Origin of the sequence: Amycolatopsis sp. FBCC-B4732 (genome assembly GCF_023008405.1) — a bacterium.
In the GTDB taxonomy this organism is placed as follows: domain Bacteria; phylum Actinomycetota; class Actinomycetes; order Mycobacteriales; family Pseudonocardiaceae; genus Amycolatopsis; species Amycolatopsis pretoriensis_A.
Map to the genome: position 1 here is coordinate 7,573,264 of NZ_CP095376.1, position 446,653 is coordinate 8,019,916.

Here is a 446,653-nt window from a genome sequence, read left to right on the forward strand (position 1 = left end):
ACGACGTCCCGGGTAGCGCTTCAATGAACCCATGCACAGCGACGTGATAGCCACCGAACACGCGGCCCGGCTCGCGGCGGTGGATCCCCTGCTCCCCGGTTCCTCTCCCTTCGAAGCGGCCGAAAGCGCGGTGGTGCTGGAGGTCGCGACCGCCGGCTCGGCCGCTTCCGGCCTCGCCTCGCGCATCCAGGTCGACCAGGACGCGCCGAACGCGCCGTGGCGGGCGCTGACCGAGCACCGGCTCGACCTCCAGCTCGCCGGCCCGCAGCCGGCGGCCGCCCTCGACGCCCTCCTCACCCGATGGGATGAACATCTGCGCGCGGTCGCCGAGCGCGGCGACACCGAGACCGCGGCGATCGTGCCGCGCGCGAGCCGGGACGCCGCCGGCACGCGGGAAATGCTGCACCACGGGTTCGCCCCGCTGCGGGTGGTCGCGGTCCGCCCGGCGGACCGGATGATCCCGGCCGGCCCGCGCGGCACGCCCGGCGTCAAGATCCGCCGCGCCGAGCCCGGCGACCTCGAAACCGCCGTCGAGCTGGGCTTGGAGCTGCACACCTTCGACGCGCAGTACGGCACGGTCAACTTCCGCAAGGGCATCGAGGACATCATGGCCAAGGACCTGGCCGAGCAGCTGGCCCGGCCGGAGCCGCCGCTGTGGATCGCCGAGCTGTACGGCCGTCCGCTCGGCATGGTCAACGTCCAGCACCCCGGCGAGACCGGCTGGATCAGCGACCGCGTCAAAGCGTCCCGCGTCGGCTACCTCTCTTCGCTGGCCGTCGCGGAGACGGCGCGGTCGTCCGGTGTCGGCACCGCGCTGGCCACGCACGCCCACCACGTCCTGGACGAAGAAGGCGCCGACGTCGTCCTCCTGCACCACGCGGCGGCGAACCCGCTGTCGACGCCGTTCTGGTACGCGCAGGGCTACCGACCGCTGTGGACGTACTGGCAGCGCCGGCCGGCCGTTCGCTGAACGACTGGCGGCTTACCCCGGCCGGCCGGTCCTTATAGGCTGGTCCCGCGAGGAGCGAGGGGAGCCGGGAGTGAGCGACCAGCGGGATTCGGCGCCGAGAGCGCCCGAGGGCGTCGACACCGAGAAGCCGTCCGCGGCCCGGATCTACGACTGGTACCTGGGCGGCACCCAGAACTGGGCCGTGGACCGCGAGTTCGGCAGGCGCATGGAGCAGCAGTGGCCGCTGGTGCGCCCGGGCTCGAAGCAGAACCGCGAGTTCATGAACCGCGCGGTCCGGGCGGCCCTGCGCGCGGGGATCCGCCAGTTCATCGACCTCGGCTCCGGCGTCCCGACGGCGGGCAACGTGCACGAGGTCGTCGAGGCCGAGCTGCCCGACGAGCACGACGCGAAGGTGGTGTACGTCGACTACGAGCCGGTCGCGGTCGCGCACGCGACGCTGATCCTCGAAGAGGAGGCCGCGACCGACTGGGCCGGCATCGTCCAGGCGGACATGCGGGACGCGAAGGCCGTCCTGCGCGCCGAGGAGACGAAGCGGCTCATCGACTTTTCGCAGCCGGTCTGCCTGATGATGATGGCGGTGCTGCACTTCGTCGGCCCGGACGACGACCCCGAAGGCATCCTGGCGGCGTACCGCGACAAGCTCGCGCCGGGCAGCTGGCTGGCGATTTCCCAGATGAGCGAGGGCGACGGCACAGGCCCGCACCTGGACGGGCTGCGCTGGTTCGTCGAGCAGTACCGCAAGACGAGCAACCCGGTGTGGCTGCGCGACCGCGACGAGATCGAGCCGCTGTTCGGCGACTGGCCGCTGCTCGAGCCGGGCATCGTGCACCTGCCGGACTGGCGGCCGGACCGGAAGCTGAACGCGCTGGAGGCGGAAGCGCGTCCGTTCGCTTGGTGCGGCATCGCGGCCCGACCGGGCGCCTGACCTGCAGCCGCGCCGATCGCCCCGCCGCGGTACTCGCTGATCGACTGGGCCGAGCCGGCGTGGCCGCGTCCGGCGGTCGAGCTCGTGCCCTGAATTCGACGACCAGCCGCTGCCGTCGCCGGAGATCACGGCGTTGCCGGGTTGGCGGCCCGACCAACCCCCTGACCTGCACTTTCCCTGATCGCTGTGGGCGAACGCACCATCGGAAACAAACACACCCATCGGAGAGTTGAGCTAGGCAGACTCAACTAACCGAGGAGTGCACATGTCCGACACCCGCCTCCTGCCCGTGCTCCCGCTCGATGACGACGTCGTGCTGCCGGGCATGGTCGTCCCGCTCGACCTCACCGACACCGAGACGCGGGCCGCGGTGGAGTCCGCCCAGGCGAACACCCCGAGCCAGGCTTCCTTCCCCGGCATCCGGTCGACCGGCGCCACCAAGGCCGAGGTCCTCATCGTCCCGCGCGTCCACGGCGAGTACGCCGAGTTCGGCACCGTCGCCACGGTCGAGCGCATCGGCCGCGTGCCCGGTGGCAAGGCCGCCGTGCTGCTGCGCGGCACGTCCCGCGCGCTCGTCGGCCGGATCGCCGACGGCCCCGGCGCCGCCCGCTGGGTGCACGCCGAGGACGCCCCCGAAACCACGAACGACCGGACCGCGCCGCTCGCGGCCGAGTACAAGGCCGTCGTCATCTCGATCCTCCAGCAGCGCGGCGGCTGGCAGCTGATCGACGCCGTCCAGCAGGTCGAAGACGGCTCCGCGATCGCCGACCTGTCCGGCAACGCGCCGTACCTCGACACCGACCAGAAGCTCGAGCTGCTGACCACGCTCGACGTCAGCGCACGCCTGGAGAAGGCGCTCGAGTGGAGCAAGGAGCACCTGGCCGAGCTCGAGGTCACCGACACGATCCGCAAGGACGTCGCCGAGGGCATGGAGAAGCAGCAGAAGGAATTCCTGCTGCGCCGCCAGCTCGAAGCGATCCGCAAGGAGCTCGGCGAGCTCGACGGCACCGCTGACGAGACGGACTACCGCGCCCGCGTCGAAGGCGCTGAGCTGCCGGACGCCGTCAAGAAGGCCGCGCTGGCCGAAGTGGACAAGCTGGACCGCACGTCCGAGCAGTCCCCCGAAGGCGGCTGGATCCGCACCTGGCTGGACACCGTCCTGGAGCTGCCCTGGACCGAGCGCACCGAGGACGTCTACGACATCGCGGCCGCGCGGGCGGTGCTCGACGCCGACCACGCCGGTCTCGACGACGTCAAGGAACGCATCATCGAGTACTTGGCCGTGCGCAAGCGCCGCGCGGAATCGGGCCTCGCCCCGGTCGGCGGACGGCGTTCCGGCGCGGTGCTCGCCCTCGCGGGCCCTCCCGGGGTCGGCAAGACGTCGCTGGGTGAGTCCGTCGCGAAGGCCATGGGCCGCAAGTTCGTCCGCGTCGCGCTGGGCGGCATCCGCGACGAGGCGGAGATCCGCGGGCACCGCCGCACGTACGTCGGCGCGCTGCCCGGCCGGATCGTCCGCGCCATCAAGGAAGCCGGCTCGATGAACCCGGTCGTGCTGCTCGACGAGATCGACAAGGTGGGCGCCGACTACCGCGGCGACCCGACCGCGGCGCTGCTCGAAGTGCTGGACCCGGAGCAGAACCACACGTTCCGCGACCACTACCTCGAGGTCGAGCTGGACCTGTCCGACGTCGTGTTCCTGGCGACGGCCAACGCGCTCGAGACCATCCCCGGCCCGCTGCTGGACCGCATGGAGCTCGTCACGCTGGACGGCTACACCGAGCACGAGAAGGTCACCATCGCCCGCGACCACCTGCTCCCCCGCGAGCTGGAGCGCGCCGGCCTGGGCACCGCCGACGTGGTGCTGACCGATGCCGCGTTCAGCCGGATCGCCACCGAGTACACCCGCGAGGCGGGCGTGCGCAACGCGAACCGGACCATCGCGAAGGTGCTGCGGAAGATCACGACCAAGGTCGCGCTGGACGAGGTTTCGCTGCCGCTGACGGTGGACGCGCCCGATCTGGACACCTACCTCGGCCGTCCGCGGCACATCCCGGAGTCGTCGCTGCCGGCCTCGACCCAGCGCACGGCGACCCCGGGCGTGGCGACCGGCCTGGCGGTGACCGGCGCCGGCGGTGACGTCCTCTACATCGAGGCGTCGCTGGCCGACGAGGAGTCCGGCGCGTCCGGGCTGCAGCTGACCGGCCAGCTCGGCGACGTGATGAAGGAGTCGGTGCAGATCGCGCTGTCCTACCTTCGTTCGCACGGCGCGGAGCTGGAGCTGCCGGTGGGCGACCTGAAGAAGCGCGGCATCCACGTGCACGTCCCGGCGGGCGCGGTCCCGAAGGACGGGCCGTCGGCGGGCGTCACGATGACGACGGCGCTGGCGTCGCTGCTCTCGGGCCGTGTGGTCCGCGCCGACGTGGCGATGACCGGTGAGGTGTCGCTGACCGGCCGGGTGCTCCCGATCGGCGGCGTCAAGCAGAAGCTGCTGGCCGCGCACCGGGCGGGGATGAAGACGGTGATCATCCCGCAGCGCAACGAGCCGGACCTCGACGACGTCCCGGCCGAGGTGCTGTCCCAGCTGGACGTCCACGCGGTGGCGAACGTCCGCGAGGTCCTCGACCTCGCACTGACCCCGGCGTCCGCGCCGGTTCCCCAGGCGGCGTAACCCCGAGCGCCGCCACCCGACGAACGGCCGGTTTCCCCTTCCCCCGGGGAAACCGGCCGTTCGCGTGCGGTCAGAGCCGCCGGGCGGCGATCAGGTACCCGGTGCCGAGCCGTCCGGCGGCGGCGCCGCGGCCGACCGTCCTCTCCGGACGGTCAGGCGGACGCCGCACGAGGCGGTCGAGCGGCGGCACCAGCGCGGTCACGTCGTAGTACAGCGTGTCCTCGGGTTGCAGCCCGGCGCGCCACAGCTCGTGGCGCAGCCGCCGCGGCGCGTAAGCCTTGATGCCGGTGCGCCGCGCCCCGTGCCGGCGCGGGAAGTGGAAGGCTTCTTCGAGCCCGCCGAGCACGCGGCGCGCCGGCCAGTACAGCCCCCATTCGACGAGCCGGTAGGGACTGCGCGGGTTGAGCATGGTGACGACGGCGAGCCCGCCGGGCCGGACCACCCGCGCGATTTCGTGCAACGCCGGCCCGATGTCCACGTATTCGAGCACGCCCATGGCGAGCGCGATGTCGAAAGCGCCGTCCGCGAACGGCATTTCCCCGATGTCGCCGACGGCGAATTCCGCTTCTTTCCCGGCCCGTTCCCGGGCCGCGTCGACCATGGCGGCGGACCGGTCGCACCCGGTGACGGCGAAGTCCCCCGGCCGCCCGTCGAGCAGGTGCCGCACCATCATCCCCGGCCCGCACCCGACGTCGAGCAGCGCGCCACCGCACCGCCTTTCGAGCACCCGGTCCACGGCGTGCAGCCGGGACCGGTGGTACCGCGCGGTCGGCCCCGGCCCGGAGTAGCCGTCGGCGTAGTCGTCGACGAGCCGGGCATCGGCGTACTGGACCCGCACGAGCTGCTCGCGCGTCGGGCGTTCGAGCATCCCGGGTACCGGCATGTGCACCTCCATTGTCGACCCCTGCCCCCTGCGGTGGTCGGGCGGGTCACGGGCGCCGTTACCGATTCACGGAAGTATTTCGAAATGCGAGCGAAAGGGGGAACGAATCTTCACCCGTTGCGCGGCAGAATGCCCGCCGAATCGCGCGGACTCGGTATTCTTCGGCAATTCGCACAATCGCGGCATAGCAGACGAACCCGTGACCGAGCGGTCACGGGGTCGTCGTCATGGGGTGGCGGGTGAGGGATTCGAACCCCCGTAGGCGTAAGCCAACTGGTTTACAGCCAGTCCCCTTTGGCCACTCGGGTAACCCGCCAAGGCCGGGCGAACCGGCCGGGGAGAAGCTTACCCAACGGATCCGGACGGGGGTCAACCGGGATACCCGTGGCCCGGTGGGGGCTAGGCTGGGTGGCCCCTGACAAGCGAGTACGAGGTGTGAGGACACGTGGCGGATCCCTCTTTCGACGTCGTGAGCAAGGTCGACCGCCAGGAGGTGGACAACGCGCTCAACCAGGCGAGCAAGGAGCTCGGAACGCGGTTCGACTTCCGCGGCACGGGCACGACGATCAACTGGTCCGGCGAGGAGGCGATCGCGATCGAGTCCGAGACCGAGGAGCGCGCCCTGGCCGCGGTCGAGGTCTTCAAGGAGAAGCTGATCAAGCGCAGCATCTCCCTGAAGGCGTTCGAAGCGGACGAGCCGGCCCTCTCGGGCAAGATCTACAAGATCGGCGGCAAGATCCTCCAGGGCATCGCTTCGGACAAGGCGAAGCAGATCGCGAAGTTCATCCGCGACGAAGGCCCGAAGGGCGTCCAGGCCCAGATCCAGGGCGACCAGCTGCGGGTTTCGGGTAAGAAGAAAGACCAGCTGCAGGACGTGATCGCGTTGCTGAAGGGCAAGGACTTCGAGATCGCGCTGCAGTTCACGAACTACCGCTGACGTCACCGCGGGCACCCGGCGTCACCGGGTGCCCGCTCAGGACGGCGTCAGCGTCCAGCTCGCCTCGTACCCCGACACCTTCAGGTACCCCGGCCCCCGCACATCCCGCTCCACCTGCACGTCACCGATCTGGTTCAGCAGCAGGTCGCGGAACTCCCCCGCGTTGATCCACAGCGCGATGTTCCCCCGCGTCTTGGCCGTGAACCGCACCTTCGACACCCCGGCCGGCAGGCGCAACACGGCCTCGCCCTTGCCCTTCGACTCCTGCCCCGCCACCGCCGACGGCAGGCTGCGGAAATCGGAGATCGTCGCCGTCCACGCGGCGTTCGCGTGCACCGTCACCCGCTTCGTCGGCCGGCCCTCGTACGTGTTCAGCCACGTCGTGCCCTTGTACGCGCCGATCGCGTTGACCAGGCCGTGCTCGCCGCCGTCCGAGTCGATGATCACGTTCGACGAGCACTTCGGGCAGTCGAACGTGAAGAAGCCCATCTGGTCGGCCGGCCAGCTGGTCTCGAACTCGCCGCTGCCCTTGCCCGTGTGCGTCTCCGCCGGCACTTCACGAGGTGCCGGGGGCGCGGTCGACGTCGGCATCTGCACGGAGCCGCCGGACGACGCCTCCTCGATCGTCCCGTAGCCGACACCGGGCGTGCACCCCGCCGCCAGGACCAGGACGAGCACGCCGAACAGCCGTAGTTTCATCGTTCCCCCTCGGGGCCACCACCGGCCCCCCGTGAACTTTCGACGGCCCCCACCTCCGCGTTACCGTCACGGGCCGCGACTCGGTCACCCGATGGCGCACAGCAAACCCCCCGAACGCGCTAATGAGCCGTGTGACTGTCCACGGCGGACCCGATCAGCGTGTTGTAATCGCGCGATCACCGCGTGGAGAGGGTCCGGATGCGCCGCTTTCTCGTCTTCGTGCTGCCGCTGACGCTCATCGCGACGCTGCTCACCCCCGCGAGCGCCGCCGAGCGCCGTCAGCTCGTGCCCGGCTACGGCTCCTACGCCCGGCTCATCCGGCTCGACCACTCCGTCATCGGCCGCGGGCGCATCATCGCCACGCTGACCAGCGAAGACGCCGGCGGCAAGTTCACCCCGGTGCTGGAGAGCACCGACGAGGGCGAGTCCTTCCACGAGATCGGCGAGATCCACGACCCCGACGGCCGCTACGGCATGTGCTGCGGCACCGTCTACGAGCTGCCGCAACGCGTCGGCAAGCTCCGCGCCGGCACGCTGCTGTGGGCCGCGTCCTACCGGCAGGACGCCGGGCCGCAGCGCCGCGTCGGGATCCGGATCTGGGCCAGCAAGGACGGCGGCCGGGCGTGGAGCTTCCTGTCCGAAGCCGCGCGGTCGCACAACATCGACGGCATCTGGGAGCCCGAGTTCACCGTCGACGCCGGCGGCACGCTCTGGCTGCACTACGCCGACGAGACGCAGGCGCCGAAGTACGCGCAGGTGCTCAACCGGGTCGCTTCGACCGACGGCGTGACCTGGGGCACCAAGCAGCTCACCCTGGCGATCCCGCCGGACCGCGTCCGGCCCGGCATGCCGATCATCCGGCGGCTGCCCGACGGCCGCTTCTACTTCGCCTACGAGATCTGCAACTACCGCGACCGCTACTGCGACCCGTACTTCAAGATCTCGGCCGACGGCGCCAACTGGGGCAGCCCCACCGACCCGGGCACCCGGGTGAACACCGCCAACGGCAACTACTTCCAGCACGCGCAGACGATCACGCTGTTCCCCGGCGGCCCGAACGGTGTGCGGATCGTCATGGTCGGGCAGATCTACACCAACGCCAAGGGCCAGCCGCAGCCGAACAACGGCCAGGTCCTGCTGGCGAACGACGACTTCGGCAGCGGTCACTGGTACGAGCTGCCCGCCCCCGTGCACATCACCGGTATCTACAACAACTTCTGCCCCAACTACTCCTCGACGCTGCTGCCGGTCGACGACGGCCGGAACGTGCTGGAGGTCGCCACCGAGTACAACCTGGGCTGCAAGGCCTACTTCGGCAAAGGACCGGCCTTCTAGCGCTTCTCGATCGGCCGGTCCGGCCCAGCCCGTAGGGTGGGGACCCAGTCGTGGCCGAGGAGAGGGAGGCAGTTCATGAAGGGCATCGTGCTGGCCGGAGGCAGCGGGACCCGCCTGCACCCGATCACCCAGGCGGTGTCGAAGCAGCTGCTGCCGGTCTACGACAAGCCGATGGTCTACTACCCGATCTCGGTGCTGATGCTGGCCGGGATCCGCGAGATCCTGATCATCTCCACCCCCACCGACCTGCCGATGTTCCGCCGGCTGCTGGGCAGCGGCGACCAGTTCGGCGTCTCGTTCTCCTACGCCGAGCAGCCCAGCCCGAACGGGCTGGCCGAGGCGTTCGTGATCGGCGCGGACTTCATCGGCGGCGACGACGTGGCGCTCGTGCTCGGCGACAACATCTTCTACGGGCAGGGCTTCTCCAGCCGCCTGCAGCAGGCCGTGCGCGAGCTCGACGGCTGCGTCCTGTTCGGCTACCCGGTGAAGGACCCCGAGCGCTACGGCGTCGGCGAGGTCGGCCCGGACGGGAAACTGCGCACGATCGAAGAAAAGCCCGCGAAGCCGCGCTCGAACAAGGCGATCACCGGGCTGTACTTCTACGAAAACGACGTCGTCGACATCGCGCGCTCGCTCAAGCCGTCGAAGCGCGGCGAGCTGGAGATCACCGACGTCAACCTGACCTACCTGCGGCAGGACCGGGCGACGCTGGTCGAGCTCAGCCGCGGGTTCGCCTGGCTCGACACCGGCACGCACGACTCGCTGCTCGAAGCCGGCCAGTTCGTGCAGGTGCTGGAACACCGGACCGGCGTGCGCATCGCGTGCCTGGAGGAGATCGCGCTGCGGATGGGCTTCATCGACGCCGACGAGTGCTACGCGCTGGGCGCGAAGCTCGCGAAGTCCGGCTACGGCGACTACGTGAAGGCGGTCGCCGTCGCGGCGGGAGCGTCGGCCTAGAGCCCGCCCGGCCCGCGGCGCGCCATCTCCTCGAGCCGCCGGATCCGGTCGGCGATCGGCGGGTGGGTCGAGAACAGCTTGCTCAGGCCCTCGCCGGGGCGGAACGGGTTCGCGATCATCAGGTGCGACTGCGACACCAGCTGCGGCTCGGCCACCAGCGGCCGCGCCCGCGTGCCCGCGTCGAGCTTCCGCAGCGCCGAGGCCAGGCCCAGCGGGTCGCCGGTGAGTTCCGCGCCGGACGCGTCGGCCTGATACTCCCGCGACCGGCTGACGCCCATCCGGATGACGGCGGCCGCGATGGGGCCGACGAAGATCAGCATCAGGCTGACCAGCGGGCTGCCGTCGCGGTTGTTGCCGCCGAAGAACAGCGCGATGTTCGCGAGCACGCTGATCACGCTGGCCAGCGCGCCGGCGACGCACGAGATCAGGATGTCGCGGTTGTAGACGTGGGACAGCTCGTGCCCGAGCACGGCCCGCAGCTCGCGCTCGTCGAGCAGGTCGAGGATGCCGGTGGTGCAGCAGACGGCCGCGTGGCGCGGGCTGCGGCCGGTCGCGAACGCGTTCGGCGCGACGGTCGGGCTCAGGTAGAGCTGCGGCATCGGCTGGCGGGCGACGTGCGCGAGCTCGCGCACGATCCGGTACATCGCCGGCTGCTCGACCTCGGACACCGGCCGCGCCCGCATCGCGCGCAACGCCATCTTGTCCGAGTTGAAGTAGGCGAACGCGTTCATCCCGAGCGCGATGAGCAGGCCGATGACCAGGGCGCCGCGGCCGAAGAGCCCGCTGATCGCGATGATGATCGCCGACAGCAGGCCGAGCAGCAACGCCGTCTTGAGTCCGTTCTGGTGCCCGTGCACGCGCTCGCCTCCGTCCGCTCTGGAAGTGGGTTACCCACTGGAAACAACGCGATCGGGGGACGCGAAGTTCCTTCACGTGAGCATCGCGCGAGTTACGCTCGAGGGGCGAGTCGATCAAGAGCGGAGGCGTCGATGCGAGGTCGCCAGCTGGGCCGACGGACCCTGTTCGCCCTGGTCACCGCGGGTGCCGGGGCCCTGGTCCTGCCCGGGGTGGCGCGCGCGGAGGAGGTCCGGTCGATCGACGTCGGCGGGTCGCCGGCCGGGGTGGCGGTGAATCCCGTCACGGGGCTCGCCTACGTCGCGGATCCCGAGGCCGGGGCCGTGTCCGTCATCGACCCGGCGAGCGCCGCGGTGGTCGCGCGGGTCCACGTCGGCGGCGAGCCGGGTGACGTCGCCGTGGACGCCAAGGCCGGCCGGATCTACGTCGCGAACCCGCCGGCGGGCACCGTGGTGGTGCTCGACGCCCGCACGCACGACCTGGTGAGCGTGATCGGCGCGGGGACGGGTGCGTCCGCGCTGGCGGTGGACGAGCAGGCCGACCGCGTCTACGCGGCCAGCGGCGGCACCGGCTCGCTCGCGGTGCTCGACGGCGTCAGCTGCACGCTGGCGGCGCTGGTGCCGGGCCCGAAGCCGAGCCTCGCCGGCATCGCCGTCGACCCCGGCCGCAAGCTGGCCTACTGCGCCAGCACCGCGACGGACTCGGTCGAGGTGTTTTCCATCGACAGCGGGAAGTTCGTGGCGAGCGTGCCGGTCGGCGCGCGCCCGACGGCCGTCGCGGTGCACGCGGCGAGCGGCACGGTGTACGTCGCCAACTCCGGCATCCACCACATGTCCATTGTGGACGCCGCAACGCACACCGAGCGCAAGACCGTGTTGCTGCGCAGCGAATCCTCGGCGCTGGCAGTGCACCAGGGCACGAACACGGTGTACACCAACGGCGGCCAGAACGGCCTCAGCCGCGTCGACGGCGCGAGCGGCACACTGACCGGCGAGCTGTCGCTGGGCGTCAACCCCGGCGACGTCGCGGTCGACCAGCGCACGCGCGCGGTGTGGGTCACCGATCCCCTGAACGGGCGGGTTTCGATCGTCCGCGATTTCTGAGCCCCCAGCTGGGGCAACTCCAGGTATACGGTCGGGAAGCATGAAACTCGGACTGCAGATCCCCGACTTCACCTGGCCGAACGGGGCGTCCGCGCTGGGCGCCGAACTGGCCGCCGTCGTCCGCACCGCCGACAACGCGGGCTTCGACTCCATCGCCGTGATGGACCACTTCTTCCAGATCGGCGGGGTCGGCCCCGTCGAAAACGACATGCTCGAGGCGTACACGACCCTCGGCTTCATCGCGGCGCACACCGAGCGCGCCAAGCTGCTGACCGTCGTCACCGGCGTCCTCTACCGCCACCCGGGCCTGCTGGCCAAGGCGATCACGACGCTCGACGTCCTGTCGGGCGGCCGCGCGATCCTCGGCATCGGCGCGGGCTGGAACGAGGACGAGTCCCGCGGCCTCGGCTTCCCGTTCCCGCCGGTCGCGGAACGCTTCGAGCTGCTGGAGGAGAACCTCCAGTACGTGCTGCAGATGTGGGCGGACGGCGACGAGCCGTTCAAGAGCAAGCACTTCGACGCGACGAGGCTGTTGAACGTCCCGCAGGCCCTCTCCGACCCGCGCCCCCCGATCATGATCGGCGGCGGCGGCGAGAAGAAGACGCTGCGGCTGGTCGCGAAGTACGCCGACCAGTGCAACCTGTTCAACAGCCCGGAGCTGGAGCACAAGCTCGACGTCCTCAAGCAGCACTGCGAAAACGAGGGCCGCGACTACGACTCGATCACCAAGACCGTCTACCACATCCTCGACATCGGCGAGGACGGCTCGAAGTCCGGCGAGCTGCTGACCGAGCTGGAGCGCCTGCACGGGCTGGGCATCGACGTGGCCCTGGGCATGGTCCCGCACGTCCACGACCCGGCGGTGCTGGAGAAGTTCGGCACCGAGGTGATCCCGGCCGCGGAGAAAATCGGCTGAGCAATTCCCGCTCGGCAATTTGCCGGAGCCCTCTGCGCCATTCCGGCGCGGAGGGCTTCAGCCGTCTTCGGCGACGACCCGGGTCAGCGCCGCGACGCCGATGCCGACCACCGCCAGGACGATCCCGCTCACCGGCCACCCCACCAGCACGAGGACCACGCCGATCACCGCGAACAGGGCGAACTCGACCAGGAAGCGGGCCGGCTCCGGGAGCCGTGGGCGGGCTCGCGGGGCGATGAACAGCCCCCAGATCGCCGCGGCCACCAGCGGGAGCAGGACGGCGTCGACGATCGCCAGCGCCACGCCCGTGCCGAGCTGGGTCCCGGCCAGGGCCAAGCCGCCCAGGAGGGCCAGCTCGGTGAGGAAGCGGACCGTCAGCACCACGCCCACGACGCCGCTCAGGCGGGGCCCCGTCTCCGAACTCATCCGGCCAGCCTAGGACCGGTCCACAGTGGACGTTACGGGTCCGGACGGGTACTCTCGGTGATCTCCGCCACAGTTTGCCGCTCCAGGTTGCGGTTCCGAATCGGTCCACCAGGCTGCCACGCGTCGCTGTAACGACGGTCCGCCCCTGCTCGACGTGTTAAGCGCACATCGCGACCGCGAGCCAAGGAGCCTGGTAGATGACCACATGTCGACTCTGCGGTTCGACAAACACGGCCAGCGTGGTGGACCTCGGGGCCACTCCCCCGTGTGAGCGATTCTTGACCGCCGAACAGCTCGACGAGGCGGAAGCCACCTTCCCGCTCCACCTGAAGGTGTGCACCGACTGCTGGCTCGCCCAGATCCCGCCGCTGATCGACCCCGGCGACACCTTCACCGAGTACGCGTACTTCTCGTCGTTCTCGACGTCGTGGGTCGAGCACGCGAAGCGCTTCGTCGACAGCTCCGTCGAGCGGCTCGGGCTCGGCGAGAAATCCTTCGTCGTCGAGGTCGCGAGCAACGACGGCTACCTGCTCAAGCACGTCGTCGGGCACGGCATCCGGTGTCTGGGCGTGGAACCCTCGGTGAACGTCGGGCAAGCCGCGCGCGACGCCGGCGTGCCCACCCTGACCGCGTTCCTCTCCGAGGAAACCGGCCTGGCGGTGCGCGAGGAGCACGGACCCGCGGACCTCGTCGCCGCGAACAACGTCTACGCGCACATCCCCGACGTCCTCGGCTTCACGAAGGGCCTGCGGGCGCTGGTCGCCGACGACGGCTGGGTCTCCATCGAGGTCCAGCACCTGCTCACGCTGATCGAAAAGAACCAGTACGACACGATCTACCACGAGCACTTCCAGTACTACACGGTCGAATCCGCGCGCCGGGCACTGGCGACCGGCGGGCTGACCGTCGTCGACGTCGAACTGGTGCCGACGCACGGCGGGTCGATCCGGCTGTGGGCGCGGCCCGACGCCGTCGCGGGCGAGCCCAGCGAGCGGATGACCGACGTCCTGGAGCGCGAAAAGGCCGCCGGGCTGCACGAGCTGTCCGGGTACACCGAGTTCGCCGAGCGCGTCACCCGCGTGCGGCTGGACCTGCTGAAGTTCCTCATCGAGGCGCGCAACGACGGGAAGACCGTCGTCGGCTACGGCGCCCCGGGCAAGGGCAACACCCTGCTCAACCACTGCGGCGTCCGGACGGACCTGCTGCAGTACACGGTCGATCGCAACCCGTACAAGCACGGCCGGTTCACCCCGGGCACGCGCATCCCGGTGCTGCCGCCGGAGCGGATCGAAGCCGATCGGCCCGACTACGTGCTCGTCCTCCCGTGGAACCTCCGGGAGGAACTGACCGGACAGCTCTCCTACATCGGTGCGTGGGGCGGAAAGCTCGTGTTCCCGATTCCCCACCTGGAAATCGTCGAGGTGCAGTGAAGTGAAGGTCGTCCTCTTCTGCGGTGGCTACGGGATGCGGATGCGCAACGGCGCGGCCGACGACGTCCCCAAGCCGATGGCGATGGTCGGTCCGAGACCGCTCATCTGGCACGTGATGCGCTACTACGCGCACTTCGGCCACACCGAATTCATCCTGTGCCTCGGCTACGGCGCGGCGCACATCAAGAACTTCTTCCTGAACTACCAGGAAACCATTTCCAACGATTTCATCCTCCGCGACGGCAAGGCGGAGCTGCTCTCGACCGACATCGCCGACTGGACGATCACGTTCGTCCAGACCGGGATCGAGTCGCCGATCGGCGAGCGCCTGCGCCGCGTCCGCGACTACCTCGACGGCGACGAGATGTTCCTCGCGAACTACGCCGACGTCCTGTCCGACGTGCCGCTGCCGGACATGATCGAGCGCTTCAAGAACACCGACGCCGGCGCGTCGATGATGGTCGTGCCGCCGCAGTCGTCGTTCCACTGCGTGGAGATGGACGAGGGCGGCATGGTCGGCTCGATCACCGCGGTCAGCGAAATGCCGCTGTGGGAGAACGGCGGGTACTTCGTGCTGCGCCAGGAGGTCTTCGACCACATCCCGGAGAACGGCGACCTGGTCGCCGACGGCTGCGGCGAACTGGCCAAGCGCGGCCGGCTCCTGGCCTACCCGTACCGCGGGTTCTGGAAGCCGACCGACACGGTCAAGGAGCGCGCCGCGCTCGACGACGCCTACACGCATGGCAAGAAGCCCTGGGCGCTCTGGGAGCGGCCCGTCGCGAGCACCGCGTGATCGGGCTGCGGCCGGGACGGCTCGGCGGCGTCGTCGCACTCGGCGCGCACTGCGACGACATCGCGATCGGCGCCGGCGGCACCCTGCTGACGCTGTGCTCGTCGCGGCCGGGGCTGAAGGTCGACGCGCTCGTCCTCTCCGGCGGCGGCACGCCCCGCGAGGACGAGGAGCGGGCCGCGCTGGCCGCGTTCTGCCCGGGCGCGCAGGTCGACGTCACGGTGCTCAAGCTGCCCGACGGGCGGTTCCCGGCGCACTGGGAAGAGGCCAAGAACGCGCTGGAGGAGCTGCGGCGGCGGACCGACCCGGACGTCATCCTGGCGCCGCGGACCGACGACGCCCACCAGGACCACCGCGGCCTCGCGAAGCTGGTGCCGACGGCGTTCCGCGACCACCTGGCGCTGGGCTACGAGATCGTCAAGTGGGACGGCGACCTCGGGGCCCCGTCGGTGTACCAGCCGCTCGACGACGACGTCGCCGAGGAGAAGGTGCGGCTGCTGCAGGAGCACTACGCGTCGCAGCGGCACCGGCCCTGGTACGACCGCGAGGCGTTCCTCGGGCTCGCCCGGATCCGCGGCATCGAAGCGGCCGCGAAGTACGCCGAAGCGTTTTTCGTCAAGAAACTCACTCTCGACCTGAAGGGCTGAATCCGATGCGGGTGTTGCTGACGGGGCACAAGGGCTACCTGGGGACGGTGATGGCCCCGGTGCTCGCCGCCGCCGGCCACGAGGTCGTCGGCCTCGACTCCGGGCTCTTCGAGTCCTGCCTGCTCGGTCCGGTCCCGGCCGACCCGGCCGGGGTGGCCGTCGACCTGCGCGACGTCACCATTTCGCACGTCGAAGGCTTCGACGCGGTGATCCACCTGGCCGCGCTGTCGAACGACCCGCTCGGCTCGCTCGCGCCGGAGCTGACCTACGACATCAACCACCACGCGTCGGTGAAGCTAGCGAAGCTGGCGAAGGAGGCCGGCGTCGGGCGGTACCTCTACGCGTCGACCTGCTCGGTCTACGGCGCCGGCGGCGACAAGCTGGTCAACGAGGACGCCCCGCTGAAGCCGGTGACGCCCTACGCCGAGTCGAAGGTGCGCGTCGAGGCCGACGTCCACGAGCTCGCCGACGACGACTTCACCCCGGTCTACATGCGCAACGCGACCGCGTTCGGCTACTCGCCCCGGCTGCGCGGCGACATCGTGCTGAACAACCTGACCGCGCACGCGCACCTGTCCGGCGAGGTGCTGGTGCTGTCGGACGGCACGCCGTGGCGGCCGCTGGTGCACGCCCAGGACATCGCACGCGCGTTCACGGCGGCCCTGACGGCGCCCAAGGAGGCCGTGCACAACAAGGCGTTCAACATCGGCACCGAGGACAACAACGTCACCGTCGCCGAGATCGCCCAGGAGGTCATCGAGGCCGTGCCGGGCTCGACCCTGAACATCACCGGCGAGGCCGGCGCCGACCCGCGCTCCTACCGCGTCGACTTCTCGCGCTTCCGCGCCGCCATCCCGGGCTTCGCCTGCGAATGGTCGGTCAAGGACGGCGCCGTCGAGCTGATCGAGGCGTACCGCAAGTTCGGGCTGACGCGGGAGTCGTTCCAGCAGCTGTTCACCCGGCTCGCCTGGCTGAAGAGCGAAGGCGAAGCCGGCCGCATCGACGACACCATGCGGCGGCGCTAGTGGCGGGCCCGCAGCTGCGGACGGGGGCGGAGCTGCACGCCCTGGTCGAGCGGCTGTACCCGCTCTGCCGCAGCATCACCGGCGACGGTGTGCGGCAGACCCTGGACATCATCGGCGAGCACATCCCGCTGGAGCGGCACGAGGTCCCGACCGGTACGGCGGTGCTGGACTGGACCATCCCGCAGGAGTGGAACATCCGCGACGCCTACGTCGCCGCTCCCTCCGGTGAGCGCGTGATCGACTTCCGGGAGTCGAACCTGCACGTCGTCGGGTACAGCGTCCCGGTGCGGCAGCGGATGCCGCTCAGCGAGCTGCGGGAACACCTGCACACGCTGCCGGACCAGCCGTCGTGGGTGCCCTACCGGACCAGCTACTACGCCCCGGCCTGGGGTTTCTGCCTCGCGCAGGAGAAGCTCGACGCGCTGCCCGACGGCGACTACGACGTCGTCATCGACTCGACAATCGCCGACGGTTCGCTGACCTACGGCGAGCACGTCGTGCCGGGGCGGGTCACCGACGAGGTCATCGTGTCCTGCCACGTCTGCCACCCGTCGCTGGCGAACGACAACCTGGCCGGCATCGCGGTGGCGATCTCGCTGGCTCAGCAGCTGGCTTCGGAGCAGCCGCACTACACCTACCGCTTCCTGTTCATGCCGGGCACGATCGGCTCGATCACGTGGCTCGCGCGCAACGCCTCGCGCATCGAGAAGGTCAAGCACGGCCTGGTGCTGGCGTGCGCGGGCGACCCGGGACCGCTGACGTACAAGAAGTCCCGCCGCGACGACGCCGAGATCGACCGCGTCCTGCAGCACGTCCTGCGCTCGCGCGAACACCGCGTCGTCGACTTCTCGCCGTACGGCTACGACGAGCGCCAGTTCTGCTCGCCCGGTTTCAACCTCGGCGTCGGGTCCCTGACCCGCACGCCGTACGCGGGCTACCCCGAGTACCACACCTCCGCCGACAACCCGAGCTTCGTTTCCCCGGCAGCCATGGAGGACACGCTCGGCGCTTTGAAGGACGCCTTCGGCGTCCTGGACCGCAACCGCCGGTACGTCAACCTCAGCCCGTACGGCGAGCCCCAGCTCGGCAAGCGCGGGCTGTACGACTCGCTCGGCGGCCGCAGCGACGCCAAGCAGGCCCAGATGGCGATGCTGTGGGTGCTCAACCTCTCCGACGGCGAGCACAGCCTCCTGGACATCGCCGAACGCGCCGGGCTGCCCTTCGACATCGTCGACGTCGCCGCCCGCGCCCTGCACGACGCCGGTCTGGTCAAGGAGTGAGCGACGTGGCCAACCATCGCCGTGCACCGCGCTCGATCTTTCGGTCGGGCGCGGTGCGCGCGATGGCCGGACGGTTGAGCTGGGGGCTCGGCGACCAGGCGGTGTCCAGCCTGACCAACTTCGCCGTCGGCCTGTACGTGGCCCGCGAGCTCGGCACGTTCGCGTTCGGCATCTTCAGCCTCGCCTGGGTGACCTACGGCGTGGTGCTGAACGTGTCGCGCGGCCTCGCCACCGACCCGCTGATGGTGCGGTTCAGCGCGGTGCCCGAGGACCGCTGGCGCCTGGGGGTCGCCAGCGCGTCGGGCACGGCCATCGGCGTCGGCTGCGTGACGGGCGTGATCAGCCTGCTCGCCGGCCTGGCCGCGGGCGGCCCGCTCGGCAACGCCTTCGTCGCGCTCGCCGCCGTCCTGCCGGGCCTGCTGCTGCAGGACGCCTGGCGCTTCGCGTTCTTCGCCCGCGGGCAGGGCAAGAAGGCGTTCCTCAACGACGTCGTGTGCGGCGTCGCACTGCTCCCGGCGCTGTTCATCGCCGGCCGGGTCGGCACGGTCGTCGCGTTCGTCCTGGCCTGGGGCATCGCGGCCGCGATCGCCGCGGTCTACGGCTGGTTCCAGACCGGGATCCTCCCGCACCCGCGGGAGCTCGCCGGCTGGCTCCGGTCGCAGCGCGACCTGAGCGTGCGGTACCTGGTCGAGAACGTCAGCAACAGCGGCGCGTCCCAGCTGCGCGCGTACGGCCTCGGCGCCATCGCCGGCATCACCGCCGTCGGCGCGGTCCGCGGCGCCGAACAGCTCCTCGGCCCGTTCCTGGCCCTGCTCATGGGGCTTTCCCTGGTCACCGTCGCCGAGGGCGCGCGGGTGCTTCAGCGGGCGCCGCACCGGCTGAAGCACTTCTGCGTCATCCTCGGCGGCGGGCAGGCCGCCGCCGCCCTGTGCTGGGGCGTCGGCCTGCTGCTCTTGGTGCCAGACAGCGCCGGCCGCTGGGTGATGGGCTCGGTGTGGGACTCGTCGTCCCCGCTGATCCTCCCGGTCACCCTGGCCGTGGTCGGCGCGAGCTTCGCCACCGGCGCGGCCGCCGGCCTCCGCGCGCTGGGCGCGGCCAAGCGGAGCCTGCGTTCGCAACTGATCGCCTCCCTGTTCTACGTCACGTTCGGCATCACCGGCGCCTTCCTCGACGGCGCGGCCGGATCCGCGTGGGGCGTCGCGACCGCGACCCTCACCGGCTCCGTCGTCTGGTGGCTGCAGCTGCGCCTCGGGCTGCGCGACTACGTCCCGCCGGGCGCCGACGAGCCCACCGTCGTCTTCGAGCCGATCAAAGAGCCCATCAAGGAATGAGGACTCCATGACCACCGTCCCGCGGCTGAGCCTCGGCCTCCCGGTGTACAACGGCGAGGAGTACCTCGCCGAGTCACTGGACGCCCTGCTCGGCCAGACCTACGAAGACTTCGAGCTGGTCATCTCGGACAACGCCTCCACGGACGGCACGGACGAGATCTGCCGCCGCTACGCCGACAAGGACTCGCGCATCCGCTACGTCCGCCAGCCGAAGAACATCGGCGCGACGCCGAACCACAACTTCGTGTTCGACGTCTCCCGCACCGAGCTCTTCAAGTGGGTCTCGCACGACGACCTGTACGCCCGCGACCTGCTCAAGCGGTGCGTCGACGCCCTCGACGAGCGCCCGGACGTCATCCTCGCCCACTGCGACCAGGCCATCATCGACGGCGACGGCCGCATCGTCCAGCCGCTGCAGTACACGTTGGACACCGGCTCCCGGCACGCGCCGGACCGCTTCCGCAGCATCCTGTTCGAGCCCGGCGGCGACGACTTCTACGGCGTCATCCGCGCCGACGTCCTCCGCCGCGTCAAGCCGCTCGACAGCTACCACCACGCCGACCGGACGTACTCGGCCGAGATGGCCCTGCACGGCCCGTTCTACCAGGTGCCCGAGCTGCTCTACTTCCGCCGCGACCACCCGGGCCGCGCGGAACGGGCCAACCCGACCATCCGGAGCCGGTGCGCGAATCTGGACCCGCGGCGCGCGAACCGGCTCCGGAATCCCACCGTCCGCCTGCTCGGCGAGTACGTGTACGGGTTCGCGGACCTGATCCGCCGCGCGCCGATCTCGGCCGCCGACAAGCGCGAGTGCTTCGGACACCTCGGCGCCTGGCTGACGAACCGCGCGCGCTCCGGCCACGGCGAGCGCGTCGAGGACCGCGCCCCGACCGCCTCCGACGTCACCACGGTCAACGAGATCGTGGCCGGCCGCGAAGGCAGGCTCGCGTGAAGCGTGCCCCGCGCGTCGGCGTCTTCGGCCTGCTCGGCTCGGGGAACCTCGGCAACGACGGTTCCCTCGAAGCCGTGCTCGGCTACCTGCGCACCGAGCACCCGGACGCCGTCCTGACCGGCCTGGTGGGCGGCCCGGACATCGTCCGCGAGCGGTACGGCGTCGACACAACGCCCCTGCACTGGAACCAGGCCGAGTACGAGACGGCGTCCGGCCTCCGGTCGATCGTCCTCAAGGGACTCGGCAAGCTGGTCGACATCGGCCGCACGGCCGCCTGGGTCCGCCGGCAGGACGTCGTCATCGTGCCCGGCATGGGCGTCCTCGAAGCGACACTCCCGCTGCGTCCGTGGGGTTTCCCGTATTCGCTCTTCCTCCTTTCCGCCACCGGGCGGCTCTTCGGCACCAAGATCGCGCTGGTCAGCGTCGGCGCGAACCACATCAGCGCGCGGGCCACCCGGACGCTCGTCCGCTGGGCCGGCGGCCTGGCCGCCTACCGCTCCTACCGCGACGACATCTCCCGTGACGCCATGCGCGCCATGGGCGTCAACACCAGCCGCGACGAGGTCTACCCCGACCTCGCGTTCTCCCTCCCCACTCCGGCCGCCAACGGTGAGCCGGGCACAGTCGGCGTCGGCGTGATGGCCTACTACGGCGGCAACGACGACCGCGCCGGAGGCGACCGCATCTACCGCCACTACGTCGACACGATGAACCGTTTCGTCGGCTGGCTCGTTGACCAGGGCAGACCCGTCCGGCTGTTCATCGGTGACCAGATCGACCGGCAGGTCGTCGACGAGATCATCGAGAACACCGCTTCCCCGCTGGTGACGGCGGCCTCGGCGGAGACCCTGGACGAGCTGATGCACGAGATGGCGGCGGTGGACAGCGTGGTGGCCACGCGCTACCACAACGTGCTCTGCGCCCTGAAAGTCGCGAAGCCGACCGTTGCGATCGGGTACGCGCCGAAGAACGACGTGCTCATGGCGGAGATGGGCCTCGACGACTTCACCCAGCGGGCGAAGACCGTCGACTTCGACCGGCTCGTCGAGCAGTTCACCGAACTCGAAAACCGGGCGCCGGAACTGCACCAGATCCTGGCCGAACGCAACGACAACAACGCCCAGCGACTCAAGGACCAGTTCGCCGCCCTTTCGGCGGCCCTCTTCGGGGGTGCGCGATGAAGGCCATTCCGGTGCCCGAGATCGAGGGCGTGTACCTGTTCGAACCGACCCCGCACGCGGACGAGCGCGGCTTCTTCAGCCGGACGTTCGACCGCGAAGTCGTCGCGTCGGTCGGCATCGACCCGGACGGTTTCGCCCAAGACAGCCTTTCCCGCTCCCGCAAGGGAGTCGTCCGCGGGATGCACCTGCGCGGCGGAGCCGGCGAGGCGAAGCTGGTGCGGTGCTCGCACGGCGCGATCTTCGACGTCGTGGTGGATCTCCGACCGGATTCACCCACATTTCGCAATGTCAAAACGTTCGAACTTTCCGGTGAGACGCAGGTTTCGGTGTACATCCCGGCGGGCTGCGCCCACGGATTCCAGTCACTCACCGAAGTCTCCGATGTGTCGTATCGTATCGATCGGCCCCACGACCCGTCCGAAGACATCACGATTTCGTACAAAGACCCAGAATTGGACATTTCGTGGCCACTGTCGGTCACAATGGTCAGTGACCGGGATGAGCGCGCGCCGTCTCTCGGAGAGGCGTTGAAACCAACGAGGTGACCCCCATGATGGGAACGAACTTGCCCCGCTCGGCGGAGGCGAACGAGCGGCTGCACCGGGTCATCCCGGGCGGTGCGCACACCTACGCCAAGGGCTCGGACCAGTATCCCGAAGGGATGGCTCCGGTCATCTCCCACGGCCTCGGCGGCCACGTCTGGGACGTCGACGGCAACGAGTACATCGAGTACGGCGCCGGCCTGCGGGCGGTCATCCTCGGCCACGCCCACCCGCGGGTCCTCGAAGCGGTCCGCGGTGAGCTCGGCAAGGGCAGCAACTTCATCCGCCCGTCGATCATCGAGGCCGACGCGGCCGAGCGGTTCCTCGAGAACGTGCCGACCGCCGACATGGTGAAGTTCACCAAGAACGGCTCCGACGCCACGACCGCCGCCGTCCGCCTGGCCCGCGCCGCCACCGGCCGCAAGCTCGTCGCCAAGTGCGCCGACCACGCCTTCTTCTCCACCGACGACTGGTTCATCGGCACCACGCCGATGAGCGCCGGCATCCCGGACGAGACGACGGAAGCGGTCCTGTCCTTCCCGTACGGCGACCTGCAAGCCGCGGAGGAGCTGCTGCAGCGCCACGACGGCGAGATCGCGTGCCTGATCCTGGAGGCGGCCGCGGCGGTGGAGCCGCCGGCGGGGTACCTGCAGGGCCTGCGCGAGCTGACCACCCGGTACGGCGCCGTGCTGGTCTTCGACGAGATGATCACCGGCTTCCGGTGGTCCCCCCACGGCGCACAGGGCCTCTACGGCGTCACGCCCGACCTCTCGACGTTCGGCAAGGCGCTCGGCAACGGCTTCGCCGTCTCGGCGCTGGCCGGCAAGCGGGAGCTGATGGAGATCGGCGGCCTGCGCAGCGACCGCGAGCGGGTGTTCCTGCTGTCCACCACCCACGGCGCCGAGACCCATTCGCTCGCCGCCGCGATGGCGGTGATGGACGTCTACCGCGACGAGGACGTCGTCGGCAGGCTCCACGCTCTCGGCGACCGGCTCGCCGAAGGTGTCCGCGAGGTGGCGGCCGGGATCGGCGTGGAGGACCACGTCGTCGTCCGCGGCCGGGCCAGCAACCTCGTCTTCGGCACGCTCGACGAACAGGGCAAGCCGTCGCAGCCGTACCGGACGCTGTTCCTGCGCGAACTGATCAGCGGCGGTGTGCTCGGACCGTCCTTCGTGGTCAGTGCCGCGCTCACCGAGGCCGACATCGACAAGACGATCGACGTGGTCGCCCAGGCCTGCACGGTCTACCGGAAGGCGCTCGACGCCCAGGACCCGACGCCGTGGATGGGCGGGCGCCCGGTGCAGCCGGTGTTCCGCAAATACGCCTGACCCGACCGGGCCGGAAGCGGATTCACCCTCTGGGTCCGATGAGGACACTGGAGGGTGACTGCTTTCCGGCCCGTTCGTGCGTAACTTCCTGCCATGGGCAGATCTCGTGCGGTTCTCGTCGCTGCTTGCTCGCTCCTGATCGCCGTGGCTTGCCCGGTGGTAGCGCGCGCCGCCGACGGACCCGGGCCGGTGTGCGACCACCAGCCCGCGGAGCACGGGGAAGCGCCTCCCGGGGCCGTCTCCGTCGATCCGGGCGTCGACGGAGACCTCTCGGCCCAGACGGCGGCCCACCCGCCCGGCACGACGTTCTGGCTCCGCCCCGGCACCCACACGCTCGGCACGGACGAGTTCGGCCAGGTCGCCCCGAAGGACGGCGACGTCTACCTCGGCGCGCCGGGCGCGATCGTCGACGGCCGCGGCGTCAACCGCGCGGCCTTCACCCAGCGGGCGCGCGACGTCGAGATCCGCGGGCTCACCATCCGCGGCTTCGCCGCCCTCCAGGACCAGGGCGTGGTCAACCACGACTCCGGCGACGGCTGGCTCATCGAGAACACCACCATCGAGGACAACGCCGGCGCGGGCCTGATGGCCGGTGCCCGCCAGGTCGTCCGGCACAGCTGCTTGCGCAACAACGGCCAGTACGGACTCAACGCCTATCAAGCGGGCGACGGCATCACCGGGCTCGTGCTGGAGGACAACGAGATCACCGGCAACAACACCGGCGACTGGGAGACCAAGGTGCCGGGCTGCGGGTGCAGCGGCGGCGCCAAGTTCTGGGCCGTGAACGGGGCGGACATCCGCGGCAACTGGGTCCACGGCAACCACGGCGCCGGCCTGTGGGCCGACACGAACGACAACGACTTCCTCGTCGAGGACAACCTGTTCGAAGCGAACGCGGCCGAGGCGTTCTTCTACGAGACCAGCTACAACCTCGTGCTGCGCGGCAACACGTTCCGCGGCAACGCGCTGGTGCAGGGCCGCGCGTTCGCCGCCCGCGGCGACAACTTCCCGGTGGCGACGGTGTACTTGTCGGAATCCGGCGGCGAGCCGCGCGTGCCGGCGCGGACCTCGACCGTCGACATCAGCGGGAACACCTTCGAGGACAACTGGGCCGGGATCACGGCGTGGGAGAACGCCGACCGCTTCTGCACCAGCCCGGCGAACACGTCTTCGGGCTATTGCACCGAGGTCGCGCAGCCGTCTTCGTGCGCCGCGGGCACGATCGAGAAGCCGCCGGCGTACGACGACTGCCGCTGGAAGACGCAGCGGGTCGAGATCCACGGGAACACCTTCCGGTTCGATCCCGGCCGGATCGGCTGCACGAGCCTGTGCGGGCGGATGGCGCTGCTCTCGAACTACGGGACTTTCCCGGATTGGTCCCCCTACAAGGGAACCGTGGTCGAGGACGCGATCACGTTCAAGCAGGGCAACCGGTGGCACGGCAACTCCTACACCGGGCCGTGGGCTTTCGTCGTGCATGACACCTCCAGGACGGTCGACACTGCGGGCTGGCGGGCGGAGCCCTACTCGCAGGACGAATGCTCTTCGTTCGGCGGTGGGCCCGCCGGCTGCTGATCACGAGCTTGCCGACCGGGTCCGACAATTTCCACCGGCGCCTGGGCCGGACACGCGACTTTTCCCTTGTGGGCCAGGGGAAAAGTCGCGAACGGAGAATTCCGGACACTGGTCGCTTCACCCTTTCCAGCGATGGCGATCGCACGTGTGTTCGGTACCGTCGAAGACATGGCCTCCTCGACCACCACCCTCGCAGCCCGCGATCGCGACGCGATCGACGTCGTCGCGTTCGACGCCATGGGTGTGCTCTACTCGTGCGCCGACGACGTCGCGGAGCTGCTCGTGCCGTACCTCCGCAGCCACGGCTGCGTGCTGGACCGGCCCGGGATCGCCCAGCTGTACCGGGAATGCAGCCTCGGCAAGATGTCCTCCGCGGACTTCTGGGCGACAGCCGGTGCGGCCGGGGCGTCGGACGAGGAGTACTGCCTGAACCACCGCCTCACCCAAGGCGCGGTCGCCCTGCTCGCCGAGCTCGAGGCCACCGGCGTGCGGCTGGCGTGCCTGAGCAACGACGTGAGCGAGTGGTCGAAACTGCTGCGCGAGCGGTTCGGACTGGGCGAGTACGTCACCGATTGGTTCGTCAGCGGGGACATCGGTGTGCGCAAGCCCGACCCCGGAAGCGTTCGCCACGCTGTGCCGCCGGCTCGACGTGGTGCCCGAAAGAGTGCTGCTCATCGACGACCGCGAAGAAAACGTCACCGCCGCTCGCGACGCCGGTTTCCAGGCGTTGCGCTTCGGCACGCCCCGTCTGTCCACAATGGACCAGTTGCGGAAGGAACTCAGACCGTGGTGAAACGCGCGCTCGGCTCGCCTCGAAGACGCCCGGCGGGCAACCGCCGATTGCACAGCACGAGCAACAGGTCCTGGGCCGCCCCGGTGAGCGGGGTACCGGTGCCGTACGACCAGTCGAGGTCGTCGGCGCGCAGGGCAACGCCGTCCAGGTCGGTCCCGAAGTACTTGACCTGCTTCGGCTTCATCGCAGCGAAGATCACCTCGAGGCGCTCCGGTGGAACACGCCGTTCGAGACCGAGGGCGGTCGTGATGTCCAGCCCGTGGATCACGTCGTGGCTCAAGGCGCCTTCCGCCCCACCGCCCGGCGGCCGCCAGAGGTGGTCGGCGTTGTCGCGCAGCGAGGCGACCAGCGCCTCGCGCGACAGTTCAGCGGCATCCCGGCGGGCAACGCGGTCAGCCATGGCGTGGAAGCGCCCGCCGGACTTCACCAGCTCACGCACGAACCGCCCGGTCGAGAACCGGAACGGCATGGTCATGTGCGCGACGACCTCGGGCACCCGCCAGCCGGCGCACAAGGTCGGCGTCACCCAGTCACCGGGCGAAAGCCCGTCCAGCACGACGGCCAGCTCCCGCCTCTCGGCGGCGATCAGCTCTTGGATCATGGGGATCTCCTTCGCAGGTAGGACACCCCACCGACGAACGAAACCCGCCCGGACCGACAGCACCGACGCCCCGATCTCCACCGCGGTCCGCGATCGCTCCGGTCAGCCGGCAAAGCCGATCGGCCAGGCCCACCCGACACCGGCCCATCGGCGGACCACGCCCACCAGCCGCACTCGCCTGCAACCGGCGCCGGCGCATCAAGCGGCCGCCAGCCACACCGACCCGAACCCGACACCGGCCAGTCGAGCGACCACGAGCCGACCGGCCAAGCCAATCGACCACCCGAGCCCGACGCCAGCCAAACAAGCATCCGGCCAACCGATCGCGCCCATCGACCACACCCCCACACGGCCAGAACCGGGCCGGCGAGCGACCACCGACCAGCCCTCAGAGCCGGTCGGCGACGCGATCCACCACCCACCCCGTCGCCGGGACCGCGGCCAGCGCGGCGCAGAACCCGCCGACCGCATCCGTCGGGTAGTGCGCCCCCAAGGCCACCTCGGCCCACCCCATCGCAACCCCGGCCACCAGAGCCAATCCGAGGACCAACGGCACCGCGGTCCCGCGCCCCAGCTCCAGCCGATCGGCCAGCAGCAGGCCGATGACCAGCGCGAGTGCCGTCGCCAGAGCCGTGTGCCCGCTCGGGTACGACAGGAACTCACCATGGATGGTGCGCCCGACGATCGGCTTCAAGGCCGTCGTCACGGCCACCGTGACCAGGACGCCCAGCACCGTCAGCACGGCCGTCCGCGCGCGGCGGGCCAGGAAGCACACCCCGGCGATCAGGGCGACCAGGATCACCGACCCGACTGGTTCGCCGCCGAAGTCGATGACCAGCGCGACGTACCGCCACGGTGGCTCGACCCCGTCGAGCGACGGCAGGACGGCGGCGTCGATCCCGGTCAGCCCGGAGTCGTGGAAGTGGAGGATGCCGAGCGCCACGAGCACCGCCGTCGCCAACGCTCCCGACATGGCCAGCGGGGTGCGCAGCACGAGCGGCAGGACCGCCGGTGCCGTCCGGACCAGCTGCTTCACGCCTCGATCGCCGCCTTGTACCCGGCGATCAACCGGTCCAGGCCGACCGCCGGGGTGAAGTCCTTCTCGTACCGGACGCGGGCCGCGTCTCCCATCTCGCCGTTGCGGTCGCCGACGACCTCGCGCAGCCGTTCCGCGAGCGACACCTCGTCGTTCGGCTGGTGCAGGAGGCCGGTGATGCCGTCCTCGACGAGCTCGGGGAACGCCCCGTGGGCGGCGGCGACGGTGGGCACGCCCGCCGCCATGGCCTCGACCACCACGAGGCCGAACGCCTCCAGCCACGTCGACGGGGCGACCACCGCGACCGCGTCGGCCGTGAGCACGCGGCATTCGGCCTTGTTCTGGAGGCCCACGTACGAGACGTCGGCACGTCCGGCCGCCCAGGCCGCGACCTCGTCCTGCATCGGGCCCGTGCCGGCGATGACCAGCGGAACGCCCAGGGCGCCGCCGAGGCGGTCCCAGGCCCGCATCAGCAGGCCGACCCCCTTCTCCTCGGTCACCCGGCCGAGGAACAGGACGTGCTTCCCGTCGCCGGTGCGGCGGACGCCGGGGTCGGTGACGAAGTTGTGCTTCACCGCCATCCGCTCGCCGGGCATCCCGGCCGACACGAGGAGGTCGCGTTGCGCCGCCGAAATGCAGAAGAACCGCGAAACGCCCGTCCACCACCGGCGCCGGTTCGCGACCATGCTCGCCGCCATCGGGAGCGTGGCCGCGCTCGAACCGCGGTAGCAGCCGTGCTTCACCGCCGGCAACGGTGAGCCGCCGACGCACTCGGTGCAGATGTGGCCGTCGCGGTGGAGCGTGCCGGGCGGGCAGACCATCGTGTAGTTGTGCAGCGTCGCGACCGCGGGCACCACCGCGTCCGCGCAGGCGGCGACCACCGACGGTGACAGCAGCGGGAACGTGTTGTGGATGTGCACGACGTCCGGGCGCTTCGCGCGCAGGCGGGCGGCGAGTTCCTTCCGCACCGCCGGGTTCCACGGCACCATCAGCGGCACCGCGGCCTTGCGGGGCAGCGGCATCGCCGCGATGTCGTCGCTGCGGCGTTCGAACAGCGACACCTCGTGGCCGCCCTCGGCGAGCAGCGAGACTTCGGCGTCGACGACGTTGTTCTCCCCGCTCGGCTGCTCGGACCGGTACCGGTTGTGCACCACGAGCACCCTCACGCGCTTGCCCCCTTCGCCGGGATGAATGCTTGTTCGTCGGACTGCGGAACACCGCGGACCAGCAGTGACGCGGCCACGGCCAGGTGCAGCAGATACGGCGACGCGTCGCCGAGACCAGCTTCGGTGTAGGAGGCCGAAACGCAGTAGGTGATCAGGAAGATCGCGCACGCCCTCGCCAGCGACGGCGGCCGCAGCACCGCGACGACGATCAACGTGAGGAGGAACCCGGCGACCAGGGCGATTCCGACGAAGCCCTGCTCGTGGTAGATCGCGAGCCAGCTGTTGTCGATCGGGAGGCCGTCGTACGACTTGTCCGTCAGCCCGACGCCGAAGATGTACTCGGCCGTCGACCGCGGGGCCTCCAGCAGTGCGTCCCACACCTTCGCTCGGCCGGTGAGGCTGGAGAAGTTGTCCGCGCTCTGCCCGCGAAGGAACCACGTCTGGAGCGCGCCCGCGAGGACCACGCCGGCGACCCCGCCGACGCCGACCGTCCACGCGAACACCTTCCGAGCGCGGGCGCTGGTCAGGAGCATCGACAGAAAGGCCACCGAGAGCCCGGCGACGAGGCCGAGCGTCGCGGTGCGGGTGTGCGTGAGCATCAGCAGGCCCACCACCGGCACCACGATGACCACCGCGCTGCGCCACGTCGTGCGGCGCCCGAACCAGAGGAGGAGCGTGAGCCCGGCGATGACCGCCGCGTACTGGCCGATCTGCGGCGGGGTGAGCGGCCAGATCGCGCCCGAGAGCCGGCCGCCGTAGATTTCCGGCATCGCGTTTCCCGGGGAGATCACCAGGCCGATCGCCACGGACGCGAGCACGATGGCGTAGGTGCGGATGTGGTAGCGGACGAAGTTGAAGCTGCCGTCCCACCAGCGGGTCAGCAGCCAGAGCGTGGACACGAACACCGTCAGCCGGAAACACCGGAACAGCGCGCCCGCGCCCTCCTTCAGGTCGGCGCTGGCGAGGATGCTGGACACCAGCAGCAGCGTCAGCAGCAGCAAGTAGGCGCTCGAGCGGACCCGCAGGTGCTTGTTCAGCACCAGCGCGATCACGAAAGCCGTCATCAGCGAGCCCATCGTGACCAGCTGGCTGACCGACCGCGGCAGCGGGATGACCGTCTTCGCGCCGGTCGACCCGAGGGTGTTGAGGATCAGCAGCGCCCAGGCCAGCCCGGCCCACTTCGGGGTCGCGGACGCGGGTTCGGCCGCGGCCTCGCCGCGGATGCCGGCGATCGATGCGGTGTGCGCCGTCATGTCAGCCCCCGCCCTGTGCGCTGTACGTGCTCCCGGTGTCCTGCGAGTACGGCGAACCTTCCCACTCGCCGATCTCGAGGATGCGATCGGTGGTGTAGGCGATGAACGTCCACGGGCCCAGGTAGCTGTTGTCGTGCCAGCGGTTGTCCTGCCGGTAAGTGATCGCATCCTGGACCACGTCGCCCTTGTACGGCGACCACTCCGGGTAGGTGCCGAAGTTCGACAGCAGGCCCATCCGGCCGCACGCGGCCTGGCAGCCGACGACCGCCGGGTCGAGGACGAACTTGTTGTCGTGGATGTCGACATGCTGGGTCTTCCAGCGGCAGTCGGCCAGCAGCGGGCCGGACGTGATCGCCGGGGCCGCGCACTGCTTCACGTTCGGCACCAGCCGGGTGCAGTCGCCGGAGGAGGTGTTGGCCGGGCTGTTGCAGTAGCGGTCGGCGTTCTCCCACAACGTGATCCCGGACCAGTTGTTCTCCAGGTAGTTGCGGGAGATCTCGATCTTCGCGGTGCGCGCCTTGATCCGCGGCTCGCCGCCGGATTCGGAGATGTAGATCGTCGGCGTCGGGAAGTTGTCGCCGCGGTCGGCGTACCGGCGGCCGTCGACCCAGTTGTTCTTGCGGATCGTGTTGTCGCGGATGACGGCGTTGTAGCTGATCTCGTAGATCAGTGCGGCACCGTCGTTATCCTCGATGAGGTTGCCCTCGATGAGGAAGTCGTTGTTGTTGGTGTCGGCCCAGAGCCCGGTGCCGTGGTTGTCGTGCACCCAGTTGCCGCGCACGTCGGCGCCGTTGACGTCCCAGAACTTGATCCCGCCGCTGCAGCCGCAGCCCTCGATCTTCGTCTCCCAGTCGCCGGTGTTGTTGCCGGCGATCTCGTTGCCCTCCACGACGAGCGCGGTGAGCGGGGTGCCGCCGGAGTAGGCGTTGATCCCGTACTGGCCGTTGCGGCGCAGGCAGTTGCCGCGCACCTGCTGGCGCGCACCCGCCATCAGGCCGGCGCCGTCGTTGTCCTGGATGGTCGAGTGCTCGACCATCCAGCCGTCGCCGGAGTCGTGGTTGACCACGCCTTCGTCGTGCGGTGCGACGAAGCCCTGCACGGTCACGTAGGTGATCTTGACGTTCACCGCGTGGCCGGTGAAGGCGTACTGGTTGATCTTGCGGCCGTCGACGATCGCGCCCGGTGCGCCGATGTAGACGTCGCCGTCCTTCGGGGACACCTGGTCGTACTTGTCGTCGCCGAGGATGTGCTTGCCGGGCTTGAGCCAGAACGTCGTGCCCGGGCCGGCCGAACGGGTCTTCGCCGCGAGGTCGCCGGGCACCGCCGGGTCGACGACGACCGCCCCCGCCGGCGCGGCCGTCGGACCGGCGGGCTCCTTGTCGCACACGGCCGCGACCGAACCGCTGGGCGCCGCGGTGGCCTGGGCCGGCCCCCCGTCGGTATCCGGTCCGCCCGAGCACGCCGCGACCGTGAGCAGGACGCCGAGCAGCGGAGCGGCACGGCGGAGTCGGAAGCGGCGGGCTGTCACGGGCGGGGTCCTAACTGAAGTGGAGCAGGGTGGTGAGCTGTCCGGGCGTCCCGGATCCGATGAGGGTGGTCGAGGGTTCCTTCCGGCCGAAGCCCGCGGAGTACCAGCCGAGCGGCGGCTCGCTCTCACCGCGGTGCACGCTCCACGACAACTCGGGTGGCAACTCGAGCACCGCGGTCCGCACGCCCCCACCGGAACCGGCGAGCGCACCGGCCCCGGCGAGCGCACTGTCGCTGGCGAGCGAACCGGACACCCGGCCGACGACCGGATCGGCCGCGGCACCGAGCTGCTCGGCGGAGCCGACCTCGCTGTGGAAGGCGGATCGGGCATCCTGGGCCGCGTCCGGGACACCGGCCGCCCCACCGGACCGGCTCGCAGCGGCCTCGGCGGTCAGGGCCGACGCATCCGGAGCAGGCCAGCGGAGGTGGGCCGTCGTTCCGTCGAGCATCACCGTCACCGCCGGGCCCAGGTGGAACGCCAAGCGTCCCGCCGCGCCCGCTTCGCCCAGGACCTCGTCGACGATCGTCAGCACTTCGCCGTCCAGCTCGACCGTGCGGCGGTGGACCGCCGGGGCGTAGCCATCGTGCGCGGCCGACCAGCGGGCGGGGCCGTCGGATGGGGTGCGGACGTCGAGGACCTTCGTCACCGCGTGGCGGGTCCACAGGAACGGGCCGCCCGAGACCGACTGGTCGCGACCTTCCAGTTCCAGGGTGTTGTGGCCGAGTGTCGAGCGGAAGTACGACCGCCACTGCGGTTCGCCGTGGTAGCAGAACGTGCCCGGGTCGGCGAGGATCTCGACGCCGTCGTGGCGGACCTCCACCGACAGCGCGTCCGCGTGGGCGTGGGCCGCGATCGACAGGAACCCGTGGGGGCCGCCGTCGCAGCGGGCCCACACGCGGCCCGAGCGCAAGATCGTCATGCCCGCGTCGCGCAGGTGGGCCGGCCGCTGACCGGGCCGGACGCCGGTCGCCCGCGGGGTGCGCGCGGCCAACGACGCCAGCAGGGGCGTGCGGACGTCGTCCCCCGGGAGCGGCGGCCACCAGCCCAGGCGGCCGAACAGGACCTCGCCGGTGGCCAGCAGCGACGCCCAGCGATCGGTCGAGACGCCGTCGACGATCAGGCCGAAGCCGTCGTCGGCGTCGCCCTGCCGAGGGGGGTGCAGCTTGTTGTCCACAATGGACGCCAGGGCGTCGGTCATCCGGAGCAGGACGTCCCACGTCGAGTCCGGCACCGGCGTGCCCGCCGCGTCGGCCTCGAGCGCGGCCGCGAGGCCCAGCTCCAGGACCAGGCCGTGGTACTCCGAGGCGAGTTCGGCGTTCAGCCCGGACGGGAACGTGTTGCGGCCGAGCTGGACGTCCAGCGAACGCGTCGCCGATGTCCGCCAGCCCGCCGACTCCGGGAACCAGCCGAACGCGCACGCCGCGGCCAGCAGGCCCGCGTCCTCGGCGATCACGTGGTTGTTGGCCGAGGAGCCGTGGCTGCGCAGGGTCGCGAGCCAGTTCTGGTGGTGCCACAGCTGGAGCTGGAAGTCCGGGTTGTCCTCGAACAGCTCCGGCGCGCCCGCCCAGCCGTCGAGCAGGCGGCGCGTCCAGACCCACGACAGCAGCCGGATGCCGAGCTCGATGCCGCTCACCCAGTGCGGGCCCTGCAGCGGCGGGTTTTCCGCCCACCACGAACGCAGGTGGGCGGCGACGCGCGTGGCGTAAGCAGGCTTGCCGGTCAGCGCGTACGCCGCGGCCAGCACGGTCAGGTGCTGGTGGCGCGACGGTTCCCAGATCTGCTTGATGTCGCCGACCGCGTCTTCCGACCGGTACGGGACGTCGAAGGCGTACACGTCCGAGGGCGCGCGGCGGCCGGTCTTCGGGTCGAGGAACCAGTCCGGCGAGACCATGTCGGTGCGGACCACGCCGAAGTACTCGGCGCGGCCCGCCATCAGCTCGTCGGCGGTGGCCAGCAGCCGCGAAACCGCCTCGGCGGACACCTTGCCCAGCACCCCGGCCGGCAGCCCGGCGGTGAACCGCGGGTGCGACGGCCAGTCCGGCGCCACCGGCAAGGCGGACCGCCACTGCCGCTGGACGACGGCATGCCGAGCACGCCCGACGACCTCGGCCGGCCCCATGCGGGACAGCCGGCGCAGGTACCAGCCGGGCCCCATCATCGCGGGCCCCCAGCCGCCCGCGGTCGCACCGGCACCGCGCCCGCCAAGACCTGCACGCCTGCCGCCCGCGGACGCGCCGGTGCCACCGCCGCCGACGACTGAGCGCCGGCCATCCGCGGCCGCACCGGCACCGCGCGCGCCAGGGCCTGTACGCCGGCCGCCCGCGGCGGGATCGTCAGGGCCAAGAAACAGCCGGGCCGCGGCCGGAGCGGTGCCGTTGTCGTCATGCCGGGGCGCCCGTCTTCTGCGGCAGCTCGATCCGCACCGGGGCCGCGTTCGCGACGCTCGACTGGGCCGCCAACGTCGCCAGCGTCGTCGCCGCCAGGGAGGCCACCGAGATCGGCATCGGCGCGCCCGTCCGCACCGCCTCCAGGAACGCGTTGACCTCGGCCGCCTGGCCCTTGTCGCGGCCCTTCGGGATGCGAGAGCTGGCCCACTTCTTGCGCGAGTACACCGATGCCCGGACGTAGTCGTCGAACTTCAGGACCTTGCCGTCGGCCGTCAGGTCCAGTGTCTCCTTCGGGAAGCCCGAGGAGCCCGTCTCCGCGTACGTGATCACCGCCGTCGAGCCGTCCGGGTAGCCGAGCGTCACCTGCAGGTCTCCCGTTGCGTACACCGAGACCGGGTCGGCGTCGAGGAGCCAGCTCACCGTGTCGATGAAGTGGCCGCCTTCGCCCACGAAACGGGACCCTTCCGAGTCCGTCTGGTTGTACCAGCTGCCGTGGTCGAGGCGGCCCGCGTTGACCAGGTAGCGGACCGTCGCCGGGCCGACCCGGGGGCCGAACCGGTCGCGGGCTTCGTGCAGCAGTGGCGCGAAACGGCGGTTGAAGCCGACCTGGAGGCGGTCGTTGCCGGACTCCTCGATCGCGTCGAGGACCTTCTGCAACTCCGCTTCCGACAGCGCCAGCGGCTTCTCGACGAACACCGTCTTGCCCGCCAGCAGCGCCTGGCGCGTCAGCTCCGCGTGCGAGCTGTGCCGCGTCACCACGAAGACCGCGTCGATCGAGGAGTCGCCGAGGACGTTGTCGATGTCGGTGGACGCCTCGGCGAAGCCGAACTTGCGGCGGGCGTTGGCGCCGGACAGCGCGGACGTCGTCGCGACGTGCTTGAGCTGGACGTCCGAGCGCTCGACCAGGTGCGGCAGCAGCATCGACGACGCGTAGTTGCCCGCGCCGATGAAGCCCAGGCGCACCGGCTGTCCCGCGGGGAGCGCGGCCGCCGCACGCGAGGTCACGCCGACGCGCGCCGACGTCACGACGGGCTCCGTGCGGGCGACCGCGTCGGGGTAGCGGAACAGCACCGCCACCGCCTTCAGCGAGCCGTCGTTCAGCGACTGGTACGTCTCGACCGCCGACGAGAAGTCCGAGACGTGCGTGATCAGCGGCTCGACGTCGAGGCGGTCGCGGGCGATCAGGTCGAGGACGCACTCGAGGTTGCGGCGCTCGGTCCAGCGGACCTGGCCGATCGGGTAGTCGCGCCCCTCCAGCTCGTACGACGGGTCGTAGCGGCCCGGGCCGTAGGAGCGCGAGAACCGGACGTCCAGTTCCTTCTCGTAGTAGGCGTTCCACGGCAGGTCGAGCTTGCACTTGCCGATGTCGATGACGCGGCCGCGGTCGCGCGACAGCTTCGCGGCCAGCTCCACCGGGTCGTTCGTGTTGCCGCCGGCCGCGAGGTAGGTCTGGTCGACGCCCGCGCCGTGGGTCAGCTCGGCCACGGCGTTGTCGACGATGCCGGACGCCGGGTGCGCGCACGTCAGCGCGCCGAGGCTCTCGGCGAGCTTGCAGCGCTCCGGGTCCGGGTCGACGCCGACGACGCGCACGCCGGACGACGTCAGCAGCTGGACGACGAGCTGGCCGATCAGGCCGAGGCCGATCACGAGCGCGACGTCGCCGATCTGCGGTTCGCCGCGGCGGACGCCCTGCATGGCGATCGAGCCGACGGTGCCGAACGCCGCGTGCCGCGGGTCGACACCGTTCGGGACGCGCGAGTAGAGGTTCTTCGGCACCCAGTTCAGCTCGGAGTGCAGCGCGTGCTCGTTGCCCGCGCACGCCACGAGGTCGCCGACCGCGACGTCGGTGATGCCGTCGCCGACCTGCTCGACGATGCCGCACAGCGAATAGCCGAGCGGGGTGTAGGAGTCCAGTTTGGACGTCACCTTGCGGTAGGTCGCCGAAAGGCCGTTGGTGGCGACGCTCTGCATCACCTTCGCCACCTGGTCCGGGCGGGCCTTCGCCTTGCCCACCAGGGACAGGCTGGCCTCGGACACCTTCATCATCTCGGTGCCGGTCGAGATCAGCGAGTACACCGTCCGCACCAGCACGCCGCCGGGCTTGCAGGCGGGTTCGGGGACCTCGAGGAGCGCCAGTTCCCCGCTCTTGTAGTTCTGGACTACCTGCTTCACTTCGCTCCCGCTCCAGACATCGCGTTCCGGTACCAATACTCAAGAGTCAAGACGTGCCAGAGGTGCTTGCCGCGGTCCTCCTGGCCGGCGGCGTCCTCGGCGACCATGCGCTGCAACGCCTCGCGCTGCAGGAATCCCGAAGAAACGAGCACACCCTCGTTGACGACTTCGCGCACCAGCGGCGCCAGGTCGCGGCTCATCCAGGCCCGCAGCGGCGCGCTGAACAGGCCCTTCGGCCGGTGCACGATCTCGCTCGGCAGGATGTTCAGCGCCGCGTTCTTCAGCGCGACCTTGCCCGCGCGGCCGACGATCTTCTTGTTGCCCGGGATCTTGAACGCCGCCCGCACGACCTCGACGTCGACGAACGGCGTGCGCACCTCGGTGGACGCCGCCATCGTCGAGCGGTCGGTGTAGGTCAGGTTCAGCCCGGGCAGGAACAGCCGCGAATCGGCCAGGCACATCCGGTTGACGAAGTCGTCGAGCGCCTGGTCGTGGTAGGTGTCCGAGTGCTCGGTCAGGACGTCGTCGACGACCGGCGCGAGGTCCGGGTTGACCAGGTCGAGCAGCTCCGCGCGGTCGTACATCGTGTAGCTGCGCCGGAACGCCGTCTCCTCCGGCAGGCCCGCGAAGGACAGGAACCGCTTCGCGAACCGCACCGACCGGTACCCGCGTTTGGCCGAGGCGACCGGCAGCCGGTCCACAATGGACTCGACCGGCCGCCGGACCGCGCCCGGCACCTTGTGGTAGCGCAGCGCGATCAGGTTCGCGAGGTGCTTGCGGTAGCCGGCGAACAGCTCGTCGGCGCCCATCCCGGAGAGCATCACCTTGACACCGGCCTCGCGCGCGGCCGAGCAGATCAGGAACGAGTTGATCGCCGCCGGGTCGCCGATCGGCTCGTCGAGGTGGTAGGTCATCTTCGGCAGCAGGTCGAGCACCTGCGGCGCGATCTCGATCTCGTGCAGGTCGACGCCGAACCGCTGGGCCACGATCCGGGCGTACTTGAGGTCGTCCGGCATGGCCTCGAACTTGGCGTCCTCGGCGCGGAACCCGATGGTGTAGGCCGAAATCCCCGGCTGCGAACGCGCGGCCAGCGCCGTCAGGTAGCTGGAGTCCAGGCCGCCGGAGAGGAACGTCGCGACCGGGACGTCGGAGATCAGGTGCTTGGCGGTGGATTCCGCGATGACGGAATGCAGGTCGACCTCGCCGTCGAAGGCGGCGCCCTCCTCGGCGACCTCCCGCAGCGACCAGAACCGGCCGCGGTCGACCTGGCCGTCCGGGCGGCAGCGCAGCCACGTGCCCGGCTGCAGCTTCTCCGCGCCCTGGTAGGCGCACCGGCTGTCGGGCACCCAGTAGTAGAGCAGCGACGCGATCAGCGCGCCGCTGTCGACCTGCAGCGACCCGCCGAGCTCACCGGCGAGGGCCTTGAGCTCGGAGGCGAACGCGATCCCGCCGTTGCGCTGCACGAAGAACAGCGGCTTGATGCCGAGCTGGTCGCGGACCAGGAAAAGCTCGCCGGTGCCCTCCTCGAAGATGGCGAAGGCGAACATCCCGCGCAGCTTCGGCAGGCAGTCGGTGCCCCAGCGCCGCCACGCCTGCAGCAGCACCTCGGTGTCGGACGTGCCGCGGAAGCGGACGCCGGCCGCGGCGAGCTCGGCCCGCAGCTCGGGCGCGTTGTACAGCTCGCCGTTGTAGCTCAGCGCGAGGCCGTCGTGGACCATCGGCTGGGCGCCGGTCTCGGACAGGTCCACGATCGACAGCCGCCGGTGGCCGAGGTGGACTTCCCCGGGGCCGGCGCGGTGCTCGTAGCGGCCGGAGCCGTCCGGCCCGCGGTGGGCCAGCGTCTTGGTCAGCCGGTCGGTCAGCGGCCCGCCGTCCGGCCAGAGGTAGGTGCCTGCGATGCCGCACATCTCGAGTGGGACCCCTTCATTTGGGGCGCGGGTCAGGAGACCTCAGCGCTTTTTTCTGGCTCGAGCTCGGCGTTCAGTTCGCCCGTGTGGGCGGGCTCGCCGTGGTCGCGCTTGAACGGCGTCGGCCGCTTCGGGGGCTTGACCGGGGCGAACTTCTTCGTCGGGGCGTCCAGGTGGTCCGGGACGCTGACGGAGCCGGGGGCCGGCAGCGGTGCCGCCGGCGGTTTGGGCGTGGCGAGCGCGGGCGGGAGCACCGGCCGGACCGGGGTGAACCGGCGCGTCGGCTGCTCGGTTTTGGCGACCCGCTCGGCGATCCGGGCGGCCAGCTCGTCCAGGCGGTCTTCCTGCTCGACCGCGACGACGCCCGGGACGGCCGCGGGGGTCGGCGCGTGCCCGGCGCGGCCGCGCAGCGCCGTGTGCAGGCCGTCCCACAGCGTGCCGTCGGACTTGTCCCGCGGGTCCGGGTCGACCAGCACCACGCCGATGATCGGGATGTGCTGGTCGGCGAGCTGCCGCGCGACGGTGTGCAGCCAGAGCGTGTTGGCGTACCCGGCCTTGACGACCAGCACGGTCTCCGCGCCGAGGTGCTCCAGGTCGGTCCACGCCGTGCCGGGCGCGACCGTGCCGACGCCGATACGGCGCCCGCCGGAGCCGCTGTCGCCGGCGCCGACCACGGAGACGTCGCTCTTGGTCTCCGCCGCCAGCTTGCGGACGTCTTCGCCGGGCAGGTCGTCGACGACGCTCGCGCGCCCGCCGTCCGCCAGGTCCGCGGCGATGTCGAGGGCGAGCGCGGCGGCGACCTTCGGCGCGCCGAGTTCGAGCACCGACACCCCGCGCGCGTCCTTCTTGATCACGCGGGCGAGCGTCGTGGCGACGCGTTCGCGGTCGGACACCACCCGCGCGCGCTTCCACACCCGGGCCAGGCCCCGGCGCTTCGACGGCAGCTGGGCGAGCACGGACGCGCCGAGGTGCGTGGAGATCTCGCGGCGCAGCACCGGCCGGTCGCGCGACACCGCGCCGATCGCGGCGAACGCGAGCCCGAGGGCCAGGCCGAGCGCGAAGCCGATGCCGCCGTTGGTCGCCTCCGTCTTGAGGAACGCCTTCGGCAGCGCCCGGGGCGCGTCGACGATCTGGGTGCCCGCGGCGACCTGCGGGCTGCCGATGCCGGCCTGCTGGGCGCGGGAGTCGAAGTCGGAGATCTGCGACGCCAGTGCGGCGCGGCGGCCGTACATGCCTTCGAGGGTGCTGGCGTTCGCGTTGCGGCCCTTGCCGGTCTCGTCGGCGATCTGCTGGTCGACCTTGGTCAGCTCGTCCTGCGCGTTCTTGCGCTGGTCGAGGATGGCCTTGGACTGGGCGGCCGCCGCGGCCTGGCTGCGCTGGACGTGGTCGGTGATGAACGTGTCGGCCAGCGCCTGCGCCTGCGCCACGGCCTCTTCGTCGCTCTTGGCCTTGACGGTGATCTGCAGGACGTTGTTCGTCAGGCCCAGGCCCGCGTAGTTCTTCAAGAACTCTTCGGGCGCTTCGGTGCTGTTGAGCTTCTTCAGCGCGCCTTCGGCGATCCGCGTGGTCGACAGCACGGCGACGTCGGTGCGCATGAGCGTGCCGCTGTCGGTCGGCGAGTCGTCCTGGTGGACGACGATGATCTTGGCGACCGCGGTCGGCGGCGCCGGCAGCACGATGCCGACCGCCGCGCCGGCGATCAGCCCGAGCAGCGCGGTGGTGAGCCAGAAGCGCTTGCGGCGCCGGATGGCGACGAAGAGGCGTTGCAGGTCGATGAGGGGTGCGGTCGGGGTTTCGGAGGTGGTCACGCCGAACCTGCCAGGGCTTTCTCGGGGGCTTCCGCCGCGGGTTCGGGCTTCTTCTCCGGCTCGGCCGGTCGGACGGGGTGGGTGAGGACGGCGCCGACGACCTCCTGGCCGGCGTCGGCGCAGGCTTCGGCGAGCCGGACGAGCTCCCACGCGGTGCGGGTACCGGCGCCGAGGACGAGCAGGACGCCGGAGCCGGCGCTGCCGTCCGGCACGGTCGGCCGCTCGGCGGAGTATTCGAAGACGCGCAGCGGCACGGACAACCGGTCGGCCAGCCCGGCGAGCTGCTCGGCGGCCAGGCGGCCGGTCTCGTCGTCGTCGCCGACCAGGAGCAGGACGTCGGCGGGGCCGGAGGACAGCCGGGCCAGCACCCGCCGGTAGCGGATGTCGCGGTTTACCTCGTCGGCCGAGGTCGCCACCGGCGGCAGCACCCACGGCCGGTCGCCGCCGAGCAGCCGCCGCACCTTGCCGGTGAACCCGGCGGCCGGGAGCTGGTCGCCCTGCGGGGTCTCGACGTCGACGCCGGCGAGGATCGGCGCGCCGAGCGCGGCGGCGATCTGCGGTTCGCCGCGCAGCCGCCGGTCGGCGCGGGCGGTGAACAGGTGGCCGAACACGCCGGCGAGGAAGAACAGCACCGCGCCGCCGACGGCGAGCTGCGTCAGCGTCGGCGCGGCCGCCGCGTCCGGGCGCTCGGCGCTGCCCATCACCACGGTGTTGCCGACGCCGGTGGCGAGGTCGGCCTGGTTCAGGTCGTTGATGGCCTGCTCCAGCGACGACCGGAGCCCTTCGAGCTGGGTGCGGACCTGGACGCTTTCGACGGTGAGGTCCCCGCCGACGTTCTTGGCGATGTCGCTGATCTTCTCGGTGGTCAGCTTGACCTGGTTGCGCAGCGACTCGCGCTGCTCCTGGGCCAGCTGCACCGAGGCGTCGGCGGAGTTGCTCGCCAGCTGACCGGAGTACTTGACGAACTGCTGCGCGACCTGGTCGGCGAGCTGCTGGGCGTGCTCGGCGGTGTCGGCGGACACGGTGATCGCCACGACGTTGCCGTTCGCCACCGACGTCTTGACCTGCTTCTTCAGGTCCGCGCCGCTCGGGTGCCACGGGAGCACGGCGGCGGCCCGGTCGAGCACGACCGAGCTGGTCGCGACCTCGGCCTGGGTCAGCAGCTCGTCGGCCTGCCGCGGTCCTTGCAGCAGCACGCTCGACGACGTCTGGTAGCCCGGCGACAGCAGGAACGACGCCGCGGCGCCGACCGCCGCGCCCAGGACGGCGAGTGCGGCCAGCAGCCGCCATCGTCGCCGGACGACCTGCCCGATCAGGGCCAGGCGCACCGTGTCTTCAGTCAACGGCGGTATCTCCATTCCTGAGACGGGTACGCCGAACGGGGTCAGTGGATCGGCCGGTTACCCGAACCGTCGTCGGACCGGGAGCATTGGTTACACGTCCGGTGAGTTCTTGACCAAACGGCGATCAGGACTTCACAGCGTGCTCATACGCGGCGAGGAGGTTCTTCGCCGAGTTCTCCCACGAGAGCGTGCCGGCGACCCTGGCCTGCCCGAGCTTGCCCATCCGGACCCGCTCTTCGGGGTCGTCGAGCAGCTGCGAGACGAGCTTCGCGAACGCCGACTCGTCGTTGGCCGGGGCGTAGACCGCCGCGTCGCCCGCCGAAACGCGCGCTTCGCGCAGTTCGAACGAGACGATCGGCTTGCTCATCGCCATGTACTCCATGACCTTGTTCATCGTGGAGACGTCGTTGAGCGGGTTCAGCGGGTCCGGCGACAGGCAGACGTCGGCGGTGGAGAGGTAGCGGACCAGGTCCTCGTCGGGGATCCGGCCGGTGAACTCGACCTGGTTGGCCAGCCCGAGCTTCGCCGAGAGCGCGACCATGTCGTCGAAGGCGTCGCCGGAGCCGACGAACACCGCGTGCCAGTCGGTGCGCCCGACCTCGTCGCGCAGCTTCGCGAGCGCGCGCAGGGCGTAGTCGACGCCGTCCTGCGGGCCCATCACGCCGAGATAGGCGAGCATGAAGGGCTTGCCCTTCTTCAGCTCGGGCTCGACGGGGACCTCGTGGAACCGCTCGACGACCGGCGCGCTGCGCACCACGAAGACGTCCTCGGGGCGCTTGCCGCCGCGGATCCGGGCGACCTGCTTGTAACTCTCGTTCGTCGAGATGACGACGTCGGCGGTGCGGTAGGTGGCGCGTTCGAGCGCGCACACCCCGCGGTAGAGCAGGTCCTGCCCGCGGTCGAAGCGCGAGAGGTACAGCTCGGGGCACAGGTCGTGCTGGTCGAAGATGAACTTCGCGCCCTGGCGCTTCAGCACCTTCGCGACCACGTACAGCAGATCCGGCGGGTTGCAGGCGTGCACGACGTCGACCGGGCCGACCTTCCGGGCCAGCCGCAGCGTGTGCCACAGCGCGCTGCCGTACTCCTGCAGGTAGCCCGCGGGCCCGCCGGTCGCGGCCTTGAGCGGGTAGCGGTGGATGTGGACGCCGTCGACGACGGCTTCGGCCTCGGTGTCGCGTTTCGTGCCCTGCGGGCAGATCACGTGGACTTCCCACCCGGCGTCGCGCAGGGTCGTGGACTCCTGCCAGACCCGCCGGTCGAAGGGAACGGAGAGGTTTTCGACGAGGATGAGCGCTTTACCAGGCAAGGCCGGCGTATCCCTCTTCAAGGCGACGCGTCGCCGCGTCGGGCAGGCGGACGAGGTCGACGAGCACCCGGTCGCTGCCGTGCGGCAGGGCCGCCAGCACGTCCGGGTCCTTGCAGCCGACGACGAGGACGTCGGCGTGGTCCATGACTTCTTCGACGGACCCGGCGAGCAGCTGGCCGAGGTGCGGCAGCCGGCCCTCGATGTATTCGCGGTTGGCGCCCATCAGCCGCGAGAGGCTGACGTTCGCGTCGTAGATCTTGAGGTCGTAGCCCTTGCCGAGCAGCTTCTCGGCCAGCTCGACCAGCGGGGACTCGCGCAGGTCGTCGGTGCCCGGCTTGAAGGAGAGGCCGAACAGGCCGACCTTGCGCTTGCCGGTGCGTGCGACCAGGTCGAACGCGCGCTGCAGGTGATCGTCGTTGGACGCGAGCACGTGCGACAGGATCGGCACGCTGACGTCGGCGCGGTGCGCGGCGTAGACCAGCCCGCGCAGGTCCTTCGGCAGGCACGAGCCGCCGAAGGCGAACCCGGGCTTGAGGTAGGCCGGGCTGACGTTGAGCTTGGTGTCGGCGAGGAAGACGTCGATCACCTGGTGCGAGTCGAGGCCCAGCGCCCGGCAGATCGAGCCGAGCTCGTTCGCGAAGCCGATCTTCAGGCCGTGGAAGGAGTTGTCGGCGTACTTCGTCATCTCCGCGACCGGGATCGGCACGCGGAAGACGGGCCCGGGCAGGCCTTCGTAGAGCGCGGCGACGGCGTCACCGCTGGCTTCGTCGATCTCGCCGATCACGGTCTTCGGCGGGTCGAAGAAGTCGCGGACGCTGGTGCCCTCGCGCAGGAACTCGGGGTTCACCGCGACGCCGAAGTCGACGCCCGCGGTGCGGCCCGAAGCCTTCTCCAGGATCGGGATCAGCAGGTCCAGGCAGGTGCCCGGCAGCATCGTGCTGCGGAAGACGACGGTGTGCCGGTCGCTCTTGTTCGCGATCGCCTCGCCGATTTCCTCGGCGACGCGCTCGAGGTAGACCGTCGAGAGGCTGCCGTTCGGCGCCGACGGCGTGCCGACGCAGACCAGCGAGATCTCGCTGTCGGCGACCGCTTCCGCGACGTCGGTCGTGGCTCTCAGCGCGCCGCTCGCGACGACTTCGGCGGTGAGCTCGCCGATCCGCTCCTCGACCACCGGCGCGTTGCCGGCGGTGATGAGGTCGATCTTGACCGGGTTGACGTCCACGCCGACCACCCGGTGCCCCTGCCCCGCCAGGCACGCGGCGGAGACACAACCGACGTAACCGAGCCCGAAGACACTGATCTTCACGCCAAAACCTCCGCTTTTCCGCGCGACCCTCAAGTTGGTCGCCGCGCTCCCCTGGATCGTTACCGCGGGGGTGGCGAACGGGGTAAAGCGTGAGCCTGCCGTGAGGCGAACCGGTTTACCGGCGGGAAATGTGTCTCGATTCAGCCCGGAAATGCATCTTGCAGTGGGTGATCGACACGGTGTGCGCGGTTCCGGTCAGCGGGCGCCGGGCACGCAGGCCGAGGGGCCGGCCCGCCGTCGGCGGGTCGGCCCCTCGGAAATGCGGACGTTCAGTTGTTGTTCACGAAGGTGGTGGCGAGACCCTCGCCCTTGCTCACGGCGTTCGCGTGGTTCTCGATCGGCGAAACGGCCGAGTTCTTGAAGCAGATGTACGTCACACCGGAGTCGGTGCCGCCGTTCGACGGGTCGGGGTTGATGCCGAGGTCCTTCGCCGTCGCGTAGGAGGCTTCGCCGATGATCTGCGTCGGCCCGGTGTCGCCGATGACGGCGTACTCGACCTTGCCGTTGTAGATCACCGCGCAGGAACCGCCGCCCTTCAGCTGCGACGAGGAGTACTTCCAGATGCTGCTGGAGCTCGGCACGACGATGTAGGGCAGCTTCGCGGCGTTGAGCGGCTTGCCGTCGGACTGGTGGAACGCCGTGTCGTCCTGGTAGCAGCAGTCGGTGTCTTCGTTGCACTGCGTGGAGCGCTGGCCGTCGCAGTCGATGTCCATGTCGGCTTTCCAGAACACGGCGCCGTTGGCGTCGCAGACGGCGACCGTCTTGCCCGAGACGTCTTCGTCGGTCTTGTACTTGCCGTTGGAGATCTGCTTGCAGCTGTTCGTCTTGGCCAGCAGCTGGGCCGCGGTCGGGCCGGCTTCGACGGTGGCCGGTGCGGCCGGTGCCGCCGGCGCGGCGGTGGCGAGGGTGGCGGGCATCATGGCCGAGGCCAGCGCCAGGGTCGCGAGCAGGATCAGTTTCCGCATTTCCCGGTGCTCCCTTTAGTTAGGAAACTTTCCTTACGGCGGCGGGGCATCAGGATGCACCCCGGGCCGCGCCGGGTTCAAGACCTGCGCGTGCCGGAATTTCCCGGCATGCGGCCGGACTTGGCGAAAAGGCTGCTCATCGGGCGAGCGGCCCGGAAATTGGTCTGGACCGTGTTCCGGTCACCGGCAAAGCGGCCGGTCGGCCGATCGGGCAAAACCGGCGTCAGCCGCGGCGGAACAGCCGCGTGACCCAGTGCGGCCGCCGGTGCCCGCCTTCGAGCACGCCGTCGAGCCACTCGCCGTCGAGGTCGTGGTGCAGCTCCGTGCGCGCCTGCAGCCAGCCGTCGCGCTCGACCGCGCCGCCGTCGCTCGTGTAGACCCGCGTCGCGCCGGCCTGGCGCAGCCGCTCGAGCACGCGCTTGTCGTAGGCGCCGAACGGCAGCGAGTACCGCCGCACCGGCTTCCCGCACAGGTCGCCGAGGAGCTTCGGCGCGTCGGTCAGCTCGCGGCGGGCGTGGCGGTCGTCGAGCCGCCGCCAGTCGCGCGGCTCCCAGCCGTGCGAGCCGATCTCCATCCCGGCGCGCACGAGCTCGCGCAGGCCGTCGCGGTCGAGGTAGCCGCGCTGCCCGAGGCGGCCGGCCAGCGGGAAGAACTCCGCCGTCAGCCCGTGGTCGACCAGCCTCGGCAGCGCGATCTCGACGTCGGACTCGTTGCCGTCGTCGAACGTCAGGTGGACGTCGTCGCGCTCGGCGGCGGTGTCGAGCACCCGGTCGAACTGCTCGACGGTCAGCCAGCGCTCGTCCTCGCCCGGTTCGAGCTGGCGAGCCGGCCGGCCTATTCCGTGCACCGCGAGGACCACCGCCACCGCTTCCACCGCCCTGCCACCGCGAGTAGTCGATTTGTTACTTCGATTAATCGCCGTGGCAAACGGGTGAGTTACAGGTTCCGGCGGGATTCACCCCTTGCGAATCTCCAGCGTGCAGCACTTCGGGCCGCCACCGGCTTTCCGCAGCTCGGAGATGTCGACGTAGACCGGCTCGTAACCACGCTCCGCAAGCAAGTCACCCAATCGAGTTGCCTCGACGGGGAGCACCACATTGCGGCCGTCGGAAACGCCGTTGAGCCCGAAACATTCGGCGTCCTCCTTCGTCGCGTGCACGGCGTCCGGGAACAGCCGCTCGAGCACCCGGCGCGAGCCGGCCGAGAAGGCGGCCGGGTAGTAGACGATCTGTGCGCGCGTGGCGTCGGTGGCCTCGGCGAGCACGAACAGCGCCGTGTCGAGGTGGTAGTAGCGCGGGTCGACCAGCTGGAGCGAGACGACCGGGACCCCGAGGACCTCCTGGGCCTCGGCGTGCGCGGCCGGGTCAGTACGGAAGCCGGTGCCGGCCAGGAGCAGCGAGCCCGTCCAGGCGAAGTCGCCCTCGGCCTCGTTGATCTTCTCGGGCATGGTGATGTCGCGGTAGCCGTGCTCGACGAACCAGCGGCGGAAGTGCTCGGCCTCGGCGGCCCGCTGGGGCGCGCGGAACCGCGAGCCGAGCACGCGGCCGTCGACGACCGTGCCGGAGTTGGCGGCGAAGACCATGTCGGGCAGCCCGGGCTGGGCGTCGATCTCCTCGACGGTGTGGCCGAGGCGGCGGTAGGTGTCGCGCAGCTCGGTCCACTGCGCGACGGCGACGTCGGCGCTGACCGGCTGGGTCGGGTCCATCCAGGGGTTGATCACGTAGTCCACCGCGAAGTGGCGCGGGGGGCACATGAGGTATCGACGGGTGGTCGGTACGCGCATCTCCTGCATGATTGCAGGGTAAGGTCCACCTAATTCCGCAATCAATCGCTGTTCGCTGCGCACATCTGTGCTAAGTGTTGCGTGTGAACACCATCGACCAGCGAATCGTTTCGTGCCTCGTGGCGAACGCGCGCTCGAGCTACGCGGAGATCGGCAAGGTGGTCGGCCTGTCCGCCCCGGCGGTCAAGCGGCGGGTCGACCGGCTCCTGGAAACGGGCATCCTCCGCGGCTTCACGGCGGTGGTCGACCCGGAGGCGCTGGGCTGGGGAACGGAGGCGTTCGTCGAGGTCACGTGCCAGGGCAACATCACCCCGGCCCGCATCCGGGCGCGGCTGGAGCCGTTGCCGGAGGTGGTGGCGGCGTACACGGTGTCGGGCGCGGCGGACGCGATAGTCCACCTGCGAGCGGCGGACATCCACCACCTGGAGACGGCGCTGGAGCGGCTGCGGGGGCTGGAGATCGTGGACCGGACGGTGTCGACGGTGGTGCTTTCCCGGCTGCTGGAGCGGCCGCCCACGCCGGAGGCGTGAGGCGCCCCCTCAGTCCGCCAGTGCCCGCAGGACCAGCGGGGCCTCGTCCGGGTGCAGCCGCAGCTCCGTGCGCCCGCCCGCCGCGTGGAACGTGACCGCCTTCTGGTCCACCGCCTGCATCGTCAGCTCGCCCGGGTCGAACGCCACCGGCTCCGCGCCCGGGGTCCGCCACGTCGCCGGACCCTCGCCGACCGCGACCCAGCCGCGGCGTTCACGGCCCTCCGTCAGGTCTTCGGAGCGCAGCACGCACGGGATCGACACCCGCTCACCCCGCGCGGAAGCCGCGGCGCGGGCGCGACGGCGGCGGGCGCCGAACAGCTCCGTCATGTCGATCATCGTCAGCAGGTTGCCGACCAGCACCACCAGCAATTCCCCCATGCACCACCAATACCCTGACCCGATGACCGACAGCATCGTCAGCGAGCACACCGGCGGCGTCGCGCTCCTCACCGTCGACGCGCCCGGCAGCCGCAACGCGCTGACCCTCGACCTCTCCGCGCAGCTCGTGGCCGCCGTCGAGGCCGCCGAGCGGGACGGATCCGTGCACGCCGTCGTCGTCACCGGGACGCCGCCCGCCTTCTGCGCCGGTGCCGACCTCTCCGCGCTGACCCACGCCGACGAAGCCGGCCTGCGCGCCATCTACGCGGGCTTCCTCGCCGTCGCGCGGTGCGCGCTGCCGACCATCGCCGCCGTCGGCGGGGCGGCCGTCGGGGCCGGGCTGAACCTCGCACTCGCCGCCGACGTGCGGCTCGCCGGGCCACGGGCGAAGTTCGTCGCCCGGTTCCTCGAGCTCGGGCTGCACCCCGGCGGCGGGATGACCTGGATGACGCAGCGCCTGGCCGGGCCGCAGCAGGCCGCCGCGATGACGTTGTTCGGGCAGCCCCTCGACGCCGAAGCCGCGGTCGCCGCCGGGCTGGCGCTGCGCGTGGTCGACGGCGAGCACGAAGACCTCCTCGCCGCCGCCCGCGAGCTGGCCGCCCCGGCGGTCGCCGCGCCGCGAGAAGCGCTCCTCGCCACCAAGCGCAGCCTGCGGACGACCGCCTCGCTGGCCGCCCACGCGGACGCCGTCGACGTCGAGCTCGAGCCGCAGCTGGCGTCACTGGCCTCCCCCGAGTTCGCCGAGCGCGTCGAGGCGATGCGGGCGCGGATCCGGTCCCGCCCCTGAATCCCACTGCGTGGACCCCACACCGCGAGACGCGCATCACAACAGGCCCCCTAACTTAACCGTTACCATCGGTCACAGGTATTTGTCGGACCAGCACAGAGGACCGACAGGGCATAACAGAGGTCGCCAACGACCCCGGACGCGCGGAAACATGGGCGCCGGGCGCGAGCTAACCTCGTGGTAGTGCCTGGTGATCCGCCTGCCGCGACACCAGGCGGGCGATCGACGGCCGCAACGTCGGGAGAGAGGGAATCCCTGACTCATGAGCACGAGTGCGAACGGCAACGGCGCTGGTCACGGCTCGCTCGCCGCGACCAGGACGACCGAGGTCAGCAAGCTCGACCGGGTGGTCATCCGGTTCGCGGGCGACTCCGGTGACGGCATGCAGCTGACCGGTGACCGCTTCACATCCGAAGCCGCCGCCTTCGGCAACGACCTCTCGACGATGCCGAACTTCCCCGCCGAGATCCGCGCGCCGCAGGGCACCATCCCCGGCGTCTCGAGCTTCCAGGTGCACTTCGCCGACTACGACATCCTCACCCCCGGCGACCGGCCGGACGTCCTGGTGGCGATGAACCCGGCCGCGCTGAAGGCGAACGTGGCCGACGTCCCGCAGGGCGGGACGATCATCCTCAACACCGACGACTTCATCAAGCGCAACTTGACCAAGGTCGGCTACGCGACCGACCCGCTCGACGACGACAGCCTCGCCGCCTACCAGGTGCACCGGGTCGCCATGTCGACCCTGACCCAGGGCGCGCTCGCGGACACCGGCCTCGGCAAGAAGGACGCCGAGCGCTGCAAGAACATGTTCGCGCTCGGCCTGCTGTCCTGGATGTACCACCGGCCCACCGAAGGCACCGAACGGTTCCTGCGCGAGAAGTTCGCGAAGAAGCCCGACATCGCCGAGGCCAACATCCTCGCCTTCCGCGCGGGCTGGAACTACGGCGAGACGACCGAGTCGTTCGCGACGACGTTCGAGGTCGCCCCGGCGAAGCTGGCCCAGGGCACCTACCGGCAGATCACCGGCAACACCGCGCTCGCCTACGGGATCGTGGCCGCCGGGCAGCGCTCCGGCCTGCAGATCCTGCTGGGCACGTACCCGATCACCCCGGCGTCGGACATCCTCCACGAGCTGTCCAAGCACAAGAACTTCGGCATCATCACCTTCCAGGCCGAAGACGAGATCGCCGGCATCGGCGCGGCGCTCGGCGCGTCCTACGGCGGCGCGCTCGGCGTCACCTCGACGTCCGGCCCGGGTGTCGCGCTGAAGTCCGAAGCCGTCGGCCTCGGCGTGATGGTCGAACTGCCACTGGTCGTCATCGACGTCCAGCGCGGCGGCCCGTCGACCGGCCTGCCGACCAAGACCGAGCAGGCCGACCTGCTGCAGGCGATGTTCGGCCGCAACGGTGAATCGCCGGTCCCGATCGTCGCGCCGCTCTCGCCGGCGGACTGCTTCGACGCGGCCGTCGAGGCGACCCGCATCGCGCTGAAGTACCGCACGCCGGTGCTGCTGCTCTCGGACGGCGCGATCGCGAACGGCTCCGAGCCGTGGCTGATCCCGGACGTCGAGACGCTGCCCGACCTGCACGTCGAGTTCGCGTCCGAGCCCAACGCGGACAACGACTCCGGCGAGTTCTGGCCGTACGTCCGCGACCCCGAGACGCTCGCCCGCGCGTGGGCGATCCCGGGCACGCCGGGTCTGCAGCACCGCATCGGCGGGCTGGAGAAGGCCGACAAGACCGGCCACATCTCCTACGACCCGGCCAATCACGAGAAGATGGTCCGGCTGCGGCAGGCGAAGATCGACGGCATCGACGTCCCGGACGTCGTGGTCGACGACCCGTCCGGCGGCAAGGCACGCGTGCTGGCCCTGGGCTGGGGCTCGTCCTACGGCCCGATCGGGGCCGCGTGCCGCCGGGTGCGCAAGCTCGGGATGCCGATCGCGCAAGCGCACCTGCGCCACCTCAACCCCTTGCCGGCCAACCTCGGCGACGTCCTGCGCAGCTACGACAAGGTCGTGGTGCCGGAGATGAACCTGGGCCAGCTCGCGCTCCTGCTGCGGGCGAAGTACCTGGTCGACGTCCACAGCCACACCAAGGTCGCGGGCATGGCGTTCAAAGCCGAAGAGCTGCAGGACCTGTTCTCGGAGATCATCACCGGCGTTGCTACGGAGGCGGCGAAATGACCGCAATCGACATCGGGCTGCCCACTCTCGGCGGCCTGGACCTCGTGCCCACCACCGAAGAGCCGCAAAAGGCCAAGGACTACAAGTCCGACCAGGAAGTCCGCTGGTGCCCCGGCTGCGGCGACTACGTCGTGCTCAACGCAGTCCAGTCGTTCCTGCCGACGCTGGGGCTCAAGCGCGAGAACATCGTGTTCATCTCGGGCATCGGCTGCTCGTCGCGCTTCCCGTACTACCTCAACACCTACGGCATGCACTCGATCCACGGCCGCGCGCCGTCGATCGCGACCGGCCTCGCCACCACGCGCGAGGACCTGTCGGTGTGGGTCGTCACCGGCGACGGCGACGCCCTCTCCATCGGCGGCAACCACCTGATCCACGCGCTGCGCCGCAACGTCAACATCAAGATCCTGCTGTTCAACAACCGGATCTACGGCCTGACCAAGGGCCAGTACTCGCCGACGTCGGGCCAGGGCATGGTCACGAAGTCGACGCCGATGGGTTCGGTGGACACCCCGTTCAACCCGCTGTCGCTGGCGATCGGCGCCGAGGCGTCGTTCGTGGGCCGCGCGATGGACTCCGACCGCAAGGGCCTCACCGAGGTCCTCGAGGCCGCGGCGAAGCACCGCGGGTCGGCGCTGGTCGAGATCTACCAGAACTGCCCGATCTTCAACGACGGCGCGTTCGACGTCCTCAAGGACGCCGACGAGGCCGCGACGCGCCTGATCCCGCTGCGCGCGGGCGAGCCGATCCGCTTCGGCCCGAACCAGGAGTTCGGCGTCAAGCGCGGCGACTGGGGCGGCCTCGACGTCGCGAAGGTCGCCGACATCGGCGAGGACAACGTCGTGGTGCACGACCCGTCGATCCAGGACACGTCGTACGCCTTCGCGCTCTCCCGCCTGGGCGACCAGAGCCTCAACCACGTCCCGACGGGCATCCTCCGCCAGGTCGAGCGCCCCACCTACGACGACGGCGCCCGCGCCCAGGTCGAGCAGGCCCGCGCGGCCCGCAAGCCAGACCTGCAGGGCCTCCTGCGCGGCAAGGACACCTGGACGGTCGCGTAGTCCTCGAACACCGGAAGGCCGCCACGCCCAGCGCGTGGCGGCCTTTTTCGTTATGGGGTTGCCACCATTGGGACGCATGTCCTAAATTTCAGGTCATGCGACCTACTTCGCCTTTCGTGTTCTTCGACGTCCGGACCGCCGACGCCGACGGCAGCAAGCGCTTCTTCGCCGAGTTGCTGGGCTGGGAGGCGAACGGCCCGCTGCTGACTTCGGACGGCGCGCCGTGGGGCGGCCTCACCGAACTGGCTCCCGACGACGTCCGGACCCCGCAGTGGCTGCCCTACGCGCCGGTGCCCGATGTGGACGCCGCGGCCGCGAAAGCGGTGGCGCTGGGCGGAACCCTGGTGCGCGAGCGCACCGACTTGCCGGTCGGCTCCCTGGTGGTGGTCACCGACCCCGGCGGCGCCGCCCTGGTCCTGTTCCAAGCGGCCGAAACGCCGTGAAGGCCACCTCGACGAACTTCGAGGTGGCCTTCACGGACAACGAACTCAGGTGAGCGGGCGGAACCCGACGCGCTCGGCGTCCTCGGCGGTCCGGAACCACACCTCGGCGACCATCTTCGGGAACTGCGCCGACTCCTCGGTGCAGTACCGCAACGCCGTGACGCTCGCCTTCACCGAGAAGCTGTCGCCGGGCGCGCCGCCGCCGGGGCGGGGCATCGCCGAGCCCGGGCCGAACGGGCCGGGCGGAACCGAATCCCCCGCCGCCTGGCGCGCGGGCGGCGGTTCGGGTGCGGCGATGGCCGCCTGGTTGGGCTGGACCGACGGCTCGAACAGCGAGCCGCTGTGGCCGCCGGACAGGTCGGGTTCGCGCCGCTCGACCGTGCGCATCGACGGCTGGATCGGCTGGGGCGCGTCGAATCCGCCCCGGACCGTCGCCTCGCGCGGCTGCCGCTTCGGCAGCACCTGGGTCGACTCGGCCGGCGTCTCCGGCGGCACGTCCAGCTCGCCGCCGGTCACGTCCTCACCGGCGAAGGCGTACTGCGGGACCTCGGCTTCTTCGGGCTCGTCGTCCTCGATCGAACCGGCGTGCGCGCTGAGGTAGCGCGTGCGCTCCATCGGCTCCTCGAACGCCGAGCGCTCGGCGGGCGGCTCGTGGTCGAACCAGTCCGGCGCCGGCGCGTGCTGCTCCTCCGACGGCGACTGGAACAGCGAGCCCGCCGCCGGGGTGTCCGCGTCGAGCTGCTGCTCCAGGCGGGAAAGCGCCGGGGTGGCGGGTTCGGGCTCCTCGTCCGGGACCAGGTACTCCGTCGCGGCGGACCGGTACGGGTCCTCCTCCGGCTCCGGCTCGGGGACCGGCGTCAGGAACTGCGTCGCCGCGCTCCGGTACGGGTCGTCGTCGTCCGCGGGCTGCGGCTCCGGCTCGTAGGTCTCCTCGCGCTCGGGCTCCGGCGGCGTCCGCGACGGCACCTGCGAGTCGAGCTCGGCGAAGTCCTGGTCGATGTCGTCGTGGACGTCGCCGCGGTGGATCGGCGGCGTCGAGACCAGCGTGCCCGGGTAGGACGTCTCCTGGCGGGTCGGCTCCGGCTCGGGCCGCGGCTCCGGCCGCGAAAACACCTGGGTGCCGGCGGCGCCGGCGTTCGCGGGCGTGCGCGCGGCGTCGGCGTGGGCTTGGGCCAGCGCGCTCTCGAGCTTGCGGACGCTCTTGCGGAGCGGCAGCACGAGCACCAGCCAGGTGAGGAACACCCCGACGAAGAACGCCGCCAGGCTCCACAGCCAAACCTGTCCGAAAATGGACATCTTTCTCTGCCCCTAGTTCAGTGCGTGCGCGCGACCAGGTAGTCGGCGACCGACTCGCAAGCGTCCCGGGCGGGTGACGCGGGCAACGCGGTGAGCTCGGCTCGCGCGCGCTGAGCGTAGTCGGAAAGGGTGACGCGTGCGCGTTCGAGTCCGCTACTCGCCCGCAGCAGCTCCAGCGCCTCCTGGACGAGCGCGTCGTCGCCGATCGGGCCGGACAGCAGCTCGACCAGCCGGGGGTCGGTCCCGGGGTCGGCCAGCGCGTACAGCATCGGCAGCGTCCGCACGCCTTCGCGCAGGTCGGTGCCCTGCGCCTTGCCCAGCTCGTCGGACGGCGACGCGATGTCGATGATGTCGTCGGAGATCTGGAACGCGGTGCCGATGATGTCGCCGAACCGGCGCAGCGCCTCGATGTGCTCCTCGGCGGCGCCGGACATCATCCCGCCGAAGCGGCCGGACGTGGCGATCAGCGAGCCGGTCTTCTGCGCGATCACGGTGAGGTAGTGCGCGACGGCGTCGTCACCCGGTCCGGGGCCGACGGTCTCGCGCATCTGGCCGGTGACCAGCTCGCCGAAGGTCTCGGCGATGATCCGCGCGGCGTCCGTGCCCAGGTCGGCGACCAGGCGCGAGGCGTGCGCGAAGAGGAAGTCGCCGGTCAGGATGGCGATGGTGTTGTCCCAGCGGGCGTTGACGCTCTCGGCGCCGCGCCGCATGTCGGCCTCGTCCATGACGTCGTCGTGGTAGAGCGTGGCCAGGTGCACCAGCTCGACCGCGGCGGCGGCGATCACGACGTGGTCGTCCTGCTTGGGGCCGAACTGCGCGGACAGCAGGGTGAACAGCGGGCGGAAGCGTTTGCCCCCCGCCTCGACCAGGTGCAACGCGGCGTCGTGGACGGCCTGGACGTCGCTGCGGACGACCTCGCGCAGCAGCTTCTCGACGTCGGCCAGCCCGCCGGCGATCGCGCGCAGCAGGGCTTCGTCGTCGATCTGCAGGCCGACGGACGCGCGCAGGTCCTCGAGGGCGCCACCCGGCGCAGCGGGGAGGGATCCCGCCCCGGGGGCTGGGGAAGGCACAGACACGTCGGCTCCGCTTCTACTCGTGCACCGGTCGGGTTGTCCCTTGAGCGTAGTGGCTACCCCGCGCGGTCGTTTACCCGCTGTCCTGCGGAAACGGTGACGAACATGACACACCGGCGGGTCACCGGAGGGGGTGGTTCATGATCCACGAACGGGTGGTTGGCGATTTCGGGCGCAACGGACGTCGCCGGCGGGCGGATATTCACCCTTGAGGACCGGCGGCTCTCCCGGTCGGCAAGGAGGACAGCGACATGCGCACCACCACCACCGCTCTCGCCGGAACGCTGTTGTTGGTGGCCGGACTCGCGGCGACCGCGACCCCGGCCCTGGCCGGCCCGCAACCGGGCGTGGCCACCATCGGCTCCGCGGAGTTCACCAAAGCGGGCTCGACCATCACGGTCCCTACCCAGGGCAAGTGTTCGGTCGACGGCCCGACAACAGCAACGGCCCAGGTGGTCCAGAAAACGGGAATCACCTTCGGCGGCGGCACATCGTCCTGTACGACAACGGTGACGGACCCGAACACGGACGCGACGTCGACGACCTCGACGGCGACGGGCAAGAACTTCGAACTCTCGGCCCTGGTGAGCGCCGGGGGCCCGCGGGTCAAGCTGTCGACGTTCACGGTGAAGTGCACGGCCACCCAGACGCAGACGAACGCGAACTGGTCGTTCGGCGGAATGTCGGGAATCGCGAACCCGCCGAGCCCGGTACCGGTGGGATACGTGTCGCCGATCAAGAAGTCGAACGGGACGGTGCTGGCGAACGCGGTGTTCAACATCCAGAACCTGCCGGGCGACGGAAGCATCGGGTTGACGATGTTGCGCATCGATTTCCTGCCGGCTTCGGGAATCAGCGGACAGGTCGTGCTGGGTCACACTTCTTGTTCTCCGACGCCTTGAGGTTTGACGGGGGCCGTTCGCGGCCCCCGTTTCTCTTTCGATTCGGCGCGGGGGAACCCTGGTAGGGTGCGGTGCGTCGGATACGCAGAGTGCTCGGGGTGGAGCACGCTGTTGGCTAGGGGAGAGCTGATGACGACGGTATTTTCGGTGGTGGGGTGTGTCTGAGCCACCGGTTTACTCGCCGGGTGGGGATAGGTCGCTGCCGGGGCCTGATGGTGTGCCACGGGCTGGGTCTTATGGACCGGTTGACGGGGGCGGGGCGGGGTTCTCGTACGACGAGGCGACGCTGCGGGAGCTGGTTCGGGAGTGGAACGAGCTGGCGAACGAGTTCGCCAGCGATTTGAATGCTGCGCGCCTGATCGCGATCACAGACGGGCCGGGCCTCGAGTACGCGAGCGAGGGCAACGCCGAGCTGATCCGTCAGTCGGGGTCGGCGCTCACAACCACGCTTGAGGAACGCGAGGCCTACTGCCGGGCCATGGCCGGGAAGTTCCAGGCGGCGCTGGGCAAGTACGCGACCGCCGAAGACACCCATTCGACAAGCATCAAGGGGACCGGAGGCAGCCTGTGAACCGTTCCTTGTTGCTCGGGTCGGCAGCAATGATGCTGCTCGTTGCCGCTTGCACCACGACCCGGAATGGGACGGCTACGCCGTCGCCGACCGAGTCGCCTGCGTCTCCGTCCACGGAGGGGAGTTCGCGATTGCCTGGTGACGGCGTGCCGGGAGTGGCGGCCCCGCTCGATACCGGGCAATTTCAGCGGGAGCCCTGCACGACCCTCACCGACTCCCAGATCACTCAGCTTCTCGGCCCTGCCACCGTGCCGAAACCGGAGGACATCGGCGAGGTCGGAGTCGGCTGCTCGTGGCACCCGACATCGGTCACCCAAGCGACCGTATCGGTCATCTACGCCACCAAAAACCGCAGGGGCCTGACTGCCATCTACGAACAAAAAGGAACAACCTTCCCTTTGTTCATTCCCATGGAAGCGATCGAGGGTTATCCCACCGTCGCGTACGGGCAGGCTGACCTGCGGACCAGCAGCGGCAAATGTGCGATCGCCATGGGCACCAGCAACGAAGACATCGTCGACGTATCGATCGCGCTGTCTGAAGGCAACATCGGGAAGAAAGATCCTTGTGCCGCCGCTCATGAGGTTGCGGCGACCGTCTTGAACAATCTCCGGGCGAGGTGAATCGATGGTTACCGAAGGACCGCTTACCGCCGCTCAGATCTACGAGCAGATCACCGGCGGGAAAGGCATTCAGTCGCTGGGAACGGCACATGACAGTGCGAGCCAGCTGACCAATCGGATGGTTGAGCGGGCTCAGCGGATCAGCGCCCTTCGCGCCAAGACCATGTCCGGCTGGCAAGGTAACGCCGGCGACGCCGCCGCCGATGCGACGCTTCCGCTTGTTCGGGCTGCTGCCGACGATGCTGTTCACCTCAAGACCGCCCAGAGCGCTGTCGGTGCTCAGATGGACTCCTTCGGCACAGCCAAGAACTCCGTCAAACCCGTTGCTCCTAAGCCACCGGAGCTCGGGGCTGATGACGTCATCAACGCGCTGAACGGGCAAGGCTGGGATTCCTACAACACCAAAGTCACCAAGTGGCAGGCCGATAGTCAGGCCAACATCGACGCCTTCAGCGCCTACCACTCCGCCAGCACCAGCAATGGTGGGCAGATGCCCGCTCAATACGCGCAGCTTGAGGACTCCGGTGCGCCCGTCTCCATGGATGACGGGACGAAGGCCAAGACCTCTGGACCCACCGACACCGGTGAATGGGCGCGGAAGCCCGCCGTTCCCGTGCAGCAGGACCGGCGAAGCGAGCAGGACAAAAGCCAGGGGCAAGTTGGGGGTCGGACGCAGAACCAGCTCCAGAACCACGTTCAGCAACCTGCGAAGCAACCCGGAAAGCAACCCGGGCTCGAGGGCGACACGCACGCCGGCCGCCCGGGGAGTGGGGGGCAGACTCACGCCGATCGCTTTGTTCCCAAGCCTGTCGTGCCGCCCGCTGCACAAGGGGGTTATGAGTTCGGGCCTACTGGCCAGCCTGTCAGCAACCTTGGTGGGAACACTGGCTTTGGACCCGGCACCGGAGGGTACGTCGGCGGGTATGGCACCGGCACGGGCGGAGGCGGGTACAGTACCGGCGCTGGAGGCGGTACCAGCCAGCCCGGGACGCGCAACCCCAGTCAGCCAGGCGTACGTGCACCCGGGGTCGGGACCGGCTCACGGCTTCCCGGCGAACGCATCCCCGGTGGCGTCCCAGCCCGTGGCGCAGCCGGTGCGCGAGGCGCCAACGGCATGCCCATGGGAACACTCCTGGGCGGCCGCGGAGGCAAAGAAGAAGATCGCGAAAAGAAGAAAGCTCCCTACCTGCAGAACCCCGACCCGGACGAAACCTTCGGTGGCTTCACCGAAAAGCCCATGCCCCCGGTGATCGGCGAAAACCGGGCCCAGAAGTAATGCTCAAAGCCGAACTCCAGCTCACCACCCTCCTCACCGCCATGCGCAACGTCGGCTGCGGCGACCCGCACCCCGTCTTCGCCGGCGGCCTGCGCTACATCCCGCCGTCAGCGAAAGACCGCGTAAACCGCGAAGCGTTCGAAGAACTCAGCGAATACGGCTTCACCCAAGGCGACGGCTTCACCCCCGAGTTCGAGGACGTCCTCCACCTCATCGACCAGCCCACGACGAAAATCCACGCCTACGCCCGCGACGCGAAAGAACAGATCGGCATCCTCTCCGCGCAAACAGGCAGGACCGCGATCACCGTCGTCTGCCGGGGGAACCTGGTCGAACTCGAGGGCGTCTCCCCCGACACCCACCCGGCCGACGCGCTGGTGGCCAAGCTGCCGCTCGGCCGCGCCGCCAAGATCAAGCCGTTCACCGTGGCGCTGGCGGACTTCCATGGAGAGCAAAAAGTCAGTGACGTCTTCGACGACGCACCCACGCGCAGCCGTCAAGCCCAGGAGCTCGACGCCATCCTCAACGAGCCCTACTCGGGGATCGGGCAGCTCCACACCGAAGGCAAGACCCTCAGCTACCTCGATTTGGAAGCCGGACGCGTCGGCATCGCGCGAACCGACGACTACATCAGCGTCGTACCCGGCGAACCGAAGCAGCTCAGCGACAAACTGAAATAGAAAAGGCCGCCACCCTCCAAGAAAACAGAGGGTGGCGGCCGAAAAACAACCTCAGAGTGCGAAGCCGCCCGAACCGGCCCAGCCCAGTGCGAACGCCGGGACCAGGCCCAGCACCAGCGTCACCGCCGTGCCGAGGAAGATCGCCGTTCCCGTGCCGAAGCCCGGGACCGTTACCGACGGGCCGTCGGCCGCCGGCTCCGAGAAGTACATCAGGACGATCACCCGCAGGTAGAAGAACGCCGCCACCGCGCTGAACACCAGGGCCACGACCACCAGCGGGGCCATTCCGTCCGACAACGCCGCCGAGAACACCACGAACTTGCCGACGAAACCGGACGTCAACGGGATACCGGCCAGCGCCAGCAGCAAGAACGTGAACACCGCCGCCAGCAACGGAGACCGCTTCGCCAGCCCGGCCCACGCCGAGAGGTGCGTTGCCTCGCCCGACGCGTCGCGGACCAGGCTGATCACGCCGAACGCCGCCAGCGTCGTGAAGCCGTACGCCAGCAGGTAGAACAGCGTGCTGGACAACCCGTCCTTCGTCATCGAGATCGCGCCGATGAGCAGGAAGCCCGCGTGGGCGATCGACGAGTACGCGATCATGCGCTTGACGTCGGTCTGGGTGAGGCCGAGGACCGCGCCGATCACCATCGAAATGATGGCCACGCCCCACAGGACTCCGCGCCACTCCCACGACGTCGACGAGAACGCCACCGACAGGACCCGCAGGATCCCGCCGAAGGCCGCGACCTTCGTGCACGCCGCCATGAACGCCGTCACCGGCGTCGGGGCTCCTTGGTACACGTCCGGGGTCCACGTGTGGAACGGGCCGACCGAGCCCTTGAACAGCAGGCCGACCACCAGGAGGCCGAGGCCCGCGAACAGGAGCGTGTCCGACCGGTCCGAACCGGCCGCCGCGGCGGCGATGTCGCCCAGCTTCACCGAGTTCGCGTAGCCGTACAGCAGCGCCAGCCCGTACAGGAAGAACGCGGAGGAGAACGCGCCCAGCAGGAAGTACTTGACCGCCGACTCCTGCGAGAGCAGGCGACGCCGACGCGCCAGGCCGCACATCAGGTACAGCGGCAGGGACAGCACTTCCAGTGCGATGAACATCGTCAGCAGGTCGTTCGCCGCGCAGAACGCCATCATGCCGCCGAGGGCGAACAGCGTCAGGGGGAACACCTCGGTCTGCATGACCGTCGCCGTCTGGGCGCGGTCCTGGACCGTGCCCGGGCGGATGCCGGCCTGCGCGACCAGCGCGCCGCCCGGCTCGACCACGCGGTCCGAAATCAGCAGCACCGCGCCGAGGGCCAGCGCCAGGAGCGTGCCCCAGAGGAACAGCGCCGGGCGGTCGATCGAGATCGCGCGGCTGAACGTCGTGACGCCGGCCGCCGGGGCGGAGCCGGTCGCGTACACGACCAGTGCGACGCCGGCGCCGACGATCGCCAGCAGGCTCAGGATGACCTGGGAGCGGAACCGCGAGCCCTTCGGGAAGAACGCCTCGACCAGCACGCTCAGGCACGCCGCGCCGAACACGATCAGCACGGGCAGCACGGCCGGGTAGTCGACCGACGGCACCTGCACCGGCTCCGGTGCCTGCGTCAGGAGGATGTCGAGCACGGTTTACTTGCCTCCCTGGACCGCGGACAGCGTCTGCTGCACCGTCGGGGTGACTGTGTCGAGCACCGGCTTCGGGTAGAAGCCGAGGACGAGGATCAGCACGACCAGCGGGGCGAGGATCGCGATCTCGCGGCCGTTCAGGTCGGTGATCGCCTTCTTCGCGCCGAGTTCCGGCGCCATCGCGGTGCCCGGTCCCCCGCCGACGCCGATGAGCGCGTCACCGCGGACCGGGCCCTGCATGACCCGCTGGTAGAGCCACAGCACGTACGCCGCGGCGAGGACCATGCCGACCGTCGCGAGGATCGTGTAGACCGGCTGGTCCACGTAGGACCCGATGAGCACCAGGAACTCCGAGACGAAGGAGTTGGTGCCCGGCAGCGAAAGCGTCGAGAGACCGGCGAGGAGGAACAGGCCCGCCAGCAACGGCGTCACCTTCGCCATGCCGCCGTAGTCCGAGATCTTCGAAGACCCGCCGCGCGCGATGACCAGGCCGATCACGACGATCAGCATGCCGGTCGCGAGGCTGTGGTTGAGCATGTACGTCGCCGAGCCGACCATTGCCTGCTCGTTGAAGGCGAAGATGCCCAGCGAGATGAAGCCGAAGTGCGCGATGGACACGTAGGCGATGAACCGCTTCATGTCCCGCTGACCCGCCGCGAGGATGGATCCGTAGAGGACACCGACCACCGAGAGCACCAGCACCAGCGGCGCCAGCGTCTTGCTCGCGTCCGGGAACATCGGCAGGCAGTAGCGCAGGAACCCGAACGTGCCGACCTTGTCCAGCACGCCGACCAGCAGGACGGCGACGCCGATCGGCGCCTCCCCCGCCGCGTCCGGCAGCCAGGTGTGGAACGGCACCAGCGGCGCCTTGATCGCGAACGCCAGGAAGAACCCGAGGAACAGCCAGATCTGCGTGGACAGCGGCGCGTCGCGGACCACCGTGACGAGCGTGGCCCAGTCGAACGTGCCGTGCCCGAGCTTGTCCTTCGCGAGCGAGTACGCCCCGATCGCCGAGGCCAGCATGATCAGGCCGCCGAGGAACGAGTAGAGGAAGAACTTCACCGCCGCGTACTGCCGGTTCGCGCCGCCGTAGCCGCCGATCAGGAAGTACATCGGGATCAGCATGATCTCGAACAGCACGTAGAACAGGAAGACGTCGGTCGCGGCGAACACGCCGATCGTGAGCGCTTCCTGCAGCAGGATCAGCGAGAGGAACCCGCCCGCGCTGCGGCCTGCCGGCAGCTTGTCCAGCGTGCCGAGGCCGCCGACGACGATCGGCACCAGCAGCGCGATCACCGCGATCATGATCAGCGAGATGCCGTCGGTGCCGAACGCGATGTGCACGCCGAAACTGGGGATCCAGTCGAAGCTCGACGTCATCTGCAGCCGCGCGCCCGAAGGCGAGTAGCTGAGCCAGAACGGGATGATCAGCAGGAACTCGAGGATCGAGAACGCCAGCGCGGCCAGCACCGCGGCGCGGTCGTTCCCCTTGAGGAACGCCAGCACCAGGGAGCCGGCGAGCGGCACCAGGATGAGGATCAGCAACCAGGTCATCAGGAGAACCTCACCAGCAGGAGAGCCGCCAGAAGCAGGAACGTGCCGCCCAGCATCGACAGCGCGTAGGACCGGACGAACCCGGTCTGGAGCCGCCTCAGCCGGCCGGAGCCGCCGCCGAGGGAGGCGGCGAGACCGTTGACCGCGCCGTCGACGCCGCGGTTGTCGACGAACACCAGCGCCCGCGAGAGCCAGGTGCCCGGGCGGGCGACCAGGGTCTCGTTGAGGGCGTTGCCGTAGAGGTCCTTGCGCGCGGCGCGGGTGACGAACGAGACGCGCTGCGGCTGCTCGACCGGGACGTCGCGGCGGAAGATCAGGTACGCGATCACCACGCCGAGCACGGAGAACACGATCGCCGCGATGGAGATCACCCCGGCGCTCAGCGGCGAGTGGTGCGCTTCCTCCAGCTCGCCGACCGAGGGCGTCAGCCACTCGGCGAAGCGGTCACCGAGGGCGAAGAACGCACCGGCGCCGACCGAACCGACCGCCAGCACCGCCATCGGGATCCACATGATCGCCTTGGACTCGTGCGGGTGGAAGTCGCGGCCGTCGCTGGACTTGATGTCCTTCCAGCGCTCCTTGCCGAAGAACGTCATCACCATCAGGCGCGTCATGTAGAACGCGGTGAGCCCGGCGCCCAGCAGCGCCGCGCCGCCCATCACCCAGCCACGCCAGCCGCCCTGGCCGAACGCCGCCTCGATGATCGCGTCCTTGGTGAAGAAGCCCGACAGCGGCGGGATGCCGATCAGGGCGAGGTAGCCGAGGCCGAAGGTGATGAACGTGATCGGCATCTTCTTGCGCAGGCCGCCGAACTTCCGCATGTCGACCTCGTCGTTCATGCCGTGCATGACCGACCCGGCCCCGAGGAACAGCCCGGCCTTGAAGAAGCCGTGCGCGACCAGGTGCATGATGCCCAGCGCGTACGCGATCGGCCCGAGGCCGACGGCGAGCATCATGTAGCCGATCTGACTGACCGTCGAGTACGCGAGGACCTTCTTGATGTCGTCGTACGCGCAGCCGATGATGCACCCGAGCAGCAGGGTCACCGTGCCGACCAGGGTGACGATCAGGCGGCCGTCTTCGGTGGCGTTGAAGATGTCCTTCGAGCGGGCCACCAGGTAGACGCCCGCGGTGACCATCGTCGCCGCGTGGATCAGGGCCGAGACCGGGGTCGGGCCCTCCATCGCGTCCGGGAGCCACGCCTGCAGCGGGAACTGGCCGGACTTGCCGCAAGCGCCCAGCAGCAGCAGGATCGCCATCGCGGTGATCGCCGCCGGCGAGAACTTGCCGTCACCGACCGCCTGGAAGACCTGCGCGTAGCCGGTCGAGCCCGCGTACTTGAACATGATGAAGATCGCCAGCGCGAGCCCGACGTCACCGACGCGGTTCATCAGGAACGCCTTCTTCGCCGCGGTCGCGGCGGACGGGCGGCCCTGGTACCAGCCGATGAGCAGGTAAGACGCGAGACCCACGCCTTCCCAGCCCATGTAGAGCGTCACGAAGCTGTTGCCCAGCACCAGGATCAGCATCGAGGCGACGAAGAGGTTGAGGTACGCGAAGAAGCGGTACCGGCCCTCGTCGTCGGCCATGTAGCCGATCGAGTAGAAGTGGATCAGCATGCCGACGCCGGTGATGAGCAGCACGAACGTCAGCGACAGCGCGTCGATCCGGAGCCCGAAGTCGATCTGCAGCGCGCCGGCCGGGATCCACGAATACAGCTTGGTGTCCGTCGTGGTGCCCGTGTTCGCGGTGAAGAACAGGATCAGGCCCCAGACGAAGGCCAGCGTGACGGTGGCGGTGCCGAGCAGATGCCCCCAGGCCTTCGCCCGCTTGCCCGCCAGCAGGAGGATCAGGGCGCCGAGGCCAGGCAAGGCCACCAGCAGCGACGATGATGCGGTCACTCGGGGGTCTCCTAGTACTTCAGCAGGTTGGTGTCGTCGACCGAAGCCGAGCGCCGGGTGCGGAAGATGGCCATGATGATCGCCAGGCCGACCACGACCTCGGCGGCCGCGACGACCATCACGAAGAACGCCATGATCTGGCCGTCGAGCCCGCCGTTGATCCGGGCGAACGTGACCAGCGACAGGTTCACGGCGTTGAGCATCAGCTCGATGCACATGAACACGACGATCGCGTTGCGCCGCACCAGCACGCCGACCGCGCCGAGCGCGAACAGCAGCGCCGACAGCAGCAGGTAGTACGTCGGGGTCATGCCTTCTCCCCTTCGGATTCCGAGCTGTCCGAGCCGACCAGCGCGTGCGCGTCCGGGTGCTCGACGTCGTCGGCGACGAGCTTGCGTTCCTTCGCCAGCTCGATCGCCGAGGTGGACTCGATGATCGCCGAGAGCGACTCCGGGGCGATCGAGCCGTCCGGCAGCAGCGCCGGCGTCGCCACCGAGTTGGCGGTGGCGAAGACGCCCGGGCCGGGCAGCGGCGAGGGCCGGTCGTGCTCACCGCGGAAGCGGGCGACGACCAGTTCCTTCTGCGTGCGCTTCCCGCCCTTGGCGTGCCGGTCGGTGAACGCCAGCACCATCGCGCCGATCGCGGCGGTGATGAGCAGCGCCGACGTCAGCTCGAACGGGAACAGGTAGTCGGTGAAGATCAGCTTGCCGAGGCCCTTGGGACCGCCGCCGGCCGCCGTCGTCGAGTCGAGCGGCGTCGCCGGGGTGACGTTCTCCATCGCCCGGTAGATGCCGGTGGCCAGCAGCGCGGCCATCCCGACGCCGAGCACGGTCGCCGCCAGCCGCTGGCCGCGGAGGACTTCGACGACCGAGTCGGAGCTCTCGCGGCCGACCAGCATCAGCACGAACAGGAACAGCATCATGATCGCGCCGGTGTAGACGATGATCTGCGTGAAGCCCAGGAACGGCGCCGACTGGATCATGTACAGCGCGCCCAGGCTCAGCATCGTCAGGACCAGCCACAGCGCCGAGTGCACGGCGTTGCGGGAGAAGATCATGCCGAGCGCGCCGAGCAGGCACAGCGGGCCGAGGATCCAGAACGCGACGGCCTCGCCGGTGGTGACGCCGGCCGCGGCACCCGTCGGGGCCTGGGCCAGGAGGGCGGTGATCACTGGACGCCCTCCCCGCGCGCGAGTTCGGGCCCGTTCACGTAGTAGTCCTGCTCGTTCTCACCGAGCCGCATCGGGTGCGGCGGCTGCTCCATGCCGGGCAGGAGCGGCGCGAGGAGGTCTTCCTTCGTGTAGATCAGCCGCTGGCGGTCGTCGTCGGCCAGCTCGTAGAAGTTGATCATCGTCAGCGACCGCGTCGGGCACGCCTCGATGCAGAGGCCGCAGCCGATGCAGCGCAGGTAGTTGATCTGGTAGTCCGCGCCGTACCGCTCACCCGGCGAGAACCGGGCTTCCTCGGTGTTGTCACCGCCCTCGACGAAGATCGCGTCCGCCGGGCACGCCCAGGCGCACAGCTCGCAGCCGACGCACTTTTCGAGGCCGTCCGGGTGGCGGTTCAGCTGGTGGCGTCCGTGGTACCGCGGGGCGGCGGGGGCGCCGGCCTCGGGGTACTCCTCGGTGGCGACCTTCTTGAACATCATCCCGAAGGTGACGCCGAAGCCCTTGACGGGATCAAGAAACCCCATCTTGCGCTCCTTCCTTTGCGGTACCGACGGCCGCCGGCTTGCGGCGGGCCGCCTTCGCCTCGGCCTTGGCCAGGGCCTTCTGACGCGGGGTGGTCTGCGGGACCTTGAGGTCCAGCGGCGGGACCGGGAAACCGCCGCCGGTCACCGGAACGGTCTCGCTCTCCTCTTCGCGGCCCGACGCGCGGACGTAGAAGAACAGGGCGACGACGATGAAGATGGCGACCGCGGCGATGATGATGGACGCGGTGTTCCAGGCGATGACCTTCGCGAAGGTCACCATGATGATCCACACCAGGTTCAGCGGGACCAGGACCTTCCAGCCCAGGCGCATGAACTGGTCGTAGCGCAGGCGGGGCAGCGTGCCGCGCAGCCAGATGAACCCGAACAGCAGGACGAACATCTTCGCGAAGAACCACAGCACCGGCCACCAGCCGGTGTTGAGCACGTTGTTCCCGATCAGCGACAGCGGCCACGGGGCCATCCAGCCGCCGAGGAACAGCGTCGTCGCGAACGCCGAGACGATCACCATGTTGACGTACTCGGCGAGGAAGAACATCGCGAACTTCATCGAGCTGTACTCGGTGTGGAAGCCGCCGACCAGCTCCGACTCGGCCTCGGGGAGGTCGAACGGGGCGCGGTTGGTCTCGCCGACCATCGAGATCAGGTAGATCACGAAGCTCGGGACCAGGTACAGGAACCACGCCGGCTGCTGCTTGCCGACGATGTCGGCCAGGTCGAGCGAGCCGGCCTGCAGGATCACCGCGACGATCGAGAGACCCATCGCGATCTCGTACGAGATCACCTGCGCCGCGCTGCGCATGCCGCCGAGCAGCGGGTACGGCGAGCCGGACGCCCAGCCGGCGAGCACGATGCCGTAGACGCCGATCGAGGAGCAGGCCAGGATCACCAGCGCGCTGACCGGCAGGTCGAGCAGCTGGAGCACGGTCCGCTCGCCGAAGATCGACACGACCGGGCCGAACGGGATGGCCGACAGCGCGATCAGCGACGGCACCACGCACAGGACCGGCGCGAGGAAGTACACCTTGCGGTCGGCCGTGTCCGGGATGATCTGTTCCTTGAACGGCAGCTTGATCGCGTCCGCCAGGGACTGCAGGTAGCCGCCCGGGCCGACCCGGTTGGGGCCGGGCCGGTTCTGCATCCGGCCGACGGCCTTGCGCTCCCAGACGATCAGGAAGATCGTGAAGATCGGCCCGATCAGCAGGATGACCACGCACTTCAGCAGGATCAGCCACAACGGGTCGTCCGCCAGCAGCGCCGCCCGCGTGGCCGCGTCCGGGACACTGCCCACGGCCGCTTCGGTCAGCAACGGTGTCACTGTTCACCCCCAGCAAGGTTCACCAGGGCACCGTGGCCGGCACCGAGGGTCTTGAACACGGCGGAGCCGTCGGAGTTGCCCGGCAGCCACACGACACCGTCGGGCAGGTCCGCGATCTCCACCGGCAGCGTGATCGCACCGCGCTCGGTGCTCACCTTCACGGTGACGCCCAGACCTTCGGCCGTCTTCGCGGACAACCGCGCGACCGGCGTGCGCTGAGTGCCCTTCAGGTGCGGCTCGCCGTCCTGCAGCGAACCGTTGTCGATCAGCTGGCGCCAGGTCGACAGGACCGCCTGGCCCGCGCCCGGCGTCACCGGGGCCGGCACCTCGACGGCGACGTGGCTCCAGTTCAGCGCCGAAGCCTTGCCCAGCTTCTCGAAGTCGCCGCGGGCGGCGGCCGGCGTCTGCGTGAACAGGTCGGCGTCCATCTCGACGGCGAGGGTATCGAGCACCCGGCAGTCCGGCAGGGCGCCGGTGCCTTCGAGGGTGACGTCGAACGGGCGGGTGCGGCCCTCCCAGTTGAGGTAGCTGCCGGCCTTCTCGTCCGACGCCGCCACCGGGAGCACGACGTCCGCGCGCTCGGTCACCGCGCTGTGGCGCAGTTCGAGGCTGACGACGAAGCCGGCGGTGTCCAGCGCGCGCAGCGCCAGCTCCGGGTCCGGCAGGTCGTACGGGTCGACGCCGCCGACGACCAGGCCGCCGAGCTCGCGGCCCGAAGCGGCCTCGAGGATGCCGGTGGTGTCGCGGCCCGGCGTGGCCGGGACCGGGACGCCCCAAGCGTTTTCGACGGCGACGCGGGCGGCGTCGTCGGTGACGCGGCGGCCGCCCGGCAGCAGCGTCGGGACGCAGCCGGCCTGCAGCGCGCCGCGGTCGCCGGCCCGGCGCGGGATCCACGCGAGCCGGACGCCGGTGCGCTCCACCAGGTCCTGCAGCGCCGAGAACAGGCCGGGCACCTGGGCGGCGCGCTCGCCGACCAGGACGACCGAGCCGTCGCCGCGCAGGGCCTCGTCGAGGTCCGGCGCGTGCTTGGCGATGCCGTCGATGGCCGCGGCCTCCTGGCCGGGGACGCAGGCGAGCAGCTCACCGAACGTCTTGCGCACCGACGAGGTCGTCCACTGTCCCAGGTGGACGACGCGGGTGCGGTTCTTGCGGGCCGCCTTGCGCAGCCGCAGGAACACGATCGGCGCTTCGTCCTCAGGCTCGAAGGCGACGCACAGGACCGTGCGGGCCCGCTCGATCTCGCCGAAGGTGACGCCGGACTCCGCCGTCACGCCCACGACCCGCGAGGTGAGGAACGCGAGCTCCTCGGCCGAGTGCGGGCGGGCGCGGAAGTCGACGTCGTTGGTGTGCAGGGCGACCCGGGCGAACTTCGAGTACGCGTAAGCGTCCTCGACGGTCAGCCGGCCACCGGGCAGGACGCCGACGCCGCCGTTCGAGCGGGCTTCGGTGAGGCCGGCGGCCGCGATGCGCAGCGCGTCGGTCCAGGACGCCTCTTCCAGCTCACCGCTGGCGGCGTTGCGGACCAGTGGACGGCGGATGCGGTCGTCGGCGCCGGTGTAGCGGAAAGCGAAGCGGCCCTTGTCGCAGATCCACTCTTCGTTGACCTCGGGGTCGTCGCCGGCCAGCTTGCGCTGAACCTTGCCGCGCCGGAAGTCGGTGCGCTCGGCGCAGCCCGACGAGCAGTGCTCGCAGACGCTCGGCGAGGACACCAGGTCGAACGGGCGGGAGCGGAATCGGTAGGCCGCGCTCGTCAGGGCCCCGACCGGGCAGATCTGGATGACGTTGCCGGAGAAGTAGGACTGGAACGGCTGGCCGGACGTCGTCCGCGACGCCAGGTCGAGCACGTCCGCCGTCTCCGCGGTGCCGATCTGCTGGTGGGCGCCGCGCTCGAGGAGCTCGATGAACGGGTCGCCGGCGATCTCGCGGGAGAACCGGGTGCAGCGCTGGCAGAGCACGCAGCGTTCGCGGTCCAGCAGCACCTGCGTCGAGATCGGCAGGGGCTTCGGGAACGTCCGCTTGGTGTCCACGAACCGGGACTCCGTGCGGCCGTGGGCCAGCGCCTGGTTCTGCAGCGGGCACTCGCCGCCCTTGTCGCAGATCGGGCAGTCCAGCGGGTGGTTGATGAGCAGCAGCTCCATCACACCCTGCTGGGCCTTGTCCGCGACCGGCGACGTCAGCTGCGTCTTGACGACCATGCCGTCGGCGACGGTCATCGTGCATGACGCCTGCGGCTTCGGCATCGGCCGGCCGCCCATCTCGACCTCGACCAGGCACTGGCGGCAGGCGCCCGCCGGGTCGAGGAGCGGGTGGTCGCAGAACCTCGGGATGACCGTGCCGAGGCGTTCGGCCGTGCGGATGAGGAGCTCGCCCTTCGGGGCGATGACCTCTTCGCCGTCGATGACCAGCTTGACGTGGCCTTCGGGGACCGGCGTCTCTTCGGTCTGAGGCTTGTCGGGGGCGATCGTCATGATGCCTGCGCTCCCACCAGTTCGCGCTTGGTGCTCTCACACAGAGCGAGGAATTCGTCGCGGAAGTACTTGATGCCGCTCTGGATCGGCGACACCGCGCCGTCGCCGAGGGCGCAGAACGACCGGCCGAGGATGTTGTCGCAGACGTCGAGGAGGGTGTCGATGTCCTCTTCGGTCCCGTGGCCCTCGACCATCCGCTCGAGGATCTGCGCCAGCCAGTACGTGCCTTCGCGGCACGGCGTGCACTTGCCGCAGGACTCGTGCTCGTAGAACTGCGTCCACTTCATCACGGCCCAGGGCACCGACACCGTCTCGTTGAAGACCTGCACGGCGGTCGTGCCCAGCATCGACCCGGCTTCCGCCGCGCCTTCGAAGTCCAGCGGAACGTCGAGGTGCTCCGCGGTGAACATCGGGGTGGACGAGCCGCCCGGGGTCCAGAACTTGAGCGGGATGCCGTCCTTCATGCCGCCCGCCATGTCGAGCAGCTCGCGCAGCGTGGTGCCGAGCGGGCACTCGTACTGGCCGGGCTTCTCGACGTGGCCGGAGATCGAGTAGATCTTCGGGCCGGGCGACTTCTCGCGGCCCATCTCGCGGAACCAGCTCGACCCGCCGTTGACGATGAACGGCGCGCTCGCGATGGTCTCGACGTTGTTTACCGTGGTCGGCGCGGCGTAGAGACCCGCGGCGGCCGGGAACGGCGGCTTGAGCCGCGGCTGGCCGCGACGGCCTTCCAGCGAGTCGAGCAGCGCCGTCTCTTCACCGCAGATGTACGCGCCCGCGCCGGCGTGGACGGTGATCTTGAGGTCGAAGCCCGAGCCGAGGATGTTCTCGCCCAGGTAGCCCGCCGCTTCGGCTTCGCGCACGGCCGCGTTGAGGCGGCGGATGCAGTGCAGCGCCTCGCCGCGGACGTAGATGAAGCAGTGGTTGGACCGCATCGCGTACGAGGCGATGATGCAGCCCTCGATCAGCGAGTGCGGGTCCGCCATCATCAGCGGGATGTCCTTGCAGGTACCCGGCTCGCCCTCGTCGGCGTTGATCACCAGGTAGTGCGGCTTGTCGAAGTTCGGCGGCATGAAGGACCACTTGATGCCGGCCGGGAAGCCCGCGCCGCCGCGGCCGCGCAGGCCGGAGTCCTTGACCACCTGGACGAGCTGCTCGGGCGTGCCGGCCAGTGCCTTGCGGACGGCGGTGTAGCCCTCGAGTGCCTCGTACGTCCCGATCTGCCAGGAGTTCGGGGACAGCCAGCGCTTCGTGAGGACCGGCGTAATGGGATCGGCCATTACTTCTTCTCCACTTCTGGGAGTGGGACATCGGAAGCCACCGGGGCGACCCAGCCGCGGTCCTGCGCGAGCTTCGCGCCCCGCAGCGTCTCGACGGCCTGCGAGGGACCGTCGACGTCCGCGCGGTACTGGCGCTCGTCCTCCGGGAAGAACCCGGCGAGCTGCAGTTCGGCACCCTTGAAGCTGGACAGCGGCGCACCGCGCGTCGGCGCCGGCTTCTTGCCCGCCCGCAGCGCGTCGACCAGTGCGACGGCCTTGTCCTCGGTCTGGTTGTCGAAGTACTCGTAGTTGACCTGGATGACCGGCGCGAGGTCGCAGGCCGCGAGGCACTCGGCGTGCTCGAGGGTGATCGAGCCCAGCTCGTTCGGCGTGCCCGCGGTCTCGTTGTGCCCCAGCGGTTCTTCCTCGGACCCGAGGTGCGCCTGGAGCTTCTTGTAGATCGCGTCGCCGCCCATGGCCGCGCACAGCGTGTTGGTGCAGACGCTCACGAGGTGCTCGCCGCAGGGCTTGCGCTTGTACATCGTGTAGAACGTCGCGACCGCGCTGACCTCGGCGTCGGACAGGTCGAGCTGCTTCGCGCAGAACGCGATGCCCTCCTGGCTGACGTAGCCCTGCACGGACTGCACGAGGTGCAGCATCGGCAGCAGCGCCGAGCGGGACACCGGGTAGCGGGAGATGATCTCCTGCGCCTGGGCCGTGGTGCCGGCGTCGAAGACGTCTTCGAGCGGCGTGTCTTCGATGATCCCGGCGGCCGCCGCGGGGTCCGGCGCGATGGCGACCACGTCGACGTCCGGCCCGGCCGCGGCGTGCGTCGTCACGGCGTCCTTCGAGCCGGGTTCGGGAACTGCTGTGCTCATCGGTCCACTCCCCCCATGACGGGGTCGATCGAGGCGATCGCGGCGATCACGTCCGCGACGAGGCCGCCTTCGGCCATTGCGGGCATCGACTGCAGGTTCACGAAGCTCGGTTCGCGCACGTGGACCCGCAGCGGCCGGGTGCCGCCGTCGGAGACCAGGTGCGCGCTCAGCTCGCCGCGCGGCGACTCCACCGAGGTGTAGACCTGCCCGGCCGGCACCTTGAAGCCTTCGGTCACCAGCTTGAAGTGGTGGATCAGGGACTCCATCGACTGGCCCATGATCTTCTTGACGTGCTCGAGCGAGTTGCCCATGCCGTCGCTGCCGATGGACAGCTGCGCGGGCCAGGCGACCTTCTTGTCCTCGACCATGACCGGGCCCGGCTCGAGCTTCTCCAGGCACTGCTCGATGATCTTGAGGCTCTCGTGCATCTCGTGCACCCGGATCAGGTAGCGCGACCAGCAGTCGGCACCGTTGTCCACGGGCACGTCGAAGTCGAACTCGTCGTAGCAGGAGTACGGCTCGGTCTTGCGCAGGTCCCACGGGAGGCCGGCGGACCGCAGCACCGGGCCGGTGACACCGAGCGCGAGGCACGCGTCGACCGGCAGGTAGCCCACGCCCTTGAGCCGGTTCCGCCAGATCGGCTGACCGGTGAACAGCTTGTCGTACAGCGGAAGGCGCTTCTTCATCGTCTTGACGAATTCGGTGACCTTCTCGACGTAGTCCGCCGGCATGTCCTGCGCGAGGCCGCCGGGGCGGATGAACGCGTGGTTCATCCGCAGGCCGGTCAGGTGCTCCAGCAGGTGCAGCACCTCTTCGCGCTCGCGGAAGCCGAGCGTCATCGCGGTGGTGGCGCCGAGTTCCATGCCGCCGGTCGCGATGTAGACGAGGTGCGAGCCGATCCGGTTGATCTCCAGCAGCATCACGCGAAGCAGCTGCGCGCGGCGCGGGGCCTCGATCTGCAGCAGCTTCTCGACGCCGAGGCAGTACGCCATCTCCGTCGAAAGCGGGGCCAGGTAGTCCATGCGCGTCACGAAGGTGACGCCCTGGGTCCAGGTCCGGTACTCGCAGTTCTTCTCGATGCCGGTGTGGAGGTAGCCGATGACCGACCGCAGCTGCGTGACGGTCTCGCCCTCCATCTCCAGCACGAGCCGGAGCACGCCGTGCGTCGACGGGTGCTGCGGGCCCATGTTGATGACCATGCGCTCGTCGTGCGCCGCGTCGGCGATGACGTCGTCCCAGTCGCCGCCGGAGACCGAGTAGACGCGGCCCTCGGTGGTGTCCCGCGAGTCGGCTTCGGGAACTTCGGTGGTGTCTTCGTTGATGGTCACGAGTACGACCTCCGCTGGTCCGGCGGCGGGATCTCCGCGCCCTTGTATTCGACCGGGATCCCGCCGAGCGGGTAGTCCTTGCGCTGGGGGTGGCCGTCCCAGTCGTCCGGCATCAGGATCCGGGTCAGCGCCGGGTGGCCGTCGTAGACGATGCCGAACATGTCCCAGGCCTCCCGCTCCTGCCAGTCGGCGGTCGGGTAGAGCCCGACCAGCGACGGCACGTGCGCGTCGTCGACGTCGAGGGTCACCTCGAGCCGGATCCGGCGGCGGTAGGTCAGGGACGTGAAGTGGTACACCGAGTGCAGCCGCTGCGGGACGTCGACGCCGTAGTCCACGCCGGACACCGAGGACAGCAGCTCGAAGCGGAGACCGCCGTCGTCGCGCAGCACCTTCGCGATCGCGGGCAGCTGCTCGCGGGCGACGTAGAAGGTGATCTCGCCGCGGTCGACCGTCGTCTGCAGGATCGCTTCGGCGGGGATCTTGTTGTCCGACAGCGCCGCGTAGAACTCGTCGGCGAACTGGTCGAACCAGCCGCCGTACGGGCGTTCGGCGGGCGCCGGGTTGTAGGCCGGGAGCCGGACACCGCCGTAGCCGGAGGTGTCGCCGGTGCCGTGGACGCCGAACATGCCCTGGCGTTCGCGGCCGGTGACGACGGGTTCGGCGGGGCGGGTGCCCGTCGGCTCGAGGCCGCCTTCGGGCCGGTCGGCGCTGGACTGCTCGTCGCCGGGTTGCGGGTTCTCAGTCATCGCTCTACTTCTTCGCGTACTTGATCGACGACGCGACGAGCTCGGTGCGGGCCCCGCTGGCGGCGCGGATGGCGGCGCGGCGGGCGTTGATCGGCTCGTCCTGGATCTTGGCGTGCAGCTTGAGGATCGCGTCCAGCAGCATCTCCGGCCGCGGCGGGCAGCCGGGCAGGTACATGTCGACCGGCACGATGTGGTCGACGCCCTGGACCACGGCGTAGTTGTTGAACATGCCGCCGGAGGAGGCGCAGACGCCCATGGCGAGCACCCACTTGGGCTCGGCCATCTGGTCGTAGATCTGGCGCAGGACCGGCGCCATCTTCTGCGTGACCCGGCCGGCGACGATCATCAGGTCGGCCTGCCGCGGCGTCGCGCTGAAGCGCTCCATGCCGAAGCGGGCGATGTCGTAGCGGGAACCGCCGACCGTCATCATCTCGATCGCGCAGCAGGCGAGCCCGAAGGTGGCCGGCCACATCGAGTTCTTCCGCGACCAGTTGACGAGACCTTCGAGGCTGGCCAGCAGGATGCCGTTGGGGAGTTTCTCTTCGAGGCCCATGGGTCTAGTTCCAATCCAGGCCGCCGCGCCGCCACACGTAGGCGTACGCGAAGCCGACCGTCGCGATGAACAGCAGGATCTCCACCAGGCCGAACGTGCCCAGCGCGTCCGCCTGCACGGCGAACGGGTAGAGGAAGACCATCTCGATGTCGAACAGGATGAACAGCATCGCGGTGATGTAGTAGGCCACCGGCATCCGCCCGCCGCCGACGAGCGGCTGGGGCGAGGGCTCGATGCCGCACTCGTACGCGGAGAGCTTGGCCTTGTTGTAGCGGCTGGGGCCGACGAGCGGGCCCAGCAGGACCGACAGCACGGCGAAACCGAGCGCCAGGACGAACAGGATCACGATGGGCAGGTAGGGCTTCAGGCTCGGGGCCTCTTGCGCCAGCTGCACCGTGTCGGTTCGGGTCAGCAACGTCAGCACGGGGTCTTCGCCATCCTTTCCGCGCCGATGCGGTTGTGCTTGTGGTGGGGAACCGCTTGGCCTCGTCGGCACCCTAAGGGACCTGGGTCACACCGCCGAGGGTCAGGGTCTCCTTACGGCCCGTGGCTGGACCTCAAGGTGCTTGTGAAATAGTTCACAAGCCACTCGTCGTGGATGTGAAGGGATTCACAAAGCATGGGGGGAGTCTAGGACGCGACTCACACTCTTGTCCCTAGGCCCCCGTGTTATAAGGGTGCCCTAAGTTCCGGCGCCATCGTTGTCACGGCGCGATGACGACGGCCGCGCGACCTGCGTGAAGGTGTCGCAAGATCGTTCCGTGGTCGGACAAAACGGACATCGAGGTGTGAGCTATCCCACTGGCCGCACGGCCAACTTGCTACGCCACTCGTGTGTCCGCGCGCGCAAAGGCCGGCACTTTCACGTGAAAGTGCCGACCGGGGGGCCGCACTTTCACGTGAAAGTGCGGGGTTGGCCGGGGTCAGCGCGGGGAGGGAGCAGCCTTCGCGAGGGCCGAGATCAGGCGGTCGACGCCGTCGCCGCCCTTGGCGTCGTAGCAGCCGGACAAGCCCTTGTAGACCAGCGGCAGGAGCTTGTTGATGCGCAGCCCGTACTTGGTGCAGGCGTGCATGATCTTCGGCTTGCCGATGATCTTCGCGAACACGTTGCCCAGCTGGTAGTAGCCGCCCATCAGCTCCCGCACCGCGCGCGGGTACGCCTCCAGCGCCCGCTCCCGCGAAGGCCCTTCGCGCCGCGCAAGCGCTTGCACGACGACCTCCGCCGCGATCTGCGCGGACTCCATCGCCGCCGAGATGCCCTCGCCGTTGAACGGGCTGACCATGCCGCCCGCGTCGCCGAGCAGCAGCAGGCCGTCGCGGTAGTGCGGGGTGCGGTTGAAGCCCATCGGGAGGCCGGCCCCGCCGACCTTGCCGATCGCGTTCTCCTCGCGGTAGCCCCACTCCTCCGGCGTCCCGTCGAGCCACTGGCGCAGCAGCGCGCGGTAGTCGGTGTTCCGGAACGAGGCCGACGTCGAGAGCATGCCGAGGCCGACGTTGACCGTGCCGTCGCCGAGCGGGAACGCCCAGCCGTAGCCCGGCAGCAGCTTCGGGTCGCGCGGGTCGGACTTGTCCCACAGCTCGAGGTGGCCCTCGATGAACGGGTCGTCGTGGCGCGGGCTCTTGTAGTACTGGCGCACCGCGACGCCCATCGGGCGCTTCTCGTTCTTCTGGATGCCGACGCTCAGCGCGAGCCGCGCGGAGACGCCGTCGCAGGCCAGGACGAGCGGCGCGTAGTACTTCACCGGCGTCCGCTCCGGGCCGACCTTCGCCTCGACGCCGACCACGCGCCCGGTCGCGTTCGTGATCGCGCCGGTGACGGTGGTGCGCTCGTACAGCCGCGCGCCCGCCTTCACCGCGAGCTTCGCGAGAAGGTCGTCGAAGTCGTGGCGGGTGCGGGAAACGCCGTACGGCGGGTAGCTCGTCAGGTCCGGCCAGTCGAGTTCCAGCGTGAGGTCGCCGGTGAGGATCCGCAGGCCGCGGCTGTGCACCCAGCCCGCGTCCTCGCTGGTGTCGATGCCGAGGTCGATCAGCTGCTTGACGCCGCGCGGGGTCAGGCCGTCGCCGCAGACCTTCTCGCGCGGGAATTCGGTCTTCTCCAGCAGCAGGACGTCGACCCCCGACCGGGCGAGGTAGGTCGCGACGGTGGACCCGGCCGGTCCGGCGCCGACGACGATGACTTCGGCGTCCTGGTCAGGGCTACGACGGCTCATAGACGCGAGTTTAGGCAGGCTTTCGCGCGCGGTGGATCGCCACGACGCCGAATGTGAGGTTCAACCACTCGACGTCGGCCCAGCCGGCGCTCGCGATGATCTCGCCGAGCGTGCGCTGGTCCGGCCAGGCCAGCATCGATTCGGCCAGGTAGGAGTAGGCCTCCGGGTTCGACGACGTCCGCTTGCCGACCCAGGTGAGCAGCTTGAGCATGAACCGCCGGTGGATGAACCGGATCGGGGCGAACGGCGGGGTCGAGACCTCGCAGATCACCAGGCGGCCGCCCGGCTTGACCACGCGGGCGATCTCGGTGAGCGCGGCCTTCGTGTCGACGAAGTTGCGCAGCGCGAGGGAAATCGTCACGGCGTCGAAGCTGTCGTCGGCGAAGGGCAGGTTGAGCGCGTCCGCCGCGACCATCGGCACCTTGCGGTGCAGCCCGGCGCGCAGCATGCCGAAGGAGAAGTCCGCGGCCAGGCACCAGGCGCCACCGCGGGCGTACTCGACGGTGGACACCCCGGTGCCGGCGGCCAGGTCCAGGACCTTCTCGCCGCGGCGGGCGTCGAGCACGCGGGCGGTGGTGGTGCGCCAGCGCCGGTCGAAGCCGAAGGTCATGAACGAGTTCGCCCGGTCGTACCCGTCCGCGACGCCGTCGAACATGGCGGCGACTTCGTGCGGGTTCTTGTCCAGGCTTGCGCGTGACATGACTTGAGATTAGTCGCGGGGCTTGGTGAAGCTCGCGAGCACCAGCCAGATGAGCCCGCCGAAGCGTCCGACCGGGATCAGCGGGTAGAGGACGTCGGTCAGCATGCCGAGCGCCGAAAGCCCGGCCAGCCCGGCGACGACGTAGCCGGTGATCTCCAGCCACCTCGGTGTCGTCCGGGCGACCGCCGCGATGAGCAGCGCGAGGGGCACGGCGAAGCCGAACGCGCCCGCCGCGAAGGCCAGCGACGTGAACGGGCGGGCGAAGTCCGGGTTCTGCGCGGCGGTCCAGGTGGCGAGGCCGCTCAGCAGGAGCGAGCCGGACGCGAGCAGGCCGCCCGCGTAGCCGAGCTTCGGCGGTCTGGCGGCCGCCGTCCAGACCGAGAGGGACAAGCCGGCGCCGAAGACGACCAGGGCCAGCAGCTGGACGAGCCCCTGGTGCGCGGCGTCGTAGGCGGCAACCTCGGCCGCGGACGAGTCCGGGCGGGTGCCGGTGGCGCCGAGGACTCCCCCGGCGACGGTGAACAGGCCGTAAGCGATGACCGAAATTCGTTTCATGACATAAACGATTACACTGGTGTAATCGATTGTCAACGGCTACCGTCCCGGGCATGAACGGTTTCGGCAGCGCGTTCCTGCTGGCCCAGGTGGGCGCGCACGCGGCGCAGCGGTTCGCCGAGCGGATCGGCGAGCTGGACCTGACGCCGCCGCAAGTCGGGCTGTTGCGGCTGGTCGCGACGCGGCCGGGGCAGAGCCAGCAGGCGATCGCGGCCCAGCTCAGCACCCAGCCGACCCGGCTCGTCGCGCTGGTCGACGGCCTGGAGAAGCGCGGCCTGATCGAGCGCCGCCGCAACCCGGAGGACCGGCGGCTCTACGCGCTGGAGCTGAGCGAGGACGGCCGCGCGTTCATGGGCCGCGTCGCCCAGGCCGCGGCCGCCCACGACCGCGCGCTCACCGAGGGGTTGTCGGACGACGAGCGCTCGACCCTCCACGCCCTCCTGACCAAGATCGCCACCGACCAGGGCCTCACCCCCGGCGTCCACCCCGGCTACGGAAAGCCGTGAAGCTCAGCGGAAGGTGGCCAGCATCCCGGCCACCGCGGCGGGCCAGGTGAACTGCTCCGCCCGGGCGCGGGCCGCCGCGCGGCGCAGGTCTTCGGGGCTGTCCAGGAGGTGCGTCACGGCGGTGGCGAACGCCGGCGCGTGGTCGTCCACCGCCGCACCGCAGCCCGGGCGCACGATCTCCCGCAACGCCGAGGACGCCGACACCACCACCGGCGTCCCGGACGCCAGCGCCTCCAGCGCGGCCAGCCCGAACGTCTCGTGCGGACCGGGCGCCAGGGAAACGTCCGCGCTGGCCAGCAGCCGGGCGACGTCGCCGCGGCCGGACAGGAAGCCCAGGAACGTCACCGGCAGCCCGCGCGCCCGGCGTTCCAGCGCGCGGCGGCGAGGGCCGTCGCCCGCCACCACCAGGCGCACGCGGGCGCCCGCCTCCGTCAACTCCGCGACGGTGTCCACGCTGCGCTCCACGTGCTTCTCCGGCGACAGCCGTCCACAGTGGACGAGCAGGGCGTCCGCTCCCCCGGCGAGGTCGGTGCGCCAGCCGTCGTCGCGCATGGCGGGCCGGAACGTCGCGAGGTCGACGCCGAGGGGCACGCGGTGGACGTTCGGGGCGGCGATCCGGTCGAACTCCGCGCGCGCGAACGCCGTCGTGCAGACGACCGCGTCGTAGCTCGCGGCCATCCGCCGGTTCGCGACGTCGGCGACGCGGCGCGCGACCGGCTCGGGCAGCAGGAACTGCTCCAGCAGCCGGTCGAGGCGCTCGTGCGAGATGACCGTGCTGGGGACGCCGTGGCGCCGCGCCCAGCCACCCATCCCGCGCAGCGTCAGCCGGTCCGACACCTCCAGCCGGTCCGGCTCGAGTCTTCGCAGGACCGCGCGGACGCGGTGCGGGTCGACCGCGCGGTAGCCGCCGGTGCCCGGGATCTTGGGCGCAGGTAAGGAAAACCGGCGGACACCGGTCGGCAGGACTTCGTCGGCGTACCGCGTGCCGGGCACCACGAGCGTCACCTCGTGGCCGCTCGCGACGTACCCCGCGCCGAGGTGGTGCAGCGCCGTGCGGAGGCCGCCCGAGCGCGGCCCGTAGAAGTTCGCGAGCTGGACGATGTGCATGTCAGGCCGCGCGGACGGCCCGGCCCCGCACGGCTTCGTAGTGCCCGAGCAGCTCGTGGCAGACGGCGGGCCAGGTCCGGCCGAGCACCACCTTGCGCGCCTTCTCGCCGAGCCGCTCCCGCAGCGCCGCGTCGCGCAGGGCGTCGACCTTCTCGACCAGCGCCGGGCCGAACTGCTCGCGGTCCGCGGGCAGCAGGTAGCCGGTGCGGCCGGGCAGGACGAGGTCCTTCGGGCCGCCCGCGTCCGGGGCGAGCACGGGCAGCCCGGACGCCATCGCCTCCTGCACCGCCTGGCAGAACGTCTCGTGCGGTCCGGTGTGGACGAAGACGTCGAGACTCGCGTACGCCCTGGAAAGCTCTTCGCCGTACTTCGCGCCGAGGAACGCCGCGCCGGGCAGCTGTGCCTTGAGGCTCTCGAGTTGGGGCCCGTCGCCGACGACGACCACGCGGATCCCGGGCACCCCGGCCAGCGCGGCCAGCCGGTCGACCTCCTTTTCCGGCGCCAGCCTGCCGACGAACCCGACGAGCAGCTCGCCGTCCGGCGCCAGCTCGGCCCGCAGCGCCGCGTCGGCGTGCTCCGGGGAGAACCGCTCGATGTCGACGCCCCGCGCCCACCGGTGCACCCGCGGGACGCCGTGCAGCTCCAGCTGCGCGACCGAGTCGCTGGACGGCGCGAGGGTCCGGTCGGCACGCGAGTGCAGCCGCCGCACCCAGCGCCACGCGGCGCGGGCGGCGATGCCGAAGCCGTACGCGGCGGCGAACCCGGCGATGTCGGTCTGGTAGACGGCGATCGACGGCACCCGCAGCCGCCGCGCCGCCGCGAGCCCGCGCGCGCCGACGACGAATGGCGACGCCAGGTGCACGACGTCGGGCCCGAACGCGGCCAGCGCGTTCAGCACCGTGCGCGTCGGCAGGCCGATCGGGAGGGAGTTCACGCCGGGGAAGTCCAGCGCGGGGATCCGGACGACCGGAGCGCCGCGGTAGGAGTCCGGGCCGGGGCCGGGGGCGATGATCAGCACGTCGTGGGCGCGTTCGCGCAGGTGCTCGACGACCCGCAGGACGGAGTTGGTCACGCCGTTCACCTGGGGCAGGAAACTTTCGGTGACTATGGCGACTCGCACGTCTTGGACGATCGCACCCGATACTGGCGACCGCGTGACACGGCGGCCAACGCTGCCGGAACAGATCGGCTACGACATGTCATCTCAAGGTCGTGTCCCGGAAACCAGGGTGACCCAGACTAAGCAGGCATGACCCTCTTGTCCTCCCGGCCGCCGCGGCCCGTCGAGCCCGGCCTGCTGTCGAGGGCGCTCGAAGTGGCCGGACGGCTGGCCAACGACGCCACCGACGTGATCACCGCGACCGCCGGCCGCGGCGCCCACCCGTCGACGCTGGACTCGCCCTTCGACTGGGTCACCGACACCGACCGAATCCTGGAGCGCCACACGCGGCGCGTCCTGACGGCGGAGTTCCCGGGCATCCCGGTGGTCGGCCACGAGTTCGGCGCCGACCACGGCGCGGACGTCGCCGAGTACCGCTGGGTGGTCGACTCGGTGGACGGAACGGCGAACTACGTGGCCGGCGTGCCCTGGTGCGCGTACAGCCTGGCGCTGGTGGACGCGGCGGGCCCGGTGGTGGGCGTGGTGGCGGACCCGTACCGAGCCCAGATCTACGCCGCGGCGCGCGGCCGAGGGGCCCGCGCGAACGGCAAACCGGTCCGGCTGACGGACCGCTGCGTGACGGCGGGCGCCCTGGTCTGCACGGAGTTCGCCCGGCGCGGCCCGTGGCCGGGGATGGGCGGCTTCATCGAGCGCGCGGCGGCGGCCCACGCGGGAGTCCGGGTGCTGGGGTCGGCGGCGTTGTCGATCGCGCAGGTGGCGCTGGGGCACGCGGCCGCGGCGGTGCTGCACAGCTACCACGAGTGGGACGTCGCGGGCTCGGTGGCGATGGCCATCGAGGCGGGCGCGGTGGTGCTGGACAAGCACGGCGAGGACACGGCGCTGCCGACGGACGGACTCCTGGTGGCGGCACCGGGGGTAGCGGACGAGGTGCTGGGCTGGTGGCAGGAGACGGCGCACGCGGGGTGAGGTCTTCGCACCCCGGGAGGCCGCCGAGCCGCCGGAGACGCGCACGCAGGTTGAGTTCGCTCAGCACCGACAGCCAGCGGACCGCCCTGGACCTCCCCCGCCCCTCGTCCCAGCCGCGGTCTCCGGTGTTGAACAATCAAGAGGCGAGGAGCGGAAGACACCAGAACGAGGGCTGAGCCGGCGCACCAGGCCAAAACGGCTTGCGCCCCCCGCCACGATCAAGCCATGCCGACCCTCCGCACCCCCCGGCTCACCCTCGTGCCCCTCACCGACGAGCACCTCGACCTCGAGTACGAACTCGACTCCGACCCGGAAGTCATGCGCTACCTCACCGGCCGCGCCGCCACCCGGGAAGAGGTCGAGCAAGCCCACCGACGCCGGATGAACACGGGTCACGGGTTCTGGATGGGCTTCGCCGACGAAGACTTCATCGGCTGGTGGATCCTCCGCCCACCCCACGGCCCCGACCAGCCGGACGTCGAAGGCGAAGCCGAGCTCGGCTACCGCCTGCTGCGCCGGCACTGGCGGCAGGGCTACGCCCGCGAAGGCTCCCTCGAACTGCTCCGATACGGCTTCGAAGAACTCGACCTGGACCGGATCTTCGCCCAGACCATGGCCGTCAACACCCCGTCCCGCGCGACGATGGCCTCGGCCGGACTCACCTTCGCCAGGGCGTTCACCTCGGCCATTGACTACGAAGACCACATCGACGGCGCCGACCAGGGCGAAGTCGAGTACGAGATCAAGCGGGAACGGTGGCTCGCTTGTCGACCCGGCGGATCCACCACAGCAGCGGCCCCGCCACCAGCCAGGTGAAGAACACGAAACTCCCCAGCGGCAGCAACGTCAACGTCGCCGACCGCCCGGCCACCCGGGCCAGCTCCGGGTCGGACGCGTCGTACTCGATGCGGACCAGTTGCCCGGCCGCCAGGCCGTCCGGGTAGAGGACCCCGTTCGCCGGGCTGTGGACGATGCCGTCGGGGGTCTCGAAGTGGATGATCGTGCGGTCGAACGCCACCGAGTCGACCGTCGCCGTCGCGGTGCCGAGCTGGGCGGAGATCGCGCCGTCGTTGCGGATCGCCGCGAACAGCAAGCAGATGCACATCACGGTGAGGAGCGAGGCGACGCCGAGGGTGGTCCACCACCCGACGCGCCTCGCCCGTTCACCTCTCGTGCTCACGCCGCGAGCGTAGCGGTCTCACTCAGTGCGCGTGCTCCGCGGCGAGATTCCGGTGGTTCGCCTGGATCTGGTCGTACGACCGGGGCTTCGCCGGGGCCGCGAAGCGGGAAACCGCCGCCGCACCGTTGGGGCCCACCGCGGGCTTGCCCGCCGTGTACAGCCAGGTCTGGAACAACTCGTGCAGCGGCTTGCCCGAGATTTTCTCCGCCAGCGCGATGAACTCCAGGATCCGGCCGTCCTTGCCGCCCTTCTGGGCCTGCCACGTCTGCAGGATCTTGAAGAACGCCTCGTCGCCGACGGCGGTGCGCAGCGCCTGCAGCGTCAGCGCGCCACGGTCGTACACCGCGTTGTCGAACTGGTTGTCCGCGCCCGGGTCGGCCGGGACGAGCTTCCACAGGTCGCCGTCGGCCGGGTTCGAGTCGTACGTGTACTGCGCCAGCTCGGCGACCGTGCCCTCGCCCTCGTGCTCCGACCACAGCCACTCGGCGTAGGACGCGAAGCCCTCGTTCAGCCAGATGTCGCTCCAGCGGCCGAGGGAGACGTTGTCGCCGAACCACTGGTGGGCGTTCTCGTGCGCGATCAACGTCGTGTTCGAGCCGGCGCGGAAGTTGCGGGCGCCGTAGGTCGGGCGGGTCTGGTTCTCCAGGGAGAACGTGATGCCACTGGTGACGACGCCGCCCTCGGCCTCGAACGGGTACGGGCCGAACTGGGTGGCCAGGAACTCGTCGATCTCCGGCGTCCGCTCGACGCTCGCCTTCGCCGCGTACAGCGAGTCACCGAGGTCCGAGCCGTACGCGGTGATGAACGGCTTGCCGTCCGGCGTCGTCGACTGGTTCAGCTCGTACTTGCCGACGATGAACGACGTCAGGTAGGTCGCCTGCGGCTTGGTGCTGCGCCACTGCCAGCGCGTCCAGCCCGCCCGGCTCTTCTGCGTCCGGACCAGCGAGCCGTTGGTGATGGCAACGTTGTCGTCCGGGGCTTCGATCGTGACGTCGTAGGTCGCCTTGTCGGTCGGGTGGTCGTTCGCCGGGAACCACCACGCCGAGCTCTGTGGCTCGTCGACGCCGAGGGCGCCGAAGGAGCCCTTCTTCCAGGCGTTGAGCCCGTCCACCTTCTCGGTCGAGGGCGTGTCCGAGTAGGCCACGACGACGGTCGTGGTCTGGCCCTTGAGCAGCGGCTGCGCCGGGGTGATGACGAGCTCGCCGTTGCCGTTCTGGTTCGTGAACTGCGCCGGGCGGTTGTTCACGCGCACGCTGGACGCCTTGAGCGCGAAGTCGAGGTCGAACCGCGAGAGGTCCTGCGTCGCGGTGAGCAGCAGCGTGGTGGTGCCGGCCAGCACGTCGGTCGCGGGCTGGTAGGTCAGGCGGATGTCGTAGTGCAGCACGTCCGTGCCGCCGTTGCCGGCGTTCGGGTAGTACGTGTCACCGACGCCGGGCGCACCCGGCGCCGGGGCCGCACTGGCGGTACCGGCGAGCAGCACCGAGGCGACCCCGGCCGCGAGCACACCGAGGCCGGTGCGAGTTCTTGCACGCATTCGAATCCCTCCAACGGGTGAGGTTCAGCGCGCTCGAACGTAGCCAGCCAAGAAGCACCCAGGAACAGCCGAAGGGAGGATCTTGCCTGCTGGGATCCCACCCGGAAAGCGGTTGACCGAAGCCGTCAGACCGCCGAAACGGCCGCGCTGACCGCGGAGCGCAGCCGGGCGTGCAGGTCACGGTGCCGCGAACGGTCCACTCGCACCTCGACGACGCGTAGGCCCGGCTCCGGCCGCAGTGCCGCCTTGAACTCCGTCAGCGTCTCCGCCACGACGTGCGGGACGCGGTAGCCGGCGCACAGCGCGCCCAGGTCGGCGCCGTGCGGGGTGCCGAAGACGCGCTCGAAGCTCGCCGAGTGCTCCGGCGCGCCCTGCTCCAGCAGCGAGAAGATGCCGCCGCCGTCGTCGTTGAGCACCACGATCGTCAGGTCCGGGCGCTGCTCGGCCGGGCCGGTCAGCAGCCCCGAAGCGTCGTGCAGGAACGTCAGGTCGCCCAGCAGCGCGTACGACGGGCCGCGGTGGACGTACGCGGCGCCGATCGCGGTCGAGACCGTGCCGTCGATGCCCGCGACGCCGCGGTTGCGGTGCACGAGGACGTCGGGGCGCAGCCGCCCGGCCAGCGCCACGTCCCGGGTCGGGTTGGACGAGCCCACGACGAGCAGCGAGTCCGGCGGCAGCGCGTCCACCAGCTCGGTCGCGACGCGCAGCCCGCTGGGCCACGGCTCCTCGGCCAGCGTCGCGGCGACGGCGGAAGCGGCGGCCGCGTCGGCGCGGCGCCAGCTGGCCAGCCACTCCGGGTCGGCGGGCTTGGTCGGCTCGTCGAACCACTGCCCGACCTGCCGGACGTTGTGCGCGGGCGCCGGCCAGTCCGAGTCCGGCCGCACCAGCAGGACCTCGACCGAGGCGTCCGAAAGCACCTTCTGGATCTGCCGGAACACCGTCGGCCGCCCGAGGCAGAGCACCTGCTCCGGCTTGTGCCGCGAGATGAACTCCTCGACACCCAGCAGCCAGGCGCCGGACGAGATCGCCGTGCCACCGGACAGCCCGATGCCGCCGGTCTCCGAGATCACCGGCCAGCCGTGCTGTTCGGCCCACTCGCTCGCCGCCTGGACGCCGGTGTCGCACGCGATCACCAGGCCGTGGCGGGCGGAGGGCACCACGAACGACGGCAGCGCGCCGAAGTCCGGCAGCTCGGTCCACCGGGAGCCGTCGGGACGGCCGTCCAGCGACTCGTACCACTCACCGTCATCGTCGAGGTCGGGCACGAGCGGCTCGCGGAACGGGATGTTCAGGTGCACCGGGCCGCAGCGCCACTCGCCGTAGGCGGCGTTCCAGGCCCGGCAGATCTGGCTGCGCCAGTAAGAGTTCTGGCCGGCCCGCCGCTCGGCGACGGCCAGCTCGTCGAAGTACCGGGCGGCGTTGCCGAACAGCCGGTGCTGGTCGATGACCTGCGACGCGCCGGCCGCGCGCAGCTCGGGCGGCCGGTCGGCGGTCATGACGATCAGCGGGACGCCGGCGCGGTCGGCCTCCAGCACGGCCGGGTGGAAGTTCGCGGCCGCGGTGCCCGACGTGCACAGCAAGGCCACCGGACGCCCGGTGCGCGCGGCGATGCCGAGGGCGAGGAACGCGGCGCCGCGCTCGTCGATGCGGACGTGGAGCTGCAGCTTCCCGGCCGCCGCCGCGTCGTAGAGCGCGATCGACAGCGGCGCGTTGCGGGAGCCCGGGCAGAGGACGACGTGCGAAACGGTGTTGCGGACGAGTTCGTCGACGATCACCCTGGCCTGCGCGGTGGAAGGGTTCACCGGCAGGCTCCAGACAGATCAGAGATGTCCACAGGTCCTATTCTCCCAAACGTGGATGACGCCCGAGTTTCCGAGCTGTTCGATCCGGCCGCGTGGACCGAGGTCGAAGGTTTCGCCTTCACCGACATCACCTACCACCGTTCCGCTGAGAACCGCGGCGGCAAGCGCGTGGTGCGCGTCGCGTTCGACCGTCCGGAGGTCCGCAACGCCTTCCGGCCGCACACCGTCGACGAGCTCTACCGGGCGCTGGACCACGCCCGGATGAGCTCGGACGTCGGCTGCGTCCTGCTCACCGGCAACGGCCCCTCGCCCAAGGACGGCGGGTGGGCGTTCTGCTCCGGTGGTGACCAGCGTATTCGCGGACGCTCCGGCTATCAGTACGCGAGCGGCGAGACCTCCGACACGGTGGACCCCGCGCAGGCCGGCCGGCTGCACATCCTCGAGGTCCAGCGGCTGATCCGGTTCCTGCCGAAACCGGTGATCGCGGTCGTACCGGGCTGGGCCGCGGGCGGCGGGCACTCCCTGCACGTCGTGTGCGATCTCACCCTCGCCTCGGCCGAGCACGCCAAGTTCAAGCAGACCGACGCCGACGTCGGCTCGTTCGACGCCGGCTACGGCTCGGCCTACCTGGCCAAGATGGTCGGCCAGAAGTTCGCCCGCGAGATCTTCTTCCTCGGCCGCGAGTACTCCGCCGAGCAGATGCACCGGATGGGCGCGGTCAACGCCGTCGTCCCGCACGCCGACCTCGAAAAAGAGGCGCTGGACTGGGCGTGGGCGATCGTCGGCAAGTCGCCGACGGCGCAGCGGATGCTGAAGTACGCGTTCAACCTCACCGACGACGGCATGGTCGGCCAGCAGCTGTTCGCCGGCGAGACCACCCGCCTGGCGTACATGCAGGACGAAGCCGTCGAAGGCCGCGACGCGTTCCTGCAGAAGCGCGACCCCGACTTCAAGGACGTCCCCTATTACTACTGAGCTGCTGCCGATCCCCCTCGACGGCTCCCCGGCGGCGCTCGCCACGCTGAAGCGCGCGGTCGCGGACGCGCTGGACGGCGGCCCGGCCGTGCTGCCGTTCACCGACCCCGCACTGCGGGACGCGATGGCCCCGGGTGAGCCCGCCGAGCCGGACACGGCCGTGGTCATCGCCACTTCGGGCTCGACCGGCGCGCCCAAGGGCGTGCTGCTCTCGGCCCGCGCGCTGACCGCGTCCGCCGAAGCCACGCACGCCCGCCTCGGTGGCCCCGGTCACTGGCTCCTGGCGACCCCGGCGCACTACATCGGCGGGCTGCAGGTGCTGGTCCGGTCGCTGCTCGCGGGCACCGAGCCCGCGTTCCTGACCGGCACCGGCTTCCGCCCGGCCGACTTCGCGGCCGCGGCGGCGAGGCTGACCGGCGGCCCGCGGTACACGGCCCTCGTGCCGACCCAGCTGGTCCGGCTGCTCGACGACGGCGGCGCGGGACTGGCCGCGGCGAAGACGTTCGACGCGATCGTGCTCGGCGCGGCCGCGACCACCCCGGCGCTGCGCGAGCGCGCCGCCGAGGCCGGGGTCCGGATCGTGCCCGCGTACGGGATGAGCGAGACGGCGAGCGGCTGCGTCTACGACGGCTTCCCGCTCGACGGCGTCCGCGTCGACCTCGACGGCGGCCGGATCCGCATCGCCGGCGACGTGCTCGCGCACGGCTACCGGGGCCGGCCGGACCTCACCGCGGAGGCGTTCTCCGGCGGCTGGTTCACGACGTCCGACCGCGGGGTCCGGCACGAAGACGGCCGCCTGGAGGTGCTGGGCCGGGCGGACGACATGATCAACACCGGCGGTGTGAAGGTGTCGGCGAACGCGATCGAACGCGTGCTGTGCGCGCAGCCGGGGGTGCGGGACGCGTGCGTCGTCGGCCTGCCGGACCCGGAGTGGGGCGAGGCCGTGGTGGCGCTGGTCGTCCCGGCGGGCGAGCCGGGCGACCTGCGCGCGGCGGTCCGCGCGGAGCTGGGCCCGGCCTCGACCCCCAAGCGCGTCGAATTCGGCACCGAGCTGCCCCTGCGCGGCCCCGGCAAGATCGACCGGGCGGCGGTGAAGGCCCTACTGACGTCGGCTTCGCGCGGCTGAATGGTGGCACTTCGTTGACATTGACGGCGTGCGCACGCTTGGCTACGCACCATGACGCGCTGGCTCCGCACCGCCCTGATCAGCACCGCCGTCGCGCTGGGAGTGCTCCTCCCGGTGGGCACGGCGCTGGCCGACGGTCCCGCCGTGGCCCCGAACAGCGGCCAGCTCACCTGGCAGCTCCCGACGACCGACTGACCGGTCGACCGGCGGGAACCGTGCCAACCCCTCGATGGCGCGGGTCCCCCGGTCTTCCCCATCGTGCCCCCTCCGCCTTGCCCGGACCTTGCCGACCGCTTGAACGAGCTGGTCGAATGCGGGGGCGAGGGGAGGCGCGGTGGTGGTGGAGTTCCGGTTGCTGGGCCCGATCGAGGCCCGGGTGGACGGCGAGCCGGTCGAGCTCGGGCCCGCGCGGCAGCGGGCCGTGCTGGCGGCGCTGCTGGCCGACGCGAACCGGCCGGTCCCGGTCGAGCGGCTGATCGACCGGGTGTGGGCGGACCGCCCGCCGCTGCGCGCGCGGGAGTCGTTGCACAGCTACCTGTCCCGGCTCCGGCATTCGCCGGCCGGTGCGGGGCTGGAGATCCGGCGGCTCCCCGGCGGCTACCTGCCGCGCGTCGACCCCGGCGCGGTGGACCTGCACCGGTTCCGCCGGCTCGTGGCCGAAGCGCGCGAAGCCGGGGACGACGCCGCCGAGGAACTGTTCGAGCGGGCGCTCGGGCTCTGGCACGGCGACGCACTCGCCGAGCTGGACACCCCGTGGGCCGCCGACCTGCGCCGGTCCCTGCACGCCGAACGCTGGTCGGCCCGGCTCGACCACGCCGACCTGCGGCTGCGCCGGGGACGGCACGCCGGGCTGCTCGCGGACCTGACGGCGTGGAGCCGCGAACACCCACTGGACGAGCGGCTCGCCGGTCAGGTCGTGCTGGCTCTCTACCGCAGCGGCCGCCAGGCCGACGCCCTCGAGCACTACGAGCGGCTCCGGCACCGGCTGGCCGAGGAGCTGGGCGCCGATCCGAGCCCGCCGCTGCGGGAGCTGCACCAGCGGATCCTGCGCGGTGCGCCGGAGCCGGCCGGTCCGGGACCGGCCGACGGCGTCATCCCGGACCGGTTCCCGGCGGCGCCCCCGTCGTTCATCGGCCGCGCGGACGAGCTCGCCGCGCTGACCGCGGCCGCGCACCGCGAGGCGGACGAGGGCCGTGTGGTGCAGATTTCCGCGCTGGCCGGGGCCGGCGGGGTCGGCAAGACGTGGCTGGTGCTGCACTGGGCGCACGCCCACCGCGACCGGTTCCCGGACGGCAGGCTGTTCGCCGACCTGCACGGCTTCTCGTCGGCGAACGCCCCGCTGGAGCCGTCGGTCGTGGTGCGGGGCTTCCTCGGCGCGCTGGGCGTCGCACCCAGCCGCGTCCCGCCCGATCCGGACGCGCAGGCCGCGCTGTACCGGCAGCTGGTCGCGGGCAAGCGGATGCTGGTCGTGCTGGACAACGCGGCCGACGCCGGCCAGGTGATCCCGCTGCTGCCGGACAGCTCGGCGGCCACGACGGTGGTGACCAGCCGCCGCCACCTCGCGCCGCTGATCACGCGCTACGGCGCCCGGCACCTCCAGCTCGACATCCTCACCCACGGCGAAGCCCGCGCGCTGCTGACCGAACGCCTGGGCGCGGCACGGCTGGCCGCCGAGCCGCGGGCGGTCGAGGACCTGATCGGCCTGTGCGGGCGCTACCCGCTGGCGCTGGCGATCATGAGCCGCCACGCGCACACGCGCCCGCACATCCCGCTCGCGGAGTTCGCCGCCGAACTGCGCGACCTCGGCCTCGACGCGCTCGACCACGAAGACCCCGCCGTGAGCCTGCCCACGGTCCTGTCGTGGTCGCTGCGCGCGCTCACGGCCGAGCAGCGCACGGTGTTCGCCCTGCTCGGCACCGCGCCCGGCCCCGACACCGGGCTGCCGGCCGCGGCGGCCCTCGCCGGCCTGCCCCCGCGCCGGACGGCCAAGGTGCTGAGCATGCTGGAGGAGGCGTCGCTACTGACCCGCCGTCCCGGCGGCCGGTACGCCATGCACGACCTGATCCGCGACTACGCCACGACGACCGCCGAGCGCGAGCTCCCGGCGGCCGAGCGGGAAGCGGCGCTGCGGCGGGTCCTGGACCACTACGTCCACACCGCGCACGCCGCCGACCACCACCTCGACCCCCACCGCCAGGCCGTCCCGCTCGCCGCGCCCGCGCCGGGCGCCGCACCGCACCCGCTGCCCGACGACACCGCCGCGCTGGCCTGGTTCGACACCGAGCACGCGAACCTCGTCGCGGCCCAGCGCACCGCCGCGGCCGCCGCGTGGCACGACGTGGTGTGGCAGCTGGCCTGGGGGACGCACACCTTCCAGAACCGGCGGGGCATGCTCCACGACCGGCTGGCCGGCTGGCGCGCGGCACTGGACGCCGCCGCGCACCTGGCCGACCCGGCCGCGCTGAGCCGCGCGCACCGGCTGCTCGCCGACGTCCACGCGAACCTGCGGCGGCACGACGAAGCCGTCGAGCACCTGCAGGAAGCCATCGCGCTGGCCGAGCTCCACGACGACCGCACCGAGCAGAGCCTCGCCCAGCACGGGCTTTCGTGGGTCTGGCAGCTGCGCGGCGACGACCGGCGGGCCCTGGCACACGCCACCCGCGCGCTGGCGCTCTTCCGCGCCCTCGGCAGGCCCGTGTGGGAGGCGCGCGAGCTCAACCAGGTCGGGTGGCTGGCCGCCCAGGTCGGCGACCACGAGACCGCGCGAAGCCACTGCGAAGCCGCGCTGGCCCTGCACCGCCACCACGGCGACACGCACGCCGAGGCGGACACCCTGGACAGCCTCGGCTACATCGAGTTCCACACCGGGCGGCACGAGACCGCGATCGACCACTACCGGCGGGCGCTCACGCTCTACCGCGACCGCGGGAACACGTTCCAGGTCGCCGACACCCTCGACCGCCTCGGGCAGCCGCTCGCCGCCCTCGGCCACCACGACGAGGCCCGCGCGGTGTGGCGCGAAGCGCTCGAGATGTACCGGCAGCAGGACCGCGGCCGCGACGCCGACCGCGTCCGGGCGCAGCTCGACGCCCTGGACGGCGTGCCCGCGCCGGCCCGGGTTCCCGCCGGGCACTGATCGACATGGCGTTGAATGGCGCCATGGCTTCAGTGAGCGAGTGGATCGAGGGGGCCCGGCCCCGGACGCTGCCCAACGCGGTGGCGCCGGTCGTGGCGGGGGTCGGCGCGGCAATCGCGCTGGACGCGTTTTCCTGGTGGCGTTCGGTCCTGGCGCTGCTGGTCTCGCTCTCGCTGATCGTCGGCGTCAATTACGCCAACGACTACTCCGACGGCATCCGCGGCACGGACGAGCACCGCGTCGGGCCGCTGCGGCTGGTCGGTTCCGGGGTCGCGGCGCCCAAGGCCGTGCTGACCGCCGCGCTGGTTTCGCTGGGGCTGGCCGGGGTGCTGGGGCTCGTGCTGGTGGTCGCCAGCGGGCACTGGTGGCTGCTCGTGATGGGCGCGCTGTGCATCCTCGGCGCGTGGTTCTACACCGGCGGCAAGAAGCCCTACGGCTACTACGGCTTCGGCGAGATCGCCGTGTTCGTCTTCTTCGGCCTGGCCGGCGTGCTCGGCACGGTGTACGTCCAGGCGGGCCGGGTCAGCTGGGCCGCGCTGGCGTGCGCGGTCGCGGTCGGCGCGTTCTCGACGGCGGTCCTGACCGCCAACAACCTGCGCGACATCCCGACGGACATCGAGTCGGGCAAGCGCACCCTGGCCACCCGCCTCGGCGACGGCGGCACCCGGCGGCTCTACCTGGTGCTGATCGCGGTGCCGTACGTGCTCGGCGTGGTGCTCGGGATCTTCCACCCGCTGCTGCTGATCACCCTCGTGACGGCGCCGATGCTGCTGAAGTCGGTCCGCGCGGTCGGCGGCGGGCAGCAGGGGCGGGCCCTGATCCCGGCGCTGCGGGACACCGGCCTGGCGATGCTCGCCTGGGCCGTGCTCGCCGCCGTCGCACTGGCCTTCCAGCGGTGAGATCCGGAAAGGTCGGCCGACCTGGATAGCGGGCCTCGCCGACGGCCCTTGCGGAAGCAGCAGCGAGCGTGTGCCATTTATGGCGACCACGACCGCCGTCGCGCTCGGCCTCTAACCCTCCGGGGCGAAGAACTTCCCGGTCGTCAGGAACTCCTCGAACAACGCCGTGTGCGGGGCCAGGTCCAGGCCCTGCTGCGCCAGCCAGTCGTCGTTGTAGTACGTGTGCGCGTACCGCTCGCCGCCGTCGCAGAGCAGCGTCACGACGCTGCCCGCCTGGCCGTCCTCGACCATCCGGGAGATGAGCCGGAACGCGCCGTAGAGGTTGGTGCCGGTCGAGCCACCCGCCCAGTGGCCGGTGCGCTCGCGCAGCAGGCGGATGGCCGCCAGGGAGCCCGCGTCGGGGATCCGGAACATCTCGTCGATGACGCCCGGCACGAACGACGGCTCGCAGCGCGGGCGCCCGATGCCTTCGATCCGGGACGGCATGCCGGTGGCGTAGTCGAGCGCGCCGGTCTCCCAGGCGCCGTAGAACGACGAGTTCTCCGGGTCGACGACGCAGACCTTCGTGGTGTGCCGCTTGTAGCGGACGTACCGGCCGAAGGTCGCGCTCGTGCCGCCGGTGCCCGCGCCGACGACGATCCAGCTGGGCACCGGGTGGCGCTCCGAGCGCATCTGCGCGAACACCGACTCGGCGATGTTGTTGTTGCCGCGCCAGTCGGTCGCGCGCTCGGCGTAGGTGAACTGGTCGAGGTAGTGCCCGTCGCACTCGGCCGCGAGCCGCTCGGCCTCGGGGTACATCGCCGGGGCTTCGTCGACGTAGTGGCACTCGCCGCCGTAGAACTCGATGAGGGCGATCTTCTCCCTCGACGTCTTGCGCGGCACGACGGTGATGAAGCGCAGCCCGAGCATGCGGGCGAAGTAGGCCTCGGACACCGCGGTCGAGCCGCTGGAGGCCTCGACGAGCACGGTGTCCGGCCCGATGTGGCCGTTGACCAGCCCGTAGAGGAGCAGCGACCGGGCCAGGCGGTGCTTGAGCGAGCCGGTCGGGTGGACGGACTCGTCCTTGAGGTAGAGGTCGATGCCCCACTCCGGGGGCAGCGGGAAGACGTGCAGGTGCGTGTCGGCGCTGCGGTTGGCGTCGGCCTCGATGATGCGGACGGCCTCGCGGACCCAGCTGCGGCTGTGCGGGCGGCTCACTCCGGCTGCCCGGCGGTGTCCCCGCGGAGCTGGGCGCGCAGCTGGGCACGGGCCCGGGCGCGCTTCTCGTTGCGCTTCGCCAGGCCGGCCGTGACGCGGGCGTTGAGGCCGCGGAAGAGCAGCAGGCCGAGCGGGAGCCCGACGACCAGGCCGATGAGCAGCGCCACCAGCAGCGGCACGCCGGCCAGGGACAGGCCCCACGCGATCGCCCCGACCAGCACGAACCGCGCCAGCAGGTACAGCGTCAGGTCACGCGGCAGGTTTCCGGCCTTCTCGTCGCTCACACCAACGCAGGCTACGCCCCGCCCGCCCGGTCCTTCTGCAGGCCCGCGTTGTTCGGGCGCCCCTCGAACCGCGTCGAGAGCACGACCGTGGTGTTCGTCCGCCCGACGCCGGGGATGCGCCGGAGCCGGCCCAGGGCCCGCTCCAGGTCGTCGACGGTCGCCACGCGCACCTTGACGACGAACGCTTCGTCGCCCGCCACCGCGTAGCAGCTCTCGACCTCGTCGAGCTCGCCGAGCGCTTGGGCGACGTCGTCCTCGGTCGCGGTGTCGGTGGGATGGATGCCGACGAGGGCGGTGACGCCGAGCCCGACCGAGCTCGGGTCCACGACCGCGTGGTAGCCGGTGATCACGCCGGCGGCTTCCAGCTTGCCGACCCGCTCGTGCACCGATGACGCGGACAGCCCGACGGCCCGCCCGAGATCGGCGTAGGTGGCCCGTCCGTTGATACGCAACGCCGCGATGATCTTCCGGTCCAACTGATCCACGGGGATCACTCTATGCGGTTGGACAATCCCCCATTGGCACCACACCTCGCTGCCGGTGACCCGCGCGAACGGCGTTCCCGCACTTCACGTCACGAAATTTTAGTTGCACACCGTAAACAAACTGTCCGTTTTGACCTTTAAGGGCTCTTTACTCTTGGACAACCGTTCGAGTACCCGACGGGTGAAGTGCAACGATTGCCGTGTTGGCTACCCCGGCGCGACGGGCAGAAGGGCCCGGATGCCTCCGGTATAGCAGTGAGTTCGTTAAGGAGGCGGAAAATGACCGCGACGATGGGCGGACGCCTGCTCACCCCAGGCGAGGTGGCAGCGCTGTTCCGGGTGGACCCCAAGACGGTGACGCGGTGGGCGACGGCGGGGCGGATCGGCTCGATCCGGACCCCGGGCGGGCACCGGCGGTTCCGGGAGTCCGAGGTGAACGAGCTCCTGGCCGAGCTGACCACCGACGCCAGCGAACCGGCGCGCAACGCCTGAACCACCTCCGGCGCAGGGCCGTGTCGGGTACGGGGAACCACCCCGTCCCGCGCGGCCCTTTGTCGTTGCCGTCGTCACCCGCACGACGACGTTGGCGCCCAAACCCGGCTGAAGAGGCTAACCTCGGGGGACCCACACGGAAGGATCCGGCATGCTCGCTCTGCTCGCGGCGGTCGGCGCGCTGGTCGTCGCCCTGCTCCTGTGGCGGTCGTTCGCCGGTCAGCGGATGGTGCCGTCGACCCCGCGCCGCGCCCCGCTCGCCCCGGACGACGACCCCGACTTCCTGCGCCAGCTGGCCGAACAGCAGCGCAAGCGCCGGGACGAAGACGGCTGAGCCCTCGCGGGTCCACGCCCGCCGCTCCCCTGCCGGACCGGCCTCCACCCGCGGCCGAGTGCCCTCCGGGCCACCCCCACGGCTTTACCTTCGCCGACCCCACCGCCGCGAACCCGGCTGACCGGACGCGGCCGGGTTCCCGGGTCGCGAATGACTCGTTCGGGACGCCAGAGGTCGCCAATGACTCATTCGCGACCTTCGAGCACCCCGGGTCCCGGCTCCGGAGCGGGCTTTACCGGTAGCCCTGCGAGAGCGGGGTCGCGAAGCCGTCGGCGACCGTGGCCGCCAGCTCCAGCAGGGAGAGGCGGGTGTCGCCGCTCAGGCGGTCCAGCTCGATCTCCGCGCCTTCCTCCAGGTGCGGGTCGAAGGGCACCTTGCAGACCGCCCGGACCTTCGCGCCGAAGTGGGCCGAGAGCTTGTCGAGGTCGACCGAACCGCCCTTGGGGCGGACCGAGTTGATCACCGCGACCGAGCGCTTGACCAGCTCGCCGTAGCCGTGGGCCTCGAGCCAGTCCAGGGTCGCCGAGGCGCTGCGGGCACCGTCGACCGAACCGGACGAGACCACCACCAGCGCGTCCGCGACGTCCAGGACGCCCTTCATCGCCGAGTGCATCAGTCCGGTGCCGCAGTCGGTGAGCACGATGTTGTAGAAGTGCTCCAGCAGGTTGACCGTGCGCCGGTAGTCGTCCTCGGAGAAGGCCTCCGACACGGCCGGGTCCTGCTCGCTGGCGAGGATTTCCAGCCGGCTGGAGCCCTGGGACGTGTAGGACCGGACGTCGCTGTAGCGCGTGATGCGGGCCGCGTCGCGCAGCAGGTGGCGGACCGTCGCGGTGGTCTCCAGCGGGAGCTTCTGCGACAGCGTCCCGCGGTCCGGGTTGGCGTCCACGGCGACGACGCGGTCACCGCGCAGGGAGGCGAACGTCGCACCCAGCGTCGTGGTCACCGTCGTCTTGCCGACGCCGCCCTTGAGCGACAGCATCGCGATCTTGTAGCAGCCGCGCAGGGGCTGGTTGACGCGCGCGATGAGCTCGCGGCGGCGGGTGTCCGCCGGGCTCTCCCCCGGGTTGACCAGCTTGCCGCTGCCGACGTAGAGCGCCTTGCGCCAGCCGGACTGCGGGGGCCGCTTGACCTGCTTGACCAGGTGCGCGGTGGACAGGTCGTGGCCGTGGCCCGGCTGCGGCGGCGCCGCGTGCCGCCCGCCCTGGGGCTGCGGCAGGCCCGAAGGCTGCTGGGGCTGCTGCGGGTACTGCGCCTGGGCCTGGGCGTACTGCTGGGCCGGGTCACCGTACTGCGGCTGCAGCGGGGGCAGGTTCTGGTCGTAGCCGTACTGGGGCCCCGGCGGCACCTGGTGCGGCCCGGACACGGCCGGGTTCACCTGGTGCGGACCCGAGACGGCCGGGTTCACCTGGTGCGGACCCGACACGGCCGGGTTCACCTGGTGCGGGCCGGACACCGCCGGGTTGGGCGGCGGCGGGACGGCCTGCGTGGGCTGCGCGTCGAAGGCCCCGGACGTCTCCGGGTGCGGGTGGGAGTCCGTCCGGTCGTCGGCGAACAGGCCCGGTTGCTGCGGGGCAGCGGCCGGGTCGGCCTGTTCGGGGTGGCCAGGAGCCGATTCTTCGCTGGGTCCGGTCACCGGTGTAAACCTCCGCGCACTCGCCCCGACATCATTCCCCCTGGCGACGACGGTAGTCGGCGAACCCGCGGGACGCTCAGCCCACCCCGGCGTAGGAGTGCAGGCCCGCGGTGACGAGGTTCACGAAGAACAGGTTGAAGATGATCGCGGCGAACCCGACGATGTTGATGGCCGCGGCCCGGGCGCCGCGCCAGCCCGCCGTCGCGCGCGAGTGCAGGTAGGCCGCGTAGACCACCCAGGCGATGAACGCGACGGTCTCCTTGGGGTCCCAGCCCCAGAACCGGCCCCACGCCGACTCGGCCCAGACGGCGCCGCAGAGCACGCCGAAGGTGAACACCGGGAAGGCGAAGATGGTGGTCCGGTAGGCGATCCGGTCGAGGACGTCGGCCGCGGGCAGCTTCGAGGCGAACCGGGCGAACTTCGTCTCGTCCTTCTCGTAGGCCGCGCGGAACAGGTAGAGGACGCTCGCGACACCCGGCACGAGGAAGACGCCGGAGCCGATGATCGCCGCCGAGACGTGGATGACCAGCCAGTACGACTGCAGCGCGGGCTGGACCGGCGCCGCGATCGTGTACAGCAGCGTGCCGTTGATGAACATCAGGATCACGACGGGCAGCAGCAGGAAGCCGGTGAGGTGGCGGACCGGGAACTTCCACATCACGAGGATCCAGGTGACCACCGTGATGAAGGTGACCGCCATGCCGTACTCGTACATGTTGCCCCACGGCGCGCGGTGCACGGCGAGCCCGCGCAGCACGATCGCCGAGAGCTGCAGCACCGCGCCGAGCACGAGCAGCGACGCGCCCATCTTGCCGATCCGCTCGGGGCGGCCTGCCGTGCGCTGCGCGGCCGGGAGCTCCTCGATGGGCGGGCCGCCGGCGCCGACCAGCTCGCGCGAGCGGCGCTGGGCGCGTTCCATGGCCAGCCGGCCCTTGGCGCCGAAGCCCTGCTCGATCAGCGTCATCATCAGCGCGACGACGTAGATCGCCGCGGCGGTGGTGTACAGCCAGTCGCTGTACTGCGACAGCGTCTCGTTGATCGGCATGCCTCAGCCCTTCTGACCACTGATCAGGCGTTCACTGATCCGGTGGAACTCTTCGCCGTACCCGGCCTGGTCCGTGCGGGCCAGCCCGGCGACCTCGATGACGGTACCCGGGTGGTCTTCGGTCCCCGGCTTCACCCGCACCCACAGCCGCCGCCGCTTGACCAGCAGTGACGCGCCGAGGCCGAGGAACATCGCGATGGCGAAGCCGAGCACGAACCCCTGCGTCGGGTCGTGGGACACCTGCAGGGAAACCCAGTGGTTGACGCCGTCGAAGCGGACCTTCGTGCCGTCGTCGAGCTTGATCTCCTGGCCGACCTTGAGGTTCTCGCGGGCGACCTTCTTCAGCCTGCCGTCGTCGACGAGCGACTGGTCGATCTCGAACACCGACTGCCCGCGCCCGGCGTCGAGGCCGAGGTCGCCGCGCATGATGTCGACGGCCACGGACGGGTCGTTCAGCTCCGGCGCCGAGGACGTCAGGACGTTGCCGTGCATGAACGACGTCGGCGCGAACAGGCCGGTGACGGCGAGCTGGCGGGTCCGCCGCTGCACCTCGTCGGTGACGCCCGGCTGGTCGAACTTCGTCGCGCCTTCGGCGAGCATCGTGGTCGGGTCGACCGTGCGCCACTGGGTGTTCTGGGTGCGCTTGTCGCCGTTGGGGAAGGTGACCGTGAACTGCGGCGAGTAGCCCTGGCCGAGCAGGTAGACGCGGTCGCCGGCGGTGCGCAGCGGCGAGTTGACCTCGAGGCCGTACGGGCGCCAGGTGTTCGTTTCGAGGTCTTCGCCGGACTGGTACTGGATGTTCGCGTGGTAGTACTCCGGCTCGCCGGCCGGGGTGTACCGCACGGTGAAGTCGTCGACCTTCACGCAGAACGGGTCGAGGTCGGTGCCGTCGACACGCAGCCCGGCGTTGAAGGAGTCGTAGTTGTAGATGCCGGAGTTGCAGAAGCTGTCGCCGTCGGCCTGGACGATGACCTGGCCCTCGTAGCCGAACATCTTGCCCAGCGCGAAGAACACGATCAGGCCGAGCATGCTGAAGTGGAAGACGAGGTTGCCGGTCTCGCGCAGGAACCCGCGTTCGGCGGAGATCGTGCGGACGCCGTCGGCCTCTTCGCGCTCGACCCGGCGCCAGCCCGACAGGTGCTTGTGGACGGCGGCGACTTCGGCGGCAGTGTCTGACACGTCGGCCTTGCCGCGGCCGAGCCGGTAGTGCGGCATCCGGGCCAGGTTGCGCGGGGTCAGCACCGGCTTGGCGCGCATCGCCTTGACGTACTCGAAGCTGCGCGGGGTCAGGCAGCCGATCAGCGAGATCATCAGCAGCAGGTAGATGGCCGAGAACCAGATGCTGGAGTAGACGTCGTAGAACTCGAGCTTGTCGAGCAGGGTGCCCCACCAGCCGTGGGCGCCGATGTACTCGTCGACCTTGGGGGCGTTGAGCTTCCGCTGCGGCAGCAGCGCACCCGGCAGGGCGGCCAGCGCGAGGAGGAACAGCAGGACGAGCGCGGTGCGCATCGACGTCAGGCCGCGCCAGGTGTTGCGGACGAAGGCGAAGGTGCGCTTCGCGGGCGTCGGGCCTCGCGGGGTCTTCGGGGGCGCTTCCGTGGTGGTCACAGCGGCAGCTCCAGGTTGCCGGCGAGCTCGTTGCGGAGCCAGCCCATCAGATCTCCCCACACGCCGGTGACCAGCAGGATGCCGACGATCATCAGCAGCACGCCGCCGAAGATCTGCACCTGGCGGCCGTGCCGGCGCACCCAGTCGGTGGCGCGCACGGCCCAGCGGGCGCCGAGCGCGATGAGCAGGAACGGCAGCCCGAGGCCGAGGCAGTAGACGGCGATCAGCAGGTACCCGCGGGCTTCGGCACCGCCGGTGGCGCTGGCCAGCGTCGTGACGGCCGAGAGCGTCGGGCCGATGCAGGGCGTCCAGCCGAGCCCGAAGATCGCGCCGAGCACGGGGGCGCCCCAGACGCCGCCGCCCGGGACGCGGTGCGAGCGGACGTCGCGCTGCAGGCCGGGGATCCAGCCGAGGAAGACCAGCGCCATGGCGATGGTGAGGACGCCGCCGATGCGCTGGAGGAGGTCCTGGTTGACGACGAGGGTGTCGGCCAGCCAGACGAGCGTGCCGAACGTGGCGACGAAGACGACGGTGAACCCGAGCACGAAGAGCAGGGCGGCCCCGAGAACGGCCCACCGCCCCTGCTTGCGCTCTTCGCCGGCGCTGACCGCGGGCGCGTCCGCCCCGACGAGCGCGGCGAGGTACGCGAGGTACCCCGGCACGAGCGGCACCACGCAGGGCGAGGCGAAGGAGATGGCCCCGGCCAGCAGCGCGACGCCCGCAGCGAGCAGCAGCGGTCCGGAGATCGCCAGCTCGGTCACGGAGTTCACCCCGTTGAGGGTAGGCAGTGAGGTCCTGGTGAGAACGCCGGGGCCGCTTCACAGGACCTCGGTCACAGCAGATCAGGACGTAGGTCCCGCCGTCAGGCGGGCTCGGCCTCCAGGCGCTGCGTGACCGGGAGCAGGTCCTGGGGCAGGACCGGCCGCAGGAACACCGCCGCCACGCGGTGTTGCTTGTCCAGGACGATCGTCGACGGGATGATGTTGCGCGGGTAGCCGCTCAGCTTGAGCAGGACCCGGCCGTCCGGGTCGTAGATCGACGGGTACGTCAGCTGCCGGTCGCGGACGAAGTCCTGGGCCACCTCGCGGGCCGGGTCGCGGACGTCGATGCCGACCACCTGGGTGCCCGGGGCCTGCTTGGCCAGCGACTCCAGCTCCGGCACCTCCGTGCGGCACGGCCCGCACCACTGACCCCACAGGTTCAGCACCACGACCTTGCCCGGGAAGTCCGCCAGCGACAGCTGCTTGCCCTCGTGCATCAGGTCGTCGCCGGCCAGGACCGGGGCGGTCTGGCGCTGGGCGACGTCGTAGGTGATGTCGACCTTGCCGCCCGGGGAGACGAAGCTGAAGCTGCTCCCCTGCACCACCGCGTCCTTGCCCGCGCTGCAGCCGGCCAGCGCGAGCACCGCCACGGCCGCCACGACCAGCCGTTTCATGCGCCGGTCACCTTCGGGTCGGTCGTGCCAGCGGGCTCGCTGTAGACGATCTCCCGCAGCGAGTCGCCGTCGAAGACCAGCGACGTCAACGACGCCAGCGAGCACTGGCGGCGGCGCGGGTCGTGCCACAGCTTCTTGCCCTCGAGGAACCGCCGCAACGTCCAGATCGGCAGCTGGTGCGAGACGCACAGCGCCTCGTGACCGTCCGCCGCCTCCCGCGCGCGGTGGACCGCGCCGAGCATCCGGTGCGCGATCTCCAGGTACGGCTCGCCCCACGACGGCTTGAACGGGTTGACCAGCTTCGGCCAGTGCCGCGGCTCCCGCAGCGCGCCGTCGCCGACCGCCACGTGCAGGCCCTCGAACTGGTTGCCCGCCTCGATCAGGTCCTCGTCGGTCGCGATGTCGAGCCGGTGCGCGGCGGCGATCGGGCCCGCCGTCTCCTGCGCGCGCTGCAGCGGCGACGCGACGACGTGCACGAGGTCGTGGCCCGCGACGGCCTCGGCGACCGTCAGCGCCTGGCGCTGCCCGCGCTCGGACAGCCGGTAGCCCGGCAGCCGGCCGTAGAGGATCTTCTCGGGGTTGTGCACTTCGCCGTGGCGCAGCATGTGGACGACGGTCGTCACTTGACCGCCTCCGCCGCCGCGCGCGCCGCCGCGGGCAGGGCCGCTTCGATCACCGAGAACGCTTCGTCGTCCATGGCCGCGTTGACGAACCAGGCTTCGTACGCGCTGGGCGGCCCGTACACGCCCGCGTCGAGCAGCACGTGGAAGAACGCCGGGTACCGCCACGTCTCGGACGCCTGCGCGCCGGCGTAGTCGCGCACCGGCCGGTCGCCGAAGAACACGCTCACCAGGTTGCCCGCGTACTGGACGGTGTTCGCGACCCCGGCGGCGCTCAGTTCGCGGCGGAAGAGGTCGCCGAGGCGCTTCGCGTTGGCATCGAGCGCCGCGTACACGGCGTGGTCGGCCGCGCGCAGCGTCGCGAGGCCCGTGGCCACCGCGACGGGGTTCCCGGACAGCGTCCCGGCCTGGTAGACCGGCCCGCCCGGGGCGAGCTTGGCCATCACGTCGGCGCGGCCGCCGAAGGCCGCCGCCGGCAGGCCACCGGACATCACCTTGCCGAACGTGTAGAGGTCGCCGGCCACGCCTTCGAGGCCGAACCAGCCCGCGCGCGAGACGCGGAACCCGGTCATCACCTCGTCCATGACCAGCAGCGCGCCGTGCTCGTGGGCGATGTCGCGCAGGCCCGCGTTGAAGCCTTCGTCCGGCGCGATCGCGCCCATGTTCCCGGCCGCGGCCTCGGTGATCACCGCGGCGATCTCACCCGGGTTGTCCGCAAAGGACTTCCGGACGGCGTCGAGGTCGTTGTAGGGCAGCACCAGCGTGTCCCCGGCCTGGGCGCCGGTGACGCCCGGCGACGTCGGCAGCCCGAGCGTCGCGACGCCGGAGCCGGCCTGGGCGAGCAGCGCGTCGACGTGACCGTGGTAACACCCGGCGAACTTCACGATCTTCGAGCGCCCGGTGAACCCGCGGGCCAGCCGGATCGCGCTCATCGTGGCCTCGGTGCCCGAGTTGACCAGCCGGATCCGCTCGACGGGTTCGACGCGGCCGATGATCTCCTCGGCCAGCTCGACTTCGCCGATCGTCGGGGTGCCGAACGACAGCCCGGACGTCGCCGCCGCGCGCGCCGCCTCGACGACGTGCGGGTGCGCGTGGCCCAGGATCATCGGGCCCCAGGAGGAGACCAGGTCGACGTAGCGGTTGCCGTCGGCGTCCCACAGGTGCGGGCCCTCGCCGCGGACCATGAACCGCGGCGTGCCGCCGACCGAGTTGAAGGCCCGGACCGGCGAGTTCACCCCGCCCGGGATGGCCGCCTTCGCGCGTTCGAACCATGCCTTGGACTGCTCGGTTCCAGTGCTCACCTGCCCAGTGTGGCAAACCGCCCTAAGATGGCCGGACGCCGCCCGGGAGGGGAACAGCCGGTGACCGATCGCGTGCCGCACCGCAACCCGTGGCTGGTGCTGGCCGGGTTCTTCGGTGTCGTCGCCGTCGTGGCCGTGGTCGCCGCACTGGCCGCGACCTCGGCGAAGGACGTCTACGCGCGGCTCGAACAGCCGTCGTGGGCGGCACCGGCGTCCTGGTTCGGTCCCGTGTGGACGGTGCTGTACGTCACCATCGCCCTGTCCGGCTGGCTGTACTGGCGCACGGACGGCGAGACCCGGGGGTTCGCCGCGTACGGCATCGGCCTGCTGGCCAACCTGCTGTGGACGCCGCTCTTCTTCGAAGGCGGCGCGGCCACGGCGGCGCTCGTCGACATCATCGTGCTGGACGTCGTGGTGGTCGTGACGATCGTCCTGTTCGGCCGCCGGTCCAGGCTCGCCGCGGTGCTGCTGGTGCCGTACCTCGCCTGGATCGGCTACGCGACCGCCCTCAACGCGGCGATCGTCGCCCTCAACTAGCGCGCCGCCTCCTGGGTGATGGCCTGCGCGGTCACCGTGCCGTCGTCGCCCGCCTGCCCCTGGACGACGACGGTCGAGCCCGGCTTGAGGTCGGCCAGCTTGCCCCGCTGGGTCACCCCGACCGCGGTCGAGTCCGATGTGGACACCTTGACGTCGGTGCCCTGCGCGGTCTTGACGTACACGGTGGTGCCCTCGACGCGGTCGACCGTGCCGGTGGTGCCGCGCCCGCCGGCGCCGCGGAAGCCGCCGCCCTGCTGCCCGGTGCCGGCCTGCTGGCCGCCCTGGGTGCCGCCGGCCGGGCGGGTCGGTGCCGAGGAGGACGACGAGCCGAACGCCGCGTGCGTCCAGGCGCCACCGCCGAACGCGATCGCGAGGACGACGAGCCCGGCCAGCACCAGCGTGCTGCGCGAGAACGGCTTCGCGGCCCGGCGCATCTCGGCGTTCAGGTCACCATCGACCGCCGGTGCCGCCACGATCTCCTCCGCCGCACTTTCACGTGAAAGTGCAGCTTTGTGCGGCAAAGTCGCACTTTCACGTGAAAGTGCGGGGTCGGGTACGGGCGAGGACATCGGAGACTCCTTATTCGTGACGCAGCGCGTCGATCGGCCGCAGCTTGGCGGCCCGGTTCGCCGGGAAGCTGCCGAAGAACAGCCCGATCAGGGCGGATACGGCGAAAGCGAGCAGGATCGACGACGGCACCACGACGGGCTTGATCCCGGAGATGGTGAACCGGCTGCCGATCAGCCCGATCGCGACGCCGAGCAGCCCGCCGAACAGGCTGAGCATGGTCGCTTCGGCGAGGAACTGGCCGAGGATGGCCGCGCGCGGGGCGCCGATGGCCTTGCGGATGCCGATCTCGCGGATCCGCTCGGTCACCGTGACCAGCATGATGTTGGTGACGCCGATGCCGCCGACCAGCAGCGAGATCGCCGCGACCGCGGCCAGCAGCACGGTGAACGTCTCGGTCGCCGACGTCCGGGTCGCGAGCAGCTGCTCGGAGTTCTGGATCTGGTAGTCGGCGGTGCCGCCGAGCCGGATGCCGTGACGGGCGTTGAGGATCGCGGTGATCTCCGACTGGGCCAGCGAGACGGAGTCGGCGCTCGTGGCCTGGACGGCGATCTGGCTGAGGCTGCCGTACCCGGCGAGGGAGTTCTGGACGGCCGAGATCGGCGCGATGGCGACGTCGTCGGCGTTCTGCAGCCCGGTGCTGCCCTTGGCCTGCAGCACCCCGATCACGGTGAACTGGATGCTGTTGAGCAGCACGTTCCTGCCGACCGGGTCAGCGGTGCCGAAGATCGACTCCGCCGTCGTCGGGCCGAGCACGACGACCTTCCGCGCGGCCGTGACGTCTTCGGCGGTGAACAGCTGCCCCTGGGCGAGGTCGCGGTTCGTCGTCGCGAAGTACGCCGGTTCGGTGCCCGCGACGCTCGAGATGTCGTACGACGTCTGCCCGTAGGTCGCGGTCGCCGTCGTGTTCACCACCGGCGACGCGGCCTTGACGTCGGGGGCGCCGACGGGGTCGACGAGCGCGTGGGCGTCCTGCACGGTCAGCGGCCGCGCGGACGCGCCCTGCCCGCCGCCGCGCGCCGGCGAGACGTTGACGACGTTGGTGCCCAGGCCCTGGATGCTGGCCGCGATGGCCGCGGACGCGCCGTTGCCGACCGCGACGAGCAGGATCACCGCGGCGACGCCGATGGTGATGCCGAGCGTGGTGAGCGCCGAGCGCAGCTTGTTCGCGGTGAGCCCGCGGACGGCGAAGCGCAGGATTTCGAGGAGGTTCACGAGACCGCTCCCACGGCGCGCGTGACCTCGTCCGACACGATGAGCCCGTCGTCGACCCGCACCACGCGGTGCGCGTGCGCGGCGACCTCGTCCTCGTGCGTGATGACGACGATGGTGCGCCCGAGGGAGTTGAGCCGGTCGAACACACCGAGGACGTCTTCGGTGCTGCGCCGGTCGAGGTTGCCGGTCGGCTCGTCGGCCAGCAGCATCGCCGGGCCGGTGACCAGCGCCCGCGCCACGGCGACGCGCTGGATCTGCCCGCCGGACAGCTCGCTGGGCAGGTGCTTGGCCCGGTCGGACAGCCCGACCATCTCCAGCGCCGCCAGCGCGCGCCGCCGCCGCTCCGACCGCTTGAGTCCACTGTAGACGAGTGGGAGCTCCACATTGGACAACGCGGACGTCCGCGGCACCAGGTTGAAGGACTGGAAGATGAAACCGATCTTCCGGTTGCGCAGCAACGCCAATTGCCGCTCGTTCAGCCGTCCGACGCCGAAGCCGTCCAAGAGGTACTGGCCGGACGTCGGGACGTCGAGGCAGCCCAGCATGTTCAGCAGCGTCGACTTCCCCGAGCCGGACGCACCCATGATGGCGACGTACTCGCCCGGCCAGACGGTGAGCTCGACGCCGCGCAGGGCGTGCACCGCCGTCTCGCCGGCGCCGTAGGTCTTGCGCAGCCCGGAGACCGCGATCACCGGCTTCACCCGCGGCCGCCGAATCCGCCGCCGGCACCCGTGCCCGTGCCGCGCTGGCCGCCGCCCGGGAACCCACCGGTCCCGCCGCCGGGGAACCCGCCGGTGCCGCCCGTCCCGGTGCCGGTCCGGCCGGTGCCGGTGGCCGAAGACGTCCCGGTGAGCACGACGTTCTCGCCCTCGGTCAGCCCGGAGGTGATCTGCACGGTCGACTCGCCGCGGAGGCCGACCTGCACCTGGCGCGTCACGTTCCGGCCGTTCTCCTGCACGGTGACGACGTTGGTGTTGCCCGCGGTCGTCACGGCCGCGGCCGGCACGCTCAGCGCGTTGTCGGCGGAGGCGACGGTGATCACGACGCTCGCGGACTGGCCGGGCCGCAGCCCGTCCGGCGGGTCGGTCAGCGCGAGCTGGGCGCCGTAGGAGACGACGCTGCCGCTCGTGGTCGGGGTCAGGTTGACGCTCGACACGGTGGCCTGGACCGGCTTGTCCGGCAGCGCGTTGAGCGTCACCGTGGCCTTCTGGCCGGCCTTGACCTTGCTGACGTCGATCTCGGCGACCGAGGTGTTCACGACCAGGCCGGTCATGTTCGTGATGGTGATGAAGCCGCTGCTGCCGGAGCTGGAACTGCTCGACGCGGCGCTGTTCGACGAGCCCTGGCCGCCCTGACCGCTGCCGCTCGACGACGGGGAACTGCCGGCGCCGCTGCTCGCCGAGCCGCTGGAGGACTGCTGCCCGACGGTGCCGTTGACCGCGGTGACGGTGCCGGCACCGGGCGCGTAGAGCGTCGTGTTGTCCAGGGTTTCCTGCGCGGTCTGGACGTCCAGCTGGGCCTGGTCGAGCTTGGCCTGCGCCGAGGTGACGCTGTTCGCCGCCGATTGCGTGCCGTTCTGGCTGTTCTGCCCGGTGGCCGGGGTGTCTTCGGCGTCTTCGGCGGAGTCCAGGCTGTCCTGCGCGACCGCGAGGTTCGCCTTCGCGACCTGAAGCTGTTTCGCCGCCTGCGTGCTGTCGATGGTGGCGAGCTTCTGGCCGGCGCTCACGACGTCGCCGACCTTCACGTCGATCGAGGTGACCTTGCCGGCGCTCGAGAAGTTCGCCGCGCCGGTGTAGCTGCTGGCGAGCGTCCCGGCGGCGGAGATGGTCTCGGTGACCGTCGCCCGCCGCACCGGGGTGCTGCGCGACTGCGCCTGCGCCGTGCTCGGTTCGGGGCTGAATGCCTGGTATATCCCGAAACCGGCTCCGGCCAGCAGTACGACCAGAGCACCGTTGATCACCCATGCCTTCGAGGCACGCCCGCGCGTCATGCGGCAACCTTGGGACCGCCGCTTAGCAATTGACTGGGGGTTCCCTGTGCGGGAGCTGTGTATCAGTCCTTGCGCTTGAGCTGCCGCGCACGCATCGCGAGCAGCAGCTGACGGACCGCGTCGACCAGCAGCAGCGCGGCCACGGTGCCGAGCCCGATGGCCGCGGCGAGCGACCCGCCGAAGTACCGGTGGGACTCGAGCACGGCGCCGTCGTCGGTGCGGGTGACGACGGTGGCGGCGCCGGAGTGCCAGAGCGCGTAGGCCGCCCACCCGGCGGCCACGGCCAGCACGACCTCCACGACGGCGACGAGCAGCCGCCACGGCTTGTTCAGCCGGGCCTGCGGGCCGGGTTCTTCCGGCGGCCAGAGCTCGGCCCCGGTGGGCTGCGGAAGGTCGATCACAGCGGGGATTTTCTCATGCTTCCGTCGGCGTCGCCCGGACGAGCCGGTCGAGCGCGTCCTGCAAGGCCTCGACGTCCTTCGCCCACGCCAGCACGACGGTGCCGTCCGCGAGCTCCACCGGCAGCGAGTCGTACTTCCGCGGCACCGACCAGCCGCCACCGAGCACGCGGGCGCCGACCGGGGCACCGACGTCCGTGACCGAGACGAGCTGGTCCGCCGGGACCTTCTCGCGGCCCTGGCGAAGCTGCTTCGTCGTCACCTCGAGGGAGAGGAAGCGGCGTCGCGCGTACACCCACGGCACCGTGATCACGCACAGCCCGGCGCCGACCAGCAGCCAGCCGACGACGTGCACCGGACCGCCCGTCACCAGCTCGAACAGCGCGCCGACGACCGCGAACACCGGGCCCCAGACGACGGCGCCCCAGCTCACACCGGACTCGGCGTAGAGCCGGTCACTCACGGCTTGCGGCCGGCCTTCGGGAAGTAGCTCGCGACCGACGGCAGGTACATCATCACCAGCGCGATCACGAACAGCAGCACCGAGACCAGCGTCAGGTAGTTGATGATCGGCGCGATCGTCATGATCAGCAGCAGCATCACGATCGGCAGGATGGTCAGCACCGTCCGCGCCGAGCGGGTGCCTTCGCGGGCCTTGTACGCGAAGAGCAGGAACAGCAGCACGAACACGACCGCGCCGCCGAGCAGGTACCACAGCAGCGTCGTGACGCCGTCCGCGATCATCTGCGGCGTGTACTTCGAGTCGGTGGTCGCCTTCACGAACTGGTCGATGACGGCCGACTTGCTGCTCAGCAGCTGGACGTAGCTGAGGATGAGCACCACGCCACCGGCGAGCCACAGCCAGAACGACAGGGCCACCGGCCGCGGCGGCGTCGCCTTGGGCGCCTTCTGCCCCGGCAGCACCGGATCCGGCGAGCGGCCCTTCTTGCGGCGTTCGTCGTCGGTCAGACCGGTGAGGTCCTCTTTGTCTTCCACGGCGTGGACTCTAACGGGTCAGTCGAGCCAGGCAGCAGCTTCCGCGGCCCAATACGTGAGGATCATGTCGGCACCGGCCCGGCGGATCGAGGTGAGCACCTCGAGGACGGTCCGTTCCCGATCCAGCCAGCCGTTCGCCGCGGCGGCTTCGACCATCGCGTACTCGCCGGAGATGTTGTACGCGGCCACCGGCACCGGCGAGATGTCCGCCGCCGCTTTGATCACGTCCAGGTAGGCCAGCGCCGGCTTGACCATGACCATGTCCGCGCCCTCGGCGAGGTCGAGCTCGATCTCGCGCAGCGCCTCGCGGCCGTTGCCGGGGTCCTGCTGGTAGGTCTTGCGGTCGCCCTTGAGCTGCGAATCGACGGCCTCGCGGAAGGGGCCGTAGAACGCGCTGGCGTACTTCGCGGAGTAGGCGAGGATGGCCTTGTCGCTGTGCCCGACCTCGTCGAGCGCCCGCCGGATGACCCCGATCTGCCCGTCCATCATCCCGGACGGCCCGAGCACGTGCGCCCCGGCTTCGGCCTGCGCGACGGCCATCTCGGCGTACAGCCGCAGGGTGGCGTCGTTGTCGACCCCGCCGTCGGCGTCCAGGACGCCGCAGTGGCCGTGGTCGGTGAACTCGTCGAGGCAGGTGTCGGCCATCAGCACGGTGGCGTCACCGAGCTCGTGGCGCAGATCGCGCAGGGCGACGTTGAGGATCCCGTTTTCGTCGACGGCCCCGGAGCCCTCGGCGTCGCGGGTCTGCGGAATGCCGAAGAGCATGAGCCCGCCGACCCCGGCGTTGACCGCGTCGACGGCGGCCTTCCGCAGCGTGTCCCGGGTGTGCTGGACAACGCCCGGCATGCTCGAGATCGGCCGCGGCGAGTCGAGCCCTTCGGCGACGAACATCGGGAGGATCAGCTGGCGTGGCCGCAGCGTGGTTTCGCCCACCAGCCTGCGCATGGCCGGGGTGGTGCGAAGCCTGCGGGGACGATGCTCGGGGAACACTCCGACCAGGTTACTCCGGTCGTTTCCGCGAAAGCGTGAAGGCCACCTCGAGGAGCTCAAGGTGGCCTTCACGAACTACGCGAACCTCAGGAGCGGCGGGCCCGCTTCGCCTTCCGCGGCGGCGGCAGCGCACCCTCGGCGCGAAGCCGCGCCGCGTGCTCCGCCAGCGCGTCCACCAGGTGCGGCACGTCGGCCTTCTCCGGCTGGACGTCCACTCGCAGCCCGAACTCGACGGCGGTCTCCGCCGTCTTCGGGCCGATGCACGCGACCAGCGTGCGGGTGTGCGGCTTGCCGGCGATGCCGACGAGGTTCCGCACGGTCGAAGACGAGGTGAAGCAGACCGCGTCGAAACCGCCGGTCTTGATCATCTCGCGGGTCTCGGCGGGCGGCGGCGCGGCCCGGACGGTCCGGTAGGCCGTCACGTCGTCGATCTCCCAGCCGCGCTCGCGCAGGCCGGCCGACAGCGTCTCCGTGGCGATGTCGGCCCGCGGCAGCAGCACGCGGTCGACCGGGTCCAGGACGTCGTCGTACGGCGGGAACTCGGCCAGCAGGCCTTCCGAGGACTGCTCGCCCGAGGGGATCAGCTCCGGGATGATGCCGAACGAGCGCACCTTCGCCGCCGTCGATTCGCCGACGCAGGCGATCTTCACGCCGGAGAACGCACGGGCATCGAGCCCGAACTCCTCGAACTTCTCCCACACCGCGCGGACCGCGTTGGTGGAGGTGAAGACGATCCACTGGTAGCGGCCGTCGACCAGGCCCTTGACCGAGCGCTCCATCTGCGCCGGGCTGCGGGGCGGCTCGACCGAGATGGTCGGGACCTCGTGCGACGTCGCGCCGTGGCCGCGCAGGCGCTCGGCCATCTCGCCGGCCTGCTCCTTGGTGCGCGGCACCAGGACCTTCCAGCCGTAGAGCGCGCGCGACTCCCACCACGACAGCTTCGAGCGGTGCCCGGCGGCCTGGCCGATCGTGACGATCAGCGGGCCGACGAGCTCGCCCGCGTCGTTGGCGACCTTCTCGAGCGTGGTGTCGAGCGTGCGCTGGGTGTTGATGGTGCCGTTCGCGGTGACCGCGACCGGAGTCGACGCCGGGACGCCGTTGCCGGTCAGCGCCGACGCGGCCTCGGCCAGGTGGGCCGACGTCGCGTGCAGCACCAGCGGGCCGGGCGCGGCGGCCAGTGCCGCCCAGTCGACGTCGCCGCGGACGTCGACCTCGGTGTGCGTGCCGCCCAGCGCGACGCCCGCGTACGCCGGGACGGCCGCAGCCGGGGAGACGCCCGGGATGACGTCGAACACGGCGCTCGTGCGCGCGACCGCCTGGACCTCGGCCACCACGGCCGGGGTGGTCAGCGGGTCGCCCGCGACCAGCCGCAGCACCAGCCGGCCGGCCTTCGCTTCGGCGGTCAGGTCCTTGGCGACCTCGGTGGCCTCGCCGACGGCGGGCCGGACCTCGGCGCCCTCGGCGGCCATGGCCAGCACGGCCTGGGGCACGTCGGGGTCGGTCACCACGACCTCGGCCTTGGTCAGCAGCTCCTGGGCACGGACCGTGAGCAGGCCGGCGTCGCCGGGCCCGGAGCCCACGAACGCTACGCGCCCGGTGGTTTTTCGCGCGGGGGTCATCTGTGCGTTTCTCCTCTTGCGGCGGCCGCGCGGGGTCGCACGGACGCAGGTCTCCTACGTCTTCTTCGAAGCGCTCGCGAGAGCGCTACTGAGCGGGACCGGAGAGGGCTCCGGCTCCGAGGTCCAGCAGCTCGGCGGCCAGGTCCTTGCCCAGCTGGGCGGCCTGGTCCTTGTCGGCCAGCGCGGAGGCCCGGACCATGTCCACCGCGCCGTTCTCGCCGTCCACCGCGGCGGTGCCGCGCAGCGAGATCCGTTCCACGACCTTGCCGTCGGCGTCGAGATCTTCGACGATCTCGGCGAGCGCGCCCACCGGCGCGCTGCACCCCGCCTCGAGCGCGGCCAGCAGGGCCCGCTCGGCCGTCACCGCGACCCGCGTGCCCTCGTCGTCCACTGTGGACGCGAGCAGCTGCTCGATGTCCACGTCGGCGGACCGGCACTCCACCGCCAGCGCGCCCTGTGCGGGCGCGGGCAGCATCTGGATCGGGTCGAGGGTCTCGGTGATCACCTCGACCAGTCCGACCCTGGCCAGTCCGGCACGCGCGAGCACCACGGCGTCGAGCTCGCCGTCGGTCACCTTGCGCATGCGGGTGTCGATATTGCCGCGAATCGGCACGATTTCCAAACCGAGACCCAGTGCGCGCAGCTGCGCGGTGCGCCGGGCGGCCCCGGTGCCCACTGTGGACCCCGGCGGCAGCTCGCCCAGCGTGAGGCCGTCACGCGCGATCAACGCGTCCCGCGGGTCTTCCCGCGGCGGCACGGCGGCCAGCGTGATGCCCGGCTCCGGCGCGGTCGGCAGGTCCTTGTACGAGTGGACGATGACGTCGACTTCGCCGCGCAGCAAGGCTTCCCGCAGCGCGGAGGTGAACACGCCGACACCGATCGTCGCGATCGGCGCCATCGACTTGTCGCCGGGGGTGGTCACCTTGACGATCTCGACCTCGACGCCGGTGGCGCGCAGCGCGTCGGCCACCGTGCCGGTCTGGGTCAGCGCGAGCTTCGAACCACGCGTGCCCATGCGAATGACTCTGGTCACTACTACTTCTTCTCTGGTGGGGGCTTCGGGCTCGCCACGGCGGCCGGTGCCTGCGGGTCGAGGCAGAACAGTTCTCGCAACGCGTTCGCGTAGTCGGTGTCGGCCGTCTCGGCGGCCAGCTGCTTGACCCGCACCGTCGGCGCGTGCAGCAGCTTGTCGACCACCCGGCGGACCGTGCGGCCGACCTCTTCGCGAACGGCGCCGTCCAGCTGGGGGAGCCGGTTGTCCAGCCGGAGCAGCTCGGCGTCGACGACCTCGGCCGCGCGCTTGCGCAACGCGGTCACGGTCGGCGTCACCTCGGCGCTGCGCTGCCCGGCGAGGTAGTCGCGCACCTCGTCGAGGACGATCCCGGTCGCCTTCGCCGTCTGACGCTCGGTGGTCGGGGTGCCGGCTTCGCGCATCCGGCGCTGGACGGTGGCCAGGTCGACCACCCGGACGTCGGCGAGCTCGCCGACCTCGGGGTCGACGTCGCGGGGCAGGCCGAGGTCGCAGACGACCAGGGCGCGGCCGCCGCGGGGCAGCACGTGGGCGGGGCCGAAGACGGCGTCCTGCGCGCCGGTGCAGCAGATCACGACGTCGGCGTCGCGGACCGCGTCGGCCACGCCGGACAGCGGCACCGCGCGGGCGGGCACGCCCTGCTCGGTGACGTTCGCGGCGAGCCGGCGGGCGCGGGCGTCGGTGCGGTTGGCGACGGTGATCTCGCCGATCCCGGCCTTGCGCAGCTGCGACGCGCTCAACGCGCCCATCGAGCCGGCGCCGACGATGACGGCGTGCTTGCCCGCGACGTCCCCGGCCGCGGCGAGCGCTTCGGACACGACCGACGCGCCGAGCTGGTCCAGCCCGGTCTCGGTGTGGACGCGCTTGCCGACGCGCAGCGTCGTCTGGATCAGCTCGTGGAGCGTGCGGCCGACGGTGCCGGCCTCGCGCGCGGTGGCGTAGGCGGACCGGATCTGGCCGAGGATCTGCGTCTCGCCGACGACCATCGAGTCGAGGCCCGAGGTGACCGAGAACAGGTGCTCGATCGCGGCACCGGCGTAGTGGACGTACAGGCTGTCGTAGAGCTCGGCGGGCTCCATCCCGGCCTGGCGGGCGAGCACGTCGGAGACGTCGTTGAGGCCGCCGTGGAACGTCTCGACGACCGCGTAGACCTCGATGCGGTTGCACGTCGAGACGAGCATGACCTCACTGACGTGCTGGGCCTGCTGCAGCTCGTCGAGGATCTTGCCGATCTCGGGCGCGGGGATCGCGACGCGCTCGAGCGTGCTCAGCTCCGCGCTGCGATGCGAGAGACCGACCGCCAAAACGCTCATGAGCGCACCACCATTTCCCGTCCGCCGTCCGGACCCGAGCCGTTCCGCCTGCCGTTCCCATTCTCGGACGGCGCACCGTGGGGGCGTAATCCGGAATTGCCCTGATCCGCGGCGGCGGCGTCGTCCGCGCGGCGGGCCACATGGAACGAGAGTATCTGCAGCTCGACGGCCAAATCCACTTTGCGGACCTCGATGTGAGCAGGAACCTGCAGCACGACCGGGGCGAAGTTGAGGATGCACTGGACACCGCCCGCGACCAGGCGGTCACACACCGATTGCGCCGCGGTGGGCGGGGTGGCGATCACGCCGATGGAGATGCCGCGCTCGGCGCAGATCCGCGGGATGTCGTCCATGTGCGACACCGGGAGGCCGCCGACCGGCACGCCGATCAGGTCCCCGTCCAGGTCGAACAGGGCCTCGACCGGGAAACCGCGCCCCGGGAAGCCGCCGTAGTTGGCCAGCGCGTGACCCAGGTTGCCGATCCCGACCACGGCCACCTTGTGCTGCCGGGTCAGGCCGAGGATGCGCTCGATCTGGCTCACCAGGACGCCGACTTCGTAGCCGACGCCGCGGGTGCCGTAAGAGCCGAGGTAGGAGAGATCTTTGCGCAATTTCGCGGAATTCACGCCCGCGGCTTGGGACAGCTCTTCGCTCGACACCGTCGTCGCGCCCTGGTCGCGCATACCGGACAGCACCCGCAGGTAGACGGCGAGCCGCGCGACGGCCGCTTCGGGGATCGACTTCGCCCGGACGGCCTCGGGGGCATCCCCGTTGCGCCCGGCGGGGACGGCCGGGATCTCGGCGGTGGGGGCGTTGTCGGCGTCCGGGGTGCCCGGGCGACGGGGCCGTCGCGGCGCCCGGCCCGGGGAGTCCGCCGCGTCGCGCCTCCCCCGCTGTGTCACCACGCCCGTCGTCTCCTGCCCGCTGTGCACCCGGCGGCCATCGCCACGGCCGTGCCGAACTGTGTCTTGACCCAGGACGCGGAGTCCGGTTCGATGCCGGACCGCCCGGGGGCGATGGCCAATACGGTAGACCACTTGTGAACGCACGCACAAAGTCACTGGTCGGAGGCGGTTCCCGGGGGCTGGGACGGGCCGCGCGATCATGACACGGCGTCAGAATCCTTGCCGGGCAGGCACTTCCGCCCCTCAACTCGCGTCGAGGCTCACCGAGTGCCAGCCGGTCGCGCCGTCCGGGACCGGGTCCGCGCGGTTCTCCGTCTGCGTGTACCCGTCCTGGTCGGTGGCCCGGACGAACGCCTGGTGCGTCCCCGCCGGCACGTCGAGCTCGGCCCACCACATCCGCCAGGTGTCCTTGCTCACCTCCGCCGACAGCTCCGCCGGGCGCCAGGCGCCCTGGTCCAGGCGGACCTCCACCTTCGCGATGCCCGTGTGCTGCGCCCACGCCGTCCCCGCCAGGCGGACCTTGCCGGCGCTCACGCGGGCGAACCCGGTCGGCGTGTCGATGCGGGACTCCGTCTTGATCGGCGCCTGCTCGCCCCAGCCGCGGCTGAGCCAGTACGCCTGCCGGTCGCTCCACTTCGTGAACTCCAGCGACTGGACCCACTTCGTCGCCGACACGTACCCGTACAGGCCGGGGATCACGATCCGCGCCGGGAAGCCGTGCTCGACCGGCAGCGGCTCGCCGTTCATGCCGATCGCCAGCATCGCGCCGCGCTGGGGGTCGAGGGCGACGTTCGCCGGGGTGCCGCACGTCCAGCCGTCGACGCTGGTGGCGAACATCTGCTCCGCGCCCGCCTGCACGCCCGCCTGGTCCAGCAGGTCCACCAGGTCGACGCCGATCCAGCTGGCGTTCGAGATCAGCTGGCCGCCGACCTCGTTGGACACGCACGTCAGCGTCACCCGGCGTTCGACCAGCGGGCGGCTGCGGATGTCGGCGTAGGAGAACGTCACCTCGCGGTCGACCAGCCCGTGGATGCGCAGGCTCCAGTCCTCGGTCCGGATCTGCGGTACGACCAGCGCGGTGTCGATGCGGTAGAAGTCGCCGTTCGGCGTGATGAACGGCGGTGAGCCCAGCTTCGCGAAGTCGGCGTCCGCGGGCAGCGGCGGCGCGGTGCGCGCCGGCACGAGCGGGCCGACGGCGGCCCGGGAGTCCTCGGCGTTCGAGCTGGTCCCGGCCACCTGGCCGACGACCGCCGCGACGCCCGAGCCCGCGACCACGCCCACCCCGGCGCGCAGAAACTTCCGCCGCGACGCCCCCGCACTTTCACGTGAAAGTGCGGCCCCCTGGTGCGCACTTTCACGTGAAAGTGCGGTCCGGTGCAGCCAGGTGAACACCGCGAGACCGGCGACCAGCGCCGCGACCGGCGCGAGCAGCGAGACCTGCCCGAGGTCGGAGCGCGCGTAGACGGCGGCGACGCCGGCCGCGCCGAGCACGAAGACCAGGATCTGCCCGGCCCGCGGCGTCCGGCGCGAAAGCTGCCCGGCCAGCAGCGCGAACAGCACCAGCACCACGGCGAGCCCGAGCTTGAGCACCGGCTTGTCCCAGGTGCCCAGCGTCCGCTCGGCCCACTTCACGATGCCGGTGGGGCTGTGGTCGATGACGTAGTTGGCCACCGCGATGAACGGCGAAGCCGTGTAGCCGACGAAGCCCGCGACGAGGTGTCCCACGCCGAGCGCGGCGGCCAGCGCGAGGATCCCGATCAGGGTCGCGACCGGCAGCGGAAGCCGGCGCGTCTCCGGGGGCGCGTCCTGCAGAGTGCTCACGCCTCCATCTTCGGAGCAGAAGCGTGAAGAGGCTGCTCGGAAGCGCTTACGGACGTGTTACGGCTCAGGCCAGCGCGCGCCGCAGGCGGTCCTCTTCGACGCGCCAGTAGCCGTGCTCGGCGCCGTCGACCAGGATCACCGGGACGCGGTCGCCGTACTCCGCGCGCCACTCCGGGTCCGTGTCGACGTCCTCGGCCCGCCAGCCGACGCCGAGCTCTCCGCAGATCCGCGCGACCTCGGCCTCCGCGACCTCGCAGAGGTGGCAGCCCTCGCGGCCCATGACCGTCACTTCGTGCGCCATGGCGTCTTTCTTACCGCAGCCGCAGGCGGCGCAGCTTCCCGGTGGCCGAGTGCGGCAGCGACTCGGCGAACTCGACCAGGTGCGGCACCTTGTACCCGGCCAGGTGGCCCGCGCAGTGGTCGACGACCTGCTGCTCGGACAGCGCCGCGCCGGCCGCTGGCACCACGAACGCCTTCACCGCTTCGCCGCTGCGCTCGTCGACGACCCCGACGACCGCGGCCTCGGCCACCTCCGGCAGCTGCCCGATGACCTCCTCGACCTCGCGCGGGAAGACGTTGAAGCCGTTGACGATGATCAGGTCGTTGGCCCGGTCGACCAGGTGCAGGTCGCCGTCGACGTCGAGGTAGCCGACATCACCGGTGCGGAACCAGCCCTCGGCGTCGGGCCCGTGCTCGCCGTCGGGCCAGTAGCCGGAGAAGAGGTTCGCGCCGCGGATCGACACCAGCCCGGTCTCGCCCTCGGCCTCGAAGACGTCGTCGACGTCATCCGGGTCGAGCGGCACGGCCTGGTCGGTGCCGTCGCTGTCGACCAGCCGCAGCTCGATCCCGGGCAGCGGCCGCCCGACGGAGCCCGGCTTCGGGTAGCCCGTGACCAGCGTCGACGTCACCACCGGCGCGCATTCGGTGAGGCCGTAGCCCTCGAAGACGTCGAGGCCGGTCGCCTCGCGGATCGCGCCCAGCACCTTCGGGTGCAGCGGTGCGGCGCCCGAGGTCATCCGCCGGACGGTGGCCAGGCCCTGGCGCAGTTCGTCGGCGCCGAGCGCGGCGAACTCGGCGTACATGGTCGGGACACCGGTGATCGTGGTGACGCCGAGTTCGGCGCAGTCGGCCAGGGTGCGCTGCGCCTCGAAGCGCTCCGACAGGACGGCGGTCGCGCCGACGGCGACGGCCTGCAGCAGGCCGGGCCCGAGGCCGTAGACGTGGAAGAGCGGGATGGTGAGCAGCACGCGGTCGTCGTGCTCCAGGACGCCTTCGACGCCGCTGATCTGCTCCAGGTTCGCCAGCAGCGCGCGGTGCGAGAGCATCACGCCGCGCGGCGGCCCGGTGGTGCCCGAGGTGTAGGAAACGACCGCGATGTCCTCACCGGCCCGGCCGGCATCGACGAATTCGACTACTCCATCCGGGCCACCCGGCGGCGTGAGCCCGCTCACCCCGGCCGGCAATTCCGCTTCGGCGTCGCGCTGGATGACAACCTTGGCACCGCTGTGCTCGATCAGCTTCCCGAGTTCCGGGCCGGGCACCTGCGGCGACAGCGGCACGACGACCGCGCCCGCGCGCAGCGCGCCGAAGAACGCGACCGCGAAGTCGGCCGACGTCGGCAGCCGCAGCGCGACCGGGTCGCCGGGCTCGACCCCCGCGTCCGCGAGCACCTGGGCCTGGACCTGGGCGGCGGCTTCGAGCTGCCGGTGGGTCAGGACGCGGCCGGTTCCGGTTTCGCGCACGGCCGGGTGGTCCGGCCACGTGGCCGCGGCCCGCGAGAGCAGCCCACCGACACCCGACGTCGTCCCCTCTGGAGCACTCACCCGCGGCCCGCCTTTCTCCGATCCCGGCCAAAGCGTTGCAAGTCTGTCATTCGGAGCGACGTCATGGGTGCTGACCGCGAGCGTCGCTTCTACGCAACCCCGGAGCCACTACCTACTTCGCGGTAACTACACGTATGCTGCACTGCGTCGCGGGGTGGTGTTGATCACCGCCGCGACCGGAGAGAGGGAGTCGCCGTGACGAACTTGCTTGCCCACGAAGTCGTGGGGCACGCGAGCCGGCAGGCCCCTGCTCGTCCGGGTTCCGGGGGTACCGTGGCTCGCAGGGCCAGCTTCGCCGCCGGAGGTGCCGCCCGATGACCGTGCCGACCGCCGTGAGCCGCGGGCCCGTCTTCATGTTCGCCGAGCGCGTGTTCGGCCGATCCTCGACGGTGCCGGTGAGCAGGCAGGCGTCCGACGACGAACGCGCCGAGGCCGCGAAGGCCGAGGCGTGGGAGCTCGTGCGCGCCGCGCAGGACGGCGACACGTCCGCCTTCGGCCGCCTCTACGACCGCTACGTCGACGTCGTCTACCGGTACGTGCTGTTCCGGCTCGGCGACCGCGACCTGGCCGAAGACGTCACCAGCGAGACGTTCCTGCGCGCGCTGCGCCGGATCACGTCGGTGAGCTACCAGGGGCGTGACGTCGGCGCCTGGTTCGTCACCATCGCCCGCAACCTCGTGCTCGACCACGTGAAGTCGAGCCGGTTCAAGCTCGAGGTCGTCACCGACGAGGTGACCGAGCCCGGCTCGGCGCCGTTCAGCGTCGGCGCGACCGCGCAGGCGGGCCCCGAGCAGGAGGCCATCACCCGCGCGACCCGCGCCGAGCTGCTGCGCTGCGTCGCGGAACTGGGCGACGACCAGCGGGAATGCATCATCCTGCGGTTCCTGCAGGGCCTGTCGGTGGCGGAGACGGCCGCGATCATGAACCGCAACGAGGGTGCGATCAAGGCGCTCCAGCACCGGGCGGTACGCCGATTGGCACAACTTCTGCCCACCGGATTGCGCTGATCCCGCGAACTTTCCGGTCCGTCGACCGGAACCGGTAACCCCGGCACCTTCTTAATCGTTACTCCTGCCAGACCGGTGTCAGGACCGGCCATGGCCCGGATGGAGCTGCGCAGTGAGGTTTGCGCGTGAGCGAGCCGAGATCGACCGGTTCGCGCGTGCCCTGGAGCCGTCCCCGGTACGCCGGGACGGCGAGTTCGCCGACGAACTGGTTCTCGTCGGCGCGCTGCGCGACCTCGGTGCGGCCGGGGCGCCCGACCTGGAAACCCGGCAGCGGATCCGCGCGGAGATCGCGGGCCGCCTGGAGACGGCGGCGGCCACCCCGCGTCGGAGGTGGCGGCCGCGGACCGCCGACCTGGTGGCCGCCGCGCTCTTCCTGGTCCTGGTCCTCTCGGGCCTGACGCTGGTGCTGTCCCGGAGCGCGTTGCCCGGTGACGCGCTGTACAGCGTGAAGCGCGCCGGGGAGTCGACGGCGCTGGGCCTGACGTTCGGCGACCAGGCCAAGGCGCAGAAGCACCTGGAGTTCGCCACCAACCGGATCACCGAGCTCGGCGAGCTGGCCAGGGAAGACGCGAGCCAGGCCGACTACCGGACCGCCTACGACGACTTCGCCGCCGACCTGAAGGCGGGCGTCGCCCAGCTGGCCACGGTGGCCACCAGCGACGGCGGCGGGGCGCAGGCACTCGCCGACGTCCGGCTGTGGGCGCGCAACCAGGCGGCGCGGCTGACCTCGCAGCCGCTCCCGGCCGACGCGACGCCGGTGTTCGGCGACGTCCGCGACCTGCTGGGCAAGGTCCAGGAGCGCACGAGCGGGCTGGTGGCGCGGCTGAACTGCTACGAGATCACCACCGGCACGTCCGACGAGCTGGGGCTGCTCCCGGCGACCGGCGAGTGCACGGCCCGGCCGGCCCCGGCCGCGGGCGAGCAGCCGTCGTCCGGGCCGTCGTCGTCGGTGCCGGGCGAAAGCACCGCACCGCTCGCGACGGGCACGCAGCTGCCGCCTTCGGACGCGGCGGCCACCCCGGGCATCCCGGCCCCGACCGGCGGCGTGACGCCCCCGCCGGTGTACAGCGGCCCGACGACGAGCACGCGGCCGCCGTCGACCACCCCGGCGACGTCGACGCCGCCGCTGGTTTCGATCCCGCCGTTGCTGCCGGGCCTGCCGCCGATCGTGATCGGCTGAGGTCCGGGCCACACCTGCGACGGGGCGGTGGGCGGATCGCTACGCTGTGCGAAGGACCCGGACGTGGGCAGACGTGACGTGGAGGCGGTGTGCGTGTCAGCGTGGCGTGGCAGGGATAAGAGTCAGGAGCTGGAACGGCTCGCCGCGCTCGCGGGCGAGGCGTCGGCCGAGGCCGCCCACGCCCGAGTGGTTTCCGAACCCCCCTCGCCGCCCGCACCGCCGGACCTGACCGCGGCGGCGTTCTTCGACGTGGACAACACGATGATGATGGGCGCGTCGATCTTCTACTTCGCCCGCGGGCTCGCCGCGCGCAAGTTCTTCACCTCAGCCGACCTGGCCGGGTTCGTCTGGGGCCAGATCAAGTTCCGGCTCGGCGGCCGCGAGAACAAGGAAGACATCAAGACCCACCGCGAGCGCGCACTGTCCTTTGTGGCCGGCCGCACGGTGGCGGAGCTGACGTCGATCAGCGAAGAGATCTACGACGAGCTGATGGCGGACAAGATCTGGTCCGGCACCCGCGCGCTGGCCCAGATGCACCTGGACGCCGGCCAGCGCGTCTGGCTGGTCACGGCGACCCCGATCGAGCTGGCGGCGATCATCTCCCGCCGGCTCGGCCTCACCGGCGCGCTGGGCACGGTCGCGGAGACGCGTGACGGTGTCTACACGGGACGCTTGGTGGGCGACCTGCTGCACGGCCGCGCGAAGGCGCACGCGGTGCGGGCGCTGGCGTCCCGCGAGGGCCTGAACCTCAAGCGCTGCACGGCGTATTCGGACTCGGCCAACGACATCCCGATGCTGTCGGCGGTGGGCACGGCGGTGGCGGTCAACCCGGACGGCGGCCTGCGCGACGTGGCCCGCGCCCGCGGCTGGGAGATCCGCGACTTCCGCACCGGCCGCAAGGCGGCGAAGATCGGCGTGCCGTCAGTGCTGGGCGCGGGAGCTTTGGCGGGTGCGGTGGCGGCGGGCATGGCCTACCGCCGCCGCTGATCCCGGTGCAAGGTCCTCAGCCGCGGAAGACCGACTTCCGCTGGGAAAGGCGCTGGTACAGCGTCTGCTGGATCGACTCGCGGACCTGGTCGGTCAGCTGGAACACCAGCATCGGGTCCTCCACCGCCTCCGGCTCGAACTCGTCGGTGCGGATCGGCTCGCCGAACTCGATGCTCCACTTCGTCGGCAGCGGGAGGGCGCCCAGCAGGCCGAAGTGCGGGAAGAGCGGCGTCACCGGGAAGTACGGCAGCCCGAACATCCGCGCGAGGATCTTGATGTCGCCCAGCTTCGGGTAGATCTCCTCGGCGCCGATCACCGACACCGGGATGATCGGCACGCCGGCGCGCAGCGCGGCCGACACGAAACCGCCGCGGCCGAAGCGCTGCAGCTTGTAGCGGGACGAGAACGGCTTGCCGATGCCCTTGAAGCCCTCCGGCCACACCCCGACCAGCTCGCCCTTGCGCAGCAGGCGTTCGGCGTCCTCGTTGCAGGCCAGCGTCTGGCCGGACTTGCGCGCGAACGACCCCACCAGCGGCACCTGGAACACCAGGTCGGCGCCCAGTCCGCGCAGGTGACGGCCGCCGGTCTCGTCGTGGACCGCGACCGCCGTCATCAGCGAGTCGAGCGGCACCGTGCCGGAGTGGTTGGACACCAGCAGCGCGCCGCCGGAGGCCGGGAGGTTCTCGACGCCGTGCGTCTCGACGCGGAACCAGTTCTTGTACAGCGCGCGCAGCGGCGGCAGGAACACCGCGTCGGTCAGCTCGGCGTCGAAGCCGAACTCGTCGACCGTGTAGTCGCCGGTCAGCCGGTCGCGGATGAAGCCGAGCGCCGAGCGCGCGGCGGCCGAAAGGGGCTCCTCCGGGGATTCCTTCCCGGCGCCCGGGAAGGCGACGACCGGTGCGGCCGCCTCCTCACGGAGGTCCGCCGGGGCTCCCGGCTTCGCCCGGCCCGGTCCGTGCAGGGGGATGACCTGCGCCTCGGCACCGCCCACTGTCTCCGCCTCGCTTCCGAAGTCGCCCGAGTCGTGCGGTCTGCTGTGCCAAGCGGAGCTTCGCTCCGCGCCGGGGGCTCCGCCACCCGGACCCCCGGAGGGCCTGTTCACCGGCTCTGCCCCGTCGCAGCGGCGACGAGCACCTTCCCGGCCAGGCCCGCCAGCTTGGCGCCGTCGAGCACCGGCCGGAGCCCGCGTCCGACGATGTAGTCGTCGAACGCCTCTCGCGTGGTCCACCGCGGGGTGTACCCGAACTCGTTCTTCAGCTTCGTGATGTCGACGACCCGGCCGAAGTTCAGCAACCGGACCTGGTCGGCGGAAAAGTCCACGACCCGCGCGCCGCGCAGGACCTTGCCGACCGACGGCACCACCGTCCGCGGCATCGGCAGCTCGACCCGGCCCGCTCGCCGGATCGCCTGCGACAGCGTGAGTACCCCGTCCGAGCCGACGTTGAAGACGCCGGGCCGGTCGGTCAGGGTCGCTCGTTCCAGCACGGCCAGCGCGTCCGAAGAGTGCAGCAGCTGGATGCGGGCGTCGTACCCGAAGACCGTCGGGACCACCGGCAGCGCGAAGTAGCGCGAAAGGACGGTGTCGGTCGACGGCCCGATGATGTTGGCGAAGCGGAACAGCGTCGTGGTGATGTCGGGGCGGCGGCGCACGAGGCCGCGCACGTAGCCCTCCATCTCGACGGCGTCCTTCGCGTACCCGCTGGTCGACGTCGGGATGAGCTCGGAGTCCTCGGTGAACACCGCCTGCGAGCGGGCGCCGGCGCCGTAGACCGCCGCGGTCGACTTGACGACCAGCTTGCGGACGAGCGGCGAGCGCTGGCACGCGGCGAGCAGCCGCATCGTGCCGATGACGTTGACTTCCTTGATCGCCGTGCGGCGGCCCGGGCCGGCCGGGTGCGCGGTGCAGGACGCGTGCACCACGGTGTCGACCCTGGCGGTGCTGATCACCTTGGCGATCAGCGGGTTCCGGATGTCCGCGCGGACGAACTCCGCGTGGCCCATGCGCTGCAGGACCGTCTTGTCCGGCGGGACCGTGTCGACGCCGATGACCCGCTCGAAATCGGGGTTGTTGCCCAGCCGGGCGAGCAGTTTCCCGCCCAGTTCGCCGGCGACCCCGGTGACGAGCACGATGTTCGACGGCATGCGACTCCCTGCGGCGTAGGGCGTGGTGGGGGTGGACGATCACCCGAAGTGCGCGGGCCTGCACTCACTGGAAGCATCGCGCGGACACCATTGAGATGTTACCGCTCATCAGTGGTAGCTCAGGGGTGTCTTACGTGCTATTAACCGCTTTCCCCCGGAAAGCGACGAAGGCCTCACTCGAACGGGGGGAACCGGCCCACCACATGGACGTGGCCCGTCCAGAGACTGGACGGGCCACGGTCACGCTCGGCAGGGTTTACTTGCCGGCCTTACGACGCTGGACGCGCGTACGGCGAAGCAGCTTGCGGTGCTTCTTCTTCGACATGCGCTTGCGGCGCTTCTTGATCACAGAGCCCATGGGCGCTCCTTAGGTCGTCGTCGGTCACGCTGCCCGGCGCAGCGTCCAACGGGTGGAGCGCACAGGCACGAGCGGTTTTCCAGGTTACCCGTTACCCGGTGCGGGCCGGTCGGCGGGCACGTCGTAAGGCGACGTGCCGCCGGCCGCGACGGGGATCACCCCACGTCGTAGTAAGCGCCCTGGAGGTACTCGTGCACTGCTTTTTCCGGCACCCGGAAGGACTTCCCGACCCTGACGGCGGGCAGCTCACCCGAGTGCACGAGACGGTAGACGGTCATCTTGGAGACCCGCATCAGCGTGGCCACTTCGGCGACCGTCAGGAACTGGACCTGCCCGACTGCCGGCAGATCCTCCTTCTTGTTCGGCGACATGTTTACCGCGTCCTTCGACACGTGTCGCGCCACGAGGCTTCCCCACCTGTGGTATCGACACGCACGTGCTCTATCGAGAGTAGCGGGACTGGTGGGACTAATGCGACGCCTGTCACCGAGATGGGCTCCTACCTGCGCTAACGCACAGGCACCCGCGCGTGCAAGACCCGCGGAATCGCCCATTACGGCGAATCCGGGCCCGTCGTGCCCGGTTCGAGGGGTAGCCGGAGCGCCCGGACGGTGAACGAAATCGCGTGGTACCAGCCGCAGACGAGCGTGAGGTCGAGCGGACCGGCTTCGCCGACGGCGGCCACCAGCGCGGCCCAGGTCCCGTCGGCGAGGTCGTGGGTGGCGTGCAGCTCGTCAACGGCGGTCAGCACCGCGCGGTCCCCCGCGTCCCAGCAGCCGTCGGCCGGGCCGCCGGTGGCGAGCGAGCGGACCTGGGCGTCGTCGAGCCCGGCCTTCGCCGCGAAGGCCGCGATGTGCACACCCCATTCGTAGCCGGCGCCGCACAGCGCGGTCGTGCGGTCGATGACCAGCTCGCGCTGCCGGACGGTGAGCGCCGAGTCCCGCGAGAAGTAGTACCGCCCCCAGCTCGCGACGCCCCTGGCCAGCGCCGGGCGGCGGGCCCACACGCGGAACAGCGCGATCGGCGGGCCCAGCCGCTCGAGGGCTTCGGCGGTCTCGGCGTCGAAGGGCGGTTCGAGCGGGGCGATCCGCGGCTGCTTCGATTTCAGAGGCATAACCGGCAAGCTGACATCGGCGCTTCGGAAAGGAAAGCACGATGACCCCACTCCCGGGCCGCCCCGTCCGCGGCTCGACGACCCGCCGCCCGGTGATGGCACTGCTCGACCTGCTCGGCCGCCGCTGGGCGCTGCGGATCCTCTGGGAGCTGCGCGACTCGGCGCTCACGTTCCGCACGCTCCAGCAGCGCTGCGACGGCGTCTCGTCGAGCGTGCTGGCCACGCGGCTGCGCGAACTGGCCGAGGCGGACCTGGCCGACCACAGCGGCGACGGCTACGCGCTCACCGAGCAGGGCCGTTCACTGTTCGGGACGCTGGTCGAGCTGGACGCGTGGGCGTCCCGCTGGCGGCCGCGTCAGCCTTCGTGAGCCTTGCCCAGCTCCTCGGACCGGTCCTTCGCCGCTTCGATGGCGTCGAGCAGGGCCGCGCGCACGCCGTGCTTCTCCAGCTCGCGGATGGCGTTGATGGTGGTGCCCGCGGGCGACGTCACGGCCTCGCGCAGCAGCACCGGGTGCTCCTCGGACTCGGCGAGCATCTTCGCCGCCCCGACGGCCGACTGGATGATCAGCTGGCCGGCCAGCGCACGCGGGAGGCCGAGCAGGATGCCGGCGTCGATCATGGCCTCGACCAGGAAGAAGAAGTAGGCGGGCCCGGACCCGGACAACGCCGTGACGGCGTCCTGCTGTCCCTCGGGCACCTCGACGACCTTCCCGACGTGCGAGAGCAGGTCCCGCACGACGGCGAGGTGCTCCGCGGTCGCGTACCGGCCGGCGGAGATGGCGCTCATGGCCTCGTTGACCAGCATCGGCGTGTTGGGCATGACCCGCACGACCGGCACCCCGTCGGCGAGCCGTCGCTCGTACAGCGACGTAGGCAGCCCCGCGCACAGCGACACGACGAGCGACGACGGCCCGAGCAGCGGCGCGAGCTCGTCGAGCACGGGCTCGATGTCCTGCGGCTTCACGGCGACGACCAGGATGTCGGCCTGCTTGGCGGCCTCCTCGACCTCGACGCCGCGGATCCCGTACCGCGCGGTGAGCTCTTCGACACGCGCCGGGTACCGCTCGGTGAAGAGCAGGTCGCCCGGCTGGTGGCCGCCGTGCAGCAGCCCCGAGAGCAACGCCTCGCCGATCTTTCCCGCACCCAGCACCGCGATGACCGTCATGCGCTCAAGCGTGCCAAACCCGCCCCGGGCCGCCGGTGCCGGGGCGAGCTGCCGGTCCGAAGGGCCATGAACGACTCGTTCACCACGCCAGACGCCGTGAAAGGGTCGTTCATGACATCGCCGCGCTCGACCGCTCGCTGGGGGGGGGGCTGGGCCCGCCCGCGACGGCTCCGGACGTCCTCAGCCGCCCGGGGCCGGGGCCAGGCCCAGCTGCCGGGCCTGGCAGACCAGCCGGCCCTGCGAGTCCACCACCGTCGCGTCCGAGTCGAACCACGACTCGTGCACCGACCTCGACTCCACCACCACCCGCAGCCAGCCCGGGGCCGGGCGCGTGCGCAGCAGCGCCGTCAGCTGCACCGTCGGGGCCCAGCCGATGCGGCCCAGGTTCATCACCACCGGCGGGTTCACGTCCGACGCCAGCAGCGTGAAGTACGGGTCGACCAGGCTGTGCCGCGGGCGGACCCACAGCCGCATCCGGGGTGGCTCGTCCGTGCGGCCGGCCAGGTAGCCCGCCGTCGCCGGGTCCAGGCGGACCTCGCAGCCCTTGGCCAGGTTGAACGGGCCCTCCGTGCTCTCCGCCATCGCGAGCGCGCCCGGGGGCGGCTCCACGGGCATCGCCGGGACGTCCGTCCACTCCGGGCGGCGCATCGGCAGCCGGCCGGTCGTCACGCGCGCCTCGACGCAGCTGCGGCCGCGCTGCTCCAGGCGGACCTCGACGACCGTCGCGCGGCGGCCGACCTTGCGGACGTCCGTGCGCAGCAGGACCGGGCCCAGCGCCGGCGCGTGCAGGAACTCCGCGCTGACGACGAGGGGCTCCGCGTGCGGCTCCCCGCGTTCGTGCAGGGCGGAGATCGCCGCCTTGGCCAGCAGGGCCAGCAGGAAACCCCCGTGCGGGTGCGAGCCGATGGCCCACTCCGCACGCAGCACCGCGGTGAAGGTGCCGTCCCCCAGCGACCGCGCCGCACTCGCCGTGTCGAAGGACACGGCCGTGCCGTCCGATCCGCTCACGAACGCTCCGCGCCGAACGGGGAATCCGGAAAGGGGACGATCAACGCGGGCGACGGGTTCACGGTCCGAACTTTACGGGTTGAACGGGCGTAAACGGTGGCGGGAGTAGTCGTGTCCTGTCAGAACGTGCTCGTTCATTGCCCGAGGTGGAAACGCGCGAACAAAAGCGCCTCCGCCAGATCACGCACCCGCTGGGCCGGCGTGCCGGCGTGCCGGGTGTTGATCTCCAGCACGATCTGGCCGGCGAAACCGCTGCTGACCAGCTTCTCGAGGAGTTCGGCGCAGGGCTGGCCACCCCTTCCGGGTACCAGGTGCTCGTCCTTCGGGACGCCGGTGCCGTCCGCCAAGTGGACGTGCGTGAGGCCTTCACCCATTCGCTGCGCGAGCGCCAGCGCGTCCATTCCGGCTGCCGCTGTGTGGGACAGGTCGAGCGTGTAGTGCCGGAACCCGACGTCCGTCGGATCGATCGACGGCCGGAATGCCGACACCCGGGAAGTGCGCGAACCGCCGGGCGGCCGCACCTTGAACATGTTTTCCACCGCGATTTCGACGCCGCTCGACTCTTCGAGCTCGTCGACGAGATCACCGAACGCGTCGCCGTAGCGGCGTTGCCAGCGAAACGGCGGGTGCACCACGACCGTGCGGGCGCCGAGTTCGAGCGCCGCGTCGACCGACATCCGCAGCCGGACCACCGGGTCCGGCGACCAGATCCGCTGCGTGATCAGCAGCGACGGCGAGTGGATCGACAGCACCGGCACCCCGGTGCGGCGCGACCAGCGCCGCAGCGCCGAGACGTCCTGGCTGACCGGGTCGGCCCAGACCATCACCTCGACGCCGTCGTAGCCGAGCTCGGCCGCCAGTTCGAAGGCCGCACCGGCTTTGAGGGGCCACACCGACGCCGTGCTCAGGCCCACCGGCACCGGCTTCTCGTCTGTCACGCGCGCCATCCTGCCTCGTCACCGAGGGCAGCCGGAGGCGCCGGGCCGGTAGGGGGACGCGGATCACCGCGTCCCCGCGGCGGACGTCAGCGGCCGACGAGCAGCAACGCGGCGGGCGACACCGTCACCACCAGGCCGACCAGCACGGCCAGCACGGTGGTCTGCAGGTCTTCGGCGCGGCGGATCTTCCGCACGATCCAGACCAGCGCGACGACCACCAGCAGCGCCGCGACCAGTGCCGCGGCCGGGATGTTCACCCACAGCCAGTTGAAGCCGAGCCAGACGGCGGCACCGCCGACCACGCCCATCGCCAGCTGGCCGGCCAGCGCGAGCCACGCCTTGCCGGGCGAGACGACGGCGGCCGGTTCCGGGGCGGGCTCGGGTGCGTCGTCGTACTCGTCGTCTTCGTAGCCTTCGCCCTGCTCGTAGGCGTAGTCGTCCTGCTCGAAGTCCGGGCCGTCGGCCGGGTAGCCGTCGGCGAACTCGCGCTCGTAGGGCTCGAGGTCGTCCGGGATCGGCGCGCGCGAGGCGCGGTCGCCGGGCGCGAACGGCATCGGCGGCGGGTACGCGCCCGTCGGCGGGCCGGCGTCGTAGGCGGCCTGGTAGCCGCTGCCTTCCGGCGCGAAGCCTTCGGGCTCGAAGTCGTCCTCGGGGTAGCCGTCGCCGGGGGCGTCGGTGGGCACCGCCGGCATCACGCCGATCTCGGTGTCCTCCATCTGCTCCTTCTGCCGGCGCTTGCGCCAGTTCGCGAGGCCGGGCGCGGAGGGCTCGTCACCCTTCTTCGACGGCGGCTCGTCGTCGGGCACCGCCGAGAACTGCTCGGTGTACGCCTCCGGCTGGGGCTGCGGACGGCGGCTCGGGGCCCGGCGGGGCCGGCCGGGCGCGGCCGGCGGCGTGGCGAACGTGCCGCTGGCCATCGGGCCGGGCGGGACGTCGATATCGGCGTCCGGGGTGCCGTTGAGCCCGTCCAGCCGGGCCGACAGCGGGCCGGCCGGTGGCGGCGATGCCGGGAGCTGCTGCGAGGGCTGCGGCGGCGTCGGCAGCTGCTGGGACGGCTGCGGCGGGCCCGGCCGGCGGCGGACCGGCGGGACGGCCCCGCGGGTCTCCTCGGCGGCGGGCGGCGGGACCGGCAGCTGCTGCGACGGCTGCGGGGGCGGCGGCTGGCGCCGGGGCGCGCGCGGCGGCACCGGCAGCTGCGCGGACTCCGGCGGCCGCGGTGCCGCGGGCGGCGGCTCCGGCGGGGCCGGGCGGCTGAACTGGCCGGACTCCTGCGGCGGCCGGACGTACTGGCTCGACTCCGGCGGCGGGACCGGGCGCTGGTACTGGCCGGACTCGGCGCCACCGGGCGCGGGCCGCGCCGGGGGCGGCGGCACCGGCCGGGGCAGCGGCTGGGAGTCCTGCGGCACCGCGCGGGGCGCGGGCGGCGGCGGGGGCGGCGGTTCGGCGCGGCGGCGCCCGGTGGGACGGCCGGGGGGCGGCGGGGGCGGAGCGCCCTCCGAGGCCACCCGGTCGATGATCGCCTGCGGCCCGGTGTCGCTCACGCCCGGACGCCGGTGCGATCCGGTCACGCCCGGTGCGGCTTCGGGGGTGCCGGGTTCGTCGTCGTCATCGGCCGCGCGCCGACGACGGCGCCGGCCGCCGCCTTCGGCCTGGGCACCGTGCTGGGCGAGCAACTCAGCCACGGTCTTCTGCGGCTGGTCGCCTCCGGTCTGGTCCGTCATACCTGGCATTCCCTCGCGCGCACCGAATTGTCGCTGGCGGCACCTCGCGGGGAGGTCCCCGACGGCATTCCGGCGGCGCAGCGCGCGCTGTGCACCGACCTTCGCATCTCCGTCACCTCTCCACCGTGCCCGTTCTCCGTCCGGGAAGTCCAGCCGGGTGCTTTCACCGGTCCTCCTGTGCGCTGAAGCGCCCGGCGTGGGCGGCTCCAGTCTCATCCGCGCCGTTGGAATGGTCCAGCCGCCGCAGGATCACACCCTCTCGCAGAGCCCACGGGCAAATCTCGAGTTCCGGAACTCCGAGCGCCCGCATCGTGGCCTGCGCGACGAGCGCACCCGCCACCAGCTGGTGCGATCGGCCCGAGCTGACGCCCTCCAGGTGGGCCAGATCGGCCGAGGACATCCGCGAGATGAAGGCCAGGAGCTGGCGCAACGCGGTGTCCGTGAGCGTACGTCGCACGCGCGGGCCGGCCGCCGAAGGGGCGGCGCCGGTCAGCCGGGCGAGTGACCGGAAGGTCTTCGACGTGGCCACGACGCGGTCCGGTTCACCCCATTTGGCGACCTTGCGCGCGAGCTCGGTGAGCTGGTCGTCCAGCCACGCCGACGTCGCGACGAGCTCGGAGCGCGTCGGCGGGTCGTGCTTGAACCGGGTGCGCGTGGTCCGCCCGGCCCCGAGCGGCAGGGATTCGGCCAGCACGGGTTCTTCGTCACGGCCCATCGCGACCTCGAGCGAGCCACCGCCGATGTCGAGCACGAGCAGCTGCCCGGCCGACCACCCGTACCACCGGCGGACGGCGAGGAAGGTGTGCCGGGCTTCGTCGACCCCGGACAGGACCTGCAGCTCGACGCCGGTCTTGTCGGCCACGCGGGCCAGCACCTTGGCGGAGTTCTTCGCTTCGCGGACCGCGGAGGTGGCGAAGGCCATCAGCTCTTCGCAGCCCAGCCGCGCGGCCGCGTCCTTGGCGGATTCGACGGCGGTCACGAGCTCGTCGGCACCGGCCTTCGAGAGCTCCCCGCCGGGGGTGATCTGCTCGGCCAGCCGCAGCACGGACTTCTCGGAATGCATCGGGGTCGGGTGGGCGCCACGGTGGGCATCGACCACGAGCAGGTGGACGGTGTTGGAACCGACGTCGAGTACCCCTAGGCGCACGGGGGTCCAGGGTACCGGCCCCGGCGCCAGGTCTCGAACTTGTAACCGAAAACACTCGGTGCGGCTTCGTCCCGGCGCGCCTCCCGCCGGGACGAAGCCGCCCAAAGAGGATTTACGTCTCGAACTTGTAGCCCAGTCCGCGAACCGTCACCAGGTGCCGCGGCGAGCCCGGGTCCGGTTCGATCTTCGAGCGCAGCCGCTTCACGTGGACGTCGAGCGTCTTCGTGTCGCCGACGTAGTCCGCGCCCCACACCCGGTCGATCAGCTGCCCGCGGGTCAGCACCCGGCCGACGTTGCGCAGCAGGTACTCGAGGAGGTCGAACTCCTTGAGCGGGAGCGACACCTCGGCGCCGTCGACGGTCACCACGTGCCGCTCGACGTCCATCCGCACCGGGCCCGCCGAGAGCACCAGCGGGGCCAGCTCGCCCTCCGAGCCCGGCTCGCCGCCGCGGCGCAGGACCGCCCGGACCCGCGCGATCAGCTCCCGCGCCGAGTACGGCTTGGTGACGTAGTCGTCCGCGCCCAGTTCCAGGCCGACGACCTTGTCGATCTCGCTGTCTCGCGCGGTCACCATGATCACCGGCACGGCCGAGCGCTGGCGCAGCTGCTTGCACACGTCGGTGCCGCTCATCCCGGGCAGCATCAGGTCGAGCAGCACGATGTCGGCGCCGTTGCGGTCGAACTCCTCCAGCGCGGCCTGGCCGGTGCCGGCCACGGCCGCGGTGAACCCTTCCTTGCGCAGCAGGAAGGCGAGGGGGTCGGCGAACGACTCCTCGTCCTCGACGATGAGAACCCTGGTCACAGGTTTCCTCCATGATCTGGGCTGTCCTGCCCGGTAACCACGAGCCTCTGGGTGCGCTCGGGGGTCTTCTCCTGCCGCGGTGCCGGCGAGGTCTTGGCGGCCCGCGCCGGCTCCGGCGCGGGCTCGGGGCTGACGTGCGCGGGGATGCGCAGGGTGAACGTCGAGCCGGTGCCCGGCCGGCTCCACAGCCCGACCGAGCCGCCGTGGTTGGCCGCGACGTGCTTGACGATCGCCAGGCCCAGCCCGGTGCCGCCGGTGGCGCGCGAGCGGGCCTTGTCGGCGCGGTAGAAGCGCTCGAACACCCGGGTCTGCTCGTCCTCGGGGATGCCGATGCCGCGGTCGGTGACGGCGACCTCGACCATCCCGTCGGCCAGCCGCCTGCTGATCGAGACCGGGCTGCCGGCCGGCGAGTACGCGACCGCGTTCTCCAGCAGGTTCGACAGCGCGGTGACCAGCAGCGTCCGGTCGCCCTCGATGAGCAGGCCGCTGGCGGTGTCGGTGGTGATCCGGATGTCGGCCGACTCGGCCGAGAGCGTGGTCCGGCCGAGCGCCTCGCGGACGACCGCGTCGACCTCGACGACGTTGAGGTCGGGCAGCCGTTCGGCGCCCTGCAGCCGCGACAGCGCGATCAGCTCGGTGACGAGCTGGCCGAGGCGGGTGGACTCGCGCAGGATCTTGCCGCCGAACCGGCGGACCTCTTCGACGTCATCGGCGGCGTCGAGGACGGCCTCGGTGAGCAGCGCGATCGCGCCGACCGGGGTCTTGAGCTCGTGGCTGACGTTGGCGACGAAGTCGCGGCGCACGGCCTCCAGGCGGATGGCCTCGGAGTGGTCGACGGCCTCGACGACGGTGAAGCCGTCGCCGAGCGGCCGGACCTGGCCGAGCACCGCTTCCGGCTGGCGGCCGCGGGCCTCCAGCGGCGAAAGGTCGATCTCCAGCGGCTCGTCGGTCTCGACGACCTGCTCGGCGGCCTTGCGGGCCCGCGGGTCGGCCTGGTTGACCTTGACGAGACCCAGCTCGTAGGCGCGTGGGTTGTGCAGCACCATGTCGCCGAACCGGTTGAGCACGACGATGCCGTTGTTCGAGGAGCGGACCAGCCGTTCGAGGAGCTCGGCGACCGTCGGGCCCGGTGGCCGGGCTTCCTCCCGGCGCGAGCGGGCCCGCGCGAGGAGGTAGCCGGCCACCGCACCGGCCACCAGTGCGCCGATGGCCAGTGCGAGTGAAACAGGCGTGGTCACGGGCCGATCGTAAGCTGAGAAGTGGCCCTTCGGCCTAGCGTTGTCCGCCTTGTCGTGAGCACCGCGACACCTGCGGAGGACATGTTCGCCGGGGCTTCAGGCGGCGTTCACCCGATCGATTCCGCGGCGAGACATACCGGGTGAATTCACCCCTTCGCGTCGAGTGTCGCCAAATCGTCCGCGGTGAGCTCCAGCGCCGCCGCGGCGACGTTCTGCTCGAGGTGCGCGACGTCGCCGGTGCCGGGGATGGCGAGCACGTGCGGGCCCTGGTGCAGGGTCCACGCGAGGCGCACCTGCGCGGGGGTGGCGTCGTGCCGGCGCGCGACGGTGGCGACCCGCTCGTCCTCCCCCTGGCCGCTGGCGACGGCGAAGAACGGCACGAAAGCGATGCCGCGCTCGGCGCACATCCGGACGATCTCGTCGTCCTCCCGGCGGGCGGTGAGGCCGTACTGGTTCTGGACGCAGACGACCGGCGCGATCTCGAGGGCCTCGGTGAGGTGGTGCGGCGCGACGTTGGAGATGCCCAGCTCGCGGATGAGACCTTCCTCGCGCAGCTCGGCGAGCGCGCCGAAGCCGTCGGCGAGCGAGCCTTCCCCGCGGTCCAGGCCTTCGCCGATCCGGTAGTTGGCGACGTCGAGGTGGTCCAGCCCCAGCTCGCGGAGGTTCTCTTCGACCTGGGCCCGCAGCTGGTCCGGGCGGGCGGTGTAGAACGCGCCGGTGAAGTCGCGGCCCGGGCCGACCTTGGTGGTGATCGTCAGGTTCTCGTAGGGCGCGAGGGCGGTGTTGATCAGCTCGTTGGCCGAGCGCGGGCCGGCGAAGTAGAAGACGGCGGTGTCGATGTGGTTGACGCCGAGCTCGACCGCGCGGCGCAGCACGGCGATCGCCGTCTCGCGGCTCCGGATGCCGCCGTCCGAAGTGGACATCAGGCGCATCGCGCCGAACCCGAGCCGGTTGACTTCGAAGGAGCCGAGCTTCCAGGTGCCCGCCGCGGCGGCGGGGGTGGCGGTGGTGTTCGTGGTCATGGCTCCAGCGTCGCGATCCGGCCCGCGCACCGCCGGTTTTGGCATTTTGCTGCCAGACTGGAATGCGTGGAGAGAGTGAGTGACGTCGTCGTCGTGCGGGGCGAGGCCGAGCTGTTCGAGCGGACCCGGCACCTGTTCGCGACCGCGACGGAGATCTCGTGCGCGGCGCGGGACCTGCACACCTGGTCGGTGGCGCACCCGAGCGCGCCGGAACGGGAGCAGGCCGTGCGCTCGATGTCCGTGCGCAAGATGTACCTGCCCGGCGTCCTGTTCGACCCGGCGCTGGCGGAGCACCTGCGGTTCATGACCACGCACGGCGCCCGCATCCGGATCACCGAGCGCGAGGTCAACGAGACGATCCTGCTGGACCGCCGGATCGCGATCGTGGCGGGCGACCACGTCGGCGGCGTCCGCAGCTACACCGTCGTCAGCAGCCCGGAGCTGGTCCAGGGCATCCAGTCGCTGTTCGAGGCGGCCTGGGCCGGCGGCACCGACCTCGAGTCCTACCAGGCCCGGTTCACCGAGCTGGGCGCGCGCGAGATCCTCGAGCAGCTGGCGTCCGGCTGCAAGGACGAGACGGCGGCCCGCACCCTCGGCGTGGGCCTGCGGACCTACCGGCGCCGGGTGGCGGAGCTGATGGACGTCCTGGGCGCGTCGTCGCGGTTCCAGGCCGGGGCGCGGGCCCGCGAAGCCGGACTCCTGTGAAGCGAGCTCTCCTGGCGCTCGTCCTGGTGACGTCGGCGTGCTCGTCGGCGGTCTCGGGGACGGCTCAGCCGCTGACGGGCAACCTCGCGCTGGTCAACGCACCCGGGACGGCCGCCGCGCTCGCCGACGTGAAGACGGCGGCCGAAGCGGTGTTCAGCTACGACTCCGCGAACCCGGCGGCCTTCGACCAGGCCGTCGCCTCGAACGTCACCGGCGCGGCGAAGGACCAGCTCACGGCGTTGTTCGACCAGATTAGGAAGAGCCCGCAGCCGGTCCACCTGGTCACGCGGGTGCGGGAGGCGGCCGCGGTGGAGTTCACCGGCGACCGGATCCGCGAACTGGCCGTGCTCCGGCAGGACAGCGGCGCCGCGCAGGGCCTGGCCACGGTCGCGGTCACCGCGACCCGGCAAGGCGGGCGCTGGCGGCTCACCGACCTCGCGATGGACCCGGCGCAGCCGACGCCGGCCGCGCAGCCGGACGACGGTAGCCCCGGCGGGGTGCGCGACTCGGCGCTGGCCGGCGCCCGCGCGGTGGCGGGCGCGCTCTTCACGACCGACAGCGGCGATCCCGAAGGCAGCTACGCCCGGGCCGAAGCCGTCCTCGCCGATCCGCTGCTGAGCGACTACCGCTCGAGGAAGGCGACCTACGTCGAGGCGATCCGCAAGGTGGGCACGAAGGTCGCGCTCGGCCCGAACCCGATGGCCGGGGGCCTCGCGATCGCCGGTGAACGGGCGGTCGTGCTGTTCTTCACGACGCTGCAGGTCACCGACACCACCGGGAAGGTGACCACCCGCCCCTTCACGGCCGAACTCGACGTCGTCCGCGAAGGGGCGAGCTGGAAGGCGACCGGCGTGCGGCCGGTCGTCTCGCCCTAGCTCAGCGGCCCTGGTTGGCGACCGCGGCGGCGGCCTCCTTGGCGGCCTCGGGGTCGAGGTACTCGCCGCCGGCCTTGACCGGCTTGAGGTCGTCGGTGAGGTCGTAGCGCAGCGGGATGCCGGTCGGGATGTTCAGGCCGGCGATGTCGGCGTCGGAGATCCCGTCGAGGTGCTTGACGAGCGCGCGCAGCGAGTTGCCGTGCGCGGCGACCAGCACGGTCTTGCCCGCCCGCAGGTCCGGCACGATCGCGGACTCCCAGTACGGCAGGAGCCGCTCGACGACGTCCTTGAGGCACTCGGTCAGCGGCGCGTCGTCGCCGAGGTTCGCGTACCGGGCGTCGCCGGCCTGGCTCCACTCGTCCTTCGGGTCGATCGCGGGCGGCGGGGTGTCGTAGGAGCGGCGCCAGAGCATGAACTGCTCCTCGCCGAACTCCGCGAGGGTCTGCTTCTTGTCCTTGCCCTGCAGCGCGCCGTAGTGGCGCTCGTTGAGCCGCCAGTCGCGCTTGACCGGGATCCAGTGCCGGTCGGCGGCGTCCAGCGCGATGTTCGCGGTGGCGATCGCGCGGCGCAGCAGCGAGGTGTGCACCACGTCCGGCAGCAGGCCGGCGCCGGCCAGCAGCGTGCCGCCCTGGCGGGCTTCGCCCTCACCCTGCTCCGACAGCGGCACGTCCACCCAGCCGGTGAACAGGTTTTCCGCGTTCCACGTGCTCTGCCCGTGGCGGAGCAGCACCAACGTCCCGAGTTCAGCCATGCGCCAAGCCTGCCAGAACCGTTTCGTGAATCCACCAGTGACCTCGACCTACGCAGAGTGTGTTACTCCTAAGTAACACCTCACTCTTCGACAAGGCAAAGCGCCAACAACGCGCAAATTCCGGGCAGCGAACTGCACACCGTTATCGCTCAGCGGTAAATTCACTCGAACGGACTAGTGAGTAGTCTTGTGATTACCCGTCGAGATCTGACAGGTTGACTACGTCCCGAGCGGCTGGATTCCACGCACTCCCCGGCCGCATTCGGGCTTTGACCGCGGCTCGTCTCCCCCCTGCCGAGCCGCGGCCCGCCGGCCCCGTTGGCACCCCCCTCGTCACCGGGTCCTGATCGGCGGGAACTTCAGCGGGGCGGCTCGAGATCGCGACTCCCCCCTCCCTCGAGCCGTCCCGCCTGCCCGCTCACACCTCGACCGGCTCCCGTTCAAAGCCGCGCCCCCACACCCGAGACGGACCAAGCCGCACAGCTCCGCACACCATGAAAGACCCTTTCACCCCACCAAACGCAGTGAACGGGTCTTTCACGACGTCGCAAGCACGCCCGCCCACACCTCGACCGGCTCCCGTTCAAAGCCGCGCCCCCACACCCGAGACGGACCAAGCCGCACAGCTCCGCACACCATGAAAGACCCGTTCACCCCACCAAACGCAGTGAACGGGTCTTTCACGACGTCGCAAGCACGCCCGCCCACACCTCGACCGGCTCCCGTTCAAAGCCGCGCCCCCACACCCGAGACGGACCAAGCCGCACAGCTCCGCACACCATGAAAGACCCTTTCACCCCACCAAACGCAGTGAACGGGTCTTTCACGACGTCGCAAGCACGCCCGCCCACACCTCGACCGGCTCCCGTTCAAAGCCGCGCCCCCACACCCGAGACGGACCAAGCCGCACAGCTCCGCACACCATGAAAGACCCGTTCACCCCACCAAACGCGATGAACGGGTCTTTCACGACGTCGCAAGCACGCCCACTCACACCTCGACCGGCTCCCGTTCAAAGCCGCGCCCCCACACCCGAGACGGACCAAGCCGCACAGCTCCGCACACCATGAAAGACCCGTTCACCCCACCAAACGCAGTGAACGGGTCTTTCACGACGTCGCAAGCACGCCCGCCCACACCTCGACCGGCTCCCGTTCAAAGCCGCGCCCCCACACCCGAGACGGACCAAGCCGCACAGCTCCGCACACCATGAAAGACCCGTTCACCCCACCAAACGCGATGAACGGGTCTTTCACGACGTCGCAAGCACGCCCACTCACACCTCGGTCGGCTCCGGTCGTGCCGCGCGGCGGCGCCGGTTCAGCCACCAGGCCGCCCAGGCCAGCGGGCCCACGATCAGCAAGAACGGCGCGATCGCGCCCAGCACCGTCAGCAAGCCGCCGCCGAAGGTCAGGAACGCGTCCCAGCCGCCGGCCAGGCCGCCCAGGAATCCGCTGTGGTCCTCTTCGGCCGGTGGGGGCGCCGCCACGCTCCGGACGCTCATCGCCACCGTCGCCATCGCGACGCTGCCCGCCAGCGAGTTCTTCTGCTGCTCCAGCGATTCCAGCGTCGACTCGCGGCTGGTCAGCTCGCTCTCGACCGAGGCGATCTCCGACACCGAGGTCGCCCGCGCGAGCAGCGCGCGGATCCGCTCGACCGACGCCCGCTGCGTCTGCAGCCGCGCGTCGACGTCGACGACCTGCTCGGTCACGTCCTGCGTGTTCAGCTCCCGCTTCACCAGGCTCGAGCCCAGGTGCGAGAGCTGGTCGAGGGCGCCGTCGAGCTTGTCCGCCGGCACCGCGAGGGTGAGCGTCGCGTACTCCTCGCCGGTGCTCTCCTGCCCGGTGTAGCCGCCCGCGCCCTGCGCGATCCCGCGGGCCTGCGCGACGACGTCGGTGACCTTCGTCGCGGTCAGCTCCAGCCGGGCGCTGCGGGACAGCTTCCGGTCGGTGGCGCCGGCCTGCGGCGGTGTCACCTTCGATTCCGCCTTGCCGCCCGTCCCCTGCTTCGGGACGGCGGGCGCGACCCCGCCACTGTCCGCCGTGGACGATGCCCCGTTGCCCGCCGACGAGCAGCCGGCCAGCGCGAAGGCCACGGCCACGGCCGCGAGCCCCGCTCTCCATCGAGTCCGCATCCTGCTTCTCCCTCCAGTTTCGACTGGCGGTGAGACGGATGTCCGGTTCAAGGCCGTTGCACGGCCATGGTCACGACTCGGTCAAGCCCGGTTCGTGCGGCTGCGCGGGGGCGACGAGGTGCTTGAACGCCTGCAGGTTCGCCAGCGACTCGCCGCGGGAGACGCGCCAGTCCCACTCGCGCTTGATCGACGTCGCGAAGCCGATCTCCAGCAGCGTGTTGAAGTCGCCGTCGGCGGCTTCGAGGACCTGGCCGAGCACCTTGTCGAGCTCGTCGGCCGACATGGTCTCCTTGCCGAACCGGCCGACCAGGTAGATGTCCCCGAGACTGTCCACCGTGTAGTGCACGCCGTAGAGTTTCGCGTTGCGCTGCAACAGGAACCGGTAAACGTCCTCATGGGACTCGTCGGGGCGGCGGCAGACGAAGGCCTCCACCGAAAACGCGTGGTCGCCGTCGACCAGCCACGCGTTGGTCTGGAGCTTCTTCGTGCCGGGGAGGGTGACGAAGTACTTGCCGGGACCGCGTTTGTCGTACTTCAGCTCCGCCGAGTCCAAAGTGGACTGGATCAGCTGGTCCAGGCTCACACCGCCACCTCCGCGCGCAGGTCCAGCGCCTGCCGGAACGCGCTGGTGGCCTGAGCATAGATGTCGAGCAGCGCGTCCGTCGTGCGGCGCCAGGAGAACCGGCGCGCGTGCACGACGGCGTTCGCACCCAGTTCGGCCCGCCGGTCCGGGCGCAGCGCGACCGCGGCCAGCGCGTCCGCCCACTCCTCGGCGCCGTGCCCGGGCACCAGCAGGCCGGACACGCCGTGCGGCACCGCCACCGGCAGCCCGCCGACCTCGGCCGCGACCACCGGCGTGCCGCAGGCCTGCGCCTCCAGTGCGACCAGGCCGAACGACTCGTTGTAGCTGGGCACCGCGACGACGTCGGCGGCGCGGAAGACGCGGGCGAGGCGCTCACCCGGCTGCGGCGGCAGGAACCGGACCTGCGCCTCGATGCCCAGCGAAGCGGCCAGCTCACGCAGGGCCTGCGGCTGTTCCAGCCCGGTGCCCGACGGCCCGCCGACGATCAGCACGACCAGGCGCGAAGCCAGCTCGGGGCGGCGGCGCAGCATCGCGGCGGCGGCGTGCAGCAGCACGTCCGGCGCCTTGAGCGGCTGGATGCGGCCGGCGAAGGCGAGCACGACGTCGTCCGCAGCCAGTCCCAGTTCCGCGCGGGCGAGGGACTGGGAGCCGGGCGTGAAGCGTTCGAGGTCGACGCCCGGCGGCACGGCGTGCACGGCGTGTGGCTCGGCGTCGTAGAGGTCGATGAGCTGGCGCGCCTCGACCGCGGTGTTGGCGACCAGCCGGTCGGCCTCGGCGACCACCTGCTCCTCGCCGATCACGCGGGTGCGCGGCTCGGGCTTGTCGCCCTCGGCGAGCGCGGCGTTCTTCACCTTCGCCAGTGTGTGCGCGGTGTGCACCAGCGGGACCGACCAGCGGTCGCGGGCGAGCCAGCCGACCTGGCCCGAGAGCCAGTAGTGCGAGTGGATGAGGTCGTAGTGGCCGGGCTCGTGGAACGCCTCGGTCCGCAGCACGCCGGAGGTGAACGCGCACAGCTGCGCGGGCAGCTCGTCGCGGCCCAGCGGCTCGAACGGCCCCGCCTGCACGTGCCGCACGGTCACCCCGGGCGCCAGCTCGGCCACCGGCGGCTGGTCGGACGCGGTCGCGCGGGTGAAGACCTCGACCTCGACGCCGCGGCGGGCCATCTCGATCGCGGTCTGGCTGACGTAGACGTTCATCCCGCCCGCGTCGCCGGTACCCGGCTGTTCGAGCGGTGAGGTGTGGACGGACAGCACCGCTATCCGGCGCGGCGCAGCCCGGAACCCCCGGTGAGAGCTGGTCACGTGGTCACGTCTCCTGCGTACTTCAGCATTCCTCGGCGAATTGCCGCAGCACCGCGTCGAACTCGGCCGCGGACTCGGCGAAGGGCGCATGCCCCCCGTCAGCGAACCAACGCCCGAGGGCACCCGGAATCTTCCCGAGTGCGTGTTCGGCTACCGAGGGTTCGATCACGCGGTCGGCCGTTCCGTGCGCCACCAGAGCCGGTTTGTCCACCGTGACCAGCACTTCTTCGCTGCCGATGTCCCGGCGGAAGAGCGCCGCACGAACGGCGGGGGGCACGCAGAGAGACGCCCCGAGCATGGCCTGGACCTGCGCGCCGGGCACCGGCCCGGCGGCCATCCCGCGGCAGAACTCGGTGAGCGCCGGGACCGCGGTGTCCGGATCGTCCGAAAGCATCGCCCGCATGTGCTCGCGCATCAGCGGTCCGACGCGCCCGCCCGGCCGGTCGCGGCCGATCTCGGTGATGGCCCCGACGAGCACGAGGCCGCCCAGCCGTGCGGTGCCGTGCACGCGGATGTGGTCCACGAGCACCAGGCCGCCGTAGGACCAGCCGACGACGATCGCGTCCGGCCCCGCGAAGTCGAGCACCGCGGCGAGGTCGTCGGCCCAGACGCGTGGGTCGTCGTAGCCCGAGGTGGGGACGTCGGAGGCGCCGTGGCCCCGCAGGTCCACCGCGACCAACCGGAAGCGCTCGGTCAGCGCGGGGTCGGCCAGCTGCGCCGCCCAGCAGTCCGCCGACTGCGCCCAGCCGTGCACGAACACGATCGGCCTGCTGTTCTCGGCTCCCTCGACCCGCAGGCCGAGCCGGACCCCGCCGTGCCCGACGACTTCGGTGCGCACGGGTTACTTCGCACCCAGCCCTTGCCAGGCCGCCCAGCTGTAGTTCCAGTCCTTGACGTCGGAGTTCATCGGCGGCGACAGCTTCGAGCCGGTGATCTCGACCGGGTCGCCGACCAGCGCCGAGTCGAAGTAGTCCTTGGCGTCGGCTTCGAGCAGGTTGACGCAGCCGTGGGAGTTGTTGTTCTTCCCGATGTTGGCCGCGTTGTCCTGGTTCTCGTGGATGAACTCGCCGTGATTGGAGAACCGGCAGGCCCACTTTTTGTTGACGTTGGTGTAGCCGTAGCGGGCGTTGTCGAAGATCGCCGACGGCTCCTTGCTCATCACCATGTAGGTGCCGTTCGGGGTGTTGCGGTCGACCTCGGCGTCCAGCCCGTTCGCGCACGGGTAGCTCTTGACCTGCGAGCCGCCGCGGTAGACGTGCATCTGGTGCTCGGGCGTGCTGATCTTGACGACCTGGTTGCGGCCGATCTTGAACTTCGTGGTGACGTCGGTCTTGCCGTACGCGCCACCGCCGAGCTCGACGCCGTAGAGCTTCGCCTCGACGCTCACGGTGATGTTCTGCGGCCAGTACTCCTTCGGCCGGTAGTCGACCTGGCTGTCCGACAGCCAGCCCCAGGCACCTTCGACGTCCTTGTCCGTCTTCACGGACAGGGCCTTCTCGACGGCCGCGCGGTCCTTGACCGGCGACGCGAACTTGACGCTGATCGGCATGGCCACGCCGACCGTCTGGTTGTCGACGGGGTTGAGCGTGGCGCGGACCTGCTTGGCCGGGCTGATCGTGGTGAACGTGCCGGCGAGCTCGGCCGGCTTGCCGTCGGTGCCCGTGGCCTTGGCCGCGTAGGTGTAGGTCTTGCCGTAGCCGAGGGGCTCGGAGCTGGTCCAGGTGAGCCCGTCGGGCGCGGTGTCGCCCTTGACGGCCTTGCCGCCCTCGGCGGTCACCTTGCACTCGGTGAGCTTGCCGTCGGCGACCTTGATCACCACGGGCTTGAGCACCGCGGCGTCCTTGGCGCCGACCGCCGGCTCGGCCGTGATCTTCGCCACGGGCTGCGCGCTTTCCCCGTCGGCGCCCGCCGCCCCGGTGGGCAGCGCGGTGCCGTCGTTCGTGCTCGAACACGCCGCGGCCACGAGTGCGGCCCCCGCCGCGAGCGCGGCTTTGAAGACCGTGCGCCGTCCGATCACCGAAAACCTCCCGAGTTCCCCCGCCGACCAGCGAGTCCAAGCCCTTAGCGCTGGTGGCACGTCCGACGTTACCCGCCGAAAGGTAAAAACCATCCGATCAGGTAGCTACGCCTTTGTCGACAAAGACGTCTCATCCACGTCCAGGTTGCCCGGTTCGGCTCAAATGACGCAGTTGATCAGCAGCGGCTCGGGGTGCAGCCGGACGCCGAAGCGCTGTTCGACACCGTCCCGCACCTCCCTGGCCAGCGCCAATAGGTCTTCGGTCGACGCGCCGCCGCGGTTGGTCAGCGCGAGGGTGTGCTTCGTCGACAGCGAGACGCGGTTCCCCGGTCCGGGGTACCCCTTGGCGAAGCCGGCGCGCTCGATCAGCCAGGCCGCCGACAGCTTCGTGCCGCCGTCGGCCGGGTATTGCGGGACCGCCGAACCGACCGCCGCCGTGATCCGCTCGAGGACCGCTTCCGCTTCGGCGCCCGGGACGATCGGGTTGGTGAAGAACGAGCCCGCGCTCCACGTGTCGTGGTCGGCCGGGTCGAGCACCATGCCCTTGCCGCGGCGCAGGCCGAGCACGGCTTCCCGCGCCTCGGCGGCCGGGACCCGGGCCCCGATCTCGACGCCCAGGGTGCGCGCCAGCTCGGCGTAGCGGATGGGCGCGGAGAGGCCGTCTTCGCGGACCTCGAAGCGGACCGAGAGGACGACGCCGGTGTCGGTGCCCTTGAGGACGCTGGTGCGGTAGGCGAAGCCGAGCTCGTCGGCCTTGAGCGTGCGCACCTCGCGCGTCACGCGGTCGTACAGCTCGACCGAGACGATCGACTCGGCGACTTCGCAGCCGTACGCGCCGACGTTCTGGATCGGCGTCGCGCCGACGCTGCCGGGGATGCCCGACAGGCACTCGAGCCCGCCCAGGCCGGCCTCGACCAGCCCGGCGACGAAGGCGTCCCAGTTCTGGCCGGCCTCGACGTCGACGAAGTCACCGTCGCGGCGCCAGCCGGTGTTCGCCACCTCGACCAGCGTGCCGTCGAACCCCGCGTCGGCGACCACCAGGTTGGAGCCGCCGCCGAGCAGCAGCACCGGCTCGCCCGCCGCGTCGGCGTCGCGGACGGCCTCGACGAGTTCTTCGCTGGTCACGGCGGTGGCGAACCGGCTGACGGGGCCGCCGAGGCGCAGGGTGGTGTACGCCGAGAGCTGCGGGAGCGCGGGAGTCGGGGCGGTGTTCACCCGCCTGACGGTACTGTCCGGCTCATGGGATCCCGGATCGAGCACCGTGCTGAGTTCGCCGCCGACGTGGCCGCCGTCTACGCCGCGGTGTCCGGCGAGGACGCGCTGCGGGCCCGGCTGGCGGAGCTCGGCGGGCACGACGCCGAACTGCTGTCGTACGACGTTTCCGACACCGGCCTGACCTACCGGCTGCGGCAGGGCATCAGCGCGGACAAGCTGCCGTCGGCGGTGCGGACGCTGCACAAGGGCGACCTGATCGTGACCCGGACGCAGACCTGGCGCGTGAGCAAGGACGGCACCGGCCACCAGGGCCAGGCGTCGGTCGAGGTCGGCGGGGTCCCGGGCGAGATCGCCGCGCGGACGGCGGTGCTGGCCAACGGCGACACGACCGTGCTGCGGACGAGCGGCGAGGTGACGGTCCGGATCCCGCTGTTCGGCGGGAAGCTGGAGAGCGTGATCGCCGAGCAGGTCACGAAGCTGCTGGAGCACGAAGCCGAATTCACCGCGAAGTGGCTGGCCGGGGCCGCCTGAGCCCGGTCGGCGCGCCGACCCGCGGCACGACGAACCCGAACCGCCTGCGCCGGGTCGACCGGTGGATCGCGTCGGCGCCGGCCACGACCCGGCTGCTGCGCGCGGCCCCGGACCCGCTGGTCGTCGACCTCGGCTACGGCGCTTCCCCGGTGACGACGGTCGAGCTGGCCCGCTGGGTGCGGCGGGTCCGGCCGGACGTCCGGGTGCTCGGCCTGGAACTGGACCCGGTGCGCGTCGCGGCCGCGTTGCCCGCCGCGGCACCGCCGCTGCTGGACTTCCGCCGGGGCGGGTTCGAGCTGGCGGGCACCCGGCCGGCGCTGGTGCGCGCCTTCAACGTGCTGCGGCAGTACGCGGAGGACGAGGTCGCGGGCGCGTGGGAGCTGGTGCTGGCCTCGATGGCGCCCGGCGGCCTGCTGGTCGAGGGCACCTGCGACGAGATCGGGCGGCTGTCGACGTGGGTGCTGGTGTCGTCGGCCGGGCCGGTCTCCCTGACGCTCTCGCTGCGGCTGGCCGGGCTCGACCGGCCCTCGACGATCGCCGAACGGCTGCCGAAGGCGCTGATCCACCGGAACGTACCGGGCGAGCGGGTGCACGCGCTGCTGTCGGCGCTGGACACCTGCTGGGCGACGGCGGCGCCGCACCAGGCGTTCGGGGTCCGCTCGCGCTGGCTGGAGGCGGTCCGGCTGCTGGCCGCGCGCGGCTGGCCGGTGCTCGGGCCGCCGTCCCGGATCCGGCTGGGCGAGCTGACCGTGCCGTGGGATTCGGTCGCCCCCGCCTGAACGTTCACCGGGGCACCCCCGCTGCGTCACCCCGAAGTGACCTGCGGTGATCACCATTGAGCCGTGGAACTCCTGGGGCAGGTCACCGAGCTGCTGCGCGGCGCGCTCGGCTCGCCGTGGCTGTGGGTGGTCGTCTTCGCGGTGTCCGGGTTGGACGCTCTGCTGCCGTTCATGCCCAGCGAAACGACCGTCGTCACCGTCGCCGTCCTGCTCGGGCCCGATCCCGCGCAGCTGACCGCGCTCGCCGCCGTCGCGGCCGGCGGGGCGTGGGCGGGAGACTGCCTCGGGTACGCCGTCGGGCGGTCCGCGGGGCCGCGGGCCGTCGCGTGGCTGCAGCGCGGACCGGAGGGGCAACGCCGCTACGGGTGGGCGCGCGACCAGGTCCGGCGCAACGGCGGGCTGCTCATCATCGCCGCCCGCTACCTGCCCGGCGGGCGCGTCGCCAGCTCGCTCGCGAACGGCAGCCTGGGCTACCCGCTGCCGCGGTTCGTCGTGCTCGACCTCGCCGGTGCCGCGATCTGGGCGGTGTACAGCGTGCTGATCGGCCTGGCCGGCGGCGCCGCGTTCGCCGACGAGCCGGGCAAGGGCCTGCTGCTGTCGTTCAGCCTCGGCCTGGGCCTGGTCTTCGCCATCGAAGCCGGCCGGCGGCTACGGTCGGCCCACGCTCGAAGCGATCGACGTCCACGCCGAGGCGCTGAAGCGGGCGGCGCTGCGGGCCGGCCCGGTGACCCCGGTGCCGAACTGTCCGAAGTGGACTGTCCATGACCTGGTGGACCCGGCGCCGACGTCTACCGCGTGCGCCGGGCGTCCGTCACGGACGACCTAGCACCACTCGCGGCGCCCTGACCAGCGCGAGGGAGAATGCCGTCGTGACCGCTCCCGAACGCCGCTACGTCATCACCTTCGGCTGCCCCGACCGCACCGGCATCATCGCCCGGATCTCCGGGTTCCTCGCCGAGCACGGCGGCTGGATCGTCGAAGCGGCCTACCACACCGACCCGGACACCGGCTGGTTCTTCACCCGCCAGGTCGTCCGGGCCGACTCGCTGCCGTTCGACGCCGCCGGGCTGCGCGCGCGCTTCGGCGCGGTGGCCGCGGACCTGTCCGCGGAGTCGAGCTGGCAGGTCAGCGACACCGGCGAGCGGCGCCGCGCGGTGGTGCTCGTCTCGAAGGCCGGGCACTGCCTGTACGACCTGCTCGGCCGGGTCGCCTCCGGCGAGCTCGACGTCGACATCGCGGCGGTGATCGGCAACCACGAGTCCCTCGCCGACATCACCCGCGCGCACGGCATCCCGTTCCACCACGTGCCGTTCCCGGCCGGGGGCAAGGAAGCCGCGTTCGAGGAGGTCCGCGAGCTGGTCGACGAGCACGACCCGCACGCGGTGGTGCTGGCCCGGTTCATGCAGATCCTGCCCGCGGACCTGTGCCGCGACTGGGCCGGGCGGGCGATCAACATCCACCACAGCTTCCTGCCGTCGTTCGTCGGCGCGAAGCCGTACCACCAGGCCCACACCCGCGGCGTGAAGCTGGTCGGCGCGACCTGCCACTACGTGACGGCGGACCTCGACGCGGGCCCGATCATCGACCAGGACGTCATCCGCGTCGACCACGGCGACTCGGTCGAGGACATGGTCCGCAAGGGCCGCGACATCGAGAAGGTGACGCTGGCCCGCGGCCTGCGCTGGCACCTGGAGAACCGGGTGCTGGTGCACGGCAACCGCACCGTGGTGTTCTGACGCGGTTGCCGTGCTCTTCCTCAGGCGCCGATCGTCTTGGCGTCGATCACGAAGCGGTAGCGCACGTCGGAGTTCTCGACGCGCTCGTAGGCCTCGTTGACCTTGGCGGCCGGGATCGTCTCGATCTCCGCGCCGATGCCGTGCTTCGCGCAGAAGTCCAGCATCTCCTGGGTCTCCGCGATGCCGCCGATCATCGAGCCGGCCAGCACCTTGTTGCCGCCGAGCAGCGAGAACGCGTTGTAGTTCAGCGGCTCGCCGGGCGCGCCGACGTTGACCATCGCACCGCCGACCTTGAGCAGGCCCAGGTAGGCGTCGATCGGCAGCTTGGCCGACACGGTGTTGAGGATGACGTCGAACTTGCCCTTGAGGACGTCGAACGTCGCTTCGTCGCTGGTCGCGTAGTAGTCGGTCGCGCCGAGCTTCAGGCCGTCTTCCTGCTTCTTGAGGCTCTGGCTCAGCACGGTCACCTCGGCGCCCATCGCGGCGGCGATCTTGACGCCCATGTGCCCGAGCCCGCCGAGGCCGATCACGGCGACCTTCTTGCCGGGGCCGGCGCCCCAGTGGTGCAGCGGCGAGTAGGTGGTGATGCCCGCGCACAGCAGCGGCGCGGCGACGTCGAGGTCGATGCCTTCGGGGATGCGGCAGACGAAGGCGTCCTTCACGACGATCTGGTTGCTGTAGCCGCCGTAGGTGTTCTCGCCGTCGAAGCCGACGCCGTTGTAGGTCTGGACGTTGCCCTTGACGCAGAACTGCTCGGTGCCGGCCAGGCAGTATTCGCACTCGCCGCAGGAGTCGACCATACAGCCGACGCCGACGCGATCGCCGACCTGGTACTTCGTGACGTCCGAGCCGACCGCGGCGACGACGCCGGCGATCTCGTGACCCGGGACCATCGGGAAGATCGCCTGGCCCCAGTCTTCCTTGGCCTGGTGGATGTCGCTGTGGCAGATGCCGGCGTAGGCGATGTCGATCAGGACGTCGTCGGCACGCAGGTCACGGCGCTCGATCGTGGTCGGTGCGAGCGGCGCACCCGGCGCCGGTGCGGCAATGGCGTGCGTGGTGGTGCTCATGGAACCCTCCAGGTTCAAGTACCGTTGGTCCTCGTAAGAGGTCTCTTACATGTCTACGTAAGAGAGGTCTTACATATTTCGATCGGGAGATGTGAACCAGCTCATGGGCGGCAAGTACCACCACGGCGACCTCCGCGGCGAACTCGTGCGCGTCTCCCTCGACCTCATCGCGGAGCAGGGGCTGGCCGGCTTCTCGGTCGCCGAGGTCGCCCGGCGCGCGAAGGTCAGCCCGGGCGCGCCTTACCGCCACTTCGCCGACCGCGAGAGCCTGCTCGCCGAGGTCGCGTGCACGATCGCCTGCCAGCTCGCCGAGCGCGTCGCCACCGCGGCGGCCGAGCACACCGACCCGGCGGACGCACTGGCCGCGGCGGCCGGCGCGTACACCCGCTACCTGATCGAGCGGCGGGCCGGGATGAACGTCCTCTACGCCGACGGCCTGCACGGCCCCGAGCAGACCGAGCTGCACGAACAGACCCGTCGGCTGACCGACGAGTTCCTGATGCGCTGCCTGGCGGTCGCGCCGGACCCGGCGACGGCGCTGGAGCTGATGGAGCAGCTGTTCACCCAGGCGCACGGCTACGGCACGTTCCAGCTCGACGGCGTCTTCGTGAAGCACGGCTATTCGGTGGACCTGGTGGTCGAGAAGTCGACGACGGCGGCCCGCATCGCGATCGCGGGCCGGACTGTCGGTGCGGCGCGCTAGCTTGGACGCATGGGGATCATCGACTCACACGAGGCCTTGCGGGACCTGATCGGCGAAGCCAAGCCGATCACCCAGCAGAAGATCATCGACCGGATCGACGAGCACGCGCGGAACCTGATCGCGCACTCGCCGTTCGTCCTGCTGGCGACGTCCGCTCCCGACGGCAGCTGCGACGTCTCGCCGCGGGGCGACCCCGCGGGCTCCGTCCTGGTGCTCGACCACAAGACCCTCGTGCTCGCCGACCGCCCCGGCAACAAGCTGATCGACAGCTTCCGCAACATCATCGACAACCCGCACGCCGGCCTGCTGTTCCTGGTGCCGGGGATGAACGAGACGCTCCGGGTGAACGGTCGCGCGAAGCTGGTCTCGGACGCGCCCTTCTTCGACTCGCTGGTGGTGCGGGGCAAGCGGCCGAAGCTCGCGGTGGTCGTCGAGGTCGAAGAGCTGTACATGCACTGCGCGAAGGCGTTCCTGCGGTCCTCGCTGTGGGACCCGGCGACCTGGCCGGACCGCTCGACGCTGCCGACGCTCGGCACGATCATGCGCGACCAGATGGCGCTGCCCATGTCGGCGGAAGAACTCGACGCGGGACTCAACGAACGGGCGCTGACCCAGCAATACTGAACCCATGCTCTGCGTCTTCGACGTCAACGAGACCCTGCTCGACCTCGCCGCCATGGACGCCGTCGTCGGCGGGCCCGACGTGCGGCGGGAGTGGTTCGGGCTGGCCATCCACACGGTCCTGACCGTGACGGCCACCGGCGGCTACCGCGACTTCGCGGGCATCGCCGGGGAAGCCGCGATCGAGGTCGCCGACCGGCACGGGCGGGAAGTGGACCTCGCGAAGGTCGCCGCGGGTCTGCGCTCGCTGCCCGCGCACCCGGACGTCGAGCCCGGCCTCGCGAAGCTGCGCGAAAAGGGACACACCGTCGTCGCGCTGACGAACTCGCCGCTCGCCACCGCCGAGGCGCAGCTGCAGAACGCCGGGCTGGCGCCGCTGCTCGACCGGATCTTCTCGGCCGAGCAGGTCGGCAGGCTCAAGCCGGCGCCCGAGCCGTACCGCCAGGTCGTGGCCGCGTACCCCGGGATGCGGGCGGTGATGATCGCGGCGCACGACTGGGACATCGCGGGCGCCCAGGCGGCGGGCCTCGAGACGGCGTTGCTCACCCGTCCCGGCGTCCGCCCGCTGCCCGGTTCGCCCGCGCCCACCTACACCGCGTCGACCCTGCCGGAGCTGGCCGGACTGCTCTAGCCGGCGATGCGGACCAGCATCTTGCCGGTGTTGGCCCCGGACAGCAGGCCGAGGAACGCCTCGGGCGCGTTGCGGATGCCGTCGACGAAGGTCTCCGAGTACTTGATCTGCCCGGACTGCACCAGCGGCGCGATCTCGGTGACGAACTGCTGCTGCAGGCCCCAGTGGTCCAGCACCAGCAGGCCGCGGATGGTGATCCGCTTGGCGATGATCTGCGAGAGGTTGCGCGGCGCCGGCGTCGCCTCGGTGGCGTTGTACTGCGAGATCATCCCGCAGACGGCGATGCGGCCGTGCACGGTGATCGCGTCGATCGCCGCTTCGAGGTGCTCGCCGCCGACGTTGTCGAAGTAGACGTCGATGCCCTCGGGCGCCGCGGCGTGCAGCTGCTCGGCGACCGGGCCGTCCTTGTAGTTGAAGGCCGCGTCGAAGCCGAGGTCGTCGATCAGGTGGCGGACCTTCTCCGCCGAACCCGCCGAGCCGATGACCCGCTTGGCGCCCTTCAGCTTCGCGAGCTGCCCGACGAGCGAGCCGACCGCACCGGCCGCGCCGGAGACGAACACCGTGTCGCCCGGCTTGAACTCGGCCGACTCCAGCAGACCCGCGTACGCCGTGAGGCCCGGCATGCCGAGCACGCCGAGGTACGTCGACAGCGGCGCGGCGTCGCCGTCCACCTTGACGAACCGCTTGGCGTCGAGCACGGCGTGCGTGCGCCAGCCGGCCTGGTGGAGCACGTGGTCGCCCGGCTTCACGCCGTCCACGTGGGACTCGACGACCTCGCCGACCGCCCCGCCGTTCATGACCTCGCCCACCTCGAACGGCGGCGCGTAGGACTTCACGTCCCGCATCCGGCCGCGCATGGCCGGGTCGACGCTCATGACCAGGTTGCGCACCAGGATCTGGCCCTCGCCCGCAGCGGGGATCTCGGTGTCCACGATCTCGAAGTTGTCGTGCGTGGGGACGCCGTGCGGGCGGGACGCGAGCCGGATCTCGGTCGCCTGGGTGGGTGCGTTCACCGTCGAACTCCTCAAGTCGGTCGAAGCGGGGCAGGCGCCCCGGATTCCACCGGGTAGAACCGGCTAACCGGGGCGCACATTCCGATTGTGACGCGCTACACGATCTCGGCGAGCTTCCCGAGCACGCCGTCGTAGATCTTCTTCAGCCCACCCGGCGCGAAGGTCTTCTCGAAGAAGCCACCGACACCACCGGCACCGTCCCAGGTGGTCTCGATCTTCACGACGCTCTTCTCACCGGCCTCGGCGACCGTCCACGTGGTGACCATGCTCGAGTTCGCGTCGGTCTCGACCAGCGTGCCGGGCTTCGGCTCGCTGACCGTGGCCTTGACGTCGCGCACCCGCTTGGACGTCGCCTGCAGCTTCCAGCCCGCCTTGGTCCCGGCGCCGACCCCGCCTTCGGTGACCTCGTAGTCGCGGTAGTGCTCGGTGAGCAGCTTCGGGCGCGTCTCGGCGTAGTCGGCGACGAGCGCGCGAACCTTGTCGGCCGGAGCGTCGATGGTGCGCTCCGCGGTGGCCGTGACCTTTCCCATTTCACTCCTTCTGGCGAGCTTCGCGAACAGACTCCACGATCCCACCGTGCCGTGCACGTCCTGCGCGCGGTCTCACCCGACCGCGGATCAGCCCTGGAAATCCGCGGCGTGGTCGGCCGCCCAGTCCGCGAAAGTCCGGGCCGGGCGGCCGAAGATCTTCTCCACCTCGGCCGTCGGCGGGAACTGCGGGCGCGCGAGGTGGGCGGCGTAGCGCGCCATCATCGCCGTCACGAACGGCTCCGGAAGGCCGCCCGCGACCATCCCCCGCGCGGCCGCCTCGGCCGGCACCTCGTGGAACCGCAACGGCCGGCCGAGCACCTCGCCGAGCACCCGCACCATCTCCGCGTGTGACAGCGATTCCGGCCCGGTCAGGTCGACGCGGCCGAGTACGTCATCGCCGACGAGCGCGCGGACCAGCACCGCGACCAGGTCCCGTTCGTGGAGCGGCGACTCCTCGAACCCGGCGTGCACGTACCGGACGTCGTCGCCGGCGCGGATCTGCCCGCCCCACGCGGTCAGCGCGTTGAGGGCGAACGAACTCGGCCGCAAGCTCACCCATTCGAGCCCGCTCGTCGCGGCAGCGTCGTCAGCCTCCTTGTTGCGGTCGCCGCGGAACCGGGACGGCTGCGCCGCGAGGTCATCGTCCACATTGGCCGCGGAGAGCGCGACCACCCGGCGGACGCCGGCCGCGCGGGCCAGCGCGACCAGGTCGTGCGCGGCAGCGCCGACGGCCCGCGGGTGGAGGAACAGCGCCGACGCACCCCGCAGCGCGTCCGCGAGGGTCTCCGGGCGCGAGGGATCGCCCTCGACCACCTCGACGTCGGACGGGAAGCCCGCCGTGCGCGGCGCGCGGGTGACGACCCGGGTACGGCCGCCCAGTTCGGCGGTGAGCGAGCGGCCGACCAGGCCGGTGGCGCCGGTGAGCACGATCATGGCGAACCCCCGAGATAAGCTGATTCCTGAAGTCCAGATGATAAGAGGAGCATATCATATGACTTCCGTATCAGATGGTGGTGCGGGCGTCCGCCGACGCCGGTCCACCGTGGCGGTGAAGGAGTCGCTGCGCGAGCTGCGCAACCAGCTCTCCCTCCTGAACCACCAGGTCAGCGCCCACCTCGCGCTCAAGGACGTCGACCTGGACTGCCTCGAGCTGATCGCCCGGCACGGTCCGCTGAGCCCGAGCGCGCTGGCCCGCCGCGCCGGTCTGCACCCGGCGACCATGACCGGCATCCTCGACCGGCTCCAGAAGGGTGGCTGGATCGTCCGCGAGCGCGATCCGGAGGCCGCCGACCGGCGTTCGGTGGCGGTGCGTGCCGTCCGCGGCCGCAACGCGGAGCTGTTCCGGCTCTACGCGGGGATGAACACGGCGATGGACGAGCTCTGCGCCGGCTACAGCGAAGAAGAATTGGCGCTGATCGCCGGCTTCCTGCGGCGCACGACGTCAGCGGGCCATACCGCGACCGGCGAGCTGGCGAAGGACTGACCAGCGCTTTTTGTGCTGTACTCAGGGACATGTGGCAGTCAGGCGACGCTTACGAGGCCTACATCGGACGCTGGAGCCGCAAGATCGCGGAGACGTTCGTCCGGCAGCTCGACGTCCCGGCGAGCCGGCGCTGGCTCGACGTCGGCTGCGGCACGGGCGCGTGTACGGCCGCGGTGCTGACGGCGGCGAACCCGGCGGAGGTCGTCGGCGCCGACCCGTCCGAGGGGTTCCTCGAGACCGCCCGCGCGAACGTGACCGACCCGCGGGCGTCGTTCACCCTGGCCGATGCCCAAGAGCTGCCGTTCCCCGATGACCGCTTCGACGTCGTGGTGTCGGGGCTGGTGCTGAACTTCGTCCCGGACCCGGCGCGTGCGGCGGCGGAGATCGCCCGGGTGAGCGCGCCGGGCGGGCTCGCCGCGGCGTACCTGTGGGACCTCGCCGAGGGCATGGAACTGATCCGCCGCTTCTGGGAGGCGGCCGGCGAGCTCGACCCGGTCGCCGCCCTCGACGAAGGGCGCCGCTACCCGCTGTGCCGCCCGGAACCCCTCGGCAGGCTGTGGACGGAAGCCGGCTTCACCGGGGTCTCCGTCGGGGAGATCAAGATCCCGACGGTGTTCCGCGACTTCGACGACTACTGGCAGCCGTTCCTCGGCGCGCAGGGCCCGGCCCCCGCGTACCTCGCGTCGCTGCCCGAGGCCCGCCGGGACCAGATCCGTGAACTCCTGCGCGGCCGCCTGCCCACGAACCCGGACGGCTCGATCCCCCTCTGGGCGAGCGCCTGGGTCGTGCGCGGAACCGCTTAGAGACCGGCCTGCGCCAGCCAGTCCTTCGCGACGTCTTCGGCCTTTTCCCCGTCGGAGTCGACGCGCTTGTTCAGGTCGCGCATGACGTCGGTCGTCAGCTTCGCGCTCACCGCGTTGACGGCGGTCGCGAAGTCGGCGCCGCGCTCGTCGAGCACCTTCTTGTTCACCGCCGGCACGACGTTCTCGGTCGGCACGATGTTCAGGTCGTCCTTGAGCACCGTGTAGTTCGAGTCGCCGGTCAGCGGGCTGACCGAGTCGACCGGGATGACCGTGACGGCCCCGGACTTGAGCTGCTCGACCCGCGGCCCGGCTTCCTGGATGGTCTGGAAGGTCGCGTTCGTCAGCTTGTAGGTCTCCTTGAAGCCGAGGAAGCACGGAAGCCGCTTCTCGCACTCCGGCGGGCCCGCCATGACGACCTTGTCGAGCTTCTTCAGGTCGCTGATGGACGCGATGCCCTTTTCCTTGGCCAGGTCCGACTTGACGATGTAGGTGTTCTTGTCCTCGGCGGGCGCGAAGTTCAGCAGCCCGACGCCGCTGGGCTCGAACAGCTTGGCCAGCTGGTCGTGCTCCTCCTGCGCGCTCTTGCCCGCCTCCTTGCCGAAGCCGGTGGTGATCGCCGCGCCCTGGTACTCCGGGACGAACTGCAGCTCACCGGACTTGAGCGACGGGTAGATCAGCTCCCGCGAGCCCAGGTTCAGCTTCTTCGTCACCGGGTAGCCCTTGGCCTCCAGCGCCTGGGCGTAGATCTCGGCGAGGATCTGGCTGTCGGTGAAGTTGAAGGACGCGACGACGATCGGCGCCCCGCCCTTGCTCTGCGCGGCGGGCTTGTCACCGCTGTCGCTGCCACCACCACAGGCGGCCAAGCCGAGCGTCGCCGCGACGGCCACCGCCACCACGGACGCGTTCCGGAACCAGCGCACGAATCCCCACTCCCTCGTCACTCGAACAGACGAAAGGACCCTAGCGCCGCCCCCCGACAAGAATCCACATGTTGGGAGAAGAGCGTCCATTTTCCCAGCGTGCGGAATCCGAACGGCCCGATCGGGGTAAGGTCGCCGGGTGCACGTGAGCGCGGTGACGCCGCTGGCCGCCGACAGCGGGCCGCCGATCTTCCAGTGGAAGTGGGTGGACCGCAACGCCGACGACATCGTCCAGCGGCTGGTCGAACACATCTCCCTGACCGGTGTCGCCCTCGGCGCCGGGCTGGTCGTCTCGATCGCGCTGGCGCTGCTGTCGCTGCGTTTCCGCTGGTCCTACGGGGTCATCCTGAGCGCGGCGGGCGCGTTGTACGTGATCCCGAGCCTGGGCGCGTTCGCGGTGCTGGTGCCGTTCTTCGGGCTGTCGTTCGCCTCGGCGGTGATCCCGCTGGCGACGTACACGCTGCTGATCCTGGTCCGTAACATCGTCACCGGCGTCGACCAGGTGCCGAACGAAGTCCGCGAAGCCGCGATCGGCATGGGGTACACGCGCGGCAGGCTGCTGTGGCAGATCGAGCTGCCGCTCGCGCTGCCGGTGGTGATCGCCGGGCTGCGCGTCGCGGCGGTGACGACCATCGGCCTGGTCACGGTGACGTCGATGCTCGGCCTCGGCGGCCTGGGCTACTTCATCCGCCACGGCATCCAGACGGCGACGCCCAACCCGACGGAGATCATCGTCGGCGTCGGGCTGTCGGTGGTGCTGGCGGTGGTCGTGGACCTCCTGCTGTGGCTCAGCGAGCGGGTGCTGGCGCCCTGGACCCGGAAGGCGCGATGAGCTTCTTCGACCAGCTGGACGCGTGGCTCGCGGATCCGAACCGCTGGAGCTGGACGGACAAGGCGGGCGTCCCGTACCGGACGGTGGAGCACCTCAGGTTTTCCCTGCTGGCACTGGTGATCGCGGCGGTGCTGACGATCCCGCTGGCGCTGTGGCTGGCCCACTACCGCCGCGGCGCGTTCCTGGCCAGCAGCGCGGTCAACATCGGGCGCGCGATCCCGAGCTTCGGGCTGATCATCCTGTTCTGGTTCCTGGCGAGCCGCTGGGAGCTGGACACGACGTTCTGGCCGCTCCTGCTCGCGCTGGTGGCCCTGGCGGCGCCCCCGCTGTTCACCAACACGTACGCGGGCGTGGTGTCCCTGGAGCAGGAGACGGTCGACGCCGCCCGCGGCACGGGCTACCGCGAATGGCAGATCATGCTGCGGCTGGAGCTCCCGCTGGCCTCCCCGGTGATCCTGGCGGGCGCCCGGGTCTCGTTCCTCCAGCTGATCGCGACGGTGGCGATCGGCGCGATCGTCAACGACGGCGGCGGCCTGGGCCGCTACATCGTCGACGGCTTCGCACTGGGGGCGCAGGGGTACGGCCAGATCTTCGCGGGCGGCCTGGCGGCGGTGCTCCTGGCTTTGCTGTGCGATGGGGCTTTCGCGCTGATCACGCGACTGGCGACGCCACGGGGGCTGGCACTGCAGAACGCCCGCCGCTAGCTGTGATGTCCAGGGAGGTTGGTCAGCCGGGTGACGGGCGGCTTGCCGCCGGTTGAGCTGTGGGGTCGGTGGTGATCGTAAAAGTGCAGCCAGCCCGGTAGCGCTGCTCGGCGTTGCTGCTCGCAGGGATAGAAGCGGGCGAAGGCCCATTCATCGGCCAGTGTCCGGCGGACCCGTTCGATCTTGCCGTTGGTCTGCGGCCGGTAGGGCCGCGTCCGTTTCGGGGTGATCCCCAGCTCGGTGCAGGTGTCACGCCAGGCGTGGGACCAGGCCACTGCCCGGCGCACTACCGCGGTGGCGGTGGCTGCGGTTTCGGGGGTGGCGCGTTTGTTGCGCTCGCCTTGGGGCGTCCGACGAAGCGGTGCCCGCCGCCGTCGGGGATGTTGCCGAACTCGGTGACATCGACATGGATCAGCGATCCGGGATAGGCGTGTTCGTAGCGGCGCAGGGGTTCGCCGATGACCCGGTCGATGTGGGTGAGTCACAGGCGGGTGCGTGGGGTCAGGGTGGGACACGAAGGCCTCCGGTAGGTGAAGCGGTTTCTAGACAGCTCCACTTCACATCCGGAGGCCTTCACCTGTCTGCACGACAGGCCCCACCAGGTCACCTCAACTCGGGACAACGTCCCTGGACATCACAGCTAGAACACCCCGGCGAGGATCGACACCCCGAGCGCGACGAGCACCACGGGCAGCACGACGTGCCCCCACCGCGCGAGCACCCGGGCAACGGCGGGCCGGGTCGCGAGGAACCGCCCGGCCACGCACCAGACGGCGAGGCCCACGAGGAAGACCACGACGTACCCGGCCGGCCCGGCGGCCCCGCTCGCGGCGAAGGCGGGAACGTAGACGCCGACGTTGTCGCCCCCGTTGGCGAAGCACACGAGCGCGATCCCGAGCACCCCGGCGGCCGACGCGGTTTCGCCGTCCTCGGTGCGCCACGCCCGCCAAGCCGCGCGAAGGCCGAGCAGGATCGGCAGGACTCCCAGCCACCGGACGAACCCGCCGGGCAGCAGCCCGGCCCCGAGCGCCCCCGCGACGGAGACGGCGAGGATCGCGGCGAAGCCGAGGAACTGCCCGGCGACGACCTCGGCTTCTCCGCGCCGCCCGGCGGCTTGCCCGAAGAAGACGGCCAGGAGCACGAGATCGTCGACGTTGGTGACGGCGAACATCCCGGCAGCTTGGCCGATCAGCCCGAGGGTCACCCCAGTGCGTCCGGCAGTGCCTCGATCAACCGCTGGACCTCCGCCCCCAGCGCGCGGTCCGCCTCGACCACCGGCACCACCGACCGCACCCACTCGTAAGCCTCGCGCAGCCCCGGCACCCCCTCGGCCGCCAGATACCGCGCCTGTGAAGCCGTGACCAGCTCGCAAGCCGTGATCGCGAACAGGTGCGCGGCCGCCGCCCGCAGTTGCTCCCCTGCCGCCCAAGCGAACGCCTGCACGTCCTCCTGGCCGGCCGACGTGTCCACCGATCCCAGCGTCGCCGGCGTCGCCAGCCGCCGCAGCGCGTGCAGCTCGCCCGCCGCCCGCTTGTGCAGCGGCACCAGCCCCGCCTGGGGGCCCGGGTCCCGCGTCAACTGCGCCGGCAACCCGCTGAACCGCTCGTCCAGCAACCGGTGCTGCCGCTGCACCGAAACCTCGCCCAGATGCACGAGAGCCGCCGTCACCGCGTCCATCCGCAGGCCCAGGTCCACCGCGTGGTAGCCCGTCCCCGGGAGGAAAACGCCACCGACGAACGACGGGGAGTCGCCCGGCATCGTCGCCCACCGCTGGAAAGCCGACTCCAGCTCCGCGTTGACGCGCGAAGCGTGCGCCAGTGCCCGCGGCGCGACCCGCACCGAAAGCGGTGCCTGCACGACGCCCGCTCGTACGGGACCCGGGCCCGCCAGACCGCCCAGCGAAGACAACACCGACCGCAGGTGGTCGTCGCCGCCCGCCATGGCCGGGGAAAACACCTCCCGCGGGGCACCGAGGACGTCGATCGCCATCGCTTCGGTCAGCGTCTGCAGGCGGATGAGCTGCCGCGCGTCGGCCCAGCCGCGCTGCGCGTGCACCACCGCCAGCGGAGAACCCTGAAGCAGCGAAGCACCTTCCTTCGGCCCCAGCACGTACGGCGTGGCACCCCGCGAAGCGAGCGCCGTGGCCGCCGGGACTTCGACGCCGTCCTCGAGGACCGTGCCGATGCCGAGGAACGTCTGGAACGCGTGCGCCAGCGGGATGATCTCGCCCGAACTGCCGAGCCCGGACCGCGGGACGGCGGGCGTGAACCCGTCGTTGAGCCGGTCCACCAGGAACTGCACCAGCTCCGCGCTCACCCCCGACCAGGGCTGCAGGAAGTCCCGCAACCGCACGACGAGCAGCGCGCGCACGTCGGCCGGCGGCAGCCACGGCGGGCCGCCGACCGCGCGGCCGATCAGCAGGTTGCGCTGGTGCTCGGCCTGCTGCCGCGCGTCGAGCGCGACCCCCGCCAGGCGGCCCATCCCGGTGTTCACGCCGTAGACCGGGACGTCGCCCTCAAGCGCCGTCAAGACCTCTTCCCGGCGCCGTCGCAGCTCCTCTACCAGCGGTTTGTCCAGAACCAACCGTTCACCGTCGGCGAAACCGCTGTCGGTGACGATCATCGGTACGGGAGCATGGTGCCGACGCCGGAAGCCTCGGCACGGGTGAGGATCATGTCCGCCACCGCGACGTCCGTTGTGGACAGTCCGCGGTGCCAGAACAGGATCCGCTCGGCGTCGTGCTCGCGGCCCGGCTTCTTCCCGGCCACGACGTCGCCGATCTCGGCGTGGACCCCGTCCGCGGTGAGGAGGCCGGCGTTGAGCTGCGGGCGCAGGGCGCCGAACCGCGGGTTGCCGGACTGCGATTCGCGCCAGTCGTCGACGACGACCTTGTCGATGTCGTCGAGCAGCGTGAGCTCCAGCGCGCTGATCGTGCCGTAGGGCACCAGGAAGGTGCCCGGCCGGAGGAACTCGCGGCGCACCAGCGCTTCGGGCTCGACCAGCCGGGAGGCCTCGACCTGGATGTCCGCGCCGTCCAGGGTCTCCTCGGCCGTGGCGCAGACGCGGACGTCCTTGCCGAGCCGTTCGGACAGCCGGCGGCCGAAGTCTTCGCGGGACTCCGGGCGCTTGCTGGTCACGCGGATCTCGGCGAAGTCGAACAACGAGTCGAGGAGGACGACGTTCCACCAGGCGGTACCGCGGGCGCCGATGTGCCCGAGCACCCGGGAGTCCGGGCGCGCCAGGTACTTCGCGCCGACGGCGGTCATCGCGCCGGTGCGGGCCTCGGTGATCATCGTGCCGTCGACGATCGCCCGCGGCATGCCCGTGTCCGGGTCCAGCAGCAGGATCAACGCCATTTCGGAAGGGAGGCCCCGTTCGAAGTTCCCCACGAAGTCACCGACGACCTTCACGCCGCTGACCTGTTTCGCCGACAGGTGGCCGCGGAGGATGTTGAAGTGGCCCTTGCCGCCGTTGTCCGGCACGAGGTGCGTGCGCGGCTCGAAAACGACCTGGCCGCGGCCGTGGTCGGCGAGCACGTCCTCGACCGCGCCGACGATGTCCGCGTCCGTGATGCCGAGCGAGTCGATGTCGGCACCGGTCAGGTACCGGAGCCAGACCGACGTCACCGGGCGAGGTCCTCGATGACCTCGGCCCCGGGCAGCGAGGCCAGCGCGGCGCCGGAGATCAGCAGCTTGCTGCCGCGGATCCCGCTGCCGATGACGAGCTCGGGCGCGTCCGCGACGCGCCGGTCGAGCAGGATCGGCCACTCGGCGGGCAGGCCGACGGGCGTGATGCCGCCGTACTCCATGCCGGTCAGCGCGACGGCTTCGTCCATCGGCGCGAACGACGCCTTGCGGACGTCGAGGCGGCGCTTGATCACGCCGTTGACGTCGGCTCGGGTCGTCGCGAGCACGAGCGCGGCCGCGAACCGGACTTCGCCCGCGCGCTTGCCGGCGACGACGACGCAGTTGGCGGACGCCTCGAGCGGCGAGCCGTAGGCCTCGCAGAAGGCGGCGGTGTCGGCCAGCGAAGGGTCGATCTCCGTGACGCCGACGGCGTCCGGGTCGGCCAGCGCGGCCAGCGCTTTGGCCACGGGCTCGGCGAGCAGGTCGGTACGGGTGGGTGCGGGAACGACGGTGAGGCTCCCGGCGATCGTCCAGGTCACCCCGACACCCTAGCTACCAGTTGGAGCCGCCGCGCTGGACCTCGATCAGCTTGGGGCGGACGTCCACGATGTAGACCAGCGCCGCGGCCATGGCGGGCACCCAGAAGATCATCCCCGGGCCCATGACGTCGAACAGCGCCATGGCGAGCGTCGCGGCGCCCGTGATCAGCATCCAGATCGGCTTGGTCTTGCGGTCGGCCGCGGAGTAGGCGTCCGCGCGCTGCAGCAACGCGTGCACGAAGGCGAAGAGGCCGACCAGCGCGCTGCCCCAGTGGACGACTTGGAGGATCCAGATGGCGACTAGCACAGCCACAGCTTACGGCAAACCGCCCGAACGACCCCGGCCCCGCCACCGGGCGTGCGGTGGCGGGGCCGGGCGTTCACGGCGTTGTTACTTGTCGGTCTTCGGCGCGGCCGGCTTCTTCGCGGCGGCGCTCGTGGTGGTGCTGGTGGTGGTGCGACGGGCCGGGGCGGCCGTCTTCGGAGCCGTCTTGTTCGCGACCTTGCGGCTCGCGGAACGGGTCTCGTGGGCGACGTCGTCACCCAGCTCCTCGATGGCGTCGGCGGCCTCGCCGGCGACCTCGGTCACCTTGCGGGCGGTCTTCTCGCCCACCGAGCGGGTGCGCTTGGTGAAGGTGCCCAGCACGCCGTCGACGCGCTCGCGGACCTCGGTGGTGACGCCCTCGACCTGACCCTGCGCGGTGGTCAGGGCCTCCTCGAGCTGCTCGATGGCCTTCTTGACCTGCGGCTGCGCGGCGAACTTGTCCCACGCCTGCTCGCCCGACTCGGCCAGCTTGTTGTACAGCTTGAGCGCGGCCTCGGTGTACTCGTCGATGACCTTGCGCAGCTCGGCCGGGTCCAGCTTCTCGCGGAGGCTCTCGACGTCGGTCGGCAGCTCCTGCAGGTTCTTGCGGGCGGTCTCGCCGCTCTTGGTCACGTTCTCGCGGGCCTTCGCGACGGCGTCGGTGACGGCGTGCGTGGCCAGGTTGCCGGCGCCGAGCGCGGCGAGCAGCGGGGTGCGGACCTGGTCGATGGCGGTGGTGACGGCCTTCTTGACGTCCTCGGTCTTGGGGGTGGTCATGCTGACTCCTTGGTGTCTGCGGCTGGCTTGGTGGCTGGGGTGTCCTCGGCGGGAGACGACTCGGCGGCCGGCCGTGCCGCGGCGTTCTCCCGGCGGAAGGACTCGTAAACGTCGAGCAGGACCTGCTTCTGCCGTTCGGTCAGCTCGGCGTCGGCGCGGATCGCGTCGCCCACCGGGCCGCCCGTCGGCAGATCGAGGATCCCGGCCTGCACGTACAGCGCTTCCGCCGAAATGCGCAGGCCCTTGGCGATCTGCTGCAGGATCTCCGCGCTGGGCTTGCGGACCCCGCGCTCGATCTGGCTCAGGTACGGGTTGGACACGCCGGCGAGCTTCGACAGCTGGCGCAACGAAATCTTCGCGGTGTTGCGCTGCTGGCGGATGTACTCGCCGATGTCGGAAGCGATGTCCGCGACCTTCTCCATGGGACCGCCGGATCCTGGCGGGGTCCCACCGGTTTCTGCCATCCGGTCACCTCCTCGCGACACCATCGACGGTACGCGCGAGTGCTAGCTATTGCAAGCACTCTGCTTGCAACCATCGGGTGTGACGCTCACCGCTAACGTGGTCCCATGACGCGCTCGGCCCGGCTGCGGCGGCGCCTCGTCGAGCACCTGCTCGACGAGGACGTCCTGCACGCCCCGGAGTGGATCGCCGCCTTCCGGGCGGTGCCCCGCCACGTCTTCCTGCCCCGGTTCTTCGTGCCGGCGGGCGGCCGGTGGGCGGCGGTCGACCACGCCGACCCAGGCTGGCTCGAGACGGTCTACTCGCGCGACGTGCTGGTGACGCAGCTCGACGACGACCCGGACCGCTGGGCCCTCGCCCGCCGCGACGGGCCGGTAGCGGGCACGCCGACGAGCTCGTCGAGCATGCCCTCGATCATGGCGATCATGCTGGAGGAGCTGCGGGTGCGCGACGGCGACCGCGTCCTCGAGATCGGCACCGGCACCGGCTACAACGCCGCGCTGCTGAGCCACCGCTGCGGCGCCGGCCAGGTGTCCACAGTGGACATCGACCCGGTGCTCGTCGCCCAGGCGCGCGAACGCCTGGCCGCCGCGGGCTACCACCCCGCGTGCGCGGTGGGCGACGGCGCGCTCGGCTTCCCGGCCGGCGTCCTCTTCGACCGCGTGCTGTGCACGGCGGCGGTGTCGTCGATCCCGCTGCCCTGGCTGGCGCAGACGAAACCGGGCGGCCTGGTCGTGACGACGTTGAACCGGCCGCTCGGCGCCGGGCTGGTCCGGCTCGTCGCGGGCGAAGACGGCTCGGGGCAGGGCCGCGTGCTGGCGCGCGACGGCCGGTTCATGCCGCTGCGCGCGCACCGGCTGCCCCACACCGAGCCGCTCCCGATGCCCTCTCGCGAAGACTGGGAGCAGACGCGGCTGCCGATGTCGGCGGTGCTGCAGCCCCGCCGTCAGTTCGAGTTCTTCGCCGGCCTGGCCCTGCCGGGCGTCCACCCGGTGCGCGACGGCGGCGACGAGGAAACCCCGAGCGTGGCGCTGGTCCACCCGGACGGCTCGTGGGTCCGCCACCGCAAGCGCGCCGGAGCCGACGAGGTGGCCCAGGGCGGCCCGCGCGCGCTGTGGGAACTGGCCGAGGCGGCCTACGTCGACTGGTGCGAGCTCGACAAGCCGGACCGCGACCGCTTCGGCGTGACGGTGACCGGCGCGCGCCAGGAGTTCTGGCTCGACGAACCCGGCGGCCGCACCTGGCCACTCGGCTGACCCGGCGCGCACTTTCACGTGAAAGTGCGCGCCGGGTCAGGGCAGCCGGGCCCGGATCCACTTCTCGACGTGGTCGGCCGCGGACTCCGCGGAGACCTCCGTCGTGTCGAGGAGCTCGACCCCCAGCTCGGCGGCGGACGTCCGGAGCCAGGCGGTGAACTCCAGCATCTCCTCGATCCGCGGCTCGTCCCACTCGCGCCAGGCCGGGCGGGCCCGCAGCCGCCGTCGCAGCGACTCCGGCGAGCCGACCAGCGCGAGGTAGTGGACGTCGCTGAAGAACGCGCGCTCCGGCAGCGGCTCGAACTCCGGGGGCGCGACGGTGCCGCAGAGCACGACCGGGCGGCCGTTCTGGTGCAGCATCGCCGCCATCCGGAGCCAGGCCGCGCGGAACGCCGGGACGTCGTCGCGGAGCGCGCCCGTCCAGAGGACGTCCTGCTCCAGCACGACGACGTCCCCGCCGAACCGGGACGCCAGCAGCGGCCCGAGCGTCGACTTGCCCGCGCCGCTCGGCCCGGTCAGCGCGAAGAGCGGCAGCTTCCGGAACCGCCACGTGTGCCCGCAGCGCGCGCACTCCAGCGTCGTGCCGGAGACGACCGGGCGCTCGGCCCGGTCGCCGCACGCCGGGCAGATCCGCAGGTCGAGACCCACCTCAGTCGAAGAGGTTCTCGAGGAAGCTGCGCTTGCGGTGACCGTGCCCGTACGGGCGCGGCGAATCCGAGTAACCCCCGCGGTGCGGCCGCGGGGAGTCCGAATAGCCCCCGCGGTGCGGCCGTGGCGAGTCCGAGTAGCCGCCCCGGTACCCCTTCGGCGAATCCGGGTGGCCGCCGCGGTACGGGCGCGGCGAGTCGGGACGGCCGTGGTGCGCCGTCGGACCGGACTGGTACTGCGGCGGCTGCCCGCCGTAGAACGAGCTTTCCGCACCGACGATCGCTTCGAGCTCACCGCGGTCCAGGAAGATCCCGCGGCAGCCGTCGCACTGGTCGATGTGGATGCCGTTCTTGTCGACGGTCCGCATCTGGTTCTGACACTTCGGACAAATCACACATCAGAGCCTACGCATGTTCGGCCCCGCTGTCCCTCAGCACGCGCAGAGGCAGAACGGGTGCCCGGCCGGGTCGGCGTAGACGCGGAACGTCTTCGGCTCGTCGTCCAGCAGTTTCGCGCCGAGGCCGAGCACGCGCTCGTGCGCGGCTTCGAGGTCGGTCACGTTCAGGTCGAGGTGCAGCTGCTGCGGGTTCTCCGCGGACGGCCACGACGGCGGCCGGTGGTCGGGCACCCGCTGGAACGCGAGCCCGGCGCCGCCGAGCGGGTTGGCCAGCGTGACCCAGTGCCCGTCTTCGGCGACTTCGGGCGCGTCCCACTCCAGCACCGAGCGGTAGAACCCGGCCAGCGCCACCGGATCCGGGCAGTCGAGGGCCACCACACCCAGCGTCGGTACCGCTCCCATGCGTCCGCTCCCTTCGTAGTAACCGTTGACGGAAGTATGGAGGTTAGCCGACGCGGGGGCAACCACCGGCCGCCGTACACTCGGTACGTGCACACCGACGCCTCCCTCGTGGTGGAGTTCCTCAACACGGTCAACGTCGAAGAGGGCACGGACCTGCTCGAAGATCCCGGGCAGTGGCGCGAGTGGGCAGCCGGGCACGCGTTGCGGCCGAACCCGGCCCCCGAAGCCCGCGCGGCCCGCGACGCCCTGCGCGCGGCGATCGGCGACCCCCGCCTCCCGCCCGGCAGCCTCGACGTCGGCACGAGGATTTCCCTGACCGACGACGGCCCGGCCCTGGTCGCGGAGGACGCGGTCGGCGCGGTGTTCGCGGCCTGCGCCCGCCTGGTCGTCCGCGGCGACTGGATCAGGCTGAAGATCTGCCCGGCGGACACGTGCCTGTGGGCGTTCTACGACGAGTCCCGCAACCGCTCGCGGACGTGGTGCTCGATGCGGGTGTGCGGCAACCGCGAGAAGGCCCGCGGCTGGCGAGCCCGCACGGCCGCGGCCGGCTGACCAGCCCCGCACCCCGTCCGCCCCGCGCCGCGTCCGGCCCGGCCGGCGGCCCCCAGCCCCGGCTCTCATCCGAGCGGCGGCCCCACGAACGGCTGTGGACAACCACCCTGCCCGCCACCACATGTCCACACCCCGGCCACCCACACCCCCACACGTTGTGGACAGTCATTAGGCCATCACCGTGAAAACCTGTGGATAACCCGGGGGATAACTCAGCTTCCTGTGGACAACTGGTTTGAAGCTCCCCCAGGTGTGGTATACGGCCAACTCCTCAAAACAGCAGCTCCGCGACGGCGTAGATGACCAGCCCGGCCAGCGCACCCACGACCGTGCCGTTGATCCGGATGAACTGCAGGTCGCGCCCCACCTGGAGCTCGATCTTCCGCGACGTCTCCTCGGCGTCCCACCGCTCGACCGTGTCGGTGATGATCGTCGTGATCTCGCCCGAGTAGTTCTTCACCAGGTAAGCCGCGGCGCCCTCGACCCAGCCGTCGGCCTTCGCGCGCAGCTGGTCGTCGTCCGCCAGCCGGGAACCCAGCGACACCAGGCCCAGCCGGACGCGGCGGCGCAGCTCGCTCGACGGGTCCTCGGCGGCCGTCAGGAGCATCTCCTTCGCCGTGCTCCACGCCGAGCCGATCAGGCGCTGGACCTCCTCGTGGTGCACGATCTGGCCCTTGACCTGCTCGGCGCGGGCCATCACCTCCGGGTTGGTCTGCAGGTCCTGAGCGAACTCGCCGAGGAACTTGTCCAGCGCGAGCCGCATCGGGTGGTTGACGTCGGTCTTCACCGCCCATGCGAACGACAGGACCTCGCCGTACACCTTGTCCGCGAGCATCTCGTCGACGAACTTCGGCGACCAGCTCGGCGCCCGGTCGGACACCACGCGCAGCATCGTCGTGTGGTTGTCGCGGACCCACTCGTACGCCTGGTCGCACATCAGGTCCACGAGCTTGTGGTGCGCGCCGTCGGCGAAGACGCCCTGGAGGATCTTGCCCAGCGGCGGGCCCCACGGCTTGTCGATGATCCGCCGCGCGACCGCCTGCTCCATGATCGCCTGGACGTCTTCGTCGCGCAGGACGCGGACCGCCGCACGGACGACCGTGGCCAGCTCGGACGTCACGCGCTCGGCGTTCTCCTCCTGCGCCAGCCAGCCGCCGAGCCGCCGCGCGATCTCGACGCGCTTGAGCTTGTCGCGCACGACCTCCTCGGACAGGAAGTTCGAGCCGACGAAGTCGCCGAGGCTGCTGCCCAGCGCGTCCTTCTTGTTCGGGATGATCGCCGTGTGCGGGATCTTCAGCCCGAGCGGGTGCCGGAACAGCGCCGTGACGGCGAACCAGTCGGCCAGCGCGCCGACCATGCCGGCTTCGGCGGCGGCCCGCACGTAGCCGACCCAGCCCGGCCAGCCGGCCGACTGGGCCCAGCTGGTCAGCAGGAACACGACGGTGGCGCCGAGCAGGAAGGACAGCGCGACCAGCTTCATCTTGCGCAGCGCGCGCCGCTTTTCCTCTTCACCGGCGGGGCCGCCCGGCGGGTCGGCGGGCGTCACCTTGGCGGGGGTCAGTTGCTCCACATCACCATTGTCCGTGAGGATGGCTGATCGTGCGCGAACCTGCTCTCGTCCCCCGCCTCCGCCCGTTCACCTCGACCATCTTCGCCGAGATGACGGCGCTCGCGGTCAAGCACGACGCCGTCAACCTCGGCCAGGGCTTCCCGGACACCGACGGCCCGGCCGGGATGCTCGACGCCGCCAAGAACGCGCTGTTCGGCGGGGCGAACCAGTACCCGCCCGGGCCCGGGCGCCCCGAGCTGCGCGCCGCGATCGCGCGGCACCGGCTGCGCTACGGCACCGAGTACGACCCGGACACCGAGATCCTGGTCACCGCGGGCGCGACCGAGGCCATCACCGCGACGCTGCTGGCGCTGACCGAAGCCGGCGACGAGGTCATCGTCATCGAGCCGTACTACGACTCCTACGCCGCCGCGGTCGCGATGGCGGGCGCCGAGCGCAAGGTCGTCGGGCTGGTCGAGGGCGAGGACGGCCGCTTCGGCCTCGACGTCGCCGGGCTGCGCGCCGCCGTCACGCCCCGGACCAGGGCGATCCTGGTGAACTCGCCGCACAACCCGACCGGCACGGTGTTCACGCGGGCCGAGCTGGAGGCGTTGGCCGCGCTGTGCGTCGAGCACGACCTGATCGCGATCTGCGACGAGGTCTACGAACACCTGGTCTTCGACGTGTCGAGCGGAGTGGAGCACATCCCGCTGGTCACGCTGCCCGGCATGCGGCCGCGGACGGTGAGCATCTCGAGCGCCGGCAAGACGTTCAACTGCACCGGCTGGAAGATCGGCTGGGTCTGCTCGACCCCGGAGCTGGTCGCGGCGGTGAAAGCGGCGAAGCAGTTCATCACGTTCGTCTCGGGCGGCCCGCTGCAGCCGGCGGTGGCGCACGCGCTCGACCACGAGCTCCCCTGGGTCGACGGCCTGCGCGATTCCCTGGCGGAGAAGCGCGACCGGCTGTCGGCGGGCCTCGCGGACGCCGGGTTCGCGGTCCGCCCGACGGCGGGGACGTACTTCGTGTGCGTCGACGTCCGGCCGCTGGGATTCACCGACGCGGCCGACCTCGCGTGGGAACTGCCGGGCCGCGTCGGGGTCGCCGCGGTCCCCGTGAAGGTGTTCACCGATCACCCGGACGAGTGGAAACACCTCCTGCGTTTCGCGTTCTGCAAGCGCAACGAAGTCATCGACGAAGCCATCACCCGATTGCGCAAACTCGTCTGACGACTTGAGGCGTGTCCCACATCCCGGAAACCGCCTCGCTCGGGCACGCACCGTTTCCGAAGTGATACCGAAGGCGAGTGCGATCGCGGAAACATCAGGTCAACGGCCGGACGGGAAAAGTGCGCCACTCCTCCGAATGGCCGCACGAGAACACCCGAACGGCACTGAGAGTGATCAACTTGTCGGCCGTAGATACCTTGCCCGGTAGGGCCGTTCCGCCTTACGGGCTGGATCGAACGCGGGAGAGATGAAAGACTCCCGAGCGGTGCTAGAAAGAGTGCAGCCCCGGGGGAACTGCGACCTGGCCGGAGAAAGACCCCAGCGAGTACAGACAACAGGCGCGGACGGTGGTGGTGGCGGTGAGCAGCACGGCGGATTCGCGCCGCGGCGCCCCGAGCCGGCCCGCTTTCACAGCGGGTGAGGTGTCGCCGGGATCCCCTCGCACGCGCGGGCGCGCGCCGCGGCCCTGGGCGGCTTCGCTGCAGCGGCCCGCCGCCAAGATCCTCGTCGCCGGGGGCCTGACGCTCGCCGGGTGGCTGCTCACCGCGGCCCTGTCCGGGAACACCGCCGGTGCCGCCGAGCAGCCCGCCTGCCCGCAGGCGCCCGTCGCCTCCACTGTGGACCACGACCAGCCGTCCCTCCTGCACCACAAGCACCGCAAGAGCCACCGCGAGACCGGCGCCGCCACCTGCGCGCAGCAGCCGGGCGAAACCCCGGCCACCGAAGCGAAGCCCGCCCCCGCCAGCGAGCCGGCCGCCGAGACCGAGCCGGCCGCGAAGACCCAGGCCGTCGAAGAAACCACCGCCGGGCAGCCCGCCGCCAAGACCACGGAAGCCACCCGGAATCCCGGCCTCCTCGGTGGCCTGGTCGGCGGTGTCCTCGACGTCGTCGGCGGCACGCTCTCCACGGTCACGACGACGGTCAGCGGCACCCTCAGCACGGTCGGCGCCGTCACGGACACGCTGTCCCACACGGTGCTCGCCCCGCTCACCCAGCCGCCCGCGGACAACCCCGACGCGCCCGTCCTGCTCCCGCTCGACGACGTCCTCTCCCCCGTCCTCAACGGCGGCTCGAACTCGGGCGGCGCGACCGCCACCGTCCCGGCCGCGACCGCGACCACGGCCACCGCGGTCGCGGCGACCGAAGCACCGGCCACCACGACCGACGCCGTGACCGCTGAAGCCGCGACGCAGAACATCGGCCGCAGCACGGCCCTCGCGCACTTCATCGTCGTCCGGCACGAGCAGCCGCGGCAGGCCGGGCAGGACCAGCCGCGCGACTCCGGCGTGCACGCCCGCGACGGCGGCGGCGGCGATTCCACTCCCGGCCTGCCCGGCGGCAGCACCGCCCCGAGCGCGCCGGCTCCCACCGCCGCTCCCGGTCACGACGGTCCCGGCGGGGCGCGCCACGCGTTCGCCGTCCACACCGACGACGTGACCACCACCCAGCTGAAGCTCATCGGTGCCAGCCGCGACCACGACGTCGACGGCGCGGGCAGGGAAGCCGCCCTGCCCACCACCTCCCCCGACTGACCCCGCACCGGGCAGCCGGGGACACCTGCGTCCAAATCAAGATCGACCAGACGCACGTCCACGCCTTTGACGCGTGACGAATCCCCTGCTCCAGTACGCAACCCGTGACTCTTTCACGTCTCGTGGCGCACTATCGCGCCCGACGTACCCCAGGGGTGCACAACCATGCGAAACCACAGTCTTTCCGACCGGCCGACCGCGCCCGGCCGGGTCGGATCCCGGTCCCGGCGCCGCGCTGCCCCCGCGGCGCCGGGACCCACACCGGACGCGCTCCGGGAGCCCTTGCTCACCGCGCCGAGCGAGGACTCGCAGTACCGAGAGCACGTCTGAGCCGCGGGCTTCCCGGCACGTCGAGGGGCTGTGCCGGGAAGCCAGCGGTTACCCGCGAGCGGGGTCACGTCCGCGAACGGGGGTGTGAACCGAGAACCGGTGCGCTGGATGCACATGAACGCCGCCCATCCCTGGGAGCAGGCTCGCATCCAGCGCACCGGTTCTTCGTTTTCAGGCGATCGGCGCGGCCAGCGACTCCGGCGTCCCCCGGACCGACGCTTCCGCCGTGCGCAGCCGCCGGACGGCCTGCTCCATCGTTTCCGGCGGCAGCGAAAACGGCAGCCGGATCCACCGCTCCAGGCCGCCGTGGACGCCGAAGCGCGAGCCCGGCGCCACCTGGACGCCGTGGCTCGCCGCCGCGACCGCGAGCCGCGAACTCACCGGCTCCGGCAGCCGGCACCACAGCGACAAGCCGCCCCTCGGCAGCGTGAACGTCCAGTCCGGGAGGTGCCGGTGCACCGCTTCGGCCAGGGCGTCGCGGTAGCCGCGCAGCTCTTCGCGACGGCGGGCGAGCGCGGTCTCGTCGTCGAGCAGCTCGGTCAGCACCAGCTGCTCGAACACCGGTGACCCCAGGTCGACCGCGTAGCGCGCCGAAACCAGCCGCCCGAGCAGGTCCTCCGACGCGCGGATCCAGCCGAGCCGCAGCCCGCCCCAGTGCGTCTTCGACGCCGAGCCCACGCAGATCGCCAGGTCGCCGGCGAACGCGGCCAGCGGCGGCGGCCCGTGCAGCGGGTCGCCCTCGAGGTCCAGCTCGACGAGCGTCTCGTCCACGACCACCGGCGTCCGCGCGCGGTTCAGCACCGCGCCGAGCCGTTCGCGGCCGCCCGCCTCGAGGCGCAGGCCGGTCGGGTTCTGGAAGTCCACGACGAGGTAGGCGAACCGCGGGGACGCCTGCCGCAGCGCCGCGTCGACGCCGGCGATGTCCCAGCCGCGCTCGCCGCTCGGGTCGAGAGCGACCGGCACCGGGATCGCGTGCGCGGCCCGGATCGCCTCCAGCGCGTTCGGGTACGTCGGCTGCTCGACCAGCACCCGGTCGCCCGGGCCGGCGAGCATGCGCAGGACCAGCACGAACGCGTGGTGCGCGCCGTTGGTGACCATGACCTGCGCGGGGGTCGTCGGCAGTCCGCGTTCGGTGTAGCGGCGGGCGATCCGCTCGCGCAGGCCGAGCAGGCCGCGCTCCTGGTAGCCGTGGTCGCCGAGGTGGTCGGCGAGCCGGGCGCGGGCCGCGTCGACCGCCGTCGCCGTGCCCGCGATCGCCGGCGAGGACGCGTGGGTGAAGTCGATCGCGCCGCCCTCGGCCGGGGCGAGCGGGCCGCGGCGGCGCCGTCCGGGCGCGGCGACCCACGACCCGGCCCCGCGCCGGCTCGCGACGAACCCGTTCTCCCGCAACCGGTCCAGGGCCGCGCCGATCAGCGTCCGGCTGGCGCCGAGCGCGTCGGCCAGCTCCCGTTCGGCGGGCAGCCGGGTGCCGAGCGGGAGCTGGCCGTCGAGCACTTGCAGCTCGATGGCCGCGGCCAGGTCGGCCGCGCCCTGCCGGGAGCCCTGCCGCCAGGACCCCAGCATAACGGCCAATCGCGGCCCGGAGATACGTCCACCCAGTGGGACAGCGGCTTCCATAAGGCCAATATCCTGGAATTGGCTATGGTTTACAAGACCACTTGCGGCGGATAGTGCAGGTGTGGCTCAGATCGACCTCCGGCCCGTCCGGATCACCCGTGACCCCGCCCGCCGCAGCGTGCAGCTGCTCGCGGGCCTCGCCCTCTACGGCACCAGTGTCGCCCTCGTCACCCGGGCCGGCCTCGGCCTCGAGCCGTGGAGCGTGCTGGCCGAAGGCGTGCTGAAGCACACCGGCCTGACGTTCGGCACGGTGACCGGCCTGATCTCCGTGGTCGTGCTCCTGCTGTGGATCCCGCTGCGCCAGCGGCCCGGCATCGGCACCATCGCGAACGTTGTCGTCATCTCGGTCATGGTCGACGCCGTCCGCGCGGTGGTCCCCGACCAGCACGACCTGGCCTGGCAGATCGCACTCCTGGTCGGCGGCATCGCGCTCAACGGCGTCGCGACCGCCACCTACGTCGGCGCCCGGCTCGGCCCCGGCCCGCGCGACGGCCTGATGACGGGCCTCGCCGGCCCCACCGGCTGGTCGGTCCGGCTGGTGCGCACCGGCATCGAGGTCGCCGTGGTCGCCGTCGGGTTCTTCCTCGGCGGGACGGTCGGCGTCGGCACCGTGCTCTACGCCCTCGCGATCGGCCCGCTCACCCAGGCGCTGCTGCCGTTCGTGGTGTGGCGCGAGCCCGCCGCTTAACCCGCTTTGCGCTCCTGGACGACCCGGCGCAGCGTCGCGTAGTCGGCGCCGCGCCGGGCGAGCACGTCGTCGGTGCCCCGCTGCCGGGCCAGCGCCAACAGGATGTGCTCCTGCCCCAGGTGCTTGTCCCCCATCCGCACCGCTTCCTTGAGGCTCAGCTCCAGAGTCTTCTTCGACTGGGCGGTGAACGGGACGTGCCCGCGCTTGGCCGGGCCGAGCCGGCCGGCCAGCGCCCCTTCGCCGTGGGTCTGCTCGACGCGCTCGACGATCTGCTCGATGTCGATGCCGAACTCCGTGAGCGCCTCGGCGTCGGCGTCGCTGACCCCGCCGCGGCGCCGGGTCCGCTCCAGCTCCGCGGCCAGGTCGTCGGTGGCGATGCCCAGCTCGGTGAGCAGCGGCACGCCGGTCTTGAGCAGCCCGGCCAGCAGGTCCGACGGTCCGACTTCGACCGAACCGGACGCCCGTGCCACCAGCTGCGCCTCGACGACCGCGAGTCGCGCGTCCGCCGTGAACCGTTCGAACATCAGTGCCTCCCGTACTTCTTGTGCACGGCCTGCCGGCTGACCCCCAGCTCGGCGGCGATTTCCTGCCACGACCAGCCCTGCACCCGCGCACTGCGGACCTGCACGGCCTCCAGTTGTTCCAGCAGCCGCCGGAGCGCGGCGACCGCGCGCAGCCCCACCCGGGGATCGCGATCACCCGCCCGGGCGGCCAAATCCGTCGCTTCCGTCATGACGTCAACCTACGTTGACATCACGAGCCTGTCAACCGAAGTTGACACGCTCAGCGCGAAGCCGCCGGAGGGTCGACGTACAGTCGGGTGATGCCCGAGATCTCGATCGCCGAGCGGGCCGGGGTGGGCGCCGACGGCCACCCACGCCCCACCGAAGACCACGTCGTCGTGCTGGCCAACGCGGTGCTGGTCCTCGACGGCGCCACTTCGTCGGACCCCTCGCTGCCGCCCGGCGGCTGGTACGCCGAGCGCCTCGCCCGCCACCTCGGCGACGGCCTCCGCGCGGCACCCGAAGCCGACCTGACCGAGGCGCTGACCAGCGCGATCGGCGAGGTCACCGCGGAAAACCGGCTCCGGCCGCGGCAGTCGCCGTCCAGCACGGTCGCCGCCGTGCGGTGGCTCGAAGACCGCGTCGACGCGCTGGTGCTGGCCGACAGCCCGGTGGTCGGGTTCGGCGGCTTCGGCGTCGACGTCGTCTCCGACGACCGGCTCGCCCGGCTGCGGCGGCACGGGCTGCTCCAGACCGGCGCCGACGTCCGCCGCCGCCGCAACGCCCACGACGGCTTCTGGGTCGCCGAAGCCGAACCCGGTGCCGCCGCGCACGCCGTCCGCCGCAGCTGGCCGCGGGCCGACGTCGAAGCCGTGCTGCTCGCCAGCGACGGCGTGTCCATCGGCGTCGACCAGTACGAGCTGTTCGGCTGGCGCGAGGTCCTCGCGAGCACCCGCGCCGAGGGGCCGGACGCCGTCCTGGACGCCGTCCGGACCGCGGAGAAGCAGGATCCCGACGGCGAACGCTGGCCGCGGCCGAAGCGCCACGACGACCAGGCGCTCGTCCTGGTCGACTTCACCTCCGGGGGAATTCAGGGTCTTCCCTGATCACGCGCCGTCCCGTTCTCCGAGAACCTGGACGGCATGGGGACGGAACAGGGGAAACGCACGAGACCGTGGCGGCTCGTCGCGCTGGGCGCGATCGGGTGGGGGCTCTTCACGGCCGTGGTGCTGCACATCATCAGCTCGCACGACCCGGTGTACGACACGCTGTCGAGCTACACGGTGACCGACCGGGGCGAGGGCATGCTCGGCGCGAGCGTGCTGTCGCTGGCCATCGGGTCGCTCGCGGTGCTCGGCGCGCTGCAGGTCGCCGGGGTACCGCTGTCGCGGACGACCCGGCTGCTGCTCGCGTTGTGGGCGCTCGGCATGGCCGCGGCCGCGATCTTCCCGGCCAGCTACCCCGAAGCGCCGGACCCGGTGAGCGGGGAGATCCACCTCTACGCGTGCCTGGTCGCGTTCTGCAGCCTGCCCGGCGCCGCTTTTTCGCTGCTGGAACCGCTGAAGGGCCACCCGGAACGCGTCGCGCTGGTCCGGGCGATCCGGGTCACCGCCGCGGCGTTCGCGCTCTTCGCGCTGAGCTTCGTGTTCGTGCGGCTGAGCGAGGCCGGCGTCGAGCCGTTCGGCATGATCTCCGACGTCGTCCCGATCGGCGTCACGCAGCGGGTGCTGCTGCTCGCCGACGTCGCCCTGCTGCTGACGCTGCTGCGGCTGGCGACCCGGCTCGAGTCAGCCTTCGACGGCCGCCGCGAATTCGGGGCCGTAGCCGTACAGGCCGGGCATGCCGCCGGTGTGCAGGAACACCACGTGGTCGTCCGGGGCGAAGTGGCCCGCCCATTCGACCAGCGCGGCGGCCACTTTGCCGGTGTAGACCGGATCGAGCACGACGCCCTCGGTGCGGCCGAAAAGCCGTAGCGCGTCCCAGACGGCGTCGGTCGGGATGCCGTAGCCGGGGCCGAGGGTGGAGTCGCCCAGCCGGACGTGGTCGAACGACGGCGGTTCGAGGCCGAGCAGCTCGGCCGCACCGGTGGTGAGCACGCGCAGGTTTTCGGTGGCCTCGTCCAGCGGGTGGCTGACGCAGGCGACGCCGACGCCGAGGTTCTTCAGGAGCGCGGTGGCCAGCACGACACCGGCCGCGGTGCCGCCGCTGGCGTGCGGGACGACGAGGTGGGCGCGCTCGACCCCGCGCTCGGCCAGCTGGTGGGCCAGTTCGAGGGTGGCGCGGACGTAGCCGAGCGCGCCGAGGTCGCTGGAGCCGCCGACCGGGATCGTGGCCACCTTCCGGCCCTCGGCGGCGGCTTCGGCGACCAGGCGGTCGTAGACCCGGCCGGTCTCTTCGCCGTCGGCGCAGACGTGGACGGTCGCGCCGAAGAGCTTGTCGAGCGGGACGTTGCCGCCGCGTTCGTAGGCGTCGCCGTCGCGCGGGACCTTCGCGGTGAGCACGAGTTCGCAGCGCAGCCCGAGCTTCGCGCACGCGGCCGCGGTCTGGCGGCCGTGGTTGGTCTGCAGCGCGCCGAAGGTGATCACGGTGCCGGCACCCGCCTGCCGGGCCGCGCCGAGGTGGTATTCGAGCTTGCGGAGCTTGTTGCCGCCGGCGCCGAGCGGGTGGACGTCGTCGCGCTTGAGCCAGAGGTTCCGCAGGCCGAGGGCTTCGCCGAGCCGGGGCGCTTCGTGCAGCGGGGTCGGCCAGCCGCCGAGGTCGACCCGGGGGATCGCGTCGAGGGCGGCGGCGGGGAAACCGGCGAAGTCGAACGTCATCAGCTCACTCTAGAGCGCCGCGGGAGTAGCCGGAAACCATCGGTATCCGGTAACGTTCGTTCGAACGAACGAGAACTCGGGAGGCGCCATGACCGCCACGAGCCTGGACTTCACCGGTCTCGCCGCGCAGGCCGCGCGGCTCGCCGCCGGGGAAGTCACCTCGGCCGAGCTGACCGCGACCGCGCTCGGGCGGGCGCACGCCAGCCAGCCGGTCCTCAACGCCTTCCGGCACCTGCGCGACGACGCGGCGCTCGCCGAAGCGGCCGAGGCGGACGCACGGCTCGAGGCCGGCGACCGCGCACCCCTGCTCGGCGTGCCGATCGCGATCAAGGACGACGTCGACCTCACCGGGCTGCCCACGTCGTTCGGCTGCGCCGGCGAGTTCCCGTGCGCCACCACCGACGCGCCCGCCGTCGCGCTGCTGCGCGAAGCCGGCGCCGTCATCATCGGCAAGACCAACACCCCCGAGCTGGGCCAGTGGCCGTTCACCGAGGGCCCGGCCTTCGGCGCGACCCGCAACCCGTGGCACCTCGGCCACACCCCCGGGGGCTCTTCAGGCGGGAGCGCGGCCGCGGTGGCATCGGGGGTCATCGCGGCCGCGCTCGGTTCCGACGGCGCCGGCTCGGTGCGCATCCCCGCCGCGTGGACCGGGCTGGTCGGCATCAAGACCCAGCGCGGCCGGATCCCGACCGAAGGCGAGCTGTTCCACGGCCTGACCGTGCTCGGCCCGCTCGCCCGGACCGTCGAGGACGCCGCCCTGCTGCTGGACGTAGTCGCCGCGACCGGCACGACGTTCCGGACCGCGGCCGCGCGCGAACCCGGCCGGCTGCGGATCGGGCTGTCGACGCAGATCCCGTTCACCGCCACCAAGACCCGGCTCGACCCGGTCGTCGAAGCCTCCGTGCGCCGGCTCGCCGAGTCGTTCGCCGGGCTGGGCCACGAGATCGTCGAAGTCGAGCCGGACTACGGGCTGATCGGCCTGACGTTCCTGCCGCGCTCGCTCACCGGCGTCCGCGACTGGACGCTGCGGGTGCCCGACCGCGCCGGGCTCGACCCGCGCACGCGCAGCAACGCCGGGCACGGCCGCCTGCTGGCCGGTCCCGCGCTGCGGCTCGCCCGCGCGCTCGAGCCGGGACTGCACCGGCGGATCGGCTCGGTCTTCGGCCGCGTCGACGTGCTGCTGACCCCGACCACCGCGACCCCGCCGCCGCCGATCGGCACGTTCGACGGGCTGTCCGGCTGGGAGACCGACCAGGCCATGATCGCCGCCTGCCCGTACGCTTGGCCGTGGAACGTGCTGGGCTGGCCGGGGGTCAACGTGCCGGCCGGGCAGACGGCCGGCGGGCTGCCGCTGGGCGCGCAACTGCTCGGCCCGTCGCACGCCGAGGAGCGGCTGATCTCCCTCGCCGCGCAACTGGAAGAGGTCGAACGGTGGCCGGAGCGGCATCCCGAGACAAGCTGGTAAGCACCCGGGAAGCCATCCTGCGCGGCGCGCTGACGGTCGTCGGCGAGCACGGGGTCGGCGGGCTGACGAACCGCCGGATCGTGGCCGCCGCCGGCGTCTCGCTCGGCACGCTGACCTACCACTTCCCGAGCCAGACGGCGTTGCTGCGCGAGGCGATGCTGCTGTTCGTCGAGGAAGAGACGGCGAAGCTCGGCGCGATCGTCGACGGCTACCGCGCGGCCGGCCTGAGCCTCGAGCAGGCCGCGTCGGTGGTGGAGCACGTGATCGCGCAGCTGCCGTTCGGCGCTGACGAGCTCGGCGCGCACGAGCTGTACCTGCAGTCGGCCCGCGATCCCGAGCTGCAGGAAGCCTCCGCGCGCTGCTTCGCGGCGTACGACGAGCTGGCCGTGATGATCCTGACCGCGTTGGAGGTCCCCGACCCGGCGCGGCTGGCCGGACCGGTGGTGGCCCTGATCGCCGGGCTCCAGCTGCGCCGCCTGGCGACGGGCGAGACGGACACCCCGGTGGCGATCCCGCTGATGATGCTCGTCCGCGGCGCTTGATGGCCCCGCCGATCGTCCGCGGGACGGCGGCGTGGAAGTACTTCGGCGACTTCCGCGACGCGCTCTTGGCGGGTCAGGTGCTGGTGCTGCAGGTGGCGCACCCGGTGGTCGCGGCGGGGGTGCGTGAGCATTCGGACTACACGGAGGACCCGTGGACACGGCTGATGCGGACGGGCGCGTCGCTGTCGATCTACGTGTACGGCGGGGTTTCCGGTGCGCGGGTGGAGGCGGCGCGGCTGCGGGCGCTGCACCGTTCGTTCGTGGGCTCCCTACCGGACGGCCGCCGGTACAGCGCGCTGGATCCTCTGGCGTACGCGTGGGTACACGCGACTTTGGTGATGGTTCCGGTGGACGCGCAACGGTTCTTCGGCCGCCCACTGTCCACTTCGGAGCTTGACGAGTACTACGCGCAGATGTGCGGCATCGGCCGGCTGCTCGGGGTGCGGGAGCGCGACCTGCCGCCGGACTGGACGGCGTTTTCCCGCTACTACGACGAGATGGTGGCGGGGTTCGCCGGGAATCCGGCGATCGAGCAGCTCTTCGAGACGATCGAGACGGTGCGGAAGCCGGTGGAGTGGCTGCCGGACCGGTGGTGGCGTCCCCTGCGGCGGGCGCAGGCGCGGGGGCAGGTGTTCTTGATCCGGGCCACGGTGCCGCCGCTGTTGCGGGAGCGGCTCGGGCTCCCGTGGACTGCGCGTGACCAGCGCCGTTTCGACCGCTTCGCCCGGGCGGTGCGGCTGGTGTCGGCCCCGCTCCCGGCCGGCCTTCGGACGGCGCACATGCGCTGGATCGGCAAGCTGAACGTCTGGTTCCGCGCCCACCCCGGGGTCTACGAGCGCCTGATCGGCGGCAACGGTCCCGGCTCAGCGAACACCCACGACCACCTGCGCCCCCACCTCAGTCCTCGCGGGCGCTGACCCGGGCGTAGTGGGCGCGGGCCTTGGCGCGGTTGCCGCAGCGGGACATCGAGCACCACTGGCGATTGCGCCGCGGTGAGGCGTCGCAGAACCGCAGACCGCAGTCGTCCGCCGCGCACACCCGCACCGAGGCGTCGCCCGCCGCGAGGTCGATCGCGTCCGCCGCCAGTGCCGCGAACGCCGCGGCCACCGGGTCCTTGGGGGCCGGGACCTCGCGGCGCAGCACCCCGTCCACCAGCGTCAGGCGCGGCGGCGGCGCGGGCGCCGAGGCCGCCGCGTTGTTCACCAGCTCGATGTCCATCTCCGACGGCGTCCCGGCCGGCAGCAGCACCCGGTCGATCGCCTCCCGCAGCGCCTTCGCGGCCAGCACGTTCCCGGCCGTCACCGGGACCGGCCCCGTCGTGAAACCCGCGCGGGACAGCCACTCCGCCAGCGCGTCCGGCCCGGTCAGCAGCTCCACCCCCTCGGCGTACCGGCTGCGCAGCGTGTTGACGAGGTCGAGGCACGGCCGCCCGCCGTCGAAGGCCCACTCCATGACGAACACTCTAACCCTTGAAGACAGTTAGAAGCAGCGCTAGTGTCTAACCCCATGAACCGGTTAGAAAATGTCGACGGGCTCCGGATGCACTTCCTGCAGGCCGGTGACGGCCCGCCGCTGTTCCTCCTCCACGGCTGGCCGCAGACGTCGCACTGCTGGCGGCAGGTCATCGAGCCGCTCGCCGAGACGCACACCGTCATCGCGCCCGACCTGCGCGGCTACGGCCGCACCGACAAACCGCGGACCGGCTACGACAAGCGCACGATGGCCGCCGACGTCGCCGCGCTCGCGACGCACCTCGGCTTCGACCGGGTCGCCGTCGCCGGGCACGACCGCGGTGGCCGCGTCGCCCACCGCTGGGCGCTCGACCGCCCGGACCAGGTCAGCCGCATCGCCGTCCTCGACATCGCCCCCACCCGCGCGATGTGGCAACGCCTCGACACCGGCATCGCCAAGGCGTACTGGCACTGGCTCTTCCACCTCCAGCCCGACCTGCCCGAGCTCCTCGCCGGGCGGGACGTCGCCGGCTACCTCGGCTACTTCTTCGAGCGCTGGACCCACCAGCGCCACGCGCTCGACGCCGAAGCCCAGGCCGAGTACGTCCGCGCGTTCTCCCAGCCCGGCGCCCTCCGCGCCGGCTTCGACGACTACCGCGCCTCCTTCCCCGACGACGCCGAGCTCGACGACGCCGACTTCGACGCCGGGAAGCGCGTCACCCAGCCGCTCCTCGCGCTCTGGGGCGCGAACGGCCTGCTCGGCACCCTGCCCACCCTCGAGATCTGGCGGGAGTACGCGCCGGGCGCCACCGGCACCGCCCTCGCCGAGTGCGGCCACTTCCTGCCCGAGGAGCAACCCGGCGAAGTCGTCGCCCACCTGCGGGAATTCCTCGACCCCTGAGACCACCGGGGGCGCCGGTCCCCCGCACTGGGGACCGGGATTCCCTCGCCGCCGTGACGCCCGCCACCGGCCGCCCTGGCTAGGTTCGGACCACGATGGGGACCAAATCGAAAGCGGCACTGCTGATGCTGCTGGCCGCACTGGGGATCGCGGCCGGCGGCGGGACCGCGCACGCCGACGGCGCGCCGGGCGGCACCGACGTCCAGGTGGCGCAGACGCTCGGCGCGCGCGAGCTCACCGTGATCATCCGCCGGGTCGACACGACGCCGTCGCCGCTGCGGGTCGACGTCGTGACGCACCGGGGCAGCCCGCCCGGCACGCTGCACCTGGCCGTGGCGGCCGACGGCGTCCCGAGCGCGCGGACCGACGTCGTCCTCGGCGCCGAACCCGGGGTGTACGCGGGAAATCTGCGAGTCGACAAACCGGGGCCGTGGCTGCTGTCGCTGAGCGACGGCACCGGCCCGGCCGCGACGATCCCGTTCCTCGTCCCGGCGCGCGTGGTGCCCCCGTGGGAACGGGCGACCTACGGCGGGTTCGTCGCGGCGGGCGCGTTCCTGCTGCTGGCCCTGCTCGTCGGGGTCCGGGCGAAACGCACGGCGTACGCGCTCATCCCGGCGGGCGGGGTGGTCGCCGCGCTCGCCGTCGCCGTCACCGGTGCGCTGCTGTCGGCGAGCACTCCCCCGCCGCCCGCGCCCGGCAGCCAGCTCGATCCGACCTTCGACAACGTGACCGACCCGTACGGCGCCGCACCGTTGTCCACAGTGGACTATTCGCGGCCGCCGGTGAACCTCACCGTCCACTCCGGACGCGGCGAGCTGGCGCTCGGCCTCACCGACGGCGCCACCGGCCGCCCGGTCGACGACCTGCTGGTGCACGACAACGCGCTCGTGCACCTGGTCCTGGTCTCGCCGTCCGGCCGGCTGAGCCACCTGCACCCGGTGCGCGTCGGCCCGGGCGGCTACCGCGTCCGCGTCGCCGATCCGGAACCGGGGACGTACGCCGTCGCCGCGGAACTCGCCCGGCGCGGCGGCGGGGTCCAGCTCGTCCGGTCCACTGTGGACCTGACCGGCACCGCCGCCCCCGCGCCCGAACCACCCGGCGCCGGCCCGCGGACGATCGACGGCACCCCGGTGGAGCTGAGCATCACCCCCGGCACGCCGACGACGATCACCGCGCACTTCCGGACCCAGGACCTCCAGCCGTGGCTGGGCATGCTCGGCCACCTCATCGTCGCCGGCCCGATCACCGGCCCGGTCGGGGAAAGCGCCGCGAAGGCACCGACGTGGGCGCACGTCCACGCGATGATCCCGCCGGTCGCCGGCCAGCTCGACCGCCCCGACGAGACGGTCGCCGCCTACGGCCCCGACGTCGCCTTCACCTACACCTTCGCCGCGCCCGGCCGGTACCGGATCTGGCTGCAGGCCGAGCGCGGCTACCGCGTGCTGACCGTCCCCGCCGTGGTGGACGTCCCGACGACCGGAGCCGGCCGGTGAGGCGCCCGACCGCGCTGATCGCGGCGGTCGCCGTCGTCGCCGCGGGCCTGCTCACGTGGTTGCTCTGGCCGGGCGGCACTGCGAAACCCACCACGCAGCAGGCGGTTTCGGGCCCCTACACCGTCCAGTTCTCCGCGGACCGGCCGCGCATCGGCGGCAACACGTTCGCGGTCGCGGTGACCGGGCCCGCGCCCGAATCCGTCACGGTCGCACCGGTGATGGCGCAGATGGGGCACGCGTTCCCGCCGGTGGCCGCGGGGCCGGACGGACCCGGCCGCTTCCGCGCCGCGGACGTCGGGCTGCCGATGGCCGGGCAGTGGGAGATCACCGTCTCGCTGCGCGGGCCGGGCGGGGCCGCGCAAGTCGTCTTTCCGTTGCTCGTCAACTAAAGGAGGGTCGGGGGAAATGGATCTCACCGCATCCGGCGTCCGCACGGCGTCGGTCGCGAAACCGGCGCGGACGGGCTTGCTGCCCGCGAACGTCGTGCTCGGGGGGTCGTTGCTGTCGCTGGTCGGGCTGACCTGGGACATCCAGTGGCACAGCGACGTCGGGCCGGACACGTTCTTCACGCTGCCGCACTTGTTCCTGTACGCGGGCAGCGCGGTCGTCGGCCTGGCGAGCCTCGCCGTCGTGCTGCTGACCACGGCGGCGCGGCGCGCGGGCCGCCCGGTCGACCCGCGGGTCGGCGGGCGCGTGGTCAACGTGTTCGGCAAGACGTTCGCCGCGCCGGTCGGCTACCTCGTCTCGGGGGTCGGCGCGGCCACGTTCCTGCTGTACGGCCTGTGGGACCAGTGGTGGCACGGGCTCTACGGCTTCGACGCGGTCATCGACTCGCCGCCGCACATCGGGCTGCTGCTGTCGATCACGGTGTCGCTGATCGGCACGACCGCGGTGTTCGCCGCGGCGCGGGAGCACCGCTGGGGCCGGGCCGGCACGCTGGCTTCGCTGACCGTGCTGCTGACGTTCGGGCCGGTGCTGGCGCTCGGGCTGCAGCAGGTGCCCGACGACTACGCCGACGCCGTGTCGATCGGCTGCTCGATGATGGCGGTGCTGCTCGTCGCGGTCGGCGCGGGGTTCTTCCGCCGCCCGGGTGGCGCGGTCGGCACCGCGGCGCTGGTCGCGGCCGTGCAGGCGGTCTTCTGGTGGTTCTCGCCGTGGGCGGCCCGGGCGTACGCGGACCTCGTCGGCCTGCCGATGCGCGACGCGATCTCCGGCGTGCCGGAAATGCCGTCGCTGACGCCGATGGCGCTGCTGCCGGTGGCCGCGCTGATGGAGCTGGGCTACCTGGCCGGCCGGCGCCGGGGGTGGCGCGCGGGCCGCGTTTCGGTGGTCGCCGGCGGTGCCGCCGGGCTGCTGATCGGGCTCAGCCTGCCGCTGCAGCGGGCGATGCTCTACACCGGCGCGCACGTGCCGCCGGCCTGGTACCTGACGACGACCGCCGTGGTCAGCGGTCTGCTGGGGCTGCTCGGCGGGTTCGCCGGGTGGCGGTTCGGCGGGATGCTCTGCCTGCTGGCGCCCGCGAAGAAGGGGGAAACCGCTGATGCGTAAGACGTTGCTCGCACTGACCGCCGTCGCGGGCTTGCTGTTCGCCACCGCGGCGCCGGCGAACGCCTACGAGCCGGTCAACATCGTGCACACCGAACGGGTGCAGGCCGGGCCGTACGGGCTGACGGTCGGGTTCAGCACCTGGCCGCTGAAGGCCATGCAGTCGCTGGACTTCACCTTCGTCCCCGACGGCGGGATCGAGGGCAAGTCCGGCACGCTCACCATGGTCAACCCGGAAGGCGGGGCGAACCGGAAGCAGCCGCTGGTCCGGCACCCGCGCAAGCTCGACGTCTGGGGTCTCGACGTCCGGTCGATGCCGCGCCCGGGCGCGTGGACGCTCCGCTTCGCCGTCAACGGTCCCGCCGGGGCCGGCACCGGCGAGCTGCGCGCGCTGCCGGTGCTGGAACAGCCGGGGCCGCCGATGGGCGTGAGCTGGGCGATCAGCACGCTCCCGCTGATCGGGCTGGTGGTGCTGGTCGTGCTGGCGTGGCGCCGCACCCGGAGCCGGTTGCGGGGCGGGGAGCTTCCGGCAACCGGGTGAGATTCCGCTCACATTCGGCTGCCGGCCGTATCCGGAGCGCCGCGAAGGCCTCCTTCACCGCAGAGGACGGGGAAGGGGGCCTTCGCCATTCGAGTGCTCAAGCGGGTGACCATGATCACCTGCGCGGGTGAGGGATCAGGCCGGCAGGTCGAACTGCCCGGCCTTCACGGCGATCAAGAACGCTTCCCACTCGGCGGGGTCGAAAACGAAAACGGGGCTGGTGGGGAGCTTGGTGTCCCGGACGCCGATGAGGCCTTCGCGACCCAGGTTGACCTCCACGCAGCTGCCGCCGTTGGGTTCGCTCGCGAAGGACTTCTCCCACTCGGCCTCTTGGAACAGGGACACGGCCGTGTTCGGATCGTAATCCGCGAACGACGGATAATCCGCCATGGGTCGTACCTCCGAGGTTCGATGGGGGGTGCGGCCGCGACCTGGTCGAAAGCACCCGTTCCCGGCTACTCAGTGTCTCAATGGCCTAGGCCGCAGGGCCAAGCGGGTGATCAACTAGCTTCGGCCTCGACATGAAGATTATTCCAGGAGTAGGATTAATCGCATCGGCCGGGGCGCCGGCGTCGGTGAACGACTGCCTGCACGCGGCGGGCGGTCCCCGAGCGACGCCGAAGCGGCCGAAACCGAAGCACAAAGCCACCGCGGGAACCTCATGGGGGAGGATCAGCGTGATCGTCGAGGACAGCGCGCCACCGGGCGTGCTCGTCGTGGGCAGGCTCGCCAGGGGAACCACCGGCGAAGCCCGCCGGGTGGTCCACGTCTTCGCGCTGGACGCCGCCGCGACCGACACCGAGCTGATCCGAACCAGATGCGGGGAAGCGCTTTCCCGTCAAGACGTCGAATGGCTGGTCCCCGGGGCCGGCATGCCGTGTGAACCCTGTCTCGGACTGACCGGCGGCGAGCCCGCCCGGGCACCGCGACGAGAGCTGGGGGTGTAGACGATGGCCGTCCGAATGAACTCGCTCTTCCGCCGTGAAGACGAAGAGCACCGTGGTCGCCGCGGGATCGGCGACGAACTGCGCAACCGCTTCGGCTTCAGCCTGATCCAGGCACCACTGCGCAAGACCACCACGTGGGCGGCCGACCAGGACCTCCCGCTGCAGCGCTACTCCGACGGCGTCCGCACCACGCGGCCGCTGGAGGCGTCGATCGACCTGGCCCCGCTGCTGCGCGGCCGCATCGGCTCCCGCGCCTGAACTGCCCCACCACCACGAAAAGAGCCCCGGCTCCCTGATGGGACCGGGGCTCTCGCGCGTGCGGGCTACGGTTTCCGCAGCAGCAAGCGACCCTGGCGGAAGGGGCGCTCGCTTTCCGTGTGCTCGCGGTGCATCCGCCCCACCTCGACGAGCCCCGCCGCGGCGCCCAGCCGGGCCAGCTCGGCCACGGGCCAGCGGTGCGCGAGGGTGACCTTGTGGTCGAACGTCGTCACCTCGTCGCCGTCGGCCTCGAAGCAGCCGAGGAGCAGCACCCCGCCCGGGGCCAGCGTCCGCGCGAACTCGGCGAAGTAGCCCGGCAGCTCCGCCGGCGGCGTGTGGATCACCGAGTACCACGACAGGATGCCGGCGAGCGAGCTGTCGGCGATGTCGAGCGCCGCCATCGAACCCAAGTCGAAGCGCAGGTCCGGGTGCGCGGCACGGGCGAGCTCGACCATCACCGGCGACAGGTCGACGCCGGATGCGTCGAGGCCCAGCTCCGTCAGGAAAGCCGTGAGGTGGCCGGGCCCGCAGCCCAGGTCGGCGACCGGGCCGCGACCGCGGGCGTAGTCGGCGAACGCCGTCCACGCCGCCCGGTCCAGCGGGTCGCCGGCCCAGATCGGGCCGACGAACTCCGCGTACTGGACGGCGACCGCGTCGTAGGGTGTCACGGTTTGCGGCCGAGGCCGCAGATGTGGCCGACGAACGCCGGGTCGTTCGCGAGCTTCCGCGTGGCCCGGGACTCGATCTCCTCCGGGTGCCACTCCGGCAGGTAGACGATGCCCGGCTCGACCAGCTCCAGGCCCTCGAAGAACGTCGTGAACTCCGCGCGGCTGCGCAGGTGGATCGGGGTGCTCGACTGCTTGTACTGCTTGATGATCGTCTCGCGGCTGCCGGCGTCGGCCATCGCTTCCATGCCGTCGCTCGTCAGGTGCGAGGACAGGAAGTACGAGCCGGACGGCAGCAGCGACAGGTACTTCTGGATGGTCTGGGCCACCGGCTCGTCCTCGCCGAGGAAGTACAGGACGCCGACCATGATCAGGCCGATCGGGCGGTTGGTGTCCAGGACACCGGTGTCGAGCGCGCGCTTCCAGATGTCGGCCGGGTCGCGCAGGTCGCCCTGCAGCACCGCGTGCCGGTCGGCGACGCCCTCCTTCTCCAGCAGGACCTGGGAGTGGGCGACCGCGACAGGCTCGTTGTCGACGTACACGCACCGCGCGTCCGGGTTCACCTCGGCGGCGACCTCGTGGACGTTGCCGACCGTCGGCACGCCCGAGCCGAGGTCGAGGAACTGGTCGACGCCGTTGCGCGCCAGGTACTGGACGCCGCGGCCGAGGAAGTCGCGGCCGACCCGGGCGACGGTCTTGATCATCGGGAAGGCCTTGACCGCCTGCTCGCCGAACTGCCGGTCGATGGCCCAGTTGGCGTCGCCGCCGAGGAACCAGTCGTAGATGCGGGCCGCGTTCGGCCGCTCGAGGTCGACGCCTTCGGGGGCCTCGGGGTCCTGCGTCGTCATGCGAACCGTCCTTCACGCTTGCGGCCGACACCGCCGACCACGCTCGCGAGGGGGACCGTGGCGGCGCCGGGCTCGGGGCGCCACTCTCCCACAGGCACGATCCCGGGCTCGACGACGTCGAAGTTACCGAAGAACGCGGCGATCTCGTCGAGCGACCGGGAAACCGCGGGCGAGCTCGACCGCTCGGACAGCTTCACGAGCCGCCGGATCTGGGCGAGCTCCTCCCCCTCGACGCCGGATTCGGTCGCGTGCGAGAGCACGTACGCCGATCCGGGCGCCAGCAGCGTCCGGTAGTCGCGGATCGCTTCGCGGACGCCGGTGACGTCCGGCAGGAAGTGCAGCACCGCCACGCTCAGCAGGCACAGCGGCTGGTCCGGGTCGAGTACGCCGGTCGCCAGCGCCGCATCCCACACCTCTTCGGCGTCGCGCAGGTCGGCGTGCAGCACGGCGTGGCGATCGGGGTCGCCGGTTTCCTCCAGCAGGATGCGCCCGTGCGCGACGGCGACGGGCTCGTTGTCGACGTAGACGCACCGGCTGTCGTCGGCGTGGTCGTCGGCCACCTCGTGCACGTTGCCCGCGGTCGGGATGCCGGAGCCGAGGTCGAGGAACTGCGTGATGCCTTCGGCGAGGCAGTAGCGGACGGCGCGGCCGAGGAAGTCGCGGTTGCTCCGGGCGAGGGCCTTGGCCAGCGGGAACGCCTGCACTGCCTGCTCGCCGTACTGCCGGTCGATCGCCCAGTTCGCGGTGCCGCCCAGCGCCCAGTCGTAGATCCTCGCCACGTTCGGCCGGTCGAGGTCGACGGCGTCGGGGAGGAAGTCGGGGTCCACGATGTCCACTTCCGGTGGATTCCAGCGCAACGGAACGACTCTACCGAAAGTTGTTCACCGGACTCGATAGCTGAGGCGGCCGTTCGCCCTATTGGATCTGCTGCATCTGGGCGCGGTAACCCTCCGCAAGCTCCTTGAGGAACTGCCGGGTCTCCTGCCGCTCCAGCGCGGCACCGCGCAGCCGGTCCCACGAGTCGACGAAGATGTTGAAGTCCTTGACGTCGTCGAGGTACAGACCACCGGCGGAGTGCTCGATGTAGACGAAGTCCCGGGTGCGGTCCGGGAAGCGCATGATCGTGAAGTCGTTGGGCACCGCGGCGAGCCGGGCGCCGAAGGGCAATACGTGTACGTACACCCGCGGGTGGCGCTCCAGCGAAAGCAGGTGCTCGACCTGGTCCAGCATCACGGCGGGCGCGTACCCGCCGGGTGCCCGGCGCAGCGCGCCTTCGCTGATGATGAACCGGTAGTACGGCGGCTGCTGCTGCTCGAACACGGCCTTGCGGTCGAGGCGGTTGCGCACCAGCGACGTCACGTCGGTGGCGCCGGCCTCGGTGAACTGCTTGAGCATATAGTGCTCGGACTGCAGCGGGCCCGGGATGCGCTCGCCGTGCCAGGTGAGGATCTCCGCGGCCGCGGGTTCGAGGTCGGTGAACGTGCGGAACCAGTGCGGCACCACCGAGCGGTAGCCGGACCAGTGGCCGCGCTGCCCGGCGGCGGCCCGCGCCAGGTTCATCAGCGTGTCGGCTTCTTCGCCGTTGATCCCGAACGCGTTCAGCATGGATCGCACATCCCCGAGCTTCACCCCGACGGCACCGGACTCGATCTTGTTGACCTTGCCCTGGGTGCAGCCGAGGACCTCGGCGACCTGCTGCTGTGTCATCCGCGCCGCGGTGCGGGCATGCCGGAGCTCGTTCCCGAGCTGCTTCCGGCGCGAGGTGACGGTGCTGGCCATCGCCCTGCTCTCCCGGACCACTACCAAGCGACGGCGGCCTCCCGGTCGCCGTCGCGCGCGAACTATCGAACCCACCCAGGTTAGTGCTTCACCTTGCGGATCTCGATGATGACATCGCGCAGCGTTCCAGGAAACGTCGCAGAATGCCAGTCACTCAGGGGTTCACTCGCCTGGACCAGCGGATTCGTGACCTTTACGCCGACCGGCGGGCAGCGCACTGCGGCATAGTGGGCGCCGTGACCGATCGTTCGCCCTCCGCCGCCGCCGTCACCCGCCTGGCTGACAACGTCCACGGCTACGTCCAGCCGGACGGCTCCTGGTACATCAACAACTGCGGGTTCGTCGACGCCGGCGACCACACCGTCCTCGTCGACACCTGCTCGACCGAGCGCCGCACGCGCGCGCTGCTCGCCGCCGTCGAGGCCACCACCGGCAGCCCGGTGACGACGCTGGTCAACACCCACCACCACGGCGACCACACCAACGGCAACTACCTCGTCACGACCGCGACCGTGGTCGGCCACCGCAAGACCCGCGAGCTGCTGGTCGCCGAGGGCATCCAGACGTTCGACGGGATCTTCGTCGGCAGCGACTGGGGCCAGCTCGAGGCGCGGCCGCCGGAGGTCGTGTTCGACGACCGGCTGACCGTGCACGCCGGCGGCACCACCCTCGAGCTGATCCACCCGGGCCACGCCGCCCACACGACCAACGACGTCCTGGTCTGGCTGCCGGAGCAGCGCGTGCTCTACGCCGGTGACCTGGTGTTCAACGGCGGCAGCCCGTTCGCGCTGATGGGCTCGGTGGCCGGCTGGCGCCAGGCGCTCGACGTGATCCGGGAGCTGGAGCCGGAAGTGATCCTGCCCGGCCACGGGCCGGCCTGCGGGCTCGACGTCGTCGACACCGTGGACGCCTACCTGGAGTTCGTCCAGGAGACGGCCGAGCGCGGGAAGGCCGCCGGGCTGTCCCCGCTCGAAGTGGCGAAGGACACCGATCTGGGTGACTTCGCGGCGATGAGCGAGCAGGAGCGGCTGCCGGGCAACCTGCACCGCGCGTACGCCGAGCTCGACGGCGCCGAATGGGGTGCTCAGATCGATCTGGCGGCCGCTGTGACGGACATGGTGGCGATCAACCGGGGCCCCATCCGCTGCTTCTCCTGAACTGCGTGAGCCGCAGCTCCGTACCTCCCATGAGGCCTCGATCGGACTAGGGTCTGAATCGAGAGAGTCTTCGGAAGGATGCGGATGAGCAAGAAGGCGAGCATCGGGGTCACCGGCCTGGCGGTCATGGGCCGCAACCTGGCCCGCAACCTGGCCCGGCACGGGCACACGGTGGCCCTGCACAACCGGTCCGAGGAGCGGACCCGCGCACTGGTGGAGCAGTTCGGCGACGAAGGCGACTTCATCCCGGCGTACTCCGCCCAGCAGTTCGTCGACGCGCTGGAGCGGCCCCGCCAGGTCGTGATCATGGTCAAGGCCGGCGGCCCGACGGACGCCGTCATCGACGAGTTCGCGCCGCTGCTCGAAGAGGGCGACGTGATCATCGACGCCGGCAACGCGCACTTCGCCGACACGCGCCGCCGCGAGAAGGCGCTGCGCGAGCGCGGGCTGCACTTCGTCGGCAGCGGCGTCTCCGGCGGCGAGGAAGGCGCGCTGCACGGGCCGAGCATCATGCCCGGCGGCTCGAAGGAGTCGTACGAGTCGCTCGGCCCGCTGTTCGAGGACATCTCGGCCAAGGTCGACGGCGAGCCGTGCTGCACGCACATCGGCGCGGACGGCGCCGGACACTTCGTGAAGATGGTGCACAACGGCATCGAGTACGCCGACATGCAGCTGATCGCGGAGTCGTTCGACCTGCTGCGCCACGCGGGCGGCTACGCACCCGCCGAGATCGCCGACGTCTTCCGCACGTGGAACACCGGGCGGCTCGACTCGTACCTGATCGAGATCACCGCCGACGTGCTCGCGCACGTCGACGCCGCGTCCGGCAAGCCGTTCGTCGACATCGTCGAGGACGCCGCCGAGCAGAAGGGCACCGGCCGCTGGACGGTGCAGATCGGCCTCGACCTCGGCGTCCCGATCTCGGGCATCGCCGAAGCCGTCTTCGCGCGTTCGCTGTCCGGCTCGAAGCCGCTGCGCGCGGCGGCCCGCGGCCTCGGCGGCCCGTCGGCGGCACCGCTGTCCGGCTCGGCGCTGGACAGCTTCGCCGACGACGTCGAGCAGGCGCTGTACGCGTCGAAGGTGGTCGCCTACGCCCAGGGCTTCAACCAGATCCAGGCCGGCGCGACCGAGTACGGCTGGGACATCGACCTCGGCAAGGTCGCCTCGATCTGGCGCGGCGGCTGCATCATCCGCGCGAAGTTCCTCAACGACATCACCTCGGCCTACGCCGACGAGCCGGAACTGCCGACGCTGCTGACCTCCGGCGGCTTCCGCAAGGCGGTCGAGGACGCGCAGGACTCGTGGCGCTCGGTGATCTCGACGGCGGTCAAGCTCGGCATCCCGACGCCGGGCTTCTCGACGGCGCTGGCGTACTACGACGGCCTCCGCGCCGACCGGCTGCCGGCGGCACTGGTCCAGGGCCAGCGCGACTTCTTCGGCGCCCACACCTACCGCCGCGTGGACCGCGAAGGCTCGTTCCACACGGCCTGGGCCGCCGACGGCCGCCCGGAGTCCGGCGCCTGATCCGGTGCTGCTCTGATCGGGAAAACCCCCTGGTCCATCCCGATCAGAGCAGCGTCACCAGCACCAGCGCGAGGAGCGCGGCGGCCAGGAGGAGTCTCACTGCTCGCGGGCGGCGAGGATCTCCGCCAGCACCTCCTGGATCTTCGCCTCGGCCTTGTCCTTCTTGACGCCGAGGCCGTCGAGCACCTCGAACCCGCTCCCCTCGCCCTGTTCCAGCAGCGCCAGCAGCATGTGCTCGGTGCCGATGTAGTTGTGCCCGAGCCGCAGCCCTTCGCGCATGGTGAGCTCGAGGGTCTTCTTGGCGGCGGGCGAGAACGGCATCGGGTCCGGCGTGGGGACGACCGCCTCGGGCAGCCGCGCTTCGGCGGCTTCGCGGACGGCGTCGAGCTGCACGCCCTGGGCGAGGATCGCGCCCGCCGCGAGCGCCGCGGGTTCGGTGAGCAGGCCCAGCACGATGTGCACGGTGTCGATGAACGGGCTGCCGTTGTCGACCGCCGCCTTCTGCGCCTCGACCACGACGTGCCGGGCCCGGTCGGTGTAGCGGCCGTAGACGCGTTCGATCGCGCCGCCCGGGTCACCCCCGGGGTCGACCTTGGGCACGAACCGCTTCTGGGCGGCCTGCTTGGTGACGCCCATGCTGGCGCCGATGTCGGTCCAGGACGCGCCGGAGCGCCGGGCCTGGTCGACGAAGTGGCCGATCAGGTGGTCGGCCACCTCACCGAGGTGCTGGCCGACGTAGACCGCGTCGGTCAGCTGGGCGAGGGCGTCCTTGTCGTTGTTGCTCTTGATCGCGCTGATGAGGTCGTCGAGTTTGACGTTGGCGGGAAGGTCCATGCCGTCAACTGTAGGTTGACGATGTTCGTGCGTCAACCGCGGGTTGACGCGGCCTTCAGGTGGGCCTTCAAGTCGAACTCGCTCAGCTCGAGGTCCGCGTACCGCGGGTGCGGATCGGCGGTGAACAGCCGCCGCGCCGCGATGTGGTCCGCGGGCCGGTTCACCGACTCCACGGCGATCAGGACGCCGTCGCGGAAGGACAGCACCGAGAACTTGCCCGCGGCCCGGTCGCCCGTCACCACCGTCTTGTCGGCGCCGGAGAGGATGCCCGCGATCTGCAGCTTCGCGCCCGACTGGTCGGTCCAGAACCACGGCAGGCTCGCGTACGGCTCGGGGGTCCCGGTGATCGCCGCGGCCACGCTGCGGGCCTGGTCGACGGCGTTCTGCACGGACTCCAGCCGGGTCGCCACGCCCGCCTGCACGCACGGGAAGTTCGCGCAGTCGCCGATGGCGAAGATGTTCTCGTCCGCCGTCCGCAGGTGCGCGTCGACGACCACGCCGTTGTCCACGGGCAGCCCGGCCTCGACGGCCAGCGTCGTCTCGGGCACGACGCCGACGGCGATCACGACCAGGTCGGCGGGCAGCCGGGTGCCGTCGGAGAGCTCGACCTCGCGCACCCGGGAGTCGCCGTGCAGCGCCGAAACGCCCTGGCCCAGCAGCACCGTGTGCCCGGCTTCGCGGTGCAGCGCGGCGAAGTAGGCGGAGATCTCCGGCGTCGCGACCCGGTTGAGCAGCCGGTCCTGCGCCTCGACGACCGTCACCGGGCGGCCGGCGTGCGAAGCGAGCTCCAGCCCGATGAAGCCCCCGCCGGCCACGACGACGTTTTCCGCGTGCGCCAGCGATTCGCGGAGGCGGTCGGCGTCGTCGCGGGTGCGCAGGGCCAGCACGCCCGGCAGGTCCGCGCCCGGCACCGGCAGCGCGCGGTTGCGGGCGCCGGTGGCCAGGACCAGGTGGTCGTAGCCGAGTTCGCGGCCGTCTTCGAGCTGCACTTTCGACGTGGCCCGGTCGATCGAGGCGACCCGCCCGGCGACCAGCTCGATGTCCTTCTCGGTGAAGAAGTCCGCGCCGCGCAGGTGCAGCTGGTCGAGCCCGGCGGTCCCGGCCAGGTAGGCCTTCGACAGCGGCGGCCGCTGGTACGGCACGCCCGGCTCGTCCCCGATCAGCACGACCCGGCCGTCGAAGCCGCGATCCCGCAGCGACGCCACGGCCTGGAACCCGCTCTGCCCCGCCCCGACGACGAGAACCGTCTTCTGTGCACCCATGTCCGCCATCCGATCACAAGCGGCCCTGGATCGTCGAGCAGCAGACCTGCTACTGGCGGCCGCCTGCCGAGCGCAGCGCGCGCGGTGCCCCCAGCACCCGCGAAATCCCCCGCGCCGCCGCCCGGACGGCCGGGACCAGCGTCCGCGGGTCCGTCCCCGTCGCCGGGACGACGACGGAGATCGCCGCCGCCACTTCGTCGGTGGCGTCGTAGACCGGGGCCGCCACGGACAGCGCGATCAGCTCGATCTGACCGTCGCTGATCGCGTAGCCGTCGCGCCGGACGTCGGCGAGCACGCGCCGCAGCCGCGCGGCCGAGCCGATCGTCTTGGGCGTGAACGTCTTGAGCGGCCCGGCCAGCACCTCCTCCTGCGCCTCGGTGGGCGCGTGCGCGAGCAGCACCTGCCCGACGCCGGTGGCGTGCGCGGGCAGCCGGCCGCCCACCCGCGTCAGGACGTTGACCGCGCCGCGGCCGGAAATCCGTTCGACGTAGACGACTTCGGCTCCGTCGAGCACGGCGAGCTGCACGTTCTGGTGCGTGGCCTCGTAGAGGTCCTCCAGGAACGGCATCGCGCTCTCCCGCAGCTCGGCCCCGTGCGGCGCCAGCGACGCGACCTCCCACAACCACAGGCCGACGCGGTACACGCCCGCTTCGTCGCGGACGAGCGCCCCGCGCCGGGTCAGCTCGCCGGCCAGCCGGTGCGTGGTCGACAGCGGCAGCCCGACGCGGCGGCTGAGCTCGGACAGCGTCAGCCGCGGCCGCTCGGCCGTGAAGGCGCCCAGCAGGTCGAGGACGCGGTCCACGACCGACGTCGGGCGCCGCGCGCCGTGGCGCACGTCAGAGGTCGTCGTCGGGCAGGAGCGGGCGCATGAACGACCGCCGGTACCGCACCACGCAGCCGCTTTCCTCGCGGATCTTGTCGGCCTCGATGAAGTCCGGGTCGACGCCGAACAGCGTCCGGTAGCGCTCGTAGGCGGCGAGGCTCTCGAAACTGAACAGCGCCCTGGCTTCGTCGCTCGCCCCTTCCGAGGGCAGGAAGTAGCCGTGGTGGACGCCGCCTTCCCGCTGCACCAGCCGCATCCACGCGGCGGCGAAGCGTTCGAAGTCGGCGATCTTGGCGGGGTCGATGACGTAGTCGACGACGCACGTGATCACCGGCCGCCCCAGACGCGGTCGGCCGTCGCCACGATCAGCTCCAGCTTGCGCAGCTGGTCGTCCGGCGTCAGGTCGTTGCCCTCCTCGGTCGAGGAGAACCCGCACTGCGGGGACAGGCAGAGCTGGTCGACGTCGACGTACCGCGACGCCTCTTCGATGCGCCGCACCAGGACGTCGGCGTCTTCGAGCTCCGGTCGCTTGGTGGTGACCAGGCCGAGGACGACCTTCTTGCCCTTCGGCACGAACCGCAGCGGCTCGAAGCCGCCGGAGCGTTCGTCGTCGAACTCCAGGAAGAACCCGTCGACGGCGAGTTCGCCGAAGAGCGCTTCCGCGACGAACTCGTAGCTCCCGGACGCGACCCACGAGGACCGGAAGTTGCCGCGGCACAGGTGGGTCGTCACGGTCAGGTCGTCGGGCCGGCCGGCCAGTGCCGCGTTCATCGTCGCGATGTTGCGCAGGTGCTGGGTGTCCGGGTCGCCGCCCATCCGCGCGACGAGCTCCCGCTGCGCCGGGTCGTTGAGGTAGGCGAGGCTGGTGTCGTCGAGCTGGAGGTACCGGCCGCCGAGGCCGTGCACCGCGGCGACCTGCGCCGCGTACGCCGCGCTCAGGTCGGCGAAGAACTCTTCCAGGTCCGGGTAAACGCTTTCGCTCACCGCCGCCCGGCCGCCGCGGTAGTAGACCATGCTCGGCGACGGGATGGTCAGCTTCGGCGTCACCCCGGCGTCCACATGGGACTTCAGGAACTCGAAGTGCGCGGCGAAGATCGGCTCGTCGAGCCGCACCTTCCCGTCGACCTGCAGGCCCGGCGGGCTGAACTCGAGGTCCCCGGCCAGGTTGTGGAACTTGACGTGCAGCCGCTCGTCGCTCTTGGAGATGCCGCCGAGCGCGTAGATGAAGTCCATGTGCCACGACGCACGGCGGAATTCGCCGTCGGTCGCCGAACTCAGCCCGGCGGCCTTCTGCATCTTGATCACGTCGCGGATCGCGTCGTCTTCGACCGCGCGGAGCTGCTCCGCGCCGATCTCACCGGATTCGTGCCGCCGCCGCGCGTCACGCAGCACCGGGGGCCGCAGCAGGCTCCCGACGTGATCGGCGCGGAACGGCGGGCCCACCTGGGGAATACCGCCCGAAGTCATGCACCGATGGTCACACATCCGGGACCGTTCCGCCTTACTCAGGAAACAAGATCATGACCCCCGGGACTTGCTACCGTCACGCCCGGCGCGTTGGCTGTTCCCCGGTCGAAAGGGGCCCCGCATGACGAAACACCCGGTAGACGAGGTGCTGCCCGCCGGGCGGCTGGCCCTGCTCGGCCTCCAGCACATGTCGATCATGTACGCCGGCGCCGTCGCGGTGCCGCTGATCGTGGGCAGCGCGCTGAAGCTGGACCCGGCCACGATCGGCTTGCTCGTCAACGCCGACCTGCTCGTGGCGGGCATCGCGACGCTGATCCAGTCGATCGGCGTCGGGAAGCTCCTCGGCATCCGGTTGCCGGTGGTCGCGGGCGCGACGTTCAGCGTCGTGAACCCGATGATCCTGATCGCGTCCCAGTACGGCCTGACCGCGGTCTACGGCGCGATGCTAGCCTCCGGCGTCTTCGGGCTGCTGATCGCGAAGCCGTTCGCGAAGCTGATCCGGTTCTTCCCGCCGCTGGTCACCGGGACGCTGCTGCTCGTCATCGGCGTCTCGCTGCTCGGCCCGGGCGCGGGGCTGATCGCGGGCAACGACCCCACCGCACCGGACTACGCGGCCCTCTCGCACCTCCTGCTCGCGTTCGGCGTGCTCGTGCTGCTGATCCTGTTCACGCGGGTGCTGCGCGGGTTCGCCAACCAGATCGGGCCGCTGCTGGCGCTCGCGATCGGGCTCGTGGCCGCGATCCCGCTGGGGCTGGTGCACTGGGACGGGCTGGGCGCGGCCGGCTGGTTCGGGCTCGCGTCGCCGTTCCACTTCGGGGCGCCGACGTTCCCGGTCGCCGCGGTGCTGTCGATGTGCGTGGTCATGCTGGTGACGTTCACCGAGTCGACCGCGGACATGATCGCCGTCGGCGAGATCACCGGGCGCCCGCCGACCGACTCCGACCTCGCGCGCGGCCTGGCCACCGACGGCTTCTCGGCCGTGCTCGGCGGCGTGCTGAACTCCTTCCCCGACACGGCGTTCGCGCAGAACGTCGGCCTGGTCCGGATGACCGGCGTCCGCAGCCGCTGGGTGGTCGCGGTGACCGGCGGGATCCTGGTGCTGATGGGCCTGGTCCCGAAGATCGGCGCGTTCATCGCGGCGATCCCGCAGCCGGTGGTCGGCGGGGTCGCGGTGGTCATGTTCGCGATGGTCGCCGCGGTCGGCGCGCAGAACCTGCGCACGGTCGAGTTTTCCGGTAACCACAACACTTTCATCGTCGCGGTGGCCCTCGGCGTCGGCCTGCTGCCGGCGTTCGCGCCGAAGATCTTCCAGCACTTCCCGGCCTGGCTGCAGACGATCTGCGGCAGTTCGATCACGGTGGCGGCGGTGCTGGCGTTCACGCTGAACCTGCTGTTCAACCACCTCGGCCGGCAGCGGGAGCCGGACCTGCTGGAAGCGCCGTGAGCAGCCGTTCGACGAGCCGGGCGCCGGATTTCGTCCACCGACGGCACTTCCTCGCCGCGGGTCGCGGCCCCGTCGAGTGCCTCTGGCCGCGCGGGTCGCGCATCGGTGCGTCAGACGCAACCAACGCCACATCGGGGCGGGCCAGGTCCTCAAGACGTGGCCGATGACCAAGGCGGAACGCAACGAGGTCGCACGGCAGCTACATCGCGGAGAAGCCGGCGTGATCACCAGCAGATGATCAGCAGGCAGGTCGGCTTCGGCGGTGCCGGGGTCGACGGGCGGGTCGGCGGGCGGCCACCCGAGGACGTCGTAGTGGGGGTGCTCGAGCTCGACGGGTCACCGCTGGTCGGCGTGGGCGTCGGCGTCGCGGAATCGGTGCTGGTCTCGGCGGCCGGGGAACTGCCGGGCACCTCGGTGACGGTCTCCCGGGGCACGCCGACGCCGGGGACGACGTCGCCGCCGCCGGTGCCGCCCTCCGGCGGGGAGTCGGTGGCCTGGTCGGCGCCGCCCAGCCCGGTGGTGCGCTGCGGGAACGGGATCACCTGGATCTGGTCGACCGCGGACGCGTCCGGCGTGCCCTTGCCGCCGAGCCCGACCAGCACCGCGGCGGCCCCGCAGCCGATGACGACGGCGAGCATCACCGCGAGCACGCGCCACCGCGACTGCCCCGGTCCCGTCCGGTCACCCCAGCCCTCGCGCACGAGCAGCTCGGCGACCGATACCTCGTCGTTCACCCCGACAGACCTTCCCGAGAGGCCTTTCGGCCGAGATCGTGGCCGTATTTTTACCGCACAAGCCACCCAAATGGGTGAGGAACTGGTAAAAATCTCCCCCCGGTTGCCAGAGTTCGACGGTGAGTGACAAGCACAGCGTTTTCTAAGCTGGCACTGGTGATACTCCCAGCATGACCGGCGAAGCTCAGGCCATGCTGCTGAAAGCCGGACGGCCGGCCCCCGCGATCGCCGTCCCGCGGCGCTTCAGTGTGCGGCAGTTCGTCCGGTTCCTCCCGAATCCGAAGGCGACGCCCTTCACCTTCGGCTACCTGGTCCTGCTGCTCGGTACGACGCTGGTGCTCAAGTTCGCCGACCCCGCGGTGACCGAGCGGCTGCTCCGGCTGTCCAGCACCGACGCCCACAACCTCTGGCGGCGGCCGCTGACCTCGCTGCTGACCAGCGCGCTCTGGCTCTCCGACGAAGGCTGGCTCGCCTACGTCGTGATCTTCGCGATCGCCGTCGCCCCGCTCGAACGCCGGTTCGGCGCCCGCCGCGCGGCGACCGTGTTCTTCTCCGGGCACGTGCTGGCCACGCTCGTCACCGAGCTGCCGGTGATGGCGCTGATCAGCGCGCGCGTCCTGCCGGCCTCGGCCGGGCACTGGCTCGACATCGGTGTCAGCTACGGCTTCTTCACCACGGCCGGCGCGCTGGTGTTCCTGCTGCGCGGCCGGGCGCGGCTCGCCGGGCTGGCCGCGCTCGAGGCGTTCATCGCGGTGATCTGGCTCGCCGACGACCCGGCGAGCCTCGATGCGGTCGTCACGCTGCTCGGCCACGCGGTCGCCGCGCACTTCGGGCTGCTGTTCTGGGGTCCGCGGCTGCGTCTCGCGGCGGGTAGGCAGGCGTCGGCGTCGGTGGTGTAATCGACGGGCCACAAGCCGCGAAGCACGGGGGACGGACGCTCATGGAGGCTGACTCGCTCACCGAGCTGGTCGAGCTGAGTCCGGACGCGATCTGCGTCCACGAGCACGGCGTCCTCACCTTCGCCAACCGGGCCGCACTCGACACGTTCGCCGCGCGCGGCCCCGCCGAAGTCGTCGGGCGCCGGTTCGCCGATTTCGTCGCCGAGGATTCCCAGGCCGAGCTGGCCGGGAAGCTCGCGCGGCTGACCGAGCCGGGCCAGGCGAGCGAGCCGGTCGAGGCGCTGATGTCCCGGCTCGACGGGAGCAAGTTCGCCGTCGAGACCGTCGTCGTGCGCCTGCGGGGCGCCGCCGCGTACCAGGTCGTCATGCGGGACATCACGGCGAAGAAGGCGGCCGCGGACGCCCTCCGCTACCAGGCCGCGCTCGTGTCGCACGTCAGCGACGCCTTGATCGCGACCACCGGCGAAGGCGTCGTGACCAGCTGGAACCCGGCCGCCGAGGCGGTGTACGGCTGGACCGCGGCCGAGGCCGTCGGGCGCCGCGCGAGCGAGCTGGTCGGCGCGCCGCTGGACCTGGTGGCCATCCGCCGCGGCGGCGGGGTCGCCGAGGCGGTGCACCGGCGGCGCGACGGCGCTCCCCTCGCCGTCCGCGTTTCGGCTGCTGAGATGAACGACGGCTACGTGCTCGTCTGCGCCGATGAAACCGCGCGGCGGCGGGCCGAGCAGAACTACCGCACGGTCGTCGCTTCGCTCGACGAAGGCGTGCTGGTGATGGGCCCGACCGGGCTGATCGAGGCGGCGAACCCGGCCGCGTGCCGGATCATCGGCGTCCCCGAACCCGACCTGGTCGGCGTGCCGTGCCACACGCTGGTGCTGTTCACCGAGGCCGGGCACTGGATCCCGCCGGACGAGACGCCGTCGGTGCAGTCCCGGCGGACCGGCGTCACGCACAACGGCCTGGTCGTGCGCCTGCGCCGGCCGGACGGACGGGACGTCTGGGTGTCGCTGACCTCGCGGCTGCTCGACCCGGACGACCCGGCGGCGCGGGCCGTGGTCACGACGTTCACCGACATCACCGAGACCCGCGCGATCGGCGCGCGGCTGGCCCACGACGCCACCCACGACCCGCTGACGCGGCTGGCCAACCGGACGCTGGTGCTCGACCGGCTCGACGTCCGCGGGCGCGGCCCGCTCACGGTGCTGTTCCTCGACCTGGACAAGTTCAAGGTCATCAACGACTCGCTCGGGCACCCGGTCGGCGACCAGGTGCTGCGGATCGTCGGCGAGCGCCTGCGCCGCAGCTCGGGGCGCGAGGACCTGGTCGGCAGGCTCGGCGGCGACGAGTTCGTCGTCGTCACCGGCGAAGTCACCGAAGCCGTCGAAGTCCGCGCGCTGGCCGAGCACCTGCGGGCCGCGCTGGCCGAGCCGATCGGCGTGCTCGGCAGGCAGCTCCACCTCGACGCCAGCATCGGCGTCGTCCTCGTCGGCGCCGCCGACGGCCGCAGCGCCGAAGACCTGCTGCGCGACGCGGACGTCGCGATGTACCAGGCGAAGACGCTCGGGCGCGGCCGGCACCACTTCTTCGACGTCGGCCTGCGCGAGCGCATGCAGCGGCGGCTGCGGATGGAGCAGGACCTGCGCGACGCGGTCCACGACGGCCAGCTCTGGCCCGCCTACCAGCCGGTCGTCGACCTGCGGACCGGCGAGATGGTCGCGGTCGAGGCGCTGCTGCGCTGGACGCACCCGCGCCAGGGCGCGATCCCGCCCGCGGAGTTCATCCCGCTCGCCGAGGAGAGCGACCTGATCAACGTGATCGGCAAGGCGATGCTGCGCGCGACGACCCGCGAACTCGCCACGCGGCGCGGCCGCGGCCTGGACCTGACGCTGAAGGTGAACCTGTCGGCCCGCCAGCTCGACGACCCGCACCTGGTGCCCGCGGTCCAGGACGCGCTGGCGAGCACCGGGCTCCCGGCCGCCGCGCTGTGCCTGGAGGTCACCGAAAGCGCGTTGATGCGCGATCAGCAGGCGGCCGCGGAAGTGCTGGCATCGTTGCGGTCATTGGGTGTCCTGCTGGCGATCGACGACTTCGGCACCGGCTATTCGTCGCTCGCCCAGCTGCGGCGGCTGACGCTGGACACGCTCAAGATCGACCGCTCGTTCATCACCGGGATCGCCGAATCCCGCGACGCGGCGGCGATCGTCACGAGCATCATCGCGATGGCCCACGCTGTCGACCTGACGGTGATCGCCGAGGGCGTCGAATCCGCCGAGCAGGTGGACCTGCTCCGGTCGCTGGGGTGCGACCAGGCGCAGGGCTACCACCTCGGCCGCCCGGTCGCGGCCGCCGAACTTTTCGGTCAGTAACGGGTTTTGAGCCGCGCGAGCTCGTCCGCGGTCAGCTCGATGCCGAGGTCCTTGAGGGTCGCGTCGAGCTCGTCGGGCGCGATGGTAGTGGTTTCGCGGTGGCCACCGGGTTTTTCGACGGTGAGTTCGCGGCCGAGGAGCTGCCGGCTGACGCCCGGTTCGAGCGTCATGATCACGAGCCGGCCGGTGAACGGCGACTTCGGGTGCGTCGAGGTGTAGTGGTGGTAGACCTCGTAGTCGATGGGGTGCATCCCGTTGAGCCGGAACTCGAGGATGTCCTCACCGTCCTTCTGCAACGTCCACCAGCCGTCCCGGTGCTGAAGACGCTGGGGCCAGCCGGCTTGGTCGACTTCGACGCCGTCCACGAGCGGGATCGGGTCGAGGATCCCGGCCCCGAACCCGACGTCGGCGAGGAAGCGGCGGCCGTCGGCCTCGACGACGAGCGTCATGTGCGTGTACGGCCCGGGCCGGCGCGGCTGGACGCGCGCGGAAAGCCGGTGCACGGTGTAGCCGAGCCGCTCGAGGACGGCGGCGAAGAGGCCACTCTGTTCGTAGCAGTAGCCGCCCCGCCGCCGCCCGACGAGCTTGGCGCTCACGACGTCGAGCGAAATCCCTTGGTGCTGCCCGAGAACGACGTCGACGTTCTCGAACGGGATCGCGCCGACGTGCGCCCGCATGAGGTCCCGCAGCGCCGCTTCGGACGGCGGGCGGCGCTGTTGCCCGGTGCGCGCCAGGTAGGCGTCGAGATCGACGGCGTCGATGCCCCATTCCTCGGTCATGGGCCCAGCGTGCACCCTCGACCTTGATCGAGGTCAACCCTCGTGCACGACCTTCCGCACCTCGACGGCGGTGTACCGGGCGTCGGGGATCTTCGCGGCCAGCTCGATCGCGCGGGCTTCGCTCTCGACGTCGACGACGTAGTAGCCGCAGAGGAAAGCTTCGGACGCGACGAACCCGCCGTCCGCGGTGTGCGCGACGCCGTCCTCGACGGTGACGGTCTTGCTCTCGGCCGCTTCGGCGAGCGCTTTGGTCTCGACCATCTCGCCGGATTCGGTGACGAGCTTGATGAACTCGCCGTGTCCTTCGTAGACGCCGTTCTTCTGGTCGTCGGTGAGGGTGGCCCACAGCGTCGGGTTCATGTGGAGGGTCAGGAGGTAGCGCATGTCGTCTCCCCGGTTCGGGCGGCGGCCCCGGTCGGGCTGCCTTCGCCGGGTGGTCGGTGCCGGCTGCCGCGTCCGGACACGGCTCTCAGCGGTTCACTCGTTCGGCCTAACTACGCGAGTCCGAGTGCGGCCAGCACCTTCCGCACCGCCTCGACCACCGGAGCGCCGACCTCGCCCGCGAAAGTGGCCACACCGAGGATCTTCTTGGCGGCCTTCTTGAGCAGGCCCGGCTCGCTCTTGCCGTCGGCGATCACCGCGTGCGCTTCGTCGAGTTCGGCGGCCTCGTCCGCGTCGAGCCGGGGTTTCATCAGCTCGATCGCCTCGGCGAGTTCGCGGAGTGCGTCTTCCTTCCCGCCGACCGTCCAGGTGTTGCCTTCGACCTTGTTGTCCCGGCCGATCACGCTGTTCGACACCGGGGCGCTGATCTCGTACTTGTCGTTGCTGCTCATGTCCCTCTTGTCCACGTAGGTGATCCGGATGTGGTTCCTGATCGTGCTTTCCGGCAGCCGCGCGGTTCGCTCGATCAGCAGGTCCAGGCTTTTGAGGATGCCTTTGCTCTGCCCCAGCAGTTCCGAGCGCAGGCCGCGCAGAACGGCCGGGGAGGCCAGTTCTTCGCAGTTTCCGGCGAAGGCGAGCGCGGACGACTGGTCGAACCCGCCCCGTTCCTTCGGAACGAGGATTTTCAGCTGGGCGGCGAGGAAGCTCTTCAGCTTTTCTTCCGAGAAGATTTCCGGCGCGCTGTTCCAGGCCCGGATGACCCCGCGCAGCGATTCCCGCTCGGCGTGCAGCCGCCAGAGGTTCCCGCGGATCTGCCGGGCTCGCGCCCGGTCCGCGACGACGCCGGTGACCACCGACCAGACGGGGACGATCTTCGCACCGGACTCCACCTGGTAGCCGTTGACGGAGGTGCTGTCGAAGCGCCGGCTGCTCAGGTCGCCGAACAGGTGCGCGGCGGGTTCGGCCAGCACCGCGGGGAGGCCGCCGGCCACCAGGTCGCCCGGCGCCGCGGTCCCGAAGGACTTGGCCGTCGACACTTCGAGGAACCGCCTGGCCAGGGCTTTCCCACTGTCGCCCAGCGGCCGGCCGGCCCCGGCGGGAGCCGTGCGCACCTTGACCGCGAGGCAGTCCCGCGCGATGTCCCGCAGCATGTCCTCGGTCAGCCGCGCCCGGCGGCGATCGTCGACGTCGAACCCGAAGTCGAGCCGGGCGGAGACACCGGAGGAGTAGAGCCGGCGGAACACGGGGGTGATCCGCGTGCCGTCCCGCAGCGCCGGCGGTTCGGCGTCGACGAACCGGACGAAGTTCTTCGCGTCGCAGAAGGCCCTTTCCCCGGACCAGTCGGAAATGCCCCCGCGCCGCCGATCCCGGATCGGGCCGGCGTCGCGCACGAACTCGTCATCGCTGACCGGATCCGGCCAATGCGGAGAAGCCAGCCGCCCGGTGGGAAATGCAGCCAGCAACCGGAGATCGACCAGCGGCAGCTGCACGACGACGAGCATGGAATCGTTTCCCCCCGACGGCCCGAGTTTAGGGCAGAACGATCCCCTCGTCGAACGTAATGGGGATCGCCGCCCAGGAACGGTCCGGCAGGGCCGACCCCGGAACCACCCGGGTCTCCGCCCTGCCGAGCCCAGCACCGGCACAAACCGGCGCGCGGGTCGCCGCCGACTCCTGCACTTGCCTCCACGTGAGGACAATTCCCCACGCACCAGGTTGTTCCCCGGCCGGCTCGCGGCCGCCGAGGACGCTCGTTGCGCGCAACAAGGCTCCCAGGTTAGCGCGCAGGTTGCTCCGCCGCCGTGGACAACCCCGTGCGCCATCACGCCGGGTGCCTCGATAGGAATGCCGCATGGCCTACGTCAGGTTCCAGAGCGCCGAGCCCGACGCCGATGGGCGCCACCCCGGCTTCCTCGGCTTGAACAACAACCTGAGCAAGGCAGGCCGTCTTCGACCACTCGGTCAACCCGGGCGCGACCGCGTGATTCAAGGAGTCGGCTGAAGCGCTCGTCGCTCGCGCTGCCGGCTACCTCGAAATCCTCGACGCCCACGGCGTCCGGTGCGACAAGCTGGTCTCGCACCAGGCGCCCGGGAGGATCATCTACGAGGACGCCGACCAGATCGTGGTCGTCCCGTTCAGCGCTTGACGACGGTCAGCGGCGGCACCCGCCGGACTGGCCCCGAACACAAGAAAGCCGCCTTGACCAGAGTCAAGACGGCTTCTTCGAACGGTGGCCAGGGCCGGGGTCGAACCGGCGACCTTCCGCTTTTCAGGCGGACGCTCGTACCAACTGAGCTACCTGGCCGGGAACGCCGGCAAGGAGCCGAACGATCTTGCGACCCTGACGGGACTCGAACCCGCGACCTTCGCCGTGACAGGGCGACGCGCTAACCAACTGCGCCACAGGGCCTTGCGTTACTACTGTACTGCGTACTCCCAACGGGATTCGAACCCGCGTTGCCGCCTTGAAAGGGCGGAGTCCTAGGCCACTGAACGATGGGAGCCCGGTCGGTTTCGGGTGACCGACCGACCGCGCTCTCAGGTCCCCCTGGGAGCGATTACAAGCATAGGGCACGCCGCCACCGCTTTGCACAGGGGGTTCCTTAAGCCTCCAGCGAAGCCGGGACCTGCGCAAACGCCGCGAGTTCCGCCAGCCGGCGCTCGAGCTCGCTCCGCTCCCCCTCGGACAGCGCGGACGCCAGGAGTTCGTCGATCCGCTCGTCCGTGATCGCTTCGGCCTCGAGCCAGCGCTCACGGAGGTCCGGCTTGCGCTCCGCCGCGGCGACGAGCGCGTCGGCCGCGTCCTCCGGCCACGCGGTGCGCAGCAGCCGCGCGCGCCCGCCCTCGGGGTCGGCGACGACCGCCTCGGGCACCGTCACGCCCAGGGCCCGCAGCGCGGCGAAGTGCAGGCCGCCGCGCAGCTCGCGGAAGACCATCAGCGCGAAGCCGAGGCGTTCGACGTCACCTTCGGGCCGCTTGGCGTGCTTCCAGCCGGCGAACAGCGCCAGCCCGCTCGCGTCGGCGGCGTCGACCACGCGGAACAGCAGCTCGCCCAGGCGTCCGGGTTCCGATACGGCCGAAAGGGTGGCGCGCGACCACCGAGCCGACGACTCGGAGTAGGCACGGACGGCGCCGGGGGCATCGATGGCCGCCGTCGCCGCCGGCAGGACGAAGTCGAACAGCCAGTGCGGGAAGATCCCGAACAGCTCCGCGGCCACCTTCGGCGGCACGTCCCCGAGCACCGCCGACCGCCCCCGGAGGTAGAGCGACCGAGGCGGCAGCCCGACCTCGGCCTCGACCGCCGCCAGCTCCAGCGAAGTCATGAACTTCCCCCCGAGCACCTGCACCACCGACCGGATCCGGTTCGCCGTCGTCATGTTCGTTCCCTTTCGACCCGACAAACGTAACACTGTTACGAAACCTGCGTCAAAGAACCGGCGAAGACCAGCCAATTACTCCCCAGAAAGACAACCGACCTGCAAGAACATCACGGGAAGGGTCCGGCACCAACACCGGACCCACCGGCTCACCGCTGAACCGGCGCCTGCCCGTCGTCGTCCAGGTTCAACCCCAGCATCTCCAGCAGCTGAACACAGTCATCCACCCCCAACGCCCCGGCCGCGACCGCCAGCCGAGCCCGCCGAACCTGATCGTCCGACACCCGCTGCGCATCCCCGGCCCCACTGCGCTGCGCCGGCAACGCACCGGCGAACGGAGCACTCCCCCCATCGGCACCTTCGTACCGAAGGAGGAACTGCCGCACTTCAACAGACCCGCTCATAGCTCCTCCACACGGCTCACAACAGCTTGGCCGCGAGGCTAACCAGCGCCGGCCGCCACACACAGCCCCCCGGAGAGTGAACCTGAGACCACGCTCCGCTCAACGCAGCGCAATCGGCAAGGCAGGAGAAGAGCACCACCCGAACGAACGTCACCCACCACGAAGTGACACCACACGCGGAAAAATCCCGCTCTCCACTCGCCCTCCCCACCAAGTCGTGCAACAATCGAGGTGCTGACACACCCCCGGTCAGCGCCTGTGGAGATCCCCTCCGACCCCCGCGTTCCTCCCCCTGGCGCGGGGGTCCTCCATTTCTGGGCCTGCTCGGGCTTCGCCCTGCGCTACGGCCCATTCATTCCGGCGTATTGCCCGGGGGCCGAGCCCCCGGAGCCCCCACGGTGCCTTCGGTTCGGCTTGGTGGGGTGGGCGCCTCGGGCGCTGGGCGCCCTGGCTCAGTTGGGTCCACGTCCGTTGGTTGCAGCCCCTCCGTTGGGCTGCCCCTGTAGACGCTTGGCGATGGGGTTCGGTTGAGTGGGTTTGCTCGGTTGGGCTCTTCCCGGGCGTCTCTGCCGGTCGCTCCCGCTCTTGTGGCCTACCCGTGTCGGTAAGGCCGTCCTGCTGAGCTGACCCTTCCGCGCGGCCCTTCTCACTCCCAGCCGACCCGTCCCGGTTCGGCTCTCCCGCGCAGCCCTTCTGGCCTCCGCGGCCCCATCTCGCTTCTGCCTTCCGCGCGGCCCTGCTCGCCCCGCCGCCCCATCTCGGTTCCGTTCCACCCGCGCAGCCCTGGCGGTCCCAGCCACCCCATCTCGCTTCCGTCCACCCGCGCAGCCCTGGCGGTCCCAGCCACCCCATCTCGCTTCCGTCCACCCGCGCAGCCCTGGCGGTCCCAGCCACCCCATCTCGCTTCCGTCCACCCGCGCAGCTCTACTCACCCCCGCACAACCCAGTCCGGTTCGACACAGCCGCGCAGCCCTGCTGACTCCCGCCGTCCCATCCCGCTTCAGCCTCCCGAGCGGCCCTTGTTCGCACCCCCGGCCGCCCCGTCTCGACCATCGCCCCTCTGGGCGCATGCGGTCAGCCAGGGTTCTCGTGCTGGCCGCGGTCGCCGGCGGTCTGCTCGTCGCTCCACCTCACCCGCGTCGGCCGCGGCTCTCTGGCCGCCCTCCACAGCCCCGCCCCGGCTCGCACAGCCCACCCCAGTCGCTTTCCCTCAAGCGCCCGCCGTCGGCCATCGCCCCATTGAGCCCGCCGGCCGCGCAACAAGCTGGCTCACCCGTGGGGGCACCCCGTCCGGCCAGTCCCTCCCACGCTGAACAAGCCAGCTCGCCCGCGTAGGCACTCCGCCCGACCAGCCCCTCCCTCCACTGAACGAGCCAACTCGCCCGTCGGCCAGCCCCTCCTCCACTGAACGAGCCAGCTCGCCCGCCCGGCCAGGCCCCCCACCCCACGCTGCCCGCCCTCCCGGCCCCACCTTCCCGAGCCCCGTTCCGGGCAACGCCCCGGGCCGGCCGCCCCACCCGCCCAGCCGCCTCGATCTCCCGCGCAACCCCTCCCGGCCATCGCACCCACCCCGCCGGACCCGCCCGGAAGCGCGTAGGTGAGCCCTCAGCCCGCGCGCCCCACCGAGTCGTGCCCTTATCCCGTCGTCCGAGAATTTGTCGCGCACTGTTCTTGATCGATTCGCTCGGTTATTACGACATTGCCCTCCGTTAAAACTCACTCCAGCGCATTGCGCTGATTGGGGGATGGTTGCTCTGTTTGGGGAAATTCAAGGGCGTGTCGTGGCTCACAGTGGTTTGCGGGGCGAGACCTAACCGTTATCGTGGCTGGCGTGCCTCTTCCCTCCCTTGGCCGCTTGAGCAGCCGCACGAACCTCAAAGCCGCGTCCTCCGGGCGCCATCGTGGTGCCGCGAAGCCTGCGGACGACGGTGTCGTCGAGGACAAGGAACTCACCTCCTACCTCGCCGCGCTGGCGCCCGATGCCGACAACGAGAGCACCGGGACCGGCAAGCGCTTCGGCGAGGCGCAGGTCATCCAGCTCCGGATGAGCCTCATCGCCAACCAGCAGCTGAAGGACATCGCCGCCGAGCGGGACATCTCGCCCCAGGCGCTCGCTCAGGAGTGGATCCTCGAGCGGCTCAACTGGGAAGGCCAGGCGGCCTCGCTGCAGGACCAGCGCCAGCAGACCGGTGACCTCACCGACCTCACCGACGAGTTCCACTTCCCCGCCGACGCCTTCGAAGCGCCGGCCCTCGGACGGCGCTGAACCGGCCAGATCCCATGAGAAAGGGCCCCCGGCGACCGAAATCGCCGGGGGCCCTTCGCTCAGGCCTTGAGAAACGCAGAGGGCCTGGTTGTCAGATCGCGCGGACCTTCTGGGCCTGCGGACCCTTCTGACCCTGGCCGACCTCGAACTCCACTCGCTGGTTCTCCTCGAGAGTGCGGAAGCCGCGGCCCTCGATCTCCGAGTAGTGAACGAAAACGTCGCCTTCGCCGCCGTCCTGCGCGATGAAGCCGAAGCCCTTCTCCGCGTTGAACCACTTCACAGTGCCTTGCGCCACCGCTGTACTCCTCGTTACACAGATCCGCTTCGAATGCCACCGAAGCGGCACCCCGACCGTCCCGGGCGGTTCCAACGAGACGAGTCAAGAGCGGGTCGGCTCCATGGCTCGCGTCAGAAGTTCCGCGAGTGTGAAGCCACGAACACGCAAAACGACGGCCTGAGAGCAGACTACCGGGATCTGGCCAAAGTTGAACCCCGTGATCGAGGCGAAAACCGGCTCTGCGCACCAAGGTCACCGGAACGTCGTAGGGCTCCCACCCGGTTCTGTCGGACCCACCGGCTAGTCTGGCGCAGCACAGCGACACCGTGATCACCGGATACGGCTCGGAGTCGCCCGTGCCCCCTCAGTGAAAGCCCGCAGCGATCATTGTGACCTTCGTCACGTGACTCTTGCTCAACGTCGATGGTCCGCGAGGCGTCTCGAAGAGGGGAGGCACCAAATGGGGCAAAGGGGAATGGGTGTGACGGTGAGGACTTCCACGCGGCGCCGGGGCGCGGCAGTGGTACTGGGCTTGGTCGCGGTGCTCGCGCTGGGGGCGTGCAGCAGCGAACCGACGGTCTCGGCGAGCGGCACTTCGGGCGGGGGCCCGACGGCTTCTCCCGCGCCGAGCGCACAGCCCGCGAAGCTGACGGTGACGCCGGCGGGCGGCGCGCAGGACGTGGCGCCGGGCGAACCGGTGGGTGTCCAGGTCGCCGACGGCACCATCGTGTCGGTCACGCTGACCAACCCGGAGGGCAAGCAGGTCCAGGGCCAGGCGTCGGCGGACAAGAAGAGCTGGAGCACCACCGAGCAGCTCGGCTACGGCAAGACCTACACCTGGGCCGGGCAGGCGCAGGGCGCGGACGGCAAGAACGTCGCCATCGGGGGCGCGTTCACCACCGTCAAGCCGCGGCGCCAGCTGTCGGCGAGCCTGAACGTCGGTGACGGCCAGACGTACGGCATCGCGATGCCGATCGCGCTGACCTTCCCGAGCCGCGTCACCGACAAGGCCTCCGTCGAGAAGGCGCTTTCGGTCGAGACGACGCCGAAGGCCGAGGGCTCGTGGGCCTGGCTGAACGGCGACACCACGGTGCACTGGCGGCCGAAGGAGTACTTCAAGCCCGGCACGCAGGTGAAGGTCAACGCCAAGATCTACGGCGTCAAGATCGGCGACGGCGTGTACGGCAAGCAGGACGTGTCGGCAAGCTTCGCGATCGGCCGCTCGCAGATCGTCAAGGGCAACACCACGCAGCACACGATGCAGGTGATCCGCGACGGCCAGCAGATCGCCGACTACCCGGTGAGCTACGGCCTCGACTCCGACCCGGGCCGCGTGACGCACAGCGGCGTGCACGTCGTGATGGGCAAGCAGGCCACGTACGCGATGAGCAACCCGAAGTACCACTACGAGAACGTCGTGGTGCCGTGGGCGGTCCGGATCTCCAACAACGGCGAGTTCATCCACGGCCTGGCGGCGTCGGTCTGGGCGCAGGGCAAGAAGAACGTCTCGCACGGCTGCCTGAACCTCTCGCCGGCGCGGGCGAAGGAGTACTACGACGGCGTGCTCACCGGTGACCCGGTGGAGATCACCGGCAGCACGCAGACGCTGACCGCCAAGGACGGCGACTACAGCGACTGGACCTACGACTGGGCGAGCTGGCAGAAGCTGTCGGCCCTCGCCGGCTGAAGCCACTGAGGAGGACCGGGCGGCCGGGAAGTCCATCGCGGACTTTCCGGCCGTTCGTGTTTTCCGTGTGGCTCCGTTTTCCCGAAAAGCCGATGCAACCCCGATGACCACCCGCCGCATGACTACGGGCAGAGGCGCGGCGATCCCGGTCGCGTCCGCGAGAAGAGGAGCTGTCTTGCGTATCCGCATCGCCCTGACCCTCGGCGCGCTCGTGCTCGCCGGTGGTGCCCTGTCCGGTGGCATCGCGCTGGCTTCGGACGCGCAGCCGCCGGCCCCGTCGGCGACGACCCGCCCGAACGAGCCGACCCTGGCCCCGGCGCCGACGGCCAGCCAGCGGCCGCAGCAGGCGCCGTCCGCCGTCCCCGCGCCGCGCGAGACCCGCGCACCGCGCACCGGTCCGGCGCCGCGCGTTCCGCGTGCCGTGCCGGCCGGCCCGACCGGTGACCTGCACCTGCCGGCCATCGGGGTGGCCCGGTAGCCAGGTGATCTCCCGCTCCCGTCCGTCGACCGGGCCGGGCTCGCCGTGGGACGGCGAGTTCGCCCGGTACTTCGGCGAGCGCGCGCACAGCCTGCGCTCGACCGCCTTCCTGCTCTGCGGGGACTGGCACCAGGCCGAGGACATCACGCAGGCCGCGATGCTCAAGCTGTACCTCGCCTGGCCGAGGCTGTCGCGCCACGACGCCTTGGACGCCTACGCCCGGAAGGTCGTGCTGCGCACGTTCCTCGCCGAGCACCGGCGCAGCAGGTGGAAGCGGGAGCGGCTCACCGACACCCCGCCGGAGCTCCCGGCGGAACCGGCCGCGAGCGACCAGGACGCCCTCGTCCGGCAAGCTCTGGCCGTACTGGCTCCGAAGCAGCGCGCCGTGCTGGTGCTGCGGTACTTCGAGGACCTGAGCGTCGAGGAGACGGCGAAGGCGCTCGGCTGCAGCACCGGCACGGTGAAGAGCCAGGCCTCACGGGGCCTGGCGACGCTGCGCAACCGGCTCGGCCCGCACTACGCGCTGACCTTCAGCGCGAACACGGAGGGGAGGTGACGAACATGGACCCCGAAGACGACGTCCGCGCGTACCTGACCGGCGCGGCCGGTGGCGCGCAGCCGCCGATGCGCCTCGAAGCCGCCGATGTGATCGAGCGCGGTGGCCGGGTCCGGCGACGGCGCAAGCGCCTCGCCGTGGCGAGCACCTCGGCCGCGACGGCGGTCGTCCTGGCGGTGGCCGGTTTCCTGGCCGGTCACCGCGCCGGACCGCCGGAGCCGGTGCAGCCCGCCGGGCCGGGACTGTCCACGATCGGCACCAGCTCCCCCGCACCGTCGCCGCCCGTGGAGGTCCCGGCGACGTCGATCGCGCCGCCGTCGGCCGAGCCGGACCGCGTGCCCTCCCGGGCCACGAGGGCTCCGCAGGCGCCGTCGGCGGGCCGTCCGACGCAGCGGTCGGCACCGACCACCAGCCGGTCCTCCCCGCAACTCACGGAGACGGTCCCGGACCCGCCGGTCGCCACCTCCCGCTGACGTTTCCGCAGGTCAAGACACGTGGTGCAGATCACCGTTTCGACGTGGGTTTCTGACGAAATACGCGTGCCCCTCGTGGCGATATGCCCTGTGGTGTTCCGATCGGACGCCGGACAACTGCTCAGCCGGACGCTTCGCCGCCGGCCCGAGAAACCGAGGAGGAAGCACATGGTGCTCGCCGCGCTCATCGTCGAAACCGGAATCGCTGTCGTGGTCGCGGGCTCGCTCGCCGCTTGGTCCCGCAAGCGCTTCACTCCTCGGAGCGAAGCGAACTGACCCCCTGACGCACGTGTGCCCCGCCCGGTGATCCGGGCGGGGCACGCGTCTGTCCGACGGCTGCTCAGCGCTGAGCAGCCGTGGAGGCCAGTTTTCCGCCGCTGTCCTCGGTGTCGATCTGTTCCATCGGCACCTGCGACGTCTCCGGGATCTTGATGATCGGGATGATCGCGATCAGCGCCGCCGCCATCAGGTAGTACGCCGGCCAGTCTTCGTTTCCGGTGCTCTTGATCAGCGCCGTCACGATGACCCCGCACGTACCACCGAACAGCGACGTCGAGATGTTGTAGCCGATCGCGAAGGAGCCGTAGCGCACCCGCGTCGGGAACATCGCCGGGAACGTCGAGCCGATCACCGCCAGCATCAGCACCAGCAGCAGCGCCACGATGAGGAAGCCGACGAAGAGCCAGAAGATGCTGCCGGACTGCATCAGCTTCAAACTCGGCCAGCTCAGCACCAGGAACCCGATGGCCGCGGTGAGCAGCAGGGGCTTTCGCCCGATCCGGTCGGACAGCGCGCCGAGCGGGATGATGATCGCCATCTGGATGACTTCGACGGCGATGATGATCAGGGTCGACGTGTTGTCGTTGATCTTCAGCGTGTCCGTGAAGTACGTCGGCATCGTGGTCAGCAGCAGGTAGTCCGCGACGTTCAGCAGCAGCACGATGCCGATCAGGTTGAGGATCATCCGCCAGTTGCGGACGAAGATCTCCTTGAGCGGCGCCTTCTTCGGGGCCTCGCCCGCGGCCTCCATCCGGCGGAACTCGGGGGTGTCCTCGAGCTTGTTCCGCAGGTAGAGCCCGATCAGGCCGAGCGGCAGCGCGACGAAGAACGGGATCCGCCAGCCCCAGGCGTCGACCTGGTCGGCCGACAGGGACAACGTCACCGACAGCACGACGAGGTTGCCGAGCACGTAGCCGGCCAGCGTGCCGAGTTCGAGGAAGCTGCCGAAGAAGCCACGGCGTTTGGTGGGCGAGTACTCGGCGATGAACGTCGCCGCTCCGCCGTACTCACCGCCGGTCGAGAAGCCCTGGATGATCCGGAGCAGCAGGATCGCGATCGGCGCCGCGATGCCCATGCTGTAGCCGCCGGAGTACGTCGGCAGCACGCCGACCAGGAACGTGCAGCCGGACATCAGCAGGATCGTGATGGCGAGGACCCGCTTGCGGCCGAGCTTGTCGCCGAGCGGGCCGAAGAACGCCCCGCCGAACGGCCGCACGATGAACCCGACCGCGAGCAGTGCCAGCGACTTGAGGACCGCGTTGCCTTCCCCGGGGAAGAACAGCGTGCCGATGCTGGTCGCGATCGCACCCGAGGTGAAGACGCCGTAGTCGTACCACTCGGTCGCGTTGCCCATGGCCGAAGCCCAGACAGCGCGTTTGACGGTTCTCTCGTCCGCTGCGGGTTTACCCGTGGTTGCTGCTGGTTCGCTCATGCCGGCGACGACCTCCTCCGCGCAGTGCCCATTGGGCCGTTCGAGCTCATCCGACCAGTCTTGACCGGGTCCCGCAGGTCGGCAGTCTGAGCCATCAATCTTCTACGGTGGGGAACTTTCCGGCTACTGAGAGATGTAGGCCCCCGGTACCCGGCCCGGGTCGGGTACGGCGCCGGCCTACCCGCCGGTTAACGTCAGCGCATGAGTCGTGTTTCTCAACCGTGGCCGCCGGTGGCTGTGGAGCCCGCGGTCCCGCACCCGAAGGCGCCGGCGCCGGGCACCGAGCTCGGCGTGCACTTCGCGGAGTGCTTCGGGTGCGGTGACGAGGCCGACGCCGGGCTGCACCTGCGCTCGACGGTCGGCGAGGGCCAGGTCGTGCGCTCGCGGTTCACCGTCACCGCGGCCCACCAGGGCGCGCCCGGGCTCGCCCACGGCGGCCTGCTGGCCTGCGCGTTCGACGAGGCGCTCGGCTCGGCGGTCGGCAACCTGATGCGCCGCCCGGCGGTCACCGGCAAGCTCGAGACGGATTTCCGCCGCCCGGTGCCGGTCGGGACGACGCTGTTCATCGAGACCCGGCTGGACGGTGTCGCCGGCCGCAAGATCTACGTCAGCGCGGACGGCCGCCTCGACGCCGAAGACGGCCAGATCGCGGTCAGCGCCCGCGCGCTGTTCGTCGTCGTCGGCTTCGAGCACTTCAGCACCCACGGCGACCCGCAGGCGCTGGAGAAGCTGGCCGAGCAGCACGCGAAGAACCAGCGCGCCCGCGAAGAGGGCGACTGGGAGATCAACCCCTGACGTCACTTTCCCTATGAAAGTTCCGGCCAGGTCCGGGGGCCGGCGCAGCTTTCCCTGGGAAAGCTGCGGTCAGGTGAGGGTCCGGGGCCGGATCGCGTTGGCGCGGTCGACCAGCTCGACGCGCTGCTCGACCGTGCTCGCCAGCCGCGCCAGCGCCCGGTAGCAGCGCTCGAGGCCGAACCGCAGCTCGCGCTCCTCCATCGCGCACCCGAGCACCCGCGCCCCCGGCGTCGGCCGCCCGTTCTTGAGCCATTCGTACGCGGCTTCGAGCACGTCCGCGCTGAGCCGGGTGCGGCGCTCGACGTCCAGGCGGAGCCGTTCGAGCCTGCTCGACGCGTCGAGCAGGTCGTGCTCGGTGACCGGGGTCTCGCGGCCCTTGGCCTTGGTCACCGACGTCTTGATCTTGATCGCCGCGACCTGCGCGTCGACGTAGTGGGTGGACGACGGCGGCACGGTCTCGAGCACCTCGACCGCGCTGGAGCGCGCCCCCTGCGCCAGGTACACGCGGGCGAGGCCGAAGGCGGCGCTGACGTAGGTGCGGTCGGTGCGCCAGACCAGTTCGTAGAACCGCGCGGCGGCGAAGTAGTCGCCGACGCCCTCGGCGCTGACGCCGAGCGCGAGCTTCGGCGCGGCCTCGCCGGGCAGGTCGTCGTACACCGCTTCGAACGCGACGTGCGCGACCCGCGACCGGCCGCCGGCCAGCTCGATCAGGCCGCGGTACCAGTCGATGCGCCAGTCGTGCGGGAAGCCGTTCTTGATCGCCAGGTACTGCGCGGCCTGCAGCTGCCGCTGCGCCTCGGCGAGCTCGCCCAGCTCGATCCGGGCCCGCACGATCCGCAGCCGGACCTCGATGGACTCGCGCGGCGCGCCGGAGAGGGCCTCGATGGCCCCGCGCGGTTCGAGGGTGGTGGTCGTGGCGAGCACGCCGGCGGCCGGGTCGTCCGTGTCGACCTGCGGGATCGGCAGGCCGGCGACGACCTCGTCGGCGCCGGGCAGCGGCACGCTGGCGCCGGCCTCCGGCACGACCAGCTGGACGCCGAACGTGCGGATCTCCGGGCCGAACACGGTGGACGCGCCGGGCCGCGGCTTGCCGGTGCCGAGCGCCATGATCTCGCGCAGCACGCCGGTGAGCTGGTCGGCCATTTCCTCGGCGGAGAGGAAGCGCCGGTCCGGGTCGGCGTGCGTCGCGCGGCGCAGGAACCGGTGGTAGGAACCGAAGAGCGCGAACAGCGGGACCGCGTCCGGGCCGGGCAGCGTCGTCTTGAACTTGGTGGTGTAGCCGGTGAACTCGAAGCTCAGCACGGCGAGCGTGCGCCCGACGGTGAACAGGTCCGACGCGATCGACGCGCCCTGCGTCGGCAGTTCCGGCGCGCTGTAGCCGGTGGTGAAGAACAGCGGGCTCTCGTAGTCGTCGGTGCGGCGGACCGCGCCCAGGTCGATCAGCTTGAGCTGCTCGTTGGTCTGGATGACGTTGTCCGGCTTGAGGTCGCAGTAGAGCAGGCCCTGGCTGTGCAAGTACCCCATGGCGGGCAGGATCTCGAGCCCATACGCGAGGACCTGGCCGATCGGCAGCGGCTCCGGGCGCCGGCTTTCGCGGTGGTGCGCCAGCGCGAGCTGGCGCAGCGACTGGCCGCCGATGTACTCCATCACGATGTAGCCGACGGTCGTGCCGCTGTGCGCGTCCGGGTGCTGCACGAAGTTGTGGATCTTGACGATGTTCGGGTGCTCGACCTCGGCGAGGAACCGCTGCTCGTTGGCCGCGGCCGCCATCGCTGTCGCGTCACCGGTGTCGATCAGTCCTTTGAGGACGACCCAGCGGTCGCTGACGTTGTGGTCCTGCGCCAGGTAGATCCAGCCGAGCCCGCCGTAGGCGATCGCGCCGAGCACTTCGTACTGGCCGCCGACGAGTTCGTGCGGCTGCAGCTTCGGCAGGAAGGAGAACGGTGTCGCGCAGTTCTCGCACTTCCCTTCCGGGGCACCGGGTTGGCCGTCCTTGCCGCGGCCGACCTTCGCGCTGCAGTTGCCGCAGAAGCGCTTTTCCTCCGACACCACCGGGTTCGTCAGGACCGCCGACGCGGGGTCGCGCGCGGGCACCGGCGGGACTTCGACCAGCCCGGCGCCGAGCCGGCCGCGGCGCGACCGCGACGTCCGCGACGACGTCCGCCGCGAAGTGCCGGGGAACGAGCCGGACCGGGAGTCCGAGCCGCTGCCCGTACCGGTTCCGGTGCCGGTGTGCCGTCCTTCGCTGCTGCGTTCGGGCAGCACGCTTTCGGTGCCCGGGTCCGGCAGCGGCGTGCCGGGACCGGTGTCCGGCCGCGGCACCGGCGGCATGATGCTCTGGGTTTCCGGCGCCGGGGCCGCGAGCACGCTCGTCAGCTGCGGCTCGTCGGGCTGCGGCGGGCGGACGGCCTGCGTCGCGACCGGCTGGACCGGTGGCAGGACGGGGTTCATGCTGCCGGGCGGCTTGGTCGGGTCGTCCGCGCCCGGGATCGGCGCGCCGCGCGGCGGCGTCGGCGGACGGCGCACGGGGGCGTGGAAGACGGTCTCTTCCCCCCGCGGCGGCGCACCGCGTGACGGCACGGCCCGGGGTGGCTCGCCGTCGTCGAGGCGGCCGGAGATGGACGGCTCCGGCGTCTCCCACCGCACGGGTGGCGGCGGTTGCCAGCTGCTGCCCGGCGTGGCCGGCTGCGGCTCGTCGTCCGGTGCGGCGTGCCGAGGACGGCGCGGCTCCTCCGACACTGCTACCTCCCAGATCCCCGGCGACGTGCGGGAACCGATCCTAGTCGCGGTCCGCTCACTGGTACTGCGCCTGCGGCGGCGAAGCCGGCCCCAGCGACGACTCGACCCAGTGGCGGTAGCTGTTCTGCCAGGCGCCGCTGTTGCGGATGTTCTCGAGCACGGCGTTGACGAACTTGACCATGTCCTCGTTGTCCTTCGGCACGCCGATGCCGTAGTTCTCCTGCGTGAACTGGTCGCCGACGACCTGCAGCGTCGGGTCCTGCGCGGCCATCCCGGCGAGGATGGTGTCGTCGGTCGACACCGCGTCGACCTGCCCCTGCTGGAGCATCACCAGGCAGTCCGACCAGTTGTCGACCGAGACCGCCTGCGGCTTGGCCGGGTCCGTCGCGATCTTCGCCAGCGACGTCGACTTCTTCGCCGCGCAGACCTTCTTGCCGCTCAGGTCGGCCAGCTTCGTCGCCTTCGACTCCTTCGTCACCAGCAGCCGCTGCCCGGCGACGTAGTAGACGGACGAGAACTGGACGTCCTTCTTGCGCGCGCAGGTGATGCTGTAGGTGCGGACGACGATGTCGACCTGGTGCTTCGTCAGGACGTCCTGGCGCTGCGACGACGTGATCGCGCGGAACTGGACGCGGCCTTCGGGCGCGCCGAAGATCGAGCGGGCGATCTCGTTGACGAGGTCGATGTCGAAGCCCTCGAGGTTGCCCGAGGTGGGGTTGCGGAAGCCGAACAGGTAGGTGGTCTGGTCGACGCCGGCGATGAGCTTGCCGCGTTCCTTGATCTTCGCCATGGTCGAGCCGTCGAAGACCGATGTGCCCTTGTCGGGCTGCAGGCTGGCCAGCGGGTTGCAGCTGGTGTCGCTGCCGCCGCCGGCGGCCGCGTCCGGGCCGCCCACGTGCGCGGGCTGCGGCCAGGCCGCGTTGCCGACCGGGGCCGGGTCGACCGGTTTCCCGGGGCTGCCGCAGGACGCCGCCAGCAACGCGACGACCGCCAGCACACCCGCCCGGATCGTGTTCCCCCGCCTGCTCACCGGTACTCCCTCAGTCGCTCCCGGATTCCCATGGTGACACCCGCCGCGGCGACGACCGCGAGCACGGCCAGGCCGGGGGCCAGCAGCGTCAGCGCGCGGTCGCCGTTGTGGGTGTCGTCGAGGAATTCCTGCCTGCCGACGTCGATGGCGGCCTGGAGGCTGTCGTCGAGCCGCCGGAACGCCGGGGCCGAGCCGTCGGTCTTGTCCTCCAGCACGGCGAAGTCGACGGCTTCCTGGTACTGGCCGGCGTCGTCCTGGGCGCGGACTTCCTTGTGCGCCTTCAACCAGTCATTCGCGGCCTTCGTCGCGTCGGCGACCTTCGTCGCTCCTTCGCCGTCCTGGATGAGGCCGCGGGCTTCGCCGAGCAGGCCGCCCTGGCCGTCCGGGCCGACCAGCTGGGCCGCGTTGGTGCCGAAGTCGTTCTCGTACGCGGCGCCGTCGCCGCGCGCGACCAGGGTGAGCGTTTCGTCGGCACGGGCCTGCAGCGCGGCGATGCGCGCGCGGACCAGCACGTCGACGCGGTGCGAGCCGTCGGCCTGACCGCTGCCGACCAGGCTGCCCTGCACGACCAGCGCGACCGCGCCCCACAGCAGCGAGACCACGACGGCGGCCGTCGCGACGACGAGCCCGACGTTGAGCAGCCGGTTGGTGCGCTTGGTCAGGTAGACCTGCGCGGCGATGAGCGCGGCCAGCAGCGCGATCACCAGGATCGTGGCGAGCCACGGGAACCCGGTCGCGCTGTCCTGCTCGTCGATCAGGCGCTCGGTGTCGACGCGGTAGAGGTCCTGGGCGGCGGGCAGGATCTTCGCCCGCATCAGCTCGGAGGCTTCGCGCAGGTAGGAGGCGCCGACCGGGTAGCCGAGGCGGTTGTTCGTGCGAGCCGTCTCGACGAGCCCGGTGTAGGCGGGCAGCGACTGGTTGAGGACGTCGACCGGGGCGGCCGCGTCGGCGACGTCGGCGGCGTCGGAGGCGGCCTTCGCGAGCGCGGCGCCGGCTTCGGCGATGTCGCGCTCGTAGCGCTGGCGGAGCTCCGGCGGTTCGGTGCCGATGGAGAGGAACGCGCTGGCGGCGGTCGCGTCGGCGTCCGAAAGCGAGCGGTAGACCTGCTGCGCCGCGGCGGCGAGGGGTTCGCGGTGGTCGATGACGCCGGTGATGGTGTTGTCGCGGTCCTGCACCGACAGCGTCGCGACCAGCCCGGCGAGCAGCGACAGCAGCACCAGCCCGACGGCGATGACGGTGAGGCGGCCGGGGGTCGTCGCGGCGGACCGGATGATCGCGCGGACGCCCTGTCCCGGCAGGTCCAGGAGTCCCAGCAGGCCGCTGCGGCTGCCTGCGCGGTCACCGCCGTCCGGTGGCGGCGGCGGGGGTCCCGGCGCGGGCGCCGTCGGACCCGGGGCCGTCGCAGTGCTGGTCATCCCCGATTCCTCCCCAAAACCGTTACTCGCAGAAGGTAGCCGGTCCGCCCGGCGCGCGGGTATCGGCACCGCCCGCTGTCATCAGCACGTGATCTCGGCGGTCACCCGCCAGTCACCGCCTTCCGGACCCGACGTCACCGTGCCACCGGCGAGGGCGACGCGCTCCCGCATGCCCGCCAACCCGAAACCTTCACCTGTTCGAGTGATGCCGAGAGTGTTGCGGACGTCCAGCCGGACGACGTCGGGCGCGTAGCTCAACCGCACCCGGACGTCCTCGCCCGGCGCGTGCTTGCCCGCGTTCGTCAGCGCTTCCCGCGCGGTGCCGGCGAGCGCGACGACCACCGCGGACGGCAGCGGCCGCGGCTCGCCGTCTGCGCCGAAAGCGACGCTGACGCCGTGGTCGCGGGCGTGCGCGGCGGCGGCCGCGGCGAGCACGTCGGCGAGCGGCAGGACGTCCCTCCTGAGCGCGGCGACGGCGTCCCGCGCTTCGGCGAGCCCGTCGGCGGCGAGCCGTCGCGACCGCTTGACCGACCGCAGTGCACCGTCCACATCGGACTTTTCTTCGAGCAGCGCCTCGGCGAGTTCGAGCTGGACTCCCAGTGCCCCCAGCGAATGCGCGAGGACGTCGTGGAGTTCGCGGGCGATCCGGGTGCGTTCGTCGAGCGCGGCGGCGCGCGCGTGTTCGGCCTGCGCGAGCCGGGTCTGCTCGAGCAGCGCCTCGGCCTGCGTCGCCTGGATCTCGTACTGGCGGCGGTTGAGCCCGACGAGGACGAGCAGCACCAGCACGGCCGCGTCGACGACGCTCTGCCCGCTGAGGAGGTGCGACGTCACCGCGAGCGCGAGGTCCAGCAGGCCGATCCCGACGATCACGCCGACGCCGACCGCGGTCAGCGTCGCGAGCCTGCCGAGCGCGATGGCGGACAGCAGGATCGCCGAAGAGTCCGCGGCCCGGCCGACGAGCGCCGCCGGCAGCGCGCTCGCGACGGCGAGCAGTGCGGCCGCCGTCCTCGGCAGCCGCGACGCGAGGACGACGAAGCCGAGCCAGCAGGCGCTCGCGACGCCGTAAGCGGCCCAGATCAGCGGGTCCGGCTCGCGGGCGGTGAGCAGCGTCGCGGCGAAGAAGAGCGTGCCGAGCAGCTGCACCACGAGCCAGCTGGGCGCGATGGTGTCGGGCAGCAGGGGACGTTTCGGCACGCCCCCATCTTTCCCGGGTCAGCCGCGGATCGCCGGGGCCAGGGAGTGCGGGAGCACGGCTTCGGGGCTGGGCGGCCGCTGGACCAGCACCTCGACGTCGTCGGCGAAGCGGTAGGGCTTCGCGCCGAGGATGCCGCCGAAGTGGCGTCGCAGCCGGGACATCTCGGCGCGGACGGTGACCGTGCGGCCGGCGTCGCCGAAGAGGTCGGCCGACAGCTCGGAGGCCGAGCGGCCGTCGCGGTGGCTGGCCAGCACGTACAGCATCTCGGCGTGGCGCGGGCTGAGCCGGTGCGTCCAGGTGCCGGCCGCGCCGGCCACGGTCAGCTCGGGCTCGCGCGGTGACCGGACGTCGAGCACGACCCGCGTGGGCGGCGCGGCCTCGTCGTCGGCCGGGCGGATCAGCCAGCCGCCGGGCACCGGCTCGACGACGCAGTTGCCGTACGCGGGCAGCCAGACGCGGCCGGGCTTGAGGCCGGCGGGCAACGCGATCCGGTCGACCGGCGCGAGGCCGGCGGCCGCGGCGACCCAGCCGTGCTCGTCGGCCACCACGGCCGGCCCGCCGACCTTGCCGAGCACCGGGACGGCGAAGCCGCGAAGCCGTTCCAGCTCGGTGAGGTGGGTGGTGCGCAGCTGCGCCTGCGCGAGCCGCGTCACGGCGTCCACCAGCGCCAACGTCGTGGCGTGGACGGTCGAGGCCGGGCCGGAGAGGTCGACGATGCCGAGCAGCTTGCCATCGCGCGGGTCGTGCAGCGGCGCGGCGGCGCACGTCCAGGAGTGCTGGGCGCGGACGTAGTGCTCGGCGGAGTAGACCTGCACCGGGCGGCGCGCGACCAGCGCGGTGCCGATCGCGTTGGTGCCGACGGACTCTTCCTGCCAGTCGACGCCTTCGACGAACCCGAGCGCGTCGGCGTGGCGGCGGACCGCGGCGCTGCCGTCGCGCCAGAGCACCGTGCCGACCGCGTCGACGATCACCATGATGTGCGCGGCCTGTTCGGCGAGGGTGAGCAGGCCGCCGCGCAGGGTCGGCAGCGCATCGGCCAGCCCGCTCGCGCGGCGCCGGGCTTCGAGCTGCCCGGCGGTCAGGACGGGCGCGGAAGCGCGGCCGTCCGGGTCGACGCCGAGCCGGCGCATCCGCTGCCAGGACGCGCCGATGACCGCGCGCGGGCGGCTGGGCAGGGCTGTTCCGGCCAGGGCCGCCTCGTGCACCTGCGAGAGGACACGCGCGTGCCGCCGGGGGTCCGCCCCGGCCGGCAACGCTGCCTCGAGGTCTCGCTGACCCAACCGCCACTCCTTGCGCTCTGCCTCCTCAGTCTGCCTTTTCGATCCGGTGATCGGAAGGTGGCGACGATCTCGCCTTTTCGGGCCCGGAGCTACCCGGGCGCCCGGCTCAGCGCCGGTACCCGACGACCGCCTTCGCCGCGTTGAGGACCTTCTGCGCGTCCGGGATGTAGAGGTCCTCGAGCGCGTCGGAGAACGGCACGGGCGTGTGCGGCGGCGTCACCATCTCGATCGGCGCCCGCAGCGAGCCGAACGCCTCCTTCGCGACGAGCGCCGAGATGTCCGTGGCGAGGTTGCACCGCGGCGACGCCTCGTCGACGACGACCAGCCGTCCGGTCTTCTCGACGCTCGTCAGGATCGTCCGGGTGTCGAGCGGGCTGGTCGTGCGCGGGTCGATGACCTCGGCTTCGATCCCGGAGGCGGCGAGCTCCTTCGCCGCCCCTTCGGCCATGGCGACCATGCGGCCGATCGCGACGATGGTGACGTCGCCGCCGTCGCGGACGACGTTCGCCTCGCCGAACGGGATCGTGTAGCTCGCCGCCGGGACGTCGCCGCTGGTGTCGTGGAGCGCCTTGTGCTCGCAGAAGACCACCGGGTCGTCGTCCCGGATCGACTGGACCAGCAGGCCCTTCGCCTCGTACGGGCTCGACGGCACGACGACCTTCAGCCCGGGGATGTGCGTGAAGATGGGGTACAGGCACTGCGAATGCTGCGCGCCGGCCCGCAGTCCGGCGCCGTACACCGTGCGGATGACGACCGGCGTGCGGGCGGCGCCGCCGAACATGTAGCGGAACTTGGCGGCCTGGTTGGAGATCTGGTCGAAGCAGACGCCGGTGAAGTCGATGAACACGAGTTCCGCGACCGGCCGCTGCCCGCGCGTCGCGGCACCGATCGCCGCGCCCACGAACGCCGACTCGGAGCTCGGCGTGTCGAGCACCCGGCCGGGGAACCTGCGGGCCAGGTCGGCCGTGCCGCCGCGGGTCCCGCCCCAGGCGTCGTCCACGCCGCCCTGGCCCAGCACGATCACCGACTCGTCCCGGGCCATCTCCTGCGCGAGCGCCTCGTCGATCGCCTCGCGGTAGCTGATCGTGCGCACGAGGGCTCCTTCAGTACGAGACGTAGACGTCGGTTTCGAGGTCTTCCCGGCTGGGTTTCGGTGCGGACCTGGCCGCGGCGACGGCGTCCTCGATGAGCTGCGCGACCGCGGCGTCGATGGCGTCGAGGACCGGTTCGCCCAGCTCACCGCGGTCGGTGACGGCGGCGCGGAACCGCTCGAGGCAGTCGAGGCCCGCGCGCGGGTTCGGCCCGGTGAACTTGACCTCGATCAGCGTCGGGCCGCCGCCCTCGCGGGCGCGCTCGACGGCCTCACCCGCGGCTTCGTGGACGGCGAAGAAGTCGAGCCCGTCGACGATCACCCCCGGTACGCCGAACCCGGCGGCCCGGTCGGCGATGTTGTCCGACGCGACGGACCAGGCGCTCGACGTCGCTTCGGCGTAACCGTCGTGCTCCGCGACGAAGATCGCGGGGAGGTTCCAGGCGGACGCGAGGTTCAGCGCCTCCAGCGTCGTCCCCCGGTTGCCGGCGCCGTCGCCGAAGAACGCGACGCCGACGCCGCCGGTGTTCTGCTGTTTCGCGGCGAGCGCGGTGCCGCAGATGAGCTGCGGGCCACCGCCGACGACGCCGTTCGCGCCGAGCAGGCCCTTGGCCAGGTCGGCGATGTGCCTCGAGCCGCCCTTGCCGTGGCAGGACCCGGTCGTGCGGCCGTAGATCTCGGCCATCATGGCGTGGACGTCGACGCCCTTGGCGATGCAGTGGCCGTACCCGCGGTGGGTGCCGGTGACCGCGTCCCGGTCGTCGAGGTGGAGGCAGACCCCGGCGGCCGAGGCCTCGTCACCGGCGTAACCGGGTACGAACCCGGGGATTTCGCCGGTCGCGAACTCCTCGTGCACCCGCTCCTCGAAGGTCCGGATGGTGCGCATCACGCGGTAGGCCTCCCGCAGGGTGTCCGTCATCTTCGACGCTCCTTCCCCGGCTCGGTCTCCGCGCGCAACAACCCTTTCCGCGCCGCTTCCGCCATCGCCGCCCGGACGTCGACGCACCACGGCCCGTCCGGCTTGAGCTCGACGAACGCGCTCTCGCCGTTCTTCAGTTCGAGTTCGCGCTCGCCGTCGAGCGCGATGACCCCGCCGGCCGCGGCCAGTTCCACGCGCACGCCGGGCCGCAGGACGCCCCACCCGCGCACCCCGACGGGCCGCACGAGCCCGGGCGCGATCGGCGCCTGCACGATGTACGGCGTCTCCCCGACCGGCCCGAGCTGGAGCGCGACACCGTCCGGGCTGGACCGCGGGCTGGGGCAGAGCTGCCCGGCAACGCTCGAGAGGCCGATGCCGTCCGGCTCGGCGAAGGTGCAGTACAGCTCGGTGAGCGTCGACGGGTCCCACAGCGCCCGCGCTCCGATGTGCTTGCTCAGCGACACGCAGACGTCGACGAGCGCGATCTCGCGCCGTGCCTTCGTGACGACCTCCAGCACGCTGACCCGGTGCGTGACGAGGTCGGGATCGATCTGCCCGGTCGCGATCAGCCCGGCGGCGAGGCCGGCGACGGTCGCTTCCCGCATCTGCGGGAACGCGTTGTTGGTCCCGGTCGAGAGCGCGAGGATCGGCACGTCTTCGCAGGCCGCGGCGGCGACCCGGGCGGTCCCATCCCCGCCGAGGACGACGATGACCCCGGCCCCGGCTTCGACCATCCGCCGCACGGCGTTGGTCGTGTCGGCCGCGGTGCCGGTGAGCGGGTCGTCCTCGCAAAAGTCGACCTCGGGCCAGGCCCCGTTCCGGGTCCCGCCCCTGTTCCCGCCCCGGCCGAGCGCCCGCAGGACCGCGGCGGAGATCCCGCCGAGATCGGTCGAGACGAGGGCGCGGTCGAGCCCGGTCGCGGCGAACGCCGCCAGCAGCCGCTGGACCATGTTCGCCTTCTCCGCGGTGGGGAACACCGAAGCTTGCGCGACCAGCCGGCGGATGTCCCGCCCCGAAGCCGGATTCGCGACGATCCCCGCCACCGTTTCGCCCACCTGACCTCCAGACACTTCACCGGAGAACAGCAGACTCCGCGGATGGCGCGGAAGGAAGGGTTGCAGGCCGTTGCAGTGCTGAGCGGTGGCCTGGAGGCGTCGAACGACACCCGGGCGCCTCGATGATCTCCAGTGGACAGTCCACCCTGGAGAAATCCCACCGTGCGTGGGGCGCTACCCGACGAGGCTGACGACGCCCTGGTAGGTGTAGCCGGCCTCTTCGACCGCGCCCCGGACGTCGGCTTCGGCCAGCGCGGCTTCAGCGCGCACGATGACGCGGTCGCTGGAGACGTCTACGTCCACTTCGGTCACTCCGGGCAGGCCGGTGAGTTCTTCGGTGACCGACTGCGCGCAGTGGCCGCAGCTCATGCCGGAGACGGTGTAGCCGTGCTCGATCATGGTGCGCAGCTTACGAAAAGGGCCGCCACCCCGAACGGGTGACGGCCCTTCCCCAAGATCAAAGTCAGATCACGGTGACCGACGTGGCCTGCGGGCCCTTCTGGCCCTGGCCGATCTCGAACTCGACGCGAGCGTTCTCTTCCAGGCTCTTGAAGCCGTTACCCTGGATCTCGCTGTAGTGAACGAAGACGTCGCCGCCACCGTTGTCGGGGGTGATGAAGCCGAACCCCTTCTCGGAGTTGAACCACTTCACAGTGCCCTGAGTCATCAAAAATCTCCATGTGTAACACCAAAAAACAGGAAGCCACTTCGGCGCCCCGGGTCATCACCCGGACGGTTTGCTTCCTCGGCGAGGAGACACTACGCCCGCTGAGTTCTGCGAGCGTGACTCAACACGAACACAAAAATCGAGACCTTCAGCAGTAAAGCACACCTCGACGTGGGCGGACAAGCGGTCTTCACCCGGGAGAGGTGAGCTATTCGCCACTCGCCGGGCGCAGCCCCTCCGTGGTGAACGGCGAACGCCAGGCCGTGTCGTGCTCGTCCGCGACCACGGCGTCGTCGTGGGCCTCGGCGGAGGCGCTGAACAGCACCGGTACGACGCCGGAGGACTTCCGCGCTGCTTCGGATGCGTGCTGGTGATCGGTCACGTCGAAACTCCCCTCGTTCCCTGCCCGCTTCGGCGCGGGTCATGACCGTGATGGTGCCGTGCGGCACCGACAGAAACCGGTTGTCTCCCGCCGGGACCCGGCCGGGAAGGTTCAGCGGCGAACCACCACCGGAACACCGTCAGGCTACCTGAGCCTTCGTCGTGCTACCACACAACTTTCCCGGCGTTTCCCGTAATGAAACCGAGTGAAACCGTTACTGGGCGGGAGGTTGCGGACGAGCCTGCCCCAGCAACGACGAAAGCCGCACGTCCGGAGTCACCACATCGGGGTCCGTCCGCACGTCGATGACACACGGCCGCTGCCGCACCAGTGCGCTGGCGATGATCGGTTCGAGCTCTTCCCGATCGTCCACGGTGTACCCCGCCGCGCCCAGTCCACGCGCCCAAGAGGCGAAGTCGGTCAGCGGGATCGACACCCCGGACAGCCGCCCGTGCATCCGCGCCTGGTGCATGGCGAGCGCGCCGTGAACGCCGTTCTGGAAGACGACGACCATCACCGGCGCCCGGTACCGCACGGCGGTTTCGATCTCCTGCCCGGTCATCAGCGTCCCGGCGTCCCCCACCATGGCCACGACGGTCCGCCGCGGCTCGGTGAGCTTCGCCGCCACGGCGGCCGGCACGGCGTAGCCCATCGCGGCGTTGCTCGGCCCGAGCTGGCTGCGCGGCGCGGTGAAGCACCAGTAGCGGTGCATGAACTGCGCGAAGTTGCCGGCATCGCTGGTCACGATGGTGTCCTCGGGCGCCAGCTTCCGCAACGCCCGGACGACGTCCACCGGGTGCACCCGCGTGTTCCCGCTGGTGTCGGGCGGGGTCATGAACGTGTGCACGGCCGCGTTCGCCGCCGAAGCCCGCCGCGTCCGCGGCGACGCCACCGCCCGCAGCTCCCGCAGGAACGGCTCGACCTCCGAGTCGACGCGGAACGTGAGCCCTCGTCGCTTCGGGCTGACATCGATGCCGGTCCCGACCATGACCAGCGTCTGCTGCGGCGTCGGGTAGCGGTACGCCTGCGTGGTCACCTCGTCGAGCTGGGTGCCGAGCGCGACCACGAGGTCGGCCCGCTCGAGCGCGTCCAGCTGCCGGGCCGGGATGCCGAGCCCCAGGTGTCCGGCGTAGCGGGCGTGGTTTTCGGGGAAGGCGTCCTGCCGCCGGAAGGCGTTGTAGACGGGCAGCGCGAGCTCGTCGGCCACGGCGATCAGCTCGTCCCGCGCCGACCGCGCCCGCCCGCCGACGATGACCACGGGGTACTTGGCCTCGTCCACCAGTTGCGCGACGGCGTCCGCCGAACGGCCCAGCGTCCCGGACGCCGGCGGCCGCACCCGCGCCATCGGCTTCGCCGCGTCGTAGGGCATCCCCCAGACGTCACAGGGCACACCGAGCACGACCGGCCCCGGCCGTCCTTCCTGCGACGTCGTCAGCGCGTGCGCGAGCAGGCTGGGCAGGCTGTCCGGGTCGGTGACCCGCAGCGTCGACTTGGCGATCGATTCGAACATCGCCGTCAGGTCGGACGTCGGGAGTTCCCCGGACGACGACGGCACCGGTTCGGTCGACGGCGTCTCCAGCAGCACGACCATCGGGGTCTCGTCCTGGTACGCCGTTTGGACGCCGATCGCCAGGCTCGCCGCACTCGGCCCCCGGCTGGCGAGCAGCACGGCGGGACGCTCGGTGAGCTTGCCTTCGGCCTCCGCCATGAACGCCGCACCCGCGTCGTGGCGGGCCGAGACCAGCGTGATCTCCCGCTCGCGTTGCAGCGCGTCGAGCAGTTCCAGGAAGGACTCACCGACCACCGCGTAAACGCGGCGGACACGCGCCTCGGTCAGGATCCGCACGGCCGTCTGGGCGACGGTCGCTCCCAGTTGGTATCTAATGAGGAGAGCTTAGGCGGGCACCGTTCAGTGCAGTCAAGTGATCTTCGCCGAAACCCGGCAAGGATAGGCCGAATGTCCGCTTTGACCGACTGTCAGCCGATCAAGGGAGCGAGGACCGCAGTCTTGGCCGCAACCGAACATGAAACCGTTTTTACCTATGGCGCACCGGCGTTGAAGTACGGAACCGGCGCCAGCGACGAGATCGGCTACGACCTGACGCAGTACGGCGCCCACCGCGTGCTCGTCCTGACCGACCCGCAAGTCGCCGCGACCGGCTGGCCCCGCCGCATCGCCGACGGCATCGCCGGCTACGGCATCGAGACCGAGATCTTCGACGGCGTACACGTCGAGCCCACTGATGTCAGCATGCAGAAGGCGGTTGACTTCGCCCGCGGAACCGGCCCGTACGACGCCTTCGTCGCCGTAGGTGGCGGATCCGCGATCGACACCGCCAAAGCGGCGAACCTGCTCACCAGCAACGACGGCGACCTGATGGACTACGTCAACGCCCCCGTCGGCGTCGGCCGCGCACCGGAGCGCCCACTGAAGCCCCTGGTCGCGGTACCGACCACGACCGGCACGGGCTCCGAGAGCACCACAGTCTGCGTCCTCGACGTGCTGTCCCTGCGCGTCAAGAGCGGGATCAGCCACCTGCGGCTGCGCCCCACCCTCGCCGTCGTCGACCCGCGCCTGACGGTCAGCCAACCCGCGGGAGTGACCGCCGCCAGCGGCATGGACATCCTCTGCCACGCCGCGGAGAGCTACACCGCGAAGCCGTACACCGAGTTCGAGCGCAAGCGCCCGGAACAGCGGGTGCCGTACTGCGGAGCGAACCCGCTGGCCGACATGTTCGCCGAGCAGTCCCTCCGGCTGCTGTCCTGGGCCCTCCCGGCTGCGGTCCGCGACGGTTCCGACCTCAAGGCCCGCGAAGCCATGGCCCTGGCCGCAACGTTCGCCGGACTCGGCTTCGGCAACGCCGGCGTGCACATCCCCCACGCCAACGCGTACCCGATCGCCGGCCAGGTCGGGAACTTCCACCCGGACGGCTATCCAGGCGAAGAACCCATGGTGCCCCACGGCATGGCCGTGTCCCTGACAGCGCCCGCGGCGTTCCGCTTCACCTTCGACGCGGCCCCGGACCGCCACCTGCGCGTCGCGCGCCTGCTGGCACCCGACTTCGAGTGGCCCAGCGACTTCGCCGACCACCTGCCCGCGGTGCTGATCGACCTGATGCGCCAGATCGGCATCCCGGACGGCATCGGCGCCGTCGGCTACGAGGAGTCCGATGTGGACTCGCTGGTAGAGGGAACGCTGAAGCAGCAACGGCTGCTGGCCACCGCACCGCGCGAGGCCTCCGCGGAAGACCTCTCGGACATCCTGCGCGAGTCGGTGTCTCTGTGGTGAGCGGATACCCCCACTGGCAGACGGTTCCGCTGCGCTGGAAGGACAACGACGTCTACGGACACGTCAACAACGTCGTCCATTACTCCCTGATGGACACCGTGATCAACACCTGGCTGATCGAGCAGGGCGGCCTCGACATCGAGACCGGGGAGGTGATCGGCCTGTGCGTCGAGTCGCACTGCGGCTATCACTCATCGGTTTCCTTTCCTGGTTCGCTGCGGGTGGGTTTGCGGGTGGCGCACCTCGGGAAGTCCAGCGTCCGCTACGAGATCGGCATGTACGCCGCCGACGAGACCCTGGTCGCGGAAGGCCACTTCGTGCACGTCTTCGTGGACCGCGAGTCGCGCCGACCGACACCGCTCGCGGGCAAGCTGCGTGAGGCGCTGGAAGCACTACAACCCGGCTGACACGCACCGCACGCTGGTCACCTCCTCTCTCTGCAGGTTCTCTGCCGGTGCCGCTCCGGGCTGTGTTCTTTGGCACTTCCGATCATGCCCGACGGCACCGACAGAACCGGCGAATCAGCTCGAGTTATCCACAGGCAGCTCGAGCATCGGCGAGTTGTCCACAGATTTCCCACAGGGCTTGCCCAGCCTCCCGACGGCGATAATCTGAGAAGGCACATGAGATCAGTCCACAGTGGACAAGTCCTCAGTTGACACGTGCGGCTCGCGACACGGATGGCGACCTAGGCGTCGATCCGGTGGCACCGGGAATCGTGTCCGGCTGACGGCCCACGGTGGCCGCGGAACCGCCGCCGGCAGGCGCCCCGCCGGCGGGAGCGGATCCACCGTCCACGATGGGACTCAGTGTGGTGTGACCGTTGCCGGTAGGCGCCCCGCCAACGGTCACACCACCGCCCCCAGGCGAACCGGTCGAGGCATCCACCGGTTCACCACCTGCACCAGCAGGCGGGCGGGCACCGGTGGCCGCATGGTCGGGCACCGGTGTCGCCCAGGCCTGCATGAGCTCCGCGTACCTGGCCGAGCTGGCCACCAGCTCGGCGTGGCTGCCCACCGCGGTTTCGCGCCCGTCCACGACGAGCACACGATCCGCGCGCAGAGCCGAAGAAAGCCGGTGCGCGATCACCACCAGAACACCACCCCGCGCGGCGAAGGCCCGCTCCGCGCGAGCTTCCGCCACCGGGTCGAGATGGGAGGTCGCTTCATCGAGGATCACCAATTGCGCCGAACTGGCGTACACCCTGGCCAACGCGAGCAGCTGCGCTTCGCCCGCGGAGACGCCTTCGCCGCCGTGACCGATCTCGGCGTCGAGGCCGCCCAAGCGCCGCAGTAGCGCGCCCGCGCCCACCGCGTCCGCGGCGGACGACAGCTCGTCGTCCGAAGCCGACGGGGCGAACAGGCTCACGTTGTCCCGCACCGTTCCCGCGAAGACGTACGCCTCCTGCGGGATCAGCGCCACGAGTTCGTGCCGCACGGCCGCGGGCACGTCCCGGACCGGGACGCCGCCCAGCAGCACCTGTCCTTCCTGCGGCGCGAGCATCCCGGTGAGCAAGCCGGCCAATGTCGACTTGCCGATGCCACTCGGCCCGACGACGGCGAGGTGCTCCCCCGGCCGCAGCCCCAGGTCCAGACCACGGACCACGGGCTCGGCCGACGCACCCCAGCTGAACGTCAGGCCGCGCACCTGGACGTCGGTTCCGCGCGGGGTCGCCGTACCGTCGACGACGTCGGGCAATTCGGCAGTCTCCGCCAACCGGCGAAGAGCCACGAGCAGGCGCAGGACGACGGTGCCGGCCGTGGCGGCCAAGCCGCGCAGTGCCGGTTGCATCGTCGTGGCCAGGTAGACGAGCGCGCCCAAAGCCGCGCCCGCGGTCAGCTCGCCGCTGACGACCAGGCCCGGAGCCAGGGCGAGCGCGAGGAGCAGCGGAACGAACCCGCCGAGCGAGATCACCAGCGCTCGAAGGGCGCTCGAGCGCGCCACGCGGATTGCGGCCCGGGCTTGGGCGTCGACCGCGTCGTACATCGCCAGCGCGGCGATCGGCTGCGCGCCGCAAGCCACGATGTCGCGCATGCCAGACAGCGAGGCGCCGGCTGTTGCTGCCGTGTGCTCGTCGGCCAGTGCCAGCGCGCGCTGGCGGCGAGCCAGCGACGGCAGGAGGCAGGCGAAGACGACCAGCGCGCACACCACCGGGACCGCGACCGGCAGCACGAGCGCGCCGGCGACGGTCGCGAGGCCGGCGAGGGCGGACGCCGTCGTCACCAGCATGCCGCGGGCCTGGACGAGCAGGCCGGCGGTTGCGTCGCGGACGACCTCGACGTGCTGGGTGATCCGCGCGACGCCACTGGAGTCGGGTCGGTTGCGCGGTGGGGAGTCGTCGTGGAGGACGCCGCGGACGACCGCCGTCACGAGAGCGTCGCGGAGGGGTTCGATGACCGTGCCGAGCTGGTGCCAGACCATCCGGGCGCCGAACGCGCCGAGCACGGCGGCCACGCCGAACAACGCCAGCCAGCCGAGGCCGGCGGCCGGGGCGCCGGCTGCAAAACCGCGGTCCACGGACAGCTCGACCAGCCGGCCCGAAAAGAACGCAGGGATGCCTTCCAGCAGCGAACACACCAGCAGCACCACACCGCCGCGCCATTGCGCGGCGAGGGCGGACCAGTACAACCGGCGCAGGCTCACTCGTCGTCCTCCGTGAAGACACCGCGATAACCCGGCTCTCGCCACAGGGCGGCGTGCGGGGCGACCGCGCGGATGCGGCCCTCCTCCAGCCAGACCACCAGGTCGGCGCGGGCAGCTGTGCCGGCTCGATGGGTCACGACGACGCGCGTGCGTCCCGGCAGCGCGTCGGCCAAGGCGCGCTCGACCGCTGCCTCCGTGACCGTGTCGAGGCTGGCGGTGGCGTCGTCGAAGATCAGGACGCGTGGGTGGTGGACGATCGCCCGCGCGAGCCCGAGGCGCTGGGCCTCGCCGCCGGACAGGGGTGTCTCGGTCAGGAGCGTCCGGTAGCCCTCGGGGAGCCGGACGACCACCTCGTCGACCTGCGCTGTCCGGCAGGCGCTGCGGATGGCGGACTCGCCGGCCCACGAGCCGTAGCCGACCGCGTCCGCGACCGTCGTGCCGAGCAGGGTGGGGCGTTCGAAGGCGTAGCCGATGACCGCGCGCAGCTCCTCGGGGCGGATGCGCTCGAGCGGGCGGCCGTCGAGGAAGACTTGCCCCTCGTCCGGTGTGATCAGGCCGCCGAGCACCTCGGCCAGCACCGACTTGCCCGAGCCCGAGCGGCCGACGACCGCGAGGTACGTGCCGCCGTCGATGTGCAGGTCGATCTCCGCCAGGGCGCCCGTGACCCCGACGTGGCGGAGCTGCACCGTGCCGTCGCCGGGGAGGAGGGGGAGCTTGCCGGGTGCGGGTTCGGGCTCCTCGAGGACCTCGACGAGCCGCTCGGCGCAGCCGCGCGCCCGGGACAGCATCGTGAGCAACGGGATCTGGGTGACCAGGCCGAGGGCGAGGGCGACGTAGCCGAGCGTGGCCACGACGTCGCCGACGCTCAACCGGCCTTCCAGCACCCCGAAGCCGGCGGCGGCCAGCACCGAAAGCTCGACCGCCGGGGTCAGCAGGCCGGCGCGCCAGACCATCCGGGCCTGGGTGCGCCACAGGCCCTGGCCGGCGAGCGTCAGCTTCGGCAGCGGGCGCAGGACTCGCGAGGCCTCCCGATCGGCCGTGCCGGACGCGGCGATCGTTCTGAGGCCGGCGACCGCGTCGACCATCCGGGCCGCGAGCTCGCCGGAAACCTGCTGGTACGTCAAGACGTCGTCGGCCGTGCGGCGGAGGTGGCTGCGGGCGAGCACCAGCGCGAACGGGATGCTTCCGAGGAAGACCAGCGCCAGCCGCCAGTCCAGCAGGGCGAGCAGAACGACGGCGCCCGACGAGATGACCAGCATCGAGCCGCACTGGACGACGATCGTGACGATGCCGCCCGCGCCCGTGCAATCTCCCGTGAGGCGGCTGATCGAGTCGCCCTCCGCGAAGCGGGTTCGGGCGCCCAGTGCGAACAGCTTGTCGGAGAGGGTGCGGCGCAGCCAGGCGGACGCCGTCGCGGTGAGGCGGGTCGTCAGGATTCCGCCCACGACGTCGGCGGCGATCTCCGCTCCGCCGACCACGAACAGCCGGAAGACCTCGGGGCCGGAAGGGCGGCCGGCGAGCACGGCGTCCACCGCCCCCGCGAGCGCGCTGGGCAAAAGCAGGCCCGCCGCGGTCGCGACCAGCGCGGTGACCACGACGGCCGCCAGGCGGAGGCGGTCGAGGCCGGCCACCTTGAGCAGCAGCCGATCGGCGGGGCCGCGCATCTCACTCCTTCGGACAGGTACCGCCGTGGCGGAACCGGAGCCACAATGAACGTGCGGGAGCGGCGCACTTGGCCTGTGCCGCTCCCGCACCGTTCACCTCGGCACTACTCGCCGGCGAACCGCCCGATCAGCAGGAGGTCAGCCGAGATCAGCAGCAGGTCAGGAGGCTGAGCGTGCTGTGGGCGCACGCCGCGAGCAGGCTCAGGTTCGACGTGCCGCCGCCGTGACCGCCGTGACCGCCGTCGAGGACCTCGGGGGTCTCCATGGCCTGCAGCTCCAGAACGAGTTCCATCGATGTTCCTTCCTTCGGGTTTCCTTCGGGGTCCGCCGGTCAGCGACCGGAGGTCTGGGGGGACGGCGTGCCGCCCAGGAGGGGCAGCACCTCCTTGCCGTCCAGGAGGGCGGCGAGCGCGAGGAGGATTCCCGCGCCGCCGGTCTTGACGTCCATCGACAGGCGCAGCAGCTGGTTGCCGGGGAACGCGAGGCCGCCCTTGAACGGGACCGCGTACCAGGCCAGGCGCGCGAGGTGCAGGTCGATCGCCGCGCGGATCGACGGCGACGGGTCCGGGTCCATGCCGAGCGCGACCGCCAGCCCGCACCGGCCGTAGAGCAGGCCCGGGTGGATGACGAACTCGCCGCGGCACGACTCGCGCAGGGCGGGGAGGCTCTCGCAGGCTTCGGCGTCCGGGCGGTGCCGGGCCAGCTGCTCGGCGACCAGGAGGATGCCGGCGCTGCCGATGCCCGCGTACGGCAGTGTGCGGGCCGCGCCGTCGCGGACCTGCAGTGAGCCGTCGTCGGTCTCGACGCACTCCTCGAGGTCGCGCGTCAGCGCCTGGTCGGCGAAGGACAGCCAAGCCGGCTCGCCGGTGCGCTCGAAGAGGCGGATGAACAGCAGCGCGGGCCCGGACCAGCCGGACAGCAGGCCGGCGCGGGCGAAGTTCCCCGGCGCCGCCGCCGTCTCCAGCGCCTCGGCCAGCCGGACGGCCGTGGTCAGCGCCTGGCGGCCGAACTCGTTGTCCTGGCGGACCGCCGCGAAGTGCAGCATCGCGAGCCCGATGCCGGCGAGGCCGCTTTCGAGGGCGTGGTCGGTCGTCTGCTCGACCAGCCGCGCGGACGACGCCAGCAGCCTCGTGGCCTCCTCGCGGTGGCCGAAGTTCTCCAGCACGTACGCGATGCCGTAGCTGCCGTCGTAGAAGCCGGGCCGGGTCGGCGGGTCCCGGCGGACCGCATCGATCAGCCAGCGCTCGTGCTCCGGGAACCGGCCGGCGCCGATGACGTCGAGGGCGTGCAGCACGCCCGCGGCGCCGACGCCGAAGCAGGCGCCGCCGACGCGGAACTGCTCGATGTCGCCGGGGAAGAGCCGGTCCTTGCGGGCCGGGGTCGCGCTGGCCAGGATCGCTTCGGCGATCTGCTTGCGGACCAGCGGCCAGTCCGGTTTCCGCTGGTCGAGCTCGGTGTGGACCGGTGATGGCGCCGCAGGGGCGGTGCGCGGAGCCAGCACCGCGACCGCGGCGTCGGCGTACCCCTCGGCGAGGCCGAACCGGCGTTCGACGAACTCCGCGATCCCGGGCAGCTTCGGCGGGGCGAGTTCCGTCAGCTGGGAGAGCGGCAGGAACAGCCACAGCCGCAACGCGGCGATCGCGTGCTCGTCGATCTCGAAGCCGGTGCGGTCGGCCGGGGCGCGGAAACCGGGTGCGCCCAGTGCCGGGCGGTCGCCGGACTCGACGTCGAAGGCCAGTTCGAAGTCGATCAGGGAGATCCGGCCGTCGTCGTCGACCAGGATGTTCAGCGGGTGCAGGTCGCCGAAGACGACGCCGCGGGCGTGGATGGCCTCGATCGCCCTCTCGACGCCGTCAACGATGTCGAGCGCGCGCCGGGCGTAGTCGGCGAGGTCGGCCTCGGTGATGTCTCGCCTGGTCAGCGGGTAGTTGCGGGCCAGCCAGTTGCCCAGCGAGGTGCCCGGCATGTACTCCATGGCCAGGTAGTGGTGCTCCCAGACGGTGAACCGCTCGAGGGCCCGCGGCACGCCGGGCACGCCGGCCAGCCGGTCGAGGACGTCGTGCTCGCGGCGGAGGCGTTCGACGGCGTCGGTCCCCGCCTTGTCGAGGCCGGCGTGCGGGCGGGCTTCCTTGAGGACGATCTGCTCGCCGCCCGCCTTGGGCTCGGCGAGGTAGACGCCGCCGCCGTTCGAGAAGTGGAGGGACCTCGTCACCCGGTAGTGGAATTGAGCCGGGTCGCCGGCCTTGCGCGCGGCCACGCTGCTCCGCAAACACGCCGGAATTTTCACCCAATCGGGGACGGAGAACGTCGGCTCCCGCTTGTCGGGGACGAGCCGGCCGTCCGGCTTGCGGATCGCCAGGACGCGGTTGCCGTCGTGTTCGACCCACTGTTCGGCGAATCCGCCGTAACGCACGTAGAGCGGCCCGTCGCCGTATCGCAGGTCGCTCAGGACATAGGCACCGTGCTCGCCCTCGAGCCGCGCCGAGAGGTCTTCGAGAACCCGTTCGAGCTGCCTGTCGTCCGCCGGGTAAATCGTCACCAGCTTGGCGCTGCCGTCCCGCGGCGCGTATTTCGAATTCCGGGCGAGCAGGGTCAGCATCGAGCGGAGGTGCTTGTACGAGACGCGGTGCTCGAGGCAGTACTCGTGCACCTGCTCGAGGACCCGGCGGGCGTTGTCCAGACCCGCGGAGACGTGGATTTTCCAGCCCTGAGCGGGAAGAACCTGCCCCCGGGGGTGCAGCGCGCGCCAGACGCCGCGCTCGGCGCTCACCCAGCCTGCCGGCGCCGGCAGCGCCGAAGCGAAATCGTCGACCGGCGCGCCGATTTCCGGTTGTTCGTCGTAGAACAACGGGTCGGCGAAGCAATAAGCTTCGTAGCGCTGGTCCATCCGGGATACCCCTCCGTGCGATCCCCCGGGGCGCCGCGGCCCCGGGACGAGGAATATTCCCCCATGCCGAACGGCCCTGGGCCAATCCGCCAACACGGGGGTTCAACTGGGCTATCCGAGGTAGGCAAAAAGGTCGCTTACCAGCCGGTATCGGAACTGAGGGTTATTTTTACGAGGCAGCCCACCACTCCGTAGTGGTGTAACACGAAGCTTTTTACGACATTCACCCAGGTCCACCTCAGTACCGGGCGGAATGCGCCGCCGAATTGGCAGAATGCCATCAAGGCGCCGCGGTGATCAAATAACCCGATGGCCGCGATTCGCGTGACCACCGGATCGTCCACAGTGGAGCACGACGTGGCCCGCGCCACGCCGCGGCACCTCGGCGGGCGGACCGCCCGGTTCCACGGAGTAAGTTGGCGCCCGGCGGAGCGGAAGGAGGAACGGGTGATCTTCGGATTCGCCGTGACGGTCGCCGTGGCGGCCGCGCTCGTCGCGCTCTGGAGCTTCCTCCAGTCCGCGCGCAACCGGCTGCCGGACAACCCGCTCCTGATCGCGCTCGCAGTCCTCGAGCTGCTGCTGGTCGCCCAGCTGGTGATCGGCATCGTGCTGCTCGCGGGCGGTGACCGCCCCGGCAGCCTGGCGACCTACCTGGCCTACCTGATCGGCAGCCTGGTCGTGCTGCCGGTCGGCGCCGCCTGGGCGCTGGCCGAGCGGAGCCGCTCGAGCACGGCGGTGCTGGGCATCGCCTGCCTGGCCATCCCGGTGATGGTGCTGCGACTGAACGAGGTGTGGAGTGGAGCAACGGCGTAGGACGGCCACCGGCCCCGGACGCGTGCTCGTCGCCGTGTACGCGATCTTCGCGCTGGCCGCGACGTCGCGGGCCGGCGTCCAGATCGGCACCAAGTTCCACGAAGCCCCGCTCGCGTACCTGCTCTCGGCGTTCGCCGCGGTCGTCTACATCGTCGCGACGATCGCGCTGGCCCGCCGCGGCGACGGCTGGTGGCGCGTGGCCCTCGTGGCCTGCTCGATCGAGCTGCTGGGTGTGCTGACCATCGGCACGCTGAGCCTGGTCGACGCGGCCGCCTTCCGGCACCCGACCGTCTGGTCGGTCTACGGCGAGGGCTACCTGTTCATCCCGCTCGTCCTGCCGGTCATCGGCCTCTACTGGCTGCGCAAGTCCGCGCCCGCCAAGGTCGCGGCGTAACAGTACGGGTAACTGCACGTAGCCCCCGCGGGGAAATAAATACGGATTCCACCGGCGACTTTCGTCGGTTCCGGACATTCCCCTTCAACTCGGACACTCTTGTCGTTCGGTCCCCACCGGCTTTCCCCCACGCGGCTCTCCCCCGCGTGAAAAGGAGTCAGCGTGAAATTCGGCAAGTTCGTCCTGCTGGCCGCGAGCACCGCACTGGCCGTCGTCGGCCTCGGCGGTCCCGCGTCCGCCCAGACCACCCCGCAGGCCCAGCCGTCGATCATCGGCGGCAGCACCGCCACGAGCGGCCCCTGGGCGGCCCGGCTGTTCGTGAACGGCCAGCAGAACTGCACCGCGACGATCATCGCGCCGCAGTACATCCTCACCGCCAAGCACTGCGTCAGCAGCTCCGGCACCTACACGTTCCGGATCGGCAGCCTGGACCAGACCAGCGGCGGCACGACGGCCACCGGCTCCACCATCACGCGCTACCCGGGCTCCGCCGACCTGGCGATCGTCAAGCTCACGACCTCGGTCAGCGCGACGTACTCGCCGCTCGGCAACGTCGGTGACGTCGCGGTCGGGCAGAACGTCTCGGTCTACGGCTGGGGCGCGACCAGCCAGTGCGGCTCCGAGATCAACTGCCAGTCGCGGTACCTGAAGGTCGCGACGGTCCGGGTCAACTCGATCGGCTGCAGCGACTACACCGGCGGCGTCGCGGTCTGCGCGAACCGCGTCAACGGCATCACCGCCGGCGGCGACTCGGGCGGCCCGATGTTCGCTTCCGGCCGCCAGGTCGGGGTCGCCTCGACCAGCGACCGGTCGAACAACACCGCGTACACGAACATCACGCGTTATCGCAGCTGGATTTCCCAGGTGGCCGGGGTCTGATTCCCGGAGAAAGGGGCCCGGTCACGCGACCGGGCCCCTTTCGCCGTCAGGAACCGGAAATGTCGTCGAGCTGTTCGGCGGCGGGCCGGACCGGGTAGAGGTCGCCGCCCGGCTGGACCGGCACCTTCGGCACCGCCGTGCGCGCCGCGCGATCACCCGCGTCGGCCGCCGCGTGCAGGACGTCGAGCGCCGCGTACGGCCGGAAGTCCAGCTCGGGGTACGGCCACGTGGACGGCCCTTGCGTGGCGCCCGGGATCAGGAAGTCGACCGCCTTGAACAGCGTCGCACCGCTGGGTGCGGTGTAGTGCCACAGGTCGACGCCGACGTGCTCGCCGATCTGGGCGAGCCGCGTCAGCGCGACGAGGTTGAAGTTCGAGTAGTGCCAGCTCCGGGTCCGGCTCGCCTCCTGCGACTGGTAGCCGTCCGCCTGGATCTGCGGCGCGATCCGCCCCGGGCCGGCGTTCTGCGCGATGGTCTTGGCCAGGTCGCGCTGCCCGGTGCCGAGGGCGAGCGCGGCGGCGAGCATGTCGTAGAAGCTGCCGTGGTTGTTCTGGGCCTTGGCTTCGTCGGCGCCGTTCTTGCTGGTGCGCAGCCAGTCGAGGAACTGCGTGTACCAGCCGGTCATGCCGGACTGGTCGGTCTTCGTCCAGCCCGGGGCGCCGGTGGCCAGGATCGCGGTGGCATCGACGACCTGCGTCAGCGTGTAGGAGAACTCGATGATGCCGATGCCGCGCCCGTCGACCTTGCACGGGATGCCCTGCGCGTAGTTCATGTTCGGGTTCATCTTCGTGGCCGCATCGAGGAACCATGTGCGCAGGTCGAGCGCCGCGCGCCGGGCGTACCGCGCGTCCCCGGTGTAGTACCAGGCCAGCGCGAGCCGGTAGATCGCGGCGAACGCGTCACCGCGGTAGGCGTGGTCGGTGATCTCGTCGACGACGGGGTTGCGCTGGCCGTCCTTCTGCACGAACGGGCAGCCCCACGGGTTTTCCGCGGTCGGCTCGGTGGTCGGCCACCAGTAGGGCGCGAGGCTCAGGTAGTCGTGCTTGTCCCCGCTGGGTGGGACCTGCTTCTTCGAGGTGACGCTCCACGGCCCGGCCGTGAGGTCGGTCTTCGCCGCGGCGAGGAGGTTGCTCAACGCCGTGCGGGACGTCTTCTCGCCGGCGAGCGCCGCGAACTTCGTCCGGAGCAGCCGGCTGCCGTCGAGGACGGCGGTGTCGGGAGCGCAGACCGGCCCGATCACCGGGATGCTGCAGCTCCGTGGCGTGGCCTCGGCCGCCGGGGCGGCGAAGGACGTGGCGACGAGACCGAGCGCGGCGAGCGCGGCCACGACGGTGTGGCGGAAAACCATGTCCGCTCCATTCACAAATATGAACACCAAACCTGTGAGTGAATGGAGAGTACGCATGTGAAAGCGGCTGGGGCAATGCCCCGAAGTCAGTCGCGGGGCCGGAAGAAGGCGACGAGCTTCGCGGTGGCGAGTGCGTCCCAGGGGTCGGACGTCGTGAGCACGGCGGCGGCGCCGGTCGGGAACTTGACCTGGACGGCGCGGGTGTCTTCACCGCGCCCGGCGAGGTGCAGCGTCAGATCGCTGACGCCGGGCTCGTGCGCGACCAGCGCGATCGTGGTGACGTCGGCCGGCGCCCGGCTCGCCGCGCTCAGCAGTTCGGGGACGTCGGCGCCGTAGAGGTCTTCGTCGTACGTCACCGGCGGCGCGGCGGGCAGCTCCCCGGCGAGGTGCTGCCAGGTCTCCCGGGTGCGGCGGGCGGTGGAGCAGAAGACGAGCTCGGGGACGTACCCCTGCTCGGTGAGCCAGCGGCCGAGCCTGGGCGCGGCTTCGAGCCCGCGCGGCGCCAGCGGGCGTTCGTGGTCGGGGAGCTCGCCCGACCAATCCGACTTGGCGTGGCGGACGACGATGAGCCGCCGGGTCGCGTCCATCGGCCGAGCCTAGCGAGCCCGTGGTCGCGAGGACCACGGGCTCGCGGGGTCAGGACCCGGTCTGCTGCCGGATCCAGGTGAGGTGCTGGGCGATCCCGGTGTAGAGGGTGCTCGTCGCGCACTCGCCGTTGTCGTCGCCGGGGCCGTGCGTTTCGCCGACCAGCGTCCAGTTGCCGGTCGTGCCGACGACCGCCGGGCCGCCGGAGTCGCCGTGGCACGCCGAATGCGTGCGGTCGCCGGAAACGCAGACGTCACCCGAGCCGCCACCGCCGGCGTAGCAGGAACTGCTGGGCAGCACCCGCAGGTCGATCTGCCGCAGCGTGGTCGGGGTGCTGCAGCCCGGCCAGCTCGTGCAGCCCCAGCCCAGCAGCCGGGCGGTGGTGTTCGCGGCCGGGTTGCTCGTCGCCATCGGCACCGGGGTGGCGCGCGCCGCCGCGGACAGGTGCATCAGCGTGAGATCGGTGCCGGGCTTGGTGATCCGGCGGTCGATGCGGCCCACCTCGCCACCGGAGTTCTTCGTGGTCGAGCCGATGCGGCCCTGCGACGCGCTGCCGCAGTGGTCCGCGGTCACGATCCACTGGGGCGCGACGAGACTGCCGCCGCACCCGTTGCTCAGCGAGACCATGAAACTGTAAGTCTCCGTCGCCGTGGTGCCGCCGATGATTTCCGGGCTCTGCTGTGCCTGCGCGATTCCGGGTACGGCCATCGCGAGAACCGCGAATGCGGCCGAAAGCATTTTTCGCATGGGTCAGACCCCGCTGACCTGGCGGATCCAGTTGCGACCCGCCGCGACGCTGCCGTAGGTGGTGGTGCTGGACCGGTCGCTGGTCGAGCACACGCCGACCTGGACACCGCCGTCGAGCATCGGGCCGCCCGAGTCGCCGCCGGCGACCGCGCCGTTCGGGGTGGCCGCTTCGATCGCCGGCCCGCCGAAGTAGTCGCTGGCACCGGTGTCGGAGATCTCCACCGACGCCTGCTTCAGCACGCTCGACTGGTGGCTGCCCTCGTCGGTGGACTGGGTCGCGCCCCAGCCGTAGACGCGGGCGGCGTCACCCTCGTTCGCGTCCGACGAGCTCGACGCGAGCCTCGCGAAAGTGCTGCCCCCGTTGGTGTTCAGCTTGATCAGGGCCAGGTCGCCGCCCGAGTACAGGTAGGTCGACGACGCTTTCGCGTGCACGCCACCGGAAGCGCTGTTCGATCCGACGTAGAGGTCGATGTCGGACAGGCGCTGCCCGTTGTTGTCGTACATGCAGTGCTTGGCGGTCAGGACCCAGCGCGCGCCGATCAGCGTGCTGGTGCAGAAGAACGTGTAACCGTTGGCGTGGCCGTTGAACCGGGTGATGTAGCCGGGGTTCTGCGCGGTGCTGCCGCCGATGATCGACGGCTGCGCGTCGGGCGAGAGCGGCGCGACCGGGGCGGCCGACGCGGGGGCGGCGGCGAGCGTCGCGAACACGGCGCAGGAACCGGCGAGCACAGCGGCGGCGCGGACGAAGCGGCCGGGGTTTTCACGCATTTCGGGACTCCTTGGGGAACCGGTGGGGACTCACCGAACGTAAGCGGGCGGTGCGTTTCCGGTAATCCGCTGGAAGTCCCGAGCCGATCAACGGAAAAGGACGGTTCCTTCGGCGGGTTGCGCTTTCCCGCGGAATCCGCTTGATCGACAAGGCCGACGTTCGTCGGGTGACAGGGACGGCCGCGGCTGTTAAACCCGGGGGACGCCCGTCGCCGGCTCGGCGCGATCCGCCGTGACCCGCCGGGTGGACTCTCCGGCTCGACCGACGCTTGAGGAACCTGGATGCCGTTGTTCGCGGTACCCGCACCCGAGCCAGCCGGGCGGGAGCTGGCGCACGCGCTCGCCACCGGCCCGTTCAGCCGGGCGCTGACCCTGGCCATCGACCACAGCGGGCTCGGCCTGGCCCGCCTCAAGGGCCGCCTCGCCGCCGCCGGCGTCCCCGTCAGCACGACGACGCTGAGCTATTGGCGCACCGGCCGCACCCGCCCCGAACGCCCGGAGTCGCTACGCGCGGTCGCGGTGCTCGAAGGCGTCCTCGGCCTGCCCACTCGCGCGTTGACCGACCTGCTCGCGCTGCCCGGCGAGGGCCCCGCGACGCCGGGCCCGGTGTGCTGGGAGCGGCTGTGGGAACCCCGCGCCCACGTGGTGGCGGTCCTGCACTCCTTCGAAGCGGCGGACGAGACGTCGCTGGTCGTGCTCAGTCTCCACGAAGTGCTGCACGTCGACGCGACCCGCGCGTTGACCCGCCTGCACGTGCGCGAAGTCGTCCGCGCGGTCACCGAACCGGTCCAGTCCAAGGTCGTGGTCCTGCGCGGCTGCACCCCGGGTCACCCACCCCGCCTGGTGTCGACGCGGTATTGCCGGCCGGTGCGCACGGAAGTGCTGACCGAGCCGGGGTTCGTGGTCAGCGAGCTGGTCCCGCACCGGTCGCTGGCCGTCGGCGAGACGGCGATCCTGGAGTACGAATTCGAGTACTGCGACGGCGTGCCGGACACGAGCTACGACCGCCGCTTCCGCCACCGGGGGACCGAGCACCTGCTCGAGGTCCACTTCGCCCCCGGTGCGCTGCCGGCGTCCTGCCACTCTTACCGGCTGGATTCGCCGGGTGGTCCGGAGCGGGACGTGACCGCGGTTTCGCCGGGTTCTCCCGCGCACGTGTTCAGCTCCGGTGGACCGCCGGGGATCCGGGGGATGCGGTGGAGCTGGCCGTGACGGGGTGGTGTCTGGTGGGCCGCCTGGGGCTCGAACCCAGAACCTACGGATTAAAAGTCCGCAGCTCTACCAATTGAGCTAACGGCCCGCGCCCCCAGTTTAGCCAGGCCCCGCTCCGGTACCTCCACACCGGGGTGCGGCTGAGGCCGGGTGGAAGGTCAAGACTGGTTCTCGGCCGGTCGGCCGCCCATGATGCGGGGATGCTTGGTTCGCTGCTGATCCTCACCGGGCCGCCCGGTGCCGGGAAGTCGACCGTTGCCCGGCTCGTCACCGTGGACGCGCCGCGGGCCACCGTGTACCTGCACACCGACAGCTTCTACGTCTGGATCCGGACCGGGTTCGTGGCGCCGTACCTGCCCGAGGCCGCGCGGCAGAACGAGGTCGTGCTCGCGGTGATCGCCGAGGCCGCCTGCGGGTACGCGCGCGGTGGCTACGACGTCGTTCTGGACGGCGTCGTCGGGCCGTGGGCGCTGGAGCCGTTCCGCGACGTCGCGAAGCGGGGCGGTCTGGACCTCTTCTACGTCGTCCTGCGGCCGGACCTCGAGGCCACCCTCGCGCGCGGGACCGCCCGGAGTGCGCCGGAACTCACCGACGTCGAGCCGCTCACCGGCATGCACGGGGCGTTCGCCGCGCTGGGTGAGCTCGAACGGAACGTCATGGACACGACCGACCAGACGATCGAAGAAACCGCCGAGGCGGTGCGGCAACGCGCCCGCTCGGCGGCCTTCAGGTTGTGACGCTCCTCAGTGGACTGACGCGCGGGGCCCGGCCGGACCCCGCGCGTCACGCCGTCAGCACTGCACGAACAGGCCGGTGTAAGCCGTGCACTTCTTCGACGCCTTGTCGTTGGCCGCTTCCGGGTCGGCCGGGGCGCTCGCCGCGCGCTGGGCCGTGGCCGTGAACGCGCCCCAGGCGAAGAAGCCGCCCTCGGAGCTGAACTTCGCCGTCGCCCAGGCGCCCGGCGCGAGGTTACCGATCGCGCAGGTCAGGTCCGTGCCCGCGCGGGTGCAACCGGTCAGGGAGGTGACCGTGCGGCCCGATCCCGCGTTGGCCGTCACGCGGACGCCGGTCGCGGTGGCGGGGCCGGTGTTCGAGACCGTGATCACGTAGTCGACGCGGGCGGCCAGGCCGGCGCGTGCGGCCCCGGCCAGCGCGACCTTGACGTCGGCCTCGTTCGGTGCGGCGATCGTGACGGCCGGGCCGTCCTCGACGCCGAACGCGTAGTTGTCGCCGGCGAACTGGTGCTGCAGCGTGAACTGCCCGGGCTGGGCGTCCTCCTTCACGCGGAAGGTGAACGTCACCGTCTTGCTCTCGCCGGCGCCCAGGTCGCCGACGCCGCCGCGAAAGCTGCTGAGGTACGGCGAGCACGCGATCGCGCCGGTGCAGGAGACCAGGTCCACCAGGTCGACGACCGGCTTCTCCTTGGCGTAGAGCGCCGCCTTCGCGCCGGTGACCGTGAAGTCCGTCGGGTTGTAGAGCTGCTCCGTGACCGTGAACGTGTCGCCCGCGTGCACGGTGGTTTCGCTGACGTCGATCGAGCTGGGGACGGGTGCCGCGGACGCGACGGCGGGGGCCCCGATCAGGGCGGCGGTCGTGAGCGCGGCCAGAACTGCGGTTCTTCGTCCGGTTCGCTGCATCGTCTTGATCTCCTGGTTCCGAACCGAGGGGTGCCGCTTCGACCGTGGGGACCGGCGTGCGCAGCAGGGGTGACGAAGATCAGATCGGCGGTCCCCGAAATTCGTTACCTGGTTCTCGAAACCGTGTCTGAACTGGGGTTTTCAGCCCGTTGCCCGATCACCGGACAGCCCGGCGCCCCGAAAATTGTCGGACCCCCGTGGCACGCTCCGCACATGACCGAACACAGCACTCCGGTCGCGGCCCCGGCCCGCTTGACCGGGCCCCGCGAAGACCCGACACCGATCGCCGACGAGCGGCAGGCGCTCACCGAGAGCCTCGACTACTACCGGCGCACATTCGAACTCAAGTGCGCCGGTCTGGACCCCGGCCGCCTGGCCGAGCGCTCGGTGTCGCCGTCGACGCTGACCCTGCACGGGCTGTTGCGGCACCTCACGGGTGTCGAACGCTGGTGGTTCCGGATCCAGTTCGCCGGTGAGGACCTGCCGAACCTGTACTACTCCGACGACGCCCCGGAGCAGGACTTCACCTCGCTCGACGGGGACGTGGACGAGGCCTTTTCCTTGTGGCACGCGGAATGCGCGCGCTCCCGGGAGATCGTCGCGGCAAGCTCGATGGAGCAGACCGGCGTCCGGCGCAGCACGGGCGAACCGTTCGCTCTGCGCTGGTTGATGCTGCGCATGATCGGCGAGTACGCACGGCACTGCGGCCAGGCCGACCTGGTCCGCGAGCGGATCGACGGCGTGACGGGCGAGTAGCGGCTCAGCCGGCGCGGTGGCGCAGGCGGAAGAGGAGGTTGACCACGAACGGGACGACGATCCAGCAGGCATAGGCCCAGTGCGTGAAGAAGGCGACCGGGATCGAGACGACGAAGGCGGCGGCCATCGTGCCGATCCCGCGGTAGACCTTGCCGAAGAGCTCAGGCGGGGTGTCCGCGCGGTAGTGGTGGCTGCCCTGGATGCGCCGGGCCATGAGGAGGAACAGCGTCAGCGCGACGACCTGCACGAGCGCGTAGAAGACGAAGCGGAATTCGAACCCGCCGTCTTCGGCGATCACCTTCGTGGCGAACGGCATGATCACCTGCGTCAGCAGCCAGCCGAAGCTGAGCCGGATGAGGCCGCCGTCGAGGGTGGTGACGTGGTCGAACAGCCGGTGATGGGCGCGCCAGTGGCCGCCGATCACGACGAAACTGATCAGGAAGGAGATGTATTCGGACTGGTGATGGCCGAGTGAACGCAGCAGTTCGGCGCTGGTGGCGCCCTCCGGCAGCGGCAGCTCGAGCGCGAGCAGCGTGATCGCGATGGCTACGACGGCGTCCGAGAAGAAGGTCAGCCGCTCGGCGGCGAAACCCCGGGGTTCGACGTCGGCGGCGTCGGCGGTGTCCTCCGTGGACGGAACGCTGCTCATGGCCGATGAGCGTGCCAGACGCGGCAGCGTGGCCTTCGGCGAGGCCGGGCGCGTGCGATGCTGAGGCCATGAGCGTCGACCCCGATTCCGGACTGCTGTCCCCGGTACGGGCCGGTACGCCGGCCGAAGCGTCGACCGGTGACGAGGCTTGGCTGCGCGCGATGCTCGACGCGGAGGCAGCGCTGGCGAGAGCGCAAGCGCGGCTCGGGACGGTACCGCCCGAAGCCGCGGACGCGATCACGGCGGCCGCCGGCGGCGCACGGATCGACGTCGTCGAGCTGGCGCGGGAGTCGCGGGCGACCGCGAACCCGGTCGTCGGCCTGGTGAAGGCGCTGACGTCGGCGGTCGGCGGGAGCGCGGCCGAGTACGTGCACCGCGGCTCGACGAGCCAGGACATCTTCGATACCGCGATGATGCTGGTCGCCGACCGGACGCTGCGGCCGCTCGCGGCCGATCTCGACGCCACCGCCGAGGCACTGGCCGAGCTGGCGCGCACGCACCGGGACACGACCATGGCCGGGCGCACGCTGACGGCGCACGCGGTGCCGACGACGTTCGGCCTCAAGGCCGCGGGCTGGCGGCAGCTGGTGCTGGACGCGGCCGCGCGGATCCGCCGCCTGCTCGATGGCGGACTGCCGGTCTCACTCGGCGGGGCAGCGGGGACGCTGGCGGCGTACGTGGAGTACGCCCGCCTGGCCGAGGGCACGGGGAAGGGGCAAGCGGGACGGCGTGGGGCGGGGGGCGGGGGCGGGGGCCCGGAAGCCGACACCAGCACCGCCGCCGACGGCGGCGCGGTCAGCGCGGGCGCGGGCGCGGGCGCGGGCGCGGGCGCGGGCGCGGGTAACGACGGTACGGCTAGCGAAGGTGCAGGCGGCGAAGGCGCGGGCGGCGAAGACGAGGCCGACACCAGGACCCACGACGGCGACAGCGCGGCCGTCGACACCGCGGCTGTCGACGGCACGACGCACCCCAACGCGGCTAGCGACGACGCGGCCAACACCAGCGCGGCCGGCGACACCGCGCGCGACCCGGCGCGGGTCGACGAGGGTTACGCCGAGCGGCTCGTCGCAGCCTTCGCCGAGGAGACCGGGCTGGCCGCGCCCGTGCTGCCGTGGCACTCGCTGCGGACGCCCGTCGCCGACCTCGCCGCCGCGCTCGCGTTCACCGCGGGTGCGCTGGGGAAGCTGGCCGTCGACGTTGCGACGCTGACGCGGACCGAGCTGGGTGAAGTCGTCGAACCGGCCGCCGGTGGGCGGGGTGGGTCGTCGGCGATGCCGCACAAGCGGAACCCCGTGCTCGCGACGCTGATCCGTTCCGCCGCGCTGCAGGTGCCGGTGCTGGCCGCCGGGGTCACGCAGTCGATGCTGGCCGAAGATGAACGGTCGGCTGGGGTGTGGCACGCCGAGTGGCAGCTCGTCCGGGAATGCCTGCGGCTGACCGGTGGAGCCGCGCACACCGCCGTCGAGCTGGCGCGGGGGCTCGCGGCTCAGCCCGAGCGGATGCGGGCGAACCTGGCGTCGACGCACGGGCTGATCGTCTCCGAACGGCTGTCCGCCGTGCTCGCGCCGCTGCTCGGGAAGGCGAAGGCCAAGGAACTGCTGGGTGCGGCGTCGCGACAAGCAGTGGAGCAGGACCGGCCGCTGCGGGATGTGCTGGACGAGCTGCCCGCCGTCACCGGGGTGCTGACCCCGGCCGCGCTGGACGAGCTGCTCGATCCCGCCGGGTACACCGGGGCCGCGGGTGTGCTGGTCGACCGCGCGCTCGAGAGGGCGTAGGAGCAGCTCGGCGAAGGCGCGAAAAAACTTTGAACCGCCTTCGCCGAGTGTCCGTGTAGTGGGTATCAGGCAGCCGCACCGAGCGGCGGGAAACCCCACGGACACAAGGAGAACTTCCATGCTTCGCACGCGCATCGCCGTCTCCGTCGCCGCTGCGGCAGCCGGGCTGGCAGTGCTCACCGCTTGCTCGGGTGCCGAAACTGCTCAGCCGGTCATCGCCCCCGCGGCGGCGGGCGGCACCGGTGGCGGCCAGATCGCCAACGGCCAGGTGGGCAACGCAGCTCCGGCGTCGAACGAATCGAAACTCGTCGTCGCGGACGTCGCGAGCGTCGGACAGGTGCTCACCGACCAGAACGGCATGACGCTCTACCGGTTCGACAAGGACACGGCGAAGCCGCCGAAGTCCAATTGCGACGGTGACTGCGCCAAGGCTTGGCCGCCGCTGCTGGCGACCGGGGACGTTCAGGTGCAGGGGGTCGACAAGAACCTCGTCGGGAAGGTGACGCGGTCCGACGGGACCGAGCAGATCACCGTCGGCGGGTGGGCGCTCTACCGCTACGCCAAGGACACCAAGGCCGGTGACGCGACCGGGCAGGGTGTCGGTGGCGCCTGGTACGCCTCGAACGCCAAGGGCGGGAAGGCCGGGCAGGCCGCGGCCGAAGCCGGCGTCGTCAAGCTCAGCGCGAGCAAGATCGACGGGCTCGGGGACGCGATCGTCGACCAGAACGGGATGACGCTCTACCTGTTCACGAAGGACACCAAGAAGGCCAAGACGTCCGCCTGCAACGGCGACTGCGCCAAGACGTGGCCCGCGGTCCTCTCGAACAACGGCAAGGTCGAACTGCAGGGCATCGACTCGAAGCTGCTCGGCAGCATCAAGCGCGCGGACGGCACCGAGCAGGTCACCATCGGCGGCTGGCCCGTCTACACCTTCTCGAAGGACCTGAAGCCGGGCGACGCGAACGGCATGGGCGTCAACGGCACCTGGTTCGTCATCGAGCCCAACGGCTGCAAGGTCGGCACCACCCCCAGCTCCACCGCCAACCAGGCTCCGGCTGACAGTGGCGCTGGGAGCAGCAACTCCGGCGCCGGTGGCACCACCTACTGAGCCACCTCGAAACTGCTAGTGGGCGAGGCCCGGCGGACGCTCTTCGCGAGCGACCTCCGGGCCTCGCTCGTCGTGGTGGCGGCGCAGGAACGAGCGGCGACGCGGCTGGGCGGCGACGTCGTCGTTGCGGTCCGTGCGGTCGCGGTCGATGCGGTCGCGGTCGATGACTTCGGTGTGCTGCTCGGTGATCGCCGGCTCTTCGACCGTCTCGTCCTCGGGCAGGAGGATGGCGCGGCGGGCCGGGAGGACGGCGATCAGCAGGCCGAGCGCCGCGACGCCGAGGTGCAGCCACGTGTCGGCGGGACCCATGTCCATCGGGTTGCCGGCGGTGGCGAAGGGGTTGTTCGAGATGAGACCGTCGATCATCAGGCCCCAGACGAACAGCAGGCCGTAACCGATGAACAGCAGCCAGCCGAACGTGCGGGCGCGGCCCGAACCGAACGCCAGCAGCAGACCGACCACGCCGGTCCCGATGCGGACCAGGCTCATGAGCGGGTTGGCGGAAAACCGCCAGAACCCCGCGTCGTGGTGGCCGGCGAAGTTGCCGAAGCCCGTCCTGGTCAATCCGATGATGCCGACGACGAGGAACGCGATCCCGGCCAGTCCGGCCAGCACCTGCGCCGGCTGCAGGCCGCGAACCCGGATGCGTGCGCCTTTCGCGTGAGTCATGACTCCAGTCCTTCCCAGCGGGTGGTGACGACCGTCACCGCCCTCAGGTACCCCGCGAACACGGTGAGCGAAACGACTGTGCTTGCCCGCGGGCCACCTGCGCGTTCGCGGTTTCGGTGCCTCGCGAGAGCTATCCCACAAAACCACCCGTTTCAGCGAACAGCGCGCGGTGTTCCCGGCAATCCAGGGCATGCGCAAGCTGAGCGGGATCTTCCTGGTGGGGCTGTGCCTGGGGGCGATCGGCGCGGTGGTGCTCACCGCGAGTCACAGCGGCCCCCCGGCCGCCGAAGCGGTCGCGGTCGCGGAACCGCTGACAACGATGTCGGATTCACCACCGAGCACGCCGACGCCGACACCCACGCCGAGTGCGAGCAAGAGCGCCACCCCGACGCCGAAGAGCGCGCCGAAGGTGGACGCCGCCGAGGTGGACCGGCTGATGGCGAGCGGGACCGTCAGCGCCGTCGTGTTCGACCGGGAGCGCGCGGCGGCGACCGTCTCCGTGCGGGCGGACCGCGGGTACACGTCGGCGTCGCTGGTGAAGCTGCTGATCGCGCTCACCGTGCTGGAGCGGGGTGGTCCGACGGCGTCGGTGCAGCGGATGCTGTCCCGCAGCGACGACGACCTCGCGAGCCAGTTCTGGGCGGCGTACGGCGGGCCGGCGATCGTCACGCGCTGGGCCGGGAAGCTCGGTCTCACCGGGACGCGGGCGCCCGAGGATCCCGGGCGCTGGGGCGACACGCGGATCACCGCGCGGGACGTCGTGCGGATCTACCAGTACGTGCTGGAGCACGCGCCGGGCGCGATCATGGCCGCGCTGCGGGCCGCGACCGAGCGGGGGGCCGACGGGTTCCGGCAGTACTTCGGGATCCCGGACGCCGCCGCGGGACGGCCGTGGGCGGTCAAGCAGGGCTGGTCGTGCTGCCGGCCGACGCGGATGCTGCACACCTCGGGCGTGGTCGGCGACGGGGACCGGTACATCGTGGTGGTGCTGAGCGAGCACCCCGCTTCGGTCGACTACGCGACCGGGTCGAAGCGGGTGACGGCGATCGTCTCCGCGCTGCTTGGCTGAGTCCTACTGGTCCGTGTCCGCGAGCGCCCCGTGCGCTCCGGACTTCGGCAGCGGCCACGGGAGGACTCCGCCCGTCGTGTCCGCCTGACGACCCGCCGGGGCCGGACTCGTCGTGTGGGCACCGATCCAAGCCAGGACGTCCGGGATCTGGGACTTGAAGGTGTTCATGTTGTGGCCCGCGTCCCGGACGCGCCACGACGTGAACTGCAGCGGGGGCCGGGCCGCGGCGCGGATCTGGTCGATCGCGTAGCTCTCGTAGTTCTCCTTGTCGCCCGAGATCGCCAGGATCTGGACCGGGGACGGGTGGAGGCGGACGTTGACCCGGACGTTGTTGGCGTCGTTGATGTCCTGGCGGCCGTGGAACAGGTCTTCGGTCTCGGCGTCGATCTGGGCCTTGTCGTAGCCGCTGACGCTGACCGCCTGGCCGTACCACTGCGGGTGGCGGGTCACCAGGTTCATCGCGCAGTAGCCGCCCGACGACCAGCCCGCGATCGTCCAGCCCTGGCGGTTCGGGGAGACGCCCAGCTTCTGCAGGGCCCAGTCGCGCAGGTCGGCCGTCAGGTACGTGTCGTTGGCCGTTCCGTTGACCTCGTCGACGCATTCGGTGTCGTGGCCGACCTTCGGGACGCCCGTCGGGTCGGGGACGATCACCACGGTCGGCGGCAGGGCCTTGCGCGCGATCGCCGCGTCGAGTTGCTGGGGCATGCCGTAGACGGCGAAGACCTCGGGGCCGGACGGGTAGTTCGGGATCCACTCGATCGCCGGGAAGCGGAGTTCCTTGTAGGCCGCGTCGAAGTACTGCGGGGGCAGGTACACCGTGACGTCGCGGGTCAGCTTGGTGCGGCGGCCGGTCACCTTCATGTGGACGACCGTGCCCTTGCCCTCGCGCGCGTGCGCCACCCCCGTGTCGCGCAGCTTCTCGAGGTCCTCGCCGTTCTGCGCCGCTTCGGCGTCGGTGCCCTGGCCGGAGTACACGCCGGTGCCGATCAGGGAGCCGACCGTCGGGAAGAAGCCGCCGATCATGTTGCCCGCCATGCCGGTGGTCACGACCAGCAGGACGACGGCGAGCAGGATCGTGGCGCTGCGCCACAGGCGCTTGCGCTTCCAGCGGTCCCAGAACCACGGGACCGCGATGATCGCGAGCAGCGTCAGCACGACCACCACGATCATGTTGACCGGCGAATCCAGCCGGATGCTGCTGAAGCTCATGGGTCGGTCCTTCCGGGGCGGGCAGTGAACGCGCACCCGGAACCCCCCGGGACTCGCGTATATATCACGTTTCAGCCCCCGGACAAGTTGCGGCTCTGTGGCTTCCGCCACAGGGCCGCAACGCACGCCGAACTCAGCGTTTTCTCAGTTATTTCCCCAAAGCCCGGGTCAGGACGGTGACGGCCTGGGTGATCGCCGCCTCGGCGGCGTGGGTCTCGCGCAGCGCGTTGACCATCACGAAGTCGTGGATGATCCCCTGGTACCGGACGGCCGTGACGGGCACGCCGGCCTGACGCAGCTTCGCGGCGTACGCCTCGCCTTCGTCGCGCAGGACGTCGGCCTCGCCGGTGATCACGAGAGCCGGGGGCAGGCCGGCGAGCTCCTCGAGCGACGCGCGCAGCGGGGACGCGGTGATCTCCGCGCGCTGGGCGGGGTCGGTCGTGTACTGGTCCCAGAACCACTTCATGCCTTCGCGGCCGAGGAAGTAGCCCTCGGCGAACTCCAGGTACGACCCGGTGTCGAAGTTCGCGTCGGTGACCGGGTAGAAGAGCACCTGCTGCTTGAAGGTCACGTCGCCGCGCTGCTTGGCCAGGATCGTCAGCGCCGCCGTCATGTTGCCGCCGACGGAGTCGCCCGCGATCGCGATGCGCGAGGTGTCCAGCCCCTGCGAAGCACCGTGCTCGGCGACCCACTTCGCCACGGCGTAGCTCTGTTCGATGGCGACCGGGTAGCGCGCCTCCGGCGAGCGGTCGTACTCGGGGAAGACGACGGCGGCACCGACGCCGGCCGCGAGCTCGCGCACCAGGCGCTCGTGGGTGTGGAAGTCGCCGAACACCCAGCCGGCGCCGTGGATGTAGACGATCACCGGCAGCGGTCCCTCGACCCCCGCCGGGCGGACGATCCGGGTCTCGACCTCGCCGGTCGGGCCACCCGGCACCTGCAGGACCTCGATCGACGCGGGTGCCATGGCGATGTCGCCGTCCTGGACGCCGTCGACGGCCTTGCGCCCCTCCGCCGGGGGCAGCTGGAACAGGTACGGCGGCTGGTCGGTGGCCTCGGCGAACGCCTGCGCGGCCGGTTCGAGCGCCAGGTTGTGCGGGTTGGCGGTCATGTCGTCCTCCTCGGGGTGAAGCAAGCTGATGTCATCAAGGTAGCTCTCAACTGAGTTGTGCACAACTTAATGACGTCCAATGAGATGCAGGGCACTTAAGTTGCCGCCCACCGCGATGTCGGGGAGCATGGAGTGGTACGAGGAAGGAGGACGCCATGGCATCGCTGCGGCTGGACGATCAGCTCTGCTTCGGGCTGTATTCGGCGTCGCGCGCGGTGACGTCGCTGTACCGGGTCGTCCTGGAAGACCTCGACCTGACCTACCCCCAGTACCTGGTCATGCTGGCGCTCTGGGAGACCGACCACCGCCTGGTGAAGGAGCTCGGTGCCGAGCTCAACCTCGACTCGGGCACGCTCTCGCCGCTGCTCAAGCGGCTGCAGACCGCGGGGCTGGTGAGCCGGAACCGGCAGGCCGACGACGAGCGGTCGGTCCGCGTCAGCCTGAGCGAAACCGGGAAGGCGCTGCGCGAGAAGGCGCAGGGCATCCCCGACGTGATCGGCACGGCGATGAGCCTGGACGACGCCGGGGTGGCCCGGCTGCGCGCCGAGCTCGACCGCCTGACAGAGTCGGTGAACGCCTATCGGGAGGCTCGGGCACCGGCATGATCAACCACGATGACGCGCTGAAGGCCGTCGAAAGCAGCCTGGACCGCCCCTCGGCGGCCCGGATCTACGACTACTTCATCGGCGGCGACACGCACTACGCGATCGACCGCGACTTCGCCGAGAAGGTCCGCGCCCGGCTGCCGCTCATGGGCGACTACTGCCTGACGAGCCGGCAGTTCCTCGGCCGCGCGGTCCGCCAGTGCGTCCACGAGGGCATCCGGCAGTTCGTCGACATCGGCTCCGGCCTGCCGACCGCGGGCAACGTGCACGAGGTCGCCGACGATGAGCGCGAAGAACTCGACACGCGCGTGCTCTACATCGACAACGAGCCGATCGCGCTCGCGCACTCGACGCTGCTGCTCGCCGACACCGCCGACCCCGAGCGCCACCACGCCATCGCCGCGGACTTCCTGCAGCCGGAAGACCTCTGGGACCGGGTGACCGCGTCCGACGTCATCGACGTGCGGGAGCCGATGGCGCTGGTGATCAACGCCGTCATGCACTTCGTCAAGGACGAGCAGAACCCGGACTACCTGCTGGACTTCTACCGCGACCGGCTGCCGTCCGGTTCGCTGCTGGTGCTGTCGCAGATGACCAACGAGAACCCGGTCAACGACGACGAGCGGCAGGCGCTGATCGACCTGCTCGAGTACTACGAGACCACGACGAACCCCGGTTTCCTGCGGCCGATGGCCGAGTTCGAACGCTTCTTCGGCGGCTGGCCGATGCTCGAACCGGGGCTCGTCTACGCGCCGGCGTGGCACCCCGACGAGCGGACCGTGTTCGCCGCCTCGCCGTCGGAATCCCGCGTGATCGGCGGCGTCGCCCGCAAGCCTTAGGAAGCTTCGCGCAAGCTTTCCAGCACGTCGAGGACCGCGCTCTTGCCCAGCTCGACGGCCTTGCGCAGCACCTCGGGGTCCCGCTCCAGCGTGGCCACGTCCGGGGCCCCCACCGGCGGCCGGATGCTCAGGATGCGCGGATCGGACGCCAGGACTTCTTCGTCCTCGACGTCCCGGCGGTAGGTGTCGCGCCACGCCGGGATCGCGCCCGGGGCCTGGCGGCGCAGGAACCGCGGCACCACGACGTCGTACGCGCGGGGCGGCGGCAGCGGCAGTTCGTCGGCACGGCGGGTGCGCAGCACGAGGACGTCGGTCGCGTCCTGGGCCAGCGCCGTCCGGTACGGGATCGGCTCGGCGACACCCGCGTCGACGAACCGGCGGCCGGCCATCGGGATCGGCGGCCCGGCCAGCACCGGCATGCACGACGACGCCGCGAGCGAGACCTTGATCGCGTCGACGTCGTCGAGGAAGGGGTGCAGGTCGGTCGACTCCCCCGTGTCGGCGTCGGTGGCGAGCGGGTGGAACGTCACCGGGTTGGCCAGGATCGCCGGGAAGTCCATCGGCTCCAGCACCGAATAGACCTGGTGGACGAGGTATTCGAGGTCGATCACCGCGCGGCCGCGCAGGGTGTGCAGCGGGTTGATGATCCGGCGCATGACGACCGGGTTCCACCAGGTCCGCACGCCCGTCGACGAGCAGCCGCTGAGCAGCCAGGCGCCGTTCAGCGCGCCGGCCGACGAGCCGTAGACGGCGTCGAACACCGGGACGGCGCCGAGTTCGTCGAGCGCCAGAGCCATGCCGCTGGAGTACGTCCCGCGGCTGCTGCCGCCTTCGACGGCGAGCGCGAGGCGCCTGCCGTCGGTGCGTTCGCCCGGGACGCTGCCCGTCGCCAGCCGTTCGGAGATCAGTTCGAGTACCGGGTGCACTCTCTCCATCCTGGTCGTTTCGCGCGCGGAGTCGACCCGATTTGCCTCACTCAGGGGGGTGAAGTGATGCGCGCCTCGTTGCACTGCAACTCGTTGCATAGGACCCTCGGGCCATGGCACTGGAGCACGCGATCCTCGTCTCGCTGTCCGAGCGCGCCGGCTCGGGCTACGAGCTCACGCGCCGCTTCGAGAAGTCGATCGGGCTCTTCTGGAGCGCCACCCACCAGCAGATCTACCGCGTGCTGAAGCGGATGGAAGAGGCCGGCTGGGTGGCCGTCGACGTCGTCGCGCAGTCGGGACGGCCGGACAAGAAGGTCTACACGGTCGGCGACGGCGGGCGCGCCGAACTCGTCCGCTGGCTGGCCGAGCCCGACCCGGCGGCCGGGCCCGTGGAACTCGCCGTGAAGATCCGCGGCGCCACCTTCGGCGATCCGGCGAAGGTGGCCGAAGAGATCGTGCGGCACCGCGCGAGCCACGCCGAACGCCTCGACGTCTACCGCCAGATCGAAAAGCGCGACTTCCCCTCGCCCGCGGGCCTCCAGGGCCAGCACCTGCACCAGTACCTGGTCCTGCGCGGCGGCATCCGCGTCGAAGAGGGCCAGGTCGAGTGGTTCGACGAAGTCCTCGCCGCCCTCCACCACCCCAAGGACGCCTGATGACCCCGTACCCGAACTTGCTGTCGCCGCTCGACCTCGGCTTCACGACGCTGCGCAACCGCGTCCTGATGGGGTCGATGCACACCGGCCTCGAAGACAAGGCGTCGCACTTCCCCGAGCTGGCCGAGTACTACGCCGAACGCGCCCGCGGCGGCGTCGGGCTGATCGTCACCGGCGGGTTCGCGCCGAACAAGACCGGCTGGCTGCTGCCGCTCGCGTCCAAGCTGACGACGTCCGCCGAAGCGAAGCAGCACCGGCAGCTCACGGCTCCCGTGCACGAAGCCGGCGGCAAGATCGCGCTGCAGGTCCTGCACGCGGGCCGGTACGCCTACCACCCGCTGAGCGTGTCCGCGTCGAGCATCAAGGCGCCGATCAACCCGTTCCGGCCGCGCGCGCTGACCGGCCGCGGCGTCCGCAAGCAGATCGACGCCTTCGCCGAATGCGCCGCTCTCGCGCGCGAAGCGGGTTACGACGGCGTCGAGATCATGGGCTCCGAGGGCTACCTGATCAACCAGTTCCTGGCCGAGCGCACCAACAAGCGCACCGACGCCTGGGGCGGCACGCCGGAGAAGCGGCGCCGGTTCGCCGTCGAGATCGTCAAGCGCACCAGGGAAAAGGCCGGCGCCGACTTCATCATCGTCTACCGGCTCTCGATGCTCGACCTCGTCGCGGGCGGCCAGCGCTGGGAAGACGTCGTCGCGCTCGCGAAGGAGGTCGAGGCCGCCGGGGCGACGATCATCAACACCGGCATCGGCTGGCACGAGGCCCGGGTGCCGACGATCGTCACGTCGGTGCCGCGCGCCGCGTTCACCTGGGTGACCGGGAAGCTCAAGCCGTACGTGGGCATCCCGGTCGTGACGTCGAACCGGATCAACATGCCGCAGGTCGCCGAGGAGGCGCTGAGCAGCGGCGACGCCGATCTCGTGTCGATGGCGCGGCCGTTCCTCGCCGACCCGGAGTGGATCCGCAAGGCCGAGACCGGCCGCGAGGACGAGATCAACACCTGCATCGCCTGCAACCAGGCCTGCCTCGACCACGCCTTCAAGCGCAAGCTCGTGTCCTGCATGGTCAACCCGCGGGCCGGCCACGAAACCACGCTGACCTTGTCGCCGACGCGGCGGCAGAAGCACGTCGCCGTCGTCGGCGCCGGGCCCGCCGGACTCTCGGCCGCGACCGCGCTGGCCGACCGCGGGCACCGCGTCGAGCTGTTCGAAGCCGACGACGAGATCGGCGGCCAGTTCGGCATCGCGCGGAAGATCCCCGGCAAGGAGGAGTTCGCCGAGACCATCCGCTACTACCAGCGGCGCCTCGAAGTCACCGGCGTGAAGCTGCACCTCGGGACGCGCGCGAAAGCCGCCGACCTCGCCGGCTTCGACGAGGTCGTGCTGGCCACCGGCGTCGCCCCGCGTGTGCCGTCGGTGCCCGGGATCGACCACCCGAAGGTGCTGTCCTACGTCGACGTCGTGAAGCACGGCAAGCCGGTCGGCGCGCGGGTCGCGGTGATCGGGGCCGGCGGCATCGGCGTCGACGTCAGCGAATTCCTCACGCACACGGACTCGCCCGCGCTCGACCTCGACGCGTGGATGGCCGAGTGGGGTGTCACCGATCCGGAGACCGCGCCGGGCGGGCTCACCGAACGGAAGCCCGAGCCGTCGCCGCGGCAGGTCTACCTGCTGCAGCGCAAGAAGTCCGGGATCGGTTCCGGGCTCGGCAAGACCTCGGGCTGGGTGCACCGGGCCGCGCTCAAGGCGAAGAAGGTCGAACAGCTCCCCGGCGTCAGCTACGAGCGGGTCGACGACGAGGGCCTGCACATCACCGTCGACGGCACCCCGCGGCTGCTGGAGGTCGACACGGTCGTCGTCTGCGCCGGTCAGGAGCCCGTGCGGGACCTCGCGGACGAGCTGCGCGCGGCCGGGCTCCCGGTGCACCTGATCGGCGGGGCCGACGTCGCCGCGGAACTCGACGCGAAACGCGCGATCGACCAGGGAACGAGGCTCGCCGCCGCGCTGTAGCCCGATAAGCGTCGGGCACTGGCAGGATGGGGCGCGTGCGAGACGTATGCGTGATCGGGCTCGGGCTGATCGGCGGTTCGCTGCTGCGTGCGGCCGCCGCCAGCGGCCGCACGGCGTTCGGCGCCGCGGTTTCCGAAGGGGACGCCGACGCGGCCAGCAGAGCGGGTTACGACGTCACGACCGACGTCGAAGCCGCGCTGCACCGGGCCGCCGCCGACGACGCGCTGGTCGTGCTCGCGGTGCCGCTCCCGGCCGTCGAAGACCTGCTGCGGCTGGTCAACCAGCACGCGTCGCACTGCCTGCTCACCGACGTGACCAGCGTGAAAGCGCCGGTCCTGGACGCGGTCCGCCGCCGGGTGCCCTACACGCGGTACGTCGGCGGGCACCCGATGGCGGGGACGTCGAACTCGGGCTGGCTGGCCGGGGACGCGACGCTGTTCCAGGGCGCGGCCTGGGTCGTCGCCGTCGAAGAGGACACCGACCTCGACGCCTGGGCCGAAGTGACGGCGCTCGTGCTCGACATCGGCGCGCACGTCGTCCCGCTGCCGGCGGAGTCGCACGACGAGGCCGTCGCCCGGATTTCGCACCTGCCGCACCTGTTCGCGGCCATCCTCGCCACGATCGGCGGCGAGGGCGGCCCGCTCGCGATGTCGCTGGCCGCCGGGTCCTACCGGGACGGGACGCGGGTCGCGGGCTCGAACCCGCACCTCGTGCGCGCGATGACCGAAGGCAACCGGGACGCGCTGCTGCCGATCGTCGACGAAGCCCTCGGCCGGCTCGGTGCCGCGCGCGGCTCGCTCGCGTCGACCGGTGGGCTGGCGGCCACGATCAACGCGGGTTACGAGGGCGCGCAGGCCCTCGCCGCCAACCTGGACGCCGAACGCGCGGGCGTCCGGATCAGCCTGGCGGCGCCGGACGCCCGGCAGGGCCTGATCGCGCTCGGCGAGCGCGGCGGCCGGATCACCGGGCTGTCCGACGGGATCGCCACCGGCGAGGTCCAGTAGTCAGCGCGCGGGCGGGTTGTCCGGGGTGTCGTCGAACTTGTTGAGGAAGTCCTTGGCCTTCTCGACGCCGCCGTCGATCTGCGAGTCGTGGCCGGCGAACTTGGACTTCGCGAAGTCCGCCGCCTTGTCCAGGCCCTCCTCGATCTTGTCGTTGTGCTCGCGCAGGGCCTCTTCGGCCTTGCCCTTCAACGCGTCGAAGTCGATTCCCATGGAGCAATTGAACAGCACGGACCTCACGTGCGCCGGTGGTAGGGCAGGAACCGCCGGACGAGCCGCGGCGGGGTGCGTTCCACCAGGTCGGGGCCGCGGACGGCGTCGAACGCCGACTCGAGCTGGTCGACCACGCCGGAGAGCTGCTCGCGGTCCGGCAGCGGCACCGACCGCGGCTCGCGCTGCTCGCGGATCGCGGCCGCCAGCTCGTCCAGCGCGGCCGTGAGCAGCTCGACGTCGGCCGGGTCCGGCGGCGGTACCCCGCGCCCGATCGTCACGCCGACCTCGGTGACCGCGTCCGCGACGCGTTCCTGCGCGGCGATCACCGGCCACCACGCCACCGCCTGGCGGCCGTTCGCCGACGGCTCCACGACGACCTGCTGGAACGCCGTCCGCAGGTCCGCCAGCGCGCGGTAGGCGCCACGCCGGGCCCGCGACCGCGCCAGCCGGGCCTCCCCCGAAGACGCCTCGACGAGCGCGCACGAGACGTACTTCGCGACGGCGTCCAGCCCGTCGGCCAGCCGCCCGCCGACCTGGGGACGGCGGCTGCCCGGCCACAGCAGGTAGCCGAAGACCAGCACGATCACGCAGCCGAGCGCGGTGTCGATCAGCCGCGCCACGACGACGTTCCAGCTGCCGGTGTTGGCCAGGTCCATCTGCAGGATGATCAACGGCGTCACGAACGCGCTGAGGATGCCGTAGTTGCGCACCTTCCCGACCGCGACGCCGCCGGCGAAGATCGCGATCAGCGCGACGAGCACCCAGCCGCGGCCGCCGGCGGCGAGCACCAGCGCCCCGATCCCGACGCCCGCGAGCGTGCCGATCCCGCGCAGCACCGCGCGGCCGAACACCGAGCCGAAGTCCGGCTTGAGCACGATCCCGACGGTCAGCGTGATCCAGTAGGACCGCTCGAACGGCACCAGCAGGCCGACGACCTCGGCGATCGCGACGCAGAGGGTCAGCCGCAGCGCGGCGATCCAGGTCAGCGGGCCGGAGGCGAGCGAGCCCGCCCACGTCCGCAAGCGCCGGTACCAGGGCGTCGGCTCGCGGCGCTTGCGGTCGTCGCCCTTGCCGATCCGGACCAGGCCCGCGTACAGCGCGGCGAGCCGCGGATCACTTTCGTCCACGGGCACCGGCGGCGGTTCCGGCAGCGGCTGGCTGGCCAGCACCGACGCCGAGAGCGCGACGAAGTGGTCGACGACGTCCGTCGGCGGGCGGCGGCCGGCGTGGACCAGCGCCACCGACGCCTCGACCGCGGGGGTCGTGGCCGAGAGCAGGTTGAGCAGCTGGCGGTAGGCGGCGTCGCGGCCCGACAGCCACGAGCGCGCGGTGAGCAGCTGGTCGTAGGCGGTGTTCATGGCCGTGGTCAGCCGGTGCCGGGCCACGCGCGAGACGGCTTCGTCGGTCGCGGACAGCATCGCGGCCAGCTCGACGTAGACGTGCGCGACGGCGGTGCGTTCCGGGCTGGTCGCCCGGAAGGTCCAGCTGACCAGCGCCACCAGGAAGCTCCAGGCGGCGCCGATGCAGAAGAAGCCGAAGAGGACTTCGACGCGCACACCGGTCGCGTGCTGGCCGGTGCCGAGCACGCAGAACACGAACAGCTGCAGCCCGGCGACGGAGGCGTTGCTGCCGGCCGCGCTGATCAGCGCGGACACCGCGGCGACCAGGATCACCGCGGGCACGGACAGCGCCGGGACCCCGCCGGTGAGCAGCCCGACGAGGTAGCCGGCGGTCGCCGCGAGCGTCGCCCCGCCCAGACGTCGAGCCCGGTAGCGGTAGGGCCCGGCCGACTCGGACAGCACGGCCGGCAGCGCGCCGGTCGAGATCAGCGCGCCGACGGCGATGTCGCCCGCCGCGTACCCCACCGCGAGCGGGACGGCGAGCGCGACGACCGCCCGGGCGACCATGTTCCACGGCACCGGGACCGGCTTGCTGCGCAGGAGCTGGGTCAGCCAGTGCGGCGCGGCGAGGTCGGGACGCGGCGTGCTCACGCCCCCATCTTGACCTACGCTGCCCGAGACGATTAATTATCAACCTGTCAACAACGTGGGAGGTTCCGGTGGGCCGCAAGTACTCCTTCGAGGTCAACCGCACGAGCAGCGCGCCGCCGGAGGCGCTGTTCGCGCGCGAAGCCGAGGGCCCGCGCTGGGCGGAGTGGGGAAAGCCACTCATCGTGCAGGCCCGCTGGAAGCGGCCCGGCCCCGGCGTCGGCGCCGTCCGCGAGGTCGGGCTGTGGCCGGTGCTGATCCGCGAAGAGACCGTCGAATACGAGCCCGGCCGCAAGCACGTCTACACGTTCTTCGGCGCCAACCCGATCAAGGACTACCGCGCCGAGGTGCTCCTCACCCCCACCGCCGACGGTGGCACGCACCTGCGGTGGACGGGATCGTTCACCGAACCGGTCAAGGGCAGCGGCCCGGCGCTGGCCGCCGGACTGCGCGCGGTGATCCGGCTGTTCTCGGGCAAGCTCGTCAAGGCGGCCGAAACCGGGCGCTGACCTGGGTGCGCCGGGCCACACCAAGATCGCCCGGCGCAACTTTTCCGCACCCTCCCACGTCACTCTTTCGGGTGGTCTTTTATGGCCGCCTCGGAAGGGGGACGCGAGATGAAACGACTGGCGGCGATCGTCGTCGTGGCGGCACTGGCGCTGACGGCCTGCTCGGCGGCGGAGCCGGACCGGCGGGAGTTCGGCACCAGCCAGCCCAACCCGGCACCGGGCGGGGGCCCGGGCGCGACGACACCGGGTCCGTACCCGTTCGGCACGGTCCAGCAGAAGGCACCCGCGGTCGAGAACGGCCAGGTCCCGGTCGTCCGGCGGATCACCACCGACAAGCCGTACGTCTTCCTCACCATGGACGACGGCGCGGTGAAGGACCCGGACGCGGTCAAGCTGATGCAGCAGAACGACACCCACCCGGTGCTGTTCCTCAACCAGAAGTACGTGAAGGGCCACGAGGCCTACTTCAAGCAGATCCTCGACGCCACCGGTGCGACGCTCGGCGACCACACGGTCGACCACCCGAACCTCAAGGGCAAGCCCTACGAGTTCCAGCGCAAGGAGATCTGCGACGACGCCGACGACTTCCAGGCGTCGCTCGGCGTCCGGCCGTCGCTGTTCCGGCCGCCGTTCGGCAACTACGACCAGAACACGCTGCGCGCGGCGGCCGCGTGCGGGATGCGCGCCGCGGTGCTGTGGACGGCCGCGGTCAACGACGGGCACGTCCAGTTCCAGGCCGGCGACAAGCTCAAGCCCGGGGACGTCGTGCTGATGCACTTCCGCAAGACGTTCAAAGAGGACTACACGGCGTTCGTCGAGCAGGCGAAGAAGGACGGGCTCACCCCCGTCCCCCTGGCCGACTTCCTCGGTTAGAGCACCACGGTCGGCGTCACGACCGTCCGGCGGCACGTGACGTCCCCGAGGTGCACGAGGATCTGCGTCGTCCCGCGCGGCACGTTGTCGAGCACGAACCGGCCGCCTTCGTCGGCGGTCGTCGACGACGTGCCGTGCTCGGCGACGCGCACCTCGACCCCGTACTGCCCGGCCGGCACCAGCCACCCGTCGATCCGGTGCAGCTTGCCCATCTTCGTCAGGTTGATCATCACGGTCAGGTCGCTGACGGTGAACGTGATCGTGCCCGTGCCACCGCCGCGGACGCCCGCGAGGTCGTCGAGCCGCTCCCAGCGGGCGACCTCGACGTCGAGGTCCCCGAGCGCGAGCGCGAACTGGACCCGCTGCACCAGATCACCCGGCGGCGGGTCGAACTCGTCGAGGAAGCTGCTGATCCCGGCCAGGATCAGCTCATCGGAAAAGGCCTCACCCGGCGCCCCGAGGTCGTTCATCGGCTTCCCCCTTCACTGGCGAGGAGATCGCGCATCTGGTCGAGGCAGCGCCCCCTGGTCGGTCCGACACTGCCGCGTGGCATGCGCAGCGCCTCGGCGACGAGCTGGTACTCCGCCCGACCCGCGAGCACGGTCAGCCGGAGCAGTTCCTGACAGCGTTGGGGCAGCCGGACGAAGGCGCGCCAGACCCGGCGGTCGCGGTCGGCGCGGACGGCTTCGTCTTCGGGGGCCGGTTGGGTGCTCGGCATCGCGTCGGCGACTTCGTCGCTCAATGGCACGGGCTGGATGCGGCGGCCGAACGGGTGGGTGGCCTCGCGGCGGGTGGTGGTGATCAACCAGGCGGCGAGGGCCTTGGGATCACGGAGCTTGCCGAGCTGGCTGAAGAGGGCGAGCCACACGGTCTGGACGACGTCTTCGGCGACCGAGCGGTCGAGGCCGTTGGCGCGGGCGACGTGCCACACGAGCGGGGTGAGCTCGGCGACGAGGCGGTCCATCGCCCGGCGGTCACCGTCACGGGCGGCCTGCATGCACGCGGCGTGCAGCTCGGCGCCGGTGAGGCCCTCCCAAGGTGGGTCTACCTCTGTGGTTTGCACGTCGGTCACGGTATCTGCCCCTCTTCGGAAGAGTCTTCGAGTCGGCTTTGGCAGTATCGCGGGTCCTTCGGGGGGCAGGAGCGTGCAGGTGGATCTCGGATACATCAAGTCACTTACTTCGTGCGCTGGCGGTCAATGGTCGCTGCGGGAGGCACCGGCCGGCGCGGATGCGCCCGCACCGGCCGGTGCTCCCCTCCCTCTGGGACCCGCTCCCCAACGGGTCCCGCCAGGTGTCCCCTCCCCCGAAGGGCACCCGGCCGACGGTGTCCGGCAGCCCCCTCGGCTCCCGGCCACCGCGTTTCCGTCGAACTCGACACCCCCTGTCGCGTTCTTCGTCCTCGGCTGCTCCACAGGACGCAGTGGCGGGAGGGCCAGATACACGAACCGGCGAAGTTTTTTGAAGATCGACGCAATGCCGTCAGGCGCTCACCGAATGTGCGCGGCAAGCGTTTGCGCCCACCGCGCGTAGCCCGCCGGCCCGGGGTGGAAGCGGTCCGAGGCGAAGGCCGCGGGGTCGAGCAGCGCGGGGTCCATCGGGAGGTGGGTGACGCCGGGGACGCGGGCGAGGGCCGCCGCGGCGGCGTCGAGCGCCGTCGACCGCGCCGAGAGGACGTCACGCAGGGGCCGCGGCAGCGCCGGGAAGCGGGCCATCGGCGGCACCCCGGCCAGGACGACTTCGACCGGGCCGAGCCGCCGGCGGAGCTCGACGACGAGGGCCAGGAGGTCGCGCCGGTAGGCCGGGGCGGACCGGAGCTCGATGGTGTCGTTGACGCCGAGGGCGACCACGACCAGGTCGGCCGGGGCCACGAGCGGGACCAGTTCGGCGCGGACGGTCCGGGCGTTGGCGCCGGTCCGGCCGACCGCCTGCCAGCGCACGGCCCGGCCGTCGCGGGCGAGCTCGCGGGCGAGGCAGCCGGTGAGCGCTTCCCCGTGGTGCGCCGCGCCGACGCCGTCCACTGTGGACTCGCCCAGGACGGCCAGGCGGAACGGCTCGCCGTCGCCGGGAACGAGCCCTTCGGTGGGGCCCGCGGCGCCGGGGAGCCGCGGGGTCGTCCGCTTGACGTAGACGGCTTGAGCGATGAGGACCATGACGGAATTAGACCAGCGGCGCGAAGCGCCTCCGTTGAGGGCGGCGGCGGGGAGGAAGGCGGAGGCTAGCCGTGGGCGATGGAAACCTTTGCCCTGATCAGCGTGGGGTCCGCCACGGCGTCGAGCAGGTACGCGGCGACGTCGGCGCGCCGGATGGTGAAGGTGCGGACGTTCCCGTCGAGCCGGCTCGCGACCTTCCCCGTGCGCGGGCCGTTCAGCAGCATCGGCGGGCGGACCACGGTCCAGTCCACGTCGGACGCCGTGACCACGGCCTCCATCGCGAGCATGTCCGCCCAGCCGTGCTTGAGGAAGGTGTTCAGCAGCGGCTTCACGAGCGTGCGGGTGAAGAAGCCGTCCCCCTCGGTGTGCATGCCGCTGGCGCTAACCACCAGCAGCCGCTTCGCCCCGGCCGCGAGCGCCGCGCGAGCCCCGTCCACGCAGACCGTCGTCGGCCCGCGGTCACGCGAACCCACCGCGGAGAGCACCGCGTCACGGCCTTCGACGGCGGCCGCCAGCTTCTCGTGCTCGTGCAGCCCGGCGACGACGACCTCGGCCGGCAGCGTCAGCTTGGCGGCGTCGCGCACGACGGCCGTGACGTGCCAGCCGCGTTCCAGCGCCTGCTTGACGACCTCGCCGCCGACGCCGCCGGTCGCGCCCAGAACGGTGATCCGCATGGTGCCTCCTCCTCGGTTAGTGAACACTCACCAGGTAGGGTGAGTGTTCACTAACCCCGCTGAGAACGCACTCAGGAGCCGCCATGGGAAGCCGCGAAGAGATCGTCGCCGCGGCCGCGAAGGTGATGCGCGAGCAGGGCTACGCCCGTGCGACGACCAAGGTCATCGCGCAGACCGCGGGCTACTCGGAGGCGATGCTCTACAAGCACTTCCGCGACAAGACCGACCTCTTCCTCAGCGTGCTGGGCGAGCAGCTGCCGGCACTGGGCGCGACGCTGGACGAGCTGACCGCGGACCCGGGACGGGCACCGCTGCGGGACAACCTGACCCGGATCGCCCGGCTCGGGCTGGCGTTCTACGTCGAGGGCTTCCCGATCGCGGTGTCGGTGTTCTCCTCGCGCGAGCTGCTGCGGTCACACCGCGAACGCCTGGGCGCGCACGGTCCGCACGTGCTGCTCCGCGGCGTGGCGGACTACCTGCGGGCCGAGGTGGCGCTGGGCCGGGTCCAGGAGGGCACCGACGTCGAGGCGGCCGCGTCCCTGCTGCTCGGCGCGTGTTTCCAGCAGGCGTTCCTGGCGACGTTCGAGGAGCGCGAGCCGGCCGACCTCGCCGGGCGGCTCGCGGACACGCTGCTCGCCGCGCTTTAGGAGCCGGGCCGGGCACCCGCATGCGCCCGAGGGTCGCGCGGTCTCGAGGAAGGCCGAGACCCTAGGCGTTCTTCTCCTCGCGCAGCTTGTGCCAGCGCTCGTACATGGCGTTGAGCTCGACCAGCATGAAGGACAGGAAGTCCCGCATCTCCGCGAGCCGCTTCCCCGCCGGGGAGTCCTCGCCGAGGGCGCCGATGCCGTTCTCGGCCGCGTCGCGCCACATGATGATCATGCGGTCGCGCTTGAGGAAGGTGGCGTACCAGAGGTCGTCGTAGAGGCGGTAGTGGTCGCGGCGCTCGCCGGGCTCGCGCTCCTTGGCGACCAGGCCGATCTGCTCGAGGTAGCGGACCGCGCCCGAGACCGCGGCCGGGCTGACCGAGAGCTGCGACGCCAGGTCGGCGGCGGTCAGGCGGGCGTCGTCGGTGGTCATCAGTGCGGCGAACACCCGGGCGGGCATGCGTTGCATGCCGATCTGCGAAAGCACCAGCCCGAGGCTCTCGACGTACCGGCGGACGGCGTCCTCATCTCGCTTGGTGTCAGGCGTCGTCATCGGCCCATCCTCCCGTACAGCCCCAGCAAGATCACTCCATCTAGACATTTTCTTAACTTCACAACTTTGTGAAACCAGTGTAGCTTCCGAAGCATGGAAAACGCCATCGCGATCTCCGGCCTCCACAAGTCGTTCGGCCGGACGAAGGCCCTCGACGGCCTCGATCTGCAGGTACCTACTGGGGAAGTACACGGTTTCCTCGGCCCGAACGGCGCCGGGAAGTCGACCACCGTCCGGGTGCTGCTCGGCCTGCTCCACGCGGACTCGGGGGACGTCCGGCTGCTCGGCGGCGACCCGTGGAAGGACGCCGCGAGCCTGCACCGCCGCCTGGCCTACGTGCCCGGCGACGTCAACCTCTGGCCCAACCTCTCCGGCGGCGAGGTGATCGACCTGCTCGGCCGCCTGCGCGGCGGGCTCGACGAGAAGCGGCGCGCCGACCTCGTCGAGCGGTTCGACCTCGACCCGAAGAAGAAGGGGCGGACGTACTCGAAGGGCAACCGGCAGAAGGTCGCCATCGTCGCCGCCCTCGCCTCACGGGTCGACCTGCTGATCCTCGACGAACCGACGTCCGGGCTCGACCCGCTGATGGAGGCGACGTTCCAGTACGCCATCCAGGAGGAGCGCGAGCAGGGCCGGACCGTGCTGCTCTCCAGCCACATCCTCGCCGAGGTCGAGGCGCTGTGCGACAAGGTCAGCATCATCCGCAACGGCCGGACGGTCGAGTCCGGCACGCTCGCCGAACTGCGCCACCTGACCAGGACGTCGATCACCGCCGAGCTGGCCGGCCCGCCGAACGGGCTCACGAAGCTGGCGAACATCCACGACCTCAAGGTCGAGGGCAACCGCGTCCGGTTCGACGTCGAGACGCGCTCGCTCGACGAAGCCCTGCGCCGGCTCACCGAGGTCGGCGTGCGCAGCCTGGTCAGCCAGCCGCCGACGCTCGAAGAGCTGTTCCTGCGGCACTACACCACCGAAGCGAGCGCGAAATGACCGCGACCCTTTCGCGCGCCGAAGCCGGCGTCGCCCCGGCCCACGAGCTCGCCGGCACCTGGCACCTCACCCGGCTCGCGCTGCGCCGCGACCGCGTGGTCCTGCCGATCTGGATCGTGCTGCTCAGCGTCGTCCCGGCCGGCACGGTCAACACGTTCACGCAGTTCTACCCGACGGTGGCCGACCGGCTCGCCCTCCAGGCCGGCGCCAACGCCAACCCGTCGTACGCGCTGCTCTACGGGCCGCCGTTCGACCTGACCACGGCCGGCGGGTTCATCGCCTGGCGCATGTGCGGGTTCCTGGCGCTGCTCACCGGGCTGATGGCGGTCTTCACCGTCACCCGGCACACCCGCGCCGAGGAGGACACCGGGCGCGCGGAGCTGCTCGCGTCCGCGGTCGTCGGCCGGTACGCGGCGCTGACGTCGGCGCTGCTGGTGGCCGGCGGGGCGAGCGTACTGATCGGGCTGGTCCAGGCGGTCAGCCTGATCGGCGCCGGGCTGCCCGCGGCCGGCTCGGTCGCCTTCGGCGCGTCGGAAGCGTTGGCGGGACTGGGGTTCACGGCCGTCGCGGCGGTCGCCGTCCAGCTCGCCGAGTACTCGCGCACGGCCAACGGGATCGGCACCGCCGTGGTCGGCGCCGCCTTCCTGCTGCGCGGCGCCGGGGACTCCACTGTGGACGCCCGCTGGCTGTCGTGGCTGTCGCCGATCGGCTGGGTACAGCAAGTCCGGGCGTTCGCCGTCGAACGCTGGTGGGTGCTCCTGCTGCCGGCGGCCTTCGCGCTCGTCGTCGGCGGGATCGGGTACTGGCTGCTCCCCCGCCGTGACGTCGGGGTCGGCATCCTGCCGCCGCGACCCGGTCCCGCGCGGGCGGCACCGGGCCTGCGCTCGCCGCTCGCGCTCGCCTGGCGGCTGCACCGCGGCCCGCTGCTCGGCTGGCTGATCGGGGTGGCCGTCGTCGGCGCGGTCTTCGGGTCGATCGCCAGCGGCATCGGCGACCTCGTCGGATCGAGCCCGCAGGCGCAGCAGATCTTCGAGCGGCTCGGCGGCAGCCACGCGCTGACGCAGGCGTTCCTCGCCGCGATGGCCGGGATGTTCGCCATGGTCGCCTCGCTCTACGGCGTCCAGGCGGCGCTGCGGATGCGCGGCGAGGAGACCGCGATCCGGCTCGAACCGGTGCTGGCCACCAGCGTCGGCAAGCTGCGCTGGGCAGCCGGTCACCTGGTGTTCGCCTTCTTCGGCACGGCGGCGCTGCTGCTGGTCGGCGGCCTCTTCATGGGCCTGGCCAACGGCTTGCGCACCGCCGACGTCGGCGGCTCGATCGGCGACACCCTCGCCGGGATGCTCGTCCAGCTGCCCGCGGCCTGGGTGGTGGTCGCGGTCGCGGTGGCGATCTTCGGCCTGCTGCCGGCGTACTCGGCCGCGGCGTGGGCGGTGGGCGCGCTGGCGTTGCTGCTCAGCCTGTTCGGCCCGGTGGTGAACCTGCCGCAGGCGGTGCTGGACGTCTCGCCGTTCCAGCACCCGCCGAAGCTCCCGGGCCAGGAGTTCGCCGCGACGCCGATCGTCTGGCTGCTGGTGGTCGCGGCCGTCGCGCTGGTCGCCGGCCTGATCGGCTGGCGGCGCCGGGACGTCGGTTAACGCGCCCGCAGTTCGCCGCCCGCGCCCACCAGGAGCTGGGCTTGCGGCCCCGCCTTCCCGCAGGCGGGGCCGTTCGGCTCGCTGAACGACGGCGTCACCTCGACGCCGTGCGGCTTGCCGTCGTCGAACCGGACGGTGACCCGCACCGGCTCGGCGGGCAGGCCCGGGACGTCGGCGAAGCCGTGGAGGCCGCCGGTCGGGACCGCCGACGCGCCGCACACCCCGCCCGAGCACGTCGTCGCCCCCGCCGCGGACTCGGGGAAGAGGCCGACCTGGCGCGTGACGCACCGGCCGCCCCAGCAGGCGTCGAGCGTCGCGCGGGTGATGCCCGCCGGCTGCGGGATCGACAGGCCGATGCCGACCGGAGTGCCGATCATCGTGCAGGGGACCGCCGGCTCCGCCCCGCACCCGGCCGCGGCGAGCAGGACCACGGCGATCCACGGAATCCTTCGCATGACGGCCAGACGGGATCGGCGGCCGGTCGGTTGCACCGTCAGTCGCGCCGGCCGCTGGTCAGCGGCAGCACCGGCGACGTCGAGCTCGGCGTGACCGAGGTCGGCGTCGAAGTCACGGTGACCTCGACGCGGCTCGTCGTGGTCGTCGGCGGCGGTGTGTCGACCGAGGTGACGATGGACGGGGGCACCGACGCGGTCACCGTGACGGGCACGGCGGGCACGGTGCTGGTCGGCGGCGGTGTCGTGACTTCGACCGGCCGGGGAGTCGCGCGTCCGGCGATGAGCAGCGCGGCGACGAGCAGTCCGGAAGCGAATCCCGCCAGTCCGGTGACCGCGGCGGAGCTCCAGGTAGGTCGGCCACTCATCCGGGCACCCCCTCGCCACGCGCAGCGCAGGTACGAGGACTAACTCGCGTCGATCTTACTTCGTGTTACCGGATGTGCCAGGTTGGAATGATGGGGGCACTGGGGAACCGCGACTTCCGACGGCTGTGGATCGCCGATCTCGCCAGCCAGTTCGGCAGCCGGATCGACGTGCTGGCGGTGCCGCTGCTGGCCGTCTCCGCCCTCGGCGCGTCGGTCTTCGAGGTCTCGCTGCTGCGCACCGCGGAGACGCTCCCCTACCTGGTGCTCGGCCTGCAGGTCGGCGCCTGGTGCGACCGGATCCGCCAGCGGCCGCTGCTGATCGCCGCCGACGTGGGGCGTGCGGCGCTGATCGCGACGATCCCGGTCGCCGCCCTGTTCGGTGTGCTCGGCCTGCCCCAGCTGCTGCTCGTGGTCCTCGGGGCCGGGCTGCTCGGCGTGTTCTTCGACATCGCGCACCAGACGTACGTCCCCCGGCTGGTGCCGCGCGAGCAGCTGCCGGAGGCGAACGCGCGGCTCCAGACGAACCTGTCGATGGCGGCGGTCGCCGGCCCCGGCCTGGCCGGGCTGATCGTCCAGGCGCTCGGCGCCGCGGCCGCGCTCGCCGCCGATGCCGTGAGCTACCTGTGGTCGGCGCTGTGGTTGCGCCGCATCGGAACGCCGGACGTGCGCCCGGCCCCTCGGCCGCGGCGGCTGCTGCGCGAGATCGGCGAAGGACTGCGCGTGGTGCGCGGCAACCGCGTCCTGCTGGCGATCAGCGCGCACGGCGCGGTGTCGAGCCTCTTCCAGTCGGCACACCTGGCGATCGTGATCGTCTTCCTGTCCCGCGACGTCGGGCTCTCCGCGTGGGCGATCGGGCTGCTCGGCACGGCGTCGCTGACCGGCGCGCTGACCGCCGGGCTCACCGCGCGGCGGCTCGGCGCGAGGATCGGCCAGGCGCGGGCCCTCTGGGGTGCCGGCGTGCTGTTCGGCCTGGCCTACCAGCTCTACCCGCTCACCGGGCCCGGCTGGGGGCTCACCTGCTACGTCGCCGCCGGGTTCTTCGCGAGCTACGGCGTCATCGTGCTGAACGTGTTCGGGATGAGCTTCCAGCAGGCGGTCGCGCCGCCGGAGCTGCTGGGCCGGGTCAACTCGATCACCCACACGCTGGTCCTCGGGATGGTCCCGCTGGGCAGCCTGCTGGGCGGCGCCCTCGCGACCGCGTTCGGCACGCGGCCGACGATGCGGATCGCGGCCGCCGGCGTGCTCGCGGCGGCGGCGATCCTGGTCTGCTCGCCGCTGCGGAAACTGCGTGACCTGACCGACGCCCCGGCGGGCCGCCCCTAGGCCCGCAGCCCGTCGACGACGACGCGGACGAGGTGCGCGCTGCCCGGCGCGTACCGCTCGACGGCGAGGCAGCCGACGATGAGCGCGCGCAGGTCGTCCCCGTCGATGTCCCGCCGGACGGCGCCGGCCTGCTGCGCCCGTTCGAGCAGCCGCGCGAAGCCCGCGCGGAAGTCTTCGCCCGCACCGGCTTTGAAGGCGTGCCCGCCGGACTCGGCGAGCGCGTCGCAGATGGCCCGGTTGAGGGACGCCTGGCCGATGACGCGGACGAAGTAGTCGAAGAAGACCTCACCGGGCTCGTCCGCGTCGGCGAGCGCGCGGGCTTCTTCGGCGAACTGCTGGATGCGCTCGAGCACGACGGCCTGGAAGAGCGCTTCCTTGCTGGGGAAGTGCCGGTAGACGGTGCCGGCCCCGACCCCGGCCAGCCGCGCGATGTCGTCGAGCGGCACGGCCAGCCCATCGACGGCGAACGCCTCCTCGGCGGCGGCCAGGACCTTGGCCCGGTTGCGCCGCGCGTCCGCGCGCATCTTCTCCATCAAGCTCTCCTCGTTGACAACCGGAGCGGCTGCTCCGTATCGTCGTAAGCGGGTGCACCGTTCCGATTCAACGCCCAGTCTTCCAGGAGAATTCCGATGACTCGTACCGTGCCCGGCGCGCGTGACGTCTTCGACCGCTTCCTCGCCGCCTCGGTCGAGAACCGGTGGGACGACCTCGCCGATCTCTACGCCGAAGACGTCATCCTCGAAATGCCCTTCACCCTCCCCGGCGTGCCCCGCGTGACCCAGGGCCGCGAGGAACTCCGGCGTCGCTTCCACGCGGCCGCCGGTGCCCGGCGGATCACCAAGGCGGACAACGTGGTCGTCCACGAAACGGCGAACCCGGCCGTGCTCGTCGCCGAATTCGAGCTGCACCAGGAAATGCGCGGCGAAGCCTTCACCGTCTCGTACGTCATGGTCGTCACCGTCGAGGGCGGGCTGATCAAGCACACCCGCGACTACACCGACACCGCCGCGGCGGCGGAACGGATCAAGGCGTGGTCGCCTGCTGGGAAGTCGGCGGGATGAACAGGCGCTCGAACGTGCTGACCGACCAGTCCCACACCCCCGGCACCAGCAGCACGCCGAGCACCACGAACACCGGGAAGATCAGCCGCTTCTCGACCTTCTTGCCGGTCTTGAACCGGAGCGCCTTCGGGGGACCCAGCTCGTACCAGGTCTCGCCGGCGATCGGGATCGGGAAGAGGAACGGGCACCCGGACTCGGTGAGCGCGTCGCCCAGGCAATGGGTCAGGCACCCGGCCGCGACCGCGATGCCGAGCCAGCCCGAGATCGACGCCAGCTCGCCCGCGCGATCCGGTGGGGCGGTGAAGAACCACCACGCCACCGCGGATCCGCTCACCGGGAGCAGCCAGTCGCCCAGTGCGCCTTCGGCCAGCATCAGCCCGAAGATCACCACGCCGACGACCGCCCAGGGGCCGCCGGTGGTGGTGCCCCACGAAGTCAGCGCGCCGAGGCCGGCGGCGAAGAGGACCGTGTGCGAAAGGTGGCGGTGCTGGCCGGTGACTTTCTCGTCGCGCGGGCCCTTCGTCAGCGCGTAGAACGCCGCCGAAACACGCCTCAGCAGCCACGAAAGGGCGCCGGTCAACCAGCCGAGGAGGCGCGAAGCGCTCGCCCCGGGGTGGTCGAGGTCGGGCAGCAGGGCGAAACCCGCCGTGGTAGCCGCGAAGACCACCGCCTGGTGCACCGACCCCGCCCCGACCGCGGGCGCCAGGGCCAAGCCCGCGCACCAGCCGGTCAGGGCATGCGTCCGCCCCATCATCGTGCCGCCCCCAAGGTCCACGCACAAAAATCAGTCCGCGGAACCGTAGCGGGCGGTCAGGCTTGGGGGTCCTCCGACACGCTCAGGTGTTCGGCCACGCCGGTGAGCTCGATCACGCGGCTCACCGCAGGGCTCGGGACGACCTCGAGCTCGACATCCTGCTCGCCGGCCTGGCGTTGTGCGCGGAGCACCACGTTCAGCGCGGAGGAATCGAAGAAGGTCACCCCGGTCAGATCGGCCACGACCCGCTGCGCGCGCTTGTCCGCGATCAGCCCCGCCAGGGCCTCCTGCAGCTGCGGGCTGGTGAGCAGATCGAGCTCGCCGGTGACCACCACCCGGGGCTCCGTCGCGTCGGTGTCCAGCGTGATGCCGAACCCGGGCGGGGTGGCGTTCTGGTCGGCTGCGGGCATGCAGTTTCTCCTCGTCAGGCGCTGCTCCTGCGCCGGGTACGCGCCTGCTGTCTCAAGCGGCAACCGTGTCACCGTGCCTTCCACAGCCCGGGGCATAACCCCGCGCCGGGCACGGTCAAGGCAACTCCGGGGCCAACCCTAACCCAGGGAGCGACCGAGCCCGCCACGGCCGCCGCCCTTTCGCATGAGGTGTTCACGTGCGTTCGAATCCTGCCTGGTCAGTGGGCGCCGACGGCCTTCCGGGCCGCTCGCCGCTGGCGGAGGAACAGCTGCCGCCGTTCGATCTCGCCGAGGCCGCCCCAGATGCCGTACGGCTCCTGCACGGTCATCGCGTGCTGGCGGCACTGCGCCAGGACCGGGCAGGTCTGGCAGATGGCCTTGGCGCGCGACTCGCGCCGCTCGCGCGCGGAACCGCGCTCGTTGTCGGTGTGGAAGAACAGACTGCTGTCGGCACCGCGGCACGAGCCGTTCAGCTGCCATTCCCACTCTTCAGCAACCACGTTGGGCAGCCGGCTCACGTCAGCCACGTCGTCCCCGCCTTTCCCAGGATCAGCATGTCGACGGCTACATGCCCGCCGGTGGAGCGGATCAAACGCGGGTTTGGTTTGCTCACCCCACGGGCATCTCGCTGACCGGGCGTGAGAGGACACCGCCGACCCCCCGCAGCGCGAGCCGGAGAAAGGAACAAACGTGGAGGACAACGCCCCGCTCGTGCCGGAAGGCGCGCAGGTCATCGAGGTGCGGACGGCCGCGATCCCGCACGTCGTGCCCACGCTGCGAACCATCGTGGCCGACATCGCGATGCGCCAGGACTTCGACCTCGACGCCGTCGAGGACCTCCGGATGGCGGTGGACGAAGCCTGCTCGCTGCTGCTCCCCGCCAGCTCGGACGGCAAGCTCACGTGCGTCTTCTCGTGGAACGGGCCGCGCATCGAGGTTTCCGTCTCGGTCTTTTCGGACAGCCCGGACCACGAGGACGACACCGGGCTTTCCTGGCAGCTGCTGACCGCGCTCGCGACGACGGCCGAGCGCACCATCACGCCGAAGGACGGCCGCTACCTGTCCCGGGTCGACCTGGTCCGGGAAAGCCAGGTGGCGGACTCGTGAGCGGTCCCGCCCAGGGCAGCGGGGACGGACCGGACGTCGGCGCGCTGTTCGCGCAGCTCGCCGCGCTGCCGCCCGACTCGCCGGAACGTGACCGCGTCCGCGACACTCTCGTGCGCGCGCACCTGGAACTGGCGCGCAACCTGGCCCGGAAGTTCCGCAACCGCGACGAGGCGATGGAGGACCTGGTCCAGATCGCCACGGTCGGGCTCATCCACGCCGTCGACCGGTTCGACCCCGACCAGGGAACGGACTTCCTGGCGTTCGCGGTGCCGACCATCTCCGGCGAGCTGCGGCACCACTTCCGGGACAACAGCTGGTCGGTGCGGGTGCCGCGGCGGCTCAAGGAGCTGAACGCGAACATCTCGGCCGCCCGCGAAGAGCTCACCGTGCAGCTCTCCCGCGCGCCCAAGCCGAGTGAGATCGCCGGCCGCCTCGGCGTGCCCATCGAAGACGTCTACGAAGGCCTTCGAGCCGGTCAGGGCCGCTACGGCGCTTCGCTGGACCACCTGCTGGAGAACGCGGCGCACACCCGGTTCGGGGCGCCGGACGCCGAGCTGGGCCAGGCCGAGCTGCGGGAGGCGCTGCGCCCGATGCTGGAGAGCCTGCCGGAGCGGGAGCGCAAGATCGTCGCGCTGCGGTTCGGCTCCGGGATGAGCCAGTCGGACATCGCCCGCCGTGTCGGGGTGTCCCAGATGCAGGTGTCGCGGTTGCTGGCTGCGACGCTCAAGAAACTGCGTTCGGGCCTGGACGAATCCGAGCTGGCCGAAGGCACCTGATTAGCCGCTCACCCGCTTGGGTACTTTGCGGGCGGTACCGAACTCACTGGGAGGGGGACCGGATGACGACGTCGAAGACGCCGCAGCACACCTTTGCTGCCGCGGCCCCCCTGAGGGTCTTCCTCCCGGCCGATGTCACCGCTCCGGCGCTGGCCCGGCACGAGATCCGGACGGCGCTGCTCGCGCGGGGCGTGTGCGAGCGCCGGCTGGACGACGTCCTGCTGGCCGCGTCGGAGCTGGTCACGAACGCCTTCGAGCACGGCGAGCGGCCGCAGCGGATGGAGCTGGAGTACTCCGGCGGGCACCTGACGCTGCGCGTCTACGACACCGGCCCGCTGCTGCCCGAGCTGCGGGCGCCGTCCCCGGCCGAGGCGCGCAGCCGCGGGCTGGTGCTGGTCCAGGCGCTGTCGGTGGACTGGGGCTTCGAGCGCTGCCCCGGCGGCAAGTACGTCTGGGCGGTCTTCCGGGTCGCGGACGCCTGATCAGCGCAGGTCGCGCGCGGCTTCGGTCTCCCCGATCCGCTCCCGGAACGGCTTCCGGTCGAGGGCTTCGACGATCGCGTCCAGCAGCGCGCGCAGCGAGTACGGCAGTTCGGCCTCCAGCGCTTCCGACGCCTCCGTCGTCGCCGCCCACTCCGCTTCGATCAGCGGCAGCAGGTCACGCGCCTTCGCGGTGAGCGACACGATCCGCTGCCGGGCGTCGGCGCCCGGTTCGAGCGCGACGAGGCCGTCCCGGTTCATCTGCGCGACGGTCTGGCTGGCCGCCGAGTGCGTCACGCGCATCTCCGCGGCGAGGTCGCGGATGGCCAGCGGGCCGCGCGCCAGCAGCGCCCGCACCACCGGGGAGTAGCGCGGCCGGTAGCCGTCGAGGCCGATGTCGGCGAGGAACCGCGCGACGTCGCCGTCGAGCACCTCGAGGACGTGCCGCAGCCGGGTCCCCAGCCCGTCCGGACCCGATGTCATGGCCATGACCGGCGATCATAGGCGGCGGCCGTGTGCTTGGATCGCGGCATGGAGAACCGGAAGATCGCCCGGCTGGGCCGTGAGGTGTCCGTCGTGGGGCTCGGCTGCTGGCAGCTCGGCGCCGACTGGGGCGAGGTCGACGAGAACGACGCGCTGGCCGTGCTGCACGCCGCCGCGGACGCCGGGGTCACGTTCTTCGACACCGCCGACGTCTACGGCGACGGCCGCAGCGAGCGGCTGGTCGGCCGGTTCCTCGCCGAGCGCGGGGACGTCTTCGTGGCGACCAAGATGGGCCGCCGGGTCGAGCAGGTGCCGGAGAACTACGCCGCCGCGAACTTCCGCGAGTGGAACGACCGGTCGCGCCGCAACCTCGGCGTCGACACGCTCGATCTGGTGCAGCTGCACTGCCCGCCGACGCCGGTGTACTCCTCCGGCGCGGTGTACGACGCCCTCGACGAGATGGTCGCCGAAGGCCGGATCAAGGCGTACGGCGTGAGCGTCGAGACGTGCGAAGAGGCGCTGACGGCGTTGGCGCGCCCGAACGTGGCGTCGGTGCAGATCATCCTGAACTGCCTGCGGCTCAAGCCGCTGGAGCGCGTGCTGCCGGCGGCGGCCGAGGCGGGCGCGGGGATCATCGCGCGGGTGCCGCTGGCGTCGGGCCTGCTGTCGGGGCGGTACACGGCGTCGACGACGTTCGCCGAGAACGACCACCGGAACTTCAACCGCCACGGCGAGGCGTTCGACGTCGGCGAGACGTTCTCCGGCGTGCCGTACGAGGCCGGGCTGGCGGCCGTCGAGCGGCTGCGCGGGCTCGTGCCCGAGGGTCAGGCGCTGGCGCAGTTCGCGCTGCGCTGGATCATCGACCAGCCGGGCGTGAGCACGGTGATCCCGGGCGCGCGCAACGCGGCGCAGGCCACGGCGAACACCGCGGCGGCGGCCCTGCCCGCGTTGTCCGCCGAGGCGCTGGCGGGCGTCCGCGAAACGTACGACGAGCTGATCCGGCCGCTGGTGCACGATCGCTGGTGAGCCCGGCATGATGGGCCGATGATGACGCCCGAAGAGCTCCTGACGACCACCAGGACCGTGCGCAAGCGGCTGGACCTGGATCGCCCCGTGCCGCTCGACCTGGTGAAGCACTGCGTGCAGGTGGCGCTGCAGGCGCCGAGCGGCTCGAACACGCAGCGGTGGCAGTGGCTGGTGGTCACCGACGAGGACCAGCGGGCGGCGCTCGGCCGGATCTACCGCAAGGCGTGCCTGGAGTACCTCGACTCCGACCGGGCGGCGGGCAAGCTGTTCGCGGACGACCCCGCGCGCGCCGCGGTGCAGCAGCGCGTCGGCGACAGCGTGGCGTACCTGGCCGACCGGATGGGCGACGTCCCGGTGCTGGTGATCCCGTGCCTGGAGACACCGTCGGCCGAGCTGCCGGCCGGCAACCAGGCGGGCCTGTGGGCGTCGCTGCTGCCTGCGGTGTGGAGCTTCATGCTCGCGGCCCGTTCGGTGACGCTGGGCACGGCGTGGACGACGCTGCACCTGAAGTACGAGCAGGAGGCGGCGAAGGTGCTGGAGCTGCCGGACAACGTCCACCAGGCGGCGTTGATCCCGACGGCGTTCTACACGGGCGAGACGTTCAAGCCGGCCGCGCGGCAGCCGTTGGAAGAGGTACTGCACCTCGACCGCTGGTGAGCTTGACCTCCACCCCGGGGACGGCCGCACGGTGAGTGGTGACCCGGGGCGGCTGCCCGGGGTGAGCCGCCCCGGATCCGGACGCTCCTCGAGCTGCCTTCCGACGAGGCCGCCGAGCACCTCACCGCCGGCCGGATCGGCGAGTTCGCGACACCGCTGTTCGCATTGTTCGGCGGCCCGTCGATCCCCCGCCCGGAAGGCGCCGCCGGCCGGCTGTTCCTGCGCTACCACTGCGAACCCGACGTCGACGGCGATCCGGCTGCGGTGAGCACCCGCGAAGGCCTCCTTGCCGGGGCGGAGGGGGGACGTCGGCAAGGAGGCCTTCACGGCCTTTCGGCGGGCGGGAGGCTCAGCCGGTGTAGGCCTTGAAGATGTTCGTGAACTCGTACAGCGACTGGGAAATCCCCGAGCAGGTCGCCACCGCGCCGCCGCCGGGGCAGCCGCCGTTGTCGCGGCCCGCCGACCAGAAGCCGATGCTCGCCACGTGGTTGACCTGCGCGTAGGACAGCAGCCGGCGGGCCGCCGTCTGGTCGGTGATCGAGCCCGTGTCGTTGCGGCCGATCATCGGGGTCAGGCCGAGCAGGCCCTTGAGCTCCGCGTCGGACTTGGCCGGCCAGATCGTCTTCAGCTGCCCCAAGGTCGCGTTGGCCGCCGAGATCAGCGCGTCGCCCCACGAGCCGCTGTAGCCGAAGTCCATCAGCATCGGGTTGACCACGACGTTCAGCCCGCGCGACGCCGCGTCCTGCAGGATCTGCACCGAGAACGGGTCCATCCCGTAGTCCTGGCCCTGGATCCGCATGGTGTAGCTGATGTGCGTACCGCGCTGCTGCTGCAGCCGCAGCAACGCCTGGTTCACCGTCGCCGTCGGGATGGACGCCTCCACGTCGACGTCGAGGCTGTTGCTGCCCACCGCGTCCAGCGTCTTCACGTACGCGTTGTAGAGCGCGTCCACCGAGCCGCAGACGTTCTCCAGGTACGGCCCGAGCGCGCCGCCCGAAGCCACCGTGACGCCGCCGCCCAGGCCGCGCAACGCGGTGACGTCGTTGATGATCCGCGCATCCAGCAGCGGGACCGTGCCGCCCCACTGCGGGTCGCAGCCGAGGCTGCTGCCGAGCGCGAAGGCGAGCGTGAAGTTCTTTTGGCCGGTCGCGTTCGCCACCGAGACCAGCGACGGCGTCGCCATCGTGATGTCGATGTACGGCGACACGCGCGCGCTGCCCCCGGTCGGCGGGGGCGTGGTGGTGGTCGGCGGGGTCGTCGTCGGCGGAGTGGTGGGAATCGTCGTCCCGGCGCACGGCTGGCCGTTCAGCTTGCAGTTGGCGGGCAGACCGCCCCCGCTGACCAGGAAGCCGAAGCTCGTCGACGCCCCGGCCGCGACGCTGCCGTTGTACTCGCGGTTGGCGAACGAGTGGTGCGCACCGGAAGGGGTGTCGAGCGCGTCCCAATAGGAGCCGAGCGTCGACCCCGCCGGCAGGTCGAACTCCAGCTTCCAGCTCGTCAGCGCCGACGTGCCCGCGCTGATCGTGTACTTGGCCTGGTAGCCGGAGCCCCAGTTCGAGTCGGTCGAGAACACCGCAGACGGTGCGGTGGCGGCCGTCGCCGGCGAGACGACGAGCACCGTCGCCGCCGAGAGGATCGTCGCGGCGAGCGCGAGCTTGGCTTTCATCGTCCCTCCTCAGTGGACGGTCAGGGTGAGCCGTTGGATGCCCCACGCGTCGGCCTGGGAGCCGGCCAGCCAGACGTCGACGATGTCGTCTTTGATCCAGCTGCCGATGTCGGCCGCGTAGCACTCGCCGTAGCCGGGGACCGAGAACCGGGTGCCCCACGGGATGATCCGGGCGTCGACCGCGCAGAAGCCCGGGCCCGCGCTGTAGCCGAGCGCCGTCTGGGCGACGTCGTTGTAGGACGTGACGCGGTAGTTGAGCGTGGTGCCGGCCGGGATCCGGTAGGTCGCGAGCCGGTTCGCCGTGTCGAGGCGGTAGGCCGTGGAGATCTGGCCGAGCGAGCCGGGCGAGTTGTCCTCCGCCGTCATCGCGTAGAGCTGGTAGTTCGCGTCCTGGCACGGGCTCGCGTCGGTGACGGTGAGCGTCGGCTGGCCCCAGTCGCTGATCCACTGCAGGGCCTGGCCGTTGCGGAACGCGCGGTACGCCTTCGCGCCGGGGACGCGGGCGAAGGTGAAGGTGACCTTGCCGTCGGCGCCGAGCCCGCCGCTGACGGAACCGGGCGCGGGCAGGCGGTTCGCGACGTCGACGGCGCCGACGAGCGTGCCGGGCCCGTGCCCGCCGGTGACCGGGCGGTCGGGGATGGTGCCCGGGTAGAAGTGCCGGCAGGCGGGCAGAACCGCGGCCGACGCGGGTGCGGCGGGAGCGACGAGCAGACCGCCGGCGGCGACCGCCGCCAGCGCGAGGACCTTGGCTGAGCGCATGACGGGAAACCTCCATGGTGGGGACCGGGGTGGAGGTGACGCAAGCGGGTTCACCGCTGGAAAACGACGTTAAGTGGCCTGGACCACACAGTCAATAGGTCTAGACCTTTAAGTTTCCCGGTACCCGATCGGCGCAGCGGCTACAGGTAGGACACCAGGCGGTCGGCCAGCTGGGCCGGGTGGCTGAGGGTCACGCAGTGCGGGCCGTCGATCTCGTCCGGTGTCACGCCCAGGCGTTCCCGGGCGACCCGGCGCTGGAAGTCCGGCACGAAGAACCGGTCGTCGCGGCAGAGCAGCACCCGCGTCGGGACGTCCGGGTGGGCCGGCAGCGGCCACGGCTCGTCCCACTCCTTGCTCGCCTGCTCGCGCCCGTGCGCCTGGCACTCCTTCGCCAGCTCGGCCGGGACGCCGTTGAAGAACTGCTCCTCCTCGGAGAGCCCGGTCGGCGAGGCGAAACCGGTGTTGCCCCACCACTGCCCCGGCGGCTCGGCCGGCGCCGGGATCATCCCGGCCAGGTAGACGAGCAGCCGCGCGCGCACCTTCGAAGCGACCAGCGGCGCCGTGAACCCGCCATAGGAGTGGCCGACCACCGCGACGTCCGCGCGGTCGCCCAGCGCGTCCAGCACCGCGCCGGTGAACTCCGCCAGCCCGGCCGCGGGATCGGTGATCGGCAGGTCCGGCGCGACGAAGTCGTGGCCGCGGGCGACCAGCTCCGGCCCGAGCAGGTGGAAGTCCCAGCCGCTGCCGCCGCCCCCGTGGACCAGCGCGAAAGTCGTCATGCCGGCCAGCTCAGCAGCGGCGCAGCATGTCCGTCAAGGCGGTCTTCTCCCCCTGCGTGATCGTCAGGCCGTAGTGGTGCTTCACCACGATCCAGTCGGTCGCGTAGGTGCACCAGAAGGACACGAGCGGCGGCTTCCACTGGTCGGGCGCCTTGTCGCTCTTCTGCTGGTTGACGTTGTCGGTGACGGCGAACAGCTGCGGCCGGGTCAGGTCGTTGGCGAACTGCTCGCGCTTCTCGGCCGTCCACGCCTTCGCGCCGCTGGCCCACGCCTGGCCGAGCGGGACCATGTGGTCGATGTCGACGTCGGTCGGCTTCGTCCACGTCTCGCCGTCGTAGATGCTGGTCCACGTCCCGGCGGTGGCCCGGCAGTCCTTGTCCGTCTGCACGTCCTTGCCGTCGCGCTTGAGGACGACCTCGCGGGTGTCGCAGCCGGCGCCCTGGCTGTCCCAGTGCTTGAACTTCTCGCGCGAATAGCCGTCCATGGACGTCCGCGCGGCGATGCCGAGCTCGTCGAGCTGCTTCTGCGCGTCCGCGGCGCTGACCGGCACGGGGCCGGCCGAAGGCGGCGGGGTCGCGCCCGCGCCCCTGCTCGTGGCCCAGTAGCCGAAGAGCGCGACCGCGAGGATCGCGACTACCAGCAGGATCCGTTGCGTCACGCTGAGCCGAAAACTGCGGGCCGCCAAGATTTTCTCCTCTCACCTGCGGGTGCGCGCGGCGTAGTCTCACCCGTGCCGACGTGGGACAACCGCGTCGACACGACGACCTGGCGCGAATGTGATCTCGCCCACCCATGGCGGGGTATGTCACACCGGGCCCCTGAACTGCGACTACCGGAGCAGGACCCATCCGGAGGGAGCAGCCGATGCCCGGTCGGCTCAAGAAGTTCGACGAGTTCTTCCAGCGCAAAGCCGCTGAAGGCGGCAACGTCGTCGCCATGGCCAGGATGGGCTCGGCCCTGCGCGAACGCGGGGAGCTCGCCGAGGCCGAGACCTGGTTCCGCAAGGCGGCCATGGGCGGCGACCGCGTCGCCATGACGTCGCTGGCCCACCTGCTGGCCGAGCGCGGCGCCCAGGAAGAGGCCGAACGCTGGTACCACGAAGCGGCGCTGGCCGGCGATCCCCACGGGATGCTGAACCTCGCCCGCTCCTACGAGCGGGCGGGCAAGCGCGCCGAGGCCCAGCACTGGTACGGCGAGGCCGCCCGCACCGGCGACCTGCCCTCGATCACCGCGCTCGGCCACCTGCTCCGTGAGCAGGGCCGGGGCGAAGAGGCCGAGTCGTGGCTGCGGCAGGCCGCCGACGCCGGCGCCACCAGCGCGATGATCGACCTGGGCATCGTGCTGCGCGACCGCGGCCAGGCCGCGGAAGCCGCCCGCTGGTGGCGCTCGGCCGTGCTGGCCGGCGACCTCGCGGCCACCTGCCAGCTCGGCAGGCAGGCCGAACGGCTCGGCCGGCCCGGCGACGCCGAAGCGTGGTACCGCCAGGGCGCGACCGGCGGCAACGGCGAGGCGATCGTCCGGCTCGGCCTGCTCCTGCACCGCCGCGGCGACCTCGAGGAGGCGGAGAGCTGGTACCTCGACGCCGCCGAGCGCGGCGACCCGGCGGCGATGACGAACCTCGGCGTGCTGGCCCGCAACCGCGGCGACGAGGGCGAAGCCGCCGCCTGGTACCGCAAGGCGGCCGAGCACGGCAGCGTCCCGGCGCTCACCAACCTCGGCCACCTCGCCGAGCACCGCGAAGACTTCGCCGACGCCGAGCAGTGGTTCCGCCGCGCCGCCCAGACCGGCGACGTCCAGGGCATGCTGAGCCTGGCCCGGATGCTGCGCTCGCGCGGCGCCGCGAACGAGGCCGAGCAGTGGCTCGCCCGCGCGGAGAACGTCCAGGACGACCGGGAGCACCGCGTCTGACTATTGTGTGAGCCAATTCACAGTTCTAGCCTGGAGCGATGAGGCCACGAGTCCTGGTCGCGAGCATCGGCACCATCTTCCTGAGTGATGACGGCTTCGGCGCCGAAGTGCTGAAGGAACTCGACCGGGCGGGCCTGCCACCGTGGGTGCAGATCGCGGACTACGACATCGCGACCGTCCACCTGGCCTACGACCTGACCGGTGGCTACGACACGACGATCCTCCTGGACGCCACCCCGCACGGCCGCCCACCGGGCACGCTGTCCCTCACCGAGAACATCGACACCCACGCCCTCCGCGGCGACGCGATCGTCCAGCTGCTCCGGCTCCTGGGCGGCGACGCGGGCCGCGTCCTGGTGCTGGGCTGCGAACCGGCGTGCGTCGACGGCGGCCTCGGCCTGTCCCCGGCGGTCGAAGCCGCGGTCCCGGCCGCGGTGCGCGCGGTGACCGAGCTGGCGTGGGGCGCGAGCCCGGAGCTGCCGGTGCGGACCGAGGTCTGATCACTTCCCGGCCCATTCCGCCAGGTCCGGCAGGTCCGGCGGCTGCCGGAGCGCGTCGAGGACGACGTTCACCCCCGCGCGCAACGGTGTTCCGCGCCGGACCACCGCCGCGATCGTGCGGGTGACCGGGGTCGACAGCTCGCGGGTCGCCACCCGGTAGCGGCGGTCCACCGCCAGGCCCGGCAGGAGCGCGATCGACAGCCCGGCCTCGACGTGCTGCAGGGTCATCAGGTAGTTGCTGAAGCGGCACACCACCCGCGGCTCGAAACCCGATTCGCGGCACAGGCGCAGGGTCAGGTTCGCCATGTACGACTGCGGCACGTCCAGCGCCCACGCCGCGTCCGCGTAGGCCGACAGCACCGCCGGGCCGCGGGGCGCTTCCGGCGGCGTGACCAGCACGATCGGGTCCGTCGCCAGCGGGACGATGTCGAGGTCCGGGCCCAGCGGCTGCTCGACGAAGTCGGTCGTGGTGATGATGACGTCGGCGTCGCCGCCGCGCAGGGCCGGGATGCTCTCGTGCGGCTCCAGCTCCAGCAGCTGGACCTCGAGGTGCGGGTGCGCCAGCCGGGTCACCGCCGGCACGGCGAGGGTGTGGATCGCGCTCTGGAACGCGCCGAGCCGGACCAGGCCCGCGGGTTCGCCGCCGAGGCTGCGCAGCTCCGCTTCGACCGTGTCCATGTGGTCGAGGATCGCCCGCGCGCGGCGGGCCAGCACCAGCCCGGCGGGCGTGAGCCGGACCCGGCGTCCGGTGCGTTCCAGCAGCTGGGTGCGGGTTTCCGCTTCGAGCACGGCGAGCTGCTGCGACACGCTCGACGCGCTCAGGTTGGCGTCCTGCGCCACCGCGCGGACCGTGCCCAGGGTGTCGAGCCTGCTCAGCAGCTTCAGGCGCCAAGGGTTCAGCATGCCGCCATTGTTGTCCGGGAAAACCGAACACCCAAGCCGGAATCGTGAGATGGACGTGACGCTCGGCGCGGACCTACCGTCGAAGCCATGGCCGCACCCTTCTGGGACGACGCCGACCGGCACCTCGTGCGGTACGGCGGCACGTTCACCCGTGAAATCATCGACCACGCCGAGGGCAGCTTCGTCTTCACCGAAGACGGCCGCCGCCTCCTCGACTTCACGTCCGGCCAGATGAGCGCGATCCTCGGGCACTCGCACCCGGAGATCGTCGAGACCGTCCGGCGGCAGGTCGCGAAGCTGGACCACCTGTTCAGCGGCATGCTGAGCCGCCCGGTCGTCGACCTCGCGCGGCGCCTCGCCGAGACGTTGCCGGCGCCGCTGGAGAAGGCGTTGCTGCTGACCACCGGCGCCGAGTCGAACGAGGCCGCCGTCCGGATGGCCAAGCTCGTCACCGGCAAGCACGAGATCGTGTCGTTCGCGCGTTCGTGGCACGGCATGACCCAGGCCGCGGCGAGCGCGACGTACAGCGCCGGCCGTCGCGGGTACGGCCCCGCCGCCCCCGGCAACTTCGCCATCCCCGCGCCCGACTCCTACCGCCCGGACTTCACCGACGCCGACGGCAACCTGGACTGGCGGCGGCAGCTGGACTTCGGCTTCGAGCTGATCGACGCGCAGTCGGTCGGCAGCCTGGCCGCGTTCCTGGCCGAGCCGATCCTGAGCTCCGGCGGCATCATCGAGCCGCCGCCCGGCTACTTCGCCGCGCTGGCCGGGAAGTGCCGTGAACGCGGCATGCTGCTGATCCTCGACGAAGCCCAGACGGGCCTCTGCCGCACCGGCGACTGGTACGCGTTCGAGCGCGACGGCGTCGTCCCCGACATCCTGACGCTGTCCAAGACCCTCGGCGCGGGCCTGCCGCTGGCCGCGGTGCTGACGAGCGCGGAGATCGAGCGGGAGGCGCACGACCGCGGCTTCCTCTTCTTCACCACGCACGTCTCGGACCCGCTCCCGGCGGCGGTCGGCAACACGGTCTTGGACGTGCTGGCCCGCGACCGCCTCGACGCACGGGCGCTCGAGCTGGGCGGTGTGCTGCGCCGGGGACTCGAGGAGCTCGCTTCCCGCCACGAGGTGATCGGCGACATCCGCGGCCGCGGCCTGCTGGCCGGGCTGGAACTGGTGGTGGACCGGGAAACCAAGCGGAGTTCGGACGAGCTGGGCGCCCGCGTCACGAGCCGGTGCCTCGAACTCGGGCTGCACATGAACATCGTGCAGCTGCCGGGGATGGGCGGGGTGTTCCGGATCGCCCCGCCGCTGACGGCGTCCGAAGAGGAGATTTCCCTGGGGGTGTCGATCCTCGACCAGGCGATCGGGGACGCCGTCAAGACGCTCTGAACGGCGAAGGCCTCCTTGCCGGCCCGGGGAGCCGGCAAGGAGGCCTCGTTCACGACGGCGTCAGAAGCCCGCCGTCACCTTCGTGAAGTCCCAGTCTTTCTGGGCGATGCCGCTGCACGCCGCCTGGACGCCGCCGCCCGGGCAGCCGCGGTCGCGGTTGACCGACCAGAACGCCAGGCGCCCGATCTTGTTCGTCTTGGCCCAGTTCGTGATCTGGGTCCAGGTCGAAAGATCGGTGAGCTCCTGCTGGTCCGACAGGCCGTTCATGCCCGAGATGCCGAGGTGGCCGTACGCCGTGGCGTCGCTCCACCCGAACGTCGACTTCAGCTTGTCGCGCAAGCCGTTCGCCGCGTTCACCGTGCTCTGGTACATGTTCGAGCCGCCACCGAAGTCGAACGGCATGATCGTGTAGACGTCCACGTTCGCGCCGAGGGCCTTCGACTGGTCGATGAGCCGGTTCCCGTAGAAGTTGGGGCCGGTCGTCGACGTGCCGAACGTCAGGATGGTCTGCACGCCCGGGTTGTTCTGCTTGACGATCTTCAGCGCGCCCAGGATCCGGTCCTGCACGGCCTCGTTCTCGAACTCGTCGGAGTTCTCGATGTCGATGTCGATCGCCTTCAGCCCGTACGCGTTGATCACCTGCTGGTACGCACCCGCCAGCGCGGCCGGCGTCGAGCAGTTCGGGCCCAGCTTGTTGCCGCTCCAGCCGCCGAACGACGGGACGACCTGGCCGCCCGCCGCCTTGATCTGCGCGATCGCGTTCGCGTCCGCGCTGCCCGAAAGCGGACGGCTGCTGTCCCACGCCGGGTTGCAGCCACCGGAGGCGTTGATGAACGCCATGGTGAACCACTTGACGCCGGTCGCGTTCATCACCGTCTGCGGGTTCGGCGGGTTGCCCCAGCCCATGTACAGGTAGGGCGCGCCCTTGCCACCGGTGCCCGGCGGCGGCGTGGTCGTGGGCGGGGGCGTCGTCACAGGCGGCGTTGTCGGCGGGGTCGTGGTCGGGGGTGTGCCCCCGGCGGAGCACGAACCGCCGTTCAGCTTGCAGTTCGACGGCGCCGTGTACGAACCCGAGTACGTCACGTTGAAGCCGAAGCTCGCGCTACCGCCGTTGCCGACGTTGCCGTTCCACGAGTTCTTCACCGTGACGTGCTGGCCGGACGCGGTGTAGCTGCCGTCCCACAGCGACGAGATCTTCGCGCCGCTCGGGAGGTCGAACTCGACGGTCCAGCTCGGCAACGCCGAGCCCGAGCCGTTGGCGATCGTGTACTTGCCTTCGTACCCGGTGCCCCAGTCGGAGCCCTTGGTGAAGGTCGCGGACACCCCGCCCGCCGCGTTCGCCGGGGCGATCACGAACATCGCGCCGATCGTGGCGGCCGCGGCCGCCAGCCCGAGCGCGGGCAACCACCGGCGGGTCACGACAGGCCGTTCTTCATCGCGGTGATGAGCTCGCCGCCCGTGGTGTCCCCGGTCAGCTCCCAGAAGAAGGCGCCGCCGAGACCCTGCTGCTTGGCGTAGGACATCTTCCCGCCGATGGTCGCGGGGGTGTCGTAGCTCCACCAGTTGCTGCCGCACTTCGCATACGCGGTGCCGGCGAAGGTGCCGGTCGACGGGCAGGTGTTCTTGAGGACCTTGTAGTCCTCGATGCCCGCCTCGTACGTCCCCGGCGCGGCGCCGGTCGCGGTGCCACCCGGGGCGTCCTGCGTGACGCCGGTCCAGCCACGGCCGTAGAAGCCGATGCCCAGCAGCAGCTTGCTCGACGGGACGCCCTTGCTCTTCAGCTTCTGGATCGCCGCGTCGGAGTAGAAGCCCTGCGTGGGGATGCCGTTGAAGTTGGTCAGCGGCGAGTGCGGGGCCGTCGGGCCCTGCGCCGCCCACGCGCCGAAGTAGTCGTAGGTCATCACGTTGTACCAGTCGACGTACTGCGCGGCGCCGCCGTAGTCGGCGACGTCGAGCTTGCCGCCGTTGCTGCCGTCGGCGGTGATCGCCGAGGTGATGAGGAACGACGAGCCGAACTTCGTCCGCAGCGCGCCCATCAGGTTCTTGTAGGCCGCGGCACCGCTGGTGTCACAGGAGAGGCCGCACGCGTTGGGGTACTCCCAGTCGATGTCGATGCCGTCCCAGATGTCCGCCCAGCGCGGGTCCTTGAGCAGGTTGTAGCAGGACTGCGCGAACGCGGCCGCGTTCTGCGAGGCCTGGCCGAAGCCGCCGGAGTAGGTCCAGCCGCCGAACGACCAGATGATCTTGAGGCCCGGGTGCAGCTTCTTCAGCTTGCGCAGCTGGTTGAAGTTGCCCGCGACCGGCTGGTCCCAGGTGTCGGCGACGCCGTCCACGCTGCCCGCGGCGTCGTAGGTCTTCTGGTAGTCGGCGTACGGGTCGTCGTTGGCGGTGCACTGCCCGTTCTTGACGTTGCCGAACGCGTAGTTGATGTGGGTCAGCTTGTTCGCCGAACCCGAAGTCTCGATGTTCTTGACGTGGTAGTTGCGCCCGTAGACGCCCCACTGCACGAAGTAGCCGACGTTCTTCAGCCCGCCCGGCTGCGGCGGCGTGGTCGTCGTCGGCGGGGTCGTGGGCGTGGTCGGGGTGGTGGGGTTGGTGGTCGGCTGCGTCGGGGTCGTCGGCGTGGTGGTCGGGTTGCCACCGCCGGCGTCGCAGGAACCGCCGTTGAGCTTGCAGCCGGTGGGCGCCGAGTAGGTGCCGGAGTAGCTGACGTTGAAGCCGAAGCTGGCGGTCGAGCCGTTGCCGACGTTGCCGTTCCAGCCGTTCTTGACGGTGACGTGCTGGCCGGACGCGGTGTAGCTGCCGTCCCAGAGGGAGGCGATCTTCGCACCGGACGGGAGGTCGAACTCGACCGTCCAGCTGGGCAGCGTCGCCCCGGAGCCGTTGCTGATCGTGTACTTGCCTTCGTACCCGGAGCCCCAGTCGGACCCCTTGGTGAAGCTCGCGCCCACGCCACCGGCGGCGCTCGCCGGCACGGTGACGAGACCGACCGCGATCGCGCCGACCGCGGTGAACAGACCGAGGAGGTGCCATCTCTTTCTGGACATTGCTCTCCCTTGAGCCAGGTGCTGGACGGCGGACACCAACACCGACGGCGGGGACCAGGCCGGTGTTTTGCGCCGTTTGCGAAGACGGTACGTGGTCCAGACCAATTATGGAAGAACAACTACGTACCGTGCTCGACGGAGGGTGACCAGTCGAGTCATCGGCGTGTTCAGTGGTCCAGTCCAGTTACGGATAGTCGACGTGCACGCGACACGAACGCGGTCCGTCAGCACGCGGGACACGAAGAGTGAGAGGGGCCTTCCAGGCCGTAGGCGGTACGCGCCGCCGCTGCAACAGCCACGCGCACCGCCTGGATCCGGTCGCTCGCCTAGGCCAGACGCCGTCCCGGGGTGACCCGCGGCGCGGCCGTCCTCGCGGGACGATCTTCGCCGCCTACCGGGTCAAGCACCACTATCAGCCAAAACCCCAGCTCAGGGCAAGTTTGTGCACGCGTTGTGCATCTCACTCGCACAACGGTGCACCAGCTCCCGGCGGCAGAACCGCAGGCCGGGGGATCCGGGGATCGTCGCCGCGGCTCCTTGTGCACCCGCGGCCGCCGGGGGTGGACGGCGCCCTGTGCACCCCGTTCCCGGCGGTGGAAACTGCACATTCGTGCACGCCGGCCGCCGCGGCCCGCGCGGCCGGAAACGGCGTGGATCAAGCCGGTGCACAATGTGGCACGCTGAGTAGCTCCCATCGGGGCGCACGGCGTCATAGAGTGACCGCAATCCCGCTTCGGCCGGCTTTTCCCAGTGGCTGCAACCACGCGTTGGGCACTTCGGCCGAAGCGGTTGTCATTGCTCGCCTAGGCCACGCCGAAAGGAAGCTGATGCACTTCACCCACCCCTCCACGTTCGACTTGCTGTCACGCAAAGGCGGGCCGCCCCCGGGGAGAATCTGGCCGGGGGCCCTGTTCCTGGTGCTGCTGATGGTGTTCAGCGTCGTCATGACGATGCTGGGCAACCCCGGTGGCGCGAGCGTGGGTTACGCGGTCGCGCTCGGCACGACCGCCGCCCGCCTCGCCAAGTGAGGCGGACCGATGGACGAACTCACCTCCACGACCGATTTCCCCGACGAAGAGGAATTCAGCACTGCGAGAACCGAAGCCGACTACATGCGGGTCCTGCGGAAACTGCAGATCCACGCCGCCCTCAACCACAACCAGACGGCGCAGAACTGGGCCAAGCGCTACCCCCGGACCGCCGTTTCCCGCACCCGCGCCTACCAGTTGCTGCGCGGGGAGAAACTGCCGAAGGTCAACCAGCTCAAGGAGCTGCTGACCGTCATCGTCAGCGCCTACGAAACGCGGCCCAGCGCGGTGCAGCGCACGGTGACGCTGTACCACGAGCCGGGGGTCCGGCTCCTGCAGCAACGGGAACAGCAGCGCGCCGAGGAGCGGAAACGGAAGCAGCGGGCCGTCGAACCGCCCGTCTCCGCCGATGAGGACGACCAGCCGCTCACCGGTCCCCCGGCACGCGTGCGCGGCGACGCGGTGCCGGAGCTCCTGAAGGGGTTCGGCCCGGTCCGGTCCCCGGGCGACGACACGCCGACCGTCATCGACGCCGACGGCGTCTTCCGGACCGCGTCCTGGATCGACGAGTTCGAAGCCGCGCCCGGGTTCCCGGACCAGCGGAGCGACTACACGGAGGAGCTCGAAGCCGGCACCCGCGCCGAGCCGGAGCGGGCCGGACCCGCCCGCCGGCGTCCCCGGTGGCTCTTCGTCCCCGTCGGACTCGTCGTGGCCGCTTGCGTTGCGGTCGCCGCGATCCTGCTCCTGAACTCGGGCACCGGGTGGACCGGGCAGTCGCTGAAGCCGGTGACCGGCACCCCGGTGACCGAAAACTGCACGATCACGCCGGTGTGCGGCGCGGGCCAGCACTCCGGGTGGACGTGGAGCAAGCTGGGCCGCACCGCCGACGTCACCACGACGTTCACCGGCGACGCGCTGGGCGGCCGCGTGCTCGGCAAGAAGCTGACCCGCGGCCCGGGCTGCCCCGGCGCGATCGTGTCCTGGTCCGTCGTGGCCGCCGGCACCGTCGTCACCCGCGGCTACCTGGGCTCGACGGCCGACAGCACGACGTTCGGCATCCAGCTCGACCCCGCGGTCACCATGGTCGCCGTCAAGCTCACCCGCGTCGACGCCGGGAACGACTGCGCGGTCGACGTCACGTGGGAGGACAGCATCGGCGATCAGTGAACGGTTCAAAGGCCGCGCGCGGTGATGTCGCCGACCGCGGTGGTCGCGTGGATCACCAGCCGGGGCGCTCCATCGCCGTTCTTCAGGGAGTTGTGGATGCGGCCCTGGGACGTGCCCGCGTCCAACGCGGCCGGCACCCCCGCCGCGGCGCCGATCTCGACGTCGCCCGCCTCGGTGCGCAGGACCACCGTGCCGCTGGTGGCTTCGATGACGCGGATGTCGCCCTTGCTCGTGCGGAGCCGCGCGTCGCCGGTCAGGCGGCCGAGCGAGATGTCGCCGTCGCGGGTGGTGAGGTGGGCCGTGGTGGCTTCGTCGAGGTCGATCGAGCCCTGCTCGGTCTTGACGACGACGTCGCCGAGGCGGCCGACCGCCAGGAACTCGGTGCCGGCGGCCGTCAGCTCGACGCGGGAACCCGCGGGGAGGCCGACCGTCACGTCGATCGCGCCGGACGGGCCGAAGTACTGGTTCTTCGCCGGGGCCGCGATCCGCAGGACGCCGTCGCCGTAGTCGACGGTGGTCTGCTCCGCGGCCTTCGCGTCGCGGCTCTTGGCCGCGTCCGCGGGGCGGATCTCGACCGTGGTGTCGGCCCGGTCGGCGGCGACGAACCGGATGCGCCCGGCGGGGACGGTGAGGACGGCGGAAATCGGGGCGGGGGTGGGGAACGTGGTCATGGCGGTGGTCTCCTGAGCGATCGTGTTCTCTTCGGTGTGAGAACCACGATCGCCGGTGGCGCTGACACCGCGTGGCCACCGCGCTGACGCGGCTCAGTCAGCGGGCCGCGCATCGAGGAGGGCCGAGGCGACGAGGGCGACCGTCGGGTCCTCGTCGCCGGCCAGCCGCCCGAGGAGGTCCCGCGCGCCGGCGCCCGGCAGCTCGGCGAGGGCCTGCGCCAAGCGGATCCGGACGGCGGGCGCGGCGGCGAGCTCGACGGCCAGCGCGGCCAGGATCCGTTCGCCGCAGGCGGGGTCCAGCGACAGCGTCCCGAGCACCTCGGACGCCTCGACGTCGTTCGTGCCCTCGGCCACCATCCCGACGAGCACCGGCACGGCGGCCGTCACGCCCCGCCGCCCGGCGGCCAGGGCCGCGCACCGGCGCACGTCCGGGTCCGGGTCGTCGAGCGCGCCGGTGAGCACCGCGGTCGCTTCGTCGCCGGGCAGCGAAGCGACCGCCAGCACCGCGCGGCGCCGGACGTCGGCGTCGGGCGAACGGGCCCCGGCCGCCACGCCCGCCAAGCCGTCACCGCCCGCCCGCGCCAGCGCCCACCGCAGGGCGCCGGCTACGTTCGGGTCGCGTTCGGCGAGGACGGCCTTCACCAGCAGCTCGGCGGGCAGCGGCACGTCGTCGGCCGGCGCCAGGACGGCCTGCTGCCGGCTCGCGGGACTGGGCGAATCCAGGCCGTGCAGGAGTTCGACGACGCGCAGGACGCCCTCCCAGCCGAAGGGCGCCGACGCGTCGATCGCCCGGAGCCGGTCGAGGAGCTCCTGGTCCCGCTTCAGCCGTTCTTCGGTCCGCCGGACCAGGTCACCGACCAAAGTGGACGGTGTGAAGGCGGGGTCCGCGAGCGCGCGGCCGACCTGCCGCAGCGACAACCCCAGCGAGCGCAGGCCTTCCACGTGGAAGATCCGGCGGATGTCCGCTTCGGAGTATTCGCGGTAACCGCCGACCGTGCGCCCGGTCGGCCGCACCAGCCCGAGGGAGTCGTAGTGCCGCAGCATCCGCGAACTCACCCCGGACCGGCGGGCCACCTCACCGATCAGCACGCCGTTCCCCCGGCGCGTTCCGGCCCGAGCGCGACGATCCGCTTCGCCTCGTCGACACCGAGGTCGAACCCGGCGTCCGGGTCGCGCAGCAGCCGCCGTGTGGCCCGGGCGTGCGCCCGCACCGCCGGGTCCGGGCTGGCCAGCCCGGGCCCGAGCGCCGCCTCGTCCCCGAGCTCGGCGAGCGCCCGGCTGAGGCTCAGCCGCATGGCCCGGTCCCCGCGGCCGAGCTGCGCGGCCAGGTCCACCGCGAGTTCCTCCCGCTCATCGGCGGGCACGAGCACGACGGCGGCCCGCCACGCACTCCGCGCGACCTCTTCGTCGGCGTCGTGCAGCAACGCCCGCGTGATCGACGGCCACGCCGAGCGGTCGCCGATCTTGGAAAGCGTGTGCAGCGCCTGGCTCCGGGCCTGCGGCACACCGGACCGCAGCTCCCTGAGCAGCTTCGGCACGGTGACGCCGGCCGGGAGGCGGGTCAGCGCCCAGGTGAGCATGTCCCGCACGAAGAAGTCCGGCTCGACGGCGCACCGGGCGACGAGCGCGCCGGCCAGCGCCGGGTCCGCCTGCGTGCCGGCGGCGAGCGCGGCCTGCAGCCGCGCCGACGAGTTCGCGGCGCTCAGCTGTTTCGGGTCCATGGTGACCACCTCCTCCCCGCAGTGAAGAGGTTGTCACAGTGTGAAGGTCAAGCAAGTTCGCGGAAATAGAAAAAGGCCCCCTCTTGCGAGGGGGCCTTTTCGCTGTCTCAACCAGACGTGCGCCCGAAGGGATTCGAACCCCTGACCTTCTGATCCGTAGTCAGATGCTCTATCCAGCTGAGCTACGGGCGCGTGTTCAGTTGTTCTCTAACCTAGCACCCGGCGAACCGAGTGCCAGCGGAGGCTCCGGGATTTGAACCCGGGAGGGGGGGTTACCCCCAACCGCATTAGCAGTGCGGCGCCATAGACCAGACTAGGCGAAGCCTCCTGGGCCCAACGACCACTGCTCAGATAGGTTACACACCCCCCGATCACCCCGGAAAGGCACCCCCCTCAGGCGCGACGCAGCAGCCTGAGCAGGCGCGGAGAGCGTCCGCCGAGGCCTTCCGCCTCGAACGTCGCGATGCCGACGCGCGGCAGTTCGCGGACGCCCGGGTAGACCAGGTACCGCGGGACCCAGCGCGGCTGGAACTTCGCGTTGAAGCGGTACAGCGTTTCGATCTGGATCCAGCGCGAGAAGAAGTGCAGGACCTTCGCCGCCGTCTTCGCGACCGGGCCCGCGCCGATGCGCTGGCCCTGTTCCATCAGGGCGCGGAACGCCGCGAAGTTCAGGGAGACCTGTGTGACGCCGTGACGACCGGCGGCCAGGAGGAGTTCCGAGATCATCAGCTCGTTGACGCCGTTGTCGGCCGTGCGGTCGCGGCGCATCACGTCGAGCGACAAGCCTGTCGCGCCCCACGGGACGAACTGGAGGACGCCGCGGACCCGGCCGCCTTGTTCCGCCGTCACCAGGACCGAAGTCGGGTCGCCCATGCGGCCCAAGGCCATCGAGAAGCCGCGCTCGGTGTCCGTGCCGCGCCAGTTCGCGGCCAGGGTGGCCAGCTCGTCCAGTTCGCCGAAGCGCAGGTCTTCGGCTCGCCGCACCAGCACCTTGTAGCCCGCGCGCTTCGTGCGGGCCGCCGCCTGCCGGACGCCGCGCATGGTGCGGCCCTCCAGGGTGAAGCCGTCGACGTCGACGACGGCTTCGTCGCCGATCTCCAGCACCTCCAGGCCGAAGCGGGCCCAGACCGTCGCGCCCAGCTCCGAAACGCCCATCGCCGCCGGAACCCAGCCGTTGCGGCGGCACACCTCCAAGTACTCCTCGATCGCGCCCGGCCAGGCCTCGTGGTCGCCCAGCGGGTCCGCCGAACACAGCGCGACCCCGGCGATCACGCGGTAGGTGACCGCCGCTTTGCCCGTGCGCGAGAACACCGCGAACTTGTCCCGCCGCAGCGCGAAGTAGCCCAGGGAGTCCCGTTCGCCGTGCTCGTCCAGCAGCTTGCGCAGGCGGGCGACCTCCTCGTCGCTCAGCCTCGGCGCCGGCTCGGCCGAGCGCAGCAGGAAGTACGCCGAGACCAGGACCGCGGCCAGGCCGAACAGCAGGCCGACGGCGGCGGTCAGGTCCTCCAGCCACATCTGGTGGAACACCGCGGGCCCGCTGGCGCCGACGAGCGCGAGCGCGGCCTCCGCCAGCCGGTCCGGGAAGCTCATCGGCTCCAGCACCGCGTGCGAAGCCACCGACAGCAGGATGACGTTGATCACGAACCCGGCCAGCACCAGCTGCAGGAATACGCGCACCGCGCGCCAGCGGCCGACCACCGGGTCCGGCTTCGCCACGAAGTAGCGCCGGCTCGCGATCAGGCCCACCAGCAGTACGACCGACACCAGCCCGGCGCCGAAGACGTGCCGCAGCCCGAGGTGCGACACCGTGAGCAGCACCGTCGCGCCGACCGCGAGCTGCCAGGCCCGGCGCTTGCGGCGCCGCAGCCCGGCGGCCAGCAGCACCAGCAGCACGCCCGTGACCAACGCCACGGTCGCCGCCGCGACCGTTGCCTCCTGCGGCAGCTCCAGCCATTCCGACAGGCGCCCGCGCAGGTTCCGGCGCCCGGCCGGGACCAGGACCGACACGAGCGTCATCAGTCCGGCCAGCCGGGTCACCCAGGTGATCACCCCCACGGTGGTGGCCCCCGCCACCCGCCAGGTGGTCTGCGCGCGTGTCCCCGTCACCACCTGTGCAACCCGTTGCGGCCGATCATGCTTCCCCCATCTACCCCCCGGCGAGCTCCACGAACGGCGTCAGCGCCGCCGGGTTGGCCAGCGCGTCGCGGCTGACGGCCCGGTCGGGAGCCACACCGGCGAGGATCTTCTTAACCGGTACCTCACACTTCTTACCGTTCAAGGTACGAGGTATCTCGGAAACCACCACGAACCGATCGGGTACATGGCGTGGTGACAGTGCGCTGCGGAGCTCCTTCTTGAGCCGCGGCTCGATCGCTTCGAGTTCGACACCGTCGGCGAGGACGACGAAGCAGATCAGCTGCCCGTCCTCGTTGCCGGCCGCCGAGGTGTCCACGACCAGGGAATCCGCGATCTCGTCGTAGCCCTCGACGACCCGGTAGAACTCCGCCGTGCCCATCCGCACGCCGCCGCGGTTGAGCGTCGAGTCGCTGCGGCCGTAGATGACCGCCGAGCCGCGGTTCGTCATCCGGATCCAGTCGCCGTGGCGCCACAACCCCGGGTACATCTCGAAGTACGCCTCACGCAGGCGCGAGCCGTCCGGGTCGTTCCAGAAGAACACCGGCATCGACGGCATCGGCTTCGTGATGACCAGCTCGCCGACCTCCTCGACGACGGCGTTGCCGGCCTCGTCGAACGCGTTGACCGCGGCACCCAGCGCGGGGCAGGACAGCTCGCCCAGCCAGACCGGGACGTCGGGAGCGGACGCGACGAACGCCGCGCACAGGTCGGTGCCGCCGGAGACCGAGCAGATCTGGACCTTGTTCCCGACCTCGTCCACGATCCACCGGAAGCCCTCGACGCTCAGCGGCGCGCCGGTGGAGCCCAGCGCGCGCAACGCCGTCAGGTCGTAGCGCTCGGCGGGCTTGATGCCCTTCTTGAGGCAGCTCTGGATGTACGGCGCCGACGTGCCGAAGTAGGTGACGCGGTGCTGCTCGGCCAGGTGCCAGAGCGCGTTCAGGTCCGGGTAGCCCGGGCTGCCGTCGTAGAGCACGATCGTCGTGCCGACCAGCAGGCCGGAGACGAGGAAGTTCCACATCATCCAGCCGGTGGTGCTGAACCAGAAGAACCGGTCGCCCGGCCCGAGGTCCGTCTGCAGCGCGAGGGCCTTGAGGTGCTCGAGGGTGATGCCGCCGTGGCCGTGCACGATCCCCTTCGGCAGGCCCGTGGTGCCCGAGGAGTAGAGCACCCACAGCGGGTGCGCGAACTCGACCGGCTCGAACAGCAGCGGCGCGCCCTCGTGTTTCGCGAGCAGCTCCGCCCAGTCGTGGGTGCCCTCCAGCCGGCCTTCGCCGACGTATTCGACGACGACGGTCGCGGCCAGCGACGGCAGCTTCGCCCGCAGGTCGTCGACCGTCGTGCGGATGTCGAACTGGCGGCCGTTGTACGCGTAGGCGTTGACGGCGAAGAACAGCTTCGGCTCGATCTGCACGAACCGGTCCGCGACCGCGCGGACGCCGAAGTCGGGCGAGCACGACGACCAGATGGCGCCGATGCTCGCCGCGGCGAGGAACGCGACCAGCGTCTGCGGGCAGTTCGGCGCGAGCGCGACGACCCGGTCGCCCTTGCCGACGCCGAGTTCGAGGAACGCCGCACGGGCCGCGGCGACCTGCGCGCGCAGGTCGCCGTACGTCAGCTGGTTCGCGAAGCCGTCCTCGCGGTGGAAGATCACCGCCGTCTCGTCGTCGCCCTTCGCGGCGCCCGCGACCCCGGGGGTCAGGGCGTGCTCGGCGTAGTTCAGCGTGCCGCCCTCGAACCAGACGGCGTCCGGCATCCCGCCCGAGAGCACCGCACCCGGCTGGTCGTGCCAGCGCACGCCGAGGAAGTCCGCGACCGCCGCCCAGAACTCCGGGCCGCGCTCCACGGAGAACTCGTGCAGCGAGCGGTAGTCGTCCACCTCGACGGCGCGCTCGGCGCGCAGCCACTGGCGGAAGGCTTCGATCTTGGTGTCGGCAACGTGGCCCGGCTCGGGGCGCCACAAAACCTCGGGAGCGTCGGCGGTGTGCGTCACGACCCGAGCCTAATCCCTCGGATCGGGAAGTCACTGTGGTCGAAACCGACACTCGACGCGTTGCGACGGTGTCGGCCGCCCACACCTACCGCAGGTGCGCGTCGAACCAGTTGAGCGTGCGCTGCCAGGCCTCGGCGGCCGCGCCCGGATCGGCGTCGAAGCGGTGGTTCGCGCCCGGGTAGTGCACGACGTTCGTGGCGACCTTCGCCGACGCGGCGGCGTCGCGCAGCCGCTCGACCTCGGCGCCGCCCGCCTCGTCGCCGGCGTCGCCGTACATGCCGAGCCACGGGCTGGTGAGCTTCCCGGCGATCTCGACCAGCGCGGGCAGTTCGGCGGACTGCTGCCCGCCGACGCTGACGGCCGCGCCCAGCTTGCGGTGCGAGGCCACGACCAGTGCCGCGGTGCCGCCGAGGTCGAAGCCCATCACGCCGAGGAGGTCGCCCTGGACACCGCGCTCGACGAGCCAGGCGAGGGTCAGGTCGGTCGCGTCGAGCAGGTCCTGCTGGGTGAGACGGTCGTTCTCCAGGTGCGGGGTGACGGTCAGCCACCCCTCCGTGGCCAGGCTCGCGAGCAGCAGCTTCACGCCGTCGGTGACGCCGTCCGCTTCGTGCAGCACCACCAAGCCACCGCGTAGCGCCCCCTCGGGTTCCGAGAAGGTCAGGCGCAGGGTGGGGCCGTCGGTGCGCTGGTAGTCCACGGTGCTGGTCGACGTCATTGCGTCACTCAATCACTTCGAGGTGAACGGGAGGAACCCAGTGTGGCAGGAGAGCACAGCACCGACCGTCTGAAGGGGCTCGCGGGGCGGTGGGCGGAAAAGATACGGTGGCCGGGTCGTCCCGTCGAATTCCAGGAGCGCCGAAGATGCCGTCCGTGTCCCCGCGTGCCGATCTCGAATCGTTGCCGAAATACGTCCCCGGCCGGACGATCGAAGGCGCGATCAAGCTGGCGAGCAACGAGGTGCCCGGCGGCGCGCTGCCGAGCGTCGCCCAGGCGATCGCCGAGGCCGCGGCCGGGATCAACCGCTACCCGGACACCGGCTCGCAGGCGCTGCGCGAGCGGCTGGCCCGCGAGCTGGACGTCCCGGTGGCGCAGGTGGCGATCGGCTGCGGCTCGGTGTCGCTGTGCCAGCAGACGATCCAGGCCGTGTGCGCGCCCGGGGAAGAGGTCATCTTCGCCTGGCGCTCCTTCGAGGCGTACCCGATCGTCACGCAGGTCGCGAACGCCGTCTCGGTGAAGGTACCGATCACCGAGAGCCAGGAGCTCGACCTCGACGCGATGCTGGCCGCGATCACCGATAAGACGCGAATCGTCTTCGTCTGCAACCCGAACAACCCGACCGGCACGGCGATCCGGCGCGCGGAGCTCGAGCGGTTCCTGGACGCCGTCCCGGAGCGCGTGCTGGTCGTGCTCGACGAGGCGTATAAGGAGTTCGTGACCGACCCGGAGGTGCCGGACGGCGTCGAGTACACGCGGACGCGCTCGAACGTCATGGTGCTGCGCACGTTCTCGAAGGCGTACGGCCTCGCGGGCCTGCGCGTGGGCTACGCGGTCGCGCCGGAGCCGATCGCGGACGCGCTTCGCCAGGTGTACGTGGCCTTCTCGGTGAACATGCTCGCCCAGGTCGCGGCGCTGGCATCGCTGGACGCGGCCGACGAACTGCTGGCGCGCTGCCAGGAGATCGTCGTCGAACGCGGGCGGGTCCGGGACGCGCTGCTCGAAGCCGGCTACCAGGTGCCCGAGACGCAGGCGAACTTCGTCTGGCTGCCGCTCGGTGACCAGGCGGTGCCGTTCGCGGAGCACGCACTGGACCGCAAGCTGGTGGTGCGCCCGTTCGCCGGCGACGGCGTGCGCGTGACCATCGGGACCCGCGACGAGAACGACCTGTTCCTGGCCGCTGCCAAGGAATTCAGCTCGCGAACTGCTTGACCACCAGCTGGATGACGGCGGCGACGCCGATCACCACGATCACGCCGCGCAGCACCGCCGGCGGCAGCTTCCGGCCGATCTTCGCGCCGAGGAAGCCGCCGGCGGTCGAGCCGACCGCCAGCCACAGCACGACGGGCCAGCTGATCGGCGCGACGAACGCGTAGATCACCCCGGCGACGACGTTGACGACGGCGGCGAGCACGTTCTTGACGCCGTTGAGCTTCTGCAGCGGCTCGGACAGCAGCATCCCCATGACGGCCATCAGCATCACGCCCTGAGCGGCGGTGAAGTACCCGCCGTAGATGCCGATGAGGAAGATGAAGAACATCAGCAGCGGCCCGGCTTTGTGCTCTTCGCCGTTGCCTTCGCGGCGCTTCGCGACCCACTTCGAGACCTTCGGCTGCACGATCACGAGGATCACGGCGAGGCCGACCAGCACGGGCACGACGGCTTCGAAGGCGTCCTTCGGCAGCGAAAGCAGCAGGATCGTGCCGCCGATGGCCCCGAGGAACGACGCGACGGCGAACTTCGCGGTCTGCCGCCAGTAGCCCTTGAGCTCGTGGCGGTATCCCCAGGCCCCGCTGAGCGTCCCGGGCGCGAGCCCGATGGCGTTCGACGTCGTCGCCGTCACCGGCGGGTACCCGAGCGCGACGAGCACGGGGAACGTCACGAGCGTCCCCGACCCGACGACGGCGTTGATGGTGCCCGCCCAGATCCCGGCGACCACGATGATCGCCGCGTGCCACCACGTCATGAAGCATTCACGTGCGGAGCCTAAGCATGGTGGGCCGGTGCCGCGACGCGCACGGGGTCAGATGTGTCTGGTCAGACACTCGGGGCGAACACGCAGAACTCGTTGCCCTCCGGGTCGGCCGGCTGGTCCCAGTCGACATCACCTCCCCGCTCGCGGATCAGGGTCGCGCCCAGCGCCAGCAGCTCCGCTCTGTCGCCGAAGACGTCCAGGTGCATGCGGTTCTTCACCGTCTTCGGCTCCGGGACCGGGTTGAGCCAGATCAGCGGGCCTTCCCCGGCCGGGTCGACGATCGGGACCGGCCAGTCCGTGGGGCGCTCGTCGCCCGTCAGGGAGTCGCGGCGGACGTAGCCGAGCGCGCGGCACCACCAGTCCGCCAGGGCCTGGTGGTCGTTCGCGTCCAGCGCGAGGTCCTTGAACTTCGCCGTCATGCCGCTCCTTCGGGTACGTGCGCCGGCACCACTTCGGCCGCGACCCGCCAGCCGAGCGAGGCGTACAGCCCGCGGCCGGCCTCCGTGGCCAGCAACGCGCTCGTCTCGGCCCCGGCCACCGCACTCAGCTGGTGCATCACCACCCGGCCCAGGCCGCGGCGGCGGTGGTCCGGCTCCGTTTCGATCTTGTCGAACACCGCCACGCCGGAGGCCACCGCGACCCGGCCGCGCGCCGCCGGAGCACCGTCGAAAGACACCGCCACGTCCCACGCCGGAGCTGAACCCGTCACCGCCACCGCGTAGCCCGGTGGGGCGACCGCGGCAGGCACCGCTCCCTCGAACGTCATCAAGTACTCCGTCTCCCCCGCCTCCCACTCCGCTGTCAGCCCCGCCAAAACCGCAGGCCGCGACCCGCACGTCTTCAGCCACGTACCCGGCGAAGCCACCGTCCGGGCCCGCGCCGCCACCGTCGACGGCGAGCGCAGCAGATACCGCACCCGGTGGCCGGGCAAGCCGACGTCCAACCGGTGCCCGTCCGGCTCCTCGACCGGCTCCGGCACCGCCCGGGACACCGCCCAGCCCGCGGCCCACGCCCCCAAGATCTCCACGTCGCCGAGCATGACAGGCACCCCCGACAATTCCCGGAGCTGACAGGATGGGCGGCGTGGACACCGAGCAGGTCTGGAGCGCGACCGTCGACCGGCTGCGGTCGCGGATCGACGCCGGCGACCTGCCGCCGGGGTCGCGGTTGCCCGCCGAGCGCGTGCTGTGCGAGGAGCTCGGCATCAGCCGCGGGTCGCTGCGGCAGGCGCTGCGCGTGCTCGCCTCCATCGGGTACGTGCAGATCCGCGCCGGCTCCGGTACCTACGTGGCCGAGCAGCGAGAACAGCCCCTGCGGACCTGGTTCACCGAGCACGACCAGCTCGTCGAAAAGCTCTTCGACCTGCGCGCGACCGTCGAGCCGACGCTCGCCGAGCGCCTCGCTCGGCACGCCACCGCGAAGACCCTGAGCCGCCTCGAGGACAACGTCGCCGAGATGGCGAAAGCCGCCGAGGACGGGGACATGCTGCGCGTCATCGCCACCGACGCCGAGTTCCACCGGGTGATCGCGCAGAACGCGGGCAACGACGACGTCGCCGGGCTGCTGCGCTCGGTCCTCGCGCTGGTCGGCGAGGAGCGGCGGGCGGCGTTGCGGCTGCCCGGCCAGATCCGCAAGGCCGTCGACGACCACCGCGCCATCCTCGACGCCGTCCGCCGCTCCGACCCGGCCGCGGCCCGTGAGCTGACCCTCAAGCACCTGCTCGACGCCAAGACCTACGCCCACGACTTCGCCGCGGAGGAGCCCTGATGGAAAAGGTGCACTTCACCGAGGAAAAGGCCACCATGCTGGCCACCCTCTACGGCCGCGCGCTCGACAGCCGCGAAGCGGACCCGGTGCTCGGCGACCACGCCGCCGACGAGGCCGTCCGGCAGATCGACTACGACTTCGCCCAGCTCGGCATCACCCGCGACAGCGCCGTGAGCATCGTCCTGCGCGCGAAGCCGATCGACGGCTGGGCCGCCGAGTACCTCGCGCAGCACCCGGACGCCGTCGTGCTGCACCTCGGCTGCGGCATGGACACCCGCTTCCAGCGCCTCGCCCCGCCGGAGACCGTCCACTGGTACGACGTCGACTACCCCGAGGTCGTCGAGCTGCGCGAGAAGCTCTACGCGCCGGCGCCGAACCACACGAACATCGGCACGTCGGTGACCGACTTCGGCTGGCTCGACCAGGTGCCGTCGGACCGGCCCGCGCTGATCGTGGCCGAGGGCCTGACCATGTACCTGACCCCCGAGGACGGCACCGAGCTGATCCGGCGGCTGGTCGCGAAGTTCCCGTCCGGCGAGCTCGTCTGCGACGTCTTCAGCAAGCTCGGCATCAAGGCGCAGAAGCTCAACACCCCGGTCCGGCGGGCGAAGGCGACGCTGCGCTGGGGCGTCGACGACCCGCACGAGCTGGAGCGCTACGGCCTGACGCTGGTGTCCTCTTTGGACGCCGCGCACTGGTCCACCCCGGACGTCCTGGCCCGGCTGCGGCCGTTGACGCGGTTCCAGCTGCGGACCCTCAAGTACTTCCCGCCGCTCGCGCGGATGGCGCACCTCGTGCGGTACCGCTTCTAACGGGACTCCAGCACCCGCGCCACGAACTTGTGCAGCTTCTCCTCGAGCCGCGCGGTGCGGTCCGCCTCCGTGAGCGTCTCGAACGGCTGGGGCACGTCGGACTTCAGCTCACCGCGGACGTACTGGCAGCAGGCGAGGTTGCCGCAGGCGTAGATGCCCAGCGTGTTGCCCTCGCGCCCGGCCTTCCCGGCGCGCTTGCCGGAGAACAGCGTGATGTCCGCGAGCCCGTGGGTCGTGGTGCAGAAGCCGCAGATGTTGCTGCGCAGGCGGGTTTTCGGCGCGGGCGCCGCGCGCAGGGCGAGCCCGACCACCTCACCGCCGTAGGGCAGCACGAGGTAGGCGCGCCCCGGTGCCTTGGGGTCACGCCAGCCGAGGAATTCCCGCTTGTCCCACGGGATGTCTTCGGGCCGGGCGGGCAGCGTCACGCCCTTGGCTTCGCCGCGGGTGCAGTTGACGAACGAGGCCCGGATCTCGTCCTGGCCGAGTGGGTCCATGCTCGGCACGGTAACCAGCGGGCACCGCGGGTGGCCACGCATTTTCGGCCGTACGATCAACGCCGTGCGCAAGATCGCCGTCAAGAACTTCCGCGTGGTGTTGCGCACCAGCCTGGGCTTCGCCGGGCTGGGCATCGGCTCCAGCGTCGCCGGGTCCGGGGTGGTCGCCCTGCTCTTGGTGCTGCAGGGCCTGCCCAGCGACGTCGGCGACCACGGGTGGGTGCTCGGCCTGACCGCCGCCCTCATCGTCGCGGCGTCGCTGCTCGCCGGCACCGCGTGGACGGCGTGGCTGCAGCGGCGCACCGCGATCTGGTTCGTGCTCGGCCGGCCGCCGTCGGAGAGCGAGGCCAGACGGGCGCTGCGGCTGCCGGTCGACATGGCCGTGGTCAGCGGCACGCTCTGGCTGATCGGCACCGCCGTCCTCACCGCGCTCGCGGGCGCGCTCGGCTCGTCCGACGACGCCGTCGGCATGGCGACGGTGATCGGCCTCGGCGGGCTGACCACCGTCGGGCTCACCTACCTCGCGGCCGAGTGGGTGGCGCGGCCGGTGATGACGATCGCGCTCGGCGTCCTGCCGCCGCGCGGCTCGCTGCCCGTCACCGTGCTCACCCGGCTGGTCGTCACCTGGGCGCTGGCCAGCGGCGTCCCGTTCGTGGGCGTGCTGCTCGTCGCCACGCCGCCGGACCTCGGCTCGGGCAACCCCACCGCGAGCCTGGTCATGCTGTCGGTGATCGGGTTGAGCGTCGGCGCGATCGGCACCGCGCTGCTGGCCAGGGCGGTCGCGGCGCCGCTGCACCGGCTGCGCGTGGCGCTCGACGAGATCGCGCGCGGCGACACCGACGTCGTGGTCGACGTCGACGACTCCAGCGAGATCGGCCTGCTCCAGACGTCGGTGAACCAGCTCGCCGCCGGCCTGCGCGAGCAGGCGCGGATGCGGGACCTCTTCGGCAGGCACGTCGGCGCCGACGTCGCCCGGCACGCGCTGGAGTACGGTGCATCGCTGTCCGGGGACGTCCGCGAGGTGACGGCGTTGTTCGTCGACGTCGTCGACTCGACCGCGCTCGCCTACCGGACGCCGCCGGAGGAGCTGGTCGGGAAGCTGAACCGGCTGTTCGCCGCCGTCGTCTCCGCGGTCGGCGCCCGCGGCGGGCTGGTCAACAAGTTCCAGGGCGACGCCGCGCTGTGCATCTTCGGCGCCCCGACACGGCTCGCGGACGCGCCCACCGCCGCGCTGGCCGCGGCCCGCGCGATCCGGGACGCGGTCCGCGAGACGGGCGAGCTCGACCTCGGCATCGGCGTCTCGAGCGGCCCGGTGTTCGCCGGGCAGCTCGGCAGCAGCAGCCGGCTCGAGTACACCGTGATCGGCGACGCGGTCAACGAGGCCGCGCGGCTGACCGAGCTGGCGAAGGCGACGCCGTCACGCATCCTGGCCAGCGACGCCGTCGTCTCCGCGGCGTTGCCGAGCGAAGCCGCGTACTGGGCGAAGCACGGCGAGCTGGAGCTGCGTGGCCGCCAGGAGGCGACGCCGACCTGGACCGTGCGTCAGGACAGCTGACCCAGATCCGGCCAGCGGAGCACGGTCGAGCCCCAGGTCAGGCCCGCGCCGAACGCGCTGAGCAGGACGCGGTGGCCGGGCGCGAGGGTGCCGTCGGCGCGGGCGTCGGCCAGCGCGAGCGGGATGGACGCGGCGCTGGTGTTGCCGACGCGGTCGATGTTGGCGACGACGGCGTCCGCCGGCATGCCCAGCTGCTTCGCCGTCGCCTGGAGGATCCGGATGTTGGCCTGGTGCCCGACGAAGCGGTCGACGTCGCCGACCATCCAGCCGGCGGCGTTCAGCACCGTCCGGGACGACTCCGCCATCCGCGCGCAGGCGTGGCGGAAGACCGCGGTGCCCTGCATGGCGAGGAACCGGTCGGCCGGGGTGTCGGACAGCCGCTTCCGGGCGCCGCCCGCTTCGACCCAGAGCAGGTCGGCGAGCTCGCCCTCGCTGTGCAGGTCGAACGGCCCGAACGCGCCGGGCTCGCCGGCGTCGCCCGCCCGGAGCAGGACCGCGCCGGCACCGTCGCCGAAGATCGGCACGGTCGTGCGGTCGGCCGGGTCGATGAGCGTGGTGAAGGTGTCGGCGCCGATCACGAGCACGCGCTCGGCGATCCCGCCCGCGATGAACCCGGCCGCGGTGGCCAGCGCGTAGACGAAGCCGCTGCAGACGGCGTTGACGTCGAACGCCGCGGCCGTGCCGAGCCCGAGCCGGGCGGCGACCTGCGGCGCGCTCGCCGGGCACGGCTGGTCGGGCGTCGACGTGGCGAGCACGACGACGTCGGCGCTCCCGCCGCCCAGCGCTTCGCGGCCCGCCCCGACCGCGAGGTCCACAGTGGACTCGTCCGGTCCGGCGACGCGGCGCTCGCGGATCCCGGTGCGGGTCCGGATCCACTCGTCCGAGGTGTCCAGCCGGGTGGCGATCTCGTGGTTGTCCAGGACTTTCGTCGGCAACCACGAGCCGAGGCCGGTCAGCACGGCGGCAGGTGCGGGCACGGGAGAGCCTCCCCACGCCGGTGGGTAGGCGAACGACCGGCTGGTTCTCTCCACTTGTATGGGCTACCCCCTGGTAGACCGGTGAGTTGTGTTCCAGGTCACTCAAAAAGTTGTTTCATCTTCGCCTCGTCCGGAGTAGTGAGCGACGTCACGGAGGAGTGAGCCCCGAAGTAACTCCAGGCGGATTGTCGGGGGGGCCGGTTAGCCTGCTGGAGTGCAGACACCCGACCTCGACCAGCTGGACACCGCCATCCTCGCCTGCCTCCAGGCGGACGCCCGCACCATCGCCGAAACGATCGGCGCGAAGGTCGGCCTGTCGGCCGCGGCGGTCCAGCGGCGGATCAAGCGGCTGCGCGAGGCGGGCGTCATCGAGCGCGAGGTGGCGGTGCTTTCGCCGGAGGCGCTCGGGCTGGCCATGACGTTCGTGGTGATGGTCGAGATGGAGCGCGAGAACCTCGCGGTCCTCGACGCGTTCCGTCGCCAGGTGCTCACCGACGACTGCGTCCAGCAGTGTTATTACGTGACCGGCAACGCGGACTTCGTGCTGATCGTGACGTGCCCGGACATGGCGGGCTTCGAGGCCTTCACCCGGCGGATGTTCTTCGAGAACCCGAACGTCCGCCACTTCACGACGAGCGTGGCGATGGACCGGGTGAAGGTGGGCCTCGACCTCCCGCTGGGCCCCTAGGCGGCGCGAGCCTTGGCGGCGCCGTCGGCCAGGACCGGGTTGAGCGCGGCTTCGCAGACGGGCTGCTTCCCGCAGAGCGCGAAGGCCGTGACGACGTAGGTACCGACCTGGGCGACGTAGGTCAGCTTGACCAGGTCACCGCCGGTCGTCGTCTTGATTGCCAGCACCTGGGCGGGGTCCGCCTTCGGGTTCGGCGGGAGCGCGAACCGGACGTCGAGGGCGTCACCGTCACCGACCCGGCCGCACCGGTCGGCCTGCGCCCGGACGGCCCCGACGTCGACGCTCCCGCGCGCGACGGTCGCCCCGACCGCGATCGCCTGGTCCGGCCCGATCACGTGGGCCTGGTCCTCGAAGGTGTAGGCGTCGAGCGCGAACCGCGTGCCGGCATGACCCGGCCGGGACGAGCGGGACCAACACGTTCCAGACCGTGCTCCCGGCGATCCCGCCAGGGTGAACACCAGGTGTGCGGACGTCGCTGCGGGTGAGGTGCGGCAGGAACCCGGCCGGGTCGGGCGGGAGCGGGAGGAGATCCGGCTCAGCCTCCGCGGTAGCCGAAGCGGCTGGCCCGTTGGCCCGCCCCGCACAGGCCGTGACGCACATCGTCACCAGCCGGCTCCCCGGCTCCATGACATCCCCTCGCCGCGGCCGGCGGTCGGGTGGTGCGCCGTCGCGGGCAAATAGGTGGGACCGCGGGCCGCCCGTCGATATCCTGGCCCGCTGTCCACCTGGGGGAAGGACTCCGCGCCATGGTTCGGGATCGACGGCTCTTCCTGGCCGCCACGTTGATCGACGCGCTCGGGAGCGGGCTCTGGGTGCCGTTCGCCCTGCTCTTCCTCGTGCACGGCCAGGGCCTGGGCCTGGTCGACGCCGGGACGTCGCTGAGCACCGGTGCGGTGCTCGCGCTCGTCAGCGGGCCGGCGACCGGGGCCGCCATGGATCGGTTCGGGCCGCGGGCGTTGCTCGTCGGCGGGAACCTCGTGCGGGTCGGGGCCTTCTGCGCCTACCCGTTCGTACACAGCAGCTGGCAGGTGGTCGTCGTCTCGGCCGTGGCCGGGTTCGGGGATCGGCTGTTCTGGACCTGCAACGCGCCGATGGCCGCTCGGCTCGCCGGTGGGCGGGACACCGATCGCGTGCTCGCGGCGCAGACGGTGGGACGGTTCGCCGGGGCGGGGGTCGGCGCCGCCGCGATGGCGGTGCTGCCGACCCTCACCAGTCCGTGGGCCTTCCACCTGCTCGCCTACGTCAACGCGGCGAGCTTCGCCGTGGCGGCGGTGCTGATCCGCCTGCTCCCCCGTGCCGAAGCCCGCGCGGACCGGCCGGCCGGGAGCTGGCGGGCCGTGCTCGGGGATCGGCCGTTCACCGGGTTTTGCCTCACCCACCTGGCTTTCACGCTCGCCAGCGCGAGCAAGTTCGCCGTGCTGCCGATCGTCGTGCGGGATCTGCTGCACGGTCCACAGTGGATCGCCGGGACCGCGATCGCGGTGGGGACGTGGTCGTCGTCACCACCCAGCGGCCGATCATCGCCGTGCTGGGGCGCCGGAGCCGGACGGCCGGGCTGCTCGGGTCCGCGGTGCTGTTCGCGGTCTGCTTCGCGCTGCTGATCCCGCTGGAAGCCGTTCCGCTCGACGTCGCCGCCGGGCTGATCTTCGTGGCCAGCGTGGGCTTCTCGGTCGCGGAAGCGATGTTCGGCCCGACCGCCACCGCGGCGGCCGCCGAAGCCGCGCCGCCCGGGGCCGAAGGGCGGGCCAGCGCGATCTTCCAGCTCTCCTGGGGGCTCCCGGTGGCGCTCGCGCCCGGGTTGCTGGCCCTGCTGCTCACCGCGGGCAACGCCCTGACCTGGTCGGCGCTGGCGCTGACCTGCGCTTCCGCCGTCCCGGCCCTGCTCGCGCTGCGGAAACGGCTGCCCGGCGCCCTGCGGGAGCCGTCACCACCCGTGGCCGCCTGAGCGCAAGGGGTATGTGCCCGGCGTTACACCACAATGGACCGATGCAACCGATCAAGTGAACGTGAAGCTTTCTCCGTCATGACCGCAGGCCCTGGTCATCTCCTTGCCGAACAGTTCGCGCCGCGCGAACCGACCGCGAGACTCCAGGAGGGGCCGTGCACACCGACGCCGTACACCAGAGCCAGTTCGTGCTGCTGAACGAGAGCACCACGCCCGTCCTGTCCCGCCTGTCCTACCACTCCACCGAGCCGTTCGCGGTGACCGTGGCCTTCCGGACCGAGCGCGGCCGGTGGATCGAGTGGACCTTCGCGCGTGACCTCCTCGTGTCCGGGCTCGACGAGCCCACCGGTCTCGGCGACGTCCGGATCCGCCCGGATCTGTCGGAAGACGAAGACTTCCTGACCCTGGAAATCGAGTCACCCGACGGCTATGCGTCGTTCGAGCTGGAGCGCGAAGACATCCGGACGTTCCTCGCGGCGTCCTTCGAACTGGTGCCGCACGGCGAAGAGAGCGCGCACTTCGACGTCGACGGGCTGATCGAGGAGATCAGCAACGTCTGACCCCTGAACCTCCCAATCCCGCGGCGAGGAACGAAGGGCGGGGTTTCGAGTGCGCTGGAGGCACTCGAAACCCCGCCCTTTCGCGTATCCGCCGATCAGCTGGTCTTGAGGGTGGTGCCGGTGCCGGACAGCGCGCCGGCGATCGGGTAGAAGTACGTCACGGTGGTGTTGCCGCCGGACAGCACGCCCTGCGCGGAGTTGCCGCTGATGAAGCCGCCGCCCGAGTCACCCGCGGCCGAGCGGACGTTGGTCGCCGTCATGCCGTTGACCGTGCCCTCGGAGTAGCGGACGCTCTGGTTCTTGGCGCCGATCGTGCCGCAGGTCCAGCCGGTGGTCGAGCCGGCCTTGCAGACCGACGTGCCGGTCGCGGCGTTCGACTGCCCGCGCACCGCGGTGCCGTTGTTCATCTGCGCGACCGGGGTCCAGCTGCTGTTGGTCCGGACCGCCGCGTAGTCGACGCCCGGGAACCGGTAGGTGATCCAGCTGCCGAGCGCCGCGCCGTTCGACCCGGTCAGCGAGCCGCCGCCGGTGAGCGCGCCGCAGTGGCCGGCGGTGACGAAGCCGGTCGTGGTCGCGAAACCGACCGAGCAGCGCGACGAACCGCCGATGTAGTAGGCGTCACCGCCGCGGATGTTGGCGTGCAGCGTCGGTTTCGCAGCGGCGTCGAGGATCGTGACCGACGACTTGTCCACACCGGACTGGGTGAGGAAGGCGTCGGCCGCGGCCCGCTGGCCTTGCAGCACGGAGAGCGTGACGCGGTTGGTGGTGGAGTCGACGCCCCAGCCGGTGATCGCGTACGGCGCCGACTTGTCGAGCGCGGTGAACTTGTCCACAGTGGAGTCGAGCTGGCGGGCGCTGAACTTCACGACCTCCGCCTCGGCCCCGGCTTCGCGGATCTTGGCGACCGAAGCGGCGTTCGTCGTCTGGATGTGCGCCTTGCCGGTGGCGGCGTTGTAGGTCGCGCCGCCGAACGCGTCGCCGAGCGTCGCGCTGACCGCTTCGGTGACCTTGTTCGCGACGTCCTCGCTCTTCAGCCGCGACAGCACCTGGTCGTGGCTCAGGCCGAGGTCGCGCTGCATGGCGGGCACGATGTCCGGGTTCAGCAGGTCCTGGCCCGACGCGGGGACGGCGAGCGCGGCGAGCGCGCCCGTCGTCATCACCACGGCGGCAGCGGCACCGAAGAGTCTGGCGATCTTCATGCTTCTCCCTAGTTGGTTACGCGCGGCTCCGCACCGGCCACGCAGCGGTACTCCCCCGGCTGAGCGTCCCCGCAGTGGGCGTTACGGTGCAATCCGGGCGCGCGGCGAATGGGTATACGCATTCCCCCCGGACGAATCCCCTGCTCCAAGCGGTCCCGCACCCGCGATGTCACCCGGTCGGACAGGTCCTTAAGTAGGGTTTCCGTGAACTACTTTCGGTAGCCGGGACACGTCCCGGAAAGCGTTAAGCACCCCCGGAGCGGGCGAAACGCCGACGTTTCGCACGCGCAGTGACCCGGAACCGGGGGATCCCACGGCAAACCGGTGACAGCGGGTAGGCGGACGAGTGGCGCCGGTACCGACCACCTATTCGGTTAATGGTTTACGGGACGATCAGCGCTGCTTAGGCTCCCGCGCACAGTGCCGGAGCGCCGAGGAGGTCATATGTGGTTGACCGCTCCCCGCCCCACCTCGGTTTCCGTCCGGTCCGGACCCGCCCGGCTGACCGGCCGCGACCCCGAACTGGACGCCATCGTCGACGTGCTCCGGCATCGTCCCGCGGCGGTGCTGATCGAGGGTGAACCCGGCATGGGCCGGACCCGGCTGCTCGCGGAGATCGGGCGGCGCAAGGAGTTCGACGGCGGCCGCGTGCTCACCGGCGCCTGCCAGCCGCTGCGGGAACCCTTTCCCTACGGGCCCGTCCTGGAAGCGCTTCGCGCGGTCGGCGACACGCCGCTCGGCCCGCTCAGCCCCGTCGCCGGCGTGCTGCGGCCGTTGCTGCCGGAGCTCGCGGAAGCGCTTCCCCCGCGCCCCGAGCCGCTCGACGACCCGGTCGCCGAGCGGCACCGCGTCTTCCGCGCGGTGCGGGAGCTCCTGGCCGCCTGCGGGCCGGCGCTCGTGCTGATCGACGACCTCCAGTGGGCCGACGAGGACACCCGCGACCTCATGCGGTTCCTCGCCGGCGCGATGCCGCCGGAGCTGGCGGTCGTCGCCACCTACCGGTCCGCCACCGACGTCCGGCCCGGCCCGCTGGGTGCGCCGTTCCGGACCGACCCCGCCGTGTACTCCGCCCGGGTGGCGCTGGGCGCGCTCGACGTCGCCGCCGTGCGCGCGCTGGCCGTCGAAATCCTCGAACTGCCCCGCGTCACCGACGAGTTCGCCGCGAAGCTGCACGAGTGCACCGCCGGGATCCCGTTCGTGGTCGAAGAAACCTTGCGGGCGCTCAAGGAAGCGGCCGAGCGGCTGCCCGTCGGCGAAGTGCTTTCCGACCGGTTGCTGGAGAACCTCGAGGTGCCGGTGCTGCTGCGGGAGGCCGTCACCGAACGGCTCGCCGCGCTGCCCGACCCGGCCGTCCGGCTGGCCGGCGCGGCCGCGGTGCTCGGCGTCGGCGCCGAAGCCGCCGTGCTCGGCGAGCTGGCCGGGCTCGCCGACGACCTGCTCCGGACAGCGCTGCTCGCCGCGTTGTCCGGCGGCGTGCTCGGCGAAGTCGGCGACGGCAAGTACGGCTTCCGGCACCCGCTGGCGCGCAAGGCGGTCTACGACACGGTCAGCGGACCCGAACGCGCTTTGCTGCACGCGCAGGCGATCCGCGTGCTCGCCGCGCAGCCGTCCCCGCCGCTCACGCTGCTGGCCCGGCACTCCCGCGCGGCCGGCCGCGTCGACCAGTGGCGGCACTACGCGGAAGCGGCCGCGGACGAGGCCATCGCCCGCGGCGAGACGTCCCGGGCGATCGACCTGCTGCAGTCGGTGCTCGCCGAACCCGGCCCGGCGCAGGCGGACGCCGGGCGCGTGGCGGGCAAGCTGAGCCAGGTCGCGCTGCGGGGTTTCCGCCCCGACGTGATCGGCACGCTCGAGCGCGTCCTGGAAGAGGTGGCGCTGCCGCCGTCGGTCCGCGGCTCGATCCGGCTGAGCCTGGGCATGCTGCTGGTCCGGACCATCGGCGGGCTCGGCCGCGGCCGCCTCGAAGTCGAGCGCGCGATCGGCGAGCTGACCGACCGGCCCGACCTCGCCGCGCGCGGGATCACGCTGCTGGCCCAGCCGATCGACGGGCTGACGCCGTTGTCGTGGCACGAATCCTGGCGCGCCCGCGCGGGCGAGGTGTACGAGCGGCTCGACGACTCCGAGCTGCGGCTCGCCCTGACCGCCGACCGCATCGCGGCCGCGTCGCACGTCGGCGACGGCTCGGCGTGGGCGGAGTTCGAAGCGCTGTCGGACACCGTCGGCACGGTCGCCGAGCGCGTCCAGCTGGCCCGGCTGTGGTGCAACCTCGCCGACGGCCAGTCGTGGGCCGGGCACCTCGAGCGCGCGGACCGGCTGGTCACCGAGGGCGTCCGGCGCGCGACCGACGCCGGCGCGCTGTACGCGATCGGCCTGATCCAGGGCACCCGCGTCCGGCTCGACTGGGTGCGCGGGCGCTGGAACGGGCTCGCCGAAGCCGCCGAGCAGCTGCGGGACAGCTACCCGGAACTCGGCCCGATCGTCATGGAGTCGTCCCTGGTGCTCGGCGGGCTCGCGGCCGTGCGCGGGGAGTTCGCCGCGGCGCAACGGCACCTGGCCGCGGCGAGCGTGCACGCGCCCGACCGCGGGCCGATCCCGGTGGTGCTCTCCGCCGCCGGCGTGCTGATCTCGGTCCTGCTGGCGACCGACGACGTCGACGGCGCCTGCGCGGCGGCCGACACGGCGGTGGCCGCGGCCGGGCGCAAGGGCGTCTGGATCTGGGCGGCGGCGCTGGTCCCGGCGGCGGCGCAGGCGTACGCGCGGGCCGGGCGCTGGCCCGAGGCGGACAGCGTGGTCGAGGCGTTCGCGCGCGGCATCGAGGACCGCGACGCCCCGGTGGCCGCGGCCGCCCTGGTGGCGGGGCGCGCGGTGCTGCTGGAGGCGCGGGGCAAGCACCTGGCCGCGGCGGCGCTGTTCGACGAAGCCGCGGCGGGCTACACGGCCCTGCCGATGCCCTACCCGGCGACGGGGATGCGGGAGCGGGCCGCGCTGTGCCGGCTGGCGGCGGGCAACCGGGACGCCGTCGAGGAGCTGACGGCGGCCGCGGAGGCGTACGAGCAGCTGGGCGCGACCCGCGACGCCGGCCGCTGCCGTCACCAGCTGCGCGAGCACGGCGCTTGGGCGCCTTCGCAACGCGGGCGGCGCGGCTACGGAAGCGAGCTGTCGCCGCGGGAACGCGAAGTCGCGCGGATGCTCGCGGAGGGGCGGACGAACCGCGAGATCGCCGACGGGCTGTTCCTGTCCCCGCGGACGGTGGAGCAGCACGTGGCGAAGGTGCTCCGGAAGCTCGGCGCGCGCTCACGCACGGACGTGGCCCGCAAACTGCCCGGAGACTTCGCCACCGCCCCCGCCGGCTGACCCGAGGCCGCACTTTCACGTGAAAGTGCGGACCTGGGGGCGTCACTTTCACGTGAAAGTGCGCGGGAAGGCCTAGCGTGAGCCGGTGACAGAAGAGGCACTTCCCGCGTGGCGCCGGCGGACGTCCGGCGAGACCCGCTGGCCCGCGATGGGCGTCGTCGTGGCCACGCTCGTGCTGCAGGTCGCCCTGCCCGACGACATGGCCCTGCACCCGCAGTGGCTGCTGCCCGCCGTGTCCGCGCTGCTCGTGGTGGCGCTGCTGCTGGTCAACCCGGGCCGGATGTCGCAGTTCAGCGCGGTCGAGCGGGTCATCTCGCTGCTGCTGGTCGCCGCCGTGACGGCGGTGAACGCCGGCTCCGCGGTGACCCTCGTCTACCGCATCGCGGCCGGCACGATCGGCGACCACGCCGGCGCCGTGCTGGTCACCGGCGGCATCGTCTACTGGACGAACATCGTCGCCTTCTCCCTCTGGTACTGGGAGTTCGACCGCGGCGGCCCCGGCCGGCGGGCCGCAGGCCGGGCGGAGTTCCCCGACCTGCAGTTCCCGCAGATGGCCGACCCGGACCTGGCGCACCAGGACTGGGAACCGTCCTATTTGGACTACCTGTACTTTTCGTTCACCAACGCGGCCGCCTTCAGCCCGACGGACGTCATGCCGCTGCGCATCTGGGCGAAGCTGACGATGATGCTGCAGGCGGTCATCTCGCTGATCCTCGCGGTGATGGTGGTCGCGTGGGCGATCAACAACCTGAAGTAACTGTCCACTTCCTGACAATTGACCGCCACCCGAACCTCGGCGACCCTGGAACCCGGACCGACCGAGGGACGCATGACCGAGCAGAACGACGACGTGGTCAACCAGGTGGAGGGCGACGCCGCGACCGCCGTTCAGATGCGTGACGTCCGGGGGCACGTCTACGTGAATTCGCAGGTGTTCACCAGTGCGGAGCCGGCGTCGAGTCCGAGGCCGGGCCGGTTGACCGTGCTGGCGGTCGACGACGAAGCTCCCGCGCTGGAAGAGATCGTCCACCTGCTGCGCTCGAACCCGCGGGTCGGCAAGGTCGACGGGGTCTCGGACGCACTCACCGCGACGCGGTACATCCACGAGGTCCTGCGGCAGAAGGAACCGCTGGACGCGGTGTTCCTGGACATCGAGATGCCCGGGCTGAACGGTCTCGACCTGGCCCGGATGATCTCCCGGTTCGCCGTGCCGCCCGGGCTGGTGTTCGTCACCGCGTGGCAGAAACACGCGGTGGAGGCCTTCGAGCTCGAAGCCGTCGACTACCTGCTCAAGCCGGTCCGCACGGACCGTCTCGCCGACACCGTGCGCAAGCTGCTCGACCGCGCCTCGCCGCACGAGAGCGAACCACCCGGGGATCCGCTGATCCCCGTGGAACGCGCCGGCGTCGAAGCGTTCCTCCGGCTCTCCGAGGTGTGCCTGGCCGAGCTGGACGGTGACCACGCCCGGCTCACCACTGCCGAAGGCGAGTTCTCGGTGCGGGTTCCGGTTTCGGTGCTGACCGCCGACTGGGCCGCGGCCGGGTTCGTGCGGGTCGACGAGCGGCACTGGGTGGCCGTCGAGCACGTCGAAAACGTCCGGCTGGCCGACCGGACGATGACCGTCCAAGCCGCGGGCCGAAGTCTCGAAGTCGGCCCCGAACACCTCCGCGAGGCGCGCAGCTTGCTGGTCCGCTCGCGACGGCGGCCGGAACGCCACTGACGTGCCGGACGTCACGGGGGTCTCGGCGCTCCTCTGGCTCGTGACGGCCCTGTGCTTGGTGCGCCGCTGGCAGGCCGCGGCCGACTGGCACCGCCACGCCGTTCCCGACCCCGTCCGAGAGCGGATCTTCGCCGTTCTCGCGGTGATCCGGCAGTTCCGCCGCGGCCTCGACGCCGAAAACGCCGCCCGGTTGCGCACGTTGCTCGACGTGCCCGCCGTGGTGATCGTCGACGCGGAAGGCACCCTCGGCTGGAACGGCGAGGTGGCCCACGAGCACATCGAGCAGGCCCCGGCGCTCGTCGCGAGAGCGCTGGCGACCGGGGTGGCCAAGCCGGTATCCCAGGCGATCTCCTGCGGTGACCGGTCCTGTCCGGCGCGATACGCGATGATCGTGCCGCTCAAGGTGGACGACGAAATCCGGGCGGCTCTGGTCGTCTACTCGGCGGAAAAGTCCGCCGACCGGAACGAGGTGCTGCGGGCGGTGGCGGGCCTGATCTCCGACCAGCTGAGCATCGGCGAATGGGAACGGTCCGAGGCACCCGGTTACGAAGCGCCCCTTTTCCCGCTCCCGAGCCCGATCCCGGCGATGTTCGTTTCGCAGTCGCTCGCCGCGGTGGGAGCGCTGACGAAGACGGACCCGGAAGGGGCGGCCGACCTGCTGCGCGAGTTCGCCGATTTCCTGCGCTACCGCTCCCGGCAGTACGGGGAGTTCGCGGAGCTGGCCGAGGAGGTGCGGTGCGTCGACCAGTACCTCGTCCTGGCGCGCATCCAGCTCGGCGACCGGCTGACCGCGGTGATGGACATCGACCCCGAGGTGCTGCCGTTCAAGGTGCCGTTCCTGTGCCTGCAGCCGCTGGTCGAACTGGCCGTGCAGCACGCGCCCGGTCCGCGGCTGACGATCGTCGTCGCGGACTCGGCTGCGGACGTCGTCCTCAGCGTCGAGCACGAAGATCCCCGGCTGGCTTATCATAACGTTCCCCGGTTCGACGCCGAGCGACCGTGGTGGGAGACGCGCCGGATCGGCGGCTACCTGGGTGTCTCGGACCTTCCCGCGCTGCGACGGCGACTCGGACGCCTCTACGGGGACGACTACGCGCTCGAAGTGGACGTGCGAGCCGAGGTGAGCACGAAGGTCACCGTGCGGCTGCCGAAGTCCTGACGCCCCCGGTGGTCCCCGGGGGCGTCAGGACGTTCAGTGGCGCGAGATCGTGAAGCTCTGCCCGTCCGAGCCGATCGCGCCCGGGATCCACGTGTTCGTGCCGCGGTCGTCGGCGTTCAGCGCGGACGGGCTGGTCGAGGCCAGGTTCGTGCCGTTGAACTTGACGCCGGTGAACGTGATGCCGCCGGAGATCGTCGGGTAGGAGTCGGTCGGGGACTCGATGATCGCTTCCGCCGAGGCGTGCTTCGACGTCAGGGACTTCGTCGTCGTCTTGGTCCAGCCCTTGGTCGTGTCGGACAGGTCCAGGCGGTAGGTGTTGGTGGCCGTGCGGGTCACCGTCGCGGTGATGTGGTCGCCCGCGCCGACCGACACGTTGTAGTACACCGGGGCCGCCGGGTACATCTCGTACCAGGCCGAATACACCGGGTGCCCGCTGGAGCAGTCCGTCTCGACGCCGGTCTGTTCCACTGTGGACGATCCGTCGCCGTCGATGCCGACCCAGGGCGCGAAGAGGTCGTTGCTCGACCGGCACGTCACGGTCGGCTCGGTCCAGCTCGCCGTCGCCGTGGTGAAGCTGCCGAAACTCACGTAGCCGCCCCAGTTGCCGCCGGAGAACTGGTGGCCGTGCCGGTTTCCGTCAAAAGAGTGAGAGCCGTACTCGACCGCGGCGTGCGCGGTACCCGAGACGGCCAAGCCGGCGGCAGCTGCCGCGACCGCGGCGAGGACTCGGACAGCGCGCGACGAAAGGATTCTGGACATGCGGGGACTCCGTTCACCGATGGGGACCGGGAAAACCGTTCCCCAAGTGTTGGAGCCGCACGAAAAAGAAGGTAGCTACTTTCGCATGGTCTTCCCATTGCCCGAAAAAGACCCGTAAAGGCCTCCACGGGGGAAAGAGGCCTTTACGGGTCGATGTCGCTCACCAACCGCCCGGTCAGGTGAGCGGGGCTCCTACTGCTGCGCCGCCGCGTGCGCGGCGTCCACGAACTTCGTCGTGTACGTCTGCGAAAGGTCGATCTTGTCCTTCTTCGGCTTGACGTTGCTCGACGACTCGCCCAGCACCTTCAGCACGTTCTGCGCGCCCGCGGGGTCCATCCGGCCGTCCTTCGTGAACATCGGCAAGCTGTCCTTGAGCGACTTCACGTACAGCGCCTTGTCCCCGCCGGCGAACGACGGCGGCATGGTGTCGGCGACTTGTTCCGGTGTGTGCGTCGAAATCCACTTCAGGGTCTCGACGTACGCGTTGGCCAGTTTCTGCACGATGTCCGGATAGCGCTTCACGATTTCGCAGCCCATGTACAGCGAACTCGCCGGGTACAAACCACCCAAAGCGGCTTTCGTGCCTTCGACCGTGCGCATCTCGTAGAGCACCTTGGCCTGACCGGTGTTCGTCAGCTGCGCGATCGTCGGGTCGGTGGTCATCCCGGCGTCGATCGAACCCTGGTTCATCGCCGAGATGAACGTCTGCCCGGCGCCGACCTTGACCGGCGTGTAGTCCTTCGAGCTGACGCCGCCACGCGCGGCCAGCGCCTTCGTCAGGAAGTCCGTCGACGAGCCCAGCGACGTGACGCCGAGGTTGCGGCCCTTGAAGTCCTTGCCGGACTTGATGTCGCCCGCCTTGCCGGTCGCGACCATCTCGGCCTCGCCCGGCACGTTCGCGAACTGCACGACGCTCTGGATGCACTGCTCCTTGGCCTGCAGGTCGATCGTGTGGTCGTAGAACCCGACCACCCCCTGCACCTCGCCGGCCAGCAGCGACGTCTCGGCGTTCGCGCCCGAGGGCTGGTCGAACAGCTCGACGTCGAGGCCCTGCCGTTTGTACGCACCGATCTGCTGGGCGAGCTGACCCGGCAGGTAGATGACCTTCGAGATGCCGCCGATCATGATCTTGATGTGCGGCTGGCCGGTGGTACCGAGAGAGATCTCCCGCGAGTCGCGACACGCCGTGACCCCGGCCAGGGTGACCGTGAGCGCGGCCGCCACGGCAACTGCCCGCTTCAGGCGCATGTCAGACCACCCCGTGCGCGGCATCGGCGGCGGACGGCGGGCGCCAGCGCAGCAGCCTGCCCTCCAGCGAGCTGATACCCCACTCCGCGAGCAGCGCCACCACGGTGATGATCAGCATCCCGGCGTACACGCCGGCCGTGTCGAACGTGCCCTGCGCGTTGGCGATCAGGAAGCCCATGCCGGCCTTCGCGCCGGTGTACTCACCGACGACCGCGCCGATCAGCGCGAACCCGAAGGCGACGTGCAGCGACGACAGGATCCACGACGTCGCGCTCGGCAGCACGATCGACTTGAGCACCTGACCGCGCGTCGCGCCGAGGATGCGGGCGTTGTCGATCAGGTTGCGGTCCACCTCACGGGCGCCGGTGAAGGCGTTGAAGAACACCGCGAAGAACACGAGCACGACGACGGTCGCGACCTTCGACGACAGGCCGAGCCCGAACCAGATCACGAACAACGCGGCGAGCACGATGCGCGGCAATGCGTTGGCGGCCTTGATGAACGGCGCCAGCACCTGCGCGAGGTAGGAGCTGCGGCCGAGGATCACGCCGAACACGACACCGAAGATGGCGCCGATGACGAAGCCGATCGCGGCCTCTTCGACGGTCACCAGCACCTGGTACCAGATCGAGCCGAAGTCGGTGCCCGCCGAGAACCACTCGACCAGCCGCTCCCAGATCTTCGACGGCTTCGAGTAGAAGAACGGGTCGATCCAGTACGTGGCGGTCAGCTCCCAGCTGCCCAGCCAGACGACGACGATCGCCAGGCGCAGCAGCCAGATGTTGCGCTTGCGCTTCGCCGACGCCTGCTTGGCGCGGGCGAGGATGTCCTGCTCGGTCTCGAGGACCGGGAGGGGCGCGGACGGGGCCGCGGGGGTCTCAAGCGACATTGCTCGCTCCCTTCTCACGGGCCTTGTCGACCTCGCTGCGCAGTGATTCCCAGATGTCGGCGTAGAGCTTGCGGAACTCTTCGGTGAGCCGCAGCTCCTCGACCTTCCGCGGCCGCTCCAGCGGGATTTCGAAGACGTCCTTCACGGTGGCCGGCGACGTCGTCAGCACGACGACCTTGTCCGCCAGCGCGATGGCCTCGTCGAGGTCGTGCGTCACGAAGATCACCGCGGCACCCGAACCCGACCACAGCCGCAGCAGCTCGTCCTGCATCAGCGCCCGCGTCTGCACGTCCAGCGCCGAGAACGGCTCGTCCATCAGCAGGATCTTCGGCTTGGTGACCAGCGTCTGGGCCAGCGCGACGCGCTTGCGCATGCCGCCGGAAAGCTGGTGCGGGTAGTACTTCTCGAAGCCCGCGAGCCCGACGCGGGCGATCCAGTCGACGGCCTGCGCCCGGGCCTCCGCCTTCGGCGCACCGCGGAAACGCGGGCCGGAAGCGACGTTCTCCAGCACCGACCGCCACGGCATCACGGCGTCGGTCTGGAACATGTAGCCGACCCCGTCCGGGATCGACTTCACGTCCTCGCCGTTCACCCGCACCCGGCCGGCGGACGGCGGCTGCAGCCCGGAGACCAGCGAGAGCGTCGTCGACTTGCCGCAGCCCGTCGGGCCGACCACGGCGACGAACTCGCCGGGCTGCACGGTCATGGTCAGATCGCGGACGGCCGTGTGCACGGACCCGGACCCGCTCGGGAACCGTTTCGTGGCTCCGGTGAGTTCGATCAGTGGGGGAACCATGGGGAGGTGACTCCTTCGTCACGTGGTGGGGCTCACGTTGGGAAGGGACGTTAAGCAGCCGTTGCTTCGAGGTGAAGCTTGTCGACGTTCTCCGCGCGTGCTGCGCGTTCTGAATGTTTTGCTCGTTTAGCGCACTGCCGTGACCTGGGGGTATGTTCCCAGCCATGCCAAAGTGGGCGCTCTTCCCGCGGATGCGGTTCAGCAGGCAGGTGCTGCTGCTGCAGATCGGCGTGGTGCTCCTCGTCGTCGGGATCGGCGTCGCGCTGGTCAGCGTGCTCCTCTCGCGCACGCTGACCGAGCAGTACAGCGAGCGAGCGCTGGCCATCGCGAAGTCGGTGGCGGTGGATCCGGTCGTCGTGGCCGACACCGCGGCGAAGATCCCCGGTGGCGCACTCCAGGAACGCGCGCTGGCCGTGCGGGAGCGGACCGACGCGTTGTTCGTCGTGATCACCGACGACAACAGCATCCGGCTGGCGCACCCGACGCCGAGCGAAATCGGGAGGCGGGTGAGCACCCCCGCCGACCGGGCGCTCGCGGGGTTCGACGACGTCAACACCGTGGCGAGCGGAACCCTCGGACTGTCCGTCCGCAGCAAAACCCCCATCCGGCAAGGGCAACGCGTGGTCGGCGAGGTCAGCGTCGGCTTCGACGTGGCCGATCCGACCGGCGACTTCAACAAGCTCCTGGCGATCACGCTCGTGTTCGCCGGCGGCGCGCTGCTGCTCGGCGCGGGCGCGTCCGCGCTGCTCAACCGGCGGCTGCGGCGCGTCACGCACGGGCTCGAGCCGCACGAACTCACCGAGCTGCTCTACGAACGCGAAGCCGTGCTGCACGGGATCGGCGAAGGCGTGCTCGCCGTCGACGAGGCGAACCGCGTCTCGGTGCGCAACGACGAGGCCGAACGCCTGCTCGGCACCGAGCTCCCGATCGGCGCGGCGCTGGCGGAACTCGAGCTCAGCCCGCGCGTGCACAAGGCCGTCGCCGAAGGGCTGCCGGTCGACAACCTCCTGGCGGTGGCCGGGAACCGGGTGCTCGTCATCAACAGCCGGGCGGTGCGGCTCGACGAGCGGGACATCGGCACGGTGCTGACCTTCCGCGACCGCACCGACCTCGACGCGCTCACCCGCGAGCTCGACGGCATCCGCGCGCTGTCCGACGGCCTGCGCGCCCAGCGGCACGAGTTCGCGAACCGGCTGCACACGCTCTACGGGCTGCTCCAGCTCGGCCACCACACCGAAGCCGTCGAATACCTGCAGACGCTGACGAACTCGCCGTCGGCCCGGCCGAGCGAGCTGGGTGACGCCGTCGCCGACCCGTACCTGCAGGCGCTGCTGGTCGCGAAAACCGAGCAGGCGCAGGAAAAGGGCCTCACGCTCAAGCTCGCCGACGACACCTGGGTGCCCACGGCGGTGACCGACCCGATCGCCGCGAACACCGTGATCGGCAACCTCGTCGACAACGCGCTGCACGCCGCCCGGATGGGCCCGCGCCGGCCGGCGACGGTGGAGATCAGCCTGCTGGCCGAGGGCGGCACGCTGCACGTGTCCGTTGTGGACAGTGGCCCCGGCGTGCCGGCCGACCTGCGGCGCACGTTGTTCGACGAAGGCGTCTCGACGAAGATCGCACCCGGCCACGGACTCGGACTCGCGCTGGCCCGGCAGGCCGCGCGCGCCCACGGCGGCGACGTCTGGCTGGCCGACCCCGGCGCGGGCGAGTCGGGTGCCCTGTTCGTCGCCAAGCTGCCCGGAACGCTGACGGAGGACAGATGATCCGCACGCTCATCGTCGACGACGACTTCCGGGTCGCCGGCGTGCACGCCGGGTTCGTCGAGGAGGTCGACGGCTTCGCGGTCGTCGGCACCGCACACACCGCCGCCGAGGCGCGCGCCCGCGTCCGCGAGCTCTCGCCGGACCTCGTCCTGCTCGACGTCTACCTGCCCGACGAGTCCGGCCTCGCCGTGCTCCCGGAGCTGCAGACGGACACGATCGTGCTGTCCGCGGCGACCGACAGCGCGTCGGTGGCCGCGGCGATCCGGGCCGGGGCGCTGAACTACTTGATCAAGCCGTTCACCACCCGCCAGCTCGCGGAGCGGCTGACGTCTTACGCGCGCTTCCGCGGCCTGCTCGCCGAGGACCGGTCCTTCGCGCAGGACGACGTCGACCGCGCGTACCGGGTGCTGCACGACCAGGACCGGACGTCCGCGCCGAAGGGCCAGTCGACGGCGACGTCCCGGCTGGTTTCGGAGCAGCTGCGGCGGGCGGGCCGTCCGCTGTCGGCCGCGGAAGTCGCCGGTGAGCTGGGGATGGCGCGGGCGACGGCGCAGCGGTACCTGACCGCGCTGGCGGAGTCGGGAACGGTCCAGATGCGGCTGCGCTACGGCGCCACCGGGCGCCCGGAGCACGAGTACCGCTGGAGCGGCGCCTGAATCAGCGTCGGGTCGTCACGTCGAAGCGGTATTGCTGGGCCATGCTCTCCGCCACGCCGACCCAGGACTGGACCAGGTTGGCGGTCGGCGTCGGCGAAGGCAGGTCGACGCGGGCTTCGTCCTCTTCCGGCGCGGACTTCTTCGGCTGCGGTTTCGCCTGCGCCTGAACGCGCTTCCGGTCGGGCTTGGCCGGCGCCGGCACGAAGACCGTCTTCGGGGCCGGGGTGGCCACCGGCGCCTGCGGGGCCTGCGGCTGCGGCGCGGGCGCTTCGGCGACGGCCGGGCGCGGGTCGAGCTGGGCCACGTCGGCCGGGTTCGGGCCGAACAGGCCACCCGACAGCATCCCGCCGCCCAGCCAGCCGACCGCGACGAGCAGCACCGCGGCGCCGCTGCCCAGCCACGTGCGGGCGCGGCGCCGGATCACCACGGACTTCGGCCGCAGGTCCTGGTCGCACACCGGCGGCCGGGTGTAGATCGGCTCGCTCGCGGTGACGTCGTCGTCGGTGCGGCGGCGCCGGGGCAGGCTCGCCGCGACGATTCCGGTGCGGTCCAGCAGTTCGACGGCGGTGCGGTCGCTGGACGGACGGGTCGCACTGCGCGGTGCGGTGCGAAGCATCGGGACCTCCGGTGCGGGGGGCTCGCGGACCCCACGCATTCTGGACCATTTCGGACGACGCTGTCAGAAACGCAACCCCAATGAGTGAACCTTATTCTGGTTAGGCTGGCGCTACGGGTCGGGACCGTGCGGCCTCCGGCGACCTCGCGCCGGCCGACGGCTGAATAAGGTTCATCGAACCTTATTCCATTTGCTTCAGCCCGAGCCGCGCCAGCACCGCCAGGGGACGCTGGTAGGCCGAGCCGAGGACGCGCGGGATGGCGTCGATGACGTAGGCGTCCGGTCCGATGAGGATCCGCGCGGACTTCCGTTCCACGCCGCGGAGGATGGTCTCCGCCGCCTTCTCCGGGGTGGTGTGGGCGATCCGCTCGAAGCCCCGCGCGGCCTTCTCCTGGTCGCCGGCGTCGCTGCGCGCGTTGCGCACGATGTTGGTCTTGATCCCGCCGGGGTGCACGCAGCTGACCGCGACCGGGTGCCGCGCGATCAGCATTTCTTCGCGCAGCGCTTCGGTGAACCCGCGGACCGCGAACTTCGCCGCGTTGTACGCGCTCTGCGTCGGCACGCCGACGAACCCGAACACGCTGGAAACGTTGACGACGTGCCCCTCGCCGGAAGCGATCAGGTGCGGCAGGAACGCCTTCGTGCCGTTCACGACGCCGCCGAGGTTGATGCCCATCAGCCAGTCGTAGTCCTCGAAGGACATTTCCTCGACGGTCGCGCCGAGCGCCACACCCGCGTTGTTCACGATGACGTTCGCCCCGCCGAAGTCGCTGACGACCTCTTCGGCGTGGGCGAGCACGGCGGCCCGGTCGGCGACGTCGAGGGTGTACGCGCGGGCGTTGTCGCCGGCCAGCTTCGCCGTCTCGGCCACGTTGCCGGCGTTGACGTCGGAAAGCGCGAGGCGCGCGCCTCGCCGGGAGAACTCCAGCGCCAGCGCGCGGCCGATCCCCGAACCCGCTCCGGTGATCACCACGACCTTGTCCCCGAACCGCTTCATGGTCCCTCCCTGGGTGTTACTCGTGAGTTACGGATACTAGCGGCTGTGAGGTTGCTGTGGGTGCGCTGATTGTGTCGGTGCGACGCCTTATGGTGATCTGGTCGGAGCGCCGGGACGAGACGGGAGGCGATGCGCGTGCGGCGGACGGCCGTCTTGCTCAGCGTGGCCGCGATCCTGCTGCTCGGCGCGGCGTTCGTGATCTTCGTGGACCACCAGCCGCGGTCCGCGGACGCCACGACGTCCGGCACCGTCGAGGCCGCGCCGGCGTCGACGCCCGACCTGCCCGCGGTGTCGAGCCCCGCGGTCGGCGCGCTGTTCGTCGAGGGCATGCACTACTGCACCGCGAGCGTCGTGCACAGCGACCAGGGCGACGTGCTGCTGACCGCGGCCCACTGCATCCACGACGGCGAGGGCGGCGGCTACCTCACCGGCGTCACGTTCGCGCCCGGCTACCACGACGGCGTCGCGCCGTTCGGCTTCTGGACGGTGTCCGACGAGCTCGTCGCGAGGGGGTGGAGCGAGTCGTCGGACCCGGACCTCGACGTCGGCTTCGCGACCGCGCACCAGGCGGGCGCGACGCGGACGCTGGAAAGCCTGGTCGGCGCCAACACCCTCGCCACCGGCACCGGGTTCGAGCACGCCATCACGCTCACCGGCTACCCGGACGACACCGAGGTGCCCGCCGTCTGCCAGAACACCACCAGCCAGCAGGACACCTACCAGCTGAAGGTGGCCTGCGCGGGCTTCCCCACCGGCACCAGCGGCGGCCCGTGGGTCACCGCCCAGGACCCGAAGACCCGGCTCGGCACGGTCATCGGCGTCATCGGCGGGTTCGAGTACGGCGGCGACGACCCCGACACGTCGTATTCGAGCTACTTCGACACGGACGTCCAGGCCCTCTACCGGCAGACGACCGCCCGGGCATGATGCGGGTATGAGCGATCCCGTCGACGTACCCATCACCGGAGAACCGATCCGGCTCGGCCAGTTCCTCAAGCTGGCCGGCCTCGCCGAGGACGGCTCGCACGCCAAGGACCTGATCGACGCCGAAGAGGTCACGGTCAACGGCGAGGTGGAGACCCGCCGCGGCCGCCAGCTGACCGACGGCGACGTCGTGGCGGTGGGCCCGGCCCGCGGCAAGGTCGTCCTGGTCCACTGAGCCGCACCCCGAGGGCCCCGAGGCGGCTGACGCATCGGGGCGCCCGGGTCAGCCGACGCTGGTGAGGGGCGGGAGGCCGAGCGAAGCGGCGAGGGCGTCCAGCTCGCGGCGGACCGGCCCGGCGAGCGGGACGCCGAGCGCGCGGCACTGCTCCAGGTGCTGGGCCTCGCGCCAGCCCGGGTAGCGGATCGGCGCGCCGCCGTCCCAGCCGAGCATGCTGCCGAACAACGCGCTCGCCGCGCGGTAGAAGCCGTCCGCGCTGCGCAGGGTCGTCGGTGCGATGGCCATGACCAGCAGCCCGGTGTCGTGTTCGTGGTCGGCGACGCCGGAGAGCACCCCGGCGAGCACCTCGACCAGCAGCGTCAGCCCGGCGGCTTCGGAACCCGGCTTGTCCATGTCGAAGACGAACTCGGGGTACGCCCCGCCCGGCGCGGCCATGCCGAGCGGGTTCATCGGCTGGTCCGGCTCGCCGCCCGCGGCGAGCACCAGCCCGATCATCGCGTGCGGCAGCGCCCGCGCGGCGTGGTGCCCGGCCCGGCCGAACGGCCCGATCCCGCGCAGCGAAACGAGTCCGACGCCGAAGCGCCCGGCCCGGGCGACCGCGCGGTCCATCGCGTCGCCGACGGCCCAGAGCCCGGACGCGCGGCGGTAGTCGATCAGCGCGGCGGCCCCGCGGTCGGCGATCATCAGCGGCTGGGCGTGCGGCACGACCAGCCCGTTTTCCAGCAGCGGCAGGTGGACGCGGGTCAGGTCGGCGACCCCGGTGTCCGGCGAGCCGGTCAGGTCGCCGTGGCAGAGGGCCTCGGCCGCGATGCGCGCTCGCGCTTCGGGGAAACCGTGGGCGGCGAAGACGTGCGCCACGAGGGTGACCAGCTCGTCGGCCCGCACGCGGGGCCACGCCTGTTCCGGGATCGGGGTTTCCGGCCGCTCGGCTTCGAGGACCGGGGGTTCGGGGCGGGCGGAGCGGAAGGGTCTGAGGGGCACTGCTCCGACCTTGCCCAAACGGCGGTTCGGGCGTCAACGACGTGGGCCCAGGCCTAACCGACCGTGTGATCAGAGCCCCCGAAGAGCCGTACCCTGGGCGGCATGTGCCGAAACATCACCACCCTCCGGGGGCTCCAGCCGGCCGCGACCGGCGAGGAGATCGAGGCCGCGGCCCGCCAGTACGTCCGCAAGGTGACCGGCGTGCAGTCGCTTTCGGACGCCACGCGCGAGCCGTTCGAAGCCGCGGTCGCCGAGATCACCGCGATCACCACGCGCCTGCTGGAGCAGCTGCCCGAACGCCGTCAGCCGCCGGCGACCGTGCCGCCGCTGCGCCGTCCCGAAGTTCAGGCGCGGATCGCCGCGAAAGCCTTGCGACAGCCCTGATCCGGCGCCGATAAGGTGTCGGCATGGGTGGACAGGCTTTGGTGCTGGGTGGCGGCGGGGTCGCCGGGATCGCGTGGACGACGGGGTTGCTGGCGGGGCTCGCCGAGCACGGCCAGGACCTCACGGGGGCCGACCTGATCGTCGGGACGTCGGCGGGTTCGGCGGTCGCGGCGCAGGTGACCAGCGGGCTGCCGCTGGCCGAGCTGTTCGCCGGCCAGGCCGATCCGGCGCGCCAGACCCCGGAGATCCCGGCCGACATCGACTTCGAGAAGTTCGCCGCCGACTTCGGCGGCGCCGTCACCGGCTCGACGGACCCGGCCGAAGTCCGGCGCGCGGTCGGGCGGCTGGCCCTGTCGGCCGAAACGGTGCCGGAGGCGGACCGCCGCGCGGTGATCGAGGCGCGGCTGCCGTCGCACGAGTGGCCGGAGCAGCGCCTGGTGATCGTGGCGGTGGACGCGGAAACCGGCGAACCCCGCCGCTTCGACCGCGCGTCCGGCGTCTCCCTGGTCGACGCGGTGGCGGCGAGCTGCGCGGTCCCGGGCGTCTGGCCCGCGGTGACGATCGACGGCCGCCGCTACGTCGACGGCGGCGTCCGGTCCGCCGAGAACGCCGACTACGCGACGGGCCACACGCGCGTCACGGTCGTTTCGCCGCTGGGCGTGGACGCCCCGCTGCCGATGGAGAAGCCCCTGCTCACGGTGCTCGACGACCTGCGCGCGGCGGGCGCGGAGGTCACGCTGATCACCCCGGACGAGGCCTCGATCGCGGCGATCGGCGAGAACCCGCTGGACCCGGCGACGCGGACGCCTGCCGCCGAAGCGGGCCGTGCCCAGGGCGCGTCGCTCACGCTGAGCTGGACCTAGTCGCGGATGCCCAGCACCACGAGCCCGCCACCAGGACCCCCAACTCAAGCGCCGGCGCGGTTGCCCCGGCGGGCCGGGTGACCCCGTCGGCTACCCTCGTGGGCAGGGGTAGCGTGTCCGAGCGGCCGAAGGAACATGTCTTGAAAACATGCGAGGGGGCAACCTCTCCGTGGGTTCGAATCCCACCGCTACCGCACTGAGCGACCCGGGCGCCGGCCGCGCCCGGGTTCAGCTTTCGGTTTCCGAGAGGTGCTCCAGCACGCGCTCGAACGCCCCCGCGATCGTCGCCTGCTCGTGCGGGCTCAGCAGGTCGATCAAGTGCTCGCGGACGCCTTCCACGTGCGTCGGCGCGGCCGTCTTCAGCAGGGCCATGCCGTCCTCGGTCAGCTCCGTGATGACGCCGCGCTTGTCCTCGGGGTCGCGGGCCCGGCGGACCAGGCCGATGTCCTCGAGCCGGCCGACCTGGTGGGAGAGCCTGCTCTTCGTCGACCCCATCACCGACGCCAGTTCCGACATGCGCATCCGGTGCCCGGCCTGGGTTTCGAGGCAGACGAGCACCTCGTAGTCGGTCAGCGACACCTCGTGGCGCTCGGTCAGTTCGCGGTGCAGGCGCTGCCGCAACCGCAGTGTCGCGACGATGTAGGAGCGCCACGCCGCCATCTCGGCATCGTCCAACCACCGCACAGGTCGCTCCTCGGTCATAAGGCAGCGTAGAACGCTGATCAAGCGACCGCGCGGTCCGAGTCCGATCCGTCGGCCGGTGAACACACCACTGAAACATCGCCCGAAGGTGGGGTTACGAAAAGGTTGAGACTCGGCCCGGAAAGGCGCATTCTGCTTGTCGGCGGACGGTTGGCCAGGTATGCGGCACGGCGACGGCGACGTGCCGGCCCGGTGCCCCGCCAGGAGAGGTCAGGTGGTTGCGTGACGGGTGATCCTCGCGGTTGACCGCTTGTTGCGTCCCCGCGATCGGAACGGAGTTCCACCGGGCCGGTCGCGATTGCGAGCAGCACGAGCGCGGGCTTCTACGGTGCGTTCAGCATTCGGCGTCGATCGGGCCTGTTTCCGGTCACGGCCTCGGAAGTCGTGACGGCAGCGCCTGAACGCCGGCCCGGATGCGGCCAACCGCTCGACGAACAGAATCTCGGTACAACGCCCGGGTGCGGCCGTCAGCGCGACGACCGCGCCCGGGCTCGTTAATATCTGCGGGTGAGGTTCGACGACGACGCCGGCTTGGACGCTTCCGAAGTCCAGGACCTGCGCGGTAGCGGCGGTGGTGGCGGCGGCGGGATCGGCGGCCGGGTGGCACTGGGCGGTGGCGGGCTCGGCGTGGTGGGCCTGATCATCTACTTCGTGCTCTCCCAGCTCGGCGGGGTCAGCCTCGGCGGCGGCAGCGGGAGCGGCTTGAGCGGCGGGCTCGGCAGCGTCGGGTCCGGCCAGCAGGTCGACAACACGAAGCTGTCCAGCGAGTGCAAGACGGGCGCGGACGCGAACAAGAACCACGATTGCGCCATCGTCGCGATCGTCAACTCCGTCCAGGACTACTGGACGCAGCAGTTCGCGCGTTCCGGCTCGACCTACCAGAAGGCGCCCACCAAGTTCTTCAACGGCGGCGTGCGCACCGGCTGCGGCAGCGCCACCTCCGACACCGGCCCGTTCTACTGCCCGGCCGACTCCGACGTCTACATCGACCTGTCGTTCTTCGACGAGCTCAAGACGCGCTTCGGCGCGCAGGGCGGCCTCTTCACCGAGGCGTACGTGCTGGCCCACGAGTACGGCCACCACGTGCAGAACCTGCTCGGGACGTCGAAGAAGGGCACCGGCACCGGCCCGACGTCCGGTTCGGTGCGGCTCGAGCTGCAGGCCGACTGCTACGCCGGCGTCTGGGCCAACCACGCCTCGACGACGCCGACCGAGAGCGGCAAGCCGCTGATCACCGACGTCACCCAGGACGACGTCGCCTCCGCGCTGGACACCGCGTCCCGCATCGGCGACGACTACATCCAGGAGAAGCTCGGCGGCGGCCAGGTCGACCGCTCGAAGTTCACCCACGGCACGTCGGCGCAGCGCAAGAAGTGGTTCACCACCGGCTTCCAGACCGGCGAACCCGCCCGCTGCGACACCTTCGGCACGAACAACCTGGGCTGACGGCCGCGGCCGGTCGTGAGTGGGAAACAGTGTTCTGCCCCTGTTTCCCACTCACGACCCGCGGTCATGCGGTCAGCGCGTGCGGGTCGCCGGCGACGGCGCGGGCGGAGAAGTTCCGCTGTGCACCGCGGTCGGCGGCCTTCTGCTTGGCCGTCTTGCTCTTGCCCGGCTGCACGCCGTTGATGCTCTCGGTGCTCGTCGCGTAGACGCCGAGGGCCCAGGCGAGGCCGTCCGCGTTGCGGTCCAGCGCGACCCGGTCGATGTTGCCCAGGTTGTCGCACGCCTGGTGGTAGCACGGGTCGAACGCGATGCCGGCCGTGCCGCCCCACTTCGCCGCCTGCGCCGGGGTCTTCAGCACCTCGGCGCCGGTGTCCAGGCCGCCGGCCGGGATGCCGACGGCGATGAACTCGCCGTAGTCCGAGCGGCCGGTGAAGTCGGTGCCCTCGAGGGACACGCCCCGCGCGGCCTGCATGAAGTCGACGAAGGTCTTCTCGATCTGCGCCGAGCCGTACGGGCCGGCACCCGCGCCGACGCCGTCGGAGTTGTCACCGTCGTAGGCGAAGTAGCCGGCGTTCGGCGAGCCGATCATGTCGAAGTTCAGGTACAGCGCGATGTCCAGCTGCTGCTCGAACGTCAGCTGGTCGACGTAGTAGGTCGAGCCGATCAGGCCGAACTCCTCCGCGCTCCAGAAGCCGAAGCGCACGCCGTTGCTGACCTTCGGGCTGCTCCCCAGCTGCAGCGCCGTCTCGAGCAGGGCCGCCGAGCCGGAGCCGTTGTCGTTGATGCCCGGGCCGGCCGGGACGCTGTCGAGGTGCGACCCCAGCATCACGACGTTGTCCTTGCGGCCGGTCTTGGTCTCGGCGATGACGTTGTAGCTGGTCCGCGCCTCCTGGAAGGTGCGCAGTTCCAGGGTGACCGGCTGCCCGGCGAGCGTCGCCAGCTGCGCGCCCGCGGCGGCCGTGACGCCCCCGGTCGGGATCTTCGCGTTCTCCGGGCCACCGAGCGTCCCGTTCAGGGCGCCGTCGGTGTTGTTGTAGACGATCGCGCCGATCGCGCCCGCCGCGGCGGCGGTCTGCTGCTTCTGCGCGAACGAGCAGCCACCGCGCTTGATCAGCGCGATCTTGCCCGCGACGTCGGCGGGGTAGTCGGTGGCCTCGCAGCCGCTGGTGTCGTCGACCGCGATCACGGCGAGCGGCGCGGTGATGCCGCCGACGGGCGTCGAGACGGTGTACTCCATCGCGATGACCGGGACGTCCTGGCCACCCGCGGTCAGCTTCTCGGCCAGGGTTTCCGAGTAGGTGAACGGGAACTCCTGGCGGGTCACCTGGAAGCCGGCCGCCTCGAGCTTGGTGGCGATGTACTCGGCGGACTTCTTGTGGCCGTCGGTGCTCGCCGCCCGCGTGCCGCCGTTGGTGTCGGCGATCCGCTGAAGGGCGATCAGGTGCCGGTTGACACCGTTGACGTCGACCTTCTTGACGAGCTGCTTGGCGAGAGCGGGACCATCGGGGACCGTGTTCGCGGCGGCGGCCGGGGTGAGGCCGAGCACCAGTGTCGCGCCGGCGGCCAGGGCCATCGGCGGGACGAATCTCTTTCGGAAGAGTGACATGGTTGCTCACCTTTGTTCCGAATGAGTAGTACGTCAATGCGTCATTCGGCGGGAAGTTCGGCGGCCGGTATACAGTCGACACATGTACGCGATCACCATCCGTGAACCAGGTGACCCGGACGTTCTCGAGTGGGCGGAGGTCGCGGACCCGCGTCCCGGCCCCGGCGAGGTGCTGCTGGACGTGGCCGCGAGCGCGGTGAACCGCGCCGACCTGCTGCAGCGCCAGGGCCACTACCCGCCGCCGCCCGGCGCGAGCGAAACCCTCGGCCTCGAGTGCTCCGGCACCGTCGCGGAGCTCGGCGAAGGCGTCGAAGGCTGGACGATCGGCGACGAGGTCTGCGCCCTGCTCTCCGGGGGCGGTTACGCGGAGAAGGCCGTCGTCCCGGCGGGGCAGCTGCTGCCGGTGCCGGGCGAGATCGACCTGCTCACCGCGGCCGCGTTGCCCGAGGTGGCGTGCACGGTGTGGGCGAACGTCGTCATGCACGCGAAGCTCCGCGAGGGCGAGACGTTCCTGGTCCACGGCGGCGCCGGCGGTATCGGCACGCACGCCATCCAGGTCGGCAAGGCGCTGGGCGCGACCGTCGCCGTCACCGCGGGTTCGGCCGAGCGGCTCGAGCGCTGCCGCCAGCTCGGCGCCGACATCACGATCAACTACAAGGAAGACGACTTCGTCGAGGTGCTCCACAAGGAGACCGGCGGCGCGGACGTCATCCTCGACAACATGGGCGCGTCCTACCTCAAGCGCAACGTCGACGCGCTGGCCGCCGACGGCCGCCTGGTGGTCATCGGCATGCAGGGCGGGGTCAAGGGCGAGCTGAACGTCGGCACGCTGCTCGGCAAGCGGGCTTCGGTGTTCGCGGCCGGCCTGCGGTTCCGCCCGCTGGACCAGAAGGCGGCGATCGTCGCCGACGTCCGCGAACGGCTGTGGCCGCTGGTTTCCGAGGGTGCGGTGAAGCCGATCGTCGGCCAGGTCGTGCCGATGGCCGAAGCCGCGTCCGCGCACCGCGCCCTGGAAGAGGGCAGCGTGTTCGGGAAGATCCTGCTGGCGGCAAAATGACCAGCGGCGCGAAGCGCCTCCGTTGAGGGTGGTGGCGGGGAGAAAGGCGGAGCTAGCGGAGTTCTTCCAGCACGCGCACGAGCTGGTTGATCTCGAAGACGTTGGAGTAGTGGGCGAGCCCGATCCGCACGGCGCCGCCCACTTCCCCGACGCCGAGTGACGCGAAGACGCCGGCCGCACCGTCGTCGGCGAAGGCGCACAACCCCTGCGAGGCCAGGTACTCGGCGACCTCGGGCGCCTTCTTGCCGGCGACGGCGAAGGCGAGCGCGGGGATGCGGCGCATGGCGTTGCCGATGACCATGATGTGCCGCAGCGAAAGCAGTTCCGTGGACAGCTGGGCGAGCAGCCCGGCGTGGTACGACTTCGCGGAGCCGAGCGAGGTGACCAGCCGTTCGCGGCGCGAGCCGGACGCGGCGTCGTCGAGGCCCGCGAGGTAGTCGATCGACGCGATCAGCCCGGCCAGCAGCGGGTAGGCGTGCGGTCCGAGCTCGAGCCGGGCGGCGCCGCGCGCCGTCGGGTCGAGCGAGACGGACGCGATCCGCTCGATCAGTTCGGGGTCGCGGAAGACGAGCGCACCCACCGACGGCCCGCCCCACGCCTGCGCGGAGACGACCATGACGTCGGCGCCGAGCGCGTTGATGTCCAGCGGCAGGAACGGTGCGGCGTAGGTGGCGTCGACGACGACGAGCGCGCCGACCCGCTTCGCGAACTCGATGATCGTCGGCACGTCCGGCCGCGTCCCGACGGACCCGGACGCGAGCGTGACCGCGACGGCCTTGGTGCGCGCCGACACGAGCTGCTCGTACTGCCACGCGGGGAGTTCGCACGTCTCGATGTCGATCTCGCCCCAGCGCACGACGGCGCCGACGCGCTTCGCGGCGCGCTGCCACGGCGCGAGGTTGGCTTGTTCGTCGAGCCTCGACACGACGACTTCGTCGCCGATCGTCCAGCGCTCGGCAAGCGAGTCGCAGAGCCGGCGCAGCATCACCGGCGCGCTGGGTCCGAGCACGACGGCGGCCGGGTCGGCCCCGACCAGGTCGGCCACGGCCCGGCGGGCCGCGGTCACGATGCTTTCCGCGCGTTGTGAGGCCGGAAACGCTCCGCCCGGCCCCGACACCGGGGCGCGCATCGCCGTGGAAACCGCCGAAGCGACCTGTTCCGGTACCAGCATTCCGGCGGCGCCGTCGAAGTGAATCCAGCCGTCACCCAGCGCGGGAAAGAGCCCACGGATACGAGCGACGTCGAACGCCATGGGGACACCGTACGGACGTGCGGTTTCGCCGTGCGCCCGGGGTTGGGTGGAGAGCCACCGCGAACCCCCGGAGCGGCTACGCTCGGAGACGGACACCCCGCGGGTGTCGCGGAGCGTGTCGAACGCAAGCCAGGATGGAGCACATGACCGAGCCGAACTTCACAGCCGGTGACGCTGACCAGGAATCTTCACCCCACGTGGTGGTCGTGGGCTCGGACGGCTCACCGCTGGAAGGCGCGGAGCACGCCGAGGCCGTGGGCGAGCTCATCGAAGAGCCGGCGAAGGTGATGCGGATCGGCACGATGATCAAGCAGCTCCTCGAGGAGGTCCGCGCGGCCCCGCTGGACGACGCGTCCCGCAACCGGGTGCGCGAGATCCACGAGACGTCGGTGAAGGAACTGGCGGCGTCGCTGGCGCCGGAGCTCCAGGACGAGCTGGAGCGGTTGGTGCGGCCGTTCACGGACGACCAGACGCCTTCGGACGCCGAGCTGCGGATCGCGCAGGCGCAGCTGGTGGGGTGGCTCGAGGGATTGTTCAGCGGGATACAGACCGCGCTGTTCGCCCAGCAGATGGCGGCCCGGGTACAGCTGGAGCAGATGCGGCGCGGGTTGCCGGCCGGCCCTTCGGCTGCGGGCGGGCCGGGGCACGAGGGTCATGGGCCGGGGATCTCGGGGACGGGTCAGTACCTCTGAGGTTTGCCCCGGGGTTGTCCACAGACCGGAGGGCCTGTGGACAACCCCTGTGGACAACTCGCTTGGGGCCGGTTTTTGTCCGGGGCGCCGATAGACTGGACATGGGCACGCCCCCCGTTACCTTTTTCGTGGCTCCCGAACAGGGAGTTGTGGTCACCAGGCCCGGCATGACTTGCGCCCCCAGTCGAACCCATGATCCGGGGGTGGTGTCACCGGGTCTGGTGGCATCGAGGGACCGCTGATAGGGACACGGCCACCGCCCCCAGGGAGGGCGGGGGCTCGGTCGTGGGTTCCTGGGGCGGCCAGCAGCCGCGGGGCTGATCGAGGACCGCGGTCGTGGCCGCTGCGCCCGAATGTGGGCAACCCCTGCGGGTGCCGAGCGCGACAGCGCAGGCGACGTCGCCAATGGGTCATTCGAGACCTCAGCACCGGCGGCAGCGGGGCCCGGAGTCAGCGCAGTGAGCGCAAGAACGTCCGCAAGTCGCCGATCAGCGCGTCCGGTTCCTCCAACGCCGCGAAGTGGCCCCCACTCGGGAACTCCGTCCACCGGACGATCTTGTCCGTTCGCTCCGCCAGTTCCCGGATCGGCAGCCCGATGTCGTCCGGGAACACCGCCACCGCCGTCGGGACCGTGTTCGCCGGCGGCGGGGCTCCCCAGCCGCCCGTCAAAGCCGCGTACAGCCGGGCCGACGAGTTCGCCGTCTCCGTGAACCAATAAATCGACACATCAGCCAGCAGGTCGTCGCGGTCGATCACGTCCGCCGTCGTGTTCGAAAAGGAGCGGAACTTCTCCGCGATCCACGCCAGCTGGCCCGCCGGGGAGTCGTGCAGGCCGTACGCCAGGGTCTGCGGCTTCGTCGCCTGGATCATCGCGTAGCCCGTGCCCGACATCGAGAACGCCTGGCCCTTCTCCAGCGAACGCCGGCCCAGCGCCTGATCCGCCAAACCCTCCAGATCGGCCGGAGTCCGGACCACCGCCGACGCCAGCATCGTCACGTGGATGCCGAGCAGGCGCGAAGGGAACTGGACCGCCAGCTCGCGCGAGATGATCGCGCCCCAGTCGCCGCCGTGGGCGGCGAAGCGCTCGTAACCCAGGGACGTCATCAGCGAAGCGAACGCCCTCGCCACGCGGTCCGGGCCCCAGTCCGGGGTCGGGGTCGGGCCCGAGAAGCCGTAGCCCGGGATCGACGGGACCACCACCGTCAGCGCGTCCGCCGGGTCGCCGCCGTACGCGCGCGGGTCCGTCAGCGGGCCGATCACGTCCAGGAACTCCACGATCGAGCCCGGCCAGCCGTGCGTCAGCAACACCGGTGTCGCCGACGGCTCCGGGGACACCACGTGCAGGAAGTGCACGTTCGTCCCGTCGATCGTCGTCGTGAACTGCGGGAACGCGTTCAGCCGCGCCTCCTGCGCCCGCCAGTCGAAGCCCGTCCGCCAGTACTCCGCCAGCTCGCGCACGTAGTCCACCGGCGCCCCGAGCCGCCAGCCGGTGTCGGCGGGCTGGTCGGGCCAGCGGGTGTTCGCCAGGCGGTTGCGGAGGTCGTCGAGGGCGGCTTGGGGGACGTCGATGCGGAACGGGGTGATCGTCATGCCTCAACGATAGGAAGCACCGCGGACAGAACCGGTCCGCGATTCCACCGAATCGAGCACCCGATCCACGCCGAGGCCGTCCACTGTGGACGACGCCGTGGCCGACAGCGAGCGGCGGAGCGAGTCGTCAGAAAGCAGCGAGCGCAGCACCTCCGTCACCGCGGGCAGCCGCGAAGCGAGGGACTCCGCGGGGCCGAGCCCGGCCGCCAGGCCCAGCTCCAGCGCCGCCCGGTAGCCCGGCTCCTGGTTGTCGACCAGCCGGACCGCCGCCGTCGGGACGCCGAGGCAGCACAGCTCCACGAACGTCACCCCGGACGCGCTCACCGCGACGTCGGTCGTCGCCAGGATGTCCAGCAGCGCCGGGCTCGGCGGGGACACCCGGATCGACTGCCCGGGGAGCAACGCAGGCAGCGAAGGCTCCCCGCGCACCAGGGCGTCCGCTACGAACGGCAGCTCGGTGTCGCGAAGCGCGCGAAGCAGCAACCCGACCGTCGCGGACCACTCCGCGCCGCCGCCCAGGACCACGGTGACGTGCAGCGGCGGCCCGGAAGGCGCCCGGCGCGTCTCCCGCACGACGTCCCGGAGCGGCGCGTACTCGATGCCGCGCAGCAGGACGTCCGAGCCGTCGTCGGGCCGGGGCGAAGGCGCGAAGCTCGAGTCCACGACGATGTCGGCGGGACGGCGGCCGAAGACGTCGTCCTCGATCGACACCAGCAGGGCGCCGGCCGCGTTGACCTCGGGCCGCACGTCGCCGAGGCCGTAGTGGTCGACGACGACCGCGTCGAACCCGGTCGCGTCGAACGCCACCCGTGAGACGCCCAGCTCGTCGAAGCGCGAGGCGAGCCATTCGGCGTTGTCGGCCCGGCCCGCGAAGGCGACCGAAAAGCCCCGCGCCACCGCCCGCTCGGCGTAGGCGACCATCCGCGCGATGTGGCCGGCGCCGATCGACGCCGACGCGTCCGCGCGCAGCAGCAGCCTCACGAACCGACCTTCTTCTGCTCGACGTGCGCGTTCAGCGCCACCAGGTCCGGCCGCGAACGCAGCAGCGCGACCACCGCCCGCCAGTCCCCGACGCCGTCACCCAGCGACGTCACCAAAGCGGACAGCAGCTCCCAGTCCTCCGCGGTGTCGAGCGTCACGCGCAGGTCGTCGGCGGCCGGGCTCACCACGACCCCAGCGCACGAATACCGCGTCGGCTGCGAGTAGATGCCCGAAGTCACGTGTTCGCGGTCCGCGCCGGAAGCGGTAGCGACCTGCTCCAGGAGCACGGACGCCCGCACCAGCTCGGCGTCGAAGCCGCGCGGCAGCGTCCGGACCAGCGTCGTGCTGACGTAGTCGAGCGACGGCTGGGCACGCCACAGCGTCGCGAGCTGGCCGATCAGCGCCGGGTCCAGCAGCGGGCAGTCCGCGGTGAGCCTGATCACGGCGTCCGCGGGGTGCTCGCGCAGCGCGACGGCGAACCGCTCGAGGACGTCGTCGAGCGGGCCACGTACGACATGGGCACCGCAGCGGGCGGCCTCGGCGGCGACGTCGTCGTCGGAGGCGTCCGAGGAGGTCGCGACCACCACCTGGTCGACGCCGGGAGCGGCCGCCGCGGCCCGGACGACCCAGCCCAGCACGCTGCGGCCGGCCAGCGGGCGCAGCACCTTGCCGGGCAGCCGGGTCGAGCTCGACCGGGCCTGGATGACGGCGTTGACCACGGGCGCTTCACGCATGGGTGACATGATGGCCGACGGCCACAGTCACCGAAACGCGGAGGTCAACGATGTCCGAGCTGGATGGCTCCAGCATCCTGCTCACCGGCGGGACCGGTTCCTTCGGCAAGGCGTTCATCGCGCACGCCCTCGCCGAACTGAACCCGAGCCGGCTGGTCGTGCTCTCCCGCGACGAGCTGAAGCAGTACGAGGCCCGGCAGTTGTTCGACGACGACCCGCGGCTGCGCTGGTTCATCGGCGACATCCGCGACCGCCGCCGGCTCGAGCGCGCCATGCACGGCGTCGACTACGTCGTGCACGCCGCCGCGCTCAAGCAGGTCGACACCGGTGAGTACAACCCGTTCGAATTCGTCCAGACCAACGTTGTGGGCTCGCAGAACGTGATCGAGGCCGCGATCGACACGGGCGTCAAGAAGGTCGTCGCGCTGTCGACGGACAAGGCGTCCAGCCCGATCAACCTCTACGGCGCCACCAAGCTGTGCGCCGACCGGATGTTCATCAGCGGCAACCACTACGCGGCCGCGCACGTGACGCGCTTCTCCGTGGTCCGCTACGGCAACGTGATGGGCTCGCGCGGCAGCGTCATCCCGTTCTTCCGGAAGCTGGCCGAAAAGGGCGAGTCGCTGCCGATCACGCACAAGGAGATGACCCGCTTCTGGATCACGCTCCCGCAGGCCGTGCGGTTCGTCGTCGACTCGTTCGACCAGATGCACGGCGGCGAGCTGTACGTGCCGCGGATCCCGAGCATGCGGCTGGTCGACCTGGCCCAGGCGATCGCGCCGGGCAGCGAGATGCACGAGGTCGGCATCCGCCCGGGTGAGAAGCTGCACGAGGAGATGATCGCCCCCGACGACGCGCGCCGGACGGTCAAGCTCGAGGACCGCTACGTCGTGCAGCCGCACCTCGCGGGCTGGGGCTACCAGGAGCCCGAAGGCGGCACGCCGATGCCGGAGGGCTTCGCCTACCGCTCGGACACCAACGACCTCTGGCTGAACCCCGAAGAGCTGCGCGACCTGGTCGAACAGCATGGCTGAGTTCCTCCCCTACGGCCGCCAGTCGATCAGCGAAGAGGACATCCAAGCCGTCGTCGACGTCCTGCGCGGCGACTGGCTGACCACCGGGCCCGCGGTCCAGCGGTTCGAGACGGACCTCGCCGGGCACACCGGCGGCACGCCCGCGGTCGCCGTGACCTCGGGCACCGCCGCCCTGCACGTGGCCTACGCGGCCGCCGGGGTCAAGCCGGGTGACGAGGTCGTCACGTCGCCGATGACGTTCGTTGCCACCGCCGCGACGGCCGCGCTGTTCGGCGCGAAGGTGGTCTTCGCCGACGTCGAACCGGACACCGGCAACCTCGACGTCGAGGCAGCGGAGGCCGCGGTGACGGAACGCACGAAGGTCGTCGCCGCCGTCGACTACGCCGGCCACCCGGCCGAACTGGACGCGCTGGGCGAGCTCGCCCACGGCGCGGGCGCGCTGCTCCTGGAAGACGCCGCGCACTCGGTCGGCGGGTCCTGGCAGGGCCGGCCGGTGGGCTCGGTCGCCGACCTGACGACGTTCTCGTTCTTCCCGACCAAGAACCTCACCACGGCCGAAGGCGGCGCCGTCGTCACGCCCGACGCGGGCCTGCTCGACCGGGCGCGGAAGTTCCGCAACCACGGCCTGGTCCGCGACCGCGCCGAGCAGCGCTACCCGGACGAAGGCGGCTGGCACCAGGAAGTCCACGAGTTCGGGCTGAACTACCGCCTGCCGGACGTCCTCTGCGCGCTCGGGTCCAGCCAGCTCACCCGGCTCGCGGAGTTCAAGAAGCGCCGCGCCGAGATCCACGCCCGGTACTCCGCGGCCCTGGCCGACGTCGACGGCGTGGCGACACCGCCGAGCCGCCCCGGCGCCGACCCGGTGTGGCACCTGTACCCGCTGCGGGTCCTCGAAGGCCGCCGGAAGGCCCTGTTCGAGCACCTGCGCGGCGCCGGCATCGGCGTCCAGGTGAACTACATCCCGGCGTACTGGCACCCGGTCTTCGAGGACCTCGGCTACCGGCGCGGGCTCTGCCCGAACGCCGAGGCGTACTACGAGCAGGAGCTCTCGCTGCCGCTGTTCCCGGCGCTGACGGACGCCGACGTCGACCGCGTCGTCGACGCCGTGCGCGCGTTCTTCTAGAGCAGGTCCCAGGTCAGGGGCGTGCCCTTCGCGGCGTCGACGCGGAAGGTGCGCCCCACGACCGTGGTGATCTCGGCCGGGGCCAGGCCGCCCGCGGGCCGGATCGACCGGACGTTGGCCGCGGTGACCTCGTCCCCGGCGCGGACGTCCTCGACGACGTAGAGGGACCGGCGCAGCCGCAGCCCCTCTTTCTCGCTCTCCCGCGGGCCCAGCACGGGCTCGCCGAGGGCTTCCCACGCCCGGTGCGTCTCGGTCACCAGCGCGGCCAGCTCCGCCGGCTCCAGCGAGAACTCCGAGTCGACGCCGCCGTCCGCACGGGCCAGCGTGACGTGCTTCTCGATGGCGACCGCGCCGAGCGCGACCGCGGCGACCGGCGCCCCGATGCCCGGAGTGTGGTCCGACAGCCCCACCAGCGTCTGCGTCAGGCCCGCCAGCAGCGGCAGGCCGCGCAGGTTGCTCTCCCGCGGGGACGCCGGGTAGCTCGCCGTGCAGCCGAGCACGATCAGCTGGTCGTTACCCGCTTCCCGCGCGGTCCGCACGGCCGCGTCGATTTCGGCGACGTTCGCCATCCCGGTCGAGATGACCAGCGGCTTCCCGGTGCGCGCGCACAGCTCGATCAGCGGCAGGTCGACGATCTCCGACGACGCGATCTTGTACGCCGGCGCGTCCAGGGACTCCAGCAGCTCGACCGCCGTCGGGTCGAACGGGCTGGAAAAGATTTCCAGCCCGCGAGCGCGGGCCCGTTCGAACAGCGGCGCGTGCCACTCCCACGGCGTGTGGGCCTTTTCGTACAGTTTGTACAGGTTTTCCCCGCCCCACAGGGAGTGCGAGTCCCCGATCCGGAACGCCGGGGTGTCGACGTCGATGGTGATCGTGTCGGGGCGGTAGGTCTGCAGCTTGACCGCCTGCGCGCCGGTCTCGGCGATGGCGTCGATGATCGACAGCGCGCGGTCCAGGTCGCCGTTGTGGTTGCCGGACATCTCGGCGATGACGAACGGCGCGTGGCCGGGGCCGATCGTGTGCGCGCCGAACCGGATGTCGTGCATGGTGCCTCCCCGGGGTGGACTGCGGGTCAGCTCAGAGTCTTGCGCAGCTGCCGGAAGCCGCTGACGGCAGGCGCGGCTTCGGCGTAACCCGCCTTCTCGAACAGCTTCCCCGAAGCCGCGTTGTCCTGGTGGACGGCGGCGAACACGGTCCGGACGCCGAGGCGGTCGCGGGCGGCCCGCTCGCCCTCGGCGAGCACGGCCCCGGACAAGCCCCGGCCGCGGCTCTCGGGCGCCAGCGTGATGCTGACCTCCCAGCCGTCGCCGTCGCGCCGGTCGAACCGGACGGTGCCGACCGGCGCCTCTTCGTGCTCGACGACGAGCAGCAGCCGCGCCGGGTCGGCGAGCACCCCGCGCAGCCACGCGAGGTGCTCGGCCAGGGCCACCACGGCCGTCGAGCGCGACGACCGCCGCGTCCGCGGGTCGTTGCGCCAGCCCAGCAGCAGCTCGGCGTCCGCTTCGGTGGCTTCCCGGGCGTGCAAGCTACTGGGCGACGGGCTCTTCGACCCGGTCCTCGAGGCGGCGCAGCCGGTCCTCGTAGCGCGAGATGCCGGCCAGCCGGACGCGGATCTGGGCGTGCTGGCGCTGGATCTCCTCGATCAGCGTGCGGGCCTCGGCGACCTGGGGCGCGTCGCCGGTGGGCACGAGCGAAATCGACTCGCGGAGCGTCTCCAGGCGGCCCTCCTGCGCGGCCACGTGCGGGATCAGGCGGTCGAGCTCGGCACGGGCCCAGCGCAGGTCACCACGGGCCTGCTCGAGGTTGTGCTCGGCGCTGTCGAGCCGGCGCCGGTGGTCGGCGGTCGCGTGCTCGAGGTTGTTGACGCGGTCGGCGAGCGCGCGGGTGCGTTCGTCGACGCGGAAGTCGATCAGCCGGGCGATCCGGTCGACGAAGCCTCTGCCCAGTTTCTGCACAGCCATGGGTGGGTCCTTACGTGGAGGTGGGGACGCGCGTTCAGCGCAGGAGGGTGGTGTCGCCGGTCTTCGTCCAGGAGTCCAGCAGCCGCCCTTCGGCGGCGATCTGGTGCTCCGGCCCGACGATGCAGGAGTCGCCGGCGGCGTGCTCCCACGAGGTCTGGTCCGGGTTGTCGATGAACGAGAACCCGGTGAGCACGAGCTGCGCGGTCGGGAACGACGTCCGCGCGATCCACGCCGCGAGCGTGCCGGTGGTCGACCACGTCGGCTCGTCGCGCGTCGGCAGGCCCAGCGCGTCCGACAGCGGCAGCACGACCTCGCGGTTCGACACCGGGACCGCGCCGAGGTCGGCGGGCCACCAGCCCGGCAGGTCCTCCGGCTCCCAGTGCATGCGCCCGGGCTCGACCAGCAGGTAGAGGCGCCTGCGGTAGTCCTGGAAGACGTACGGGGTGGCCCGGATCGCCCGGTTGAACACCACGACGTGCGTCCGGGAGCCGACGACCTCCTCACCGGGCTTGTCGACGACGAAGCCGTTGACCCGGATGACCAGGTCGCACGCGTCGATCGCCTTCGCGCGCTGGGGGTCGGGCGGGAGCGGCTGGTTGCCGACCACGGCCACCGAACGCGGGTCGGGCCGGTCGGCGTACGCCGCGAGCAGGTTGACCATCAGGCTCGCCGCGCCGAGAGCAGCAGTCATAAGCCGAGAAAGTACCAGCACAAAGGTCACCGGCCCCCCGGTATCGGCCACTCGGCTCTACCACAGCGGCGGGGTGGGCCGGACGCCGCTCATCCCATCGGTACCCTCGTCCACGTGCATGCCACCAGCACGGTTCAGGCCGCGAACTCATCCGTAGCGACGCCGGTGCCCCCGACGTCGGACAGCAAGACGTTCGCGCGCGCCTTCGCCGACATCAAGGCCGGTTTCTCCGCCCGCGAGCTGTGGGGTCACCTCGGCTGGCAGGACATCAAGCAGCGGTACCGCCGGTCGGTGATCGGGCCCTTCTGGATCACGATCAGCCAGGCGGTCCTCGCGCTCGGGCTCGGGCTGCTCTACTCGCAGCTGTTCAAGCTGCCCGTCGAGGTGTTCCTGCCCTACATCTCCACCGGCTTCATCATCTGGGGCTTCATCAGCGGCTGCCTGTCCGAGGGCATGGAAACGTTCATCACGAACGAGGGGCTGATCAAGCAGCTCCCGGCACCGCTGAGCGTCTACATGCTGCGCACGGTGTGGCGGCAGACGCTGATGCTGGCCCACAACATGATCGTCTACGTGGTCGTACTGGTGATCTTCTTCGGCGCCCTCAGCAAGCAGTACTCGCTGCTGGGCAACGGCCTGTGCATCCCCGACCACATCTGTCACCCCGGCCTCAGCTGGAACATCCTGCTGGCCATCCCCGGTTTCCTGCTCCTGGCGGTCAACGCCGCCTGGGTGACCCTGCTGTTCGGCATCATCTCGACCCGCTTCCGCGACATCCCGCAGGTGATCAACTCGCTGATCCAGCTGCTGTTCTACGGCACGCCGATCGTCTGGCCGGTGGACCAGCTGATGAGCGGCGGATCCCGGGAAGGCGTTTCGTGGATCCTGCCGATCGTGAAGGCGAACCCGCTCTACCACTTCATGCAGGTGGTCCGCGCGCCGTTGCTGGGCCAGGAGTTCTCCGTGGAGAACTGGATCGTGGTCGGTGCCATCACCGTCGTCGGGTGGGCGCTCGCGCTCGTCGCGATGCGCAATTACCGTGCCCGCGTCTCCTATTGGGTGTGACACATGGTTTCCATTGACGTTCACAACGCGTACGTCGACTTCCCGATCTTCGATGCGAAGACGCGGTCGATGAAGAAGCAGGTCCTCGGCAAGGTCGGCGGCAAGATCGGCACCGACACCAAGGTCCCGATCATCGAAGCCCTGCACGACGTGACCCTCAACCTGCGGGAAGGCGACCGCGTCGGGCTGGTCGGGCACAACGGCGCCGGCAAGTCCACGCTGCTGCGGCTGCTCGCCGGGATCTACGAGCCGACCCGCGGCTCGTCGCGGATCAAGGGCAAGATCGCACCGGTCTTCGACCTCGGCATCGGCATGGACCCGGAGATCTCCGGCGTCGAGAACATCATCATCCGCGGCCTCTTCCTCGGCATGACCGCCAAGGAGATGGAGAAGCGGGTCGACGACATCGCGGAGTTCACCGAACTCGGCGACTACCTGCAGATGCCGCTGCGGACGTACTCCACGGGCATGCGCGTGCGGCTCGCACTGGGCGTGGTCACGTCGATCGACCCGGAGATCCTGATCCTCGACGAGGGCATCGGCGCGGTCGACGCGGCGTTCCTCAACAAGGCGCGCGACCGCCTCAAGGACCTCGTGAAGCGCTCGGGCATCCTGGTCTTCGCCAGCCACTCCGACGAGTTCCTGTTCGAGCTGTGCGACTCGGCGATCTGGATGGACGAAGGTCACCTCAAGCAACAGGGCACGCTGCGCGACGTCCTCACCGGGTACAAGGGCCGCGACCCGTTCGCGGACATGAGCCAGGAAACGCTGCAGCGCCTCGGCATCGAGCCGGTGGCGACGACGAACGGCGGCGAATGATGGTCAGCGAGACCCGGCAGCTGCCCGACGGCGCGGTCGTCGGCGTGGTCGTCACGCGGCACCGGCGCGAGCTGCTCGCGGACTCGCTGAAGGTCATCGCGGCCCAGACGCGGCCGGTCGACCACCTCGTGGTGGTCGACAACGGGCCGGACGACTCGGCCCGCGAAGTCGTCGAGAACTACCCGCTGCCGAGCACGTACCTGCCGTCGCACCGCAACCTCGGTGGCGCCGGCGGGTTCGCGCTGGGCATGCTGCACGCGCTTTCGCTGGGCGCGGAGTGGGTCTGGCTGGCCGACGACGACGGGCGCCCGGCCGACGAGAACGTGCTCGCGATCCTGCTGGAGGAAGCGGAAAAGCGCGGGCTGGCCGAGATTTCGCCGGTGGTGTCCAACATCGACGCCCCGGACAAGCTCGCGTTCCCGCTGCGCCGCGGCCTGACGTGGAAGCGGTCGCAGTCCGAGCTGGGCGTGGACTTCCTGCCCGGCATCGCTTCCCTGATGAACGGCGCGCTCTTCCGGGCGTCCACTTTGGACGTCGTCGGCGTGCCGGACCTGCGCCTGTTCTTCCGCGGCGACGAGGTCGAGCTGCACCGCCGGCTGGCCCGCTCGGGGCTGCCGTTCGGCACGTCGCTGAAGACGAAGTACCTGCACCCGGACGGCTCGGACGAGTTCAAGCCGATGCTGGGCGGCAAGTTCCACGCGCAGGACCCGGAGAACGAGGTCAAGCGGTACTACACCTACCGCAACCGCGGGTACCTGTTGTCCCAGCCGGGGATGCGCAAGATCGGCGCGCTGGAGATCGTCCGGTTCGGACTGTACTTCGTGGGCGTGAAGCGGGACCCGAAGGCCTTCCTGCAGTGGCTGAAGCTGGTCCGGCAGGGCCGCGCGGAGAAGTTCTTCCGCTACTGAGCTTCATCCGGCGAAAAAGGGCCCCTTTCTTCCCGGGGCCCTTTTCCGTCACGTCTCTATTCGCCGATGACGGGCGGCGCGGTGCGCAGGTCGGTGCCGAAGACCTCGTCGGGGTCACCCTCGACCAGGTACGTCGGGCGCGAATGCTCGGTGTCCTCGTCACCCTCGCCCTTCTGGCCACGGCCCATGGCACCGCCGGCGCCCATCCCGCCGCGACCGGCCGCACCACCAGCGCCGAGCCCGCCCATCCCGCGTCCGGCGGCGGCTTCGGCCGCACCGATCCCGCCGGGCCGCGCGGCCCCCGAGGCGGCACCCGCGCCGGTCGCGCTGCCGGCCCCCGAGCCACCAGGCCCGAACCCACCGGCCCCGCGGCCGCCACCGCCGCCGCCGACCTTGGAGTTGTAGGCCTCGTCCCCGCCGAAGTTCATCCCGCCGCCCATCGGCATCGGGCTCATCGGCGGCATGCCCCCGAACTGCTGGTTCGGGTTCGTCGTCGACCCGCCGGGAACCGAACCGGGCGTGAAGCCCGACGGCGTGGTCGTACCGGCCGGCAGCAGCCCCGCACCGGTGGTCGAGCCGGGCCCGGAGAACTGCGGCGTCCCGGTGGTGCCGGGGATGTTGCCGGTGGTGAAGTTGTTCGTGCCGCCACCCGGCATGTTCACCGAGTGCCCACCCGGCGTGTTCACGCCCGACGGGGTGTTGATGCCGTTCTTGTCCCCGGTGCCGTTGGGGTCGTCGCTGCCCCCACCGGTGCTGAAGCTGGGCGGAGGCGCGAAGGCGGGCTGCTTCGACGCGGCCTCGTAGAGGTTCTTGTCGTAGGTCGCCATGACCCCGGCGGCCTGGTCGTGCGCCGCCTGGCTGTCCTTCTGCTTCTGGATCGACTTGTCGACGTTGTCGGCCAGGTTGAAGGGGTTCGAGGTCGCCCAGGAGCCGAACTCGTCCTTCCAGCTGAACGGAATGGGCGCCGGCATGGAGTTCTTCGCCGTCGACGCGGCCTGCCCCTGGTCGTAGATGGTCTCCGAGGCGAGCTTCGCGTTCTGCGAGTTGGCGTCGGACCACTTGCTGAGGCTGGTGAAGTACTGCTGCGCGTTCTCGGCGGCGCCGCCTTCCCAGGTGCCCTTGGAAGCGTTGACGGCGGAGTTCATCGACTGGGCGAACTTGTCGAAGACCTGGTGAACCTCATGGTAGGCGGTCGAAACGTCGGAGACCTGCTGGACGTCGAGGTTGCTCTCCAGGTACTCCTTGAGCTGCTCGTGCTTGTTGCCCTTGTAGTCCGCGTTCGGCGCGTGCAGCCCCTGGACGTATTCGACCTTGCGGCCGTCGGTGGCGGCCTTGATGTTCTTTTGGCTGATCTGCTCTTCCTGGTTCTTCGCGTTGATCTGCGCGAAGAACCTCTGGATGTAGCCGAACAACCCGCTGTCGGGGCCGTAGCCCTCCTCATTCACCTTGTGCATGAGGTACTCGTGGCGCTCCTGCGGTGGCATGGCCTCGATTTTTTCCACCGGCAGATCGGGAGTCCGCGGAAACTTTCCTGGTGTGGTCATCTGAACTCCCCCTACGCCTTGGGCAGCTTCGGCTCGACGGCCTTCGTCGCCACTTCTTCGGCGACTTGGCAAGCCTTCTCGACCGTCTTCACGGAGATGACGTTCACGTCGACGCGCGACTTGTCGCCCACCCCGAGGGCAACGGTGCAGCCGAGCGGCGTGGTGCTCGACGCTTCCTTGGCCTTGCGGCCGTTCACGTCGATGTCCTTGACGCCATTGCCCGTGTCGTTGACCGAGTCGAGCGGGGCGTCGTCACGGATGCCCACGTTGATAGTCATGCTTTCTTCGCTCGCGTCGGTGACGTTGTGCCGGTAACTGCACAAGCGGGCGCCGCCGAGCTTCTTCTCTTCGGGGGCCTCGAACGTGTTGTACGCGCTGACGTCGGACGCGGTGAGCAAGGTGCAAGGCTCGAGCGAAGTGGTCGAGGCACTGCCGGGATCGGCCGAACTGGACTCACCTGCCGAGGACGCCGCCGACGGGGAACCGGCCGGCGAGGCAGTTCCCGGTTGCGTGCTCGTGCAGCCGGACAGTAGGAGGGCACCCGCGGCGACGGGCAGGACAGCGCGTGCGAGAAGTTTCATCGTTCCCTACGGCTTGGTCTTCATGGCGTCGAGCGCGGTGTTCTCGGACTCGGAGTACAGGCTGGAAGCCCGGGTCAAGGCCTTGTTCGCCTGGTCCGCCAACTGTCGGAGCTGGGACAACACGTAACCGGCCGACCCCTCCTCGGCCTGCGACGCGCCCTTCTTGTCGTGAGCCGCGATGGTGTGCCCATAGGGGTGACTGCCCAGCTGGGGCGACTGGTTCAGGACGTAAGTGGCCTCGTCAAGGCCGCTGAGGTCGTTGATCAGGTCGGTGAGCGCCTTCTTGATCGGCTCTACGCCTTCCGACGTGATCCGGAAACCGCCGCTGTTTGCCGCGTCGACCAGCTTCTGTGTCTCGGCGGTGACGGCCTGCACCGCGGCGCCCATGGCATCGGAGGAGAACGGGTTGGCGATGTCCCAAGGGGAGCCGCCCCCGCCGTCAGCTATCTGCATCGCAGTCCACCCCGAATTCGCTTCGCCCGTGCGTGTGCACCCGGAAGTCTACTAGCCGGGCACCCAGCGCAACCTCGGTTCACCGATCTTCCCCTGGGACGCACCGGGCACCCGCGCGGTTCCCGAAGCTCAGAACTGCCCTTCGAGCTGGGCGTACAGCTGCTGGGCCAGGCGGGCGTTGTCGGCCGGGGCGTACGTGAGCCAGCGCTGGCCGTCCGCTGCTGTCCTCGACGACATCAGCCAGCGGCCGGCCGGGGTGTCGAACCAGGCCAGGGGTGGGTACGTGCCGCCGCGGGTCTGGGCCGTGAACTGGCCGACCCGCTTCTTCGGTTCCTGGAAGACGCGCTCGATCATGCGGACCTGGGGGCCGCTGCCGCCGCTGTGGGCGCGGGGGGCGCTGACGCCCGCGAACGGGTCGTACGCCTCGTCGCGGCGCTGGGTTCGGGGCTGCTGGGCCGGCCTCGAAATGGTCACCGACTGGCCGGGGGCAGCCGGGGTGAGCGGGAGGAGGTCGACGATCGCCGGGACGATGCCGGTCGGGCGGACCTCCTCGAACACGATGAGGTTCTCCTCCTGCTTGGCGAGCACCGCGAACTGGCCGTCGGAGGCGACCTTCGCGAACAGCTGGCGGTCGCCCAGCTCGGCGGCCGCGGTGATGGTCACGGTGCCGCGGACGAACGTGGTCAGGGCCAGCTCGGCGTCCGGGTCGAGGCGGCCGCGGCTCCACAGCCCGCGGCCGGTCAGGTCGCGGACGACGGCGTCGCGGATCATCGCGCGCTGCTCGACGGTCGTGCCGACGTGCGGCACCTCGAACGGCGTCGGCGCGCGGCCCAGCCCGAGCTGTTCGAGCAGGATGTCCACCGCTGCCAGCGACAGCGAGAACGAGTGCGGCATCGCTTCCATCCCCCCGAGGGTTCTTCCGATCTCGGGGAACGGTACCGCCACCGGGTGCTCCGCCCTCAGCGAACCCGCTTGCCGCGCGAAGATCGCCGCTGGTCCGATGGACGCATGGCCGACCCGAAACCCGCACTCGTGCTGCACCTCGCCACCGGCGGGCAACCGCTGCTGTTCGCGCTGACGACCGAAGAATCCGGGAAGCTGGCGGGCAAGCTCGCCCAGCTCGTGAAGACCGGCGCCGTCGAGACGGTGACCACCAAGGACCACTCCGAAGTCGCGATCAACTTCGCCCACGTGGCCGCCGCGTACGTCGACGACCTCACCCGCAAGAACACCGTCTTCGGCATCCACGGCTGAAACGGCGAAGGCCGCCTCACGAATGTGAGACGGCCTTCGCCGAAGTAAGCGAACTCAGAGCTTGTACAGGCGCTTCCAGTTCTCGCGCGAGGTCAGCTCGGGCATGGCGCGCTTGTACTGCTCCTGCACCGCCGCGCCTTCCTTGCGGAGCCGCTGGACGACCTTCGCGCCGCGCTTGGCCAGGTCGAACATCTTGACCTTGTCGTAGGACCGGACGCGGACGCCTTCCTGGTTCGCGTCCGTCACGACCGCCGTGTCGAACAGGGCGATGTGCCACCAGTTCGCCTCGTCGATCGGCACCGCGCCGAGGCCGAAGCGGCTGCGGCCGAGCACCCGGTCGAGCACGCGCTTGATCAGCACCAGGCGCTGCATGCTGGGCCGCGGCGCGCTGTTGATGATGCCGATGTCGTTGGACGCGATGCCCGGGACGTCGGTCGCCTTGTGGCGCTTGGTCTCCGGGTACTGGTCGCGGATCCGGCGGATCTCCTTCATCGCCTCGACGCCGCCGTCACGCAGGACCTCCGGGCCCTCGAGGAAGTCCTCGACGGCCTTGATCAGCGTGGCCGACAGGCCGTACTGCATGCCGAGCAGGTAGCGCACCAGCTGCGCGAGCAGCACCCGCGAGAGCAGGTTCAGGTTGAACGGCGAGTGCAGCGCGGCGGTGATGATCGAGTTGCGCAGGTTGAAGTACCGGTGCCACTCGTCCCAGTCCTTCATGTGGAAGTCCGCGTGCCACACGCCCGCACCCGGCAGGGTGACGGTCGGGAAGCCGTGCGCGCGGGCCCGGTAGGAGTACTCGGCGTCGTCCCACTGGAAGAAGAACGGCAGCGGGTAGCCGGTCGCCTGGACGACCTCGTAGGGGATCAGGCACGACCACCAGCCGTTGTAGCCGGCGTCGAGGCGGCGCTCCTGGCGGTTCGGCTTCAGCGTCTCCTCGTCCACGCCGAGCAGGTCCGCCGTCGACAGCGAGTGCTCGACCGGCTGGCCGGGCTCGAGGGTGTTGAGCCGGGCGTACTCGGCGCCGACGTGCAGCTGGTTCGGGTGGAACAGGTTCAGCATCTGGCCGCCGACGATGATCGGGTTGGCGGCGCGGTTCGAGAACGCCGTCATCCGGATCACCAGGTCCGGCTCGAGCAGGACGTCGTCGTCCATGAACAGGACGTTCGCGTGCTCGGTCGCGGTGTGCCCGGCGACCTCGAAGAGGCCGCGGGTGAAGCCGCCGGCGCCGCCGAGGTTCGGCTGCTTGATGTAGTGCAGCTTGTCGGCGAGGTCCTTCGCGACCTGCTCGAAGCCTTCGCGGGACTCGACGAGGTCGGTGCCCTGGTCGGCGACGTAGATGGCGTCCAGGGTCTCCAGCGAGGAGACGTCCGCGGCGAGCGCCTGGAGGTTCTTCAGGCAGTCGTCGGCGCGGTTCATCGTGCAGATGGTCACCGCGGTCGGGCGGATCTTCTCCGGGGCCTCGACCGTCCAGCGGACCTGCTCGACGCGCAGCGTCTGGCCGCCCTCGGTTTCGAGGTCGAGCCAGAGCGCGCCGCCGTCGTAGAACTTGTCGAGCTTGCCGGTCAGCGTCACCTTCGCCTGCTTGGCGTCGGCGACCTGCTCGGCCTCGATCACGCGGGGCTCGCCCTCGACGTCGGACGCGCCCATGGACAGCAGGCCGGTGCCGGTCACGACGGCCTCGACGGAGACCTCGGACACGTCCGTCCAGCGCTGCCAGTAGCTGGCCGGGAACCGGCCGAAGTACGTGTTGCCCGACACCTTGGAGGCGGGCTCGAGCGAGATGGCCGCACGTTCCCGCACGGCCGAGCCCCACTCGAGCTCGGCGTACAGGTCCTTGCTGACGATCGGCGCGGGGCCGGCGTAGAGCCCGCGCTGCGCCGTCAGGCGACCCTGCGGAGTGTGCTCGGTGAACCGCGTCTCGGCGGCCGCGCCGGCTTGGGTGGTCGGCGCCGGGGTGGCTGTTTTACCGGGCATTGAGTTCCTCAGTTCTCCTCGGTCGACGGCTCGCGGAAGACGACCCACTTGAGCATCACGAAATTGATCACCGTGGCGGTTGCCTGCGACACGGCCCAGCACAGTGTGTGCTGCCACGCGGACTCCGGCAGAACCTGCAGCATCAGCTGGTTCACCCCGACCGCGACGAAGAACGTCACGGTGTAGAGCAGGACGAACGAGCCGACCTGCGCCTTCCCGTCACGGCGCCCGCCGGAGAAGGTGAACTTCCGGTTCAGGAAGAACGCAGTGGTCGTGCCCACGATGAAAGAGATAGCGCGGGCGACGTCGACCCACGGTGAAGTGGCCATGCCTGCCACCTGGGTCAGCAGCGTGTACGTGCCCAGGTCGACCAGGGCGCAGAAGCCACCGATCAGGGCGAAGCGAATGAGCTGCCCGAGCAGTCCGATGGAGGACGGCTGCCCACCCGCCGTTGGGGGGTCCAGGGGGGCTCGCCCCCCGGCTGGGGCCTGGGGCTCGGCCCCAGACATCGCAGCTGCGATGTCGGCTTGCGGATCGGTCGCCACCACTGCTTTACCTCGTTGCCTGAGTCATGGTCACCCGCGCGGGCGCTTGTGCCTTGATGCGCAAAGTGTAGAAGCGAGCACTTCAGGGTCACGTTCCGGGCGTCCTTCGGCGTGGCTACTCCATCCATGCCCCCGCCACCACCCTCATCGGAGGCGCTTCGCGCCGCTGGTTTACTGAACGGGTGACCCAAGTACCCGAGACACAGCGACGCACGCTCACGGGCTGGGCGCGGACGGCCCCGACCACCGCCGACGTCCTGAGCACCGCGGACGTCGATGCCATCGCCCGCGCCGTGACGCGGGCCGGCGAGCGCGGTGTCATCGCGCGCGGCCTCGGCCGCTCCTACGGCGACCCGGCGCAGAACGCGGGCGGCCTGGTCGTCGACATGACCGCGCTGAACCGCATCCACTCGATCGACCCGGACAGCGCGCTGGTCGACCTGGACGCCGGCGTCAGCCTCGACCAGCTGATGCGCGAGGCGCTGCCGCACGGTCTGTGGGTCCCGGTGCTCCCGGGCACCCGCCAGGTGACGATCGGCGGCGCGATCGCCAACGACATCCACGGCAAGAACCACCACAGCGCGGGCAGCTTCGGCAACCACGTCGTGTCGATGGACCTGATCACCGCCGACGGCCGGATCCGCACGCTGACGCCGGAGGGCCCGGAAGCCGAGCTGTTCTGGGCGACCGTCGCCGGCATCGGCCTGACCGGGATCATCGTCCGGGCGAAGATCCGGATGACCAAGACGGAGACCGCGTACTTCCTCGCGGACAACGAGCGCACGGACAACCTCGACGAGACGCTCGAGCTGGTCAGCAACGGCTCCGACGACAAGTACACGTATTCGTCGGCGTGGTTCGACACGATCTCGACCGGCTCGAAGCTGGGCCGCGCCGCCTTCGGCCGCGGCTCGCTGGCCAAGCTGGACGAGCTGCCGCCCAAGCTGCGCGCGAACCCGCTCAAGTTCGACGCCCCGCAGCTGGCGACGCTGCCGGACATCTTCCCGAACGGTCTGGCCAACAAGCTGACCTTCGGCGGGATCGGCGAGCTGTACTACCGGAAGACGCCGAAGGAAGCCCGCGGCGTCATCCAGAACCTCACGGCCTTCTACCACCCGCTGGACATGTTCGGCGAGTGGAACCGCGCCTACGGCTCCAAGGGTTTCCTGCAGTACCAGTTCTCGACGCCGCTGAACGCGCACGAGCCGCTGCGCAAGATCGTCCGGAAGATCGCCGAGTCGGGGCACGTGTCCTTCCTCAACGTCTTCAAGCGGATGGGCGAGGGCAACGCGGCGCCGCTGTCGTTCCCGCACCCGGGCTGGATGGTCTGCGTCGACTTCCCGATCAAGCAGGGCCTCGGCCGCTTCTGCCAGGAGCTCGACGACGACGTCCTGGAGCTGGGCGGGCGGCTGTACACCGCGAAGGACTCGCGCACCACGCCCGAGACGTTCGCGAAGATGTACCCGCGGCTCGAAGAATGGCGCAAGATCCGCGCTTCCGTTGACCCCGAAGGCGTTTTCGCCTCTGACATGAGCCGGAGGCTCGAACTGTGATCGACGCGGTGGGCAACCCCCAATCCCTGCTCCTGCTCGGCGGCACCTCCGACATCGCGCTGGCGATCGCCGAGAAGTACCTGGCCGAGAAGCCCCTGCGGGTCGTGCTGGCCGCGCGCCCGTCGCCCCGGCTGGACGCGGCCGCGCAGCGCCTGAAGGACCGCGGCGCCGAGGTGTCCACTGTGGACTTCGACGCCAAGGACACGGCGTCGCACCCGGGCGTGCTGGCCAAGGCGTTCGAGGGCGGCGACATCGACGTGGCCGTCGTGGCGTTCGGCCTGCTCGGCGACCCGGAAGAGGTCTGGCAGGACCACGCGAAGGCCGTCGAGCTGGCGACCGTGAACTACACGGCCGCGGTGTCGGTCGGCGTCGCGCTGTCGGAGAAGCTCAAGGCGCAGGGCCACGGCACGGTGATCGCGCTGTCGTCGGTGGCCGGCGAGCGCGTCCGGCGGTCCAACTTCGTCTACGGCTCCACGAAGGCCGGTTTCGACGGCTTCTACCTGGGTCTGGGCGAGGCGCTCGCGCCGTCCGGCGTGCAGGTGACGGTCGTCCGGCCGGGCCACGTCAAGACGAAGATGACCGAGGGCCTGAAGGACGCTCCCCTGGCGCAGACCGCCGAGCAGGTGGCGGAGACCGCCGTCTCGGCCGCGCGGGCGGGCAAGGACCTCGTGTGGGCGCCGGCGCAGTTCCGCCTGGTGATGTCGGCGCTGCGGCACGTGCCGCGGCCGATCTTCCGCAAGCTCCCGATCTAGGGCGTCCACCCGGGGGTTGACCCGGAACTCCATCCGGGCCCGGTCCGGACGCCGATGTGCCGTCGTGGTCGTCGAAACAGACTGTCACCATGACGACCACGAACAGCAAACGCGCCGGGCTCACGATGCTCCTCCGCGACGTCGCGCTCCCGATGGCCCTGTACTACGTCCTGCGTTCCTTCGGCGTCGACGCGTTGTGGGCGCTGCTGGTCGGTGCGGTGCCACCAGTGCTGCGCACCGGGTACGTCCTGGCCCGGCACCGGCGGATCGACCCGGTCAGCGCGTTCGTGCTGACCGTGCTGCTGATCAACTGCGCGGTGGCGGTGTTCTCCGGTGACGCCCGGCTGCTGCTCGTCCGCAGCGCGTGGATCACGCTGCCGCTCGGCGTGGCGCTGCTGGGGAGCCTGCTCGTCGGGCGGCGCCCGCTGCTGTTCCGGGTCGCCTGCACCTTCCGGCCCGAGCGCGCCGGCGAGCTCGAACAGCTGTGGGGCCGCTCCTCCGCGTTCCGGCAGCGGTGGCGTTCGGCGACGCTGTGGTGGGGCGCCGGGTGCGTCCTGCTGGCCTGCGCCGTCGTCGTGATGGCGTTCACGCTGCCGGTGGACGTCGTGCCGTTCCTCGAGACCGCGCTGACCGTCGTGGCCGTGGTGCTCGGGGTGAAGTTCACGAGGCAGCGGATGGGCGTCAACCGGACGGTGAACGCGTAAGCGCCACCGCGTGGGCGGGCACCAGGTACAGGTTCTGGCTGCCCACCCACGGCGAGTCGATCCGCCAGCTCGCCAGCGCGGCCGGCGGGGGCGCGCGGCGGGTCGTGGCCAGGACCAGGTCCGGGCTGATCGGCGCGACGCTGTGGTCGAAGTTGTGGAAGTTGGCTTCCAGCAGCGCCCGCCCGACCTCGCCGCTGCGGCGCTTCGTCTCGGTGATCGCCGGGTCGACCGCGCCGCGGTCGGAGAACTCGTCGACGAGCTCGCAGTCGCACGCGTAGGCCAGCGCGCCCACCTCGCCCGCGGTCTCCACCTTGCGGCCGTGCGCGATCGCCGCGAGCTCCTGGCCGATCTCGCGGTACTCCGTCGTCGACGCGTGGTTGCTGGTGATGGGCGCGAACTGGCGCGGCAGGCCCGGCACCGCGTACACCGCGACGCCGGCCGCGACCACCGCGGCGGCGGCCGTCCACGTCCCGCGGCGCACGTGCTCCGGCACCGCTGAGGCGACGGCGGCCAGGAAGACGGTCGCGCCGATGATGCTGGGCGCGTAGTACCAGTGGTACGGCGGAACGCCCAGCCGGCTGTACGCGACGTAGTGCAGCGCTCCCGCGACGGCGAGCGCGGCGAACGGCGTCAGCCGGCGGGCGGTCCGGGAGCCGCGGCGGTACAGGACGATCCAGCCGGCCCCGGCCGCCGCGGCGAGCAGCAGCGGCAGGAACGACAGCGCGGCCGCCGCCGGGAAGTTGCGCAAGTAGAGCAGCGGGCCGTTCGTGAAGCTGAACGGTCCCCACGACTGCTGGCTGATCTTGATGACGAGCGTGTCCGGCACGGCCGAGCCGAGCACGAGCCAGCTGAAGCCGAACCACGGGAGCATCACGGCGAGCGCCGAGAACGTCGTGCGCCAGATGCCCACCCAGAAGTCGCGGCGGGCGGCGAACAGCACCGCCGCGATCAGCAGCAGGTCGATCCGGACGAGCGCGAGCAGTCCGATCACGACGCCCAGCCGTCCCGCGTGGCGCTCGCCGGCGTGGACGAGGGCCCAGACGACGCCGGTGGCGCCGAGCGCGACCTCCAGCCCGATCGACGACAGCAGCAGCGGGTTGACCAGCAGCAACGCGAAGGTCAGCGGCGCGAACGCGGGCGGCAGCCCGGTGCGCTCGCCGAGCCGGCGCAGGCCCAGCACGAGCAGGACCTGCGCGACGACGAAGACGATCCCGGCGGCGAGGATGGCGTCGCGGACGACGAACGTGACCGCGCCGAGGGCCAGGACGTTCAGCGGGGACGTCGCGGTGTTCGCCGTCCCCTGCTCGATCAGGCCCCAGTGCGCGTGGAAGGCGAGGTTCTTCGCGTAGGACAGCGTGATGTAGGTGTCATCGATCAGGTGGTGGCTGACCAGGGCGAACACGAGGGCCGAAGCCGCGGCGGCGCCCACCGGGAGAGCCCACGAACGGGCGACGGGCAGGGCCGCCGGCAGCGCACCGGCGGCCTTCGGGAGTTCTGCGGAGGCGCTTCGCATCCCGAACACCGTACCCCGGCCGTGATACTTCCGTGATCTGAGTGGGAGGCCGGTGGCGCAGGCCACATTCCCCGGTGATCAGATGCCGTCGCCGCTCCCCTGGCCTTGGTTGCCGCCTTGGCCTTGGCCTTGGCCGCCGCGGAAGCCCGGGCGGCCGTCGTGGTTGCCGCCGCCGGGGCCGTTGTACTGGCGGTGGATGCCGGGACGGCCGTCGCGGGGGCCGTGGTGGCTCGCGGCGGCGATCCCGCCGACGATGCCGCCGCCGACCAGCAGCCCGAGCACGCCGACCGCGACGAGCTGCGTGGCGCGGTGCCCGACGAACCGCCGGAAGCCCCCGGACTGGCGCGGGGCGGCCTGGGGCGGTCCCCAGGCGCCGTAGGACTGGCCGGGACCGGGCTGGGAGAGCTGAGGGGTGGGCGGCGCCTGCTGGGTGGATCCGGCGGGCGGAGCCTGCTGGCCGAGAACCGCGGTCTGGTCAGCCGCGGGGGCTTGCGGGCCGGGCGCCGGGGCTGCGGCGGCGGGCTGGGCCGGCGCCGTGCCGCCAACGGCCGCCGGTACCTGTGCGGTGCCGCCAACGGCTGCCGGGGTCGCAGGCTGGCCGGGCGCCGGAGCAGCGGGCGGGACCGGCGCCGTGCCGCCAACGGCCGCCGGAGCGGCGGACGGTACCTGTGCGGTCCCGCCATCGGCTGCCGGGGGCGCGGGCTGACCGGACGCCGGAGCGGCGGGCGGGACCGGCGCCGCGCCACCTTCGGCCGCTGGGGGCTCGCTGGGTGCGGCCGGGGTCGTCGTCGTGGGCTGGTCGGCCGCCGCCGGGGTCGTCGGCTGCTCGACGGTGGGCTGGTCGGCTCCCTGCGGGGCCTTCTCCTCGCGCGGCTGGTCGTTCATCGTCGCTCCTGTGGTCACGGGGACGGGCGCAGTGCCCGCCCCCACCACCTCAGGGTGCGCCGGTCAGCTGTGCGTCAGCTGAAACGAACCTGTCGATCCGCCATGAGAAGTCACAGGTAGAACGCCAGGAACAGCGTGATCACCCAGGTCGCGCCGAGTACCTGCAGGATGCGGTCCTTGAGCGCGATCTCCTCGGGCTCGCCCGCGATGCCGCCGTCGACGTCCACCGCGTACCGCAGCACCGCCACCACGAACGGGACCATCGAGATCAGCGCCCACACCGAGTTGTGCTCGGTCTGGCGGATCTCGAACGCCCACAGGCAGTACGACATGATCAGGATCGCCGCCGACGTCGCCCAGACGAACCGCAGGTAGCTGGCCGAATACTTCTTCAGCGACGAGCGGATCTTCGCGCCCGTGCGCTCGAACAGCATGATCTCCGCGTAGCGCTTGCCCGCGACCATGAACAGCGAGCCGAACGCCGTGACCAGCAGGAACCACTGGGACAGCGCGATGCCGCCCGCCACACCACCGGCGATCGAGCGCATCAGGAAGCCCGAGCCGACGATGGCCAGGTCGACCACCGGCTGGTGCTTGAGGCCGAAGCAGTAGCCGAGCTGGACGGCTTCGTAGACCGCCAGCACGACCGCCAGCTGCCAGCTCGCGAAGAACGACACGCCGAGGCCGGCCAGGAAGAACACGACCGCGGCCCCGTACGCGACGGGGACCGGCACGAGGCCGGCCGCGATCGGCCGGTTGCGCTTGGTCGGGTGGGCCCGGTCGGCCTCGACGTCGATGGCGTCGTTGATCAGGTAGACCGAGCTCGCCGTCAGGGAGAAGGCCACGAAGGCGATGAGCGCGTCGATCAGGAGACCGGTGCGGTCGGTCGACTTCGAGAACGCGAAGAACGGGGCCGCGAAGACCAGGACGTTCTTCACCCACTGGCGCGGCCGCGCCGTCTTGATGACGCCGCCGACCAGGCCGAACCGGCCGCGTGCCGCGGGCACCGGAGTCTCCACGGCCTCAGGGTTCACGGCCGTTTCGTCGCTGGGGCGCTGCTCGGTCGTTTCGCTCATGGGTTCTTCTTCAGCTTCCGTCGTATCAGACCACCGACGAGCCCCCCGAGAGCTGCACCGGCCAAAACGTCTGTCGGATAGTGAACGCCGAGCACGAGCCGCGAGGCGAGCATCGGCGGTACCAGGGCGGGCACCAGGTTACGCCCGGTCAATCCGGAGTAGAGCACCGCCGCCGCCGTAGTGGACGTCGCGTGCGACGACGGGAAGCTCAGCTTGCTGGGCGTGCCGACCAGTACCTCGACGCTCGGGTGGTCCGGCCGCGGGCGCCTGACCACGCGTTTCACCGCGATGGACGCGGCGTGCGCGCCGACGACGCCCGCCGCCGCGACCAGCCAGTCCTTGCGGCGCTCCTTATCGGCCGCGGCACCGATCAGGCCGATGCTGAACCAGCCGATGGCGTGCTCACCGAAGTGGGACATGCCGCGCGCGGCTTTCACCGAAACGTCACTCTTCAGAAAGCCCTGCGCCTTCGAAAGGACAGCGACCTCGCCCGCCGGGGCGCCCTTCTCAAGCATCGAGGGACCCGTCGAGCGGCGCGCCGTCGGTCAGGTGCGGGGCGATCTTGTTGTCGAACGCCGACAGCGCCGAGCCGATGGCCATGTGCATGTCGAGGTACTTGTAGGTGCCCAGCCGGCCGCCGAACAGGACGTTGCGCTCGCGCGCCTCGGTCTTGGCCAGCTCGCGGTAGGCCTCGAGCTTCTCGCGGTTCTCCGGCGTGTTGATCGGGTAGTACGGCTCGTCTTCCTCGGTCGCGAAGCGCGAGTACTCGCGGAAGATGACCGTCTTGTCCTTCGGGTAGTCCCGCTCCGGGTGGAAGTGGCGGAACTCGATGATGCGGGTGTAGGGCACTTCCTGGTCGTTGTAGTTGACGACCGAGGTGCCCTGGAAGTCGCCGGTCTCCGCGACCTCGGACTCGAAGTCGACGGTGCGCCAGGTGAACCGGCCCGCCGAGTAGCCGAAGTAGCGGTCCAGCGGACCGGTGTAGACGGTCGGGGTGCCGGCCGGGATGTGCTCGCGGACGTCGAAGTAGTCGACGTTCAGCCGGATCTCGATGTTCTCGTGCTCGGCCATCTTCTCGAGCCACGCGGTGTACCCGTTGACGGGCAGGCCCTCGTAGGTGTCGTTGAAGTACCGGTTGTCGAAGTTGTAGCGGACCGGCAGGCGCGTGATGATGTTCTCGCCCAGGTTCTTGGGGTCGTTCTCCCACTGCTTCGCGGTGTACCCGCGGATGAACGCCTCATAGAGGGGACGGCCGACCAGCGAGATGGCCTTCTCCTCGAGGTTCTGCGCGGCCGAGGTCTCGAACTCGGACGACTGCTTGGCGATCAGCTCGCGCGCCTCGTCCGGCGTGTGGGACTTGCCGAAGAACTGGTTGATCAGGGCCAGGTTCATCGGGAACGAGTAGACCTGGTCCTTGACCCGCGCGAACACGCGGTGCTGGTAGTTGGTGAACTCGGTGAACCGGTTCACGTACTCCCAGACGCGCTTGTTCGAGGTGTGGAACAGGTGCGCGCCGTACTTGTGCACCTCGATCCCGGTCTCGGGCTCGGCCTCGGAGTAGGCGTTGCCGCCGAGGTGGCTCCGGCGCTCCAGGATGAGGACCTTCTTGCCCAGCTCGGCCGCGGCCCGTTCGGCGACGGTCAGGCCGAAGAAACCGGACCCGACGACGACGAGGTCGTAGCCTGCGAAATCGGCTTCAGTAATCTGTGCGGGGTTCGTGTGCGCGCTCACGGGCGTCGAGGGTACGCAGGTCGCTGACCCGGCCCGCACCCGACTATCACATTTCGGCCTACGACACACCTGGAAAGCAGTGCCTGCACCCGAGGACTTCTGGAGTTACTTCGCCGCGGTGGCCACCTACCTGGCCGTGCTGGCGGTCCCCGGCGGGGTCGTCGGGTGGGCCGCCGGCCTGCGCGGCTGGGCCTTGGCCGGGCTCGCGCCGCTGCTCAGCTACGCCATCACCGGCCTCGCCGGTCCGTGGCTCGCCATCGCGCACGTCCCCTACGGCCCGCCGAGTGTCGCCGCCGTCACCCTGCTGCTCGCCGCCGTGCTCTTCGGCCTGCGCCGGCTGTTCGCCGCGCGCGGCTGGTCGACGCCGGGTGCGGAGGAGCCGCCGGTGCCGTGGACGCGCCGCGCGCACCTGGCCGTCGGCGCCTGCGTCGCGATCGCGACCGCCGTCTCGATCGCCGTCGTGGTCTCCGGCCGCGGCGGGACGACCGCGGTGTTCCAGCGCTGGGACACGGTGTTCCACGCGAACGGCATCCGCTACATCGCCGAGACCGGCGACGGCTCGCTGACCGGCATGGGAACCGTCAACTGGTACCCCGACGGCTCCTTCTACCCGAACGCGTACCACCTGGCCGGGGCGCTGGTCTACCAGCTGTCCGGGACGTCGATCCCGGTCACGCTCAACGCCGTGACGATGCCGATCGCCGGGCTGTTCGCGCTGGCCATGGTCGCGCTGGTGCGCCAGCTCGGCGGCCGCGCGGTGTTCGCCGGCAGCGCGGCGCTGGTCGCGGGCGGCGCGACGACCGGGGCGTACGAGTCGGTGTCGAGCGGGCTGCTGCCGTTCGCGCTCGGCATCGTGCTGACGCCGCTGGCGGTGGTCGCGCTGCAGCGGTTCGTCGTGCGGCCGGGCGTCGACACCGGCGCCGTGCTGGCGCTGAGCGCGACCGGCCTGCTCGCCGCGCACTCGAGCGCGTTGTTCGGCGCGATCCTGTTCGCGTTCCCGCTGGTGGTGCAGCGCTGGTACCGGGCGCTGCGCGGCCGCCGCGTCGACGGCGTCGCCGAGGGACGGCGGGCCTGGCGGGTGGTCGGCGGCGACGTGCTGCGGATGCTGCCGGTGATGGTCGCGGCCGGGCTGCTGGCCGCGCCGATGATCCTCGGCGCGATCGGCTTCACGTCGGGGTCGTACCCGTACCACGCCTGGGGCTCGCACATGCCGGTGTGGAAGGCGCTGGCCATGCTGGCGACGTTCAAGCAGGTGCTGCCGGTCCCCCAGATCTGGCTGACGGTGTTCCTCGCGATCGGCGTGCTGACGCTGGGTGCGCTGCGGCGGATGCGCTGGCTGCTGCTTTCGACGTTGGGGCTGTCCGCGCTGTTCGTGGTCGTCGCCTGCTTCGGCGGCGAGGACTGGGTGATCAGCCTGTCGCGGCCCTGGTGGAACGACCGCTTCCGGCTGATGGCGCTGGCCGCGATCCCGCTGTGCCTGCTCGCGGCGCACGGCATGAGCGAGGCGCAGCGGTGGCTGGCGAAGGCCGCCGGGAGCCGCGCGTGGGTGCGGGCGCGGCCGTGGCTGACCGGCCGGGTCGGGCTGGCGTCGGCGGTGCTGCTGGTCGTCGCGATGGGCGTGCTGACCGGCGGGTTCTACCGCGCGGCCAACGCCAAGACGGTGTCGCTGCTCTACTACAACGGCCTGCCCGGCGAGGTGGTCCCGCCGGTGAGCGCGGACGAGATCGAGGCGATGGAGAAGCTGGGCACGCTCGGCATCCCCGCCGACCAGAAGGTGCTCAACGACCGGCTCGACGGCACGGCCTGGATGTACGCGCTGACCGGCGTGCACCCGGTGGCCGGCCACTACGACGCCGGCGTCGCGCCCAAGGACGCGGTGTACCTGGCCGAGCACTTCGCGGACTACGACACCGACCCCGAAGCGCGCGCGGCGATCCGGCGGCTGAACATCCACTACGTGCTGGTGGGCAGCGGCACGATCCGCCGCGACACCCCGATCGCCCGGGGCCTGCAGCACCTGGACGGACACGACTTCGTGCAGCCGGTGTACCGGAACGCGGGTGCCGTGATCTACCGGATCGTGAAGTAGAACGCCCTCGTGGCCGCGGCCCCCCAGCCGCGGCCACGAGGGCCCCCGAACCCCCGGGGTGATCTCGGACGTCTGCAAACAAGGACGCCTGAGGGGCGGCAATCGGTTTCCCGATCACCCGGAAGTCACCCGGACGGCCTAGTGCAGCTCGGGCAGGACGTCGCTCGCCACCTGCTCCAGCACGGCCTCGCGGCCCTCGTACGGGGTCGACGAGCGCGGCCAGTGCGAGATCACGTCGGTGAAGCCCAGCTCGCCCGCGCGGCCCACCGCGTCGCGGAACGCCTCCACGCTGCTCAGCGAGAACACCGGGGACGAGTCCAGGCTCAGGTGCCGCTGGATGCTCGCCCGGTCGCGGCCCACCGCGTCCAAGCGCCGGTCGAAGAGCTCGGTGAGTTCCTTGATGCCCGCCCACCACTCGTCGACCGTCGCGCCGCCCTTGCCCGTCGTCACCCAGCCGGCGCCGAAGCGGGCCGCCAGCGTCATCGTGCGCGGGCCGTTCGCCGCCACCACGAAGGGGAGGCGGGGGCGCTGGACCGGGCCCGGCAGGTTGCGGGCCTCGCGGGCGCGGTAGTACTCGCCGTCGAAGTCGAACTTGTCGGTCATGAGCAGCCCGTCGAGCGCTTCGACGAACTCGGTGAAGCGGTCCGCGCGCTGCTTCGTGGTCAGCTCGGGGGCGCCGAGGACCGCGCCGTCGTAGTGCAGGTGGTCGACGCCCGCGCCGACGCCGAGGACGAACCGGCCGTCGGAGACGTCGTCGAGGGTGATCAGTTCGCGGGTGAACGGCACGGGGTGCCGGGCGACCGGCGACGCCACGAACGTGCCGAGCCGGATGCGGGACGTCACCATCGCCGCCGCGGTCAGGGTCGGGACCGCGGCGAACCACGGGCCGTCGACCAGGTTGCGCCAGCCCAGGTGGTCGTACGTCCACGCGTGGTCGAAGCCGTACTCCTCGGCCGCGCGCCACTTCGGCTCGGCGGCCCACCAACGATCTTCCGGAAGAATGACGATGCCTACTCGCACAGTTCCGAAAAGTAACAGTGAAGCGAAGCTTCCCCATTGAGGGTGGCGGTGGGGAGGAAGGCGGAGGCTAGCGGTAACCACCGACAGTCGCACGGACGGGCGGGGCCCCACCCGAACGTGTCAGGGACAATGGCGGGGTGGAGAGACCCCAGTTGATCGCGTCCGACGTCGACGGCACCCTGCTCGGCCCCTCCGAAACGCTCAGCGCCCGCACCATCGCGACCGTCCGGCGGGCGATCGAGGCGGGCGTGCCGTTCGTGCTGGCCAGCGGCCGGCCGCCGCGGTGGATCGCCCCGGTCGCGAAGCCGCTCGAGCTGACCGGCTACGCCGTGTGCGCGAACGGCGCCGTGCTCTACGACTGCGGCCGCGAGGAGATCCTCGAGGTGCACGGCCTGCTCGCGCCCACGCTGCTGCACGACATCGCGCACGCCCTCGACAAGGCGCTGCCCGGCTGCCGGCTGGCGAGCGAGCGCGTCGCCACCGGCGCGGTCGACCACGACATGCGCAACTTCGTGATCGAGCCGGACTACCACAACCCGTGGGGCGACGGTGAGGGCCGGACCGCGCCGCGGGCCGAGGTGCTCGGGCACCCGGCGATCAAGCTGCTGGTCAGCCACCGCGGGATGGCGTCCGAGGAGATGGCCGACGCGGTGAACGCGCTGTTCGACCGCGAGGTCGACGTCACGTACTCGTCGTCCGGCGGCCTGGTCGAGCTGTCGGCGCACGGCATCACGAAGGCGACCGGGCTGGCCGACCTCGCGCGCCGCCTGGACGTCGACCCGGAGCGGGTGATCGCGTTCGGCGACATGCCGAACGACGTCGAGATGCTGCGCTGGGCCGGCCACGGCGTCGCGATGGAGAACGGGCACCCGCAGGTGCTCGCGGTGGCCGACGAGGTCACCGGCCCGGCCGGCGAAGACGGCGTCGCGCAGGTGCTCGAGCGCTGGTTCTGACCTGTCTGGCGGAGGCCCGGTGTCAGCGGCGGTCGAGCTCGGCCGCTTCGGCCGGGGTAGGTGCCGTGCCGCCCAGGTGGGCCGGCAGCCACCAGCGTTCCTCGTCGGACGCGGGCTGGTCCGGGTAGTCGGCCTGGGCCCGTTCGAGCAGCGCGCTCATCCGGGTGCGCAGCTCCTTCGTGACGACGTCCCAGTCGTCGCCCTTGGCGGGGTGCATCGGCTCGCCGATGAGGATCGAGACCGGCACGTGCCGCCGGGTCAGGTCCTTGGGGCGGCCCTTCGTCCAGAGCCGCTGGGTGCCCCACAGCGCCATCGGCACGACCGGGACGTTCGCCGCCGCGGCCATCCGGACGGCGCCCGACTTGATCTCCTTGACGGTGAACGACCGGCTGATCGTCGCCTCCGGGAAGACGCCGACGACCTCGCCGGCCTGCAGCTTTTCGAGCGCCTCGCGGTAGGAGGCGAGGCCGGCGGAGCGGTCCACCGAGATGTGGTGCATCCCGCGCATCAGCGGCCCGGCGATCTTGTTGTCGAAGATCTCCTTCTTCGCCATGAACCGCGTCAGCCGCTTGGCCGGGCGCGCGCCGAGGCCGCAGAAGATGAAGTCCAGGTAGCTGACGTGGTTGCACGCGATGACCGCGCCGCCGCGGCGCGGGATGTGCTCCGCGCCCTCGACCCGGATGCGGTTGTCGAGCACGCGGAACATCGTCCGGGCCGCGGCGATCACGGGCGGGTACACGAAGTCGGCCATCGCGCCAGGTTACGCGACCGTAGGTTGCGCGCGGCTGTTCAGCGGTGAAGGACACACGGCCAGCACCACGGCCAGCAGGAGCGTGAACAGCGCTACCGATTGGTGCTTGACGCCCTCGATGCCGTCGCCCAGCGCCGCGGTCCCGAACTGCGTCAGCGAGACGGCGAGCAGGAACGCCAGCACCACGCCCAGCGGACTCCGTCGCCGCAACCAGGCCCGGACCAGCACGAACAGCCAGATCGGCGCCAGCGCGAACAGCCCGAGCGGGGCGAGCAGGCCGGTCAGCCACGACACGACCGGCACCCGGTGCTCCTGCGCGTGCGGCGCGAAGCCGGCGTCCTGGTCGAAGCTGCCGAGGTAGTCCGGCCGGGCGGTCAGCTGGTCGGTGGCAGCCCGGTTCAGGACTTCGAGGGTCCGGCCCGGGTGGCTCGCGAAGTAGCCGAGGACGTTCGGCCGGCTCATCAGCTCGCGGTAGCGCGGGTAGAGCGGGTCGATCCGGGCCGGGTGCGGATGCCACCAGCCGTTGCCCGCGTACTGCGCGAACGACGGCGGCAGCCCGAGCGCGGCCAGGTCGGCCCGGGTGTCGTGTTCGCCGTCGACGATGTTGAGGAAGATCGAGTTGAACATGTTGATCTCGCGCGAGTCGTCGCCGGGGAACTCGGTGTACGTGCCGTCGGGGGCGAGCGCGGGTTCGACGCTTCGCTGCGCCGAGAGCGTCACGACACCGATGGCGCCGATGACGAGCACGGCGGCCGCCCACCGCTTGACCCCGCGCAGCGTTCCCGGCCGGACCAGCAGCACCGCGAGCGCGAGGATCGGCAGGATGATCAGCGTCTGCACCTTGGCGTTGACCGCCAGGACGCCGCCGGCGAAGGTGACCGCCATGCCCGCGTAGCTCCACCAGCCTTCGCGCGCGGTCAGCAGGAGACCGCCGACGGCGAGCAGCAGGCCGAGGAAGGCCGCGCCCTCACCGAGGATCGCGGCGAAGTACCCGAAGAACGCCGAGTCGGCGACGACCAGCAGGAGCCCGGCCGCCACGAACAGCCGGACGCGCCGCGCGTAGGGCAGGCCGAGCACGATCGCCGTCACGGCGGCCGCGGCGATGACGCTGCTCAGCAGGCCCAGCACGACCAGGCTCAGCGTCCCGTGCAGGCCGGTCAGCCGGCCGATCCGGACGGCCAGCTCCGCGAGCCAGCTCTGCGTCAGCAGGTACGTCGGCCGGCACGGCGGCGTCCCCGGCGCGGGCGTGTAGGCGAGGTGGACGAACGGCTCGGGCAGGCCCTTCCAGGTGATCCCGGCGCCGCAGAGCACGCGGCCGCCGTCGCCGTTGTTGGACATCGCGACCGGCCTCGGCACCAGGAACCGCAGCACGAACAGGGCGAGCGACGCGCCGAACACCCCGATCCCGAGCCGCGCTTCGGCGGGCAGCCGCCGCTCCGGTGCCTCGAGCTTCACGAAGGACAGGGTACGTAGCGGAAGTCCGGGCCCTTGTCGAGGTCGGCGACCACGGACTTCGCCTGTTCGGCGCGCGGGTACACGGCGACCCAGTACGGCGTGCCGACGCGGCGGAACGTCGCGACCTGGTACTGGCCCGCGTAGACCGGGTCGATGGCGCAGTGCTGGCGGTCGGCGTAGCCGCCGTCGCCCGGCACGGCGACGGTCGGGCGGCGGCCGTTGACGACGTAGTCGTAGTCGGTCGAGACGCCGTCTTCGTGGCGCCCTTCGCGGGCGATGTGGTCGTCGGTGCGGCCGAGGACGTCGATGATGAGCAGCTGGCCGCCGTGTTCGGCGAGCGCGCCGGGCGCGGCGCCGCTGACCACGGACCCGGGCGGCAGGTACTCGCCGAGCCAGCCGCCGATCTCGGCGAGCTGGGTGCCGTTCGCGCGCCAGTCGCGCACGCGGTCGAGCATCTCGGGGCTGAACACCGACACGAGCACCGCGATCCCGGCCAGCCCGCAGGCGGTCACCGGGACCAGCCGGGTCGCGACGGGCCACGACTTCGGCGACGGCCTGGCCTCGACGTCCGCGGTGAGCACGCCGTAGGTGGCGACGGACGCGACAGCGAGCAGCGGTGGCACCGGGGCGAGCAGCCGCCACGACGGGCCGGGGTCGCCGCCGATCAGCACCGCCGCGGCCGCGAGCGCGAGCGCCGTCGCGAACAGGAGCCAGATCAGGGCCCGTGCCTCGCCCGCCGAGCCGCGCCGCAGCAGGAGCGCGACCGCGGCGACCAGCCCGAGCAGCAGGAAGCCCTGGTGGGCCAGCGCGAACCCGGACAGGTACGGCCAGCCGGTGCCGACCGTCGCGTCGAACCCGGCACCGAGCTTCGCGGCCAGCGGCGCGGGCAGGTAGTGCTGGTAGAAGGTCATCCGCCAGGCCAGCCGCGGGATCAGGAACACCAGCGCGCCGAGCAGGTAGCCGGCCGGCGCCCACCAGCTGTGCTGCTTCTTCGCGGCGGCGCCGGCCAGCCAGAGCCCGGCCAGCACGGCCACGACGAGCCCTTCCGGGCTGGTCATCACGGCGAACGCGACCAGCACCCCGGCCACGACCGGGCGGCGAGCGGCGAGCGAGTAGCCGACGGCGAGGACGATCAGCACGAACAGCGGGACCTCGGAGCCGGACGGCCCGTAGACGGCCAGGCCGCCCGCGCTCGCCGTGAGCACCGCGGCGGCGACGCCGAGCGCGGCGCGCGGCTCGGTGCCCGCCGGCGTGGCCGCGGCGACGATCCGGTTGACCAGGAAGTACGCGAGCAGCACGCAGCCGAGCGCCGAGACGACCCCGAACACGACGGCGGCGGTGTGGACGTCCGCGCCGAACGCCGCACGCGGCAGGGCGATCAGCACCAGCCAGAAGAAGTTCGTGTAGCCCTCGACGCGTTCGCCGGGGTTGAAGACGGGTCCGTTGCCGTCGGCGATGTTCTGCGCGTACCGGAAGGACACCAGCGCGTCCTCGGTGACGGTCGCGAACAGCAGCTGGTGCAGCAGCGAGAGCCCGAGGGTGAGCGCGAGGACCGTGCCGCGCCAGCCGCGCTCGGCGTCGAGCCGGGTCCAGGAGAGGACCACGATCGCGGCGAGGACGAGCCACGCCACCACGACCGTGTAGACCACCCGTCCCCCTCACGTCGTCTCCGCGTTTTTCCCGAGTTGTCCCGTGCACCCGAAAAAACCGAAGATCGCTTACTGCGCGTTAGTCAATCAGGAAATTACCTCCGCCAATATAACCCGATCGAGTGGCGATCACGACAGTCCAAGTAACGTCGTGAAATTGGCTGATCAGCGGCCTCACCCCGCGCCCGTCGCCCGATCTTCGGCGGCTTACTCTCACGCGTGCTTTCCGTCAGTACCGCCATTGTCGTCATCGCCGTCCCGGGACTGGTGATCGGTCTCGCCGTCGGTTTGCGCGGCTGGGTCCTGGCCGGGCCGGCGCCCTTGCTGAGCTACGCGATCGGCGGGCTGACCGGACCCTGGACCGCGGCGCTGGGATTGCCCTTCAACCCGTTGACCTACGCGCTTTCCACCGTCGTTTTCGCCGCGGTCGCGTTCGGGGTCCGGAAGCTGGCGGTGCACCGCCGGCCGCCGGAGCCCGAGCCCGGCCTGTGGGCGCGCAGCGGGCACTTCGCGGTCGTGGCGTGCCTGCTCGTCGCGGCCGCCACCGGCCTGTCCGCCGCATTGCTCGGGATGGGCACGCTGGGCGCGCTGCCGCAGGGGTTCGACGCGGTCTACCACGGCAACGCGGTCCGCTACATCGCCGACACCGGCGACGGCGGTCTGTTCGGCACCGGCCACGTGAACTGGTACGGCGACGCGGCGCCGGTGTTCTACCCGAACGCCTACCACCTGCTGGCGTCGGTGACCCACCGGCTGAGCGGGGCGTCGATCCCGGAGACGCTGGACGCGAACACCGTGCTGCTGCCGGGCCTGCTCGCACTGTCGCTGGTGACGCTGGTGCGGCAGTTCCGCGGCCGCGCGGTGCTGGCCGGCGCGGTGGCGCTGACGGCGGTGGCGCCGGTGATGGGCGTCTACGAGTCGATGGACCGCGGCCCGCTGCTGCCGTTCGCGCTGGGGGTGGCGCTGACGCCGCTGGGCGCGGTGGCGCTGCACCGGTACCTGGAGCGGGCCGCGCTCGACACGGGGTTCGTGCTGGTGCTGGCCGCGGTGGGCCTGCTGTGCGTCCACTCGTCGACGTTGTTCGGCGGGATCCTGTTCGCCGGGCCGCTGCTGGTGCAGCGCTGGCTCACGGGGTGGCGCCGGATCGGCCGCGACCTGCTCGCGCTGCTGCCGATCGCGCTGGTGTCGCTGGTGGTGGCGTGGCTGCAGCTGTCCGGCGCGCTGGGCCTGGCGAGGGGCGCGGTGCCGTACTACGGCTGGCCGAGCGAGTACCGCGCGTCGACGGCGCTGGGGGCGCTACTGGGGTTCCAGCACTTCGAGCCGCACCCGCAGGTGTGGCTGTCGGTGGCGCTGTTCCTGGGGATCGTGTTCTTCGCGCGGGCGGGCGCGCTGCGCTGGATCGGCCTGACGGCGGCGGTGACGGGCCTGGCGTACATCGCGGTGGCGTCGTCGAACGCCCCGATCGTGATGGCCCTGTCCCGGCCCTGGTGGGACGACCCCTACCGCTTCTTCTCGATGGCGGCGATCCCCTTGTCCGTGCTGGCCGCGCACGGTCTGGCGTCGACGCAGGCGTGGCTGCGCGACCGGCTGCCCGCCCGGATCCCCGCGGCCGCGGTCGCGGTGGTGGTGCTGCTCGGGTTCGCGGGGCTGTCGAACGGGCTGTACGTCCGCTCCAACGGCGCCCGCGTGTACACCGGTTACCAGGCGGCGGACCCGGCGAAGCTACGCACGACGCCCGGCGAGGTGGCCGCGATGGAGAAGCTCGGCGAACTGGCCGCGCCTGGTGAATGGGCGATGAACGACCGCTTCGACGGAACGGCGTGGACTTATGCGTTGTCGGGTATTCGCACGGTCGCCGGGCATTTCGACGAAACTTTGCCACCGGCGGACGCGCGGTTGCTCGCGGACCGCTTTCGCGATTACGAGAGCGACCCCGGCGTGCGGGCGGCGGTCCGGCGGTTGAACATCCATTGGGTGATTCTCGGCAAACCCTCGACCGAGCCCGGAAAGCCTTATCAGGCCGGGCTGATCGGATTGGCGGGCGAGCCGTTCCTGAAGGAGGCTTTCCACAACCCGGACGCGGTGATCTACCGGCTGGTGGGGTGATGCGGGCCGAGTTGTCCACATGTGCGTAAGCCCTGTGGACAACCTGTGGGCAACCCCGGCCAGGCCGGCAGAGGCGGCGGGGAGGTCAGGCGGGGTGAGCCACGCGCGGGGCCGAGGGCCAGACGGGGTAGTGCGGGGTCGCGGCCGGGAGTGGAGGCCCTGGTCAGGCGGTGGCCGTCGCCGGGCGGGTCGAGCGGGCCGCTACCGCGGCGATGCCCGCCGTCAGGAGGTCGGCCACCGTGAACATCACCCGGGAGGCCACCGCGAACGCCGTGGCCTGGCCGACCGTCAGGCCGCTTGCCGTCAGGACCGCTACCTGGGCCACCTCGCGGACGCCCACTCCGCTGGGGAGGATGAACGCGAACGTGCCCACCGTCATCGCCACGGCCATCGCGCCCACGCAAAGCACGAAGCCGCTGAAGCCCGGGGTGCCCACCGAGTTGGCCAGGAGCCACAGGTGGATGCCCTGGAGGCACCAGGCGGCCGTCGAGGCGCCGAAGACCTTGCCGACCACCTTCCAGCCCAGGGGGTGGGCCAACGGGGGACGGCGGAGGATCCGGAGCACCAGCGACGTGCCCCACGTGAGGATCTTCGGGTGCAGCATCGCCAGGCCGACCGGGATCAGCACGAACAGCCACAGCGCGCGCGGGCTGTTGCTGAACACCGCCGGCGCCGCCAGGAGCGACACCACCAGCGCCGACACCACGCCCACGCCCAGCTGGATCAGCGAGCCCGTGAAGATCCGGGCGCGCGCCAGGCCGGCCTTGCGGCCCAGCTCCATCTGCAGCAAGTAGGCCCAGACCGAGCCCGGGACGTACTTGCCCAGCGAGCCGACCAGGCAGATCTGCGCTCCCCTGGCGTAGCCGATCGGCTTGCCCAGGTCGTCGACCATCGCCTGCCAGCCCCAGGTCGACACCATGATCGCCGCGACCAGGGCGAGCAGGCTCAGCAGCGACGACTGCCAGGCGACGTCGTGCAGGGTGTGCCAGAACTCGCCCCAGTTCGAGGCGAGCTGCTTGGCCGCGAAGCCGATGACCAGCAGGATCGCGACCCATCTGACGACGTCGAGGACCTTCGCCTTGGCGGACTTCGGCGGCTTGCCGGCGGCCGGCAGGTCCTCAACGGTCGTCATCGACGCAACTCCTCAGGCCTGGACCGTGACCAGGCGGCTGAACTCGGAGAGCAGATCGTAACCGTCCCAGACCGCCGAGAACGTCAGGGCGCTGCCGAACGGCACGATCCGGTCGACTCCGCGGCCGGCCAGCTCGTGCGCGAACGCCGTGAGCTCCTCGGCGCTGAAGCCGAATTGGCTGACCGTCTGGTCCTTGCGGAGGACGATCGGCACCAGGTCGGACAAAGTGGACACCCGCGCGTTCGCGAAGGTGCCCGCGCCGAGCCACTCGCGCGGCAGCACCGCCGGGTCGGCCAGCTCGAGGGTCGCCAGGCCGTTGCCCTGGAACGCGATCTCCTTGACCACGCCGTCGACCGCCGCGCCGTACGCCGAGACGCGCTTCTGGACGGCCATCGCGGGCTCGGTGACGTGCTGCTTCGTCTCCAGCACCGCGGCCAGCAGCGTCCGGAACTCGCTCCCCGCGGCCCGGGCGCCGGCCTCGTCGCCGACCCAGAACACCGCGCGCGGTGACGAGCAGGCGGCCTGGTCGAACCAGTACGAGTCGTTGTAGAAGCCCTCGGCGGCCGCGCGGCGCTCCGCTTCGGACGCCCGCTGCCAGCCCGCCACCGACGCGACGGCGAACGACGAGCGGTCCGGGAACGTCAGGTCACGCGCGTGCGGCGCGAGCGGGTACTTGCGCAGGGCCGCGACCGAACCGTCGCCGCCCCAGATGACGCGCAGGTCGGCGGCCAGCGACAGGGCGCCGCTCACCTCGTCGCTGCGGTCGTAGGTCACCATCCGCTGGGTCGCCCGGACCACGTCCGCCACCGACGGGTCCACTTCGGACAACGCCGCGTTCAGCGCGTCCAGCACCGCCTCCGCGGCCCCCGCCGAGCGGGACGAGACCCGCACGACGTTGTGGTTGCCCGCCAGCGCCGAGAGCGCCCACGAGTAGACGAAGATCGTGTCGACGTTGGCCGGCGGCACGTGGAACACCAGGCCGCGCGGGAACCGCAGCGCGTGGCCCGAAGTGTCCAGTGTGGACAGCGCCTTCGCGATTTCGCCCTTGCGCAGGAAGAAGCCGAGCGACGCCAGCTCCGGGAACCGGCGCGCGGTGGCCGGGGCCAGCAGCTTGCGGGCGAACTTCGTGACGAACTCGACGATCCGCGGGTCACCGACGCGCAGCCGGCCGCCGGGCGGCGACGCGCGCAGCTCGTCGACCAGGTCGGTCGCGGAAACGGAAGGAGCAGCGGGAAAACGCTGGGTCAGGGTGGTCACGCCGCCGCTCCCGAGAAGGTGTCCGAACAGCCGCGGGCCTCGGCCTTGGGCAGCCGGCCCAGCACGGAGAAGTGCTTGCCGGGCCAGTCGCCGTCGTCGATCCCGTTGTAGACGCCGAGGTCCTCGGTCAGCAGCACGTGCCCCGGGTAGGACCGCGGCAGCGTCGAGACGACCTCGATCACGCCCGGCTCCCCGACCGGCTGCTCTTCCCACGTCTCCGGGTTCCGGATCACGACGTCGGCGAAGTCCGGGCAGTACAGCGAGTTGCCGGACGGGCCTTCGAGGAACACGGTGCCGATCTGCTCGATCATCCCGTAGTAGTTGTGGATCCGCGTCAGCCCGGTGTCTTCCTTGAACCGGCGCCGGAACTCGGTGTTGTCGACCGCGCGGTCGATCAGCTTCTTCCAGCCACCGGAGTGGATGAGGATGCCGTTCGACAGGTCCAGGCCGTGGTCGCGGGCGACCTCGTAGAGGAACTGCCACACCATGAACGTGAAGCCGAAGATCAGGAAGGGCTTGTCGCCGTACTCGGCCAGGAACTTCTTGACCGCCTCGACGTCCGGCTGGTCGTTCTCGTCGAGCACGTACGTGTGCTTGCGGCCGAAGTTCGCCATGCCCAGCACGCCCGCGCCGCGCGCGGAGAACGAGCGGCGGTTCTTGATGATGCCGATGGTGTCGACCATCAGCATCGGCAGCCGCTCGCCGCCGAGGACCTCCTGCAGGGTCGCGCCGAGCTGCTTGGTCTGCGCACCCGCCGCCTCCTTGTCCAGGTAGATCCGCGACGCGCCGGCGCCCGTCGTGCCCGACGACGTCAGCGTCTTGAAGACCTCGCTGTCCGGCACGGACTTGAGGTCGTGCGTCTTGAACATCCGCACCGGCAGCCACGGCAGGTCCGCGATCGACGCGAAAGCAGTGTCCGGCGCGATTCCCAGCGACGACAGGATCCGTTCGTAGCCCTCGGAATTCGCCCGGTGGTGGGACGTCAACGCGGCCAACTCGGGCAGCAGCAAGGCTTCCCGATCGGCCTGCGACCGAGTGAAAACGCTCATACCCGCCCCTCCAAGTTCCGGTAGTCGATCTTGCCGCTGGCGAGCAGCGGCACGGTTTCGATCGGGCGGACGTCGAACCCGCTCGTGTGCAGGTGCAGCCGCTCGGACAGCGCTCGTGACGCGTCCTTGCAGATGTCCTTGTCGACGCCCTCGGCGAACAGCACCACCTTGTCGCCGGCGGGCACCGCCGCCACCACGTCGATCCCCACCGCCGCCGTGCGCACGGCTTGCTCGAGGTCGTCGAGGCTGACGCGGTTGCCGAACACCTTGCCGATGCGCTTGAGCCGGCCGGTGATGAACAGGTACCCCTCTTCGTCGAGGTACCCGAGGTCACCGGTGGCGAGCACACCGCCGAATTCGTCGCCCTTGGCCAGGCCGGACTCGTCGTCCGCGTAACCCAGCATCACATTGGGCCCACGGTAGACGACCTCACCGACAATTTTCGGGTGCGTGGTCTCCGACCCGTCGTCCCGGCGGACCGCGAACTTCCCGCCCGGCAGCGCCGGCCCGGCGGAACCGAGCTTTTCGGCCAGCCGTTCCGCGGGCACGGTCGTCATCCGCGGCGAGGCCTCGGTCTGGCCGTACATGACGTACATCCGGCCGCCGACGGCGAGCATCTTCTCGTTGAACTCGGTGATCAGCTCGTCGCGCAGCTTCCCGCCGGCCTGCGTCAGCGTGCGCAGCGTCGGGTACTTCGCGGGGTCGAACTTGAGCCGCCGCAGCATTTCGTAGTGGTACGGGACACCCGAAAGCGACGTGACGCCGTAGGTGTTCACCGCGTCCCAGAACCCGCGGCCGAGCACGCCGGAAGGCTCGATGACGGTCGTCGCGTCGCGCACCAGGTGCGAGTTCAGCACCGAGAGTCCGTAGCTGTAGTGCAGCGGCAGGCAGGTGGGCGCGATCTCGTCGGAGTCGATGTGCAGCACCTGCGCGATGGCGTCGGCGTTGGCCAGGATCGCCTGCCGCGAGAGCCGCACGAGCTTCGGGTTGCCGGTGGACCCGCTGGTCGGCAGCAGGACAGCGAGATCGGGGTGCGGCCGGACACCGTCGGCGGAGTCGCGGACCCAGTCGTCGCCGCGCACCGAGTACCCGTCGGGCGCGTCGCCCGAAGCCGACAGCACCGCCGCCGGCCGGAAGCGCGAGACCAGCCCGGCCAGCACGTCGACGTCCAGCGCCGGGTCGATCAGCGCGATCGCCCGGCCGGATTCGAACGCGCCGAGGTAGGTCAGCACGCTGGGCAGGTCGATCGACATCCGCGCGAAGACGACGCCGGCCGGCAGCGCGGCCAGCTCGTCCATCCGCCGGCCGACCTCGGCCGACAGTTCCGCGCCCGCCAGCGTGCGGCCCCCGGCCACATCGACCAGCCGGGCTCCCGCACCCAACAGCGTCACAACACCAAGCCTCCGTCGACGCCCAGCACCTGACCGGTGATGAAGGACGCTTCATCACTCACCAGGAACCGGATCGCGTTCGCCACTTCTTCCGCGCGGCCGAGGCGCCCGAGCGGCGTCTTGCCGGCGTTTTCCGCCTTCGCGTCCTCGCTGAGGCCCGCGGTCAGGTCGGTTTCGATCACGCCCGGCGCGACCGCGTTGACGCGGATGCCGGACCGGCCGAGCTCCTTCGCCGCCGACTTCGCGATGTTCGCCACCGCCGCCTTCGACGCCGCGTACACCGTCTGGCCGGCGCTCCCCTGCTCGCCGACGATCGACGCGAGCACCACGATCGACCCGGTCTTCTTCCGCATCATCGCCCGGGCCGCGGCCTGGACGGTGTGCAGCGTGCCGGCGACGTTCGTGCTCAGCGTCGCGTCGACCAGCTCCTCGCGGATCATGCCGAGGAGCGCGTCTTCCATGATCCCGGCGTTCGCGACGACGACGTCGAGCTTGCCGTGCTCCTTCGCGACGCCCCTGACCAGCGACGACACCGCTTTGGCGTCGGTGACGTCGAGGGCGAGCCCGGAGGCCGCGCCCACCGAAGCGGCCGCCTCCTTGGCACGGGCCTCGTCGCGGCCGGTCAGGACCACCGTCGCGCCCGCCTCGGCGAGCGCGCGGGCGGTGGCCAGGCCGATCCCCCGCGTGCCGCCGGTGACGAGCGCGACGCGACCGGAAAGATCAGTCATTCTTCGACTGGAGCTCGGTGACCATGTCCACGGCGACCTTGAAGCTCGACATGTCGATGACCTGGTCGGTGTCGAACTCGACGTCGAACTCGTCCTCGATGGCCGCGACCAGCGCCATGTGACCGACCGAGTCCCACGCCTCGATGTCGCGGTACTTCAGGTTCTCGACGTCCACGGTGCCTTCGAGGTCGAGCGCCTCGACGAAGACCTCGCGCAGCTTGGGGGCGACATCCGGCATGTTCGTGACTCCTAGTGCTCTTCGCGCGGGCGGGCGTCCCACGCCTTTACCAAGGTAGAGAGGTCTTCGGGCAGCGTGACGTCCGGGAGACCTTCCTTGCCCTTCAGCCACGGCCCGAGCGCCTCGACGGTCGCCTCGTCGAGGCCGCGGCGGGACAGGCCCACCACGTTGACGCCGGTGACGCGGGCCGGGTTGCCGACGGCGATGGTGAACGCGCCGATCTCGCGGCGCACCGCGGAACCCATGCCGATCATCGCGCCGGGGCCGATCACGACCTTCTGGTGCAGGACCGCGCCCATGCCGAGGTTGGCGCCGTCCCAGATGTGGCAGTGGCCACCCGTGACGGCGTTTGATGCGATCGTCACGGCGTCGCCGACCAGGCAGTCGTGCGCGATGTGGGAGTTGCGGAGGTAGTAGCCGTCGCTGCCGAGGGTCGTCGTCCGCCAGGTCCCTTGGTGGACACTCACGTATTCGCGGATCCGGTTGCGGCTGCCGACGACGACACCGTGTCCGTCGTGATCCGGATCACCGGTCGGCGCTTCGTCCCAGGCGGCGGGGTGGGGACGGCTGCGGTCCTCGCCGGGCGTGCCGATCGTCACGTGCGGGCCGATCCAGTTGCCGTCGCCGACCCGGAGGGGACCGACGAGCACCGCGAACGGCCCGATCACGTTGTCCTCGCCGAGTTCGACACCTTCGCCGATGACGGCGGTCGGGTGGATGCGGTTGGCCACGGGTGGTCGTCCGTTCGTCGGCGGCTGGGTACTGGGCGTGCTACCGCGCCCGGTAACGTGTGGCCCGCGTTGCTGCAGGGCGGCCGGGCGCAGAACCGGCGGCTCACTGTACCGGACGCGCCGAAATCGCCTGCCGAGAGAGACTGCCCATGATCCCCATCACTGTGGTCGACGTCCGCGACGCGGAGGACCTCGTCGTCGAGGTGCTGCGCTCCGGCGCCATCGCACAGGGACCGATGGTCAAGCGCTTCGAAGACGCCTTCGCGGCCGTCTCCGGGACCAAGCACGCGATCGCGGTCAACAACGGGACCACCGCGCTGGTCGCCGCCATCCAGGTCCTCGACCTGAAGCCGGGCGACGAGGTCATCACCTCGCCGTTCACCTTCGTCGCGACGCTGAACGCGATCCTGGAAGCCGGCGCGACCGTGCGGTTCGCCGACATCCGGCGCGACGACTTCGCGATCGACCCCGACGCCGTCGCGGCCGCCGTCACCGACCGCACCAAGGTGCTCATGCCGGTGCACCTCTACGGCCAGACCGCGGACATGGGCAAGCTCGCCCCGCTGGCCGCCGAGCACGGCCTCCAGGTGATCGAGGACTCGGCGCAGGCCGTCGGGGCGTCGTTCGAGGGCAAGCAGGCCGGCTCGTTCGGCATCGGCTGCTTCTCGCTGTACGCGACGAAGAACATCACCACCGCCGAGGGCGGCGTCATCACGACGGACGACGACACGCTGGCCGACAAGCTGCGTGTGCTGCGCAACCAGGGCATGCGCGCCCGCTACCAGTACGAGGTCGCCGGGCACAACTACCGGATGACCGACCTGCACGCCGCCGTCGGCATCCCGCAGCTGGCGAAGCTCGACCAGCTGACCGCCGCCCGCCAGGCCAACGCGAAGCGGCTCTCGGAGGGCCTCGCGGGCACGCCGGGCCTCGACGTCCCGAAGGTGCTGCCGGGCCGCGAGCACGTGTGGCACCAGTACACCGTGCTGGTCGGGCCGCACGCGTTCCTCTCGCGCGACGAGCTGGCCGCGGCGCTCACCGAGCGCGGCATCGGCAACGGCATCTACTACCCCAAGATCGTCTTCGACTACGACTGCTACGCGGGTCACGACCTGATCCCGGGCGCGCGCGTCGAAGACTTCCCGGTCGCGAAGGCCGTTTCGGAGCAGGCCCTTTCGCTGCCGGTGCACCCGCACCTGACCGAGTCCGACCTGGACACCATCATCGAAACCGTTCGCGAGGTACTGGGCGCATGACGCATCGGATCGCTCTTGTCGGTACCGGGAACATGGGTTCCCTCCACGCTCGCGTGCTCGCCGGGAACGAGCGCGTCGACCTGGTCCGCGTGATCGATCCGCGCGAGGAAGCGGGCAAGGCCGTCGCCGACCGCTACGAAACCCGGTGGACGCCGGAGATCGGCTCGCTGTCCGATGTGGACGCCGTCGTGCTGGCTTCGGCCACCGAGGCGCACCACGACCTGGCGCAGGAGATCCTCGGCCAGGGCAAGCCGCTGCTGGTGGAAAAGCCGGTCTGCAACAGCTTCGAGAAGTCCCAGGAGATCGTCGGGCTGTCGGCGAAGAAGGACGTCCCGCTGATGTGCGGGCTCCTGGAGCGCTACAACCCGGCGGTGATGACCGCGCGGGCGCTGGTGCAGGAGCCGGTGCACCTGATGGCGCGCCGCCACGGCCCGTACGCGCCGCGCATCAAGACCGGCGTCGCGTGGGACCTCCTGGTGCACGACGTCGACCTGGCGATCCAGTTCTTCGGCGGCGCGACGCCTTCGCGCGTGACGTCCGGCGCGGGGTACTTCCACCCGTCGTCGGTCGACGGCGCCGAGGACACCATCGAGACGGTGCTGTCGTTCCCGACCGGCCTGGCCACGGTGTCGGCTTCGCGGCTGGGCCAGAAGAAGGTCCGCTCGCTGGTGGTCTCGGAGCTGGACCGGCTGATCGAGATCGACCTGCTGCGCCGCGACGTCACGATCTACCGGCACATCTCGCACGACTCGGTCACCCCGGACGGCCTCGGCTACCGGCAGCAGACGGTGATCGAGATCCCGGAGCTGGTCACCGCCCGCGAGCCGCTGGCGACGCAGCTGGACCGGTTCTGCGATCTGCTGGAGGGCAAGGTCGACGCGGATACCGAGCGCGACTTGATCCTGCCTTCGCACCACGTGGTGGAGCAGGTGCTCACGCAGGCCGCCGCCTAGCTCACCGGGGACGGAACCCGGCCTCGGATCGGCCGCCTGGCGGTGACGCGGGCGCACCCCGGACCGGCCGCGGCGGCACCCGGCCGCCGCGCCGACGGCGAAGTGCAGCCGCCGGGCGGTCGCCGCGATCAGCAGGAAGACGCCACCGCCCCTGCTAGCTCACCGGGGACGGGAACGCGGCTGGGCTCCGGCTGCCGTCGGGGCCCACCGCGCGGACGCCGAAGAAGACGTTGTCCTTGGACAGGTCGATCTTCGCCGTGCGGGCCGGGCCGACGTCGAGTGCGTGGGTCCAGTCCGGGGCCGTCGTCTCGCGCCAGAGGACCTCGTAGCCCGTCGCGCCCGGGGTGGCGTCCCAGAGCAGTTCCGAGTCGTTCGTCAGCGCCGCCGTGCGGATCTTCACGCCCTTCGGCGTGCCCGGGGCCGTCGCCAGGGACCACAACGCCGCGCCGTTGACCCGCGCGACCCGGGCGATGAACGGGAAGTCGCAGAACTCCGGCAGGTCGCCGTACTGGACGCCGTTCTCCACGCGGACGTCCTGGTGCTGGTGCGCGAAGTCCTCGTTCGGCTCGGTGAAGCGCGCGGCCGGGTAGCCCTGCTCCAAGAAGCCGATGTGGTCGCCGCCGCGCAGGTAGCGGTCGCGGCGGTAGATCACCCGGACCGTCATGCCGGTCGCCTCGTTCTCCGCCACCGACTTCACGAACCGGGCCAGCTGCCGCGGCGGGGAGTCGTTCTCGCCGCCGATGCTGCGGCGCAGGTTCGCCTCGGCCGGCGTCTCCGCGGTCGGGACGCCCTCGGCGAACAGGCGGATCGTCGTCGGGTCGCGCGTGCCGTCGTCGGCGCGGCTCGACCCGACGATGTCGTCGGTGAACATCGCCTGGACGTCGGTGCCCGCCGACTTGAACTGCTGCGCCATGAACCGCGAGCCGTACAGGCCCTGTTCCTCGCCCGCGACGGCGGCGAAGACGATCGTCGCCGCCGGTTGCCGCGTCGAGAGCACCCGCGCCAGCTCCAGCGCGACCGCCACGCCCGACGCGTCGTCGTCCGCGCCCGGCGCGTCCCCGGTGAAGTCCATGACGTCGGTGCGGCGCGAGTCGTAGTGCCCCGAAACGACGTACACGCGGCCCGGATCGCTCGAGCCGTGCAGCGTCGCGACGACGTTGGTGATCGTCGTCGGCACCGGGATCCGGTCGGCGGGCGGCTGGACGTAGGACTGCAGCTCGACGGTCAGCCGGCCGCCGGACGCGGCCGCGATCTGCTGGAACTGCGCGAACAGCCAGTCGCGCGCGGCGCCGATGCCGCGGACCGGGTCGTCCTGCGCCGACAGCGTGTGCCGGGTGCCGAACGCGGCCAGCCGCCGGACGGTCGCTTCGATCCGCCGTTCGTCGACCTGGCGGAGCAGGGCGCGCAGCTGGGGACCGGGACGCTGCGGGCGGACCGGGACGCCGGGCCCGCGGTCTCCGGGTTCGGCGGCACCGGCCGGGGCCGCGGACGCCGCCAGGCCGAGTGCGGCCGTCGCGGTGAGGAACGCTCGTCGAGAGGTCACGGTCGGTTTCTTACGCCCGCACCGCCCCCGCGGGTACCGCCTACTTGGTGAGCCGCTTCCCGTCGGCGTCGTAGGCGATCAGCGGCGTCAGGACGGCGGAGTCCGGGACGGCGGCGGGATCGAACCAGAAGACGACCACGTCCGGGTCCCCGCTCCACCTCGCCAGGCTCGCTTCGACGGTCTTGCCGTGCACGGTGGTCGTGATCCGCGCCGCCTGGCCGGCGAAGTAGCCGAAGACGGGGATGACCTCGTCGCCGGAGAGCTCGCCGCCGTCGGTCGCGTGGAAGCCGAACGACCGGTCGGAGCCGCGGAACTCGTTCGTCATGAGCACCGGCTGCAACGTCTCGCCGGAGCGGAACCCGGCCACCAGGCCGAAGTGGATGTCCGGCAGCTGCGGCAGGTCGACCGCGCGCGCGAAGAAGACGATCTCGCCGCGGGCGGTCTTGATCCCGGTCCCGATGACGTCCCCGATCGGCGGCGCCTCGGCCGGTGCCGCGGTCGTCGGCGCGGTCGTCAGCGTGGACGGCACGGGGGACGGCGGCTGCGCGACCGGCGCGGGCGCGGGCTGCCGCAGCTGGATGGCCAAGACGAACACGAGCACGACGGCGGCCGCGGCGGCGATCCCGGCGGTGCCCGTGAGCACCCGGCGGCGACGGCGCAGGCGCGCACCGCCGGCCATGATCGCGGCGAGGTCGGGCTCGGCGAACGGCTCGTCGGGCGGCTGCCGGAGCGCGGCGCGGAAGTCGTCGAGGTCGTTCATCGCCCGCTCCCCCCGATCAGCGTGTCTTCGGTGCCCGCTTCGATCCGCAGCTTGGCCAGCGCCCGCGAATTCGTGCTCTTCACGGTACCCACCGAAACCCCGAGCTCACGGGCTACGTCGGCTTCCGGCAGGTCGAAGAAGTGCCGCAGCACGACGACGGCGCGTTCGCGGTCGGTGAGCGTCTTGAGCACGGCGGTGAGCCACGCGCGCTGGGTGACGGCCTTGTCGACGTCGAGGCGGTCCTGCCGCTCGGGCATCGCCTCGGTGGCGTACTCGCGGATCGGGCGCCGCCAGCCGTCGATGACGTGGTTCACCAGGACGGTGCGCGCGTAGCCGTAGGCGTCCTTGTGCCGCACGCGCGACCAGGCGGCGTAGGTGCGGGTGAACGCGGTCTGGGCGGCGTCCTCGGCCTGGTGGCGGTCACCGGTGAGCAGGAACGCGGCGTGGGTGAGCCGGGCCGAGGACGCGCGGACGAACTCCGCGAACTCGTCGTCGCCCCGAGCCATGCGTCACCCCCTGTTCCTCACCCAGCGACGGGCGGGCCGCGGAAAGGTTGCTCGTCGATCTTCCGAGCGTACGCGCGGGCTAGATTGACCCCATGCGTTCATTGAGGGGGATCCTCGCCGCCGCATGCCTGCTGACCTGCGTCGCAGCGTGTTCGGGCGGCTCCACCACGACAGCGGCGGCGCCGTCCGCACCGCCGTCGTCCACCACGGCGAGCAAGCCGAAGCCGACGCCCACACCGACACCGACACCGACACCGCCGACGTTCACGCCGGTGGTGTCGCCGGCCAAGCTGACCGGGGCCTGCCCGCTCCTGGGCAACGTCGAGCTGGCGCAGGTCCTCGGCGTCGCCTGGAACACCCGGGAGCCGAGCGAGATGCCGCCCGAGCAGCTCGGCCCGGGCAAGGCGTTCCGGTGCTCCTACCCGGTCGGCGAGCTCTACGTGCTCGCGGTTTCGGGTGGCAAGTCGCCGGCCGCGATGGTCAAGCAGCTGGAGTCGGAGTGCTCGGACCCCCCGAAGCCGGTCGCGGGCGCGGGTGAAGTGGCGAGCTACTGCTACGGGACGGGCTACAGCTCGCTGGTCGTGGTCGCCAAGCACGCGCACGGACAGCTGCGGGTCGCCGAGGTCGAGATGGGCCGCAGCCGGGCCGACGTCTGCGAATCGCTCGCGAAACTGCTCGGCGAACGCCTTTAAACGTTGTGTAACCGATATCTCGCGCTCGGTCACGGAGGACTAGATTATCGGACGTGCGCCTGCGTGCGCGAGCTTCGCCGCCGGGGGACGCTGACCTGCTGCAGCGTCCACCCGGGCGGTTTCACGACGGCGGCGCCGGCGGTCGGCGCCGGCGCTGCCGTCATCCAGCTAGGGCCGCTGGGCGCGCCTGGTGGTGAGGGCGTTCAGGTCGAGGGTGAGCGGAGTACCGGCGAAGTCGAGATCGGCGACGCCGGAGAACTCGCCGAAGTTTTCGTAGTCCCCTTCGATCAGCCGATAGGTGATGAGGGTGACCGGGGAGTCGAGGTCGACGATCCAGTAGTGCTCGATGCCGGCTTCGGCGTACTCGGAGAACTTGGTGACCTGGTCGGTCCGCCGGGTACCCTCGGACAGCACCTCGACCACCAGCCGGACGTCACCGGTGTGGAATCGCGGCGGATTGGCTCGCACCAGTGAGTCCGGTGCCACGACCACGTCGGGCACGCGAACCGTCAGCGGCGCTTCGGAAAGAATCACCTCGACCGCGTTCAGCGCGAAGTAGTCATCCGGCAACCACTCACCGATGAGGTAAGCAAGCCGAGTGGCAGCACGCTGGTGGAACCCGTTCGGGCGCGGCGCCAGGAGGAGAACCCCCCTCGACCACTTCGACGTGGTGCTCGGGGGTCTTGTCGCGAGGCAACTCCACGACATCCGAGCCTGCCGGATCGCTACTCCTCCGTGTAGTCGCCCGATGGGGCTCCCCAGCCCGAAGTGTTCTGCCCGTGTGACTCCGCGATCTCGCGGCGCCGCGCGTTCTCCGCCCGCACCCGGTCCACTTCGGACTGGATGTACTCCTCGTCGTACCGCTGGAACACCCGCGCCGGGTTGCCCGCCACCAGCGTTCGCGGCGGCACGTCCTTCGCCACCACCGAATTCGGCTGCACCGTGGCGAAGTCGCCGATCGTCACGCCCGCCATGATGACCACCAGGCCGCCGATGAAGCAGCCCTTGCCGATCTTCACCGGTTTGCGTTCGATCAGGTCGCTGCCCGAGTGGTTCTGCAGCGTCATGTTCGCCAGCCAGCTCGAGTGCGTGAAGATCAGCGTGTTCAGGCCGATGCTGGTGTGCTCGCCGATCTCCAGGCCGCCGCTCGCGTCGAGGGCCGCGCCTTCGCCCACCCAGCAGTGGTCGCCCATCGTGAGGTTCTCGGGACTGATGATCTTCACGCGCTCGCGCACGCGGCACGTCGAAGGCAGCCCGTAGAACTGAGCCCGCTCGGCGTCGTTCATGTACTGCGAGACGAGCTCGGTCAGGATCTGCGGGCGCAGCCGGTGGCTGCGCTCGTCATCGAAGAACATCGGCTTCCGACACCAGCTTCTCGAAGGTGCGCAGGTGCTCCTCCGCGACGACGTCGAGGCCGAAGTTCGAGCGCACCATCTCGCTTTCGCGCTGCGCGATCTGAGCCCGGCGCTCCGGGTCGTCGAGCAGCTCGACCACCGTGCGGGCCACGGCTTCCGCGTCGTCCGGGCGGACCAGCAGGACGTTCTCGCCGTTGCGCAGCTCGATGCCCGGGTAGTTGTCCTCGGTGACCGACGCGATCGTCGCCGTGCCCGAGAGCATCGCCTCCAGGGACGCCGTGCCGCAGCCGCCGTTGAGGTCGTGCGTCACGATGTCCGCCGCCGCGAAGTACGCCGGGACGTCTTCCTTCGGGACCGCGCCCGTGACGACCAGTGCGTCCGAGACGCCCAGTTCCGCCGCCCGCTTCAGGAAGGCGTCGTGGTAGACGCGGCCGACCACGACCACCCGGACGCCGGGGTGCTTGTCCAAAATGGACGGCAGGGCCTCGATCAGCGGCAGCCGGTTGCGCAGCGGGATGACGTGGCCCAGCGAGACGATCAGCGGGGCGTCGCCGATTTCGTGCTCCGCGCGGACGTCCTTCGTCACCGGCTTCGCGAAGTGCCCGGTGTCGACCGCGATCGGGAAGTACTCCGAGTTCGCGTCGCTCGTGCCGTAGCGGTCGACGCAGTAGTCGACGCCCAGCTTGTCGAGGATCACGTACCGCGGCTTGATGTAGGCCAGCATCGGCCGGACGAGCACCGCGTCCAGGAGCCGGAACACGCCGCCGTACAGCTTGTTGTCGCTGATCAGGAGCGTGTGGATGGTCAGCAGCGTCGGGACGCCGTGCCGCCGCGCGTAGATGCCGGCCAGCCACGACAGGTCGAAGAACTGGCCGTGCAGGTGGATCGCGTCCGGCTTGAACTCGTCGAGCAGCTTCCACAGCCGCCGCCAGTTGCCCGGCCGCGGCGACGCGAAGCTCATGTCGAAGTCGATCGACAGGCCGATCTGCGGCATCTTCACCGCCGGGAGGCGCACGACGCGGTAGCCGTCGCGCTCCTCCTCGGCCGGCGCCTCGCCGTAGGCGGCCGTGATCGCCAGTACCTCGTGCCCTTCCTCGACGAACTGCGCCGCCAGCGACGCCGACATGTGCGCGCTGCCGCCGACGCGGGGCGGGAAGAAGTTGTTCACCACCGCGATGCGCATCGCACGTCCCTGGGCCGGCCCCGCGGTGGCAGTCACTCGGATTCCTCGACCAGTTGCCGCATGCCCTCTTCGACGGTGATCCGCGGCTCCCAGCCGAGCACGTCGCGGGCGCGGGTGATGTCGGCGGCGCGCCGCGAGACCAGCACGTCACGCTCGTTGAACAACGGCTCGACGTCGACCCCGACGGCCTCGATGAGGATCTTCGCCAGCGCGGCGATCGAGGTGTCGATGCCGGTGCCGATGTTGATCGGCAGGTTCGCCCGCTCCGATTCCAGCGCCGCGACGACGGCCCGCGCCAGGTCGGTGACGTGCACGAAGTCCATCGACTGGTCGCCGCGGCCGTCGATGATCGGCGGCTGGCCGGCGCGCAGGCGCTGGATGAAGTGGTTGATCACCGAGGTGTAGTACGCCTCGATCTTCTGGCCGGGGCCGTACACGTTGAAGAACCGCAGCGCGTTCCAGGACAGGCCCTTCTGGCGCTCGTAGAAGCCGAGCATGTCCTCGCCCGCGCGCTTCGAGATGCAGTACGGCGTGAGCGGCTTGAGCTCGTCGTCCTCGTGCATCGGCAGCCGCTTCGGCTCGCCGTAGACCGACGCGGTCGACGCGAACACCAGGCGCTCGACACCTTCGTCGGCGGCCGCGGCGAACACGTTGTGGTTGCCGGTCATGTTGATGTCGAACGACTCGTGCGGGTCGGCGATCGACTTGTTGATCGAGACCGTGGCGAAGTGGATGACGTGCGTGCAGCCGCGCATGGCCTCGCGCACCGCACCGCCGTAGCGGACGTCCTTCTCGACGAGCTCGACCTTGCCGGTGGCGACGAACTCGTTGACCCGCGCGCGGTCGCCGCGGGTCATGTTGTCGAAGATGCGCACGGTGTAGCCGCCCTCGATGAGCAGCGGGATCACGTGCGCGGCGATGAACCCACCCGCCCCGGTGAAGAGCACCTTCTTGTCGGACACCAATTTCTCCTCGGTCGGCGGGTTCAAGACAGGGACTGCACGGCTTCGCGCACGACCTCGCCGACGCGCGCCACTTCGGCGTCCGTCAGGTTGGCGTGCATGGGGACCGCGAGCTGGCGCGCGAACGCGTCGGCGGAGACGGGCAGCGGGGTCTGGGGCCCGTAGATCGGCTGGAGGTGCGAGGCGTAGGTGCCGAAGTTGCACTGGACACCCTGCTCGCGGATGCGCAGGGCGAGGGTGTCGCGGCTGACCTCCGGCGCGACCGTGAGCAGGTAGGCCTGCCACGGGTGCTCGCGATCGGACAGTTCCACCGGGACGGTCAGCGCGGCGACGTCCGCGAAGGCCTCGTGGTAGCGCTTCGCGACGGATCGGCGGGCGGCGAGGAGGTCCGGCAGCCGGTCGAGCTGGACGTTCATGATCGCGGCCTGGACGTCCGACATGCGGAAGTTGTAGCCGAGCTCGTGGAACTCCGGGATCGGCAGCGTGTTCGAGCCTTCGCGGCTGATCGCCGGCTCGATGCCGTAGGTGTGCAGCTTGCGGGCGTGCGCGATGAGGTCTTCGCGGTCGGAGACGAGCGCGCCGCCCTCCCCGGCGGTGATGCCCTTGCGGCCGTGGAAGGAGAACGCGGCGAGGTCGGCGAGGCTGCCCGCGGGCCGCGTCTTGTACGTCGCACCGGCGGCGCACGCGGCGTCCTCGAACAGCCAGAGGCCGTGCTTGTCGGCGATCGCCCGGTACTCGTCGAAGTCACCGGGCTGGCCGGCGACGTCGACGGCGAGGATGCCGACGGTGTTCGGGGTGATCAGCGACTCGACGTGGGCCGGGTCCGCGCTGAAGACGTCCGGGCGGATGTCGGCGAAGACCGGCTTCGCGCCCGCCTGGACGACGGCGTGGCCGGTGGCCGGGAACGTGTAGTCGCCGACGATCACCTCGTCACCCGGCCGGACGCCGAGGACCTTGAGCCCCAGGAAGAGCGCCGAACCGCAGTTCGCGGTCGCCAACGCGTGCGCGGTGCCGGTGACCTGCGCGAACCGCTCCTCGAACCGGCGGCACGCCGGACCGGCACCGGCCAGCCAGCCGGATCGGAAGACCTCGGCGACGGCGGCGAGTTCCTCTTCGCCGACGGTCGGCTGACCAAGGGCAATGCTCTCGGACGACATACCTCTCCCATTGCGTGGGGACCCGGCGAAGTGTATAGACGTACGCTCAGCTGATTCACAGGCCCACGCCGTACTCCACTTTCGAGTGACGCCCGCCGCGGCCCGATGGACGTCCTACGCTGGGCACATGCGATTCGGGGTACTGGGGGCCGTCGCCGCGTGGACCCCGGACGGCACGCAGGTGGCGGTGGGCGGACCGCGCTCGCGGACGCTGCTGGCGTTGCTCGCGCTGGCGGCCGGGCGGTTCGTCCCGGCCGAACGGCTGATCGACGGCATGTACGGCGAACACCCGCCGGACGGCGCCGCGAACGCCCTGCAGTCCCAGGTGTCCCGGCTGCGGACGGCGTTGAAGGAACTGGCCCCGGTCGAGTTCACCGCGGCCGGGTACCGGCTGGCCGTCGGACCGGACGAAGTGGACGCTCACGCCTTCGAACGCCTGGCGCGCGAAGGGCGTGCGCTGCTGAAGAACGGCGAAGCCGGCCGCGCCGCGCAGCTGCTGGGCGACGCGCTCGCGCTGTGGCGCGGGCCGGCGTTCAGCGATCTGCCGGAGGCGCCCTTCGCCGCCGCCCAGGCCGCGCGGCTCGAGGAGCTGCGGGCGGACGCGGTGGACGACCACGTCGAGGCCCGGCTGGCGCTGGGGCAGGCCGAGGACGTCCTCATCGGACTCCGGGAGACCGTCGCCGCGCAGCCACTGCGGGAACGGCCGCGGGCGCAGCTCGTGCGGGCGCTGGCCGCCACGGGCCGGTCCGCCGACGCGCTGGGCGCGTTCGAGGACGCCCGCCGGACGCTGGCCGGCGAGCTGGGCGTCGACCCGGGCCCGGAGCTGGCCGAAGCCCACCTCGCGGTGCTGCGCGGCGAGCCCGGGAAGCCGGTGCTCCCGGCGCTGCCCGCCCAGCTGACCAGCTTCGTCGGCCGGGCCGCCGAGCTGCGGCAGGTGGTGGAGCTGCTCGGACGCAGCAGGCTCGTCACGCTGACCGGACCGGGTGGCACCGGCAAGACCCGGCTGGCCATCGAGGTCACGGCCGCCGGCGCCGGGCCGGTCGCGTTCGTCGAGCTGGCCCCGCACGAGGGCGGCGTCGTCCACGCGGTGCTGGGCGCGCTCGGCCTGCGGGAGAGCTCGCGCGGCGGCCCGCAGGACCCCGCCGAGCGGCTGATCGGCGCGCTGCGCGACCGCTCGACGCTGCTGGTGCTCGACAACTGCGAACACGTCGTCGACGAAGCGGCCCGGCTGACCGCGCGGCTGCTCGCCGCGTGCCCGGGGCTGCGCGTGCTGGCGACCAGCCGGGAGCCGCTCGGCATCACCGGCGAGCAGCTGGCGCCGGTGCCGCGGCTGGCCGTCCCGCCGCCCGGCACTTCCGCCGGGCAGGCCGGCGAGTTCGCGGCGATCCGGCTCTTCGCCGACCGCGCCGCCGCGAGCGACCCGGCGTTCGTGCTCGACGAGACGACGATCGGCGACGTCCAGCACATCTGCGCGGCCCTCGACGGCCTGCCGCTGGCGCTGGAGCTGGCCGCGGCCCGCGTCCGCGCGCTGCCCGCAGGCGAGATCGCGGCCCGGCTCGACGACCGGTTCCGGCTGCTGGCCCGCGGCAGCCGGACGGCCGAAGCGCGGCACCGCTCGCTGCGCGGCGTCGTCGAGTGGAGCTGGGACCTGCTCGACGACGAAGAGCGCGAGCTGGCGCGGCGGCTCACGGTGTTCGCCGGCGGCGCGACCGCCGCGGCCGCCGCCGAAGTGTGCGGCGCCGACGTCGACCTGCTGCCGGAGCTGGCCGGCAAGTCCCTCGTCGAGGCGGCAGGCGGCCGGTTCCGGATGCTGGAGACGATCCGCGCGTTCGGCGCGGAGAAGCTCGCCGAAGCGGGCGAGACCGAGCGGGTGCACCGCGCGCACGCCGAGCACTTCCTGCGGTTCGCCGAGGAAGCGGACCCGATGCTGCGGACCGCGGCGCAGCTCGAGTGGCTCGACCGGGTCGACGCCGAGTACGAAAACGTCCTGGCCGCCCTGCGCTGGGCCACCGAGCACGACGTCGTGCTCGCCCTGCGGCTGGTGCCGCTGCTGGCGATGTACTGGTGGATGCGCGGACGGCGGTTCGAGGGCGCCGGGCTGTCGATGGAGGTGGTTTCGCGCTGCTCCCCGGAGGTCCAGGAGCGCTACCCCGAGGAGTTCCTGGTGTGCGTGCTCGGCGCGCTGTCCGGGCACCCCCGCGAGGCGCTGGAGCAGTACCTGCCGCTGGTCCGCCGGTACGCCGTGGACGGCGACTGGACGCCGCGGAACCCGATGCTGGTGATGCTGATGGGCGTCGTCGCGGGGCCGCCCGGCGACGACGCGCAGGTGCTCGGCCGCGGCGAGGGGCTGCTCGCCGGCGGCGACGCGTGGGGCTGGGCGCTGCTGCCGATGGGCCTCGGCCTGCGGGCGATGATGGCGGGCCAGCTGGCCGAGGCCGAGGAAGGGCTGCGCGAAGGCGTGACGCAGTTCCGCGCGCTGGGCGAGCGGTGGGGCCTGTCGATGGCGCTGGACCACCTGTCGCAGCTGCTGACCTGGCGGGGCGAGCACGAGGCCGCCCTGCCGCTGATGGACGAAGCACTGGGCCTGATGCACGAGATCGGCGCGACCGACGACGTGGCCGACCTGATCTGCCGCCGCGCGTGGACGCGCCTGCTCTCGGGCGACCGCGCGGGCGCCCGGGCCGACTACGAACTCGCGGCCGCCACCGCGCGGCGGACGGGCATGCCGGAGTCCCGCGCGGCCGCGTACGTCGGCCTGGCGAACCTCGCGCGGCACGAGGGCGACCTGACCGCGGCCCGGGCGCTGAACGAGCGCGCGCTGGCCGAGTGCCCCGGCGGCTCGTTCTCGGCGGAAACGGCCCGCGCGGGCGTGCTGATCTCGCTGGGCTGGCTGGCGCTGGCGGAGGGCCACCCGGCCGACGCGGGCCGGCTGCACCGGGAGGCACTGCTGACGGGGCACCGGTGGCACGCGGGAGACGTCGTGGCGTTCGCTCTGGAGGGACTGGCCGGAGCCGCCCGGCCGGAGCAGGCGGCGGTCCTGCTGGGCGCCGCGGCCGGCGTCCGCGGGACGGCGATCGCGGGCGATCCGGACGCCGGTTCGGTGCGGGCCCGGGTGCGGGAGTCGCTGGGCCCGGACGGCTTCGAGCGGGCGTACGCGGCCGGCGCGGGGATGAGCGCGCAGAAGGCGCTGACCACGGCGGGCATGGCGGGCTGACCGCGCCGCGGTCCTCGCGTAGCCTGGTCGATCGTGCGCAACGTGGTGGTCGTCGGGGGCGGGATCGTCGGTCTGGCCGTGGCCTGGGAACTCACCAGGCGAGGGCTGGACGTCACCGTGCTGGAGAAGGAATCCCGGTGGGCGGCCCACCAGACCGGGCACAACTCGAACGTCGTGCACGCCGGGCTCTACTACAAGCCCGGGTCCTTCAAGGCGCGGATGTCCGTGGCCGGGAACCGGTCCATCGTGGACTTCGCGCGCCAGTACGGCGTGCCGGTCGAGGTGTGCGGGAAGCTCGTCGTCGCCACCGACGAACGCGAGATCCCGGCGCTGAACACGCTCGCCGAGCGGGCCGAGGCCAACGGCGTCCCGGCCAAGAAGATCTCGCCCGCGGAAGCCCGCGAGTACGAGCCCGAGGTCGCCTGCGTCGCCGCGCTGCGGGTCGAGTCCACCGGGATCATCGACTTCCCCGCCGTTTGCCACGCGCTCGTCCGGCTGCTCGACGAAGCCGGCGTCGACCTGCGGCTGGACTCGCCCGCGCTGGCCATCCGGGCCGGGAGCCACGGCGGGGTCGAGGTCGCGACCGGCGACGACGTCGTCCAGGCCGATGCGCTCGTCAACTGCGCCGGCCTGCACTCCGACCGCGTCGCGCGCCTGGCCGGCCTGACGCCGTCGGCGAAGATCGTGCCGTTCCGCGGCGAGTACTACGAGCTCAAGCCGGAGCGCCGCGGCCTGGTCAAGGGCCTGATCTACCCGGTGCCGGATCCGACGCTGCCGTTCCTCGGCGTGCACCTCACGCGGATGCTCGACGGCAGCGTGCACGCCGGCCCCAACGCCGTGCTGGCGCTGCGGCGCGAGGGCTACCGCTGGGGCGACTTCTCCGCGAAGGACGTCGCCGAGGTCGCGGCCTTCCCCGGTGTCTGGCGGCTGGCGAAGAAGTACGCGGTCCCGACCGGGCTCGACGAGGTCCGCCGCTCGTTCTCGAAGAAGCGCTTCGCCGCCAGCCTCGCCCGGCTCGTCCCGGCCGTCACCGAGGACGACATCGTCCGCCACGGCTCCGGCGTCCGCGCCCAGGCCATGCGCCGCGACGGCTCGCTCGTCGACGACTTCCTCATCGAGACCGCGCGCGACCAGGTGCACGTCCTGAACGCGCCGTCACCGGCCGCGACGAGCGCGCTCGAAATCGCGCGCCACATCGCCGACCAGGTTTCCGAGGGTTAGCCCGGCAGGTTCGCGGTCACCAGCGGCAGGCCCTGCTTGACGACGTCGCAGGTCTTGGTGTCGTCGCCGATGAACCCGCTGACCACCTGCACCGAAGACGTGTCGGTGATCGGCAGGAACGCGCCGCAGGTGACCCGCAGGCCGCCCAGGTTCGGGTAGACGCCCCACTTCTTGCCGCCGACGTCGACGGTCTCGGCCGGGGCGACGCCGTTGACGCCCGGCCACTGGGCCACCGGCGTGCTCGGGCCGTACCAGACTTCGAACGCCTTCTGGCCCTCGCTGCCGTCGGTGTCGTCCCACAGGCAGTAGGACGCGTTCGGCACGACGTTCGAGACGGTCTTCTCCCCGTTCGGCGAGATGTTCTTCAGCTGCGCCACCTGGTCGGGCTTGAGCGCCGCGCAGGGGTCGGCCGAGAGCAGCGGGCCGCCCGGCTCCGGCTTCGCCGAGGTCTGCGGCGTGACCGGCGGCGCGTCCTGCCCGCCGGGCAGGTGGGCCGCGGCCTGCGGGATCACCGGCTTCACCAGTTCGCACGACTTCTCGAGCTTGCTGGTCGAGACGCCGACGAAGGCGAACGACTTGTCGCCGAGCGAGGCGTAGAACGTGCAGTCGTCGGGAAGGATCGAGCCGTACTGCGTCCAGCTGAGCCCGCCGATCTCCTGCGGCGAGGACTTCGGGACGGCACCGGCGATGTACTCGTTGAAGTCCATGTCCGTCGCCAGGCCGACGGTGAGCACGGCCGACGGGTCGATGTCGTCCTTCGAGTTCCACAGGCACATCGGCGGCTGGAGCCGGTCCTTGTTCTCGGCCACCGAATTGCCGGGCGACCGGTAGCCGAGCGCGTCGACCTGGGCTTCGTCGAGCAGGTCACAGGCGTTGACGGCCTTGACGACCGGGCCCTGCCCCGGCACCGGCGACGCCGCACCGCCGACCGTCACCGTGCACCCGGTCACCACGGCCGCGGCGGCCACCGCTGCCGCGACCTGCCACTTGTTGCGCATGAATCCTCCCGTTCGGCCCGGACTGTACTGGGACGAACGGAGGAGCACCGCGGATCCGCCCGATTCAGCGAGGGGTGAGGACTTCCTTGCCGCCGACGAACGGGCGCAGCGCCTCCGGCACGCGGACGGAGCCGTCTTCCTGCTGGTGGTTCTCGACGATCGCGACGATCCAGCGGGTGGTCGCCAGCGTGCCGTTGAGCGTCGCGGCGATCTGCGGCTTGCCGTTCTCGCCGCGGTAGCGGACCGAGAGGCGGCGGGCCTGGAACGTCGTGCAGTTCGACGTCGAGGTCAGCTCGCGGTAGGTGTCCTGGGTCGGGATCCACGCCTCGCAGTCGAACTTGCGGTGCGCGGACGTGCCGAGGTCGCCGGTCGCGGTGTCGATCACCCGGTAGGGCACCTCGATCTTCGCGAGCATCTGCTCTTCCCAGCCGAGCAGCCGCTCGTGCTCGGCTTCGGCGTCCTCCGGCTTGGTGTAGACGAACATCTCCACCTTGTCGAACTGGTGGACGCGGATGATGCCGCGGGTGTCCTTGCCGTACGAGCCGGCCTCGCGCCGGTAGCAGGACGACCAGCCCGCGTACCGGTTCGGGCCGTCGTTCAGGTCGAGGATCTCGTCGGCGTGGAAGCCCGCGAGCGGCACCTCCGACGTCCCGACGAGGTACAGGTCGTCGTCCTCGAGGTGGTAGATCTCGCTCGAGTGCTGGCCCAGGAAGCCGGTGCCGGCCATGATCTCCGGCCGGACCAGCGACGGCGTGATCATCGGCGTGAAGCCGTTCTCGAGCGCCTGCGCGATGGCCATGTTGAGCAGGCCGAGCTGCAGCTGCGCGCCGACGCCGGTGAGGAAGTAGAACCGCGAGCCCGACACCTTCGCGCCGCGCTCCATGTCGACGCCGCCGAGCGCTTCGAGCAGCTCGAGGTGGTCCTTCGGGGTGAAGCCGAGCTTGGTCGGCTCGCCGACGTGCTTGAGCACGGTGAAGTCGTCTTCGCCGCCGACCGGGGCGTCCGGGTGGACGAGGTTCGGCACGGTGCGGAAGAGCTGGTCGAACTCCTCCGACGACGTGTTCTGCTCCGCCTCGGCCGCCTTGACCTGCGCGGCGAGCTCCTTGGCCGTGGCCAGCAGCCGCTGCTTCTCCTCGGGCGGCGCCTTCGGGATCTGCTTGCCCAGGAGCTTCTGCTCGTTGCGCAGCTTGTCCGCGGCCGCGATCGAAGAGCGGCGCCGGGTGTCGAGGGAGAGCAGCTTGTCGACCACTCCCTCGTCTTCACCACGAGCGCGCTGCGACGCGCGCACGGCTTCCGGGTCATCGCGCAGAGTCCTGGGGTCAATCACGAAGACAGAGGGTAGTCCGTACAGACTGTGCGGCCCTACTGGGTTATCCCGACAGTCTGATCGTTGAAGCGCTGTTCACGGCGTCCCCATACTCCAGGGAAACCCCGGAGGAGGCGCCCCGATGACCGACGAGCTGCTCGCCCGGCACCGCGCAGTGATGCCGTCCTGGATGTCGCTGCTCTACGAAGAGCCGATCGAGATCGTGCACGCCCACGACCGGCGCATGACGGATTCCCAGGGCCGCACCTACCTCGACTTCTTCGCCGGGGTGCTGACCAACTCGATGGGCTACGACGTCGCGGAGATCGGCGACGCGGTCCGCAAGCAGCTCGACACCGGCATCCTGCACACCTCGACGCTGTACCTGATCCGCTCCCAGGTCGAGCTGGCCGAACGGATCGCGAAGCTGTCGAACATCCCGGACGCGAAGGTGTTCTTCACCAACTCCGGCAGCGAGGCCAACGACACGGCGCTGATGCTGGCGACGCAGTTCCGGCGCAGCAACCAGGTGCTGGCGATGCGCAACTCCTACCACGGCCGGTCCTTCGGGACGGTCGCGATCACGGGCAACCGCGGCTGGTCGGCGTCGGCGCTGAGCCCGGTGAAGGTCAACTACGTCCACGGCGGCTACCGCTACCGCAGCCCCTTCCGGGACATGTCGGACGCGGACTACATCAAGGCGTGCGTCGCGGACCTGGTGGACGTGCTGGACACGGCGACCGCGGGCGACGTCGCGTGCCTGATCGCCGAGCCGATCCAGGGCGTCGGCGGCTTCAGCCTGCCCCCGGACGGGCTGTTCCGGGCGATGAAGGAAGTCCTGGACGAGTACGGGGTGCTGTTCATTTCGGACGAGGTCCAGACCGGCTGGGGCCGCACGGGCGAGCACTTCTGGGGCATCGACGCACACGGCGTGACGCCGGACATGATGACCTTCGCGAAGGGCCTGGGCAACGGCCTGGCGGTCGGCGGCGTGGTGGCCCGCGGCGACGTCCTGGACTGCTTCCAGGCTCAGTCGTTCTCGACGTTCGGCGGCAACCCGGTGTCGATGGCCGGCGCGACGGCGGTCCTGGACTACATCAAGGACCACGACCTCCAGGCCAACTGCGCGGCCCGCGGCTCGCAGCTCATCTCCGGCCTGCGAGCCGCCGAGTCACCGATCGTCGCCGAGGTACGCGGCAAGGGCCTGATGATCGGCGTGGAGCTGATCAAGCCAGGCACGACCGAGCCCAACGTCCCGGCCGCCGCAAGGATGCTGGAGGAGACGAAGAAGCGCGGCCTCCTGATCGGCAAGGGCGGCCTGCACGGCAACGTCCTGCGCCTGGGCCCCCCGATGACCCTGACCGCCGAGGAGGCCCAGGAGGGCCTGAACATCCTGGTGGACGCCCTGTCAGCAACCCACGCAGCGCTTTGACCCGAAGAGCTGGGTGGTCATCCCGTCGCCTGAGGCAGTGATAGGCCTCGTTCAGGCGACGGGATGACCACCCAGCGACCCCCTCGAGAAGGTGAGAGGACAGCGGGGCTGGTGGTCATCCCGGAGCCTGCCCGTCCGGCGAGGACAGCTTTTGCTCTTTCTCCCGGCCAGAGACTCCCGCAGCGAGAGAGCGGGGAGGTCTGGTGACCTCGTGGTCGGCTTGCGTTGCCGGCCGCCGGTTCGCAGGTGAGCTGGAACCTGGCGACTGGGCCGGGAACTGCTAGCCCCGCACGAAGCGCACCACGTGCTCGGCCAGCTCCTCGCCCGCGTCCTCCTGCAGGAAATGGCCCGCGCCGGCGATCACCGGGTGGTCGATTCCCTGGGCGCCCTTCATCGAGCGCTGCAGGATCGGGGACATCCCGCCCGTGATCGGGTCGCTGTCGGAGAACGCCACCAGGAACGGCAGGTCCAGTTCGGTCAGCGTCCGCCAGGCCGTGCGGTTCGCCGCCGAAGCCGGGTCGTCGGGGCGGTACGGGACCAGGGACGGCATCGCCCGCGGGCCTGCCTTGTACATCTCGTTCGGGAACGGTGCGTCGTACGCCGCCCGCTCCTGCTCCGTCAGGGGAGACCGGCAGCCCGACTGGACGAACCGGGCGACGTCCAGCACCTGGGCCTTGTCCACGGCCTCGCGGAACGCGTGCCACTGCGGTGGCATGTCGACGTCGCCGGTGGGCAGGCCGGTGTTGGCCGCGACGACCCGGGCGAAGCGCGAAGGGTGCTCAGCGACCAGGCGCAGGCCGACCAGGCCGCCCCAGTCCTGGCCGACGAGCGTCACGTCGTGCAGGTCCAGCGCGTCGAACGCGAAGCCGCGCATCCACTCGACGTGCCGGGCGTAGGTGTGGTCGACCAGGTCGCCCGGCTTGTCCGAGCGGCCGAAGCCGACCAGGTCCGGGGCGATCGCGCGCAGGCCCGCGGACGCGAGCACCGGGAGCATCTTGCGGTACAGGTACGACCAGCTGGGTTCGCCGTGGAGCAGGAGCACGACCGGGCCGTCGGCCGGACCCGCCTCCACGTAACCCACTCTGATCACGCCGCCGTGCGGGTCGTCGAGCTCCGCGTACTTCGGCTCGAAGGGGAAGTCGGGCAGGTCCGTGAACCGGTCTTCCGGTGTCCTCAGCAGGCGCACCAGACCCACGCTAGTGCGAATGGCAGAGCCGGGCCACGCACTGCGTGACCCGGCTCACGTCGTTCGGGGGATCGGGCGTCAGGAGATACCGACCGCCACCACGAGGCCCAGGCCGATGTGTGCGGCCGCGACCACGATGCTGACCGGGGCGAACTTCTCGCTCTCGATGGTCGAGGCCACGTCGATGCGGGTCGCCCACTCCAGGAGCCGGACCGCGATCACCTGGACGATGATCCCGAGCAGGCCGTAGACCAGCGACGTGATCAGGCCCTCGGTCAGGTCGCTGGCCGAGTTGAAGATCGCCACGACGACGATGAACGCCATCGAGAGCATCCCGGACGCGGTCACGATCACCGCGTTCGGCAGGCCCTGCGTGACCAGCTTCGACAGCTTGCCCGGCGTGGTCCAATCGATCGCGTAGAAGCCGGCGAACATCAGAATCAGGCCGATGACGCCGTACAGCAGGATCGCGCCGATCCCCCGCACGAGGTCGGAGCCGAACGTGTCGGACAGCGCAAGGGTCGTGTTCACGGTGTGTCTCCCAGGGGAAAAGAGCTGATCAGCGACGGTGTTCTATCACGACTCGACGATGCGATGTGGGACAAATGCCGCACCGTCGTCGGTGACCAGGCCGCCGGTCTCCCGGATGCCGAGGCCGGCGGAGCTGTCGCCGACGATCCACGCGCCCAGCGCCGGCCGGTAGCCGTCGAACTCGGGCAGCGGGTCGAACGCCTGGTAGACGAAGCCTTCGGCGCCGTAGACGCCGTCGGTCTGGGTCTCGTAGCCGGTCGCGACGATCTGCACGTTCGCACCCTCGCGGCCCAGCTTCGGCTTGCGGACGTACTCGGTGAGCAGACCGGGGTCGTCGGCGAACGCGGGCAGCAGGTTCGGGTGGCCCGGGTAGTTCTCCCACAGGATCGCCAGCAGCGTCTTGTTGGAGAGGATCATCTTCCAGAGCGGCTCGATCCACAGCGTCCGCGGCAGCGACTCGACGGCGTTGCGGCCGAACTCCTCGTCGACCACCCACTCCCACGGGTACAGCTTCAGCACGGTCGCCATCTGCGACTCTTCGAGGTCGACGAACCGCTTGAGCACCGGGTCCCAGCCGATCTCCTCGATCGCCAGGCCCACCGTGTCCAGCCCCGCCTCGGCCGCCGTCTCCTGGAGGTACGCCGTGGTGACGTTGTCCTCGCCGCTCGGATCGGCCGCCGACCAGGTGAAGTGCAGTTCGTTCGACGGCAGCTTGTCCTGCAGGAACGCCCAGCGCTCGACGAGCTTCTCGTGGATCGAGTTCCACTGGTCGTCGTCCGGGAAGACGTCGGTCTTCCAGTGCCACTGCAGCAGCGACGCCTCCAGCAGCGTGGTCGGCGTGTCCGCGTTGTACTCCAGCAGCTTCGCCGGCGACTTGCCGTCGTAGCGCAGGTCGAACCGGCCGTAGACGTGCGGGTCCTGCCGCTTCCACGACTCGGCGATGTGCGGCCAGACCCACTCGGGGATGCCGAAGCGCTGGTAGCCCTCGGTCGTCACGACGTTGTCGACGGCCTCGAGGCACATCGAGTGCAGCAGTTCGACGTCGGCTTCGAGCGAGAGCACCTCGTCCATGTCGAAGACGTAGTGCACGGACTCGTCCCAGTACGGCCGCATCCGGCCGCTGCTGTCGCGGGCCGGCGTGCCGTAGACGAGTCCCTGCTCCTCGACGATCCGCTGCCAGTCGCGCCGCGGCTCACGCCGGTCCCGGTACACCTACGATCCCCCGCTCTTGCCGCTGCCGCCGGTGCCCCCGGTGCTGCCGCTCTTCCCGCTGATGCCGAAGCCGCCGCGCTGGACGGACTTGCCGGACTTCGTGTTGACGCTGGTCCGCGACGACGGCGCGTCGTACGAGCCACCGCTCACGCGCTGGCCGATGGTGCCGGTGCCGCCGTAGTTGTAGCGGTAGCTCTGGTAGCCGCCCCCGCCGATCGGCAGGAACAGGAAGCCACCGCTGTGGTAGCCGCCGTGGCTGGTGACGTAGTTGTCGTCGCAGTAGTCGTCGTTCTGGACGACGCCGTCCTTGTCGGTGCAGACGGCCGTGACCTCGCCGGCCGGCTTCGCGACCGAGTAGAACGTCGCGACCAGGCCGACGAGCCCGACCGTGACCCCGCTGCCGATGAGGATCTTGCGCCGGGTCGCCGCCTTGGCGTCGGCCTGGCGGGCCAGCTCCTCGTCGCGTTCTTCCTGCGCGAGCGCCTGCTGCCGCGCCCGCTGTTCGGCGACCGACGGCTGCTTGGGCTGCGTGTTCGAGTCCTGGAACCTCATCGAACCGCGCTTCGGCGGCTCGGGGGGCGGCTGGTCCCCAGTGTTGCTGTCCTGCGTCATGTGCGCTCCGTAATCCCGGCCACCACGAAACCGTGACCCACCCTAACCACCCGGATCGCGCACGTCGCGCGCGGCGCGGGCATCATGGACTGCGATGTCTCCCAGCGCCGATCGGTTCCCCACCGCCACGCAGACGCTGCGCACCCGCGTCGTGATGGGCGGGATCTTCGCGGGCGCGCTCATCGCGCTCGCCCTCAGTGTCGTCTTTTCCTGGAGCGACGGCATCACCGGCGGCTCCGGCGGTGGCGCCGGCAAGCTGTCCGCGGCCGCCCAGGAGGCGTTCCACTCGCCCCCAGGCAGCTGCCTGACCTGGGACAACCCGGACGCGAGCGACGCGCGGAAGGTGGCCTGCACCGAACCGCACCTGTTCGAGGTGACCGCGCTGGCGGACATCGGCGCCCAGTTCCCGGAGGGTGCGCCGGTGCCGTCGCTGGAGCAGTGGCAGCAGATCGCGCAGCAGAAGTGCACCGCCGACGTGAAGCCCTACCTCGGCCACAACCTCGATCCTTACGGAAAGCTGACGACGAACCTGCTGCGCCCGACGCCGTCGCAGTGGGACGACGGCGACCGCCAGCTGCGGTGCGGCCTGCAGTGGGCGGGCCCGGGCGGCAAGCTGCTGTCGACGACCGGGCCGGCCAAGACGCAGGACCAGTCGCTGGTCTTCGAGCCCGGCACCTGCCTCGCGCTGCAGGGCAAGGGCGTCGGCGACCCGCTCGACTGCGCCAAGCCGCACTCCTACGAGATCATCGCGACCCTCGACCTCAAGACGAAGTTCAAGGACGGCTACCCGAAGCAGGACGACCAGAAGGCCTGGCTCGACACCGAGTGCACCAAGGCCGCGGCGGACTACACCGGCGGCGCCGACCTCGACCAGAAGAAGCTGATCCTGACCTGGGACCTGCGCGAGCAGGAGAGCTGGGACGCGGGGTCGGCCAAGGTCAACTGCAAGGTGGCGGCGCTCCTGCCGGACAAGAGCGGCCTGCAGGCGGTCACCGGCAGCGTCAAGGCCGCGCCGGCCGGTCCCGACGGCGGCCAGCCCCAGGACGGCGGCCCGCCGTCGGACGGGGGCGGCGGCCCGGCCACGTCGAACTCGGCCCCGCCGTCGACGAAGACGAACGGCTGATGCCGGTCGAGATGAGCCGGGAGCGGTTCGAAGAACTGGTCTCGGCGGCGCTGGACGAGGTACCGCCCGAGTTCGCGCGCGCGATGGACAACGTCGTCGTGCTGGTCGAGGAGTTCAACGACGAGGCGCCGGACATCCTCGGGCTTTACCACGGCGTCGCGCTGACCGAGCGGACGTCGTCGTACGGCGGGGTGCTGCCCGACCGGATCTCGATCTACCGGCAGCCGATCCTCTCGATGTGCGAAGACGAGGACGAGGTCGTCGAAGAGGTGCTGATCACCGTGGTGCACGAGCTGGGTCACCACTTCGGCATCGACGACGCCCGGTTGCACGAGCTGGGCTGGGGCTGAGCCCGCACTGTAACCCCGATCGGGTGACCGCGCGCTTATCCTGTTACCCGAAGTCATTGGGTGACTGCGATACGTGCTGGGGGCCCCGATGGACAACGCGCGAAGACTCCCGTGGCTGCTGACGTCGAGCGCGGCCTCCCACCTGGGGGACGGCATCGGCAAGGTGGCCCTGCCCCTGCTGGCCACGACCCTCACCCACGACCCGGTGCTCATCGCCGGGTTGTCCGCCACCCAGTTCCTGCCGTGGCTGCTGTTCGCCGCCGTCGCCGGCGCGCTGGTCGACCGGATCGACCGGCGGCGCGCGATGGTCGTCGCGAACACCGCCCGCGCGGCCGCGGTGGGTGTGCTGGCCGTGCTGGTCGCCACCGGCGGGATGACGATCTGGCTGGTCTACCTGACCGCGCTGGTCATCGGGACGGCCGAGACGATCGCCGACAGCGCGGCGAACGCGCTGGTCCCGGCGGTCGTCGGCGACGGCTCGCTCGACGCCGCCAACAGCAAGCTGCAGGCCTGCGAGATCGTCGGCCAGACGTTCCTCGGCGGGCCGATCGGGAGCCTGGCCTTCGCGCTCTTCGCCGCGTTCCCGTTCGTGCTCGGCTCCGCGGGGTTCGCGATCGCGGCCGCGGTGCTGCTCGGGCTGACCGGCACCTACCGCGGACGCGGTGAGGCGCGGCCGGCTCGGTTGCGCACCGAGCTGGCCGACGGCCTGCGCTGGCTGCGCGGGCACCCGCTGCTGCTCCGGCTGGTCGTCGTCGCCGGGCTGCTCAGCCTGGTCAGCGAGCTCGCGCAGGCGCAGCTGGTGCTCTACGCGCTCGACGACCTCCACCTGTCCGACGCGGCCTTCGGGCTCTTCGCGTTCGTCGGCGGCATCGGCGGGCTCGCCGGCGCGGGCGTCGCGCCGCGGCTGGTGCGCGCGGCGGGCCGGCGCGCGGTCGTCGTCGGCGGGATCCTCGGCTGCGGCCTCGGCTTCGGCGGGATGGGCCTGGTGCGCTCGCCGGTCACGGGTGCGGTGCTGTTCGGCCTGTTCGCGGCATCCGTGGTCGCGGTGAACGTCGTGCTCGCGACCGCCCGGCACACGCTCGTGCCGGGCGAGCTGCTCGGCCGGGTGCTCGGCGTCTGGCGCACGGTGGTCTGGGGCGCGATCCCGATCGGCGCCCTGCTCGGCGGGGTGCTGACCGGCGCGCTCGGCTCGGCCGCGCGGACGTTCGCCGCGTCCGGGGTGGCCATGCTGGTGATCGCCGCGTTCGCCTTCGGGGCGCTGCGGCGGTTCCCGCTCGGTGACGAATCGGACTCAGCCGCGGCGCTGATGCACCAGGATCCGTGATTGTGAGCTGAAATAGCTCCTCACCCAGGTGGTGAGGAGGCGACCATGCGCACCGTGGACCCGGGCACCGGCACCGACGCCGTTCCCGACTTCGAGGAGTCCCCGGCCGAGACCGGCGAGCCCGCCGCACCGCAGCCGTCACGCCGGCTGCTGGTGCTCTGCGCGGTCGCCGGGTTCGTGCTCGGCGGCAGCGTGCTCGGGCTGCTCTGGGGGCTGTCGGGGGTGCACGCCGGCGCGCTCGACGACGCCGTCGCGGCGTGCCAGGCGCTCGACCGGGTGGGCGAGCTGCCCGACACGAGCCGGGACGCGCAGCCGTCGCTGACGCCCGGCCTCAGCGCGGAACGGCTGCAGCGGATGACGGCGGCCCGCGCCCTGTCCGCGGCCGCCGCCCAGGTCAACGCCAACTACCAGCCGCTCGCCGACCACATCGACGGCGTCAGCCGGATGGTGCTGAGCCTGCACTTCAACGACATCTCCGGGCAGCGGCACCTGACCGAGGCCAAGGAGATCTGCGGCCGCATTTAGGCCGGGTGAACCGTCTTCACCGCGAGCTGGTTGCCCGGGATCTTCGTGCTGGCGCAGCCCGTGCCCTCGGACGGCAGGAAGTTCGAGGCGGTCTCCTGCGGCAGGTAGATCCGCAGGCCCTTCACCGCGGTCGGCTGGCACGTGCTCGAGTCGAAGTTCTGCACGTTCACGAACTGGAGGTCGGCGGCCGCGGTCTGGCCCGGGTTCAGCTTGACGGCATTGCCCTTGCTGCCTTCGCGGAAGGCGTCCTTGCCGACCTGGTGCCCGTCCGCCCCCGCGACGTAGGACACGCCGGGGAAGCCCTGGATGAGGCACGGCTTCGAACTCGAGTTGGTGATCAGCAGCGGCCGGTACGTCGAGCCGGCGCCGGCGTCGCCCTGGCCGAGCGCAAGCTTGACGTCGCCGGCCTTGCAGAGCCCGTTGTCCGCGGGCTGGGCGGGCGGCGACGAGGCCGGCGTCGAGCTGCTGGGGCTGGACGTGGCCGTGGTGACGGTGGTGGAGGTCGGCGACGCCGAAGTCGACGGCGTCGAGCTGCTCGCCGCGGGCGTGGCCCCGCCGCCTCCGCAGGCAGAAAGCGCCAAAACGCCTGCCGAAGCCGCGACCACCGGGAACAACCGTGAAAGCTTCGTCCGAACCATGTCAATCGCCTCCCTGATGTGGTGCTACTGGGTAGACGTACGGGTCTCCGGCAGGTTGGTTCGCACCGTTAATTCCCCACCAAACGTTTCTCAAACGTGACGGGATCACACTTTCGTGACGTTCAGAGCGGGGTGTCGACCCAGGTCAGGCAGTGCCACACCCCGTCCGGCCGGGCCGTCAGCTCGACGAGACCGGTGTTCGGGATCAGCGCCGCGTTGGCGACGTCGGCGTGGACGTTCGGCGCCAGCCACTCGCCGGCCAGCCGGATCGCGCCGCCGTGGCTGACCAGCGCGACCACGCCGTCCGGGTCGGCCTGCTCGTGCTTGGCCCGCAGCGCGCCGACCGCGTCGAGCATCCGGCTGCGCACGCTGGTGCCGCTCTCGCCGCCGGGCAGCGACGGCTCCAGCTCGCCGAGCGTCCAGCGCCGGACCGTGTCCAGGTAGACCCGGATCGACTCGTGGTCGGTCGCGCCCTCCAGATCGCCCGCGACGACCTCGTGCACGCCGTCGACGACCTGCACGTCCATGGCGAACCGCGCGGCCAGCGGCGCCGCGGTCTGCTGGGCGCGGGTCGCCTGCGAGGCGTAGACCGCGACCAGCGGTTCGCCCACGAGCCGCACGGCGAGCTGCTCGGCCTGCCGCCGGCCGAGGTCGGTCAGCGGCGGCCCGGGCAGGGCGGTGTCGAGCGCGCCGCGGACGTTCCCGTCGGTCTGCCCGTGGCGGATGAGCAGCAGCCTCACGCGAGCTCCCCCTTGCGGACCGCTTCGGCCCACACCGCCGCTTCGACGAAGTCGTCGTTGCCGGCGCCCGGTTCGATCGTGGTGCGGGTGCCGTCGGCACGCGGGTGCGAGCCGAGGAACCGCAGGTTGCGGCAGTGCCGGCGCAGCGCGGTCAGCGCGTCGAGGATGCGCGGCTCGGCCACGTGCCCCTCGAAGTCGATGAAGAAGCGGTACTCGCCGAAGTTGTTGCGCGTCGGCCGCGCGTCGAGCCGGGTCAGGTTGATCCCGCGGTCGGCCAGCGCGGTGAGCAGCTCGGCGAGCGTGCCGGTGCGGTTGACGGCCGCGGCGACCACCGACGTCCGGTCCGCGCCCGTCGGCTCCGGCAGCTCGCCCGGCGGGCGGACCAGCAGGAACCGCGTCGCCGCGTCGGTCACGTCGGCGACCTCGGTGGCCAGCACGTCGAGGTCGTAGTGCTCGACCGCGACCGGCGCGCAGACCGCCGCGTCGAACTCGCCCTCCAGCACGCCGACGGCGGCGGCGGACGTCGACGACGACGCCACCGGGTGCGCGCCCGGGAGGTTCGCTTCGAGCCACTCGCGGACCTGGGCCAGCGCGTGCGGGTGGCTGGCGACGGTCCGGATCTCGCCGCCCCCGCGCCGGGTCAGCACGCTGAAGTGGATCGGCAGGATGGCCTCGGCGACGGCGACCAGCGGCGTCGCCTCGCTGAACGCGTCGAGCGTCGTCGGCACCACGCCTTCGACCGAGTTCTCGATCGGCACGCAGGCGGCGTCCGCCCCGCCCTCGCGGACGGTCGTCATCGCCTGCCGCACGGTCTCGACCGGAATCAGTTCGTCGCCGGGGGCGAGCGCCCGCGCGGCCTGTTCGGTGAAGGTCCCCCGGGGGCCGAAGTATGCGATCCGTGACACAGCGCCCAGGTTACGGGGGTGCCGCGTGGCGACTTTCACTCGGACAGCCGGTACGTGAACCGGTTACGCCGGGTGGCGTTTTTTGCGATGCTGGGGACTGTGACCGCCGACTCGGGCACGCACACCGGCCGCGGGGACGCACATCCCCCGGTCTCCCCTCGGACCCCCGAGCTGGTGCTGTGCGCCGTCGATGAACCACTCGCCACCGCCTGGACCGCCGCCGTGGGAAAACTGGCCGGCCGGGTCCGGGTGCACCGCGGGTCGGTCCTCGACGTCGTCGCGCAGGCCGTGGTCAGCCCGGCCAACTCCTACGGCTGGATGCGCGGCGGGATCGACGCGGTCTACGCGCGGGCGTTCCCCGACGTCGAGCAGAGCGTTCGCAGCGCTGTGCTGGCGTTCCACGGCGGCGAGCTGCCGATCGGCGAGGCCGTGATCGTGCCGACCGGCGAGCCCGAGCCGGCCTGGCTGATCAGCGCGCCGACCATGCGCGAGCCCGGCGAGCTGCTGCCCGCCGACACCGTCCACCCCTACCTCGCCGCCCGCGCGGTGTTCCTCCAGTGGCGTGACGGGCAGCTCGACCACGGGCCGGTGCGCGAGCACGTCGACACCATCGCGATGCCGGGACTGGGCACCGGCGTCGGCGGCGTCGACCCGGCGACGTGCGCCCGTCAGGTCGCGGCCGCGTGGGACGAGGTCTTCGGGAACCGTTACCCGCGGTAACCCCTGGAAAGTCAGGGGGTGGACTACATCACAGCGCGTTCACCCGCCGTAAGCCCTACCGTTAATCACGCAGGTGAAACGCGCGCCAGTGCAGGCGACCGGAGGAGTGTGCGATGACCCGGGTCCGCGAACTCAGCCCGTATGTCGAGCTGCACCGGGAACAATGGAAAGAACTGCGAAGTTCGACGCCGTTGCCGCTGACCGCGGCCGAGCTGCTGCGGCTGCGCGGCCTCGGCGAGCAGGTCGACCTGGCCGAGGTCGCCGACGTCTACCTGCCGCTCTCCCGCCTGATCAACCTGCAGGTCGCCGCGCGCCAGCGGCTCTACGAAGCGACGACGACGTTCCTCGGTGACGACTCCCGCGGCACGAAGGTCCCGTTCGTGATCGGCATCGCGGGCAGCGTGGCGGTCGGCAAGTCGACCACCGCCCGCATCCTGCGCACGCTGCTCGCCCGCTGGCCGGACCACCCCCGCGTCGACCTGGTCACCACCGACGGCTTCCTGTACCCGCGCGCCGAGCTGATGCGGCGCGGGATCATGCACCGCAAGGGCTTCCCGGAGAGCTACGACCGGCGCGCGCTGCTGCGGTTCGTCACCGACGTCAAGTCGGGCGCCGAGCGCGTCGCCGCGCCGGTGTACTCGCACCTGGCCTACGACATCCTGCCCGGCCAGGAGCAGGTCGTGCAGCAGCCGGACATCCTCATCGTCGAAGGCCTGAACGTGCTGCAGCCGGGGCCGCGGCTGATGGTGTCGGACCTGTTCGACTTCTCGATCTACGTCGACGCGCACACCGGCGACATCGAGCGCTGGTACATCGAGCGGTTCCTGGAGCTGCGGCACACGGCGTTCGCGGACCCGGCGTCGCACTTCCACCACTTCGCCGGCCTGCCGGACGACGAGGCCCGCGCCGAGGCGAAGCACCTGTGGCGCTCGATCAACGAGCCGAACCTGATGGAGAACATCAAGCCGACCCGGCCCCGGGCGACGCTCGTGCTGCGCAAGGACTGCGATCACGCGATCAACCGCGTCCGGCTCCGCAAGCTCTGATCCTTCACCCACACGCGCACCATTCCCACGCTGAGCCCCCAACACCGGCCGATCGGCCGAGGGGAGGCAGCGAGGCCTAACCGGTTGGCCGATACCGGACGCCCGTTCGGAAAGCGACCCTGAAGGAGTCCGGAAAACGGCTCTGAGCTGGGGAGGAGGCCCACGATGTTCTCGATGGTCCTCACGTGGGTCGGCGCGTTGCTCGGTCTGGTGTTGCTGATCGCGATGGCCGCCGGAACGTTCGTCGTCGACTTCGACGACCGGCTGCAGGAGCGCCGCAGCAAGAAGCCCGCCGAACCGACGGGCCCCCTGCCGTAGCGATCAGAGTCCGGCCAGCGCCTCGACGTAGGCGTCCGCGTCGTATTCGAGGCTTTCGCCCTCCACCAAGCTGCCTTCCAGCGCGTCGATCAGCTGCTCGAAGATCTCGTCGCGGTCGAGTTCGCCCTCGTTCAGGCGCTCCACGGTCTGCCAGACGTCGGCGGGCTCGTTGTCCCACAGCTGGTCGACGATGGTCGCGCGCAGGATCAGCCGCTGCTCTTCCTCGTCCTCGTCCGCCTCGGCGATGACGAGCGCCCGGCGCTGCTCGGCGTCGGTCGGGTCGAGGTCGACCTCTTCGTCGTCGATCTCCGTGGTCAGCGACGGCACGGCGAACATCCGGCGCTCCAGCGCGTCGGCCAGTTCGCTCGGCGACAGGTCGCCGACGCCGTCGAAGTAGCGCTCCAGCGGGGAGTCGTCCTCGTCGGCGTACTCGCTGAGGTAGTCGGCGACGGCTTCGTCGAGGGCGGCGATGGCGGTCTCGGTCAGGCCGGCCCGCTCCCCCGTCCACTGCACCCAGGCCAGCACGACCGGCTCGACGGCTTCCTCGTGGTCGGCGTCGAGCTCGTACTCCTCGCCCAGCAGGCCCTCGAGGAACCGCGCCACCTTCTCCGGGCCGACGCGCAGCGGGTTCGCCGGGTCGGTGCGCAGCCCGTGCTCCAGCAGCAGGCGGCCGATCGCGCGGGCGGCGTCGGCGTCCTCACCGCTCGCCGCGACGAACTGCTCGACGACCGCGGCCCGCTCGGCTTCGGACCACTCGGCCACCTCGGGCACGAGCGCGGGCTCCGGCAGCGCGCGGCACCAGGTGAGCGTGACCGCGTGGAAGCGCGCGTAGTCCTCGCTGACGTCGGCGTCCTCGAGGTGGTCGGTCGCGGCGAGGCCGTCCGCGATCAGGCGGTGCGCCTCGGCGGGCTCGACGGCTTCGAAGACGACCAGCTCCGGATCGGCTTCGGCCTGCTCCCGCATTTCGCCGAGGACGTCGGCGGGCTGGTCGATGACGACGAGGTCCCGCACCCGGCCGCCCTCGGTGAAGTCGAGGAGCGCGAGCAGGCCGTACGCCTGGTCGCCGTGCGAGAAGACGCAGAGCAGTGACGACTCGTCGCCGTAGACGTCGCCGGTGCGCCAGCACTCGCCGGCGCGCACCCGGCCCAGGTCACCGGCCCACGTCGGCGCGGGGATGCCGCGGCCGAGCACGACCTGCAGCCCGGCGTCGGCGGCCTTGCGCTCGACGTCGGTTTCGGCGACGACCTTCAGCGCCGCCAGCAGCGCGGCCGCACCGGGGGTGATCTTGCGCTGCGCGAAGGCGATCAGCTCCAGGCTGAGCGGCTCTTCGCCGTCCTCGACGGACACGTCGTGGAACTGGCCGAGCACCTCGGAGGCGAGCAGCTCGACGTCGACCGGCGCGGGCTCGGCACCCAGCGCCGAGAAGTCGTTCAGGACGTCCTTGAACAGGCCGGTCACGCTGTGGGTGACGGGCTGCGGCTGCCTCTTGCGGGCACGACTCACCGGGCTCATAGGCCCATGTTTTCACCTACCGGCGAGCCGGTCGCGGTGGCCCTGGCGCGGGTCCCGGTCGCGTGCCCGGCGGGGAGGCGCCGGGCGGGGCGACGGGACAGGGCCACCGCGACGGCGCTGGCCAGGACGTCTCCGCCATGGCGGGCTCGCGGTGCCCCGGTGCACGTGCACACCGGTTCACTGCGGTCAACGAGGTGCGCGCGGGGAGGTTACGGCTTTGGGCAACGCGATTCGCGCGGTGCGGATTTCCGTGATCAGCCGGGACTTCCGGCGGTGGGTTTCCACCAGCGCGGCCAGGTAAGCGGTGAATTCTTCCGGCGTTTCGGCGCGTTTGTGCAAGCCGCGCAACAGCTTCAGCCGGCGGGCGGCTTCCTGGTACGCCTGCGGGTCCTTGCGCTCGATGAGCTCGTCGACGTGCTCGCGGAAGACCGGGATCGTCTCGGCCGGGTGCCCGGCCGCGCGCAGCTCGGCCAGTTCGAGCTTCAGCTCCGGCGACGCCCCGAACCGGACGCAGGCGCGCCAGGCTTCGTCGGGACGGCCGTCGTCGAGCAGGACGCGGACGAGTTCGTCGGCCCCGCCTCCGGCGGCGCGTTCGCGCAGGGTCGCCAGCGCGTCCCGGCGCTGCGCCGTCCACTTGCCCGCGGCCTGCGCGGCTTCGCGCAGCGCGGCGAACGTCTCGCGGTCCGGCCGGGCGTCGAAGTCCTTGCGGCGGCGGGAAGTCTCGTCCTCGGGCTCCGGCGGCGCCGGCGGCTGCTTGTCGTGGGTGAGCGCGCGGGCGGCGTGCGCGATGGCCTCGCTGTGCCGTCCCGCGGCCCGCAGCACCCGGACGATCTTGAGGCTGACGTCGACGCGCGGCGGCTTGGCCGACAGGATCGCGACCAGCTCGTCGACGTCGCCGCGCACCTCGGCCAGCTGTTCCCGCAGCCGTTCGGCCACGTCCCTGCGGTGGCCCGGGACGTCCGCCGCGAGCACGTCGTCCACCACGGACTTGATCAGCTTGAGCCCGCGTTCGCCCAGCGCGGTCGCGAAATCGGCGAGGTCGATGACCGGCCACCCCGGGCCGTCGAACTCGACCTCGACGATCCAGCCGGCCAGCTTCTCCGGGTCCGGCGGGCGGGCGGCGCACGCGCGGGCGTACAGCTCGACGGCCCGGTCCAGCCGCTCGCCGAGGTCGCCGGGGTGGTCGCCGGCCTGCTCCAGCACCTCGCTGATGTCGTCGACCGTGCGCCGGGCCAGCGGCGCCAGGTCGGCGCGGCTGCCGGCGTCGAGCATCCGCTGCAGCGTGTCCAGCACCGCGCCGACCTTCGCGGTGTACTCGACGTTCCCGTCGGTCACGGCGGTGTCGAGCAAGCGGTGCGCCTCGCTGACGTCACCGGATTGGGTCGCCGCGCGCAGTTCGAGCGAGTGCCGCAACTCAGGGTCACGCTCGGCTTGGGCGTGCAGCAGGTCCGCCAGCGTCTCCGCGTCCAAAGTGCGCAGGTAGGGGCGAAGATCCGAGGGGGAACTCACGCGCACCAGTCTGCCCGAGCCCGGCAAGGCGGCGTGTGGGCCAACCGCGTGCTCTTTTCGGAGTAACGAGTGACTCTCGGTGAGGCGCTCACTGGCGGCGCAAGTCGTCGAGCACGGCTTTCAGCGGCCACGGCTCGGGCACGCGCGGCCGTCGTGACCGTGCGTGGCGGGGACGCGGGATGGGCGAGCAGACGGTGGGGACCATGATCGGGACGACCGGCACCGGCACCCGCGCCACGAGCCGCCGCACCACGACCAGCAGGAGCACCGCGCCCAGCAGCAGCGCGGTCCCCGCGGCGAGCGCGCCGGCGAGCGTGCGGCGGCCGTCGTCGAGGGTGAGCTGCACGGCGTACTGGCTCTGCTGGGTGTAGAGCCGGCCGAGCTGCTCGGAGACGGTGAAGGCGGCGCTGCGCCACGTGGATTCGGCCACGGGCAGCGGTTCGGCGGCGGTGAACGCGTCTTCGGCGGCGGCGAGCCGGCTCCACTCGGCGCTGCGCGTGAGCGACTCGTACGCAGTCCGGCCGCTGTCGGTCAGCTGCGGCACGACCCGCGTCAGCCCGGCCCGGTAGGCGGCGACGGCGGAGGCGTACGGCCGCCGCGTGACGCCGTCGAGTCCCGCCAGCGCGAGGGAATCCGAGCGGTCCATGCCTTCGGCGACGGAGAGCAGCTCGACGGCGGTCGTCTGCTGGTAGGCCGATTCGGCGTCCGGCGCGCGGCGGACGTAGTCGCGCAGCCCGGCGATGGCGGTTTCGATCCGCTGCGTGTAGCTCGCGTACGCGGCAGTCCGCAGCTCCGGCGCGGCCATCGCCGCGCTCCGCTGCGCCTGCAGCGCGACGACGGACCGCGCCGTCCGGTCCGCGGCGTTCGCCGTCTCGACCGCGAGGTCGCGCGTGCGAATCGCTTGGTGGAGCAGGAAAGCGGTGATGACGATCGCCACGGCGACGAGGGCACCACCGGGGAGGAGAGCGATGCCCAGCATGCGGCCGCGGACGGATCGCAGGTACTTCAAGACGTTCCTTTCCCAGCCTTGGGGCCCCGCAAGCATCCCGACGAAGTGCAACCTATTGAGTGAGAGATTCACCGGTCAACGCCAATCCGCCATACGGCCGTTAGCGCACCGTGACGGCCGGGCACAATCGCCGCGTGACCTTCGACGACGTGACCCAGCGGCTGCGCGGCTTCGCGGCGGCCCGCGCCTGGGAGCCCTTCCACACGCCCAAAAACCTCGTGATGGCGCTCTCCGGCGAGGTCGGCGAACTGACCTCGCTGTTCCAGTGGCTGACACCGGAGGAGTCCGACGCGTGGCGTGAAGACGCCGAGCTGGAGGCGAAGGTGCTCGACGAGATCGCCGACGTCACGCTGTACCTGCTGCAGCTGGCGGACCGCCTCGGCGTCGACCTGCCTGCCGCGGCGCACGCGAAGATCGACCGCAACGAGGTCCGCTTCCCGCCGCCTGCCTAGTCCCGCTCGCAACGCCGTTCGATCTCGGCTAGCAACGGCGGCGGCGTGCTCGCGACGGGCGCGTCCGGGTGCGCCAGCCACCGCCCGTTCTCCTCGGCCCAGAACACCGACCAGATCCCGAAGTCGTCGACGCGCAGCTGCGCGATCTTCTGCTCGCTCCCGGCCCGCAGCTCGACGATGGTGACGGCCCGCCCCCGCGTGCGGCACTCGACCCGCACCTGGTCCCGCAGGTGCTCGGGCACGCGTCGGGCACACCAGCGCTCGATCTGCCGCAGCGCGAATTCCGGGATGCCCGCCATGCCGACAGTGAACCGGACCGCGTCACCGCCCGCTCAGCTGGGCGACGACGGCGTCGTAGGTTTCCTCGGGCGCCCGCCCGCCGGTCTCGACGACGACGCACCCGGGCCGCTGCGGGAGGTAGGCGGTGAGCTGGTCGTGGATCCGCTCGACCAGGGCGGTGCCGCCGCGCGCGTTCAGGACGCCGTCGACCCCTTCGGTTTCGGCATCCCCCTCCGCGGCCCGCTCGGCGAACCGCCGGGTGGCGACGGGCTTGCCGGCGGTGAGCAGGATTTCCCGGTACTCGGCCCCGCAGTCCGCGGCGACCCGCTCGAAGGCCTCGATGTCGGCGACCCGGGTGGCGAGCTGCGGCATGACGACGTCGTGCCCGCTCTTCAGGTGCGCCTCCGCCATGGCCCGGGTGAGCAGCTGCGCGGCCCGGAAGGTCTCGAAGAAGGTCTCCCGCCAGCCCCCGATCAGGCAGACGACCCGATCGGTGTCGAGGTTCAGCACCCCGGGGTGCCGCTCGGCGTAGACCCGCGCGATCGTGGACTTCCCGATCCCGGACGGCCCGTTCAAGTGGATCAGCTTCGGCACTTCCCCGACGTTAGCGCGGCGCGGGCTCGGCCAGCCACCAGCCGCCGAGCAGGGCGCCGACCGCGAAGAACGCGAAGAAGATCCCGGCGGCCAGCGGTGTTCCCGCGAACATGCCGACGACGGTGAAGAACATCAGGAGCAGCCCGGCACCCATCAGGACCCGCCCGCCGACGACCTTCGGCAGCCGGGCCCTCTCCGGCGCCGGCGCCGGTGGCGCGGGCGCGAGCGGTGGTTCGAAGCCGAGCGCGACCGGTGCCGAGTGGACGTCGAGCACGTCCGCACCGAGCTCGGCGGCGCGCGCCAGGCGCGGCTCGTTCGCGGGCACGCTCGGGTCGGCCACCAGGTGCGTCACGCTCGCGGTCAGCTTCTTGGCCAGCTGCACGCCCTCCGCCAGCACGCGGGCACGCAGCCGGTCGGCCGCCGCGGTGGTGCCGAGGACGAGCACCCGGGCCGGTCTGCCGTCCGCCGTCGGCCGCAGGTCGCCGGCGTCCGCGACGCCGAGAGCGGTCGCCACCTGCCACAGCTGACGGGCTTCCGCGGCGGTCACCACGCCGTCCCGTTCCGCCACTTCGCGCAGGGCGACCACGAACCGCTCGTGCGTCGAGCGCACGCGCTCGGCCGGCCAGCCGGCTTCGGCCGCCAGCCCGGCCAGCGCCGCCACCTCGTCCGGCGCCAGGTGCCGGTCGGCGACGACGCCGGCGAGCAGGTCCAGGTACGCGTCGCCGTCCGGGCCGATCGCCACCCGCTCGACGGCCTCGGCCATCCAGCCCGGTTCGCCGGCCGGGACGTCGGCGCGCGGGCGCAGCGGGCCGGCCGCGAACTGCGGCAGCGCGGGGAGGACGGGCGGCGAGGCGAACGTGAAGCCGTGGCGGCCGAAGAGGCTGACGGCGAGCTGCGCGACGGTGCGCGCGCCGGACAACGCCGTCCGGCCGGGCCGGGCCGCGATCCCGAAGGCGGGCGCCACGGTGGCGAGCCGGTGGTTGGGCAGCCGGACGGCGGTCCGCGCGGCGGCCAGCGTGTCCACACCGGGCAGCACCGGCACGCGGGCGCCGATCCGGGCGGCCTCCGAGTCCAGGAAGGACGCGACGAACGGCAGGTCGTGCGCGACGACGACGCTGCCGCGGCACAGGTTCAGCAGCGAGCCCAGCGCCGCGCCGAACGCGGGTGCGCCGTCGAGGTCGGCGCGCGTGATGCCGTGCAGGGCGACCGGGCCGGGCGGCACGCCGGGTCCGGGGTCGACCAGGGTCGACAGTTCGCCGGCGACCGTGCCGTCGGGGCGGACCCGCACGGCGGCCAGCTCGACGACGTGCCCCGGCCGCAGCCCGGTCGTGCGGATGTCCAGCGCGGTGAAGTCGGTGCCCCGCGCGGGATGGCCGCCGGCACCGAGCAGCGAGAGGGATTCGATCACGCCCCGCAGGTCGTTTTCCCGGCGGGCGTTGTGACAGCTTTTCGGCGTGGATCGGTGGTTCGTGACGGGATCGTGACGGCAACATTCCGTCCGATAACGACTGGTGGTCGATCACGGGAACGCGCGTAACAACGGCGGGAGATTTCGCGAGTACACCGTCGGCACACCGCGTCGGAGAACAGGGAATCCCGGATGAAGCGCATTCCGAACTGGCTGAAGATCGTCTTGGCCGCCTTCGGCGTCCTGTTCGTGCTCGGCGCCGTCTTCGGCGAGGCGCCCGCACCGAAGCCGGTCGCCGCGGCGGCGCCGGCGTCGGCCACACCCCCGCCGACCAGCACGACTCCGTCGCCGACGCCGACCCCGGTCGCGGTGACCCACACCGTCGGCACGGTGACCGACGGCGCCACCGTCGTCGTGAACGGCAGCGACGGCACCACGAAAACGGTGCACGTGCTCGGCGTCGTCGCCCCGCTCGCCGGCACCGGGTGCTACGCGACGGAATCGCTGGGCTGGGCCGCCACGACGCTTTCCGGCAAAGCCGTGACGCTCGGCGCGGAAACGGCGCAAGGCATCGCGGTCACGCTGGCCGACGGCCGCGATTACGCGGCGCTCGCGATCCAGCTGGGTTATCTGAAGTACGCGGCGAACGCGACCCTGCCGGCGCTCGCGGCCGCCGAAACCGCGGCGAAGCAGGCCACCACCGGGTTGTGGGGCCCGCCGTGCAACGGCACCATCGACGCCCCCGCGCCCGCGCCGGCCCCGGTGCCCACCACCGCGGCCCCGCCGGTCGCCCCGCCCGCGCCCGCGACCAAGGCGGCCCCGAAGCCGCCGCCCGTCGTCCGGACGACCGAGGAAGCTCCGCCGGCCCCGGAACCCGACCACAGCGCCTACTACGCGAACTGCTCCGCCGCGAAGGCAGCCGGGGCCGCCCCGCTGTACCGCGGGGAACCGGGTTACCGGTCCGCGCTCGACCGCGACGGCGACGGCGTGGCCTGCGAACGGTGATCTAACCTGGTCCGATGACCACCGCCGAGGAACTGCTCGGCAGGCTCGCGGGCCTGGACCGGGACGGGCTGGCGAAGGTGCTGGCCCACCGGCCGGACGTGCTGGCGGAGCCGTGGCCGCGGCGGCTCGACGTCGTCGCGGCGAGGCTCGCGTCACCCGAATCCGTCGACGAAGTCCTGCTCGGGTTGTCCCTGCCGCTGACCCAGGTGCTGCGCGCGGTCCAGCTGTGCGACGCGCTCAGCCAAGGGCCCGTACCGCTCGACGACGTCCGCGCGCTGCTCGGCGGTGCCGCCGTCGAGTCCTCTGTGGACGAACTCGCCGAGCGCGCGCTGCTGTGGCGCGACGGCGACCGGATCGTGCTGCTGGAAGTGCTGCAGCGGAACAGCTTCCGCGCCGAGGGACTCGGGCAGCCCGTCGCCGACCTGCTCGCGGACCTCACCACGATCCAGCGGGCGCGCCTGGCCCGCAACCTCGGGGTGCCGCCGGCGGACCTCGTCCGGTACTTCCGCGACGGCGACCGCGTCCGCGCGCTGTTCGCCACCGCACCCGAGCAGACGCGGAAAGTGTTGCGGGACATGGCCGAGGGCGTCCCGGAGGTCGACGGCATGCCGCCGCTGGGCTGGGCGCTCGACCACGGGTTCCTGTTCGGCACCTACTACGGCGGCACCGCGATGCCGATCGAGATCTCGCTCGCCCTGCGCGGGGCGGACCACCGGCTGCCCTTCACGCCCGAGGAGCCGGAGTACGCCGTCACGCACGTCGGGACCGAGGCGGCCGAGGCCACGTCGTCGGCCGCCGCGCTGCGGCTGCTCGACCGCGTTTCGGCGGTGCTCGACCTGGCCGCCGCGGAGCCGTTGCCGCTGCTCAAGGACGGCACGATCGGGGCCCGGCTGATCAAGAAGGTCGCCAAGGACACCGGGGCGACGCCGGCGGAGATCGAGCTGGCCATCGACCTCGCGGCGCAGGCGGGTCTGCTGCTCGCCGACGAGCCGCCGGTTCTCCGCCGCGGCCAGAAGGCACCGCCGCCCACGCTCGCGCCGGATCCCGACCTCGCCCGCCCCGCGCCGGCGCTGCTGTACCGACTGCTGCTGACGACCTGGTGGCACCCGGTGCCGCCCGAACACGGAACGGACGTCGACGCGTTCGTCCGGCGGCTGGTCGTGCGGCTGCTGGCGCGGCTCGAGCCCGGCGCGGCGCTCACCGGCGACCTGACCCGCCTGGCCGAGTGGCACGCGCCGCTGCTGCCCACCGACGACCTCGCCGCGTCCGTCGAGGCCGCCGTCGCCGAGGGTGAACTGCTCGGCCTCCTCGCGCACGGCGCGGTCACCGCCACCGGGCGCGCGCTGCTGTCCGGCGACGGGCTCGTCGAGGTCACCGGCGAACTCGTCGCCCGCGCGCGGACGACGGCGCTGTTCGGCACCGACCTGACGGCGATCGTGCCGGGCTCACCCGACGCCCGGCTGGCCGCGCTGCTCGACCGCGTCGGCGACCGCGAAGCCCAGGGCACCGCGACGAGCTGGCGGTTCTCCCCCGCGTCCGTCCGGCGCGCGTTCGACCAGGGCGCGACGGCCGCCGAGCTGCTCGCCGACCTCGGCGCGATCGCCGCGGGCGAGCTGCCGCAACCGCTGGTGTACCTGGTCAACGACGTCGCGCGGCGGCACGGGGAAGTCCAGGTGCTCGACGTCGCGAGCGTCGTCGTCGGGGAACCCGCGATGCTGGCCGAGCTCGCCGCGCACCGCAGGCTCGCCAAGCTCGGGCTGCGGTCCCTGGCGCCGACGGTACTGACGTCCACTGTGGACGCCGCCGGCACGCTCGAAGCGTTGCGCGAAGCCGGTTACGCGCCGACCCGCCACGCCGCCGACGGCACCATCCTGCTGCCCGCGCGCGAACAACCCGAACCGAAGGCCGTCCTCCGCGACGCCGAACCCGGGGAACTCCCGCCCGATCCCGCCGACCACGCCGAACGGCTGCTGGCGGCCCCGGCGAGCGGCCCGGTGCTGCTGCGCGGCCAGCTGGCGCGCGCCATGAGCGACCGGTACGCGGGCCGGCTCACGCCGAAGCAGCAGCAACTCTGCTGGCAGCTCGAAGCCGGGATCCCGGTGGACGTCGTGTACCGCGCGGCCGAAGCCGAGCCCGCGCGGCTGGTGATCGCGTATCCCGAGCTCGACGGCGACGTCCTCGACGTCTGGTCGCTCGGGGAGCACGCCTACCGGCGGCTCGAGCTCGCGCGGATCGACCTGGCTCAGACCTCGACCGCGCTCAGCCGGGCGTAGACGACGACGTTGTCCAGGTAGTTGCCGCTCGCCCGGTCGAACGCGCCGCCGCAGGTGATCAGCCGCAGCTCGGGATCGGCCGTGTCGCCGTACACCTGACCGGTCGGGAATTCGGCTTTCGCGTAGCGGTCGACGCGGTAGACGGTGAAGACCGCGATCCGCCCGTCGGCGCGGCCGACCCGGGCCTGCTCGCCGGGGCGCAATTCCTTGAGCCGGGAAAACGCGCCGGGCACGTGCTTGTAGTCGACGTGCGCGGCCAGCACCGCCGGGCCGACCTCGCCGGGCGACGGCGCCCCGGTGAACCAGCCGACCGTCGTGGCATCCGGCGGGACCTCGAGCGCGCCGTCCGCGGTGAGCCCGAGGTCCTCGAGCGCGTCCGCCCGGACGCCGATCGCCGGGATGCTCAGTGACGCCGGTTTCGCCGCCGGCAGGCCGCCGGCGGTCGCGGTCGCGGTCCCCGGGGCGCCCGAGGTGCCCGTGGCGGCCGGGACCGCGGGGCTCGGCGGTGCGATCGGGTCCGGCGTCCGCGGCGACAGGACGAGGACGAGGGCCACGGCCAGGACCACCCCGAGCGCGGCGACGACCGCCGTGACCGCGGGCCACAGGCGCGGGTACCTCAACTCGGGCGCCGGCGCAGGTAGAGCACCATGCCGCCGGACGCCGCCGCGGCGACGAGGGCGCCGCTGAGCAGCAGGAAGCCGGGGACTTCGGGATCGGGTTCGCCGCCGCCGGTGGCCACGCCGCCGACCGGCTTGACCTTGACCTGGGTGCCGGTGTGCTGCTTGGTGGTCGTCTTCGGGGCCGGCTGGGTGCGGGTCTTCGTCGCCGTGGTGGGCCGCTCGGACGTCGGCGCGGGTGCGGTGCTGCCCTGCTGCGGGCGGTGCGGCAGGGATTCGCAGGCGATGCCGTCGTTGTCGGCGTCGAGGTGGTTCGGGTCCCCCGGCGTCGCGTCCAGGACGGCTTGCGCGTCTTCCTGGTACTGGAAATCGGGGCAGTCGACGTCGGCCGCGAGCGGCGTCGCGAGCTGCGCGGAAGCGAAGGAGACGGGGCCGAGGATGGCGAACCCGGCGACGGCGACGGACGTCGTCAGGGCACGACGGAACAAGGACAACGGAAGTCCTTTCAGAGGGGAATCGGTGCGATTGCGTGGTTAGTATCGCGACGTCCGCGACACCGTTACGGACCATTCCCGAATTTCCGGAATGGCAGCGATCCACCACTGCGCGGGATTTCCGTGATTCTTTCCCGGTTCGGCTTCGACCTGCGGGTGTTCGGACCGGAAATGCGTACCGCGCGGAATGTTACGGCTCACGCGGTCACACGTTTGACGTAATTCACGTGTGACGGCACCGACCGGCCGCCGCCGGGCCGTGCGCGACCCCGTAACCTCGGGGTATGCCGATCCAGGTGCTGCTCGTCGACGACCACGAACTGGTCCGCCGCGGGCTCCGCGACCTCCTCGGCGACGAGCCCGACATCGAGGTCGTCGCCGAGGCGAGCAGCGTCGAAGAAGCGCTGGCGGTGGCGATGCACGTCGAACCGGAGGTCGCGGTGGTCGACGTCCGCCTCGGCGACGGCGACGGCATCACGCTCTGCCGCGAACTGCGGTCGAAACCGAACCCGCCGGCCTGCCTGATGTTGACGGCGTTCGACGACGAAGAAGCGATGGTCGGCGCCATCATGGCCGGCGCGGCCGGGTACCTGTTGAAGCAGGTGCGCGGGCAGGACGTCGTGCACGCGGTGCGCGAGGTCGCGGCCGGGCGCTCGCTGCTGGACCCGCTGAGCACCGCGCGGGTGCTGGACAAGATGCGCCACCCGCCGACGGACGAGCTGGCGACGCTGACCGAGCGCGAGCGCGACGTGCTCGAGCTGATCGGCCAGGGCCTGTCCAACCGCGAGATCGCCGAGCGGCTGTTCCTCGCGGAGAAGACGGTCAAGAACTACGTCACTTCGGTGCTCGCGAAGCTCGGCATGCAGCGCCGGACCCAGGCCGCCGCCTGGATCGCGCGGCGCGAGAAGTAACCCCTCGCGACCGGCGCGTCCGCAATCCGCCGTTCGCTGCGTGCTTTTTACGGACCGGTCACGGTCCGCCATGCCGTCCTGGCCATTTGCCGCACAAGATTCACTCGAACGTGAGTCGAATGTGTGTTCGATCAAGCGGTACGATCATTTCGAGGGCGTGGAAGGGAGGCTGGATGACCCGAGAAGGTTGAGTCCGCAGGAGAACCGGTCAGTCAAGTGGGAGGTCGAACGCGACGAGTGTGCCGAGACTGGGTGAGGAGTTCAGGAAGAACTTCCCGCCCGCGGCGTCCGCGCGTTCGGCGAGATGACGCAGACCACGGGTGGCGACGCCCTGGGGAACACCGGAACCGTTGTCCCGGACGCGGAGTTTGACACCGTCGGAGTCCCTGGCCAGCGTCACGCGGGTTTCGCTCGCGCCGGAGTGTCTGACCACATTGGACAGTGCTTCGCGCAGAGCGGCCCGGATGTGGTCGGCGTGTTCCGCGGGGATGTCGGCGAATTCGCCGGACAGCTCCAGTGTCGGCGGGTAGCCGAGCAGTTCGCCGGCGATACGGACCTCGCCGCGCGCCGACTCGGCGAGGTCGGTGGGCGTGCCGGTGTCGTGGCGAGGCTCCGGCGACCGCAGCGCGCGCACGGTGCCGCGGATCTCCTCGATGGTCTGGTCGAGCTGGTCGATCGCGTCGGAGAGCCGAGCCCCATCGGCTTGGGCGAACCGCTTGCGCATGTTGCGCCGGACCCGGTCCAGTTGCATGCCGGCGCCGTAGAGCCGTTGGACGATGACGTCGTGGAGCTCGCGGGCAATGCGCTCCCGCTCCTCGTACAGCGCGACCCGATGCCGCGCGTTGGCCCCCTCGGCGAGCGCGAGCACAACCCCGGCCTGCGCGGCGAAGGCGACGAGCATCTCGACGGTCCCCGCGGAGAAGGGCTCCCTGCCCCGCCTCCGGTAGACGGTCAGCGCCCCGAGCACCCGCCCCCCGGACCCGAACGGCGCCGCCGCGAACGGCCCATAGCCGTGCAGTTCGGCGGGAACGTAGGGCGCGGTCCGCGGATCGACGGTGAAGTCATCGCTCGCCACGGGTTCTCCCCCGCGAGCGACGTGCCCGGCAGCGGAATCGGCGGGCAGGGCGAGGCCCCGCAGCGACTCCCCGTTCGACACGCCGGCACCTGAGCCGGCGGGATCGCCCGCGGCCGGGCCGGCGGTGCGATCGGCGCCTGGGCTGGCGGTGTCGCCCGCGGTGCGGTCGGCGCCTGGGTTGGCGGGGTCACCCGCGCTCGCGCCGGCGGGCGCGCTGGCGGGGCCGCTTGCGGCCAGACCGGCGGCGCGGGGGCTGGCGGTGTCGCCCGCGCTCGGGCCGACGGGCCTGCTTGCGACCGGACCGGCGGTGCGATCGGCACCTGGGCCGGCGGGGTCACCCGCGCTCGCGCCGGCGGGCGCGCCGGCGGGGCCGCTTGCGGCCAGACCGGCGGCGCGGGGGCTGGCGGTGTCGCCCGCGCTCGGGCCGACGGGCCTGCTTGCGACCGGACCGGCGGTGCGATCGGCACCTGGGCCGGCGGGGTCACCCGCGCTCGCGCCGGCGGGCGCGCCGGCGGGGCCGCTTGCGGCCAGACCGGCGGTGCGATCGGCACCTGGGCCCGCGGCGTCACCCGCGCTCGGACCGGCGAGGCCGCTTGCGGCCGGACCAGCGGTGCGATCGGCACCTGGGCTGGCGGCGTCACCCGCGCTCGGACCGGCGAGCGCGCTGGCGGGGCCGCTTGCGGCCGGACCAGCGGTGCGATCGACCCCTGGGCCTGCGGCGTCACCCACGCTCGGACCGGCGAGCGCACTGGTGGAGCCGCTAGCGACCGGACCAGCGGTGCGATCGACCCCTTGGCCCGCGGTCGGCTCGCCGGGCGCGGCACCGGGCTCGGCCGTGCGCGCACCGAACCCCAGGCCGGCTGCGGACCCGACGTGGCCGCCCGCGGCCGGGTGGGGGCTGGCGTAGTGGGCGGCCTCGACCACCACGCGGCCGTCGTCGGCGCTCACCATTGCCAAGCCCAAGTCGGCGTCGGCTAGCTCGGCTGCTCGGGCTACGACCGTGTCGAGCACCGCGCCCGGGTCGTCGCCGGAAAGGGCGGTGCTCGTGATCTCGGTGGCGGCGGACAGTGCCCGCGCGGCAAGCGTCGGATCCATGAGTGCCGTCATTATCGCGCGGCGCAGTGGCGGTGCGATCACGGCACCGGTACCCGGGTCACCACGCGGCCGTCGCGGACCTCGAGGACCACGTCCGCGCCGGCGGCCTCGTCGGCTCGGTGGGTCACGTGCAGCACCGTGCGGCCGGCCAGGGCTTCGCGCAGGTGGGTGCGCACCGCCTGGGCCGTCGGTTCGTCGAGGTGCGCGGTCGGTTCGTCCAGCAGGACGAGCCCCGCCGTCGGTGCGCCGAGGAGCGCTCGGGCCAGTGCGACTCGCTGGGCTTGGCCGCCGGACAGGCCGGTGCCGCCGCTGCCGAGGAGTGTGGCCGGGTCGACGTCGTCGAGGGCGGCCTCGTGGAGCGCTTGCCGGAGCTCCTCCTCGGTTGCCGTGGGGCGGGCGAGGCGGAGGTTCTCGGCGACCGTCGTGGCCGCGAGCATCGGCTCCTGCGGTGCCCACGCGACGACGTCCGGAACGCTGACCACACCGTCGCGCGGGGTGAGGAACCCCAGCAGGGCGGCGACGAGCGTCGACTTGCCCGCGCCGCTCGGGCCGACCACCGCGGCGTACGTGCCCGGCGCGAGGGTGACGTCCACGTCGTGGAGCACGACCGGGCCGTCCGGCCAGCCGAGGTCCGCTCCCTTCAGCTCGACACCGGTCCCGGGGTGCGTGGGCCGGGCAGCCGCGGGCGGCGCGTCGGCCAGACGGTGGCGGGCGCGCTGCAGCGTGTCCCAGTGCTGCGCCACCGGCGGCAGCAGCGCGAGGACCTCCGCCAGCGCGAGCGGCACCAGCGCGAGCAGGGGCGCCAGGACCGGGTCGAGCTGCCCGGCCGAGACCGCCGAAGCGGCGAACGCCGTGCTGAGGACCGCGGCCGTTCCGCACGCCAGCGTCACCAGCGCTTCCGCCGCGCCCGCGCCGAACGCTTGACGGCGGGCTTGCGCGGCCAGGCGGGTGTCGGCGTCCGCCAGCGCGCCGCGGTGGGCGCGGGCCGTGCCGAAAGCGAGGAGTTCGGCCGCCGCTTCGAACAGGACCAGGACTCGCGAGGCCACGTCCCGGCGGCCCGTCGCCAGCGCCGACGTCGCCCGGCGTTCGGTGCGCAGCGCGACCCACGGCGCGCACAGGCCGAGGGCCACCGCCGCCGCGAGGGTCAGGCCGGCCGCGGGGAGGACCCACGTCTGGACGGCGATCGCGCCGGCCGCGACCAGTGCCACCACCAGCGGCGGCGAGACCACCCGGGGCAGCAGGTCGCGCACGGTGTCGACGTCGGCGACCAGGCGGCGTTGCCCTTCGCCCGCCCGCAGGCCGCGCGCGGGGCCGAGGCGGACCAGGGAATTCCACAACCGCACGCGCAGCCGGCCGGCGATGCGGAACGCGGCGTCGTGGGTGACCAGACGCTCGACGTAGCGCAGCCCGGCGCGGCCCAGCCCGAACGCGCGGACGCCGACGACCGCGACCGTCAGGGTCAGGATCGGCGGCTGCTGCGACGCCTTCGCGATGAGCCAGCCCGACGTCGCGGTCAGCGCCACCCCGGCCAGTAGCGCCACCGCACCCAACGCCGCTCCCCCGAAAAGCCGGCCGTCGAGGAGCGCGCGCCAGCCCAGGGACTCGTTCGAAGTATCCTTTGTGGACGGTTCAGGAATAGCAAAAACCTCGGGCGCGAGGGAAACCGCCGCCGTGCGCTCGTGGGCCGCGATGACGGCCGCGGCGCCGTTGTCGACCGCGCGCTGGACGGCGTCGAGGACCAGGCGCGCGGTGGCCTCGTCGAGGTGGGCCGTCGGCTCGTCGAGCAGGAGCAGCCAGGCACCGCGCTCGACCCGGACCAGCGCGCGGGCGACGGCGACGCGCTGGCGCTGGCCGAGCGACAGCTTCGCGACCGGACGGTCCGCGAGCCCGGTCAGGCCGAGTTCGTCGAGCAGGGCGGCCGAGCCGACCTCCTCGCGGACCGTGCCGCCGGTGAAGACCGGCGACTGCGGCACCCACGCGACCTGCTCGCGCCACCGCTCGAGGTCGGCGTCGGCGAGGTCGACCGGCCCGACCGTGATGGCGCCGTCGTGCGCCGGGACGAAACCGAGGAGGGCCGAGAGCGTCGTCGACTTGCCGCCGCCGCTCGGGGCGCGGAGCCAGACCGTTTCACCGGGGCGGACCGAGAACGTCTCGCCGTCGGGGGCGAACCCGTCGCGCCGGGCCACGCGCAGCGAAGACACCCGCAGCTCGCCGCGGGCGGGGATCGCGGTGCCGGCCGCGGGGGCCGGCGTGGCCAGCAGGTCGGCGACGCGCCGGACCGCTTCGACGCCGTCCTCGCTGGCGTGGAACGCGGCGCCGACCGCGCGCAGCGGCTGGTAGCACTCCGGCGCGAGGACCAGCACGCCGAGCCCGATGGCCAGCGGCAGGTGACCGCCGGCCAGCCGGACGCCGATGACCACCGCGACCAGCGCCACCGACAGCGTCGCGGCGAGCTCGAGGACGAACGCCGAGGAGAAGGCGACCTTCAACGTCTTGAGCGTCGCGCGGCGGTGGCGTTCCGACAGCCGCCGGACCGTCTCGCCCTGCGCGGCCGCGCGGCGGAACGCGGTCAGCACCGGCAGCACGCGCACGAGCTCGAGCAGCAGCCCGGACATCCGGTGCGTGGCGTCGGTCGCGCCGGCGACGCGCCCGGCCGTGTACTTGCCGACGAGGATCGCGAACATCGGGAGCAGCGGGACGGTCAGGGCGATGATCACGCCGGACGGCCAGTCGGCGAACAGGATCGCCGCGCCGGCGCCGAGCGGGACGACGGCCGCCGTCACGAGGGCGGGCAGGTATTCGCGGAAGTACGCGTCGAGCGCGTCGAGGCCGCGGGTGGTCAGCGCGGTCAGCTCGCCGTGGCCGCGCCGGGCGATCCACTCGGGGCCGAGGCGCAGCGCGTGGTCGACGGCCCGGGCGCGCAGCTCGCGTTGGGACGTCGCGGCCGCGCGGGCCGAAACCGTGCGCACCGCCCAGCCGGTCAGCGCGCGCGTCGCGACGAGTGCGAGCAGCGCGGCCAGCTGGGCGGTGCTTCCCCCGGAGCCTGCTCCGACGATCGCCGCGAGGACGTCGGCGAGCAGGAACGCCTGCGCCACCAGCGCGGCGGCGTTGAGGAACGAAAGGAACCCCACCAGGGCCAGCGCTCGACGCACAGCCGGCACCAGGGCCGGCAATGCGCCGAGCGGGCCCTTTCCCGGCCGCGCCGAGTCCACTGTGGACTCCGAGGCGGAAAGGGGAGCGCGCCCGGGAAGCTGGGACGGCCGGGGCCTCACGGTGCGTGGACCGCCGGGATGTGCTGGGTCCCGATGCGCTTGCGGAACACCCAGTACGTCCAGCCCTGGTAGATCAGCACGGCCGGGGCGCCGAAGACGGCGACCCAGGTCATCACCGTCAGCGTGTACGGGCTCGACGCGGCGCCCTCGATGGTGAGCGTGTCGGCGGCGTCCAGGGTCGAGGGCAGGACGTTCGGGAAGAGCGAACCGAACAGGACCACCGCGGCCCCGGCGATGACGACGCCGAGCGCGGCGAACGCCTGCCCGTCGCGGTCGGCGCGCAGCCGCAGCCAGGCGACGACCGCCGCCACGGCGGCAACGCCGAACGCGAGCAGCGTCCACAGCGTGCCTTCGCGCCACTGGACGACCGCCAGGAAGGCGACGATCGGCACCATCGCGAGCGGCAGCGCGCGAATCGCCAGCCTGCGGGCGCGTTCCCGCAGGTCACCGCTGGTCTTGAGGGCCAGGAACGCGGCGCCGTGCGTGATCGAGAAGGCGGCGATGGCGACCGCGCCGAGCAGGGTGTCCCAGCGAAGGGCGGCGAACGCGGACCCGGCGCGGTTGCCCTCGGCGTCCAGCGGCAGGCCGAGCACGGTGGTCGCGAGGATGAGCCCGACGCCCAGCGGCGGGACCCACGAGCCGAGCACGATGACGCGGTCCCAGTTCCGCCGCCAGCGGTCGGAGTCGACCTTGCCGCGGTATTCGAAGGCGACGCCGCGGCCGATGAGGGCGAGCAGCAGGAGCAGGAGCGGCAGGTAGGCGGCCGAGAACAGGCTGGCGTACCAGCCGGGGAAGGCCGCGAACATGGCTCCGCCGGCGACGATCAGCCAGACCTCGTTGCCGTCCCAGACCGGCCCGATGGTGTTGACCATGACCCGGCGTTCGGTGTTGTCGCGCGCCAGGATCGGCAGCAGCATGCCGACGCCGAAGTCGAACCCTTCGAGGAACAGGTAGCCGAGCCAGAAGAACGCGATGACGACGAACCAGACGATTTCGAGGGTCATCGGGCCGCTCCTCCCACCTGGTCGCCGTGAGTTGTCCACAACTTGCCGAGTTGTCCACAGGTAGGCTGTGGGTAACCCGCGAGGGTGATCACATCGGCACTCATCGTCAGCACCTCAGTAGGCGAAGGCGAGCGTGTCCTCGCCCGGTTTGTCGGAATCCTGCGTTTCCGGGGGCATCACCGCTTCGACGCCGCCGCGGATGTACTTCCGCATCAAGAACAGCTCGACCACGCCGAGAGCCGCGTACACCGTGGTCAGCGCGATGAGTGACGTCCACACCTCACCGGTCGTCAGCCGCGACACCGCCTGGGCCGTGAACATCCACACCCCGTCGACGCCCGACGGGTTCGGGACCACCACGAACGGCTGACGGCCCATCTCCGTGAAGATCCAGCCCGCGCTGTTGCCGAGGAACGGCGTCGCGATGCCGCCCAGCACCAGCAGCGGGAACCAGCGCGTGGTCGGGATCCGGTCGCGGCGGGTCAGCCACAGGGCCAGCAGCCCGATGCCCGCCGACACCGCGCCGAAGCCGATCATCATGCGGAAGCCCCAGTAGGTCACCGGGAGATTGGGCACGTAGTCGATCGGCTTGCCCGCGAGCGAGCCGAGCGCCGGGTCGTCCGGGTAGTTGGTGCCGTACTTCGCCTGGTACTCCGTGATCAGGTCCTCGACGCCCTTGACCTCGGTCTTGAAGTCGTTGTGCGCCAGGAACGAGAGCAGCGCCGGCACGTTGAACGTCTTGACGTCCTCGCAGTTCGACCCCGCGACGTCGCCGATCGCGATGATCGAGAAGCTCGCCGGCTGCTCCGTGTGGCACAGCGCTTCCGCCGAGGCCATCTTCATCGGCTGCTGCTCGAACATCAGCTTGCCCTGCGCGTCACCGGTGACGGCGAGGACGGCGAAGGCCGCGATGCCGACCCAGCCGCCGAGCCGCAGCGACGAGCGCCAGACGTCCTGGTTCGAGCGCCGCCGCCAGAGGTGCCAGCCCGCGACGCCCACCAGGAACGCCGCCGCCACCGAGAACGCGCCCGCCAGGGTGTGCGGGATAGCGGCCAGCGCCGTGTTGTTCGTCAGCACCGCCCAGATCGAGTTCATCGTCGGCTTGCCGTTCTCGAACGTCACGCCGACCGGGTGCTGCATCCACGAGTTCGCCGCAAGGATGAAGTATGCCGAAGCCATCGTGGCCAGCGAGAACGCCCAGGCGCACGCCAGGTGCACCTTCTTCGGCAGCCGGTCCCAGCCGAAGATCCACAGGCCGAGGAAGGTCGACTCGACGAAGAACGCAACGAGCCCTTCCATGGCCAGCGGCGCGCCGAAGACGTCGCCGACGAAGCGGGAGTACGCGCTCCAGTTCATCCCGAACTGGAACTCCTGCACGATGCCGGTCACGACGCCCATCGCGAAGTTGACCAGCAGCAGCTTGCCCCAGAACTTCGTCATTTTGAGGTGCCGCAGCTCGCCGGTGCGGACCCACCGGGTCTGCATCGCCGCGACCAGGATCGACAGCCCGATGGTCAGCGGAACCATCAGGAAGTGGTAGACGGTGGTGATGCCGAACTGCCACCGCGCTAGCTCTAGGACCTCCACGTGGTCCAGCGTGCTCCGGCGCGGATGGGGCAGCTAGATCAAACGGTCCCGTCCACCCCAGGACCAACGTCCTTCACCTGGTCGAGTGCCCGGCGGGCCTCGTCCGCCACCGCGCGGCGCGGGCCGTCGTCCCCGAGCTCGAGAACGTGGCGCAACGCGAGCCCGTACGCCGTGTCGAACGCCTTGCCGGCCGCCACCGGCAGGTCGGGGCGGACGCCGGTGCCTTCCCAGTTCTCCCCCGTTTCCGGGTGGAGCGAGCGCGCGATCGAGATCGTGACGTCGAGGTAGGTGTCCACCTTGTACTGCTCACGCGGGTGGGCGCCGCCGCGGGTGGCCTCGCCGACCGTCTTGGCGCGGCCCTGCTGCTGGAGCGAGAACGCCAGGTCCTCGCCGCCGGAGAACGTCCGCGGGCCGGTCAGCACCCAGATCGGCTTCGTGCCGCCGAAGCGCGGGCCCGGCACGTACGGCAGCGTCCACATCTGGGTCGTCTTGTCGCCCTCGCGCTCGTAGATGTCGAGGTAGTGCACCTGCTCGTCGACCAGGTAGGTCTGGAGCAACGCGCTGGTGCCCGGGCTGCCGCCGCGGTTGCGGCGCACGTCCAGCAGCAGCGCGTCGGCCGGCGCGAGCAGCGTCATCGCGGCCGCGATCGCCGGGCCGGCCAGCTCCGCCGGGTACAGCATCGTCGTGTCGAGGTAGCCGACGTTGCCGGCGAGCCGCCGGACCTCGGCGATGCCGTAGCTCTCCAGCTCGGCCTCGATCCGGAAGCCGTCGGAGTTCACCGCCGCGTCGCCGTCGTCGGCCACCGGGTCGGTGTGGTGGCGCAGGCGCAGGTGCGGGTCCCCGTTGACCGACTGCAGGTCCGCTGTGACGAGCGTCGCGAACTCCGCGTCGTCGACGTCCGCGTACGCACCGTCATCGAGCCGGTGGCGGAGCGCGTCCGCCAGTTTCGCCGCGACGTCGGGGAAGACGTAGTGCGCTTCCAGCCGGCGGATGACTTCGTTGACCTGCGCAGCACGCGCCTGTGACCCCATACCGCTCAACCTACCGCAGCCCACAAACGAAAATTCGGCATGCCGAAGAAAATTGTGCGCCCGGACTGGATGACAAATTCATGGCCGCCGACCCGTCGATTTCGCGAACGCCATCAGCTTGCGGAACTCTGAATCACCCCTTTATCGTTGCAGTGAAAGGGGCGAAGAAAGCACATGAATTCCGCGATGGTGGCGCTGATCAGCGCGTTCGGCCTGGTCCTCGCCGTGGAACTGCCGGACAAGACGCTGGTCGCGACGCTGGTGCTGACCACTCGTTTCCGCGGCGGTCCGGTGTTCGCCGGCGTGTGCGCCGCGTTCGCCGTGCAATGTGTCATCGCCGTCGCGTTCGGCAGTGTCCTGACGCTGTTGCCGGACCTCGTCCTTTCCCTCGTCGTCGCCGCGATGTTCGGCCTCGGTTCTTTCATGCTCCTTCGCGAGGGATTCAGCGAAGCGGACGAAGCCGGTGAAGACGCTTCGCGCACCGGCCCGACGCCGCAGACCTTCCTGCGCTCCGCGATGACGTCGTTCGGCGTGCTCTTCGCCGCCGAGTGGGGCGACGCCTCCCAGCTCGCCACGGCCAGCCTCGCCGCCCGCATCGGCAACCCGATCGCCGTCGGCATCGGCGCCTTCGCCGCCCTTGTCATCGTCGCCGGCCTGGCCGTGTTCATCGGCGGGAAGATCCGCAACCGGATCAAGCCGAAGCTGATCCAGCGCGGCGCCGGGTTCGTCTTCGCCGGCTTCGCGGCCTTCGCGCTGATCCAGCTGGCCTTCTGAGCCGACAGCTCCTTCACAGGGTCGCCGGGTAACCTTTCGGAAACGAAAGGGTGGAAGCCAGGTGAACAAGCCACTGCCTGCCGTCTCGCCCGTGCACGGCCGGATCGCGCTCGGCGGCATCGGTCTCGCGGTGGTCATCTCGATCGACCTGCACCTGCGCCTGTCCGGGCAGGTGAGCCCGATCTGGCAGACCCTGTCGGAGTACGTCTACGGCCGCCTCGGCAACGGCTCGGCCGCGCCGCTGTTCAGCGTGATGTGCCTGGCCCTGTCGCTCGGCTCGGTCGCCCTGCTCGCCGGCATCGCGAAGGCGCACCGGCCGGGCACCACCGCCGTCTGCGTGCTGCTCGGCGTGTGGTCGGCCGGGCTGCTCGTGTGCGGGCTCGTCCCCGTCGACCCGGACGGCCAAGCGCGTTCGCTGGCCGGACAGGTCCACAACCTCGCCGCGCTCACGGCGTTCGTCGCCTTGCCCGCGGCCGCGTTCGTGCTGACCAAGAAGGGCCGCGAGCGCTGCCCGTGGGAGCCGCGGCGGACGACGATCCGGTGCCTGGCCACGGCGAGCTTCGCCAGCGTCGGCGTGGTGCTCGGCGGGTTCGTCCTCACGCTCGTGCTCGGCCCGGCGAACCAGGAGGTCACGCTGGGCCTGTTCGAGCGGCTGCTGTTCACGGTCGACGTCACGCTGCTGCTGACGATGGTCCGGCCGCTGCGCTAGCTGTCGGTCTTCAGGATGTCGGCCAGCCGGAGGGCGGCCGCGACGACCTGCGGGCCCACCTCGGCGGCCTTCAACGGCTCCATCGAGACGACGCCGACGCTCGCCTTCAGCCCCGGCACCCCGCGGACCGGGGCCGCGACCCCGGACGCCCCTGCTTCGAGCTCACCCGCCGACGTCACCCAGCCGTCGCCGCCCGGCCGCAGCGACATCGCCTTGCCCGCCGCGCCGGCGGTCAGCGAGTGCCGGCTCCCGACGCGGTAGGCGACGTGGAAGTTCGTCCACGACGGCTCGACGACCGCCACCGCAAGCGCTTGCGTCCCCTGCGCGACCGACAGGTGGGCGGTCGCGCCGACCTTCTCGGCCAGCTCGCGCAGCACCGGCCCGGCCGCGTCCCGCAGCTGCGGGAGAACCTGCCCGGCCAGCCGCAGCAGGCCGACGCCGAGCCGGACCTTGGTGCCGTCGCGCCAGACCAGCCCGCGCTCCGACAGCGGCACGAGCAGCCGGTAGACGGCCGCGCGGCTGGCCCCGATGGTGACCGCCAGCTCGGAGATGGTCGCCGCGTCGCCGCCGGCGTCGGCCACTGCCTGCAGCAGCGCCAACCCCCGGTCGAGCGTCAGCGACCCCTCCCGGCTGGTCACAGCAAGCCGAGTTCGCCCAGGTCGGCGACCGGCTCATCGAACGACGCGGCCGCGTACGACGCGAAGAGCGCCCGCACGGCCTTCGCGGCCGGCTCGGACAGCGCCCGGGCCTCGTCGGCCAGCGCCTGGGCGTCGGTCGACTCCAGCGCCGCCCGGACGTCGCCGCCGGCGAGGCTGCGCGCGGAGGCCACGAGCAGGTTGAGGAAGCCGTGGTGCACGAAGCCGGTGTCCGGGTCCGTGTGCCGCACCGCGCGGTGCAGGCTGTTCGTCGCCTTGAACGACGCCCCGCTCGATCCGGAGACGACGGCGAGGAAGTCCGCGACCTCGTCGACGTTGGGGAAGTTCTCCCCCGCCTTGCCGCCGCAGCGGATCTTCGGCCAGCTGCCGTGCTCGATCACCTTGCGCACGCCGTCCAGCCAGCCGACGCCGCGCCGCGGCTCGACCACCCGGATGACGTCCTCGGGGACGAACTCCGAGACGCGCTCCAGCCACACCTCGTCGACGTCCGACGGCGCGGGCATCTCGACCATCCGCAGCGCCAGCAGCTCACTGCGCGACTCGACGATCGAGATGGCCTTCGGGACGCCGCCGAGGCCGGTGTCGATGATCAGCGAAAGCGGCAGGGGCTGCTTCGGCTTGATCTTGATCAGCTCGGTGATCAGCTCCGGCAACCGCGAGGCCTGGCAGAGAAAAACCCCCAGGACACCGGCGTGTTCGGACTCCCGGCTCGCGAAATGCGCGCGCAGGGCTTCGGGCATGGCCGCATCGCCCGGAGGGAACAGCGCCGAGTCGTCGACGAGCCTCGCGAACAGGGGAGGAATCCCACGGGGGCCGGGGGGCGTGAGTTCCACAGCGCTTGACACGACTGACACGCTAGTAGCGTACGGCATGAGGACAAAATCGTCCGCACAGCGGACACGTCTGGAGGGCACGGCGATGCCTTACTACCGGCAAGTAGGCGAGATCCCGCACAAGCGACACACGGCGTTCCGCAAGCCGGACGGCGGCCTCTACGCCGAGGAGCTGATGGGCGTCGAGGGCTTCTCGGCCGACTCCGCCCTGCTCTACCACCGCGGCCTGCCGACGGCGATCGTCGACGCCGTGGCGGTCGAGGAGGACCGCGGCTCGCTGACGCCGAACCTGCCGCTCAAGCCGCGGGCCTTCAAGACGCAGGAGCTCAAGTTCGGCGGCGAGACCGACGCCGTGACCGACCGGCGCCGGCTGTTCGGCAACAACGACGTCACCATCGGCTTCGTCACCGCGACCGCGCCGAGCCCGCTGTACCGCAACGCGGCCGGCGACGAGCTCTTCTACGTCCACGGCGGCTCCGCGACGGTCGAGACGATCTACGGCAGCATCGACGTCGGCGACGGCGACTACCTCGTGATCCCGACGTCGTGCACCTACCGCGTCGTCCCCCACGGCGAGGTCAACCTCTTCACGCTGGAGGCGCGCGGCCACATCGGGCCGCCGAAGCGGTACCTGTCGGCGAAGGGCCAGTTCCTGGAGCACGCGCCGTACTGCGAGCGCGACATCCGCGGGCCGTCGTCGCCGCTCGTGGTGGACGGCGAGGACGTCGAGGTGCTCGTGCGGCACCGCGCGGGCCTCACGCGCTACACGTACGCGACGCACCCCTTCGACGTCGTCGGCTGGGACGGCTGCCTCTACCCGTGGGCGTTCAACATCGACGACTTCGAGCCGATCACCGGCCGCGTGCACCAGCCGCCGCCCGTGCACCAGACGTTCGAGGGCCCGAACTTCGTCGTCTGCTCGTTCTGCCCGCGGAAGGTCGACTACCACGAGGACTCGATCCCGGTGCCGTACAACCACGCGAACGTCGACTCCGACGAGCTGATGTTCTACGTGCGCGGCAACTACGAGGCCCGCAAGGGCTCGGGCATCGGCGTCGGCTCGCTGTCGCTGCACCCCTCCGGGTTCACGCACGGCCCGCAGCCGGGCGCGGCGGAGGCGTCGATCGGCGCGGAGTTCTTCGACGAGACCGCGGTCATGGTCGACACGTTCGCGCCGCTGGACCTCGGCGAGGCCGCCGACGCGTCCGAGGATCCCGGGTACGCGTGGACGTGGTCGCGCCGCGGACCCAAGGGATAGTCAAGTTTCCCGAATTACCGTCCCGTTCCCGTTCCGCTGCCGGATAATGAAATTTCCGGTGGCGGAACGGGGAGGGTTCGATGATCAATTCCCAACCAGCACGGCGAAAGAGAAAGATTCTCCCGTTCCTGGCCGCGATCGTGGTCGCCGCCGGGCTGATCATCGGGATCCGCGCCTGGACCAGCGACTCGGGTGACGAGGCCGAGGCGCCGAAGTGCACCGGCTCGGACGCCGTCGCGCTGAACGTCGCTTCGTCACCGGAAAAGGCCGGCGTCGTCCAGGAAGCCGCGAAGGCCTACTCCGGCCGGACCGTGGCCGGCCATTGCGTCGACGTCGTCGTGAAGTCGAAGTCGTCGGGCATCGCGATGCAGGCGCTGGCGAACGGCTGGAACGAGGCCACCGACGGCCCGCGCCCGGACGTCTGGACGCCGGCCGCGAGCGGCTGGGTCAACCTGCTGCGCGTCAACGCCAAGGGCGACACCGGGTCGATCGTGCCGGACGGCGACCCGCAGTCGGTCGCGAACTCGCCGCTGACCGTCGCCATGCCGAAGCCGATGGCCGAGGCGCTGGGCTGGCCGGCGAAGCCGATCGGCTGGAAGGACCTCGCCACGCTCGCCACCGACCCGGCGGGGTGGGCGAAGTACGGCCACCCGGAGTGGGGCAGGTTCCGGCTCGGCAAGACGAACCCGAACATCTCGACCGCGGGCCTGAACGCCACCATCGGCGCGTACTACGCGGCCACCGGCACGTCGTCCGACCTCACCGCGGCCGCGCTCGAGAAGCCCGAGGCCCGGCAGTTCGTCACGAACATCGAGCAGGCGATCGTGCACTACGGCGACAACACGCTCACCTTCCTGACGAACCTGCAGAAGGCCGACGACCGCGGCGCGGCGCTGTCCTACATCTCGGCGGTGACCGTCGAGGAGAACTCGCTGATCGGCTACAACCTGGGCAACCCGACCAACGACCCGGCCAAGGTCGGCCAGCACGCGCCGCCGAAGGTGCCGCTGGTCGCGCTGTACCCGGCCGACGGCACGCTCAACTCCGACCACCCGTTCGTCACGCTGAACTGGGCCGACCCGACGCGCAAGCAGATCGCCGCCGACTTCCTCGGCTACCTGCGCGGCCCGGAGACGCAGCAGCGCTTCGCCGCGCTCGGCTTCCGGTCGTTCGAGGGCAAGCCGGGGCCGCAGGTGACGACCCAGAACGGTGTCCAGCCGGACGCGAAGATCAATTTCATCCGGCCGCCGTCCCCGACGGTGCTGTCGAAGCTGCTGGCGTCGTGGACCGAGCTGCGCAAGAAGGCGAACGTGCTGCTGGTCGTGGACGTCTCGGGCTCGATGGGTGACGAGGTGAAGGGCACCGGCAAGAGCAAGATCGACCTGGCCAAGCAGGCCGCGATCGACGCGCTCGGCCAGTTCGTGCCGCGGGACCAGGTCGGGCTCTGGCAGTTCTCCACCCACCTCGACGGCGACAAGGACTACCAGGAGCTGGTCCCGCTGCAGGCGCTGGGAAACAGCGGCAAGGAGACGCTCGCGATGCGGCTGAGCGGGCTGACGCCGCAGGCGGGGACCGGGCTCTACGACTCGTCGCAGGCCGCGTACGAGTACCTGAAGGCGCACCTCGACCCGGCGGCGATCAACGCGGTCGTGGTGCTGACCGACGGCCGCAACGAGGATCCCGGCGGCGTCGACCTCGACCACCTGCTGCCGCAGCTGCGGCCGGAGGGCAACGCGGAGACGGTCCGGCTGTTCACCATCGCCTACGGCTCGGACGCCGACCAGGACGTGCTGAAGCGCATCGCGGAGGCGACCGAAGGATCGGAGTACGACTCGTCCAAACCGGACTCGATCAACCAGGTCTTCACCTCCGTGATCTCGAATTTCTGAGATCCTGCCGGTCATGAAGTTCGCCCGTGAGCTCGCCGAACCGTGGGGGCTGCTGTTCGCCGTCACGTCGGCCGGGGTGGCCTGGGCCGTGCAGCTGCCGGTCGTCGCCGCCGTCGGGGTCGGGGTGGCGGTGCTCGCCGCGCGGGCGGGCGTCGCCGTCGCAACCCGCGAGAAGGAGCCGGAACAGCGTGCGGCGCGCGTGCTCGACGTCGCGCCCGGGTCGGCCGAGGAGAACTGGCTGCGCCGGGCCGAAAGCGCGGCTGAAGGCTTCGGCTCGCTCAGCGACTCGCTCGATTCGGGTCCGCTCGCCGACCGCGTCGCGGACATGGAACCGGTGGTCCAGGAGACGCTGGTGACGCTGCGGCGGCTGGCCGGCCGCGCGTCGGCGACCGGGAAGGCGCTGTCCCGGGTGGACCTCGACGCCGTCGGGAAGGAGCGGCGCCGGCTGGACCGCGAACTGCGTTCGGCGAGCGCGGAAGTGCGCGGCGACCTCGAACAGGCGCTGGCGGCGGTGCAGGCCCAGGCCGACGTGCACGCGCGGCTCTCCGGCGCGCGCGACAAGCTGCTGGCGCAGCTGCAGTCCGGCGCGCTCGGCCTGGACAGCCTGGTGGCGCGGGTCGCCGAGCTGACGGCCGCGACGACGGACTTCGCCGTGGACACCGGCGCCGTGCGGGAGCTGAGCGACCAGCTGGAAGGCATCCGCCAAGGCGTGCTGGAGACCGAGCAGGCGACGCGGAAGTCGCTGGGCTAGACGGCGACCGGCGTCCGGTCGCGCCGCGGCAGCAGCACCGGCGTCGCGAGGATGAGGACGCCGGCGATCCCGATCGCGACCCGCGGACCCGTGACGCCGGCGAGCACGCCCCACACCGCGGTCAGCGCGGCGATGGCCGCCTTCGTGCTGACCGACCACGCCGAGAGCGTGCGGCCGGCGCGGTCCGGCGGCAGCTGTTCGAGCCGGTAGGTGGCCAGCACGGGGTTGAACACGCTGCAGCTGACGATCAGGCCCAGTTCGACGACCATGACGAAGACCAGCCCGCCCGTGCCGTGGGGCAGGAAGGCGAGCGCGAGGAGCCAGCAAGCCCGGACCGCGCCCGACTTCAGCAGCACGGGGTGCCGGCCGAAGCGCGCGACGAGCCGCGGGGTCAGCCGCGAGCCGGCGAGGCCGCCGAGGCACGGCACCGCGAACGCGAGCCCGTACTGCCACGGCGTGAGCCCGAGCTCCCCCAGCATCAGCACGGCGAGCAGCGGCTCGGTCGCCATGACCAGGCCGTTGAAGACCATCGTGTTGAAGAGCAGGGGACGCAGGCCGGGGTGGGCCAGCAGGAAGCGCCACCCGTCGGCCAGGTCCCGTGCACGCGGGCGCTCGGTGGTGCGCGGGCGCGGCTCGTCCCCGCCGATCGCGCGGAGCCCGAGCGCGGAGAGCAGGAAGCTGGCGGCGTTGGCCGCCACCGACGTCACCGGCCCGAGCACCGCGAACGCGGCCCCGCCGAGCGGCGGCCCGAGCGCGGTGGCCGTCCAGTTCGTCGACTCGAACCGGCCGTTGGCGACGAGCAGGTCTTCGGGCGGGACGAGCCCCTTCAGGAAGGCGCCGCTCGCCGAGGTGAAGGTGATGTCCGCCGCGGCGACGACCACCGAGACGGCGAGCAGCTGGCCGAAGCTCAGCACGCCGAGCGCGTAGCAGGCGGGCACGCTGAGCAGCGCGCCGAACCGGACCAGGTCCATGGCCACCATGACCGGCGCTTGCGGCGCCGGTCGACCCACGGCCCGAGCGGCACTGCCACGAGCGCCCCGACGGCGGGCCCGATCGCGGCGAGCGCCGACACCGCAGCCGGACCGGCGTGCAGCACGAGGATGGCGAGCATCGGGAAGGCGCCGAACCCGAGCCAGGTGCCGAACGCGCTCACGGCGTAAGCCGTCCACAACCACCGGAACCGCCGCCCGAGCCGCCTGCGCATCACCGGGAGATCAAAGCGAGGAGTGGGTGGGCGGCGCAAACAACCGACGCGTCGGCGAGCCACAACGCGGCGTTGTGAACCTAGAGTCGGTCGCCGTGGACCTCGACGCAGTGCGCACCTTCGTGGCCGCCGTGGCGGCGGGCCGCTTCCAGGACGCCGCGGTGGATTTGTCGATCACGCAGCAAGCGGTCTCGAAGCGCATCGCGGCGCTGGAGAAGACGCTCGGGGCGAGGCTGTTCACCCGCACCGCCCGCGGCGCGAGGCTGACGGCGGCGGGCGAGGCGTTCCTGCCGCACGCGCGCGAGCTGCTTTCGGCGGAGGCGCGAGCGCTCGCTTCGGTGCGGACCGGACCGTTGCGCGTCGACGTCATCGGCAGGCGCCTGTGCCCGGCGACGTTGCTGCGGGAGTTCCACGAGGCCCATCCGGAGATCGCGCTGGAGGTCGTGACCCTCTTCGACACCGCGGTCGCCGCGCTCCGGAACGCTTCGATCGACGCGACCTTCCGCGCGCTCGTGGAGGTGCCGCCGGACCTCGACGCGCAGTGGGTGTTCGACGAGCCCATCGAGCTGCTGTGCGGCCCGGGTCATCCGCTGGCCGGGTCGGCTTCGGTGACGCCGGCCGAGCTGGCCGGGCACCGGCTTTGGCTGCCGGGCATGGTGCCCGGGACCGAGTGGGGCGCCTACTACGCGGCGTTCGCGACGGCGTTCGGGCTGTCGATCGACGCGGCCGGGCCGAACTTCGGCACCGAGGTCGTGCTGGACACGATCGCGAAGTCGGCGGAGGTGGCCACGCTGCTCCCCACGGGCGCCCGGCTGCGGTGGCCCGCGGAGTACGACTTGCGGCGGGTGAAGCTCGAACGGCCGGTGCCGGTCTACCCGCATTCGCTGATCTGGCGCCGGGACAACGCGCACCCCGCGCTGAAGGCGCTGCGGACCCACTTGGGCAGGGGAACGCGGGCAGCCGAGGCGTGGTGGCCGGGTCAGCCGAGCCAGACCGTGCCCAGCACCGGGTAGCCCGGCAGGCCCGTCCGGGCCGCGCCCGGGCGGGGGACTCCCGCGATCCACAGGCGGCCCGTCGCCGCGATGTTCGCCGCCATCGACGGGTCCGCCTTCGGCAGGCGGAAGGCGACCACCGTGCCGTCGGCCAGCATCGTCAGGCCGCTCAACCGCGCCGAACCGCGGCGGCCCATGCGGACCGGGCCGTCCAGGACCGCGCGCAGTTCCGTCCAGTGGTCGGCCGGCAGGGGACGGCGGTGGGCGAGCGAACGCAGGCCCGTCGCGAGCGCGCCCAGCAGCGCCCCCGCCGCGAACGCCCACGCGATCCAGCCCATGACCGGGAAGTCGAGCCGGACCCACAGCGCGAAACCGGCCAGTATCAGCAGGAACGCGGCCGTCGTGCGCAGTTCACGGGCGAGCTGGCGGCGGTGCGCGGTGAGCACCGGGTCGAGCCGCGGCGAGCCCGAGCCGGCCGGGGCCAGTACCGCAACCGCACCTGACGGCGGCGTCTCGTGCATCCGGGCGCGGCGGACGCGGACCAGCCCGGAGAAGCCGACGAACACCTTCGGGCCGCGGCCCAGCAGCCAGACGCGGCGGTGGCCGGCCAGCAGCAGCCGGTGGGCCTCGTCGAGGCGGACGCGCAGCCAGCGGCCGTCCGGCAGCCGGACGCCGACCGTCCGGCCGGCCACGACCAGGCCGTCGGCGGTGACGTCCACCTGCCGGAACGCTTCCCGCTTCAGCCGCTTTTCCGGCACGTGGGCGTACGCGCGGTGGAGCCACCACGCCTCGACCGTGCCGGCCAGCGCGAGCGTGCCCACCGGCAGCGCGACGCCGGCGCCGGTGAAGAACTGGGCGACCCCGAACACCAGGAAGAGCCAGGACAGCAGCCGCTGGTCGGCGGTGTTCCGGCCGATCCGGTCGAGGTATTCGCCGAAGATCGGCAGCGCGCCGGACGGCATCGCGGGATCGAGTTCGAACGCGGGCACGCGTTCGGGAACCGGGACGATCTGCACGCTGGGCCCCCACCGTGTCGGCTTTGGTCAACGGCTTTTCGGTGAATCGGTCACCGGCGTTACCGGATACTCCGTTCAGACTACCCAGACCGCGAAATTCAGGTTAGGCTCACCTAAGTAGGAGGTGAGCCGTGACCGAGGCCCCGACATCCATCCGCCGCCCGCCGGCACCGAACCCCGCCGAGCGCGCGAAGACGATCGCCACTCGCAACGGGCCGGCGTCGCTCATGCCCACCTGCGAACGCGCCGGCCTAGACGGCGAGCGCGTCGTCCCGGTCCTGCACCACGTGCACCACAGCGGCAGCGTCAGCGTGCTGCTGCCCGACGACCACCCGATGGTCGGCGCGGCGAAGCAGACCCAGCGCGGCGAGCTGGCCGTGATGGTCGAGCTCGCCGACCAGGCGCCGGTCGCCCTGCGGGAACCGATCCGCGGGCTGCTGTGGATCACCGGCTGGCTGCGGCCGCTTTCGCCGGTGTCGGCCCGCGCGCGGGCGATCGCGATCGCCGAATCGCGCCCGGACGAGCGCCTGCTCGACGTCGGCCACGGCGTCACGCTGCTGCGGCTCACCCCGGCGTCGCTCGTGCTCGCCGACGCCGAGGGCACGCACTCGCTGCGCCCGCACATGTTCAGCGCCGCGCCGCCGGACCCGTTCCACGACTACGAGGCCCAGTGGCTGCGGCACCTGGAAAGCGACCACTCCGACGTCGTCGGCCAGCTGGCGAAGCACCTGCCGGCGGACCTGCGGGCGGGGAGGATCCGCCCGCTCGGGCTCGACCGGTTCGGGCTGCGGCTGCGCGTCGAGTCCGAGGCGGGCGACCACGACGTCCGGCTGGCGTTTTCGAAGTCCGTCGACAGCCCGCCGCAGCTCGCGATGGAGCTGCGGCGGCTGGTCGGCTGCCCGTTCCTGCGGGGCGCGTCAGGCTAGTTCGGCGGGGAAGCCGCCCTTGGCGAGCGGGCCCCAGCTCTCGATGGTGACCCGGATGATGCTCTTGCCCTGCTTGACCATGGCTTCGCGGTATTCGTCCCAGTCCGGGTGTTCGCCGGAAATGGCGCGGAAGTAGTCCACGAGCGGCTCGACCGAATCCGGGATGTCCAGCACTTCCGCGGTGCCGTTGAGCTGCACCCACTGGTCGTTCCACTCGTCGGACAGGATGCACGCGGAGACCTGGGGGTTCCGCTTGATGTTCACGATCTTGGCGCGCTTCGGGTAGGTCGAGATGACCAGCCTGCCCTCGGCGTCGACCCCGCAGGTGACCGGCGAGAGCTGCGGCCCGCCGTCGGCCTTCGTGGTCAGCAGGATCGCGCGGTGGCGGGTGGACAGGAACTCGACGAGCGCGGCGCGGTCGACGGTTTCGTTGGTGGCGATGCTCCTCGGCATACCCCGAAGGTAGCGTGCGCGCATGACGTTCACCGCGCGATCGTGGCTGGCCCCGGCCCGCCCCGAGTTCCCCGGGACGATCGAGGACCCGGCGGAGCGCCGCGCGATCAAGATCGAGCTGGTGATCGTCTTCGGGATCACCCTCGGCCTGTCCGGCGTGCGCAGCCTGCTGTCCCTTGTGGACTCGCTGCTGCAGCCGGCGCCGCTGGCCCAGCAGCAGGTCCAGCTCAACGTGCCCCAGGCCGCGGCGAGCCTGATCGACCTGCTCAAGCAGCTGCTCTCGGCCGCCCAGCTGGTCGGCTGGGGCGCGCTCGGGCTGTACTTCCTGTGGCGCGCCGGGATCAAGATCGCGCAGGTCGGGCTGGACCGCCGCACCCCCGGCCGCGACGCGCTGCTCACGCTCGGGCTCGCCGCGGTGATCGGGATCCCCGGCCTGGCGCTCTACTTCATCTCCTACCACCTCGGCTTCAGCCTGGCGGTGCAACCGTCCACATTGAACGACACGTGGTGGCGGCCGGTCACGCTGACGCTGTCGGCGTTCGGCAACGCCTTCGCCGAGGAAGTCCTGGTCGTCGGCTACCTGCTGACCCGGCTGCGGCAGCTCGGCGTCCGCGAGAACAACGCGGCGTTCGGCGCCGCCGTGCTGCGCGGGTCGTACCACCTTTACCAGGGCTTCGGCGGGTTCGTCGGCAACTTGGTGATGGGGCTGGTGTTCGGGCGGCTGTGGCAGAAGACGAACCGGCTGTGGCCGCTCGTGGCCGCGCACACGCTGTTCGACTTCGTCTCGTTCGTCGGGTATTCGCTGCTCAAAGGTCACGTTTCCTGGCTGCCGTGAATAGGATCGGGTGGTGAACGACGAAACGACACCTCCCCGGGTGGACAGCGAAGTCGGACCCCTGCGCGCGGTGCTGCTGCACCGGCCCGGCAACGAGCTCAAAAGGCTGACGCCCCGCAACAACGACCAGCTCCTGTTCGACTCGATCCCGTGGGTCGACCGGGCCCAGGCCGAGCACGACGCGTTCGCCGAGGTGCTGCGCAGCCGCGGCGTCGAGGTGCTGCTGCTGGCCGACGCGCTCCGCACCGCGCTGGAGGACGACCGCGCCCACGCGGCGGGCGTCCACGCGGCCGTCGACGACCGGCGGCTCGGCGGCGACCTGGCCGACTCGCTGCGGTCGCACCTGTCCGGCGTCAGCGCGCCCGGCCTCGCCGAGGTGCTGATGGCCGGGATGACGTTCGAGGAGCTGCCGTCCGCCGAGGGCGCGTCGCTGGTGCGGATGATGAACCACCCGCACGACTTCGCCGTCGACCCGCTGCCGAACCTGCTGTTCACGCGCGACTCGTCGGCGTGGATCGCCGACCGGGTCGCCGTTTCGTCGCTGACCATGCCCGCGCGCCGCCGGGAAACCGCGGTGCTCGACCTGATCTACGCCTACCACCCGCGGTTCCGGCACGCGGCGCGCGCGTACGGCGCGCACTCCGCGCCGATCGAAGGCGGCGACGTCATGCTGCTGGCCCCGGGCGTGCTGGCCATCGGCGTCGGCGAGCGCACTACGGCGGCCGGCGCCGAGTCCCTCGCCCGCTCGGTGTTCGCCGACGGCATCGCGCACACCGTGCTGGCGGTGCCGATCGAGCAGTCCCGCGCGACCATGCACCTGGACACGGTGTGCACGATGGTCGACGCCGACGCGGTCGTGATGTACCCGCTGGCGCGCGACTCCCTCACGGCGTTCACGCTGCGCCCGACCGGCGACGGCGGCGTGAAGGTGGCCGGCCCGGCCCCGTTCCTGGTGGCCGCGGCCGAAGCGATGGAGATCGACCGGCTGCGCGTCATCGACACCGGCCTCGACCCGGTCACCGCCGAACGCGAGCAGTGGGACGACGGCAACAACACGCTCGCACTGGCCCCGGGCGTCGTCGTCGGCTACGAGCGGAACGTCGAGACGAACGAGCGGCTGGAGGCGGCCGGCATCGAGGTGCTGCCGATCGCGGGCTCCGAGCTGGGTTCCGGCCGCGGCGGGCCGCGCTGCATGTCGTGCCCGATCCACCGCGAACCGTTGCGATAAACGAAGTAAGCCTTCCCTAAATGCGCGCGACAATTTAGGGAAGGCTTACTTAAATAAGGTCTGTCTACTTTAGGAATGGTAACCCTAATAGGGGGTAGATCACCAGTACCGAGTGGTCTTTTCGCCAATCTTGACCTATTCTGATCCACATGGCCCTCACCAAGAAGAAAGAACCGCGCTCGAAGTTCTACGAACTGCTGCAGGCGCAGATCCACAACGAGTTCAACGCGTCCCAGCAGTACATCGCGCTCGCGGTGTGGTTCGACGCCGAGGACCTGCCGCAGCTGGCGAAGCACTTCTACAAGCAGTCCGTCGAAGAGCGCAACCACGCGATGGCGCTCGTGCAGTACATGCTCGACCGCGACCACCACGTCGAGATCCCGGGCACCGGTGAGGTGCGCAACGAATTCTCGGGTGTCACCGAGCTCATCGAGCTGGCGCTGGCGCAGGAGAAGGAGGTCGCCGTCGACATCTCCGCGATGGCGAAGGCGGCGCGGGCCGAAGAGGACTACATCAGCGAGCAGTTCACGCAGTGGTTCCTCAAGGAGCAGGTCGAAGAGATCTCCCAGATGAGCACCCTGCTGAACCTCGTCAAGCGCGCGAACGGCAACCTGTTCGAGGTCGAAAACCACCTCCACCGCGAGTCGGTCGGTGACGGCGGCACCGACTCGCAGATGCCGCCCGTGGCCGGCGGCGCGCTCTAGGGTTTCGCTCCCACCACGGTAAACCGGAAGCCCGGGCCCTCCCCCTGTGGATGGCCCGGGCTTCCGCGTGCGCCGGCCGATCAGCCGGCGCAGTCCTGGTTGACGCTCATCAGGCTCGTCTGCGCGACCCCGGCGTCCCCGAGCAGGAAGTGGTAGTCGGCGGCCGCGCTCGCCGGCGCGACGACACCGCCGGTCTCGTCCTTGGCCGTGGGGTAGGCGGCGAGCACCTGCTCCTTGGTGGCTCCGGCGCCGACCCCTTCGGCGGTGTGCGCGACGACGTCCGGGGTGACGACCACGAGCCCGACCGCCTTCGAAATGACGACGCTCGCGGTGGCGGGCACCCCGCTGCCGTCCGCCTTGTAGACGGTGCAGCTCGCCCCGGTCTGCGCCTCGCTGAGCGTGACGCTCTGCGCGGTGACCTCGGCCTCGGACATGCCGAGCTTGAGCCGCCCGAAGCCGTCGGCCGCGAGCAGCGGCCCGGTCGAGACGCTCGGCAGCGCCGTCGGCTGGTGCGAAGACACCGGCCGCGACGGCTTCGGCGTCGTCGTCCCCGGCGGCGCGGCAACCTCGATGCTCTGGGTACCGGTCGGCCCCGGCGTCGACGGCTGCGGCGGCCGCCCCTGCGTCAGGTTCTCCGGCGGTTTGACGCTGATGTCGGTCCCGTCGGCGGACATCACCGCGGTGCCGTCCTCGGTGTGGATCCGGACCATCGTCAGCCCGGCCGCCACGACGACCACGGCCGCGGCGGCCCCGGTGACGGCCTGCAGGTTCCGGCGCCGACGACGACGTCGTCCGGCACCGGCGACGATGGCCGCGCTCGCGTCCCCGGGCGGCGGCAGGTCCAGCCGCTCGTCGGCGAACATCGCGCGCAGGCGCTGCTCCAGCTCGTCCTCGGAGATGTTCAACCCGCGTCACTCCCTTCGCCCTCGTTGTCGGTCGCCTTGAGTTTCATCCGCAGCGACGTGATGGCCTTGCTGGCCTGGCTCTTGACGGTGCCCTGCGTGACGCCGAGCGCCCCGGCGATCTCCGCTTCGGAGAACCCCTCGTAGTAACGCAGCACCATGACCGCGCGTTGCCTCGGCGGCAGCGTCCGCAACGCACGCCACAGCGGCTCGTGCTCGAACGGGTCGGCCGGCACGTGCGGGCTGGTGTCCGGCAGGTCGGCCACGAGGTTTTCGCGCCGCGTCCGACGCCAGCGGCTGACGTGCGCGTTCGCCATCGACCGGCGGACGTAGGCCAGCGGGTCGCCGGTCTTCTCGTGCACGTGGTGCCAGCGCGAGCCGATCTTCTCCAGCACGGTCTGCACCAGGTCGGCAGCGTCGTGCGGGTTGCCGGTGAGCGCGTGGCCGTACCGCAGCAGCCCCGGCAGGGTGGCCTGCACGAAGTCGCCGAAGTCGGTGAGCTCGCCGGGCAACGTCGCGGCCCTCCCTCGGCCTGCGCTGGCCACCCACGTATCTCCCCCGGTGAAGACGGGTGCCGCAGCCGTCACCGTATCGCCTCCCATCGGGGTCGGATAGCCAGAAGCCGACTCGCTTTCTCCCCCAACACGCATCACAGCCCCCTCAGGTTGCCTGCGTTCCCGCCCGAATCCGGACGGTTCGATCTGCCCACGTCAGCGGTGCGCGAGCGCGGACGGCAGCCGGAATCCCCCGCCGTCCACCTCGCCGAACTCGTGCACGCCGACGACCGCGGAGTGCGGCAGCGGCCCGTACACGTGCGGGAACCGGACCCCGGCCGGGTGCGGCGGCTCGCCGTCCTCCCAGCGGACCGGGACGCCGACCTTCCCCGGGTCGATCTCGAGCAGCACCAGATCGGTGCGGCCCCGGTAGAGCGCGTCGGCCGGCAGGTGCGCCGTGCCGAAGTCGGAGCAGTGGATGAACCCGACGTCGTCCAGCGACGGCGGCCGGTACTCCCCGCCCTCGCCCACCTCGGCCCAGTCGGCCGCCCCGCAGATGTGGAGTATCACGCCGAGAATCGTCCCACCGGCGCGTTCGGTCGGCGGTGTCTCGTGCGCCACAAAAGCCCTGGTTGAAAGCTCACCGAGTGTCGGACCACCCGGTGAGCGCCGATCAGCGCAGCGTGAGCTGACGTCCGATGAGCCCGTCCCGCGCGCGACGCTCGGTGGCGTTCAGCGGCTCGTCGTCGAGCGACTTGAGCGCCGTCTCGAGCCGGGCGCCGAGGGCGTCCTTCGCTTCGGCCCACTCGCGGGCGTGGGCCTCGGGGTCGAGGTCCCACACCGGGACCAGCAGGCCGTGCGCCCGGAACGAGCCCGCGTACCGCGTGCCCTCGCCGAGGCCGAGCTCGCCGGCCGCGGACAGCCGCGCCAGCGCCTGGAGCAGCAGGTTCTCCGGCTCCGGCCGCACCCAGCGCAGGTGCGCCTTCTCGCCGGCGAGGACCCAGTAGGCACCCGCGCCGAGCCGTTCGGTGGGCATGATGGCGGCGTTCGCGCGCTCGAGCGACACCGCGACGTCCCCGCTGGCGTCGGCGTCTTCGGGCAGCCACCACGCGAAGTCGGTGTGCAGCGTGACGTCGAGTTCGGCACCCGGCGCCAGCAGGTCCTGCAGCCGCGCGTGCTCGTCGGCGGACGGCGGCGTGGTGGTGTCCGGCACGCCGAGGACGTCGCCCTCCTTGGCGTCGAGCAGCCACTTCAGCGACCGGCCGAGGTCCCGGCTGATGTCGGAGGAGCGGGTCTGGACCTGCAGGCCGAGGTAGCGCTCCCCGTCCGACCGCACGAACGCGGCGGCCGCCATCGGCAGCACGGTGCCGAGCGTGACGTCCCCGCCGTCGGCGAGGGTCAGCTTGGCCGTCGCGGACGGCACGAACTCGCGCAGCGCGATCAGCTCGGGCTCCGCCGCCAGTCCCTCGAAGGGCTGACCGACGAAAACGTCGCGCACCTTCGGCTTGCGGTCCGAAGCCTGCTTGGGACCCTTCTTGCGCGCGCCCTTGCCCACTGCTGCCTCCTCTGGCTCGGCCTGGAACGCTATCGAAGGGTTAGTCTCGCGACGTGTTCGACCCCCGCGATCCCGAGTTCCTCGAAGACCCGTACCCGGCCTTCGCCGCCCTCCGTGCCCAAGGCGACGTCCATTTCCACGAAGGCCTGGGCATGGCCATCGCGGTATCGCACGCGGCTTCGTCGGCCGTCCTCCGCCACCGCGGCCTGGGCCGCATCTGGCAGGACGCCCAGCCGCTGGAGCGGTTCGCCTCGTTCAACCTCCTGCACCGCAATTCCCTGCTGGAGAACGAGCCGCCCGCCCACACCCGCCTCCGCCGCCTGATCGCGGGCGCGTTCGGCCGCGGCCACGTCCAGCGCCTGCGGCCGATGGTCGCCTCACTGGCCGCCGACATGGTCGACGACCTCGCCGCCGCCATCGCCACCGACGGCAGCGCGGACCTGCTGGAGCACCTGGCCCAGCCCCTGCCGGTCGCGGTGATCGCCGAGCTGCTCGGCGTGCCGGGCTCGGACGGGCCGCGGATGGTCGAGCTGTCCAACGCCATCGTGAAGATGTACGAGTTCGGCCGCCCGGAGTCGGACCGCGACGCCGCCGAGCAGGCTTCCGCCGAGTTCGTGTCGTACGTCCGCTCGGTGGCTTCGGCCCGCGCAGCGGCCCCGGGCGACGACATCATCAGCGACCTCCTGCGCAGCGAGCTGACGCCCGACGAGCTGGTGGCCACCGCGGTGTTGTTGCTGATGGCGGGCCACGAAGCGACGGTGAACGTGCTCGGCAACGGGATCACGGCGCTGCTGACGCACCGGGACCAGTGGGAGCGTCTGCTGGCTTCACCTGCCCTTCTGGATTCGTGTGTGGAGGAGCTGATCCGGTTCGACGCCCCGCTGCAGCTGTTCGAGCGGACGGCCACCGAGGACGTGTCGATTCGCGGGTATGTCGTTTCGCGGGGCGAGAAGATCGGGGCGCTGCTGGGTGCCGCAGCGCGGGATCCGGAGGTGTTCGACTCGCCGGACCGGTTGGACATCGGGCGGACGCCGAACGCGCATCTCGGGTTCGGGATGGGGATTCACTACTGCGTGGGTGCTCCTTTGGCTCGGGTGGAGATCGGGGCCGCGTTGAGCGCGTTGGCGGAGAAACTGCCGGGGTTGAGGTTGGCGGAGACGCCGGCGCGGCGGCCGGAGTTCGTGATCCGCGGGTTGAAGGAGCTGCGGGTCACGGTGTGAGGCCGGGCCGGTCGGCGGCGCGAAGCCGGGCGGCCCGGTGCCGGGGTAGAGCCTGGGCAGCGGTCGGCGGGGCCAACGGCGGCAGGCATTGGACCGCCGACCGGGCGGGGCAGCATTCGGCAGCGCGGGCCCCTGGCCTGGGCTGGCGGCGGTGCGAAGGCGGGCGGCCCGGGCAGCGGTCGGCGGGGGCGAACGCGGCAGGCATTGGACCGCCGGCCGGACGGGCAGCATTCGGCAGCGCGAGCGCCCGGCCTGAGCGGTCGGCGATGCGAAGCCGGGCGGCCCGGTGCCGGGGTGGAGCCCGGGCAGCGGTCGGCGGGGCCAACGGCGGCAGGCATTGAGCCGCCGACCGGACGGGGCAGCATTCGGCAGCGCGAGCCCCTGGCCTGAGCGGTCGGCGGCGCGAAGGATGCCGGCCTGCGCCGGGCCGGGCCGGTCGAGGCGGAGTGAGGCGGGCGGACCTGCGCCGGGGCGGGGCTCGTGACGTGGCGAGGGCGTGGGGCTTGCCGGTCATGGGGTCACTCCTGCGAAAAGGTCGTCCTCCTGAGCGGGGCCTGGGGCCGGGTGGGCCAGGTGGTAGTCCTCGTAGGGCCAGGCCTCGCGCTCGATCTCGCGCGAGTGAGCGAAGAACGGGTGCGCCGGGTCGACCTGGGTGGTGTGGGACAGGAGGGCCTTATCGCGGGTGGCGAAGTGGTCGGCGCAGCGGATTCGGGTGGTCACCTTGAGGTTGTCTTCGGGTGGGAGCTCGGCCAGGACCTCGGCCATCGCTGACTCGAGGCCGGCGGCCAGGGTGGCTTCGTGGAGGGCGACGAACCACGCTCGGCTCAGGGTGGCCTGGTAGTACAGCTTCTGCGGTTGCCAGGGGTCGCCCGTGCCCGGGTAGCGGGTGGGGTCGGCGGCCGCCGAGAAGGCTTCGACCGTTGCCTCGTGGGTGCGGATGTGGTCCGGGTGGGGATAGCCGCCCGTTTCGTCGTACGTGATCACTACGTGGGGGCGGAACTCGCGGATCAGGGCGACCAGCGGGGCGGCCGCCGCCGAGAGCGGGAGGGCGGCGAAACAGCCTTCGGGCAACGGCTCGCCGTCGGCCGGGAGGCCGGAGTCGGTCAGGCCGAGGAAGCGGTGGCGGACGCCGAGGATCTCCGCGGCCGCCGCCATTTCGCGACGGCGGATCGCCGGGAGGTTCGCGCGGTTCTCCTCCGTGTCGACGGCCGGGTTCAGGATGTCGCCGCGCTCGCCGCCGGTGCAGGTGGCCACCAGGACCTCGACGCCTTCGGCGGCGTAGCGGGCCAGGGTGGCCGCTCCTTTGCTGGACTCGTCGTCGGGGTGGGCGTGGACGGTCAGGAGACGCAAGCTCATCGGGGACTCCTCCAGGGAAAGAACGCGGCGGGGATCAGGGTCAGGACCGACAGCGCCAGCGCCCACGAGAACGTCGTGCCGAACGCCGTCGGGGGCGCCGACACGGTCAGCTCGCGGTGCAGGATCGCGACCAGCAAGGCCGTGCCGAGGGAGCCGCCGATGCGGTTGACCACGTTGAACGCGCTTGCCGCGCGCGGGATGCGGGACCGCTCCAGGGAGCCGTACAGCGTTGTCATGCCGGGGGTGGTGGCCGCGCCGAGGCCGGCGCCCCGGACCAAGAGGGACAGGGTCAGGAGGAGACCGCTCGGGTGCGAGCCGAGCTGGGTGAACGCGATCGTGCCCAGTACCGACAGCCCGATGCCGGCCAGCATCATCCGACGGGGCCCGAAGCGGTCCAGGAGACGGCCGCCGGCGAGCAGCACCGCCGCCGAGCCCAGGGCCTGGGGTGCCAGCAGCAGGCCCGCGCGCAACGCGCTCGCCTGCTCGACCTGCTGGTAGTACAGCGGGAGGAGCAGCATCGAGCTGTACAGCGACGCCCCGAGCAGGAACGTGCTCGCGCTCGCCACCGCGAACCCCCGGTTCCGGAACAACGTCAGGTCCAGCACCGGCGACGCGGTCCGCGACGCGTGGACGCCGTACGCCAGCAGCAGGACCGCGCCCGCCGCCGTGGCCACGAGGACGCCCTCGGACAGGCCGTAGACCAGCGTGCCGAGCCCCGGCGAAAGCAGCGCGATGCCGACGACGTCGAGCGGTGCGCGGACGCCGCCGGGCTCCGGGGCCGGGAGGAGGCGGCGGGCGAACACGAGCGTCGCCACGCCCAGCGGGACGACGCCGAAGAACATCCAGCGCCAGCCGAAGTCCGCCACCAGCGCGCCGCCGAGCATCGGGCCCAGCACCGGGGCGACCGTCGCCGGCAGGGTGATCACGCCGATCATCCGGCCCAGCGCCGGACCCGCCGCCTGCGCGAACACCGCCTGGCCGACCGGCTGCATGAGCCCGCCACCCAGCCCGTGGAGCACCCGGAACGCGATCAGCGCCGGCGCCGACCACGCGAAGCCGCACAGCAGCGTGCCCGCCGTGAACAGCGCGACCGCGGTCAGCCACACCGCGCGGCCGCCGAAGCGGTCGGTCAGCCAGCCCGACAGCGGGATCGCCACCGAGGCCGCCAGCAGGTACGCGCTCGCCACCCACTGCACCGTCGTCAGCGGGCTCTCCAGGTCACGGGCGATCGAGTCGATCCCCACGGTCACGATCGTCGCGTCCAGGATCGACAGCACCGCACCCATGATCAGGACCCCACCCAGCCCCCACAGCGCCGCGTCAGGACGAACTGCCGTCGTCATTCCCACCCCCCACTTCATTAGGTCGAATCTCAGATTAGGTCCGACCCACAGACTGGGTCAAGCACAATCTTGGGTCCGACCCAGTAGAGTGACGGGCATGAGCGAGGGACTCCGTGCCCAGAAGAAGCACGAGACCAGGAAGACCATCTCGGACGTGGCCACGAAGCTGTTCATCCGCGAGGGCTTCGACGACGTGACGATCGCCGAGAT

At 71.4% G+C, this 446,653-nt stretch carries 448 protein-coding genes, 8 tRNA genes and 4 pseudogenes (1 of these 460 cut by a window edge); 183 read left to right on the top strand and 277 right to left on the bottom strand.

Going from position 1 to position 446,653, the window contains the following annotated elements; translation table 11 throughout:
* The first annotated feature begins 31 nt into the window (after window positions 1-31).
* The 3 genes from MUY14_RS33660 to lon all read left to right on the top strand — a co-directional run bounded on the left by MUY14_RS33660 (window position 32) and on the right by lon (window position 4,563).
* Complete coding sequence (locus MUY14_RS33660) at window positions 32-970, top strand: GNAT family N-acetyltransferase (RefSeq protein ID WP_247015176.1); 939 nt, start codon at window positions 32-34, stop codon at window positions 968-970.
* Window positions 971-1,040: 70 nt separating this feature from the next.
* On the top strand, window positions 1,041-1,895 hold the full coding sequence (locus tag MUY14_RS33665; protein WP_247015178.1) for an SAM-dependent methyltransferase: 855 nt from the start codon (window positions 1,041-1,043) through the stop codon (window positions 1,893-1,895).
* Between the two features lie 265 nt (window positions 1,896-2,160).
* Complete coding sequence (lon, locus tag MUY14_RS33670) at window positions 2,161-4,563, top strand: endopeptidase La (protein WP_247015180.1); 2,403 nt, start codon at window positions 2,161-2,163, stop codon at window positions 4,561-4,563.
* Window positions 4,564-4,633: 70 nt separating this feature from the next.
* Here the strand turns inward: lon and MUY14_RS33675 are convergent, their stop codons facing one another.
* Window positions 4,634-5,446, bottom strand: coding sequence for a class I SAM-dependent methyltransferase (locus tag MUY14_RS33675; protein ID WP_247015182.1), 813 nt, complete (start codon window positions 5,444-5,446; stop codon window positions 4,634-4,636).
* 233 nt (window positions 5,447-5,679) lie between these two features.
* Window positions 5,680-5,762, bottom strand: a tRNA-Tyr gene (locus tag MUY14_RS33680).
* 129 nt (window positions 5,763-5,891) lie between these two features.
* Here MUY14_RS33680 and MUY14_RS33685 point away from each other — a divergent pair.
* On the top strand, window positions 5,892-6,383 hold the full coding sequence (locus tag MUY14_RS33685) for a YajQ family cyclic di-GMP-binding protein (RefSeq protein ID WP_247015184.1): 492 nt from the start codon (window positions 5,892-5,894) through the stop codon (window positions 6,381-6,383).
* 36 nt (window positions 6,384-6,419) lie between these two features.
* Here MUY14_RS33685 and MUY14_RS33690 read toward each other — a convergent pair whose 3' ends face one another.
* Complete coding sequence (locus MUY14_RS33690) at window positions 6,420-7,082, bottom strand: hypothetical protein (RefSeq protein ID WP_247015186.1); 663 nt, start codon at window positions 7,080-7,082, stop codon at window positions 6,420-6,422.
* A 198-nt stretch (window positions 7,083-7,280) separates the two neighbouring features.
* On the opposite strand from MUY14_RS33690, the gene MUY14_RS33695 reads away from it, so the two are divergent.
* A complete protein-coding gene (locus MUY14_RS33695; protein WP_247015188.1) occupies window positions 7,281-8,417 on the top strand; it encodes a sialidase family protein in 1,137 nt (378 codons plus the stop codon).
* A gap of 75 nt (window positions 8,418-8,492) precedes the next feature.
* On the top strand, window positions 8,493-9,374 hold the full coding sequence (gene rfbA, locus MUY14_RS33700) for a glucose-1-phosphate thymidylyltransferase RfbA (RefSeq protein ID WP_247015191.1): 882 nt from the start codon (window positions 8,493-8,495) through the stop codon (window positions 9,372-9,374).
* On the opposite strand, the gene htpX is transcribed toward rfbA, so the two are convergent.
* A complete protein-coding gene (gene htpX / locus MUY14_RS33705) occupies window positions 9,371-10,231 on the bottom strand; it encodes a zinc metalloprotease HtpX (protein WP_247015193.1) in 861 nt (286 codons plus the stop codon). The two genes, rfbA and htpX, sit on opposite strands and share 4 nt — an antisense overlap.
* A 132-nt stretch (window positions 10,232-10,363) precedes the next feature.
* Between htpX and MUY14_RS33710 the strand changes: the two genes are divergently transcribed.
* A complete protein-coding gene (locus MUY14_RS33710; RefSeq protein ID WP_247015195.1) occupies window positions 10,364-11,332 on the top strand; it encodes a YncE family protein in 969 nt (322 codons plus the stop codon).
* Window positions 11,333-11,372: 40 nt separating this feature from the next.
* Window positions 11,373-12,248, top strand: a complete 876-nt coding sequence (locus tag MUY14_RS33715; RefSeq protein ID WP_247015197.1) for an LLM class F420-dependent oxidoreductase — start codon at window positions 11,373-11,375, stop codon at window positions 12,246-12,248.
* Window positions 12,249-12,305: 57 nt separating this feature from the next.
* On the opposite strand, the gene MUY14_RS33720 is transcribed toward MUY14_RS33715, so the two are convergent.
* Window positions 12,306-12,674: a YrdB family protein gene (locus MUY14_RS33720; RefSeq protein ID WP_247015199.1), complete on the bottom strand. Its 369-nt coding sequence runs from the start codon at window positions 12,672-12,674 to the stop codon at window positions 12,306-12,308.
* A 197-nt stretch (window positions 12,675-12,871) separates the two neighbouring features.
* On the opposite strand from MUY14_RS33720, the gene MUY14_RS33725 reads away from it, so the two are divergent.
* From MUY14_RS33725 to MUY14_RS47385, 13 genes and pseudogenes are all read left to right on the top strand, one after another.
* The gene (locus MUY14_RS33725) at window positions 12,872-14,104 is read left to right on the top strand and encodes a class I SAM-dependent methyltransferase (protein ID WP_247015201.1); all 1,233 of its coding nucleotides are present in this window, start codon (window positions 12,872-12,874) and stop codon (window positions 14,102-14,104) included.
* A gap of 1 nt (window position 14,105) precedes the next feature.
* A complete protein-coding gene (locus MUY14_RS33730; protein ID WP_247015203.1) occupies window positions 14,106-14,897 on the top strand; it encodes a glucose-1-phosphate cytidylyltransferase in 792 nt (263 codons plus the stop codon).
* Window positions 14,894-15,541 (top strand): PIG-L deacetylase family protein, encoded by a 648-nt coding sequence (locus MUY14_RS33735; RefSeq protein ID WP_247015205.1) that lies wholly within the window; start codon window positions 14,894-14,896, stop codon window positions 15,539-15,541. The genes MUY14_RS33730 and MUY14_RS33735 overlap by 4 nt, the downstream gene beginning before the upstream one ends.
* Window positions 15,542-15,546: 5 nt before the next feature.
* Window positions 15,547-16,566 (top strand): NAD(P)-dependent oxidoreductase, encoded by a 1,020-nt coding sequence (locus tag MUY14_RS33740; RefSeq protein ID WP_247015207.1) that lies wholly within the window; start codon window positions 15,547-15,549, stop codon window positions 16,564-16,566.
* The gene (locus MUY14_RS33745) at window positions 16,566-17,846 is read left to right on the top strand and encodes a DUF4910 domain-containing protein (RefSeq protein WP_247015209.1); all 1,281 of its coding nucleotides are present in this window, start codon (window positions 16,566-16,568) and stop codon (window positions 17,844-17,846) included. Before MUY14_RS33740 ends, MUY14_RS33745 begins: the two co-directional genes overlap by 1 nt.
* Before the next feature lie 5 nt (window positions 17,847-17,851).
* Window positions 17,852-19,177, top strand: coding sequence for a hypothetical protein (locus MUY14_RS33750; protein WP_247015211.1), 1,326 nt, complete (start codon window positions 17,852-17,854; stop codon window positions 19,175-19,177).
* A 7-nt stretch (window positions 19,178-19,184) separates the two neighbouring features.
* Complete coding sequence (locus tag MUY14_RS33755; protein ID WP_247015213.1) at window positions 19,185-20,129, top strand: glycosyltransferase family 2 protein; 945 nt, start codon at window positions 19,185-19,187, stop codon at window positions 20,127-20,129.
* On the top strand, window positions 20,126-21,310 hold the full coding sequence (locus MUY14_RS33760) for a polysaccharide pyruvyl transferase family protein (RefSeq protein ID WP_247015215.1): 1,185 nt from the start codon (window positions 20,126-20,128) through the stop codon (window positions 21,308-21,310). Before MUY14_RS33755 ends, MUY14_RS33760 begins: the two co-directional genes overlap by 4 nt.
* Complete coding sequence (locus tag MUY14_RS33765) at window positions 21,307-21,855, top strand: dTDP-4-dehydrorhamnose 3,5-epimerase family protein (protein ID WP_247015216.1); 549 nt, start codon at window positions 21,307-21,309, stop codon at window positions 21,853-21,855. The genes MUY14_RS33760 and MUY14_RS33765 overlap by 4 nt, the downstream gene beginning before the upstream one ends.
* Before the next feature lie 8 nt (window positions 21,856-21,863).
* The gene (locus tag MUY14_RS33770; protein ID WP_247025377.1) at window positions 21,864-23,180 is read left to right on the top strand and encodes a glutamate-1-semialdehyde 2,1-aminomutase; all 1,317 of its coding nucleotides are present in this window, start codon (window positions 21,864-21,866) and stop codon (window positions 23,178-23,180) included.
* Between the two features lie 93 nt (window positions 23,181-23,273).
* Window positions 23,274-24,755, top strand: coding sequence for a right-handed parallel beta-helix repeat-containing protein (locus MUY14_RS33775; RefSeq protein ID WP_247015218.1), 1,482 nt, complete (start codon window positions 23,274-23,276; stop codon window positions 24,753-24,755).
* A gap of 237 nt (window positions 24,756-24,992) precedes the next feature.
* A pseudogene (locus tag MUY14_RS47380) lies at window positions 24,993-25,193 on the top strand (hypothetical protein); the annotation flags it as partial.
* Window positions 25,194-25,350: 157 nt separating this feature from the next.
* Window positions 25,351-25,548: an HAD-IA family hydrolase gene (locus MUY14_RS47385; RefSeq protein ID WP_396126606.1), complete on the top strand. Its 198-nt coding sequence runs from the start codon at window positions 25,351-25,353 to the stop codon at window positions 25,546-25,548.
* Here the strand turns inward: MUY14_RS47385 and MUY14_RS33785 are convergent.
* The 15 genes from MUY14_RS33785 to ddaH form a co-directional block, all read right to left on the bottom strand.
* Entirely contained in the window at window positions 25,535-26,149 is a 615-nt protein-coding gene (locus MUY14_RS33785) for a maleylpyruvate isomerase family mycothiol-dependent enzyme (RefSeq protein WP_247015222.1), read from the bottom strand. The two genes, MUY14_RS47385 and MUY14_RS33785, sit on opposite strands and share 14 nt — an antisense overlap.
* A gap of 388 nt (window positions 26,150-26,537) precedes the next feature.
* Window positions 26,538-27,185, bottom strand: a complete 648-nt coding sequence (locus MUY14_RS33790; protein WP_247015224.1) for a phosphatase PAP2 family protein — start codon at window positions 27,183-27,185, stop codon at window positions 26,538-26,540.
* Window positions 27,182-28,351, bottom strand: coding sequence for a glycosyltransferase family 4 protein (locus MUY14_RS33795; protein WP_247015226.1), 1,170 nt, complete (start codon window positions 28,349-28,351; stop codon window positions 27,182-27,184). Before MUY14_RS33795 ends, MUY14_RS33790 begins: the two co-directional genes overlap by 4 nt.
* Entirely contained in the window at window positions 28,348-29,604 is a 1,257-nt protein-coding gene (locus MUY14_RS33800; protein ID WP_247015228.1) for an O-antigen ligase domain-containing protein, read from the bottom strand. Before MUY14_RS33800 ends, MUY14_RS33795 begins: the two co-directional genes overlap by 4 nt.
* 1 nt (window position 29,605) lies before the next feature.
* Complete coding sequence (locus MUY14_RS33805; RefSeq protein WP_247015230.1) at window positions 29,606-31,132, bottom strand: right-handed parallel beta-helix repeat-containing protein; 1,527 nt, start codon at window positions 31,130-31,132, stop codon at window positions 29,606-29,608.
* 10 nt (window positions 31,133-31,142) lie between these two features.
* Entirely contained in the window at window positions 31,143-33,290 is a 2,148-nt protein-coding gene (locus tag MUY14_RS33810) for an alginate lyase family protein (protein ID WP_247015232.1), read from the bottom strand.
* Between the two features lie 223 nt (window positions 33,291-33,513).
* Complete coding sequence (locus MUY14_RS33815; protein ID WP_247015233.1) at window positions 33,514-35,691, bottom strand: bi-domain-containing oxidoreductase; 2,178 nt, start codon at window positions 35,689-35,691, stop codon at window positions 33,514-33,516.
* Window positions 35,688-37,598: an asparagine synthase (glutamine-hydrolyzing) gene (asnB, locus tag MUY14_RS33820; RefSeq protein ID WP_247015236.1), complete on the bottom strand. Its 1,911-nt coding sequence runs from the start codon at window positions 37,596-37,598 to the stop codon at window positions 35,688-35,690. Before asnB ends, MUY14_RS33815 begins: the two co-directional genes overlap by 4 nt.
* A 32-nt stretch (window positions 37,599-37,630) precedes the next feature.
* Window positions 37,631-39,406, bottom strand: coding sequence for a Wzz/FepE/Etk N-terminal domain-containing protein (locus MUY14_RS33825; protein WP_247015238.1), 1,776 nt, complete (start codon window positions 39,404-39,406; stop codon window positions 37,631-37,633).
* Entirely contained in the window at window positions 39,403-40,764 is a 1,362-nt protein-coding gene (locus MUY14_RS33830; RefSeq protein ID WP_315863235.1) for an exopolysaccharide biosynthesis protein, read from the bottom strand. Before MUY14_RS33830 ends, MUY14_RS33825 begins: the two co-directional genes overlap by 4 nt.
* A 109-nt stretch (window positions 40,765-40,873) precedes the next feature.
* Window positions 40,874-42,055, bottom strand: coding sequence for a glycosyltransferase family 4 protein (locus MUY14_RS33835; protein ID WP_247015242.1), 1,182 nt, complete (start codon window positions 42,053-42,055; stop codon window positions 40,874-40,876).
* The gene (locus tag MUY14_RS33840) at window positions 42,045-43,361 is read right to left on the bottom strand and encodes a nucleotide sugar dehydrogenase (RefSeq protein WP_247015244.1); all 1,317 of its coding nucleotides are present in this window, start codon (window positions 43,359-43,361) and stop codon (window positions 42,045-42,047) included. The genes MUY14_RS33835 and MUY14_RS33840 overlap by 11 nt, the downstream gene beginning before the upstream one ends.
* A 269-nt stretch (window positions 43,362-43,630) precedes the next feature.
* Entirely contained in the window at window positions 43,631-44,326 is a 696-nt protein-coding gene (locus MUY14_RS33845; protein WP_247015246.1) for a glycoside hydrolase family 75 protein, read from the bottom strand.
* Window positions 44,327-44,549: 223 nt separating this feature from the next.
* Window positions 44,550-45,200, bottom strand: coding sequence for a polysaccharide deacetylase family protein (locus tag MUY14_RS33850; RefSeq protein WP_247015248.1), 651 nt, complete (start codon window positions 45,198-45,200; stop codon window positions 44,550-44,552).
* 81 nt (window positions 45,201-45,281) lie between these two features.
* A complete protein-coding gene (ddaH, locus tag MUY14_RS33855; protein WP_396126873.1) occupies window positions 45,282-46,109 on the bottom strand; it encodes a dimethylargininase in 828 nt (275 codons plus the stop codon).
* 83 nt (window positions 46,110-46,192) lie between these two features.
* Here ddaH and MUY14_RS33860 point away from each other — a divergent pair, with 83 nt between their 5' ends.
* Entirely contained in the window at window positions 46,193-46,639 is a 447-nt protein-coding gene (locus tag MUY14_RS33860; RefSeq protein WP_247015250.1) for an Lrp/AsnC family transcriptional regulator, read from the top strand.
* 9 nt (window positions 46,640-46,648) lie between these two features.
* On the opposite strand, the gene MUY14_RS33865 is transcribed toward MUY14_RS33860, so the two are convergent.
* Entirely contained in the window at window positions 46,649-47,017 is a 369-nt protein-coding gene (locus MUY14_RS33865) for a hypothetical protein (RefSeq protein WP_247015252.1), read from the bottom strand.
* 22 nt (window positions 47,018-47,039) lie between these two features.
* On the opposite strand from MUY14_RS33865, the gene MUY14_RS33870 reads away from it, so the two are divergent.
* The 4 genes from MUY14_RS33870 to MUY14_RS33885 all read left to right on the top strand — a co-directional run bounded on the left by MUY14_RS33870 (window position 47,040) and on the right by MUY14_RS33885 (window position 51,496).
* The gene (locus tag MUY14_RS33870) at window positions 47,040-47,804 is read left to right on the top strand and encodes an enoyl-CoA hydratase (protein ID WP_247015254.1); all 765 of its coding nucleotides are present in this window, start codon (window positions 47,040-47,042) and stop codon (window positions 47,802-47,804) included.
* A gap of 262 nt (window positions 47,805-48,066) precedes the next feature.
* Window positions 48,067-49,992: a 2-oxoacid:acceptor oxidoreductase subunit alpha gene (locus MUY14_RS33875; protein ID WP_247015256.1), complete on the top strand. Its 1,926-nt coding sequence runs from the start codon at window positions 48,067-48,069 to the stop codon at window positions 49,990-49,992.
* The gene (locus MUY14_RS33880) at window positions 49,989-51,053 is read left to right on the top strand and encodes a 2-oxoacid:ferredoxin oxidoreductase subunit beta (RefSeq protein ID WP_247015258.1); all 1,065 of its coding nucleotides are present in this window, start codon (window positions 49,989-49,991) and stop codon (window positions 51,051-51,053) included. The genes MUY14_RS33875 and MUY14_RS33880 overlap by 4 nt, the downstream gene beginning before the upstream one ends.
* A 95-nt stretch (window positions 51,054-51,148) precedes the next feature.
* A complete protein-coding gene (locus tag MUY14_RS33885) occupies window positions 51,149-51,496 on the top strand; it encodes a VOC family protein (RefSeq protein WP_247015261.1) in 348 nt (115 codons plus the stop codon).
* A 45-nt stretch (window positions 51,497-51,541) separates the two neighbouring features.
* Here MUY14_RS33885 and MUY14_RS33890 read toward each other — a convergent pair whose 3' ends face one another.
* The 3 genes from MUY14_RS33890 to MUY14_RS33900 all read right to left on the bottom strand — a co-directional run bounded on the left by MUY14_RS33890 (window position 51,542) and on the right by MUY14_RS33900 (window position 54,694).
* Window positions 51,542-52,792, bottom strand: a complete 1,251-nt coding sequence (locus MUY14_RS33890; protein ID WP_247015263.1) for a hypothetical protein — start codon at window positions 52,790-52,792, stop codon at window positions 51,542-51,544.
* A gap of 17 nt (window positions 52,793-52,809) precedes the next feature.
* Window positions 52,810-53,862, bottom strand: a complete 1,053-nt coding sequence (locus MUY14_RS33895; protein WP_281506340.1) for a polyprenyl synthetase family protein — start codon at window positions 53,860-53,862, stop codon at window positions 52,810-52,812.
* 205 nt (window positions 53,863-54,067) lie between these two features.
* A complete protein-coding gene (locus MUY14_RS33900) occupies window positions 54,068-54,694 on the bottom strand; it encodes a hypothetical protein (RefSeq protein ID WP_247015265.1) in 627 nt (208 codons plus the stop codon).
* 290 nt (window positions 54,695-54,984) lie between these two features.
* Here MUY14_RS33900 and MUY14_RS33905 point away from each other — a divergent pair, with 290 nt between their 5' ends.
* From MUY14_RS33905 to MUY14_RS33920, 4 genes are read left to right on the top strand one after another with little or no spacing between them, the layout of a single operon-like run.
* Window positions 54,985-55,338, top strand: a complete 354-nt coding sequence (locus tag MUY14_RS33905) for a hypothetical protein (RefSeq protein WP_247015267.1) — start codon at window positions 54,985-54,987, stop codon at window positions 55,336-55,338.
* A 32-nt stretch (window positions 55,339-55,370) separates the two neighbouring features.
* A complete protein-coding gene (locus MUY14_RS33910; RefSeq protein ID WP_247025381.1) occupies window positions 55,371-55,961 on the top strand; it encodes a DUF3558 domain-containing protein in 591 nt (196 codons plus the stop codon).
* A gap of 4 nt (window positions 55,962-55,965) precedes the next feature.
* Complete coding sequence (locus MUY14_RS33915; RefSeq protein WP_247015269.1) at window positions 55,966-57,237, top strand: hypothetical protein; 1,272 nt, start codon at window positions 55,966-55,968, stop codon at window positions 57,235-57,237.
* The gene (locus tag MUY14_RS33920; RefSeq protein ID WP_247015271.1) at window positions 57,237-57,917 is read left to right on the top strand and encodes an ESX secretion-associated protein EspG; all 681 of its coding nucleotides are present in this window, start codon (window positions 57,237-57,239) and stop codon (window positions 57,915-57,917) included. Before MUY14_RS33915 ends, MUY14_RS33920 begins: the two co-directional genes overlap by 1 nt.
* A 51-nt stretch (window positions 57,918-57,968) precedes the next feature.
* Here MUY14_RS33920 and nuoN read toward each other — a convergent pair whose 3' ends face one another.
* The 17 genes from nuoN to MUY14_RS34005 form a co-directional block, all read right to left on the bottom strand.
* Window positions 57,969-59,537, bottom strand: coding sequence for an NADH-quinone oxidoreductase subunit NuoN (gene nuoN / locus MUY14_RS33925; RefSeq protein WP_247015273.1), 1,569 nt, complete (start codon window positions 59,535-59,537; stop codon window positions 57,969-57,971).
* A 3-nt stretch (window positions 59,538-59,540) separates the two neighbouring features.
* Entirely contained in the window at window positions 59,541-61,091 is a 1,551-nt protein-coding gene (locus MUY14_RS33930) for an NADH-quinone oxidoreductase subunit M (protein ID WP_247015275.1), read from the bottom strand.
* Window positions 61,091-62,992 carry an NADH-quinone oxidoreductase subunit L gene (nuoL, locus tag MUY14_RS33935; protein WP_247015277.1) on the bottom strand — a complete coding sequence of 634 codons (1,902 nt, stop codon included), beginning with the start codon at window positions 62,990-62,992 and terminating at the stop codon, window positions 61,091-61,093. The genes MUY14_RS33930 and nuoL overlap by 1 nt, the downstream gene beginning before the upstream one ends.
* An 11-nt stretch (window positions 62,993-63,003) precedes the next feature.
* Window positions 63,004-63,303: an NADH-quinone oxidoreductase subunit NuoK gene (nuoK, locus tag MUY14_RS33940; protein WP_003081840.1), complete on the bottom strand. Its 300-nt coding sequence runs from the start codon at window positions 63,301-63,303 to the stop codon at window positions 63,004-63,006.
* Window positions 63,300-64,163, bottom strand: coding sequence for an NADH-quinone oxidoreductase subunit J (locus tag MUY14_RS33945; protein ID WP_247015279.1), 864 nt, complete (start codon window positions 64,161-64,163; stop codon window positions 63,300-63,302). The genes nuoK and MUY14_RS33945 overlap by 4 nt, the downstream gene beginning before the upstream one ends.
* The gene (gene nuoI, locus MUY14_RS33950) at window positions 64,160-64,684 is read right to left on the bottom strand and encodes an NADH-quinone oxidoreductase subunit NuoI (RefSeq protein ID WP_247015281.1); all 525 of its coding nucleotides are present in this window, start codon (window positions 64,682-64,684) and stop codon (window positions 64,160-64,162) included. Before nuoI ends, MUY14_RS33945 begins: the two co-directional genes overlap by 4 nt.
* Window positions 64,671-66,020 (bottom strand): NADH-quinone oxidoreductase subunit NuoH, encoded by a 1,350-nt coding sequence (nuoH, locus tag MUY14_RS33955; protein ID WP_247015283.1) that lies wholly within the window; start codon window positions 66,018-66,020, stop codon window positions 64,671-64,673. Before nuoH ends, nuoI begins: the two co-directional genes overlap by 14 nt.
* Window positions 66,017-68,488: an NADH-quinone oxidoreductase subunit G gene (locus MUY14_RS33960; protein WP_247015285.1), complete on the bottom strand. Its 2,472-nt coding sequence runs from the start codon at window positions 68,486-68,488 to the stop codon at window positions 66,017-66,019. The genes nuoH and MUY14_RS33960 overlap by 4 nt, the downstream gene beginning before the upstream one ends.
* Window positions 68,485-69,768: an NADH-quinone oxidoreductase subunit NuoF gene (gene nuoF / locus MUY14_RS33965; RefSeq protein WP_247015287.1), complete on the bottom strand. Its 1,284-nt coding sequence runs from the start codon at window positions 69,766-69,768 to the stop codon at window positions 68,485-68,487. The genes MUY14_RS33960 and nuoF overlap by 4 nt, the downstream gene beginning before the upstream one ends.
* Window positions 69,768-70,625, bottom strand: a complete 858-nt coding sequence (nuoE, locus tag MUY14_RS33970) for an NADH-quinone oxidoreductase subunit NuoE (RefSeq protein ID WP_247015289.1) — start codon at window positions 70,623-70,625, stop codon at window positions 69,768-69,770. The genes nuoF and nuoE overlap by 1 nt, the downstream gene beginning before the upstream one ends.
* Window positions 70,622-71,953, bottom strand: a complete 1,332-nt coding sequence (locus MUY14_RS33975) for an NADH-quinone oxidoreductase subunit D (protein WP_247015291.1) — start codon at window positions 71,951-71,953, stop codon at window positions 70,622-70,624. Before MUY14_RS33975 ends, nuoE begins: the two co-directional genes overlap by 4 nt.
* Complete coding sequence (locus tag MUY14_RS33980; protein WP_247015293.1) at window positions 71,950-72,699, bottom strand: NADH-quinone oxidoreductase subunit C; 750 nt, start codon at window positions 72,697-72,699, stop codon at window positions 71,950-71,952. Before MUY14_RS33980 ends, MUY14_RS33975 begins: the two co-directional genes overlap by 4 nt.
* Before the next feature lie 4 nt (window positions 72,700-72,703).
* The gene (locus tag MUY14_RS33985; RefSeq protein WP_020643101.1) at window positions 72,704-73,252 is read right to left on the bottom strand and encodes an NADH-quinone oxidoreductase subunit B family protein; all 549 of its coding nucleotides are present in this window, start codon (window positions 73,250-73,252) and stop codon (window positions 72,704-72,706) included.
* 4 nt (window positions 73,253-73,256) lie between these two features.
* Window positions 73,257-73,676 (bottom strand): NADH-quinone oxidoreductase subunit A, encoded by a 420-nt coding sequence (locus tag MUY14_RS33990; protein ID WP_247015294.1) that lies wholly within the window; start codon window positions 73,674-73,676, stop codon window positions 73,257-73,259.
* Window positions 73,677-74,175: 499 nt separating this feature from the next.
* Window positions 74,176-75,462, bottom strand: a complete 1,287-nt coding sequence (locus tag MUY14_RS33995; RefSeq protein WP_247015296.1) for a geranylgeranyl reductase family protein — start codon at window positions 75,460-75,462, stop codon at window positions 74,176-74,178.
* A 10-nt stretch (window positions 75,463-75,472) separates the two neighbouring features.
* Entirely contained in the window at window positions 75,473-76,162 is a 690-nt protein-coding gene (locus MUY14_RS34000; RefSeq protein WP_247015298.1) for a demethylmenaquinone methyltransferase, read from the bottom strand.
* Between the two features lie 9 nt (window positions 76,163-76,171).
* Window positions 76,172-76,717, bottom strand: coding sequence for a DUF4386 domain-containing protein (locus MUY14_RS34005; RefSeq protein ID WP_247015300.1), 546 nt, complete (start codon window positions 76,715-76,717; stop codon window positions 76,172-76,174).
* Window positions 76,718-76,770: 53 nt separating this feature from the next.
* Between MUY14_RS34005 and MUY14_RS34010 the strand changes: the two genes are divergently transcribed.
* Window positions 76,771-77,223 (top strand): MarR family winged helix-turn-helix transcriptional regulator, encoded by a 453-nt coding sequence (locus tag MUY14_RS34010; RefSeq protein WP_247015302.1) that lies wholly within the window; start codon window positions 76,771-76,773, stop codon window positions 77,221-77,223.
* Between the two features lie 3 nt (window positions 77,224-77,226).
* Here MUY14_RS34010 and MUY14_RS34015 read toward each other — a convergent pair whose 3' ends face one another.
* Entirely contained in the window at window positions 77,227-78,330 is a 1,104-nt protein-coding gene (locus tag MUY14_RS34015) for a glycosyltransferase family 1 protein (RefSeq protein ID WP_247015305.1), read from the bottom strand.
* Between the two features lies 1 nt (window position 78,331).
* Window positions 78,332-79,402, bottom strand: coding sequence for a glycosyltransferase family 1 protein (locus MUY14_RS34020; RefSeq protein ID WP_281506202.1), 1,071 nt, complete (start codon window positions 79,400-79,402; stop codon window positions 78,332-78,334).
* A gap of 177 nt (window positions 79,403-79,579) precedes the next feature.
* Between MUY14_RS34020 and MUY14_RS34025 the strand changes: the two genes are divergently transcribed.
* Both MUY14_RS34025 and MUY14_RS34030 read left to right on the top strand, forming a co-directional pair.
* Window positions 79,580-80,416 (top strand): inositol monophosphatase, encoded by an 837-nt coding sequence (locus tag MUY14_RS34025; RefSeq protein WP_247015310.1) that lies wholly within the window; start codon window positions 79,580-79,582, stop codon window positions 80,414-80,416.
* Window positions 80,417-80,641: 225 nt separating this feature from the next.
* Window positions 80,642-81,232 (top strand): GNAT family N-acetyltransferase, encoded by a 591-nt coding sequence (locus MUY14_RS34030; protein ID WP_247015312.1) that lies wholly within the window; start codon window positions 80,642-80,644, stop codon window positions 81,230-81,232.
* Here the strand turns inward: MUY14_RS34030 and MUY14_RS34035 are convergent.
* From MUY14_RS34035 to menD, 3 genes are all read right to left on the bottom strand, one after another.
* Window positions 81,159-81,596, bottom strand: coding sequence for a DUF3592 domain-containing protein (locus tag MUY14_RS34035; protein ID WP_247015315.1), 438 nt, complete (start codon window positions 81,594-81,596; stop codon window positions 81,159-81,161). The genes MUY14_RS34030 and MUY14_RS34035 overlap by 74 nt on opposite strands.
* A 22-nt stretch (window positions 81,597-81,618) precedes the next feature.
* Window positions 81,619-83,130 carry a M1 family metallopeptidase gene (locus tag MUY14_RS34040; protein WP_247015317.1) on the bottom strand — a complete coding sequence of 504 codons (1,512 nt, stop codon included), beginning with the start codon at window positions 83,128-83,130 and terminating at the stop codon, window positions 81,619-81,621.
* 125 nt (window positions 83,131-83,255) lie between these two features.
* On the bottom strand, window positions 83,256-84,932 hold the full coding sequence (gene menD, locus MUY14_RS34045; protein WP_247015320.1) for a 2-succinyl-5-enolpyruvyl-6-hydroxy-3-cyclohexene-1-carboxylic-acid synthase: 1,677 nt from the start codon (window positions 84,930-84,932) through the stop codon (window positions 83,256-83,258).
* Window positions 84,933-84,983: 51 nt separating this feature from the next.
* Between menD and MUY14_RS34050 the strand changes: the two genes are divergently transcribed.
* From MUY14_RS34050 to MUY14_RS34070, 5 genes are all read left to right on the top strand, one after another.
* Complete coding sequence (locus MUY14_RS34050; RefSeq protein WP_247015322.1) at window positions 84,984-85,907, top strand: 1,4-dihydroxy-2-naphthoyl-CoA synthase; 924 nt, start codon at window positions 84,984-84,986, stop codon at window positions 85,905-85,907.
* 1 nt (window position 85,908) lies between these two features.
* Complete coding sequence (menE, locus tag MUY14_RS34055; RefSeq protein WP_247025382.1) at window positions 85,909-87,033, top strand: o-succinylbenzoate--CoA ligase; 1,125 nt, start codon at window positions 85,909-85,911, stop codon at window positions 87,031-87,033.
* 51 nt (window positions 87,034-87,084) lie between these two features.
* Entirely contained in the window at window positions 87,085-87,228 is a 144-nt protein-coding gene (locus MUY14_RS34060) for a hypothetical protein (protein ID WP_247015324.1), read from the top strand.
* Between the two features lie 139 nt (window positions 87,229-87,367).
* On the top strand, window positions 87,368-90,169 hold the full coding sequence (locus MUY14_RS34065) for a BTAD domain-containing putative transcriptional regulator (protein WP_247015326.1): 2,802 nt from the start codon (window positions 87,368-87,370) through the stop codon (window positions 90,167-90,169).
* 23 nt (window positions 90,170-90,192) lie between these two features.
* Complete coding sequence (locus tag MUY14_RS34070; protein ID WP_247015328.1) at window positions 90,193-91,068, top strand: 1,4-dihydroxy-2-naphthoate polyprenyltransferase; 876 nt, start codon at window positions 90,193-90,195, stop codon at window positions 91,066-91,068.
* A gap of 111 nt (window positions 91,069-91,179) precedes the next feature.
* On the opposite strand, the gene MUY14_RS34075 is transcribed toward MUY14_RS34070, so the two are convergent.
* Genes MUY14_RS34075 through MUY14_RS34085 form a run of 3 tightly spaced genes read right to left on the bottom strand, consistent with a single transcriptional unit; the run spans window position 91,180 to window position 93,034 of the window.
* Window positions 91,180-92,265 (bottom strand): PLP-dependent cysteine synthase family protein, encoded by a 1,086-nt coding sequence (locus tag MUY14_RS34075; protein ID WP_247015330.1) that lies wholly within the window; start codon window positions 92,263-92,265, stop codon window positions 91,180-91,182.
* On the bottom strand, window positions 92,262-92,549 hold the full coding sequence (locus tag MUY14_RS34080; protein WP_247015332.1) for a DUF4229 domain-containing protein: 288 nt from the start codon (window positions 92,547-92,549) through the stop codon (window positions 92,262-92,264). The genes MUY14_RS34075 and MUY14_RS34080 overlap by 4 nt, the downstream gene beginning before the upstream one ends.
* A gap of 11 nt (window positions 92,550-92,560) precedes the next feature.
* Complete coding sequence (locus MUY14_RS34085; RefSeq protein WP_247015334.1) at window positions 92,561-93,034, bottom strand: Lrp/AsnC family transcriptional regulator; 474 nt, start codon at window positions 93,032-93,034, stop codon at window positions 92,561-92,563.
* 279 nt (window positions 93,035-93,313) lie between these two features.
* On the opposite strand from MUY14_RS34085, the gene MUY14_RS34090 reads away from it, so the two are divergent.
* Complete coding sequence (locus MUY14_RS34090; RefSeq protein ID WP_003081896.1) at window positions 93,314-93,526, top strand: BldC family transcriptional regulator; 213 nt, start codon at window positions 93,314-93,316, stop codon at window positions 93,524-93,526.
* Between the two features lie 151 nt (window positions 93,527-93,677).
* Window positions 93,678-93,860 carry a hypothetical protein gene (locus MUY14_RS34095; RefSeq protein WP_247015337.1) on the top strand — a complete coding sequence of 61 codons (183 nt, stop codon included), beginning with the start codon at window positions 93,678-93,680 and terminating at the stop codon, window positions 93,858-93,860.
* A 232-nt stretch (window positions 93,861-94,092) separates the two neighbouring features.
* Here the strand turns inward: MUY14_RS34095 and MUY14_RS34100 are convergent, their stop codons facing one another.
* The 7 genes from MUY14_RS34100 to hemL all read right to left on the bottom strand — a co-directional run bounded on the left by MUY14_RS34100 (window position 94,093) and on the right by hemL (window position 101,502).
* A complete protein-coding gene (locus tag MUY14_RS34100; protein ID WP_247015339.1) occupies window positions 94,093-95,493 on the bottom strand; it encodes a MinD/ParA family protein in 1,401 nt (466 codons plus the stop codon).
* 76 nt (window positions 95,494-95,569) lie between these two features.
* Window positions 95,570-96,538 carry a c-type cytochrome biogenesis protein CcsB gene (gene ccsB / locus MUY14_RS34105; protein WP_247015341.1) on the bottom strand — a complete coding sequence of 323 codons (969 nt, stop codon included), beginning with the start codon at window positions 96,536-96,538 and terminating at the stop codon, window positions 95,570-95,572.
* A 3-nt stretch (window positions 96,539-96,541) separates the two neighbouring features.
* Window positions 96,542-98,146, bottom strand: a complete 1,605-nt coding sequence (locus MUY14_RS34110; protein WP_247015343.1) for a cytochrome c biogenesis protein ResB — start codon at window positions 98,144-98,146, stop codon at window positions 96,542-96,544.
* The gene (locus MUY14_RS34115; protein WP_247015345.1) at window positions 98,143-98,916 is read right to left on the bottom strand and encodes a cytochrome c biogenesis CcdA family protein; all 774 of its coding nucleotides are present in this window, start codon (window positions 98,914-98,916) and stop codon (window positions 98,143-98,145) included. The genes MUY14_RS34110 and MUY14_RS34115 overlap by 4 nt, the downstream gene beginning before the upstream one ends.
* 92 nt (window positions 98,917-99,008) lie before the next feature.
* Window positions 99,009-99,581: a TlpA disulfide reductase family protein gene (locus tag MUY14_RS34120; RefSeq protein ID WP_247015347.1), complete on the bottom strand. Its 573-nt coding sequence runs from the start codon at window positions 99,579-99,581 to the stop codon at window positions 99,009-99,011.
* Complete coding sequence (locus MUY14_RS34125) at window positions 99,578-100,204, bottom strand: histidine phosphatase family protein (protein WP_247015360.1); 627 nt, start codon at window positions 100,202-100,204, stop codon at window positions 99,578-99,580. Before MUY14_RS34125 ends, MUY14_RS34120 begins: the two co-directional genes overlap by 4 nt.
* A complete protein-coding gene (gene hemL, locus MUY14_RS34130) occupies window positions 100,201-101,502 on the bottom strand; it encodes a glutamate-1-semialdehyde 2,1-aminomutase (RefSeq protein WP_247015362.1) in 1,302 nt (433 codons plus the stop codon). The genes MUY14_RS34125 and hemL overlap by 4 nt, the downstream gene beginning before the upstream one ends.
* A 60-nt stretch (window positions 101,503-101,562) precedes the next feature.
* On the opposite strand from hemL, the gene MUY14_RS34135 reads away from it, so the two are divergent.
* Complete coding sequence (locus tag MUY14_RS34135) at window positions 101,563-102,039, top strand: TspO/MBR family protein (protein WP_247015364.1); 477 nt, start codon at window positions 101,563-101,565, stop codon at window positions 102,037-102,039.
* On the opposite strand, the gene MUY14_RS34140 is transcribed toward MUY14_RS34135, so the two are convergent.
* The 15 genes from MUY14_RS34140 to MUY14_RS34210 form a co-directional block, all read right to left on the bottom strand.
* The gene (locus MUY14_RS34140) at window positions 102,036-102,608 is read right to left on the bottom strand and encodes a hypothetical protein (RefSeq protein ID WP_247015366.1); all 573 of its coding nucleotides are present in this window, start codon (window positions 102,606-102,608) and stop codon (window positions 102,036-102,038) included. The genes MUY14_RS34135 and MUY14_RS34140 overlap by 4 nt on opposite strands.
* Before the next feature lie 10 nt (window positions 102,609-102,618).
* Entirely contained in the window at window positions 102,619-103,821 is a 1,203-nt protein-coding gene (locus MUY14_RS34145) for an ABC transporter permease (protein WP_247015368.1), read from the bottom strand.
* Window positions 103,818-104,522 carry an ABC transporter ATP-binding protein gene (locus MUY14_RS34150; RefSeq protein ID WP_281506203.1) on the bottom strand — a complete coding sequence of 235 codons (705 nt, stop codon included), beginning with the start codon at window positions 104,520-104,522 and terminating at the stop codon, window positions 103,818-103,820. Before MUY14_RS34150 ends, MUY14_RS34145 begins: the two co-directional genes overlap by 4 nt.
* A complete protein-coding gene (locus tag MUY14_RS34155) occupies window positions 104,519-105,811 on the bottom strand; it encodes an efflux RND transporter periplasmic adaptor subunit (RefSeq protein WP_247015372.1) in 1,293 nt (430 codons plus the stop codon). Before MUY14_RS34155 ends, MUY14_RS34150 begins: the two co-directional genes overlap by 4 nt.
* A 62-nt stretch (window positions 105,812-105,873) precedes the next feature.
* Window positions 105,874-106,212, bottom strand: a complete 339-nt coding sequence (locus MUY14_RS34160) for a hypothetical protein (RefSeq protein WP_247015374.1) — start codon at window positions 106,210-106,212, stop codon at window positions 105,874-105,876.
* A 13-nt stretch (window positions 106,213-106,225) separates the two neighbouring features.
* Window positions 106,226-106,672: a hypothetical protein gene (locus tag MUY14_RS34165; RefSeq protein WP_247015376.1), complete on the bottom strand. Its 447-nt coding sequence runs from the start codon at window positions 106,670-106,672 to the stop codon at window positions 106,226-106,228.
* Window positions 106,669-107,205, bottom strand: coding sequence for a hypothetical protein (locus MUY14_RS34170; protein ID WP_247015378.1), 537 nt, complete (start codon window positions 107,203-107,205; stop codon window positions 106,669-106,671). The genes MUY14_RS34165 and MUY14_RS34170 overlap by 4 nt, the downstream gene beginning before the upstream one ends.
* A gap of 18 nt (window positions 107,206-107,223) precedes the next feature.
* Window positions 107,224-108,195 (bottom strand): porphobilinogen synthase, encoded by a 972-nt coding sequence (hemB, locus tag MUY14_RS34175; protein WP_247015380.1) that lies wholly within the window; start codon window positions 108,193-108,195, stop codon window positions 107,224-107,226.
* Window positions 108,196-108,281: 86 nt separating this feature from the next.
* Window positions 108,282-109,814: a bifunctional uroporphyrinogen-III C-methyltransferase/uroporphyrinogen-III synthase gene (locus tag MUY14_RS34180; RefSeq protein ID WP_247015382.1), complete on the bottom strand. Its 1,533-nt coding sequence runs from the start codon at window positions 109,812-109,814 to the stop codon at window positions 108,282-108,284.
* A gap of 85 nt (window positions 109,815-109,899) precedes the next feature.
* Window positions 109,900-110,847: a hydroxymethylbilane synthase gene (hemC, locus tag MUY14_RS34185; protein ID WP_247015384.1), complete on the bottom strand. Its 948-nt coding sequence runs from the start codon at window positions 110,845-110,847 to the stop codon at window positions 109,900-109,902.
* Window positions 110,848-110,849: 2 nt separating this feature from the next.
* The gene (locus MUY14_RS34190) at window positions 110,850-112,157 is read right to left on the bottom strand and encodes a glutamyl-tRNA reductase (RefSeq protein ID WP_247015387.1); all 1,308 of its coding nucleotides are present in this window, start codon (window positions 112,155-112,157) and stop codon (window positions 110,850-110,852) included.
* Window positions 112,154-113,062, bottom strand: coding sequence for a redox-sensing transcriptional repressor Rex (locus MUY14_RS34195; protein ID WP_247015389.1), 909 nt, complete (start codon window positions 113,060-113,062; stop codon window positions 112,154-112,156). Before MUY14_RS34195 ends, MUY14_RS34190 begins: the two co-directional genes overlap by 4 nt.
* 243 nt (window positions 113,063-113,305) lie before the next feature.
* On the bottom strand, window positions 113,306-114,883 hold the full coding sequence (locus MUY14_RS34200; RefSeq protein ID WP_247015391.1) for a molybdopterin-dependent oxidoreductase: 1,578 nt from the start codon (window positions 114,881-114,883) through the stop codon (window positions 113,306-113,308).
* A gap of 64 nt (window positions 114,884-114,947) precedes the next feature.
* Window positions 114,948-115,184, bottom strand: a complete 237-nt coding sequence (locus MUY14_RS34205; protein ID WP_247015393.1) for a glutaredoxin family protein — start codon at window positions 115,182-115,184, stop codon at window positions 114,948-114,950.
* Window positions 115,185-115,194: 10 nt separating this feature from the next.
* Complete coding sequence (locus MUY14_RS34210) at window positions 115,195-116,706, bottom strand: AMP-binding protein (protein WP_247015395.1); 1,512 nt, start codon at window positions 116,704-116,706, stop codon at window positions 115,195-115,197.
* 314 nt (window positions 116,707-117,020) lie between these two features.
* On the opposite strand from MUY14_RS34210, the gene MUY14_RS34215 reads away from it, so the two are divergent.
* The 3 genes from MUY14_RS34215 to MUY14_RS34225 all read left to right on the top strand — a co-directional run bounded on the left by MUY14_RS34215 (window position 117,021) and on the right by MUY14_RS34225 (window position 119,880).
* Entirely contained in the window at window positions 117,021-117,713 is a 693-nt protein-coding gene (locus MUY14_RS34215; protein WP_247015397.1) for a sigma-70 family RNA polymerase sigma factor, read from the top strand.
* 112 nt (window positions 117,714-117,825) lie between these two features.
* On the top strand, window positions 117,826-118,893 hold the full coding sequence (locus tag MUY14_RS34220; protein ID WP_247015399.1) for a DUF5667 domain-containing protein: 1,068 nt from the start codon (window positions 117,826-117,828) through the stop codon (window positions 118,891-118,893).
* 78 nt (window positions 118,894-118,971) lie between these two features.
* Window positions 118,972-119,880, top strand: coding sequence for an HAD family phosphatase (locus MUY14_RS34225; RefSeq protein ID WP_247025383.1), 909 nt, complete (start codon window positions 118,972-118,974; stop codon window positions 119,878-119,880).
* 16 nt (window positions 119,881-119,896) lie between these two features.
* On the opposite strand, the gene MUY14_RS34230 is transcribed toward MUY14_RS34225, so the two are convergent.
* The 5 genes from MUY14_RS34230 to MUY14_RS34250 form a co-directional block, all read right to left on the bottom strand.
* Window positions 119,897-120,871, bottom strand: a complete 975-nt coding sequence (locus tag MUY14_RS34230) for a lysophospholipid acyltransferase family protein (protein WP_247015401.1) — start codon at window positions 120,869-120,871, stop codon at window positions 119,897-119,899.
* Window positions 120,872-120,978: 107 nt separating this feature from the next.
* Entirely contained in the window at window positions 120,979-122,022 is a 1,044-nt protein-coding gene (locus MUY14_RS34235) for an NAD-dependent epimerase/dehydratase family protein (RefSeq protein WP_247015403.1), read from the bottom strand.
* A gap of 256 nt (window positions 122,023-122,278) precedes the next feature.
* Complete coding sequence (locus tag MUY14_RS34240; RefSeq protein WP_007030867.1) at window positions 122,279-122,380, bottom strand: 30S ribosomal protein bS22; 102 nt, start codon at window positions 122,378-122,380, stop codon at window positions 122,279-122,281.
* 155 nt (window positions 122,381-122,535) lie between these two features.
* The gene (locus tag MUY14_RS34245) at window positions 122,536-122,751 is read right to left on the bottom strand and encodes a helix-turn-helix domain-containing protein (protein WP_013222402.1); all 216 of its coding nucleotides are present in this window, start codon (window positions 122,749-122,751) and stop codon (window positions 122,536-122,538) included.
* Window positions 122,752-122,933: 182 nt separating this feature from the next.
* A complete protein-coding gene (locus tag MUY14_RS34250; protein ID WP_247015405.1) occupies window positions 122,934-123,494 on the bottom strand; it encodes a carboxymuconolactone decarboxylase family protein in 561 nt (186 codons plus the stop codon).
* Window positions 123,495-123,535: 41 nt separating this feature from the next.
* On the opposite strand from MUY14_RS34250, the gene MUY14_RS34255 reads away from it, so the two are divergent.
* Window positions 123,536-123,862, top strand: a complete 327-nt coding sequence (locus MUY14_RS34255; protein WP_247015407.1) for a helix-turn-helix domain-containing protein — start codon at window positions 123,536-123,538, stop codon at window positions 123,860-123,862.
* On the opposite strand, the gene proC is transcribed toward MUY14_RS34255, so the two are convergent.
* The 8 genes from proC to MUY14_RS34295 form a co-directional block, all read right to left on the bottom strand.
* On the bottom strand, window positions 123,850-124,659 hold the full coding sequence (gene proC, locus MUY14_RS34260) for a pyrroline-5-carboxylate reductase (RefSeq protein ID WP_247015409.1): 810 nt from the start codon (window positions 124,657-124,659) through the stop codon (window positions 123,850-123,852). The two genes, MUY14_RS34255 and proC, sit on opposite strands and share 13 nt — an antisense overlap.
* A 180-nt stretch (window positions 124,660-124,839) precedes the next feature.
* Entirely contained in the window at window positions 124,840-125,667 is an 828-nt protein-coding gene (locus tag MUY14_RS34265) for a thioesterase family protein (protein ID WP_247015411.1), read from the bottom strand.
* A gap of 134 nt (window positions 125,668-125,801) precedes the next feature.
* On the bottom strand, window positions 125,802-126,614 hold the full coding sequence (locus MUY14_RS34270) for a sugar phosphate isomerase/epimerase (protein ID WP_247015413.1): 813 nt from the start codon (window positions 126,612-126,614) through the stop codon (window positions 125,802-125,804).
* A 77-nt stretch (window positions 126,615-126,691) separates the two neighbouring features.
* The gene (locus MUY14_RS34275) at window positions 126,692-128,326 is read right to left on the bottom strand and encodes a hypothetical protein (protein ID WP_247015415.1); all 1,635 of its coding nucleotides are present in this window, start codon (window positions 128,324-128,326) and stop codon (window positions 126,692-126,694) included.
* A gap of 163 nt (window positions 128,327-128,489) precedes the next feature.
* On the bottom strand, window positions 128,490-129,473 hold the full coding sequence (locus MUY14_RS34280; protein WP_247015417.1) for a Ppx/GppA phosphatase family protein: 984 nt from the start codon (window positions 129,471-129,473) through the stop codon (window positions 128,490-128,492).
* 112 nt (window positions 129,474-129,585) lie between these two features.
* Entirely contained in the window at window positions 129,586-130,275 is a 690-nt protein-coding gene (locus MUY14_RS34285; protein ID WP_003062718.1) for a response regulator transcription factor, read from the bottom strand.
* Window positions 130,272-131,513: a cell wall metabolism sensor histidine kinase WalK gene (locus MUY14_RS34290; RefSeq protein ID WP_247015419.1), complete on the bottom strand. Its 1,242-nt coding sequence runs from the start codon at window positions 131,511-131,513 to the stop codon at window positions 130,272-130,274. Before MUY14_RS34290 ends, MUY14_RS34285 begins: the two co-directional genes overlap by 4 nt.
* 146 nt (window positions 131,514-131,659) lie before the next feature.
* Entirely contained in the window at window positions 131,660-132,535 is an 876-nt protein-coding gene (locus tag MUY14_RS34295) for an oxidoreductase (protein WP_247015421.1), read from the bottom strand.
* A gap of 66 nt (window positions 132,536-132,601) precedes the next feature.
* Here MUY14_RS34295 and MUY14_RS34300 point away from each other — a divergent pair, with 66 nt between their 5' ends.
* Both MUY14_RS34300 and MUY14_RS34305 read left to right on the top strand, forming a co-directional pair.
* Window positions 132,602-133,240: a DNA-binding response regulator gene (locus MUY14_RS34300; RefSeq protein WP_247015423.1), complete on the top strand. Its 639-nt coding sequence runs from the start codon at window positions 132,602-132,604 to the stop codon at window positions 133,238-133,240.
* Window positions 133,237-134,115, top strand: a complete 879-nt coding sequence (locus MUY14_RS34305; protein ID WP_247015425.1) for a hypothetical protein — start codon at window positions 133,237-133,239, stop codon at window positions 134,113-134,115. Before MUY14_RS34300 ends, MUY14_RS34305 begins: the two co-directional genes overlap by 4 nt.
* Window position 134,116: 1 nt before the next feature.
* Here the strand turns inward: MUY14_RS34305 and MUY14_RS34310 are convergent, their stop codons facing one another.
* The 7 genes from MUY14_RS34310 to MUY14_RS34340 all read right to left on the bottom strand — a co-directional run bounded on the left by MUY14_RS34310 (window position 134,117) and on the right by MUY14_RS34340 (window position 142,116).
* Window positions 134,117-134,866 (bottom strand): phosphoglyceromutase, encoded by a 750-nt coding sequence (locus tag MUY14_RS34310; RefSeq protein WP_247015427.1) that lies wholly within the window; start codon window positions 134,864-134,866, stop codon window positions 134,117-134,119.
* Between the two features lie 1,276 nt (window positions 134,867-136,142).
* Window positions 136,143-137,000 (bottom strand): DUF4349 domain-containing protein, encoded by an 858-nt coding sequence (locus tag MUY14_RS34315; protein ID WP_247015429.1) that lies wholly within the window; start codon window positions 136,998-137,000, stop codon window positions 136,143-136,145.
* A 70-nt stretch (window positions 137,001-137,070) separates the two neighbouring features.
* The gene (locus MUY14_RS34320; RefSeq protein ID WP_247015431.1) at window positions 137,071-137,583 is read right to left on the bottom strand and encodes a YbjN domain-containing protein; all 513 of its coding nucleotides are present in this window, start codon (window positions 137,581-137,583) and stop codon (window positions 137,071-137,073) included.
* A complete protein-coding gene (mshA, locus tag MUY14_RS34325; RefSeq protein WP_247015433.1) occupies window positions 137,580-138,884 on the bottom strand; it encodes a D-inositol-3-phosphate glycosyltransferase in 1,305 nt (434 codons plus the stop codon). Before mshA ends, MUY14_RS34320 begins: the two co-directional genes overlap by 4 nt.
* A 22-nt stretch (window positions 138,885-138,906) precedes the next feature.
* Window positions 138,907-139,722 carry an alpha/beta fold hydrolase gene (locus MUY14_RS34330; protein WP_247015435.1) on the bottom strand — a complete coding sequence of 272 codons (816 nt, stop codon included), beginning with the start codon at window positions 139,720-139,722 and terminating at the stop codon, window positions 138,907-138,909.
* Between the two features lie 3 nt (window positions 139,723-139,725).
* Window positions 139,726-140,901, bottom strand: coding sequence for an Ig-like domain-containing protein (locus tag MUY14_RS34335; protein WP_247015438.1), 1,176 nt, complete (start codon window positions 140,899-140,901; stop codon window positions 139,726-139,728).
* Window positions 140,902-141,060: 159 nt separating this feature from the next.
* The gene (locus MUY14_RS34340) at window positions 141,061-142,116 is read right to left on the bottom strand and encodes a UDP-N-acetylmuramate dehydrogenase (protein ID WP_247015441.1); all 1,056 of its coding nucleotides are present in this window, start codon (window positions 142,114-142,116) and stop codon (window positions 141,061-141,063) included.
* Window positions 142,117-142,140: 24 nt separating this feature from the next.
* On the opposite strand from MUY14_RS34340, the gene MUY14_RS34345 reads away from it, so the two are divergent.
* From MUY14_RS34345 to purU, 4 genes are all read left to right on the top strand, one after another.
* Complete coding sequence (locus tag MUY14_RS34345; RefSeq protein ID WP_247015443.1) at window positions 142,141-142,647, top strand: DUF2505 domain-containing protein; 507 nt, start codon at window positions 142,141-142,143, stop codon at window positions 142,645-142,647.
* Complete coding sequence (locus MUY14_RS34350; RefSeq protein ID WP_247015445.1) at window positions 142,626-143,426, top strand: class I SAM-dependent methyltransferase; 801 nt, start codon at window positions 142,626-142,628, stop codon at window positions 143,424-143,426. Before MUY14_RS34345 ends, MUY14_RS34350 begins: the two co-directional genes overlap by 22 nt.
* 63 nt (window positions 143,427-143,489) lie before the next feature.
* The gene (locus tag MUY14_RS34355; RefSeq protein WP_247015447.1) at window positions 143,490-144,191 is read left to right on the top strand and encodes a DedA family protein; all 702 of its coding nucleotides are present in this window, start codon (window positions 143,490-143,492) and stop codon (window positions 144,189-144,191) included.
* A 104-nt stretch (window positions 144,192-144,295) separates the two neighbouring features.
* Complete coding sequence (gene purU, locus MUY14_RS34360) at window positions 144,296-145,162, top strand: formyltetrahydrofolate deformylase (RefSeq protein WP_247015449.1); 867 nt, start codon at window positions 144,296-144,298, stop codon at window positions 145,160-145,162.
* 20 nt (window positions 145,163-145,182) lie between these two features.
* Here purU and MUY14_RS34365 read toward each other — a convergent pair whose 3' ends face one another.
* Window positions 145,183-146,232, bottom strand: a complete 1,050-nt coding sequence (locus MUY14_RS34365; RefSeq protein WP_247015451.1) for an NAD(P)-dependent alcohol dehydrogenase — start codon at window positions 146,230-146,232, stop codon at window positions 145,183-145,185.
* A 103-nt stretch (window positions 146,233-146,335) separates the two neighbouring features.
* Between MUY14_RS34365 and MUY14_RS34370 the strand changes: the two genes are divergently transcribed.
* Genes MUY14_RS34370 through MUY14_RS34380 form a run of 3 tightly spaced genes read left to right on the top strand, consistent with a single transcriptional unit; the run spans window position 146,336 to window position 148,187 of the window.
* Window positions 146,336-146,935, top strand: coding sequence for a TetR/AcrR family transcriptional regulator (locus MUY14_RS34370; RefSeq protein WP_396126874.1), 600 nt, complete (start codon window positions 146,336-146,338; stop codon window positions 146,933-146,935).
* Between the two features lie 9 nt (window positions 146,936-146,944).
* On the top strand, window positions 146,945-147,559 hold the full coding sequence (locus MUY14_RS34375) for a pyridoxamine 5'-phosphate oxidase family protein (RefSeq protein WP_247015455.1): 615 nt from the start codon (window positions 146,945-146,947) through the stop codon (window positions 147,557-147,559).
* A 4-nt stretch (window positions 147,560-147,563) separates the two neighbouring features.
* Window positions 147,564-148,187, top strand: coding sequence for an HAD family hydrolase (locus MUY14_RS34380; RefSeq protein WP_247015457.1), 624 nt, complete (start codon window positions 147,564-147,566; stop codon window positions 148,185-148,187).
* Here MUY14_RS34380 and MUY14_RS34385 read toward each other — a convergent pair.
* From MUY14_RS34385 to MUY14_RS34395, 3 genes are all read right to left on the bottom strand, one after another.
* Complete coding sequence (locus MUY14_RS34385) at window positions 148,184-149,200, bottom strand: NADP-dependent oxidoreductase (RefSeq protein ID WP_247015459.1); 1,017 nt, start codon at window positions 149,198-149,200, stop codon at window positions 148,184-148,186. The two genes, MUY14_RS34380 and MUY14_RS34385, sit on opposite strands and share 4 nt — an antisense overlap.
* Before the next feature lie 95 nt (window positions 149,201-149,295).
* Window positions 149,296-149,730, bottom strand: coding sequence for an SRPBCC family protein (locus tag MUY14_RS34390; protein ID WP_247015461.1), 435 nt, complete (start codon window positions 149,728-149,730; stop codon window positions 149,296-149,298).
* 87 nt (window positions 149,731-149,817) lie between these two features.
* Window positions 149,818-150,663, bottom strand: coding sequence for an NAD(P)H-binding protein (locus tag MUY14_RS34395; RefSeq protein WP_247015463.1), 846 nt, complete (start codon window positions 150,661-150,663; stop codon window positions 149,818-149,820).
* A 58-nt stretch (window positions 150,664-150,721) separates the two neighbouring features.
* On the opposite strand from MUY14_RS34395, the gene MUY14_RS34400 reads away from it, so the two are divergent.
* Window positions 150,722-151,213 (top strand): MarR family transcriptional regulator, encoded by a 492-nt coding sequence (locus MUY14_RS34400; RefSeq protein WP_247015465.1) that lies wholly within the window; start codon window positions 150,722-150,724, stop codon window positions 151,211-151,213.
* Between the two features lie 29 nt (window positions 151,214-151,242).
* A complete protein-coding gene (locus MUY14_RS34405) occupies window positions 151,243-152,016 on the top strand; it encodes a class I SAM-dependent methyltransferase (protein ID WP_247015467.1) in 774 nt (257 codons plus the stop codon).
* Here the strand turns inward: MUY14_RS34405 and MUY14_RS34410 are convergent.
* Window positions 152,013-152,936, bottom strand: coding sequence for an ABC transporter substrate-binding protein (locus MUY14_RS34410; protein WP_247015469.1), 924 nt, complete (start codon window positions 152,934-152,936; stop codon window positions 152,013-152,015). The genes MUY14_RS34405 and MUY14_RS34410 overlap by 4 nt on opposite strands.
* Before the next feature lie 139 nt (window positions 152,937-153,075).
* Here MUY14_RS34410 and MUY14_RS34415 point away from each other — a divergent pair, with 139 nt between their 5' ends.
* Window positions 153,076-153,768 (top strand): ABC transporter permease, encoded by a 693-nt coding sequence (locus MUY14_RS34415; protein ID WP_247015471.1) that lies wholly within the window; start codon window positions 153,076-153,078, stop codon window positions 153,766-153,768.
* Window positions 153,765-154,472: an ABC transporter permease gene (locus MUY14_RS34420; RefSeq protein ID WP_247015473.1), complete on the top strand. Its 708-nt coding sequence runs from the start codon at window positions 153,765-153,767 to the stop codon at window positions 154,470-154,472. Before MUY14_RS34415 ends, MUY14_RS34420 begins: the two co-directional genes overlap by 4 nt.
* Here the strand turns inward: MUY14_RS34420 and MUY14_RS34425 are convergent.
* The 8 genes and pseudogenes from MUY14_RS34425 to MUY14_RS34460 form a co-directional block, all read right to left on the bottom strand.
* Window positions 154,469-154,953 (bottom strand): annotated as a pseudogene (locus MUY14_RS34425) (integrase core domain-containing protein); the annotation flags it as partial. The gene MUY14_RS34420 and the pseudogene MUY14_RS34425 overlap by 4 nt on opposite strands.
* Window positions 154,954-155,112: 159 nt before the next feature.
* On the bottom strand, window positions 155,113-155,676 hold the full coding sequence (locus MUY14_RS34430) for a cadmium resistance transporter (protein WP_247015475.1): 564 nt from the start codon (window positions 155,674-155,676) through the stop codon (window positions 155,113-155,115).
* Window positions 155,673-157,094: an aromatic amino acid lyase gene (locus MUY14_RS34435; RefSeq protein ID WP_247015477.1), complete on the bottom strand. Its 1,422-nt coding sequence runs from the start codon at window positions 157,092-157,094 to the stop codon at window positions 155,673-155,675. The genes MUY14_RS34430 and MUY14_RS34435 overlap by 4 nt, the downstream gene beginning before the upstream one ends.
* Window positions 157,091-158,098, bottom strand: a complete 1,008-nt coding sequence (locus tag MUY14_RS34440) for an ornithine cyclodeaminase family protein (RefSeq protein WP_247015479.1) — start codon at window positions 158,096-158,098, stop codon at window positions 157,091-157,093. Before MUY14_RS34440 ends, MUY14_RS34435 begins: the two co-directional genes overlap by 4 nt.
* Window positions 158,095-158,637, bottom strand: coding sequence for a YbaK/EbsC family protein (locus MUY14_RS34445; protein WP_247015481.1), 543 nt, complete (start codon window positions 158,635-158,637; stop codon window positions 158,095-158,097). Before MUY14_RS34445 ends, MUY14_RS34440 begins: the two co-directional genes overlap by 4 nt.
* Before the next feature lie 13 nt (window positions 158,638-158,650).
* A complete protein-coding gene (locus tag MUY14_RS34450) occupies window positions 158,651-158,944 on the bottom strand; it encodes a DUF2516 family protein (RefSeq protein ID WP_247015483.1) in 294 nt (97 codons plus the stop codon).
* A gap of 84 nt (window positions 158,945-159,028) precedes the next feature.
* Window positions 159,029-159,718: a hypothetical protein gene (locus tag MUY14_RS34455; RefSeq protein WP_247015485.1), complete on the bottom strand. Its 690-nt coding sequence runs from the start codon at window positions 159,716-159,718 to the stop codon at window positions 159,029-159,031.
* Window positions 159,715-160,140, bottom strand: a complete 426-nt coding sequence (locus MUY14_RS34460; protein ID WP_247015487.1) for a helix-turn-helix domain-containing protein — start codon at window positions 160,138-160,140, stop codon at window positions 159,715-159,717. Before MUY14_RS34460 ends, MUY14_RS34455 begins: the two co-directional genes overlap by 4 nt.
* Before the next feature lie 147 nt (window positions 160,141-160,287).
* On the opposite strand from MUY14_RS34460, the gene MUY14_RS34465 reads away from it, so the two are divergent.
* Window positions 160,288-161,436, top strand: coding sequence for a methyltransferase domain-containing protein (locus MUY14_RS34465; RefSeq protein WP_247015489.1), 1,149 nt, complete (start codon window positions 160,288-160,290; stop codon window positions 161,434-161,436).
* A gap of 36 nt (window positions 161,437-161,472) precedes the next feature.
* Here MUY14_RS34465 and MUY14_RS34470 read toward each other — a convergent pair whose 3' ends face one another.
* Genes MUY14_RS34470 through MUY14_RS34480 form a run of 3 tightly spaced genes read right to left on the bottom strand, consistent with a single transcriptional unit; the run spans window position 161,473 to window position 162,883 of the window.
* The gene (locus MUY14_RS34470) at window positions 161,473-162,084 is read right to left on the bottom strand and encodes a nucleoside kinase (RefSeq protein WP_247015490.1); all 612 of its coding nucleotides are present in this window, start codon (window positions 162,082-162,084) and stop codon (window positions 161,473-161,475) included.
* Between the two features lies 1 nt (window position 162,085).
* Window positions 162,086-162,475 (bottom strand): zf-TFIIB domain-containing protein, encoded by a 390-nt coding sequence (locus MUY14_RS34475; protein ID WP_281506341.1) that lies wholly within the window; start codon window positions 162,473-162,475, stop codon window positions 162,086-162,088.
* 39 nt (window positions 162,476-162,514) lie between these two features.
* Window positions 162,515-162,883, bottom strand: coding sequence for a VOC family protein (locus MUY14_RS34480; protein WP_247015494.1), 369 nt, complete (start codon window positions 162,881-162,883; stop codon window positions 162,515-162,517).
* 87 nt (window positions 162,884-162,970) lie between these two features.
* On the opposite strand from MUY14_RS34480, the gene MUY14_RS34485 reads away from it, so the two are divergent.
* Window positions 162,971-163,435 carry a CGNR zinc finger domain-containing protein gene (locus MUY14_RS34485; RefSeq protein ID WP_247015496.1) on the top strand — a complete coding sequence of 155 codons (465 nt, stop codon included), beginning with the start codon at window positions 162,971-162,973 and terminating at the stop codon, window positions 163,433-163,435.
* Window positions 163,436-163,706: 271 nt separating this feature from the next.
* Here MUY14_RS34485 and MUY14_RS34490 read toward each other — a convergent pair whose 3' ends face one another.
* Entirely contained in the window at window positions 163,707-165,005 is a 1,299-nt protein-coding gene (locus MUY14_RS34490; RefSeq protein WP_247015498.1) for a DUF445 domain-containing protein, read from the bottom strand.
* Between the two features lie 29 nt (window positions 165,006-165,034).
* Between MUY14_RS34490 and MUY14_RS34495 the strand changes: the two genes are divergently transcribed.
* Together MUY14_RS34495 and MUY14_RS34500 are read left to right on the top strand one after the other, a co-directional pair.
* Window positions 165,035-166,210 (top strand): pyridoxal phosphate-dependent aminotransferase, encoded by a 1,176-nt coding sequence (locus MUY14_RS34495; RefSeq protein ID WP_247015500.1) that lies wholly within the window; start codon window positions 165,035-165,037, stop codon window positions 166,208-166,210.
* A 359-nt stretch (window positions 166,211-166,569) separates the two neighbouring features.
* Window positions 166,570-167,742: a hypothetical protein gene (locus MUY14_RS34500; protein ID WP_247015503.1), complete on the top strand. Its 1,173-nt coding sequence runs from the start codon at window positions 166,570-166,572 to the stop codon at window positions 167,740-167,742.
* A 501-nt stretch (window positions 167,743-168,243) separates the two neighbouring features.
* On the opposite strand, the gene MUY14_RS34505 is transcribed toward MUY14_RS34500, so the two are convergent.
* A complete protein-coding gene (locus tag MUY14_RS34505) occupies window positions 168,244-169,689 on the bottom strand; it encodes a PLP-dependent aminotransferase family protein (RefSeq protein ID WP_247015505.1) in 1,446 nt (481 codons plus the stop codon).
* Window positions 169,690-169,750: 61 nt separating this feature from the next.
* On the opposite strand from MUY14_RS34505, the gene MUY14_RS34510 reads away from it, so the two are divergent.
* Entirely contained in the window at window positions 169,751-170,377 is a 627-nt protein-coding gene (locus MUY14_RS34510; RefSeq protein WP_247015506.1) for a YitT family protein, read from the top strand.
* Here MUY14_RS34510 and MUY14_RS34515 read toward each other — a convergent pair.
* Together MUY14_RS34515 and MUY14_RS34520 are read right to left on the bottom strand one after the other, a co-directional pair.
* Window positions 170,374-170,901 (bottom strand): Clp protease N-terminal domain-containing protein, encoded by a 528-nt coding sequence (locus MUY14_RS34515; RefSeq protein WP_247015508.1) that lies wholly within the window; start codon window positions 170,899-170,901, stop codon window positions 170,374-170,376. The two genes, MUY14_RS34510 and MUY14_RS34515, sit on opposite strands and share 4 nt — an antisense overlap.
* The gene (locus tag MUY14_RS34520) at window positions 170,901-171,110 is read right to left on the bottom strand and encodes a sigma factor-like helix-turn-helix DNA-binding protein (protein ID WP_014154112.1); all 210 of its coding nucleotides are present in this window, start codon (window positions 171,108-171,110) and stop codon (window positions 170,901-170,903) included. The genes MUY14_RS34515 and MUY14_RS34520 overlap by 1 nt, the downstream gene beginning before the upstream one ends.
* A gap of 90 nt (window positions 171,111-171,200) precedes the next feature.
* Between MUY14_RS34520 and MUY14_RS34525 the strand changes: the two genes are divergently transcribed.
* A complete protein-coding gene (locus MUY14_RS34525) occupies window positions 171,201-171,986 on the top strand; it encodes a protein phosphatase 2C domain-containing protein (RefSeq protein ID WP_247015510.1) in 786 nt (261 codons plus the stop codon).
* A gap of 36 nt (window positions 171,987-172,022) precedes the next feature.
* A pseudogene (locus tag MUY14_RS34530) lies at window positions 172,023-172,586 on the top strand (DUF998 domain-containing protein); the annotation flags it as partial.
* Window positions 172,587-172,667: 81 nt separating this feature from the next.
* Here MUY14_RS34530 and MUY14_RS34535 read toward each other — a convergent pair.
* The gene (locus MUY14_RS34535) at window positions 172,668-173,696 is read right to left on the bottom strand and encodes a D-cysteine desulfhydrase family protein (protein WP_247015512.1); all 1,029 of its coding nucleotides are present in this window, start codon (window positions 173,694-173,696) and stop codon (window positions 172,668-172,670) included.
* Window positions 173,697-173,784: 88 nt separating this feature from the next.
* Here MUY14_RS34535 and MUY14_RS34540 point away from each other — a divergent pair, with 88 nt between their 5' ends.
* The 3 genes from MUY14_RS34540 to MUY14_RS34550 are packed head-to-tail and all read left to right on the top strand — an operon-like array spanning window position 173,785 to window position 176,620.
* A complete protein-coding gene (locus MUY14_RS34540; protein ID WP_247015514.1) occupies window positions 173,785-175,161 on the top strand; it encodes an amidase in 1,377 nt (458 codons plus the stop codon).
* The gene (locus tag MUY14_RS34545) at window positions 175,128-175,703 is read left to right on the top strand and encodes a TetR/AcrR family transcriptional regulator (RefSeq protein WP_247015515.1); all 576 of its coding nucleotides are present in this window, start codon (window positions 175,128-175,130) and stop codon (window positions 175,701-175,703) included. Before MUY14_RS34540 ends, MUY14_RS34545 begins: the two co-directional genes overlap by 34 nt.
* Window positions 175,703-176,620, top strand: a complete 918-nt coding sequence (locus MUY14_RS34550; protein WP_247015517.1) for an oxygenase MpaB family protein — start codon at window positions 175,703-175,705, stop codon at window positions 176,618-176,620. Before MUY14_RS34545 ends, MUY14_RS34550 begins: the two co-directional genes overlap by 1 nt.
* On the opposite strand, the gene MUY14_RS34555 is transcribed toward MUY14_RS34550, so the two are convergent.
* Window positions 176,601-177,155, bottom strand: coding sequence for an ABATE domain-containing protein (locus MUY14_RS34555; protein ID WP_247015518.1), 555 nt, complete (start codon window positions 177,153-177,155; stop codon window positions 176,601-176,603). The genes MUY14_RS34550 and MUY14_RS34555 overlap by 20 nt on opposite strands.
* A gap of 54 nt (window positions 177,156-177,209) precedes the next feature.
* On the opposite strand from MUY14_RS34555, the gene MUY14_RS34560 reads away from it, so the two are divergent.
* From MUY14_RS34560 to MUY14_RS34580, 5 genes are all read left to right on the top strand, one after another.
* On the top strand, window positions 177,210-178,055 hold the full coding sequence (locus MUY14_RS34560; RefSeq protein ID WP_247015520.1) for an alpha/beta fold hydrolase: 846 nt from the start codon (window positions 177,210-177,212) through the stop codon (window positions 178,053-178,055).
* Between the two features lie 95 nt (window positions 178,056-178,150).
* Window positions 178,151-179,548, top strand: a complete 1,398-nt coding sequence (locus tag MUY14_RS34565) for a hypothetical protein (protein WP_247015522.1) — start codon at window positions 178,151-178,153, stop codon at window positions 179,546-179,548.
* Window positions 179,545-179,937, top strand: a complete 393-nt coding sequence (locus MUY14_RS34570; protein ID WP_247015524.1) for a FixH family protein — start codon at window positions 179,545-179,547, stop codon at window positions 179,935-179,937. The genes MUY14_RS34565 and MUY14_RS34570 overlap by 4 nt, the downstream gene beginning before the upstream one ends.
* A 16-nt stretch (window positions 179,938-179,953) precedes the next feature.
* Window positions 179,954-181,096, top strand: a complete 1,143-nt coding sequence (locus tag MUY14_RS34575; RefSeq protein WP_247015527.1) for a hypothetical protein — start codon at window positions 179,954-179,956, stop codon at window positions 181,094-181,096.
* Window positions 181,089-181,634, top strand: coding sequence for a hypothetical protein (locus tag MUY14_RS34580; protein WP_247015529.1), 546 nt, complete (start codon window positions 181,089-181,091; stop codon window positions 181,632-181,634). The genes MUY14_RS34575 and MUY14_RS34580 overlap by 8 nt, the downstream gene beginning before the upstream one ends.
* A 135-nt stretch (window positions 181,635-181,769) precedes the next feature.
* Here MUY14_RS34580 and MUY14_RS34585 read toward each other — a convergent pair whose 3' ends face one another.
* Window positions 181,770-182,024, bottom strand: coding sequence for a DUF397 domain-containing protein (locus MUY14_RS34585; RefSeq protein WP_247015531.1), 255 nt, complete (start codon window positions 182,022-182,024; stop codon window positions 181,770-181,772).
* A gap of 287 nt (window positions 182,025-182,311) precedes the next feature.
* Here MUY14_RS34585 and MUY14_RS34590 point away from each other — a divergent pair, with 287 nt between their 5' ends.
* Window positions 182,312-182,581, top strand: coding sequence for a hypothetical protein (locus tag MUY14_RS34590; RefSeq protein ID WP_247015533.1), 270 nt, complete (start codon window positions 182,312-182,314; stop codon window positions 182,579-182,581).
* A 3-nt stretch (window positions 182,582-182,584) separates the two neighbouring features.
* Complete coding sequence (locus MUY14_RS34595; RefSeq protein ID WP_247015535.1) at window positions 182,585-182,839, top strand: hypothetical protein; 255 nt, start codon at window positions 182,585-182,587, stop codon at window positions 182,837-182,839.
* A gap of 65 nt (window positions 182,840-182,904) precedes the next feature.
* Here MUY14_RS34595 and MUY14_RS34600 read toward each other — a convergent pair whose 3' ends face one another.
* The 4 genes from MUY14_RS34600 to MUY14_RS34615 form a co-directional block, all read right to left on the bottom strand.
* Window positions 182,905-183,507: a trans-aconitate 2-methyltransferase gene (locus MUY14_RS34600; RefSeq protein WP_247015538.1), complete on the bottom strand. Its 603-nt coding sequence runs from the start codon at window positions 183,505-183,507 to the stop codon at window positions 182,905-182,907.
* Complete coding sequence (locus tag MUY14_RS34605) at window positions 183,504-184,352, bottom strand: SAM-dependent methyltransferase (RefSeq protein WP_247015540.1); 849 nt, start codon at window positions 184,350-184,352, stop codon at window positions 183,504-183,506. The genes MUY14_RS34600 and MUY14_RS34605 overlap by 4 nt, the downstream gene beginning before the upstream one ends.
* Window positions 184,349-185,179 carry an SAM-dependent methyltransferase gene (locus tag MUY14_RS34610; RefSeq protein ID WP_247025384.1) on the bottom strand — a complete coding sequence of 277 codons (831 nt, stop codon included), beginning with the start codon at window positions 185,177-185,179 and terminating at the stop codon, window positions 184,349-184,351. The genes MUY14_RS34605 and MUY14_RS34610 overlap by 4 nt, the downstream gene beginning before the upstream one ends.
* Window positions 185,180-185,267: 88 nt before the next feature.
* Window positions 185,268-186,131: a helix-turn-helix transcriptional regulator gene (locus tag MUY14_RS34615; RefSeq protein WP_247015542.1), complete on the bottom strand. Its 864-nt coding sequence runs from the start codon at window positions 186,129-186,131 to the stop codon at window positions 185,268-185,270.
* Window positions 186,132-186,367: 236 nt separating this feature from the next.
* On the opposite strand from MUY14_RS34615, the gene MUY14_RS34620 reads away from it, so the two are divergent.
* Window positions 186,368-187,288 carry an MBL fold metallo-hydrolase gene (locus tag MUY14_RS34620; protein ID WP_247015544.1) on the top strand — a complete coding sequence of 307 codons (921 nt, stop codon included), beginning with the start codon at window positions 186,368-186,370 and terminating at the stop codon, window positions 187,286-187,288.
* A gap of 84 nt (window positions 187,289-187,372) precedes the next feature.
* Window positions 187,373-188,812, top strand: a complete 1,440-nt coding sequence (gene gndA / locus MUY14_RS34625; protein ID WP_247015546.1) for an NADP-dependent phosphogluconate dehydrogenase — start codon at window positions 187,373-187,375, stop codon at window positions 188,810-188,812.
* 96 nt (window positions 188,813-188,908) lie between these two features.
* Here the strand turns inward: gndA and MUY14_RS34630 are convergent, their stop codons facing one another.
* Genes MUY14_RS34630 through MUY14_RS34650 form a run of 5 tightly spaced genes read right to left on the bottom strand, consistent with a single transcriptional unit; the run spans window position 188,909 to window position 193,198 of the window.
* Window positions 188,909-189,646: a Clp protease N-terminal domain-containing protein gene (locus MUY14_RS34630; RefSeq protein WP_247015548.1), complete on the bottom strand. Its 738-nt coding sequence runs from the start codon at window positions 189,644-189,646 to the stop codon at window positions 188,909-188,911.
* Window positions 189,647-189,678: 32 nt separating this feature from the next.
* Window positions 189,679-190,908 carry an NAD(P)/FAD-dependent oxidoreductase gene (locus tag MUY14_RS34635; RefSeq protein WP_247015550.1) on the bottom strand — a complete coding sequence of 410 codons (1,230 nt, stop codon included), beginning with the start codon at window positions 190,906-190,908 and terminating at the stop codon, window positions 189,679-189,681.
* Between the two features lie 49 nt (window positions 190,909-190,957).
* Entirely contained in the window at window positions 190,958-191,743 is a 786-nt protein-coding gene (locus tag MUY14_RS34640) for an IclR family transcriptional regulator (protein WP_247015552.1), read from the bottom strand.
* Between the two features lies 1 nt (window position 191,744).
* Window positions 191,745-192,062 (bottom strand): NIPSNAP family protein, encoded by a 318-nt coding sequence (locus MUY14_RS34645; protein WP_247015554.1) that lies wholly within the window; start codon window positions 192,060-192,062, stop codon window positions 191,745-191,747.
* On the bottom strand, window positions 192,059-193,198 hold the full coding sequence (locus MUY14_RS34650) for a 5-methyltetrahydropteroyltriglutamate--homocysteine S-methyltransferase (RefSeq protein WP_247015556.1): 1,140 nt from the start codon (window positions 193,196-193,198) through the stop codon (window positions 192,059-192,061). The genes MUY14_RS34645 and MUY14_RS34650 overlap by 4 nt, the downstream gene beginning before the upstream one ends.
* A 121-nt stretch (window positions 193,199-193,319) precedes the next feature.
* Here MUY14_RS34650 and MUY14_RS34655 point away from each other — a divergent pair, with 121 nt between their 5' ends.
* Window positions 193,320-194,642 carry a nucleobase:cation symporter-2 family protein gene (locus MUY14_RS34655; protein ID WP_247015558.1) on the top strand — a complete coding sequence of 441 codons (1,323 nt, stop codon included), beginning with the start codon at window positions 193,320-193,322 and terminating at the stop codon, window positions 194,640-194,642.
* A gap of 224 nt (window positions 194,643-194,866) precedes the next feature.
* Here MUY14_RS34655 and MUY14_RS34660 read toward each other — a convergent pair whose 3' ends face one another.
* Window positions 194,867-195,376, bottom strand: a complete 510-nt coding sequence (locus MUY14_RS34660; RefSeq protein ID WP_247015560.1) for a hypothetical protein — start codon at window positions 195,374-195,376, stop codon at window positions 194,867-194,869.
* A 170-nt stretch (window positions 195,377-195,546) separates the two neighbouring features.
* On the opposite strand from MUY14_RS34660, the gene MUY14_RS34665 reads away from it, so the two are divergent.
* Window positions 195,547-196,275: a rhomboid-like protein gene (locus tag MUY14_RS34665; protein WP_247015562.1), complete on the top strand. Its 729-nt coding sequence runs from the start codon at window positions 195,547-195,549 to the stop codon at window positions 196,273-196,275.
* A 41-nt stretch (window positions 196,276-196,316) separates the two neighbouring features.
* Entirely contained in the window at window positions 196,317-198,638 is a 2,322-nt protein-coding gene (locus MUY14_RS34670) for an EAL domain-containing protein (RefSeq protein WP_247015564.1), read from the top strand.
* On the opposite strand, the gene MUY14_RS34675 is transcribed toward MUY14_RS34670, so the two are convergent.
* The 8 genes from MUY14_RS34675 to MUY14_RS34710 all read right to left on the bottom strand — a co-directional run bounded on the left by MUY14_RS34675 (window position 198,632) and on the right by MUY14_RS34710 (window position 203,580).
* Window positions 198,632-199,417, bottom strand: a complete 786-nt coding sequence (locus tag MUY14_RS34675; RefSeq protein WP_247015565.1) for an arylamine N-acetyltransferase — start codon at window positions 199,415-199,417, stop codon at window positions 198,632-198,634. The genes MUY14_RS34670 and MUY14_RS34675 overlap by 7 nt on opposite strands.
* 33 nt (window positions 199,418-199,450) lie before the next feature.
* The gene (locus MUY14_RS34680; RefSeq protein ID WP_247015567.1) at window positions 199,451-199,801 is read right to left on the bottom strand and encodes a YciI family protein; all 351 of its coding nucleotides are present in this window, start codon (window positions 199,799-199,801) and stop codon (window positions 199,451-199,453) included.
* A 110-nt stretch (window positions 199,802-199,911) separates the two neighbouring features.
* Window positions 199,912-201,300 carry a hypothetical protein gene (locus MUY14_RS34685; protein ID WP_247015569.1) on the bottom strand — a complete coding sequence of 463 codons (1,389 nt, stop codon included), beginning with the start codon at window positions 201,298-201,300 and terminating at the stop codon, window positions 199,912-199,914.
* Window positions 201,301-202,030: 730 nt separating this feature from the next.
* Window positions 202,031-202,104, bottom strand: a tRNA-Phe gene (locus MUY14_RS34690).
* 31 nt (window positions 202,105-202,135) lie between these two features.
* A tRNA-Asp gene (locus MUY14_RS34695) sits at window positions 202,136-202,209 on the bottom strand.
* Between the two features lie 21 nt (window positions 202,210-202,230).
* Window positions 202,231-202,303 (bottom strand) — tRNA-Glu (locus tag MUY14_RS34700).
* 99 nt (window positions 202,304-202,402) lie between these two features.
* On the bottom strand, window positions 202,403-203,176 hold the full coding sequence (locus tag MUY14_RS34705) for an SCO6745 family protein (RefSeq protein ID WP_247015571.1): 774 nt from the start codon (window positions 203,174-203,176) through the stop codon (window positions 202,403-202,405).
* A 149-nt stretch (window positions 203,177-203,325) separates the two neighbouring features.
* On the bottom strand, window positions 203,326-203,580 hold the full coding sequence (locus MUY14_RS34710) for a hypothetical protein (RefSeq protein WP_247015573.1): 255 nt from the start codon (window positions 203,578-203,580) through the stop codon (window positions 203,326-203,328).
* A gap of 1,831 nt (window positions 203,581-205,411) precedes the next feature.
* Between MUY14_RS34710 and MUY14_RS34715 the strand changes: the two genes are divergently transcribed.
* A complete protein-coding gene (locus MUY14_RS34715; protein WP_247015575.1) occupies window positions 205,412-205,846 on the top strand; it encodes a hypothetical protein in 435 nt (144 codons plus the stop codon).
* 91 nt (window positions 205,847-205,937) lie between these two features.
* Here MUY14_RS34715 and MUY14_RS34720 read toward each other — a convergent pair whose 3' ends face one another.
* Complete coding sequence (locus MUY14_RS34720) at window positions 205,938-206,141, bottom strand: cold-shock protein (RefSeq protein WP_003097368.1); 204 nt, start codon at window positions 206,139-206,141, stop codon at window positions 205,938-205,940.
* Window positions 206,142-206,598: 457 nt separating this feature from the next.
* Here MUY14_RS34720 and MUY14_RS34725 point away from each other — a divergent pair, with 457 nt between their 5' ends.
* The 5 genes from MUY14_RS34725 (at window position 206,599) to MUY14_RS34745 (ending at window position 209,593) form a co-directional block, all read left to right on the top strand.
* Window positions 206,599-207,810 (top strand): Ig-like domain-containing protein, encoded by a 1,212-nt coding sequence (locus MUY14_RS34725; RefSeq protein WP_247015577.1) that lies wholly within the window; start codon window positions 206,599-206,601, stop codon window positions 207,808-207,810.
* Window positions 207,811-207,985: 175 nt separating this feature from the next.
* Window positions 207,986-208,288: a hypothetical protein gene (locus MUY14_RS34730; protein WP_247015579.1), complete on the top strand. Its 303-nt coding sequence runs from the start codon at window positions 207,986-207,988 to the stop codon at window positions 208,286-208,288.
* Between the two features lie 4 nt (window positions 208,289-208,292).
* A complete protein-coding gene (locus MUY14_RS34735; protein ID WP_247015581.1) occupies window positions 208,293-208,844 on the top strand; it encodes a SigE family RNA polymerase sigma factor in 552 nt (183 codons plus the stop codon).
* Window positions 208,845-208,849: 5 nt separating this feature from the next.
* Complete coding sequence (locus tag MUY14_RS34740) at window positions 208,850-209,317, top strand: hypothetical protein (protein ID WP_247015583.1); 468 nt, start codon at window positions 208,850-208,852, stop codon at window positions 209,315-209,317.
* Between the two features lie 21 nt (window positions 209,318-209,338).
* The gene (locus MUY14_RS34745; protein ID WP_247015585.1) at window positions 209,339-209,593 is read left to right on the top strand and encodes a hypothetical protein; all 255 of its coding nucleotides are present in this window, start codon (window positions 209,339-209,341) and stop codon (window positions 209,591-209,593) included.
* 64 nt (window positions 209,594-209,657) lie between these two features.
* Here the strand turns inward: MUY14_RS34745 and MUY14_RS34750 are convergent, their stop codons facing one another.
* The gene (locus tag MUY14_RS34750; protein WP_247015587.1) at window positions 209,658-210,950 is read right to left on the bottom strand and encodes an MFS transporter; all 1,293 of its coding nucleotides are present in this window, start codon (window positions 210,948-210,950) and stop codon (window positions 209,658-209,660) included.
* A gap of 279 nt (window positions 210,951-211,229) precedes the next feature.
* Between MUY14_RS34750 and MUY14_RS34755 the strand changes: the two genes are divergently transcribed.
* A complete protein-coding gene (locus MUY14_RS34755) occupies window positions 211,230-211,823 on the top strand; it encodes a PaaI family thioesterase (protein ID WP_247015589.1) in 594 nt (197 codons plus the stop codon).
* Window positions 211,824-211,892: 69 nt separating this feature from the next.
* Here the strand turns inward: MUY14_RS34755 and MUY14_RS34760 are convergent, their stop codons facing one another.
* The 12 genes from MUY14_RS34760 to MUY14_RS34815 all read right to left on the bottom strand — a co-directional run bounded on the left by MUY14_RS34760 (window position 211,893) and on the right by MUY14_RS34815 (window position 225,468).
* Window positions 211,893-214,562: a serine/threonine-protein kinase gene (locus MUY14_RS34760; protein ID WP_247015591.1), complete on the bottom strand. Its 2,670-nt coding sequence runs from the start codon at window positions 214,560-214,562 to the stop codon at window positions 211,893-211,895.
* 55 nt (window positions 214,563-214,617) lie between these two features.
* On the bottom strand, window positions 214,618-215,592 hold the full coding sequence (locus MUY14_RS34765) for a glutamate ABC transporter substrate-binding protein (RefSeq protein ID WP_247015593.1): 975 nt from the start codon (window positions 215,590-215,592) through the stop codon (window positions 214,618-214,620).
* Window positions 215,589-217,007 carry a hypothetical protein gene (locus MUY14_RS34770; RefSeq protein WP_247015595.1) on the bottom strand — a complete coding sequence of 473 codons (1,419 nt, stop codon included), beginning with the start codon at window positions 217,005-217,007 and terminating at the stop codon, window positions 215,589-215,591. Before MUY14_RS34770 ends, MUY14_RS34765 begins: the two co-directional genes overlap by 4 nt.
* 81 nt (window positions 217,008-217,088) lie before the next feature.
* On the bottom strand, window positions 217,089-218,201 hold the full coding sequence (locus MUY14_RS34775) for a sensor histidine kinase (protein ID WP_247015597.1): 1,113 nt from the start codon (window positions 218,199-218,201) through the stop codon (window positions 217,089-217,091).
* A gap of 18 nt (window positions 218,202-218,219) precedes the next feature.
* Window positions 218,220-219,482, bottom strand: coding sequence for a helix-turn-helix domain-containing protein (locus MUY14_RS34780; protein ID WP_247015599.1), 1,263 nt, complete (start codon window positions 219,480-219,482; stop codon window positions 218,220-218,222).
* Window positions 219,483-219,588: 106 nt separating this feature from the next.
* Window positions 219,589-220,575, bottom strand: coding sequence for an alpha-ketoacid dehydrogenase subunit beta (locus MUY14_RS34785; protein ID WP_281506204.1), 987 nt, complete (start codon window positions 220,573-220,575; stop codon window positions 219,589-219,591).
* Window positions 220,576-220,585: 10 nt separating this feature from the next.
* Entirely contained in the window at window positions 220,586-221,491 is a 906-nt protein-coding gene (locus MUY14_RS34790) for a thiamine pyrophosphate-dependent dehydrogenase E1 component subunit alpha (protein WP_247015601.1), read from the bottom strand.
* The gene (locus tag MUY14_RS34795) at window positions 221,488-222,546 is read right to left on the bottom strand and encodes an ATP-NAD kinase family protein (RefSeq protein WP_247015603.1); all 1,059 of its coding nucleotides are present in this window, start codon (window positions 222,544-222,546) and stop codon (window positions 221,488-221,490) included. Before MUY14_RS34795 ends, MUY14_RS34790 begins: the two co-directional genes overlap by 4 nt.
* Window positions 222,547-222,720: 174 nt before the next feature.
* Window positions 222,721-222,945: a heavy-metal-associated domain-containing protein gene (locus tag MUY14_RS34800; protein WP_247015604.1), complete on the bottom strand. Its 225-nt coding sequence runs from the start codon at window positions 222,943-222,945 to the stop codon at window positions 222,721-222,723.
* A gap of 64 nt (window positions 222,946-223,009) precedes the next feature.
* Complete coding sequence (locus tag MUY14_RS34805; protein ID WP_013222289.1) at window positions 223,010-223,213, bottom strand: cold-shock protein; 204 nt, start codon at window positions 223,211-223,213, stop codon at window positions 223,010-223,012.
* A gap of 208 nt (window positions 223,214-223,421) precedes the next feature.
* A complete protein-coding gene (locus tag MUY14_RS34810; RefSeq protein WP_247015606.1) occupies window positions 223,422-223,595 on the bottom strand; it encodes a hypothetical protein in 174 nt (57 codons plus the stop codon).
* Window positions 223,596-223,809: 214 nt separating this feature from the next.
* The gene (locus MUY14_RS34815; RefSeq protein ID WP_281506342.1) at window positions 223,810-225,468 is read right to left on the bottom strand and encodes a thiamine pyrophosphate-binding protein; all 1,659 of its coding nucleotides are present in this window, start codon (window positions 225,466-225,468) and stop codon (window positions 223,810-223,812) included.
* Window positions 225,469-225,603: 135 nt separating this feature from the next.
* Here MUY14_RS34815 and MUY14_RS34820 point away from each other — a divergent pair, with 135 nt between their 5' ends.
* A complete protein-coding gene (locus tag MUY14_RS34820) occupies window positions 225,604-226,884 on the top strand; it encodes a hydroxyacid-oxoacid transhydrogenase (protein WP_247015610.1) in 1,281 nt (426 codons plus the stop codon).
* On the top strand, window positions 226,878-227,291 hold the full coding sequence (locus tag MUY14_RS34825) for an acyl-CoA thioesterase (protein WP_396126607.1): 414 nt from the start codon (window positions 226,878-226,880) through the stop codon (window positions 227,289-227,291). The genes MUY14_RS34820 and MUY14_RS34825 overlap by 7 nt, the downstream gene beginning before the upstream one ends.
* A gap of 244 nt (window positions 227,292-227,535) precedes the next feature.
* Here MUY14_RS34825 and MUY14_RS34830 read toward each other — a convergent pair whose 3' ends face one another.
* From MUY14_RS34830 to lanKC, 4 genes are all read right to left on the bottom strand, one after another.
* Window positions 227,536-229,527: an ABC transporter ATP-binding protein gene (locus tag MUY14_RS34830; protein ID WP_247015614.1), complete on the bottom strand. Its 1,992-nt coding sequence runs from the start codon at window positions 229,525-229,527 to the stop codon at window positions 227,536-227,538.
* The gene (locus tag MUY14_RS34835) at window positions 229,524-231,191 is read right to left on the bottom strand and encodes an ABC transporter ATP-binding protein (RefSeq protein ID WP_247015616.1); all 1,668 of its coding nucleotides are present in this window, start codon (window positions 231,189-231,191) and stop codon (window positions 229,524-229,526) included. Before MUY14_RS34835 ends, MUY14_RS34830 begins: the two co-directional genes overlap by 4 nt.
* 148 nt (window positions 231,192-231,339) lie before the next feature.
* The gene (locus MUY14_RS34840; RefSeq protein WP_247015618.1) at window positions 231,340-231,483 is read right to left on the bottom strand and encodes a SapB/AmfS family lanthipeptide; all 144 of its coding nucleotides are present in this window, start codon (window positions 231,481-231,483) and stop codon (window positions 231,340-231,342) included.
* Between the two features lie 39 nt (window positions 231,484-231,522).
* Window positions 231,523-234,078, bottom strand: coding sequence for a class III lanthionine synthetase LanKC (gene lanKC, locus MUY14_RS34845; RefSeq protein WP_247015620.1), 2,556 nt, complete (start codon window positions 234,076-234,078; stop codon window positions 231,523-231,525).
* A gap of 447 nt (window positions 234,079-234,525) precedes the next feature.
* On the opposite strand from lanKC, the gene MUY14_RS34850 reads away from it, so the two are divergent.
* The 3 genes from MUY14_RS34850 to MUY14_RS34860 all read left to right on the top strand — a co-directional run bounded on the left by MUY14_RS34850 (window position 234,526) and on the right by MUY14_RS34860 (window position 236,164).
* Complete coding sequence (locus MUY14_RS34850; RefSeq protein WP_247025388.1) at window positions 234,526-234,891, top strand: hypothetical protein; 366 nt, start codon at window positions 234,526-234,528, stop codon at window positions 234,889-234,891.
* A 22-nt stretch (window positions 234,892-234,913) separates the two neighbouring features.
* The gene (locus tag MUY14_RS34855; protein ID WP_247025390.1) at window positions 234,914-235,285 is read left to right on the top strand and encodes a hypothetical protein; all 372 of its coding nucleotides are present in this window, start codon (window positions 234,914-234,916) and stop codon (window positions 235,283-235,285) included.
* A gap of 204 nt (window positions 235,286-235,489) precedes the next feature.
* Complete coding sequence (locus tag MUY14_RS34860; protein ID WP_396126875.1) at window positions 235,490-236,164, top strand: S1 family peptidase; 675 nt, start codon at window positions 235,490-235,492, stop codon at window positions 236,162-236,164.
* Between the two features lie 46 nt (window positions 236,165-236,210).
* On the opposite strand, the gene MUY14_RS34865 is transcribed toward MUY14_RS34860, so the two are convergent.
* From MUY14_RS34865 to MUY14_RS34880, 4 genes are all read right to left on the bottom strand, one after another.
* A complete protein-coding gene (locus MUY14_RS34865; protein WP_247015624.1) occupies window positions 236,211-237,512 on the bottom strand; it encodes an alginate lyase family protein in 1,302 nt (433 codons plus the stop codon).
* A gap of 86 nt (window positions 237,513-237,598) precedes the next feature.
* Window positions 237,599-238,099, bottom strand: a complete 501-nt coding sequence (locus MUY14_RS34870; RefSeq protein WP_247015626.1) for a histidine phosphatase family protein — start codon at window positions 238,097-238,099, stop codon at window positions 237,599-237,601.
* A gap of 49 nt (window positions 238,100-238,148) precedes the next feature.
* Window positions 238,149-238,805: a trypsin-like serine protease gene (locus MUY14_RS34875; protein WP_247015628.1), complete on the bottom strand. Its 657-nt coding sequence runs from the start codon at window positions 238,803-238,805 to the stop codon at window positions 238,149-238,151.
* Window positions 238,806-238,847: 42 nt separating this feature from the next.
* Complete coding sequence (locus MUY14_RS34880) at window positions 238,848-239,612, bottom strand: trypsin-like serine protease (protein ID WP_247015630.1); 765 nt, start codon at window positions 239,610-239,612, stop codon at window positions 238,848-238,850.
* A gap of 282 nt (window positions 239,613-239,894) precedes the next feature.
* On the opposite strand from MUY14_RS34880, the gene MUY14_RS34885 reads away from it, so the two are divergent.
* Window positions 239,895-240,824: a hypothetical protein gene (locus tag MUY14_RS34885; protein ID WP_247015632.1), complete on the top strand. Its 930-nt coding sequence runs from the start codon at window positions 239,895-239,897 to the stop codon at window positions 240,822-240,824.
* A 12-nt stretch (window positions 240,825-240,836) separates the two neighbouring features.
* Here the strand turns inward: MUY14_RS34885 and MUY14_RS34890 are convergent.
* Window positions 240,837-240,912 (bottom strand) — tRNA-Lys (locus MUY14_RS34890).
* Window positions 240,913-241,024: 112 nt separating this feature from the next.
* Here MUY14_RS34890 and MUY14_RS34895 point away from each other — a divergent pair.
* Entirely contained in the window at window positions 241,025-241,561 is a 537-nt protein-coding gene (locus MUY14_RS34895; RefSeq protein WP_247015634.1) for an AAA family ATPase, read from the top strand.
* 54 nt (window positions 241,562-241,615) lie between these two features.
* On the opposite strand, the gene MUY14_RS34900 is transcribed toward MUY14_RS34895, so the two are convergent.
* The gene (locus MUY14_RS34900; RefSeq protein ID WP_247015636.1) at window positions 241,616-242,461 is read right to left on the bottom strand and encodes a hypothetical protein; all 846 of its coding nucleotides are present in this window, start codon (window positions 242,459-242,461) and stop codon (window positions 241,616-241,618) included.
* Between the two features lie 213 nt (window positions 242,462-242,674).
* On the opposite strand from MUY14_RS34900, the gene MUY14_RS34905 reads away from it, so the two are divergent.
* Complete coding sequence (locus tag MUY14_RS34905) at window positions 242,675-243,217, top strand: DinB family protein (RefSeq protein WP_247015638.1); 543 nt, start codon at window positions 242,675-242,677, stop codon at window positions 243,215-243,217.
* Between the two features lie 4 nt (window positions 243,218-243,221).
* Here MUY14_RS34905 and MUY14_RS34910 read toward each other — a convergent pair whose 3' ends face one another.
* On the bottom strand, window positions 243,222-243,866 hold the full coding sequence (locus MUY14_RS34910) for a TMEM175 family protein (protein WP_247015641.1): 645 nt from the start codon (window positions 243,864-243,866) through the stop codon (window positions 243,222-243,224).
* Between the two features lie 68 nt (window positions 243,867-243,934).
* Between MUY14_RS34910 and MUY14_RS34915 the strand changes: the two genes are divergently transcribed.
* Together MUY14_RS34915 and MUY14_RS34920 are read left to right on the top strand one after the other, a co-directional pair.
* Window positions 243,935-245,641, top strand: coding sequence for a lyase family protein (locus MUY14_RS34915; protein ID WP_247015643.1), 1,707 nt, complete (start codon window positions 243,935-243,937; stop codon window positions 245,639-245,641).
* 118 nt (window positions 245,642-245,759) lie between these two features.
* Complete coding sequence (locus tag MUY14_RS34920; protein WP_247015645.1) at window positions 245,760-246,749, top strand: SCO0930 family lipoprotein; 990 nt, start codon at window positions 245,760-245,762, stop codon at window positions 246,747-246,749.
* A gap of 15 nt (window positions 246,750-246,764) precedes the next feature.
* On the opposite strand, the gene MUY14_RS34925 is transcribed toward MUY14_RS34920, so the two are convergent.
* Window positions 246,765-247,418 carry a DUF4383 domain-containing protein gene (locus MUY14_RS34925; protein ID WP_247015647.1) on the bottom strand — a complete coding sequence of 218 codons (654 nt, stop codon included), beginning with the start codon at window positions 247,416-247,418 and terminating at the stop codon, window positions 246,765-246,767.
* Between the two features lie 190 nt (window positions 247,419-247,608).
* Between MUY14_RS34925 and MUY14_RS34930 the strand changes: the two genes are divergently transcribed.
* Complete coding sequence (locus MUY14_RS34930; protein ID WP_247015649.1) at window positions 247,609-248,487, top strand: hypothetical protein; 879 nt, start codon at window positions 247,609-247,611, stop codon at window positions 248,485-248,487.
* Between the two features lie 3 nt (window positions 248,488-248,490).
* On the opposite strand, the gene MUY14_RS34935 is transcribed toward MUY14_RS34930, so the two are convergent.
* Together MUY14_RS34935 and MUY14_RS34940 are read right to left on the bottom strand one after the other, a co-directional pair.
* A complete protein-coding gene (locus MUY14_RS34935) occupies window positions 248,491-249,696 on the bottom strand; it encodes an esterase family protein (protein ID WP_247015651.1) in 1,206 nt (401 codons plus the stop codon).
* 148 nt (window positions 249,697-249,844) lie between these two features.
* On the bottom strand, window positions 249,845-250,807 hold the full coding sequence (locus MUY14_RS34940) for an alpha/beta hydrolase (protein WP_247015653.1): 963 nt from the start codon (window positions 250,805-250,807) through the stop codon (window positions 249,845-249,847).
* 155 nt (window positions 250,808-250,962) lie between these two features.
* Between MUY14_RS34940 and MUY14_RS34945 the strand changes: the two genes are divergently transcribed.
* Together MUY14_RS34945 and MUY14_RS34950 are read left to right on the top strand one after the other, a co-directional pair.
* On the top strand, window positions 250,963-251,412 hold the full coding sequence (locus tag MUY14_RS34945) for a MarR family winged helix-turn-helix transcriptional regulator (protein WP_247015655.1): 450 nt from the start codon (window positions 250,963-250,965) through the stop codon (window positions 251,410-251,412).
* Complete coding sequence (locus MUY14_RS34950) at window positions 251,409-252,251, top strand: SAM-dependent methyltransferase (protein ID WP_247015657.1); 843 nt, start codon at window positions 251,409-251,411, stop codon at window positions 252,249-252,251. The genes MUY14_RS34945 and MUY14_RS34950 overlap by 4 nt, the downstream gene beginning before the upstream one ends.
* On the opposite strand, the gene MUY14_RS34955 is transcribed toward MUY14_RS34950, so the two are convergent.
* Window positions 252,248-253,186 carry a patatin family protein gene (locus tag MUY14_RS34955; RefSeq protein WP_247015659.1) on the bottom strand — a complete coding sequence of 313 codons (939 nt, stop codon included), beginning with the start codon at window positions 253,184-253,186 and terminating at the stop codon, window positions 252,248-252,250. The two genes, MUY14_RS34950 and MUY14_RS34955, sit on opposite strands and share 4 nt — an antisense overlap.
* Window positions 253,187-253,290: 104 nt before the next feature.
* Here MUY14_RS34955 and MUY14_RS34960 point away from each other — a divergent pair, with 104 nt between their 5' ends.
* Genes MUY14_RS34960 through MUY14_RS34970 form a run of 3 tightly spaced genes read left to right on the top strand, consistent with a single transcriptional unit; the run spans window position 253,291 to window position 256,849 of the window.
* Window positions 253,291-253,833, top strand: a complete 543-nt coding sequence (locus tag MUY14_RS34960; RefSeq protein ID WP_247015661.1) for a PadR family transcriptional regulator — start codon at window positions 253,291-253,293, stop codon at window positions 253,831-253,833.
* Window positions 253,833-255,845, top strand: a complete 2,013-nt coding sequence (locus MUY14_RS34965) for an NADPH-dependent 2,4-dienoyl-CoA reductase (protein WP_247015663.1) — start codon at window positions 253,833-253,835, stop codon at window positions 255,843-255,845. The genes MUY14_RS34960 and MUY14_RS34965 overlap by 1 nt, the downstream gene beginning before the upstream one ends.
* 26 nt (window positions 255,846-255,871) lie before the next feature.
* On the top strand, window positions 255,872-256,849 hold the full coding sequence (locus tag MUY14_RS34970; protein WP_281506205.1) for a prephenate dehydrogenase: 978 nt from the start codon (window positions 255,872-255,874) through the stop codon (window positions 256,847-256,849).
* Here the strand turns inward: MUY14_RS34970 and MUY14_RS34975 are convergent, their stop codons facing one another.
* Window positions 256,850-257,059: an antitoxin gene (locus MUY14_RS34975; protein ID WP_160694218.1), complete on the bottom strand. Its 210-nt coding sequence runs from the start codon at window positions 257,057-257,059 to the stop codon at window positions 256,850-256,852. It lies immediately after the preceding gene.
* A gap of 23 nt (window positions 257,060-257,082) precedes the next feature.
* Entirely contained in the window at window positions 257,083-259,050 is a 1,968-nt protein-coding gene (locus tag MUY14_RS34980) for an FUSC family protein (protein ID WP_247015665.1), read from the bottom strand.
* 68 nt (window positions 259,051-259,118) lie between these two features.
* On the opposite strand from MUY14_RS34980, the gene MUY14_RS34985 reads away from it, so the two are divergent.
* Both MUY14_RS34985 and MUY14_RS34990 read left to right on the top strand, forming a co-directional pair.
* Window positions 259,119-259,556, top strand: a complete 438-nt coding sequence (locus tag MUY14_RS34985; RefSeq protein WP_247015667.1) for an SRPBCC family protein — start codon at window positions 259,119-259,121, stop codon at window positions 259,554-259,556.
* 108 nt (window positions 259,557-259,664) lie between these two features.
* Window positions 259,665-260,429, top strand: a complete 765-nt coding sequence (locus MUY14_RS34990; protein WP_396126608.1) for a polysaccharide deacetylase family protein — start codon at window positions 259,665-259,667, stop codon at window positions 260,427-260,429.
* Here the strand turns inward: MUY14_RS34990 and MUY14_RS34995 are convergent.
* The 4 genes from MUY14_RS34995 to MUY14_RS35010 form a co-directional block, all read right to left on the bottom strand.
* A complete protein-coding gene (locus tag MUY14_RS34995) occupies window positions 260,426-260,899 on the bottom strand; it encodes a carboxypeptidase regulatory-like domain-containing protein (protein WP_247015669.1) in 474 nt (157 codons plus the stop codon). The two genes, MUY14_RS34990 and MUY14_RS34995, sit on opposite strands and share 4 nt — an antisense overlap.
* Entirely contained in the window at window positions 260,896-261,501 is a 606-nt protein-coding gene (locus tag MUY14_RS35000; RefSeq protein ID WP_247015671.1) for an RNA polymerase sigma factor, read from the bottom strand. Before MUY14_RS35000 ends, MUY14_RS34995 begins: the two co-directional genes overlap by 4 nt.
* Window positions 261,502-261,918: 417 nt before the next feature.
* Window positions 261,919-262,581, bottom strand: coding sequence for an SGNH/GDSL hydrolase family protein (locus tag MUY14_RS35005; protein WP_247015673.1), 663 nt, complete (start codon window positions 262,579-262,581; stop codon window positions 261,919-261,921).
* Window positions 262,582-262,646: 65 nt separating this feature from the next.
* On the bottom strand, window positions 262,647-263,255 hold the full coding sequence (locus MUY14_RS35010; protein ID WP_247015674.1) for an NAD(P)-dependent oxidoreductase: 609 nt from the start codon (window positions 263,253-263,255) through the stop codon (window positions 262,647-262,649).
* Between the two features lie 83 nt (window positions 263,256-263,338).
* Between MUY14_RS35010 and MUY14_RS35015 the strand changes: the two genes are divergently transcribed.
* Window positions 263,339-263,902 carry a TetR/AcrR family transcriptional regulator gene (locus MUY14_RS35015; protein ID WP_247015676.1) on the top strand — a complete coding sequence of 188 codons (564 nt, stop codon included), beginning with the start codon at window positions 263,339-263,341 and terminating at the stop codon, window positions 263,900-263,902.
* A 61-nt stretch (window positions 263,903-263,963) separates the two neighbouring features.
* Here the strand turns inward: MUY14_RS35015 and MUY14_RS35020 are convergent, their stop codons facing one another.
* On the bottom strand, window positions 263,964-264,452 hold the full coding sequence (locus tag MUY14_RS35020) for a GbsR/MarR family transcriptional regulator (RefSeq protein WP_247015678.1): 489 nt from the start codon (window positions 264,450-264,452) through the stop codon (window positions 263,964-263,966).
* A gap of 93 nt (window positions 264,453-264,545) precedes the next feature.
* On the opposite strand from MUY14_RS35020, the gene MUY14_RS35025 reads away from it, so the two are divergent.
* On the top strand, window positions 264,546-265,442 hold the full coding sequence (locus MUY14_RS35025; protein WP_247015680.1) for an ABC transporter ATP-binding protein: 897 nt from the start codon (window positions 264,546-264,548) through the stop codon (window positions 265,440-265,442).
* Complete coding sequence (locus MUY14_RS35030; protein ID WP_247015682.1) at window positions 265,439-267,076, top strand: ABC transporter permease; 1,638 nt, start codon at window positions 265,439-265,441, stop codon at window positions 267,074-267,076. Before MUY14_RS35025 ends, MUY14_RS35030 begins: the two co-directional genes overlap by 4 nt.
* Here MUY14_RS35030 and MUY14_RS35035 read toward each other — a convergent pair.
* Together MUY14_RS35035 and MUY14_RS35040 are read right to left on the bottom strand one after the other, a co-directional pair.
* Complete coding sequence (locus tag MUY14_RS35035) at window positions 267,073-267,531, bottom strand: hypothetical protein (protein ID WP_247015684.1); 459 nt, start codon at window positions 267,529-267,531, stop codon at window positions 267,073-267,075. The genes MUY14_RS35030 and MUY14_RS35035 overlap by 4 nt on opposite strands.
* 38 nt (window positions 267,532-267,569) lie before the next feature.
* The gene (locus MUY14_RS35040) at window positions 267,570-267,896 is read right to left on the bottom strand and encodes a hypothetical protein (protein ID WP_247015686.1); all 327 of its coding nucleotides are present in this window, start codon (window positions 267,894-267,896) and stop codon (window positions 267,570-267,572) included.
* Window positions 267,897-267,968: 72 nt separating this feature from the next.
* On the opposite strand from MUY14_RS35040, the gene MUY14_RS35045 reads away from it, so the two are divergent.
* A complete protein-coding gene (locus MUY14_RS35045) occupies window positions 267,969-269,219 on the top strand; it encodes an MFS transporter (RefSeq protein ID WP_247015688.1) in 1,251 nt (416 codons plus the stop codon).
* Here MUY14_RS35045 and MUY14_RS35050 read toward each other — a convergent pair.
* Window positions 269,216-269,752 (bottom strand): TetR/AcrR family transcriptional regulator, encoded by a 537-nt coding sequence (locus MUY14_RS35050; protein WP_247015690.1) that lies wholly within the window; start codon window positions 269,750-269,752, stop codon window positions 269,216-269,218. The genes MUY14_RS35045 and MUY14_RS35050 overlap by 4 nt on opposite strands.
* A 96-nt stretch (window positions 269,753-269,848) precedes the next feature.
* Here MUY14_RS35050 and MUY14_RS35055 point away from each other — a divergent pair, with 96 nt between their 5' ends.
* The gene (locus MUY14_RS35055) at window positions 269,849-270,280 is read left to right on the top strand and encodes a nuclear transport factor 2 family protein (RefSeq protein ID WP_247015692.1); all 432 of its coding nucleotides are present in this window, start codon (window positions 269,849-269,851) and stop codon (window positions 270,278-270,280) included.
* On the opposite strand, the gene MUY14_RS35060 is transcribed toward MUY14_RS35055, so the two are convergent.
* The 3 genes from MUY14_RS35060 to MUY14_RS35070 form a co-directional block, all read right to left on the bottom strand.
* The gene (locus tag MUY14_RS35060; RefSeq protein ID WP_247025396.1) at window positions 270,243-271,031 is read right to left on the bottom strand and encodes a metal-dependent hydrolase; all 789 of its coding nucleotides are present in this window, start codon (window positions 271,029-271,031) and stop codon (window positions 270,243-270,245) included. The genes MUY14_RS35055 and MUY14_RS35060 overlap by 38 nt on opposite strands.
* 59 nt (window positions 271,032-271,090) lie before the next feature.
* Complete coding sequence (locus MUY14_RS35065; protein WP_086862300.1) at window positions 271,091-271,444, bottom strand: STAS domain-containing protein; 354 nt, start codon at window positions 271,442-271,444, stop codon at window positions 271,091-271,093.
* 218 nt (window positions 271,445-271,662) lie between these two features.
* Window positions 271,663-271,971 (bottom strand): WhiB family transcriptional regulator, encoded by a 309-nt coding sequence (locus MUY14_RS35070; RefSeq protein WP_247015694.1) that lies wholly within the window; start codon window positions 271,969-271,971, stop codon window positions 271,663-271,665.
* Between the two features lie 163 nt (window positions 271,972-272,134).
* On the opposite strand from MUY14_RS35070, the gene MUY14_RS35075 reads away from it, so the two are divergent.
* From MUY14_RS35075 to MUY14_RS35085, 3 genes are all read left to right on the top strand, one after another.
* Window positions 272,135-272,551, top strand: a complete 417-nt coding sequence (locus MUY14_RS35075) for an anti-sigma factor (protein ID WP_247015696.1) — start codon at window positions 272,135-272,137, stop codon at window positions 272,549-272,551.
* Window positions 272,548-273,327, top strand: coding sequence for a SigB/SigF/SigG family RNA polymerase sigma factor (locus MUY14_RS35080; protein ID WP_247015698.1), 780 nt, complete (start codon window positions 272,548-272,550; stop codon window positions 273,325-273,327). The genes MUY14_RS35075 and MUY14_RS35080 overlap by 4 nt, the downstream gene beginning before the upstream one ends.
* A 62-nt stretch (window positions 273,328-273,389) precedes the next feature.
* Window positions 273,390-273,809 carry an ATP-binding protein gene (locus MUY14_RS35085; protein WP_247015700.1) on the top strand — a complete coding sequence of 140 codons (420 nt, stop codon included), beginning with the start codon at window positions 273,390-273,392 and terminating at the stop codon, window positions 273,807-273,809.
* On the opposite strand, the gene MUY14_RS35090 is transcribed toward MUY14_RS35085, so the two are convergent.
* Window positions 273,810-274,289, bottom strand: a complete 480-nt coding sequence (locus tag MUY14_RS35090; protein ID WP_396126876.1) for a MarR family winged helix-turn-helix transcriptional regulator — start codon at window positions 274,287-274,289, stop codon at window positions 273,810-273,812. It abuts the gene before it with no gap.
* A 48-nt stretch (window positions 274,290-274,337) separates the two neighbouring features.
* Here MUY14_RS35090 and MUY14_RS35095 point away from each other — a divergent pair, with 48 nt between their 5' ends.
* Complete coding sequence (locus MUY14_RS35095; protein ID WP_247015704.1) at window positions 274,338-275,315, top strand: aldo/keto reductase; 978 nt, start codon at window positions 274,338-274,340, stop codon at window positions 275,313-275,315.
* A gap of 18 nt (window positions 275,316-275,333) precedes the next feature.
* Window positions 275,334-275,972, top strand: coding sequence for a nitroreductase family protein (locus MUY14_RS35100; RefSeq protein WP_247015706.1), 639 nt, complete (start codon window positions 275,334-275,336; stop codon window positions 275,970-275,972).
* A 349-nt stretch (window positions 275,973-276,321) separates the two neighbouring features.
* On the opposite strand, the gene MUY14_RS35105 is transcribed toward MUY14_RS35100, so the two are convergent.
* From MUY14_RS35105 to MUY14_RS35120, 4 genes are all read right to left on the bottom strand, one after another.
* Window positions 276,322-277,638 carry a cellulose binding domain-containing protein gene (locus MUY14_RS35105; RefSeq protein ID WP_247015708.1) on the bottom strand — a complete coding sequence of 439 codons (1,317 nt, stop codon included), beginning with the start codon at window positions 277,636-277,638 and terminating at the stop codon, window positions 276,322-276,324.
* Window positions 277,639-277,647: 9 nt separating this feature from the next.
* Complete coding sequence (locus MUY14_RS35110; protein WP_247015709.1) at window positions 277,648-278,397, bottom strand: 3D domain-containing protein; 750 nt, start codon at window positions 278,395-278,397, stop codon at window positions 277,648-277,650.
* A gap of 140 nt (window positions 278,398-278,537) precedes the next feature.
* Entirely contained in the window at window positions 278,538-279,176 is a 639-nt protein-coding gene (locus MUY14_RS35115; protein WP_247015711.1) for an alpha/beta fold hydrolase, read from the bottom strand.
* Between the two features lie 10 nt (window positions 279,177-279,186).
* On the bottom strand, window positions 279,187-279,861 hold the full coding sequence (locus MUY14_RS35120; protein WP_247015713.1) for an HNH endonuclease family protein: 675 nt from the start codon (window positions 279,859-279,861) through the stop codon (window positions 279,187-279,189).
* A 179-nt stretch (window positions 279,862-280,040) separates the two neighbouring features.
* Between MUY14_RS35120 and MUY14_RS35125 the strand changes: the two genes are divergently transcribed.
* Window positions 280,041-281,084, top strand: a complete 1,044-nt coding sequence (locus MUY14_RS35125; RefSeq protein ID WP_247015715.1) for a tetratricopeptide repeat protein — start codon at window positions 280,041-280,043, stop codon at window positions 281,082-281,084.
* Between the two features lie 38 nt (window positions 281,085-281,122).
* Window positions 281,123-281,584, top strand: coding sequence for a hydrogenase maturation protease (locus MUY14_RS35130; protein WP_247015717.1), 462 nt, complete (start codon window positions 281,123-281,125; stop codon window positions 281,582-281,584).
* Here MUY14_RS35130 and MUY14_RS35135 read toward each other — a convergent pair whose 3' ends face one another.
* Complete coding sequence (locus tag MUY14_RS35135) at window positions 281,585-282,487, bottom strand: LysR family transcriptional regulator (protein WP_247015719.1); 903 nt, start codon at window positions 282,485-282,487, stop codon at window positions 281,585-281,587.
* 87 nt (window positions 282,488-282,574) lie between these two features.
* On the opposite strand from MUY14_RS35135, the gene MUY14_RS35140 reads away from it, so the two are divergent.
* Window positions 282,575-283,876, top strand: coding sequence for an aspartate aminotransferase family protein (locus tag MUY14_RS35140; RefSeq protein ID WP_247015721.1), 1,302 nt, complete (start codon window positions 282,575-282,577; stop codon window positions 283,874-283,876).
* Window positions 283,877-283,936: 60 nt separating this feature from the next.
* Here MUY14_RS35140 and MUY14_RS35145 read toward each other — a convergent pair whose 3' ends face one another.
* Together MUY14_RS35145 and MUY14_RS35150 are read right to left on the bottom strand one after the other, a co-directional pair.
* Window positions 283,937-285,295: a cellulose binding domain-containing protein gene (locus MUY14_RS35145; RefSeq protein ID WP_247015723.1), complete on the bottom strand. Its 1,359-nt coding sequence runs from the start codon at window positions 285,293-285,295 to the stop codon at window positions 283,937-283,939.
* Window positions 285,292-286,923 carry a glycosyl hydrolase family 18 protein gene (locus MUY14_RS35150; protein ID WP_247015725.1) on the bottom strand — a complete coding sequence of 544 codons (1,632 nt, stop codon included), beginning with the start codon at window positions 286,921-286,923 and terminating at the stop codon, window positions 285,292-285,294. Before MUY14_RS35150 ends, MUY14_RS35145 begins: the two co-directional genes overlap by 4 nt.
* An 827-nt stretch (window positions 286,924-287,750) precedes the next feature.
* Here MUY14_RS35150 and MUY14_RS35155 point away from each other — a divergent pair.
* Both MUY14_RS35155 and MUY14_RS35160 read left to right on the top strand, forming a co-directional pair.
* Window positions 287,751-287,951, top strand: coding sequence for a hypothetical protein (locus MUY14_RS35155; protein WP_247015727.1), 201 nt, complete (start codon window positions 287,751-287,753; stop codon window positions 287,949-287,951).
* Between the two features lie 9 nt (window positions 287,952-287,960).
* Window positions 287,961-289,118, top strand: coding sequence for a hypothetical protein (locus MUY14_RS35160; protein WP_247015729.1), 1,158 nt, complete (start codon window positions 287,961-287,963; stop codon window positions 289,116-289,118).
* Window positions 289,119-289,123: 5 nt separating this feature from the next.
* Here MUY14_RS35160 and MUY14_RS35165 read toward each other — a convergent pair whose 3' ends face one another.
* From MUY14_RS35165 to MUY14_RS35200, 8 genes are all read right to left on the bottom strand, one after another.
* Window positions 289,124-289,789, bottom strand: coding sequence for a DUF4097 family beta strand repeat-containing protein (locus MUY14_RS35165; RefSeq protein WP_247015731.1), 666 nt, complete (start codon window positions 289,787-289,789; stop codon window positions 289,124-289,126).
* 93 nt (window positions 289,790-289,882) lie between these two features.
* Window positions 289,883-290,878: a HEAT repeat domain-containing protein gene (locus MUY14_RS35170; RefSeq protein ID WP_247015733.1), complete on the bottom strand. Its 996-nt coding sequence runs from the start codon at window positions 290,876-290,878 to the stop codon at window positions 289,883-289,885.
* Window positions 290,872-291,510 carry a HEAT repeat domain-containing protein gene (locus MUY14_RS35175; RefSeq protein WP_247015735.1) on the bottom strand — a complete coding sequence of 213 codons (639 nt, stop codon included), beginning with the start codon at window positions 291,508-291,510 and terminating at the stop codon, window positions 290,872-290,874. Before MUY14_RS35175 ends, MUY14_RS35170 begins: the two co-directional genes overlap by 7 nt.
* A 118-nt stretch (window positions 291,511-291,628) precedes the next feature.
* Window positions 291,629-291,702, bottom strand: a tRNA-Arg gene (locus MUY14_RS35180).
* A 46-nt stretch (window positions 291,703-291,748) separates the two neighbouring features.
* Window positions 291,749-291,838 (bottom strand) — tRNA-Ser (locus MUY14_RS35185).
* A gap of 65 nt (window positions 291,839-291,903) precedes the next feature.
* On the bottom strand, window positions 291,904-293,619 hold the full coding sequence (locus MUY14_RS35190) for a phosphatidylglycerol lysyltransferase domain-containing protein (protein WP_247015737.1): 1,716 nt from the start codon (window positions 293,617-293,619) through the stop codon (window positions 291,904-291,906).
* A gap of 37 nt (window positions 293,620-293,656) precedes the next feature.
* The gene (locus tag MUY14_RS35195) at window positions 293,657-295,636 is read right to left on the bottom strand and encodes an acetoacetate--CoA ligase (protein WP_247015739.1); all 1,980 of its coding nucleotides are present in this window, start codon (window positions 295,634-295,636) and stop codon (window positions 293,657-293,659) included.
* 85 nt (window positions 295,637-295,721) lie between these two features.
* Window positions 295,722-296,351: a dienelactone hydrolase family protein gene (locus MUY14_RS35200; protein ID WP_247015741.1), complete on the bottom strand. Its 630-nt coding sequence runs from the start codon at window positions 296,349-296,351 to the stop codon at window positions 295,722-295,724.
* Window positions 296,352-296,497: 146 nt separating this feature from the next.
* On the opposite strand from MUY14_RS35200, the gene hisC reads away from it, so the two are divergent.
* Entirely contained in the window at window positions 296,498-297,562 is a 1,065-nt protein-coding gene (hisC, locus tag MUY14_RS35205; RefSeq protein WP_247015743.1) for a histidinol-phosphate transaminase, read from the top strand.
* Here hisC and MUY14_RS35210 read toward each other — a convergent pair.
* The 3 genes from MUY14_RS35210 to MUY14_RS35220 form a co-directional block, all read right to left on the bottom strand.
* Complete coding sequence (locus tag MUY14_RS35210) at window positions 297,543-298,316, bottom strand: sulfite exporter TauE/SafE family protein (RefSeq protein ID WP_247015745.1); 774 nt, start codon at window positions 298,314-298,316, stop codon at window positions 297,543-297,545. The two genes, hisC and MUY14_RS35210, sit on opposite strands and share 20 nt — an antisense overlap.
* Before the next feature lie 71 nt (window positions 298,317-298,387).
* Window positions 298,388-298,744 carry a VOC family protein gene (locus MUY14_RS35215; protein WP_247015747.1) on the bottom strand — a complete coding sequence of 119 codons (357 nt, stop codon included), beginning with the start codon at window positions 298,742-298,744 and terminating at the stop codon, window positions 298,388-298,390.
* Entirely contained in the window at window positions 298,741-299,364 is a 624-nt protein-coding gene (locus tag MUY14_RS35220) for a GNAT family N-acetyltransferase (protein ID WP_247015749.1), read from the bottom strand. The genes MUY14_RS35215 and MUY14_RS35220 overlap by 4 nt, the downstream gene beginning before the upstream one ends.
* 44 nt (window positions 299,365-299,408) lie before the next feature.
* Between MUY14_RS35220 and MUY14_RS35225 the strand changes: the two genes are divergently transcribed.
* Window positions 299,409-300,092 (top strand): FadR/GntR family transcriptional regulator, encoded by a 684-nt coding sequence (locus MUY14_RS35225; protein WP_396126609.1) that lies wholly within the window; start codon window positions 299,409-299,411, stop codon window positions 300,090-300,092.
* On the top strand, window positions 300,092-300,904 hold the full coding sequence (locus tag MUY14_RS35230; RefSeq protein ID WP_247015753.1) for a class I SAM-dependent methyltransferase: 813 nt from the start codon (window positions 300,092-300,094) through the stop codon (window positions 300,902-300,904). Before MUY14_RS35225 ends, MUY14_RS35230 begins: the two co-directional genes overlap by 1 nt.
* Here MUY14_RS35230 and MUY14_RS35235 read toward each other — a convergent pair.
* Window positions 300,901-301,398 (bottom strand): FBP domain-containing protein, encoded by a 498-nt coding sequence (locus tag MUY14_RS35235; protein ID WP_247015755.1) that lies wholly within the window; start codon window positions 301,396-301,398, stop codon window positions 300,901-300,903. The two genes, MUY14_RS35230 and MUY14_RS35235, sit on opposite strands and share 4 nt — an antisense overlap.
* Before the next feature lie 64 nt (window positions 301,399-301,462).
* On the opposite strand from MUY14_RS35235, the gene MUY14_RS35240 reads away from it, so the two are divergent.
* Entirely contained in the window at window positions 301,463-302,953 is a 1,491-nt protein-coding gene (locus MUY14_RS35240; protein WP_247015757.1) for an adenylate/guanylate cyclase domain-containing protein, read from the top strand.
* Here MUY14_RS35240 and MUY14_RS35245 read toward each other — a convergent pair.
* Entirely contained in the window at window positions 302,941-303,930 is a 990-nt protein-coding gene (locus MUY14_RS35245) for a beta-ketoacyl-ACP synthase III (RefSeq protein WP_247015759.1), read from the bottom strand. The two genes, MUY14_RS35240 and MUY14_RS35245, sit on opposite strands and share 13 nt — an antisense overlap.
* Window positions 303,931-304,144: 214 nt before the next feature.
* Here MUY14_RS35245 and MUY14_RS35250 point away from each other — a divergent pair, with 214 nt between their 5' ends.
* Window positions 304,145-304,618, top strand: coding sequence for an Lrp/AsnC family transcriptional regulator (locus MUY14_RS35250; RefSeq protein WP_247015761.1), 474 nt, complete (start codon window positions 304,145-304,147; stop codon window positions 304,616-304,618).
* On the opposite strand, the gene MUY14_RS35255 is transcribed toward MUY14_RS35250, so the two are convergent.
* Window positions 304,615-304,953: a hypothetical protein gene (locus MUY14_RS35255; protein ID WP_247015763.1), complete on the bottom strand. Its 339-nt coding sequence runs from the start codon at window positions 304,951-304,953 to the stop codon at window positions 304,615-304,617. The genes MUY14_RS35250 and MUY14_RS35255 overlap by 4 nt on opposite strands.
* 411 nt (window positions 304,954-305,364) lie before the next feature.
* Here MUY14_RS35255 and MUY14_RS35260 point away from each other — a divergent pair, with 411 nt between their 5' ends.
* The 3 genes from MUY14_RS35260 to MUY14_RS35270 all read left to right on the top strand — a co-directional run bounded on the left by MUY14_RS35260 (window position 305,365) and on the right by MUY14_RS35270 (window position 307,123).
* Window positions 305,365-306,219, top strand: a complete 855-nt coding sequence (locus tag MUY14_RS35260) for an MFS transporter (protein WP_247015765.1) — start codon at window positions 305,365-305,367, stop codon at window positions 306,217-306,219.
* Window positions 306,189-306,563 (top strand): hypothetical protein, encoded by a 375-nt coding sequence (locus tag MUY14_RS35265; protein ID WP_247015767.1) that lies wholly within the window; start codon window positions 306,189-306,191, stop codon window positions 306,561-306,563. The genes MUY14_RS35260 and MUY14_RS35265 overlap by 31 nt, the downstream gene beginning before the upstream one ends.
* A gap of 155 nt (window positions 306,564-306,718) precedes the next feature.
* Window positions 306,719-307,123, top strand: coding sequence for an SsgA family sporulation/cell division regulator (locus tag MUY14_RS35270; RefSeq protein WP_247015769.1), 405 nt, complete (start codon window positions 306,719-306,721; stop codon window positions 307,121-307,123).
* Between the two features lie 95 nt (window positions 307,124-307,218).
* Here MUY14_RS35270 and MUY14_RS35275 read toward each other — a convergent pair whose 3' ends face one another.
* The gene (locus MUY14_RS35275; protein ID WP_247015771.1) at window positions 307,219-308,322 is read right to left on the bottom strand and encodes a S1 family peptidase; all 1,104 of its coding nucleotides are present in this window, start codon (window positions 308,320-308,322) and stop codon (window positions 307,219-307,221) included.
* A gap of 444 nt (window positions 308,323-308,766) precedes the next feature.
* Between MUY14_RS35275 and MUY14_RS35280 the strand changes: the two genes are divergently transcribed.
* The 4 genes from MUY14_RS35280 to MUY14_RS35295 all read left to right on the top strand — a co-directional run bounded on the left by MUY14_RS35280 (window position 308,767) and on the right by MUY14_RS35295 (window position 314,555).
* Window positions 308,767-311,676, top strand: coding sequence for an AAA family ATPase (locus tag MUY14_RS35280; RefSeq protein WP_247015773.1), 2,910 nt, complete (start codon window positions 308,767-308,769; stop codon window positions 311,674-311,676).
* Window positions 311,677-311,824: 148 nt separating this feature from the next.
* Window positions 311,825-312,433, top strand: a complete 609-nt coding sequence (locus MUY14_RS35285) for a DUF1345 domain-containing protein (protein WP_247025398.1) — start codon at window positions 311,825-311,827, stop codon at window positions 312,431-312,433.
* A 72-nt stretch (window positions 312,434-312,505) separates the two neighbouring features.
* Complete coding sequence (locus MUY14_RS35290; RefSeq protein WP_247015774.1) at window positions 312,506-313,396, top strand: LytTR family DNA-binding domain-containing protein; 891 nt, start codon at window positions 312,506-312,508, stop codon at window positions 313,394-313,396.
* A 1-nt stretch (window position 313,397) separates the two neighbouring features.
* A complete protein-coding gene (locus MUY14_RS35295) occupies window positions 313,398-314,555 on the top strand; it encodes a sensor histidine kinase (RefSeq protein ID WP_247015776.1) in 1,158 nt (385 codons plus the stop codon).
* 33 nt (window positions 314,556-314,588) lie between these two features.
* Here the strand turns inward: MUY14_RS35295 and MUY14_RS35300 are convergent, their stop codons facing one another.
* From MUY14_RS35300 to MUY14_RS35315, 4 genes are all read right to left on the bottom strand, one after another.
* A complete protein-coding gene (locus tag MUY14_RS35300; RefSeq protein ID WP_247015778.1) occupies window positions 314,589-315,314 on the bottom strand; it encodes a G1 family glutamic endopeptidase in 726 nt (241 codons plus the stop codon).
* Between the two features lie 192 nt (window positions 315,315-315,506).
* On the bottom strand, window positions 315,507-316,562 hold the full coding sequence (locus MUY14_RS35305) for an ABC transporter substrate-binding protein (protein ID WP_247015780.1): 1,056 nt from the start codon (window positions 316,560-316,562) through the stop codon (window positions 315,507-315,509).
* A gap of 1 nt (window position 316,563) precedes the next feature.
* Window positions 316,564-317,451: an ABC transporter permease gene (locus tag MUY14_RS35310; protein ID WP_247015782.1), complete on the bottom strand. Its 888-nt coding sequence runs from the start codon at window positions 317,449-317,451 to the stop codon at window positions 316,564-316,566.
* Window positions 317,441-318,247 carry an ABC transporter ATP-binding protein gene (locus tag MUY14_RS35315; protein WP_247015784.1) on the bottom strand — a complete coding sequence of 269 codons (807 nt, stop codon included), beginning with the start codon at window positions 318,245-318,247 and terminating at the stop codon, window positions 317,441-317,443. Before MUY14_RS35315 ends, MUY14_RS35310 begins: the two co-directional genes overlap by 11 nt.
* Window positions 318,248-318,438: 191 nt before the next feature.
* Between MUY14_RS35315 and MUY14_RS35320 the strand changes: the two genes are divergently transcribed.
* Window positions 318,439-320,016, top strand: coding sequence for a sensor histidine kinase (locus MUY14_RS35320; RefSeq protein WP_247025400.1), 1,578 nt, complete (start codon window positions 318,439-318,441; stop codon window positions 320,014-320,016).
* The gene (locus MUY14_RS35325; RefSeq protein WP_247015786.1) at window positions 320,013-320,672 is read left to right on the top strand and encodes a response regulator; all 660 of its coding nucleotides are present in this window, start codon (window positions 320,013-320,015) and stop codon (window positions 320,670-320,672) included. The genes MUY14_RS35320 and MUY14_RS35325 overlap by 4 nt, the downstream gene beginning before the upstream one ends.
* A 1-nt stretch (window position 320,673) precedes the next feature.
* Here the strand turns inward: MUY14_RS35325 and MUY14_RS35330 are convergent, their stop codons facing one another.
* The gene (locus MUY14_RS35330; protein WP_247015788.1) at window positions 320,674-321,288 is read right to left on the bottom strand and encodes a hypothetical protein; all 615 of its coding nucleotides are present in this window, start codon (window positions 321,286-321,288) and stop codon (window positions 320,674-320,676) included.
* A gap of 181 nt (window positions 321,289-321,469) precedes the next feature.
* On the bottom strand, window positions 321,470-322,285 hold the full coding sequence (locus MUY14_RS35335; protein WP_247015790.1) for an SDR family oxidoreductase: 816 nt from the start codon (window positions 322,283-322,285) through the stop codon (window positions 321,470-321,472).
* A gap of 129 nt (window positions 322,286-322,414) precedes the next feature.
* Between MUY14_RS35335 and MUY14_RS35340 the strand changes: the two genes are divergently transcribed.
* Window positions 322,415-323,212, top strand: coding sequence for a serine protease (locus MUY14_RS35340; protein ID WP_247015792.1), 798 nt, complete (start codon window positions 322,415-322,417; stop codon window positions 323,210-323,212).
* A 7-nt stretch (window positions 323,213-323,219) separates the two neighbouring features.
* Window positions 323,220-323,444 (top strand): RNA-binding S4 domain-containing protein, encoded by a 225-nt coding sequence (locus tag MUY14_RS35345; RefSeq protein ID WP_247015794.1) that lies wholly within the window; start codon window positions 323,220-323,222, stop codon window positions 323,442-323,444.
* Window positions 323,445-323,492: 48 nt separating this feature from the next.
* Here MUY14_RS35345 and MUY14_RS35350 read toward each other — a convergent pair whose 3' ends face one another.
* The gene (locus MUY14_RS35350) at window positions 323,493-324,428 is read right to left on the bottom strand and encodes an Ldh family oxidoreductase (RefSeq protein ID WP_247015797.1); all 936 of its coding nucleotides are present in this window, start codon (window positions 324,426-324,428) and stop codon (window positions 323,493-323,495) included.
* Between the two features lie 102 nt (window positions 324,429-324,530).
* Between MUY14_RS35350 and MUY14_RS35355 the strand changes: the two genes are divergently transcribed.
* The 3 genes from MUY14_RS35355 to MUY14_RS35365 all read left to right on the top strand — a co-directional run bounded on the left by MUY14_RS35355 (window position 324,531) and on the right by MUY14_RS35365 (window position 325,869).
* Entirely contained in the window at window positions 324,531-324,812 is a 282-nt protein-coding gene (locus MUY14_RS35355) for a DUF2277 domain-containing protein (protein ID WP_247015799.1), read from the top strand.
* Window positions 324,813-324,835: 23 nt separating this feature from the next.
* Window positions 324,836-325,675 carry a patatin-like phospholipase family protein gene (locus MUY14_RS35360; RefSeq protein ID WP_247015801.1) on the top strand — a complete coding sequence of 280 codons (840 nt, stop codon included), beginning with the start codon at window positions 324,836-324,838 and terminating at the stop codon, window positions 325,673-325,675.
* Between the two features lie 107 nt (window positions 325,676-325,782).
* Window positions 325,783-325,869, top strand: a tRNA-Ser gene (locus MUY14_RS35365).
* A 34-nt stretch (window positions 325,870-325,903) separates the two neighbouring features.
* Here MUY14_RS35365 and MUY14_RS35370 read toward each other — a convergent pair.
* The gene (locus MUY14_RS35370) at window positions 325,904-326,377 is read right to left on the bottom strand and encodes a MarR family winged helix-turn-helix transcriptional regulator (protein ID WP_247015803.1); all 474 of its coding nucleotides are present in this window, start codon (window positions 326,375-326,377) and stop codon (window positions 325,904-325,906) included.
* A 507-nt stretch (window positions 326,378-326,884) separates the two neighbouring features.
* Here MUY14_RS35370 and MUY14_RS35375 point away from each other — a divergent pair.
* Window positions 326,885-327,823, top strand: coding sequence for a neutral zinc metallopeptidase (locus MUY14_RS35375; RefSeq protein WP_247015805.1), 939 nt, complete (start codon window positions 326,885-326,887; stop codon window positions 327,821-327,823).
* 64 nt (window positions 327,824-327,887) lie between these two features.
* Here MUY14_RS35375 and MUY14_RS35380 read toward each other — a convergent pair whose 3' ends face one another.
* Window positions 327,888-329,429 carry a M28 family metallopeptidase gene (locus tag MUY14_RS35380; RefSeq protein WP_247015807.1) on the bottom strand — a complete coding sequence of 514 codons (1,542 nt, stop codon included), beginning with the start codon at window positions 329,427-329,429 and terminating at the stop codon, window positions 327,888-327,890.
* Between the two features lie 82 nt (window positions 329,430-329,511).
* Between MUY14_RS35380 and MUY14_RS35385 the strand changes: the two genes are divergently transcribed.
* Window positions 329,512-330,486 (top strand): NAD(P)H-quinone oxidoreductase, encoded by a 975-nt coding sequence (locus MUY14_RS35385; protein WP_247015809.1) that lies wholly within the window; start codon window positions 329,512-329,514, stop codon window positions 330,484-330,486.
* Window positions 330,487-330,538: 52 nt separating this feature from the next.
* On the opposite strand, the gene MUY14_RS35390 is transcribed toward MUY14_RS35385, so the two are convergent.
* Window positions 330,539-331,738 carry a cysteine desulfurase-like protein gene (locus MUY14_RS35390; protein ID WP_247015811.1) on the bottom strand — a complete coding sequence of 400 codons (1,200 nt, stop codon included), beginning with the start codon at window positions 331,736-331,738 and terminating at the stop codon, window positions 330,539-330,541.
* A gap of 134 nt (window positions 331,739-331,872) precedes the next feature.
* Here MUY14_RS35390 and MUY14_RS35395 point away from each other — a divergent pair, with 134 nt between their 5' ends.
* On the top strand, window positions 331,873-332,430 hold the full coding sequence (locus MUY14_RS35395) for a bacterial proteasome activator family protein (RefSeq protein WP_247015813.1): 558 nt from the start codon (window positions 331,873-331,875) through the stop codon (window positions 332,428-332,430).
* A 450-nt stretch (window positions 332,431-332,880) separates the two neighbouring features.
* Here the strand turns inward: MUY14_RS35395 and MUY14_RS35400 are convergent, their stop codons facing one another.
* From MUY14_RS35400 to MUY14_RS35410, 3 genes are read right to left on the bottom strand one after another with little or no spacing between them, the layout of a single operon-like run.
* Window positions 332,881-334,020 carry an epoxide hydrolase family protein gene (locus MUY14_RS35400; protein WP_247015815.1) on the bottom strand — a complete coding sequence of 380 codons (1,140 nt, stop codon included), beginning with the start codon at window positions 334,018-334,020 and terminating at the stop codon, window positions 332,881-332,883.
* 3 nt (window positions 334,021-334,023) lie between these two features.
* A complete protein-coding gene (locus tag MUY14_RS35405) occupies window positions 334,024-335,001 on the bottom strand; it encodes a spore coat protein (RefSeq protein WP_247015817.1) in 978 nt (325 codons plus the stop codon).
* Entirely contained in the window at window positions 334,998-335,744 is a 747-nt protein-coding gene (locus MUY14_RS35410; protein ID WP_247015819.1) for a cytidylyltransferase domain-containing protein, read from the bottom strand. The genes MUY14_RS35405 and MUY14_RS35410 overlap by 4 nt, the downstream gene beginning before the upstream one ends.
* Before the next feature lie 41 nt (window positions 335,745-335,785).
* On the opposite strand from MUY14_RS35410, the gene pseB reads away from it, so the two are divergent.
* Both pseB and pseC read left to right on the top strand, forming a co-directional pair.
* Entirely contained in the window at window positions 335,786-336,769 is a 984-nt protein-coding gene (gene pseB / locus MUY14_RS35415) for a UDP-N-acetylglucosamine 4,6-dehydratase (inverting) (RefSeq protein ID WP_247015821.1), read from the top strand.
* The gene (gene pseC, locus MUY14_RS35420; RefSeq protein WP_247015823.1) at window positions 336,762-337,892 is read left to right on the top strand and encodes a UDP-4-amino-4,6-dideoxy-N-acetyl-beta-L-altrosamine transaminase; all 1,131 of its coding nucleotides are present in this window, start codon (window positions 336,762-336,764) and stop codon (window positions 337,890-337,892) included. Before pseB ends, pseC begins: the two co-directional genes overlap by 8 nt.
* Here pseC and pseI read toward each other — a convergent pair.
* From pseI to MUY14_RS35440, 4 genes are read right to left on the bottom strand one after another with little or no spacing between them, the layout of a single operon-like run.
* Window positions 337,889-338,938: a pseudaminic acid synthase gene (gene pseI / locus MUY14_RS35425; protein WP_247015825.1), complete on the bottom strand. Its 1,050-nt coding sequence runs from the start codon at window positions 338,936-338,938 to the stop codon at window positions 337,889-337,891. The genes pseC and pseI overlap by 4 nt on opposite strands.
* Window positions 338,939-338,964: 26 nt before the next feature.
* Window positions 338,965-339,417: a GNAT family N-acetyltransferase gene (locus tag MUY14_RS35430; RefSeq protein ID WP_247015827.1), complete on the bottom strand. Its 453-nt coding sequence runs from the start codon at window positions 339,415-339,417 to the stop codon at window positions 338,965-338,967.
* Between the two features lies 1 nt (window position 339,418).
* Window positions 339,419-339,853 carry a hypothetical protein gene (locus MUY14_RS35435; protein ID WP_247015829.1) on the bottom strand — a complete coding sequence of 145 codons (435 nt, stop codon included), beginning with the start codon at window positions 339,851-339,853 and terminating at the stop codon, window positions 339,419-339,421.
* 34 nt (window positions 339,854-339,887) lie between these two features.
* Window positions 339,888-340,514 carry a glycosyltransferase family 29 protein gene (locus tag MUY14_RS35440; protein ID WP_247025402.1) on the bottom strand — a complete coding sequence of 209 codons (627 nt, stop codon included), beginning with the start codon at window positions 340,512-340,514 and terminating at the stop codon, window positions 339,888-339,890.
* Between the two features lie 144 nt (window positions 340,515-340,658).
* Between MUY14_RS35440 and MUY14_RS35445 the strand changes: the two genes are divergently transcribed.
* The 3 genes from MUY14_RS35445 to MUY14_RS35455 are packed head-to-tail and all read left to right on the top strand — an operon-like array spanning window position 340,659 to window position 343,336.
* Window positions 340,659-341,609 carry an ABC transporter permease gene (locus MUY14_RS35445; protein ID WP_247015831.1) on the top strand — a complete coding sequence of 317 codons (951 nt, stop codon included), beginning with the start codon at window positions 340,659-340,661 and terminating at the stop codon, window positions 341,607-341,609.
* A 3-nt stretch (window positions 341,610-341,612) separates the two neighbouring features.
* Complete coding sequence (locus tag MUY14_RS35450; RefSeq protein WP_247015833.1) at window positions 341,613-342,428, top strand: ABC transporter ATP-binding protein; 816 nt, start codon at window positions 341,613-341,615, stop codon at window positions 342,426-342,428.
* Window positions 342,428-343,336: a glycosyltransferase gene (locus tag MUY14_RS35455; protein WP_247025404.1), complete on the top strand. Its 909-nt coding sequence runs from the start codon at window positions 342,428-342,430 to the stop codon at window positions 343,334-343,336. The genes MUY14_RS35450 and MUY14_RS35455 overlap by 1 nt, the downstream gene beginning before the upstream one ends.
* 56 nt (window positions 343,337-343,392) lie before the next feature.
* On the opposite strand, the gene MUY14_RS35460 is transcribed toward MUY14_RS35455, so the two are convergent.
* The 4 genes from MUY14_RS35460 to MUY14_RS35475 all read right to left on the bottom strand — a co-directional run bounded on the left by MUY14_RS35460 (window position 343,393) and on the right by MUY14_RS35475 (window position 346,808).
* Window positions 343,393-344,880: a hypothetical protein gene (locus MUY14_RS35460; protein WP_247015834.1), complete on the bottom strand. Its 1,488-nt coding sequence runs from the start codon at window positions 344,878-344,880 to the stop codon at window positions 343,393-343,395.
* 11 nt (window positions 344,881-344,891) lie between these two features.
* Window positions 344,892-345,461, bottom strand: coding sequence for a DUF3558 domain-containing protein (locus MUY14_RS35465; RefSeq protein ID WP_247015836.1), 570 nt, complete (start codon window positions 345,459-345,461; stop codon window positions 344,892-344,894).
* A gap of 6 nt (window positions 345,462-345,467) precedes the next feature.
* Complete coding sequence (locus MUY14_RS35470) at window positions 345,468-345,914, bottom strand: hypothetical protein (RefSeq protein WP_247015838.1); 447 nt, start codon at window positions 345,912-345,914, stop codon at window positions 345,468-345,470.
* 129 nt (window positions 345,915-346,043) lie between these two features.
* Window positions 346,044-346,808 (bottom strand): ESX secretion-associated protein EspG, encoded by a 765-nt coding sequence (locus MUY14_RS35475; RefSeq protein ID WP_247025406.1) that lies wholly within the window; start codon window positions 346,806-346,808, stop codon window positions 346,044-346,046.
* Between the two features lie 114 nt (window positions 346,809-346,922).
* Here MUY14_RS35475 and MUY14_RS35480 point away from each other — a divergent pair, with 114 nt between their 5' ends.
* A complete protein-coding gene (locus tag MUY14_RS35480; protein ID WP_247015840.1) occupies window positions 346,923-347,168 on the top strand; it encodes a hypothetical protein in 246 nt (81 codons plus the stop codon).
* A 54-nt stretch (window positions 347,169-347,222) separates the two neighbouring features.
* Here MUY14_RS35480 and MUY14_RS35485 read toward each other — a convergent pair whose 3' ends face one another.
* Both MUY14_RS35485 and MUY14_RS35490 read right to left on the bottom strand, forming a co-directional pair.
* Complete coding sequence (locus tag MUY14_RS35485) at window positions 347,223-349,142, bottom strand: glycosyltransferase (RefSeq protein ID WP_247015842.1); 1,920 nt, start codon at window positions 349,140-349,142, stop codon at window positions 347,223-347,225.
* An 8-nt stretch (window positions 349,143-349,150) separates the two neighbouring features.
* The gene (locus MUY14_RS35490; protein WP_247015844.1) at window positions 349,151-349,690 is read right to left on the bottom strand and encodes a GtrA family protein; all 540 of its coding nucleotides are present in this window, start codon (window positions 349,688-349,690) and stop codon (window positions 349,151-349,153) included.
* A gap of 179 nt (window positions 349,691-349,869) precedes the next feature.
* Between MUY14_RS35490 and MUY14_RS35495 the strand changes: the two genes are divergently transcribed.
* From MUY14_RS35495 to MUY14_RS35505, 3 genes are all read left to right on the top strand, one after another.
* Window positions 349,870-351,240, top strand: coding sequence for an FAD-binding oxidoreductase (locus MUY14_RS35495; protein ID WP_247015846.1), 1,371 nt, complete (start codon window positions 349,870-349,872; stop codon window positions 351,238-351,240).
* Window positions 351,237-351,992, top strand: coding sequence for a decaprenylphospho-beta-D-erythro-pentofuranosid-2-ulose 2-reductase (locus MUY14_RS35500; RefSeq protein WP_247015848.1), 756 nt, complete (start codon window positions 351,237-351,239; stop codon window positions 351,990-351,992). The genes MUY14_RS35495 and MUY14_RS35500 overlap by 4 nt, the downstream gene beginning before the upstream one ends.
* 89 nt (window positions 351,993-352,081) lie before the next feature.
* Window positions 352,082-352,696 carry a VC0807 family protein gene (locus MUY14_RS35505; protein ID WP_247015850.1) on the top strand — a complete coding sequence of 205 codons (615 nt, stop codon included), beginning with the start codon at window positions 352,082-352,084 and terminating at the stop codon, window positions 352,694-352,696.
* Here MUY14_RS35505 and MUY14_RS35510 read toward each other — a convergent pair.
* From MUY14_RS35510 to glf, 5 genes are all read right to left on the bottom strand, one after another.
* A complete protein-coding gene (locus MUY14_RS35510; protein WP_247015852.1) occupies window positions 352,674-354,209 on the bottom strand; it encodes a hypothetical protein in 1,536 nt (511 codons plus the stop codon). The two genes, MUY14_RS35505 and MUY14_RS35510, sit on opposite strands and share 23 nt — an antisense overlap.
* 78 nt (window positions 354,210-354,287) lie before the next feature.
* Window positions 354,288-355,094: a hypothetical protein gene (locus tag MUY14_RS35515; protein WP_247015854.1), complete on the bottom strand. Its 807-nt coding sequence runs from the start codon at window positions 355,092-355,094 to the stop codon at window positions 354,288-354,290.
* A 110-nt stretch (window positions 355,095-355,204) separates the two neighbouring features.
* On the bottom strand, window positions 355,205-356,170 hold the full coding sequence (locus tag MUY14_RS35520) for a decaprenyl-phosphate phosphoribosyltransferase (protein ID WP_247015856.1): 966 nt from the start codon (window positions 356,168-356,170) through the stop codon (window positions 355,205-355,207).
* The gene (locus tag MUY14_RS35525; protein WP_247015858.1) at window positions 356,167-356,685 is read right to left on the bottom strand and encodes a phosphatase PAP2 family protein; all 519 of its coding nucleotides are present in this window, start codon (window positions 356,683-356,685) and stop codon (window positions 356,167-356,169) included. Before MUY14_RS35525 ends, MUY14_RS35520 begins: the two co-directional genes overlap by 4 nt.
* Entirely contained in the window at window positions 356,678-357,901 is a 1,224-nt protein-coding gene (glf, locus tag MUY14_RS35530; protein WP_247015860.1) for a UDP-galactopyranose mutase, read from the bottom strand. The genes MUY14_RS35525 and glf overlap by 8 nt, the downstream gene beginning before the upstream one ends.
* 79 nt (window positions 357,902-357,980) lie before the next feature.
* Here glf and MUY14_RS35535 point away from each other — a divergent pair, with 79 nt between their 5' ends.
* On the top strand, window positions 357,981-359,990 hold the full coding sequence (locus tag MUY14_RS35535) for a DUF6541 family protein (RefSeq protein WP_247015862.1): 2,010 nt from the start codon (window positions 357,981-357,983) through the stop codon (window positions 359,988-359,990).
* A gap of 138 nt (window positions 359,991-360,128) precedes the next feature.
* Here the strand turns inward: MUY14_RS35535 and MUY14_RS35540 are convergent, their stop codons facing one another.
* Window positions 360,129-361,010 (bottom strand): LLM class flavin-dependent oxidoreductase, encoded by an 882-nt coding sequence (locus MUY14_RS35540; RefSeq protein WP_247015865.1) that lies wholly within the window; start codon window positions 361,008-361,010, stop codon window positions 360,129-360,131.
* 152 nt (window positions 361,011-361,162) lie between these two features.
* On the opposite strand from MUY14_RS35540, the gene MUY14_RS35545 reads away from it, so the two are divergent.
* The gene (locus MUY14_RS35545) at window positions 361,163-361,963 is read left to right on the top strand and encodes an HAD family hydrolase (RefSeq protein ID WP_247025408.1); all 801 of its coding nucleotides are present in this window, start codon (window positions 361,163-361,165) and stop codon (window positions 361,961-361,963) included.
* 22 nt (window positions 361,964-361,985) lie between these two features.
* On the opposite strand, the gene MUY14_RS35550 is transcribed toward MUY14_RS35545, so the two are convergent.
* Genes MUY14_RS35550 through MUY14_RS35560 form a run of 3 tightly spaced genes read right to left on the bottom strand, consistent with a single transcriptional unit; the run spans window position 361,986 to window position 365,818 of the window.
* Window positions 361,986-362,714, bottom strand: coding sequence for a 1-acyl-sn-glycerol-3-phosphate acyltransferase (locus MUY14_RS35550; RefSeq protein WP_247015867.1), 729 nt, complete (start codon window positions 362,712-362,714; stop codon window positions 361,986-361,988).
* Window positions 362,715-362,723: 9 nt separating this feature from the next.
* On the bottom strand, window positions 362,724-364,169 hold the full coding sequence (locus MUY14_RS35555) for a hypothetical protein (protein WP_247015869.1): 1,446 nt from the start codon (window positions 364,167-364,169) through the stop codon (window positions 362,724-362,726).
* Complete coding sequence (locus MUY14_RS35560; RefSeq protein WP_247015871.1) at window positions 364,166-365,818, bottom strand: hypothetical protein; 1,653 nt, start codon at window positions 365,816-365,818, stop codon at window positions 364,166-364,168. Before MUY14_RS35560 ends, MUY14_RS35555 begins: the two co-directional genes overlap by 4 nt.
* A gap of 219 nt (window positions 365,819-366,037) precedes the next feature.
* Here MUY14_RS35560 and MUY14_RS35565 point away from each other — a divergent pair, with 219 nt between their 5' ends.
* Window positions 366,038-367,924, top strand: a complete 1,887-nt coding sequence (locus MUY14_RS35565; RefSeq protein ID WP_247015872.1) for a DUF6541 family protein — start codon at window positions 366,038-366,040, stop codon at window positions 367,922-367,924.
* Window positions 367,925-368,087: 163 nt separating this feature from the next.
* On the opposite strand, the gene MUY14_RS35570 is transcribed toward MUY14_RS35565, so the two are convergent.
* Genes MUY14_RS35570 through MUY14_RS35600 form a run of 7 tightly spaced genes read right to left on the bottom strand, consistent with a single transcriptional unit; the run spans window position 368,088 to window position 374,450 of the window.
* A complete protein-coding gene (locus MUY14_RS35570) occupies window positions 368,088-369,056 on the bottom strand; it encodes a lysylphosphatidylglycerol synthase transmembrane domain-containing protein (protein WP_247015874.1) in 969 nt (322 codons plus the stop codon).
* A 12-nt stretch (window positions 369,057-369,068) separates the two neighbouring features.
* Window positions 369,069-370,313 (bottom strand): acyl-CoA reductase, encoded by a 1,245-nt coding sequence (locus MUY14_RS35575; RefSeq protein ID WP_247015876.1) that lies wholly within the window; start codon window positions 370,311-370,313, stop codon window positions 369,069-369,071.
* Window positions 370,310-371,362 carry an acyl-protein synthetase gene (locus MUY14_RS35580; RefSeq protein WP_247015878.1) on the bottom strand — a complete coding sequence of 351 codons (1,053 nt, stop codon included), beginning with the start codon at window positions 371,360-371,362 and terminating at the stop codon, window positions 370,310-370,312. The genes MUY14_RS35575 and MUY14_RS35580 overlap by 4 nt, the downstream gene beginning before the upstream one ends.
* The gene (locus MUY14_RS35585) at window positions 371,359-372,753 is read right to left on the bottom strand and encodes an AMP-binding protein (RefSeq protein ID WP_247015880.1); all 1,395 of its coding nucleotides are present in this window, start codon (window positions 372,751-372,753) and stop codon (window positions 371,359-371,361) included. The genes MUY14_RS35580 and MUY14_RS35585 overlap by 4 nt, the downstream gene beginning before the upstream one ends.
* Window positions 372,750-373,481 (bottom strand): SDR family NAD(P)-dependent oxidoreductase, encoded by a 732-nt coding sequence (locus MUY14_RS35590; RefSeq protein ID WP_247015882.1) that lies wholly within the window; start codon window positions 373,479-373,481, stop codon window positions 372,750-372,752. Before MUY14_RS35590 ends, MUY14_RS35585 begins: the two co-directional genes overlap by 4 nt.
* Window positions 373,474-373,719: an acyl carrier protein gene (locus MUY14_RS35595; protein WP_247015884.1), complete on the bottom strand. Its 246-nt coding sequence runs from the start codon at window positions 373,717-373,719 to the stop codon at window positions 373,474-373,476. The genes MUY14_RS35590 and MUY14_RS35595 overlap by 8 nt, the downstream gene beginning before the upstream one ends.
* A gap of 11 nt (window positions 373,720-373,730) precedes the next feature.
* A complete protein-coding gene (locus MUY14_RS35600; RefSeq protein ID WP_247015886.1) occupies window positions 373,731-374,450 on the bottom strand; it encodes a UDP-N-acetylglucosamine acyltransferase in 720 nt (239 codons plus the stop codon).
* Between the two features lie 149 nt (window positions 374,451-374,599).
* Between MUY14_RS35600 and MUY14_RS35605 the strand changes: the two genes are divergently transcribed.
* Both MUY14_RS35605 and MUY14_RS35610 read left to right on the top strand, forming a co-directional pair.
* Entirely contained in the window at window positions 374,600-375,706 is a 1,107-nt protein-coding gene (locus MUY14_RS35605; protein ID WP_247015888.1) for a DegT/DnrJ/EryC1/StrS aminotransferase family protein, read from the top strand.
* Complete coding sequence (locus MUY14_RS35610; RefSeq protein WP_247015890.1) at window positions 375,703-376,659, top strand: Gfo/Idh/MocA family protein; 957 nt, start codon at window positions 375,703-375,705, stop codon at window positions 376,657-376,659. Before MUY14_RS35605 ends, MUY14_RS35610 begins: the two co-directional genes overlap by 4 nt.
* A gap of 154 nt (window positions 376,660-376,813) precedes the next feature.
* On the opposite strand, the gene MUY14_RS35615 is transcribed toward MUY14_RS35610, so the two are convergent.
* The 3 genes from MUY14_RS35615 to MUY14_RS35625 are packed head-to-tail and all read right to left on the bottom strand — an operon-like array spanning window position 376,814 to window position 379,468.
* Window positions 376,814-378,202 (bottom strand): M20/M25/M40 family metallo-hydrolase, encoded by a 1,389-nt coding sequence (locus MUY14_RS35615; protein WP_247015892.1) that lies wholly within the window; start codon window positions 378,200-378,202, stop codon window positions 376,814-376,816.
* Between the two features lie 40 nt (window positions 378,203-378,242).
* Window positions 378,243-378,962, bottom strand: coding sequence for a hypothetical protein (locus MUY14_RS35620; protein ID WP_247015893.1), 720 nt, complete (start codon window positions 378,960-378,962; stop codon window positions 378,243-378,245).
* Window positions 378,959-379,468 carry a SigE family RNA polymerase sigma factor gene (locus MUY14_RS35625; protein ID WP_247015895.1) on the bottom strand — a complete coding sequence of 170 codons (510 nt, stop codon included), beginning with the start codon at window positions 379,466-379,468 and terminating at the stop codon, window positions 378,959-378,961. The genes MUY14_RS35620 and MUY14_RS35625 overlap by 4 nt, the downstream gene beginning before the upstream one ends.
* A gap of 92 nt (window positions 379,469-379,560) precedes the next feature.
* On the opposite strand from MUY14_RS35625, the gene MUY14_RS35630 reads away from it, so the two are divergent.
* Window positions 379,561-380,160 carry a hypothetical protein gene (locus MUY14_RS35630; RefSeq protein ID WP_247015897.1) on the top strand — a complete coding sequence of 200 codons (600 nt, stop codon included), beginning with the start codon at window positions 379,561-379,563 and terminating at the stop codon, window positions 380,158-380,160.
* A 168-nt stretch (window positions 380,161-380,328) separates the two neighbouring features.
* Here MUY14_RS35630 and MUY14_RS35635 read toward each other — a convergent pair whose 3' ends face one another.
* From MUY14_RS35635 to MUY14_RS35655, 5 genes are read right to left on the bottom strand one after another with little or no spacing between them, the layout of a single operon-like run.
* Window positions 380,329-380,868, bottom strand: coding sequence for a Uma2 family endonuclease (locus tag MUY14_RS35635; protein WP_247015900.1), 540 nt, complete (start codon window positions 380,866-380,868; stop codon window positions 380,329-380,331).
* Between the two features lie 17 nt (window positions 380,869-380,885).
* Entirely contained in the window at window positions 380,886-381,515 is a 630-nt protein-coding gene (locus tag MUY14_RS35640) for a DapH/DapD/GlmU-related protein (RefSeq protein ID WP_247015902.1), read from the bottom strand.
* On the bottom strand, window positions 381,502-382,698 hold the full coding sequence (locus tag MUY14_RS35645) for a glycosyltransferase family 4 protein (protein WP_247015904.1): 1,197 nt from the start codon (window positions 382,696-382,698) through the stop codon (window positions 381,502-381,504). Before MUY14_RS35645 ends, MUY14_RS35640 begins: the two co-directional genes overlap by 14 nt.
* Before the next feature lie 32 nt (window positions 382,699-382,730).
* Window positions 382,731-383,660 carry an NAD-dependent epimerase/dehydratase family protein gene (locus MUY14_RS35650; protein ID WP_247015906.1) on the bottom strand — a complete coding sequence of 310 codons (930 nt, stop codon included), beginning with the start codon at window positions 383,658-383,660 and terminating at the stop codon, window positions 382,731-382,733.
* A gap of 23 nt (window positions 383,661-383,683) precedes the next feature.
* Window positions 383,684-384,817, bottom strand: coding sequence for a DegT/DnrJ/EryC1/StrS aminotransferase family protein (locus MUY14_RS35655; RefSeq protein WP_247015908.1), 1,134 nt, complete (start codon window positions 384,815-384,817; stop codon window positions 383,684-383,686).
* A 127-nt stretch (window positions 384,818-384,944) separates the two neighbouring features.
* Here MUY14_RS35655 and MUY14_RS35660 point away from each other — a divergent pair, with 127 nt between their 5' ends.
* Both MUY14_RS35660 and lhgO read left to right on the top strand, forming a co-directional pair.
* On the top strand, window positions 384,945-388,031 hold the full coding sequence (locus tag MUY14_RS35660; RefSeq protein WP_247015910.1) for a BTAD domain-containing putative transcriptional regulator: 3,087 nt from the start codon (window positions 384,945-384,947) through the stop codon (window positions 388,029-388,031).
* 33 nt (window positions 388,032-388,064) lie between these two features.
* On the top strand, window positions 388,065-389,252 hold the full coding sequence (lhgO, locus tag MUY14_RS35665) for an L-2-hydroxyglutarate oxidase (protein ID WP_247015912.1): 1,188 nt from the start codon (window positions 388,065-388,067) through the stop codon (window positions 389,250-389,252).
* Here the strand turns inward: lhgO and MUY14_RS35670 are convergent.
* The gene (locus MUY14_RS35670; RefSeq protein ID WP_247015914.1) at window positions 389,249-390,250 is read right to left on the bottom strand and encodes a DUF3558 family protein; all 1,002 of its coding nucleotides are present in this window, start codon (window positions 390,248-390,250) and stop codon (window positions 389,249-389,251) included. The genes lhgO and MUY14_RS35670 overlap by 4 nt on opposite strands.
* A 64-nt stretch (window positions 390,251-390,314) precedes the next feature.
* Window positions 390,315-391,577, bottom strand: coding sequence for a serine--tRNA ligase (gene serS / locus MUY14_RS35675; RefSeq protein ID WP_247015916.1), 1,263 nt, complete (start codon window positions 391,575-391,577; stop codon window positions 390,315-390,317).
* Between the two features lie 121 nt (window positions 391,578-391,698).
* On the opposite strand from serS, the gene MUY14_RS35680 reads away from it, so the two are divergent.
* Window positions 391,699-392,988: an aspartate aminotransferase family protein gene (locus tag MUY14_RS35680; RefSeq protein WP_247015918.1), complete on the top strand. Its 1,290-nt coding sequence runs from the start codon at window positions 391,699-391,701 to the stop codon at window positions 392,986-392,988.
* Between the two features lie 280 nt (window positions 392,989-393,268).
* Here the strand turns inward: MUY14_RS35680 and MUY14_RS35685 are convergent, their stop codons facing one another.
* From MUY14_RS35685 to MUY14_RS35700, 4 genes are all read right to left on the bottom strand, one after another.
* Window positions 393,269-394,183 (bottom strand): haloalkane dehalogenase, encoded by a 915-nt coding sequence (locus MUY14_RS35685; protein WP_247015920.1) that lies wholly within the window; start codon window positions 394,181-394,183, stop codon window positions 393,269-393,271.
* Between the two features lie 69 nt (window positions 394,184-394,252).
* On the bottom strand, window positions 394,253-394,705 hold the full coding sequence (locus MUY14_RS35690; RefSeq protein WP_247015922.1) for a DUF350 domain-containing protein: 453 nt from the start codon (window positions 394,703-394,705) through the stop codon (window positions 394,253-394,255).
* A gap of 45 nt (window positions 394,706-394,750) precedes the next feature.
* Window positions 394,751-395,917: a glutathionylspermidine synthase family protein gene (locus MUY14_RS35695; RefSeq protein WP_247015924.1), complete on the bottom strand. Its 1,167-nt coding sequence runs from the start codon at window positions 395,915-395,917 to the stop codon at window positions 394,751-394,753.
* On the bottom strand, window positions 395,918-396,529 hold the full coding sequence (locus MUY14_RS35700) for a hypothetical protein (RefSeq protein WP_247015926.1): 612 nt from the start codon (window positions 396,527-396,529) through the stop codon (window positions 395,918-395,920).
* Between the two features lie 94 nt (window positions 396,530-396,623).
* Here MUY14_RS35700 and MUY14_RS35705 point away from each other — a divergent pair, with 94 nt between their 5' ends.
* The 4 genes from MUY14_RS35705 (at window position 396,624) to MUY14_RS35720 (ending at window position 399,851) form a co-directional block, all read left to right on the top strand.
* Complete coding sequence (locus MUY14_RS35705) at window positions 396,624-397,652, top strand: septum formation family protein (protein ID WP_247015928.1); 1,029 nt, start codon at window positions 396,624-396,626, stop codon at window positions 397,650-397,652.
* The gene (locus tag MUY14_RS35710; RefSeq protein WP_247015930.1) at window positions 397,652-398,002 is read left to right on the top strand and encodes a metallopeptidase family protein; all 351 of its coding nucleotides are present in this window, start codon (window positions 397,652-397,654) and stop codon (window positions 398,000-398,002) included. Before MUY14_RS35705 ends, MUY14_RS35710 begins: the two co-directional genes overlap by 1 nt.
* Window positions 398,003-398,090: 88 nt before the next feature.
* Window positions 398,091-399,326, top strand: a complete 1,236-nt coding sequence (locus tag MUY14_RS35715; RefSeq protein ID WP_247025409.1) for an MFS transporter — start codon at window positions 398,091-398,093, stop codon at window positions 399,324-399,326.
* A gap of 45 nt (window positions 399,327-399,371) precedes the next feature.
* Window positions 399,372-399,851, top strand: a complete 480-nt coding sequence (locus MUY14_RS35720) for a hypothetical protein (protein ID WP_247015932.1) — start codon at window positions 399,372-399,374, stop codon at window positions 399,849-399,851.
* Here MUY14_RS35720 and MUY14_RS35725 read toward each other — a convergent pair.
* The 3 genes from MUY14_RS35725 to pheA form a co-directional block, all read right to left on the bottom strand.
* Window positions 399,848-400,489, bottom strand: a complete 642-nt coding sequence (locus MUY14_RS35725) for a DUF4232 domain-containing protein (protein ID WP_396126610.1) — start codon at window positions 400,487-400,489, stop codon at window positions 399,848-399,850. The two genes, MUY14_RS35720 and MUY14_RS35725, sit on opposite strands and share 4 nt — an antisense overlap.
* A gap of 122 nt (window positions 400,490-400,611) precedes the next feature.
* Window positions 400,612-401,229 carry a histidine phosphatase family protein gene (locus tag MUY14_RS35730; RefSeq protein WP_247015934.1) on the bottom strand — a complete coding sequence of 206 codons (618 nt, stop codon included), beginning with the start codon at window positions 401,227-401,229 and terminating at the stop codon, window positions 400,612-400,614.
* Window positions 401,226-402,134 carry a prephenate dehydratase gene (pheA, locus tag MUY14_RS35735; protein ID WP_247015936.1) on the bottom strand — a complete coding sequence of 303 codons (909 nt, stop codon included), beginning with the start codon at window positions 402,132-402,134 and terminating at the stop codon, window positions 401,226-401,228. Before pheA ends, MUY14_RS35730 begins: the two co-directional genes overlap by 4 nt.
* Window positions 402,135-402,233: 99 nt before the next feature.
* On the opposite strand from pheA, the gene MUY14_RS35740 reads away from it, so the two are divergent.
* The 3 genes from MUY14_RS35740 to MUY14_RS35750 all read left to right on the top strand — a co-directional run bounded on the left by MUY14_RS35740 (window position 402,234) and on the right by MUY14_RS35750 (window position 404,218).
* Window positions 402,234-402,854, top strand: a complete 621-nt coding sequence (locus tag MUY14_RS35740) for a macro domain-containing protein (protein ID WP_247015938.1) — start codon at window positions 402,234-402,236, stop codon at window positions 402,852-402,854.
* A gap of 113 nt (window positions 402,855-402,967) precedes the next feature.
* Window positions 402,968-403,900: a type I pantothenate kinase gene (coaA, locus tag MUY14_RS35745; protein WP_247015940.1), complete on the top strand. Its 933-nt coding sequence runs from the start codon at window positions 402,968-402,970 to the stop codon at window positions 403,898-403,900.
* A 165-nt stretch (window positions 403,901-404,065) separates the two neighbouring features.
* Window positions 404,066-404,218 (top strand): hypothetical protein, encoded by a 153-nt coding sequence (locus MUY14_RS35750; protein ID WP_247015942.1) that lies wholly within the window; start codon window positions 404,066-404,068, stop codon window positions 404,216-404,218.
* A gap of 3 nt (window positions 404,219-404,221) precedes the next feature.
* Here MUY14_RS35750 and MUY14_RS35755 read toward each other — a convergent pair whose 3' ends face one another.
* The 3 genes from MUY14_RS35755 to MUY14_RS35765 form a co-directional block, all read right to left on the bottom strand.
* Window positions 404,222-405,730: a hypothetical protein gene (locus MUY14_RS35755; RefSeq protein WP_247015944.1), complete on the bottom strand. Its 1,509-nt coding sequence runs from the start codon at window positions 405,728-405,730 to the stop codon at window positions 404,222-404,224.
* A gap of 186 nt (window positions 405,731-405,916) precedes the next feature.
* The gene (locus tag MUY14_RS35760) at window positions 405,917-407,239 is read right to left on the bottom strand and encodes a hypothetical protein (RefSeq protein ID WP_396126611.1); all 1,323 of its coding nucleotides are present in this window, start codon (window positions 407,237-407,239) and stop codon (window positions 405,917-405,919) included.
* An 88-nt stretch (window positions 407,240-407,327) separates the two neighbouring features.
* Entirely contained in the window at window positions 407,328-408,248 is a 921-nt protein-coding gene (locus MUY14_RS35765; RefSeq protein WP_247015946.1) for a nitrate- and nitrite sensing domain-containing protein, read from the bottom strand.
* A gap of 134 nt (window positions 408,249-408,382) precedes the next feature.
* On the opposite strand from MUY14_RS35765, the gene MUY14_RS35770 reads away from it, so the two are divergent.
* Window positions 408,383-408,700, top strand: a complete 318-nt coding sequence (locus MUY14_RS35770; RefSeq protein ID WP_086857376.1) for a nucleotide pyrophosphohydrolase — start codon at window positions 408,383-408,385, stop codon at window positions 408,698-408,700.
* Here the strand turns inward: MUY14_RS35770 and MUY14_RS35775 are convergent.
* The 3 genes from MUY14_RS35775 to MUY14_RS35785 are packed head-to-tail and all read right to left on the bottom strand — an operon-like array spanning window position 408,697 to window position 410,981.
* Entirely contained in the window at window positions 408,697-408,999 is a 303-nt protein-coding gene (locus MUY14_RS35775; RefSeq protein ID WP_247015948.1) for a DUF3024 domain-containing protein, read from the bottom strand. The two genes, MUY14_RS35770 and MUY14_RS35775, sit on opposite strands and share 4 nt — an antisense overlap.
* A 22-nt stretch (window positions 409,000-409,021) precedes the next feature.
* Window positions 409,022-409,573 carry an AAA family ATPase gene (locus tag MUY14_RS35780; protein WP_247015950.1) on the bottom strand — a complete coding sequence of 184 codons (552 nt, stop codon included), beginning with the start codon at window positions 409,571-409,573 and terminating at the stop codon, window positions 409,022-409,024.
* 10 nt (window positions 409,574-409,583) lie between these two features.
* The gene (locus MUY14_RS35785) at window positions 409,584-410,981 is read right to left on the bottom strand and encodes a PolC-type DNA polymerase III (protein WP_247015952.1); all 1,398 of its coding nucleotides are present in this window, start codon (window positions 410,979-410,981) and stop codon (window positions 409,584-409,586) included.
* A gap of 192 nt (window positions 410,982-411,173) precedes the next feature.
* Between MUY14_RS35785 and MUY14_RS35790 the strand changes: the two genes are divergently transcribed.
* A complete protein-coding gene (locus tag MUY14_RS35790; RefSeq protein ID WP_247015954.1) occupies window positions 411,174-411,986 on the top strand; it encodes an excalibur calcium-binding domain-containing protein in 813 nt (270 codons plus the stop codon).
* Between the two features lie 14 nt (window positions 411,987-412,000).
* The gene (locus tag MUY14_RS35795) at window positions 412,001-414,259 is read left to right on the top strand and encodes a helicase-associated domain-containing protein (protein WP_247015956.1); all 2,259 of its coding nucleotides are present in this window, start codon (window positions 412,001-412,003) and stop codon (window positions 414,257-414,259) included.
* Here MUY14_RS35795 and MUY14_RS35800 read toward each other — a convergent pair.
* On the bottom strand, window positions 414,229-414,879 hold the full coding sequence (locus MUY14_RS35800; RefSeq protein ID WP_247015958.1) for a class F sortase: 651 nt from the start codon (window positions 414,877-414,879) through the stop codon (window positions 414,229-414,231). The genes MUY14_RS35795 and MUY14_RS35800 overlap by 31 nt on opposite strands.
* A complete protein-coding gene (locus MUY14_RS35805) occupies window positions 414,876-415,370 on the bottom strand; it encodes an excalibur calcium-binding domain-containing protein (protein WP_247015960.1) in 495 nt (164 codons plus the stop codon). Before MUY14_RS35805 ends, MUY14_RS35800 begins: the two co-directional genes overlap by 4 nt.
* Window positions 415,371-415,654: 284 nt before the next feature.
* Between MUY14_RS35805 and MUY14_RS35810 the strand changes: the two genes are divergently transcribed.
* Window positions 415,655-416,281: a response regulator transcription factor gene (locus MUY14_RS35810; protein ID WP_072475190.1), complete on the top strand. Its 627-nt coding sequence runs from the start codon at window positions 415,655-415,657 to the stop codon at window positions 416,279-416,281.
* 208 nt (window positions 416,282-416,489) lie between these two features.
* Here the strand turns inward: MUY14_RS35810 and MUY14_RS35815 are convergent, their stop codons facing one another.
* From MUY14_RS35815 to MUY14_RS35840, 5 genes are all read right to left on the bottom strand, one after another.
* Entirely contained in the window at window positions 416,490-417,593 is a 1,104-nt protein-coding gene (locus tag MUY14_RS35815) for a GAF domain-containing sensor histidine kinase (protein WP_247025415.1), read from the bottom strand.
* 896 nt (window positions 417,594-418,489) lie between these two features.
* On the bottom strand, window positions 418,490-421,663 hold the full coding sequence (gene cydD / locus MUY14_RS35825) for a thiol reductant ABC exporter subunit CydD (protein ID WP_247015962.1): 3,174 nt from the start codon (window positions 421,661-421,663) through the stop codon (window positions 418,490-418,492).
* Between the two features lie 56 nt (window positions 421,664-421,719).
* A complete protein-coding gene (gene cydB, locus MUY14_RS35830; protein WP_247015964.1) occupies window positions 421,720-422,727 on the bottom strand; it encodes a cytochrome d ubiquinol oxidase subunit II in 1,008 nt (335 codons plus the stop codon).
* A 114-nt stretch (window positions 422,728-422,841) separates the two neighbouring features.
* Complete coding sequence (locus MUY14_RS35835; protein ID WP_247015966.1) at window positions 422,842-424,314, bottom strand: cytochrome ubiquinol oxidase subunit I; 1,473 nt, start codon at window positions 424,312-424,314, stop codon at window positions 422,842-422,844.
* A gap of 38 nt (window positions 424,315-424,352) precedes the next feature.
* The gene (locus tag MUY14_RS35840; protein WP_247015967.1) at window positions 424,353-425,345 is read right to left on the bottom strand and encodes a S41 family peptidase; all 993 of its coding nucleotides are present in this window, start codon (window positions 425,343-425,345) and stop codon (window positions 424,353-424,355) included.
* 186 nt (window positions 425,346-425,531) lie between these two features.
* Here MUY14_RS35840 and MUY14_RS35845 point away from each other — a divergent pair, with 186 nt between their 5' ends.
* The gene (locus MUY14_RS35845) at window positions 425,532-426,119 is read left to right on the top strand and encodes a TMEM165/GDT1 family protein (protein WP_247025417.1); all 588 of its coding nucleotides are present in this window, start codon (window positions 425,532-425,534) and stop codon (window positions 426,117-426,119) included.
* Window positions 426,120-426,180: 61 nt separating this feature from the next.
* Window positions 426,181-426,828 (top strand): DUF998 domain-containing protein, encoded by a 648-nt coding sequence (locus tag MUY14_RS35850; protein ID WP_247015968.1) that lies wholly within the window; start codon window positions 426,181-426,183, stop codon window positions 426,826-426,828.
* Here the strand turns inward: MUY14_RS35850 and MUY14_RS35855 are convergent.
* Both MUY14_RS35855 and MUY14_RS35860 read right to left on the bottom strand, forming a co-directional pair.
* Entirely contained in the window at window positions 426,825-427,466 is a 642-nt protein-coding gene (locus MUY14_RS35855) for an IclR family transcriptional regulator (protein WP_247015969.1), read from the bottom strand. The genes MUY14_RS35850 and MUY14_RS35855 overlap by 4 nt on opposite strands.
* A complete protein-coding gene (locus MUY14_RS35860) occupies window positions 427,463-428,317 on the bottom strand; it encodes a hypothetical protein (protein ID WP_281506343.1) in 855 nt (284 codons plus the stop codon). The genes MUY14_RS35855 and MUY14_RS35860 overlap by 4 nt, the downstream gene beginning before the upstream one ends.
* 85 nt (window positions 428,318-428,402) lie before the next feature.
* Here MUY14_RS35860 and MUY14_RS35865 point away from each other — a divergent pair, with 85 nt between their 5' ends.
* The 3 genes from MUY14_RS35865 (at window position 428,403) to MUY14_RS35875 (ending at window position 432,215) form a co-directional block, all read left to right on the top strand.
* Window positions 428,403-429,575, top strand: a complete 1,173-nt coding sequence (locus MUY14_RS35865; protein ID WP_247015971.1) for a homogentisate 1,2-dioxygenase — start codon at window positions 428,403-428,405, stop codon at window positions 429,573-429,575.
* Between the two features lie 80 nt (window positions 429,576-429,655).
* Window positions 429,656-431,464 carry a substrate-binding and VWA domain-containing protein gene (locus MUY14_RS35870; protein WP_247015972.1) on the top strand — a complete coding sequence of 603 codons (1,809 nt, stop codon included), beginning with the start codon at window positions 429,656-429,658 and terminating at the stop codon, window positions 431,462-431,464.
* A gap of 13 nt (window positions 431,465-431,477) precedes the next feature.
* Window positions 431,478-432,215: a hypothetical protein gene (locus MUY14_RS35875; RefSeq protein ID WP_247015974.1), complete on the top strand. Its 738-nt coding sequence runs from the start codon at window positions 431,478-431,480 to the stop codon at window positions 432,213-432,215.
* Here the strand turns inward: MUY14_RS35875 and MUY14_RS35880 are convergent.
* Window positions 432,212-433,422, bottom strand: a pseudogene (locus tag MUY14_RS35880) (MFS transporter). The gene MUY14_RS35875 and the pseudogene MUY14_RS35880 overlap by 4 nt on opposite strands.
* Before the next feature lie 92 nt (window positions 433,423-433,514).
* On the opposite strand from MUY14_RS35880, the gene MUY14_RS35885 reads away from it, so the two are divergent.
* Window positions 433,515-434,432: a LysR family transcriptional regulator gene (locus MUY14_RS35885; protein ID WP_247015976.1), complete on the top strand. Its 918-nt coding sequence runs from the start codon at window positions 433,515-433,517 to the stop codon at window positions 434,430-434,432.
* Here the strand turns inward: MUY14_RS35885 and MUY14_RS35890 are convergent.
* Window positions 434,399-435,427 (bottom strand): hypothetical protein, encoded by a 1,029-nt coding sequence (locus MUY14_RS35890; protein WP_247015978.1) that lies wholly within the window; start codon window positions 435,425-435,427, stop codon window positions 434,399-434,401. The two genes, MUY14_RS35885 and MUY14_RS35890, sit on opposite strands and share 34 nt — an antisense overlap.
* 131 nt (window positions 435,428-435,558) lie before the next feature.
* Between MUY14_RS35890 and MUY14_RS35895 the strand changes: the two genes are divergently transcribed.
* Window positions 435,559-436,353: a DUF2470 domain-containing protein gene (locus MUY14_RS35895; protein ID WP_247015980.1), complete on the top strand. Its 795-nt coding sequence runs from the start codon at window positions 435,559-435,561 to the stop codon at window positions 436,351-436,353.
* On the opposite strand, the gene MUY14_RS35900 is transcribed toward MUY14_RS35895, so the two are convergent.
* Window positions 436,345-436,806, bottom strand: coding sequence for a PPOX class F420-dependent oxidoreductase (locus MUY14_RS35900; RefSeq protein ID WP_247015982.1), 462 nt, complete (start codon window positions 436,804-436,806; stop codon window positions 436,345-436,347). The two genes, MUY14_RS35895 and MUY14_RS35900, sit on opposite strands and share 9 nt — an antisense overlap.
* Before the next feature lie 22 nt (window positions 436,807-436,828).
* Between MUY14_RS35900 and MUY14_RS35905 the strand changes: the two genes are divergently transcribed.
* The 3 genes from MUY14_RS35905 (at window position 436,829) to MUY14_RS35915 (ending at window position 439,573) form a co-directional block, all read left to right on the top strand.
* Window positions 436,829-437,641: a CPBP family intramembrane glutamic endopeptidase gene (locus tag MUY14_RS35905; RefSeq protein ID WP_247015984.1), complete on the top strand. Its 813-nt coding sequence runs from the start codon at window positions 436,829-436,831 to the stop codon at window positions 437,639-437,641.
* Between the two features lie 40 nt (window positions 437,642-437,681).
* Window positions 437,682-438,869, top strand: a complete 1,188-nt coding sequence (locus MUY14_RS35910) for an arginine deiminase (protein ID WP_247025419.1) — start codon at window positions 437,682-437,684, stop codon at window positions 438,867-438,869.
* A 149-nt stretch (window positions 438,870-439,018) separates the two neighbouring features.
* Window positions 439,019-439,573 carry a ferritin gene (locus MUY14_RS35915; RefSeq protein ID WP_247015986.1) on the top strand — a complete coding sequence of 185 codons (555 nt, stop codon included), beginning with the start codon at window positions 439,019-439,021 and terminating at the stop codon, window positions 439,571-439,573.
* 80 nt (window positions 439,574-439,653) lie between these two features.
* On the opposite strand, the gene MUY14_RS35920 is transcribed toward MUY14_RS35915, so the two are convergent.
* From MUY14_RS35920 to MUY14_RS35935, 4 genes are all read right to left on the bottom strand, one after another.
* Window positions 439,654-440,478, bottom strand: a complete 825-nt coding sequence (locus MUY14_RS35920) for a hypothetical protein (protein ID WP_247015988.1) — start codon at window positions 440,476-440,478, stop codon at window positions 439,654-439,656.
* Window positions 440,475-440,987 carry a SigE family RNA polymerase sigma factor gene (locus MUY14_RS35925; protein ID WP_247025421.1) on the bottom strand — a complete coding sequence of 171 codons (513 nt, stop codon included), beginning with the start codon at window positions 440,985-440,987 and terminating at the stop codon, window positions 440,475-440,477. The genes MUY14_RS35920 and MUY14_RS35925 overlap by 4 nt, the downstream gene beginning before the upstream one ends.
* A gap of 198 nt (window positions 440,988-441,185) precedes the next feature.
* Entirely contained in the window at window positions 441,186-441,539 is a 354-nt protein-coding gene (locus MUY14_RS35930; protein WP_247015990.1) for a DUF952 domain-containing protein, read from the bottom strand.
* Between the two features lie 103 nt (window positions 441,540-441,642).
* On the bottom strand, window positions 441,643-442,524 hold the full coding sequence (locus MUY14_RS35935; RefSeq protein ID WP_247015992.1) for a DUF5926 family protein: 882 nt from the start codon (window positions 442,522-442,524) through the stop codon (window positions 441,643-441,645).
* A gap of 53 nt (window positions 442,525-442,577) precedes the next feature.
* Between MUY14_RS35935 and MUY14_RS35940 the strand changes: the two genes are divergently transcribed.
* Window positions 442,578-443,744, top strand: a complete 1,167-nt coding sequence (locus tag MUY14_RS35940) for a cytochrome P450 (protein ID WP_247015994.1) — start codon at window positions 442,578-442,580, stop codon at window positions 443,742-443,744.
* Window positions 443,745-444,254: 510 nt separating this feature from the next.
* Here the strand turns inward: MUY14_RS35940 and mca are convergent.
* Window positions 444,255-445,100: a mycothiol conjugate amidase Mca gene (gene mca / locus MUY14_RS35945; RefSeq protein WP_247015996.1), complete on the bottom strand. Its 846-nt coding sequence runs from the start codon at window positions 445,098-445,100 to the stop codon at window positions 444,255-444,257.
* Window positions 445,097-446,443 (bottom strand): DHA2 family efflux MFS transporter permease subunit, encoded by a 1,347-nt coding sequence (locus MUY14_RS35950; protein ID WP_247015998.1) that lies wholly within the window; start codon window positions 446,441-446,443, stop codon window positions 445,097-445,099. Before MUY14_RS35950 ends, mca begins: the two co-directional genes overlap by 4 nt.
* A gap of 97 nt (window positions 446,444-446,540) precedes the next feature.
* Between MUY14_RS35950 and MUY14_RS35955 the strand changes: the two genes are divergently transcribed.
* On the top strand, window positions 446,541-446,653 hold the 5' portion of the coding sequence (locus tag MUY14_RS35955; protein ID WP_247016000.1) for a TetR/AcrR family transcriptional regulator. The gene runs 478 nt beyond the window's last position; 113 of the gene's 591 nt are visible here — the first part of the coding sequence; it begins with the start codon at window positions 446,541-446,543; its stop codon lies beyond the right edge, outside the window.

Excerpts from the sequence above, each read along its gene's own strand:
- MUY14_RS35060 (WP_247025396.1), bottom strand. The coding sequence starts at position 271,031 with ATGGGGCGGACGCATGCCCTGACCGGCTGGTGCGCGGGCTTGGCCCTG.
- MUY14_RS33900 (WP_247015265.1), bottom strand. The coding sequence starts at position 54,694 with ATGCGCAACATCGTCAACCCGATGCTTCCGTCGCCCGGCAGGTTCTGG.
- MUY14_RS35630 (WP_247015897.1), top strand. The coding sequence starts at position 379,561 with ATGCGTTCATTGAGGGGGATCCTCGCCGCCGCATGCCTGCTGACCTGC.
- MUY14_RS34005 (WP_247015300.1), bottom strand. The coding sequence starts at position 76,717 with ATGAAACGAATTTCGGTCATCGCTTACGGCCTGTTCACCGTCGCCGGG.
- MUY14_RS35210 (WP_247015745.1), bottom strand. The coding sequence starts at position 298,316 with ATGACGTGGTGGCACGCGGCGATCATCGTGGTCGCCGGGATCTGGGCG.
- pseB (WP_247015821.1), top strand. The coding sequence starts at position 335,786 with ATGTCCGAGCTGGATGGCTCCAGCATCCTGCTCACCGGCGGGACCGGT.
- MUY14_RS33830 (WP_315863235.1), bottom strand. The coding sequence starts at position 40,764 with ATGGAGATACCGCCGTTGACTGAAGACACGGTGCGCCTGGCCCTGATC.
- MUY14_RS33880 (WP_247015258.1), top strand. The coding sequence starts at position 49,989 with ATGACCGCAATCGACATCGGGCTGCCCACTCTCGGCGGCCTGGACCTC.
- MUY14_RS34505 (WP_247015505.1), bottom strand. The coding sequence starts at position 169,689 with ATGGAAGCCGCTGTCCCACTGGGTGGACGTATCTCCGGGCCGCGATTG.
- MUY14_RS34965 (WP_247015663.1), top strand. The coding sequence starts at position 253,833 with ATGACCCCGTACCCGAACTTGCTGTCGCCGCTCGACCTCGGCTTCACG.
- MUY14_RS35025 (WP_247015680.1), top strand. The coding sequence starts at position 264,546 with ATGGAAAACGCCATCGCGATCTCCGGCCTCCACAAGTCGTTCGGCCGG.
- MUY14_RS35325 (WP_247015786.1), top strand. The coding sequence starts at position 320,013 with ATGATCCGCACGCTCATCGTCGACGACGACTTCCGGGTCGCCGGCGTG.
- MUY14_RS34025 (WP_247015310.1), top strand. The coding sequence starts at position 79,580 with ATGACCCTCTTGTCCTCCCGGCCGCCGCGGCCCGTCGAGCCCGGCCTG.
- MUY14_RS35455 (WP_247025404.1), top strand. The coding sequence starts at position 342,428 with ATGGTCAGCGAGACCCGGCAGCTGCCCGACGGCGCGGTCGTCGGCGTG.
- MUY14_RS33960 (WP_247015285.1), bottom strand. The coding sequence starts at position 68,488 with ATGACGATCGCCCCCGACAAGCCTCAGACCGAAGAGACGCCGGTCCCC.
- MUY14_RS34270 (WP_247015413.1), bottom strand. The coding sequence starts at position 126,614 with ATGGCGCGCGTGACAGACGAGAAGCCGGTGCCGGTGGGCCTGAGCACG.
- MUY14_RS34365 (WP_247015451.1), bottom strand. The coding sequence starts at position 146,232 with ATGAGCACCACCACGCACGCCATTGCCGCACCGGCGCCGGGTGCGCCG.
- MUY14_RS34205 (WP_247015393.1), bottom strand. The coding sequence starts at position 115,184 with ATGGCGCACGAAGTGACGGTCATGGGCCGCGAGGGCTGCCACCTCTGC.
- MUY14_RS35165 (WP_247015731.1), bottom strand. The coding sequence starts at position 289,789 with ATGACCACGTTCCCCACCCCCGCCCCGATTTCCGCCGTCCTCACCGTC.
- MUY14_RS34405 (WP_247015467.1), top strand. The coding sequence starts at position 151,243 with ATGTGGCAGTCAGGCGACGCTTACGAGGCCTACATCGGACGCTGGAGC.
- MUY14_RS35310 (WP_247015782.1), bottom strand. The coding sequence starts at position 317,451 with ATGTCGCTTGAGACCCCCGCGGCCCCGTCCGCGCCCCTCCCGGTCCTC.
- MUY14_RS34875 (WP_247015628.1), bottom strand. The coding sequence starts at position 238,805 with ATGGCCGTACCCGGAATCGCGCAGGCACAGCAGAGCCCGGAAATCATC.
- MUY14_RS34675 (WP_247015565.1), bottom strand. The coding sequence starts at position 199,417 with ATGACCGAGGAATGGGGCATCGACGCCGTCGATCTCGACGCCTACCTG.
- MUY14_RS34605 (WP_247015540.1), bottom strand. The coding sequence starts at position 184,352 with ATGACGACGCAGGACCCCGAGGCCCCCGAAGGCGTCGACCTCGAGCGG.
- MUY14_RS33920 (WP_247015271.1), top strand. The coding sequence starts at position 57,237 with ATGCTCAAAGCCGAACTCCAGCTCACCACCCTCCTCACCGCCATGCGC.
- MUY14_RS34840 (WP_247015618.1), bottom strand. The coding sequence starts at position 231,483 with ATGGAACTCGTTCTGGAGCTGCAGGCCATGGAGACCCCCGAGGTCCTC.
- MUY14_RS35085 (WP_247015700.1), top strand. The coding sequence starts at position 273,390 with ATGACGACGTCGAAGACGCCGCAGCACACCTTTGCTGCCGCGGCCCCC.
- MUY14_RS34585 (WP_247015531.1), bottom strand. The coding sequence starts at position 182,024 with ATGGCGGATTATCCGTCGTTCGCGGATTACGATCCGAACACGGCCGTG.
- MUY14_RS34630 (WP_247015548.1), bottom strand. The coding sequence starts at position 189,646 with ATGGACCTTCCCGCCAACGTCAAACTCGACGACCTCATCAGCGCGATC.
- MUY14_RS34155 (WP_247015372.1), bottom strand. The coding sequence starts at position 105,811 with ATGACGCGCGGGCGTGCCTCGAAGGCATGGGTGATCAACGGTGCTCTG.
- MUY14_RS33770 (WP_247025377.1), top strand. The coding sequence starts at position 21,864 with ATGGGAACGAACTTGCCCCGCTCGGCGGAGGCGAACGAGCGGCTGCAC.
- MUY14_RS34375 (WP_247015455.1), top strand. The coding sequence starts at position 146,945 with ATGGGGATCATCGACTCACACGAGGCCTTGCGGGACCTGATCGGCGAA.
- MUY14_RS33915 (WP_247015269.1), top strand. The coding sequence starts at position 55,966 with ATGGTTACCGAAGGACCGCTTACCGCCGCTCAGATCTACGAGCAGATC.
- MUY14_RS35775 (WP_247015948.1), bottom strand. The coding sequence starts at position 408,999 with ATGGCGGGCATCCCGGAATTCGCGCTGCGGCAGATCGAGCGCTGGTGT.
- MUY14_RS33660 (WP_247015176.1), top strand. The coding sequence starts at position 32 with ATGCACAGCGACGTGATAGCCACCGAACACGCGGCCCGGCTCGCGGCG.
- MUY14_RS35470 (WP_247015838.1), bottom strand. The coding sequence starts at position 345,914 with ATGCAGATAGCTGACGGCGGGGGCGGCTCCCCTTGGGACATCGCCAAC.
- MUY14_RS34970 (WP_281506205.1), top strand. The coding sequence starts at position 255,872 with ATGGGGCGCGTGCGAGACGTATGCGTGATCGGGCTCGGGCTGATCGGC.
- MUY14_RS34680 (WP_247015567.1), bottom strand. The coding sequence starts at position 199,801 with ATGCGCTACCTCCTGACCCTCCACATGAACCCGACGCTGTGGGCCACC.
- MUY14_RS35140 (WP_247015721.1), top strand. The coding sequence starts at position 282,575 with ATGGCCGCACCCTTCTGGGACGACGCCGACCGGCACCTCGTGCGGTAC.
- MUY14_RS35110 (WP_247015709.1), bottom strand. The coding sequence starts at position 278,397 with ATGCGCTCAGCCAAGGTCCTCGCGCTGGCGGCGGTCGCCGCCGGCGGT.
- MUY14_RS33720 (WP_247015199.1), bottom strand. The coding sequence starts at position 12,674 with ATGAGTTCGGAGACGGGGCCCCGCCTGAGCGGCGTCGTGGGCGTGGTG.
- MUY14_RS35275 (WP_247015771.1), bottom strand. The coding sequence starts at position 308,322 with ATGAAGATCGCCAGACTCTTCGGTGCCGCTGCCGCCGTGGTGATGACG.
- cydB (WP_247015964.1), bottom strand. The coding sequence starts at position 422,727 with ATGACCCTCGAAATCGTCTGGTTCGTCGTCATCGCGTTCTTCTGGCTC.
- MUY14_RS34040 (WP_247015317.1), bottom strand. The coding sequence starts at position 83,130 with ATGCGTGCAAGAACTCGCACCGGCCTCGGTGTGCTCGCGGCCGGGGTC.
- MUY14_RS34705 (WP_247015571.1), bottom strand. The coding sequence starts at position 203,176 with ATGACGACGGCGAACCGGATCCGGTCGGTGGTGCAGGTGCTCGGGGGG.
- MUY14_RS35055 (WP_247015692.1), top strand. The coding sequence starts at position 269,849 with ATGACTCGTACCGTGCCCGGCGCGCGTGACGTCTTCGACCGCTTCCTC.
- MUY14_RS35645 (WP_247015904.1), bottom strand. The coding sequence starts at position 382,698 with ATGCGCATCGCGGTGGTGAACAACTTCTTCCCGCCCCGCGTCGGCGGC.
- MUY14_RS34800 (WP_247015604.1), bottom strand. The coding sequence starts at position 222,945 with ATGATCGAGCACGGCTACACCGTCTCCGGCATGAGCTGCGGCCACTGC.
- MUY14_RS34215 (WP_247015397.1), top strand. The coding sequence starts at position 117,021 with ATGACCGTGCCGACCGCCGTGAGCCGCGGGCCCGTCTTCATGTTCGCC.
- MUY14_RS35135 (WP_247015719.1), bottom strand. The coding sequence starts at position 282,487 with ATGCTGAACCCTTGGCGCCTGAAGCTGCTGAGCAGGCTCGACACCCTG.
- MUY14_RS35450 (WP_247015833.1), top strand. The coding sequence starts at position 341,613 with ATGGTTTCCATTGACGTTCACAACGCGTACGTCGACTTCCCGATCTTC.
- MUY14_RS34315 (WP_247015429.1), bottom strand. The coding sequence starts at position 137,000 with ATGCGGACTCGATGGAGAGCGGGGCTCGCGGCCGTGGCCGTGGCCTTC.
- MUY14_RS35045 (WP_247015688.1), top strand. The coding sequence starts at position 267,969 with ATGTGCCAGGTTGGAATGATGGGGGCACTGGGGAACCGCGACTTCCGA.
- MUY14_RS33775 (WP_247015218.1), top strand. The coding sequence starts at position 23,274 with ATGGGCAGATCTCGTGCGGTTCTCGTCGCTGCTTGCTCGCTCCTGATC.
- MUY14_RS35215 (WP_247015747.1), bottom strand. The coding sequence starts at position 298,744 with ATGACGGCGAAGTTCAAGGACCTCGCGCTGGACGCGAACGACCACCAG.
- MUY14_RS35845 (WP_247025417.1), top strand. The coding sequence starts at position 425,532 with ATGGTGGCGCTGATCAGCGCGTTCGGCCTGGTCCTCGCCGTGGAACTG.
- MUY14_RS34560 (WP_247015520.1), top strand. The coding sequence starts at position 177,210 with ATGAACCGGTTAGAAAATGTCGACGGGCTCCGGATGCACTTCCTGCAG.
- MUY14_RS35515 (WP_247015854.1), bottom strand. The coding sequence starts at position 355,094 with ATGAACGACCAGCCGCGCGAGGAGAAGGCCCCGCAGGGAGCCGACCAG.
- MUY14_RS34750 (WP_247015587.1), bottom strand. The coding sequence starts at position 210,950 with ATGGGCAACGCGACCGAGTGGTACGACTACGGCGTCTTCACCTCGGGT.
- MUY14_RS35385 (WP_247015809.1), top strand. The coding sequence starts at position 329,512 with ATGTACGCGATCACCATCCGTGAACCAGGTGACCCGGACGTTCTCGAG.
- MUY14_RS35465 (WP_247015836.1), bottom strand. The coding sequence starts at position 345,461 with ATGAAACTTCTCGCACGCGCTGTCCTGCCCGTCGCCGCGGGTGCCCTC.
- MUY14_RS35030 (WP_247015682.1), top strand. The coding sequence starts at position 265,439 with ATGACCGCGACCCTTTCGCGCGCCGAAGCCGGCGTCGCCCCGGCCCAC.
- MUY14_RS35160 (WP_247015729.1), top strand. The coding sequence starts at position 287,961 with ATGGACGAACTCACCTCCACGACCGATTTCCCCGACGAAGAGGAATTC.
- MUY14_RS34665 (WP_247015562.1), top strand. The coding sequence starts at position 195,547 with ATGACCGGCGAAGCTCAGGCCATGCTGCTGAAAGCCGGACGGCCGGCC.
- MUY14_RS34235 (WP_247015403.1), bottom strand. The coding sequence starts at position 122,022 with ATGCCGTCGAACATCGTGCTCGTCACCGGGGTCGCCGGCGAACTGGGC.
- MUY14_RS34465 (WP_247015489.1), top strand. The coding sequence starts at position 160,288 with ATGACGCGCTCGGCCCGGCTGCGGCGGCGCCTCGTCGAGCACCTGCTC.
- MUY14_RS33810 (WP_247015232.1), bottom strand. The coding sequence starts at position 33,290 with ATGATGGGGCCCGGCTGGTACCTGCGCCGGCTGTCCCGCATGGGGCCG.
- MUY14_RS35460 (WP_247015834.1), bottom strand. The coding sequence starts at position 344,880 with ATGACCACACCAGGAAAGTTTCCGCGGACTCCCGATCTGCCGGTGGAA.
- MUY14_RS34670 (WP_247015564.1), top strand. The coding sequence starts at position 196,317 with ATGGAGGCTGACTCGCTCACCGAGCTGGTCGAGCTGAGTCCGGACGCG.
- rfbA (WP_247015191.1), top strand. The coding sequence starts at position 8,493 with ATGAAGGGCATCGTGCTGGCCGGAGGCAGCGGGACCCGCCTGCACCCG.
- pseC (WP_247015823.1), top strand. The coding sequence starts at position 336,762 with ATGGCTGAGTTCCTCCCCTACGGCCGCCAGTCGATCAGCGAAGAGGAC.
- MUY14_RS34880 (WP_247015630.1), bottom strand. The coding sequence starts at position 239,612 with ATGCGTGAAAACCCCGGCCGCTTCGTCCGCGCCGCCGCTGTGCTCGCC.
- MUY14_RS33800 (WP_247015228.1), bottom strand. The coding sequence starts at position 29,604 with ATGACGGCGCACACCGCATCGATCGCCGGCATCCGCGGCGAGGCCGCG.
- MUY14_RS34420 (WP_247015473.1), top strand. The coding sequence starts at position 153,765 with ATGAGCTTCTTCGACCAGCTGGACGCGTGGCTCGCGGATCCGAACCGC.
- MUY14_RS35725 (WP_396126610.1), bottom strand. The coding sequence starts at position 400,489 with ATGGTTCGGACGAAGCTTTCACGGTTGTTCCCGGTGGTCGCGGCTTCG.
- MUY14_RS35790 (WP_247015954.1), top strand. The coding sequence starts at position 411,174 with ATGAAGCGCATTCCGAACTGGCTGAAGATCGTCTTGGCCGCCTTCGGC.
- MUY14_RS35040 (WP_247015686.1), bottom strand. The coding sequence starts at position 267,896 with ATGAGTGGCCGACCTACCTGGAGCTCCGCCGCGGTCACCGGACTGGCG.
- MUY14_RS35315 (WP_247015784.1), bottom strand. The coding sequence starts at position 318,247 with ATGGTTCCCCCACTGATCGAACTCACCGGAGCCACGAAACGGTTCCCG.
- MUY14_RS35305 (WP_247015780.1), bottom strand. The coding sequence starts at position 316,562 with ATGCGCCTGAAGCGGGCAGTTGCCGTGGCGGCCGCGCTCACGGTCACC.
- lanKC (WP_247015620.1), bottom strand. The coding sequence starts at position 234,078 with ATGGACCAGCGCTACGAAGCTTATTGCTTCGCCGACCCGTTGTTCTAC.
- MUY14_RS35680 (WP_247015918.1), top strand. The coding sequence starts at position 391,699 with ATGACCGACGAGCTGCTCGCCCGGCACCGCGCAGTGATGCCGTCCTGG.
- MUY14_RS35590 (WP_247015882.1), bottom strand. The coding sequence starts at position 373,481 with ATGACTGATCTTTCCGGTCGCGTCGCGCTCGTCACCGGCGGCACGCGG.
- MUY14_RS35345 (WP_247015794.1), top strand. The coding sequence starts at position 323,220 with ATGAGCGATCCCGTCGACGTACCCATCACCGGAGAACCGATCCGGCTC.
- MUY14_RS35635 (WP_247015900.1), bottom strand. The coding sequence starts at position 380,868 with ATGTCGTGGAGTTGCCTCGCGACAAGACCCCCGAGCACCACGTCGAAG.
- ccsB (WP_247015341.1), bottom strand. The coding sequence starts at position 96,538 with ATGCCGATCAACGAGACGCTGTCGCAGTACAGCGACTGGCTGTACACC.
- MUY14_RS34070 (WP_247015328.1), top strand. The coding sequence starts at position 90,193 with ATGGCTTCAGTGAGCGAGTGGATCGAGGGGGCCCGGCCCCGGACGCTG.
- MUY14_RS34460 (WP_247015487.1), bottom strand. The coding sequence starts at position 160,140 with ATGGAGAAGGTCGCGGACATCGCTTCCGACATCGGCGAGTACATCCGC.
- MUY14_RS34955 (WP_247015659.1), bottom strand. The coding sequence starts at position 253,186 with ATGGAGAGAGTGCACCCGGTACTCGAACTGATCTCCGAACGGCTGGCG.
- MUY14_RS35705 (WP_247015928.1), top strand. The coding sequence starts at position 396,624 with ATGTCTCCCAGCGCCGATCGGTTCCCCACCGCCACGCAGACGCTGCGC.
- MUY14_RS34565 (WP_247015522.1), top strand. The coding sequence starts at position 178,151 with ATGGGGACCAAATCGAAAGCGGCACTGCTGATGCTGCTGGCCGCACTG.
- MUY14_RS33785 (WP_247015222.1), bottom strand. The coding sequence starts at position 26,149 with ATGATCCAAGAGCTGATCGCCGCCGAGAGGCGGGAGCTGGCCGTCGTG.
- MUY14_RS34925 (WP_247015647.1), bottom strand. The coding sequence starts at position 247,418 with ATGACTCACGCGAAAGGCGCACGCATCCGGGTTCGCGGCCTGCAGCCG.
- MUY14_RS35475 (WP_247025406.1), bottom strand. The coding sequence starts at position 346,808 with ATGCCGCACTCGTTCTCGCTGTCGCTGGCAGCGGTGGACATCCTGCTC.
- gndA (WP_247015546.1), top strand. The coding sequence starts at position 187,373 with ATGAGCAAGAAGGCGAGCATCGGGGTCACCGGCCTGGCGGTCATGGGC.
- MUY14_RS34540 (WP_247015514.1), top strand. The coding sequence starts at position 173,785 with ATGACCGCCACGAGCCTGGACTTCACCGGTCTCGCCGCGCAGGCCGCG.
- MUY14_RS35660 (WP_247015910.1), top strand. The coding sequence starts at position 384,945 with ATGCGATTCGGGGTACTGGGGGCCGTCGCCGCGTGGACCCCGGACGGC.
- MUY14_RS35410 (WP_247015819.1), bottom strand. The coding sequence starts at position 335,744 with ATGTCACCCATGCGTGAAGCGCCCGTGGTCAACGCCGTCATCCAGGCC.
- MUY14_RS35720 (WP_247015932.1), top strand. The coding sequence starts at position 399,372 with ATGCGCACCGTGGACCCGGGCACCGGCACCGACGCCGTTCCCGACTTC.
- MUY14_RS34370 (WP_396126874.1), top strand. The coding sequence starts at position 146,336 with ATGGGCGGCAAGTACCACCACGGCGACCTCCGCGGCGAACTCGTGCGC.
- MUY14_RS34725 (WP_247015577.1), top strand. The coding sequence starts at position 206,599 with ATGGGTGTGACGGTGAGGACTTCCACGCGGCGCCGGGGCGCGGCAGTG.
- MUY14_RS34140 (WP_247015366.1), bottom strand. The coding sequence starts at position 102,608 with ATGTCCTCGCCCGTACCCGACCCCGCACTTTCACGTGAAAGTGCGACT.
- MUY14_RS35320 (WP_247025400.1), top strand. The coding sequence starts at position 318,439 with ATGCGGTTCAGCAGGCAGGTGCTGCTGCTGCAGATCGGCGTGGTGCTC.
- MUY14_RS34380 (WP_247015457.1), top strand. The coding sequence starts at position 147,564 with ATGCTCTGCGTCTTCGACGTCAACGAGACCCTGCTCGACCTCGCCGCC.
- MUY14_RS33985 (WP_020643101.1), bottom strand. The coding sequence starts at position 73,252 with ATGGGCCTCGAAGAGAAACTCCCCAACGGCATCCTGCTGGCCAGCCTC.
- MUY14_RS33740 (WP_247015207.1), top strand. The coding sequence starts at position 15,547 with ATGCGGGTGTTGCTGACGGGGCACAAGGGCTACCTGGGGACGGTGATG.
- MUY14_RS35840 (WP_247015967.1), bottom strand. The coding sequence starts at position 425,345 with ATGGGGTCACAGGCGCGTGCTGCGCAGGTCAACGAAGTCATCCGCCGG.
- MUY14_RS33710 (WP_247015195.1), top strand. The coding sequence starts at position 10,364 with ATGCGAGGTCGCCAGCTGGGCCGACGGACCCTGTTCGCCCTGGTCACC.
- MUY14_RS35090 (WP_396126876.1), bottom strand. The coding sequence starts at position 274,289 with ATGACATCGGGTCCGGACGGGCTGGGGACCCGGCTGCGGCACGTCCTC.
- MUY14_RS34790 (WP_247015601.1), bottom strand. The coding sequence starts at position 221,491 with ATGACGGACACCCTGCGGGAGGCCTACCGCGTGATGCGCACCATCCGG.
- MUY14_RS34885 (WP_247015632.1), top strand. The coding sequence starts at position 239,895 with ATGCCGTTGTTCGCGGTACCCGCACCCGAGCCAGCCGGGCGGGAGCTG.
- MUY14_RS35330 (WP_247015788.1), bottom strand. The coding sequence starts at position 321,288 with ATGCTTCGCACCGCACCGCGCAGTGCGACCCGTCCGTCCAGCGACCGC.
- MUY14_RS35570 (WP_247015874.1), bottom strand. The coding sequence starts at position 369,056 with ATGACGACCGTTGAGGACCTGCCGGCCGCCGGCAAGCCGCCGAAGTCC.
- MUY14_RS35095 (WP_247015704.1), top strand. The coding sequence starts at position 274,338 with ATGGAGAACCGGAAGATCGCCCGGCTGGGCCGTGAGGTGTCCGTCGTG.
- pseI (WP_247015825.1), bottom strand. The coding sequence starts at position 338,938 with ATGCACGACATCCGGTTCGGCGCGCACACGATCGGCCCCGGCCACGCG.
- MUY14_RS33695 (WP_247015188.1), top strand. The coding sequence starts at position 7,281 with ATGCGCCGCTTTCTCGTCTTCGTGCTGCCGCTGACGCTCATCGCGACG.
- MUY14_RS34900 (WP_247015636.1), bottom strand. The coding sequence starts at position 242,461 with ATGCAGCGAACCGGACGAAGAACCGCAGTTCTGGCCGCGCTCACGACC.
- MUY14_RS35130 (WP_247015717.1), top strand. The coding sequence starts at position 281,123 with ATGAGGCCACGAGTCCTGGTCGCGAGCATCGGCACCATCTTCCTGAGT.
- MUY14_RS35605 (WP_247015888.1), top strand. The coding sequence starts at position 374,600 with ATGATCCCCATCACTGTGGTCGACGTCCGCGACGCGGAGGACCTCGTC.
- MUY14_RS34870 (WP_247015626.1), bottom strand. The coding sequence starts at position 238,099 with ATGGACGCGACCCGGCGGCTCATCGTCGTCCGCCACGCCAAGTCGGAT.
- MUY14_RS34535 (WP_247015512.1), bottom strand. The coding sequence starts at position 173,696 with ATGACGTTCGACTTCGCCGGTTTCCCCGCCGCCGCCCTCGACGCGATC.
- MUY14_RS35810 (WP_072475190.1), top strand. The coding sequence starts at position 415,655 with ATGCCGATCCAGGTGCTGCTCGTCGACGACCACGAACTGGTCCGCCGC.
- MUY14_RS35065 (WP_086862300.1), bottom strand. The coding sequence starts at position 271,444 with ATGCCCGCAGCCGACCAGAACGCCACCCCGCCCGGGTTCGGCATCACG.
- MUY14_RS34435 (WP_247015477.1), bottom strand. The coding sequence starts at position 157,094 with ATGATCGTCACCGACAGCGGTTTCGCCGACGGTGAACGGTTGGTTCTG.
- MUY14_RS34255 (WP_247015407.1), top strand. The coding sequence starts at position 123,536 with ATGACCCCACTCCCGGGCCGCCCCGTCCGCGGCTCGACGACCCGCCGC.
- MUY14_RS35870 (WP_247015972.1), top strand. The coding sequence starts at position 429,656 with ATGATCAATTCCCAACCAGCACGGCGAAAGAGAAAGATTCTCCCGTTC.
- MUY14_RS34400 (WP_247015465.1), top strand. The coding sequence starts at position 150,722 with ATGACTTCCGTATCAGATGGTGGTGCGGGCGTCCGCCGACGCCGGTCC.
- MUY14_RS34525 (WP_247015510.1), top strand. The coding sequence starts at position 171,201 with ATGCCCGAGATCTCGATCGCCGAGCGGGCCGGGGTGGGCGCCGACGGC.
- MUY14_RS34000 (WP_247015298.1), bottom strand. The coding sequence starts at position 76,162 with ATGTCACGCGCAAGCCTGGACAAGAACCCGCACGAAGTCGCCGCCATG.
- MUY14_RS34390 (WP_247015461.1), bottom strand. The coding sequence starts at position 149,730 with ATGGGAAAGGTCACGGCCACCGCGGAGCGCACCATCGACGCTCCGGCC.
- MUY14_RS35655 (WP_247015908.1), bottom strand. The coding sequence starts at position 384,817 with ATGTCGTCCGAGAGCATTGCCCTTGGTCAGCCGACCGTCGGCGAAGAG.
- MUY14_RS35795 (WP_247015956.1), top strand. The coding sequence starts at position 412,001 with ATGACCACCGCCGAGGAACTGCTCGGCAGGCTCGCGGGCCTGGACCGG.
- MUY14_RS35280 (WP_247015773.1), top strand. The coding sequence starts at position 308,767 with ATGTGGTTGACCGCTCCCCGCCCCACCTCGGTTTCCGTCCGGTCCGGA.
- MUY14_RS34905 (WP_247015638.1), top strand. The coding sequence starts at position 242,675 with ATGACCGAACACAGCACTCCGGTCGCGGCCCCGGCCCGCTTGACCGGG.
- MUY14_RS35865 (WP_247015971.1), top strand. The coding sequence starts at position 428,403 with ATGCCTTACTACCGGCAAGTAGGCGAGATCCCGCACAAGCGACACACG.
- MUY14_RS33890 (WP_247015263.1), bottom strand. The coding sequence starts at position 52,792 with ATGTCCATTTTCGGACAGGTTTGGCTGTGGAGCCTGGCGGCGTTCTTC.
- MUY14_RS33995 (WP_247015296.1), bottom strand. The coding sequence starts at position 75,462 with ATGAGCCGTCGTAGCCCTGACCAGGACGCCGAAGTCATCGTCGTCGGC.
- MUY14_RS34310 (WP_247015427.1), bottom strand. The coding sequence starts at position 134,866 with ATGGCTGAACTCGGGACGTTGGTGCTGCTCCGCCACGGGCAGAGCACG.
- MUY14_RS35355 (WP_247015799.1), top strand. The coding sequence starts at position 324,531 with ATGTGCCGAAACATCACCACCCTCCGGGGGCTCCAGCCGGCCGCGACC.
- MUY14_RS35505 (WP_247015850.1), top strand. The coding sequence starts at position 352,082 with ATGACGACCACGAACAGCAAACGCGCCGGGCTCACGATGCTCCTCCGC.
- MUY14_RS35230 (WP_247015753.1), top strand. The coding sequence starts at position 300,092 with ATGGAAAAGGTGCACTTCACCGAGGAAAAGGCCACCATGCTGGCCACC.
- MUY14_RS35380 (WP_247015807.1), bottom strand. The coding sequence starts at position 329,429 with ATGTCACTCTTCCGAAAGAGATTCGTCCCGCCGATGGCCCTGGCCGCC.
- MUY14_RS34575 (WP_247015527.1), top strand. The coding sequence starts at position 179,954 with ATGGATCTCACCGCATCCGGCGTCCGCACGGCGTCGGTCGCGAAACCG.
- MUY14_RS35900 (WP_247015982.1), bottom strand. The coding sequence starts at position 436,806 with ATGCCGAGGAGCATCGCCACCAACGAAACCGTCGACCGCGCCGCGCTC.
- MUY14_RS34180 (WP_247015382.1), bottom strand. The coding sequence starts at position 109,814 with ATGACCCCCGCGCGAAAAACCACCGGGCGCGTAGCGTTCGTGGGCTCC.
- MUY14_RS34770 (WP_247015595.1), bottom strand. The coding sequence starts at position 217,007 with ATGACCAGCACTGCGACGGCCCCGGGTCCGACGGCGCCCGCGCCGGGA.
- MUY14_RS35155 (WP_247015727.1), top strand. The coding sequence starts at position 287,751 with ATGCACTTCACCCACCCCTCCACGTTCGACTTGCTGTCACGCAAAGGC.
- MUY14_RS35710 (WP_247015930.1), top strand. The coding sequence starts at position 397,652 with ATGCCGGTCGAGATGAGCCGGGAGCGGTTCGAAGAACTGGTCTCGGCG.
- MUY14_RS35595 (WP_247015884.1), bottom strand. The coding sequence starts at position 373,719 with ATGCCGGATGTCGCCCCCAAGCTGCGCGAGGTCTTCGTCGAGGCGCTC.
- MUY14_RS35220 (WP_247015749.1), bottom strand. The coding sequence starts at position 299,364 with ATGCTCGGCGACGTGGAGATCTTGGGGGCGTGGGCCGCGGGCTGGGCG.
- MUY14_RS34550 (WP_247015517.1), top strand. The coding sequence starts at position 175,703 with ATGGCCCCGCCGATCGTCCGCGGGACGGCGGCGTGGAAGTACTTCGGC.
- MUY14_RS35520 (WP_247015856.1), bottom strand. The coding sequence starts at position 356,170 with ATGAGCGAAACGACCGAGCAGCGCCCCAGCGACGAAACGGCCGTGAAC.
- MUY14_RS34995 (WP_247015669.1), bottom strand. The coding sequence starts at position 260,899 with ATGAACGACCTCGGGGCGCCGGGTGAGGCCTTTTCCGATGAGCTGATC.
- MUY14_RS34940 (WP_247015653.1), bottom strand. The coding sequence starts at position 250,807 with ATGACCGCCAACCCGCACAACCTGGCGCTCGAACCGGCCGCGCAGGCG.
- MUY14_RS33930 (WP_247015275.1), bottom strand. The coding sequence starts at position 61,091 with ATGACCTGGTTGCTGATCCTCATCCTGGTGCCGCTCGCCGGCTCCCTG.
- MUY14_RS34030 (WP_247015312.1), top strand. The coding sequence starts at position 80,642 with ATGCCGACCCTCCGCACCCCCCGGCTCACCCTCGTGCCCCTCACCGAC.
- nuoK (WP_003081840.1), bottom strand. The coding sequence starts at position 63,303 with ATGACCCCGACGTACTACCTGCTGCTGTCGGCGCTGCTGTTCGCGCTC.
- MUY14_RS34805 (WP_013222289.1), bottom strand. The coding sequence starts at position 223,213 with ATGACTCAGGGCACTGTGAAGTGGTTCAACTCCGAGAAGGGGTTCGGC.
- MUY14_RS34295 (WP_247015421.1), bottom strand. The coding sequence starts at position 132,535 with ATGACCACGAACACCACCGCCACCCCCGCCGCCGCGGCGGGCACCTGG.
- MUY14_RS35035 (WP_247015684.1), bottom strand. The coding sequence starts at position 267,531 with ATGCGAAGGATTCCGTGGATCGCCGTGGTCCTGCTCGCCGCGGCCGGG.
- MUY14_RS34275 (WP_247015415.1), bottom strand. The coding sequence starts at position 128,326 with ATGACGGACCAGACCGGAGGCGACCAGCCGCAGAAGACCGTGGCTGAG.
- MUY14_RS35715 (WP_247025409.1), top strand. The coding sequence starts at position 398,091 with ATGGACAACGCGCGAAGACTCCCGTGGCTGCTGACGTCGAGCGCGGCC.
- MUY14_RS34345 (WP_247015443.1), top strand. The coding sequence starts at position 142,141 with ATGGGATCCCGGATCGAGCACCGTGCTGAGTTCGCCGCCGACGTGGCC.
- MUY14_RS34480 (WP_247015494.1), bottom strand. The coding sequence starts at position 162,883 with ATGGGAGCGGTACCGACGCTGGGTGTGGTGGCCCTCGACTGCCCGGAT.
- MUY14_RS35950 (WP_247015998.1), bottom strand. The coding sequence starts at position 446,443 with ATGACGACGGCAGTTCGTCCTGACGCGGCGCTGTGGGGGCTGGGTGGG.
- MUY14_RS34740 (WP_247015583.1), top strand. The coding sequence starts at position 208,850 with ATGGACCCCGAAGACGACGTCCGCGCGTACCTGACCGGCGCGGCCGGT.
- nuoE (WP_247015289.1), bottom strand. The coding sequence starts at position 70,625 with ATGAGCACAGCAGTTCCCGAACCCGGCTCGAAGGACGCCGTGACGACG.
- MUY14_RS35105 (WP_247015708.1), bottom strand. The coding sequence starts at position 277,638 with ATGAAAGCCAAGCTCGCGCTCGCCGCGACGATCCTCTCGGCGGCGACG.
- MUY14_RS35050 (WP_247015690.1), bottom strand. The coding sequence starts at position 269,752 with ATGGAGAAGATGCGCGCGGACGCGCGGCGCAACCGGGCCAAGGTCCTG.
- MUY14_RS35395 (WP_247015813.1), top strand. The coding sequence starts at position 331,873 with ATGGAGCACATGACCGAGCCGAACTTCACAGCCGGTGACGCTGACCAG.
- MUY14_RS34615 (WP_247015542.1), bottom strand. The coding sequence starts at position 186,131 with ATGGCCAGCACCGTCACCTCGCGCCGGAAGCAGCTCGGGAACGAGCTC.
- MUY14_RS34865 (WP_247015624.1), bottom strand. The coding sequence starts at position 237,512 with ATGGTTTTCCGCCACACCGTCGTGGCCGCGCTCGCCGCGCTCGGTCTC.
- MUY14_RS35175 (WP_247015735.1), bottom strand. The coding sequence starts at position 291,510 with ATGGACCCGAAACAGCTGAGCGCCGCGAACTCGTCGGCGCGGCTGCAG.
- MUY14_RS34945 (WP_247015655.1), top strand. The coding sequence starts at position 250,963 with ATGGCATCGCTGCGGCTGGACGATCAGCTCTGCTTCGGGCTGTATTCG.
- MUY14_RS35285 (WP_247025398.1), top strand. The coding sequence starts at position 311,825 with ATGGGCGTCGTCGTGGCCACGCTCGTGCTGCAGGTCGCCCTGCCCGAC.
- MUY14_RS34685 (WP_247015569.1), bottom strand. The coding sequence starts at position 201,300 with ATGCTCGTCGTCGTGCAGCTGCCGCTGGTCGATCTCCGGTTGCTGGCT.
- MUY14_RS35435 (WP_247015829.1), bottom strand. The coding sequence starts at position 339,853 with ATGGCTGTGCAGAAACTGGGCAGAGGCTTCGTCGACCGGATCGCCCGG.
- MUY14_RS34960 (WP_247015661.1), top strand. The coding sequence starts at position 253,291 with ATGGCACTGGAGCACGCGATCCTCGTCTCGCTGTCCGAGCGCGCCGGC.
- MUY14_RS33690 (WP_247015186.1), bottom strand. The coding sequence starts at position 7,082 with ATGAAACTACGGCTGTTCGGCGTGCTCGTCCTGGTCCTGGCGGCGGGG.
- MUY14_RS35580 (WP_247015878.1), bottom strand. The coding sequence starts at position 371,362 with ATGAGCGTTTTCACTCGGTCGCAGGCCGATCGGGAAGCCTTGCTGCTG.
- MUY14_RS35480 (WP_247015840.1), top strand. The coding sequence starts at position 346,923 with ATGGCCGACCCGAAACCCGCACTCGTGCTGCACCTCGCCACCGGCGGG.
- MUY14_RS34655 (WP_247015558.1), top strand. The coding sequence starts at position 193,320 with ATGACGAAACACCCGGTAGACGAGGTGCTGCCCGCCGGGCGGCTGGCC.
- MUY14_RS35360 (WP_247015801.1), top strand. The coding sequence starts at position 324,836 with ATGGGTGGACAGGCTTTGGTGCTGGGTGGCGGCGGGGTCGCCGGGATC.
- MUY14_RS34580 (WP_247015529.1), top strand. The coding sequence starts at position 181,089 with ATGCGTAAGACGTTGCTCGCACTGACCGCCGTCGCGGGCTTGCTGTTC.
- MUY14_RS35550 (WP_247015867.1), bottom strand. The coding sequence starts at position 362,714 with ATGGCCGACTTCGTGTACCCGCCCGTGATCGCCGCGGCCCGGACGATG.
- MUY14_RS35015 (WP_247015676.1), top strand. The coding sequence starts at position 263,339 with ATGGGAAGCCGCGAAGAGATCGTCGCCGCGGCCGCGAAGGTGATGCGC.
- MUY14_RS33715 (WP_247015197.1), top strand. The coding sequence starts at position 11,373 with ATGAAACTCGGACTGCAGATCCCCGACTTCACCTGGCCGAACGGGGCG.
- MUY14_RS33765 (WP_247015216.1), top strand. The coding sequence starts at position 21,307 with ATGAAGGCCATTCCGGTGCCCGAGATCGAGGGCGTGTACCTGTTCGAA.
- MUY14_RS34095 (WP_247015337.1), top strand. The coding sequence starts at position 93,678 with ATGCTCGCTCTGCTCGCGGCGGTCGGCGCGCTGGTCGTCGCCCTGCTC.
- MUY14_RS34915 (WP_247015643.1), top strand. The coding sequence starts at position 243,935 with ATGAGCGTCGACCCCGATTCCGGACTGCTGTCCCCGGTACGGGCCGGT.
- nuoF (WP_247015287.1), bottom strand. The coding sequence starts at position 69,768 with ATGGCCGATCCCATTACGCCGGTCCTCACGAAGCGCTGGCTGTCCCCG.
- MUY14_RS34895 (WP_247015634.1), top strand. The coding sequence starts at position 241,025 with ATGCTTGGTTCGCTGCTGATCCTCACCGGGCCGCCCGGTGCCGGGAAG.
- MUY14_RS33980 (WP_247015293.1), bottom strand. The coding sequence starts at position 72,699 with ATGACTGAGAACCCGCAACCCGGCGACGAGCAGTCCAGCGCCGACCGG.
- MUY14_RS34835 (WP_247015616.1), bottom strand. The coding sequence starts at position 231,191 with ATGCGCGGCCCCGCCGATCGGCTGCTGCTCAAGGTGGCCGGCCTCGAC.
- MUY14_RS35440 (WP_247025402.1), bottom strand. The coding sequence starts at position 340,514 with ATGGTCAACCTGCTCGCGGCGTACGCCGACCGGCCCGACCCGCGTTCG.
- MUY14_RS34935 (WP_247015651.1), bottom strand. The coding sequence starts at position 249,696 with ATGAGCTTCAGCAGCATCCGGCTGGATTCGCCGGTCAACATGATCGTG.
- MUY14_RS33755 (WP_247015213.1), top strand. The coding sequence starts at position 19,185 with ATGACCACCGTCCCGCGGCTGAGCCTCGGCCTCCCGGTGTACAACGGC.
- MUY14_RS35485 (WP_247015842.1), bottom strand. The coding sequence starts at position 349,142 with ATGCCCGGTAAAACAGCCACCCCGGCGCCGACCACCCAAGCCGGCGCG.
- MUY14_RS35370 (WP_247015803.1), bottom strand. The coding sequence starts at position 326,377 with ATGACCGAGGAGCGACCTGTGCGGTGGTTGGACGATGCCGAGATGGCG.
- MUY14_RS34015 (WP_247015305.1), bottom strand. The coding sequence starts at position 78,330 with ATGCACATCGTCCAGCTCGCGAACTTCTACGGGCCGCGCTCGGGCGGC.
- MUY14_RS34990 (WP_396126608.1), top strand. The coding sequence starts at position 259,665 with ATGAAACGACTGGCGGCGATCGTCGTCGTGGCGGCACTGGCGCTGACG.
- MUY14_RS35400 (WP_247015815.1), bottom strand. The coding sequence starts at position 334,020 with ATGACGATCACCCCGTTCCGCATCGACGTCCCCCAAGCCGCCCTCGAC.
- MUY14_RS35670 (WP_247015914.1), bottom strand. The coding sequence starts at position 390,250 with ATGCGCAACAAGTGGCAGGTCGCGGCAGCGGTGGCCGCCGCGGCCGTG.
- MUY14_RS35010 (WP_247015674.1), bottom strand. The coding sequence starts at position 263,255 with ATGCGGATCACCGTTCTGGGCGCGACCGGCGGCGTCGGCGGCGAGGTC.
- MUY14_RS35020 (WP_247015678.1), bottom strand. The coding sequence starts at position 264,452 with ATGACGACGCCTGACACCAAGCGAGATGAGGACGCCGTCCGCCGGTAC.
- lon (WP_247015180.1), top strand. The coding sequence starts at position 2,161 with ATGTCCGACACCCGCCTCCTGCCCGTGCTCCCGCTCGATGACGACGTC.
- MUY14_RS35125 (WP_247015715.1), top strand. The coding sequence starts at position 280,041 with ATGCCCGGTCGGCTCAAGAAGTTCGACGAGTTCTTCCAGCGCAAAGCC.
- mca (WP_247015996.1), bottom strand. The coding sequence starts at position 445,100 with ATGAGCTTGCGTCTCCTGACCGTCCACGCCCACCCCGACGACGAGTCC.
- MUY14_RS35905 (WP_247015984.1), top strand. The coding sequence starts at position 436,829 with ATGACGTTCACCGCGCGATCGTGGCTGGCCCCGGCCCGCCCCGAGTTC.
- MUY14_RS35300 (WP_247015778.1), bottom strand. The coding sequence starts at position 315,314 with ATGTCCAGAATCCTTTCGTCGCGCGCTGTCCGAGTCCTCGCCGCGGTC.
- MUY14_RS35390 (WP_247015811.1), bottom strand. The coding sequence starts at position 331,738 with ATGGCGTTCGACGTCGCTCGTATCCGTGGGCTCTTTCCCGCGCTGGGT.
- MUY14_RS34120 (WP_247015347.1), bottom strand. The coding sequence starts at position 99,581 with ATGAAACGGCTGGTCGTGGCGGCCGTGGCGGTGCTCGCGCTGGCCGGC.
- MUY14_RS34635 (WP_247015550.1), bottom strand. The coding sequence starts at position 190,908 with ATGGGTGCACAGAAGACGGTTCTCGTCGTCGGGGCGGGGCAGAGCGGG.
- MUY14_RS35510 (WP_247015852.1), bottom strand. The coding sequence starts at position 354,209 with ATGCGAAGCGCCTCCGCAGAACTCCCGAAGGCCGCCGGTGCGCTGCCG.
- MUY14_RS35525 (WP_247015858.1), bottom strand. The coding sequence starts at position 356,685 with ATGCTTGAGAAGGGCGCCCCGGCGGGCGAGGTCGCTGTCCTTTCGAAG.
- MUY14_RS34010 (WP_247015302.1), top strand. The coding sequence starts at position 76,771 with ATGAACGGTTTCGGCAGCGCGTTCCTGCTGGCCCAGGTGGGCGCGCAC.
- MUY14_RS35335 (WP_247015790.1), bottom strand. The coding sequence starts at position 322,285 with ATGAAGCGGTTCGGGGACAAGGTCGTGGTGATCACCGGAGCGGGTTCG.
- MUY14_RS34555 (WP_247015518.1), bottom strand. The coding sequence starts at position 177,155 with ATGGAGTGGGCCTTCGACGGCGGGCGGCCGTGCCTCGACCTCGTCAAC.
- MUY14_RS34950 (WP_247015657.1), top strand. The coding sequence starts at position 251,409 with ATGATCAACCACGATGACGCGCTGAAGGCCGTCGAAAGCAGCCTGGAC.
- MUY14_RS34710 (WP_247015573.1), bottom strand. The coding sequence starts at position 203,580 with ATGAGCGGGTCTGTTGAAGTGCGGCAGTTCCTCCTTCGGTACGAAGGT.
- MUY14_RS34650 (WP_247015556.1), bottom strand. The coding sequence starts at position 193,198 with ATGACTTCGGGCGGTATTCCCCAGGTGGGCCCGCCGTTCCGCGCCGAT.
- MUY14_RS35610 (WP_247015890.1), top strand. The coding sequence starts at position 375,703 with ATGACGCATCGGATCGCTCTTGTCGGTACCGGGAACATGGGTTCCCTC.
- proC (WP_247015409.1), bottom strand. The coding sequence starts at position 124,659 with ATGACGGTCATCGCGGTGCTGGGTGCGGGAAAGATCGGCGAGGCGTTG.
- MUY14_RS35290 (WP_247015774.1), top strand. The coding sequence starts at position 312,506 with ATGACCGAGCAGAACGACGACGTGGTCAACCAGGTGGAGGGCGACGCC.
- MUY14_RS34755 (WP_247015589.1), top strand. The coding sequence starts at position 211,230 with ATGAGTCGTGTTTCTCAACCGTGGCCGCCGGTGGCTGTGGAGCCCGCG.
- MUY14_RS35115 (WP_247015711.1), bottom strand. The coding sequence starts at position 279,176 with ATGACGACTTTCGCGCTGGTCCACGGGGGCGGCGGCAGCGGCTGGGAC.
- MUY14_RS34910 (WP_247015641.1), bottom strand. The coding sequence starts at position 243,866 with ATGAGCAGCGTTCCGTCCACGGAGGACACCGCCGACGCCGCCGACGTC.
- MUY14_RS33910 (WP_247025381.1), top strand. The coding sequence starts at position 55,371 with ATGCTGCTCGTTGCCGCTTGCACCACGACCCGGAATGGGACGGCTACG.
- MUY14_RS34595 (WP_247015535.1), top strand. The coding sequence starts at position 182,585 with ATGGCCGTCCGAATGAACTCGCTCTTCCGCCGTGAAGACGAAGAGCAC.
- asnB (WP_247015236.1), bottom strand. The coding sequence starts at position 37,598 with ATGTGCGGCATCGCAGGCACCTACCTCTGGCCGGACGGCGGGCCGCTG.
- MUY14_RS35875 (WP_247015974.1), top strand. The coding sequence starts at position 431,478 with ATGAAGTTCGCCCGTGAGCTCGCCGAACCGTGGGGGCTGCTGTTCGCC.
- MUY14_RS35235 (WP_247015755.1), bottom strand. The coding sequence starts at position 301,398 with ATGGACCCACTCGGCCAGGACGAGATCCGGGCCTCGTTCGTCAACTGC.
- hisC (WP_247015743.1), top strand. The coding sequence starts at position 296,498 with ATGCCGTCCGTGTCCCCGCGTGCCGATCTCGAATCGTTGCCGAAATAC.
- MUY14_RS34395 (WP_247015463.1), bottom strand. The coding sequence starts at position 150,663 with ATGATCGTGCTCACCGGCGCCACCGGCCTGGTCGGCCGCTCGCTCACC.
- MUY14_RS34090 (WP_003081896.1), top strand. The coding sequence starts at position 93,314 with ATGACCGCGACGATGGGCGGACGCCTGCTCACCCCAGGCGAGGTGGCA.
- MUY14_RS34975 (WP_160694218.1), bottom strand. The coding sequence starts at position 257,059 with ATGGGAATCGACTTCGACGCGTTGAAGGGCAAGGCCGAAGAGGCCCTG.
- ddaH (WP_396126873.1), bottom strand. The coding sequence starts at position 46,109 with ATGCGCGTACCGACCACCCGTCGATACCTCATGTGCCCCCCGCGCCAC.
- MUY14_RS33865 (WP_247015252.1), bottom strand. The coding sequence starts at position 47,017 with ATGGGGGAATTGCTGGTGGTGCTGGTCGGCAACCTGCTGACGATGATC.
- MUY14_RS34930 (WP_247015649.1), top strand. The coding sequence starts at position 247,609 with ATGCGCAAGCTGAGCGGGATCTTCCTGGTGGGGCTGTGCCTGGGGGCG.
- MUY14_RS35755 (WP_247015944.1), bottom strand. The coding sequence starts at position 405,730 with ATGAGCCCGGTGAGTCGTGCCCGCAAGAGGCAGCCGCAGCCCGTCACC.
- MUY14_RS35340 (WP_247015792.1), top strand. The coding sequence starts at position 322,415 with ATGCGCGTGCGGCGGACGGCCGTCTTGCTCAGCGTGGCCGCGATCCTG.
- MUY14_RS34240 (WP_007030867.1), bottom strand. The coding sequence starts at position 122,380 with ATGGGCTCTGTGATCAAGAAGCGCCGCAAGCGCATGTCGAAGAAGAAG.
- coaA (WP_247015940.1), top strand. The coding sequence starts at position 402,968 with ATGACCCGGGTCCGCGAACTCAGCCCGTATGTCGAGCTGCACCGGGAA.
- MUY14_RS34920 (WP_247015645.1), top strand. The coding sequence starts at position 245,760 with ATGCTTCGCACGCGCATCGCCGTCTCCGTCGCCGCTGCGGCAGCCGGG.
- MUY14_RS34515 (WP_247015508.1), bottom strand. The coding sequence starts at position 170,901 with ATGTTCGAACGGTTCACGGCGGACGCGCGACTCGCGGTCGTCGAGGCG.
- MUY14_RS34250 (WP_247015405.1), bottom strand. The coding sequence starts at position 123,494 with ATGCCTCTGAAATCGAAGCAGCCGCGGATCGCCCCGCTCGAACCGCCC.
- MUY14_RS34190 (WP_247015387.1), bottom strand. The coding sequence starts at position 112,157 with ATGAGCGTTTTGGCGGTCGGTCTCTCGCATCGCAGCGCGGAGCTGAGC.
- MUY14_RS35915 (WP_247015986.1), top strand. The coding sequence starts at position 439,019 with ATGGCCCTCACCAAGAAGAAAGAACCGCGCTCGAAGTTCTACGAACTG.
- nuoI (WP_247015281.1), bottom strand. The coding sequence starts at position 64,684 with ATGGGGTTTCTTGATCCCGTCAAGGGCTTCGGCGTCACCTTCGGGATG.
- MUY14_RS34520 (WP_014154112.1), bottom strand. The coding sequence starts at position 171,110 with ATGACGGAAGCGACGGATTTGGCCGCCCGGGCGGGTGATCGCGATCCC.
- MUY14_RS33725 (WP_247015201.1), top strand. The coding sequence starts at position 12,872 with ATGACCACATGTCGACTCTGCGGTTCGACAAACACGGCCAGCGTGGTG.
- MUY14_RS35640 (WP_247015902.1), bottom strand. The coding sequence starts at position 381,515 with ATGTTCTTCGATGACGAGCGCAGCCACCGGCTGCGCCCGCAGATCCTG.
- MUY14_RS33885 (WP_247015261.1), top strand. The coding sequence starts at position 51,149 with ATGCGACCTACTTCGCCTTTCGTGTTCTTCGACGTCCGGACCGCCGAC.
- MUY14_RS34455 (WP_247015485.1), bottom strand. The coding sequence starts at position 159,718 with ATGACCACCCCCAAGACCGAGGACGTCAAGAAGGCCGTCACCACCGCC.
- MUY14_RS35200 (WP_247015741.1), bottom strand. The coding sequence starts at position 296,351 with ATGACGTCGACCAGCACCGTGGACTACCAGCGCACCGACGGCCCCACC.
- MUY14_RS35750 (WP_247015942.1), top strand. The coding sequence starts at position 404,066 with ATGTTCTCGATGGTCCTCACGTGGGTCGGCGCGTTGCTCGGTCTGGTG.
- MUY14_RS35150 (WP_247015725.1), bottom strand. The coding sequence starts at position 286,923 with ATGTCCAGAAAGAGATGGCACCTCCTCGGTCTGTTCACCGCGGTCGGC.
- MUY14_RS35700 (WP_247015926.1), bottom strand. The coding sequence starts at position 396,529 with ATGACGCAGGACAGCAACACTGGGGACCAGCCGCCCCCCGAGCCGCCG.
- MUY14_RS35005 (WP_247015673.1), bottom strand. The coding sequence starts at position 262,581 with ATGGTCCTCATCGCTCAAGCCGTCTACGTCAAGCGGACGACCCCGCGG.
- MUY14_RS35620 (WP_247015893.1), bottom strand. The coding sequence starts at position 378,962 with ATGAACGACCTCGACGACTTCCGCGCCGCGCTCCGGCAGCCGCCCGAC.
- MUY14_RS34245 (WP_013222402.1), bottom strand. The coding sequence starts at position 122,751 with ATGTCGCCGAACAAGAAGGAGGATCTGCCGGCAGTCGGGCAGGTCCAG.
- MUY14_RS33675 (WP_247015182.1), bottom strand. The coding sequence starts at position 5,446 with ATGCCGGTACCCGGGATGCTCGAACGCCCGACGCGCGAGCAGCTCGTG.
- MUY14_RS33875 (WP_247015256.1), top strand. The coding sequence starts at position 48,067 with ATGAGCACGAGTGCGAACGGCAACGGCGCTGGTCACGGCTCGCTCGCC.
- MUY14_RS33870 (WP_247015254.1), top strand. The coding sequence starts at position 47,040 with ATGACCGACAGCATCGTCAGCGAGCACACCGGCGGCGTCGCGCTCCTC.
- MUY14_RS35260 (WP_247015765.1), top strand. The coding sequence starts at position 305,365 with ATGGTTCGGGATCGACGGCTCTTCCTGGCCGCCACGTTGATCGACGCG.
- MUY14_RS35100 (WP_247015706.1), top strand. The coding sequence starts at position 275,334 with ATGATGACGCCCGAAGAGCTCCTGACGACCACCAGGACCGTGCGCAAG.
- MUY14_RS34060 (WP_247015324.1), top strand. The coding sequence starts at position 87,085 with ATGACGCGCTGGCTCCGCACCGCCCTGATCAGCACCGCCGTCGCGCTG.
- MUY14_RS35625 (WP_247015895.1), bottom strand. The coding sequence starts at position 379,468 with ATGGCTCGGGGCGACGACGAGTTCGCGGAGTTCGTCCGCGCGTCCTCG.
- MUY14_RS33845 (WP_247015246.1), bottom strand. The coding sequence starts at position 44,326 with ATGCGGAAACTGATCCTGCTCGCGACCCTGGCGCTGGCCTCGGCCATG.